This window comes from Flavobacterium sp. LM4, assembly GCF_002017935.1.
Lineage (GTDB): Bacteria > Bacteroidota > Bacteroidia > Flavobacteriales > Flavobacteriaceae > Flavobacterium > Flavobacterium chungangense.
Genome location: NZ_MUFW01000002.1, coordinates 1 through 461,373, shown reverse-complemented (window position 1 = coordinate 461,373; position 461,373 = coordinate 1). Strand labels below are relative to the sequence as shown.

The 461,373-nt window shown below is 34.3% G+C and carries 326 protein-coding genes, 4 tRNA genes, 2 rRNA genes and 4 pseudogenes (1 of these 336 only partly in view); 198 read left to right on the top strand and 138 right to left on the bottom strand.

What is annotated here, in order from left to right:
• Nucleotides 1-1,873, bottom strand: partial view of a TonB-dependent receptor gene (locus tag BXU10_RS15840; RefSeq protein ID WP_078228335.1) — the 5' portion only. Its footprint begins 467 nt before the window's first position; the window shows 1,873 of its 2,340 coding nt (coding positions 1-1,873); it begins with the start codon at nucleotides 1,871-1,873; its stop codon lies off the left edge, out of view.
• A gap of 331 nt (nucleotides 1,874-2,204) precedes the next feature.
• Here BXU10_RS15840 and BXU10_RS15835 point away from each other — a divergent pair, with 331 nt between their 5' ends.
• Nucleotides 2,205-3,314 carry an MFS transporter gene (locus tag BXU10_RS15835; RefSeq protein WP_223255475.1) on the top strand — a complete coding sequence of 370 codons (1,110 nt, stop codon included), beginning with the start codon at nucleotides 2,205-2,207 and terminating at the stop codon, nucleotides 3,312-3,314.
• Between the two features lie 83 nt (nucleotides 3,315-3,397).
• Here BXU10_RS15835 and BXU10_RS15830 read toward each other — a convergent pair whose 3' ends face one another.
• The 3 genes from BXU10_RS15830 to BXU10_RS15820 are packed head-to-tail and all read right to left on the bottom strand — an operon-like array spanning nucleotide 3,398 to nucleotide 4,867.
• Nucleotides 3,398-3,859: a hypothetical protein gene (locus BXU10_RS15830; RefSeq protein ID WP_078228329.1), complete on the bottom strand. Its 462-nt coding sequence runs from the start codon at nucleotides 3,857-3,859 to the stop codon at nucleotides 3,398-3,400.
• A 48-nt stretch (nucleotides 3,860-3,907) separates the two neighbouring features.
• Entirely contained in the window at nucleotides 3,908-4,375 is a 468-nt protein-coding gene (locus BXU10_RS15825; RefSeq protein ID WP_078228328.1) for a hypothetical protein, read from the bottom strand.
• A 15-nt stretch (nucleotides 4,376-4,390) separates the two neighbouring features.
• Nucleotides 4,391-4,867, bottom strand: a complete 477-nt coding sequence (locus tag BXU10_RS15820) for a DUF6265 family protein (RefSeq protein ID WP_078228325.1) — start codon at nucleotides 4,865-4,867, stop codon at nucleotides 4,391-4,393.
• Nucleotides 4,868-5,077: 210 nt separating this feature from the next.
• On the opposite strand from BXU10_RS15820, the gene BXU10_RS15815 reads away from it, so the two are divergent.
• On the top strand, nucleotides 5,078-5,983 hold the full coding sequence (locus tag BXU10_RS15815) for an IS1595 family transposase (RefSeq protein ID WP_078226492.1): 906 nt from the start codon (nucleotides 5,078-5,080) through the stop codon (nucleotides 5,981-5,983).
• Between the two features lie 104 nt (nucleotides 5,984-6,087).
• Here the strand turns inward: BXU10_RS15815 and BXU10_RS15810 are convergent, their stop codons facing one another.
• Nucleotides 6,088-8,397 carry a type IA DNA topoisomerase gene (locus BXU10_RS15810; RefSeq protein WP_078228322.1) on the bottom strand — a complete coding sequence of 770 codons (2,310 nt, stop codon included), beginning with the start codon at nucleotides 8,395-8,397 and terminating at the stop codon, nucleotides 6,088-6,090.
• A gap of 451 nt (nucleotides 8,398-8,848) precedes the next feature.
• Between BXU10_RS15810 and BXU10_RS15805 the strand changes: the two genes are divergently transcribed.
• Entirely contained in the window at nucleotides 8,849-9,640 is a 792-nt protein-coding gene (locus tag BXU10_RS15805) for a DUF5995 family protein (RefSeq protein ID WP_078228319.1), read from the top strand.
• A 105-nt stretch (nucleotides 9,641-9,745) separates the two neighbouring features.
• Here the strand turns inward: BXU10_RS15805 and BXU10_RS15800 are convergent, their stop codons facing one another.
• The 7 genes from BXU10_RS15800 to BXU10_RS15765 form a co-directional block, all read right to left on the bottom strand.
• Nucleotides 9,746-11,185 carry a hypothetical protein gene (locus BXU10_RS15800; protein WP_078228317.1) on the bottom strand — a complete coding sequence of 480 codons (1,440 nt, stop codon included), beginning with the start codon at nucleotides 11,183-11,185 and terminating at the stop codon, nucleotides 9,746-9,748.
• 246 nt (nucleotides 11,186-11,431) lie between these two features.
• Nucleotides 11,432-12,025 carry a class I SAM-dependent methyltransferase gene (locus tag BXU10_RS15795; protein WP_189328102.1) on the bottom strand — a complete coding sequence of 198 codons (594 nt, stop codon included), beginning with the start codon at nucleotides 12,023-12,025 and terminating at the stop codon, nucleotides 11,432-11,434.
• 54 nt (nucleotides 12,026-12,079) lie between these two features.
• On the bottom strand, nucleotides 12,080-12,514 hold the full coding sequence (locus BXU10_RS15790) for a hypothetical protein (RefSeq protein ID WP_078228313.1): 435 nt from the start codon (nucleotides 12,512-12,514) through the stop codon (nucleotides 12,080-12,082).
• 12 nt (nucleotides 12,515-12,526) lie between these two features.
• Nucleotides 12,527-12,946 carry a hypothetical protein gene (locus tag BXU10_RS15785; protein ID WP_078228310.1) on the bottom strand — a complete coding sequence of 140 codons (420 nt, stop codon included), beginning with the start codon at nucleotides 12,944-12,946 and terminating at the stop codon, nucleotides 12,527-12,529.
• Between the two features lie 102 nt (nucleotides 12,947-13,048).
• On the bottom strand, nucleotides 13,049-13,549 hold the full coding sequence (locus BXU10_RS15780) for a DUF3859 domain-containing protein (protein ID WP_078228307.1): 501 nt from the start codon (nucleotides 13,547-13,549) through the stop codon (nucleotides 13,049-13,051).
• A gap of 230 nt (nucleotides 13,550-13,779) precedes the next feature.
• Nucleotides 13,780-14,466, bottom strand: coding sequence for a hypothetical protein (locus BXU10_RS15770; RefSeq protein ID WP_123922029.1), 687 nt, complete (start codon nucleotides 14,464-14,466; stop codon nucleotides 13,780-13,782).
• 136 nt (nucleotides 14,467-14,602) lie between these two features.
• The gene (locus BXU10_RS15765) at nucleotides 14,603-14,962 is read right to left on the bottom strand and encodes a hypothetical protein (RefSeq protein ID WP_078228856.1); all 360 of its coding nucleotides are present in this window, start codon (nucleotides 14,960-14,962) and stop codon (nucleotides 14,603-14,605) included.
• 188 nt (nucleotides 14,963-15,150) lie between these two features.
• Here BXU10_RS15765 and BXU10_RS15760 point away from each other — a divergent pair, with 188 nt between their 5' ends.
• The gene (locus BXU10_RS15760) at nucleotides 15,151-15,474 is read left to right on the top strand and encodes a hypothetical protein (RefSeq protein WP_078228301.1); all 324 of its coding nucleotides are present in this window, start codon (nucleotides 15,151-15,153) and stop codon (nucleotides 15,472-15,474) included.
• Nucleotides 15,475-15,752: 278 nt separating this feature from the next.
• Here the strand turns inward: BXU10_RS15760 and BXU10_RS15755 are convergent, their stop codons facing one another.
• Both BXU10_RS15755 and BXU10_RS15750 read right to left on the bottom strand, forming a co-directional pair.
• Complete coding sequence (locus BXU10_RS15755) at nucleotides 15,753-16,301, bottom strand: hypothetical protein (RefSeq protein ID WP_123922028.1); 549 nt, start codon at nucleotides 16,299-16,301, stop codon at nucleotides 15,753-15,755.
• Between the two features lie 51 nt (nucleotides 16,302-16,352).
• Nucleotides 16,353-16,847: a DUF2314 domain-containing protein gene (locus BXU10_RS15750; protein WP_189328101.1), complete on the bottom strand. Its 495-nt coding sequence runs from the start codon at nucleotides 16,845-16,847 to the stop codon at nucleotides 16,353-16,355.
• A gap of 213 nt (nucleotides 16,848-17,060) precedes the next feature.
• Here BXU10_RS15750 and BXU10_RS15745 point away from each other — a divergent pair, with 213 nt between their 5' ends.
• The 3 genes from BXU10_RS15745 (at nucleotide 17,061) to prfA (ending at nucleotide 19,738) form a co-directional block, all read left to right on the top strand.
• On the top strand, nucleotides 17,061-17,852 hold the full coding sequence (locus BXU10_RS15745) for an IS4 family transposase (RefSeq protein WP_189328100.1): 792 nt from the start codon (nucleotides 17,061-17,063) through the stop codon (nucleotides 17,850-17,852).
• Complete coding sequence (locus BXU10_RS15740; RefSeq protein ID WP_369803415.1) at nucleotides 17,815-18,453, top strand: transposase; 639 nt, start codon at nucleotides 17,815-17,817, stop codon at nucleotides 18,451-18,453. Before BXU10_RS15745 ends, BXU10_RS15740 begins: the two co-directional genes overlap by 38 nt.
• A gap of 208 nt (nucleotides 18,454-18,661) precedes the next feature.
• The gene (prfA, locus tag BXU10_RS15735; protein WP_031453426.1) at nucleotides 18,662-19,738 is read left to right on the top strand and encodes a peptide chain release factor 1; all 1,077 of its coding nucleotides are present in this window, start codon (nucleotides 18,662-18,664) and stop codon (nucleotides 19,736-19,738) included.
• Between the two features lie 391 nt (nucleotides 19,739-20,129).
• On the opposite strand, the gene BXU10_RS15730 is transcribed toward prfA, so the two are convergent.
• The 10 genes from BXU10_RS15730 to BXU10_RS15690 all read right to left on the bottom strand — a co-directional run bounded on the left by BXU10_RS15730 (nucleotide 20,130) and on the right by BXU10_RS15690 (nucleotide 25,957).
• The gene (locus BXU10_RS15730) at nucleotides 20,130-20,504 is read right to left on the bottom strand and encodes a hypothetical protein (RefSeq protein WP_078228290.1); all 375 of its coding nucleotides are present in this window, start codon (nucleotides 20,502-20,504) and stop codon (nucleotides 20,130-20,132) included.
• A gap of 30 nt (nucleotides 20,505-20,534) precedes the next feature.
• A complete protein-coding gene (locus tag BXU10_RS15725; RefSeq protein ID WP_031453428.1) occupies nucleotides 20,535-20,894 on the bottom strand; it encodes a hypothetical protein in 360 nt (119 codons plus the stop codon).
• Nucleotides 20,895-20,930: 36 nt separating this feature from the next.
• The gene (locus BXU10_RS15720; protein ID WP_031453429.1) at nucleotides 20,931-21,215 is read right to left on the bottom strand and encodes a YtxH domain-containing protein; all 285 of its coding nucleotides are present in this window, start codon (nucleotides 21,213-21,215) and stop codon (nucleotides 20,931-20,933) included.
• 49 nt (nucleotides 21,216-21,264) lie between these two features.
• Entirely contained in the window at nucleotides 21,265-21,417 is a 153-nt protein-coding gene (locus BXU10_RS24830; protein ID WP_007811479.1) for a lmo0937 family membrane protein, read from the bottom strand.
• 30 nt (nucleotides 21,418-21,447) lie between these two features.
• The gene (locus BXU10_RS15715; RefSeq protein WP_078228288.1) at nucleotides 21,448-22,068 is read right to left on the bottom strand and encodes a porin family protein; all 621 of its coding nucleotides are present in this window, start codon (nucleotides 22,066-22,068) and stop codon (nucleotides 21,448-21,450) included.
• A 15-nt stretch (nucleotides 22,069-22,083) separates the two neighbouring features.
• Nucleotides 22,084-22,623, bottom strand: coding sequence for a DUF4142 domain-containing protein (locus BXU10_RS15710; protein WP_223255474.1), 540 nt, complete (start codon nucleotides 22,621-22,623; stop codon nucleotides 22,084-22,086).
• A gap of 180 nt (nucleotides 22,624-22,803) precedes the next feature.
• Complete coding sequence (locus tag BXU10_RS15705) at nucleotides 22,804-24,588, bottom strand: CHASE3 domain-containing protein (RefSeq protein WP_078228281.1); 1,785 nt, start codon at nucleotides 24,586-24,588, stop codon at nucleotides 22,804-22,806.
• An 11-nt stretch (nucleotides 24,589-24,599) separates the two neighbouring features.
• Nucleotides 24,600-25,049, bottom strand: a complete 450-nt coding sequence (locus BXU10_RS15700) for a response regulator (RefSeq protein ID WP_078228279.1) — start codon at nucleotides 25,047-25,049, stop codon at nucleotides 24,600-24,602.
• Nucleotides 25,050-25,069: 20 nt separating this feature from the next.
• Complete coding sequence (locus BXU10_RS15695) at nucleotides 25,070-25,621, bottom strand: AraC family transcriptional regulator (protein ID WP_031453434.1); 552 nt, start codon at nucleotides 25,619-25,621, stop codon at nucleotides 25,070-25,072.
• A 150-nt stretch (nucleotides 25,622-25,771) separates the two neighbouring features.
• The gene (locus BXU10_RS15690) at nucleotides 25,772-25,957 is read right to left on the bottom strand and encodes a CsbD family protein (RefSeq protein ID WP_078228277.1); all 186 of its coding nucleotides are present in this window, start codon (nucleotides 25,955-25,957) and stop codon (nucleotides 25,772-25,774) included.
• A 253-nt stretch (nucleotides 25,958-26,210) separates the two neighbouring features.
• Here BXU10_RS15690 and BXU10_RS15685 point away from each other — a divergent pair, with 253 nt between their 5' ends.
• The 3 genes from BXU10_RS15685 to BXU10_RS15675 all read left to right on the top strand — a co-directional run bounded on the left by BXU10_RS15685 (nucleotide 26,211) and on the right by BXU10_RS15675 (nucleotide 30,310).
• Nucleotides 26,211-28,394: a DUF5723 family protein gene (locus BXU10_RS15685; protein ID WP_078228274.1), complete on the top strand. Its 2,184-nt coding sequence runs from the start codon at nucleotides 26,211-26,213 to the stop codon at nucleotides 28,392-28,394.
• 112 nt (nucleotides 28,395-28,506) lie between these two features.
• Nucleotides 28,507-29,334 carry an orotidine-5'-phosphate decarboxylase gene (pyrF, locus tag BXU10_RS15680; protein WP_078228855.1) on the top strand — a complete coding sequence of 276 codons (828 nt, stop codon included), beginning with the start codon at nucleotides 28,507-28,509 and terminating at the stop codon, nucleotides 29,332-29,334.
• A 175-nt stretch (nucleotides 29,335-29,509) separates the two neighbouring features.
• Nucleotides 29,510-30,310 (top strand): ABC transporter substrate-binding protein, encoded by an 801-nt coding sequence (locus BXU10_RS15675; protein ID WP_078228270.1) that lies wholly within the window; start codon nucleotides 29,510-29,512, stop codon nucleotides 30,308-30,310.
• Nucleotides 30,311-30,641: 331 nt separating this feature from the next.
• Here the strand turns inward: BXU10_RS15675 and BXU10_RS15670 are convergent, their stop codons facing one another.
• On the bottom strand, nucleotides 30,642-32,186 hold the full coding sequence (locus BXU10_RS15670) for a hypothetical protein (protein ID WP_078228269.1): 1,545 nt from the start codon (nucleotides 32,184-32,186) through the stop codon (nucleotides 30,642-30,644).
• Nucleotides 32,187-32,340: 154 nt separating this feature from the next.
• Here BXU10_RS15670 and BXU10_RS15665 point away from each other — a divergent pair, with 154 nt between their 5' ends.
• From BXU10_RS15665 to acs, 7 genes are all read left to right on the top strand, one after another.
• Complete coding sequence (locus BXU10_RS15665) at nucleotides 32,341-33,516, top strand: 2-isopropylmalate synthase (RefSeq protein WP_078228854.1); 1,176 nt, start codon at nucleotides 32,341-32,343, stop codon at nucleotides 33,514-33,516.
• A 42-nt stretch (nucleotides 33,517-33,558) separates the two neighbouring features.
• Nucleotides 33,559-34,677, top strand: coding sequence for a 3-isopropylmalate dehydrogenase (leuB, locus tag BXU10_RS15660; protein ID WP_078228266.1), 1,119 nt, complete (start codon nucleotides 33,559-33,561; stop codon nucleotides 34,675-34,677).
• Between the two features lie 270 nt (nucleotides 34,678-34,947).
• On the top strand, nucleotides 34,948-36,621 hold the full coding sequence (gene ilvD, locus BXU10_RS15655; protein ID WP_078228264.1) for a dihydroxy-acid dehydratase: 1,674 nt from the start codon (nucleotides 34,948-34,950) through the stop codon (nucleotides 36,619-36,621).
• 61 nt (nucleotides 36,622-36,682) lie between these two features.
• A complete protein-coding gene (gene ilvB / locus BXU10_RS15650; RefSeq protein ID WP_078228262.1) occupies nucleotides 36,683-38,371 on the top strand; it encodes a biosynthetic-type acetolactate synthase large subunit in 1,689 nt (562 codons plus the stop codon).
• Nucleotides 38,372-38,376: 5 nt separating this feature from the next.
• Nucleotides 38,377-38,901, top strand: a complete 525-nt coding sequence (gene ilvN, locus BXU10_RS15645; protein WP_031453446.1) for an acetolactate synthase small subunit — start codon at nucleotides 38,377-38,379, stop codon at nucleotides 38,899-38,901.
• A gap of 47 nt (nucleotides 38,902-38,948) precedes the next feature.
• Nucleotides 38,949-40,418, top strand: coding sequence for a ketol-acid reductoisomerase (ilvC, locus tag BXU10_RS15640; RefSeq protein ID WP_031453447.1), 1,470 nt, complete (start codon nucleotides 38,949-38,951; stop codon nucleotides 40,416-40,418).
• Nucleotides 40,419-40,899: 481 nt separating this feature from the next.
• On the top strand, nucleotides 40,900-42,810 hold the full coding sequence (gene acs / locus BXU10_RS15635) for an acetate--CoA ligase (RefSeq protein WP_078228259.1): 1,911 nt from the start codon (nucleotides 40,900-40,902) through the stop codon (nucleotides 42,808-42,810).
• A 96-nt stretch (nucleotides 42,811-42,906) separates the two neighbouring features.
• Here acs and BXU10_RS15630 read toward each other — a convergent pair whose 3' ends face one another.
• From BXU10_RS15630 to prmA, 3 genes are all read right to left on the bottom strand, one after another.
• The gene (locus BXU10_RS15630) at nucleotides 42,907-43,359 is read right to left on the bottom strand and encodes a 2-dehydro-3-deoxyphosphooctonate aldolase (protein ID WP_078228257.1); all 453 of its coding nucleotides are present in this window, start codon (nucleotides 43,357-43,359) and stop codon (nucleotides 42,907-42,909) included.
• Nucleotides 43,360-43,589: 230 nt separating this feature from the next.
• The gene (locus BXU10_RS15625; protein ID WP_078228255.1) at nucleotides 43,590-43,865 is read right to left on the bottom strand and encodes an ATP-dependent Clp protease adaptor ClpS; all 276 of its coding nucleotides are present in this window, start codon (nucleotides 43,863-43,865) and stop codon (nucleotides 43,590-43,592) included.
• Between the two features lie 35 nt (nucleotides 43,866-43,900).
• On the bottom strand, nucleotides 43,901-44,734 hold the full coding sequence (prmA, locus tag BXU10_RS15620; RefSeq protein WP_078228253.1) for a 50S ribosomal protein L11 methyltransferase: 834 nt from the start codon (nucleotides 44,732-44,734) through the stop codon (nucleotides 43,901-43,903).
• Between the two features lie 113 nt (nucleotides 44,735-44,847).
• Here prmA and BXU10_RS15615 point away from each other — a divergent pair, with 113 nt between their 5' ends.
• The gene (locus BXU10_RS15615; RefSeq protein WP_078228251.1) at nucleotides 44,848-45,984 is read left to right on the top strand and encodes a hypothetical protein; all 1,137 of its coding nucleotides are present in this window, start codon (nucleotides 44,848-44,850) and stop codon (nucleotides 45,982-45,984) included.
• A complete protein-coding gene (locus BXU10_RS15610) occupies nucleotides 45,944-48,274 on the top strand; it encodes a hypothetical protein (protein WP_078228853.1) in 2,331 nt (776 codons plus the stop codon). Before BXU10_RS15615 ends, BXU10_RS15610 begins: the two co-directional genes overlap by 41 nt.
• 23 nt (nucleotides 48,275-48,297) lie before the next feature.
• On the opposite strand, the gene recG is transcribed toward BXU10_RS15610, so the two are convergent.
• Nucleotides 48,298-50,406, bottom strand: coding sequence for an ATP-dependent DNA helicase RecG (recG, locus tag BXU10_RS15605; RefSeq protein ID WP_078228250.1), 2,109 nt, complete (start codon nucleotides 50,404-50,406; stop codon nucleotides 48,298-48,300).
• 328 nt (nucleotides 50,407-50,734) lie between these two features.
• Here recG and BXU10_RS15600 point away from each other — a divergent pair, with 328 nt between their 5' ends.
• On the top strand, nucleotides 50,735-51,625 hold the full coding sequence (locus tag BXU10_RS15600) for a hypothetical protein (protein WP_123922027.1): 891 nt from the start codon (nucleotides 50,735-50,737) through the stop codon (nucleotides 51,623-51,625).
• 78 nt (nucleotides 51,626-51,703) lie between these two features.
• Nucleotides 51,704-52,246, top strand: coding sequence for a DUF1697 domain-containing protein (locus BXU10_RS15595; RefSeq protein ID WP_078228248.1), 543 nt, complete (start codon nucleotides 51,704-51,706; stop codon nucleotides 52,244-52,246).
• 64 nt (nucleotides 52,247-52,310) lie between these two features.
• Here BXU10_RS15595 and BXU10_RS15590 read toward each other — a convergent pair whose 3' ends face one another.
• Both BXU10_RS15590 and kdsA read right to left on the bottom strand, forming a co-directional pair.
• Nucleotides 52,311-53,165: a hypothetical protein gene (locus BXU10_RS15590; protein WP_031453457.1), complete on the bottom strand. Its 855-nt coding sequence runs from the start codon at nucleotides 53,163-53,165 to the stop codon at nucleotides 52,311-52,313.
• A 20-nt stretch (nucleotides 53,166-53,185) separates the two neighbouring features.
• Nucleotides 53,186-54,004, bottom strand: coding sequence for a 3-deoxy-8-phosphooctulonate synthase (kdsA, locus tag BXU10_RS15585; protein WP_078228247.1), 819 nt, complete (start codon nucleotides 54,002-54,004; stop codon nucleotides 53,186-53,188).
• A 343-nt stretch (nucleotides 54,005-54,347) separates the two neighbouring features.
• On the opposite strand from kdsA, the gene BXU10_RS15580 reads away from it, so the two are divergent.
• On the top strand, nucleotides 54,348-55,259 hold the full coding sequence (locus tag BXU10_RS15580) for a phytanoyl-CoA dioxygenase family protein (protein ID WP_078228246.1): 912 nt from the start codon (nucleotides 54,348-54,350) through the stop codon (nucleotides 55,257-55,259).
• Nucleotides 55,260-55,301: 42 nt separating this feature from the next.
• On the opposite strand, the gene BXU10_RS15575 is transcribed toward BXU10_RS15580, so the two are convergent.
• The 3 genes from BXU10_RS15575 to gcvT form a co-directional block, all read right to left on the bottom strand.
• Complete coding sequence (locus BXU10_RS15575) at nucleotides 55,302-56,015, bottom strand: YebC/PmpR family DNA-binding transcriptional regulator (RefSeq protein ID WP_078228245.1); 714 nt, start codon at nucleotides 56,013-56,015, stop codon at nucleotides 55,302-55,304.
• A 182-nt stretch (nucleotides 56,016-56,197) separates the two neighbouring features.
• Entirely contained in the window at nucleotides 56,198-58,228 is a 2,031-nt protein-coding gene (locus tag BXU10_RS15570; protein ID WP_078228852.1) for a S41 family peptidase, read from the bottom strand.
• A 200-nt stretch (nucleotides 58,229-58,428) separates the two neighbouring features.
• Nucleotides 58,429-59,511: a glycine cleavage system aminomethyltransferase GcvT gene (gene gcvT, locus BXU10_RS15565; RefSeq protein WP_078228244.1), complete on the bottom strand. Its 1,083-nt coding sequence runs from the start codon at nucleotides 59,509-59,511 to the stop codon at nucleotides 58,429-58,431.
• Nucleotides 59,512-59,766: 255 nt separating this feature from the next.
• Between gcvT and BXU10_RS15560 the strand changes: the two genes are divergently transcribed.
• Nucleotides 59,767-60,615, top strand: coding sequence for an NAD(P)H-hydrate dehydratase (locus tag BXU10_RS15560; protein WP_078228243.1), 849 nt, complete (start codon nucleotides 59,767-59,769; stop codon nucleotides 60,613-60,615).
• A 67-nt stretch (nucleotides 60,616-60,682) separates the two neighbouring features.
• On the opposite strand, the gene smpB is transcribed toward BXU10_RS15560, so the two are convergent.
• Nucleotides 60,683-61,138, bottom strand: a complete 456-nt coding sequence (gene smpB, locus BXU10_RS15555) for an SsrA-binding protein SmpB (RefSeq protein ID WP_031453465.1) — start codon at nucleotides 61,136-61,138, stop codon at nucleotides 60,683-60,685.
• A gap of 69 nt (nucleotides 61,139-61,207) precedes the next feature.
• Between smpB and BXU10_RS15550 the strand changes: the two genes are divergently transcribed.
• Nucleotides 61,208-61,441 (top strand): VF530 family DNA-binding protein, encoded by a 234-nt coding sequence (locus BXU10_RS15550; RefSeq protein WP_078228242.1) that lies wholly within the window; start codon nucleotides 61,208-61,210, stop codon nucleotides 61,439-61,441.
• On the opposite strand, the gene BXU10_RS15545 is transcribed toward BXU10_RS15550, so the two are convergent.
• The 11 genes and pseudogenes from BXU10_RS15545 to BXU10_RS15495 form a co-directional block, all read right to left on the bottom strand.
• Nucleotides 61,438-62,001, bottom strand: a complete 564-nt coding sequence (locus tag BXU10_RS15545; protein WP_078228241.1) for a DUF3575 domain-containing protein — start codon at nucleotides 61,999-62,001, stop codon at nucleotides 61,438-61,440. The genes BXU10_RS15550 and BXU10_RS15545 overlap by 4 nt on opposite strands.
• 105 nt (nucleotides 62,002-62,106) lie before the next feature.
• Nucleotides 62,107-62,655 carry a GNAT family N-acetyltransferase gene (locus tag BXU10_RS15540; protein WP_078228240.1) on the bottom strand — a complete coding sequence of 183 codons (549 nt, stop codon included), beginning with the start codon at nucleotides 62,653-62,655 and terminating at the stop codon, nucleotides 62,107-62,109.
• Nucleotides 62,656-62,685: 30 nt separating this feature from the next.
• Nucleotides 62,686-64,416: a sodium:solute symporter gene (locus BXU10_RS15535; protein ID WP_078228239.1), complete on the bottom strand. Its 1,731-nt coding sequence runs from the start codon at nucleotides 64,414-64,416 to the stop codon at nucleotides 62,686-62,688.
• 119 nt (nucleotides 64,417-64,535) lie between these two features.
• Nucleotides 64,536-67,064, bottom strand: coding sequence for a PIG-L family deacetylase (locus BXU10_RS15530; RefSeq protein ID WP_078228238.1), 2,529 nt, complete (start codon nucleotides 67,062-67,064; stop codon nucleotides 64,536-64,538).
• A 243-nt stretch (nucleotides 67,065-67,307) separates the two neighbouring features.
• Nucleotides 67,308-68,381, bottom strand: a complete 1,074-nt coding sequence (arsB, locus tag BXU10_RS15525) for an ACR3 family arsenite efflux transporter (RefSeq protein WP_078228237.1) — start codon at nucleotides 68,379-68,381, stop codon at nucleotides 67,308-67,310.
• Between the two features lies 1 nt (nucleotide 68,382).
• Nucleotides 68,383-69,012 (bottom strand): low molecular weight phosphatase family protein, encoded by a 630-nt coding sequence (locus BXU10_RS15520; RefSeq protein ID WP_189328099.1) that lies wholly within the window; start codon nucleotides 69,010-69,012, stop codon nucleotides 68,383-68,385.
• Nucleotides 69,013-69,029: 17 nt separating this feature from the next.
• Nucleotides 69,030-69,518: pseudogene (locus BXU10_RS15515) on the bottom strand (DUF6428 family protein).
• Between the two features lie 57 nt (nucleotides 69,519-69,575).
• Entirely contained in the window at nucleotides 69,576-70,145 is a 570-nt protein-coding gene (locus BXU10_RS15510) for a hypothetical protein (protein WP_078228236.1), read from the bottom strand.
• Between the two features lies 1 nt (nucleotide 70,146).
• Complete coding sequence (locus BXU10_RS15505; protein WP_031453475.1) at nucleotides 70,147-70,473, bottom strand: helix-turn-helix transcriptional regulator; 327 nt, start codon at nucleotides 70,471-70,473, stop codon at nucleotides 70,147-70,149.
• 304 nt (nucleotides 70,474-70,777) lie between these two features.
• Nucleotides 70,778-71,428 (bottom strand): endonuclease III, encoded by a 651-nt coding sequence (gene nth / locus BXU10_RS15500; protein WP_078228235.1) that lies wholly within the window; start codon nucleotides 71,426-71,428, stop codon nucleotides 70,778-70,780.
• Between the two features lie 16 nt (nucleotides 71,429-71,444).
• Nucleotides 71,445-72,314, bottom strand: coding sequence for an alpha/beta fold hydrolase (locus BXU10_RS15495; RefSeq protein WP_078228234.1), 870 nt, complete (start codon nucleotides 72,312-72,314; stop codon nucleotides 71,445-71,447).
• A gap of 132 nt (nucleotides 72,315-72,446) precedes the next feature.
• Here BXU10_RS15495 and BXU10_RS15490 point away from each other — a divergent pair, with 132 nt between their 5' ends.
• The 4 genes from BXU10_RS15490 to BXU10_RS15475 all read left to right on the top strand — a co-directional run bounded on the left by BXU10_RS15490 (nucleotide 72,447) and on the right by BXU10_RS15475 (nucleotide 79,794).
• Nucleotides 72,447-73,874: a glycogen synthase gene (locus BXU10_RS15490; RefSeq protein WP_078228233.1), complete on the top strand. Its 1,428-nt coding sequence runs from the start codon at nucleotides 72,447-72,449 to the stop codon at nucleotides 73,872-73,874.
• The gene (locus BXU10_RS15485; protein ID WP_078228850.1) at nucleotides 73,864-75,144 is read left to right on the top strand and encodes a glucose-1-phosphate adenylyltransferase; all 1,281 of its coding nucleotides are present in this window, start codon (nucleotides 73,864-73,866) and stop codon (nucleotides 75,142-75,144) included. The genes BXU10_RS15490 and BXU10_RS15485 overlap by 11 nt, the downstream gene beginning before the upstream one ends.
• A gap of 147 nt (nucleotides 75,145-75,291) precedes the next feature.
• Nucleotides 75,292-77,196 carry a 1,4-alpha-glucan branching protein GlgB gene (gene glgB, locus BXU10_RS15480; RefSeq protein ID WP_078228232.1) on the top strand — a complete coding sequence of 635 codons (1,905 nt, stop codon included), beginning with the start codon at nucleotides 75,292-75,294 and terminating at the stop codon, nucleotides 77,194-77,196.
• A 198-nt stretch (nucleotides 77,197-77,394) separates the two neighbouring features.
• On the top strand, nucleotides 77,395-79,794 hold the full coding sequence (locus tag BXU10_RS15475) for a glycoside hydrolase family 31 protein (RefSeq protein WP_078228231.1): 2,400 nt from the start codon (nucleotides 77,395-77,397) through the stop codon (nucleotides 79,792-79,794).
• Between the two features lie 214 nt (nucleotides 79,795-80,008).
• Here the strand turns inward: BXU10_RS15475 and BXU10_RS15470 are convergent, their stop codons facing one another.
• From BXU10_RS15470 to BXU10_RS15440, 7 genes are all read right to left on the bottom strand, one after another.
• Complete coding sequence (locus BXU10_RS15470) at nucleotides 80,009-80,797, bottom strand: hypothetical protein (RefSeq protein ID WP_078228230.1); 789 nt, start codon at nucleotides 80,795-80,797, stop codon at nucleotides 80,009-80,011.
• Complete coding sequence (locus BXU10_RS15465; protein WP_078228229.1) at nucleotides 80,794-83,220, bottom strand: HET-C-related protein; 2,427 nt, start codon at nucleotides 83,218-83,220, stop codon at nucleotides 80,794-80,796. Before BXU10_RS15465 ends, BXU10_RS15470 begins: the two co-directional genes overlap by 4 nt.
• Nucleotides 83,221-83,224: 4 nt before the next feature.
• Nucleotides 83,225-83,560 (bottom strand): hypothetical protein, encoded by a 336-nt coding sequence (locus tag BXU10_RS15460; RefSeq protein WP_078228228.1) that lies wholly within the window; start codon nucleotides 83,558-83,560, stop codon nucleotides 83,225-83,227.
• Between the two features lie 10 nt (nucleotides 83,561-83,570).
• Complete coding sequence (locus BXU10_RS15455) at nucleotides 83,571-85,379, bottom strand: type VI secretion system Vgr family protein (protein ID WP_078228227.1); 1,809 nt, start codon at nucleotides 85,377-85,379, stop codon at nucleotides 83,571-83,573.
• Nucleotides 85,380-85,588: 209 nt separating this feature from the next.
• A complete protein-coding gene (locus BXU10_RS15450) occupies nucleotides 85,589-87,373 on the bottom strand; it encodes an alpha/beta hydrolase fold domain-containing protein (protein WP_078228226.1) in 1,785 nt (594 codons plus the stop codon).
• On the bottom strand, nucleotides 87,373-88,497 hold the full coding sequence (locus BXU10_RS15445) for a glycoside hydrolase family 88 protein (RefSeq protein WP_078228225.1): 1,125 nt from the start codon (nucleotides 88,495-88,497) through the stop codon (nucleotides 87,373-87,375). Before BXU10_RS15445 ends, BXU10_RS15450 begins: the two co-directional genes overlap by 1 nt.
• Before the next feature lie 19 nt (nucleotides 88,498-88,516).
• Nucleotides 88,517-91,312: a glycosyl hydrolase gene (locus tag BXU10_RS15440; RefSeq protein ID WP_078228224.1), complete on the bottom strand. Its 2,796-nt coding sequence runs from the start codon at nucleotides 91,310-91,312 to the stop codon at nucleotides 88,517-88,519.
• Nucleotides 91,313-91,730: 418 nt separating this feature from the next.
• Here BXU10_RS15440 and BXU10_RS15435 point away from each other — a divergent pair, with 418 nt between their 5' ends.
• From BXU10_RS15435 to BXU10_RS15375, 13 genes are all read left to right on the top strand, one after another.
• Nucleotides 91,731-94,874, top strand: a complete 3,144-nt coding sequence (locus BXU10_RS15435) for a TonB-dependent receptor (protein WP_078228223.1) — start codon at nucleotides 91,731-91,733, stop codon at nucleotides 94,872-94,874.
• A 1-nt stretch (nucleotide 94,875) separates the two neighbouring features.
• On the top strand, nucleotides 94,876-96,420 hold the full coding sequence (locus BXU10_RS15430; RefSeq protein ID WP_078228222.1) for a RagB/SusD family nutrient uptake outer membrane protein: 1,545 nt from the start codon (nucleotides 94,876-94,878) through the stop codon (nucleotides 96,418-96,420).
• 667 nt (nucleotides 96,421-97,087) lie between these two features.
• Entirely contained in the window at nucleotides 97,088-100,222 is a 3,135-nt protein-coding gene (locus BXU10_RS15425; protein ID WP_078228221.1) for a TonB-dependent receptor, read from the top strand.
• A gap of 24 nt (nucleotides 100,223-100,246) precedes the next feature.
• Nucleotides 100,247-102,196, top strand: coding sequence for a RagB/SusD family nutrient uptake outer membrane protein (locus tag BXU10_RS15420; protein WP_078228220.1), 1,950 nt, complete (start codon nucleotides 100,247-100,249; stop codon nucleotides 102,194-102,196).
• A 305-nt stretch (nucleotides 102,197-102,501) separates the two neighbouring features.
• A complete protein-coding gene (locus BXU10_RS15415; protein WP_078228219.1) occupies nucleotides 102,502-104,010 on the top strand; it encodes a sialate O-acetylesterase in 1,509 nt (502 codons plus the stop codon).
• A 348-nt stretch (nucleotides 104,011-104,358) separates the two neighbouring features.
• A complete protein-coding gene (locus BXU10_RS15410; RefSeq protein WP_078228218.1) occupies nucleotides 104,359-107,985 on the top strand; it encodes a T9SS type A sorting domain-containing protein in 3,627 nt (1,208 codons plus the stop codon).
• Between the two features lie 134 nt (nucleotides 107,986-108,119).
• Nucleotides 108,120-109,127 (top strand): family 43 glycosylhydrolase, encoded by a 1,008-nt coding sequence (locus tag BXU10_RS15405; protein WP_078228217.1) that lies wholly within the window; start codon nucleotides 108,120-108,122, stop codon nucleotides 109,125-109,127.
• 39 nt (nucleotides 109,128-109,166) lie between these two features.
• Nucleotides 109,167-110,237 carry a glycoside hydrolase family protein gene (locus BXU10_RS15400; protein WP_078228216.1) on the top strand — a complete coding sequence of 357 codons (1,071 nt, stop codon included), beginning with the start codon at nucleotides 109,167-109,169 and terminating at the stop codon, nucleotides 110,235-110,237.
• A gap of 38 nt (nucleotides 110,238-110,275) precedes the next feature.
• Nucleotides 110,276-110,590 carry an L-rhamnose mutarotase gene (gene rhaM, locus BXU10_RS15395; RefSeq protein WP_078228215.1) on the top strand — a complete coding sequence of 105 codons (315 nt, stop codon included), beginning with the start codon at nucleotides 110,276-110,278 and terminating at the stop codon, nucleotides 110,588-110,590.
• Nucleotides 110,591-110,651: 61 nt separating this feature from the next.
• Nucleotides 110,652-111,734, top strand: a complete 1,083-nt coding sequence (locus BXU10_RS15390; RefSeq protein ID WP_078228214.1) for a PKD domain-containing protein — start codon at nucleotides 110,652-110,654, stop codon at nucleotides 111,732-111,734.
• A 23-nt stretch (nucleotides 111,735-111,757) separates the two neighbouring features.
• Complete coding sequence (locus tag BXU10_RS15385) at nucleotides 111,758-113,041, top strand: DUF4861 domain-containing protein (RefSeq protein WP_078228213.1); 1,284 nt, start codon at nucleotides 111,758-111,760, stop codon at nucleotides 113,039-113,041.
• A gap of 31 nt (nucleotides 113,042-113,072) precedes the next feature.
• Nucleotides 113,073-114,425: a glycoside hydrolase family 105 protein gene (locus tag BXU10_RS15380; protein WP_078228212.1), complete on the top strand. Its 1,353-nt coding sequence runs from the start codon at nucleotides 113,073-113,075 to the stop codon at nucleotides 114,423-114,425.
• Nucleotide 114,426: 1 nt separating this feature from the next.
• Nucleotides 114,427-115,767, top strand: coding sequence for a hypothetical protein (locus BXU10_RS15375; protein WP_078228849.1), 1,341 nt, complete (start codon nucleotides 114,427-114,429; stop codon nucleotides 115,765-115,767).
• 159 nt (nucleotides 115,768-115,926) lie between these two features.
• Here the strand turns inward: BXU10_RS15375 and BXU10_RS15370 are convergent, their stop codons facing one another.
• Nucleotides 115,927-118,827 (bottom strand): sugar-binding domain-containing protein, encoded by a 2,901-nt coding sequence (locus BXU10_RS15370; RefSeq protein WP_078228211.1) that lies wholly within the window; start codon nucleotides 118,825-118,827, stop codon nucleotides 115,927-115,929.
• A gap of 156 nt (nucleotides 118,828-118,983) precedes the next feature.
• On the opposite strand from BXU10_RS15370, the gene BXU10_RS15365 reads away from it, so the two are divergent.
• The 6 genes from BXU10_RS15365 (at nucleotide 118,984) to BXU10_RS15340 (ending at nucleotide 126,725) form a co-directional block, all read left to right on the top strand.
• Nucleotides 118,984-120,417, top strand: coding sequence for a family 43 glycosylhydrolase (locus BXU10_RS15365; protein WP_078228210.1), 1,434 nt, complete (start codon nucleotides 118,984-118,986; stop codon nucleotides 120,415-120,417).
• A gap of 17 nt (nucleotides 120,418-120,434) precedes the next feature.
• Nucleotides 120,435-121,763 carry a glycoside hydrolase family 28 protein gene (locus BXU10_RS15360; RefSeq protein WP_078228209.1) on the top strand — a complete coding sequence of 443 codons (1,329 nt, stop codon included), beginning with the start codon at nucleotides 120,435-120,437 and terminating at the stop codon, nucleotides 121,761-121,763.
• 94 nt (nucleotides 121,764-121,857) lie between these two features.
• Complete coding sequence (locus BXU10_RS15355; RefSeq protein ID WP_078228208.1) at nucleotides 121,858-124,305, top strand: glycosyl hydrolase 115 family protein; 2,448 nt, start codon at nucleotides 121,858-121,860, stop codon at nucleotides 124,303-124,305.
• 30 nt (nucleotides 124,306-124,335) lie between these two features.
• Nucleotides 124,336-125,703: a sulfatase-like hydrolase/transferase gene (locus BXU10_RS15350; protein ID WP_223255473.1), complete on the top strand. Its 1,368-nt coding sequence runs from the start codon at nucleotides 124,336-124,338 to the stop codon at nucleotides 125,701-125,703.
• 151 nt (nucleotides 125,704-125,854) lie between these two features.
• The gene (locus BXU10_RS15345) at nucleotides 125,855-126,253 is read left to right on the top strand and encodes a hypothetical protein (protein ID WP_078228206.1); all 399 of its coding nucleotides are present in this window, start codon (nucleotides 125,855-125,857) and stop codon (nucleotides 126,251-126,253) included.
• Between the two features lie 295 nt (nucleotides 126,254-126,548).
• Nucleotides 126,549-126,725: a histone H1 gene (locus BXU10_RS15340; protein WP_078228205.1), complete on the top strand. Its 177-nt coding sequence runs from the start codon at nucleotides 126,549-126,551 to the stop codon at nucleotides 126,723-126,725.
• 154 nt (nucleotides 126,726-126,879) lie between these two features.
• On the opposite strand, the gene BXU10_RS15335 is transcribed toward BXU10_RS15340, so the two are convergent.
• From BXU10_RS15335 to BXU10_RS15325, 3 genes are all read right to left on the bottom strand, one after another.
• A complete protein-coding gene (locus BXU10_RS15335; RefSeq protein ID WP_078228204.1) occupies nucleotides 126,880-128,385 on the bottom strand; it encodes a rhamnogalacturonan acetylesterase in 1,506 nt (501 codons plus the stop codon).
• Nucleotides 128,386-128,605: 220 nt separating this feature from the next.
• A complete protein-coding gene (locus tag BXU10_RS15330) occupies nucleotides 128,606-131,461 on the bottom strand; it encodes a glycoside hydrolase family 2 TIM barrel-domain containing protein (RefSeq protein WP_078228203.1) in 2,856 nt (951 codons plus the stop codon).
• Between the two features lie 22 nt (nucleotides 131,462-131,483).
• Nucleotides 131,484-132,824 (bottom strand): rhamnogalacturonan acetylesterase, encoded by a 1,341-nt coding sequence (locus BXU10_RS15325; protein ID WP_078228202.1) that lies wholly within the window; start codon nucleotides 132,822-132,824, stop codon nucleotides 131,484-131,486.
• A 224-nt stretch (nucleotides 132,825-133,048) separates the two neighbouring features.
• Here BXU10_RS15325 and BXU10_RS15320 point away from each other — a divergent pair, with 224 nt between their 5' ends.
• From BXU10_RS15320 to BXU10_RS15310, 3 genes are all read left to right on the top strand, one after another.
• Complete coding sequence (locus BXU10_RS15320; RefSeq protein WP_078228201.1) at nucleotides 133,049-136,672, top strand: DUF4450 domain-containing protein; 3,624 nt, start codon at nucleotides 133,049-133,051, stop codon at nucleotides 136,670-136,672.
• 75 nt (nucleotides 136,673-136,747) lie between these two features.
• Nucleotides 136,748-138,943 carry a hypothetical protein gene (locus tag BXU10_RS15315; RefSeq protein WP_078228200.1) on the top strand — a complete coding sequence of 732 codons (2,196 nt, stop codon included), beginning with the start codon at nucleotides 136,748-136,750 and terminating at the stop codon, nucleotides 138,941-138,943.
• A 199-nt stretch (nucleotides 138,944-139,142) separates the two neighbouring features.
• Nucleotides 139,143-140,993, top strand: a complete 1,851-nt coding sequence (locus BXU10_RS15310) for a rhamnogalacturonan lyase (protein ID WP_078228199.1) — start codon at nucleotides 139,143-139,145, stop codon at nucleotides 140,991-140,993.
• 112 nt (nucleotides 140,994-141,105) lie between these two features.
• Here the strand turns inward: BXU10_RS15310 and BXU10_RS15305 are convergent, their stop codons facing one another.
• The 8 genes from BXU10_RS15305 to BXU10_RS15265 form a co-directional block, all read right to left on the bottom strand.
• Entirely contained in the window at nucleotides 141,106-142,734 is a 1,629-nt protein-coding gene (locus BXU10_RS15305) for an ELWxxDGT repeat protein (protein ID WP_078228198.1), read from the bottom strand.
• 314 nt (nucleotides 142,735-143,048) lie between these two features.
• Complete coding sequence (locus BXU10_RS15295) at nucleotides 143,049-144,197, bottom strand: cytochrome-c peroxidase (protein ID WP_078228848.1); 1,149 nt, start codon at nucleotides 144,195-144,197, stop codon at nucleotides 143,049-143,051.
• A gap of 67 nt (nucleotides 144,198-144,264) precedes the next feature.
• Nucleotides 144,265-145,731: a hypothetical protein gene (locus BXU10_RS15290; RefSeq protein ID WP_078228196.1), complete on the bottom strand. Its 1,467-nt coding sequence runs from the start codon at nucleotides 145,729-145,731 to the stop codon at nucleotides 144,265-144,267.
• Complete coding sequence (locus tag BXU10_RS15285) at nucleotides 145,718-147,205, bottom strand: RagB/SusD family nutrient uptake outer membrane protein (RefSeq protein WP_078228195.1); 1,488 nt, start codon at nucleotides 147,203-147,205, stop codon at nucleotides 145,718-145,720. Before BXU10_RS15285 ends, BXU10_RS15290 begins: the two co-directional genes overlap by 14 nt.
• A gap of 4 nt (nucleotides 147,206-147,209) precedes the next feature.
• Nucleotides 147,210-150,557, bottom strand: coding sequence for a SusC/RagA family TonB-linked outer membrane protein (locus tag BXU10_RS15280; protein WP_078228194.1), 3,348 nt, complete (start codon nucleotides 150,555-150,557; stop codon nucleotides 147,210-147,212).
• Between the two features lie 11 nt (nucleotides 150,558-150,568).
• The gene (locus BXU10_RS15275; RefSeq protein ID WP_078228193.1) at nucleotides 150,569-151,672 is read right to left on the bottom strand and encodes a FecR family protein; all 1,104 of its coding nucleotides are present in this window, start codon (nucleotides 151,670-151,672) and stop codon (nucleotides 150,569-150,571) included.
• 67 nt (nucleotides 151,673-151,739) lie between these two features.
• Nucleotides 151,740-152,339 carry an RNA polymerase sigma-70 factor gene (locus tag BXU10_RS15270; protein WP_078228192.1) on the bottom strand — a complete coding sequence of 200 codons (600 nt, stop codon included), beginning with the start codon at nucleotides 152,337-152,339 and terminating at the stop codon, nucleotides 151,740-151,742.
• A 185-nt stretch (nucleotides 152,340-152,524) separates the two neighbouring features.
• Nucleotides 152,525-153,565: a GntR family transcriptional regulator gene (locus BXU10_RS15265; protein ID WP_078228191.1), complete on the bottom strand. Its 1,041-nt coding sequence runs from the start codon at nucleotides 153,563-153,565 to the stop codon at nucleotides 152,525-152,527.
• 286 nt (nucleotides 153,566-153,851) lie between these two features.
• Between BXU10_RS15265 and rhaT the strand changes: the two genes are divergently transcribed.
• From rhaT to galA, 12 genes are all read left to right on the top strand, one after another.
• Entirely contained in the window at nucleotides 153,852-154,922 is a 1,071-nt protein-coding gene (rhaT, locus tag BXU10_RS15260; RefSeq protein ID WP_078228190.1) for an L-rhamnose/proton symporter RhaT, read from the top strand.
• Nucleotides 154,923-154,942: 20 nt separating this feature from the next.
• Complete coding sequence (locus tag BXU10_RS15255) at nucleotides 154,943-157,084, top strand: bifunctional aldolase/short-chain dehydrogenase (RefSeq protein ID WP_078228189.1); 2,142 nt, start codon at nucleotides 154,943-154,945, stop codon at nucleotides 157,082-157,084.
• 219 nt (nucleotides 157,085-157,303) lie between these two features.
• Nucleotides 157,304-158,578: a TIM barrel protein gene (locus BXU10_RS15250; RefSeq protein ID WP_078228188.1), complete on the top strand. Its 1,275-nt coding sequence runs from the start codon at nucleotides 157,304-157,306 to the stop codon at nucleotides 158,576-158,578.
• 122 nt (nucleotides 158,579-158,700) lie between these two features.
• Nucleotides 158,701-160,062 (top strand): FGGY-family carbohydrate kinase, encoded by a 1,362-nt coding sequence (locus tag BXU10_RS15245; RefSeq protein WP_078228187.1) that lies wholly within the window; start codon nucleotides 158,701-158,703, stop codon nucleotides 160,060-160,062.
• Nucleotides 160,063-160,240: 178 nt separating this feature from the next.
• Nucleotides 160,241-160,981, top strand: coding sequence for a (Fe-S)-binding protein (locus tag BXU10_RS15240; RefSeq protein ID WP_078228186.1), 741 nt, complete (start codon nucleotides 160,241-160,243; stop codon nucleotides 160,979-160,981).
• A gap of 37 nt (nucleotides 160,982-161,018) precedes the next feature.
• Nucleotides 161,019-162,389 carry a glycoside hydrolase family 28 protein gene (locus tag BXU10_RS15235; protein WP_078228185.1) on the top strand — a complete coding sequence of 457 codons (1,371 nt, stop codon included), beginning with the start codon at nucleotides 161,019-161,021 and terminating at the stop codon, nucleotides 162,387-162,389.
• A gap of 42 nt (nucleotides 162,390-162,431) precedes the next feature.
• Nucleotides 162,432-163,832 (top strand): lactate utilization protein B, encoded by a 1,401-nt coding sequence (locus BXU10_RS15230; RefSeq protein ID WP_078228184.1) that lies wholly within the window; start codon nucleotides 162,432-162,434, stop codon nucleotides 163,830-163,832.
• Nucleotides 163,825-164,412, top strand: a complete 588-nt coding sequence (locus BXU10_RS15225) for an LUD domain-containing protein (RefSeq protein ID WP_078228183.1) — start codon at nucleotides 163,825-163,827, stop codon at nucleotides 164,410-164,412. Before BXU10_RS15230 ends, BXU10_RS15225 begins: the two co-directional genes overlap by 8 nt.
• A gap of 21 nt (nucleotides 164,413-164,433) precedes the next feature.
• Nucleotides 164,434-165,252 carry an SDR family oxidoreductase gene (locus tag BXU10_RS15220; RefSeq protein ID WP_078228182.1) on the top strand — a complete coding sequence of 273 codons (819 nt, stop codon included), beginning with the start codon at nucleotides 164,434-164,436 and terminating at the stop codon, nucleotides 165,250-165,252.
• A 27-nt stretch (nucleotides 165,253-165,279) separates the two neighbouring features.
• Entirely contained in the window at nucleotides 165,280-166,443 is a 1,164-nt protein-coding gene (gene uxuA / locus BXU10_RS15215; RefSeq protein WP_223255497.1) for a mannonate dehydratase, read from the top strand.
• A 137-nt stretch (nucleotides 166,444-166,580) separates the two neighbouring features.
• Nucleotides 166,581-168,173, top strand: coding sequence for a family 43 glycosylhydrolase (locus BXU10_RS15210; protein ID WP_078228180.1), 1,593 nt, complete (start codon nucleotides 166,581-166,583; stop codon nucleotides 168,171-168,173).
• A 372-nt stretch (nucleotides 168,174-168,545) separates the two neighbouring features.
• Nucleotides 168,546-171,368, top strand: coding sequence for a beta-galactosidase GalA (galA, locus tag BXU10_RS15205; RefSeq protein WP_078228179.1), 2,823 nt, complete (start codon nucleotides 168,546-168,548; stop codon nucleotides 171,366-171,368).
• Nucleotides 171,369-171,426: 58 nt separating this feature from the next.
• On the opposite strand, the gene BXU10_RS15200 is transcribed toward galA, so the two are convergent.
• Complete coding sequence (locus BXU10_RS15200; protein ID WP_078228178.1) at nucleotides 171,427-172,407, bottom strand: SMP-30/gluconolactonase/LRE family protein; 981 nt, start codon at nucleotides 172,405-172,407, stop codon at nucleotides 171,427-171,429.
• 100 nt (nucleotides 172,408-172,507) lie between these two features.
• Nucleotides 172,508-173,095: a Crp/Fnr family transcriptional regulator gene (locus BXU10_RS15195; RefSeq protein ID WP_078228177.1), complete on the bottom strand. Its 588-nt coding sequence runs from the start codon at nucleotides 173,093-173,095 to the stop codon at nucleotides 172,508-172,510.
• Between the two features lie 211 nt (nucleotides 173,096-173,306).
• On the opposite strand from BXU10_RS15195, the gene BXU10_RS15190 reads away from it, so the two are divergent.
• From BXU10_RS15190 to BXU10_RS15180, 3 genes are all read left to right on the top strand, one after another.
• Nucleotides 173,307-174,176: an AraC family transcriptional regulator gene (locus BXU10_RS15190; protein ID WP_078228176.1), complete on the top strand. Its 870-nt coding sequence runs from the start codon at nucleotides 173,307-173,309 to the stop codon at nucleotides 174,174-174,176.
• A 231-nt stretch (nucleotides 174,177-174,407) separates the two neighbouring features.
• Nucleotides 174,408-174,815 carry a cupin domain-containing protein gene (locus tag BXU10_RS15185; protein ID WP_078228175.1) on the top strand — a complete coding sequence of 136 codons (408 nt, stop codon included), beginning with the start codon at nucleotides 174,408-174,410 and terminating at the stop codon, nucleotides 174,813-174,815.
• 72 nt (nucleotides 174,816-174,887) lie between these two features.
• Complete coding sequence (locus BXU10_RS15180; RefSeq protein ID WP_078228847.1) at nucleotides 174,888-175,943, top strand: NAD(P)-dependent alcohol dehydrogenase; 1,056 nt, start codon at nucleotides 174,888-174,890, stop codon at nucleotides 175,941-175,943.
• A gap of 66 nt (nucleotides 175,944-176,009) precedes the next feature.
• Here BXU10_RS15180 and BXU10_RS15175 read toward each other — a convergent pair whose 3' ends face one another.
• Nucleotides 176,010-176,393, bottom strand: coding sequence for a hypothetical protein (locus tag BXU10_RS15175; RefSeq protein ID WP_031453540.1), 384 nt, complete (start codon nucleotides 176,391-176,393; stop codon nucleotides 176,010-176,012).
• 71 nt (nucleotides 176,394-176,464) lie between these two features.
• The gene (locus BXU10_RS15170; protein ID WP_078228174.1) at nucleotides 176,465-177,835 is read right to left on the bottom strand and encodes a GH1 family beta-glucosidase; all 1,371 of its coding nucleotides are present in this window, start codon (nucleotides 177,833-177,835) and stop codon (nucleotides 176,465-176,467) included.
• Nucleotides 177,836-178,217: 382 nt separating this feature from the next.
• Between BXU10_RS15170 and BXU10_RS15165 the strand changes: the two genes are divergently transcribed.
• On the top strand, nucleotides 178,218-178,703 hold the full coding sequence (locus BXU10_RS15165; RefSeq protein ID WP_078228173.1) for a TlpA family protein disulfide reductase: 486 nt from the start codon (nucleotides 178,218-178,220) through the stop codon (nucleotides 178,701-178,703).
• A 30-nt stretch (nucleotides 178,704-178,733) separates the two neighbouring features.
• Nucleotides 178,734-179,345 (top strand): thioredoxin family protein, encoded by a 612-nt coding sequence (locus BXU10_RS15160; RefSeq protein WP_078228172.1) that lies wholly within the window; start codon nucleotides 178,734-178,736, stop codon nucleotides 179,343-179,345.
• 58 nt (nucleotides 179,346-179,403) lie between these two features.
• Here the strand turns inward: BXU10_RS15160 and BXU10_RS15155 are convergent, their stop codons facing one another.
• Genes BXU10_RS15155 through BXU10_RS15145 form a run of 3 tightly spaced genes read right to left on the bottom strand, consistent with a single transcriptional unit; the run spans nucleotide 179,404 to nucleotide 181,490 of the window.
• Nucleotides 179,404-179,697, bottom strand: a complete 294-nt coding sequence (locus BXU10_RS15155; protein ID WP_078228171.1) for a DUF3861 domain-containing protein — start codon at nucleotides 179,695-179,697, stop codon at nucleotides 179,404-179,406.
• A 15-nt stretch (nucleotides 179,698-179,712) separates the two neighbouring features.
• On the bottom strand, nucleotides 179,713-180,447 hold the full coding sequence (locus BXU10_RS15150; protein WP_078228170.1) for a LytTR family DNA-binding domain-containing protein: 735 nt from the start codon (nucleotides 180,445-180,447) through the stop codon (nucleotides 179,713-179,715).
• Nucleotides 180,447-181,490, bottom strand: coding sequence for a sensor histidine kinase (locus tag BXU10_RS15145; RefSeq protein WP_078228169.1), 1,044 nt, complete (start codon nucleotides 181,488-181,490; stop codon nucleotides 180,447-180,449). Before BXU10_RS15145 ends, BXU10_RS15150 begins: the two co-directional genes overlap by 1 nt.
• A gap of 267 nt (nucleotides 181,491-181,757) precedes the next feature.
• Between BXU10_RS15145 and BXU10_RS15140 the strand changes: the two genes are divergently transcribed.
• The 4 genes from BXU10_RS15140 (at nucleotide 181,758) to BXU10_RS15125 (ending at nucleotide 188,396) form a co-directional block, all read left to right on the top strand.
• Nucleotides 181,758-182,912 (top strand): efflux RND transporter periplasmic adaptor subunit, encoded by a 1,155-nt coding sequence (locus tag BXU10_RS15140; protein WP_078228168.1) that lies wholly within the window; start codon nucleotides 181,758-181,760, stop codon nucleotides 182,910-182,912.
• A 6-nt stretch (nucleotides 182,913-182,918) separates the two neighbouring features.
• On the top strand, nucleotides 182,919-186,086 hold the full coding sequence (locus BXU10_RS15135; protein WP_078228167.1) for an efflux RND transporter permease subunit: 3,168 nt from the start codon (nucleotides 182,919-182,921) through the stop codon (nucleotides 186,084-186,086).
• Between the two features lie 18 nt (nucleotides 186,087-186,104).
• Entirely contained in the window at nucleotides 186,105-187,508 is a 1,404-nt protein-coding gene (locus BXU10_RS15130; RefSeq protein WP_078228166.1) for an efflux transporter outer membrane subunit, read from the top strand.
• Nucleotides 187,509-187,892: 384 nt separating this feature from the next.
• Complete coding sequence (locus BXU10_RS15125) at nucleotides 187,893-188,396, top strand: hypothetical protein (RefSeq protein WP_078228165.1); 504 nt, start codon at nucleotides 187,893-187,895, stop codon at nucleotides 188,394-188,396.
• A 73-nt stretch (nucleotides 188,397-188,469) separates the two neighbouring features.
• Here the strand turns inward: BXU10_RS15125 and BXU10_RS15120 are convergent, their stop codons facing one another.
• Nucleotides 188,470-190,818: a mechanosensitive ion channel family protein gene (locus BXU10_RS15120; RefSeq protein ID WP_078228164.1), complete on the bottom strand. Its 2,349-nt coding sequence runs from the start codon at nucleotides 190,816-190,818 to the stop codon at nucleotides 188,470-188,472.
• A 253-nt stretch (nucleotides 190,819-191,071) separates the two neighbouring features.
• Here BXU10_RS15120 and BXU10_RS15115 point away from each other — a divergent pair, with 253 nt between their 5' ends.
• From BXU10_RS15115 to lanM, 15 genes and pseudogenes are all read left to right on the top strand, one after another.
• Nucleotides 191,072-191,437 carry an STAS/SEC14 domain-containing protein gene (locus BXU10_RS15115; RefSeq protein ID WP_078228163.1) on the top strand — a complete coding sequence of 122 codons (366 nt, stop codon included), beginning with the start codon at nucleotides 191,072-191,074 and terminating at the stop codon, nucleotides 191,435-191,437.
• Between the two features lie 83 nt (nucleotides 191,438-191,520).
• Nucleotides 191,521-192,045: a DinB family protein gene (locus tag BXU10_RS15110; RefSeq protein ID WP_223255472.1), complete on the top strand. Its 525-nt coding sequence runs from the start codon at nucleotides 191,521-191,523 to the stop codon at nucleotides 192,043-192,045.
• 660 nt (nucleotides 192,046-192,705) lie between these two features.
• Nucleotides 192,706-193,214: pseudogene (locus BXU10_RS25295) on the top strand (alpha-glucuronidase family glycosyl hydrolase); the annotation flags it as partial.
• A gap of 42 nt (nucleotides 193,215-193,256) precedes the next feature.
• The gene (locus tag BXU10_RS15100; protein WP_223255496.1) at nucleotides 193,257-194,060 is read left to right on the top strand and encodes an endo-1,4-beta-xylanase; all 804 of its coding nucleotides are present in this window, start codon (nucleotides 193,257-193,259) and stop codon (nucleotides 194,058-194,060) included.
• A gap of 126 nt (nucleotides 194,061-194,186) precedes the next feature.
• Entirely contained in the window at nucleotides 194,187-195,815 is a 1,629-nt protein-coding gene (locus BXU10_RS15095) for a DUF5597 domain-containing protein (RefSeq protein ID WP_078228161.1), read from the top strand.
• A gap of 231 nt (nucleotides 195,816-196,046) precedes the next feature.
• Nucleotides 196,047-196,361: a hypothetical protein gene (locus tag BXU10_RS25290; RefSeq protein WP_223255471.1), complete on the top strand. Its 315-nt coding sequence runs from the start codon at nucleotides 196,047-196,049 to the stop codon at nucleotides 196,359-196,361.
• Nucleotides 196,362-196,501: 140 nt separating this feature from the next.
• On the top strand, nucleotides 196,502-197,794 hold the full coding sequence (locus BXU10_RS15090) for a sialate O-acetylesterase (RefSeq protein WP_369803414.1): 1,293 nt from the start codon (nucleotides 196,502-196,504) through the stop codon (nucleotides 197,792-197,794).
• A gap of 104 nt (nucleotides 197,795-197,898) precedes the next feature.
• The gene (locus BXU10_RS15085) at nucleotides 197,899-198,645 is read left to right on the top strand and encodes a ThiF family adenylyltransferase (RefSeq protein WP_078228160.1); all 747 of its coding nucleotides are present in this window, start codon (nucleotides 197,899-197,901) and stop codon (nucleotides 198,643-198,645) included.
• Nucleotides 198,646-198,877: 232 nt separating this feature from the next.
• Nucleotides 198,878-199,189, top strand: coding sequence for a hypothetical protein (locus BXU10_RS15080; protein ID WP_078228159.1), 312 nt, complete (start codon nucleotides 198,878-198,880; stop codon nucleotides 199,187-199,189).
• An 86-nt stretch (nucleotides 199,190-199,275) separates the two neighbouring features.
• Nucleotides 199,276-201,270, top strand: coding sequence for an adenylate/guanylate cyclase domain-containing protein (locus BXU10_RS15075; RefSeq protein ID WP_078228158.1), 1,995 nt, complete (start codon nucleotides 199,276-199,278; stop codon nucleotides 201,268-201,270).
• A 78-nt stretch (nucleotides 201,271-201,348) separates the two neighbouring features.
• Nucleotides 201,349-201,681 carry a TOMM propeptide domain-containing protein gene (locus BXU10_RS15070; protein ID WP_078228157.1) on the top strand — a complete coding sequence of 111 codons (333 nt, stop codon included), beginning with the start codon at nucleotides 201,349-201,351 and terminating at the stop codon, nucleotides 201,679-201,681.
• 39 nt (nucleotides 201,682-201,720) lie between these two features.
• Nucleotides 201,721-202,032 carry an NHLP leader peptide family RiPP precursor gene (locus BXU10_RS15065; protein ID WP_078228156.1) on the top strand — a complete coding sequence of 104 codons (312 nt, stop codon included), beginning with the start codon at nucleotides 201,721-201,723 and terminating at the stop codon, nucleotides 202,030-202,032.
• A 47-nt stretch (nucleotides 202,033-202,079) separates the two neighbouring features.
• A complete protein-coding gene (locus BXU10_RS15060; protein ID WP_078228155.1) occupies nucleotides 202,080-202,391 on the top strand; it encodes an NHLP leader peptide family RiPP precursor in 312 nt (103 codons plus the stop codon).
• Nucleotides 202,392-202,438: 47 nt separating this feature from the next.
• Complete coding sequence (locus tag BXU10_RS15055; RefSeq protein ID WP_078228154.1) at nucleotides 202,439-202,750, top strand: NHLP leader peptide family RiPP precursor; 312 nt, start codon at nucleotides 202,439-202,441, stop codon at nucleotides 202,748-202,750.
• 157 nt (nucleotides 202,751-202,907) lie between these two features.
• Entirely contained in the window at nucleotides 202,908-204,803 is a 1,896-nt protein-coding gene (lanM, locus tag BXU10_RS15050) for a type 2 lanthipeptide synthetase LanM (RefSeq protein WP_078228153.1), read from the top strand.
• Between the two features lie 94 nt (nucleotides 204,804-204,897).
• On the opposite strand, the gene BXU10_RS15045 is transcribed toward lanM, so the two are convergent.
• A complete protein-coding gene (locus BXU10_RS15045) occupies nucleotides 204,898-205,662 on the bottom strand; it encodes a response regulator transcription factor (RefSeq protein ID WP_078228152.1) in 765 nt (254 codons plus the stop codon).
• Between the two features lie 333 nt (nucleotides 205,663-205,995).
• On the opposite strand from BXU10_RS15045, the gene BXU10_RS15040 reads away from it, so the two are divergent.
• The 9 genes from BXU10_RS15040 (at nucleotide 205,996) to BXU10_RS15000 (ending at nucleotide 217,562) form a co-directional block, all read left to right on the top strand.
• Complete coding sequence (locus tag BXU10_RS15040; protein WP_078228151.1) at nucleotides 205,996-206,661, top strand: hypothetical protein; 666 nt, start codon at nucleotides 205,996-205,998, stop codon at nucleotides 206,659-206,661.
• A gap of 110 nt (nucleotides 206,662-206,771) precedes the next feature.
• The gene (locus tag BXU10_RS15035) at nucleotides 206,772-207,428 is read left to right on the top strand and encodes an AraC family transcriptional regulator (protein ID WP_078228150.1); all 657 of its coding nucleotides are present in this window, start codon (nucleotides 206,772-206,774) and stop codon (nucleotides 207,426-207,428) included.
• A gap of 48 nt (nucleotides 207,429-207,476) precedes the next feature.
• Nucleotides 207,477-207,815, top strand: coding sequence for an NHLP leader peptide family RiPP precursor (locus tag BXU10_RS15030; RefSeq protein ID WP_078228149.1), 339 nt, complete (start codon nucleotides 207,477-207,479; stop codon nucleotides 207,813-207,815).
• Between the two features lie 76 nt (nucleotides 207,816-207,891).
• Nucleotides 207,892-208,413 (top strand): cyclic nucleotide-binding domain-containing protein, encoded by a 522-nt coding sequence (locus BXU10_RS15025; protein WP_078228148.1) that lies wholly within the window; start codon nucleotides 207,892-207,894, stop codon nucleotides 208,411-208,413.
• 30 nt (nucleotides 208,414-208,443) lie between these two features.
• Nucleotides 208,444-210,012, top strand: coding sequence for a TolC family protein (locus BXU10_RS15020; RefSeq protein WP_078228147.1), 1,569 nt, complete (start codon nucleotides 208,444-208,446; stop codon nucleotides 210,010-210,012).
• Between the two features lie 14 nt (nucleotides 210,013-210,026).
• Nucleotides 210,027-211,289 (top strand): NHLP bacteriocin system secretion protein, encoded by a 1,263-nt coding sequence (locus BXU10_RS15015; RefSeq protein WP_078228146.1) that lies wholly within the window; start codon nucleotides 210,027-210,029, stop codon nucleotides 211,287-211,289.
• 9 nt (nucleotides 211,290-211,298) lie between these two features.
• Nucleotides 211,299-213,497 (top strand): NHLP family bacteriocin export ABC transporter peptidase/permease/ATPase subunit, encoded by a 2,199-nt coding sequence (locus BXU10_RS15010; protein ID WP_078228145.1) that lies wholly within the window; start codon nucleotides 211,299-211,301, stop codon nucleotides 213,495-213,497.
• An 11-nt stretch (nucleotides 213,498-213,508) separates the two neighbouring features.
• Complete coding sequence (locus BXU10_RS15005; protein WP_223255470.1) at nucleotides 213,509-216,418, top strand: NHLP bacteriocin export ABC transporter permease/ATPase subunit; 2,910 nt, start codon at nucleotides 213,509-213,511, stop codon at nucleotides 216,416-216,418.
• A 1-nt stretch (nucleotide 216,419) separates the two neighbouring features.
• Nucleotides 216,420-217,562, top strand: coding sequence for a hypothetical protein (locus tag BXU10_RS15000; RefSeq protein ID WP_078228144.1), 1,143 nt, complete (start codon nucleotides 216,420-216,422; stop codon nucleotides 217,560-217,562).
• Between the two features lie 9 nt (nucleotides 217,563-217,571).
• Here the strand turns inward: BXU10_RS15000 and BXU10_RS14995 are convergent, their stop codons facing one another.
• Both BXU10_RS14995 and BXU10_RS14990 read right to left on the bottom strand, forming a co-directional pair.
• Nucleotides 217,572-219,098: a glycosyltransferase family 39 protein gene (locus BXU10_RS14995; protein ID WP_078228143.1), complete on the bottom strand. Its 1,527-nt coding sequence runs from the start codon at nucleotides 219,096-219,098 to the stop codon at nucleotides 217,572-217,574.
• 83 nt (nucleotides 219,099-219,181) lie between these two features.
• Nucleotides 219,182-220,255 (bottom strand): hypothetical protein, encoded by a 1,074-nt coding sequence (locus BXU10_RS14990; RefSeq protein ID WP_123922026.1) that lies wholly within the window; start codon nucleotides 220,253-220,255, stop codon nucleotides 219,182-219,184.
• Between the two features lie 215 nt (nucleotides 220,256-220,470).
• Between BXU10_RS14990 and BXU10_RS14985 the strand changes: the two genes are divergently transcribed.
• From BXU10_RS14985 to BXU10_RS14895, 19 genes are all read left to right on the top strand, one after another.
• Nucleotides 220,471-220,713 carry a hypothetical protein gene (locus BXU10_RS14985; RefSeq protein ID WP_031453592.1) on the top strand — a complete coding sequence of 81 codons (243 nt, stop codon included), beginning with the start codon at nucleotides 220,471-220,473 and terminating at the stop codon, nucleotides 220,711-220,713.
• A gap of 472 nt (nucleotides 220,714-221,185) precedes the next feature.
• Nucleotides 221,186-223,324, top strand: a complete 2,139-nt coding sequence (locus BXU10_RS14980; protein ID WP_223255469.1) for an alpha-N-acetylglucosaminidase — start codon at nucleotides 221,186-221,188, stop codon at nucleotides 223,322-223,324.
• 40 nt (nucleotides 223,325-223,364) lie between these two features.
• Nucleotides 223,365-225,293, top strand: a complete 1,929-nt coding sequence (gene nagB / locus BXU10_RS14975; RefSeq protein WP_078228140.1) for a glucosamine-6-phosphate deaminase — start codon at nucleotides 223,365-223,367, stop codon at nucleotides 225,291-225,293.
• Nucleotides 225,294-225,455: 162 nt separating this feature from the next.
• On the top strand, nucleotides 225,456-228,467 hold the full coding sequence (locus tag BXU10_RS14970; protein ID WP_078228139.1) for a TonB-dependent receptor: 3,012 nt from the start codon (nucleotides 225,456-225,458) through the stop codon (nucleotides 228,465-228,467).
• An 18-nt stretch (nucleotides 228,468-228,485) separates the two neighbouring features.
• Entirely contained in the window at nucleotides 228,486-230,105 is a 1,620-nt protein-coding gene (locus BXU10_RS14965) for a RagB/SusD family nutrient uptake outer membrane protein (protein WP_078228138.1), read from the top strand.
• 346 nt (nucleotides 230,106-230,451) lie between these two features.
• On the top strand, nucleotides 230,452-232,761 hold the full coding sequence (locus BXU10_RS14960; RefSeq protein WP_078228137.1) for a GH92 family glycosyl hydrolase: 2,310 nt from the start codon (nucleotides 230,452-230,454) through the stop codon (nucleotides 232,759-232,761).
• Nucleotides 232,762-232,949: 188 nt separating this feature from the next.
• A complete protein-coding gene (locus BXU10_RS14955; RefSeq protein ID WP_078228136.1) occupies nucleotides 232,950-235,223 on the top strand; it encodes a GH92 family glycosyl hydrolase in 2,274 nt (757 codons plus the stop codon).
• 7 nt (nucleotides 235,224-235,230) lie between these two features.
• Nucleotides 235,231-235,797 (top strand): hypothetical protein, encoded by a 567-nt coding sequence (locus BXU10_RS14950; RefSeq protein ID WP_078228135.1) that lies wholly within the window; start codon nucleotides 235,231-235,233, stop codon nucleotides 235,795-235,797.
• A gap of 51 nt (nucleotides 235,798-235,848) precedes the next feature.
• The gene (locus BXU10_RS14945; protein WP_078228134.1) at nucleotides 235,849-237,645 is read left to right on the top strand and encodes a hypothetical protein; all 1,797 of its coding nucleotides are present in this window, start codon (nucleotides 235,849-235,851) and stop codon (nucleotides 237,643-237,645) included.
• Between the two features lie 232 nt (nucleotides 237,646-237,877).
• Nucleotides 237,878-238,729, top strand: a complete 852-nt coding sequence (locus BXU10_RS14940; protein WP_078228133.1) for a DUF4861 family protein — start codon at nucleotides 237,878-237,880, stop codon at nucleotides 238,727-238,729.
• 72 nt (nucleotides 238,730-238,801) lie between these two features.
• A complete protein-coding gene (locus tag BXU10_RS14935; protein ID WP_078228132.1) occupies nucleotides 238,802-240,379 on the top strand; it encodes a glycoside hydrolase family 28 protein in 1,578 nt (525 codons plus the stop codon).
• A gap of 148 nt (nucleotides 240,380-240,527) precedes the next feature.
• The gene (locus BXU10_RS14930) at nucleotides 240,528-242,354 is read left to right on the top strand and encodes a metallophosphoesterase (RefSeq protein ID WP_078228843.1); all 1,827 of its coding nucleotides are present in this window, start codon (nucleotides 240,528-240,530) and stop codon (nucleotides 242,352-242,354) included.
• 55 nt (nucleotides 242,355-242,409) lie between these two features.
• Nucleotides 242,410-246,447 (top strand): hybrid sensor histidine kinase/response regulator transcription factor, encoded by a 4,038-nt coding sequence (locus BXU10_RS14925; protein WP_078228131.1) that lies wholly within the window; start codon nucleotides 242,410-242,412, stop codon nucleotides 246,445-246,447.
• A 229-nt stretch (nucleotides 246,448-246,676) separates the two neighbouring features.
• On the top strand, nucleotides 246,677-247,549 hold the full coding sequence (locus BXU10_RS14920; RefSeq protein ID WP_031453606.1) for an inositol oxygenase family protein: 873 nt from the start codon (nucleotides 246,677-246,679) through the stop codon (nucleotides 247,547-247,549).
• A 65-nt stretch (nucleotides 247,550-247,614) separates the two neighbouring features.
• Nucleotides 247,615-250,755: a glycoside hydrolase family 2 TIM barrel-domain containing protein gene (locus BXU10_RS14915; protein WP_078228130.1), complete on the top strand. Its 3,141-nt coding sequence runs from the start codon at nucleotides 247,615-247,617 to the stop codon at nucleotides 250,753-250,755.
• A 245-nt stretch (nucleotides 250,756-251,000) separates the two neighbouring features.
• Complete coding sequence (locus tag BXU10_RS14910) at nucleotides 251,001-252,149, top strand: acyltransferase family protein (protein ID WP_078228129.1); 1,149 nt, start codon at nucleotides 251,001-251,003, stop codon at nucleotides 252,147-252,149.
• 72 nt (nucleotides 252,150-252,221) lie between these two features.
• On the top strand, nucleotides 252,222-253,859 hold the full coding sequence (locus BXU10_RS14905; protein ID WP_078228128.1) for a sodium/sugar symporter: 1,638 nt from the start codon (nucleotides 252,222-252,224) through the stop codon (nucleotides 253,857-253,859).
• Between the two features lie 96 nt (nucleotides 253,860-253,955).
• Nucleotides 253,956-255,395, top strand: a complete 1,440-nt coding sequence (locus BXU10_RS14900; protein ID WP_078228127.1) for a glycoside hydrolase family 28 protein — start codon at nucleotides 253,956-253,958, stop codon at nucleotides 255,393-255,395.
• A gap of 309 nt (nucleotides 255,396-255,704) precedes the next feature.
• Complete coding sequence (locus BXU10_RS14895) at nucleotides 255,705-257,690, top strand: alpha-L-arabinofuranosidase C-terminal domain-containing protein (RefSeq protein ID WP_078228126.1); 1,986 nt, start codon at nucleotides 255,705-255,707, stop codon at nucleotides 257,688-257,690.
• 48 nt (nucleotides 257,691-257,738) lie between these two features.
• Here the strand turns inward: BXU10_RS14895 and BXU10_RS14890 are convergent, their stop codons facing one another.
• The gene (locus BXU10_RS14890; protein WP_078228125.1) at nucleotides 257,739-259,259 is read right to left on the bottom strand and encodes an ATP-binding protein; all 1,521 of its coding nucleotides are present in this window, start codon (nucleotides 259,257-259,259) and stop codon (nucleotides 257,739-257,741) included.
• 374 nt (nucleotides 259,260-259,633) lie between these two features.
• Here BXU10_RS14890 and BXU10_RS14885 point away from each other — a divergent pair, with 374 nt between their 5' ends.
• The gene (locus tag BXU10_RS14885; protein WP_078228124.1) at nucleotides 259,634-260,236 is read left to right on the top strand and encodes a biliverdin-producing heme oxygenase; all 603 of its coding nucleotides are present in this window, start codon (nucleotides 259,634-259,636) and stop codon (nucleotides 260,234-260,236) included.
• Entirely contained in the window at nucleotides 260,236-262,506 is a 2,271-nt protein-coding gene (locus BXU10_RS14880; protein WP_078228123.1) for an ATP-binding protein, read from the top strand. Before BXU10_RS14885 ends, BXU10_RS14880 begins: the two co-directional genes overlap by 1 nt.
• 24 nt (nucleotides 262,507-262,530) lie before the next feature.
• Here the strand turns inward: BXU10_RS14880 and BXU10_RS14875 are convergent, their stop codons facing one another.
• Complete coding sequence (locus BXU10_RS14875) at nucleotides 262,531-263,409, bottom strand: AraC family transcriptional regulator (RefSeq protein WP_078228122.1); 879 nt, start codon at nucleotides 263,407-263,409, stop codon at nucleotides 262,531-262,533.
• A gap of 230 nt (nucleotides 263,410-263,639) precedes the next feature.
• On the opposite strand from BXU10_RS14875, the gene BXU10_RS14870 reads away from it, so the two are divergent.
• From BXU10_RS14870 to BXU10_RS14845, 6 genes are all read left to right on the top strand, one after another.
• Nucleotides 263,640-265,283, top strand: a complete 1,644-nt coding sequence (locus tag BXU10_RS14870; protein ID WP_078228121.1) for an alpha-L-fucosidase — start codon at nucleotides 263,640-263,642, stop codon at nucleotides 265,281-265,283.
• A 98-nt stretch (nucleotides 265,284-265,381) separates the two neighbouring features.
• Nucleotides 265,382-268,006, top strand: a complete 2,625-nt coding sequence (locus tag BXU10_RS14865; protein ID WP_078228120.1) for a glycoside hydrolase family 31 protein — start codon at nucleotides 265,382-265,384, stop codon at nucleotides 268,004-268,006.
• Entirely contained in the window at nucleotides 267,975-269,963 is a 1,989-nt protein-coding gene (locus tag BXU10_RS14860; RefSeq protein WP_223255468.1) for a glycoside hydrolase family 97 protein, read from the top strand. The genes BXU10_RS14865 and BXU10_RS14860 overlap by 32 nt, the downstream gene beginning before the upstream one ends.
• Nucleotides 269,964-269,983: 20 nt before the next feature.
• Nucleotides 269,984-270,325, top strand: coding sequence for an L-rhamnose mutarotase (locus tag BXU10_RS14855; RefSeq protein ID WP_078228119.1), 342 nt, complete (start codon nucleotides 269,984-269,986; stop codon nucleotides 270,323-270,325).
• A gap of 213 nt (nucleotides 270,326-270,538) precedes the next feature.
• Nucleotides 270,539-271,798 carry a putative DNA modification/repair radical SAM protein gene (locus BXU10_RS14850; RefSeq protein WP_078228118.1) on the top strand — a complete coding sequence of 420 codons (1,260 nt, stop codon included), beginning with the start codon at nucleotides 270,539-270,541 and terminating at the stop codon, nucleotides 271,796-271,798.
• Nucleotides 271,799-271,803: 5 nt separating this feature from the next.
• Nucleotides 271,804-272,580 carry a TIGR03915 family putative DNA repair protein gene (locus tag BXU10_RS14845; RefSeq protein ID WP_078228117.1) on the top strand — a complete coding sequence of 259 codons (777 nt, stop codon included), beginning with the start codon at nucleotides 271,804-271,806 and terminating at the stop codon, nucleotides 272,578-272,580.
• A 408-nt stretch (nucleotides 272,581-272,988) separates the two neighbouring features.
• Here BXU10_RS14845 and BXU10_RS14840 read toward each other — a convergent pair whose 3' ends face one another.
• Complete coding sequence (locus BXU10_RS14840) at nucleotides 272,989-274,455, bottom strand: glycoside hydrolase family 130 protein (RefSeq protein ID WP_078228116.1); 1,467 nt, start codon at nucleotides 274,453-274,455, stop codon at nucleotides 272,989-272,991.
• Nucleotides 274,456-274,925: 470 nt separating this feature from the next.
• On the opposite strand from BXU10_RS14840, the gene BXU10_RS14835 reads away from it, so the two are divergent.
• From BXU10_RS14835 to BXU10_RS14695, 28 genes are all read left to right on the top strand, one after another.
• Nucleotides 274,926-276,608, top strand: coding sequence for a beta-xylosidase (locus BXU10_RS14835; protein ID WP_078228115.1), 1,683 nt, complete (start codon nucleotides 274,926-274,928; stop codon nucleotides 276,606-276,608).
• A 288-nt stretch (nucleotides 276,609-276,896) separates the two neighbouring features.
• A complete protein-coding gene (locus tag BXU10_RS14830) occupies nucleotides 276,897-280,013 on the top strand; it encodes a glycoside hydrolase family 2 TIM barrel-domain containing protein (RefSeq protein WP_078228114.1) in 3,117 nt (1,038 codons plus the stop codon).
• Nucleotides 280,014-280,158: 145 nt separating this feature from the next.
• Nucleotides 280,159-284,253 carry a two-component regulator propeller domain-containing protein gene (locus BXU10_RS14825; protein ID WP_078228113.1) on the top strand — a complete coding sequence of 1,365 codons (4,095 nt, stop codon included), beginning with the start codon at nucleotides 280,159-280,161 and terminating at the stop codon, nucleotides 284,251-284,253.
• A 158-nt stretch (nucleotides 284,254-284,411) separates the two neighbouring features.
• The gene (locus BXU10_RS14820; RefSeq protein WP_078228112.1) at nucleotides 284,412-285,656 is read left to right on the top strand and encodes a DUF2264 domain-containing protein; all 1,245 of its coding nucleotides are present in this window, start codon (nucleotides 284,412-284,414) and stop codon (nucleotides 285,654-285,656) included.
• Between the two features lie 172 nt (nucleotides 285,657-285,828).
• Nucleotides 285,829-286,980 (top strand): glycoside hydrolase family 88 protein, encoded by a 1,152-nt coding sequence (locus tag BXU10_RS14815; RefSeq protein ID WP_078228111.1) that lies wholly within the window; start codon nucleotides 285,829-285,831, stop codon nucleotides 286,978-286,980.
• 378 nt (nucleotides 286,981-287,358) lie between these two features.
• Nucleotides 287,359-290,721 (top strand): SusC/RagA family TonB-linked outer membrane protein, encoded by a 3,363-nt coding sequence (locus BXU10_RS14810; protein WP_078228110.1) that lies wholly within the window; start codon nucleotides 287,359-287,361, stop codon nucleotides 290,719-290,721.
• 13 nt (nucleotides 290,722-290,734) lie between these two features.
• Nucleotides 290,735-292,717, top strand: coding sequence for a RagB/SusD family nutrient uptake outer membrane protein (locus tag BXU10_RS14805; protein ID WP_078228109.1), 1,983 nt, complete (start codon nucleotides 290,735-290,737; stop codon nucleotides 292,715-292,717).
• Between the two features lie 357 nt (nucleotides 292,718-293,074).
• Nucleotides 293,075-297,604 (top strand): glycosyl hydrolase, encoded by a 4,530-nt coding sequence (locus BXU10_RS14800; RefSeq protein WP_078228108.1) that lies wholly within the window; start codon nucleotides 293,075-293,077, stop codon nucleotides 297,602-297,604.
• A gap of 210 nt (nucleotides 297,605-297,814) precedes the next feature.
• Nucleotides 297,815-298,672, top strand: coding sequence for a family 16 glycosylhydrolase (locus BXU10_RS14795; RefSeq protein WP_078228107.1), 858 nt, complete (start codon nucleotides 297,815-297,817; stop codon nucleotides 298,670-298,672).
• A gap of 577 nt (nucleotides 298,673-299,249) precedes the next feature.
• Nucleotides 299,250-299,468 carry a class I lanthipeptide gene (locus BXU10_RS14790; protein WP_078228106.1) on the top strand — a complete coding sequence of 73 codons (219 nt, stop codon included), beginning with the start codon at nucleotides 299,250-299,252 and terminating at the stop codon, nucleotides 299,466-299,468.
• A gap of 77 nt (nucleotides 299,469-299,545) precedes the next feature.
• On the top strand, nucleotides 299,546-300,820 hold the full coding sequence (locus BXU10_RS14785) for a lanthionine synthetase LanC family protein (protein WP_078228105.1): 1,275 nt from the start codon (nucleotides 299,546-299,548) through the stop codon (nucleotides 300,818-300,820).
• 10 nt (nucleotides 300,821-300,830) lie between these two features.
• Complete coding sequence (locus tag BXU10_RS14780) at nucleotides 300,831-302,519, top strand: S41 family peptidase (protein WP_078228104.1); 1,689 nt, start codon at nucleotides 300,831-300,833, stop codon at nucleotides 302,517-302,519.
• Nucleotides 302,520-302,522: 3 nt separating this feature from the next.
• Complete coding sequence (locus BXU10_RS14775; protein WP_078228103.1) at nucleotides 302,523-304,721, top strand: lantibiotic dehydratase family protein; 2,199 nt, start codon at nucleotides 302,523-302,525, stop codon at nucleotides 304,719-304,721.
• A gap of 20 nt (nucleotides 304,722-304,741) precedes the next feature.
• A complete protein-coding gene (locus BXU10_RS14770; protein ID WP_078228102.1) occupies nucleotides 304,742-305,629 on the top strand; it encodes a thiopeptide-type bacteriocin biosynthesis protein in 888 nt (295 codons plus the stop codon).
• 120 nt (nucleotides 305,630-305,749) lie between these two features.
• A complete protein-coding gene (locus BXU10_RS14765) occupies nucleotides 305,750-307,960 on the top strand; it encodes a peptidase domain-containing ABC transporter (RefSeq protein ID WP_078228101.1) in 2,211 nt (736 codons plus the stop codon).
• Nucleotides 307,944-309,254 (top strand): HlyD family secretion protein, encoded by a 1,311-nt coding sequence (locus BXU10_RS14760; protein WP_219634124.1) that lies wholly within the window; start codon nucleotides 307,944-307,946, stop codon nucleotides 309,252-309,254. Before BXU10_RS14765 ends, BXU10_RS14760 begins: the two co-directional genes overlap by 17 nt.
• Before the next feature lie 29 nt (nucleotides 309,255-309,283).
• Complete coding sequence (locus BXU10_RS14755) at nucleotides 309,284-310,309, top strand: glycosyltransferase family 2 protein (RefSeq protein WP_078228099.1); 1,026 nt, start codon at nucleotides 309,284-309,286, stop codon at nucleotides 310,307-310,309.
• Between the two features lie 91 nt (nucleotides 310,310-310,400).
• Nucleotides 310,401-311,183 carry a hypothetical protein gene (locus tag BXU10_RS14750; RefSeq protein ID WP_123922025.1) on the top strand — a complete coding sequence of 261 codons (783 nt, stop codon included), beginning with the start codon at nucleotides 310,401-310,403 and terminating at the stop codon, nucleotides 311,181-311,183.
• A gap of 48 nt (nucleotides 311,184-311,231) precedes the next feature.
• Complete coding sequence (locus BXU10_RS14745) at nucleotides 311,232-312,068, top strand: hypothetical protein (protein WP_078228097.1); 837 nt, start codon at nucleotides 311,232-311,234, stop codon at nucleotides 312,066-312,068.
• 60 nt (nucleotides 312,069-312,128) lie between these two features.
• Complete coding sequence (locus tag BXU10_RS14740; RefSeq protein WP_078228096.1) at nucleotides 312,129-312,797, top strand: DUF707 domain-containing protein; 669 nt, start codon at nucleotides 312,129-312,131, stop codon at nucleotides 312,795-312,797.
• Between the two features lie 4 nt (nucleotides 312,798-312,801).
• Complete coding sequence (gene glf, locus BXU10_RS14735; RefSeq protein ID WP_078228095.1) at nucleotides 312,802-313,902, top strand: UDP-galactopyranose mutase; 1,101 nt, start codon at nucleotides 312,802-312,804, stop codon at nucleotides 313,900-313,902.
• 113 nt (nucleotides 313,903-314,015) lie between these two features.
• The gene (locus BXU10_RS14730) at nucleotides 314,016-314,333 is read left to right on the top strand and encodes a hypothetical protein (RefSeq protein WP_078228094.1); all 318 of its coding nucleotides are present in this window, start codon (nucleotides 314,016-314,018) and stop codon (nucleotides 314,331-314,333) included.
• A gap of 336 nt (nucleotides 314,334-314,669) precedes the next feature.
• Nucleotides 314,670-317,102: a sugar-binding domain-containing protein gene (locus tag BXU10_RS14720; protein ID WP_078228841.1), complete on the top strand. Its 2,433-nt coding sequence runs from the start codon at nucleotides 314,670-314,672 to the stop codon at nucleotides 317,100-317,102.
• A complete protein-coding gene (locus BXU10_RS14715) occupies nucleotides 317,099-320,650 on the top strand; it encodes a family 78 glycoside hydrolase catalytic domain (RefSeq protein ID WP_078228092.1) in 3,552 nt (1,183 codons plus the stop codon). The genes BXU10_RS14720 and BXU10_RS14715 overlap by 4 nt, the downstream gene beginning before the upstream one ends.
• A gap of 28 nt (nucleotides 320,651-320,678) precedes the next feature.
• Nucleotides 320,679-322,685, top strand: a complete 2,007-nt coding sequence (locus tag BXU10_RS14710) for a DUF2264 domain-containing protein (protein WP_078228091.1) — start codon at nucleotides 320,679-320,681, stop codon at nucleotides 322,683-322,685.
• 57 nt (nucleotides 322,686-322,742) lie between these two features.
• Nucleotides 322,743-323,747 (top strand): family 43 glycosylhydrolase, encoded by a 1,005-nt coding sequence (locus tag BXU10_RS14705; RefSeq protein WP_078228090.1) that lies wholly within the window; start codon nucleotides 322,743-322,745, stop codon nucleotides 323,745-323,747.
• Between the two features lie 48 nt (nucleotides 323,748-323,795).
• The gene (locus tag BXU10_RS14700) at nucleotides 323,796-324,926 is read left to right on the top strand and encodes a DUF4861 family protein (protein ID WP_078228089.1); all 1,131 of its coding nucleotides are present in this window, start codon (nucleotides 323,796-323,798) and stop codon (nucleotides 324,924-324,926) included.
• Nucleotides 324,927-325,108: 182 nt separating this feature from the next.
• Nucleotides 325,109-326,158, top strand: a complete 1,050-nt coding sequence (locus tag BXU10_RS14695) for a LacI family DNA-binding transcriptional regulator (RefSeq protein WP_078228088.1) — start codon at nucleotides 325,109-325,111, stop codon at nucleotides 326,156-326,158.
• 162 nt (nucleotides 326,159-326,320) lie between these two features.
• On the opposite strand, the gene BXU10_RS14690 is transcribed toward BXU10_RS14695, so the two are convergent.
• The 8 genes from BXU10_RS14690 to BXU10_RS14655 form a co-directional block, all read right to left on the bottom strand.
• Nucleotides 326,321-327,865, bottom strand: a complete 1,545-nt coding sequence (locus tag BXU10_RS14690; protein WP_078228087.1) for a hypothetical protein — start codon at nucleotides 327,863-327,865, stop codon at nucleotides 326,321-326,323.
• A gap of 436 nt (nucleotides 327,866-328,301) precedes the next feature.
• Nucleotides 328,302-329,039, bottom strand: coding sequence for a hypothetical protein (locus BXU10_RS14685; RefSeq protein ID WP_078228086.1), 738 nt, complete (start codon nucleotides 329,037-329,039; stop codon nucleotides 328,302-328,304).
• 207 nt (nucleotides 329,040-329,246) lie between these two features.
• Entirely contained in the window at nucleotides 329,247-332,612 is a 3,366-nt protein-coding gene (locus BXU10_RS14680) for a CheR family methyltransferase (RefSeq protein ID WP_078228085.1), read from the bottom strand.
• A gap of 70 nt (nucleotides 332,613-332,682) precedes the next feature.
• On the bottom strand, nucleotides 332,683-333,138 hold the full coding sequence (locus tag BXU10_RS14675; protein WP_189328098.1) for a response regulator: 456 nt from the start codon (nucleotides 333,136-333,138) through the stop codon (nucleotides 332,683-332,685).
• 923 nt (nucleotides 333,139-334,061) lie between these two features.
• Complete coding sequence (locus BXU10_RS14665) at nucleotides 334,062-334,289, bottom strand: hypothetical protein (RefSeq protein ID WP_078228083.1); 228 nt, start codon at nucleotides 334,287-334,289, stop codon at nucleotides 334,062-334,064.
• Nucleotides 334,290-334,424: 135 nt separating this feature from the next.
• The gene (locus tag BXU10_RS14660; protein ID WP_078228082.1) at nucleotides 334,425-335,795 is read right to left on the bottom strand and encodes an exonuclease domain-containing protein; all 1,371 of its coding nucleotides are present in this window, start codon (nucleotides 335,793-335,795) and stop codon (nucleotides 334,425-334,427) included.
• 193 nt (nucleotides 335,796-335,988) lie between these two features.
• Nucleotides 335,989-336,165: a hypothetical protein gene (locus BXU10_RS25030; RefSeq protein WP_167343411.1), complete on the bottom strand. Its 177-nt coding sequence runs from the start codon at nucleotides 336,163-336,165 to the stop codon at nucleotides 335,989-335,991.
• 43 nt (nucleotides 336,166-336,208) lie between these two features.
• Complete coding sequence (locus BXU10_RS14655) at nucleotides 336,209-336,433, bottom strand: hypothetical protein (protein ID WP_078228081.1); 225 nt, start codon at nucleotides 336,431-336,433, stop codon at nucleotides 336,209-336,211.
• A 184-nt stretch (nucleotides 336,434-336,617) separates the two neighbouring features.
• On the opposite strand from BXU10_RS14655, the gene BXU10_RS14650 reads away from it, so the two are divergent.
• A complete protein-coding gene (locus BXU10_RS14650; protein ID WP_078228080.1) occupies nucleotides 336,618-337,589 on the top strand; it encodes a hydrogen peroxide-inducible genes activator in 972 nt (323 codons plus the stop codon).
• Between the two features lie 202 nt (nucleotides 337,590-337,791).
• Here BXU10_RS14650 and BXU10_RS14645 read toward each other — a convergent pair whose 3' ends face one another.
• Nucleotides 337,792-338,592: an alpha/beta hydrolase gene (locus BXU10_RS14645; RefSeq protein ID WP_078228079.1), complete on the bottom strand. Its 801-nt coding sequence runs from the start codon at nucleotides 338,590-338,592 to the stop codon at nucleotides 337,792-337,794.
• A 236-nt stretch (nucleotides 338,593-338,828) separates the two neighbouring features.
• Complete coding sequence (locus tag BXU10_RS14640; RefSeq protein ID WP_031453659.1) at nucleotides 338,829-339,245, bottom strand: OsmC family protein; 417 nt, start codon at nucleotides 339,243-339,245, stop codon at nucleotides 338,829-338,831.
• Between the two features lie 289 nt (nucleotides 339,246-339,534).
• On the opposite strand from BXU10_RS14640, the gene BXU10_RS14635 reads away from it, so the two are divergent.
• The 3 genes from BXU10_RS14635 (at nucleotide 339,535) to BXU10_RS14625 (ending at nucleotide 341,397) form a co-directional block, all read left to right on the top strand.
• The gene (locus tag BXU10_RS14635; protein ID WP_078228840.1) at nucleotides 339,535-340,098 is read left to right on the top strand and encodes a Crp/Fnr family transcriptional regulator; all 564 of its coding nucleotides are present in this window, start codon (nucleotides 339,535-339,537) and stop codon (nucleotides 340,096-340,098) included.
• Between the two features lie 173 nt (nucleotides 340,099-340,271).
• The gene (locus BXU10_RS14630) at nucleotides 340,272-340,661 is read left to right on the top strand and encodes a RidA family protein (protein ID WP_078228839.1); all 390 of its coding nucleotides are present in this window, start codon (nucleotides 340,272-340,274) and stop codon (nucleotides 340,659-340,661) included.
• A gap of 277 nt (nucleotides 340,662-340,938) precedes the next feature.
• On the top strand, nucleotides 340,939-341,397 hold the full coding sequence (locus BXU10_RS14625) for an RNA methyltransferase (protein WP_078228078.1): 459 nt from the start codon (nucleotides 340,939-340,941) through the stop codon (nucleotides 341,395-341,397).
• Nucleotides 341,398-341,587: 190 nt separating this feature from the next.
• Here BXU10_RS14625 and BXU10_RS14620 read toward each other — a convergent pair whose 3' ends face one another.
• The 7 genes from BXU10_RS14620 to BXU10_RS14590 form a co-directional block, all read right to left on the bottom strand.
• Complete coding sequence (locus BXU10_RS14620) at nucleotides 341,588-342,883, bottom strand: hypothetical protein (RefSeq protein WP_078228077.1); 1,296 nt, start codon at nucleotides 342,881-342,883, stop codon at nucleotides 341,588-341,590.
• Nucleotide 342,884: 1 nt separating this feature from the next.
• The gene (locus BXU10_RS14615; protein WP_078228076.1) at nucleotides 342,885-343,484 is read right to left on the bottom strand and encodes a hypothetical protein; all 600 of its coding nucleotides are present in this window, start codon (nucleotides 343,482-343,484) and stop codon (nucleotides 342,885-342,887) included.
• Nucleotides 343,477-344,985 (bottom strand): AAA family ATPase, encoded by a 1,509-nt coding sequence (locus tag BXU10_RS14610; protein ID WP_078228075.1) that lies wholly within the window; start codon nucleotides 344,983-344,985, stop codon nucleotides 343,477-343,479. Before BXU10_RS14610 ends, BXU10_RS14615 begins: the two co-directional genes overlap by 8 nt.
• Nucleotides 344,986-345,342 (bottom strand): hypothetical protein, encoded by a 357-nt coding sequence (locus BXU10_RS14605; protein WP_078228074.1) that lies wholly within the window; start codon nucleotides 345,340-345,342, stop codon nucleotides 344,986-344,988. It abuts the gene before it with no gap.
• Nucleotides 345,343-345,354: 12 nt separating this feature from the next.
• The gene (locus tag BXU10_RS14600) at nucleotides 345,355-346,710 is read right to left on the bottom strand and encodes a restriction endonuclease subunit S (protein WP_078228073.1); all 1,356 of its coding nucleotides are present in this window, start codon (nucleotides 346,708-346,710) and stop codon (nucleotides 345,355-345,357) included.
• Entirely contained in the window at nucleotides 346,700-349,084 is a 2,385-nt protein-coding gene (locus tag BXU10_RS14595) for an N-6 DNA methylase (RefSeq protein ID WP_078228072.1), read from the bottom strand. Before BXU10_RS14595 ends, BXU10_RS14600 begins: the two co-directional genes overlap by 11 nt.
• A gap of 247 nt (nucleotides 349,085-349,331) precedes the next feature.
• Nucleotides 349,332-349,727: a helix-turn-helix domain-containing protein gene (locus BXU10_RS14590; RefSeq protein WP_078228071.1), complete on the bottom strand. Its 396-nt coding sequence runs from the start codon at nucleotides 349,725-349,727 to the stop codon at nucleotides 349,332-349,334.
• A gap of 211 nt (nucleotides 349,728-349,938) precedes the next feature.
• Between BXU10_RS14590 and BXU10_RS14585 the strand changes: the two genes are divergently transcribed.
• Complete coding sequence (locus tag BXU10_RS14585; RefSeq protein ID WP_078228070.1) at nucleotides 349,939-350,292, top strand: hypothetical protein; 354 nt, start codon at nucleotides 349,939-349,941, stop codon at nucleotides 350,290-350,292.
• Between the two features lie 197 nt (nucleotides 350,293-350,489).
• On the opposite strand, the gene BXU10_RS14580 is transcribed toward BXU10_RS14585, so the two are convergent.
• From BXU10_RS14580 to BXU10_RS25025, 8 genes are all read right to left on the bottom strand, one after another.
• Complete coding sequence (locus BXU10_RS14580; protein WP_078228069.1) at nucleotides 350,490-350,894, bottom strand: response regulator; 405 nt, start codon at nucleotides 350,892-350,894, stop codon at nucleotides 350,490-350,492.
• Nucleotides 350,894-352,150, bottom strand: coding sequence for an ATP-binding protein (locus tag BXU10_RS14575; RefSeq protein WP_078228068.1), 1,257 nt, complete (start codon nucleotides 352,148-352,150; stop codon nucleotides 350,894-350,896). Before BXU10_RS14575 ends, BXU10_RS14580 begins: the two co-directional genes overlap by 1 nt.
• Nucleotide 352,151: 1 nt before the next feature.
• Complete coding sequence (locus tag BXU10_RS14570) at nucleotides 352,152-352,451, bottom strand: circadian clock KaiB family protein (protein WP_031456493.1); 300 nt, start codon at nucleotides 352,449-352,451, stop codon at nucleotides 352,152-352,154.
• Between the two features lie 3 nt (nucleotides 352,452-352,454).
• On the bottom strand, nucleotides 352,455-352,751 hold the full coding sequence (locus tag BXU10_RS14565) for a circadian clock KaiB family protein (RefSeq protein ID WP_031456492.1): 297 nt from the start codon (nucleotides 352,749-352,751) through the stop codon (nucleotides 352,455-352,457).
• Between the two features lie 7 nt (nucleotides 352,752-352,758).
• Complete coding sequence (kaiC, locus tag BXU10_RS14560) at nucleotides 352,759-354,429, bottom strand: circadian clock protein KaiC (protein WP_078228067.1); 1,671 nt, start codon at nucleotides 354,427-354,429, stop codon at nucleotides 352,759-352,761.
• A gap of 411 nt (nucleotides 354,430-354,840) precedes the next feature.
• Entirely contained in the window at nucleotides 354,841-355,656 is an 816-nt protein-coding gene (locus BXU10_RS14555; protein ID WP_078228066.1) for an SDR family NAD(P)-dependent oxidoreductase, read from the bottom strand.
• Between the two features lie 106 nt (nucleotides 355,657-355,762).
• Nucleotides 355,763-356,350, bottom strand: coding sequence for a TetR/AcrR family transcriptional regulator (locus BXU10_RS14550; protein ID WP_078228065.1), 588 nt, complete (start codon nucleotides 356,348-356,350; stop codon nucleotides 355,763-355,765).
• Between the two features lie 97 nt (nucleotides 356,351-356,447).
• Nucleotides 356,448-356,588 (bottom strand): hypothetical protein, encoded by a 141-nt coding sequence (locus tag BXU10_RS25025; protein WP_189328097.1) that lies wholly within the window; start codon nucleotides 356,586-356,588, stop codon nucleotides 356,448-356,450.
• Nucleotides 356,589-356,850: 262 nt separating this feature from the next.
• Here BXU10_RS25025 and BXU10_RS14545 point away from each other — a divergent pair, with 262 nt between their 5' ends.
• Genes BXU10_RS14545 through BXU10_RS14525 form a run of 5 tightly spaced genes read left to right on the top strand, consistent with a single transcriptional unit; the run spans nucleotide 356,851 to nucleotide 361,817 of the window.
• Nucleotides 356,851-357,318, top strand: a complete 468-nt coding sequence (locus BXU10_RS14545) for a (2Fe-2S)-binding protein (protein ID WP_078228064.1) — start codon at nucleotides 356,851-356,853, stop codon at nucleotides 357,316-357,318.
• A gap of 13 nt (nucleotides 357,319-357,331) precedes the next feature.
• On the top strand, nucleotides 357,332-357,946 hold the full coding sequence (locus tag BXU10_RS14540) for a hypothetical protein (RefSeq protein WP_078228063.1): 615 nt from the start codon (nucleotides 357,332-357,334) through the stop codon (nucleotides 357,944-357,946).
• 26 nt (nucleotides 357,947-357,972) lie between these two features.
• The gene (locus BXU10_RS14535) at nucleotides 357,973-360,135 is read left to right on the top strand and encodes a xanthine dehydrogenase family protein molybdopterin-binding subunit (RefSeq protein ID WP_078228062.1); all 2,163 of its coding nucleotides are present in this window, start codon (nucleotides 357,973-357,975) and stop codon (nucleotides 360,133-360,135) included.
• A gap of 58 nt (nucleotides 360,136-360,193) precedes the next feature.
• Nucleotides 360,194-361,201 (top strand): XdhC family protein, encoded by a 1,008-nt coding sequence (locus tag BXU10_RS14530; RefSeq protein ID WP_078228061.1) that lies wholly within the window; start codon nucleotides 360,194-360,196, stop codon nucleotides 361,199-361,201.
• Nucleotides 361,202-361,211: 10 nt separating this feature from the next.
• A complete protein-coding gene (locus tag BXU10_RS14525) occupies nucleotides 361,212-361,817 on the top strand; it encodes an NTP transferase domain-containing protein (RefSeq protein WP_078228060.1) in 606 nt (201 codons plus the stop codon).
• A gap of 97 nt (nucleotides 361,818-361,914) precedes the next feature.
• Here BXU10_RS14525 and BXU10_RS14520 read toward each other — a convergent pair whose 3' ends face one another.
• Complete coding sequence (locus tag BXU10_RS14520) at nucleotides 361,915-362,109, bottom strand: hypothetical protein (protein ID WP_078228059.1); 195 nt, start codon at nucleotides 362,107-362,109, stop codon at nucleotides 361,915-361,917.
• A gap of 303 nt (nucleotides 362,110-362,412) precedes the next feature.
• Between BXU10_RS14520 and BXU10_RS14515 the strand changes: the two genes are divergently transcribed.
• Together BXU10_RS14515 and BXU10_RS14510 are read left to right on the top strand one after the other, a co-directional pair.
• Nucleotides 362,413-363,072, top strand: coding sequence for a hypothetical protein (locus BXU10_RS14515; RefSeq protein WP_078228838.1), 660 nt, complete (start codon nucleotides 362,413-362,415; stop codon nucleotides 363,070-363,072).
• Between the two features lie 169 nt (nucleotides 363,073-363,241).
• A complete protein-coding gene (locus BXU10_RS14510) occupies nucleotides 363,242-363,694 on the top strand; it encodes a hypothetical protein (protein ID WP_078228058.1) in 453 nt (150 codons plus the stop codon).
• Between the two features lie 171 nt (nucleotides 363,695-363,865).
• Here the strand turns inward: BXU10_RS14510 and BXU10_RS14505 are convergent, their stop codons facing one another.
• The 3 genes from BXU10_RS14505 to BXU10_RS14495 form a co-directional block, all read right to left on the bottom strand.
• On the bottom strand, nucleotides 363,866-364,306 hold the full coding sequence (locus BXU10_RS14505) for a response regulator (protein WP_078228057.1): 441 nt from the start codon (nucleotides 364,304-364,306) through the stop codon (nucleotides 363,866-363,868).
• A gap of 37 nt (nucleotides 364,307-364,343) precedes the next feature.
• Nucleotides 364,344-369,059 carry a PAS domain S-box protein gene (locus BXU10_RS14500; protein WP_078228056.1) on the bottom strand — a complete coding sequence of 1,572 codons (4,716 nt, stop codon included), beginning with the start codon at nucleotides 369,057-369,059 and terminating at the stop codon, nucleotides 364,344-364,346.
• A gap of 467 nt (nucleotides 369,060-369,526) precedes the next feature.
• Nucleotides 369,527-373,900: a two-component regulator propeller domain-containing protein gene (locus BXU10_RS14495; RefSeq protein ID WP_078228055.1), complete on the bottom strand. Its 4,374-nt coding sequence runs from the start codon at nucleotides 373,898-373,900 to the stop codon at nucleotides 369,527-369,529.
• 317 nt (nucleotides 373,901-374,217) lie between these two features.
• Here BXU10_RS14495 and BXU10_RS14490 point away from each other — a divergent pair, with 317 nt between their 5' ends.
• Entirely contained in the window at nucleotides 374,218-376,941 is a 2,724-nt protein-coding gene (locus BXU10_RS14490) for a pectinesterase family protein (protein WP_078228054.1), read from the top strand.
• 84 nt (nucleotides 376,942-377,025) lie between these two features.
• The gene (locus tag BXU10_RS14485) at nucleotides 377,026-378,972 is read left to right on the top strand and encodes a GDSL-type esterase/lipase family protein (protein WP_078228053.1); all 1,947 of its coding nucleotides are present in this window, start codon (nucleotides 377,026-377,028) and stop codon (nucleotides 378,970-378,972) included.
• Between the two features lie 217 nt (nucleotides 378,973-379,189).
• Here the strand turns inward: BXU10_RS14485 and BXU10_RS14480 are convergent, their stop codons facing one another.
• On the bottom strand, nucleotides 379,190-380,128 hold the full coding sequence (locus tag BXU10_RS14480) for a ring-cleaving dioxygenase (protein WP_078228052.1): 939 nt from the start codon (nucleotides 380,126-380,128) through the stop codon (nucleotides 379,190-379,192).
• Between the two features lie 301 nt (nucleotides 380,129-380,429).
• On the opposite strand from BXU10_RS14480, the gene BXU10_RS14475 reads away from it, so the two are divergent.
• A complete protein-coding gene (locus tag BXU10_RS14475) occupies nucleotides 380,430-382,019 on the top strand; it encodes a sigma-54-dependent Fis family transcriptional regulator (protein ID WP_189328096.1) in 1,590 nt (529 codons plus the stop codon).
• A 77-nt stretch (nucleotides 382,020-382,096) separates the two neighbouring features.
• On the opposite strand, the gene BXU10_RS14470 is transcribed toward BXU10_RS14475, so the two are convergent.
• The 16 genes from BXU10_RS14470 to BXU10_RS14395 all read right to left on the bottom strand — a co-directional run bounded on the left by BXU10_RS14470 (nucleotide 382,097) and on the right by BXU10_RS14395 (nucleotide 402,911).
• Nucleotides 382,097-382,447, bottom strand: coding sequence for a hypothetical protein (locus BXU10_RS14470; RefSeq protein WP_078228050.1), 351 nt, complete (start codon nucleotides 382,445-382,447; stop codon nucleotides 382,097-382,099).
• Nucleotides 382,447-383,067, bottom strand: a complete 621-nt coding sequence (locus BXU10_RS14465; RefSeq protein ID WP_078228049.1) for an alpha/beta hydrolase — start codon at nucleotides 383,065-383,067, stop codon at nucleotides 382,447-382,449. The genes BXU10_RS14470 and BXU10_RS14465 overlap by 1 nt, the downstream gene beginning before the upstream one ends.
• 15 nt (nucleotides 383,068-383,082) lie before the next feature.
• Nucleotides 383,083-383,373, bottom strand: a complete 291-nt coding sequence (locus BXU10_RS14460; RefSeq protein WP_031456471.1) for a GNAT family N-acetyltransferase — start codon at nucleotides 383,371-383,373, stop codon at nucleotides 383,083-383,085.
• Between the two features lie 252 nt (nucleotides 383,374-383,625).
• A complete protein-coding gene (locus tag BXU10_RS14455; RefSeq protein ID WP_078228048.1) occupies nucleotides 383,626-384,984 on the bottom strand; it encodes a sigma-54 dependent transcriptional regulator in 1,359 nt (452 codons plus the stop codon).
• 159 nt (nucleotides 384,985-385,143) lie between these two features.
• A complete protein-coding gene (locus BXU10_RS14450; RefSeq protein WP_078228047.1) occupies nucleotides 385,144-385,809 on the bottom strand; it encodes a YoaK family protein in 666 nt (221 codons plus the stop codon).
• A gap of 5 nt (nucleotides 385,810-385,814) precedes the next feature.
• The gene (locus BXU10_RS14445) at nucleotides 385,815-386,288 is read right to left on the bottom strand and encodes a Dps family protein (RefSeq protein ID WP_078228046.1); all 474 of its coding nucleotides are present in this window, start codon (nucleotides 386,286-386,288) and stop codon (nucleotides 385,815-385,817) included.
• A 2-nt stretch (nucleotides 386,289-386,290) separates the two neighbouring features.
• The gene (locus BXU10_RS14440; protein WP_078228045.1) at nucleotides 386,291-386,719 is read right to left on the bottom strand and encodes a DoxX family protein; all 429 of its coding nucleotides are present in this window, start codon (nucleotides 386,717-386,719) and stop codon (nucleotides 386,291-386,293) included.
• An 11-nt stretch (nucleotides 386,720-386,730) separates the two neighbouring features.
• Nucleotides 386,731-388,617, bottom strand: a complete 1,887-nt coding sequence (locus BXU10_RS14435; protein WP_078228044.1) for an amidohydrolase — start codon at nucleotides 388,615-388,617, stop codon at nucleotides 386,731-386,733.
• 4 nt (nucleotides 388,618-388,621) lie between these two features.
• Nucleotides 388,622-389,356 (bottom strand): M17 family peptidase N-terminal domain-containing protein, encoded by a 735-nt coding sequence (locus tag BXU10_RS14430; protein WP_078228043.1) that lies wholly within the window; start codon nucleotides 389,354-389,356, stop codon nucleotides 388,622-388,624.
• A gap of 193 nt (nucleotides 389,357-389,549) precedes the next feature.
• Nucleotides 389,550-390,878, bottom strand: coding sequence for an alginate export family protein (locus tag BXU10_RS14425; protein ID WP_223255467.1), 1,329 nt, complete (start codon nucleotides 390,876-390,878; stop codon nucleotides 389,550-389,552).
• Between the two features lie 113 nt (nucleotides 390,879-390,991).
• Nucleotides 390,992-391,624: a hydrolase gene (locus tag BXU10_RS14420; protein ID WP_078228041.1), complete on the bottom strand. Its 633-nt coding sequence runs from the start codon at nucleotides 391,622-391,624 to the stop codon at nucleotides 390,992-390,994.
• A gap of 36 nt (nucleotides 391,625-391,660) precedes the next feature.
• Nucleotides 391,661-391,978 carry a phosphoribosylpyrophosphate synthetase gene (locus tag BXU10_RS14415; protein WP_078228040.1) on the bottom strand — a complete coding sequence of 106 codons (318 nt, stop codon included), beginning with the start codon at nucleotides 391,976-391,978 and terminating at the stop codon, nucleotides 391,661-391,663.
• 73 nt (nucleotides 391,979-392,051) lie between these two features.
• Nucleotides 392,052-392,870, bottom strand: a complete 819-nt coding sequence (locus BXU10_RS14410) for an alpha/beta fold hydrolase (RefSeq protein ID WP_078228837.1) — start codon at nucleotides 392,868-392,870, stop codon at nucleotides 392,052-392,054.
• Nucleotides 392,871-393,342: 472 nt separating this feature from the next.
• Complete coding sequence (locus BXU10_RS14405; protein ID WP_078228039.1) at nucleotides 393,343-395,580, bottom strand: sensor histidine kinase; 2,238 nt, start codon at nucleotides 395,578-395,580, stop codon at nucleotides 393,343-393,345.
• Nucleotides 395,581-395,999: 419 nt separating this feature from the next.
• A complete protein-coding gene (locus BXU10_RS14400; RefSeq protein WP_078228038.1) occupies nucleotides 396,000-398,990 on the bottom strand; it encodes a sugar-binding domain-containing protein in 2,991 nt (996 codons plus the stop codon).
• A gap of 255 nt (nucleotides 398,991-399,245) precedes the next feature.
• Complete coding sequence (locus BXU10_RS14395) at nucleotides 399,246-402,911, bottom strand: hybrid sensor histidine kinase/response regulator transcription factor (RefSeq protein ID WP_189328095.1); 3,666 nt, start codon at nucleotides 402,909-402,911, stop codon at nucleotides 399,246-399,248.
• 786 nt (nucleotides 402,912-403,697) lie between these two features.
• Between BXU10_RS14395 and BXU10_RS14390 the strand changes: the two genes are divergently transcribed.
• The 3 genes from BXU10_RS14390 (at nucleotide 403,698) to BXU10_RS14380 (ending at nucleotide 405,277) form a co-directional block, all read left to right on the top strand.
• On the top strand, nucleotides 403,698-404,105 hold the full coding sequence (locus BXU10_RS14390; RefSeq protein ID WP_078228036.1) for a VOC family protein: 408 nt from the start codon (nucleotides 403,698-403,700) through the stop codon (nucleotides 404,103-404,105).
• A gap of 256 nt (nucleotides 404,106-404,361) precedes the next feature.
• Nucleotides 404,362-404,435 (top strand) — tRNA-Arg (locus BXU10_RS14385).
• A gap of 143 nt (nucleotides 404,436-404,578) precedes the next feature.
• On the top strand, nucleotides 404,579-405,277 hold the full coding sequence (locus BXU10_RS14380) for a DUF1826 domain-containing protein (RefSeq protein WP_078228035.1): 699 nt from the start codon (nucleotides 404,579-404,581) through the stop codon (nucleotides 405,275-405,277).
• Nucleotides 405,278-405,502: 225 nt separating this feature from the next.
• Here BXU10_RS14380 and BXU10_RS14375 read toward each other — a convergent pair whose 3' ends face one another.
• Nucleotides 405,503-405,694 carry a cold-shock protein gene (locus tag BXU10_RS14375; RefSeq protein ID WP_078228034.1) on the bottom strand — a complete coding sequence of 64 codons (192 nt, stop codon included), beginning with the start codon at nucleotides 405,692-405,694 and terminating at the stop codon, nucleotides 405,503-405,505.
• Between the two features lie 471 nt (nucleotides 405,695-406,165).
• Between BXU10_RS14375 and BXU10_RS14370 the strand changes: the two genes are divergently transcribed.
• Nucleotides 406,166-406,675, top strand: coding sequence for a response regulator (locus tag BXU10_RS14370; protein ID WP_078228033.1), 510 nt, complete (start codon nucleotides 406,166-406,168; stop codon nucleotides 406,673-406,675).
• 113 nt (nucleotides 406,676-406,788) lie between these two features.
• On the opposite strand, the gene BXU10_RS25020 is transcribed toward BXU10_RS14370, so the two are convergent.
• Nucleotides 406,789-406,956 (bottom strand): hypothetical protein, encoded by a 168-nt coding sequence (locus BXU10_RS25020; RefSeq protein ID WP_189328094.1) that lies wholly within the window; start codon nucleotides 406,954-406,956, stop codon nucleotides 406,789-406,791.
• A 646-nt stretch (nucleotides 406,957-407,602) separates the two neighbouring features.
• Between BXU10_RS25020 and BXU10_RS14365 the strand changes: the two genes are divergently transcribed.
• Both BXU10_RS14365 and BXU10_RS14360 read left to right on the top strand, forming a co-directional pair.
• A complete protein-coding gene (locus BXU10_RS14365) occupies nucleotides 407,603-408,655 on the top strand; it encodes a DUF1852 domain-containing protein (RefSeq protein ID WP_078228032.1) in 1,053 nt (350 codons plus the stop codon).
• 32 nt (nucleotides 408,656-408,687) lie between these two features.
• The gene (locus tag BXU10_RS14360; RefSeq protein ID WP_078228031.1) at nucleotides 408,688-409,719 is read left to right on the top strand and encodes a methionine synthase; all 1,032 of its coding nucleotides are present in this window, start codon (nucleotides 408,688-408,690) and stop codon (nucleotides 409,717-409,719) included.
• 344 nt (nucleotides 409,720-410,063) lie between these two features.
• Here the strand turns inward: BXU10_RS14360 and BXU10_RS14355 are convergent, their stop codons facing one another.
• On the bottom strand, nucleotides 410,064-411,056 hold the full coding sequence (locus BXU10_RS14355; protein ID WP_078228030.1) for a bile acid:sodium symporter family protein: 993 nt from the start codon (nucleotides 411,054-411,056) through the stop codon (nucleotides 410,064-410,066).
• Between the two features lie 168 nt (nucleotides 411,057-411,224).
• On the opposite strand from BXU10_RS14355, the gene BXU10_RS14350 reads away from it, so the two are divergent.
• Entirely contained in the window at nucleotides 411,225-411,677 is a 453-nt protein-coding gene (locus tag BXU10_RS14350) for an Lrp/AsnC family transcriptional regulator (RefSeq protein WP_078228029.1), read from the top strand.
• 850 nt (nucleotides 411,678-412,527) lie between these two features.
• Here the strand turns inward: BXU10_RS14350 and BXU10_RS14340 are convergent.
• From BXU10_RS14340 to BXU10_RS14330, 3 genes are all read right to left on the bottom strand, one after another.
• A complete protein-coding gene (locus tag BXU10_RS14340; protein ID WP_223255466.1) occupies nucleotides 412,528-412,728 on the bottom strand; it encodes a CopG family transcriptional regulator in 201 nt (66 codons plus the stop codon).
• 329 nt (nucleotides 412,729-413,057) lie between these two features.
• Complete coding sequence (locus BXU10_RS14335; protein ID WP_078228028.1) at nucleotides 413,058-413,804, bottom strand: zeta toxin family protein; 747 nt, start codon at nucleotides 413,802-413,804, stop codon at nucleotides 413,058-413,060.
• Entirely contained in the window at nucleotides 413,794-414,033 is a 240-nt protein-coding gene (locus BXU10_RS14330) for a hypothetical protein (RefSeq protein ID WP_078228027.1), read from the bottom strand. Before BXU10_RS14330 ends, BXU10_RS14335 begins: the two co-directional genes overlap by 11 nt.
• 459 nt (nucleotides 414,034-414,492) lie before the next feature.
• Between BXU10_RS14330 and BXU10_RS14320 the strand changes: the two are divergent.
• Nucleotides 414,493-415,667, top strand: a pseudogene (locus tag BXU10_RS14320) (IS3 family transposase).
• A 527-nt stretch (nucleotides 415,668-416,194) separates the two neighbouring features.
• On the opposite strand, the gene BXU10_RS14315 reads toward BXU10_RS14320, so the two are convergent.
• Entirely contained in the window at nucleotides 416,195-416,434 is a 240-nt protein-coding gene (locus BXU10_RS14315; RefSeq protein ID WP_078228024.1) for a hypothetical protein, read from the bottom strand.
• A gap of 649 nt (nucleotides 416,435-417,083) precedes the next feature.
• Here BXU10_RS14315 and BXU10_RS14310 point away from each other — a divergent pair.
• The 15 genes and pseudogenes from BXU10_RS14310 to BXU10_RS14240 all read left to right on the top strand — a co-directional run bounded on the left by BXU10_RS14310 (nucleotide 417,084) and on the right by BXU10_RS14240 (nucleotide 447,097).
• Nucleotides 417,084-417,497, top strand: coding sequence for a response regulator (locus BXU10_RS14310; protein ID WP_078228836.1), 414 nt, complete (start codon nucleotides 417,084-417,086; stop codon nucleotides 417,495-417,497).
• A gap of 447 nt (nucleotides 417,498-417,944) precedes the next feature.
• A pseudogene (locus BXU10_RS14300) lies at nucleotides 417,945-419,119 on the top strand (IS3 family transposase).
• Nucleotides 419,120-419,314: 195 nt separating this feature from the next.
• Nucleotides 419,315-419,467 carry a hypothetical protein gene (locus BXU10_RS25760; protein WP_369803405.1) on the top strand — a complete coding sequence of 51 codons (153 nt, stop codon included), beginning with the start codon at nucleotides 419,315-419,317 and terminating at the stop codon, nucleotides 419,465-419,467.
• 73 nt (nucleotides 419,468-419,540) lie between these two features.
• The gene (locus BXU10_RS14295) at nucleotides 419,541-420,575 is read left to right on the top strand and encodes a hypothetical protein (RefSeq protein WP_078228023.1); all 1,035 of its coding nucleotides are present in this window, start codon (nucleotides 419,541-419,543) and stop codon (nucleotides 420,573-420,575) included.
• Nucleotides 420,576-421,249: 674 nt separating this feature from the next.
• Nucleotides 421,250-428,065, top strand: coding sequence for a DUF11 domain-containing protein (locus BXU10_RS14290; protein ID WP_189328093.1), 6,816 nt, complete (start codon nucleotides 421,250-421,252; stop codon nucleotides 428,063-428,065).
• A gap of 191 nt (nucleotides 428,066-428,256) precedes the next feature.
• Nucleotides 428,257-431,682, top strand: coding sequence for a hypothetical protein (locus BXU10_RS14285; protein ID WP_078228021.1), 3,426 nt, complete (start codon nucleotides 428,257-428,259; stop codon nucleotides 431,680-431,682).
• Nucleotides 431,660-431,839 carry a hypothetical protein gene (locus BXU10_RS24815; RefSeq protein WP_123922023.1) on the top strand — a complete coding sequence of 60 codons (180 nt, stop codon included), beginning with the start codon at nucleotides 431,660-431,662 and terminating at the stop codon, nucleotides 431,837-431,839. The genes BXU10_RS14285 and BXU10_RS24815 overlap by 23 nt, the downstream gene beginning before the upstream one ends.
• A gap of 86 nt (nucleotides 431,840-431,925) precedes the next feature.
• Nucleotides 431,926-434,127: a hypothetical protein gene (locus BXU10_RS14280; protein ID WP_078228020.1), complete on the top strand. Its 2,202-nt coding sequence runs from the start codon at nucleotides 431,926-431,928 to the stop codon at nucleotides 434,125-434,127.
• Nucleotides 434,128-434,372: 245 nt separating this feature from the next.
• Nucleotides 434,373-435,710, top strand: coding sequence for a hypothetical protein (locus BXU10_RS14275; RefSeq protein ID WP_078228019.1), 1,338 nt, complete (start codon nucleotides 434,373-434,375; stop codon nucleotides 435,708-435,710).
• 191 nt (nucleotides 435,711-435,901) lie between these two features.
• A complete protein-coding gene (locus BXU10_RS14270) occupies nucleotides 435,902-436,726 on the top strand; it encodes a hypothetical protein (protein WP_078228018.1) in 825 nt (274 codons plus the stop codon).
• Between the two features lie 304 nt (nucleotides 436,727-437,030).
• Nucleotides 437,031-437,888, top strand: a complete 858-nt coding sequence (locus BXU10_RS14265) for a hypothetical protein (protein ID WP_078228017.1) — start codon at nucleotides 437,031-437,033, stop codon at nucleotides 437,886-437,888.
• Between the two features lie 155 nt (nucleotides 437,889-438,043).
• Nucleotides 438,044-442,762 (top strand): gliding motility-associated C-terminal domain-containing protein, encoded by a 4,719-nt coding sequence (locus BXU10_RS14260; RefSeq protein WP_078228016.1) that lies wholly within the window; start codon nucleotides 438,044-438,046, stop codon nucleotides 442,760-442,762.
• A 57-nt stretch (nucleotides 442,763-442,819) separates the two neighbouring features.
• Complete coding sequence (locus tag BXU10_RS14255) at nucleotides 442,820-443,728, top strand: type IX secretion system membrane protein PorP/SprF (protein WP_059119058.1); 909 nt, start codon at nucleotides 442,820-442,822, stop codon at nucleotides 443,726-443,728.
• A gap of 2 nt (nucleotides 443,729-443,730) precedes the next feature.
• Nucleotides 443,731-445,671, top strand: a complete 1,941-nt coding sequence (locus BXU10_RS14250) for an OmpA family protein (protein ID WP_078228015.1) — start codon at nucleotides 443,731-443,733, stop codon at nucleotides 445,669-445,671.
• Nucleotides 445,672-445,922: 251 nt separating this feature from the next.
• Nucleotides 445,923-447,097, top strand: a protein-coding gene (locus tag BXU10_RS14240) for an IS3 family transposase (RefSeq protein WP_223255465.1) whose coding sequence is annotated in 2 segments (ribosomal slippage) — nucleotides 445,923-446,178 and nucleotides 446,178-447,097 — 1,176 coding nt in all. Because the reading frame shifts where the segments join, the coding sequence is not laid out codon by codon here.
• A 182-nt stretch (nucleotides 447,098-447,279) separates the two neighbouring features.
• Here the strand turns inward: BXU10_RS14240 and BXU10_RS14235 are convergent.
• Nucleotides 447,280-447,360, bottom strand: a tRNA-Tyr gene (locus tag BXU10_RS14235).
• Nucleotides 447,361-447,823: 463 nt separating this feature from the next.
• Between BXU10_RS14235 and BXU10_RS14230 the strand changes: the two genes are divergently transcribed.
• From BXU10_RS14230 to BXU10_RS14200, 7 genes are all read left to right on the top strand, one after another.
• Nucleotides 447,824-448,723, top strand: coding sequence for a LamG domain-containing protein (locus tag BXU10_RS14230; RefSeq protein ID WP_078228013.1), 900 nt, complete (start codon nucleotides 447,824-447,826; stop codon nucleotides 448,721-448,723).
• A gap of 691 nt (nucleotides 448,724-449,414) precedes the next feature.
• The gene (locus BXU10_RS14225; RefSeq protein ID WP_012024845.1) at nucleotides 449,415-450,248 is read left to right on the top strand and encodes a 1,4-dihydroxy-2-naphthoyl-CoA synthase; all 834 of its coding nucleotides are present in this window, start codon (nucleotides 449,415-449,417) and stop codon (nucleotides 450,246-450,248) included.
• An 85-nt stretch (nucleotides 450,249-450,333) separates the two neighbouring features.
• Nucleotides 450,334-451,296, top strand: coding sequence for a 1,4-dihydroxy-2-naphthoate octaprenyltransferase (gene menA, locus BXU10_RS14220; RefSeq protein WP_078228012.1), 963 nt, complete (start codon nucleotides 450,334-450,336; stop codon nucleotides 451,294-451,296).
• A gap of 25 nt (nucleotides 451,297-451,321) precedes the next feature.
• The gene (locus tag BXU10_RS14215; RefSeq protein WP_078228011.1) at nucleotides 451,322-451,999 is read left to right on the top strand and encodes a metal-dependent hydrolase; all 678 of its coding nucleotides are present in this window, start codon (nucleotides 451,322-451,324) and stop codon (nucleotides 451,997-451,999) included.
• A 306-nt stretch (nucleotides 452,000-452,305) separates the two neighbouring features.
• Nucleotides 452,306-453,640, top strand: a complete 1,335-nt coding sequence (locus BXU10_RS14210; protein WP_078228010.1) for a DEAD/DEAH box helicase — start codon at nucleotides 452,306-452,308, stop codon at nucleotides 453,638-453,640.
• A gap of 39 nt (nucleotides 453,641-453,679) precedes the next feature.
• Nucleotides 453,680-454,204, top strand: coding sequence for a GNAT family N-acetyltransferase (locus tag BXU10_RS14205; protein ID WP_078228009.1), 525 nt, complete (start codon nucleotides 453,680-453,682; stop codon nucleotides 454,202-454,204).
• Between the two features lie 154 nt (nucleotides 454,205-454,358).
• Nucleotides 454,359-455,621, top strand: a complete 1,263-nt coding sequence (locus BXU10_RS14200; protein ID WP_078228008.1) for an NAD(P)/FAD-dependent oxidoreductase — start codon at nucleotides 454,359-454,361, stop codon at nucleotides 455,619-455,621.
• Between the two features lie 43 nt (nucleotides 455,622-455,664).
• Here the strand turns inward: BXU10_RS14200 and BXU10_RS14195 are convergent, their stop codons facing one another.
• On the bottom strand, nucleotides 455,665-456,894 hold the full coding sequence (locus tag BXU10_RS14195) for a multidrug effflux MFS transporter (RefSeq protein WP_078228835.1): 1,230 nt from the start codon (nucleotides 456,892-456,894) through the stop codon (nucleotides 455,665-455,667).
• A 151-nt stretch (nucleotides 456,895-457,045) separates the two neighbouring features.
• Between BXU10_RS14195 and BXU10_RS14190 the strand changes: the two genes are divergently transcribed.
• The 3 genes from BXU10_RS14190 to BXU10_RS14180 all read left to right on the top strand — a co-directional run bounded on the left by BXU10_RS14190 (nucleotide 457,046) and on the right by BXU10_RS14180 (nucleotide 460,178).
• A complete protein-coding gene (locus tag BXU10_RS14190; protein ID WP_078228007.1) occupies nucleotides 457,046-457,462 on the top strand; it encodes a hypothetical protein in 417 nt (138 codons plus the stop codon).
• A gap of 201 nt (nucleotides 457,463-457,663) precedes the next feature.
• A complete protein-coding gene (locus tag BXU10_RS14185) occupies nucleotides 457,664-459,580 on the top strand; it encodes a DUF294 nucleotidyltransferase-like domain-containing protein (RefSeq protein WP_078228006.1) in 1,917 nt (638 codons plus the stop codon).
• Nucleotide 459,581: 1 nt separating this feature from the next.
• Entirely contained in the window at nucleotides 459,582-460,178 is a 597-nt protein-coding gene (locus BXU10_RS14180; protein WP_078228005.1) for a 3'-5' exonuclease, read from the top strand.
• Between the two features lie 366 nt (nucleotides 460,179-460,544).
• Here BXU10_RS14180 and BXU10_RS14175 read toward each other — a convergent pair.
• From BXU10_RS14175 to BXU10_RS14160, 4 genes are all read right to left on the bottom strand, one after another.
• A tRNA-Leu gene (locus tag BXU10_RS14175) sits at nucleotides 460,545-460,630 on the bottom strand.
• A 5-nt stretch (nucleotides 460,631-460,635) separates the two neighbouring features.
• Nucleotides 460,636-460,708 (bottom strand) — tRNA-Phe (locus BXU10_RS14170).
• A gap of 49 nt (nucleotides 460,709-460,757) precedes the next feature.
• Nucleotides 460,758-460,867: ribosomal RNA gene (rrf, locus tag BXU10_RS14165) — 5S ribosomal RNA — on the bottom strand.
• A gap of 181 nt (nucleotides 460,868-461,048) precedes the next feature.
• Nucleotides 461,049-461,373: ribosomal RNA gene (locus tag BXU10_RS14160) — 23S ribosomal RNA — on the bottom strand; the annotation flags it as partial.

Sequence of the window (461,373 nt, the reverse complement as noted above, 5' to 3'; positions counted from 1 at the left end):
TAGTATTGTCAATTCGAATCTTATAATAACTCAATGTTGTACTTAACTTTTTATTGAATACTTCGGCTTTTACTCCCCCTTCATATTGAACAGCGTAGATTGGGTCTAAAATTAATTGAGTTGCATCTGGTTGAGTTATGGGAGCAGAATTTTGAAATCCATTCATATAATTTGCAAATAAAGAAACCTGATTTTCAATTATCTCATACACTAATCCTAATTTAGGAGATAATGCTGTTTGGTGATATCCTTTTTCATCTTCAACATCCGGACGATTAAAATTATCCAAACGCAAACTCAACATAGTTGATAATCTATCTGTAAAATTAATTACATCAGAAGCATACACGCTAAAAGTTTCTGTACCGCTAACCGGATATGTATTTTGTGTTAATGTTGCATCAACATCTTTTCTTCTCAATGGAGCAACATTAGTTGTTACATCAACAGTGTCAAAAGATTTTGCACCTGACGAAAAACCGTTTTTGTTATAACTGTAATTTGCTCCGGCTAAAAATTTGTGTTTGATACTTCCTGTAGAAAATTGACCATTAATATTTTCCTGAATATTAGTATAATTATCATAAATAGGGCCCCAGTTACCAACTCTTCTTGTTGCCACAGTGGGAGAACTCCATATCAAATAAGTTTGATAACTGCGTTCAACATTTTCGCCCATAAATGAAAATAGGGTTGTAGATTTCCAATTTTCAGCAATTTGATACTCTGCTTGTGCAAAAATTTTGTTTGCTGAAGTTTTAGCATCATTATCGTCATGAAATAATGTTTTTTTATAATCAATTTTTAAATCTTCAGGATTATTTATTCCGGAATCTTCATTGTATATGTTGTAAGTACGTCTGGTATTGTTTGAGGTTATCAGCTCCGCATCAATATTAAAAGTAAGTTTTTCATTTGCCTTAAAAGTAAGACTTGGAGCTACTGAAATAGTTTTGTTGAAACCATAATTTAAAAAACTTTTTTGATTATTAACCGCAAGGTTAATTCTAAATAATACTGTTTTATCCTTATTTAAAGGAGTATTTACATCTGCAGTAAGACGGTTTAATCCAAAGCTTCCGGCTGTATAAGACACTTCTGATGCAATAGTTTCAAAAGGTTTTTTAGTAACTAAATTTACCACACCTCCAAAAGATGAAATAGTTGAACCAAATAAAGTTCCGGACGGCCCTTTCATGACTTCAATTCTTTCCACATTTGCCAAATCAATAGAAGAGCGATTACTTGATGTTTCCATACCATTACGGGCATTTATTCCTGTAGTAAATCCTCTAAATGAAATACCAATTCCTCCAGATGGATAAGTAACAGGAACAGCTCCTGGCGTATTTCTTATGGCACTTTCAATGTTTACCGCTACTTGCTCCTGCAACAGTTCTTTATGAATTACACTATAAACCTGTGGGTTTTCTAGATTAGATATAGGCATTCTTGCAACATAATCTGTCTTTTTAGATAAGATGCTTTTTCGGTTGCTTATTACAACTTCCTTTAATTCTTTTTTTGATACTTTTAATTGTAAATTAAGGACCGCTGTTTCATTTTCTGTTACTGTTACTTCTTGTTCTAAAGTTTGATAGCCTGTCAAAGAAACCTGTAAAGTGTAGGTATTTGGTTTTACTCTGTTGAATTCAAAAACACCCTCTTCATTGGAAATGGTCACATACTTAGAGTTTTTAAGAATAATGTTTACACCTGCTGCGGCATCGCCGTCAGATGTGGTGATTGTACCTTTTATTTTTCCATGGTTTTGTTGTGAAAAAACTGTAAATGCTGATAATAGCAAACTGATTGAAAATAGAAAACTGATTGAAAATAGAAAACGACATGTTTTCAGATTAAAATACTTCATTAAAATAAAATTTGTTTTGGTTATTATTTTTATTTAGAATTAATAAAAACAGTGTAAAAGTAAAAATTAATACCTCTTCAACAAATATTATTTAGATTGATTTCAAATAATTTATTAATGTTTATTAAAAAGGAGCAAAAAATGTTAGAAGTATTTTTTTTATTATAAATTATTAAACATTTAATTGTTTTGTTATTTTAAAGCATTTTAGAAAAGTTTAAAAAGGGAATTTGGTTTTAAAAACCTTAATTTTGCAGAAAATTAAATTGAAAATAGCTCAATGATTATTCCCTTTTTAAAAAAAATACAGAATACTCCCAAAGGATTTAGATTGGCTAATACTGTATTTTTTTTTCTTTCCGGATTTGGATATTCCTCATGGGTATCCCGTATTCCGCATATTCAGGCCCAATTACATTTATCCGAAGCCCAATTTGGAGCAGTCTTATTTGCTTTTCCAATTGGTTTGATGCTGACAATGCCTTTTACCGGAAAATTATTAAATAAACACAGCAGCCGTTATATCATGCTTTTAGGGGCAATTATGTTTAATATTGTACTGTCCTTACCGGGTTTAGTAGCCTTTGTATGGCAATTGGTTATCGTACTTTTAATTTTTGGAGCTTCGCGCAATATTTTCAATCTATCGATTAATGCACAATCTCTTGAAGTACAGAAATTATATCCAAAATCGATTATCACGAGTTTTCATGCTGTTTGGAGTATCGCTGTTTTTTCGGGAGCAGGTTTTGGGTATGTAATGGTAACACAGCATATTGCGCCATCTCATCATTTATTAGGAGTAAGTGTTTTTATGCTGGCTCTTACGGCTTGTTTTTATCCGTTGAGCATTCATAATGAGCCGGTTCCTGTGAAGAAAAAATTCTTTGCAATGCCGGAAAAGAACCTTATAAAATTCGCTGTCATTTGTTTCGTTTCCATGGCCTGCGAAAATACCATGTATGACTGGAGCGGTATTTATTTTGAAAATATTCTGAAAGCTTCTCCAAAATTAACCAGTGCTGCATTTGTGTTTTTTGCAACAGCAGTAACTTTAGGACGAATATTTGGAGATTCTGGTGTAACGAAATTTGGGATAAAAAAAATTCTGCTTTACAGTGGAATTTTAATTACTGCAGGTTTTGCACTTTGTTTTATTTTGCCGTATGCTTACCCAACTATTTTTGGTTACGTTTTAATTGGTTTTGGAGTTTCCTGTGTGGTTCCGTTAGTATTTAGTATTGCCGGAAGATCTTCAAAATTAAGCAGTGGCTCAGCTATAACTTCTATATCTACAATTGGGTATCTTGGTTTTTTACTAGTTCCGCCAATGGTAGGTTTTATATCTGAATATTTAAGTATGAAATGGGCGTTTTTAATTATGGCAGTTTTAGGTATTCTGATGATTTTTATGGTGAATAAGATAGGGGAGGATGAGTAGTTTTTTTAAGTTGCTAAGCGACCGAGATGCTTAGATTCTAAGTTTTTTGTGAACGATAAAAGTTTAAAATTCCGTTTGAGTACTCATTTTTTGCTAATTTCTTTTATATAATCTTTCCATTTTTGTTTTTCAATAATATATGAATATTGATAACTTTTTTCGCAAAATCTTATCTTGTTTTTAAATTCCAGAGTATCAACATAAAAGTAATCAAGTTCTTCTTTTTGATTATAAAAATGAATAGAAAATGAGCTTTTTGGACAACAGCAGTAACCAGTTTTTGTAGCATTTTCAAAAATGGTTTCAATGTCCTGGACTTGTTGTTTTGTTGTAGTTTTAAATTCTTTAGTTGCAATATACGATTCAACATTTACTCTTTTATTTGTTAATCTTGAATCGTAAGCTTTTATAACGATTTGATTACTATCTGTTAATATTGAATTGAAGGAAAAATTATCCCAGATATCATCAATTGAATTTTGGTTTTTTTCGTTGCAGCTTATTATTAAAATTGAAAATAGAAATAATAAAAAGACTTTTTTCATTAGAAACAATTTTTAGGTTTATTTCAATAATACCAGAAATTATATTTATTAAAACTCGCAAACTTTAGATGTATTAGTCTCTATTTCTTTTTTGAATTCTGGAGGTAAATGTAATTTGGATGTACAAAAATCTTTCATTTCATATTTTTGTGTTTTTTTATTGAATAGTATTGCCTGATGTGAAATGTGGTCTGAATTATAATACCATACATTGGTATCTTTATCAATATATAAAAGCCAATAATGATTGGCGCTAAAAGTTTCGTTTAGACTTTGCTGAAATAATATTTTATTATTACGATCTCGAATGGCAAATATTTTTGAACCATCTTTTAATTCTTTAATTAAAATATTTCTGTTTTTGCCCGGGATATTGTAGATTCCTGCATCATATAAAAAACCTGATTTAATATTTTTGGATCTTAATTCAGAATTATTGCATGATATAAAAAGAACTAAAAATAAAATATGAAATGACATTGATTTTATAACAAATTGTAATGTTCTATTTTCCATGATTCTAAGAAAAGATTACTTCTTCTTCATAATAAACCTTTCCGTAGTCGGCTTCCCATTCAACTTTCCTGAAATTTCAGCTGTCAAAGTATTATTAGCTCCTTTTGTATAAATAATTTTTTGTGGATAATCGTGTTTAGGGTTTTCGAAAACCAATTGTTTGTCTGATTCTGAAGTAGAAGGGAAGGAAACCGGTTTGTCATCATTTTGACCTTTTACAGTCGCTTTGTAAGTAAGCGTTTCACCTAATTGAGCCAAAATAATGTTTTCAAAATGCAAAGTATCTTTACCTTTGATAAAATAAGAAACAGCGTTAAAAGTACTGTCGTTTACTTTTTTCCAGTTTTCGGTTAAAATACCATCCGGTGAAGTATTTTCCCAGTTTCCAATTAGCCAGTCTGCTTTTTTGATTTTGTCTTTTTCAACGGTTTCTTTTTTCTGACAGGAAACGAAAGCTATAATAAGTGCTGTAAGCGTAATTTTCTGAAACATATTTGGAAGTATTAGTTTTAATAGTACAGCTAAAATAGATAAAAATTATTTGCCATATCCCGAATGACTAAGATAAAGAAGCAATTATATTAATTTTTGTTATTAAATTTTGTTTACGCAGATTTAAAAAAGATTTATAAAATTTAAATTTTGATTATCCGTAATTACTCATAATTGAATAAAAAGCCTTATTTTTGATAAAAAAAAGCGATGAATATATTCAATTTTACTGCAAATTTTGGAAGCGAAGAATCTTGCCGACTTCATTTTAAAGAAGAAAGAGATAAGATCGGAGTTCAATGTAAATGCGGAAGCACAGAACATTTTTGGATAAAAAGCAGATGGAGCTATGAATGTAAAAAATGTAGAAGTCGAATTTCATTACGTAGTGGAACGATAATGCAAAGTTCGAATTTATCATTTTTGGTTTGGTACAAAACTATATTTTTATTAACGGCAACAAAAAAAGGATTTTCGAGTAAAGAAATTCAAAAACAATTGGGATTGAAACGTTACGAGCCAGTTTGGTCTATGGTTCATAAACTTCGAAAAGCAATGGGAAATAGAGATGCACGCTATACTTTGGAAGGAATGATTGAATTTGACGAGGGTTATTTTACAATTGAATCTACTGAAATAGAACAAGAAAAAGGAATTCGTGGACGTGGTGCTGTTGGGAAATCTAACGTTGCAATTATGGCAGAATCTACCGTTTTAGAAGATATAGAAACGGGTGAAAAATCAAATCAGTGCAGGTATTTTAAAGCAAAGGTTTTAACGGATCATACATCGGAGCAAATAAATCAAACTATACAGGAATCTATTTCTGAAAAAAGTATCCTTTTTACAGACAAGAGTACTTCATATATAGACATTGCAGAATATGTAGAAATTCATATAACTGAAAAATCCAATAAAGAAACAACCACAGAAACTTTAAGATGGGTTCATATTGCAATTAGTAATGCAAAAAGAAATTTCCTAGGAAATTTCCATAAAATTAAAGGAAAATATCTTCAATTATACCTAAATGAGTTCGTTTACAAGCTTAATAGGAGGTATTTTGAGGAAAAATTATTCGACAGGCTAGTAATAGCAAGCATCACAGGGTTATGACTAAAAACGGATAATCAAAATTTAAATTAAAAAAATCTGCTTAAATCTGCAGAATCTGAGTGAAGCAAAAAATATTTTCATCTTTTAATCTGGGGCAGAAAAACTCAAATACTAGCTGTTAAAATCGAATACACCAATTCCTTAGTTGGTTTTTGATTTTTTAATTTTGCTCTTACATCATCAAAAGTCACTTTAAAATCACAACCCGATTTATATTCACTGCAGCCGTAAGCGTTTTTGCCTTTTAGTATTGTCCCTTTTTTGCACTTTGGACAGATTAATGAATCTGAATTTTCTTTTGAGTCAGTTTTTTTATCACTTTTCTTTGGTTCTAACTTTAGTTTATAGTTTTCTTCAAACCGAATTAAACCTTCAACAGTGCCCTCATCAGTTTTAAAGCCTTTTATATTGACAGTTGAACCTTTTTGAATCAGGCGTAAATATTGGCTCTCAGTAATCTTTTTATCATGAAAAACAAAAGGAAGCACAAAATCACAACCCAACTTGTACGCACTGCATCCATAAGCTGATTTACCTTTTATGAGATTTCCTTTTTGGCATTTTGGACACGTTTCTGCCGAAATTCCTGAGGATTTCTTTTTTTCTTTTTCAGGTTTTACAACTGGTTTCTGAATCATTGCTGCATGAGAAATGTTTGCGTGTCTGGTTTCACTTCGTACTTCAGTAACCAAAGCTTCGACCATGCGTTTCATGTTCTTGATAAAGGCACCTGCAGTAAAAGTACCTTTTTCAATGTCTTTCAGTTGTTTTTCCCAGGAACCGGTAAGTTCTGCTGATTTTATCAATTCATTCTGAATCGTATCAATCAATTGAATGCCTGTTGGAGTAGGCAAGACCTGTTTTTTATTTCGTACAATATACTGACGTTTAAAAAGCGTTTCAATAATATTAGCGCGCGTAGACGGACGCCCTATACCATTTTCTTTCATCAATTCGCGTAAATCTTCGTCATCAACTTGTTTTCCTGCAGTTTCCATGGCACGCAATAAAGTCGCTTCAGTAAACTGATTCGGTGGTTTGGTTTCTTTTTGAAGGAATGATGGTTCGTGCGGTCCTTTTTCACCAACCACAAAATTTGGCAGTAAATCTGCTTCTTTTTCTTTTGCACCCGGATCTTCAAAAACAACACGAAACCCTTTTTTTAAGATCTCTTTTCCGGTAGCTTTAAACATAACTTCAGCAGCTTTTCCTATTACGGTTGTGTTGGCAACCAGACAATCATCATAAAAAACGGCAATAAAGCGTTTTGTTATAATATCATAAACCTGCTGCTGATTATATTGCAGATTGTTTTGAACTCCGGTCGGAATAATAGCGTGGTGGTCAGTTACTTTTTTATCATTGAAAACCTTAGGCGATTTTTTGATTTTTTTCGCTAAAATGGGCTGCGTCAGTTCTGTGTAACTGGTTAATTTTTGCAGAATCCCAGGTACTTTTGGATAAATATCATTGGGTAAAAATGTCGTATCTACTCTTGGATATGTAATTACTTTTTGCTCGTAAAGTGTTTGAGCAATTTTTAGTGTTTCCTCTGCCGAAAATCCGAATTTCTGGTTGCAATACACCTGTAAACCTGTTAAATCAAACAGTTTTGGTGCAAATTCATTTCCGTTTTTTTTATCAATCGAAACAATTTCAAAATCACTTTCTTTGACTTTATTCGCCAAAATTTCCCCATCTTCCTTATTCAAAAAACGACCTTCTTCATAACTAAAAAGTGTTTCCCTGTATAAAGTCTGTAATTCCCAATAGGGTTGGGGCTTGAAATTTTCTATTTCTTTAAATCGGTCAACCACCATTGCCAAAGTTGGTGTCTGAACCCGGCCAATAGACAGGACTTGTTTATACCCGCCGTGTTTTACGGTATATAAACGTGTAGCATTCATACCTAATAACCAGTCACCAATAGCTCTGGAAAAACCGGCGTAAAATAAATTATCGTAGTTGGCAGCTGGTTTTAAATTTTCAAAACCTTCTTTTATCGCTTCGGTGGTTAGCGAAGAAATCCATAAGCGCTGTACTTCGCCTTTGTAATGGGCTTCGTTCATCACCCAACGCTGAATAAGTTCTCCTTCCTGTCCGGCATCCCCGCAATTTATTACGACTGTGGCTTTGTCAAATAAACTTTTTATGATTCTAAACTGTTTTTCGATACCCGAATTTTGAACTACTTTGGTTTCAAATTTTTCAGGAAGCATAGGAAGGTTGTTCAAATCCCAACTTTTCCAATGCGGCTTGTAATCATTGGGTTCTTTTAAAGTACATAAATGCCCAAAAGTGTAGGTCACGGCATAACCATTGCCTTCATAGTAACCGTCATGTTTGGCATTGGCACCCAAAACGGATGCGATTTCTCGTGCTACACTTGGTTTTTCGGCAATACAGACCTTCATTTTCTCTTTTTATTTGAAAGCGAAATTAAGGATTTAGAAATTGGTATTGAAATTTTTTACGGTTTAGCAATCAGGTTTGGTATTAAGATGCAAAGTTTTTTGTTAGCGGCATAAAACCTTAGTGACTTAGCGTCATTATTAACCTGCAAAGAAATCCGGCATTGTTTTCAGAGTATCTTTTGAGTACATTTTTTTACCATTTTCAAGTGATTTGTTATAATCAATACTGTTAGTTTACATCAGCTTTAAAACTGATGTAAAAGCCAAGATCGCCCCATACATTACAGACCGTTGCGGTATAATAGTTTAACCCGGTAATCATAAGATTTCCAATAAAACAATATTCTAAGGCGAGTATTAAAAATAACAAGATATTTACTTCAAATAAACTTTTTTGAAAGATTAAAATAATTATATTCGCTTATGTTAATTTAATCTTAACCAGCTATAAATGAATATAAAACAAGCTACTACAATAAATGAAGTCATTCAGTTATTGGATGAAATAATTGAAACATCAAAACTGGAACAAAGTGCTATAGGTTTGTTTACTATGCTATATCGTGAAGTTACTGTAAGAATCAAAGAAGGGATTGCTGATGGTTCATTTCAGAATGGGGAGCGAATGGAGAAACTTGATGTTATTTTTGCCAATCGATACCTAAAGGCGTATTACCAGTATAAAGCGAAAGAAAAAGCATCAGACTGTTGGGAATTCTCCTTTAAGCAGGCAGAAAGTTTTTGGCCAATAGTTGTTCAGCATTTACTACTTGGAATAAATGCCCATGTAAACCTCGATTTAGGAATAGCCTCGGCTGAAGTTAGTACGATTAAAAACATAAAAGATTTAGAATCTGATTTTAATCAAATTAATATTATTCTTAGTAATCTGGTAGAACATGTCGAAAAATGCTTAATCAAAATTTGGCCAACACTCGCAATTATACTGAAATTATCAGGCAAAATTGATAACTTTTTTATAGATTTTAGTATGAAAACTGCTAGGGATGGAGCCTGGAAATTTGCAAATGAGTTTGTAGTAACTCCGGAAAATCAAAGAGAAACCTACATACAGAAAAGAGATAAAAGAATTGCCGAAATCGCCAGATTGGTTTCAAATCCAGGATATTTTGTAAGTGCTGTTTTCAAGTTCATTCGTTTATTCGAAAGGGGAGATGTTGCTCAAAAAATAATGAATTTGAAAATAATTGAAGAAAAAAAAACTGAGTGTGTGGTTATTTAGTTTTGAATAATCAATTTCAACATAAAAACCACAAACTTTCGCTTGTGGTTTTTTTATATTTAAATTTTATATTTGCTTTAATAACTAAAGTGATCATCCATTTAGTTATCTTAATTTTTGTCGCAAATTATAATCGTCCATGATTTCCTTAACACTTTCCTGTTTAATTTGCTTTCTGGTTAAGCCTTTCAGGCTTCCTACATACCCATTAAAAACATGGCTAATATAAAGGGGAGAAAGTTTCGATCTGTGAGAGGCATTATGACATGACAAGCAATTAACCAGACTATCGACTGTAACCTGATGTATTGATTTCGGGCCAAATCCTACCTGAACATAGGTTTCCATCGTAATATTGTAGGCTGCAACAGAACCTCTGGTCAATTTTCCGGGTGTAGATTCTGAAAGAGTACCACTTAGCGAGTCTAATAAAGCAGCTTGTTGCTGAGTCGTATTGTATCCTTCCGTATTGATCCATATTGAACCATTGTAAAAATAATTATTCCAAATACCTTTCAACTGTTTCTTAACACTTTGATTAATGGTACGAATATTATTAAAGTTCTCCGAGCCATTTTGACTTGTTTTCATGAAAAGCTGAACATCATGAGAACCTTTCATTGCCTTTTCAACCGGAACACCATGTTTATAAACCGAAAACACATCAGTATAAATCCCGTTTCCAGACGTTATATTTGTAATTGTTGAAGTACTGCTTTTATTAAAAAAGGGATAATCTACAGTACTGGTAACAGGTGCATCAGTCGTTGGTGTTGCTTTTGACCAGTCATAAGCAGGAGCAAGGTTTTCATGCTCAAAAGTAGCCCATACAAACTCCGGATGGTTCTCTACAACTCCTACGACATGCATTCCTAAAAGTGCAACTTTCGTTTTTACTCCATTAATTACTCCCTGCGTAATAAAATAAGAAGAAGGATCTTTAAGAACACTCGCATCAATCCAGGAGGTTTTAAGTTCTAATGAACCTACAGGAAACGTGATACCTTTTATTTTTGAAGGATCATTTTTTGCTATTGGACCATATTTTAACATTGTATCGTGCATCTTTTTATCCATGAATATCGAATAATAAACCGTAGTAGATTTTGGAACGCCAGATGTATAATTAGGTGTTTTTAAAATATCAGTAGAAGAACTTGCCTGAGCAGTATCCGTTAAAACAATTCCGTTAGCAGGATCTAATCGCTGACCTGTTGCACTCACCTGGATCAGCGATGTCATAAATGATGGTACTCCATTCACCTCATTAGTCAGCCAAAGAAATTTTTGCCAGGACCACTGGTGAAAGTCACAATTGGTTACCGTTGCATTGTTGGCAAATACGCTTGTTGGGCCTTCATTTGGCGCAGGAGTTTGTCGGGTGTTGTTTACCATCGTAAACCAATCGGAAGGAGCCAGGCACTCAGTAGCTGCGGTACTGTTTTGTGCAGTTGTATAATCATCTTTGTCTCCTTTTGAATCCTTTTTACAGGCGCAGAGTGAGATTAGCGTAATTAAAAGTAATACCTTTTTTGTCGTTTTCATAATGGTTTTCTTTAGTTAATTTTTGTAGTTATCTCTTTTGGAGACCTGAAATTAAACAATTAAGAAACTGACTGCTGAAAAAATGTATTAAGCCTTCAGGATTTAGGTACAAAGACAAGAAAAATGGGTATAAGTAAAATAGCATAAGGTACGATAGTTCTAATATCTTAGCAGAGGCAGTTTACGAATACGACTCAATAGAATATTGTAGCTGCTTATTTTTTGGCAAGAGCGGAGTATTTATTTTTACTTTTTTCTTGCCAGCACAACCCAGTCCCGCTGGTCTTTTTCTTCGACAAAATTTTCAATTGAATATACGATATCAAAACCAAGATCTTTCATTAAGCTGAGAACAAAATCTTTTGACAGGCAGCTGTAATAAAATTGCTCTCCAAACATTTTGTCAATATGTTCATCTTCTTTTTTTCCGTGGGTAAAAAGAAAATAACCTCCGGGAGCTAACAGGTGATATACTTTGTTGTAAATTTCTATCTGGCGTTCTTTTGGGAAATGGAAAAGCGAGTCCCAGGCAATAACTCCGTTAAACTTTTCATCTGATTCAAAATCAAAAAAATCGCAAGTACAAAAGACTACGTTATTAATACCGATAGATTTGGCTGCTTCTATCATTTTAGCCGATAGGTCAATTCCTGTTATGGAAAAATTACGGTCAGAAAGATATTTTGCTATTGGCATTCCTGTTCCGCAACCAATGTCTAAAATAGTTCCTTTTGAATTTATATAGTCAGCAAAGTCTATGATGGGTTTGTTTACAATAGTATTATTTCTGGCGTTGATCCAGCTGTCAATAATTTTATTGTATGAGTGTTTGTTTGTCAAAGGTTTATGGTATTTATAATTAAAAATCTGTGCTGTCGGGTTTATAAGGCAGATTTATAGTTTAAAAATATCAATTCTTCGCATCCACGAGATTTCTGATTCCAAAAACGTAAGTTTTGTTTGGACTATTTTATCACTTTTATCTCTCGGATTTTTAGTAACAAATCTCGCTGTAGAATTATTAAAATCCAACGTATATTTTGCATCAAAGTCTTCTTGTTTATTCGAAAAAAATGTAACCAGATTGTCTTTTGCGCTCCATTTTCCTTTTCCGTATTTATTTACTTCAGGTGGAATTCCTTGTTTGATATTTGAATAATAATGAAAAACGAATGTTCCGTCTTGATTTAAGGTCAGTTTATATTCAAATACATGTTTTCCATCAGTGTCAACCAGTGAACGCTCGTAATTACCAACGAATTGATTTGATTGTGCGAATGAGGTGAGGGTGAAAATTAAGAGTAGGGTAGTGATCTGTAGTAGTTTCATGGATTAGATTTTTTATTTATAGTATGGAAAAACCCAAAGGTCATAATCATCAGGAATATAGGTAGAACAATCTTCTATTTTGCAAATCTGAAAGGAGCGAATCACATTTTCATAAGTAGTTTTTCTACTAAATTTTAAATGAATCCCCTTATTTGCATCTTCAACTTTCATTATTTTTTGAATTTCAAGCTGAAACAGATTGAGGATACTATCATTATATTTTCCATTTCCGTTAAGTTGCAAATTAATTATTGATTTTGTTTTTACATATTCTTCTAATGTAAATCCCAATCTTTTCTCAATATCTTTATCACGATAATCAATATGAGTAGCTTTTTCTGCGAATGTATTATTTCTAAGCATCCATAAAAAACATGCAGCAACAAAAATCATAAAGAATGCTCCGTAGATATAAAAGGATTTTGTTTTCATTTAAATAGGTATTAAATAGCTGACAAAGCGTTGTACTTCAGCAGAAACACTTCGCAGATATGGTAATTACGACTTTTAAGAAGAAAGCTTCAAAGAGCAGTTTTAATACAAAACAAATGTCTTACTATAAACGAGTTTATTTTCTATAAAAATATTCATTTGCCAATTGCCTTTAATCAATTCATAAGGCTCATCTAAACTGTAAGATGAGGCTGAAGCGATATTAGTTGGCCTTTTTGTTGTGTATCTTATGCTTTTAAATTTTTCGCCTTTATCGTTTGTTATTTTTTCAGGATAAATCCATTCAATATCGATGTTAATGTCAACAGTATCTTTGGCAGTAACCATGTAAACAACTCCAAAATTTGCTTTTTTAACAGCCTTAATTGAATCTGTTTTTTTTATGATCTCAAAATCTTGTAACCAGCCACGGGTTCCTGTTGGAGAGTTCTTAAGTTCTTCGGTTTTTCTGCCTTTAACATTTGCTTGTCCATAATCGAGCTCCTTAAAATCTAAGTTTCCATAAGTTTTAGATTTAACAGTTGTCTGTGAAATGATTGTTTGTAAAATAAAGAAAGAAAACAATGTATAAACGATTTTCATATTATATTGGGTTTAAATTTAGTACGTAATTATGTTGGTTTTATCAAATCAATCCGGATAGGGACTAGTATTTATTTATGTTAGCTCTTTTTTGCAAATTAAAAACGGTACCTGAAGGACCCATAATCCAATGCATGTCTTTAGGGATTTTCTCAATATCATCACAGGTTTTTACATTGTTTTGTTTTAAATAATGTGTAGCTTCTTCAACATTGGGGTATTTAAAATAATCAGTCGTTAATAGTAAATAAACTGGTGTTTTTGTCAAAACTTCTGGGAAGATGTAACAAACAATTTGTATCAAAAATTTTTAAAATTTTGAAATTATTATAGCTGCTTAATTCTTTAAAATAAACTGTTTTTTTGGGTGAAGAAATTTTAAAGTAATCTAAATAGACCGGGCAAACTATTGGTCCGCCTAATCTTCCACCACCACATTGTGAAGTGTTTCCGATTACGATACTGTCAAACGGTTCTAAAACATCTTCTTCATTATGCAGACTTGTGATATTGTATACTTCTACTTTAGCACCTCTATTTTTCCAAAATAATGAATCTAACGGTTGCGGATTGTAATTTGGTGGTGAAAATTTATAATCGAGAGTGTAGATTACATCATCAATCATTTCTACATGATACAAATCAATACTTTTTGATTGTGAATTGGATTCATCTTTAATAGAAGTATTATTAGACTGATCGATTTTAAAATAATATTTCCTGCAATTTTTAAGGCTGGAATAATCTGAAATAACAATAGAGTCTGAAGATGCAGCGCTATTATCTTTACTCACATAACTAACTGTAATACAATTTTTTTTTGTGATAAAAATAGCCTGGATATCTTCATTTTTTCCGCTGAAAAATTTTAGATTCAACTTTTCAGGATTTGAAGCCACATCAGAAAATGTTAGCATTTTAGGATACTTATCTTTTTGGGGTTTTTGATAATCACACGAAATAAGGAGAAGTGAGAAAAGTAATAAAAGAAGTTTATGCATATAAGATTTATAAAGATTTTTAGTATTGTGTTTTGCTGTTGCGGGCACGGATTTATTCACACAATAAAGTATCAAATTCTAAATAAAGTTGAGTTGTAACTTCATTATCTATATTCACCCATTTATAGTTTCTTAATACATAAGCATTACCACCATCTAAAATTACCCATTCATCAATACCTCGTGCGCCATTTTTTAAATCATTTTTTGTTAACAATCCTATAGGAGCTGTATAACTTCTGTTTTTAGTTAAATATTTACAGTTGTTTTTCTCTATTTCTGATTGCAAAATGTATTTTGATTTTGTTAGGGAGGGAAGTGTATTATGTACTTGAATTGGAGACATTGAAGAGGAGCATGAAGTAAGAAATAAAATTACTCCTGTAAGATTTAGTTTGATCAGCTTATTCATTTCAAAAGGTTTAATTAGCATCAAATATAAGATATTTCTTGTGTAATCTTTAGGGTTTATTATTTTGATTTACATATCGGTTGTATACAACTGATTGTATACAATCCTCTAAAAGTAATCTATTACTTGTAATTTCGTCTCTATGAAAAATTAGAATAAAAAGACTATACAAACTAAAATAGAATATTATGGAAACACAACATAAAGTACAAATAGCAGAATTTCTTCAATCAATGTACACGTCAAAAAAGTTTAAAAAGCTAAAACCGCATCATAATAGTGATAATTCGTTTAATGTAACACTAAAAGTTTCCGGTTACAACCAATTAAACTTAATGGTTTCAGATTTGCTAAAAGCTAGTATTCTTTTGCTTCATCATGATGCACCAAGTTTACCAAGTCATACCGTAAATACGGATATTAATGTAATGACTTTACTTGAAATTGCCTTGCAGCTCTTGCCGGAAGATGAAAAGGAGTTATTGGATGAATTGCATAAGCTTCAGTTGTGATTTTTAGGTATAAAAAAAGCGCAAAGCCAGAGTTTGCGCAACACTTAGAATGAATAATTACCAGAGCAGGTATTGGTGCCAAAGAAAAGTCCTTTTTTGCTCTTTCGAAAGCTATTTCTTTTTCTTTCGCTGTTTCAGCTTTATGACATGATTTAATAAAACTAGAACTTTCTTTAATGTGCTTATCAGAACACATCTAGAAAAAAGGTGAGAAGAAAATCAGCATACTTAAGCTTGCTAAAAAACGAATTATATTTTTTCTGTTTTTCACAATAATGTTATTTAAAATGTTCTTTAACGCCTGTTGTGTGATTTTGTAATTTTACATTATAATATTTCTTATATATATCTTCTTTCCATTTTTCAAATTCTGTATGCAGTTGGAAAAATAAATTTTCAGATTCATTTTCAGGTTTTACTTTTTTAAGAAAGATACCTATTCCAACATTATGTGATTTTTCATTATGATTAATAACAAAATGCTCATCTTTTGAATCTTCCATAAATGTGTCAGCATATAAATACTTCAATTTTAACTCTTTTAGATTAATTAATGACACAATTAAGTTTTTAATTTCTATAGGGATTTGTGATTCAATTTGCTTTTCAATCTTTTGACTATATGAAGTATCATTCTTTTTTTTATTATTTCTTAAATAAAAACTTAAATCAATTTTGCAGTCAAAATATATATCTATAAAAAATGCAATTCTAAATAATCGTTCAGTCCATCCATCGGAATAAATATAGGAAAGTACATATTCTTCATTCAAAACATAATTACCAGTTGAATCAAATTTTTGAATATCGATCTGTTTAAAGTTCATTTTTACTTCTTTTTTTAACAATATCACACAACGGCTGTTACAAGCCGTTTCTTATTTAATTATCATTCCACTTACTTTATCAAACTCTTCTCTTTCCTTGTCGGTCATTCTAAGACGCAATAATTTGATTGTATATCCGCCTTCTAATTCTGAATTCTCAAGATACATCCAATCACTAATGCGATCAGATTCAATTTTTACGGTGTCGCCTTGCCTAACTTCAGAGGTAAATTCCGGAAGATTGTCAATGATTCCAAAATATTCATTCTTTTTTTTGAATATGCTGTTTACCCAAATGTGCTCATTTCCTTTATCATAAGGAAAAGTCATTTTTATACCAAACCCATTATAATTTGGATTTTTAGATTCTAGAGCTTTATAGAAATGTGGTAAAGTTTGTTTGGCTTTTTCAATTTCAGTATTTATTTCTGAATCGACTTCTTCAATCATATAAATTGTAGGTTCGTTTTCTCTCTGCAAGGAATTATCTTTTTTGCAATTGATTAATGATAAAGATAAAATCAAAGTAATGAGGATTCTTTTCATAGGATTTGTTGTGAAATGGCTTGTAACTTGTTTATATGGGTGATAAACATAGGTAATATTTAATTTACGAATGTATAAATAAATTAGCATAACTCATTATGGGGACTTTTAATTAGTGATGCTTCTAATGTTCTTACAAGACCTGGTGTTCCTAGCCCTGATAGCAGCCTACCGTCTGGACACAAAAATGTTTATATTTGAAAAAGCCAAATTTTGGAAGACAGACAATTTAAGGATTTAAAAGATCAGCGTTTATTAAGGAGGGGCAATTTAATTTTTGATAAATTATTCAGGACTAGTGTTCATTCGATTCGTCAAATTGCCCAGAGTGATTCGGAAGCCAAATCTATTTATCGTTTTTTGCAGAATGATAATGTTTCAGAAGCGGATATTATAAAAAACATGTCCTCAAATTGCATTTCCTGTTGTTCAGACAAGGTTGTTTTATGTATTCAGGACACAACTAAAGTTAATTTATACAATCACAAAAACAGGGTAAAGAAAGATCAATATATTGGCACAACCAATGCTGCAAAAGGAGGAATTGGTTTTCTAATTCATCCCAGTTTTGTGATCGACGCCCAAACATTTGTTCCTTATGGTTTTTCGGATGTTAAGATATGGAATAGACCATTAGATAAATTAACCAAAAAAGACCGTGATTACAATAAACTTCCTACAGAAGAAAAAGAATCTTACAAGTGGATAGAATCTTCCCTAAAATCGAAAAAAGCTTTAAGCCAGGCAAAACAAATCATTATTATCCAAGACCGCGAAGGGGATATTTATGAGCAATTTGGATGTGTTCCAGATCAGAGAACACATTTATTAGTTCGTGCAAGAGCCAATCGAACCCTTTCTGATAAGACCAAACTTTTTGACTATATCTCCAATCAGCCCTCAAAGGGACAATATTCAATAGAATTGGAAGGCGATAAAAGAAGAAATATAAAAAAAAAGAGAAGCAATCCTGGAGGTTCGATATTCTCAGGTAACCATAAATAAGAATGATTTAAGTTCAAAAACAGCTCCCAAAACTATTACGCTCTATATTATTGAAGCCAAGGAAACAGATACAACTATAGAGAATCCAATATGTTGGAGATTATTGACAACCATGAAGATTGATGATCTGCAAACGGCATTAAACTGTATTAACTGGTATACCTGCAGATGGATAATTGAAGAAGTCTTCAGGATATTAAAGAAAGAAGGTTTTAATATAGAAGCCAGCGAATTAACCTATGCCAAATCGATTCGAAAACTTTCCTTAATGATGATGGAAACCATCGTTAAGTTGTTTTTAATGCAAATTGCGTATGATTCTCCTGAGCAGGATATAGAAGCACAAAGTTGTTTTTCAGAATCAGAATTAAAATGTTTAAACTATCAGATAATAATATTAGAAGGCAAAACAGAAAAATTAAAAAATCCGTATAAAGATAAAGATTTAAAAAGGTATGTCTGGGCAATTGCCAGATTAGGAGGATGGAAAGGCTATAACTCTGAGCGAAAACCCGGAATTACTACTTTATGGATTGGAATACAGAAATTCAATTCAATGATGCAAGGGTGGAAGCTATTTGAAGATGTGTCCAGACGGTAGGATAGCAGCGGCATCCTTTTTAGGCAAACGATAATACTTAATTAAACCGAAAATATTCTGCCTAAAAAGATATAGCGGATAGCAGGAACCAGCTCCTGAAAATCATTAAACTTATTATTAAATTTCTCATCAAAAAAGACAAAAAGTTAAAGATAGAATTTTCCACAAAAATTTTGTAATTTTGCAGTCCAATAAAAGGAATTAGAAAATGTTAGATAGACTTCAATATGTAAAGCAGCGTTTTGATGAGATTTCGGATTTGATTATTCAGCCGGATGTTATTGCTGATCAAAAACGTTATGTACAGCTTAATCAGGAATATAAAAGCATTAAGGCTTTGGTTGAAAAGAGAGAAGAATATATTCTTGTTTTGGCCAATATTGACGAAGCAAACGAAATTATTGCTGACGGAAGCGATGCAGATATGGTTGAAATGGCCAAAATGCAATTGGATGAAGCAAAGGAGCGTTTGCCACAGCTTGAGGAAGAAATCAAATTTATGTTGATTCCTAAAGATCCTGAAGATGCTAAAAACGTTATGGTCGAGATCCGCGCCGGAACGGGTGGGGATGAAGCGAGTATTTTTGCAGGTGACTTATTCAGAATGTACACTAAATATTGCGAATCGCAGGGGTGGAGAACTTCGGTTGTAGATATGAACGAAGGAACCTCAGGAGGTTTTAAAGAGGTTATCTTTGAAGTTTCCGGAGAAGATGTGTACGGAACTCTGAAGTTTGAAGCAGGTGTTCACCGTGTACAGCGTGTTCCGCAAACTGAAACTCAGGGTCGTGTACATACATCGGCTGCAACGGTTATGGTTTTGCCGGAAGCAGAGGAATTTGATGTTCAGATTGATATGAATGATGTTCGTGTAGATTTTTTCTGTTCATCAGGACCTGGAGGACAATCGGTAAATACTACGAAATCGGCTGTTCGTTTAACGCACATTCCAACCGGCTTAGTGGCGCAATGTCAGGATCAGAAATCGCAGCATAAAAATAAAGATAAAGCCTTGAACGTTTTACGTTCCCGTTTATACGAACAGGAATTGGCGAAGAAAGAGGCTGAGGATGCTACAAAACGTACTTCTCAGGTAAGCTCAGGTGACCGTTCTGCTAAGATTCGTACCTACAATTACGCTCAGGGACGTGTAACAGATCACAGAGTTGGTTTGACACTTTACGATTTAGGAAATATCATGAATGGTGATATTCAGAAAATTGTGGCTGAACTTCAGTTGGTGAACAATATGGAAAAACTGAAGGAAGCTTCAGAGGTTTATTAATTTTGAGGATCTGAATGCTGAGAGACTAAGTTTATAAAGTTTTTTACGTAATATATAGTAGGCCGAACTTTTGTTCGGCCTTATTTTTTAGAAATTAATTGTACAAAAAAAAAGAGACTCTTTCAACTTTGTGAAATAGTCTCTTTTTCGGTTCAGATAAAACAATTATGGCTTAAAAATAAAGCCTGGGGTAATCTCAGAACCTTAAATATATAATAATGTATTAACTGTTTAACCGTTTTTTATAGCAGAAACGTATAAAGCGAGTTAGATACCTAAAAAAACTCTTGTGTATTCAAAACATTTATAAAAATTTGAGTAAATGTAAACACCATTTTTGATTATTATTTCGTTTATCTTTTCCATAATACATATATTTAAGTTTAAACAATTAATCTTCGGATGTTTCGTATTGTGAGGATTCTTTTGTACTTACATTTTGATGCTGTGGTTTTGATACCAAAGTCGTGACAGCCAGCTGTACTATAGATCCGAAAATATTTTTGAATGTCGAATCTGTTTTTCCTATTACCAGTTTTTTTGCCAGATAACCTATACCTATGCTTATGGCTGACTGAGCAATATCGCTTTTAAAACCAATAGTTTCATTAATTTCTTCAACTGTGTTTCGAATTAGGTTAAGAGGTTTTAAATTCTCTTTAATTTCATCTATTTCATCCTTAATTTCACACCATTCCTTTTCTTGCTGAGCTTCTAAAAATTTAATTTTTTGATTTAATGAATCAATGGTGTAAATAGTTTCCATAACAGTCTTTTTTATTTATTAATCATTTAATCAATTTTTAGATTCTTTTAAAATACTCGAAACAATCATGTTTCCAATAGGTGTTTTAATCAGTTTATGTTGTGTTTTATGTAGAATCACAGCAACTAGTAAGTAAAACACTGCAAGTGCAAAAAAACCATAATAATATTCACCAAGTTCTTTTCCAATCCATAAACTAAGTCCAATATTAAGAAACAAAGTAAAAAATGCAACAACAGCGCCAACCGCTATCCGTGATGTTAATGTTGATAAAACATCTGCAGTTGCTGATACCGTTTTGAGTTTAATTAATTCCAAACTCGTTTTGGTATAGTTTTCTGCTTTTTCATACATATTCAGGTTTTCGTTTGTTGTTGCATTAGTTTCCATGATATTGGGTATTTTTATGGTTTAAAAAAGTCACTTTTAGTAGTTGGTTTTCACGGTTTTTGCTTCATCTTTAATCGAATTGAAGTCGTCTTTTACCTGATTGAATTTTGCTTTTCCTTCTTCGATAATGTCTTTACCGTTTGTACTTAATGTGCTTAAAATACCATCTACTTTACCTTTAAGGTTATCTCCGTAATCTTTTGATTTGTCTTTGATTTTTTTTCTGGTTTCTGAACCTTTATCCGGTGCAAATAATACTCCTAAAAATGCTCCTGCCGCTGCGGCTCCTAAAATTCCTAAAATTGTGCTACTAGTTTTCATAATATTTGATTTAAAAGATTAATATAAAATGTTTAATATTGTTTGATTTTTAAATTTCCCGACCTTTAATAAGTCTGAATAATATTGCTATAATGGCAATAACCAATAATATGTGAATAATACTTCCTGCGCTGTATACAAAGAACCCTAAGGCCCAAAGTATGACAAGAATTACTGCGATTGTATATAATAGATTTGACATGGTTTACTTATTTAAGGATTAATTAAGCTTTTAATTTAATTTATATGATAAGTATAAACTTAAGTTGCTGTTTTTTAAATCTGATGAATCATCTCCATCTTTAACGATAGTTGTCAATCCGTAGTTGTAACGTACTCCGATACTTATTGGGTTAAAATCTAATCCAACACCAGCGGCAATACCGGCATCAAACTTGTTAAAATTATCAGTATCAAATTCTTCTTCAAAATTGAAGGATCCCTCGCCTGTAACTTTAGAACTAACAAGGTAAGAAGCATATCCACCTGCATGTATGTTAAAGTTTTTGGTAAGGTTTACTCTTACTAATAAAGGAACCTCAATATAATTTAATTTGAATTTTGCATTTCCTTCTATTAGAGCATTGTTATACTCTAATTTTGAACCTCTTGTAGTGAACAATAATTCAGGTTGAATTGCTACAAAATCGGATACTGGCAGTGTAGCATAAACACCGGCATTAAAACCAAATAAAACATTTTCGTCGTCTGCGTCATCTGTGTATAAATTAGACATGTTAAGACCTCCTTTTATACCAAATTCAGTAGTTACATTTTCCTGAGCCTGAAGCATACCAAATGATGCTGTCATAAAAAGTGTCAAGGCGTATAAATAAAATGATTGCTTTTTCATGTTAAAAAAAATTAGTTAATAATTGTGATTTGATTTTGAGTTGATTTCTTTTTTAATCTTCTCTGTTTCTCTTAAAAATTCGTATTGTTTTGGTAAATAATGAGTAATCAACTTCAATACTGCTACATCACTTGTTTCTCGCGCGATAGATTCAAATAATTTTATCATTCCTGATAAGGATTTTATGATAGAATTAATGTAAGCATAATCAAAATCCATTTCTTTTTTTGCAGTAAGCTGATACAAATCTTTATTTGCAACTCTTGTGTTTATTTCATTGATTATAATGAGTTTTTCAACAGCTGTTTTGCTAATATCCTGCAGTAACAGATTTTGACTGTTTTCTATTTTAATACTGACACTTTTTATTGCGTTATTTAAACTTTTATCTTGTGCCAGCTTAGTTTTAGAAATAATTGATTTTGTTATCCCTGCAGTTTCAGTAAAAAAATAAGTTTCAATTTCTTCCGGATTTTTTGTAAGAACGTATTTGTTGTCTACTTTTTTCAGATTTTCATTTTCATTACAGGATGAAATAGTTACTGTTACAATCACTATAAAAGCTGTTTTTAAAAATGATGGTTTTGATAAGCACATCTGTTAATTATTACTTCATTATTACATTACAAAGATGCTAACCAATAGTAAGTTTTGCTTTACAGCATAAAAAAGAAACGTTATATAATTCCCATTATGGAAAAATATAACGTTTTTAAGAGAGTTTTTTTCGGAAGATTATTCAGGAAGAAATACTGTGAATACGGAGCCTTTGCCCGGTTCACTGTCGGCGGTAATGTAACCTTTGTGGTTTTCAACAATTTTTTTGCAAATCGCTAATCCGATTCCGGTTCCGGGATAATCTGTTTTGGAATGAAGACGTTGAAACAGTACAAAAATATTGTCTTTAAATTGTGGGTCAAAGCCCAGTCCATTATCTGTAAAGGTAATTTTATAGAATTTTTTAAAGGGCAAATCGATCAATTCAGGATACTCATTTGATAAAATCTTATCGCAGTTAATATTGATTTGTGGTGCTGTTCCTGGCTGGCTGTATTTTAAGGAATTACCAATTAGGTTAATGAAGAGTTGTTCTATCTGATAAGGAATGACTTGGAGTTTAGGAAGTTTGTCAACTTTAATACTTCCCTTTTTTTCGTCAATTATTACAGCTAATTCTGATTTGGCATTTTCCAGTAATTCATTCAGATCAGATTTAATGAACTCTTTTTTTGTTGTATTTGTTTTTGAGAACAATAATAAATCATCAATTAAAACGCGCATTCTTTTAGCGGATGTTTCAATTTTCAGTATATATTCCTTGGCGCTGTCAGACATAATAGCTTTGTCTGCATCGGAAATTCTCGAAATAAAAGTTTGAATTTTACGTAATGGTTCCTGTAAATCGTGACTTGCAACATGATTAAATGATGCTAATTCTTTGTTGCTTTTTTCAAGTTCATTATTACGTTCCTGAAGTTCAATATTTAGTAAATGTTCATCAGTGATGTCAAAATTTATACCCAATAGAATCTTACTGCCATGCTGGTCTTCAAGTAATTTCCCCGTAGATTTAAAATATCTGATTTCATCATTTGGTTGAATAATTTTGTAATATATAAAAGGGAGTTCCTTGTTGTTAATTATCCCTTCCATTGAGGCTGCAATTGCTTCCTGATCTTCAGGATGTACAAAATTTAGAAAACTATCTTTGTTGGGTACGAAAGCGTTTGGACGAAATCCTAAAAGACGAAATTGATTATCAGAATAATCTATTTTGTCAGTGTCTAAATCCCACTGCCAGGTACTAAATTTACCAATAACTTCAGATTCAGCTATTAAACCGGATGAGATTAAAAGCTTTTTGTTGTATATTTTTAAGCGTTCTAAGTCTTTGCTAATTTGTCGGTAAGCTAATAAAATAAAACTTAAAGCGACTAAAAACAATGAAATTGAAAGAATAGGACCGAGAGAAATTTCTTCGTCGTATTTTTTTAAGCTTTTTTGTAAAAATGATTTTTCTATATCATTCATTTCATCCACCTTAAAACGAATGTTCTCCATTAAAATACGGCCTCCGAACATATGATTGTCTAATTTTCTTTTATCATAAGTTTCCGGAGCACTGTATTTTAAACAATTCTCAAATGAAACATAGCGCTGAATAATTAATTTGAATAATTTATTGAGGTTTTGTTTTTGTGTTGGATTGTCAGCAGTAAGTTTCTTTAAGGCAATAAAAGATGTGTTTACCTTGTCGCGGGAATAAAGATATGGAGTAAGAAATCTGTGATTGCTTGTAATCATAAAACCACGCTGACCGGTCTCTGCATCTTTTATAGCCGACATCAGCCGCTCAAGCTCTATGTTTATTTCATAGGTGTGCATGAGCAGCTTGCTGGATTCGTTTAAATCGCGGTTGTGTTTGTAAGCTATTGAAGAAAGAAAGAGTAAAATGAAAATAGCTATTATAAAAATAACTCTCAAATAGTTTGAGGAATTAAACTTAGGTATCCATTTCATTATTATTGCAATTATTTAAGACTTAATAAGAAATTATCACGATTTAATCCTGATGTATGATAATGCCAATTTAGCGTTATAACTTCGTTAATAATTTTTTTAAGTGCATTAAAGTCACTTGGTTTTTTTATGTAAATATTTGCTCCTTCAATAAATGTATCTTCAATATCCTCATCAGAAGATGATGTTGAGTAAATTGCAATTATAAGGTTTTTAAGGTGTTCTGTTTTTTTTATTTCGATCAAACATTCTTTACCTGTTTTTTTAGGCATGTTTAAATCCAGAAATAAAATATCAGGCAATTTAGTGTCCGGGTTCATTAGATGTTCCATTAACTGTAAGCCATCGAAAACAAATTCGACATTGGTTTGTACTTTTACCTCTTCAAAAGCATCTTTAAAGAAAAGTCTATCGTCTTCGTCGTCATCAGCGAGTAAAATGTGTAATGCGTTTTTTTGCATTGATTAAAGGTATTTGGGTTTTATTTTAAATTTTCTCTTCGTTTTTTAATAATTCTCAGAAATGCCGAAGGGGTTATTCCGGTTGTGTTTTTAAATTGAGTACTTAAATGTGCAACACTTGAATAATTCAGTAAAAAAGCAATTTCGGTTAAACTCATTTCATTTACAATCATTAACTGTTTAGCTCTTTCAATTTTTTGAATGATTATAAAATTTTCAATAGATGAATAGGTTACTTCAGAAAATACATTTGATAAATAACCATAACTATGATTTAATTTGTCAGCCAAATAAGCAGAACTTTTAAAGTTATTATTGTCATCAGTATAAACTAATTCAATAATTGCATCTTTTATTTTTTGAACCAGTACACTTTTTTGATTTTCTACTACTTCAAAACCAAAAGGACTTAAATCGTTTTTAAGGGCATCTAATGCTTCTGTACTAAGATTCTCTTCAAGTTCAATTTCTCCAAAACCTAAGGTAGAAAAATTTAAATTTTGCTCCTCCAGTTTTTCTTTGAGAAAAAGTGTGCAAATTGTATTAATATCAAATTTTATAAATAATTTCATTTTGTAAAAAAAATATGTTTAAAGATAACTAATTTATTTGGTTTTTTGAGTTAATTCGAGCTTTTAGGAAATGTAAAACTTTAAAGTTTGAAAATCAAAAAAATACCGCCTAATTTAAGTTAGGCGGTATATTGCATATTTTGAGATGATTTATAAATCTGATACAATTTTATCCCATTCGTCTTTTGTTTTACCTAATTTTTGCTGGATTCTACCGTATATTTCATCTTCTTTTCCTTCTTCATACAGCAAATCATCATCAGTCAAATCAGCATATTTTTGTTTTAATCTTCCTTTGAACTCGTTCCAGTTTCCTTTTATTTCTGTTGTATTCATGGCTTTTATAATTTGAAAATTTATATAGTATAAAATTCAAAATTTCGCTCTTGGTTTGTGTTATATAAATTATTAAAACTATTTCATAATTCACATTTTTTCTTTTGTACAGAGTGCGTTTTGGGTTTTTTAAAAGAACAGGATTATTCTACATAATAAGTATAAGATATTACATCAAATCAATGTTTTGGTAATACCAATTTAAATGTAATGTTGTAGTTTTGCCGTCAATTAAACTTAAAACCCCGATTTAATGAAAAAACAATTACTCATTCTATTAATTTTAATGACATCCTTTGCGAGTAAAGCGCAATCTTATTCAGGTTATTTTCATGATAATTATGCCGGTGTACAAAGTGTACTTTTTAATCCTGCGTCAATTGCTGATTCCCGTTTTAAGACCGATATCAATTTGTTTTCTGTCAGCACGGCTGTTAGTAATGATTTGTATGGTGTAAAACTTTTTGATGTTTTTAAAAACGGTTATGATTTTGACAGTCAATCAAAAATGACCTCGTCAAACGCGAACAATGCTCTTATCAATTTGGATATTATGGGGCCGTCATTTATGTTTAACATTGCTCCAAAACATACATTGGCACTTTTTACCAGAGCAAGATCTGTTACAAATCTTAGAGATGTTAATGGTAATCTTGTTGATCAGGTTAAAGATGGATTAGATCAGTCAAACAGTTTTAGTTTTAATGTTGGTAGTCCAAACGGAGCATCACATGCCTGGGGAGAATTAGGAATTTCCTATGCAGCGGTTCTTTTTCAAAAAAATCAGCATTTCTTAAAAGGAGGTTTAACTGCTAAATATTTGCAGGGTGTTGCAAATGGTTATATTCAGGGAAAAAATGCAAATGCAGTATTTATCGAAAACCCATTAGATCCTGAAAATAGTACTTTAATTACTAATGGAGAATTAAAAATTGGCGGAAGTCAGGATTGGGAAGCTAATGAGGATTATGAATTTGATATAAATTCAAGCGGAGTAGGCTTTGATTTTGGACTTGTATACGAATGGAGGCCGGATTATGAAAAATATGATCTCAGCAAGGCTAAACCTGCAGATAATAATTTTAGAGATTTAAATAAATATAAAATACGTTTCGGATTATCGGTTACGGATATTGGTTCTATAAATTATAAAAAATCAAAACAGGATATTTACGATATATCAGGTACTCTTACGCAGCAAATGATTGATGATACAGATAATTTATATGATCTGTTAAATGATCGTTATACAAAAACTTCAACTTCAAAAGGAGTAAAAACAAATTTGCCTACAGCACTTCACACAGATGTTGACTGGAATATACACAATAAATTCTATCTGAATCTTAATGGAGATATCAGTATGGTTTCAAACACAAAATTAAACGCAACCAGTATTGCTGACAGAGTAAGTTTAACTCCCCGTTATGAAAGCAGATGGTTTAGTTTTTATGTACCTGTTACCTGGATGGAATATAGCGGAACTCAGATAGGTACAGGATTGCGTGTAGGGACTTTCTTCGTTGGGTCTGGATCTGTTGTGTCTAATTTAGTTTCTAAAGAATCGAAAGCAGCTGATTTTTACGTTGGGCTTAAGCTTCCGGTTTATGAGAAGAAATTTAAAGATACGGATGGAGACGGAGTTATAGATAAAGAAGATGGGTGTAAAAAAATAGTGGGACCAATTGAAAATAATGGATGCCCATGGCCAGATACAGATGGTGATAAAGTTTTTGATAAAGATGATACTTGTCCTGAAATTGCAGGTCCTTTAGAAAATAAAGGATGTCCATGGAAAGATAGCGATGGAGATACATTATTAGATAATGTTGATGCATGTCCAACAGTTTCCGGTCCGGTTGAAAACAAAGGTTGTCCATGGCCGGATAAAGACGGTGATACGATTTTAGATAAGGATGATGCCTGTCCGGATGTTGCGGGGTTAATTGAAAATAAAGGATGCCCGGTTTTAGATACTGATAAAGATGGAGTTGCTGATAATGCAGATGGTTGTCCGTTAGTAGCGGGACCGGCAGAAAATAAAGGTTGTCCTGAAGTTAGCAAAGCTACTTTGGCACAATTGCAGGTTGAAGCAAAATCTATTTTCTTTACAACAGGTAAAGCTACATTAAGTGATGCTAAAAAAGTAGAAACTTCAGGAAGACTTGATGCTATCAAAGAAATTTTAAAAAATTATCCAAATGCTAAGTTTGCTATTTACGGACATACTGATAATGTAGGAAATGCTAAGGCAAATCAAAAGTTGTCTGAAGAAAGAGCAAAAATTATTATGGATGCCTTAATTGAAAAAGGAGTAAATCCGGCTAACTTAACCTCACAAGGATTTGGAGCTTCAAAACCGGTTAAACCTAATAATACAGCTGCCGGAAGAGCTGCAAACAGAAGAACTGAAATTGTTTATTTAGGTAATTTCTAATAACAGTTGAATATAAATACCAAAAGCCATTCTTAATTGAGTGGCTTTTTTTATTTTTGCATACTTTCAAAAAAGAATCATTCTTCATATTGGAAGAACTAAAAAATCACCAATGACCACACAACAACTACACGAACAAATACTTCAGAAGAAATCATTTTTATGCGTTGGATTAGATCCTGATCTGGATAAAATTCCGTCACATTTGTTAGAAACAGAAGACCCTATTTTTGAGTTCAATAAAGCGATAATTGATGCGACACATGATTTGACTGTAGGATATAAACCCAACACAGCTTTTTTTGAGGCCTATGGTATAAAAGGCTGGATATCGTTGCAAAAAACGATCAATTATATAAACGAAAACTTTCCGGAAATTTTTACTATTGCGGATGCAAAACGTGGCGATATTGGAAATACTTCCAGCATGTATGCAAAAGCTTTTTTTGAAGATTTGAATTTTGACAGCGTAACTGTTGCTCCATACATGGGAAAAGATTCTGTTGAGCCTTTTCTGGCTTTCGAAAATAAACATACTATAATGTTGGCTTTAACTTCAAATGAAGGTGCTTTTGATTTTCAAACTCTTACCGCGAATGGAAAAGAATTATATAAGCAAGTTTTGGAAACTTCTAAAACATGGAAAAATAGTCATAATTTAATGTATGTTGTGGGTGCAACCAAAGCTGAATACTTTGCAGAAATAAGAAAAATTGTTCCCGACAGTTTTTTATTAGTTCCGGGTATTGGAGCTCAGGGTGGAAGTTTGTCAGAAGTTTGCAAATACGGGATGAATGATAATGTAGGGTTATTGGTAAATTCTGCCAGAGCTATTATTTATGCTTCAAAAGGAAATGATTTTGCTGAAAAGGCGAGGGAAGAAGCATTGTCTGTTCAACAAGAAATGGAAGAGATTCTTAGTTCCAGGTTTCAAGTTTAAAGTTCAGGTTGGCAGCTACACTTTGAACATAATTTTGCCACAGAGATTCACAAAGTTATACTAAGATAATTTTAAAATTGTTTTATAAAAAGCTTTGTCAACTTTAAATACGATAATCTCTCTAAAGAAACTTTGCGAATCTTTGTGGTAAAAATACTAATCAGAAACAAATCAAATGAAACAACTCAGAGATCAAATTGGTACGTTGCATTCTTTTGAAACACCCCCAAAACGCATTATTTCGTTAGTACCATCTCAAACAGAATTGTTGTATGATTTAGGTTTGGAAGAAAAAATTACAGGAATAACTAAATTTTGCGTTCATCCCTATCATTTAAAAGCAACTAAGAAAATCGTTGGCGGAACTAAAAAAATCCATTTGGAGAAAATAAAATTATTAGAGCCAGATATTATCATTTGCAATAAAGAAGAAAACACAGAAGAAATTGTAAACCAATTAAGCAAAATATGTCCTGTTTGGGTTACAAATATTGTTTCTGTTGAAGATAATTTTCAAATGATTTCAGATTTTGGGCAGCTTTTTAATTGCAGGACCGAAGCCCAAAAGTGGAATGATAAATTGGCTTTTGCTTTAAGGGATTTCAAAAAATATGTCCAGGATATTTCTATTAAAAAAGCAGCATATTTTATTTGGAAAGATCCTTATATGGTAGCCGGTAATGATACTTATATAAATGAGTTATTAAAGTTAAATCATTTTAAGAATATCTACGAAGATAAAGGACGTTATCCCGAAATAGAACTTAAAAAAATGCGATTGGAAGGTGATCCGGATGTTGTATTTCTTTCCTCAGAACCATATCCTTTCAAAGAAGAAGATGCTTTTGAAATAGGGCGCTTCACTCATCATGCCAAAACTATTTTTGTTGATGGTGAGATGTTTTCCTGGCACGGAAGCCGGTTATTAAAGGCTTTTCCATATTTTAAATTGCTTCACGAAAGATTGAAAAATTAGTTTAAAGTTTTTCTTTGTTTCAAGTTTCAAGTTGTTGGAGTGTAAATTTAACAGCAAAGCGCGCAAAGTTTATATCACACAGCTTTGCATGCTTTGTGGTTAAATAGTGCAAAGTAAAGCAACCTCAAACTTGAAACCTGAAACAAAATAAACCATATAGATATAAAAAAAGAATGCCGGCATCTCGAAGACGCCGGCATCATTTAACTAACCAAAACCAAAATAATAAATAACCAGTTTATTACATTACAAATGTCCGACATATATCTTTCCTTTGCTGTTAAGGTTTTGTTATTACTTTGTTGGATATAAGTTAAGATTTTTAAAACTGTTAACGGCTGCTAAGTTTTGCCTTTTCTTTAATAATATCAGCAATTTTTCTGTTTTCAATTTTGCTTTCCAGCCATGATATTATATCCAAATACAGAAAAGCTCTTTTTTCATACGTGTTTTTTTCTAATTCAATAAAACGTTCCCGCATTTTGATAAATTCCCTTTTAATATCGGCTGGATAGAAATTATTAAGGTTTCTCATGAATTTAATAATTTCCTTCTGAACTTCATGCAGGTCATTCATTTTCAGTAAAAACTTATAGGTACTTTTGAGGTGATTCTCCAGATAGTAATCCTTGCCTAACTCGTAATGTGCTATTAAGGACAGGAGTCTTGCAAAACACATCAAATCTTCACGCATTGTCAGGTTTTTATTATTGATGATTTTATCTAAATAGTAAATCGAATCGTTGTATTTTTCATTTCCAAAATAGATAGATGCAATTTTGTAATAAAATAACATTTCGTGATGTTCATCAAGATGTTCGTTGTGAATTTTTATTTTCTCTAAAATTTCAGGAATCAAATATTCGCTTTCGGCAAATGTACCTTCAAGAATATGATAGTTTAATTTATTATTATATACATACAGAAATGATAGTGATGCGATGTTATCATTTGCAGGAAATTTATCATCATTAATTGTCTCTTCTAAAAGCGTTAGGTATTTCTTAAAATTCGATTTATATTTCAGCATATAAAGCGATTCTAAAAAGTAATGATTTCCCTTAAGAAAAAATACCGGATTTTGGTAAATCATATTTGGATTATCATAAAACAACCTGACCCATTTATATGCGTATTTATAGCTGGCAAGAAAATCCTGAACAAGAAAACTTCTCCATAAATTGGCATTGTAAAACCAATATTTTTCACGGAAACCAAACTTGCTTTCGTCAAGTTTAGAAATGTGCTTATTGAAATAATCATCAATATATTTATACTCCTCATCGCTTTTTACATAACCGGTCTTCAACATAATTCCATAAAGCTGTAATGATAAATTAGATAACTTACTGGAGATTGTATTTCGATAATTCAATTCCTTTGCCTGAATGACCAATTCATCGGCACGGCCCTGAATACTTCGTGTAATATATTGGGATTCGATTAATTTTTCGAATTCAACAATTTCATAAGCCATTAATTTTTCATCGTTTTCAAGTGCAGTGATTTTAGTTTTATCCAGGATTTTCAAGCTCTGTTTGTATAATCCTTTATTGTATAGAATAACAGCAAAATCAATTTGTTCCCGCAATTGATAACGAATATTCTGGCTCGGAATATTCAAGCGAATACTAACTAAAATCTGTTTATATAAGTATGATTTTAAATTAGATAACTGAACTTTTTTGATAATGCCGTTTTTAAGAATAAGCTTTTCATCGTAAGTTTCAGACTTATCCAAAATATTAAATAACTCAATGAATTTAGTATTCGAACTCGTTTCTAAACGGCTTGCAAAAATTTTAAACTGTCTTTTTTCGGATTTAGAAAGGGATTTAATCAGTACAAATAAGAAATCTTTTTGATGGTTAGCCATTGTAAAATATAATAATGTAACTTATTGATTTTTAATTGTTTAACTCGTTATAAATTGCGTTATGAACAGTATAATTTCATTAAAATGAATTTCATACTGAAGAAGTACAATATATATTTGTTTCAAGATGTGAAATTACATTAAATAAATGAATATGAATAGAGAGAAAGTTCAAATTTTTGACACCACTTTGCGTGATGGTGAACAGGTTCCAGGATGTAAGTTAGATACCAATCAAAAATTGGTTATTGCAGAAAGACTAGACAAAATGGGAGTTGATATCATTGAAGCAGGTTTTCCTGTGTCAAGTCCGGGCGATTTTTTATCGGTCTCTGAGATTTGTAAAATTGTAGAAAATGCAACCGTCTGCGGATTAACAAGAGCCGTAAAAAATGACATTGATGTTGCTGCAGCTGCCTTAAAGCATGCTAAGAAACCTAGAATCCATACCGGAATCGGAACTTCACAATCTCATATCCTCCATAAATTAAATACTACTCCGGAAGATATTATTGCCAGGGCAAAGTATGCTGTAGCTCACGCAAAATCATATGTTGAAGATGTTGAATTCTACGCAGAAGATGCTGGTAGAACTGATAATGCTTTTTTAGCTAAAGTGTGCGAAGAAGTAATAAAATCAGGTGCAACCGTTTTAAATATTCCGGATACAACAGGATATTGTTTGCCTGAAGAATACGGAGCAAAAATAAAATATTTAAAAGAAAACGTTAAAGGAATAGAAAATGTAATTCTTTCCTGTCACTGTCATAATGATTTAGGAATGGCTACTGCAAATTCAATTTCAGGAGCTATAAATGGAGCACGACAAATAGAATGTACTATTAATGGTATTGGCGAGAGAGCAGGAAATACAGCACTTGAAGAGGTAGTGATGATTTTTAAACAACATCCTTACTTAAATTTAGATACAAATATCAATACAAGAGAATTGAACGAAATGAGTCGTTTGGTTTCTGATAGTATGGGAATGATAGTACAGCCAAATAAGGCAATTGTGGGGGCAAATGCTTTTGCTCACAGTTCTGGAATTCATCAGGATGGTGTGATCAAAAACAGAGCTACTTACGAAATTATGGATCCTTTGGATGTAGGTGTTAATGAGTCTTCCATTATTTTGACTGCAAGAAGCGGAAGAGCTGCTTTAGCATACCGAGCTAAAAAAGTAGGTTATGAACTTACGAAAGTGCAATTGGATATCGTATATGTTGAATTCTTAAAATTTGCAGATATTAAAAAAGAAGTTTTAGACGAAGATATTCATCAGATTATTGAAGCTTCCAAGATTCAGGGAGATTTAATTAGAAGTTAATTTAGAAAAAACAGATTTTAAATACATAAAGAACGAGGCATTATGAATTTGAAAATAGCAGTTTTACCAGGAGACGGAATAGGACCGGAGGTAATTGCACAAGCCAAAAAAGCGTTGTATGCAATTGGCGAAGTGTATAATCATGAATTTGTTTTCGAAGAAGCTCTCATGGGAGCAATTGCTATTGATAAAACAGGAAAACCGCTTCCTGAACAAACACTGAATCTCTGTTTAAATACTGATGCTGTTTTGTTTGGAGCTATTGGTGATCCAAAATATGATAATAATCCAAATGCTAAAGTTCGTCCTGAGCAAGGGTTGTTAAAGCTACACAAAGAATTAGGGTTGTTTGCAAACATCCGACCAATTAAACCTTATAAGTCATTAATTGACGCATCTCCTTTAAAAAGAGAAATTATAGAAGGAGCTGATTTTACTATTTTCAGAGAATTAACAGGTGGTGCTTATTTTGGAGCAAAAACATTAAATGAAGAAGGAACACATGCTTCGGATTTATGTGAATATTCGGAAGAAGAAATTGCCAGAATTGTACATCTTGCTTTTAAAGCAGCGCAAAACCGTCGTAAAAAGTTAACAATGGTGGATAAAGCAAACGTTTTGGAAACCTCAAGGTTGTGGAGAAAAGTTGTTCAGAAAGTTGGTGAAGAATATAAAGATGTTACACTGGACTTTTTGTTTGTGGATAATGCGGTAATGCAACTGATTTTAAATCCAAAACAATTTGATGTGATTTTGACAGAAAATTTATTTGGAGATATTTTGTCTGATGAAGCAAGTGTGATTACAGGATCAATAGGTTTGTTAGCTTCGGCTTCTTTAGGTGAAAAAAATGCGCTTTTTGAGCCAATTCACGGTTCGTATCCTCAGGCAAAAGGGAAAAATATTGCCAATCCAATAGCTTCTATTTTGTCGGCAGCAATGTTGTTAGAGCATTTTGGACTGTTTAAAGAAGCAAATGTAATTTATAAAGCAGTTGAAAAGGCAATTGAATTTAAGGTAGTTACAATAGATTTAAAAGCAGATTCAAAATTTGGAACTAATGAAGTAGGGGAGTTTGTGTCAAACTTTATTTTCAGTAAAGATGATTTGCTCTATTTTAATAATGATAACGTTCATATCGGACAATCTACGATTGTTTAATATTTTTTGTTAAATGTTGCAATAATTAACAAGAAGTGTTTGAAATGTTGAGATTTTATTTTTTTTTGTCCTATTAGTTTTTGTACTTTTGTGGCATCAAAAAAATAAATGATGCAAATCTCAATTATTATTACTTCTGTCATTGTTGTCAATGTGTATAGCACATCTGCATCGGGAATGGTATAAATATAATTGAAAAATATATATTATAACCTCCCACTTAGTTGGGAGGTTTTTTTTAGGAATAAAATTAGAAATACAAATAATACAATGGAATTAAACAAGTACAGCAAAACAATCACGCAAGATGAAACTCAACCAGCTTCACAAGCAATGTTCTACGGAATTGGTTTGACAGAAGAGGATCTTAAAAAAGCGCAGGTAGGAATTGTGAGTATGGGCTACGACGGAAACCCGTGTAACATGCACTTAAATGACCTGGCTAAAGATATTAAGAAAGGGGTCTGGGATGCTGATTTGGTCGGTTTGATTTTTAATACTATTGGTGTTAGTGATGGTATTTCTAATGGTAATGACGGGATGCGTTTTTCTTTAGTTTCTCGCGATGTTATTGCTGATTCTATTGAAACTGTAATGGGTGCACAATGGTACGATGGTATGATTGCTGTTCCGGGTTGTGATAAAAATATGCCGGGAGCTTTAATGGCTATGGGTAGAGTAAATCGCCCTTCTATTATGGTTTACGGAGGATCAATCCATCCGGGAAAATGGAAAGGTGAGGATTTAAATATTGTTTCTGCTTTTGAAGCTTTAGGAAAAAAAATAAGTAACAAAATTACTCCCGAAGATTTCAAAGGTGTAATTCAAAATGCTTGTCCGGGCGCAGGTGCTTGTGGTGGAATGTACACAGCAAATACAATGTCATCTGCAATTGAAGCGTTAGGAATGAGTTTACCTTATAGTTCTTCTAATCCTGCTTTAAGTCCTGAAAAGAAACAAGAATGTGTTGATGCAGGTAAAGCCATCAGAATATTATTAGAAAAAGATATCAAACCAAGAGATATCATGACTCGTAAAGCATTTGAAAATGCAATTACAATGGTAGCTGTTTTAGGTGGTTCTACAAATGCAGTTATGCACTTAATTGCAATGGCTCATTCTGTAGGTATCGAATTGACTTTAAAAGATTTTCAGGATATAAGTGATAAAACACCGTTGTTGGCTGACTTGAAACCAAGTGGTAAATACTTAATGGAAGATTTACACAATGTTGGTGGTGTTCCGGGAGTAATGAAATATTTATTAAAGGAAGGTTTCTTACATGGTGATTGTTTAACTGTAACAGGGAAAACAATAGCAGAGAATTTAGCTTCTGTTCCTGACTTACATGATGGTCAACAAGTAGTTTTTGAAATAGCAAAAGCATTAAAATCAACAGGGAATATTCAGATTTTATACGGAAACATAGCAACAGAAGGTTGTGTAGCTAAAATTAGCGGCAAAGAAGGTGAGTTTTTTGAAGGTACAGCAGTTGTTTTTGAAGGTGAAAAAGATGTAATCAGAGGAATACAGGCTGGTGAAGTTAAACCTGGAAACGTGGTAATTATTCGTTATTGTGGTCCAAAAGGAGGTCCTGGTATGTCTGAAATGCTTAAACCAACCTCTGCTATTATGGGAGCTGGTTTAGGAAGCACTGTTGCTTTGATTACTGACGGACGTTTCTCCGGAGGTTCGCACGGTTTTGTAGTAGGTCACGTTACCCCGGAAGCTTATGAAGGTGGTGGAATTGCATTAATCGAAAATGGTGATGTTATTACAATTGATGCAATAAATAATACCATTAATATGAAAGTTTCTGATGAAGAATTGGCAAAACGAAAAGCTAATTGGAAGAGACCTGAAAATGGAATTAAACAAGGAGTTTTACTTAAATATATGCGTTCGGTCTCCAGTGCCTCTGAAGGATGTGTTACCGACAAATAATTTAATAAAAACTACGTCTAAATCTGAAATAAGGATTGAGAGGTGAAAAAAATAAAATAAAATGAAAATATCAGGGGCAGAAGCCGTTATTAGATGTTTATTAGCAGAAGGAGTAGACTTAGTTTATGGTTACCCAGGTGGTGCTATTATGCCGGTTTACGATGAATTATATAAATTTCAGGATCAATTGCACCATGTTTTGGTACGTCACGAACAAGGTGCAGCACATGCAGCACAAGGTTTTGCAAGAGCCACCGGTAAAGTAGGTGTAGCAATTGCAACCTCAGGACCTGGAGCTACAAATTTAGTTACAGGAATTGCAGATGCTCAAATCGATTCTACGCCATTAGTGTGTATTACAGGTCAGGTTGGAAAACATTTATTGGGTTCTGATGCTTTTCAGGAAACAGATATTATTGGAATCTCAACTCCGGTAACCAAATGGAATTACCAAATTACAGAAGCTCACGAAATTCCGGAAATTATTGCAAAAGCATTTTATATTGCAAGATCAGGGCGTCCCGGGCCAGTTTTGATTGATATTACTAAAAATGCTCAATTCGATGAGTTTGATTTTAGTTATGAAAAATGTACTGGAATCAGAAGTTATCATCCAAAACCAGTATTGAATATTAAAAAGGTTGAAGCAGCAGCGGATATAATTAATAATGCCAAAAAACCATACATTATTTTTGGTCAGGGTGTTATATTAAGTCAGGCAGAAGAGCAATTGAAAAGATTAGTTGAAAAATCAGGAATTCCTGCGGCCTGGACAATTCTAGGACTTTCAGCTTTGCCAACAGATCATCCTTTAAATGTAGGTATGGTAGGAATGCATGGTAATTATGGGCCTAATCTTTTAACCAATGAATGTGATGTTTTAATTGCATTGGGAATGCGTTTTGATGACCGTGTTACAGGAAATTTAGCGACTTATGCTAAACAAGCCAAAGTAATCCACTTCGAAATTGATCCTGCTGAAATCGATAAAAATGTAAAAACAGAAGTAGCTGTTTTGGCTGATTTAAAAGAAGCATTAACAGCTTTGATTCCATTAATTGACAAAAAATCGCATGATTCATGGCATAATGAATTCAAAGAAAAATATAAAATTGAATTAGAAGCAGTTATAGATGAAGAGTTGACACCAACGAATGGAAAAGGAATTTCGATGGGAGAAACGATTGAAATGATTAATAAACACTCTAAAGGTGACGCAATAATGGTATCGGATGTAGGACAGCATCAAATGTTTGCCTGTCGTTATGCTAAATTCAATTCCACAAAAAGTAATGTTACTTCAGGAGGTTTGGGAACTATGGGGTTTGCTTTACCTGCAGCTATTGGTGCCAAAATGGGAAGACCAGACAGGGAAGTTGTAGCTATAATTGGAGACGGAGGTTTTCAAATGAATATACAAGAATTAGGTACCATTCATCAAACGAAGGTTCCTGTGAAAATTGTAGTACTAAACAATGAATTTCTAGGAATGGTTCGCCAATGGCAGGAATTGTTTTTTGATTACAGATACGCTTCTACGGTTATGGTAAATCCAAATTTTTGTGCTATTGCAGAAGGGTATTATATCAAATCAAGAAAGGTAACGAAAAGAGAGGATTTAGATGCTGCAGTCGCTGAGATGTTGGCTTCAAAAGATTCTTATTTCTTAGAAGTTATGGTAGAAAAAGAAAATAACGTATTTCCAATGATTCCAACAGGAGCTTCGGTTTCTGATATGAGATTAAGTTAAAAATTATGGAAGAAAAAACATTTACCATATCGGTATACTCAGAAAATAACGTAGGCTTATTAAATAGAATATCAGGAATATTCTTAAAACGGCACATTAATATATTAAGTTTAAACGTTTCCGAATCAGAAATAGAAAATGTTTCAAGATTTATTATTGTAGTTGAAACAACAGAGAAATGGGTTAAGAATATTGTTGGACAAATCGAAAAACAAATTGAAGTTATAAAAGCATTTTATCATACAGATGAAGAGACAATTTATCTGGAAAATGCATTATTTAAAATAGCTTCAAGCTTGCTGTTTGATGAAAAACAAATTCAGAATATAATCAAAGACAGTCAGTCAACGATTGTAACTGTTTCACGTGATTTCTTTGTGATTTCAAAATCAGGAAGACGCTCAGAAATAGAAGAATTATATGCGAAGTTTAAACCTTACGGAATTATGCAATTCGTGCGTTCAGGAAGAATTTCTGTATCAAAAGAAAAGATGGAGATTTCATCATTATTATTAGAAGAATTAAAATAGTTTATCAATTTTCAAATTAAACATCATACTTATTAAATATTAAAAAAATGGCCAATTATTTCAACACATTACCACTTAGATTACAATTAGAACAATTAGGGGTTTGCGAATTTATGGATCAATCTGAATTTGCAAACGGGATAGATGCATTAGCAGGAAAAAAAGTCGTAATCGTAGGTTGCGGAGCGCAAGGTTTGAACCAGGGTTTAAATATGAGAGATTCAGGTCTGGATATTTCTTATGCTTTGCGTGCAGATGCAATTGCTGAAAAAAGAGCTTCTTTTAAAAATGCTACTGAAAATGGTTTTAAAGTAGGTACTTATGAAGAATTAATTCCAACTGCTGATTTGGTTTGTAACTTAACTCCGGATAAGCAACATACCGCTGTAGTTACTGCCATTATGCCATTAATGAAAAACGGTTCGACTTTGGCTTATTCTCATGGTTTTAATATCGTAGAAGAAGGAATGCAGATTCGTAAAGATATCACAGTAATTATGTGTGCTCCTAAGTGTCCGGGTTCTGAAGTGCGTGAAGAATATAAAAGAGGTTTTGGTGTGCCAACACTTATCGCTGTTCACCCTGAAAACGATCCAAACGGTTTAGGTTTAGATCAGGCTAAAGCTTATGCTGTTGCTACCGGAGGACACAGAGCAGGAGTTCTAAAATCATCATTCGTGGCTGAAGTAAAATCAGATTTAATGGGTGAGCAAACTATCCTTTGTGGATTATTGCAAACAGGTTCTATTTTATGTTTTGATAAGATGGTTGAAAAAGGAATCGACGCTGCATATGCTTCTAAACTAATTCAATACGGATGGGAAACTATCACTGAAGCATTGAAACACGGAGGTATCACAAATATGATGGATCGTCTTTCTAATCCTGCTAAAATTGAAGCTTATGAGCTTGCAGATGAATTAAAAGATATTATGCGTCCGTTGTTCCAAAAACATCAGGATGATATTATTTCTGGAGAGTTTTCAAGAACTATGATGATTGACTGGGCAAATGATGATGTTAACTTATTGAAATGGAGAGCTGCAACCGGTGAAACTAATTTCGAAAAAACAGCTCCACAAGAAGCTCCAATTTCAGAGCAGGAATATTTCGATAATGGAGTATTAATGATTGCAATGGTTAAAGCAGGTGTAGAATTAGCTTTCGAAACTATGACAGAAGCTGGTATTATCGAAGAATCTGCTTATTATGAGTCATTACACGAATTACCTTTGATTGCTAATACTATCGCAAGAAAGAAACTATTCGAAATGAACCGTGTAATTTCTGATACTGCAGAATATGGTTGCTATTTATTTGATCATGCATGTAAGCCTTTATTGACTGAATTCATGAAAAAAGTAGAAACTAATATTATTGGTAAACCATTTTCAACTTCAAATGGAGTAGACAATGCTGTTCTGATCGCAGTAAACAAAGAAATTCGTCAACATCCTATCGAAGAAGTGGGAGCTTGGTTGAGAGAATCTATGACTGCAATGAAAAAAATAGGATAATATATTACGCACCACGTTGTGTGTTGGGATTTTGCACTGTATCTTGGTTTTATATAATATTTTGAATTAGTAAGCACTTATTAAGATAATAAAAGATATGGCGCAGTTTACATTCACTTAACTTTGAATTATTCAGGTTAAGTGAAGTAATCCCTAATTATTTCGGTATATTTTGTAATACATATACTGTAGAAGTTTCTGTTATGATTAATGTTGCTTTTATTTTCAAAGTAAAAAGAAAATAGTAAGATCTGGTAAAATTAATTGTTATTGAAATTGTTAGAATTATAAAGGCATGGTATTTAGAAATATCATGCCTTTTTGTATTGTTAATATTTGATTAAAAGTTTAAAATTTAGGGAAAACACAATAAAATTAATGTTTTTTTTAGTGATCAGTATTTTTTTGATAAAATTTATAAATTAAATAATTTTAAGAATACATTGTTATTTAATACATTTATAAAAAAATTACAACAACTATGAGTTATTATAAAATAGAAAATTTAGAACAATATTTTAAACATTACAATAAGTCAATAAGAGAGCCAAGAAAATTTTGGGGTAAAATTGCAGAGGAAAATTTTACTTGGTACCAGCAATGGGAAAAAGTTGTTGATTTTAACATGGCTGATGCAGAGGTAAAATGGTTTACTGAGGCCAAAGTTAATATTACAAAAAATTGTATTGACAGACATTTAAGTAAAAGAGGAGAAAAAACGGCAATTATTTTTGAACCAAATAATCCTTCTGAGAATGCAATACATATTACATATAATGAACTATATGAAAGGGTTTCCAAAATGGCAAATGTATTGCGTGAGCAAGGAGTAGCAAAAGGAGACAGAGTTTGTATTTATTTACCAATGATTCCTGAACTTGCCGTAGCTGTGTTGGCTTGTGCAAGAATAGGTGCTATACATTCGGTTATTTTTGCCGGATTTTCTGCTTCAGCAGTTTCTGCAAGAATCAATGATTGTGAATGTAAAATGGTAATCACTTCTGACGGAGGTTACAGAGGAAATAAAACAATCGATCTTAAAGGCATTGTTGATGAAGCATTAGAAAGCTGTCCGTCAGTTTCTAAAGTTTTGGTTGTGAAAAGAACAGAAACTGAAATAAAAATGCAGGAAGGCAGAGATATTTGGTTACAACCATTATTAGATGCTGCTCTTGATTATAATGTAGCAGAAATAATGGATGCAGAAGATCCATTATTTATTTTATATACATCAGGTTCTACAGGAAAACCAAAAGGAATGGTTCATACCACAGCTGGATATATGGTTTATACAGCTTATACTTTTAAGAATGTTTTTAGTTATGAAGAAAATGATATTTTCTGGTGTACTGCAGATATAGGCTGGATTACCGGACATTCTTATATATTATATGGACCATTATTGAATGGAGGTACAACCGTAATATTTGAAGGAGTTCCATCTTATCCTGACTTTAGTCGTTTTTGGGATATTATCGAAAAACATAAAATCACGCAGTTTTATACAGCACCAACTGCAATTCGTTCATTAGCTAAGGAAAGTTTAGATTATATCCAGAAATATCCTTTAAAATCACTTAAAGTTATCGGTTCTGTTGGAGAACCAATTAATGAAGAAGCTTGGCACTGGTTTAATGACCACGTTGGAGATAAAAGATGTCCTGTTGTTGATACATGGTGGCAAACAGAAACAGGTGGAATTATGATTTCGCCAATTGCTTTTGTAACACCAACCAAACCAACTTATGCAACTTTGCCATTGCCAGGTATTCAACCGGTTTTAATGGATGATAAGCGTAATGAAATTGAAGGTAATCAGGTAGTAGGTAGTTTATGTATTAAGTTTCCATGGCCTGGTATAGCCAGAACAATCTGGAATGATCACGACCGTTATAAAAAAACATATTTCTCAGCTTTTCCTGGTAAATATTTTACAGGTGACGGTGCTTTAAGAGACGAAGTTGGATACTATAGAATTACAGGTAGAGTAGACGATGTTGTAATTGTGTCAGGGCATAATTTAGGAACGGCACCTATTGAAGATGCCATAAATGAACATCCGGCAGTTGCTGAATCTGCAATTGTAGGCTTTCCTCATGAAATAAAAGGGAATGCCTTATATGGTTATGTAATTTTAAAAGAAACAGGTGAAGTTAGAAACAAAGAAAATTTAGCTAAGGAGATTAATCAATATATTGCTGATCATATTGGTCCAATTGCTAAATTAGATAAAATACAGTTTGTATCAGGTTTGCCAAAAACGCGTTCAGGTAAAATTATGCGTAGAATTTTACGTAAAATAGCTGAAGGAGATTTTTCTAATTTTGGCGATACTTCTACATTATTGAATCCGGAAGTTGTTGAAGATATTATGAATGAAAGAATTTCGTAATACATTATAAAAACTAAAAAAGCCAAATCTTAATTTTTAAAGATTTGGCTTTTTTCTTTCAATCAAATAATTTTACATCTTTAAAATTAAGTTGTATTACTCTTTTTTCAGGCTCAATCCCATTGGAACCATCAAAATACCTTTTTCATAAATATTCAGATATAGTGTAATTGATTTTTTCTGTCCTTCCCACTTTAACTCGTAGACATTTAAAAATCCAGCTCCCATATCACTACGTTTGGTTGGAAACGGGCAACAGGTCTCTAACCTTGTATATGTTATTTTTTCGCCGTTTGGACCTGCTAAAGCGTTTAAAAAACGAATCTCATTCAGCGTCTCATCTTTAGTGTTTCTGTAGAAAATATTAATAGGATAGTCCGGGTTATAGCCATACTTTTTGTCTTTGCTGAATTCTTTAATGACAAACGTATTATTTTTGGTTAAAACTAAATCGGGAGCGTTATCATCTACATTTTTTAATGTCGATTTAGTACTTACGCATGAAGTAACGGCAATTAATAAAACAATAAGAATGGTTATTTTTTTCATGGAATTAATATTATTTTAATACAAATGTAAAAGATTTTTTCACCAGAGATTTATGAATTAAAACTAAATTTTAGATTTTATTGAAATTAATCTATTCTTAATTTTGATTTTTAAAATCAATTTGTGACATCAGTTATGATCAGATATTATGCCATAAAATTATGAATAAAAAAAAACACTCTACCCTGAATTCTGTGAATGTGGTAGAATGTTTTTTATATTATTTCATTTTAAACAATTTCGGCACTAAGTCCAGCTTCCAAAAGCTGTGTACATTGTAGTTTTAATTTATCGATAGGTCCTGTTTTTACGGTACATTTTCCATTATAATGTACAATCAGTGAACATTGTTCAGCTTGTTCGGCTGTATGGCTGCAAACACGCATTAAAGTCTCAATCACATGATCAAAAGTGTTTACATCATCATTATAAACAATAATTTCGTTATTGAAACCTATGGCTTCTTTTTCGCGATTTTTTTCTCTTACTTTTTCTTTAGTACTCATATTTTTACGTTTTGTACTTTAGTAATTTCGATTAATTAATTTACGTATTTTAATGAAACCCAGTTGTTTTTTTGAAACTTTTTTACATATGTTAAACCCTTTTCGGTACAAGAAGAATCAATAAAAGGAATATCTTCTTCATAAAAACCGCTCAAAAGTATAATGCCTTTGGGGTTAAGGCAGTCAACATAAAACTGCATATCGTTTAACAAAATGTTTCGATTGATGTTTGCTATTATTAAATCATATTTTTTGCCTTTTAATAAAGCTGCATCACCTTCGTAAACGGTGATGTGAGTGCAATTATTGCGTTCTGCATTCTCTATCGAATTCAAATAACACCAGTTATCAATATCAATGGCATCAATTGGCTGAGCACCTTTCATTTCAGCCAAAATAGCTAAGATCGCTGTTCCGCAACCCATGTCTAATGTTTTTAAACCTTCAACATCAATTTCAAGTAAATGCTGAATCATCATATGTGTTGTTTCATGATGACCTGTTCCAAAACTCATTTTTGGTTCAATTACAATATCAAATTCTGCATCGGTTTTCTGATGAAAAGGAGCACGAACATGACATTTTCCATCAACATCGATTGCTTCAAAATTCTTTTCCCATTCTTCATTCCAGTTAATCTGATCAATTTCTTCAACAGTATATTCGATTTTAAACTCTTCAGATTTTAAAATATAAATGTCATCTAAAATATTCTCATCCCATAAATCTTTTTTTACAAAAGCTGATATTCCATTCTCTGTTTCTGTAAAACTTTCGAATGCTTTTTCGCCTAATTCAGCTATTAAAATTTCTGATCCTAATTCCTTAGGCTCTATTGTAAAATGATATCCTAAATATATATTTGACATAAATAATTTTTTTTGCAAAGGTAATAATCGAAATTAGAAGTTGTTTATAAATAATCGATATCCTTACAAATATTAGTGTTAATTTTGATCAGCGTTTTTAGCCGATTAATCATATGAAGAATATTATTTTTGTTTTACTTTTTGTGGTGTTATGTTCAGGAAGTTGTAAGAAAGAACACGAAGTTATCAGATCATTTTGTTATTGGAAAACCGATTTGTCTTTCGACAAAGAAGATGATTCTTTGATAAAAGATTTGAATGTAAAACACATGTATGTTCGTTTTTTTGATGTTGAGTGGAATCCATATTCAAAAGAACCTTTACCTGTTGCGACGATTAATGATATTAGACTGAATGAGAGTAATCTGGATATTACACCAAGTGTTTTTATAACAAATGAAGTCGTTATCCAATCTGACAGGAAACAACTGGATAGTCTTGCAATCCAGATATTCAGGCGAGTTCTGCAAGTTGGTAATAAAATGAATCAAACCAAGGCTGAATCAATCGCATATAAAATTGTTTATCCGGAAAATTATCATAAAAAGAAAGATTTTAAAACACTGAATTATGATTCTGTAAAATCTGCTGAGCTATCAAAACTGAAAGTTAATTTTAAAGAAATTTTGATAGATTGTGACTGGTCAGAAAAATCAAAAGAAAATTATTTCTATTTACTTCAAAAAATAAAAAAAGGATTTCCAACTTCTAAAATTGCTGCTACAATTCGGCTTTGGCAGTATAAGTATGCTGAAAAATCAGGCATACCACCGGTTGATAAAGGTTTATTAATGTGTTATAATTTGGCAAAACCGGATGATTTTAAAACAGAAAATTCTATTGGTACAAGTGTTGAGCTCGAGCAATATATGACTCACAACCAATACAAACTCAGGTTGGATATAGCTTTGCCGCTTTACAGTTGGGCTGTGCTTTTCAGAGGTAATGCTTTTAAAGGCATTTTATCCGATTATGATCAATTATTGAATGACACAATTAAATTAAAAAAATCTTCATCGAATAAATTTATACTTCAGGACGATGTGTTGGTTGGGCAAACTTATTTACGAAATGGAGATGAAATCAGAATTGAAAAGATTTCAAATGATGAATTGGACAAAATGATTTCTGTCATTAAAGATAAGATTCAGATTGATGGACAAACCCGGATAACTTTTTTTTCTTTCGATAAAAAATACATAAATGATTATGGAACTCAAGAAATATCTAATTACTATACGCGTTTTTAGAATTTTAATTTTAGTATTAAGTTTTCAGGTTTCTTTTGCTTGTGGATGGAGTGTTTCACCTGAGACAAGCAGATTGGCATTGTTTAAAGCGCAACGTGAAGGTTTTTTTAAATTGACTCCTTTTTATTATTCTGCTGATTCTTATTATTCTACCAACACAATTTCTAATGCAGATCAGGAATTGAATTGTTTAGAGTGGAAGAAAAAATTAGGTAATCAGATAAATAAAAATGATATCTATTTTGTTTTGTATCAGACAGATGCAGAAGTTTTTCAAAATGCATATGAGAACAAGGCTTTAAAAGATGTATTTGCAAGGAATACTTTTATTGAAACTTTATTGATGCCCCAAAATAAAGCTTTTTTAGATTATATTTTATTCGCAAAAAAAATGGAATATGATAGTAGTCCAGTTGAAAAATGGGAATCCTGGGATAATATTGATTATGACAGTAATGGAAAAAAATCTTCTGATTTAGAGAATTTCGAACAAAAAATTGCTTCCTCCAAAGATGCTTTTTTAAAACAGCGTTATGCTTTTTTAATTTTACGATATAGTTTTTACGCTCAGGAACCAAAAGAGGTAATCCGTTTGTACGATACCTTTTTTGCTGAAAATAAAAAAACAATATTAGCACCCTGGGCATTATATTATAAAGCTTTATGTATTGATGATTTGACTTTGCAAAACTATTTACTGAGTAAGGTTTTTGCAGCTTGTGAAGAAAAATCATTTGCTGTTTTACAACATTATAATTGGAAACTGACCACAGAAACTTTAGTCTTAGCTAAAAGTGATGAAGAAAGAAGTGTGATTCTGGCTATTGAAAGTTTGCGAAACCCGGCCCCGGATTTAAAAGCTATAAAAGAAGTTCATGCATTAAGCCCCAATAGTTTGTATTTGAGTTTTTTAATTGGGAGGGAAATCAATAAACTAGAAGATTGGATTTTTACACCACAATTTACCAATGGCAGCCCTTCTGTAGTGTTAAATGGTGAAATATGGTATGAAGATTTTGCCAAAGCAAAACAAGAAAATTACAGTAAGGATATTTTATATTTAAGAGAATTGAAAGATTTTTTGATTAGTATTCTGGATAATACATCCGGAGAGCAAAAGGATTATATCACAACTGCAATAGCACAACTGTGTTTTATTGATGACGAAGTTGATTTAGGGAAGAAATATACCAATATGATTTCTGATAGAGCTAATGCTACAATACAAATGCAAAAGAATATTCAGCTGGCTTTAATTGCACTAAAACAGAATGACCTTAATAATGAAAAAGTTCAGAACCAGCTTTTTGAGAATTTTAATGCTGTAGAAAATCTGATAGAAAGTGATAAAGGCTTATTTAAAAATCTGTATAGTTTATATAGAATTGCCAGTAATGAATTTTTCAGGCAAGGAAACAGAGTAATTGCGGGTTTATTATTTATGAAATCTGATATTAAAAATGAAGGTGAATATTCGAGATATAACATTCCTTATTTCTATACCTATATTGGTTATTTTGATCGCCATGCGACAGTTGAAGATATCGATAAGCTGATCACTTTACAACAAAAGGAAAATAAAACGCCTTTTGAGAAATACATTTGTTCAGGGACGATATCACCTAATATTAACTATTATAAAGATTTAAAAGGAACCCTTGCTTTTAGAAATAATAATTTGGAATTAGCTTACGAAACTTTTTCCGGAATGCCGAAAGATTTTTGGGAAAAGAATTATTCATTTACGAATTACCTGAATGAAAATCCATTTGTGCCTAAAATACTTCAAAAAACGGAAGAACGTAAATTTAATTATCGTTTCAATAAAGCAGAATTTATAGCAAAACTTATTCGCTTAAAGAAACAAAACACAGCTGCCAGTAATCTGCAATTAGCACATGCCTATTTTAATGTTTCTTATCTGGGAAATTCCTGGATGATGACTGCTTATGATTGGACTTCCGGAGAATCCTACATTGATTATATTTATGGAGATAATACTGATGTTGAAAAAAAATACCAAAATGGTAATTATTATAATTTGACAATGGCAAAACTATATTATGAAAAGGCCTTGAAAATGTCTAAAAATAATAATGAAAAGGCAATGGTAAGCTTAATGATTTTCGAATGTAATTATTATAGTTATCATGCTGATCATGTTTATTCAGATCAGGAAGTTGTTCCTTTTGAAGCAGGGCAGGAGCTGGAGGATTTTTATTCAATTTATTCAAAGACGGCAAATTTTAAAAAATACAACTGTCCGCTTTTGGATTCTTATATAAATTAATCAACTTTAATAATACTGGATTATCAACTAATATAGTTCCAGATGCTTTTTTTCTTTGTAAGTTCAATGAAAACTGCTTTTAAAGTAGCGTGTTCAGTTTTTTGTAACGGAGCATCTTCTTTTAAAATTTTCATTGCATAATTTCTGGCCAATGACAAAATATCGCGATCGCGAACAATATCGGCAATTTGAAGATTTAATACACCGCTTTGCTGAGTTCCCATTAAATCGCCCGGTCCACGAAGTTTAAGATCAACTTCGGCAATTTCGAATCCATCATTGGTTTGTACCATAGTTTCCATTCGGGTTTTGCTATCGGAACTTAATTTATGGCTTGTCATCAAAATACAATAACTTTGTTCGGCTCCTCGCCCTACACGGCCTCGTAATTGGTGTAGTTGTGATAATCCAAAGCGTTCGGCACTTTCGATAATCATAACACTTGCATTTGGAACATTTACACCAACTTCTATTACCGTTGTTGCTACCATGATATTGGTTTTTCCTTCAGAAAAGCGTTTCATTTCGGCATCTTTATCGGTTGGTTTCATTTTACCATGCAAAATAGAAATTGAATACTGAGGAAGCGGAAAATCGCGTGAAATACTTTCGTAACCATCCATAAGATCTTTGAAATCCATTTTTTCTGATTCCTGAATCAGTGGATACACGATATAAATTTGTCTTCCTTTTGCAATTTCGTCACGAAGAAATTTCCATACTTTTAATCTGTTACTGTCAAATCGATGAACCGTCTGGATTGGTTTTCTTCCCGGAGGCAATTCATCAATTACAGAGATGTCTAAGTCGCCATACAGACTCATCGCTAAAGTTCGGGGAATAGGAGTGGCAGTCATAACCAAAACGTGTGGCGGAATTTCATTTTTCTTCCATAATTTTGATCGTTGCTCAACACCAAAACGATGCTGCTCATCAATAACCGCTAATCCTAAATTGTGAAATTTTACCTTATCTTCCAGCAAAGCATGAGTGCCAATCAAAATGTGTAAACTGCTATTTTCAAGCTCTTCATGAATAATTTTTCTGGCTGAAGTTTTAGTTGATCCGGTTAGTATTTTAATATTAATGTTTAATGTTTTAGCTAATTCAGATAAACCAATGAAATGCTGATTGGCAAGAATTTCAGTAGGAGCCATCAAACAGGCCTGAAAGCCATTATCAATTGCCAAAAGCATACTCATAAACGCAACAATAGTTTTTCCTGAACCAACATCTCCTTGTAAAAGTCTATTCATTTGAGCATTACTGCCCATATCGGAACGAATTTCTTTTACAACTCTTTTTTGTGCATTTGTGAGTTCAAAAGGTAAATGATTTTGATAAAATTCATTAAAATAAGTACCAACTTTTGTAAAGGGATGTCCTTTTATCTTGTGCTTCCGAATTAGATTTTTGGTTATTAATTGTAACTGGATGAAAAATAATTCCTCAAATTTTAAGCGAAACTGTGCTTTCGCCAAAGCATCTGTACTTTTAGGGAAATGGATATTGAATAAGGCTGCTTTTTTAGAAATTAATTTTAATTCTTCAATTAAGTAAGAGGGAAAAGTTTCAGTAAATAAAACTTGCGTTTCGATGAAAAGCTGTTCCATCAGTTTGTTAATAGTCCTGTTTGAAATACCTCGGTTTGACAAGGTTTCCGTTGAAGGATAAACCGGTTGCATAGCTGAACGAAGGCTTTTTTCGTGCTCAGCAAATAATTCAATTTCCGGATGTGCCATGCTAAACTGGCTTCCATACAAAGAACATTTTCCAAAAATAACATACACTTCATTTAGTTTTAAACTCTCTCTAATCCACTTGTGTCCCTGAAACCAATTAAGTTCAATTTGTCCAGTGTCATCAACAAAAGTCGCTACCAGGCGTTTTTTGTTTTTTGCAAATTCTACCGTTTTTATATTGATGATTTTTCCAATAATCTGAACTTCAGTGCCAGTATTTTGAAGCTCATTTATTTTGTAATAACGTGTCCTGTCAATGTATCTGTTTGGAAAAAAATTAACTAAATCTCCATATTTATGAATTCCTAATTCCTTACGAAGTAACTGACCACGGCTTGGGCCAACGCCTTTTAAGTATTCGATTGGGGTATCAAGGAGATTATTGGACATTGTTTTTTATACGTTTAGATTTTAGAATTTTCAATTGATAGAATGAAGAAAACAGTTGATATATTTGGTCTGTTTTCTTTGTGTTATATATTTTTCTTTCCTTAAGCGAAGATAGATTTTAATTAGGAATTTTAAAACAGGAAGATTTGAACTCAATAATTATTTTTATAAAAATAAATAAGAATTTTCTTTTTATAAAAAAAATATATAGTAATCTTGTACTGTAAATATTAAGCTATCAAATAACCAAATTTTAGTAACCGCAGAGAAAATGAAATCAAAACCAGTTTTTTTTATATTCCTTATAGTAATGGGGATAAATTATAAAATGATAGCGCAAACTCCAATTGTGTCTATTACATCTAAAACAAACGATGACAGAAGTATTGACTTATCATATACAAAAGACAAACCTGGGACATATACAATAAGTTTAGAATTTGCCAATGTAGAGAACTGCGATATAAGCAATTATAAAACAGAAGTTAGGGGTTATTCCGGTAACTTGTATAGATTAAGACCACTCGATAAAGGTAGAGGAATTAGATATTCTATGAGATATTATACTGTCATGGGAGAACTTAATCCGAAGATTGATACTTTGTTTCGTTATACACTTCCTTTTAAAAACGGAAAAAAAGTAAAAATTTATGAAGCCGGAAATATAGGAGAAAAATATTTGGGACAGGAGAAAGCTTTAAATTGGAAGTCTTATGTAGTTCATTCAGAAAAACCAGATACGATCTGTAGTATGAGAAAAGGAATTGTAGTACGGGTAAAAAATGAATATGATGATAATTCATCAACCAATGCTCATTATACCAGCATGAGAAATTCAGTAGTTGTAGAACATGCAGATGGGACTTTTGCAGAATATAAGGGCTTTAAAAAGAATGGAATTTTTGTAAAGTTAGGAGAAACAATTTATCCACAAACAGAATTAGGAATAACCGAAAAGTATGATTTAAAATCCTACCGACTTGATTTTTCAATTTACTATTTATCTGATATCGCTTTGAAAGAAAACCGAAATCAGACATTAAAAGGATATAAAAGCAATTATAAATATTTGATGCCTAATTTTGTTACACAAGATGGTGAAAATACAATTGAATCTAAAAAAGAATATATAACCTCTGCAAATGAAGCCATTATAACACAAGAATTTTCACGTTCAGAAAAGAAAAAATATGCTAAAGAGCATGTATCTGCTAAATGATGCAAAAATTTAAAATTTCTAAATCTGATTTAAGTTTTAGAAAACAATATCTTTGAAGTATTAAAAAAGATAAAATTAATGACAACTCACTTAGCACTTTTACGAGGAATCAACGTTTCAGGTCATAATATGATAAAAATGGAAGCATTAAAGACAATGCTCGAAAATATAGGTTTTACCAAAGTTAGAACTTATCTGCAATCCGGAAATGTGTTTGTTGATACAGAAGAAGAAAGTGCTTCGAAAGTAGGATTCATGATCAAACAGGAAATTTTTAAGGTGTTTGGACATGAAGTACCCGTGGTGGTTATTACCAAAGAAGATTTGGAGCTGTGTTTTAAAAATAGTCCATATTTGAAAGAAAAAGATGTTGATACAAAAAAGCTATACGTTGCATTTGTCTCTATTGCTTTAAAAAGTGAAAATATAAATGATTTAAAAATAAGTCAGTTTAAACCAGACGAAGCCAGAATTGATGATAATAGAATATTTATCAAATATGCAGTTGGGGCCGGAAAAACAAGATTTGACCAAAAATACATTGAGAAAAAGCTAAACGTAACGGCAACAATCAGAAACTGGAATACAGTAACTAATTTGCTAAAAATGTATTCTGAATAACAAATAAAAAAAAGCAGAATCCAAATTAATTGAATTCTGCTTTTTTATTATTGTTTATGCCTTTTTAAATTCTGAATATACCTCCAAAAGCAATGATTCGCTGAAAGAAGAAAAAGTCCTGAAAAGCACTATCGTCATTACTTGCCGTAGTTTTGATATCCTGCATATTAATATAACCGCCTTTAAGTTCTCCCTGTACATAAAAATGTTTGAAAAAGGTAATATTAATACCCGCTTTTGCAGAAACTCCATAACCGGAAACATGAAAATCATCGTGACGTTCTTTTCCTAAAAGCATTGTATTTGTTTTAGGGTATAAAATTCCACCACCCAGGCCTTCAGTTAGATTGATTTGAACTTTGTCTGTATTTGGCAGATGAAATAATTTTGAAATATCATCAAATCTAGAAACTTCTGTGTTTACATAATTCAAACCATCCGTATGTTCATAAGTTAAGAACGTTTCATCAGTAAAGTCTACAGGTGTGTTGTTATAAGTAGTGTTGTCATACTGAGAACCAGTATTATTAATATAACCGGTGACATTTGCTATTTGATTTTGGTTCATTACATATTTCATGTGATCTACTCCAATGGTTACACTGTAATGATCACTAAAAAAATAACCCAATCTCAAATTAGTTTGAGGGATAGTCATTCGGGATGGATTAACATAATCAACATGCCATCCTTTTGGTTTATCATGTGCAGACATATCATGAACCGTGAATTCATAATCTTTTCCTCTGAAGGTTACATCAGATTTAGAGTAACTTTCTCTGTTACCGCCCCATGAAAAAAAGAACTTTCCTTTGTTATGTGCTGTGTATTTATCTTGTATTGCGATTTCATCCTGAGCAAATGTATTTACAGCAAAACACATTAAAAAGAAAGGCAAGAATAAAAAATTATTTTTCAACGAACTAAATTGTATAAAATTTAAAATGAATTTACTGTTTTTCTAATGGCAACTAATTTGGTCATTAATCCTTCAAAATAGTCTAAATGAAGCATATTGGCACCATCACTTTTAGCATTTGCAGGATCAAAATGAGTTTCGATAAAGATACCGTCAACACCCACAGCAATACCTGCTTTGGCAACAGTTTCAATCATATCAGGTCTGCCTCCCGTAACACCAGCAGTTTGATTTGGCTGTTGCAATGAATGTGTTACATCCAAAACTGTGGTTGCATATTGCTGCATAGTAGGTATTCCTCTATAATCAACAATCATATCCTGATAACCAAACATAGTACCACGGTCTGTAACCATAACATTTTCATTATTACAATCCAGTACCTTTTGTACAGCATGCTTCATGCTTTCAGGACTCATAAATTGTCCTTTTTTAAGGTTAACTACTTTTCCTGTATTTGCTGCAGCCACTACCAGGTCGGTTTGACGAACCAAAAAGGCAGGGATCTGCAAAACATCTACATATTGTGCAGCCATATCAGCGTCTTCATTCGTATGAATATCTGTTACGGTTGGAATATGAAAAGTTTCAGAAACTTTTCGTAAAATTTTTAATGCTTTTTCGTCACCAATTCCGGAGAAACTGTCAATTCTGGAACGATTGGCTTTTTTAAACGATCCTTTAAAGACATAAGGAATTTGAAGTTTGTCGGTAATACCAACTAATTTTTCGGCAATTCTGAGAGCCATTTCTTCTCCTTCTATAGCGCAGGGACCTGCCAACAAAAAGAAGTTTCCACTTTCAGTGTGTTTAATTTGTGGAATATGTTGTATGTTCATAATATGAATTTTTTGACAGTGCAAAGGTAGTTATGATTTACGATTTAAGGTCTAAGAATTATGTTTTTTTTAAGAAGCTATTCCTGCTATCCATTACAATATTTTTCTCTAAACCTTTTTTTTTCTAAATTCTGGTAGGATCTTCCTCTGGTCGCTCTGCAAAAACAAGAAAAATAAGTTTTCTCAAAAAATGATTTCCATTTCTATCAGTGCTGGGGGTTTTAGTGGTATTGCAATTTAGTTATAGATAATTTTTCAAATTTCAAAAAGTTAATAGATATTTTTAGTAAGAATAGTTATTGAATTTTATTATTTTAGCTTTCTAACAATTTTATCGAAAATTATGGAATGGACTCTTTTTGAAACACTTTGGAAACGTACATTAGATACAGAATCTGCCACTGACAATTCTACATGGAACGAAGAAATAGAAATGTTATATAGGTTAGGTATCAGTATGGAAGATACGCTTCAATATTTGTATTTCAGGAAACCTGATTTTGAGTCTTTTAAAAATTGGGTACTAGAAAATAAAAAAGAAATAAAAAATATAAAATTAGTTGATTCTGAGGATGTTATTTCAAAAGAAGATCTTGATTTTTGGGATGAAAATGGATATGTAATAGTAAAGAAAGCAATTCCAATATCTGATTGTATGGAAACTCAAAAAGCCATTTGGAACTTTCTGCAGATGAATCCTGAGGACAGAGAAACATGGTATAGAAGGCATCCGGAGCAAAAAGGACTTATGCTTAATTTTTTTAATCATCCCACTTTAAATAAAAACAGATCATCTTTACGGATACAAAAGGCTTATGAACAGCTTTATAAAACAACAAATATTTATAAAACAATAGATAAAGTAAGTTTTAACCCTCCTGAATCTAAACACTTTAAATTTTTAGGAAGTGCGCTTCATTGGGATGTTAGTTTAAAGCTGCCGATACCATTTGGATTACAAGGTCTTTTATATCTTACAGATTGTGATGAAAATGAAGGCGCATTTCATTGTGTACCTGGATTTCATAGAAAAATAGAGCAGTGGCTTGGGGATTTAAGGCCAACGGACAATCCAAGACGTGTAGCTGAAGAAACACTAAAACCAGTTGCTATAACAGGAAATGCAGGGGATTTTATTATTTGGCATAAAGCCCTCCCTCATTGTGCTACTCCCAATCGTGGTTCATTGCCAAGAATGGTACAGTATCTTACCTATCTTCCTGATGGTTACAAAGAAGACTCAGAATGGATTTAATAAAGAGTAAAAAGCTCTGGATTTCCAGAGCTTTTTAAAATATTACTCTTCTTTCATAGTATGATAAACGTTCATTACGTCATCATCTTCTTCGATTTTTTCAATTAGTTTTTCAACGTCAGCAATTTGGGCTTCAGTTAATTCTTTTGTGATTTGTGGGATACGCTCAAAACCTGAAGATAATATTTCCAAACCTCTATTTTCCAATTCTTTTTGTAAAGCGCCAAAGCTGCCAAAAGGAGCGTATATTAAGATTCCGTCTTCATCTTCAAAAACTTCTTCGGCTCCAAAATCGATTAATTCTAATTCTAATTCTTCGGCATCAATTTTACCTTTTGCAATACGGAAATTACAAGTGTGATCAAACATGAATTCAACCGATCCCTGAGTTCCCATTGTACCGTTGCATTTGTTAAAATAGCTACGAATGTTGGCAACTGTTCTATTGTTATTGTCAGATGCAGTTTCAATTAAAATTGCAATTCCGTGAGGCGCATATCCCTCAAACAAAATTTCTTTATAGTTGGCAGTATCTTTATTACTTGCATTTTTTATAGCGCGCTCCACATTGTCCTTAGGCATGTTAGCTGCTTTTGCATTTTGTATTACAGCTCTTAATCTGGAGTTGGCATCCGGATTTGGACCACCTTCTTTAACAGCCATAACAATATCTTTACCAATTCGGGTAAATGTTTTGGCCATTGCTGACCAACGTTTCATTTTTCTTCCTTTTCTAAATTCGAACGCTCTTCCCATTACTGATTTTTTATTTTGAGATGCAAAAATACAGTTATTCCTTATTTTTCCAAAATCAAAACTCTATTCTTTTTTAAATTATGTTATATCGTAAAGAAAAGGCCAAAAGTTTGGGTTGAGTTATTTTTCTTATTTAAATGGTAAAACAGATTAAAATTGTGTTTTGTAGCGGAAGGCTGAATTTATTTTGAAGTATTAAATTCATTAATAATATTTACAGCTTCGTTTAAGTAAGGATTTGTCTTGAGATTGTCAATTTGGTATTGATTGATTGTTTTTTCGGCAGGATAAACACCTAATAAAAACTGATTGACTGTTGAATTATAAACATCCAACGGATTGTTATCATCCTTAAAAGTATTAATTTCTGTCCATAATTTATTTCTAATGATTTTTTGTTCAAAAACAGAATCGAGTGTCATTGGGACTTCTGATTTTGGAACATTTATCATTTTGTCAATTTTTGAATTGATTTCTTTGATTTGTTTAAAATAAAAATTATCGGCCAGTCTTGCTGAGCTGTTTTTCGCAATTTTATCAATTAAAGCTCTTTTTACATACGGTCTGTATTTTAATGACGGGATAATACTGTCGTTTTTAATTGCAGTTGGAAAATTACTTTCTTTTTGGTAAACATTTTCATAAAATTCCGGAAGTACGACATCTGGTGTAACTCCTATATTTTGATGGCTTTTTCCCGTAATCCTGTAAAATTTATTAATGCTAATTTTTAAAAAATCTGTAGTCGTATTTTCATCAAGTGGAATAATGGTTTGCATTGTGGCTTTTCCTAGTGTATTGCTTCCTAACAATAAAGCGCGGTTGTAGTCCTGCAATATTGAAGCAAAGAATTCGCTGGCAGAGGCTGTGTTGCTGTTTACTAAAACTACGATAGGACCTTTGTATATAAGACCTTTGTAAGGATCATCAATTACGGATCTGTTCTGTTTATTATCTATAACTATTGAAATTGGCCCGTAATCAATAAACATTCCGGACAATCTTATGGCTTCTTCCATAGAGCCTCCGCCATTATTAATTAAATCGATTACAAGACCTTTTATATTATCTCTTTCAAGTTTTATAATTTCGCGGGCAACGTCATCAGCACATCCTTTTCTTTCATTTTGATTCAGATCTGCGTAAAAACTCGGAATTTTAAGATAACCAATTTTACTGTTTTTGCCTATAACGAAACTATAAACAGAATTATCCTCGTCTTTCATGATTTGTTTCTCGATATAAACCTCAAAACTTTTGCCTGAATTTCGCTTTAAAGTAAGTGTAATATTTTTATTTGACTCAGATGAAATCATAGTAGAAACTGATTCTAATGAGGAACATGAAATTTGTAAAGTGTCTTTTTGATTGGAAATTGAAACTATCTGATCTCCCTTTTTAATCTGTCCTGTTTGAAAAGCCGGTCCATTTGGGTCCAATTCTTCAATAATGATTTCATTTTTTTCATTCAGTTTTAAGCTCATTCCCAAAGAAAAATGTTCTTTTGAAAGTGAGGCTACAAAACTGGATTTTGAATCATCACTAAAGTAGGCAGTGTGAGGATCAAAATAAGTACAGAAAAAGTTATAAAGGTTTTCCTGTTGTGTGTCTTTTCTTTCTAAGAGAGTGTTGATTCTGCAAATTTCGTTTGATAAAACAGTGGTTCTTGATTGTAATTCAATCGATTTAAAATTTAATTTGATAGAATCGAGATCATTACTTGTTTCAGTGATGTTATCCAAAATTTGATAGCGGAGTTTTTTTTGCCAGACTTTTTCCAGATCCTCTTTTTTTAGATAAAACGTAAATGCTTTTTTGTAAAACCGGATAGTATCTTTTTTATTGTAATCAATTGGTACGGCTTGAATTTTCTCTAAAACAGTTTTCGTTCGTAAAAGTCCATTTGTGTATTTAGCATTGATATCATATAAAAAATTACAATCTCCTTTTAAGACTAAATCATCTAAATTTAATCTGTATTTTTTGGAGAGCTCGTCATATTCTGATTTCAAAAAAATATTTCTGGAAGGGTCTAATTCATCCATTAGATTGTCAAAAATATATACTGATAAACTATCATCCACAGGCTTTGGTCTAATGTGTTCACTTTGAATTAGTGCATTTATTTTGGTAAGTATTTCGCACGTTTGATCGCTATTTTGACTAAATAGAATGTTCGTTGTAAGCAGAAATATCGATAATGCTTTTTTCATATTTGTGAATCTTAGATTAAATTTACGTTTAATTTTTTTATAAACTGTTACATTTTTTCTAAATATTCCTAATATCAAAACTATGTATTTTAGTAAAAAAGGATTTACAAAAATAGGCTAAAATCATTTTATCGATAAATTTAAAACAAAAAAATGCACTACAATTAAGTAATGCATTTTAAGTTATGGATATGACTTAATTATTTCTTATAAAAAGGTAATTTTACAACTTTAGCAGCAACATCATTTTTTCTGATTCGGATAAAAATCTCGCTGTCAATTGCACTATGATTTACAGTCACATATCCCAAACCAATTCCTTTATTCATTGATGGTGACATAGTTCCGGAGGTAACACTACCAATTACAGCACCGGTAGCATCTACAATTTCGTAATCATGTCTTGGAACAGCGCGTTCCTGCATTTCAAATGCTACCAGTTTTTTAGAAACGCCTTCTTCTTTTTGCTTTTTCAGGCTTTCTGAGTTTGTAAAATCTTTATTGAATTTTGTAATCCATCCTAAGCCTGCTTCAAGAGGAGATGTTGTATCATTAATATCGTTTCCGTACAAACAAAATCCCATTTCAAGACGTAAAGTATCACGGGCAGCAAGTCCAATTGGTTTGATACCAAAAGAAGCTCCGGCTTCAAAAACTTTATTCCAAACCTGTTCAGCTTCAATATTTTTACAGTAAATTTCAAATCCTCCGGAACCTGTGTAGCCGGTAGCAGATATGATTACATGTTCAATTCCTGCAAAATCAGCCACTTCAAAATGATAATATTCAATTGCTGACAAATCTATTGAAGACAAAGATTGCATAGCTTCTACCGCTTTTGGTCCCTGAATTGCCAATAATGAATAATCATCTGAAAGATTTTTCATGTCAACCCCTAAATCATTATGAGATGAAATCCAGTTCCAGTCTTTCTCAATATTTGAAGCATTAACTACTAATAAGTATTGTTCTTCTTTCATTTTATAAACAATCAAATCGTCTACAATTCCGCCTTCATTATTAGGTAAACAGGAGTATTGTGCTCTCCCAATTGTAAGTGTAGCAGCATCATTTGAAGTCACTTTCTGAATTAGAGCCAAAGCGTTCGGGCCTGTTAATAAAAACTCTCCCATGTGCGAAACGTCAAAAACGCCCACACTGTTACGAACCGTTTCGTGTTCAGCATTAACACCTTCGTACGTAATTGGCATATTGTAACCTGCAAAAGGCAGCATTTTTGCTCCTAAACCTTCATGTATGTGCGTAAGCGCAGTATTTTTCATTTTATTGTTTTATAAAAATTGAGATGCAAATTTATTTAAAAAATATCTAAAATAAGGCGTCTAAATTATAAATTTCGCAATGATTAGGAGCTGTTTACTTCTTTAGTTCGCTTTTAGCTCGTGCCCTGTTATTCGCTATATCTTTTTGTTTTGAAGAAAAAACAAAAAGGATGTCACTACTACCAGGGCTACGGCTCTATGCTTATAATAACTTGTATTCAGTTTTTATGTAACTTTAAATATTAAATTGCCTAAATGAAAAAATCCTATTTAATCACAAAAGAAGAAATTCTTAAATTTTACAAAACTGTAAATTCATTAACACACAAAGGACTTCAGGGACATGGAGTTATCATTGCCGGAAGTTATGGTAAAATAGGGGCAGCAGTTCTGGCTTCGAAATCGTGTATCAAATCCGGCTGTGGACTTGTGACGACTTTTATACCAAAGTGTGGTTATCAAATTCTGCAGATTTCAAATCCTGAAGTTATGGTTCTCACTGATGAAAATACAAATTTCATCACTCAGATAAATTTGCCTTTTATTCCGCAAGCAATTGGAATCGGGCCCGGAATAGGGAAGGATCTGGCTACACAAAAGGGTTTGTTTGAATTTTTGAGAGTGAATAAATTACCCTTGGTTCTTGACGCTGATGCTTTGAACATTTTGTCAGAAAACCAGTCCTGGCTTGAACTGATTCCTGAGAAAACAATTTTAACGCCACATCAAAAGGAGTTAGAGCGTTTAATAGGTAAATGGGACTCCGAATCTCATAAATTTGAAAAAACAATCGCTTTTTCAGAACAATATAACGTTATTATAGTGATGAAAGGAGCACCAACTTTTATTATAAATGAAACTACTGTCTGTCAAAATACCACCGGAAATGCTGCTTTGGCAACGGCGGGAAGCGGAGATGTACTAACCGGAATTATTACTAGTTTGATTGCTCAAAGTTATCAGCCCCTTGAGGCAGCACAATTGGGTGTTTTTCTTCACGGATTGACGGCTGATATTGCTTTACCCCAAACAGGCTATCAATCTTTTATTGCCTCGGATATTATTAAAAATCTTGGAAAAGCTTTTTTGAGTCTTGAATATTAAAATTAACCTCCAGTAATTTATAAAAAAAAAGCAATACTCATCATATTGCTTTATTATAGAAAAAAGACTAATTGAAAGCTTTTTTAATTCGGTCCAAATCACGTTTCGTGTCCTGTTCTTTCAGGGATTCACGTTTATCGTAATTTTTCTTTCCTTTACAAAGACCAATTTGTAGTTTGGCAAGTCCTTTTTCATTTGTAAATAATTTTAGCGGTACTATAGTCAATCCTTTTGCCTGAACACTTTTTTGAAGATTTTTTAACTCTTTCCTGTTCAATAGCAATTTTCTCTCACTTCTTGATTTATGATTGAATTGATTTCCAAAGGCATATTCTTCGATATAGGTATTAATGGCAAAAAGCTCATTATTACTAAATTCACAAAAGCTTTCGGTAATATTTGCCTTTCCTAATCGAATGGATTTAATTTCAGTTCCGGCCAAAACAATTCCGGCAGTGTAGGTGTCGATTATTTCATAATCAAACCTGGCTCTTTTATTCAGTATATTGACAGTTTTTAACATAGATGACAAATTTAAGAACAAATATATGAAAGAGCAATTGTTTTTGTAGAAATGATATAAATTTGCAGAATGGAAAATCAAAAATCAAAAGATCCTTTACACGGAATTACACTTCAAACGATAGTAGAAAAATTAGTTGATTATTATGGGTTTGATACTTTGAGTGAATTAATTTCGATAAAATGCTTTACTGAAAACCCCAGTATAAAATCAAGTTTGACTTTTTTAAGAAAGACAGATTGGGCTAGAAAAAAGGTAGAAGAATTGTATGTGAAATCACTATCTAAGTTTCCTGAAAATTAATTTATTTTGTAGGAAATCATAATTCCCCCTCCGTATGGAAGCCATTCACCACTTTTATTCCAATTTTTTATGTTTTCATAACTTCCGGGCGTTCCATCATTATAATGACCTTTATAAAAGCCGTGATGCCAGCCTCCTCTAATAAAAATATCTAATAAAAATTTATTATTTAGTTTTTTATTGTAACCAATTGTGGCTCCAATTCTGTAGCCCATTCCTTTCTCATAGCGATTTGGGAAATCATTCCAATAATCACATTTTTGAAGTTCATAACTATCAAATCCCATATGGCCTCCAGCATATAAACCATCATATTTTTCTTTAAAATGGTATCGTATTTCAGGTGTATAAGTAATAAACTTCATTGGTTTTTTGCCATCAACTGATTCCCAAAAGGAAGCCATTATATCAAAGCTAAAAGTAGTTTTTTCTCCAATACTGGTTTCTACTCCTACATTTGGAACAAGAGCAAGTGCTGTAAAAACATTAAATTTTACATATGTTTGACTTTGTACGCTACCAGAAAATATAAAAACAATTATAAAAAGTATTTTTTTCATGCTTAAAAGTTGAAAACAGTAAAATTATCTTGTTTTGCCTGTAAATATAATGGAATTTAATAATGATAATTATATTTTTTTTAAGCATTCATTATTAATGAAATTTTAATTATTCAATAGTGAATAAATTACCTTATCCAGAAATTTTCCTTCATAAAAGTCAGATTCTTTAAAATGAGCTTCTTTGACGAAATTGCATTTTTGTAAAACCTTTTCAGACGCAAAATTCTCAGGATCAATTACGGCTTCAATTGAGTGTAGTTTTAAATCGTTAAACCCAAAAGTAATTAATCGTTGTACTGCCTCTGTAATAATTCCTTTTCCGTGAAAATCAGGAAGTAATATATAACCTATTTCGGCTCGGTAATTTTCAGGCTGCATTCTGTAATAACCAATAATACCAAGGAGTTTAGAGTTGGTTTTTAAAGTAATTCCCCAATTAATGCCGGTATTTGTTACTATTTTTTCTTCAATCATTGCAATATGTTCGAGCGCGTCTTCACTAGATTTTACTAAAGGTCTGGGAATGTATTTCATTGTTTCCGGATTAGAACGTAATTCAAAAACTTCATTTACATCGTCGTTTGTAATTTGTCTTAAAATCAAACGATCTGTTTCTATAACCGGAAACGGAGTAAAATTAAAATTCAGCATATTCAGTGATATTATAAAAAGCAAATAGAACTATAACTCGCTCAACTCATTATTTTTTCTTTTAAAAAAAGAAATTTGCATAAATAATGATAATAAGATCGTTAGGATTGCACCAATAAAATTCAACCATAAGTAACCTAATTTTTCCTCACCACTAGGGTAAATGTATATCATAAAGTAATAAATGACGAAAATAGTAAACTGGCTAATAATTGCACTATAGAACATTGGTTTTGCCTGAACGCTTCGCAGATAAAATCCAACCAAAAAGATTCCCAGAACCGTACCATAAAAAATAGAACCAATTATGTTAACCAACTGAATTAAATTCTCAAATAAAGTACCTACACAAGCAAAAAGTATAGCAACAATTCCCCAAAAAAGTGTGAAGAATTTGGTTGCATTAAGATAATGTTTTTCAGACTTCTCTTCTTTTAGATTTCTCTTATAGATATCAATTGCAGTAGTTGAGGCCAAAGCATTTAAACCTGAAGCTGTTGAAGACATCGCTGCCGAAATAATAACAGCAAGCAGTAATCCAATAAGTCCTTTTGGCAAATAATGTAAAATGAAATGAAAAAACACATAATCTTTATCATTGGTTTCGCTATTGCTATCAGCTTTAGAAATCAATTCTTTTGCCCGGTCTCGCAGATCTTTTTCCTTGTTGGATAATGTGACTAATTCTTTTCGAAGAATAGGATTGTCATAATCCTGATTTAATTGTTCAATATACAAAAGATTGATTACTTTTTTATCTTCAGATAGTTTATTTAGTTTGATTTCCAACGCATGATATTGGTCTTTGAAAGCAGATTTTTCAATAACAATTTTATTATTCGGATTAAAGTTTAAAGGAACGGGATTGAATTGAAAAAACACAAAAACCATGACTCCCGTTAGTAGAATAAAAAATTGCATAGGAACTTTTAAAAGACCGTTCATAATTAATCCCATTTGGCTCTCCTTAACAGATTTTCCAGATAAGTAACGGCCAACTTGTGATTGATCAGTGCCAAAGTAGGCAAGCATAAGGAAAAAACCACCTGTGATTCCGCTCCAAAAAGTATATCTTTCTTCAGGATCAAAAGAAAAATTTACAATATTCATCTTGTCATTTGCACCGGCTATATGCATGGCACTTGAAAAAGTCATATCCTGTGGCAAATAATGTAGAATTAGAAAAAAAGTAATAAACATTCCGGACATAATAACAAACATTTGCTGTTTTTGAGTCACGTTTACAGCTTTTGTTCCTCCTGAGAAAGTGTAAATGATAACCAGTACACCAATAATAATGTTCATGAAAGTTAAATTCCAGCCTAACAGAGTTGATAATATAATTGCAGGAGCATAAATGGTTAGGCCAGTTCCTAATCCTCTTTGGACTAAAAAAAGAATAGCAGCTAACGAACGGGTTTTTACATCAAATCGTTTTTCCAGAAATTCATAGGCGGTAAAAACTTTGTTTTTATGGTATAATGGAATAAATGTCAAACAAATGACAATCATAGCAATAGGCAATCCAAAATAAAACTGTACAAAACCCATTCCGTCATGATAAGCCTGTCCCGGTGTAGACAAAAAAGTAATGGCACTTGCCTGTGTCGCCATTACTGAAAGCCCTACAGTATACCACGGTGTTTCGTTATTTCCTAAAATAAAGTCTTCGACATTTTTGCTGCCTTTGGTTTTCCAGGATCCATATCCTACAATGAACAGAAGGGTAACAATGAGTACAATCCAGTCAAATAGCTGCATAAGTTATGAGTATAATTGCATGATTAAGAAAAAAATAATAATGTAAACAGCATTAGCAACTAATACATAAGTATAGCTTTTTTTCCATTTTTTTTCTTTTTTAGTTTCCATTTTGAGTTTTAGTTTTTTAATTCCTGTTTTGGAACCTCTATGGGTTGTTTTAACGATATAATATTCGAAAGTAATCGATAAGCACCGGGAACACCTTCAGGCAATTCTCTAAAAAAGCTCAGGCCTGTGTAAATGTAGTATCCTTTTCCATATGGAGCCACTAACAAAGCACCATTTTTTCCAGACTCACCTTTATCATGGGAGGATATAATAGGAGTAAAAGCAGAATCGAACTGGTTAGGATAATATAATCCTTGTTCCTGTGTCCAGCCTTCAAAATCTTTTGTACTGATTTTATTTGGAATATTTAAAACCGGATGATTTGGGGCTAAAAAAGTAATTTTCGCATTTTCTTCTGTAACACGATCATTAGAAGGTTTAAGCGGGTAAGGAGCTATCTGGTCAGTAATTAATTTACCATTAGTGTTGTATTGTACAATCATAGTTTTGCCACTTTTTACAAAATCAAATAGAATAGATTGTTTATTAGCCAGAGCAGTTACAGTGTTATAGGCACGAATTCCGGTAATGACAACAGCAAATGAATCAAGTTTTTCAGGAGTAATTTCTTCTGGTTTTAAAATAGTTACTTTATAACCCATCTGTGCTAAGCTTTCAGGAACTTCATCACCTGCACCCATAATATAGCCAATAGCACCACCACTTGTTTTTAAATCAATTTTTAAAAATTTTGATTCAGCAGATTTTAAAACCATTTGTTTGGTAATATGCGCAAAATCAATGACAGTTTCATCTTTGTCAAAACGTTGATTGTTAATAATTGCAACGCTTTTAGCAATAGCTTCTTCAAAATTTGATGGAGGTGTAACTTCAAAATAAAATGTTTGTTCCATGCCTTTTTTATCCAAAGAAAACGGAATTAGTTTTGGAGAAACTATCCAGCTTTTAGGCAGCTCAAGTTGCAAATCTCCCTTAATACCATCTTTTCCGGCACGTACTTTTACCGGTACCAATTTACTTTTATTATCTTTAAAAATCAGTACTTTTTCAAGAATTGAAGTAGTTACTTCTGGTACAATATCCAGAAAATTGTACATTTCGCCTTTTACACCGTCGTTATATTTATATACTACAGTTCTTTCAAACGGAATTTCAATACCATTAATTTTTACATTAAAAACAACTTTTACATCTCTGATAATATCGGGAATTCCTATGATTTCCTGCTTAGAAACGGTATACATTCCAACACTAGCTTTTTCTTTCAGCCAATAAGGTTGTGTATATTCCATAGTCTCGGGAAGCTCAATTTCGAGTTTTAATCGTTGGTCGTTATTGTTTTTTAAGAAAAGTTTATATTTAACCGTGGTTTTGTTATCCGGTAAAGAAGTTAAGCCTGTCAATTGCATTTCAACTGAAGATCTGTTGATTGCTTCAACATTTAATTTAATAGTGCTTCCTGGTGTTGCTTCCTGTTCTTCGGCAACTGCTTCTAAATATAGGCCTGCACTGGATGCGATGATGTTTTTTATAGCATCCGATTTTAAATCTTTCCAATGAGTATCTTCCAAAGACTGAATCATATCATAGGCACTTACCAGATCAGGAATACTGGCTGATGGATTGTTGAAATTATAATTGGCAATAATTTTTGAAATCAGTTCCCCAATTGGTTTTCCGTTTTTGACACGGTTCCATGTAGTGTCAATTCCATCAAATAAATTGTTGCGGTCTTTTGGTTTCTCTCCATTTATCAGTTCCAGATATTCAGTTTCGTTACCACGGCTTCCTGTACTTCCAAAACCTTGCGATTGATGACGGCTGCGGCTTAAAGCTGCAATTTCCTGATTAGATTTTCCTGTTCCGGCATAGTAAACACCAGTTTCCAGTGTAGTAAATTTAGTTTTATCAGCAGCATCAAACTTTTCCTGACTGCCATAAAACCACCACGACGGATTAAAAAACTGTCGTTTCACCTGCCATGGATTTACATATTCTAATTGTTCAGGATATATTTTAGGATTATTTGTTAAATCAAAACTCTCAACACTCAGCATTGCGGATGAAGTATGATGTCCATGAGTAGTTCCTGGGGAACGATGATCAAAACGGTTAATGATTACATCTGGCTGGAATTTTCTAATGGTCCAGACAACATCGGCAAGTACTTTGTCTTTGTCCCATATTTTTAAAGTTTCATCAGGGTTTTTAGAAAAACCAAAATCATTCGCACGAGAAAAAAATTGTTCCCCGCCATCAATTTTTCTGGCTTCAATTAATTCCTGAGTTCTAATTACACCCAATAATTCACGTAATTGAGAGCCAATTAAATTTTGTCCACCATCGCCACGTGTTAGAGATAAATAACCGGTTCTGGCATTTACTTCATTGGATAGATATGAAATTAATCGCGTATTTTCATCATCAGGATGTGCTGCAATATACAGTACAGATCCTAAAAAGTTTAATTTTTGAATTTGATTATAAATTTCAACAGCATTAGGTTTTTGTGGCTGTTGAGCAAAAGAAATTTGTATACTGATAAAAAAAATTAAAAAGAGCTGAGTTTTTCGCATAGCGTGATTCGAATTTTTGAAATAGCTCCAAAAATACTAATAATATCTGTGTACAATATTTAAATGATATGTTAATGTTCAATTTATTTCAGATTTAAAAGATACTTTATTGTCTTTAGGAGCTATTTCCAGCTGTACACTATATCTTTTGTGGCAAACGCTGCCACAAAAGGATGCCGTTTCCATCTGGGCTAAGGCTTTAGGCTTAATTAGAAATTGATTAAAAACTAATATTTTAAAACTTCAATAATTGGATCTAAAAAAATACTTTTTTCTAAACCAAAAAGCAACATTCACAAGTGCAATCAATGCAGGAACTTCTACTAATGGACCAATAACACCTGCAAAAGCCTGTCCGCTGTTAATTCCGAAAACACCAATGGCTACCGCAATTGCTAATTCAAAATTATTTCCTGTAGCTGTAAAAGCAATCGCAGCACTTTTCGAATAATCGGCACCAAAATACTTTCCGATAAAAAAGCTAATGACAAACATGACAACAAAATAAATCACCAAAGGAATCGCAATTAGAAGTACATCCATCGGAATTTCAACAATCAATTCTCCTTTTAAACTAAACATAATCACAATCGTAAACAGTAAAGCAATCAAGGTAACAGGAGATATAAAGGGAACATATTTATTCTGAAACCATTCTTCTCCTTTAAGTTTTACCAAGCTATAACGACTTATACTACCAAGTACAAAAGGAATTCCTAAATAAATGCCTACGCTTTCTGCAATTTGCCCAATGCTTATATCCACGTTAAATCCTGTATACCCAAAATAAGGAGGTAAAATCGTGATAAAAATATAGGCGTAAACACTATAAAGCAAAACCTGAAAAATACTGTTTAAAGCGATTAATCCTGCGGCATATTCACGGTTTCCATCAGCCAGATCATTCCAAACCACAACCATTGCAATGCAGCGAGCCAAACCAATAAGTATCAAACCAATCATGTATTCCGGATAGCTTTTTAAAAATAGAAGCGACAGTGCAAACATCAATATTGGTCCAACTATCCAATTTAGGAATAATGAAGCGCCAAGGATTTTTGTATTTTTAAAAACTTCTCCCATGTTTTCATATTTCACTTTTGCCAAAGGCGGATACATCATCAAAATGAGTCCAATTGCTAACGGAATATTGGTAGTTCCGCTGGAAAAGGAGTTTATAAAATTTCCGCTTGACGGAATAAAACAGCCAATAGCAACACCTATTATCATGGCAAGAAAAATCCAGACTGTAAGAAATCGATCCAGAAAACCCAGTTTTTTTCTTTCGGCAACCGGAGTACAATGATTTATAGCCATATTATTTTTTTATTTGAGAGAAAACATAAAACATTTCAGTTGCAATTTGAAGACTGCGTTCCTGATATTTCTCAGTTTGCTGTGCTGTATTATCAAAAGCTTTTGGATCTTCAAACATAATCGGAATTCTGTTTTCTGCCCCTGCAATAAACGGACAGCCTTCGTCAGCCTGTGAGCAGGTCATAATTGCAGCAAAACCACTTTCAGGATTGAATATATCATCATAAGTTTTAGAAAAACCAATAATTGGAGATGCATTCTCAGCAAATTTTATGGCATAAACGGGATTGTTTTCCTGAGAAAGTTTTTGAATTTTAAAACCTGTGTTTTCTAAAACTTCAGCAACTTTTGGAAACATTGCTGTAGCTTCCGTTCCTCCCGAATAGCAAAAAATATTTTTGATTCTGTAATAATGGGCTGCCGTTTGCGCCCAAATTTGCGATAAATGACTTCTTCTGGAATTGTGTGTACAAATTAAATTCAGGCGAATATCTTCTTTACTGTCAACTTTAAACTGAATAAAATCTATAAGCGGCTGCAAAATATTTTTGCGTTCAAAGTCAATTCCATCAAAATCAAAAGATAACACGGTTTGTTCAATTTCAGGAAATAAGATTTCTTTATTTAGCATTTTCTTAGATGTAAAAATTAGCAGCAGCTTCCGCCAGGAGTGCAGGAATTAGTGTTGTCTGTATGAAGTTGGGTAAGATTCAATTTAGATTTTTCTTTAGGAGTTCCACAATTTTCCTGAGCCAAACAAGCCGTTTGCTTATTAAGAAGTTGAAAATCTTTACCATTAAAGTCTAAATCATATTTGCCAATAGTATGGTCTTGGTATTCTACTTCAATTTCAAAATCTTCAATTTCAAAATCTTCAATACCCAAAACCTTTTCCGAAAGCTCGATAATATGAATGAGTTTTTGTGGTTTTAAGCGATGTTCAAAATCATTGGCATCTCAAAGCTGAAAATTAACAACAGTTTCTTTGCGAACCGTTCCGCCACAATCAATAAAGTTTTTGGTAATTAAACCAACTTCGGTTACATGAAAATATTCCGGAACATAGCTTCCGTTTGGTAATTGAAAATTTACTGTTTCAACAGTATTCAGTATTTGTTTGATTTCTGAAAGTTTCATAATCTTTTATTTAATTGTTTATTGCAATATTGCGATTTTTGTTGCGAAAAAAAGTTTTTAACAACACTTAAGTTGGATTTTTCTAAAGTAAAAATTGAATCCAGGTATATAAACCAAAACATGTAGTAAGCCTATTAAAATTGAACCAGGTAAGATATTTAGAACAATTATTTTAAAAAGATTATAACTTTCAAATTCCTGAAAATTATTTTGCAAGCTCATCATGCCTTCTTTTGTAAGATTGATTTTAAGAACTAGAAATACAGCAAGACCGGCAAAATGAAAACCATTTACCAAAAGATGTATCATATACTCCCAGCGAGGTAGACCACCCATAAATTCCCGACTGTCTTTTTCTACAAATGCATCGATAGTCATTATAAAAATGTCCAGAAGAATAAATAGTAAACCTATAATAAATAGTTTGTTATTTTCGATGCTAATAAACAATGTATAAAGAATACCTGAAAATAAAAAGGCTCTTATAGTATGCATGAGATGCTCAAATTTACTCTCTTTATTTTCATGCAAACGATATTTATAAAGATGTAAATACAATCCATCAAACAATGCTAATGCTGAATATAAGATTAATAATATTATACAGATAACAAAAGCAATTTCCATATTAACAGCATTTTTGATTTGTAACAGTCAGGATAATTTTAGAAAAGTATTCCTTTAAGGTATCAAATGTTTTTTCGTCGATACAATAGCAAATCGAATTTCCTTCAATGTTTCCTTTGATGAGACCTGCGTTTTTCAATTCTTTCAAGTGTTGAGAAACTGTAGGTTGTGCAAGAGGAAGTTCATTTACAATATCACCGCATATACAAGTATCTACTTTTAATAAGTATTCAATGATGGCAATTCTGGCAGGATGCCCCAATGCTTTTGCAATTATAGCAATCTGATTTTGCTTATCGGTAAAATGATCTGTTTTAGTTGCGCCCATTATCTTATTTTTATATTGCAATATTACGATATTTTTTTTTTGAAAAAAAACTGATGATGACATTTTTTTATATCTAAAGAGATAGGTTAACCCGTTGGGTGAATTGATTAAAAAAATTGATTTGATTATAAAAAGTATAAAATCGGGAGTAAAATATCATTTATAACTTAAGGAATTAATGTCATCCTGAGCGGAGTCGAAGGCTTTTGAATACGAAAGGGCTTCGACTAAGTTTATCCTGAGCGAAGACGAATGGACTCAGCCTGACACTTATTTTTAATTTCACCCAGCGGGTATAGTTCAATCAAATTCCATTTTTAAGATGTAGAAAATAATAACAAATATCATTCAAAACGCATTCTTCACATTTAGGTTGTGGCCGACAGATTTCCCTGCCTAAAAAAGAAATTGCCATACCAATTTCTGACCAGATTTTCTTTGGTAAAGCTTCCATCAATTGTTTTTCTACTTTGTTGCCTTCCTTGCTTTCCTGTGCAATTCCAAGTCTGGGAGCAACACGAATTACATGCAAGTCAGTGATAATGCCTTCTGCAGGCTGATCGGTTTCCCTTAAAATCACATTGGCAGATTTTCTTCCTAAACCTTTCAAAACGGTAAGTCCATTCATGGTGAGTGGAATACTTTTGTCATCTTTTATGGTTCGGGCAATTTCTAAAAGCCAGTTTGTTTTGGTAGCATGATTACGAACTTTGCTGACGTATGGTGTAAAAGTTTCTGAATCTGCTTTTGATAAACTTTTTAATGTTGGGAATTTAGTAAACAGATCTGGAGCTATATTGTTGATATTCGCATCAGAATCCTGCGCTGATAAAACAACCATTACCAATAACTGATATGTGTTTTCATAATTCAAAGGATGTTTTTTGCCCTTATATTTTTTTAAAATGGGTTTTAAATCTTGTTCCCAATTTCTTTTTTCTCCAAATAAATCCATGTCAATTTCAATTTAATTATTGTTGTTCTCCAATGAATTCTGAAATTTTTTTGATTACATCATGACTTCCTAGAATTTTGCGGTGTCCTAAACCTTCAGTTAAGTATAAACTACCGTTTTGAAGATTATTATGAATGTGAATTCCAGCTTTTACAGGAACTTCCGGATCATTTTTGTCATGAATTACCAAGACTGGAATTTCTATTTCTTTTGCGGCTTTATACGCCGAAAAATCATCCATCTTTACCTGATATTTTTTTTCAAAGTAATTACGCAAACGAACACTAATTTCGGGTTTTAACTTTAATTTAGAAATAAAATCATCCAAAATATTCTGTACAATATCACCACTTCCAATGATTACAGCTTTTTTAACTCGTAAGCCGTTTTTGAGTGCATTCAAAACCGACATTCCACCTAATGAATGACCAATAGCAATTTCAAAAGGACCATATTGGTTTTCAATTTCTAAAATCGAGGCTATAAATTCAGACATTATAGTAGTACTGCCTTTAGATTTTCCGTGGGCAGGAGCATCAAAACTCACAATTGAATATCCATTTTCTAATAATGAATCAGCGATTTTGAACAATTGCGTTCCCCTTCCTGACCAACCGTGTACCAGCAATATTTTTTTATTTTTTTTTCCATATTCATAAACCGTAATATCTTTATGTATAGCAGGAATATGAAGTGTGTTTTGGATACTTTCTGAATCCATTTTTAATTCTCTTTTCGGAATTTTATGTTTTATTGGTGTTGTAAAAAGTTTAGCCGCATATAGCGTAACGAGTTTATGGGAAATAATCGCACATAATTTGACAGAAACAATAATAAAGAATGGGATTTTTAGAGATTTTGTAGGATTTGGTGTTTTTTTTGGCATAATGATAAATTTTACTCCAAGGCTAAATTTTATTTATTTTTTCCTAAATTTAAAAAACATAAAAGTACCACAAATTATCAGAGTTTTAATATTAATAGACTCCAGTATCAATTTTATAAATAGAAGTCTTACATGAAAATATTTCATATTAGTGCTGAGTGTTATCCAATGGCAAAAGTGGGCGGTTTGGCCGATGTTGTTGGCGCATTACCTAAATACCAAAAAAAAGCGGATCATGAAGTCAGGGTAGTAGTTCCATGTTATGATACTAAATTTAAAAATGAAAATGTTTTTGAAACGGTATATTCCGGTAATGTTGTATTAGGGAATTTTGATTTTCCATTTAATGTCTTAAAAGAAGCAACAGATAAATTAGGATATGAATTGTATCTGATTGAAATAAAAGAATTATTTGACAGGCCAAATGTTTATGGTTATGAAGATGACATTGAACGCTTTGTATCCTTTCAAATTGCTACTTTAAACTGGATTTTAGAGGAGAATATAATTCCGGATGTCATCAACTGTCATGATCATCATACAGGATTAATTCCGTTTATGCTTCTGTATTGTTATAAATATGAAATTCTAAGTAATGTTAAAACCGTTATTACTATTCATAACGGATTGTATCAGGGATGGTTTAATCATGATAAAATGAATTATATCCCGGAGTTTGATGTACGTCATGCCGGTTTTCTGGAATGGGATAATTGTTTGAATTCGTTGGCAGTAGCGATTAAATGTGCTGGTGCAGTGACTACTGTTTCTCCAAGTTATCTGGATGAAATTAATGTTTCTGCAAACGGACTGGAATCATTATTTAATAAAGTTCGGATCAAATCAAGAGGAATTTTGAACGGAATAGATATCGAAGTATGGAATCCGCTAACTGATAAAATGCTGGAAGAACATTATTCTATTGAAAACTTTGACTTTGGAAAACAAAAGAATAAAGAAAAATTGTGTGAGCGATTCGAATTAGATTCTGCTAAGCCTTTGTTTAGCTTTATCGGCAGATTGTTTGATGAAAAAGGAGGTGATCTTTTGCCTCAAGCTTCGGCGTTGTCTTTGTCTGAGAATTTCGAAAATTTGAATATCCTGATTTTAGGATCGGGAAATCCTGATATTGAAAGTCAATTAGTTCAGTTAAAAGAAGAATATCAAGGAAATTATAATGTTTTTATTGGTTATAATGAAGAATTAGCGCATTTGATTTATGCAGGTTCAGACTTTATTTTAATGCCTTCAAGAGTAGAGCCTTGCGGGTTAAACCAGATGTATGCTTTGAGATACGGAACCATTCCAATAGTAAGAAGAACTGGTGGTTTGCGGGATACAGTAATTGATTTTGGTGATAATGGAAACGGAATCTGTCATGATCAGGCTTCGGTTGAGGATGTTTGCTATTCGATTAATCGAGCTGTAAAATTATATACTGATAAGAATCATTTCAATCAAATAATAAAAAGAGGGATGGCTACAGATCATTCCTGGGAAAGAGTTTGCCAAGAATATATCGAAATATATAACCAAATAATTGAAAAAAATGAAAGTTAACAAAAAGGGAGTCGTTGCTATTATTTTAGGAGGTGGTCAGGGATCACGTTTATATCCATTAACAGAAACCAGATCGAAACCAGCTGTTCCGATTGGTGGAAAATACAGATTGGTCGATATTCCGATATCCAATTGTATCAATTCGGATATTTTTAAAATATTTGTTTTGACCCAGTTTAACTCGGCTTCATTAAATGCGCATATTAAAAACACTTTCAATTTTAGTATTTTCAGTCAGTCATTTGTTGATATTTTAGCTGCCGAGCAAACTCCTGATAACCCAACCTGGTTTCAGGGTACTGCAGATGCTGTTCGTCAGTGTATGTCACATTTTTTAAAACATGATTTTGAATATGCTTTAATACTTTCCGGAGATCAGTTGTATCAAATGGATTTTAATGAAATGCTGGACGCTCATATTGCTGCCGATGCTGCGATTTCTATTGCGACGTTGCCAGTAAATGCAAAGGATGCTCCTGAATTTGGAATCTTAAAAACCAATAATGAAAGCTGCATTGAAGCTTTTATCGAAAAACCAAATGCTTCACTTTTACCAGAATGGGAATCGGAAGTAAGCGAGCAAATGCAGGCTCAGGGAAAAAAATACCTGGCTTCTATGGGAATTTATATTTTCAACCGCCAATTATTGGAAGATTTGATGTCAGATCCTGATACCAAAGATTTTGGTAAAGAAATTATTCCGCAAGCTGTTGGTAAACATAAAATCCTGAGTTATCAGTATGAAGGATATTGGACAGATATTGGAAATATAGAATCCTTTTTCGAAGCAAACATTGGTTTAACTGCAGATATACCAGAATTTAATTTATTTGATAACGATAACAAGATTTTCACACGCCCAAGATTATTACCGCCATCAAAATTCAGAAATTCAAATATTAATCAATCGCTAATTTCTGAAGGCTGTATCATCAATGCACAGGAAATAAAAAGTTCTGTAATTGGCATACGTTCCAGAATTGGTGACGGAACTGTTATTCAGCATTCGTATGTAATGGGGAATGATTTTTATCAGGATCTCGATGAAATGAATCAGGACACTATAAATAATAAGATACATATTGGAATTGGAGAAAATTGCTTTATAAAAAATGTTTTAGTTGATAAAAATGTACGCATCGGAAATAATGTCTATATTAACGGAGGTAAGCATTTAGAAAATTTCACTAATGAATTATACAGTATTAAAGATGGTATTGTTGTCATTAAAAAAGGAGTGGTGCTTCCGGATAATTTCAGGATAGATTAATTTTTAGTCCTTTAGTAAGTAGTGATTAGCGAGAGGTAATTACTAGGAAAAATCATTAAAATAAATGAACTGTTACTAAGAACCATTATTACTCATCAATAAACAACAACTAATTACTAAGTACTATTCACTAATTACTAATAATATATGTCCAACGTTATAACGCATTCCCTATTTACCGATTTTGATATCGATTTATTCAAGGCAGGAAAACACTTTAGATTATACGAAAAATTAGGTGCACACTTAGTTGAAGTCAATGGGGTTAAAGGTGTTTATTTTGCTGTTTGGGCTCCAACAGCACAATCTGTTTCGGTTGTAGGCGATTTTAATTACTGGACTCAGGGTGAGCATTTACTTCAGGTACGTTGGGATTCTTCAGGTATTTGGGAAGGCTTTATTCCAAATTTAGATAAAGGCGCACTTTATAAATACAAGATTCAGTCTAACATTGACGGAATCGTAACTGAAAAATCAGATCCTTTTTCTTTATACTGCGAAAAACCACCCCATACTGCTTCTGTAGTCTGGGATTTAGATTATAGCTGGAAAGATGAAAACTGGATGCAGTCGCGTAATGAAAAGAATGCTTTAGATAAACCTTATTCGGTTTACGAAGTACATTTGGGCTCCTGGAAACGTGGTAATGATAATAAGTTTTTAACCTATTTGGAATTGGCTGACGATTTGGTTACTTATGTTAAAGAAACAGGTTTTACACATGTAGAATTTATGCCTGTTATGGAATATCCTTATGATCCATCATGGGGTTATCAGTTAGTTGGTTATTTTGCACCAACCTCCCGTTTTGGAAAACCACAGGATTTTATGGTGTTGGTAGATAAATTACATCAGGCCGGAATTGGGGTAATTTTAGATTGGGTCCCATCCCATTTTCCTGATGATGCACATGGGCTTGGATTTTTTGACGGTTCACATTTGTATGAACATCCGGATCGCAGAAAAGGATATCATCCCGACTGGAAAAGCCTTGTTTTTAATTACGGTCGTAATGAAGTTCGCGCTTTTTTAATCAGTAATGCTGTTTTTTGGCTTCAAAATTATCATGTTGACGGTTTACGTGTTGATGCTGTAGCGTCGATGTTGTATTTGGATTATTCCAGAAACGATGGCGAATGGGAACCTAATATTTATGGAGGAAATGAAAATTTAGAAACTATCAGTTTTCTTAAGGAATTTAATGAAGTAATCTACGCTAATTTTCAAGGTGTTCAGACAATTGCAGAAGAAAGTACTTCTTTTCCAATGGTTTCCAGACCAACATTTACAGGAGGCTTAGGCTTTGGAATGAAGTGGATGATGGGGTGGATGCATGACACTTTAAAGTACTTTCAGAAAGAAACCGTTTACCGAAAATATCATCAGAATGATTTGACTTTTTCAATGACATATGCATTTACCGAAAATTTCATGCTGCCTTTTTCACATGATGAAGTGGTTTATGGGAAACAGTCTATTGTCTATAAAATGCCGGGCGATGAATGGCAGAAATTTGCCAATTTAAGGTTGCTTTACGGTTATATGTTTACCCATCCGGGAACCAAATTATTATTTATGGGTTCTGAATTTGGGCAGACTGCCGAGTGGAATTTTGAAAACAGCCTCGACTGGCATTTGTTGCAGTATGATTATCATTCAGGCATAAAAAAGATTGTGACCGATTTGAATTTATTGTACAAATCACAGCCTGCTTTATATGAAAAACAGTTTAGTGGTGAAGGTTTTGAGTGGATTAATTATTCGGATCATCAAAATGCGGTTATATCGTATATCCGAAAGGGAAATAATTCTAAAGAAAATTTGATTGTTGTTTGCAATCTTACTCAGGTAGTTCGGGAAAATTATAGAATTGGAATTCCTCACAAAGGAAAGCTAAAAGAAATTTTTAATACTGATTCTCCTCTTTACAGCGGAAGTGGAGTAGGTAATCCAGGAACTTTACAGATTGAATCTTCTTCCTATGATGGAAGGGATTTTTCTGTTGAATTAATTTTACCGCCATTAAGTGTTACAGTTTATTCTTTGGTGTAATTAAACAACTTTTTTTAGACTGTTATTTTGTTATTTTTTAAAGTTATAAATTACTGAATTGATGTTTTTTTGATACATATTTTATCACTCATTCAGAAAAAACGTTTTCGTTAATAAACCTAATAATCATAGGGGCTTACTTAGTTTTTTTGTATGTTTGGAACGAACATATGTTGGTTTAATTAATTCATTAGCAATATGATTGTAAATACACAGTTAGAGTATAAGGGAGATTTGTATCCGTCAAAAATTGTGTCGTATGAACACGAGGGTGATTCTGTTTTTTTTAATACTGATAATAAGGTAATCCTGAAAGTTACTATTTTAAGGGATAGTTTAATCCGTTTTAGATTTACTACAAAAGGCTATTTCAGTAACGATTTTTCGTATGCTATCGATAAAAGCCAGTTGCATGGATATAACTTTCTCGAACTGACAGAAGAAGAAACTTATTTTCAGATTAGAACCAGTAAAGTAAAGTGCAAAATTCAAAAAACAGATCTCCGTTTGTCAATTTATGATTTAAATGACTTTTTAATTCTGGAAGACGAACTTGGTTTTCATTGGGAAGAAAGTTATGAATATGGCGGGAATATTGTAAAAATGAGTAAATCATCAAAAGATGGTGAATGTTTTTATGGTCTTGGTGATAAAGCCACCCAAATGAATTTAAAAGGCAAAAGAGTTGAGAATTTTGCTACAGATCAATACGCTTATCAAAAAGATCAGGAACCCTTGTATAAGGTTGTTCCATTTTATATTGGCTTGCATAACAAGCAATCATACGGTATTTTCTTTGATAATACATTCCGAACTTTTTTTGATTTTTGTCAAGAAAGAAGAAACGTTACAAGCTTCTGGGCAGAAGGCGGCGAAATGAATTATTATTTCGTTTATGGCCCACAAATGCAGGATGTAGTGACAACATATACTGACTTAACAGGAAAACCTGAATTACCTCCGCTTTGGGTTTTGGGATACCATCAATGTAAATGGAGTTATTATCCTGAAAGCAAAGTAAAAGAAATCACGTCAAAGTTCAGAGAACTTAAGATTCCATGCGATGCCATTTATCTTGATATTGACTATATGGAAGGTTTTCGATGTTTTACGTGGAATAAAAATTATTTTCCGGATCCAAAGAAAATGGTCACTGAATTAGCCGAAGATGGCTTTAAAACAGTTGTAATCATTGATCCGGGAATAAAAATTGACAAGGATTACTGGGTGTATAAAGAAGGATTAGAGAAAGATTATTTCTGCAAAAGAGCCGATGGGCCTTATATGAAAGGAAAAGTGTGGCCGGGGGAATGTAATTTTCCTGATTATACCAATCCTGTGGTTCGCGAATGGTGGGCAGGATTATTTAAAGAATTAATCTCGGATATTGGTGTAAAAGGAGTCTGGAATGATATGAATGAACCTGCAGTTATGGAAGTTCCTAATAAAACTTTTCCTATGGATGTTCGTCATGATTATGATGGAAATCCTTGCAGTCACAGAAAAGCACATAATATTTACGGAACACAAATGGCAAGAGCAACATACCATGGTGTAAAACGATTTGCTTATCCAAAACGTCCATTTGTTATTACAAGATCAGCTTATTCTGGTGCCCAGCGTTATACTTCGTCATGGACCGGTGATAATGTAGCAACATGGGAACATTTATGGATTGCCAATATTCAGGTACAGCGCATGTGTATTTCCGGAATGGGCTTTACAGGTTCTGATATTGGCGGCTTTGCAGAACAGCCAACCGGCGAATTATATGCCCGATGGATTCAGTTAGGTGTTTTTCATCCTTTCTGTAGAACACATTCTTCCGGTGATCACGGAAATCAGGAACCTTGGGCTTTTGATGAGGAAGTAATTAATATTACACGAAAATTTGTGAGTCTTCGCTATCAGTTATTACCTTATTTATATACAATGTTCTGGCAGTATATCGAAGAAGGGATTCCAATGCTGAAACCTTTGGTATACTACGATCAGGATGATACACAGACACATTATCGCAATGACGAATTTATCTTCGGTAATCACATACTAGTTTGCCCGATTCTGGAGCCTAATGCCATAGGAAGACGTATGTATATTCCAAGAGGCGAGTGGTACAACTATTGGACAAATGAATTTGCAACTGGAGGTCGTGAAGTTTGGGTTGATTCTAAATTTGATGAAATTCCGGTTTTCGTAAAAGCAGGGTCTGTTATTCCAAAATATCCGGTTCAGCAATATGTTGGGGAATTAGAGTTTGATGAACTTGTACTGGATTATTACTTCAAAATGGGAAAGGAAAAATCAGAAGTTTATGAAGATGCACAGGATGGTTATGATTACAAAAAAGGACGTTTTAGCTTTTTATCTTTTAGAACCGTCGGAAAAGAAAAAGAAGTAATTATCCAGTTGTACAAAGAGGGAAAATATGAAACTCCATACACTAAGTACAAAATTAACTTTATAGGATTACCTTTTAAAGTGACCGAAATTGAAATTGACAATGAAAAGATTGAATTTAATGCACTTGATTTTGAAACAAACCATTTCTTAATCGTTGAAAAAGAATTCAATGAGCTTCATATTATTGGAGAATAATATTGCCTAGGTAATAATAGTTTAAACTAAAGGGTTTAGCTTTTTTGATTAAAGCTAAACCCTTTTTTAAAGGTATGGCAACTTCTTATTTTTGTGAGTAATACTATGTTAGCTGATATAAAAATCGGTTTCTTGTACTGTTTCTTTTTTTGAAGTTTGGCAATGCGATAAGAAACTACACAACAGTATTATTAAAAATATTTCATTTGTAAATTTAGAATTTAAAATATTCCTGCCCTTTATCATGCACAATACGGATGTATTCTATTTCGCCTTCGGTCTGGCGGTACATGATGTTATAAAAATCTGCTTTTGCTTGTTCATCGGGAGTCAGGAAGCCATTAAAAGTAGTGAAATAACCATTTGACAAAGTAGTGACAGAACCGTCTTCATGTTTCGAATTCAGATCCGCATCATAATATTTGATAACTGGCAAATCTGCCGCTTCTCTTTTTTTATTAATGTCACATACTTTCATTCCCGCTTTTACTGCTGCGCCTTCTATATTTAAAGATTTAGAATAAATTTTAAATGGATAAATGAAATTTTTTGGTGCTTCGGATCCTATAGTATTCCTTTTTTCGATTCTTTCGTATTTTTCTTTTTTATAGTCTTCATCATACAGGTCTACATTTTTATCTTTATCTTTTATAAATGCTACAGATACTCTTCCTTTAGCTTCCTGTAGTTTACCCATTTGTCCCAAAGGACTATCGAGATTCATAAAGAAAATATGGAGTTCATCAATACTATTATCTTTATCGGATTCGGAAACATAAATTCCTAAATCGTCCCAAATATATACACTTGTGTGATGTATTCTACTATATTTACCAAAATTTTTCACCCATTCAGCTACGGGTTTACCAAAAGGTAGCTCCTTGTTTTTATAAGTAATACTATGTTCGCTGATATAAAAATCGGTTTCTGGCATGAATTCTTTTTTTGGGGTTTGACATTGCATAAATATGGTACTCAATAGTAAGATTGCTAATTGTTTCATTTAAAATAGTTTAAAATTTCCTGTACTTTTTTGTTACTGATCGCTCTTTCGGTTACCTTTTCAGCATGCTCATAAGGAGTAGCACTTTGAAGTCTTGGAATAATAGTATCATTCTCTTCAATCCAAATATTAACCGCTTTATTAGCCCAATCAGCAGCCTGGTAAACAGGGTGTATCGTATATTTGTTTATCACATATTTAGCGAGTTGTTCTCCTGTGGGATCGCTATTTGTTTTCCAGATCTCCAGAATTTTTTCGGCAACATCCTGAACTGCTATTTTGGCAAGTTCAGAAGCCAAAGGGTTAAGAGGATGATTAAGGGCATCTTTGGCAATTTGGGTATGAGTTGGGTCGGTACCATAGTTTTTGTTACTGTGTTCGGTCTGTTCTATTTTAAGATCATCATCTGCAGAACCCAGAAATAAATTATATGCAATATTATTAAATGTTGTTAAACAATCTCCCATATAGCTTAATCCTCTGTCTATTACTCTTGCCGGCCAGCCAATAAATTCTACTGCAGCTGCTTTCGCATCAATTAATTTCAAATAATTTTGATACATAGTTAATAATTCAGAAGCCTTCATTCCCATATACACCGGATCTTTTTCCAGACCATCAGACTGCTGTCCTTTAGATAAATCTTCTAAAAGGGTAAGTATAAAAGCATCTTGAAAAGTCCTGTCTCCTGGTTTTCTCTGTACGTAATCCTGTATTCCAATAGGAAACATTTTTTCGCCCACTTTAGGCAATACGCTTGCCATAGTATCGTCTAACAAAAATTTACCTGTTACTATAGGAATCGTACTGTAATCCTGACCTTGTTTACCTTCTACCCATGGATATACCAATAAAAGATTTTTTGCTAAGCCACTATTTTTGTTTTGATCCAGTAATAAACTTCCTGCTTTTATTAACGAAATTTCTACAAAGTTAGTATGCGAAAAAAAATCTTCCAGTACATGAAAAGCTGCACCCAAATGCCTAAACCCGTCTTTGTTTTTACCATATTGAACTGCCAGTTTTATTTGTTGAAACATATATGCATCTGCTGTTGGTCTTAAAGGATCAGGAGCATCTTTTGTCGCAATATAATTTTTTACATTAAGGCTATTTATCACCAATGATTTAGGGTCTTCTCCTGCATAGAGCTTTTTCATAATGTACTGCCCTTTTGCATATTCATATTGAAAAGAAATACTCAGACTGCTAAAATCATTTAAATCCTTCGGGTTGTCTATGTGTTCTTCAGGACGATAGATTCCTAAAATATCTTTGGTAAGCCCACCATAATCTTTTTGAAAAACCTTTACATGATCTTGATAATTAGGAGTGAATTTATCAGAGCCAAACACAAATTCTTTGGCAGCTAATATTTCAAGAAGCTTCACCAGTGCCTCATGGGAAATTTTGTACGGATTCATTTTTAGCAGACTGTTAAGATGCTTAATCCCGCTTTGCTTTATTTTGTCAATATCCGGCTTTTCGAGTCTAATACTACTTTCTAAAATAATTTGAGAATAATCACGAAGCCAGTTGCCATAATAGATTTGTTTTACCTGCAATTCGGTTAGTTTTTTATCTCTAATCATCTCTTTTAATGCTTCTCTTTCAATACCCCCGTGCATACCTGCCTCAAAGCCGGCGCCAAAACCTTCATTGTCTTCATTTGGGTTGGCATCATATTGTTTTTCTTCGTTTACATATTCTTTTAGTTCTGTATGTAACTCACTAAAATCGACTATAAATTCTCCTGCAAAATTTGGGGTTTCTGCTGTAGCAAAACAAAGCTGTTTTTCTTTAAAAATATCAAAATTAAATAAGGCGTAGGCAAACTTAGCACCTTCATCTATATAATCGGTATCTTTTATTCCATTGGTTGCGAGCTCTGTCCTTAATAAATTATCTATATGATGCCCATATTCTTCTACCAAAGCCGCCATCAATTCTGCCCTCACATCATTGTCCTTTATTGCGAGATCTATAAAATGCTCCCATACGAGTATCTTTTTTTGATAGTTACTGTAATTGGCTTTTCTTCCATTCTTAGGATTTTTTGTAACGACAATCTCAGGAACTTTAATAGCTCCATCACTAAGACCTCTGTATAGCTTGCTTAAGGCGCTTACTTCAATTTCAGTACCAAAAACTTTAACCATAAAAAACATAAAAGGCAATTCATCCAATAGCTTAGCTAAGGAAACTAATTGTTCATGTGCGTATGTACTATTGAGTTTATAGTTGCTTTCTATAATTTTAATAGGAGGTGGAACATATTTTTCTGGTTCTCCATACTTTGTTTCAGGTGCTGAGATTTCTATTCTTTTCTCCGAAAAAAATTTAATTCCGTTCTTAGCATATATAGTGTTATTACCACCTGTTATCTCGGTGATATTCCCTTTTACGTATCTTGTTCTTGACATACTTTTATTGCGGAATTATTGTATTGGTTAGAAAATCTATAATTTTTGATTGCTCATCATTAAAAAATGTTTTGTTGGCCAGATACTGAATATCTTCTTTAGGTAAAAGTATTATGGTTTTTCCATCTTGTAAGCGAACCTCTTCTCGATAAGAATTTAATTCAAAAGATTTACCATTAATTCTTATTTGTCTGAAGGTATTTGACATAGAGTTACCAAAAGGGTCCTTATAAGTTACATTATTGTCTTTTATAATATAGACTGCATTATTTTTAAGATTGCAAAACATATATGGTTTATCTTCTATCTCCATTATTGTTATTCCGTGAATTGCTTTCATAGTGCTTCAATTAATTCTGATTGGTATTTTCAGTACTGTTTTTCTCAATTCCTTTTTCCGAATGTATTTTATATTTTTCTGTGCTATGAGAAGTAATTTCACCTTCACTTACAGTTTTTCGTTCTTTTTTAGTTTCCGAATGTAAGTCCCCTTCGATAAATTCAGAATGACTTCCAGTAATATTTAGCAGACTATCTCCTCCCACTGTAGTAGTATGTAACATTCCCACAGAAGTAAATTTATCAGTTCCGGCACTTTCAGTAATACTCATTCCTGCAGTGGTAGTAATATTTTCGGAGGCATTCATAATAATATTGGAAGCATTCATTGTTATCACTTTGGGTGCAGTAATATTGATATTTCCGCCAATAGTATCCAGTTGAATTTCATTGCCAATTTTATCTGTGATAATGATGCTTTCGTCTTCAGTAAATTTTAGGATATGCCCACTACGCGTATGAATTACTTTTACATTATTTTTACCGTCTGCATAACCGCTGGATTGGCTTCCATTGTATTGTGTTCCTAAAACATACGGATTCTGTGCATTGCTGCCTTCAAAGCCTACTAAAACCTCTTCGTCAATTTCGGGAATAAAATAAAATCCTTTTCCTGAGCCTGAATGTGGCTGTATCATTCGTAGCCATTCACTCGAATTGTTTCCACCTGCCCAGTTGAACTGCACTTTTACACGTCCCAATCCTTCCGGATCATTGTTGTCTTTTACTTTGGCTGGCTGTGTTTCGGCTTTGGCAAATACATTGACGTCTGTAAAATGTGGTGCTGCAACGTCTGCCGGAATGGCTTTGAAATTACAGGCATAGTTTCCATGAACTTGCGAAAGGTGTGTCACTTCTGTCACAATCAGTTCGTGCTCTACAGTCTGGTTTACGATGCTGAAAACCTGTCCAAGTCCTAACGGAAAATAAGAGGTTCCGCTGTAATATACACTATTGGCGTCGCTGCCTGCTGTTTGCAGTTTAACCATTTCTTCGATTTCTTCGCTGTTTTGGGCATTCGTGGTATAAGCTCCAGTATTCAGGTCGTTTTGGGTAACGGTTCCCTGATTATGTCCTACTACAGCCGAGAAGCTGTCTTTACTCCCTGAGGATGTTCTTGCTGCCGAGTTACGAATATTTGTGGCTCCATTGTAATCATACCCTCCCAAAGAAATTTTATGAGAAGCCATATTGGTCTGGATTTTAAAACCATGCAGCGAAGATCCGTTGATGAGTTTTATTTTACTGGTTTTGGTTTGTCCGAACTGCATTCGCATTCCGTCAAAATAAAACCATTGCCCGTAACGACTGGCCAATCTTTTTAAGAAATCAAAATTGGTTTCATTGTACTGTGCCATATATTTGAATTCCTGAAGATAGGTAGATTTTATAGCATCTCTTTCATAGAATTCTCCAGGACCTTCGGCTAAAATATCCAACACGATATCATTCATACTTCTTTGCTGGTAGGTTCTTGATTTTTTCATATCATCCAGAACGATAGTATGGCTGATACCTTTTACATGTAATCCTTCGGCGCTTCCGTGAAGATCTATGGAGGATAGTTCTGTAATGATTCCTTTGCTCATTAACCGGATTCCGGTAAGGCTTTTAAAGGTAAAGATAACTTCATCTCCAAGATACGTTCGCAATGCCTTTGCCTGATCTGCCGGATTGATGATCGCCTTGCCTGTATACTGCCATACAAAAGAAAAATGATGATGATCTGCCATCTTTTGTGACAGTTCTAAATTATGATAAACAACATTTTGGGTAAAGCTCCCTATGCTGATATGTACCTGTTCTGAAAAATGTCCCATAACTATTTTTACATTAATTATTAAGTAAGATTTTTTTGTAAAAATAGAATTTAAAATTACTTTAACAAATATAATGAGTTATAATTTGTATTTATTTTACTACTTAATAAAGTAATAATATGTTATGTGGTGAATAAAGTATAAAAATGTTTTTTAACAAATTATAATAGTAGATTTTACAACCCAATTATGTCATTGGTATATTTAATTTATAGTTTTTTCAATTTAGTAATTACCTCAGATGGAACTTTCAAAACAGTTCCGTGGCGTGTCCCCTTAGGAAAACTAACCTCGTCAGAAATGTCTTCCCAGCCTTTAGAAGTTTGTTTTACGGCGCCATATTTCTTTTGGGTGTATTTATCAAAATAAACAATCCACGAATTATCTATTTTAATCGCCGTTGGACCCTCAGCCCAATAATTTCCAGTAATTGGGTCGCTTGCTTTTGTGTATGGTCCTTCCAGTTTTTTGCTGGTCGCTACTTTTAAATTCTTCTGAACCGGGACTTTTGTTTCGTCTTTTAAATACATCGTAAATCCATCTTCAGTCTTTACAATTGAAGCGTCTATGACATTAAAGCCAGGTTCATAAAGCAATTTCGTTTTAGAAAACTTTTTAAAATCTTTGGTTGTGGTATAATAAATTCTGTGATTGTATCCTTTCTCTTCTTCCGATTTGGTTTCTAAAAACTTTCCGTCGATTGTAGAAGCCCAGTAAATCATATAGGTTTTGGATTTTTCATCATATGTAATTTCCGGAGCCCAGGTATTTCTTGTTTTTTCTTCATGTGCCATAACCGGAATAAATTCCTGTTTTGACCAGTGGATTAAATCTTTTGAAGAAGCATAACCAATGCCTTTATCTGTCCAGCTTACTGTCCAAACCATGTGATATAATCCGTCACCACCTTTAATTACACAAGGATCTCTCATAAGTTTGTCTTTTCCAACTTCAGGAGTTAAAAAAGATGTGTCATTTTTTAAAGTATTCCATTTATAACCGTCTTCGCTGTAAGCCAAATGTAGCCCGTCTTCGCCATTGCCTTTAAAATATGTAAATACATAACCATCAGATTTTAAAGTATAATCGTTAACAGCCAGCCATTTTTTGCAGGTTTCAGGCCAGAAGGCGTTGGTGCCTTTTACACCAAGACCAAAACCATGACCTCCGTTTTCGTATAAATGCATTTCTGCCGGAACTTTTTCTTTTTTTAAGGCTAAATAGTAATTAATACTATTTTCTACAGGAACAGCTTTATCATCAGTAGCATGCACTAAAAATGTTTTTGGTGTTGAAGCTTTTATCTGTTTTTCATTCGAATATTTATCAACTATTTCGCCCTGAGCATTTTTGCCTAACAAATTATCTTTTGAACCTTGGTGTGTAATACCTTCCTGCATGGATATTACAGGATAAATCAGAATTGAAAAATTAGGTTTTGCACTTGTTGTGTCACTAGGTGTATAGACTTTATCGTCATAATGAGTCGCTAAAGTTGATGCAAGATGTCCTCCGGCAGAAAATCCCATAAAACCAATTTTGTTAGGATCTAATTTCCATTTTGCAGCATTTCTTCTAACCAGACGGACCGCTTCCTGAGCATCCTGCAAAGGTGCAACAGTTTTGTTTTTCATGATTAAATCGCTGGGCAATCGGTACTTTAAAACAAAAGCATTTATTCCTAAACTGTTAAACCATTCGGCAACTTTATAACCTTCTTTGTCAATAGCCAGCATTCCATAAGCACCTCCGGGACATATTATAACAGAAGTTCCTTTTGATTTTTCCTGATCTGCAAAATAAGCTGTAAGAGTAGGTGCTGTAACTTTGCGGACATCCACAGCAATACCATCCTTAGTAGTAACTATTTTCTCGATATATTCTTTAGAAATAATTTCATCAGGGACTTTATCCCATAATGGAATTTCCTTTTTTTGAGAAAAAGCAGTAAGGCTTATTCCTAAAGAAACAAAAAATAATAGTGCTTTTTTCATTATTTCATTTTATAAATTTCTGATCCGGCCAATAAAAAGCAGCCTAATCCGTAATCTTCAAAATCCGGAATTTTATCATAAGATAAGGGCTGACCATCTTTAGGTTCTTTTCCTGTAGATTGTAAAAAACCTAAAAATCCATTTTCATGTAAACTTTCTTTTATTATTCCATTCCAGGCTTTTTCAACCACTGGAAGATACGTTTCTTTTTTCAAAATTCCACTGTTTATACCGTATGCCATTCCGTAAACGAATAAAGCGGTTCCTGATGTTTCTTTTTCGCCAAAATTTGTTGGGTCATGTAAACTTACATTCCAGAACCCGTCAGGTCTTTGTATAGGTACTAAAGCCGCTGCCATTGCTTTTAAATCCTTTACGTACTGATCTCTGTGAGGTGTATTTTGAGGAATTATTGTCAGGACTTTTGCTAATGCGCCAATTACCCATCCATTTCCGCGGCTCCAGTAGCAGTCTTCTCCATTTGGTTCTTTGTAAGGAGGATCAAAATCGGCATCACGCCACCATAAACCATCTTTTGGGTTAAAAAGACCGTTATCACCATGTTTATTTCTTGAATACATATACATTTGATACATCTTTTCGAAATAGCGATTGTCTTTTTCTAAAACTCCCAATTTTGCAAAAACCGGCATACCCATCTGAATAGCATCAATCCAAGACCAGTCGTCTAATTGAGGTGTATTTAGCAGCATATTGATATTTGCTTTGGTGTTTTTTAGCTTTTTAGCATCAGGTTCTAAATTATACAAATCAATATAGGTTTGGGCTGCACAATAATTGTCTGCATTTCGGGTTACATTTCCGCTATTAAAACCCCATTTGTGAAATTCTGACCAGTCATAAGCGTAGTTGTAATAGGCTTCTTTTGGAAAGATTTCATGCAAAGCCATTAACCCTTCATAATATACTCCACGCGTCCATATATTACTTGGACGTTCTTTATTAGTTATTATTGTTTTACCTGTTTCCGGCCATTTTTGCATGAAATAATCATTGGCTAAAATCATTTGTTTCAGTACCAGTTTTTTATCAAATGGCTGTTGTGCGTTTGTGGTATTCGTATATAAAAAGCATATAGCGAAAACTAAAAGTAACTTTTTCATTTTTTTTATTATTGAGAAATTAATTTTGTTGTTTTAAAGGTGTAATCGTAACGGGGCCTAATAATCCGGATGGCATTGGACTCCATTTAGTTGCATCAAATTTTTTATAGTCTTTGTCAACCATATTGATTTCATAGAAAATCTTCCATTCTTCACCTTTTAGTTCTTTATCACGAATTCGGTTTGCAGAAAGGTTTGTTACCTGAATTTTTAAAGTGTTTTTTCCAGGTTTTAATTTTCCAATGTTCAGTTTATAAGGAACAGACCATGCAGTACCAATAAATTGATCATTTAGCCAGACTTTTGCGCTTTCGCGAACATCTCCCAGATTTAAATTCCATGATTCTGTTTTAGCATTCGGATTCTCAAATTCAAGTCTGTAAGTTGCCGATCCGGAAAAAGCTTCAGCTTCAGGACCTAATTTTGTCCATGATTCCAGATTTGAAACTGTCGCAGCTGGAGGTAATTTCGGTCCGCCTTTGTCAAAATTGATTTTCCAGTTTCCTTTTAGTGCAATTGCATCAGCAGTTGGTTCATAGTAATTCCATTTTTTTTGAGAAGCAGTATTTTCTGTCTTCAAAAAATAAGATTGGCCAGGTTCAATTTTGATTTTAACCAAAGTTGTGTTGCCGGATTTTTTTACGACTGCATTACCGAATTCTCTGTTTAAAGGATCGAAAATGATAATTTCTTTATTGCCTATTTGCAACGGAATGAAATCATCAATTGTTTTTGGAGTATGATTTACAAGATAATATATTTTTTCACCATCTACATCTCTTCTAATAAATTTCAAACCTGTATTGACAAGTTTCTCAGGATATATTTGAGCATTTTCCAATGTTTCAACAATATTAGAAACCGGTTTTGCTGCTTCTTTATTTTCGGCTATAACAGCCAGAAGTTTTACTTCCTGTTTTTTGTAATCATTAAAACCCGGAACAGATTCAGGTAATCCTTCAAAAATAATTTTACCACCGGCTTTTTGTAATTCAATTAGTTTTTGCAAAGTAACAAGAGGCATTTTTTTACATGCAGGAATAATTAACGATTTAAAAGTACCGCCCGGAAGACTGATTTTTCCATCTACTACTTTTGCTTCGGCAATGAAATTATCAGAGATAAAATCGACTCCGTAGCCTTTTTTCATTAGCTCTTTTGTTGTGTTGTAAAAAGATGTTTCATGCAGCCATTCAGACAAAGAGTGTATTTTGAATTGAAAAAACAAAGTTCCATTATGATATTTGTTCCAGGTATCAAAAATAGGCCAGTAAAGTAAAATTTCATTATCTGATTTTCCCTGTTGTAACATTGACTGACAGTTTGCTATATAAGAGAAGAGGGACGGAGCATCTTCCCAGATATTATTATTTGCATTGAAATTCACAGAAGCATAAAATTTCCATCCCGGCCAGACCGCTCTGTCCGGTGAATAAGTGGATCCATGAAGAAAAATATGATTGACACCATTTATCATTAAATCTTCAGCCTCCGGTTTGCATTGTGACAAAGCCGTTTTAAAATGTTCTCTCAGCCATGTAAAAGTTTCTGATGAAACGAGATTTTTTCCTGAAATATGTGCTGCCGATGAAGAGAATTTAAGCATTACAGGATCAGCATCACCCTCACGAATGTCTTCTTTTTCACGTCTAAAGCCCGGAATATCAAAAGGCATAGAGCCAAAAGTTTCACATTCAGGAATATCAGCAGAAGCATATAAGTCAATTAAATTTCCGGGAGATCCGTGTGCCTGAAGTTTGGTTTTGAAATTTTTTGAATTGGCCCATTGTGTCCATGGCTTATCAAATTTATTCAATAATAAGTCGGCTATGGTCTGTCTGTAATCACTTCTTATTCGGTTAGAAATTTCCTCATCTTTTTCATTCAGTAACACTGATAATTGCTTTTTAAGGTCGTAACCTCTTCGATTTTCGAATTCCTCAAAAAAGTTTGGAGTAAAGTCAGTTCCGTATACTTCATAGCTATCATTAAAAATAGTCCTGATTTTTCCTTCACGTCCTTTTAAAGCCTTGTTGAATGGAACTACATACGCATTCAACGCTTCTTCTGAATAATGATCTAAAGTATATCCATTTCCTCCCGGAGCTGCTCTTTTTACCTTTTGTCCGGTCTTACCGCTAAAAACAGCATAAATGGTATAATCTGTTTTTTTTGCTTTCCATTTTAGTTTATTTGGTTCTAATGTGTTGACTAAGCTTACAGAAGATCCTTCGATACCTTTATCATTTAGTTTTGAATTTTTATTTTTTAATTGATCGGTTAGATTTACATAACTTCCATCACTGCCGTAGGCTAAAACATATAACAGTTCTGCGGGAGTCTTTTCCTTAGTGTCTTCCAGTTTTATAGAACGATCTATTGTTTCATTCTTTTTTAGCTGATATTTTTCTACAATCAATTTAGTGGCTGCGTGTGGAAGGGTAACATGAGCGCCTCCGTAAGGCCATCCGGTACCTAAAACCATATCAACCTGCATTTTTAGACTGTCTGCTACATGAATAGTATAATCCAGCATTTCCATCCATTTTGGAGATAAATAATCAATAAAATTATTTTCCTCACCTCTTACACCATATATAGGAGTAATTTCTACACCGCCAATTCCGGCTTTATAAAAATCAACGAGACTCTTTTTTAAGTTAGGCTTATCAACGGCGCTTCCCATCCACCACCAACGAGCCCAGGGCTGATTTATATTACTGGAGTTTGGCCATATAGACTTGTCTTGTGAATAAGTATGAAAGCTAATGAATATCGTAAAAAATAAAAAAAGTTGTGTTTTGATAAGTTTCATTATTAGGGTTGTATTCAATTGTTGATAGTTATTTATTTAAAGCTGGCAATGAAAGTAAAAAAATCATGAAAAGTAAATGTATATGTGATTTGCGAAATTCCTATCCTGTTCCGTCCTGTTGTTTATTATTGATAATAAATTAGTAAATAAGAGATAAACTATATTTTTCTTGATTTGATATGTTTTTGTGTAAAAAAGTATGAATATTTAAAAAATAATTTAGTTAAATTTTAGATTTTTTATTACAAAATAGCTGCTGTGTTTGGTCTTGCTAATCAGTAAGTTGTCCTTTTCTTGTTAATTAAAAATTAAAGATAAAGTATAATATACTGAATTCTAACAGGATACTACAGGATGCTGTGGGTGTCCCTTCTAAATAAATTTGAATAAACTAATTATTAACGAAATTTAACTTTTTATGAAAAACAAAATTAATCATCTGTTGATTGTGACCATGTTTGCATTATTGCATGCATCTGGTTATTCGCAGAGCAAAGAGGTTACGGGAGCAGTTACTGATCCGGCTAAACTCTCTATACCGGGAGTGAACGTATTAGTAAAAGGGACAAATAGAGGAACGAGTACAGATTTTGATGGAACATATAAAATATCTGTTTCTCCAGGAGAAACTTTAGTTTTTTCTTTCGTTGGGTTTGTTTCGAAAGAATTAAAAGTGGGTGCCTCTAATAATTATAATATTTCTTTAGAAAATGAAAGCTCGAACTTAAATGAAGTTGTAGTTATTGGTTATGGAACTCAAAAGAAAAAATTAACTTCGGGTGCCATGTCTGGTATTAAAACAGAAAATTTTACAGAACGACCTATTTCAAGAGTTGATCAGGGGTTGGTTGGTCAAATTGCAGGTGTTCGTGTAAAACAAACTACCGGTTTGCCTGGGCAGCCATTTAGTATAGAAATTCGTGGAGCAGGTTCTATTACTGCGGGAAACGAACCTTTGTATGTGGTTGATGGTTTTCCTATTTCTACAGAAGGAACAAATGTTAATGGCGGTTTTTCAAGCGGAAGCCCTTTAGATAATATGAATCCAAATGATATCGCTTCTATTGAGGTATTGAAAGATGCGGCTGCAGCTTCTATTTATGGTTCACGAGCAGCAAATGGTGTTGTTTTAATTACAACCAAAAAAGGTACAAAAGGAAAAACGAAATATACTTTTAATACGTATGGAGGTATAAATAAAGAAGCGAACAGAGTGGATATGTTATCTGCTGAGGGTTGGATTAAAAGAGCAAAAACCATGATTGATTCGCAATGGGTAGGTTCGGGTATTGCCGGTGCTTCAGCGAGTCAAACCAATGCTGAGCGTATTGCAGCCTATAATGCAGTAAATCCATCAGCACCGCTTGTTACAACTAATAATAGATATTTTACATATTTATATGATGAAAGATGGGATATGCCAGGACATCCGGGATTGGATTATATTGATTGGCAGGACAAAGTTTTCCGCACAGGAGAGTTCAGTAACTATCAATTATCTGCTTCTGGGGCAACTGATGTAGTTAACTATTATGTTTCTGCTAATTATCAAAAAAACACAGGTTATATTGTTGGTACTGATTATACCTTGTTTTCTGCAAGAGCTAATATTGACTTTAAATTATCAGATAGTTTTAAAATAGGAATTAATTTTTCTCCGTCTTATTCAGAAAGAAATGATCCGGGTGTTGAAGGAAAAGATAATACATTATTCAAAGCATTAGTAGCAACTCCTGTTTTTGAAAGTGCCCCAAATGCAGCAGGAGAAAAATATACAACCCGATATGCGTGGGGAAGCAGTACAACGAATATGCTTAATGCATTGGCCAGAACAGGAAAAAACTCTATGTATAGAAATATTGTTTCTACTTATGCTGATTATAAATTTGCAAAGGCTTTTACATTTAAAAGTACAATTAACTTTGATAATTCAGATAATACATTTGAGAGTTATACACCAAATGATGTTCAGGCGAGTATAAGGGGGGCTTATAATACCTATAGAAGATTAAATTTTGTAAATGAAAATACTTTAACTTATAATAAATCAGTAGGCAACCATAGTTTTAATGTTCTTTTGGGTCAGTCATTTAGTTCTTATAAAATTACGCGATCAAATCTTTCTTCCGGAGGACTTTATAATAGTTCAACGATAGAAACACTTCCAACAGGTTCTTTGGGGTCTACTAATGCAGAAAAAAACACTTTATTATCTTATTTCAGTAGATTTCAATATGATTATAAAGAAAAATATATGCTTTCTGCAAGTGTAAGAAAAGACGGTTCGTCTAAGTTTGGAAGTGAGAAAAGATGGGGGACATTTTATTCTCTATCATTAGGATGGAGAGTTAAGCAGGAATCATTTTTAGAAAATGTTGATTGGTTGAGCGAATTAAAAATAAGAGCAAGCACAGGAACTAATGGTAGTAACAATATAGGTAGTTATTCACCTTTTTCAATATTAGGGTCTTATAATTATTCAATTAATGGTGCTGTAGGAATAGGGCAAGGAGTAAGTTCTATAGGAAATCCATCATTGCATTGGGAGCAATCAAAAAGTATTGATTTAGGATTGGATTTTTCAATCCTAAAAAACAGAATTTCAGCAACATTCGATATGTACAGAAAAAAGAATACAGAATTATTGCTTAGGCTTCCGGTTCCTGCGGCATCAGGTTTTACAAGTTATCTTACCAATGTAGGGGCGGTGCAAAATCAAGGATGGGAATTTGAATTGAATACGGTGAACGTTAAAACTAATAATTTTGAATGGAAAACATCTGCAAATTTAAGTCATAACGAAAATAAGGTATTGGCATTAGGACCGGATCAGACTAAAATTGAAATTAGCAGTGAGTTTGGAGCAGGGGTTCCATTTGTAAAATTAGAAATAGGAAAACCAATGTACACCATTTTTGGTTTGCAGCAAAATGGTGTAGTAACTCAGGCTGATATTGATGGTGGTGGTACTACTATAGGCGGAAACAAATTAGTTTTAGGAGATCCAAGATATATTGATCAGAATGGTGATAAAAAAATTAATACAGAAGATCGTGTTGATTTAGGAAATCCAACTCCAAAATATACCTGGGGTGTAACAAATACTTTTAAATACAAAAAATTAGATTTAAGTGTATTGGTACAAGGTCAAAACGGTGGAACAGTTTACGGGTTAACAGGAAGAGCAATTAATCGTACCGGAATGGGGTCAGTAGAAAATGCATTAAATGTTGATCCGGCTGTAAGAGGTAACTGGAAAACTTCTTTTGGTTTTCAGCCGAATTCTGATTGGATGTATAAGTCAGATTATGTTAGTATAAGAAGTATTTCACTTGGATATAATTTAAAAGATGCTGTTAAAAGCTTAAAAAGAATAGATAATATGAGGCTTTATATAACAGGTGAAAACTGGTTCTATTGGAATAAATACAAGGGAGGCTTTAATCCTGAAGCGGTAAATACCTCTGGAAGTTCAAATAATGATTTTGCAGTTCCTGTAGATTATGGAGGTGCACCTTTGGCAAAATCAATCGTTTTAGGTCTTAACGTTAATTTTAATTAAAATGAAAAAATATATTTATTTATTAGCAGCAAATTTGCTTTTATTGGGAACAGTTTCCTGTACGGATGAACTGACGCAAATTCCTTTATCACAAGGAACTGAGGAGAACTTTTATGCTACACCCGGAGATTTTATTCAGGCAAGAAATGCAGTTTATTCGGTTGCATTTCATGGAACAGGTACTTATGGTTATGCAAATAGAGTATTGAATTTAAGTGAAACCAGATCAGATAATTTGCTGGCATTGACGACGGCTTCGAGAGATTGGGAAGGAATTAATAGTTTTTATACCTCTATTAGTGCTAATACTTATGTAAAAGAAGCTTATGTAAGTAATTTTAATGCCATCTACAAAGCGAATCAGTTGTTAGAAAAAATTGCTGAAAAAGGAGATCAGATTTTTACAAATTCGGCAGATAAAGCAACAATGGTTGCCGAAGCTCGTTTTTTAAGAGCATTTTGTTATTTTGATTTATTAAGATGGTTTGGAAGAGTTCCTCTGATTGAAAAAACAATGACAGCTGAGGAGTCTACAAAAATTGGAAGAAGCCCGGTTGTAGATATTTATAATCTGGTTATTTCAGATTTACAATCAGCAATTGCAGATCTTCCGGCTTCAACTACAGATGCAACTTATGTTGGTCGTGTTACTAAATATGGAGCAAAAGCTTTACTAGGTTTGGTTTACATGACGCGTTCAAGTCCGACTTACGGTATTGATGGTGCTATGCTTGGTCTAAACGAATGGGATAAAGCATATCAGCAATTAAATGATGTTAAAACAAGTGGTTTGTACACTTTTGGTGCTGATTATGCCGCTATATTTAAAGTAGAAGGAATTACTAATAAAGAAAATGTTCTTACGATTCCTTATACACAAAGTTTAGCAAGTTCTATTGGAGGAAATTTTATGATTGAAGTTGGTTACGAGCCTTATTTTGCATCAATAGGTATAACCTCAAATCAGGGATCGCTGGAGCCAAGACCAATTTCAACAGGATTTTTAAATATGTTTGCTGCTAATGATAATAGAAAAACAGTTGGAATTGCAACAAGTTATACAGTGGCATCCGGAACATACAAAGGAAGTTATACACTTCCGGTTTTTAAAAAATACATAGATGCATCCAGATACGGAACCGGCGGACGTGAAGACTGGGGTGTAGATTTTATGGTTATTCGATATACAGATGTATTGATGCTGATGGCAGAATGTACACTTCATGGAGGAGGTGGAACTCAGGCTGATGTTGATGCAATTGTAAATCAGGTGCGAACAAGAGCAGGTGTGCCAGCAAATGCGTTAAATATTACTTTGGATCAATTATTTGACGAGAGAAGAAAAGAATTCTTTTCTGAAGGAACAAGATGGTTTGATTTAATAAGATCTGGAAAGGCTATAACTATTATGAATGCATGGAAAGCCGCAGAAGATACTGGTAATAAAATTAGAACAATTAATGAAAATTCATTGTTATATCCAATTCCGTTGTCAGAAATGTTAGCAGTTCCAGGTTTGTATGATCAAAATCCAGACTACGATTAATAAAATAAATTTGCCCCAATTTTTTAGTTTTTTTGAAGAAGACCGCCTCGCTTAGGAGGGCACTGAAAAAGTCCTTTAAAATTAAAAAGGTAATTTTACAAGTAAAATGGAGGCTCTGAGAATCGTCTGTACGAAAGTGTTCTCAATCACCTATCCGAATACATTAAAGAAAAAGAGGTTGTTTTCATATTTGAAAACAACCTCTTTTGATAAATAGCCACTTTTTCAGTGCCCTCTCGCTTAGAGGCGGTTTTTTTTGTTTTTATTTGTAAGATATATGAAAAACAGTCTAAATTCATTGTGTTATCGATTACATTTTTCATGATAATTTTTTTGTTTTTTGCAATTTATCTAAGTAATACTGTAATAAGTACATATGTTTATAAGTGGTTTAGTTTTAATTTCACATAATATTAACGTATTTTTTTTATTATCAAAAAAAATAATACATTTGTGTAATCGATTGCATAATTGCATCTTTTTTCTTAGTAATTTTATTTAATAGTTTATTTATGATTAATAAATATTTGTAGGAACACCGTTTGTGTTCATGCTAAGAATGTAAAAATCACCTATAAAAATGAATTATAATAATAAAATAGATAAGAGTAGTGTAATGATGTAAAAAATTAAATAACTAACTAAATAATTAACCAAATTGAAATTTATGAAAAACAAATTAAGTTTTCTGCTGACTATAGCGATGATGGCATTGCTCGGTGCCTCAGCTTATGCGCAGAGTAAAGTAATTAAAGGGGTAGTTAAGGATGCCTCGGGACTACCAGTACCAGGTGTTAACGTACTAATTAAAGGAGGGCAGAAAGGGGTAAGTACTGATCTTGACGGAAGTTACTCAATTAATGCAGCTCCTGGAAATGTTTTGGTTTACAGTTTTATAGGGTTTAAAAAACAGGAAATTACTGTTGGAAATGCAAATGTTTATGATGTTTTGCTTAAGGAAGAAGATAATTCGCTTGAGGAAGTTGTTGTTGTTGGTTATGGGGTAAGAAAGAAAAAGGACTTGACAGGGTCTGTTGTAAGTGTTGGCGCTGAAGAAATTGGTTCCAGACCAGTTGTAAACGCAGTGCAGGCTATGCAGGGTAAAGCAGCAGGGGTAGATGTGGCTTCAAATGAACGGCCGGGGACAGTTGGTGCTATTACTATCCGTGGTGCCCGTTCTATTTCGGCTTCCAATGCACCGCTTTATGTGGTAGATGGTATTCCTTTAAATACAAAACTTGTAACTGATGCTACTACAGGAAAAATTAGTGTAGATCAAAATACTGGGGGGATTGATTTTTTGAATCCAACTGACATCGAAACAATTGATGTATTAAAAGATGCTTCAGCAACAGCTATTTATGGATCTCGAGGTGCTAATGGAGTAGTTATCATAACAACAAAAAAAGGTAAAAACGGTAAGTTTACCTTAAATTATGATACTTCCATAATGACAGAAACTATTCATGAAAATGCCCCAATGATGAGTGCAGGAGAATATATCGAATTCCGTCGCTGGGGAAGATATTATTCTAATCCAACAGCTTTTCCAAAGGGTGATGCTCCCACTATTGCTAATGATGAATTAATTTTCTTAAAATCAGCAGATCCATCTGCCTGGGCAAATATTGCAAAGGGATGGAGTAAAGATAGTGGAGGTAATGATGTATGGGATGGTTCTAAGGTTGCCACTACTGATTGGGCAAAATTTGTAACCCGTACCGGAATCACCCAGCAGCACACCTTAAGTGTTAGTGGTGGTAGTGAAAAAATGAAAGCTTATGGCTCTTTTGGATACCTGAATAATACAGGAACATTATTTGGGCAGAGTTATGTTCGATATAATGGTACTGCGAATGTTGATATTACACCAACAAAATGGTTTTCGATGGGAGTAGGTATTAATACAAGCTATGGTATAAACGAATATGGACAATCAAATACAGGACGAACAGCGGTTACAAGTTCGACCGGAATTTATGCTACAGCTCGCACAAATCTTCCATACGCAGTTCCTTATGACAGTAATGGAAACAGAATTGATAATCCAGGAGGAGATTCTACTATCAGAACTCCTGTCAATGAATACAAATTATCTCAGGATCAACGTGTAACATTGCGTGCTTTTGGAAGTTTATATGCACAAATCGATTTAGGAGCAATTTCTTCAAAACTTGATGGTTTAAAATACCGTCTTAATTTTGGTCCGGATTTGACATCCTTTCGTGATGGAATATTTCTAGATGGAAAATCAGCTATTCGTTCAGGAACAAGTTTTGCTTCTTTAACTAATGAATCTTCTATTTCATACACGCTTGACAACTTATTTTTATACAACAAAACTTTAGGAAATCATAGTTTTGGAGGAACTTTTTTACTAAGTCAGACAAGATATCATAATGAAACAAGTTCAATGTCTGCCAATGATATAAAAAATCCAAAAAACAAATGGAATTCTTTAACTCCTGCTAATGTAACACTTGCGGGGTATTCTTCAGGTTTAATAGAGTCTGGTTTGTTTTCTTATATGGGTAGAGTAAATTATAGTTATGCTGATAAATACTTGATCACTGTATCAGGTCGTAGTGATTCAGCTTCTCAGTTGGCAGCAGGACATAAAGAGGCATTCTTTCCGAGTGCTTCAGGTGCATGGGTTCTGAGTAAAGAAAAATTTCTTGAAAATGTATCCTGGATTGATCAGTTAAAACTAAGAGTTGGCTATGGTGTTACTGGAAATGCAGCAGTCCCTGCTTATGCGACTACACCGCCATTGACAGGAATCGTTTATCCAAATGGTTCAGGCGTAGTGAATAATACGTCGTTAGGTAATTTATCTTTGGGATGGGAAGAAACTGCTCAGTTTAACTATGGTATTGATTTCTCGATGTTTAACAGCAGAATATCAGGTGCTCTGGATTATTATACAAGTAAAACAACCAGTTTACTACTAAAAAGATCTCTTCCAACACCAAATGGAATTAAAGATTCTTATCAAAATGTAGGTGAAACTGAAGGAAACGGAGTTGAGCTTACTTTAAATTCGGTAAACATAGCAACTAAAGATTTTGAATGGACTACCAGTTTTAGTGGTTCATACCAACAAAATCGTATTGTGTCGCTGCAAAATGGAAGATTTAACGATATAAATAACAACTTGTTTATTGGAAACTCTCAAAACGTAATTTACGGTTTTGAATCAAACGGAATCTGGAAACCTGAAGATGCTGCAGAAATGGCAAAATTTAATGCTGCGGCAGGTTCTAATGTATTTTCATTTGGTAATGCAAGGCCGGTAGATCAAAACGGAGATTACAAAATTGACGCTAACAATGATCGTGTTATTATTGGTTCTAAAGATCCAAAATATATAGTTGGACTAACGAATACTTTTACATACAAAAATGTTGAATTATCCTTTTTTGTTTATGGACGAATGGGATATCTTTATGATACAGGAGGAGAAAATGAAGGAGCAAAAGGAAGTCAGAGACAAATTGATTATTATACAGATAATAATACAAATGCAGAATATCAAAAACCAATTTATTCTGCGGGTACCGGGGATTCTTATTTTCCAATATTGGGATATAGAGATGGCTCATTCTTAAAAATAAGAAACATTTCTGTAGGATATCATTTTGATAAAGAACTAGTACAAAAACTGGGACTTTCTAAATTGAGATTATATTGTCAGGCAAGCAATCCGGGTATGATCTTCTCTAAAGTTAAATGGACTGATTTGGATACACAGACAACAGCTTCAAACAGAGGTATGACGTTAGGGCTAAATGTAGGATTCTAAATTAAATTAAAAAAAAAGATTATTATGAAAAATTATAAAAAACTATATATCAACTTAATACTTGTTACCGCATTGACTTTAGTAAGTTCTTGTAGTAAAGATTTTCTTGATGAAGAGTTGACAACAGCTTACGATCAGGAATATTATAAAACGGAACCTGGAATACAGGCATTAGCTGTTGGTACTTATTATCAGGTTTTTGCTGCAGAATTTCAAGGCGAAGTTCCCCTTACGGCAACAGAGTCGGGTACAGATGAGTTTCATGCGGGTGGAGATCCTTCAAACTGGACATGGAATTCTTATTCTTCTGGTTTTAAGGCTTTTGTTACAGTTTCTAATGCTAATACAGTAGCGGCAAATACGAATTGGGATAATTTGTATATTGGAATAGGAAATGCTAATCAATTAATTGAAGCTGCTACAAATATTGTTTCAACAAATGATGCTATAAAGAAAACCGCGCTGGGTGAAGGATACTTTTTGAGAGCTTTCAATTATTTAAAATTGGTAAGTCAATATGGTGCTGTTCCTTTGGAATTAAAAGCTGTTACCAGTTCTACTGTTAAATTAGAGTTTACAAGGGCGACTCCACAAGAAGTTTTAGGACAGGTTATCTCAGATTTTACACAAGCCTACACTTTGTTAAGTAATGCTGGAGCTCCTGCAAAAATTACTAAAGATGCTGCTGCGCATTATTTAGCAAAAGCTTATTTAGCTCGTGCCAGTGAAATTAATGACAGTTGGAACTCTGCTACAAAAATGACAGATTTACAGCAAGTAGTTACTTTATCAGACGAAGTAATTTCTCATCACCCATTAGCAGAAAACTATGATAACCTATGGAATTATACTATTGCTGATGGTGCAAATGAAAAACTGGGAGAATTAATTTTATCTGCTCAATTTAACGCCAGTACATTAACAACAGGAGGTAATCAACAGCACTTGTATTTTCTTTCTACTTATGATCAGTTACCACAAATGAAACGTAATCTTGCAGGGGGAAGACCATTTAGTAGATTGGCACCGACTTATTTTGTATATGATGTTTTTGATCATGTAAATGATTCCCGTTTCTGGAAAAGTTTTCAAACAAAAAGTATTGTAAACAATGCATCAGGTGCTGTTTATAAAAATGGCGATTTAGGTATTATGTATATCGTTAATAGCCAATCTGATACCCGTTTTGCCAAAACTAAAAACACAGGTACTATTATTTATCCAAAAACAGGAAAAACAATTCCAAGTGCATATGTAGCATATGCAGCAGATCACATTGGTTTGATGGCTGATGTAAGATTTCCATCGCTAAGTAAACATATGGATGGAAACAGAATAGATTTGAGCAATATTAAAGGATCACGGGATATCATATTGGCACGTTCTGCAGAAACTTATTTAATGGCTGCCGAAGCAAAAGTACGTTTGGCTAAACAAGGGGGTGCAGCCTTCGCAGATGCATTACCATATATTAATATAGTTCGTACTCGTGCTGCTTATAAGTCGGGTGAGAATCGAGCTGCTTATGTAGATGGTTCCGCTGCATGGACAGTTACCGGTCAGGCTGGAATTCCGATTTCATATATTCCTGAAAACTCGTATTATGAGTCAAATAATATTGCAGTTTCTACAGGAGCAACAAGTTTAAATATTACTAGTATTAGTGTTTTGCCATCAGAGGATGAAGCTGTAATTGCAAAACTGGGATATGCAAGTGATTATGATCGTATGTTATGTTTAGTATTGAATGAACGTACCAGAGAATTATGCGGTGAATTTCATCGTTGGCAGGATTTAAGCAGAACTAAAACTTTAGTTGCCAGAGCGAAAGCTTATAACATTGAAGCATCTCCAAATATTCAGGATTATCATACCTTACGTCCAATTCCTCAGACATTTCTTGATGGAATATATTCAAATGGGCGACCATTAACAGCTGCAGAAAAAGATGCAATGCAGAATCCTGGTTATTAGTACCTCTGTTTATAATTTTTATTTTTCTAAACCGTCTCAATTTTCGAGACGGTTTTTTTATTCCTTAAGCAGGTTACAACAGGATTGTTTTTAGTAATTTGATGAATAAATTTGAATATTATATTTTCAAAATACTTTATAGTTTAAATTGTAATAAATAAAAATTTAGTGGTTTTAATTTTATAGGGCAGTAACGTAGTTATTGCCTTTTTTTGTTTAATCAGCAAGTTAAAACAGGGAAGCACAGGATAGCTATATTATTTAAGTCATTTATTTTTAAGTGCTAAATATTAAATTTTCATTCTATGATTTATATAAAAAAACTGTCTTTATTTTTAACCTTTTTAAGTGCTTCATTTTCTATAACTGCTCAGGTTAAACTACCAGCTTTGGTTAGTGAAAATATGGTCTTACAGCAAAATGCAAAAGTGAACTTATGGGGATGGGCATCTCCAAACGAAAAAATAAATATTCAGTTAGGATGGCAAAACAGTTCAATAGAAACTATTGCAAATTCAACAGGAAACTGGAAAGTAACAGTAGAGACTCCTCAGGGAAGCGAAAAAGAATATTCCATAATTATCAACGCTTCAAACAAAATTACGCTTAATAATATTCTTATTGGAGAGGTCTGGATTTGCTCAGGACAGTCAAATATGTATTTTCCTGTAGGAAAGGAAGAAGGTACCTGGAAAACCGGTGTAAAAAACTATGAAGAGGAAATCGTAAAATCGAATTATCCAAATATCAGATTGTTTACGGTTTTGACAAATGCATCTGCTAAGCCGCTTGATGATGTTACCGGAAGATGGGAATCATGCTCTCCTGAGACAATAAAAACGTTTTCAGCAGTTGCTTATTTTTACGGAAGAGAGTTGTATCAGAAATTAAAAATTCCGATTGGTCTTATTTCAACTTCATGGGGAGGTACAAAAGCAGAAGCCTGGACTTCTCAGAATGTTCTGGAAGAAAATCCGGATTTTTTAACCATTCTGGAAGAAGATGCTAAAAATGAAAAAGGATATCAGGAGAAACTGGAAATGTATTACCTGAATTTAAGAAACGAAAAGCAGGCTAACAATAATGCTTCAAAAACAGAACTTAAAAAGCCTAAAAAAGAAGCAAATAAAACTTCGTATGTATTGTATAATGCCATGTTGCATCCTTTAATTAATTACACAATGAAAGGTGTCATCTGGTATCAGGGAGAAAGCAATTCAGGCAAGGCAAAATTATACCAAACTTTATTTCCTGCTATGGTAAAAAGCTGGAGAGACGACTGGAAACAGGGAGATTTCCCTTTTTATTATGTACAGATTACGCCCCATAAAGGGCAGACTCCAGAGATTAGAGAAGCGCAATTATTGTCATTACAAAAAATATCCAATAGCGGAATGGCCGTTACGACTGATGTTGGTGACACAAACAACATTCACCCAATAGACAAACAAACTGTCGGTCACAGGTTGGCACTAATAGCTTTGGCAAAAACATACAACGAAGATAAATTGGTATATTCAGGACCCATTTATAATCACATGAAAATCAAAAAAGATAAAATCCAGTTATTTTTTGATTATGCTGATTCGGGATTCAAAAAAACAACTGGAGATTTAAAAGAATTTGAAATTGCCGGAGATGATAAAACCTATTATCCGGCTGTTGCTAAGATAGACGGTAAGACGATTATAGTTTCTTCAGAAAAAGTAAAAAATCCAAAAGCAGTTCGTTTTGCATGGAAAGCATTGCCTGATCCAAATTTATTTAATGCCGAAAATTTACCGGCATCCCCTTTTCGTACTGATAACTGGTAATCAAATTGTATAAAAAGAGTTTAGTTTAGTTAGTTTATAATGTTCCCTTTTCATTTCTGAGTTTAAGAAAGGCACAGGTATTTTTTATGAATTAAACCGAATTTTGTGGATTTGATGGAAAATTAAGAGTTTTAAAATTGAATTTTAATTTTTATAACAAAATACATATGTAATTATTTATCTAGTGGTTATTGTGTTCAATTCTTTGATTTCTAGTTTATTAATATTTTTTTAAACTTTTTTAAAGTGTAAAAATCTAATTTTCAAAAAAATAGCAGGGTAGGGCAGGACAGTATTAAATATTTATCCTAATAATTTTAATAGTACTAACCTTTTAACCAACTATTTATGAAAAAACAAGTACTTTTTGAATTTATACCAATTCACTTTCAAAAGCAATTCCTTAAAATTATTTTAATTACATTTTTTAGCTTTTTGAATGTAAATAATTCGTTTGCACAAAACTGGAATATTTTGGGAAATGAATCTCAGGTTTCCGCTGTAGCATCGTCCTATACATCTATTGCTGTTTTAAACGACGTTCCTTATGTAGTGTTCCGAGAAGGAAGCGGACCTGTTGTCAAAGTTAAAAAAAGAAACACTGCCACAGGAAATTGGGAACAAGTAGGTAACGATATTGGAGCGAATCTTAATTTTTCCAGAATAATACTGGACAAAACAAACCGCTTTTATGTTACTTACGTGGATGCCGCAAATGGTAATAAACTGGCGGTGAAAATTTACAATACAGCTACAGACGCATGGGAACCATTAAATAACGAAACTAACAACCTCTATGTTTCGACTGGTTCTGTTACTAATTCTGTTTCACAATATGGCTCAACACCTCGGTGCTCATTGACTTTCGATTCTGATAACAATCCATATATCGCCTTTGGTGATAATGGGACATTGACTCCTTATGTTAAAAAGTTTGATGGTACTTCCTGGGTTACAGTTGGTAGTGGTTCGGTAAATACTGCTTCAATAGCAATTGGAGTAAGTTTAGTAGTGGATGAGGCTGATGTACCTTGGCTGGTATACTGTAATTTAACTACCATAAGTGCCACTACAGGTAGCATGACATTGTATAAGTTTACAAATGGAACCTGGACTGCTTCTGCAGCTTCATCAGTTACTGCGGGAGTACGTCATACCAGTATGGCACTTAACTCTGCCAATAATCTGGCAATTGCTTATTTTAATACGGCCAGTACCAATAAAGCAACGGTAATTGAATATAATAAAGCTGCAAATACTTGGGGTCCAAATACTATTATTGGTTCCAGAGATTCCCCAAATATAAGTTTGATTAAGGATGTTTCTGGTAATCTTTACTGTTCTTTCATAGACAACGTGAGCAGTACACCTACCTATTCTGCTCGTGTGTTTAAACAAACTGCGGGCGCAACTGTCTGGACAGAAATGAAAGATCCGACAGTAATTAGAGGAATTGATGAACCGGCTGGGAATTTAACAATTGTTGCCGGAAGTTTGTATCCTTTTGTTGTTTATACAAAAGCAAATACAGGAGGTATTGTAACTCCTATTGTTAGAACCTATGTTCCGGCTCCTCCACCGGCAACACTTACCACAAATACGGTTACAAATTTGACAGCAACTACAGCAGAAACAGGAGGGGATATTACCTCAGATGGAGGAACTGCAGTTACAGAAAGAGGAATCGTTTACAGTACAAGCAGTAATCCAACCGTAGCTAATACTAAAATTATAGCAGCTACCGGTGGCACAGGCAATTTTTCAGTAACTATTCCCGGCCTTACACCGGCAGCTTTGTATTATGTTAGAGCCTATGCAATAAATGGAGGTACTACCTATGGAGAAAATATTAGGTTCAATACGCTGGCTCTACCTGATGCAGTAGTGAATACGCCAAAACAGGTAGAATTTTTGAACCGTGGTGTAGTTGCCTTGCGTAAATCGACCAATGAAGTTTTTATTAGCTGGAGATTGCTGGGTAATGATCCTGCAAATATTACTTTTAATGTTTACAGGGATAATGTAAAAATCAATTCTGCTCCTATTACAACTTCGACAAACTATATCGATAATATTGCGGCAAATGGTTCTTATACCATAAAAGCAGTTATTGGTGGAACTGAAGGTGCTGCATCGGCTCCTGTTTCGGTATGGGGGAATAACCAGTTGTCGATTCCATTGCAAATTCCGCCGGGAGGTACAATTCCGGATGGAACAGCATATACCTATACTGCAAATGATGCAAGCGTCGGTGATGTTGATGGAGACGGTGAATATGAAATTTTCTTAAAATGGGATCCTACATTATTGAATCATAACGGAGGAGGTTTTTCGGGAGAACAAATTTTCGATTGCTATAAAATGAACGGTACTTTGCTTTGGCGTATCAACTTAGGTAAAAATGTAAATGCAGGTCCGCACTTCAATCAATTTATGGTGTATGATTTTGATGGAGACGGAAAAGCTGAAATAATTTTAAAAACAGCTGACGGAACTATTGATGGAACAGGAACAGTGATTGGTAATGCTACGGTCGATCATCGAAATTCAGGAGGATGGGTACAGGCAGGACCTGAATTCCTGACTGTTTTCAATGGTTTGACAGGAGCTGCCATGTCTACAGTTGCTTATCAGCCGGCGAGGGCAAATACTGCAGACTGGGGTGACACTTACGGAAATCGTCAGGATCGTTTTGTTTCTGCGGTAGCTTACTTAGATGGCGCCCGTCCGAGTTTGATTGTAGGCCGTGGCTATTATGATAAATTAATGCGTGCTGCTTATGACTGGCGCGATGGACAATTGACGCTTCGTTGGATTTTCGATAGTAAAGACGCGAGTGATCCTGCCAATAATGCATTTTCAACTCAGGGAAATCACCAAATGACTATTGGTGATGTGGATGGTGACGGAAAAGACGAAATCATAAACGGTTCAAGTGCTATTAATGATGATGGAAAACGTCTTTGGACTTATGGGCAGGGACATGGAGATGCACTTCACATGTCGGATATGGATCCGGATCGTCCCGGCCAGGAAATCTGGCAGTGTCTGGAATCCGAAAGTCAATATAGCCCATACGGAATCAGGCTTAATGATGCTAAAACCGGTGAAATGATTTTTGGAGCTGTTACCACAGGAGATGTTGGCCGTGCTTTGGCGGGAGATATTGATTCAAACCACAGAGGTTATGAAATGTGGAGTTCTTCCGGTTATTTGTATAATGTTCAGGATGGACAAATTGGAACCAGTAAACCAACAAACGGAAGCCAGGCTGTGAATGGTGCTGTTTGGTGGGATGGTGATTTAGGACGTGAATTGCTTGATGGTACAATTATGGACAAATGGAATCCGGCAACACAATCGCTAAATCGCTTGTTTACGATTTATCAGGCAGCTCCCGTTTCTTCCAATAATGATTCTAAAAAAAATCCAGCTCTTACAGGCGATATTTTAGGTGACTGGAGAGAGGAAATTATACTACGTCGTACTGACAATACTGCTCTCATTCTTTTTACAACCAATATCATTTCTGATTACCGAATTCCTACTTTAATGCACGATCCTCAATACCGTACAGCAATTGCATGGCAAAATTCAGCTTACAATCAGCCTCCTCATCCAAGTTATTTTTTAGGATATGATATGGCTCCGGTTCCTGCATCGAATATTGTTATAAAAGACATTTCGAATTTAGGGGTTAAAAAAACAGATGCTTCCGTAACAGCAGAAGTAATGGTATATCCAAATCCTTCTTCGGGACAATTTAATATCCGATTTAGTGGTTATAAATCATCTAAAGCAACCGTTGTAATTTCAGATATTACTGGACAGGTTTTAGTGAAAAAAGATATTGAACTTACCGGAAAGGATCAAAATGGAGTATTTAGCATTCCTAACCATAATCATGGAGTTTATCTTCTAAAAGTAATTAGTGAAGAAGGAACTAAAACACTTAAAATTCTGATTGAAAAATAATAACATAATTGTTTATAAGAGAAAGGTTTATAGTTTTGTAAACCTTCCTCTTATACTTTAAAAAGTACAGTATAGCACAGGACAGTATTCGAATAATAAATAAATATATTTGAAATTAAACCTATTATGTTTTCATGAAATTAACCTTCATAACCTTCAAAAAAATATTTTTTTTATACTTTTTATTTTGTCTTTCCGCTTTTGCTCAGCAAGCAAAAAATGAAACCGCAGATAAGCCTTTATATCGAGACCCTGTTTTTGACGGAGCAGCAGATCCGACTATTATCTGGAGTAAAAAAGATAAAAAATGGCTGATGTTTTACACCAATCGAAGAGCAAATATTGGTGGAAATGGGGTGAGCTGGGTACATGGAACTCCCATTGGCATTGCCGAATCAAATGATGGGGCACATTGGAAATATAAAACCAATTGTAATATTGGTTATACGATTAAAGATGTCACCTACTGGGCTCCGGAAGTCATCAAGCATAAAAATAAATATCATATGTACCTGACAATTGTTCCGGGTATTTTTGAAGATTGGAAACATCCTCGATATATTGTGCATCTGACCAGTAAAAATTTAATCGACTGGAAATTTGAATCACAATTAAAACTGGCTTCAGAGCGTTGCATTGATGCTTCTGTTTTTCAATTGCCTGATGGAAACTGGCGTATGTATTACAACAATGAAAATGATGGCAAATCCATTTATTATGCCGACAGCAAAGATTTGTACCATTGGACAGACAGCGGAAAAAAAGTAGTAAAAGACAGGGGAGAAGGCCCGAAAATTTTTAGCTGGAAAGGGAAAAACTGGATGATTACAGATCCATGGAAAGGTTTGGCTGTTTTCTCTTCGGATGATTTTATAAACTGGAAAAGACAGGAAAAAAACATTCTTCAAATTCCGGGAACAGGAGAAGATGACAAAGTAATTGGCGGACATGCTGATGTTATTGTAAGCGATGACAAAGCCTATGTTTTTTATTTCACACATCCCGGAAGAACTCCTGAAAATAAAGGAATAGACAATTTTGAAACCAGAAGAAGCACAATACAGGTTGCAGAATTAGAATACATAAATGGTGAAATTATCTGTAATCGTGACAAGGTGGTTCAAATTAATTTAAAACATTAATTAAGACATTTTGCTTTTGATTTTTTATAGGAAATTAAAATGAATAGAAGAAAATTTATAATCGGAAATTCTCTTGCTCTCATAGGGCTGTGTCTGCCATTTCCACTCAGAAGCAATAGTTTTCATATTGGTCCGAAACTTTCTGATTTCGAAAAAAGACTTAAACCGGTAGGCCGTGCACTTGAATTTGAAGACTACTATGTGTGGTGTAACAGCCCTATTGAAGGGCCTGATGGTAAAATTCATGTCTTTTTTTCGCGTTGGAAAAAATCTAAATCAATGAGCGGCTGGATTAACGGCTCTGAAATTGCTCATGCCACAGCAGATTCTCCAGAAGGTCCTTACACGTATGTGAGTACTGTCTTTGCTCCCCGTGGTGAAGGCTTTTGGGATGCAACGACCTGTCATAATCCGAGTATTCATTTTGTGGATGGAAAATATGCGTTGTTTTTTATGGGGAATTCTAATGGCAAAATGAATACCAAACGAATTGGACTAGCTACTTCAGATTCTCTTTACGGACCATGGAAAAGACCTGATGAACCTTTTTTGCTTCCGGGAAGTGAAGGTTCCTGGGATGATCTTTTGACTACAAATCCTTCTTTTTTAAAACATCCAAATGGTGAATACTGGCTGTATTATAAATCATTGGATACAGAAAATTATGTGCATCCAAAATTTCCAATTAAAGGAAATAGAAAATACGGATTAGCAGTTGCTAAATCTCTTGAAGGACCTTATAGAAAATATGAAGGCAATCCTGTTGTTGATTTTTCAAAATTAGGAGATAACAAACAATGTGAAGATGCTTTTGTATGGTATGAAGATAAAAAGTTTAAAATGCTGGCAAGGGATTTGGGTGTTTTTGGACAGGACAAAGGACTTTACATGGATTCGGATGATGGAATTCACTGGTCTGATCCTTCAATATCCTATCAGCCACTCAATAAATATATCAATCAGCCTCAGGCTCCAAAACATCTCAACCGATATGGCCGTGCAGAACGCCCTCAGTTATTATTCCAAAACGGAAAAGCGACTTATTTGTTTACTGCCTCACAAGGCGGGAAATTTGAAACGGCTTCATCGTTTATCTTCAAAATAATGTAAATATCTTTAGAAAATTACTCTTAAAAAATTAAAAACTTATGGTAAGAAATGCTTTTAAAATGAAATTAAAACCGGGATTTGAAGCTGAATACAAAAAGCGACATGATGAGATCTGGCCTGAATTAGCAAGTCTCCTTTCAGAAACCGGTATACAGGATTACAGTATTTTTCTGGATGAAGAAACATTAATACTTTTTGCTGTTCAAAAAATAAGTGCTGATTTCGATTTTGATTTATTGCCAAACCATCCGATTGTAAAAAAATGGTGGGTTTATATGGGTGATATTATGGAGACCAATCCTGATAATTCTCCAGTTGCTATTGGTCTGAAGGAGGTTTTTCATTTAGATTAATATTCTTCCGATTATTCAAAAAAACAGCTTTGAATCCGAGTAAAAATTAAATAACATACTTATGAAACTTCATACAAAGAATACATTTTTTTTAGCGATAATGTTTTGCACGTTGTTTCAATGCTGGTCACAAGATACCAGAACTTTTAAAGTTTTTCAGTTTCCGGCGAACAAAATCCCAACGATTGACGGAAAAGCAGATGACTGGAAAATGGTTCCTGAAAGTTATACTGTTGGAATGGATCAGTTATGGGAAGACAGCGGAAAACATGCCAAAGCAAATCCTAAAAATTTAGACGTAAGTGTTAAGCTTGCCTGGGTAAAAGGATTGAATCGTCTGTATTTTTTGTATGAAGCGTATGATGATTACTGGGATTTTTCGTTGTCGGGTCTTCACAATGATACTTTTGAAGTCATTGTTGATGCAGATCAGTCCGGCGGACCGTTTATAGACAGGTTTCATCCTAATCCGGCATTGACAAATACAATGGAAGCCTATTTTTCTTTTCATGGTGTGCATGCTCAGAATTATCATATTTTCACTCCTGCCGAAGGAAAAGACTGGACATTGGTTTGGGGTAGCCAACCGTGGATTAAGGAACTTCCGTATGCTAATGCTGCTTCTAATTATAATTTTAAAGCAGGAGAATCAGGAAAACTGATATTAGAATTCTGGATTACTCCTTTTGATTATGCAGGAAACGATCCGTCCAGAGCAGTAGAATCCATATTGGAAGAAAATAAAAGCATCGGTCTCTGCTGGGCAATTATCGATTATGATGATGTGAATAAGGAAAGAAATAATGGTTTTTGGAATCTTTCAAAAGAACATAAAATGTATGGAAATACTTCTTACAGCCTTCCTTTTAAATTAATGCCCTTGGAAAAACAATTTATAAAAGAAATCAGTGCCAAATGGACTTTCAATGTCATTGATAAAAACAAAAGAACGGTAGCATTTGTCGATCAGTCTGTAGGCGAAATTGAATCATACAAATGGGATTTTGGAGACGGAAGTTTTTCGACAGAAAAAAATCCGATACATGAATATAAGGATGCCGGAAAATATGTTGTAGTTTTAGACATTTCAGGACCAAAAGGAAAATCGAGATTGTCAAAAATCTGGGATGTTGCCGTTAAATAAATAGTAAATAAAAAATAAGAATAATGAAATCGAAACTCTGTCTGTCAATAGCTTTATCGGCTATGGTTTTTATAAGCTGCAAAGCGCAAAAATCACAATCGACTAAAATTGTTTTAACCAATAATTCTGATTTGGCGCTGCCACAAAAGGCAATTTCAATAAAAAGAAGTACGCTTAAAGCAAAGGGAATCGAAAAATCTTTTCCAATAATACTGCAAAATTTAGATACGATTCCGGCCCAGGTAAACGATCTGGATGGTGACGGAAAATGGGATGAATTATTCTTTGTGGCTGATTTTTCTGCTAAAGAAAAGAAAACAGTTGAACTTAAATGGTCCAATACGGATCCTAAGTATGCAGTAAAAACCAGTGCACGTTTCGGAAAAAGAGAAGGAGAAAATTTACCTGTACAGCCTGCAACTGAAGAAGTTTTGTTAGCGAATCAGGTGTACAAGAAACTTGGATTTCAAAAATACCAAACTGATGGCCCAACCTGGGAAAATGATAAAGTAGGTTTCAGACATTATCTGGACGGAAGAAATTGTAAAGATGTTTTTGGTAAAAGAACTCCCGGTATCACACCTGAAAATGTAGGTATCAGCAGCAAAGGCGCCGTAGAAGACAATTATCATCAGATGCACGAATGGGGAAGGGATATTTTTCCTGTGGGAACTTCTGCCGGATTAGGCGGATATGGATTAATCGTTGGAGATGAAATCAACAGACTTGGTATTCTAATCAATGATACGATAAATAACGTTGAAAAAACGACTTTCAAAATTGTAAGCGAAGGTCCTGTAAATTCGGTTTTGAGTTATAAATATCAAAATTGGAAGGCTTCAGGAAATAACTATCAGGTGCAGGAAACGGCTTCAATCTGGCCTGGAATGTACGGATACAAAAATAGCGTTTCTTTAAATGGACTGAAAGGTAATGAAACATTGGCTATTGCGTTTTCAAATATCAATAATCAGAATCCGTTACAGGTAATTGATTCCGGAGATTACGTTTGTTTTATTCTGCACGATAAACTGACTTATGAACGTCAATGGATTTTGGGAACTGCTGTAATTATTCCAAAAGATGCTTACAAAGGCTATATCGAAGCTCCAAAAACAGGTAAACTGACCAATTCCTATTTGATAAAAGTAAGTACAAAAAATAATCAGCCAATTAGTTATTATCCTGTTGCAGGCTGGGAACTAAGTGCTGATCCAAACTTCAAAGATTCCGCTTATTTCAGTAATTATGTAACGGCTCTTGCTAAACAGCTTTCGGCTAAAATAAAGATTGAAGTAAGCAAATAATAAAATTTCACTAACTAAAAAATATCTAACCATGAACTATAAATCAACCAAAATTATCGCCTTATTTGTTTTGGGTGTCAGTAATTTTGCAAACGCCCAAACCAATGATGCCACAACACCTTTGCATCTAATGCAGCCTGATTATCCAACACCGTATGTAATTCCGCAAAAAGAAAATATAAAATCTGTATTGGACAGAGTCTATAATTTTTTAGATAAAAATTCGGCTTCAAAAATTGTAAATTCAGCAACAAAGACTGAAATTACCGACTATAAAAAAAACAAAGAAGATGTTATTTTCGAACCAGGAGCTTTTAGATTAACGAGTTACGAATGGGGCGTTACTTATGCCGGAATGTTATTGGCTTCTAAAGCGACAGGTGAAAAATATTTTGCAGATTATTCGAATAAAAGAATACAACTAATCGCTGATGTTGCAGAAAATATTCAGGAAAAAAATATCAAGGATAAAGATATGCTGAAAACGCTTCATCCCGAAGCACTGGATTTTGCCGGAGCGCTTTGTGCAGCCTTTATTAAAGCCAAAAAAGATGGCTTAAAAGCCAATATCGATCCTTTGGTTAATAATTACATCCATTTTATCACTAAGGAGCAGTTTCGATTAAATGACGGAACTTTAGCACGAAACAGGCCTCAGGACAATACGCTTTGGCTGGATGATATGTTTATGAGTGTGCCTGCTTTAGCTCAAATGGGGGCTTACACAGGTGACACAAAATATTTTGATGATGCTGTAAAACAAGTTAACCAATTTTCTAAAAGAATGTTCAATGAGCAAAAAGGAATCTACATGCACGGCTGGGTTGAGTCGATGGAAGTACATCCTCAATTTCATTGGGCAAGGGCAAATGGCTGGGCTATAATGACTATGGTTGAATTACTGGAGGTTTTACCTAAAAATCATCCGGGATATCTTCAGGTTCTGGCGCAACTGCAAAAGCACATCGCAGGATTAGTACAATACCAGCACGGAACCGGTTTTTGGCATCAACTGCTGGATAGAAATGATTCGTATTTGGAAACTTCGGCAACAGCCATTTACACCTATTCAATTGCCCGAGCGATTAATCGTGGGTATGTGGATAAAATGACGTATGGTCCTGCAGTTTTATTGGGTTGGAATGCAGTTGCTTCAAAAGTAAATGAAAAAGGTCAAGTGGAAGGAACCTGCGTAGGTACGGGGATGGGCTTTGATCCTGCGTTTTATTACTATCGTCCGATAAATGTTTTTGCCGCTCATGGTTATGGCCCTGTTTTATTGGCTGGAGCCGAAGTAATTTTGTTGTTACAAGACAATCAGTTTCAGATAAATGACAGTGCAATACAATTAAAAGTTGAAGGTAAAAACAATTTACACAAATAATATGAAGAGCCATTTAAGTGTCATTTTTTTATTGGCAACTATGACTTCTTTCAGTCAGATTGGTACCCGTTTTCCATCAGAAAAAAAGATAATAAAAGATCCGGTCACAGGTCAGGAATTGATTTTTTTGACAACCAAACAGGCAGGAGATTCTAAAACCTATCCAACGCATCCGCAATGGACATCAGATGGAGAATGGCTGATTTTCAGAACCAAAAGAGCCAGTGGAGAAGCAGTAGCGGTTAACGAAAAATCAGGCATAATGGTTCAGGTTACCGAAGGAGGGTATACCGGAACTTTATGCATGGCTCAAAAAAGCATGAAACTGTATTTTATGCGAAAAGGAGAAGGAGATAAAATGCAGATTGTAGAGGTAAATCTGGAAGCTGTTTTTAAAGACAGTCAGGCAGGAAAAATGAAACCGGTTTCAGCTTACGAACGTATTTGCGGTATAACAAATCCCGAAATGGGCGCTTCAGGCGATATGGCTTTAGATGCAGATGAAGAAAGAGTTTATTTTAGAATCGGAAAAGAAGAAGCGGCGAGACACTTAGATCCGAATGTAAAAATAGAGAAAAGTATCGGTCCGAGGAATATGGGTGCAGGTCCGGGCGGAATAGGAAGCCTGAATTTAAAATCGGGTGAATTTAAACAGGTTGTTTCAGTACCATTTCAGGTTGGACATATTCAGTCGAATATCTGGAATCCGGGTGAATTGGTTTTTTGCTGGGAAACAGGAGGGAAGTCACCTCAAAGAACCTGGACCGTTATGGCAGACGGAACGGGTTTACGCCCTTTGTATCCCGAATCTGATTTTGAATGGGTAACGCACGAGGCAGTGATTTCTAAAGATGAAGTAGCAATAGCCATAATGGGACATCGAAAAATTGATATCCAAAAAGATGCTCCGGTAGAAGTAGCTGAAAACGGTGAGATTAAAACTCTGGTTAATCCCGGACAGGAAAGCAATTGGGGAAATACTGGAACCCGTGAAAAACCTACAGGTCTTGCCATTGTAAATTTAAGAACCCGCGAAATGATTATTGCCGGACAAACCAAAAACGGCAGCGGATTATGGCATGTACATGGTTCTGCTGACGGAAGATGGGCAGTAGGAGATGATTTCTCCAGAAGTGTATACTTAATTGACCGAAAAACAAACGAAATGATGCTCCTGACAACTGGACATAAGCAAACAGCAGCTGATCATGTTCACCCCACTTTTAATAGGGATGGAACGAAAATCCAGATTCAGTCGGCTATGCTTTCAGAGGATAATCGCACGATGAATATCTGTATTGTAAATGTTCCGAAAGAATGGCTTAAAAGAAAAGTTAAATAACCAAAAGCTTTTTTTCGATTAGAAAAACTCTATAATATCTCAATATCAAAAAAGCGTTTATAAAAATAGTTTTTATAAACGCTTTTATTTGTTTATAAACGATTTAAATATAAGTATTGAAAGTTTAAATTTAAATAATTTATTTGATTCATTACAAAACTATTTCACTTTATTCTGATTGGAATTAGGCTTTAATTCATCTGGGCTGTCTTTGGTAAACGTTTTAAATTGTTCTTTTGACGGACTCACGAAAATATCGTTTAAGACATCAAAGCTCAATTCTTCTTTTGGATTAAAAGCATCAGAATTCATGTATTGCTGTAAGGAAATGAACAATTGTTTTGCAGCAGGTTTATTTTCTAAATCCGGACCTAAATCGGCACTGCTCACGATAATTTTCCCTTTCCCCACTTTAGCCTCTAGTATTAATGCCAGTCTGCGGTTCATAAACCAGGTATCAATAGGCTGTACCAACGGACGGAAATCTGCCGGAAAATCTTCAAGATTCATCACCTGCGAGCGGTTTTGAATTTCCCACCATTGCAGATCGCTATGGAAACTCGTTGGAAAACTGGCAAAAGCAGCACTTTTATCCTGAATAAACATTCCTGTGACGTGTGGAGGACGCATTTTGAACCAGGAAGTATTCCAGAAAACCGGAAGAAAATGCATTTCTACTTCTTTCCCTTTTACAACCTTGCCGGATGCATTCAAAAAGACTTTTCCACCATTCTGCAAAACCTCTTTGGCTTTGTCATCCATAACAGTTGTGTAATAAACAGAGGAAGTAATTTCCGGATTTTTATCAGGATATACCCAAAAATCCCAATCGTTTATAAAAGCCGTATTATTTACTTTTACTTCTAAATTTAATTTGGATGCAATCTTAATTTCGTTCAATGGAAAAGTCAGGTTTCCAACTAAAATACCATTTCCGTTTTCAAAAGTTTTAGGGGTAAAATTTCCTTCAGAAAGAGCAATTCCTTTCTCATTTTTGATAGTCCAGCTGATTACCGAATTTTGTAAAGGAGTTTTTCCTGAGTGAAAAAGTGCTATTTCGGCCTTAAAAGTTTCAGTATTGGTATAGACAAATTTTGGAATTTTCAGCAACGGAACCGTTTCGTTACAAAATCGTTTATATTCCTGAGAAGTTACATATCCTTTTTCCTGAAAAAAAGCATCCAAAACACCCACTAAAGCGGTTCCCTGACCCGGAAAGTCCTGTAGCCCTAACGCCTGAAATCCTGCATATCCTGGTGTTCTCAGCATTTTTTCAATCTCGTTTTTATAACACAGTACCTGTAGTTTTCCGGAGGCATTCAAAAAGTCTTTTGCCTGATCGGCCATGTTGTGATCTGCAAGATCCTGACGGAACATTTCGAAATTTTTAGCCCTGTAAACCCCTTTGTATTTAGATATTTCTTCAAAATTTGGGAAAACACAATACTGACCGATTTCATGCGCAACAAATGGCACTTTAAAAGGAGCAATTCCAGTACTGAAATCCGATTCTGTTTCGGGCAATTTATTCCAGTTCAAACCTCGTACACCACCACGGGACTGGTATTCGGCATTTGGAACCACAGGCCAGCTTCCGCCAACAGACATTCCGGTATAAACTCTTCTGCTGTCTTTGGCTTTCCAAAAATCCACAAAGGCATTCAGATACTCTACCTGTTTTCCTGCAGGCTCATTTCCGGCTGATAACATTGTAAATGAAGCATAATTGCCATATGCTTTTGCCATTCGCATGGTCTCATCATACAAGAATTGATCAATCGGCTGACCTAATCCTATTTTTGGACCGTGATTCGGCCAGCTTGGTCCTTCTGGCTGCAAATAGATTCCGGCCTTGTCAGCTGCAATAAAAGCTGCTTCGGGAGGGCACCACGAATGAAAACGAACATGATTTAAACCATAGGATTTGATAGTCTTAAAAATTTTGTCCCATGCTTCTACACTAGTCGCAGGATAACCTGTTAATGGAAATTCGCAATTATGTACGGTTCCCCGGAGGAATACCGGAACATCATTAATCAAAAACTGATTTCCTTTTATTTTAAATTCCCGCATCCCAAACTGAATCTTTTTCTCAGATTGTATTCCTTTAGCATTAAGTTTTACGGTCAGATGATACAAAGCCGGGTCAAATTCGCCCCAGGTCAGCATGCTTTTTTTAAATGGAAGTTCTATTTCAATGATTTTGCTTTCAGTATACGAAATAGTTACCGGATTAGTAATTTCTTTAGTTTGGTCAGATTTTGGACTGTTAAAGCTTTTCGCTGATAAGGATAATTTTCCATTAAACACATTTGAAGTACTATTCTGAATCGTAATTTTTACAATAGCTTTTCTGTTTTTTACATCCGGATATATCTGAACATCATCAATATAAACAGGCGAAAATGATTCTAAAGCTATTTTACCAATGATACCATTCCAGTTTCCCTGTGTGTGGTCCGTAATACTGTGGGAATCGGGTCCCACGTTTATTTTAGTGATCCGATTATCAATGCGAATAGAAATGCGCTGTTTCCCTGGTGAAAGAAATGCACTTAAATCGTAAACATGTGGTGCTACTAATGAGTTTTTTAAGCCAACTTCTTTATCATTTATCCATACTCTGGTTTCGATATGGGCTCTTTCTAAATGAAGAAGGATCCGTTTGCCTTTCCAATTGGCAGGAACATTTACATCTTTCTGGTACCAGGCAGCACCAACATAATGTTTTGCAGGGGTGAGCCAAAACGGGATATGTACGTTGCCCGGCTGACGGTATTTTTCTAATCGTGGAATAAAATAGAATGAACTGTCATAGATCGAACCTGTCCATTTTGTTTTTAGGGTGATATCATCCCCTTTCAGAAATTCAGCCATTGACCCGGGAAGTTTTATAACATCTGCGAGATTTTTGTTATACCATTTTTGAGTTATTCCTTCATCGTTTCGGTCAATTTCAAAATACCAGTTGCCTTCGAGATTAATTTCATCATTTTTAAAACTGCTTAAAGTAAATAAAACATTCAGTAACAGACAGATGTAGCCGTATTTTTGTGTCATAATCTTAGTTTAGTATAAAGTAAAAATAACCGGTCAGGCAAGAATTCTCATCCTGTAGCATCCTGTCTTTTATTTAACAGTTATAACCGATAGTACAGGATACAAAAAAAATAAGAATAGAATAAATTTGATTAATTAAGAATTGGAATCGTAAAAATGAACGGAAATAATTATTTTATTTTTAAATATTTAAGAAAAGTTACATGGTGTATTATGCTTATGATGTGCGTTTCTGCTTCTCATGGGCAACAGTCAGGAAAAATGAATGCGATTTATTCCGGAACGCCATGGTTTGACCAAAACGGAAATGTTGTAAGTGCCCATGGTGCCAATATTATTAAAGAGAAAGATATTTTTTATCTCTTTGGCGAAGCTCACACGGATATCAGTAATGCATTTACAGGATTCAATTGTTACTCATCCAAAGATTTGTATAACTGGAAATTTGAAAGCATTGCACTTCCGCTGCAAAAATCGGGTAAATTGGGTCCTAATCGTGTTGGTGAAAGACCAAAAGTAATGAAGTGCCCTAAAACGGGAGAATTTGTTATGTTCATGCACGCCGACACCCTGACATATAAAGATCAGTTTGTGGGGTATGCTGTATCCAAAAATATTAAAGGGCCTTATCAGTTTAAAGGTCCGGTTTTGTATCAGGGGAAACCCATTAAAAAATGGGACATGGGAACTTTTCAGGATACTGATGGTTCCGGTTATATCCTGGTTCACGGAGGTGAAATTTATAAACTGAGTGATGATTTTAAATCGGTTACAGAAAAAATAAACGAAAATATTACATCCGGATTTGAATCTCCGACTATGCTTAAAAAAGACGGTCTTTATTATTTTATAGGTTCGCATTTAACAAGCTGGGAGAAAAACGACAACTATTATTACACTTCAAATTCGCTTAAAGGCTCCTGGCAATCTCAGGGTTTAATCGCTCCGGAAGGAACACTCACATGGAATTCACAATCGACTTTTGTATTGCCAATCCAGGGGACAAAAGATACAACCTTTATGTTTATGGGCGACCGATGGTCTTTTTCTAAACAAGCGTCATCAGCAACATATGTATGGCAGCCGCTTGTAATTTCGGGAACTTTGCTTTCGATTCCTGAGTATCAGGATGCATGGAAGATTAATACAATTACCGGACTTCAATCTGAGGCAGATAATAATGACGAGATCATAAAAAACACTAATCCGAAAATTCAATATAAAGGTAACTGGAAACAAAAAGAATCTGAAAGCAAATCAGATGAAAAAGATGCTTCTGTTCTAATCAAATTCACGGGAGAGCAAATTGCTTTGTATAGTGTAGTTAATCCTGAAAATGGTTATGCAAAAGTGGTTTTAACCAATGAAAAAGGCAAGGTAATTGTATCGGCACTTGTTGATATGTACAGCAAATTTTCGACATTGACACAAGTTTTTAGGTCTCCGGTGCTAAAAAAAGACAATTATCATTTAACTGTTTCTGTTACCGGAGAAAGACCAAACTGGTCAGATAAAAGAAAATCAAATTACGGAAGCACAGGGTATTATATTTCTATCAGTCAAATTAAAATAACACCTCATAAAATTTAAAAACCAAAAAAAACGCAATGAAAAGATTACTGACACTAGCAATCTGCATTTTGGGAATTGCCCAGCCTGCATTTTCTCAAAATTATAAAAACGATACTTTTCCGGATGGAAGCACTATTACACCATGGTTTAAGGATTATACTAAACTTCAATTGAAGGATTTAGGAAAACAATATGCCATTACAGATTTTGGAGTTACGAAAGACAGTACCAAAATTCAGACCGTTGCGATTCAAAAAGTTATTGATAAAGCGGCGAAAAGTGGTGGTGGAGTAATTGTGATTCCAAAGGGTGTTTTCCTGAGTGGTGCCTTATTTTTTAAGCCTAAAACAAGTTTATATGTTGCTGAAGGTGGAACTCTAAAAGGTTCTGATGATATTGCCAACTATCCGATTATGCCATCCAGAATGGAAGGTCAGAACCTGGATTATTTTCCGGCTTTGGTAAATGCATACGGTGTTGATAATTTTTCTATTTCAGGAAAAGGAACCATCAACGGAAACGGTTATAAATATTATGAAGCTTTTTGGGCAAGAAGAAAAATCAATCCAAAATGTACCAATCTTGAAGTGTCAAGACCAAGACTGGTTTTTGTTTGGAACTCTAATAATGTGCAATTTCAGGATGTTAAACTGATAAATTCAGGTTTCTGGACGAATCACTTTTATAAATGTAATAATGTAAAACTATTAGATTTATACATCTTCTCTCCGCATTTAGAAGTTAAGGCTCCAAGTACAGATGCAATCGATGTTGATATCTGTACGAATGTGTTAGTGAAAGGATGTTATTTGTCTGTAAATGATGATGCAATTGCATTAAAAGGCGGTAAAGGACCTTATGCAGATCAGGATAAAAATAATGGACCAAATGCTAATATCATCATCGAAGATTGCCGATTTGGTTTCTGTCATTCGGCATTAACAAACGGAAGTGAATCTATTCACAACAGAAATGTAATTATGCGTAATTGCCAAATCGATGGTGCCACGAGAATGCTTTGGTTAAAAATGAGACCGGATACACCTCAAAGATACGAGTACATTAGAGTAGAAGACATTAAAGGACAGGCAAAAAACTGCCTTGTTGTATTGGCATGGAAACAATTTTTTGATTTAAAAGGCCGTCCTGATGTTCCGTTATCGTATGGCGATCATGTGACTTTAAAAAATATCGAAATGAAGTCGGATACTTTTTTCAATGTAGAAAAAGACCCGAATGTTCGTTTATCTAATTTTACTTTCGAAAACCTGAATATTGAAGCAACAAAAACAGCTGTAGATAAAAGTATTGTAGACGGAATTACCTTAAAGAATGTGCTTTTAAACAAGCAGTTGGTGGAGTAATTTTTTCTAATAATTTAAAGATGCAGAAGTTCAAAGTTGTAACGTAATCAGTTGTAAACTTTGAACTTTTGTTTTTAGGTAAACAAACTTAAATATGAACAAAAATATACTTGCAAGGTTGCTGTTGTTGCTTATTTTTTTGAGTAACAACATTTACAGTCAGGATAAAAACGCAGTTAATTTTTCAATTGCAGATTCCAATCAGTTAACTACAATTTATATCGATAAAAATACAGACGAATTAGTTATTTGGGCTGTAAACGAATTGGCTGATGATGTAAAAGAGATAACCGGAAAAAGACCCGAAATTGTTCCAACCCAAACTATTTCTAAAGAAGGAATTTATATCGGAGATGCCTCATCAGATCTTTTTAAATCAAAATCCAAAGATTTGTCTGGTCAGTGGGAGAAATTTTCCATTAAAAAAGAGAAGGACAATCTTTTGGTAGTTGGAAGCGATATAAGAGGAACAGTTTATGCCATTTTTGAAATTACAGAGCGTCTGGGAATTTCTCCATGGAAATGGTGGGCAGATGTTCATCCGATAAAAAAAGAAAAACTAACATTGCAGCTTCCACAAAAAGGCATCATTTCATCGCCATCGGTACAATACAGAGGAATCTTCTTAAATGATGAAGACTGGGGATTAGAGCCCTGGGCAGAAAAAACATTCGAACCGGAAGTTGGAAACATCGGACCCAAAACTTACGAAAAGATATTTCAGTTATTACTGCGTTTAAAAGCCAACACCATCTGGCCGGCTATGCATCCTTCTACAAAAGGTTTTTTTACCCTTCCGGGGAATAAGGAAATAGCCCAAAAATATCATATGGTTATTGGTTCTTCACACGCTGAACCAATGCTTCGGAATAATGTTGACGAATGGAAACCTAAAATTCATGGAGATTATAATTATTTTACCAATAAATCCAACGTTGACAAATATTGGCAGGATCGTTTAGATGAATTAAAATCGGCTCAGAACGAAACCATTATGACATTGGGCATGCGTGGCGTTCATGACAGTAAAATGGAAGGGGCGAAAGATTTAAAAGAATCCATCGATATGGTGGAAAAAATCATTTTGAATCAGCGTGAGATGCTTTCAAATACTTTTAAAAAACCGTTAAAAGAAATTCCTCAGGCTTTTGTACCGTACAAAGAAGTGTTGGAATTATACGATAACGGACTTAAAGTTCCCGATGATATAACTTTGGTCTGGCCAGATGATAATTACGGGTATATTCGCCGTCTCAGTAATGAAGAAGAGCAAAAAAGAGCAGGAGGAAGCGGTGTTTATTACCATATTAGTTATTGGGGAAGGCCACATGACTATCTTTGGCTCAGTACAACACAACCGGGTTTGATTTGGTACGAAATGACTAAAGCTTATGAAAACGGTGCTAAAAAAATGTGGATCGTAAATGTTGGAGATATAAAACCTGCCGAATATGATACAGAACTTTTTCTGGATTTAGCGTGGGATATTAATAGTATAAAATCGGATGGAATCAATCAGTACCTGAAACACTGGATTACCAGAGAACTCTCTTCCCAAATTGCAGAATACTTAAATCCTGTATTTGAAGAATATTACCGATTGGCATTTCTCAGAAAGCCGGAATATATGGGATGGAGCCAGACTGAACCTACTACGCAAATAAAACTATCCGATTTTACTGAAGAAGAATGTCAGAAAAGAATAAAAGCTTACAATAATTTGGTTAAAGAAGTAGATGTTTGGAAATCAGCCGTTTCAGTAGATACTGGCCAACTTGTTCCTGATGAAAGACTAGATGCTTATTTTCAATTGGTAACTTATCCGATTAAATCAGCTGCTTATATGAACCATAAATTTTTATACTGGAATCTGGCTTGCAGGGCATCAGATGTAAATGAGAAAAAAAAATACGAAACACTATCTAATGAATCATACAACAAAATAAAAGAACTGACTGATTTTTATAATGAGAAACTGAGCAGTGGCAAATGGAATCACATGATGTCGATGCGCCCTAGAAATCTGCCGGTTTTCGATTCTATTAAAAAAGCCGAATTTTCAAAAGAAGCATCAGTTAAAGAAACTTCAAAAGCGATAAAATTCATAAGTGCAAATCAGTTTATTTCTAAAAAAGAATCTAAAGAATACCAATGGAAAACCATTAACTGTTTAGGGTATAGTAATAATGCTATTACTTTATTTCCATTAAAACAAAAGTATTTTAAAACTGAAAAACCGTCAGTTTCTTATGATTTTGAAATTGAAAATGTGGGTAATTATGAAATAGAAATTCACTTGTTGCCTACGCATGCCAATAACTTTGATCATCAAATCGAAGTACAGATAGACGGAAATAAAACGCAGTCCTTTTCGATCAATACAAAAGACAGGGATAAAACCTGGAAAGAAAATGTATTGCGAAATAGTGCCATTGTAAAACTGCCTGTTTCAAATGCAAATAAAGGAAAACATACGATTGCAATTAACGTGAATCAAACAGGAATTGTATTGGACTATATCACAGTAAATACTAAAATCTAAGATGAATCAAATTTTAAAATGATAAAAAATATGAATACAAAAAATCAATTGTTAGTACTGTTATCGTTTTGTTTTTCAATTTTATATAGTCAGGAAAATGAAATGAGTTCATCAGAAAAACCGAATATCATTTTGATAATAGCTGATGATGCCGGATGGAATGATGTCGGGTACCACGGTTCGATAATCAAAACGCCAAATATTGATTTTTTAGCTAGAAACGGGGTAGAAATGGATCGGTTTTATGTCAATCCAACCTGTTCTCCTTCAAGGGCGAGTTTGTTTACGGGAAAACCGGCGAGTCGTATGGGAATCGTAGCTCCGATTAGCGATAAAAGTCAGTTGAAACTCCCGGATTCAATTCCGACATTGCCAAAGCTATTGTATAAAAATAACTATCAGACAGCACTTATAGGTAAATGGCATCTGGGCTTGCAGCCAAGCAGCGGACCAAAAGCGTATGGATTTGATTATTCATATGGTTTCCTACACGGACAATTAGATCAGTATACGCATTTGTATAAAAATGGCGATAAAAGCTGGTATCGAAATGGTGAATTTATTGAAGAGGAAGGGCATGTTACAGACTTGCTTACCAATGAAGCTGTCAAATGGATTTCGGAAATAAGAGATCCAAAGAAAAGTTTCTTTTTAGAAGTAGCTTATAGTGCACCGCATTTTCCTTTACAGGAAGAACAGAAATGGAAAGATCCTTATATGAATTCCATAAAAGACAGTTCGCGCAGGGATTATGCGGCGGCTATGAGTCACCTCGACAATAGTGTTGGAATATTGCTTGAGAAGCTTAAACAGCAAAAACTGGATAAAAACACGCTGGTTATTTTTATGAGCGATAACGGTGCTATGCAGGATTGGGACTCTAAAAACGAATATAATGGAATTCATCCATCAAATACTGTTCTCGGAGATAATACACCGCTCAGGGACTGGAAAACATCAAATTATGAAGGGGCAATACGAGTTCCCTGTATATTTTATTGGAAAGATCATTTGAAGAAATATAAGAATGAAAATTATATTTCGGTAATAGATTTATTACCAACTATTTTGTCATTAGCAGGAGATCATAATCTTCCAAAAAGTATTGAAGGGAAAAATGCCTGGACAGCAGTTTTAGAAAATAAATCAATTCCTGATCAGGAAATTTATGTTAGAGGTCATTTACAGGAATCCTTAATTAAAAAGCCATGGAAAATAATCCGGACCAGGCACGTGAATACTTCTGCAGATTTCGAGCTTTATAATATTGAAAAAGATCCTCAGGAAAAGAATAACCTTATTTCAGAAAATAAATCGGTAGCCGAAGAAATGAAAATAGCACTTGAAAATCAGTTTAAAAAGGATGCTAAAAAAGTGAATTATGACAAATTAAAATAAATCCATTATCAGAGGATTCATAATTTATTTTTTAAGTTAGTAGTTGTTTTTCGAAAAATATTATTTAATGAAGAAATTAACTCAGACCTGCACAGTGTCTATGACAAAAGTTATGACGACAGAAACTTTCATATACTAACCAAAATTTTTTATGAAAAAACTTTTTATTATTCTCTTATTTCTTTTAGCTGTAAATTGTTTTTCTCAATCAGACAAAGACTTCAAATATATTGCTAACGACAATGATGGAGCAAAAATATACATTACATCGCAGGAAAAAGATGGTGAATGTTTAAGGTTTTGGATAAGTCATATAATTCCTGTACGACCAGTTAAAAACATTCAATTAAAGGAGATATTTTTTGGTGGGAATCGTGAATTGATGTTAGTTCAATTTAATTGTACAGCTAGAACCTATAATCTGATTAAAGTAATCTCATATGATCTTAATGGTAAAGTCGAAAAATCAGATGATGTAAAAATAAAACATGAAAAAATCTATCCAGGGTCTTTTATGGATATTATTGCAACAGAAGTTTGTAAATTATAAAATTGAATGTCTGATAGCTTTAAATCATCGCTAACCTAATGAATGGTATATGTGCTTCTGTAGACAAAAAGCCAAATTTAAATGACAAAGACATGAGATTTGGGGCTGCCAAACGTTATTGTAAATAAAATTTTGAAAATATTATTTTTATAAACTATTGATAATTAGTGGTAATGTGAATGGTTTTATTAAATATTAACAGTAACAGGAAAAATAGGGATAATTTTAACACTAAACTTACGTTAACTATAAAGCAAACTTTTATTTTTGCGACCTAATTTAATACATAATTATCATGAAAGATTTATTAGTAAAAATCAACGCCGAACTTGAAACATTCAAAACAGAATCTGAATCATTATCTGAAAAAGGTGTTAAAGCAGCAGGAGCAAGAGCACGTAAATCATCTTTAGAGATTGAAAAACTTTTAAAAGAGTTCAGAAAAGTTTCTATCGAAGAATCAAAAAAATAATACTAAAAACCTCGTTTAATTTAAACGAGGTTTTTTTTATGCATTAAAAGTGAAAAGTGAAAAGTGAAAAACTGCAAATTCCCCGTTCACGTAATTTATATTCTTAAATTTCATAAAACATTTTACATCTAACATTTTACAGATTCCATACAACTTACTTCGGAATTTCAATATACTCCCTCAGTCCGCAGTCTTTTATTTTTTTAAGACTTTCAGCTACTGTAAGTGCATTAAAAGCAGCCCCTTCAGCTCCTGTGTGCGTATGATCTTTCGGAAAAAACGGTTTTACTTTTTCTTTGCCTAGAGCTTCGTATTTTTGGGCTACAATTTCGTTCAGGTCAATATAAAATGCTTTTTCTCTTTCGGCAGCAATTTTCGACCAGTTTCCATAAGTATCGGTTCTGCGTTCTACTTTGTCGTTTGGCCATTCGTTTCTTGGCGTCTGACTTAAAACAATCGGAATAGCGCCTTTTTCTTTGCTTTCCCTTATGAACTTTTGCATGTACCAGCCAAAAGTATGAACGGTTTCTGTTATGCTGTCACGAACGACAATCTGAGTTTCATCTCCATTACCTTTTAATGAACCTCTAAATTTTTCTTTATCAACCGCTCCGGCATCATTATGACCAAACTGAATCATTACAAAATCACCTGGTTTCAATTGATTCTTAACTTCATCCCACAAACCTTCTTTGGTATAAGTACGTGTACTTCTTCCTCCTCTGGCTTTATTGACCACTTCAATTCTGGTGGTATCGCAATATTTTGAAAATACAACTCCCCAGCCGACAGCATTGGGATTATCGCCATTGTTTGCCATCGTTGAATCGCCAATTAGAAAGACTTTTTTCTTCGCCGGAAGTACAATTTTCGGATCTTTTAAAATATATTTTTTTAGGGAGTTTTTGCTTGCTTTCAGTTCATTGACAATTAATGAAGCCGCCAATACAGCTCCTTTTGCAGAGGGATGTGTATGGTCTTTTTTATAGAAATAAGTTCCGGTTACTTTTTGTTCGCCTAACTTTTCCATTTCAACAGCCATTTTTTCATTCAGATTGATAAAAGTTACTTTTTCCTTTTCTGAAATTTGTTTAGCCCATAATCCGTATGATTTGTCGTTGCGTGGTACTTTTCCTTCCTTCCAGTCATTTCGTGGAATAGGGGAACAAATAATCGGAATAGCGCCTTTTGATTTTGCTTCCTGAACTACTTTCTGAATGTACCAGCCGTAAGTATGAACTGTTTCATGCTTTTTAGTAATCATGTTGTCGATTTCCTGGGTTTCTGATCCAATTCCTTTGATGGTTCCCCTTGCCCGGAGTGTGTCATTTAGTGGACCGTCATCGTTATGTCCAAACTGAATCAGCACGTAATCACCTTTTTTAAGTTTATTCAAAACCGCTGTCCACAAACCTTTATCCTGAAAAGTCCTGCTGCTGGTACCGCCCAAAGCATGATTTTCAATATTGACTTTTGTATTATCCAAAAACTGTCCAATATAATCTCCCCAGCCCCAAAGCCCGCCGGATCCGTCACCTCTTCCGTTTTTTACGGTAGAGTCTCCCACGGTGTAAACTGTCGGTTTATTGTTTTGTTTTGGCGTAAAATTGAAAAATAATAAACCTAAAAACAGTATTGCAGTTATTTTAATCGATTTCATAATTAATTGTGAATTGTAAATTGTGAATTGTGTAATTCTGTCCAGTTTGTCATTCTGAGGAACGAAGAATCTTCGTAAGTAACTCTACAAAGATTGAAAATCGTTATGGCTAATTGTCGCGGGGATTCTTCGTTCCTCAGAATGACAAAACTATGAACATAAATTATAGCTAAGAGCAAAACCTGAAACCTGAAACAAAACAAAACCTGAAACAAATTTTTTAATTTCTAAAATCAAACCATAAATTCATTTTGATTCCGTCATCACCACTTTTAATTCTGATATTGGTCGCCTGACTTTCTGGTCCCTGATGTTCTAAAGGTTTAAAATCTCTCATAGCCGGAATTTCATACATAAATGAAATATCTCCTTCCGGGAATGTTGGCTGTGGATAACTTCCGGGAAAAGCATTTTTAGGCAAATCTGGTGTGAATAATCTCAAAAATAAATTATCAGATTCACTGAAAACTTTAAATGATGATGCACCCGCTTTTAAGTTTGCACCCAATAAATTAGCATGATAACCTTTAAACTCAGGATAAACCAGATTTTCAAAACTTTCGCCCGTTATAGTTGTGTTATAATCTTTCTCCCAGATACCGTAAGTAGTTCCTTTGATTCTGTTTTTCCAGACATGGTAAGGACCTCTTCCAAACCACTTCATTCCGGTAACTTCTTTTTCCGGAAAACTAAAAGTAATTCCGAATGCGCTGATTTTATCTTCAAAAAAAGCACCGTCAAAACCTTCACCGCCTGAAGCATTTTTCAGTGCAATCAATTCCATTTTGAATCTTCCATCAGGTTTCATAATCCATTTAACAGAAGACAAACCTCCGGTGTAATTTACGGTACAAACGGCTTTATCACCTTCCTGTGAAACCTGAATGTCTTTTAATTTGGCTTTCATTCCAATCGGTCGAGGGCCATTTGTTAATGGAATAGTTGAAGTTCCGTTTTTAACAGAAGAAATTTCTCCTGTCAAAGCATCAAAAGTTACCGTTACATCGCTTCCTTTTAAAGTGATTTCGTTACCTGTTTTTACACCAGAAGCTTTTCCTTTTGTATTTTGAACTGCTAAGAATTTTTCAGCATAATATTTTGCTTTATGAATTGGCCATGTCCATGTGTAAATTTCGTTATTGAACTGATCATGAGCCGTAATAGATAAAATGTCTCCTTCAGCAAAATTAGACGGAACAGCGAATTTAATTTTACGTGTTTCGCCCGGATCTATACTCGGAATCTCAATTTTACCGGAGCTGATTGCTGCCGAAGTTCCATTCGTGTAAAGAACGTTATTGTCAGATTTTAGGACTTTAAATTCCATTTTGCAGGAATTCAGATTACTGAAAAGATAGTCGTTTATAATTAAGAAAGCACCATCAAAATCTGCGGTAACCTGTTTTGGCTGAAACTGAATCGGAGCCCAGACTTCTTTTACGGTATAGTAACTCCCTTCTTTTTCACGGTGTGGTCCTAAAATTCCATCTGCAGCCAAAGAACCTTTTGAATCGAATTTTGCATCTCCGGTCCAGTCAGAACGAAATACGGCTTCATCCAGCATTGCCCACATGAAACCTCCTGCAAACAAAGGGCTTTGTTTATAACGTGTCCAGAAATCTTCAAGGGCAGCTCCGTGACCATTATCGTAAGTTCCGTGCATAAATTCGGTTGGGAAAAATACATTTTCGCCATTGTTAAAACGATGCATTCCGGTTAAATAAGTCGGATAATGGTGCGTGTCCCAGCCGTTAAAATCAGCCCAAGGGTGAATGACGATTCTTTTTTGCGGGTCATTATCTTCAAAAACTTTATCAACGTTGTAATTCCAGCCACCTTCGTTACCATTATCCCAGATAATTACTGATGGGTGATTCACATCGCGCACCACCATTTCTTTAACTAATTTGGTTCCGGTTTCAGTATCATAAGAGTTTTGCCAGCCTGCTAATTCGTTCAGCACAAAAAGTCCTAATGAATCACAAACTTCCAGAAAATGCTCATCTGGAGGATAATGCCCACGAACAGCATTCATGTTCATGTCTTTTAGTAATTTACCGTCCATTTCGCTTATGCGCTTGCTGGTGCTTCTCCCGCCTTCAGGCCAGAACGAATGGCGGTTGATTCCTTTCATGACGATTTTGGTGCCATTTACATAGATTCCGTCTTGTTTTTTAAATTCTAAAGTTCTGAAACCAATTCGCTTATCATATTGATGAATGGTGTTTCCATTTTGTTTTAAAACCAGTTCCAGATCATATAAATTTGGACTTTCCGGATTCCACGGTTTGATGTTTTTCCATTGAGTTGCAATTGATGCCGTAGTGCTTTTTGCTTTTACAGGAAAAGTAAAAGTTTCGAATTTTTCTCCGTTTAAACCTTTCAGAGTGGCTTCTAAAACAGCATTTTTAGAAACGTTTTTAAGGTTTAAATCTACAGTAATCGAGCCATCCATTTTTGGATTTACGGCAATATGCTGAATATAAGTTTTAGGAGAAACTTCCAGCCAGACTGGACGATAGATTCCGCCAAAAAGCCACCAGTCAGCTCTTCTTTCGGCTGCATTTACTGATTTATTGGCAGAATGTTTCCAGACATGAACTTCTAAAATATTTTTTGAACCGAATTTTAATAAAGATGAAATATCATATTTAAATTCATAAAAACCACCCTGATGAATGGCTCCGGCCAGTTTTCCGTTGACTTTTACCTCGGTATCTGTCATCGCTCCACCAAACACAATCTGAACCTCTTTGTCTTTATAATCAGCAGGGACATCAAATTCAAATTTATATAAACCTTCTTCCTTGCTTGGTTCTTTTTGGTTCAATTCTTTGTACCATCTTCCATACGTATATTCTCCAAAACCTTCTAATTCCCATTGAGAAGGAACATTTATCTTAGACCAGGTTTTGCTGTTGTTGCCTCCGGTACAATAAAAATCCCATTGTACAGGATGTTCAAAATCTTTTCCGGATAGGTAAACTTTATCGGTTTGCTGTGCTGTGCTATTTTGATAAGAAAATAAAGCTACGGCAGCAATTGTAAGGTTTTGGATTGCGTTTTTTAGTAACATAAATAGGTGTTTCTATAATGGTTTAGTTTCCATCTGGTTTAGTAATTTCAAATCGGTCACTCAAAGGAAGTGTCCAGTTCGAAATATAATTTGGTTTCTTTGGATTGTAATTTGGAACTTCTTTTTGAATTTGCTTTTTTAGTGGAATATCAAGTTCACGGATTCCCTTCAAAACACAAAGCGCAATTTCATTTGCTCCAAAACTATTAAAATGCGTATTGTCTTCCAAAACTTTTACCTGTCCCGGAAAAGTATTCGCAGGATATTGTACAAAAGCTTTTCGGGAAGGTTCATCGCCCCAGGTTTCATATAATTCTGTTGTCATTTTGGTAACATCAATAAGGGCAATATTGTTTTTTTGAGCAACAGCTCGCATCGCAGCAGGAAAATCTCCATGTGTTTCCTTTAAAGTTCCATTTTCATTAAAAGCACGTCTTTGTGTTGGTGTTACTAAAACCGGGATAGCTCCTTTGTCTTTGGCAGACTGAACAAACTCAGCTAGAAGAGTAGAATAAGAACCCCAGGCACCATTTCCTTCACCTTTTATTTTTTCGTCATTATGCCCGAATTCCACAAATAAATAATCTCCTTTTTTGATTAGTGAAAGAATCTTTTTTAAACGATTTCCTCCTTTAAAAGAACTCAGTGCCGAACCCGAAACTGCATAATTGGCAACCACAACTGTATTGTCAAAATAATTGGTTATAAACTGTCCCCACGAAGCCCATGGTTCTACATCCTGATCCGTAACGGTTGAATCTCCGGCAAGATAAACTACAGTTAAATTGTCTTTTGGCGTAATTTTTATACTTTGAATTGCAACTTCTCCTAAAAACTCTAATGTAAGTTTATCGTCCCAGTTAAAAATATCTTTTTCCCTGTCTTTTAGTGAAACATTCTGTGTGTCATCAATTTTTGGAGTTCTGACATTTACATTAAAAATTTGGGTTACCGGTTTACCTTTTTTAATAGAAAGCTGATCCAGCATTAATTTTCGTGATTCGGCTTTTATGGTAACATTGGTCTGTTTTTCAGAACTTCCCATAACGACTTCAATCTGGTAATTTCCTTCTGGAAGTTTTACCGAAAAGTAAGTTGGTTTAACCGCAGAAAATGTATTAGAATTGATTGTAGCATTCGAAGCAGAATTCATATCAAAACCATAGCCTGTTTCGGTATTGTATGCCAAGGTAGTGTTTATAATAATCCCATTGTTTTTCAGGGCATTTCCAAAATAAAACAATTTACCTTCAGAATTTTTCTGTGGTAGTATCTTATCTGAAGAGTTATTGTTCAGAGCAAACAGATTCAACTGTAAAACAAAACAAAAAATAGCACCCAAAGAAGTTTTAATGTTTATCAAAGTTTTTCTATTTAAATTATTGTATTTTCAAAACTAACGGTTCCATTATTATATAGTATCCTGTACTATGATGTTAAAAAAATGAAAGAATATAAATTATGATATTGAAAAAAATCAGGTAGGTACAGGATGCAATACCATAAAAAAACGAAGAAATTGCGTTTAAATTATCAAAATCATTAGGTATTTGATAATGATTATGTGCCTTTGAATTATTAAATTTTATGAAAATCAAAAACAATACCATTCACACACTCATTGGCTTACTACTGCTATGTCCTGCTCTAATTATTGGACAGGAAAAAACTCAGCGTAAAATGCATTATGTTCCCGAGGGAAATAGTTTTGTTTTGAAAAATGGTACCCGAAAATTCAACAGGGCACTTTATGGTTCTAATACAGGTTTTAGGGTTGAGACAGGAGATTTGCCTGAATTTGCCATGTACATGCCGGGAATGGGAGGAAACTTTAAACTGGGCTTGGTCAATGACAAAGAAAGCAAGTGGATTACAGAAGCTTCAAAAATTGATACAAAATATGTATTGGGTACGATGCAATACGAAATTCAGGACCCTATTTTAGATAACGGAAAACTGATTGTAAAAGTTGTTGCACTTAAAGAAAAAGAAGGTTTTATTGTAAAAGTATCAGGCGAAAATGTATCCAAAAAAGTAAATTTGGTCTGGGCTTATGGAGGAGCAACCGGTGAAAAGTTTAGTCGTGACGGTGATATTGGTGCCGATCCTGAATCGGTGTTTTATTTACAGCCTGAATATTGTACGAATAATAAATACATCCTAAAAAAACAGTCTTTTTTACTGGAATATGGTTCTGAAAGTAATAAAGAGAAAACGGGTAACAATAAAAAACTCACAGGTTATTTTCCGGGTTCTGATGTAAAATTAGCCAATCCAAAACGGCAAAAAACGCCTTTGGAATTATGCAGTTCAAGTCCTGAAAATCTAACGCTTGTTACAGGAAAAAGTGCCATTTCAAAAAACGAATTATACTGGCTGTTTGCAACTGAGGACTTAAAATCAGATGTTTCTCAAAAAGGATTATCGCAATTGTATGATAAATCGGTTCAGGAAACGCATCTTTTGGCGAATAGAGTAAAGGTTACAACGCCGGATCCTTACATTAATACATTAGGTTCAGCACTTTCCATCGCAGCAGACGGGATTTGGGAAAGCCCGGCTTACCTTCACGGTGCTATCGCATGGCGTATGTATCTGAACGCGTGGCGTGGTGCTTATACGGCTGATCCTTTGGGCTGGCATGACCGTGCGAAAACGCATTTTACAAGTTACAGCAATTCACAGGTTACCACTCCTGAAAACGGTCCCATTGTTTGGGATACGCTTCGCAATTTTGCACGCCAGAAAGAAGTCTTAGGAACCTCAATGTTCAGTAGTGGCTACATCAGCCGAAACCCAAATAAAAATACACTAGCACATCATTATGACATGAACCTGGTTTTTTTCGATCAGATGCTGAGGCATTTTAAATGGACGGGAGATACTTCGTTTATGAAAGAAATGTGGCCAACGATCCAAAGACATTTAAACTGGGAAAAAAGAAACTTTGATTCGGATAATGATGGACTTTATGATGCCTATGCGACAATTTGGGCGAGCGATGCTTTACAGTACAGCGGTGGCGGTGTAATACATTCTTCGGCTTATAATTTTTATGCAAATAAAACGGTGGCTGAAGTAGCCAAAAAGATTCAGCAGAATGAAAATCCTTTTGTTAAAGAAGCAGATAAAATACTAAAAGCTTCAAAAGACCAGCTTTGGATTCCGAAAAAAGGCATTTTTGCAGAATATAAAGATGTTCTTGGAAACAGATTATTGCATGATGTTCCCGGTGTCTGGAGCATTTATCACACTATCGATTCCGAATTATCGAATCCGTTTGAGAGTTATCAGATGCTGCTTTATGTGGACAAGCAGATTCCGCATATCCCGATTTCAGCGGAAGGACTTGATAAAACGGATCTTTACACGATAAGCACCACCAATTGGCAACCTTATACGTGGTCTATCAATAATGTGGCGCTGGCAGAACAATTACATACGTCGCTGGCTTTCTGGCAGGGAGGACATTCAGAAAAAGCATTTAAAATGTGGGAAAGTGTGCTGATCGAAAGTATGTATCTTGGCGCTTCTCCGGGTGGTTTTGAACAGCTTTTGTATCAGGATGCCATAAGAGGCGAATTGTACCGCGATTTTGCTGACCCGATTGGAATGGCGTCGAGAACTTTGGTAGAAGGACTTTTCGGTATTCAGCCTGATGCTTTGGCGGAGGTTTTAACGATTCAGCCTGGATTTCCTTCAAAATGGAATCACGCAGCTTTGGATATCCCGGATATTTCAATTGATTTTAAAAGAGAAAACAAAACAGACTCCTATTTCATAAAAAATCAGTTTACAGCAAAAATGAATCTGAAACTGGTTGTAAATGCACCTTTTGACGGAATTAAGGATATAACAGTTAATGGAAAATCAGTTAGCTGGAAAAATATTCCGGAAAGTATCGGAGCTCCAAAAATTGCTGTTGAAGTACCCTATGATGTTTCTTATGATATAAAAATTAACTGGAAAGGAGATGTTTTAGAAAATATACAATCGATAGCGTCTTTAACAGCCGGAGAAAGTTTTGGTATTAAAACGGCTAAGGCAGAAATTGTATCAGTGTATGATCCGCAGTCTATTTTGAATGAAATTTCAAAAACCAATAAATCATTTCAGGCAATTGCATACGGAAACAACTCTAAAACATTTTTCGTTCAGTTAAAACAAGGAGATGTAACATGGTGGCAGCCTGTTGAAGTTGATTTGAAATCTAAAATTGAATCAGAAATTATTCAGTTAAAAAATAATAATGTAGAGATTACCCTAAAGAATAATTCGGAGAACAAAATTGAAGGAAATATAGTTTTTGATGCTTCGGAAAAAGGAAATCAGCAAAAGATTGTTTTAGATGCCAATCAAAAAGAAACCGTTGTAATTCCGTTTCAGAAATTAGTTCCGGGAACTAATAATTTTTCGATTCATACAAATTCAAATTCCATAAAAGAAATCACTTTTACGAACTGGGATATTCCCGTTAATGCTGCAACAAAAACAGAAACAGTTTCGCTTTCTTCATTTTTTAATTCGAAAGTAACAGATGTTTTTAATCAGGAATATTTGTCTCCGAGACCACAAACCGTGACTTTACAACTTCCAACAAACGGAATAGGGAATTGGTGTTACCCGAATGTATCGGTAAATATTGACGATTCAGGATTGCGCGGAAAAGCTAAATCAAACGGAGAAATTTCAACTCCATATGGTTTTTCTTTTAAAACTCCTTCTGATGGAAATCAGAAAAACATCATTTTTACATCGCAGTGGGATAATTTTCCAAAAAGCGTTAGTATTCCTTTAAGCGGAAAAGCATCGCACATTTATTTTATGGTTGCCGGAACTACTAATCCAATGCAAAGCCGAATCGTTAATGGTGAAATCGAGGTTAATTATACAGATGGAACTTCGGAAATTTTACAATTGAAAAATCCGGAAAACTGGTGGCCAATCGAGCAGGATTATTTTGTGGATGGATTAGCGTTTACAACCGATGCACCAAAACCACCAAGGGTATATTTGAAATCGGGAGAAATTTCAAGAACATTTAAGGATTTTAAAAGTATAAAAGGATATTCAAATTTTGGAATTGATGGCGGAGCTGCAACCATTTTGGATTTGCCTTTGAATAAGAATAAAACATTAAAAAACATGACAGTCAAAACTATCGCAAATGATGTGGTAATTGGTTTGATGAGTGCTACTTTAATTAGATAATATTTTTAAATTAGAAAATATGTCAATTAGATAATTTTTAAAACTTAAACGATCAAAAAATAAATTAAATATCAGATGAAAAAATATCAATTAATTATTGCATTTGTGTTTTCTATTTCCCTGTCGGCCCAGCAAAAAATAGACAGGAAAGCATTGGTAACAAGGCATAATTTTCAAATTACCGCAATAGATACTTTAGCTTCCTTGACAGTTGGAAACGGTACTTTTGCTTTTACTGTTGATGCTACTGGTCTGCAAAGTTTTCCTGAAAAATACCAAAACGGAATTCCGTTGGGAACACAATCTGAATGGGGTTGGGACAGTTATAAAAATACGGAGAATTATAAGTTTTCTGAGACTCTAAAAGACGTAGATCAGTATGGTCGTAAGATTTCGTATTCAACACAAATTAAAGAACCTGCACGAAAAAAAGAAGCAGTCGAATGGTTTCGTCAAAACCCGCATTTATTGCAATTGGGAAATATAGGTTTTGAAATCACCAAAAAAGATGGCAGTTTGGTAAAGCCGGAAGATATTGAAGCGATTAATCAAAAGCTGAATTTATGGACAGGAATAATTGAGAGCTATTTTGAGGTCGAAGGCACTTCTGTGAAAGTGATAACGGCTTGCGATCAGACAAAAGATGCTTTAGGCTTTAAAGTAGAATCAGATTTAATTCAACAAGGGCGTTTGAAAATTCGTGTCCGAATCCCTTTTCCAACAGGACTATGGGGTGATATGGGTACGAAATGGGAAGAAAAACAGGATGTAAGTATTTCAGCCGTAGCTATTGCGGGGACTGATATGGGGAAAAAATGGAGCGGAAAACAAGATTATAAAAGCAATCTGAAAATCAAAAATAAATCAGAAGCTACAATTACACACGTAATGGACAGTATTTCGTATGATATTAATTTGAAATGGAAAGGCACTGCATCGATTAAAGAAAAAGCGAAACATTATTTTGTTGTAGAGCCTTCAAAAAGCAATACAATCGAATTGAGTTGTTCGTTCGTTCAAACAGATAAAAACAAATCTGTAATTCCTTCTTTTGAAGCGATTGAAAAAAGCAGTATTGCTGGTTGGGAATCCTTTTGGAAAAGCGGTGCAGCAGTAGATTTTTCAGGAAGTACAGACAAACGTGCACATGAATTGGAACGACGTGTAATTCTTTCGCAATACCTGACCAAATTACAATGTACCGGAAAAGTTCCGCCACAGGAAACGGGGTTAACTTATAACAGCTGGTACGGAAAGCCGCATTTAGAAATGCATTGGTGGCACGGAGTACATTTTGCACTTTGGGACAGACCTGAATTACTGGAAAACAGCCTTCCGTGGTATCAAAAAGTTTTCACAAAGGCTAAAGACATTGCCAAAAGACAAGGTTTTGAAGGGGCAAGATGGCAGAAAATGACAGATTATGATGGTAATGAAAGCCCGTCGTCTGTGGGGGCATTCCTGATTTGGCAACAGCCGCATTTTATTACCTACGCCGATTTGATCTATCAGGCGAAACCAACAGCAGCAACTTTGAATTTATATAGCGAACGTGTTTTTGCAACGGCAGATTTTATGGCTTCATTTGCCAATTACGACAGTAAAAACAATCGTTACGTTTTAGGGCCGGGCGTAATTCCTGCGCAGGAAAGATTCAAAGCCATCGAAACTTTTAATCCTACGTATGAATTAGCATACTGGAACTGGGCTTTGAAAACGGCTATCAGCTGGAAGAAAAAATTAAATCAAAGAGTGCCTGAAAAATGGGAAGATGTTTTGAAAAAACTATCGCCATTGCCAATTGCGAAAGATGTTTATCTGGCAACAGAAAGCGCTACTGATTCGTATACCAATCCTGAGTTTAAAACCGATCATCCGTCAGTATTAGGAACTTTCGGGATGCTTCCTGAAACGTCTCTTTTAGATAAAAAAATCATGAAAAATACTTTCGATTTGGTTTGGGATACCTGGTCATGGGACAAAACCTGGGGATGGGATTTCCCAATGACAGCAATGTCTGCAGCCCGTTTGCAAATGCCTGAAAAAGCAGTTGACGCTCTTTTTATGAATGTAGTAACCAATACGTATTTAATAAACGGACATAATTACCAATCGCCAAGACTAACGTTGTATCTTCCGGGTAACGGAGGATTACTAACGGCTGTTGCGATGATGTGCGCCGGCTGGGAGGGAAATACAATAGAAAACCCGGGGTTTCCAAAAGATGGAACATGGAAAGTCAAAAGTGAAGGATTTAAGAAGATGTTTTAGTTTTTTTGAAGACGCTAAGTTGCTAAGATTCTGAGAAGCTAAGTTTTTTTAATCTCGCAAAGTCGCTAAGACGCAAAGAAAATGTAAAATCAAAACTTTGCGATTCTGCGACTTTGCGAGATTATTTTTTTTACAAATAAACCTTATCTGCTAAAATCAGTCTAAGTATGCATAAAACTTTATCTACCAAAACCAATTTATGAAAAATAAAATTTTAGTAACATTATTCCTTTTGTCGGGTTCCATTTTATTGGCGCAAAGACAAATGGAAAGTTTAGATCGTGGCGTTATTGCCATTAAAAACAAAGGACAGTTTTTTATTAGCTGGCGTGTTTTAGGAACTGATGCAGATGATCTGGCTTTTAATTTATATCGAAAAAGCGGAGTTCAAAAAGCTATAAAACTAAATGAAGAGCCTATTACCGGAGCCACGAATTTTGTTGATTCCAAAGCAAACCCTAAGGAAGAAAATACCTGGTTTGTAAAAACGGTTTTAAAAGGAAAAGAAACAGAAGCCAAAGGAAGTTTTACGATTCCGGCTTCAAGTTCGGACAAGGATTATTTGTCAATTGCTATAAAACCGGTTGAGGGTTATATTCCGAATGATCTTTCTACAGGGGATTTAGACGGAGACGGAAGATATGATTTGGTAGTGCATATGACCGGCAGAGGACATGACAATTCGCATACAGGTATTACGGATCCTCCTATTTTTCAGGCGTATACTTTAGACGGAAAATTTTTATGGCAGATTACCTTAGGCAAAAATATTCGCGAAGGGGCACATTATACACAGTTTATGGTCTATGATCTCGACGGAGACGGAATTGCAGAACTGGTTTGCAAAACAGCAGATGGCACAACTGATAGTCAAGGGAATGTAGTAGGAGATACTTCAAAAGACTGGGTAGAGCGAGACCCAAAATCACCGATTTACGGGAAAATTTTAAAAGGTACTGAATATCTTTCCGTTTTTGATGGAAAAACCGGAAAGCTGGTTACAACAACAGATTATATTCCGGAGCGTGGTGATTTGGCAGGCTGGGGCGGACATGGAGGTAGCGGAGGAAATGACACCAAAGGAAACAGAATTGACCGTTTTACCGCTTGTATTGCTTACCTGGATGGCATTCATCCAAGCGTGGTAATGTGCCGTGGATACTACGGCAGAACAGTTTTAGCAGCTTTTGATTTTAAAAATAAAAAACTGGTGTCAAGATGGTTTTTCGACAGTAAAGATGCTGAAAATCCGTATTCCGGAATGGGGAATCACGGACTTACGGTTGCAGATGTAGATAACGACGGAAAAGATGAAATCATTTACGGATCGATGTGTGTAGATGATAATGGCAAAGGATTGTATACGACAGGTTTCAGGCACGGAGATGCGCTGCATGTTTCAGATTTAGATTTGGATGTTCCTGGCTTAGAAGTATTTGGAATACATGAGATTGAAAATAAAACTACCGGTCCGGGTGTAGCTGTGTTTTCAGCAGCAGATGGAAAAGTTTTGTTTACCGATTCTCTCAATGAAGATGTCGGTCGTGGCGTAGCGGATAATATCGATCCCACAAGAAAAGGTGCACAATGCTGGTGGTCCGGTTCTCCGTTTTTATATGATATGAAAGGGAATAAAATAGGGGATGCACCAAAGTCAATCAACTTTTTGATTTATTGGGATGGCGATACTTCAAGAGAAATTCTGAATTCGAATTATATCGACAAATATGGGAAGGGCAGATTGTTTACGGCAACAGGAGCAGTTTCAAATAATGGCACCAAATCAACTCCGGCTCTTTCTGCGGATATTTTGGGCGACTGGAGAGAAGAACTGATTTTAAGAAGCGAAGACAATAAAGAGTTGCGAATTTATTCGACTACCATTCCAACAGATGTAAAACAATATACTTTAATGCATGATCCGCAATATCGTTTGAGTATTGCCTGGCAAAACGTAGGTTACAACCAGCCACCTCATACCGGTTTTTATTTTGGAAGCGGGATGCAGCCCGCTCCAAAACCGAATATTGTTTTGGTTACTAAAAAGTGATAGTTTCTATCAAAAGAAGAATAAAAAAGTCCATTTCAAATTCATGAAACGGACTTTTTAGGTTTGTGATTTATTGGGGCAAAAACAAACCTGTTTATATTAAAAAATACAACTATTTGATAATAATTTTAGTTGTTGAAGTCTGGCTGTTTTTAGTCAGTTTTAAAATATACAAACCCGTTTTTAAATTTAAATGAAGTGAATTGTCATTTGTTTTGCCGGCAGCTTGTTTTTTACCTAGTATATCAAACACTTCGTATTGAATGGTTTCATTATCAGAATTATTAATGAATAAATTTCCATCTGAAGGGTTTGGATATACCGCCACAACTTCTAACTTATCCTGATCTTTTACAGAAAGGGTAGGAGGAGTGTAGGTAAAAAGTTCCTGTCCGTCATTTCCGGTAGCTGCAAAAAACAGTTTATTTCCTACTTTCGTTAAACTGCTAACTCCTGTTGGATTAATGCTTCCTGAAACCAGAGAACTAACTAAAATTGTACCTGCTGAAGTACCATCAGTTTGCCATAATTCTCTTAAAGTATCTCCATCACTATCGGCCGCAAAATATATTTTTCCGTTTAATTCTACGTAGTCAGTAGATACCGTAGCTAATACAGCATTAAAATCGTATAATTTTGTTAAAAGATTATTTTCGTATTTGTAGAAATGATAATTAGTTCCGTTAACCGATGCAAAGAAGTAAACAACACCGTTTATCGATTGGATTTGAGTGGGATTTGAGTTACCTGCTCCAGGATTTATTTCTGTAACTTGAGAAGTTCCCTCAGGAGTCCCATCCGTTTTCCATAATTCTACTCCACTTGTTGTTGTCGTAGATCTAAAATATGTAATGTTGTCACTCGAATTTCCAAAATTTGAAGGTGATAAAACATTATTTCCAAGATTGTCTTTTACAGCTTTAGTTCCTCCTTCAGTTCCGTCTGTTTTCCATAATGAAGCCCCTGTTGTACCGTCATTTCCCTGAAAATAAATAGTATTCCCATTTTTAATATAACTTGTTCCTGAAACACCACTAGCTGTTAACGGATTAATATTTTTAATTATTTTAGTATTGGCTTTAGTACCATCAGATGTGTATAATTCTCTGCCTTGATCAACGGTTTGTGCTAAAACAGCAGTGCCGTTTAGGTTTTCTATCCAAACTATAGTATTGAGTGTGCCGGTGTAATCAACGACATTACTAACATTCGTTCCATCTGTTGTCCATAGTTCGTTTCCACCATCGTTATCTTTATTGCTAGGATCAATACCACTTGCAGTAAAAAGCATTGTCGTTGGATTAATTATAGTGAAGTTTTGCGGATTTCCATTGGCTGTACCAGGATTTATATCTTTAACCATTACTGTGCCTAATTCTGTTCCATCAGTTTTCCAAAGTTCTGAACCATTTAGTGTTGTACCAGTTGTAGCCGTAAAATAAATTTGATTATTAAAAGCTATAAAATTGGATGGATTTGAATTTGAAGTAGTACTTACAACAGGATTGATATTTTTGACCATTAGTGTTCCATTTGAAGTACCATCAGATTTCCATAATTCTACACCATCTGTACCATTATTTGCTCTAAAATATAATATTCCATTGTAATCAAAGAAAGTGGAAGGACTTGATGAATTTGCGACAGAATTAGTACTTCCGGGATTTATGTCTTTAACCTGACTAATTTGCCCAAACGACAGGGCCGTTACTAATAATAAAAAGAGGTATTTGTTTTTCATATTTGAGTGGTATCAAATTAATGTACGTATAAAGAATTGAATTTTTTTAATGAAATTATAAAGAGGTTATGATTTTACTTTTTTGATGTTAAGCGCAATTATTGCGGGTATTGAGACAATAAGCGGAAAGACAATAACAAGAAAAATCAAAACATAAGGTTGTTTAAATTTATGTCGGTCTTTTATAATATAGAATATTGCAAGAGGAGTTAGGATCAGATATAATAAAATGCAAAGTTGATATAGAAATAAACCTGTTTCAAATGGGGCAATTAATTCATTCATAATAGTTTCGATATTAAATTTTACTAAAATTATTTAGGAAGATCCGGAGCCATAATTCTTCTCGTTGGCGTACTTAAAGTTTCGATAAAGGCCAATAAGTCACTCATTTCTTCTTTGCTTAAGCTTAACTTTTTAAGCATTGGATCTACCTTTGGGATTAAAGAATCACGTGGCGTTCCCAGGTATTTTTTCTGAACAGGAGAAGGGTTGCCTAAATTGTAAAGTTCTACAACATCCAATAAAGTTGGAAAATGCCCATGATGCATCCATGGTCTGGTATTAACTACTTCACGGAGTGTTGGTGTTCTGAATTTTCCAATATCTTTTACATCTTTGGTCACATTGTAACGGCCGAAATCTTCATTTTTGGTTCCGAATAAAACCTGTCCGTCATTATGAAACTGGTTGTCGCTGAAATAAGGTGTGTTATGGCAATTGATACATTGTGCCTTGGTTCTGAACAAATGCAGTCCTTTTACCTGCTGATCCGTATAAGCTTCTGATTTTCCGCTAACGAAATGATCAAACTTACTCTTCGGACTGTTGATGGATCTTTCGAATGTAGCAATAGCATACTGAATGCGTTCAAGAGTCACTTTTTTGTCTCCAAAAGCAGCTTCAAAAAGCGGATTATATCCTTTTATTTTTCCGATTTTGCTTACTGCAATCGTCAGTTTTTCGTTCATTTCTAAAGGATCTCCAACAGGAAATTGTGCCTGATCTTCTAAACTTTTCGCACGACCGTCCCAAAATAGGGAAGTAGCGTATGCCGAATTTAAAAGGGTCATCGAATTTCGTTTTCCGGTTTGGCGGTCATGGCCAAAAGAACGCGTTAGATTATCTGTCCATCCTAATTCCGGATTATGGCAGGAAGCACAGGCAATTTGTCCGCTGTTGGATAATCTCGGGTCAAAAAACAGTATTTTGCCCAGACTTTCCTTCTCCTTAGAATACGGATTGTAGGCAGGGTAAGGAACAGCAGGCAAAACACCAATATCCTGAAATTTTGATTTGTCTATGCTTTCATGCAATTCTGCAGCAGGCCATTTTGAAGAGTCACCACTGGAATATAGCTTTCGTAATTCCGTAATATCGATGTAATCAGGTTGTTCGATGCTTTTGTATGCTGTTAAGCTTAGTAAAATCAAAAGTGTTAAGCCTGCAGTTTTTAATTTCATAAAAGGAATTATTTTTTTGTTATAGGATAGAAGCATTATTTATATTGCTATACGCTAGCTTTTTTTATTATAAATTAACTGGTTTTAAGCAAGGTGTGCTTAAAGGAGTTAAAGTTGGGAACCCAGTTTTATTGTAAAGTTTATATTGTGAAGAAACGGTTCCTCCGAATAGTTCCTGATTTTTTAGCTTTAATTCGAATGAAATTTCTACAAAGCCATTCTCAATTTGTTTGTAAGTTCCTTCACCGGAAATAAAAATATTGTGCTTGTTTCCGTTTGTTCCAGCTATTGTAATAAATTTTGGAATTACAAGTACATTACCGCTTGTTCTGCTATTTCCATTATCTGGAAAAAATTCTAAAGCAGAGGTAATATTAAATCCAGGTGAATTGTTACCGTTAGTAGATTCATTAGTAAACCAATTTTTTAATCCAAAAGAATTAGTAGTTGAATTGACAACTGTTGTATTAAATCCAATTTTAAAAGCATCATGGTAAACATCATCTGATATTTCAGTAGTATTTTGTCCACTATATTGAATAGCATCGGTATTACTTTTTGTGGTAACGACAGGAAATGTAAATGCATTAAATGGAAACCATGCGCAAGTTCCATTTCGCTCAAACCAGTTTGCACCATAAGTACGATAAAGAGGATCACTTAGATTGTAGAAATTTGCAGCAGGATTAGCCTGAATATCTCTTGGTACTTTTGTAGGTTTTGTAATTTGTAAAATAGAGTTTCCTGTAGTAGTATATTTCTCTGTAGTATTTAATGTAATAAAAGATTCGTAACGAACATCATCATTTTGAATATCTTCCAGAAGTGTCAAATGATAACTTATAGAGCTTCTATTATCTCCGTAATCGTCGTGCGTTAATGAATAGTCAAATCCATTTACGAAACTAAATATTTCCAAATTTTCAATTTCTGAAGGAACAAAGCCATTGGGGAAATTAACTTTGAAATCGATTGTTTCACCAATTTCTCCTTTAATAAAAAACTCATTTACGGGGAAAGTGTATACCGTATTTATTTCTCCTAAGTTAATAGTAAAAATAGCATTGAGAGCTTCAGTATTTAAGTTTCCAATATGAACTAATGGATCCGATACATCTTCTAATTTGAAAGTAATAGTCTGTTTATTCTGCCATCTTTTATCGAAAGAAACAAAAATAGTATCGGTTAGTTTATTACCTTCAAAAACTAATTCGTTTGCAGGCTCAATTTTAAAGCTATCTGCTTCTCCCGAAATTAGGGTGCTAAAATCAACAGTTACCGGAGATTTTAAAGTTGTCGAAGTTAAAGTAACCGGAACTTTTAAGGTTTTAACTGATTTGTTTTCATAAGTATTTACCGGAACACGCCCTGTATTGACTTCTGGGTATTCTAAAGGAACACCAGCTGATGAAGTAATAAAGTTAAAACGCACAAAAGGATCAACACTTCTTGAATCTAAGTTGTAATCATCTTTTGAACAAGAATAAAGGGCTACAAAAACACTCAGGATAGCTATAGTTTTAATACGATTCATTTTGTTTTAGATTTGCGTTAAGGTTAATATTATTGCGTGGTATTGGTAAAACAAATTTGGGTGATGGGTAGGTAAGTCCGCAACTAAGGGCAATGCAGCCGTCATTTCTGGAAATATTTTTATGATTTCTGGCTATGTCAAAAAATAAATGTCCTTCAAAGCAAAGTTCTTTTCTTCGTTCTAAAAAGATGGCTTCTTCTAAATCTTCCGAATCTGCAAGTAAATCTGCGTTTGCTCTTTCCCTAAGAACATTAATATCAGTTTTCGTCTGATCTGGGTTATTTAACTTTAATGCAGCTTCGGCACGAATTAAGTATTGCTCACTTAGTCTGAAGGCAACATAAGCTGCATTGTCTTGAAATTTTTTAGTGAAATAATAATTCACACTTACCAGTTGATTGTTTATTAATGTTTGAATTGGCCTTTCTAAAAACAGTTGTTTTCGAATATCCGAAGCTGAGTACAAATTCAATAAATCCTGTGAAGCAACATAATTATTAAAAACAGTTGGAGAAGTATAGCCAAAATAAGCAAACATAGAGCCTCCGACAGTTCCGGTAGTAGCATCTCTGGAGATTGAAAACTCCAGTAAAATTTCTGAAACAGGAGTGTCAGTTTTTTCCCATTGCGCAATATAATCAGCTGAACTCATTAACGATACACCTGAATTTGTTATGACATCATTTGCAGTTGCATATGCATTTTGCCAGTCATTTTTTGCTAGATACACTCTCGATAATAAAGCTTTTGCACTATTTATATTGAAATAAGAATAAGCAGGTCCTGATGAAAGTTGAATGTTTGAATATAAATTTAAGGCTAATGTAATATCCTCAACAATTAAGGTATAGGTTCTGGCAGCAGTTTCTCTGGCTGGGTATTTTAACCCTTTTGTTATGGACTCCGTATTGTAGATGATTCCTAAATGCGAGGCGTCATTGGTATAACTATAGTTTTGGCTATATACTTCACTCAACAAAAAGTGTGAATATGCTCTTATGGTTAAAGCTTCAGCTTTGATTTGATTTTTTTCACTTTCAGTAGCGTCTTTTAAAGCATCCGTAAATTCTAGAATCAAATTACACTGGTTGATGATATCGTAACTATCACTGTAAAAACTAACGAAATTAGACTGATTAGCGTTGTCATTAAAAGAATATACATTTTGAATATTAGTTGGGGTAACGATTTCACCCTTGCCAGAAGATCTTGTAGTAGGGTAAGGGGTAAATTTTAAATTTCCGCCCTGAACATCAGCATAAACTGCAAAACGCTCACCTCTGACATTAGCTTCCAGCTCTCTGTAAGTTCCGTTAAGAGCTTGTAAAATACCAGCTTTTGTGCTGAGTTGTTCGTTAATAGAAATTTGTGTACCTGGTTCTTGTTCTAAAAAATCGCTGCAGCTTTGCAATAAAAAAAGTACTGCTAAAAGCATCGTAAATTTAAATCGGTATATGTTTTTTAAATCATTCATCTTCTTAAAATCTAGTGTTAATTCCTATAGAAATTGTTCTGGTTTGTGGATAATTGTAGCTTAATTCGCGGATACCATTCATACCAAAAGGACTTTTTTCTTTGTACCAATACAATGCATTTGTAATATCTCCAAAAATGGTCAGACTATCCAAAAAGGTTTTTTTAACAGGAACATTATAGCTAAGTGTTATGTTATTGATTTTAATGAAAGTCGCATCATAAACATACTTACTCATGTTAGCTATTAAAGTATTATTACTCGGAGCAGGCTGAGTAACAATATCTCCCGGATTCCTCCAATAGTCATAAGCATTAACAGACATATTTCGGTTAGAAGTCGTGTTGGTTTTTGAAATAATCTGATCGGCTATTAATTTATCTCCGCCCCATTGAAAAGAGCCATTAAATGAAAAAGTAATTTGATTAAATGTGATAGAATTACTAAAACCACCAAAAGCATCTGCTCTTGTATCGCCAATAGGTTGCCAGTCAGCTTCTGTAAACAAACTGTCGTAAGTTGCAGCATCATAAACTTTACCATCTTTTCTAATCAAATCACGTCCAGTCGCCGGATCAACACCAATCCAGTTTACGCCCCAAATAGTGGTTGTACTGTAACCTACTTTTTGAGCAAGAGCCAGATTAGATACAGAATAAGCACTTCCTAAACCTATTAAATTGGTTACTTCGTTTTGAACAGTAGAGATATTAAAGGAACTTACCCATTTAAAGTTGTCTTTTTTAAACCAGTTTATTCTGGTCGTAAATTCAAAACCCTTATTGTACATACTTGAAGCATTGAGCTGCATCGTACCATATCCTAATTCTGTCGGAATGTTACGGCCGGTAATCATATCCTCCTTGTTATCGTAATAGTATTCGAAAGTAAGTTCAATTCGTTTAAAAATATTAAAATCAATTCCGGCATTGAATTTCAGGTTTTTTTCCCAGCTTAATTTTCCGTTTGGAGAGGCACCAGGAGTAACATCTGCTGAACCATTATATCCGTTTTGTGTAATGTTATAAAGTCCTTTAGATCGGTAAGAACCAATTCTGGAATTACCTGTCGAACCATAACTTGCTTTTAGCTTTAATAAATCGATCCATGAATTTGATTTCAGGAAGTTTTCGTTACTGATAACCCATGCCAATCCACCACTACTATTTAAAGCTACATCCGAATCATCACCAAAAACAGAACTCTGATCACGTCGGATATTGAATAACGCATAATATTTCTTTTTGTAATTATAGTTAAGCTGAGCAAATGCAGAAACTCTGGAGGCATTGCTTATTTCACTTCCAACAGTTTGTCTTCCATTTGTTTCATCTATTAAAGTATCCGGATCATCATCCTGAATAGCATCATGAATATTCTGAATTTTAGAATAATTCACAAATCCAGAAGCTGAAGAATAGTTGAAATCTCCATTTTCATCAGCAAGTTCAAAGCCTAAAACTCCGTCAATTTTATGGTTTTCATTGATTTCCTTTTCAAATAGCATTTGCCCTTGCCAATTCCATTTTTGGGTATGTCTCTGGTTTAAAAGTCTTCTCCCCCAGTTATTATATGATACTCCGCCTAAAGTAAATGTTCCGTTGTTTCTTCCGCTTTCATTATCTCCTGAATACCATCTGTCCTGGGTTTTATCAGTATAATCTATTCCGAATAAAGTATTGAATCTGATATTTTTACTCAATTTATATCCAATGTTTAAGCTACCAAGAAGTCCAAAACTTTCGGTTTCATTTTTGTTTTGTTCAATTGCAGCTAATGGATTCCCTCCGGTATTTCCCCCTGAAACCCCAAGCATCGAATAAGTTCCGTCTTCATTATAAGGAGACAGCGTAGGGATATAAGCAAAATCATAAAAAGTATTAGGTTCGTCTTTTTTAATTAAACTTGGGTTTAAAGACAAATTGACATTCCATTTTGAAGATTGAAACCCTAAATTGATTCCACCATTCAATTGTTTGGTCGTATTGCCTAATTGTGGCTCGTCAATATTTAGATAAGTAAGATTGTTTCGGTAGGAGAATTTAGAAGTTGCTCCGGAAACGCTAAAATTGTATTTGTTGTAAATTCCGGTTTGGTTTAATAAATCAAACCAATCTGTATTGATACCATTATAAGGTACAGCAACGTAGCCGGGTGTTGTATTTTTTAAGTATGTATTTCGAAGTTCTGTGTATTGTTCTCCGTTCAAATATTTAATTTGATTGATTGCCGATGAAACTCCTAATTGATTTGAAAAAGTAAATTTAGTGTTTCCTTGTTGCCCTTTTTTGGTGGTAATTAAAATTACACCATTCGCACCATCAGCTCCATAAATACCTACAGCAGCAGCATCTTTTAATACAGTCCAGCTTTCGATATTATCCGAAGAAATTTTCGCTAACGGATTTGACAATCCTTCCGAAAACCTTCCGCCATCAAAGTATTCATTGTCAATGCCAGACTGCTCACTCATAATGACACCGTCTACAATAATTAAGGGTTGTGTTGAAGTGTTTAAAATTGAACTATTTAAGGATTTTATGGTCCCTTCTCCACGAATATTAATTTTTACAGGTCCGCCAACGCCAGAAGTATTTTCAACTAAAACACCAGCCATTTGCCCTTCAAGCATTTTATCAATACTTTCTGAGGCTTGATGCACAGGGATATCTTTTGCCGTTATAGTTGAAATACTCCCTACAATTTCCTCTTTTAGCTTTTTTGTCCCATAAGAAGATGTAATAATAACTGGATTTAGTTCATCTATAGCTTCTTCCATGTAAAAAGTAAAATTATTTTTATGTCCAACTTCCTGATTTTGAGTTATCATTCCCAGAAGCACAACCTGAAGTACAACATTATTAATGTCTTTTTCTCTTAACTGGTAGATAAATCGTCCGTCAAAATCGGTTATGGCGCCTCTCCCGGTTCCTTTTACCATTACAGTAGCTCCTGATAGCGGCGAGCTATCTTTAGCACTTAGTACAATTCCTTTGATTGTTCTTTCTGTTTCGTCTGAACTATCTGCAGAGGCAGGAGCAGAGCTAGTTAATAAAACCTGTTTTTTCTGGATGTAAAATGAAATATTTCTGCCTTTGAATAGTTTTGTTAAAACAGTTTCCAAGGAGGCATTATTCACATTGATACTGGCTTTTTGATCAGTATCAATTTTTTTTGCATTGTAAATAATCCTGAAGTCTGTTTGGTCTTCAATAGACTTGATAATTAGGCTTATAGGTTCGTTGTTGAAATGTAACGTAATCGGCTTTTTTTGCGAAAAACCTTTAAAACAGGATAAGAGAAGAGCTAAGAAAAATATAATTTTTCTTGAATGTTTTTTCGTAAATGTCATGTTTTTATGGTTTATGGAAGGTTGGTTATGGTAATGGTGTTTTGCTGAATCGAGTATTCAAACGGGGTGTCACGTTTTAGGAGTTCTAAAATGTTTTCGACACTCGATTCACTGATTTTAATTGTACCGGTAAAATTCTGTTTGGCCAAATCCGAATTTTTATTAATAATCTCAACATCATAAGTCCGCTGAATTATTTTAGTGATGGTCGAAAATGGAGTATCATTAAATGTAAGTTCACCCTTTGTCCAGGCTGAGTAAAAAGAAGGATCAACAGATTTTGTGGTAATTTTTCTCGTACTGTTTTGCCATGTAGCCATTTGGTTTGGTTTCAGCAATACAGAATTCGATGGATTTTGAGTTTCATACATCTGAATACTTCCTTCAACCAAAACACTATTAACAGAAGGATTTTCAGGATAAGCACTCACATTAAATTTAGTACCCAAAACCTCAATATCTACCTGATTTGAGTTTACTATAAAAGGATGTTCTTTGTCTTTAGTTACTTCAAAAAAAGCTTCTCCAGTTAGATAAACAGTTCTTTTTCCGTTAATTCCAAACTGTTCAGGATAACGTAAAGTGGTTCCGGAGTTCAGGTTTACAATAGTTCCGTCTGAAAGTGTAAGTTTAAATGTTTTGCCATAAGGAACTTTAAGTAAGTTGTATATAACTTCGTCATCTTTTGTTTTTCCAAAGTAAACAATTTGACCGGGAAGTTTTTTTGCAATCAGTTCGCCTTTATCATTAACTAAGTTGCTGTGATTGTTTTTTGTGATATATTCTGTCTGACCATTGCCAAGTTCAAGTACAATTTCTTTTGAATTTTTTGCTCTTTGGTTGAAATTGAAGGCTATTTTCACTAAACCAAGTAATACAATAAAGACGGCAGCATATTGAAAATATTTACGAGTCTTATTTTTTGGTTTAATTTTAATTACCGGAGCAGTATCGGCAGAAATATCTTTTGTTAAAGCTGTAAGTACCCAGGTCTTCTTTATAATGATGAACTGCTTCTTATTTTCTTCAGAAGCTTCAATCCATTCAAAAAGAGTTTGAACTTCCTGCTCTGAGGCTTCGTTTGATAAGTACTTATAAATGATTTCTGATGTCATACTTTGAGTTTTAAACTTCTCGTTATTATTAGTACACTTCAGAAATCAAAAACCCTATGTTTAATTTTTAATTATTACAAATAAGAATAAAAAACAGGAATAAATAATCAGATAATTTTGCTTTTAAAATCTTCAAAGCCTTTGTCATATGGGCTTCAACAGCTTTTAAAGTTACCTGCATTTCTTCTGCGATTTCTGCGTTTTTTTTATTTTCAAAACGTTTTTTGATAAAAACTTCACGCGTTTTGGGAGGTAAATCGTTTATCGATTCGTTAATAATGCGTTCTAATTCGGTCAATTCTAAAGTATCAAACTGAATCGAATTTAAGACTTCGATGTCGAGTTCTCTTTCTTTGTGATTTAATAAGTCGTTTTTGAATTTATCTTTGACCTTATTATGCCTGATGAAGTTCAGGCATTTTGATTTGGCGTAAGTATATAAAAAGGATTGTATTCCGTTTATGGAATCAATGTTTTCCCTGTTTTCCCATAAATTAATGAAAGCTTCTTGTGCCAGATTTTCTGCTTCATCAGCATCATAAACAAATTGAACGCAGAAAGAAGCAATCCTGCTAAAATAGTTATGATAAAAATAGGTAAACGCAGCTTCTTCTCCTTTTTTAAAAGATTCAAAAGTTTCGGATTCAAAGCGGGTATTAATATTCATCTATTTTATATAACTCTGGTTAAGGATTGGTTATCCCTTGGTGGTATTAGGCCAGAAGCTGGTGACAAAGATAGAATATTATTTATATTAATTCTAAATAAAAGAAATAAGTTTGAAAAATTAACATTTAAAGATTGTTTTGTAATGAATACAAATCTGAAAAAACGGTATAGTCTTACAATTAATTATATAGAGTTTCTATCTATAAAATTAAATGGGACTTTTATTTCTCCTTTTTCTTTGTTTAATATCATTCTTGCAGCAATTTCACCCATTTCATTAAAATCAGTAGACATAACTGTTATGCCCAATAAATCTTTTAACGGGGTGTCGTTGTAGGATATAATACCGATGTCACTTCCTAATACGTATTCTTCGTCCCTGATTTGTTTGACTAAATTAACCAGGTCTGATTCTTCTATAGTGATAAATAAGTCTCCTTTTTTAAGGATCATATCATCATAAACTTCACTTAAGATTTCAAAATTAATCTCGTGTTCTACACAAAATTTCCTGAAACCATGCAAAATTCTCCTTGGATAGGGATAAACGGCTTTTTCCGGATATATTAAAATCAGCCTTTTGTATTTGTTTATTTTAGTAAGTCCTTCTTTTAAGGCATTGTAAATATCATTTTCAAAATCCTGATATATTTTGATGACCTCGCTTCCTAATCCAATTTTTATGTTATCCATAATTACCAGCTTTTCCTGAGGTATTCTCTGGATCGCTTTTGCCACTTCATCTGTAAAACTCAAATGTTTTAATTCGTCTGTTTTAAAGTGTGTCGTAATAACATAATAATCGTATGCACCTTCAAATTTATCCAGCAGATTTAAAAATAAGGTTTCATCGCAATGGTATATATGTAAGTCAACATGTGCATTTGCTCCTAATGTATTAATAAAAGAGCTGTAGGTTTTCATTTTATACGCACTCAGTTTATTAAACAGGAACAAAATATTGACTTTAGATTCTAATTTCGTTCGGGTAATATAGTATCCTTTTCCTCTTATAGAAGAGATAATTTTACGCTCTTTTAAAATATTATAAGCTTTCTCAACAGTATCCCTTGACATGTAAAACTCTTCACTGAAGTTGTTTATGGAAGGAATCTTTTGATTTATTTTCAGGTTACCATTAGCAATATTTTGCAGAATTGAATCTACAATTTGCTTGTATTTTGGAACCCTTGAATCTTCATCTATCTTAATTAATTTAATCATGGTTGGTATAGTAAAGTCTCTCTCAAATGTATTGAGATGGTATTGTAAATTGCATTATGTGTAATAATTTTCTTTAAAAAGCATTAAAAGATATTAATTACGCAGGCGTTTGCTAAAATATGAATTTTAAATTTAAAAAATCACAATAATTCGATTCTTATTGCAATAATTTATGATTTAAAATAAATATAAATTAAGGAAAGGACAGTACAGGATAGTTTTCTTTTTTACATTCTCTTATTTTACCAAACCAATAACTATCAACTTAAACCACAAAAAAAAATAAATGGAATCATTACTCGGAATTATTTTTCACTCCATTGGAGGATTTTCGTCAGGCAGTTTTTATATGCCTTTTAAAAAAGTTAAAGATTGGGCTTGGGAAAGCTACTGGCTAATAGGAGGTTTTTTCTCCTGGTTAATTGTTCCGCCAATCGCTGCTTACTTAACAATTCCGAATTTTACCGATATCATTGCTAATGCGGCTCCAAACATAAAAGTATTAGCTTACACTATGGGATTGATCTGGGGGATAGGAGGATTGACTTACGGATTAGGTGTTCGCTATTTAGGAATGTCATTAGGTAACTCAATCACCTTAGGATTTTGTTCTGCTTTCGGTGCTTTGATTCCGCCAATTTACTACAATTTCAGCCCAACAGAAGGTAAGGAATCAATTAGTGACATGTTTGCAAACACAGGAGGGCAAACGGTTTTGGGTGGAGTGCTTATATGTATTATAGGTATTGCTATTTTAGGAAAGGCTGGGATGCTGAAAGAAAAAGATTTTGCAACCGGACATGAAGATAAAGACAAGGATTTTAGTTTAGTAAAAGGTTTAATTATTGCCATAGTTTCAGGTATCTTAAGTTCATTCTTTAATTTCGGTATTGAAGCAGGAAAACCAATGGCAGATGTGGCTAATGAGGCGTGGAAAACATTGAATCCAAATCAGGGCGAATTTTTATTTCAAAATAATGTTACCTATATAGTTATCCTTTGGGGTGGATTAACAACTAACTTTTTATGGTGTATCTATCTTAATTTTAAAAATAAAACTTTTAGTAATTATACAGATACTAAAACACCGATTTCAAAAAATGTACTTTTTTCAGCTATTGCAGGTACTATGTGGTTCCTTCAGTTTTTCTTCTACGGAATGGGAGAAAGTAAGTTAGGAAACGGAGCAAGTTCATGGATTTTACATATGTCAACTATTATACTTACTGCCAACTTCTGGGGATTCTACCTTAAAGAATGGACAGGTGTAACTAAAAAAACGTTCAACACATTTTTGTTGGGCATCGGACTCATCATGTTATCAATTGTTGTAGTCGGAATTGGGAACTCTTTATAATAATCAATTAATATATTAAAATGTCAAATATAAACACAAACAATATGACTTTTCAGCATGTAAGCTATCTTTGGGACGATGCTAAAGCTGCAGCATTAGCAGGAGATGAAGTAGCTCTTTTTATCTATCGCTCTAATTTATTAGGAGCAGATTTAAGACTTACTAATTATGGAGGAGGAAATACTTCAGTTAAAATTACAGATAAAGACCCATTGACAGGCGCAAGCTCTGAGGTAATGTGGATTAAAGGTTCTGGTGGAGACATTGGAACATTGACAAAATCAGGTTGTGCTGCTCTTTATTTAGACAGATTGCGCAATCTTGAAAATGTGTACAGAGGAATTGAGTTTGAAGATGAAATGGTTGAATTGTTTAACCACTGTATTTTTGATTTAGCTTCAAAAGCTCCTTCTATTGATACACCTTTACACGGTTTCTTACCATTTAAACATATTGATCACCTCCACCCTGATGCTGCTATTGCAATTGCTGCAGCAAAAGACGGAGCAAAAATCACAGAAGAATTATTCGACGGAGAAATCGGTTGGGTAGGATGGCAGCGTCCAGGTTTCGACTTAGGGCTTCAATTGAGAAGCTGTCTGGAAGAAGCGGAGAAAAAAGGAAAAAAATTACGCGGAATCATGTTAGGATCTCATGGATTGTTTACATGGGGAGATACTGCTTATGAAAGTTATATCAACACACTTGAAGTAATCGAAAAGTGTGCTGACTATTTAGAAAGTAATTATGGAAAAAAACGTCCTGTTTTTGGAGGTAAAAAAATAGACAGCCTTCCGGAAGCGGATCGTAAATTAAAAGCAGCAAAAGTAGCTCCAATTTTAAGAGGTTTCTGTTCTTCAGAACGTCAGATGATTGGTCATTATACTGATGATGCAAGAGTTTTAGAATTCATTAATTCTAATGATTTATCAAAATTAGCTCCGTTAGGAACTTCTTGTCCGGATCACTTTTTACGTACGAAAATCAGTCCTTTGGTTTTAGAATTAGATCCAAACGAAGATTTATCTGATGTAGCTGCAGTAAAAGCTAAATTAACTCCAGCTTTTGAAGCTTACAGAGCGATGTACAAAGAGTATTACAATGCTTGTAAAAAATCTAATTCGCCTGCAATGCGTGACCCGAACCCAGTTGTAATTTTATATCCTGGAGTAGGTATGTTTACGTTTGCCAAAGATAAAACAATGGCTCGTTTGGCATCTGAATATTATGTAAATGCAGTAAATGTAATGAAAGGAGCAGAAGCTGTTTCTGAATATACTTCATTGCCACATCAGGAAGCTTTTGATATCGAATACTGGTTATTGGAAGAAGCTAAATTACAGCGTATGCCAAAACCAAAAGCACTTTCAGGAAGAGTAGCTTTAGTTACTGGTTCTGCCGGTGGAATTGGTAAAGCTATCGCAAAAAGATTTGCTGAAGAAGGAGCTTGCGTAGTGATCAATGATATTAATGAAGAGCGTTTAGAAGGTGCAAAAGCAGAATTTATCAAATCATTTGGTAAAGATGCTGTTTCAAGTACCCTATTAAACGTTACAGATGAAGTAAGTACTGAAAAAGCATTAGATGCTGCTTGTTTAGCATTTGGCGGTGCTGATATTATAATAAACAATGCTGGTATCAGTATTTCAAAATCGATTGCAGAGCACACCCTTGAAGAGTGGGACAGATTATATGATATTTTGGTGAAAGGACAATTTATTGTTTCTAAAGCCGGAATTGAAGTAATGCGCAAACAAGGTTTTGGTGGAGACATCGTAAACATCGTTTCTAAAAATGCGGTTGTAGCGGGTCCTAATAATCCTGGATACGGTTCTGCAAAAGCGGCTCAGGCACATTTAACACGTTTGATGGCTGCTGAATTAGGTGCTGATAAAATCCGTGTAAACACAGTTAATCCTGATGCTGTAATCTCAGATTCTAATATCTGGTCTGGCGGATGGGCTGAAGGTCGTGCAAAAGCATATGGAATTACCGTTGAGGAATTGCCTGCTTATTATGCGAAGCGTACCTTATTAAATGAAATTATATTGCCTGATGATATTGCAAACGCATGTTTTGCATTCGTAGGAGGCTTGTTGAACAAATCAACAGGTAATGCCCTGAATGTAGACGGTGGAGTAACAATGGGCTTTTACAGATAAGTTGTTTAGTTTTTTTTAAGTTTATTTAACAAAGTGGTTTTTGTTTTCTAACGTTCGATTTCGGTCGGACGTTAGATTTTTTATGACAACTGTATTTTATAAATAAATTTCCTAAACACATTAAAAACAAACAAAAAAATACAAAAAAGTAACGTATAACAAGGGTTTGGTTTATAGAAATAGCCTTATATTGTAAACCCTATTTAAAAATAAATAAGTATGTTAATTCAATCAAACACTATCGCATCTCATAATGATGGTTTATTAAAAAAACATCAGAACAAATTGGTTTTTACAGCTTCAGAAATTGCAGAAAGTGAAGCTATCATTCAAAAATTAATCGATTTTCAAATCGCAATCCCATCCTGGGCTTTAGGAACAGGAGGAACAAGATTTGGACGTTTTGCAGGTGGAGGAGAGCCTCGTTCATTAGAAGAAAAAATTGAAGATGTAGGTTTGCTTCATAAATTAAACAATGCTTCAGGAGCTATTTCTTTACATATTCCATGGGATATTCCAACAGATTATAATGCGATCAAAACGCTTGCCGGACAACACGGATTGAAGTTTGATGCCATGAACTCAAACACTTTTCAGGATCAGGCAAATGCGGAACATACTTATAAATACGGTTCTTTACAAAATGTAAATAAAGCAGTTCGTAAACAGGCGATTGCTCATAATATTGAAGTGATTAAGCACGGAATCGAATTAGGATCTGACTCTCTTACGGTTTGGTTGGCAGATGGTTCTAACTTCCCGGGACAATTAAACTTCCGTAAAGCATACCAAAATACATTAGAAAGTTTGGAAGAAATCTACGATGCATTGCCTTCAAACTGGAAATTGTTTTTAGAATACAAATGTGCTGAACCAAACTTTTACTCTACAACGGTTGCTGATTGGGGACAGTCTTATTCATACGTTCAGAAATTAGGAGATAAAGCAAAAACGCTTGTTGATTTAGGTCACCATTTACCAAACGCAAATATTGAGCAGATTGTTTCGATCTTGCTTATGGATAATAAATTAGGAGGTTTCCACTTTAATGATTCAAAATACGGTGATGACGATTTAACTGCAGGAGCTTTAAAGCCTTACCAGTTATTCTTGATCTTCAACGAATTGGTTGAAGGTATGGATGCTCGCGGAATGAATCATGCTAAAGATTTAGGATGGATGATTGATGCTTCACACAACGTAAAGGATCCTTTGGAAGACTTGTTGCAGTCTGTTGAAGCGATTATGATTGCTTATGCTCAGGCGCTTTCAGTTGACAGAAAAGCACTAGAAATCGCTCAGGAAGAAAATGATGTGGTAAAAGCACAGGAAATTCTTCAAAATGCTTTCCGTACAGATGTTCGCGCATTGGTTGCAGAGGCACGTTTGCGTTCAGGAGCGGCGTTAAATCCGGTTGAATTGTACAGAAGTCTTGACGTTAGAGGAAATCTAATTGGCGAAAGAGGATTGAAAACCGTAGCTACAGGATTGTAATAATTATAAGTTATGAATTATGAGTTATAAGCTAAAAAGACTCAGCTAAACTCATAATTCTGTAATTCAAAATTTATAATTTATAATTTATAATTTATAATTCACAATTTACAATTAAAGAAATGAATGTAGTTGCAATTTTTGATATTGGTAAAACCAACAAAAAGGTATTTTTATTTGATGAAAATTATAAAATCGTTTGGGAAAAATCAGTAAATCTGGACGAAACCGTTGATGAAGACGGTTTCCCCTGCGAAAATATTGATGTACTAAAAAAGTGGATTCTCGAGCGATTATCAGAAATAAAAGACCTGAACAACTATGTTCTGAAAGCTATTAATTTTAGCACTTACGGAGCTAGTTTTGTTTATATTGATGAAGAAGGCAATTCATTGACTCCTTTATACAATTATTTGAAAGAGTATCCTGAAGAACTGAAAAATGACTTTTATAAAAAATACAAAGGAGAAGAAGTTTTTGCAGTAAAAACAGCTTCTCCTGTTTTAGGAAGCCTGAATTCCGGAATGCAGATTTACAGATTAAAAGAAGAAAGTCCTGAATTATTTGAAAAAGTTAAATATTGCCTGCATTTACCGCAATACCTAAGTTTTCTTTTAACGGATGAAGCTTATACCGATATTACAAGTATTGGGTGCCATACGAATCTTTGGAATTTTAAAAAGATGAAGTACCACAAATGGCTTAAAAATGAAGGTATAAAAGAAAAACTGGCACCGATTCATCCCGGAAGAGATGTTATTAAAAAAGAAAATGATTTGGCTGTAGGTATTGGGTTGCACGATAGTTCATCGGCAATTATTCCTTATACGATAAACTTTACAGAGCCTTTTGTTTTATTGTCAACCGGAACCTGGAGTATTTCTCTGAATCCTTTTAACAATAAGCCTTTAACGTTTGAAGAACTTAAAAACGACTGCTTGTGTTATATGCAGTATACCGAAAAACCAGTAAAGGCGGCTCGTTTGTTTTCGGGTAACGAACATGAAGTACAGGCAAAAAGACTGGCGGAACATTTTAAAGTACCGTTTGATACTTTTAAAGAAGTATATTTTGATAAAAAAATAGTATCGAATTTAAGAGCCGTAAATTTTCAAATTGTATACCCAAAAAAGTACGATTTTGATATTCTTAAGGAATGTCCTTTTCAAAAAAGAGATCTCTCTACTTTTAAAACTTACGAAATTGGGTATCATCAATTAATGCTGGATCTCGTTGAACAACAGGTTTTTTCAACTAATTTAGTGATTCATAATAGTCCTGTAAAGAAAATCTTTGTGGATGGAGGTTTTAGTAAGAATTCAATTTTCATGAATTTACTGGCAGAAGCTTTTCCGGATGTAGAAGTTTATGCAGCTTCAATGGCGCAGGCAAGTGCCTTAGGAGCAGCACTGGCAATCCATCAAAATTGGAATCCTAAGCCTATCCAGAACGATTTGATTGATTTGAAGTTTTACAAACATTAAATAATAAGTCAAAGATTAAAGATTTATTTCACGCAGATCTTGCAGATTTAAGCAGATTTAATTTTAGATAATTAATTATATAAAAATAATCTGCTTAAATCTTTTTAAAATCTGCGTGAAAAAACATTTAACACATAGAAAATAGATTGTATGTGTTTTAAAAATAATTATCCAGAATATGAAAATTGGACTTTTTATACCGTGTTACGTCGACCAATTTTATCCTAAAGTAGGAATTGCAACCTACGAATTATTAATGAAATTGGGATGCGATGTTCGTTTTCCGATGAAACAGACTTGTTGCGGACAGCCTATGGCAAACAGTGGTTATGCACATTTAACCAAAGGCTGTGATGCTAACTTTATAGCTAATTTTTCAGAATTTGATTATATCGTTTGTCCTTCAGGAAGTTGTGTTTTGCATGTGAAAGATCATTTGCATGATGAAAAGCAGGAAGAACTGGCGGCAGAAATGCGCAAAAAAGTTTTTGAATTAACAGAATTTATTACGGATGTACTTAAAGTAGATCATATCGAAGGTAATTTTCCTCACAAAGTAGGAATGCATCAAAGCTGTCACGGACAACGCGGACTTAAGCTTTCGCAGATGACCGAATTGAATGCACCGTTTTTCTCTAAACCGGGGCAATTATTAAGCAAAATAAAGGGACTGGAATTAGTGTCTTTAAGCAGAAAAGACGAATGCTGTGGTTTTGGAGGTACATTTTGTGTAACGGAAGAAGCAGTTTCAGTAAAAATGGGTCAGGACCGAATCAAAGATCATGAAAAGCATGATGTAGATTATATTACGGGTGGTGATATGTCTTGCCTGATGCATTTAGAAGGAATTCTGAAAAGACAAAAAAGCCATATAAAAACCATTCATATTGCTGAAATATTAAATACGTCAACTATTTAATTACTGAATTTTAAGTTGTAAAAAAGACCACTTTAAAATGAAAAAATTAACGCTCTGTTTTGCATTAGTACTTTCGCTTATTTTTTTATCGTTTAAAAAAGATACGTCTTTAGTAACTTTAAAAGTAGTAGTGGTAAAAGCGCCTTTTGAAATGCCGGCTATAAAAATTCCGGATTTTAGTAAATGCAAAGAATTTTCAATTGTTGATTTTGGAGCTATTCAGGGAAATAAAGACAAAACTTCTGAAGCAATAAATAAGGCTATTGCTAAAGCAAACAAAGTTGGTGGAGGAATTATCGTTATACCGGAAGGTGAATGGCTGACAAAGAAATTTCATTTTAAAAGCAATGTGAATCTTCATTTAAAGAAAGGTGCAGTTTTACTTTTTTCAGAAGATACAAACGATTATTTACCAGCTGTCCGTTCTACATGGGAAGGATATGAATGTTATAATTATTCTCCGTTGATTTATGCTTATCAGTGTAAAAACATTGCGATTACAGGCGAAGGCGAACTGAAAGCTAAAATGGATGTTTGGAAACAATGGTTTACCCGACCAAAGTCACACATGGAAAGCCTGAAAAAATTATACAATCTGGCTTCTTACAACAAACCGATGAAAGAGCGCCAAATGGCCAATGATACTGCTCGTTTTCGTCCTCAGTTTATACAGTTTAACCGATGTGAAAACATTTTGATGGATGGAGTTACGATTACTAATAGTCCATTTTGGACAATTCATCCTTTTTTGTCTAAACATGTTGTGTTTAGAAATCTTAAAGTATATGCTCACGGACATAACAATGACGGAGTCGATCCTGAAATGAGTCAGAATGTATTAATCGAAGATTGCGTTTTTGATCAGGGAGATGATGCCATTGCAATAAAATCAGGTTGTGGGAAAAACGCATGGGTATTAAATACACCTTCAAAAAACATTGTTATTCGGAATTGCACCGTAAAAAACGGTCATCAGTTAGTAGCCATCGGAAGCGAATTATCCGGTGGAATTGAAAATATTTTTATTGATAATTGTACAGTAGTGGATGGCGCAAAATTGAATCACCTTCTTTTTATCAAAACAAATGAACGCAGAGGAGGATTTGTAAACAATATTTACATGAGTAATGTTGTTTCTGGCAAAATTGATGCAGGAATTCTGGGTATAGATACAGATGTTTTGTACCAATGGAGAACTTTGGTTCCCACAATTGAACGCAGACTTACGCCAATAAAAAATGTATATCTGGAGAATGTAAAAGCTACAAATGTGAAATTTATTTCGAAAATTTCGGGACAGAAAGAACTTCCGGTAGAGAATATATTTCTGAAAAATGTTGTTGCTGATGTTGTTCAGGAAAACCAAAACATCCATGAAAATGTTTTGAATTTTGTAAATAAAAATTGATTCTAAATTGATCTCTATGGATTTATTTTAAACTAATAAAAAATGTCTTCAGAAAAAACAATACCACATAGCGAAGCCTCTAAACGTTTTAACAAAGATGTAGAACGAGTTAATTGGCATGATGAAACACTTTGGTTTGTTCGTGAAAAACGAGATAGATCTGCGCATCAAATTCCGGATTGGGAATTGCTCAGGGAAACAGCGTCACAGATTAAAAATAATGTACTCTCGAATATTCATGATTATTTAGTTGAATTTGAGACAAACGCTCAAAAAAACGGAATAATCGTTCATTGGGCAGCCGACGCAAAAGAGCATAATGAAATTGTACATTCTATAATGGCAAAAAATAATGTTAAGCAAATGGTGAAATCCAAATCCATGCTTACTGAAGAATGCCATTTGAATGATTATTTAGCCGAAAAAGGAATTGAAGTTATCGATTCTGATTTGGGAGAATTTATTGTTCAGCTTCGTAAGGAACCACCAAGTCATATCGTTTTACCTGCTATTCACCTTAAAAAAGAAGATGTAAGTGAAACTTTTCATGAACATTTGGGTACGGAAAAAGGAAATTTTAATCCTCAATATTTAACTGAATCAGCACGTCAGACTTTAAGAGATACTTTCTTAACACGTAAAGTTGCTTTAACCGGAGTCAATTTTGCTGTTGCAGAAACCGGTGAATTTGTGGTGTGTACGAATGAAGGAAATGCAGACATGGGCGCACATTTAGCTGATGTTCACATTGCCTGTATGGGATTCGAAAAACTGATTCCGCAGCGTAAACATTTAGGTGTTTTTCTTAGATTATTGGCCAGAAGCGCTACGGGACAGCCGATTACTACATTTTCAAGTCATTTTAAAAAACCTAGAAAAGGTCAGGAGATGCATATTGTGATTGTTGACAATGGCAGAAGCACACAATTAGGAAGAGAAGATTTTAGAAATTCATTAAAATGTATCCGTTGTGGCGCTTGTATGAATACTTGTCCGGTTTACAGAAGAAGTGGTGGACATAGTTATCACAATGCAGTTGCAGGACCAATTGGTTCTATTTTGGCACCAAATTTAGATATGAGCAAAAATGCGGATCTGCCTTTTGCAAGCACACTTTGTGGTTCTTGTACCAATGTTTGTCCTGTAAAGATAGACATTCACGATCAGTTGTATAAATGGCGTCAGGTTTTGGTTAAGGAAGGGTATACCCCTACTGCAAAAACGATTGCAATGAAAACGATGGCAACCGTTTTGGCAAATCCTACTGTATTCAATATTGCTGGAAAATCCGGAAGGTTTGTAATGAAAAATATTCCCGGAATGGTGAACAATAAAATGAACAAATGGTATGACCAGCGTGAAATGCCGGACGTCCCTGAAGAATCATTTAGAGAATGGTACAAGAAAAATTCACGTGAATCTAAAGCTAAGGATAATGAGTAGTAAGGCTGAAATTTTAAATAAAATAAAACAAAACCAACCGGGAATCATTACAGATTTACCGAACTTGGATGTTATAAGTTCCGAAAACCCTAATGTTTTGGAAACGTATAAAACGGTTTTAAAAAACATTGGTGGAGAAAGTGTTGAAGTAGCTAATTACAATGAAATTTTGTATTTTATCAGAAACAATTATGCGCTTGACAGAAGAATTATTACGACTATCCCTGAACTTTCTGAAGTTGCATCATTGGACTGGAAAAATGATGATCCGCATACGCTACAGGATGTTGAATTAGCTATTGTAAAAGGTCATTTTGGTGTTGCCGAAAATAGCGCAATATGGGTTACGGATGATATTTTAGGCCAGCGAGTTGCTCCTTTTATTGCTCAATATTTGGCAATCATTGTAAAAAAAAGTGACATATTAGCAACGATGCGCCAGGCTTACGAAAAAATTGGAAATCTAGAGTATGGTTTTGCCACTTTTATTGCAGGACCTTCAAAAACAGCCGATATCGAACAATCTTTAGTCTTGGGCGCACACGGCGCAAGAGGATTAATTGTATTTTTGCTGGATTAAAAAAACTAAAAGACAAAAAAATTGAAAACAGATTTTGAATTAAACGGAAAAGTAATAATTGTTACCGGTGCAACTGGAATATTAGGTGAAGCTTTTATCAACGGAATTGCTGCTGCAGGCGGAATCGTAGGTGTTTTAGGAAGAAACGAAAAAGTAGCTAATGAAAGAGCTGATTTAATTATAAAAAACGGTGGAGAAGCAATCGCTTTAATTGCAGATGTAACTATTGAAAGTGATCTGATAAAAGCACGTGATTTGGTTCTTTCAAAATACGGAAAAATTGACGGTTTGGTAAATGCTGCCGGAGGAAATATGCCGGATGCTGTAATTCAGTCAGATCAGGATATTTTTAAATTAAACATGGATGCTTTGCAAAAAGTGATGAACCTGAATTTATTCGGAACACTTTTGCCTACTCAGGTTTTTGGAGAAGTAATCAAAAACAATGAAAGTATTGGAAGCATCGTAAATATTTCATCTGTCGCTACGGAGCAGGCTATAACAAAAGTGTTAGGATACAGTCTGGCAAAATCTGCAATAGATTCTTATACTAAATGGTTTTCTGTTGAACTGGCAAAAAGATATGGCGATAAAATCAGAATGAACTCTATTGTTCCGGGATTTTTCCTAACAGAGCAAAACCGTACATTATTGACTAATCCTGATGGAAGTCTAACTGAAAGAGGAAATTTAATCATTGCAAATACACCTTATAAACGTTTTGGAAATCCGGATGAATTAATAGGAGCTTTGGTTTGGTTACTAAGTGATGCATCAAAATTTGCAACAGGTTCAAAAGTGACAATAGATGGTGGTTTTACCATCTTTAGTGGTGTATAATTTTAAGAAAAGAAAAGTATGAACAGAATGATACAAACCTGGAGATGGTTCGGACCAAATGACCCGGTAAGTTTACAGCATATAAAACAAACCGGTGCTACCGGAATTGTAACAGCCCTGCACCAAATTCCTCACGGAGATGTTTGGACAGTTGATGAAATCAATAAAAGAAAGTCTGAAGTTGAAGCATACGGCCTGACATGGGATGTTGTAGAAAGTATTACCGTTCACGAAAGTATTAAAACAAGAAGTGGAAATTTTCAGGAATATATAGACAAATACAAACAAAGCATCCGTAACGTGGCAGCTTGTGGCATTAAAATTATTACCTATAATTTCATGCCGGTTAATGACTGGACAAGAACACAGCTGGATTACGTAATGCCTGATGGTTCTGAAGCTTTGTATTTTAACTGGGTAGATCTGGCTATTTTTGATATTTATATATTAAAGAGAGAAAATGCAGAAAATAGTTTTCCTGAAAATATTGTAACCAAAGCTAAGGAACGTTTTGCAACGATTACAGAGCAACGATTACAAGAAATAGCAGATACGGTAATGTTCGGGATTCCTGGCGAAAAAAAGATTACGGTTGAATGGATGCGTAATGCTCTGAAAGCTTATGACAATATTGACAGAGATGCATTAAGAAGCAATTTGAGTTATTTTCTAAACGAAATTTGTCCTGTTGCTGATGAGTGCGGAGTACAATTGGCCATTCATCCTGATGATCCTCCATTTGATATTTTAGGTTTGCCTCGTATTGTTAACTCAATGGAAGACTATGATTTTATTCTTTCAAATGCTCCTTATAAATCAAACGGAATTTGTTTTTGTACTGGTTCTTTAGGAGCTAAGGAAACGAATGACTTACCGGAAATGGTGAAAAAGCTAGATGATAAAATTCATTTTATTCACCTGAGAAATGTTCGTAGTGATGAAGAAGGAAATTTCTTTGAAGCCGATCATTTAGACGGAAATACAGATATGTATGCTGTAATGAAAGAATTATTGCTGATTCAGAAAAAACATAATATTTCAATTCCGTTCCGTCCTGATCACGGACACCAGATGCTGGATGATTTAGGAAAAGTAAATAATCCGGGTTATTCTGCGATCGGAAGGTTAAGAGGTTTAGCCGAATTGAGAGGGCTTGAAGAAGGGATTATTCGATCATTGGAATTGGTTTAATAAAAGCTTATTATTAGAGTAAAAAAATCTTCATTTGATGTAGATTTAAAATAAATAAGTCATATAAGTTCATTTTAGAATAGATGAACTTATATGACTTATTTCATATAAGAAGTTTGTAATTAAAATATAAATATATGAAAATTAAAAAAATGCACCCTGTTTTAATGATGACTATTCTGGCTTTAAGTATCATTACTACTGTTAATGCACAGAGTGGTAATATCAAAAATGATATTTTCTGGAACACAAAAGACGGACAGCCATTAAATAGTCAGGGAGGTGGTATTTTTAAATTTGCAGATCCTAAAACAGGTATTCAAAAATATTACTGGTACGGTGTTCAGTATGAAGAAGCGAATATTTATAGAAATGCTCCACATATTACTTTACCCAATGCTACTTTTAAATCGGTTACCTGTTATAGTTCGGTTGATTTAGTGAATTGGACTTTTGAAGGAGATGTTGTTACTAAAGAAGAAGCAAATAAGGCAAGCAAAACCTGGGTTGGCCGTTTAGGAGTCGCTTATATGAAAGAGCTGAATAAATATGCCATGTTTGTTCAGCATGGAAGCGAGGTATTGATTACACTTTCTGATTCCCCAACAGGACAATTTACATGGCATCAAAAAATAAATATGGAGAAAATGATCGGAACCAGTAATACTGGCGATCAAACCGTATTTACTGATGAAGATACCGGAAAGTCCTATTTAATTTATTCTTACGGTAAAGGACGAAACAAAATATATGTTTCTGAAATTGGAGTAAAAGAAGGAAAAGTAAATCTTTTGGACTGTACGCAGATTTTTAAAGGGGAAAGTCGTGAAGGAAATTGCATGTTCAAATACCAAAACAAATACTATATGTATGCTTCCAATATTTATGGATGGGATGCTTCATTTGCATATTATTTAGTTGCCAATGATATAAGAGGACCCTATCTGCCGGTCAATGATATGTTGGTAACAAATGGTTCGTCAGAAGATTTTGCCCATATTTCACAAACTGGTTTTTTCTTTTCTTTAAAAGGAAGCAAACAGGAAACAATTGTGTATTGTGGAGACCGATGGGCAGATTTTGCAGGCAATGGCTTAGGATATAATCAATGGTGTCCGATGTCTTTTGATGGAAAAACACCTTATTTTAATTCACTTAACTCCTGGGATATTAATACTAAAACAGGTGAGTGGAAGGTTGCTAAAGATAATGATTACGTTAAAAATGGCAGTTTTGAAGCTGATCGCAGGCATATTCCAAGTCCTGTTAAACCCGTGCAAATAGAATTAACAGGATGGACTAATGAGGTTATTGAGGGAAATAAAATTGGACTGGATACAATAACTTCTCCGGTAATCAATTATTTTAATACTGAAAATGACAGAAAAATTGTCATAGGCGAAAAAAGCTTAAACATTAGCGATAAGATTAATTTTAAAAGAAAAACGTTTCAAACCATTACTTCTTCAACGTATGTGAAATTAGAAGACGGATCGTACACACTTACTGCCAAAGTGAAGAATACAAAAGGTTTTACAAACTTAGAAATGTATGCTTTAAGTAATGGTAAAAGACTAACATACAATCTAAAGGAAGAAAATGCTTCATGGAAAACTATAATCATAAAAAACATACCTGTTAAAGCCGGAAAAGTGGAGATTGGTTTTCTGGCTGATGGTACTGCAAATGCTTCTTGTCAGGTTGATGATGTTTCATTGGTTAGGAAATAATCTTCGTTTCCAACGGATTTTAATCCGTTGAAAGATGCGCAATATTGTCTTTCGACGTAAGGAGAAATCACATTAGTAATTCGATAACAGTGCGTTGCTCTCCTTCAGTGATTTCTCCTCCGTCGAAATGAGAAACTGTATCAATAACATTCTTATGAAAACGATTGCCCTAGCCCCGATAGCAGTGAAAACCCTTTTGTGGCGTGGTTCGCCACAAAAGATTGTAACGGATAGCGGGATTGGCTTCTTAAAAATTATCAAAGTTTAATCATTAAAATTCATTAAACTTTGATAAAATACTATTGATTCCGGTAGTCCAAAAAGGGTATATTTATAAACTTTATACAATTATCAAATTAACCGGAATTATTTATGAAATCTATTGGTATTAATCGATTTTTTCTCTTTTTAGTATTTTCCATATCTTTTTGTATTTCAGCACAAAAACAAACTGAAAGAGATTTGATTTTAATTGATAAAGACTGGCGTTTTTCGTTTGGTCATTTATATGATACCCAGAAAGATTTTAATCATGCAACAGGCTATTTTTCCTATTTAACTAAAACCGGATTTGGTGACGGACCTGCAGCGCAAAATTTTGATGACCGTGCGTGGCGAAAATTAGATCTTCCACATGATTGGGCGGTGGAGCAGGCTTTTAGTGAAAAAGGCAGTTTCAGCCACGGATTTAAAACAGCCGGAAAAGGTTTTCCTGAAAAAAGTATTGGCTGGTACCGAAAAAAAATCAATATTCCGGAAACAGATAAAGGAAAAATTATTTCGCTGAAATTCGACGGTGTTTTTAGAAATTCAAAAGTGTTTTTTAACGGATATTATCTCGGAACTGAAGAAAGCGGCTATAATGGATTTGAATACGATATTACTGCTTATGTAAATTACGGCGGAGAAAATACGATTGTTGTGCGTGTTGATGCTTCTATGGAAGAAGGCTGGTTTTATGAAGGTGCCGGAATTTACAGGCATGTATATCTGAAGAAAACAAATCCAATTCATGTAATTGCAAATGGGACTTATGTAACCTCCGAAATAAAAGAAAACAATGCTGAAGTTACCGCTGAAGTCTCTGTTGAAAATAAAGGGAATTATAAAGGTCAAATTGAAATTCTCCAAAGTATTTTAGATGCTGAAGGAAAACAAATTGCAAACATTTCCCAAAATGTTATTGCTCCGGATTTTTATAAAACGTCCAATTACAGTTCGAAATTACAAGTCAATAATCCATTATTATGGGATATCGAAAATCCGAATTTATATCGCTTGATAACTGAAATTAAGCAGGAGGGGAAATTAATTGACCGCTATGAAACTTCTTTCGGAATCCGCACAATTCGGTTTGATGCTGAGAAAGGATTCTTCCTTAACGGAAAACCGGTAAAATTAAAAGGAACGAACAATCATCAGGATCATGCCGGAATTGGAACAGCTTTGCCGGATGAGTTGCAGTATTTCCGAATCAAAAAGCTGAAAGAAATGGGTTCTAATGCCTATCGTTGCTCGCATCATCCGCCTACACCAGAATTGGTTGATGCCTGTGACAAACTCGGAATGCTGGTTATTGATGAAACCCGTTTGATGGGAATTAACGATTATCACCTCAATGATTTAAAACGAATGATAGAGCGTGACCGAAATCATCCAAGTATTTTTTGCTGGTCGGTTGGAAATGAAGAGTGGAATATTGAAGGTGGTATCGCTGGCGAACGTATTACAAATGTCATGCAGGGATTTACAAAAAGTATTGACACTACAAGACCTGTTACGGTTGGTATCAGCAGTGGTTTCAAAAGCGGAATATCGTCAGTGGTTGAAATTATGGGCTATAATTATTTGGGTAACGGAGATATAGATGCGCATCGAAATCAATTCAAAGAACAGCCTGGAATGGGTACAGAGGAAGGCTCTACGTTTGCAACGCGCGGTATATATTTTGATGATGAAGCCAAACATTATAAAAGTGCTTACGACAAAAAACCACGTCCGACATTTTACAGTATTGAAGAAGGATGGAAGTTTTATGCTGAGAGACCTTATTTAGCCGGAATGTTTATCTGGACAGGTTTTGATTATCGTGGAGAACCTACACCTTATGGCTGGCCGTCGGTTACCTCTTATTTTGGAATGATGGATGTTTGCGGTTTCCCGAAAGACAATGTGTTTTATCTGAAATCATGGTGGGGGAAAGAACTGGTTTTACATATTATGCCACACTGGAACTGGAGTGGAATGGAAGGAAAGGAAATAGATGTCTGGGTACATTCAAACTGTGATGAAGTAGAACTTTTTATGAACAAAAAGAGTCTTGGTAAAAAGAAAATGGAGCAAAATAGCCATTTAGAATGGAAAGTGAAATATGCATCCGGAACTCTTGAAGCAATTGGATATAAAAACGGCAAAAAAGTACTTTCGGAAGTTCAAAAAACTACAGAAACACCTCAAAATATAAAGCTTTCTGCTGATAAAGAAAATCAGCCTAATGGAAATGTAGTAGTTGTGACGGTTGAAACTACAGACAAAAAGGGATTGCATGTACCAACAGCGAATCATGAAATTACATTTTTAGTAAAAGGAGGAAAGATTCTAGGTGTTGGAAACGGTAATCCGACTTCTTTAGAAAGAGATCAATTCATTGACGCAGTTGAACTTGTTCCGATTACGAATTTTGAAGAAAAAAAATTACCCTCAACAAATGCTTCAAAATCAATATCGTCTGATGATAACAGCTGGAAAGAAGCCTTTAAAGACCGTGATTATAAAAATCAGGCTCCGGCTTATGTGTATCGCGGTAAATTTGAATTAAGAAACGATCAAAAATCAAATACTGTGAATTTCTTTTATAAAAAAATAGGCACAGATGCAGTTGTTTTTGTAAACGGAAATAAAATTGCTGCCAGTGCAGAAGATGATCAAAAGTATGTTTTGAATAGCAATGTTTTAATGCAGGGAATAAATACCATTCAGATTATTGCACCGCCTTTACAAAAAATAAAAGACTGGGATGTTATGAATGCAGACCCTGGAATTATTCAGGTGATTACAACGGCTGAGGCATGGAAAAGAAAACTCTTTAACGGATATGCTCAAATTATCATCCAAAAAGACGAAAATGCTGCTGAAGTAGTTTTATCGGCTGCTGCCAATGGATTAAATACAGGAACTTTAGTTATGAAAAAATAATTTCAGGTTTCAAGTTTTGCGTTTATTAAACGTGAAACTTGAAACCTGAAAAAAAAACTTAATTTACCCTTTGAATTGTATAAGATGACTGGCTCTTATCTCCGGATAATAATTTACCTAATTTAGAGCTAATAACATAAACATTGCCGTCAGAAGCCAAAGCAGCGGTGGTTGGGAATTCATCTTTTCCAATGTTGGTTTCGCTTATTTTAGATGCACTAGACCAATTGTCTGTGCTGCTAAAAGTATACGTTTTGCCTAATCCTAAACCATTTTCTACAATAACTAAATTGTTGTTTTTGTCTAATTCTATTCCGTCAGGAGCGTTAAATGCTATTCCTGTTACTTCTGTAATGTTTTTAGGATCAGTAAGCGATATTTTTAGCAATTGAGAAGTATCTGTTTTAACTGCCAGTAAATAGCCGTCGGGGTGAAAAACAATTCCGTTTAAACCGAATTCATTTGGCTTTGGCTGAAATAAAGTGTTTTCTCTAAATACGGAAGCATTGTAATTAGTATCAAGTTTATAAATAATCGGGGAGAAAGAATCGGTAATATAAATGTTTCCGTTGCTATCAACCGCAATATCATTCGGGCAGGAACCTGCATTTGGGGTAAAAATCTTTAGATCAACTTCTTTTATCAATTCACCTGAGGTAATATTAAAAATACTGGCAGTCGCTATAGTTCCTGCGCTTCCTGTGATACTTTTTTGCGAAATTCCCAAATCTGCATTGGCTACTATCAGTCGGTTCCGAATTTCGTCAGTGTACACACCTGTTGGTAAAACAAGTTTACTGCTTGTAGCAAAAACAGATACTTCGCCTTTTGGATTCATTGCATAAACGGCTCCTTTTTGTAGGGAACTCAATAAAAATTTTTGGTTTTTGGAATCATAATCAATTCCTTCAGGATAAAGACCTGAATTTGTAAGGGTATATTTGCTTTTAAGGGAAACGGAAGTTTCTCCGGATTTTTTCTCGCTGTCGCAAGCCATAAAAAGAAGCGAAAATGCTGAAATCAAAATGGTAGTTTTCATTTTTATTAATTTAAATTATTTGTCGGTATTGACTATGCAAATCTGGGACAGAATAAGAAAAATAAAAATGAACTGGTTTAGGAAATAAAGTTGAACCAGTTTAACTTTTTGAAATTTTGCGATTGCGTATTTTACTTAAATACTCGGTACTGAAACCTAAATAAGAAGCTAATGCATATTGAGGAACGCGTTGAGCAATTGCGGAATATTTGCTCATAAATTCATCATAACGTTCTTCGGCAGTTTTGGTTAAATTCGATAAAAGTCTTTTTTGATGAAAAGCTAAAGAGCGCTGCGTAATAATGCGTTCAAATTTTTCAAGTTTCGGAATCTCTTTTAAAAATTTTTGCTCGTCTTCGTATTCAATCTGAATGAGAACTGAATCTTCGAGCGCTTCTACAAACAATGTGGCAGGTTCCTGATAAATCAAACTGCTGTAATCGGAAATCCACCAGTCTTCGATTGCAAATGAAAGTGTATGTTCTTTTCCATCATTATCGACCAGATAACCTCTGAATGCTCCTTTAACCACATAACTTTTATGTCTGCATACAAAACCGGGCTGTACAATAAATTGTCTTTTTTTGACTTTAGTTATCTTTAAAAAGGTAGCCAGATGCTTTTTTTCGTCATCAGTTAAATCAATGTATCTGGAAACATAATCTATTACAGGCTGTAAATCTTTCATATAGCAAAGATAAAATTTTTGTTTCAGGTTTCAGGTTTCAAGTTTAACCGCAAAGTTTACAAGAAAAAAAATTTGTGGCTTCGAGAGCATGCTTTTGCTCTGGTTAAAAAAACTTAGCATAGTTATTAACCCTTTGCGTACTTTGAAAGTAAGTCTATAAACTGAAACCTGAAACTAACTTTTTTTTGTTTGATTTTCATAACTTTGCAAAATGAATAATGAAACAGAAACTCAGAATTGCGATTTTACTTCAGATTTAAAGTTGAAGGGCTTTAAAGTGTATCAAATAAATGGAGATTTAAGTAAAATTCCGGTTTACAGTCGTAGAGATTTTTATAAAATTTGTATTAACACCAGTAAAAGTATTATACAATATGCTGACCGCGGAATAGAAACTGACGGTACAATTCTGTTTTTTGGTAATCCGATTATACCTTATTCCTGGGAAATAGTTTCTGGTGAACATGAAGGATATGCTTGTGTTTTTACGGAAGAATTTTTGAGAGCAAAAGATCGTTCAGATACACTTCATGAATCACCTTTGTTTAAAATAGGGGGGACTCCAATTTTTTCTTTATGTGTTGAACAAAAGAACTTTATAGATTCTTTATTTCAGAAAATGATAAAAGAATATGAAACAGATTATGTTTTTAAAGACGATTTGATGCGTAGTTATATTAATCTGATTATCCATGAATCAATGAAGATACAGCCTTCAGAAAATTTTTTCAGACATAAAAATGCTTCATCAAGAATTACCTCTTTATTTTTAGAACTTTTGGAAAGACAATTTCCGGTTGAAACAAAAGATCAGCCTCTTGCCTTGAAAACACCGCAGGATTACGCTCAAAGCCTTTCGGTACATGTGAACCATCTTAATCGCTCGGTAAAAGAGATTACCGGAAAATCGACCACAGCACATATTACAGAAAGAATTATAGGAGAAGCAAAAGCATTGCTTCAGCATACAGACTGGAGTATTGCCGATATTGGGTATTCTCTCGGATTTGAATACCCAAGCTATTTCAATAATTACTTTAAAAGACTTACAGGTACGATTCCGAAATCCCTGCGAGTATAAATTGTTTCAATTTCATAATTTTTTGTTTGAATATTGTTATTTTCAAAAAGTATTGTTGACCTAATTTTGCTTTGAAATTACAGTATTGATCATTGATCAGTTTTTTACAGACTAAATAATACTTCATAAAGCGATTTCTGGCTTTCTTAAATTTAGTTCTCTGATTCTGAAACTTATGATTGATGTATAGTAGTTTCAAGTAAAGTTAATCTCAAAAAAATAACTAAATTTATGTCAACAAATTATTCAGCTGTTATCGAAGAAGGAAAAGTTCCTGGTGCTTATATGACGGGCGAGGTTTCCTATAAGAAACAAAGCAGTGATATTCATCCTGAAAATACTGTTATTAAGGAAGTTACTTTTGAACCTTGCGCAAGAAGTAACTGGCATAGCAATGCAACTTTGCACATGCTTATTGCAAAAGACGGAACTGGATATTATCAGGAAAGAGGAAGTGCAGTTCGTATGCTTACTAAAAATGAAGTCGTTACAATTCTGCCGGAAGTTGAACATTGGTATGGAGCTACTCCGTTTGACAAGTTCTCTTATGTTGCCATTATTACAGAAATTGATAAAGGCCACGGAACATGGTTAGAAAAAGTAACCGATGGAGAATATTATCTTCTAAGCAGTCACTAATTTTTTTGAATCGCTAAGGTTCCAAGTTTCTTGAATCTGAAATCTAAAACAAACCAAAAAACAAAAAATATTATGGAAACAAAAAATATAAAAGCCTTTGGTACAGAAGCTGCTGAAGCACCATTGAAAACATTAGACATCAAACGTCGTATTGTACAGGCACACGATGTAGAAATTGAAATTTTGTATTGCGGTATTTGCCATTCTGATTTACATTCAGCCAGAAATGAATGGCACGGAACAATTTATCCAATAGTTCCGGGACATGAAATTGTGGGAAGAATTATCAAAGTTGGTGACCATGTTAATAATTTCAAAGTAGGTCAATTAGCCGGAGTAGGGTGTATGGTTGACTCCTGTAGAGAATGTGAACATTGTAAAAGTGATTTGGAGCAATTCTGTGATGAAGGAAGTATTTTGACTTTTAACTCTCCGGACGCTCATTTAGGAGGACAAACTTTTGGTGGTTATTCAGAAAGTATTGTTGTGGATGAAAATTATGTATTACACATTTCAGATAAGCTTGATCTTGCCGGAGTTGCTCCGTTGCTTTGTGCCGGAATAACAACGTATTCTCCTTTAAAACACTGGAAAGTGGGGCCTGGACAAAAAGTGGGCATTGTAGGTATTGGCGGTTTAGGTCATATGGGAATCAAATTAGCTAAAGCTATGGGGGCTCATGTGGTAGTTTTTACAACTTCATTATCTAAAACCCAAGATGCTAAACGTTTGGGTGCTGATGAAGTAGTTTTATCTACCGATACAGAACAGATGGCACAACATGCTCGAAGTCTAAATTTTATTTTAGACTGTGTATCGGCAGAACATAGTATTGATGCTTATCTGAATTTATTAAAAGTAGATGGAAATTTGGTTTTAGTCGGCGCACCAATGGAACCGCTCCCAGTAACATCATTCAGCCTTATATTAGGAAGAAGAAGTTTTGCCGGCTCAATGATTGGCGGAATTGCAGAAACTCAGGAGATGCTCGACTTTTGTGCAGAACATAATATTATTGCCGATATTGAATTAATTGGGGTAAACGATGTTAATGACGCCTATGAAAGATTATTAAAAGGAGATATTAAATATCGTTTTGTAATTGATATGGCTTCTTTGAAAAACTAATACAAAACATTTTTAATATCAAAAAACTGCTTTTTGTTTAAAGAGCAGTTTTTTTGTTTTATTGAATTATAATTCGTCACTATTTTCAATCTTTTTGATTTCTACTTTTTCTTTTTTAATTGTCTGTCTTAACAAAGCAAAAAGACTCATGTAGATATTGGCAACAAAAACCAGCGAAAATCCGGCAATTAGATAGCCTCTTGCATCGTCAATTAAAAGTTTAAAATTGCAAATACAGATAAAAAAAATAGTGATATAATGGCTGAAGCAATATTCGCATGTAAAAAGATAAAAAAATTTCCGAATTAAAATTTTCTTATTGTTTTTAGAACAGTTAACACACCATTCTCTGGGTTCGCGGAATATTTCTTCCTGAGTTACAGTCCAGCTTATGCAGGCAATGGGAATCGCAAGTATAAATAACCAGAAGATTTGAGTTTCTGTTTCCATTCATTCTTAAATTTACGGCATAAAAATAAGGATCAATTTTTATGATTGTTTTATATAATTTAGTTCCTAAATTATATAATTGTCTGATTTGTTTCTAAAAAATCTCTAAACCATATTCCTGATTGTTTAATGGTTCTCTTTTGAGTTTCAAAATCTATATACACTAAGCCAAACCTTGCATTGTAACCTTCAGCCCATTCAAAGTTGTCAGTAAGGCTCCAGACAAAATAACCATCGACTTTACAACCTTCTTTTTTAGCTTTAAGTAACTGCTCTAAATGATCTTGTATATAATGAGTTCGTTTAATATCATATACTTTTCCGTTTGTAACTGTATCAGGAAATGCAGCTCCGTTTTCGGTAATTATAATTTTTTTAATTCCTTTATACGAATTAAATTTTTGAAGAATATAATATAGGGCAGGAGGATAAATTTCCCATCCCATTTCAGTAGATATGACATTTCTTTTTTCTGCACTTACCAATTCGGCACCAATATATGGAGTAAGCAATGATGATTTAACTATTTCCCTGGTGTAACACTGCAGCCCTATGAAATCAAAGTCAAAAGCTAAATTTTGTAAATCATCACCCTGAATATAATTATTAAGTTTTTTAAGTACCGGAAGATCACTCTGTGGATATCCAAGCCCCAAAATTGGCTCTATAAAAGTTCTGTTTAATAGCGTGTCGACACGTTTAGCAGCCTGAACATCTGTAGGTTTATCTGAGAAGGGTTCGATATGAGTACAGGAAAAAGTAGTGCCAATATTGGCATCAGGAATATATTGCCTTAGTTTTTTGGCACCGGAAGCTGTTGCCAGCGTTACGTGATGAATTGCTTTTAAATAATTGGTAATGCCTTTTTTGCCTGGAGCATGAATGCCAAGAAAATATCCTGCGCCCGTAAAAACCGAAGGTTCGTTTATAACCATCCAGTTTTTTACGCGATTACCAAAATGCTGGGCACATACTTCTGTATAATCCGAAAACCATGAGGTACATTCTCTGTTTGTCCATCCTCCTTTTACTTCCAGGGCATGTGGTAAATCCCAATGATAAAGAGTGACCCAGGGTTCAATTTCGCATTCAAGTAAAAAATCAATTACTTTGTTGTAATAATCTATACCTGATTGGTTTACAGGATAAACGCCAGTAGGCATAATTCGTGACCAGCTAATAGAAAATCTAAAATTAGGAATGTTTAATTCACGGACTAAACTAATATCATCCTTATAGCAATTATAAAAATCACATGCATTTATAGCATGATGCCCGTTTTTTATTTTACCCTTTTGACTGGTAAAAACATCCCATATAGAAGGGCCTTTTCCATCACTTTCATGAGCTCCTTCTATTTGAAAAGCGGCGGTAGAAACACCCCAAAGAAAATCCTGACCAAATTGGTCTTTATTTAAAAATGACTTCTCTAATTTATTCATTCAGATGTACTTTCCTTTATTTTGAAAATTAATGAATGAATGATGAATGCATAGCTCTGAGAAAAAGCCATTCTTTGAATGAAACCAGAAATTTTAAGCTAAAGAATTTCATAACGATTTGTTTTATTCAAAATAAGTAAATAAATATAAATTTACAGTAACCTAAATGTTATCAAATAGTTAACTATTGTGGTTGTTGTTTAAATGATTATCTCTTGTCTAAATAAAAATTTATTTAAATCAATAATTCTTGAAAATAATTTTGCTTCCTAAGTTTTCAGTGATATTACCAATATTTAACTTTAATTAACAATAAATAATTTTTGACAAAACTTCATTAGTTTATATTTGTAAGGCAAAAAATATTAAATTTTGAAAATCTATGAAAATTCACACTTTTAAAATATATATTTTTCTCTTAATCTTTTCAGCTACTACCTATAGCCAAAATGTAAAGCTAATTAATATCAACCAGTTGAACGAACGTATAAAGACTGGAAAAGACAGTACGTATGTAGTGAATTTTTGGGCTACCTGGTGTGCTCCGTGCATCAAAGAGTTGCCTCATTTTGAAAAACTTGGAGCAGAATATAAATCTGACAAATTGGTTGTATTACTGATTAGTGTTGATTTTAAATCCAAACTGAGTTCTGCCGTTGAGCCTTTTGTCAAAAGGAAAAACCTTCAGAATGAAGTTTTTTTACTGAATGAAAGCAGTCCGCAGGAATATATAGACCGTATTGATCCATCCTGGTCTGGCAGTATTCCGGCAACTATTTTTATTAAAGGAAATAAACGAAAATTTGTCGAAAGCGAATTTAACTATGAACAATTATTAACTGAATATAAAAAAATACAATATCAATAATTAATTAACTATAAAACATCAAAATTTATTATGAAAAAAATAATCATTTTAATAGTACTTGCATTTTCTGCCTTTCTTTCTCAGGCACAAACTACAACCCTTAAAGCGGGGGATGCTGCACCTGATTTCAAATTGAAAAACATTGATAATAAAGAAGTTTCATTTGCAACTTTTCCAAAAGCAAAAGGATTCATTGTAGTTTTTACTTGTAATACATGTCCGTATGCAGTGGCGTATGAGCAAAGAATTATCGATTTAGACAATAAATTCAGACCTCAGGGATATCCGGTAATTGCAATTAACCCAAATGATCCGGAAGCACAGCCAGATGATGCTTTTAATAAAATGCAGGAATTAGCTAAAAATAAAAAGTATCCTTTCCCTTATTTATTTGATGCAGGACAAAAAGTAACGGATCAATATGGAGCAAAGCGTACACCACATATTTTTATTGTCTCAAAATCTGCTAAAGGAAATGTGGTAGAATATGTTGGCGCAATTGACAATGATCCGGAAGGAACTAAAACAGAAAAAATAAAATATGCTGAAGATGTTATTGAATCATTAAAAAACAATCAAAAACCAGCCATTACTCAGACAAAAGAAATTGGCTGTACAGTTAAAAGAAAAGTAAAAGCTTAATTTATTGGTTTTCATTTATACAAAAAAACGCTTCACATATCTGAAGCGTTTTTGCTTTTTACAAAGTTTTCAACTTTTTCATGAAGACGGGAAAGACTTCATTTATTTCATCAAAAAGAGGATTCTTCCGGTGTTTCAATTTTATTTCCCCAAATAATTTTAAACCCAATGCAAATTGAGTTGCTTCAGATTCATTATCAAATAAGTTTTTAGCTTTTATTTTTTCAATAATGCTAAAAATCTCATCGTGATTTTCAAATTCAATTCCAAGTTCTTTTGCAGGCATTGTTTCTCCATTTGCATATTCCTTAAGACTTAATGTCAAATGATATTTATTGCTTCTTTTTTCCATGTGGTATTTATTATATTATTTAAGCCATTTTTCAACAATAGTTTTAAATGCCTCTTTGTATTGCTCGCCAACCGTAATTTCAGTTTTTCCAATAAAAATGGAATTCTTGCTGATGGCATTTATTTTGTCAAGAGGGACAATATAAGAACGATGAATTCTCATAAATTTTGCGGATGGTAATTTTTCTTCTAAGGCTTTCAATGATATAAGTGAAAGCACGGTTTTTTGAGAATCGACAAGATGTACCTTTACATAATCTTTTAAACTTTCGATATATAAAACATCTTTTAGAGAAATCCGAACCCATTGATATTCTACTTTTAAGAAAAAAAACTCATCATCTGCTGCTGTAATTGGCTGGTAATGATTAGAAGATTCTTCAGTTATTTGCAGTACTTTATTTGCAGCACGTAAAAACTCTTCATAACTAAAAGGTTTTAAAAGATAATCGACTGCATTAACTTTATACCCTTCAATTGCATAGTGATTGTAAGCGGTTGTAAAAATAATTTTCGGAGTCAATCCAGGCTGTTCCTGCAGGAGTCTGGCCAATTCCATTCCGGTTAAATTAGGCATATTGATGTCCAGAAAAACAAGATCAGGCTGCTTGTCCTTAATTATAGTCATGGCTTCAACTGCATTATCACAGCTGGCGCTCAATTCTAAAAAGGGAGTCTGCTCAATAAAGGTTTGAACTAATTTTAATGCTAATGGTTCATCATCTACTGCGATACATTTTAATGCTATCATTATTCTAAAGTTATTTGCAGTTTTACTTTGTACTTTCCGTTTTTCGCAATGCCTGATGTTAAGGTATGTTTATGAGGGTAAATTAAATGAAGTCTGCGTTTCGTATTCGTTAGTCCAATACCGCCTTCATCTGTAGTAGAAGTTTTTTCGAAATAGGTATTTTCTACTTCAAATTCAAGATTGTTCCCATTCTGCTTAAACGAAATATGAATTTCACTTTTATCAGTAGCATGAATACCATGCTTAAAAGCATTTTCTACTAAAGGTAATAATAACATCGGAACAATTGGATAATCGTGTATTTTTTCAGGGATATCAGTTGTAATAGTCAGTTTGCTGTTGGTACGAAGTTTCATCAAAGCGATAAAGTCTCTCATAAATTCAGCTTCTTTCAGCAATGTTGTTGTTTCTTCTGTGCTGTAAAGCAAATATCGCATCATTCGGCTTAAGGTGTGAAGCGCATTTCTGGAATCTTCAACATCTGTATAAGTAAGTGAATAAATACTATTTAGCGAATTAAAGAAAAAGTGTGGATTGATCTGCGCCTTGAGCATTGCTAATTCTGCTACTGTTTTATCCTGTTCCAGTTTTTGTTTGTGCTGTGCTGCTTTCTGCCAATATTGAAGCATCGACCAGCTTGTACTGATTCCTAAAACCAATAGTGTCAGCATAAGTACATAATTGTCAAAATAAGGATTTCTATATTTTTTAAATCCTAAGACCTCACTGACTTTAGTGTGAAGATCTGTTTCCGAAGTATAAAAATAAGCGATTAGCTGCATCACAAAAACAGCAAGAAAAACCCAAACTAAAAACGGAGATGTATTATCTTTTATAATGGTTTTTGGAACTATAATTTTGGCATTGGAATAAAAAATAATAATTAATAAAACTAAGATAATCATCTGCCAAAGCCAAAATACAGATGGAAGTAACACGTTCCATGTTATAGGGATATAAAACAACATGATAAATCCCAATAACACCCAGCTTAGAATGTGTAATCCGGTAAATAAATAAGGTCTGAATAAGTTTGTGGACATTATAATTTATGTTTTAATTGACAATATTACACTTTATTTGAATAAAATTTTAAACCAATCGCCAAAGAGAGTTTTACACTCCATAAAAACAATGTTAGAGCCGATGAGTTTGTAAATTAAACACTTGTTTAGTTTTTTTTAAAAACCATCGGTTCTAAAGTTATCTCTATCGATCATCTTCGACTCTACGTCTATCAGATGTTTTTCGTGTATCGTATTTTATTTCTTTTGCACCTTTATAAATAGATAATTACAAATTTGTAAGTTATGAATAAGCAATCCTTTTTAAGCATTTTCGCAGCGTCTGTGATCATCGCTTCGTGTGGTAATAAAAGTGATAAGGCTCCTATGGGCGGACCCGGATCACAAGTTAAAGAGTATAAAACGCTGACTTTACAGCTCCAATCAGCAACCTTGTATAACGATTTTCCTGCGAGTATTCAGGGACAGCAAAATATAGAAATTCGCCCAAGGGTTGAAGGTTATATCGATAAAATTTTTGTAGACGAAGGAGCTGTAGTAAAAACGGGACAGCCTTTGTTTAAAATAAGTGCTCCGGAATATGAGCAGCAGGTTCGTACAGCGACGGCAAGCATTAAAAGCGCTCAGGCAGATTTAAGCGCGGCAAAACTGGCCATTAATAAAGTGAAACCCTTAGTTGAAAAAGGAATCATTAGTAAATACGATTTAGAGTCGGCACAATATAGTTATGAATCTGCTCTAGCAACGCTGGCACAAGCAAATGCAGCTTTGGTTAATGCCAAAACTAATTTGGGATATACAACCGTAACAAGCCCTGTTGACGGCGTTGTGGGGTCGATACCATTTCGTTTAGGAAGCTTGGTAAGCTCTAATAATGCAGATCCTTTAACGACGGTTTCAAGTATTGGAAATGTTTATGCCTATTTTGCAATGAACGAAAAAGTACTTTTAAACTTCACAAAAAGTTCAGGTTCACTGGCTCAAAAAATCAAGCAATTACCTCAGGTTTCCTTATTACTTTCAGATGGATCAACTTACACTGAAAAAGGGCGCATTGAAACCGTAAACGGATTAATTAATACAGAAACAGGCTCCGTAAACATTAGAGCTCGCTTTCCAAATCCGAAAGGGATGATCAGAAGCGGAAGCAGTACCACTGTTCGAATTCCAAATGAAGTAAAAGATGTTTTGATCGTACCGCAAAGTGCCACATTTGAACTACAGGACAAGATTTTTGTAGTTACCGTTGGAAAAGATGGAAAAACAAAAAATGTAAATATAACAGTGTCTGAAAATACAGCGGGTAATTACTATGTGGTGACAAGTGGCTTAAAGGCAGGCTATCAAATCGTATTAGAAGGAGTAGCTTCATTAAAAGACGGAAGCGAAATAAAAACTAAAAATCAGAATCCAGAAACGGTTTACGCTGACTTAAAATAAGAAAAGATGTTTAAAATTTTTATACAAAGACCTGTTCTTTCGACAGTAATATCTGTTATTATTGTCATCTTGGGGCTAATAGGACTGTCAGCATTGCCAATTGCGCAGTATCCTGATATTGCTCCGCCAACAGTAAACGTTTCGGCAAGTTATACCGGAGCAAATGCTGATGTGGTATTGAAAAGTATTGTAATTCCGCTTGAAGAGCAGATTAACGGTGTAGAGAACATGACCTACATGACTTCTACTGCAACAAATGATGGAAGTGCTTCTATCAAAATTTTTTTTAAAGTGGGTACAAATCCTGATTTAGCGGCGGTAAACGTGCAGAACAGGGTTTCCAGAGCAACGAGTTTATTGCCTTCAGAGGTAACTCAGGCGGGTGTAACGGTTACAAAGAGTCAGAGTAGTAATTTATTGATTTTCTCTTTATACAGCGAAAATAAAGCGTATGATCAGACTTTTCTTCAAAATTACGCCAAAATCAACCTTGTTCCGCAAATTCAGCGTGTTGTTGGAGTTGGAGATGTGTCCGTTTTTGGATCAAAGGATTATTCAATGAGAATCTGGCTAAAACCGGATATCATGCAGCAATATAAATTGATTCCGAGTGATATTTCGGCTGCTTTGGCAGAACAGAATATAGAAGCTGCTCCAGGTAAATTTGGTGAAAACGGAAATCAGGCTTTTCAATATGTAATTAAATATAAAGGACGTTTAACAAATGCTGAGGAATTTGGTGATATAGTAATAAAATCGGTTGGTAACGGACAAATACTGCGATTGAAAGATGTAGCGAAAGTAGAGCTGGGATCTCTGAGTTATGCTTCTACAATTAAGACAAACGGTGTAGAATCAGCAGCAATGTCAATTAGTCAGACTCCCGGATCCAATGCCCGTGATGTAATCAATAACTCTAAAAAACTGATTGAAGAAGCAGCAAAGAATTTTCCGAAAGGAATAAAATATACACTGCTTGTTGATGTTAACGAAAATTTGGATGCTTCGATTGAGAAAGTAATTCACACTTTGATAGAAGCTTTTATTTTGGTTTTCATTGTAGTATTTATTTTCCTTCAGGATTTTAGATCAACATTAATTCCGGCAATTGCGGTTCCGGTGGCGATTATAGGAACATTTTTCTTCCTGAATTTATTTGGATTTACAATTAACTTATTAACGCTTTTTGCGATGGTACTGGCTATTGGTATTGTCGTCGATGATGCCATTGTTGTCGTCGAGGCGGTACATGCCAAACTTGATCACGGTTATAAATCATCTAAAAAAGCCACTATTGATGCGATGGATGAAATTTCCGGAGCGATCATTTCTATTACGCTTGTAATGGCCGCCGTATTTATTCCGGTAACGTTTATTACAGGATCAACAGGAGTTTTTTACAAGCAATTTGGTATTACATTAGCTGTTGCGATTATTCTTTCGGCTGTAAACGCTTTGACTTTAAGTCCGGCTTTATGTGCTTTGCTTTTAAAACCGCATGCTGACGATCATAAACATAAAAGTTTTATGCAACGATTTTATACCTCGTTTAACGTTGCATTTGATAATGTAACCAATAGGTACAAACGTTCGGTAAGTTTTCTTTCTGTCAAAAAATGGATTGTTTTGGTTTCTATTCTTATAGCAGGAGCAGCCTTATTTTATATGATGAAAACTACGCCATCTGCTTTCGTTCCTGCAGAAGATCAGGGTACTGTTTTTGCGAATATTAGTTTACCGCCATCGGCTTCTATGGAACGTTCTGATATTATAGCCAAGCAAGTAGATAGTATTGCGAATACTATTCCGGGAGTTAAAAATACGCTTCGTATTGTGGGACAAAACTTTACTGCAGGAGCCGGAAGTGCGTACAGTATGGTTATTGTAAAATTAGAAACGTGGGACAAACGTGACTTAAGTGTTGATGAAGTTATTGGTCAGCTTTTTGCCAAAACAAGCGGAATTCGTGAAGCTAATATTTTCTTTATTTCTCCGCCAACCATCCAGGGGTTTGGACAAAGTGGAGGATTCGAATTTCAGCTTCAGGATAAAGGAGGACACTCGACAGCAGAATTCTTTAAAGTGAATACTGATTTTCTTGAAAAATTAGCAAAACGTCCTGAAATACAATATGCGACAACTCCATTTAATCCAGGTTTTCCTCAATATATGATGGATATTAATCTGGCTAAAGCCAAAGATGCAGGTGTAACAGTCAATTCGATTTTGTCAACGATGCAAGGGTATTATGGAGGTTTGTATGCTTCTAACTTTAATAAATTCGGAAAACAATACCGTGTCATGATTCAGGCCTCTCCTGAATTCAGAACCAATACCGAGGGGTTGAACAAAATCTTCGTGAGAAACAGTGCAGGAAATATGGCTCCGATTACGGAATTTGTAACGATGACTAGAGTTTTTGGACCGGAATCGATTTCAAGATTTAACTTGTTTACTTCAATTTCGATTACAGGAGCGCCAAATCCGGGATATAGTTCTGGAGATGCTATTAAGGCGATTCAGGAAGTGGCGGCAGAAAATCTTCCTGCGGGATACGGATACGAATTCTCTGGTTTAACGCGTGAAGAATTAGCATCAGGAAGTGAAACGATTTTCATTTTTATCTTGTGTTTGGTCTTTGTTTATTTCTTATTGAGTGCACAATATGAGAGTTATATTCTGCCTTTTGCAGTATTATTCTCCATTCCGTTCGGATTGGCCGGAGCGTATTTGTTTTCGATTATTTTCAAATTAAATAGTAATATTTACCTGCAGATTTCCTTAATCATGCTGATTGGATTACTGGCGAAGAACGGAATTTTGATTGTTGAATTTGCATTGGAGAGACGACGAAAAGGATTGCCTATTGTAGAGGCAGCAATTGCAGGAGCTGTAGCACGTTTAAGACCAATTCTAATGACCTCGTTCGCCTTTATTTTAGGACTTGTTCCGTTGATGTTTGCTTCAGGAGCCGGAGCAGTAGGAAACAAATCAATCGGAACTGGTGCAGTAGGAGGAATGTTAATCGGAACCGTTTTAGGAGTATTTGTTATTCCTGTTTTGTTTATTATCTTCCAGACTTTACAAGAAAAAGTAAGCGGTCCAGCAAAAGATGGTTATGATGATGGAGATGAAGAGGATGAAATTCAGTTAATAGAAGTTCACAAAGAGTAAAATTTAATTAAAACAGAGATGACTAACAGTTCAAATAAATATATTTTACTAGTGCTGACAGCCGTACTTTTGAGTGCATGTTCAGTTACCAAAAAGTACGAACGCCCCACAACTTTAAAAACAGATCAATTGTATCGTGATCAGGTTTCAGCCGATTCTACTACGATTGCCAATATGCCGTGGCAGAGTGTTTTTAAAGATGAAAAACTAAACGCATTGATTCAAAAAGGATTAGATAATAATCTTAATTTGAAAAATGCTATTGAGAATATTATTCAGGCACAAGCTTCGTTGCGTCAAAGTAAATTGGCGTACTATCCAACGTTAAGTCTGGATGCAAGTGCCACACATAGTAAACAATCTGAAGCTTCTTTAAATTTTGGGGGCGCTTCGATCAACACATTAACAACGACTTATAAACTAGGCTTAAGTACTTCTTGGGAAGCGGATATTTGGGGAAAATTGAGCAGTTCTAAAAGAGCAGCTTTGGCTTCGTATTTAGCTACAGATGCTGCAAAGCAGGCAGTGCAGACACAGTTGATTTCAGATATTGCAAATAACTATTTTCTGTTATTAGCGTATGACAAACAATTGAAAATCACACGGGAAACTTTAGAAAGCCGCGTTAAAAATGTGGAAACAATTAAAGCTTTAAAAGAAGGCGCAATTGTTACAGGAGCAGCAGTGGTACAGAGCGAAGCCAACCAACATGCAGCAGAAGTTTTGATTCCGGATTTGAAACAAAGCATTCGTGAAACTGAAAATGCCATTAATATTTTATTAGGTCAAGCACCTGGGCCAATAGAAAGAGGGGAGTTAGGAACACAGATTATTCCTGAAAATATTGCAATTGGGTTACCTTCTCAATTATTGCAGAATCGTCCGGATGTTCGTCAGGCAGAATTTAATTTTAGAGTTGCATTTGAATCTACAAACCTGGCAAGAACCAATTTCTATCCAAGTTTGACCCTTACAGCAAGCGGTGGATTTTCTAATTTAGAATTGAAAGACTTTTTTACCAATTCGATTTTTTATTCGATAGTTGGAGGTCTGACCCAGCCTATATTTAATCAAGGGCTTAATAAAATGAGATTAACAACAGCGCAATCAGAGCAATTGCAGGCTTATAATAATTTTCAGCAGAGTCTCTTGACAGCAGGTCAGGAAGTTTCTAATGCGTTATACGCTTATCAAATGGCGGTTGAAAAACAAGATTCAAGAGAAAAACAAATTGCAGCCTTAGAAAAAGCAGTCGATTTTACGCAGCAGCTTTTAGAGTACAGTTCGGCTACCAATTATACAGATGTATTGACATCAGAACAAAATTTATTGGCTGCTCAATTGAGCGGTATCAATGATAATTTACAAAAATTACAAGCAGTTGTTGATTTGTATCGTGCTTTAGGTGGTGGCTGGAAATAGAATTTTCATCATTATCGTTAAATTAAAATTTGTTAAACGAAGAGCGCCTCAGTAATTGAGGCGCTTTTTTTATTAGTAATATGCTTTTTTAGCAGAAGCCTCGCAAAGATTTAAATGAAGAAGCGACAAAATGTATCGATAAGTATTCTTATGAAAACGATTGCCCTAGCCCCGATAGAAGTGAAAATCATTTTGTGGCGGTGTTCGCCACAAAATATTGCAACGGATAGCGGGAATTAGCTTCTTAAAAACAGGTGAGCATATCAGTTGAAAAGTGGTATTCGTCGATTGGTTTCACGTTTTTGTATAATGAATGTGATAAACCCATATTTTGGCACTACTTTAGCAATAGTTAAATCAAATTAATATTTAACAACAAAAAAGATGAAAAAATCAGTACTTACCTTAGTGCTTTTTATGAGTGTATTTTTTGCTCATGCACAGGTTTCAATTAATGTAAATATTGGAACACCTCCCAGCTGGGGACCAGAAGGAAACGATGACAGCAGGTATTATTATTTACCGGATATTGATACTTATTATGATGTTTCCCAAAGTCAGTATATTTATGTTAATAACGGACAATGGATTCGCGAAAGAAGACTTCCTGTAAAATACAGACAATATGATTTGTATAGTGGTTATAAAGTAGTGTTGAATGATTATAAAGGAAATTCTCCTTATACCTATCATAAAAAACACAGAGCCAATTACCCAAAAGGATATCATGGTAAACCTCAAAAAAATAGAGGAAATAAACCTATCAAAAACGATAAACAGTATAATAGAGAGAATTCACACAAAGGGAATCCTAAAAACGATAATTCAAATAAATCTAAAGGAAATTCTAACATGGGTCAGGATCATAAGCATAATGGTCACCACTAATTGATTTAAAAATATAACAATGAAAAACGCCTCAAATTACTGAGGCGTTTTTTGATTTTAGAAAATTCATTTGTTAAGTTGAAAAAGTCAATCCTTTAGCTTTAAAATTGCTAAAGAGAACCTGACGCGCACTGCTTATCGTTTCTTCAGTACGATAAATACTGCACCAGAATTTTACCAATACTTTATATTTTCCATCAGAAATGGCGCTGTAATAAATTTGAGGCGTTTTTTCCAAGTTAATCAAAGCTAAACTTTTTAGAGCGTCCAATATTATTATATTAATTTCATCCGGAGTAGTATCACCACTAATTTCTATTGAAATTTCAACCAGTTTAAAATTGTCTGTATATGTCCAGTTAGTGATATTTTGAGATAATAAATTTCCATTCGGAATAATGATTTCAGCACCGTTTGGAGCATTGATTTTTGTAGTTCGCAATCCCATAGATTTTACCCGGCCAGACTCAGAACTTATTTCAATAACATCTCCCACCTGAATTGGTTTGTCAAATATTAAAATTATACCCGATACAAAATTATTCACCACACTTTGAAGACCAAGTCCAACACCGACGCCTAAGGCACCTAATAGAATACTCAATTTATCCAAAGGCATTCCGGACGCGGCTACGGCCAATAAATAACCGCCAATTAATACAAGCAGTCTGGTAATCAGTAATTTTGAATGCTGTCTTTTATTGACATTTTCTTCGTTTTCATCCTCAATTTCACCAAAAAAGTAAGCTACATATTTTTGAAGCAAATGAGCAATCCAGATAATAATAAAAAACAAAACTATGTTTCCTAAAGTAAAAGTAATGCTTCCGATAGTATTGGGATGGCTTAATAAGTTACCTAAAGAAGATCGAAGCGATTCCCAAATATTTAAATTGGAGGCAATAACCACAAGCCACATATAGCTGATTACAATAATAAATGGCCTTTTTAGCGTATCAGACAAACTTTCATGATCGAAAATCTTTTCGAAACCACGTTTAATTCGGGTCGTATAGATCTGTAAAATAATGATCTCTAAAATGATTTTCAAAAGTACGCTCAATGCCACAATCTGCGTAAGCGAAATAAAAGAGGTTAAGCTCAGCATATTGGAAAGCGATACTCGTCCAAAAAGATTATAAAGTATAGACAAACCATTTAATCCGATAAAAATAATACTGGCCCATTTAAAAAAACCTTTGATATATAATTGATCTTTAAGGGTTTTGATTTGCACCAAACCATAGCGAATTCCTAAAATATTAATGATAATAAAAGCACATCGCTGTAATAAACCAACCTCTATAAAAAGATCAAGGAAACAAAGTGTGAAGAATAATCCCAAAAGGAATAGCCAATTTTTCATGGAAATTTTTGACCATTTATTTTTAAAAAGTACAGTCAAAAATCCAAGTAATAAGAGATGAAGTAATTCTAAAAATAGCGCAGGAGCATACAAATTGCTGACAACGGCAATATTGAGCCCAATGACTCCAACAGGCACTATCACACCTCTGTTTAAATATTTAAAATTAAAAGAAGAAAGGTTTTCGTTATATCCGTTCGCATTGAGGTATTTTAAATTACGGGAAATATACCAGGCCAAAAGCCCCATAAAAAATAACAGCGTAATTAATCCTCCGGTTCGATAGCTCAAATAATAACCAGCAACGTTTTCTTCAATTACTATTTTGGCTCCTATATTTTGTTTTATCGCTTTTTTAGGAATAGATTCATTGATGCTCCACAAGAAAGGATATTCTTTATGCAGCATGCTGATTCCTGACTTTTCAAGATTGTTTTCGACTGTAATCAAAGCATTTGAAACTGCAATTTTTCGCTGTACTGTTAGTCTTTTCTTCGTGTTTAAAATCCCTTGATTTTTAGTCATCAGACTGTCTGTCGCGAGGTATCTTTTTTTAAGATTCGCAAATTCTTTTTTAAACTGTTTTCGTCGAATAGTATCTTTTAAAAGCCCGGTTAGTGTTTTGTCTTTTCGGAGTTCGATAAATCGGCTTTTAATTTTTTCAAGATTCTGGTTACGCAAATTAATAGCTGCATTCTGTTGATCCAATTGCAGCTGTAATTCTTGTAGAACCGTATGATACATTTGTTGGTTACGTACATTTGTATTAGCGCCCTTTAAGCTTGCCAGAATAAGGTCAAGTTTGCCTTGTGTTCTTTTAATTTCGCCAAACAAATGATGAGATGCACTGTCAAAATCGGCATCGTTATAAGCTGATTCCATTACCTCACCGGCTTTTTCAATAGCCATTAAATAATCGCTGTCTGTAGTAGTTTCTTCAAATAATTTTGAACGGTTTTCTTTTTTTGGAGATGACGTTTGCGAACTCACATTTACGTTATAAAATAAGATAATCAATGTCGCGAGAAGATGAAGAAAATTTCTTTTTTGGAACATAATTTTAAATATAGATTTGGATTTTCAAATGTAATTTTTTTAAAATAGTTTAGTTGTATTTACAGATAAATTATTATAAAAACTTAACTGAAATTAAGTTTCAATTTGCTCATAGGCATGTTTTAATTTAATGAGTCTCACCTGACTGATATTGATGAGATAGATATTTTATAAAATTTAAAAGACAACATATAAACCGATCTGTTTTGTGTAGTCTAAATTTGAAAGTGAAATAATTAAAAAACAGATAAATATGATACATATAATTGATACTGCAGACAATATAGTGGCTTTTAGAGCGCTTGCAGAAGTAACAAAGGAAGATTTTCAGGCAGCTGTTGTTCCTGCCATAGATAATTTGGTAAAAAGAATCAATGAAATTAATTTTTTATTGGTATTAGATACTGATATTGGAAACTTTACGGCAGGAGCATGGCTGCAGGATGCGTTAATTGGATTGAAACATTTAGGAAAATGGAACCGAGCTGCTATTGTTACGGATACTGAAGAAATTATTTCATTTACTAATGGATTTAGCTATGTCGTTCCGGGAGAATTTCGTGGTTTTAAAAAAGAAGAATTTAATAAAGCACTGAATTGGGTCGAAGGAAACATTTAAATTATTTTTTGGCATTATAGTTTTACATGTTTTTTGTACTATTGTTGTGATACGACTAAATCTTATCCGTTGATTTTTATTATATGATAACAGACAAAAATGAATTCAGCAATTTGATGACTAAAATTTACAGGCATGGTGCAACAGGGGCGCTCCTTGACGAATATGAAAAGGCAATTACTGAATTACAACAACTAATTTCTGATATTTCTGATATTGAATTAATTAAAATTATTGATGATAATACAAACGATTCGAATTGTAAATCCATACAAACAATCTTAGCACATGTTGTGTGTTCCGGATTTTGTTATGCAATGGATATTAGACAGTTTTTAGGAGAAAAAGTAGAGTATCCTGATGATTTGCTTCGTTTTACAATAAAGGAATATAACATTGATTTAAATCGTTTTTTAGCCTTCACAATCGAGACTTTTAGAACTATTCAGGATAATCAACTTGAGGAATTTGACAATAATAAAAAAATAGCTACTCCCTGGGGACAAGTTTATGATATTGAACAAATGACAGAGCATGCAATTGTACATGTTTTACGACATAGACGACAAATTGAAAAATTCAAAATTATATTGAAGAAATCATTATAATGAGCTTTTATGTAAAGGAAATCTATTTTTTTTTGGATTTTAAGTCCTTCGCCTGCGTTCAGGATGATAATTGAATGTGATTTATATTGATTAATAAAACAAAAAACATTCTCAATTTCTTGAGTGAATTTTCGAAAACCAGAGTACCAGAGTACCAGTAAAAGATAAGCAATTGCCATTATGCAGATTGTTCAATTTATCTGTTTCCAATTCCTTAAATTTATCAATTAGTAAATAATAACTAAAAAACTGCAGTAAATTTTTTTTTCTTTAAACACAAATAGTATATTTTTTATGCAACCGATTGTTTTTATTTTTTTGTTTATGATAATGTATTTTTTAAGGTAAAATTTAATCAAATATATTATTTAAGCATTAATTCAATTCAAAATGTTTTTAAAAAGAATAAATTAGTAAAAGATGATTTTCATTGCGATTAATTTTCCTTGTATTTATTATTTCCTCTTCTGCAATAGCTCAAAAGGATTATAAATTATGGCTGCAATATGATCAGATAACAAACGCTACACTTGCTTCAGAATAAAAATAAGTTACAGGGAATTGTTTCTTTGGAAAACTCTGAAACGGCTAAGATTTCAACAAAAGAATTAGAAACAGGAATTTTTAACATGCTGGAAAAAACCGGATGTTCTTTCAGAAATTAAAGGAGAAAACAAAATAATTATAGGCTCAAAAGCAGCATTAAATTCTGAAATACAAAGGTTAAAAAGCTCTGATTTTGATAAAATAAACGAAGAAGGATTTATCATCAAAACCATTTTATTGAAAAACAAGAAACACATTCTAATTGCCGGTAAAAAAGAGGTTTGGGTTTTGTATGGTGTTTATAATTTTTTGAGGTTGATTCAAACCAATAAATCAATTCAGGATTTAAATATTGCTGATTCTCCAAAAACGAATATTAGAATTTTAAATCATTGGGATAATTTAGACAGCGCGGTTATGCAGGTTTTTCTTTATGGAACTGGCAAAAATTACCTGATTTTATTGATCAGCGTTATATTTATTATGCCCGTGCAAATGCTTCTGTTGGTATTAACGGAACCGTTTTGACTAATGTAAATGCAAATGCCTTAATCTTAACGCCTCAATATTTAGAGAAAGTTCAAGCTTTGGCAAATGTATTCAGACCCTACGGAATAAAGGTATATTTAACAGCCCGTTTTTCAGCTCCAATTGAAATTGGAGGATTGAAAACAGCAGACTCTTCTACGGGTGCAACCGGGCCTGTTACTATTGAAAAAACAGATGCAGAAAAAACACAACTGATTGATGCAGCCATGACTGACTGGATTTCAAAAATGATGACGCATTTTAAAAATGATGTTCATGCCTGGGATGTAGTAAACGAACCAGTAAAAGAAGATGGAAGTTTACGTGATGGTGTTGTTACTGATATGGCACATGATGAATTTTACTGGGGAAAATATCTAGGGAAAGATTATGCGGTAAAAGCGTTTAAATTAGCACGTCAATATGGTAATTCTACAGATAAATTATTTATAAACGACTATAATTTAGAATCCAGACTGGACAAATGTGATGGATTAATTAACTACGTTAAATATATTGAAAATCAAGGAGCTACTGTTGATGTAATAGGAACACAAATGCATATTTCTTTAACAACTGATAAAGCCAAAATTGATCAGATGTTTCAAAAATTAGCGGCTTCAGGAAAATTAATAAAAATCTCTGAGCTGGATATTCGCTTAGGAACAAAGAGTCCTACAGCTGTACAATTAGCAGATCAGGCAGCCATGTACCAGTATGTTATTGATTCCTATAAAAAATACATTCCAGCTGCTCAACAATATGGAATAACCATTTGGGGAGTATCTGATAACGAAAAAGAACATGAATATTGGTTACCAAATGAATCTCCAAACGTATGGGATACCAGCTATAAACGTAAACATGCCTATAAAGTAGTAGCAGATGGTCTTGCCGGCAAAGATGTGAGTAAAGACTTTTCAGGAGAACTTCAGAAATAAAGTCTTTTTATTGTAATTTAATCCATAATATAAATCTGCAAAACGGATTTGTATCATGGATTACTTATTTGTTTTTGATACGTCAAACACTATTTAAATGATAAATTAATTTTTAAAAAATTTAGAATGATTGGATTTTCTAAAATAATAGTACCCACATTATTGTTAACTGTTTTCCAGTTCGGATTTTCTCAGGAAAAAATTCCCCATCTTCAAAAAAAAGGCAATAGGACTCAATTAATTGTCGATAATAAACCATTTATTATAAGAGGAGGTGAATTAGGGAATTCTTCTGCTACAAGCATGGAGAGCATGGAACCTATCTGGCCTAAACTTGCTGATATGAATCTGAATACCGTATTGACTCCGGTTTATTGGGAACTCATAGAACCTAAGGAAGGCAAATTTGATTTTTCTTTGGTGGACGACCTGATTCTTAAAGCAAGGAAAGAAAATCTGAAATTGGTATTTCTTTGGTTCGGATCATGGAAAAACAGTATGTCGAGCCATGCTCCGGCATGGGTCAAATTAAACCAGAAGAAATATCCAAGAGTTAAGGATGATAAAGGTAAAAGTCATGAGATTTTAACGCCGTTCAGCGAAAATAATTTAGAAGCCGATTTAAAAGCTTTTCAAAAATTAATGAGTCATATTAAAGATTTTGATCAAAAAGAACAAACGGTCATAATGGTTCAGGTTGAAAATGAAATCGGAATGCTGCCTACAGCAAGGGATTATTGTGTATGGGCAAACGAAGCTTTTAATAAGCCAGTTCCTGATGAATTGTTGAAATACATGCAGAAAAACAAAGAAAAACTGGTTCCTGAGTTCCTGGAAATCTGGAAAAAGAACGGTTTTAAAACTTCAGGAAACTGGGAGCAGATATTTGGAAAAGGTCTTCACACAGACGAAATTTTCATGGCCTGGTATTTTGCAAAATTCACTAATAAAATCGCTAAAGCCGGAAAATATGCGTATGCATTGCCTTTATTTGTAAATGCTGCTTTAAATGCTCCAGAGAAAAAACCTGGAGAATATCCAAGTGCAGGCCCATTACCACATTTGATGGATATCTGGAAAGCTGCAGGAACTTCAATTGATTTACTTTCACCGGATTTTTATAATCCTTTGTTTAAACACTGGAATGATTTGTTTACCCGTCAGGGAGATCCACTTTTTATTCCGGAGCATCGCTTTGACGAAAGCACTCCATTTAAAGGATTATATGCTATTGGCCATTATGAAGCAATTGGTTTTTCGCCTTTCTCAATCGAATCTGTTGCTGATGCTAAAAAAGAACCGCTTGGTAACATTTATAATCTGGTTAAACAATTGACTCCTGTCATTGAAGCGAATAAAGGACAAGGAAAAATTGATGGTGTTTTATTAGATAAAGAAAATCAATTACAGATAATTAAACTGGGTAATTTCGAGTTTACATTTAAACATGATTATACCTTAAACTGGTCTGATGGAGCAAAAGCAGAAGTCTGGCCTATGTCAAGTGCAATCATTATTGAAATCGCTACGGATGAATTTTACATTGCCGGATCAGGCGTAGTGGTAACTTTTAAAGCTTTAAAAAACACAGCTCTTAACGCCGGGATTTTAAAAACAGATCAGGGGAAATTTGAAAATGATTTATGGAGGACTGTAAGACACTTTAATGGTGATCAGACTCATCAGGGAAGACATCTTAGAATTTCGGTGGGCGATTATGAAATTCAAAAGATAAAATTATATATGTATGAATAAGTGTTCTAACAGTTTACAGAAAACAAATTTTAGGATATCATGATTCAATTTAATTTCAAACAGATTTAAGCAGATTAAATTTGATTTTTAGAAATAAATCTTTCAAAATCTGCTTGTTTTTTTTTAAATCTGTGTAAAAAAAATAGATATAATTTTCTAGGGAAAGTAGGTTTTAGAGTAACATCTTTCCTGATTATTTAATGTTTGACGAAAGTAAAAGCAAAAAGAAAAATGAAAAAAATAATACGACTCACAATACTATTTCTAAGTTTTGCAGCTAATTCGCAAATAAAATTGCCTCGATTAATTAGTGACGGCATGATTTTACAGCGGGATGCCAAAGTGAAAATTTGGGGCTGGGCTGCTGCAAATGAAAAAATAGAATTAAACTTTAATAGTAAAATTTACAAAACCATTACGGCTGAAGACGGAACATGGATGATTATTTTACCTCCGCAAAAAGCTGGTGGACCATACGAAATGACTTTTTCATCGAGTAATACCATAACATTAAAAAATATCCTTCTGGCGAATGGATTTCAGTGACTCCGGTTAATATCTTGTAATTTTCGGCTGTTGGATATTTTTTTGCCCGTGAAATTTATGAAAAGTATAAAATTCCAATCGGATTGATTAATGCTGCTTTGGGAGGTTCTCCGGCCGAATCCTGGATCAATTAAGAAGGAATTAAAAAATTTCCGGAGTATTATCAGGAATATCAAAGATTTAAAGACAAAAACCTGATATACCAAATTGAATCAAATGATAAAAAGAGTAATAACGAATGGTATCAATTACTGAATAAAACAGATGAAGGTTTAAAGAATAAATGGTCAAATCCTGAATTGAATGATTCAGACTGGAACACGATGCATGTTCCCGGTTATTGGGCAGACAATGGTTTAGCAAATATAAATGGTGCTGTGTGGTTTAGAAAAGAATTTAAAATCCAGAAAGTTAAAGAGAATTCGGCTAAACTTATTTTAGGAAGAATAGTCGATGCCGATTCTGTTTTTGTAAATGTTCATTTTGTGGGAACAACTTCGTATCTGTATCCACCCAGAAAATATTCTTTTAATTCAAATATTTTAAAAGAAGGGAAAAATGAAATTGCTATTCGTATCATAAATAATTCAGGCAAGGGAGGTTTTGTCATGGATAAACAATATCAATTAGTGAATGGGAATGATTCTCTAAACCTAAGCTGCATATGGAAGTACAAATTAGGAACAAAAATGCTTCCTTTACCGTCACAGACTTTTATCAGATGGAAACCGGTTGGGCTCTACAATGCGATGATTGCTCCTTTAAAAAATTATGCAATCAAAGGCGTTCTCTGGTATCAGGGAGAATCAAGCACAAAAAAGCCGGTAGAATATTCAGCATTAATGGAAACCTTGATTACAAATTGGAGGGCAGAATGGAAGCAGGGCAATTTTCCTTTTATATATGTTCAGCTTGCAAATTATATGGAGCCTAAATCTGAACCAGTTGAAAGCAATTGGGCAGAATTAAGACAGCAGCAAAAAAAAACGTTATATGTTCCCAATACAGCTATGGCGGTGACAATAGATTTAGGAGAGTGGAATGACATTCATCCCTTAAACAAATACGATGTAGGCAAAAGGCTTGCTTTACAGGCAAGAAAAATGGTTTATGGTGAAAAAAAATTAGTTTTATCAGGACCACTTTTTAAATCCATGAAGCGGGAACAAAACAAATTGGTACTAAGTTTTTCAGATATTGGAACTGGTTTGATAGAAAAAAAGAATGCAATTTTAAAGGGGTTTTCCATCGCCGGTGGCGATGGCAAATTTGTGTGGGCAAATGCCGAAATCATAAACGATAAGATTATGGTTTGGAGTGATTCAATTCCAATCCCTTTAAAAGTCAGATATGCCAGGGCTGACAACCCCTCAGAGGCTAATTTATACAATAAACAAAATTTACCTGCATCGCCTTTTGAAAGCAAGATTTAATTGTTAAGATGAAATTTATTCAGTATAACTGATTAATATTTAAATATTTAACTTTTTTTATTCTTTAAAAAGTATTGTTTTTACTTATTTTTGTAAGAAAATATATGAAAAATCGTTATAGCAGAAATAGGCTTTATATTACAGACGAGGAACAAAAAAGAATAAAAGAAATTCCAATATTATTAGGCGGAGCGGGTATTGGCAGTGTTATTGCAGAATGTTTGCTTAGATTCGGTTTTGAAAATCTCACACTAATTGATGGTGATATTGTAGCATTATCCAATTTAAACAGACAAAATTATACTGAGAAAGATATCTCTAAACCTAAAGTAGAAGCAATTAAGGAAAAATTACTCTCAATCAATAAGGAAGCTAAAATCACGATACATAATTGTTTTTTAACTCCCGATAATCTTGATAATTATATTCAGGGTCATAAAATTGCGATTAATGCTTTAGATTTCGTATCAGAAGTGCCCTTGCTGTTCGATTCTATATGCCAGAAGAAAAAAATTCCGGTTCTGCATCCTTATAATCTGGGCTGGGGAGCCTTGGTGTTGGTAATTAAAGAAAACCAAGGGCTTAATATTTTAGAAAAACCAAACCAACATTTTAATGAAGTAAATGTGGTAGATTATGTTTCTGATTATATGAGATATTCAGGTAATCCACAAGAATGGCTGGAGGAAATAATCGAAAAGTATAAAGCTGAAAACAGAGAACTTTCTCCTCCACAGTTATCTGTAGCTTCCTGGATGGTAGCAGCAGTTTGTACAAATATTGTATTTGATATTATTACCAACAGAGCTGTAAAAACGTTTCCTGAGTTTTACTTCAGTACCATCAGATAGAATTCTAAATATTAAACTTAAAAGCTGTATTGGATGTAAATTTCAATACAGCTTTTTCATTTTTGAATTAATCCGCCTATAGTATATAAAAAAAGAAATTATAAAAGACTACCAAAAAAGGTAATAAATAAGCTCTTTGATCTTTTGTCAGTCAATTTGGCAATTCTATATTCTTTAATGCTGATACTTTTACAATTGTTAAGAATGAGTTTAATCATAAAATATAGAAAACATGGAATTTATTAACGATCAAAAGACTCTGGAATCTATTGTCAAAAAAGCATGGGAAGACCCTGTTTTTAAGAGCAATTTACTAACCAGTCCAGTCTCAACATTAGAAAACTTTTTAGGACAGCCAATTCATTTACCGGATGGAAAAACAATTACTGTTAATGACCAGTCAAATACATCTACAATATTTATTAATATTCCTTCCAACCCTAATTTGGTTGAAGTGGTAGATGATATGGAACTATCAGAAGAACAATTAGACATTATTTCCGGAGGAGGTGACGGACAGACGCCTCCAATCATTGTAAAATGATTATTAGACGGAATGAATTTTAACCGTTGAGATAAAAAACGTATGTGTACATTGAACATATACGTTTTTAATTTAATAGTACTGATATGAAAAATTTGCACATCTACTTATTGTTTTTTCTTTTTCTCACTTTCGGTGCCGGAATAAAATTACACGGGCAAATAAATGTATCAAATAAACAACGTTTTGATAATAAGAAAATTGCAGACAGTTTATTAAATAATGGAATAAAGTATCAGGACTCCGGAAAATTTCCGGATGCAATGGTTTCATTCGAAAAAAGTTTAAAAATATACCAAAGTTCCAAAGATCAAAAAGGAATAGGAAATGTCCTGAACAAAATTGCAACAACATATTATTATCAGGGAGATTATGCAAAAGCCCTGGTTTATTATACTAACAGTAAAGAAATTTGTGAAAAGATTGATTTCAAAAAAGGAGTCTCGTCAGCATTGAATAATATGGGTGCTGTTCATTATTACTTAGGTAATTATCCAAAAGCACTCGAGTTTTATAATCAGGCAATAAAAATTCAAAAAAAAATTGGCGATAAAAAAATCATTGCTGCGATTACCCAAAATATTGGCGGAATATACATTGATATAAAGGATTATTCTAATGCTATGATTTATTCTCAAAAAGCCAATACCATTTACAAAGAGTTAAAAGATTCAGTAGGAATTTCCCATAATTTAAATGCGGCAGGTAAAATCTACATGATGCAAAAGCAGTATTCTAAGGCCTATAATCACTTTAGTCAGGCTTTAGCTATCGCAGTCAAAATAGGTGATGAGCAAAAAAAAATAGAAGTCCTGTACAATTTAGGTGAACTGTTTAATATCCAGGGCGATTATACGAAATCCTTATTATATTATAATTGGTGTTTAAAATCATCACAAAAAATTAATAGTTTACAATATACAGGTACTACAGAAGTAGCTATTGGCAGCATATTGAATCAATTAGGAAAGAATACTATAGCTATAAAGAAATGTAAAAAAGGACTCAGAATTGCAGAAAATTTAGGTGCCCTATCTTTAAAAAAAGAAGCTTGTAAGTGTCTTTATGGAGCTTATAAATCTTTGGGAAACACTACAGGGGCCCTTAATTTTTATGAGAAATCAAATGCATATAATGACAGCTTAAAGTCTGAAGAAACCTCCAATAAGATTTTGAACATGGAATTTCAAAAGTCACTCTTAATGGATAGTATTGCATATGTCAATAAAGAACATAAAATAGAACTTAAACATAAAGAAGAAGTTCAGAAAAAAGAAACCCAAAGAAACATCATTATAATTTCTTTGGGTTTCATACTGTTGATTTCTATTGCTTTATGGAATAGGTTAAACTACGTTAGAAGATCCAGAGAAGCTTTAAAAATAGAAAAAGACCGTTCAGAAAAGCTGTTGTTAAATATTCTGCCTGAAGAAATCGCAGAAGAATTAAAAGAAAAAGGCTTTGTCAATGCCCGCGATTTTAATTTGGTTTCAATCCTTTTTACTGATTTTAAATCTTTTACGCAAACTGCTGAAAAAATGTCACCTAAAGATCTTGTTGAAGAAATCAATGTTTGTTTCAAAGCATTTGATTTAATCTCTGATAAGTATAATATCGAAAAAATTAAAACTATTGGTGATTCTTATATGGCAGCAGGCGGAATACCAAATCAAAATGAAGATTCCCTAAAAGACATTGTATTGGCAGGATTAGAGATGCAGGAGTTTATGATTGAAAGAAAAATTCAAAATTCAATCACAAATAAGCCTGCTTTTGAAATGCGTCTCGGTATACACGCTGGTCCCATTGTCGCCGGAATCGTTGGATTTAAAAAATTCCAATATGATGTATGGGGCGATACCGTAAATACTGCCAGCAGGGTAGAAAGTAATGGAGTAGCAGGTAAAGTCAATATAAGTGAATCTCTTTATAATCTGATAAAACATGAAGAATGCTTTTTATTTCAGTACCGTGGTAATATTTATGCTAAAGGAAAAGGAGAAATCAATATGTATTTTGTCGAAAAGAATGATTTTTTAATCGGTAAAAATACTTTTTTTATCGATGAAATACTTTTATGAGTATTTTTTGTCAGTTTATTTGGCATTTTTATAATGTAATGGAGTTCTAATTTTACATTGTACAAAAGGAAATAAATCATGGAACAAAAAAAAGAAGAAGAGGTTTTAAGATTAATAATATCCAAAGCATGGGAAGATATTAATTTTAGAAAATGCCTTGTTTCAGATCCTATAAAAGCAATAGAAAATCTGACAGGAGCTAAGATTGTTTTACCTGAAGGAAAAACACTGGTAATTAATGATCAGACTGATAAATCTAAGGTTTACGTAAATATCCCTAGTGAACCCAATATTGAAGACATAGAACTTACAGAAGACCAATTAGAAATAATTGCCGGAGGCGGAAAGACCATTTGGAGAGATTTGGTAAATAGTCTTTTTCCAACATTAAAAAATTACATCAAAATATAAATGAACATTTAAATAATTAACCCTTAAATAATTAAAATCATGGACTTTAAACAAGCACAAGCAAATTCAGAAAAAAACTTAAAAACTATTATCGAAAAATGTTGGTCTGATGACTCTTTCAAACAAGAATTAATCGCTAATCCTGTTAAAGCGATCGAGAAATTATCTGGACAGCCACTAGATTTAAAAGGCAGAAGACTTATTGTAACAGATCAAACAGATACTTCTGCAGCTTATATCAATATCCCTGCAAATCCAGCAAATATGGAACTTACAGAGCTAGAATTAGAAGCTGTAGCAGGAGGTAAGGGAATTGAAATTTCCTGGTCATTTATCTGTGTTACCTGGTAATAAATAAAATAAAAAATTAATCAAATTAACCTTTAAATTATACAATTATGGACTTTAATCAAGCGCAAGCAAATTCAGAAAAAAACTTAAAAACTATTATCGAAAAAAGCTGGGCAGATGAATCTTTTAAACAAGAATTAATTGCTGATCCTGTTAAGGCTATCGAAAAATTATCTGGGCAGCCATTAGATCTAAAAGGTAGAAAAGTTATCGTAACAGATCAAACAGATACTTCTGCAGTTTATATCAATATCCCTGCAAATCCAGCTAACATGGAGCTGACAGAGTTAGAATTAGAAGCCGTAGCTGGAGGAAAAGGAGTTGAAATCTCATGGTCATTTATCTGTGTTACCTGGTAATAAATAAAATAAAAAATTAATCAAATTAACCTTTAAATTATACAATTATGGACTTTAATCAAGCACAAGCAAATTCAGAAAAAAACTTAAAAACTATCATCGAAAAAAGCTGGGCAGATGAATCTTTTAAACAAGAATTAATTGCTGATCCTGTTAAGGCTATCGAAAAATTATCTGGGCAGCCATTAGATCTAAAAGGTAGAAAAGTTATTGTAACAGATCAGACAGATACATCTGCAATTTATATCAATATTCCTGCAAATCCAGCTAATATGGAGCTAACTGAGTTAGAACTGGAAGCTATAGCTGGAGGAAAAGGAGTTGAAATTTCTTGGTCATTTATCTGTGTTACTTGGTAAAATGGCATTTATTTTCTAGAATTCTATTTTAAAATAAGCATCTGGAAATATGAAATATACATCTTTTGGTATTGTTAATTTAGTATAGCTTATCTATGTAAATTAACAATACCTTTTTTCTATCGGGTCAGTATTAATTTCAACATTTTATAAGATTATGGAAAACACACTATTTTTCAAGAAACTATATCTTTCTACGCTAACACCTTTCGAGCTACTGGCTTTTAGTAAACAAAATGAAATTCTTTTCAAAAAAAGGGAAAGTGATTTTTCATATTTAAATTATTGGAAAGAAAGCATTTGCAAGAAAGCATCAGATGAGGCATTTTATAAATACTGTTCGTTTAATAATTTAGATTTTGATGATATTTCTGTAATGACTTCTTTGGCCGATGATACCAGAGAAAAAATTGATTTTCCGTTATGGATACATACACTTGAAGAAGTTTTGAATAATATGCCCACAACATTTGAAAAAAGTAAAGGTGAGATCGAAGAAAAAGCTTTCTATCATTTTTTTGTTCCTTTTATTAATTTATTTTCTGCTAAAGTTGAGCAAAATTTAAAAAGTATTCATGAAATATTTGATCCAAATTTAATAGATCAATTGAATTTAGTATTGTATAGAGAATTATTTGAATTATCTCATTTAGTGCTTCTTAAAGAATTTTCAAAATATAAAAACGCACAAGAAAATCAAGATGCCGTTAATATTACTATTGAGGACTATTATTATGAAAAATTTATTTCGGCTCTTTTATCAGACAAATTTCATAATTTATTTCTTAGTTATCCAATTCTGGCTAGAAAATTAGCCGTAAAAACAGAGAGATTTCTTAAATTCATAACCAATTTATTTGGAAAATTTAAAGCAGATAAAGCAGAAATTGAATATTATTTTGAGACAAAACTAAGTAAAATCAGTGAACTTCATTTAAACTCAGGTGATCAGCATAATGGGGAATCTACGGTAATAATTGAATTTGACAACGCCTATAAAATTGTATACAAACCTACTAATGTAGCTGTTACATTTGCTTACAATCAATTTCTAAATTGGGTTAATAAAAGTTTAGAAAAAGAATTAAAGAGTTTTAATATTATTGATAAAAACACCTATGGCTGGTTAGAGTTTGTAGAACATGCAGAATGCAAGACCAGTGATGATGTCAAATTATACTATGAGAGTGCTGGTATTTTGGTAGGTGTTGCCTATTTTTTAAACGCAAGAGATTATCATTTTGAAAACGTAATTGCATCCGGAAATTGTCCGGTATTAATTGATCACGAAACTACTATTTTACCCACAATAAAATTATTTCACACACAAACTTATACTGAAGAAGACGAAAACATTGTTGGTACCATTTTAGAAAGCCTGTTACTTCCTATTAAAAACCAAAATGTCCCGGTTTATGCCTGCGGATTTGGGTCTTCTGTTCAATTAGAATATAATTGTACTGTTCAGCGTATTGAAAATTCAAATAAAGATACAATGCAGAAAGTGCAGGAAATGGTATTTAAAAACCTTTACAAATCCAATAAACCGAAATTAAACAATAAAATAGAAAACCTTATAGATTATCAGTCAGAATTTAAAATAGGATTTGATAAAATATATAAATTGGTACTGGAAAATAAAAATTTCTTACTGTCTAAAAATTCTCCTTTTGAACACTTTAGAGATTTAAAGATTCGATTTATTAATAGACAAACCGGTGTATATTTTAAAATCTTGAGACTCCTAAATAGTCCGGAATATCTTGAAGACGCTATAAAATATGGATTAAAACTAGAACTTTTAGCAAGAGCATATGCCGCCATTGGAAACTGGTCTCCAATATTGAGTTCAGAGAGAGAACAAATGTTATTAGGTGATATTCCTGTATTTTATTTAAATACACAATCGGAAAATCTTGATTTAGGAAACGGACAAATAGTTGATTTACTCGAGTCAAACGCCTTAGAAAGCGTAAACAACAAAATTAAAAAAGCCAATTTAGACGACTATCAACACCAGGTTAGTTTAATTAAGGAAGCGATTATACTTTAATAAATTAGGAAAACATAATATATTTTTCGCAGGTTAATTTATAATCTGCGAAGAATATTAATAAAAAAATATAATCATCTGTGAATACTTATTTCTAAATAAGCTTATTACTGGTAGAAAAAGAAATGGCTTCTGAAATATTGGTTACATCTAATTTCTCAAAAAGTTTACGCCGGTGAAATTTTACGGTATCTGGTGAAACAAATATTTCTTCTGAAATTTCATTAATAGTAAAACCTCGGGTCGAAAGCAGTAAAATTTCTTTTTCTCTTTTAGACAAAACTATTTTTTTTGAGTCTTCCCACTGTTCAAGCGCTAGATTATAATTATATACGATGTTTTCGCCATTTTTATGAATTTTAATATTGCCCGCCTTACGTTCAGATGATAATGAAATAATACATATTGCTTTCCATATTTTTCCGGTACTGGTTAAGTAAACAGGAGTGAGCTTTTGATTGATTAAAATCAATTTTCCTTCCTGGTTTTTTAAGTGAAAATCATAAGAAATTGTGTGTAAAATTCGTTCGGCTATTGGTGTTTTATCATAAAAATCAAATCCAACAGAATTAATTTTCAGTAATAAGTCTAAATCAGATTGGGGAACATGTTTAAAATAAAAAGCATAACCCATTTCCAGAACTTGCTGTGGTGTATTACCACATAGAAATAAAGGATTATCTGAAACATATTCAAAACCCTGTTCCAAATAATTTATTACATATAAACTTGTATATGTAGCTCTTGCAAATGCCTTTATTGGCTCTATGTAATCAAATTTTTGTACTCTTTCTTCATCTGTCAAGCTGTAAATTATATTCCTTGAATCAAAAAATGAATTTAAATTCGGGTCTTTCATTTGCCTAATTTTTATCAAAGTTACTTTTTTTTTATTATGTATGAAAAAAATTACATTACCCTTGTAATTAAGAGTAATAATACTTTGTTACTATTGAAATTCTTGTAAAACATTTTATGCTTAAAACTGATATAGGATTTCCATTTAAATCCTATAAAACAGCTTTGCGTTATAAATATAGCTTTTTTCTTAATATACAATTTTATGCAGTCTAAAATTAGTAACTACACTTTAGTGTAGTTTATTGATTTACAATTAAATACTACTATTTGGTGTAGTGGTATAACGCTATATGAAAATTAGATTTGTTACTAACCAAAAGAAATAAGCATCATGACTATAACTCAAAATTACCTAGAAAGATTAGAATTAAATCAGCTTACAGAATTAGCCAAATTCGTAGTGGAAGAAAACTTTAATCATCATTGTGAAAATGTTAGTGCAAATGAAATTCTTTCAGACACTCAGGAAGTATATGATGAAGAATTAAATTATTTCAAGGATTCTGAAATTTTTGTTGCCAAAGATTTTTCAGGAGACATTCAGGGATCAATACGGGTGATTAAGTGGGATTATAAAGCCACTCTTCCCATTCAGAAAATTTTCAATATAGACCCCTTAACTGTTTTGAGCTATTCCGGAAAATTATCCTCAGTATGGCACATTGGAAGATTCGCCACAAGAAAGAACATAAAGGATAAAACATTGTTTAGAAGATTAATGGTTTGTGCAATTGCACCTATATGCGAACAAAAAAATGGTGTTGCCTTTGCTGAATGTGATAGTAAGTTATTAAGAATTATGAATATGCTTGGGATAAAAACAGAGGTTATAGGAACTTCTGTTCATTATTTAGGTTCTGAAACTATACCTATATCAATGAGTTACGACGGATTAAAAGAATTTTATTGCAACAATAAATATTTGGTAACCCCGCAATATATTGACAAAATATCCAGTAAAACATTCGAAATTAATGAATATAACTATCAGGCTTAATATTCAAATACATTCTTTTTTAGAATGATATTACTCCATTAAAAATAGCAAAAAGACTTGTCAGAAGCGGGTTGCTGAAATTGTTGACTAACAAATTAATTTTTATTAAAATGATAAATCAAATTACAAAAAGCTCTACAATAGATTGGTCGTCTCCTGATATTTTAAATCAGATTGTTCAAAACATTAAGAATCCATTAGATAATATTATAACTGCCAGCAAACCTGACATTCTAGATAATAAATCACAAAATGAAATTATATTTTCCAGCAGTAAACAGATAAATGATCTTATTGAAGAGATTTTAAAAGAAATCAAATCAAAATCTGTAAGCCTGACTATTCAGGGACGTCCAGATATTTTTGATATTTATGAAACTAATAAAAATGTTCAGAGTTTATGTCTGAACAAAATAAATCCGAAAAAAGTTACAAAATTAGATCAGGACTGGTTGATAAATTTAGAAAAAGAGATTTATAGTTCAATTAATCAGAATGATATGAACTTATATGAGCTATCATACAAAATGGCTGTTAGTGAAAGACAATTGAACAGAAAAATAGCAAATTTAGTTTATTTAACACCCAATAAATATATAAGAATACTCAGATTGCATAAAGCGAAACATCTGATTGATAATTATATTCAAAATTCCATTTCGCAAGTTGCTTATTCTGTTGGGTATAATGATGTGCATTATTTCTCAAAGTTGTTTTCGAGTCAATATGATATTTCACCTAAAGAACTCATCAATTCTTTAAGGTGAAAATATAAAACAATAACAATCAGTAAAAATAAATTTAAAAATAGAAAAATGATATTAACAGAAGAACAAAAAAAAGGTCAGGACGTATTTTTCAGGATTATAACAGAAGCCTGGGAGAATGATGAATTTAAAAAATCATTACTTACAAATCCTGAAGAAACATTGGAAAAATTTTTTGGAAGAAGCCTGCCGGCAGGAAAAAAAATTAAGGTAGCAGACCAGTCTAATTCGGAGTATATCTACATAAATATTCCTGTCAAACCACAAACTAAAGATGTAGAACTGGATGAAAAAAAATTAGATACTATAAGTGGTGGAAGTTTGAACGGAACAGGTATGACTGATTATGAAAGCTTGTATGATTCTTTACGAAACATTTATAAGTAAGATATTAATATCAGATTTTTGGTTTAGTCAAACAGCATGAATTCAAATAAATTAGTATAACCTTAAATAATACATTATGAAAAGAGCACTTTTTTTCTTAGGCCAGTTAGATAGTAGAGATGTAGAATGGCTGATTCAGAATGGTCAAAAAATAGAATTAGGAATTGGAGAAAAATTAATCCAGAAAGGCAATTTTATTGACAGTTTATACATCATACTATCTGGTCAATTATCGGTATGTGCAGAAAATGGTACTAAAGAAGATATTGCAACATTAGGATCCGGAGAAGTTGTAGGCGAAATGTCATTTTTAGAAACAAGGCCTCCATCGGTTTCTGTAATTGCTACAAAAATAGCAACAGTATACAAGATTTCTAAACAGGTTATAGAAGTAAGACTTTCTACAAATCCTGATTTTAAAGCCAATTTTTATTATGCGCTGGCATTATTTCTTTCCAACAGGTTAAGAAAAACGACAGATCAGTTAGGATATGGTACTCCGGAAGAAGAAGATTTAATAGATACTAAAATACTGGATCATGTGGCACAGGCCGGATCTCGTTTTGGGCAAATTTTAAATAGGTTTTCACAGGCATAATGATATATAAATCATAAAGATCAAATTTATATGAGGGCTTACTATTTCTTTTTTATATTATTGATTGTTGCTGCTAATAACCTCTATAGTCAGTCTAAAATTAAATGCGATTTGATTGAAATTTCCAGTATCGCATTCAATAAAAATCCAAATATTAAAAGCACTTATTATGCTATACAAACTGCAGAAGCAGGCGTTCAGGTACAAGCAGGTACATTTGATTATAATTTAAATTCGGCACTTACATACCAAACCGGCAGATATAATCTGTATGATGCTGATCCCAGAAACGAATTTATTGATCGTTCATTAAAATCCAATTCTGTAGATTTTTTTGCCAGTATTCAAAAAAGATTCCGAACATCACAAATTGCAGAAGTGGGGATAAAATATCTTTACAGCGACAGCAATTTTCCGTATAATTCGTTTAATGAATTTGTAGGACCTTTTTATGGCAGGCACACAGGAGTGATTAATTTTTCATTAACCCAGCCACTTTTGAAGGGGCGGGGAAAAAGAATCGCTACAATGGGAGAAAGGATTTCCAGCCTTTATATCGATAAAAATAAGCATGATTACGAGTTTACAAATTCATATGAAATTTTACAAATAGGTATTGCTTATTGGAGTTACTATACGGCATATAAAAGCTTAGATGTTTACCTGCAAAATGAAACACGAGTACGAAATGTGTTGGAAATGACAAATGAACTGGTTAAAGCCGATAAAAAACCTCAGGGAGATCTTGCCCAAATTAATGCAGATTTAACCAATCAGGAAAGATTAACGGTTGTTGCCAGACAAAATTTATACAATACAAGACTAAATCTGGGTAGAGCTATTGGTTTATCTGACGAAGAAAGTCAGCAATTAGATGTTCCTGTGAATGATTTTCCGGCAGTTGGAGAGAGTGGTTATACAGAAAACATCAATAAAGAACCTTTTCTGAAAGCCGCCATAAATAACAGAGGAGATTTAAAAGCGGTTAAAAAAGTGACGGAGGCTGTAGAACTTCAGTATCAATTGGCTCAAAACAATTTGAAACCACAGCTGGATTTGACCGTTTTCGTTTATTATGGAAGTACCAGTAACGGAAACGGAATGGATAAAACCCTGACTTCTTTTGTAAATAATCAGGGACAGGATGTTGGAGGAGGGGCAAAATTAACTTTTTTATTTCCACTAAATAACAATGCAGCAAAAGGAAACTATTCGATCAGTAAAATTGCAGTAAAAGATCAGGAAATAATAAGTAATAACACACAAAGAAACATAGAATTAAATATCAATATTGCATTTAATAATTTAAGAAACAGCGCTTTGATTGTTGACAAAGCAAAAGAATCAATGGCGTATTATCAGCAAGCTTTTAATAATGAGCAGGAGAAATTTCAAATTGGTCTTACAACTCTTTTCAATTTGATGCAGTTTCAGGAAAGATTTACCTATTCAGAATTGGAATATCTGAATGCAGAGCAACAGTTTTCAAATGCAATTATAAGTCTCAGACACGAAACAGGGACACTTGTTTCTAAAGAAAAACTGGATTTTGGTATCCTTAAAAATACATTTTATACGGTTCCTACTATAGAAAATTAATAAAAAGAGAAATCATGTCAGCAAGTTTTTTCAGAAAATCGGCGTTAGAAAAGCTTTCTACTCCCGAAAAATTAGATCAGTTAATAAAAGTCACCGGGCCAAAAGCATGGATAGCCCTTACAACAGTTGCACTTGCATTATTTACCGGAGTAGTCTGGTCATTTGCTGGTACGGTAAAAACAAAATTAGATGCCGTTGGAGTGGTGTTAGGAGGTGAAGTTCATGAGGTTGTAGCCACTTCACAAGGGCAATTGGTAGAATTGAAAGTAGCCATTGGTAATAAGGTGAAAAAAGGAGATATCATCGCAACCATAAAACAGCCTGACCTGTCCCAACAAATAGAAGATGCAAAAGCAGTTATTTCAGACAGAAAATTCGAGATGGGGAAATTATCATCGTACGGAAACCAGGGAACTCAACTGCAAAGCGAAATGATCAAACAGACTCGTGTCAGTATACAGGGGGAGATTGAATCAGAGAAAAAGAAACTATCGTTTTTAAACAATCAGCTGGAATCTGAGAATGTTCTTCTTAATAAAGGTTTGATAACAAAATCTGAAGTTGCCAATACAAAACAGCAAATTGAAGCTTCAAAAAATACGATTGAAAGACTGAAGGGCCAAAAAGTAGAAACATCAAACCAGCAGCATAATTTAGGTTTTGATATGCAGCAGAAAATTACGCTGCAAAATCAAAGAATAGCCGAAGCCGAAAGAAATTTACAGTTCCTGACAGAACGCTATGATATTCAGCGAAATATAAAAAGTCCTTATGATGGAGAAGTTGTAGAGGTTTTAACCGATGCGGGAGTTGTCGTAGGTGCAGGGACTCCATTATTTAAGCTTAAAAACCTCCATAAAACTGCAGAATCCAAATTAAAAGGAGTGCTTTATATCCCTTCTCAGGATGGAAAAAAAATTAAAAAAGGAATGGAAGCTTTAGTTGTTCCTTCTACCGTCCAGCCACAGGAATATGGCTTTATAAAAGGAAAAGTGACTTATGTTTCTGATTTTCCGGTAACACAACAGGGTATGCTAACCTCTGTTAAAAATGACCAGCTTGCAAAAGGTCTTTTAGCCGCCGGACCGCTATTTGAAGTTCATGTAGATTTTGAGAATGACCCCGATTCATATAGTGGTTTTAAATGGACTTCGGCAAAAGGGCCGGATGTTTTTATAAAAGAAGGCACCTCCTGCATGGGTAAAGTTACAATAAAAGAAGAACCTCCTGTAACTATTGTTGTTCCGGCATTCAAGAAATTTTTTGATCTATATTAATACATACAAATGGCAACCAGTACAACTTTTGTTATAGAAAAACAAGCCAGGCCCGTTAAGGTTCCAACTGTTTTACAGATGGAAAGTGTAGAATGTGGTGCTGCGGCTCTGAGTATCATTTTAGGCCATTTTGGAAAGTTTGTTCCTCTTGAAAAATTAAGAATAGCATGTGGAGTTTCCAGAGATGGTCTAAAAGCTACAAATATCATAAAAGCCGCCAAAGAGTTTGGACTTGAAGCAAAAGGATATGCAAAGTCTATAGAAAAGCTGATGCAGATTAAAACACCTGCGATTATTTTCTGGAATTTCAATCACTTTTTGGTTCTTGAAGGATTTACAAAAAACAGAGTTTATTTGAGTGATCCTGCACAAGGAAGATATTATGTAAGCCATCAGGAATTTGATGATTGTTATACAGGAGTTGTCTTAACTTTTGAAACCAATACAGCTTTTGAAAAAGGAAATGAGAAACGCGGTTTAATTTCGTCATTATTGTCCAGAGTGGCCAACTCTAAATTAAGTATTTCTTATATCATTTTAGCCAGTCTGTTTTTGGTGATTCCGGGGTTGATAATTCCTTCTTTTCTTAAAGTATTTATAGATAAATATTTGATAAACAGTTTTTCAGGATTTGTAATGCCATTGCTTTTGATCATGTCAGCAATCTTAATTATTAATTCGGTTTTGGTTTATCTCCAGCAATATTTTCTACTCAAATTAGAAACAAAACTGGCATTAGTTACATCCAGTAAATTTCTTTGGCATGTTTTTCACTTACCAATAGCATTTTTTACACAGCGCTACAGCGGAGAAGTAGGCAACAGGGTTTCTCTGAATGACAAAGTAGCCAAATTACTAAGCGGAGATCTGGCAAATGCAGCCTTAAATGTTATCGCAGTATTATTTTATGCGACCCTAATGTTTTCTTATAATGTTACCCTGACGTTAATTGGGATTTTTATGGCCGGATTAAATATTTTAATTCTTAGATATGTTTCCACAGCCAGAAAAGACGGAAGCCGCAGGCTTAGCAATGAAACGGGAAAGTTATTAGGCACAACAACTTCCGGAATTAGTATGATAGAAACCTTAAAAGCATCCGGACGAGAAAATGATTTTTTCACAAACTGGATAGGATATCTGGCAAAAGTAATGAATGCACAACAGGAATTAGGATGGCTAACGATTAGACTGAATGTTATGCCCAGTTTAATCACTTCATTAACAAACTCTCTGATTCTAGGAATAGGTGCATTGCAAATTATGAATGGCGAAATGACTTTGGGAGCTTTAGTTGCTTTTACTTATTTAATGTCAAATTTTATTAATCCTGTTAATCAGTTGGTTAGTGTAGGGACGTTGCTTCATGAGACTGAGAGCGATATGAACAAAATTGATGATGTTCTGAACTACGAGATTGATAATCAGTTTAGGGAAAAAGAGCAAAATGAAAATATCAAACAAGCTAATAATGAACAAAAAAGCAAATTAATTGGATATTTTGAAATGAAAAATGTCACATTTGGATACAACACCACTATGCCGGCATTGATTGAAAATTTCAATTTAAAGCTAAGACCAGGAAGCAGAGTCGCATTAGTAGGAGGTTCTGGAAGCGGCAAATCTACAGTAGCAAAGATTGCTTCCGGGCTTTATGATCCATGGGAAGGAGAAATATTACTGGATGCAAAAAATCGTGTAGATATTCCAAGACACATCATTACAAGTTCATTAGCAGTAGTAGATCAGGATGTAATTGTTTTTAACGGTACCATCAGAGAGAATATTTCTTTTTGGGACACCATGATTCCTGAAAAACACATTATAAATTCTGCCCGTGATGCAGTCATTCATGATGTTATTGCAGCCAGAAATGACGGATATGAAAGTAATGTAATGGAAGGTGGAACCAATTTTAGCGGAGGACAGCGTCAGCGTATTGAAATTGCAAGAGCTCTTGCCGTTAATCCGACTATTTTGGTAATGGATGAAGCTACAAGCGCTTTAGATCCTACAACAGAGAAAACAGTAATGGATAATATTAAAAAAAGAGGGTGTACCTGTCTGATTGTTGCCCACAGATTGAGTACCATAATGGATTGTGATGAAATAATTGTTATGGAATTCGGAAAAATCGTGGAGCGGGGCTCTCATCAGGAATTATTAAAATTGAATGGTGTTTATTCTCATTTGATCGAAACAAAATAAATTTAGTGATTATGTCAGTGAAAGAGAAAATACATATCAAGGTCGATAAGCCATTGATTCTTAATAATACAGACTGTTTCTGGATGATTATTTCGGGAGAAGTAAACGTGTTTCATACTAAAATTGATGAACAGGGAGAATACTTATGTGCCTTAAAATACCTTTATTCAGCAAAACAAGGGGAATTATTATTTAGTTTATTGCCTCATGAATACAACAATAATATAAGACTGATTGTTTTTTCAAATGAAGCAAAATTATTAGCTATTCCAAAAAATGAACTTTTGAATGTGGATCGTTTCTTTTTAAAAAACATGATTAACAAATGGATTTTAAAAACTTCATCTGAATTAAGCTTCAACACCACACCAAGGGTTTACACAGCGCTTAATGATTTTGAAAATTTAAATTTAAAAGAAAATAATATTGCATATCCTTCTAATGGAATAAATTGGATAAGATTACTTAAAGGAAATATTTCAGTTTTTTCAGATGAAATTAATATATCCTCATCTAATAACGAACTTGTTTATCCCATACCAGTATCTAATAAATTATGGATAAAATCGGTATCTGATAACACAGAAATAAAAATATTAAGTACCAGTGAAGTTATTGAAGAAGAAATTAATTTTTTAATTTCTTTAGAAAAAATGCAATCCTATTTTTATAATCAGCTTAATAAAGATATAGAAAAGAACAGTAAATTAGAAAATACACACTTTATTGAGAAACTTACGAATGAGGAAGAAGAATTAGAGACTACGCTGGAAAAAATAAAATCTATAGTTACAGGCAATAAAAAAAATACTTCAATAGCATTCAATAAGATAAACAAACAGAGTGTATTTTTTTCGACATGTCAATTAATTGGGGTTTATAGCGGATTTAAACTTGAGGAACCAAAACATATTGAAACATTTCAAAATACGGCAAATAATCTGTTATATGCAATTGCAAAAAGCTCTAAAATAAGAGTACGCAAAATTATCTTAAGAGATGTATGGTGGAAAGAAGAAAACGGACATTTATTGGCTTTTTTAAAACCAAATAATACACCTGTTGCCCTAATACAAAAAAAATCAGATTCTTATTTGATCAAAAATTTAGAAACGGGTACAGAGTCTGTTGTAAATCAAAAAATCGCTGAGTCCTTAGAGCCAATTGCATATATGTTTTTTTCTGGATTCAATGTTAAAATGGATTCAATAAAAAAAGTATTACGCTTTGCGATGAACGGAGTCTTAAGAGATGCCAAATTATTAATTTTAGCCTCATTTGCCGGCAGTTTAATTGGTTTGTTGATTCCAATTCTATCGGGTATAATTTTTGACGATGTTATTCCAACAGCCGACAGATCAATCCATTTTGAAGTATTTAGCATTATGATCATTATTGGCTTAGTTTCGGCTGGTCTTCAGCTTGTTCAGGGCGTATTGCAAATGCGGGTTGAATCTAAATCCAGCATTAATTTGCAGGCCGGTGTTATGGACTACATTTTAAGATTGCCAGTAACTTTTTATAAAAAATATACAGCTGGAGATCTCACTAACAGAGTACTTAGTATTAATTCTATCAGGCAAATATTATCGAGTACATTGATGACAGCGGTTTTGAGTGGTGCATTTTCGTTCGTTAATCTTATACTTTTGTTTTATTACGATTCGGGTTTAGCCTGGGTAGGAGTATTTTTGGCTTTAGTCGCCGTTGTATTTATGATAGCAATGGGCTGTTTAAAGCTAAAATACGACAGAGAAGTTTCAAAATACCAGGGAGAAATTCAGGGTTTTCTTTTTGAGTTTTTATCCGGAATTAGCAAAATTAGAATTACAGGTGGTGAAAGAAGGGTTTTCGCACTTTGGGCGAACAAGTTTTCTAAACTAAAAACATTAGGATTCAGTTCCGGAAGTTATCAAAATTTTGTCGAAGTTTTTAATAGTTCTTATCCGCTTTTTACAAGTATTTTCTTTTTTTCGTTTATATATCATACCGTTCTTAATTCTGATAAAACAACAAGTATGCTAACCGTAGGGGCATTTATGGCTTTTATTACTGCATTCAATAAATTTTTAAGTGATAGTCTGAGGTTAAGTATGGCTTTTATAACTTCACTCAATGTTATTCCGCTTTATGAAAGGGTAAAACCAATTTTAGAAGAAGAAACCGAATCTGTTGAACAAAGTATTGATCCGGGAGAATTAGCCGGTGAAATTGAAATGAATTCGGTTTCATTTAGATATAACGAGAATCAGCCTTTGATTTTAAAAAATATTACTTTCAAAATTAAGCCAGGAGAAATGGTTGCCTTTGTAGGTGCTTCCGGCTCAGGAAAATCAACTATTATGAGGCTTCTTCTCGGATTTGAACATCCGGAAATGGGCTCTTTATTTTATGATGGAAATACTTTTGACACTATGAATAAAGAATTGGTAAGAAGACAAATAGGAGTAGTATTACAAAACGGGGCACTGATGTCGGGCAGTATTTATCAAAATATAGTAGGAAATTCAGAATTAACACTGAATGATGCCTGGGATGCCGCACGTATGGCCGGAATGGAAGAAGATATCAAAAATATGCCAATGGAAATGCACACTTTTATAAGTGAAGGAGCGGGAACATTTTCCGGCGGTCAAAGACAAAGGCTCATGATTGCAAGAGCTATTGTACACAAACCAAGATTGCTTTATATGGATGAAGCAACCAGTGCATTAGATAACAGAACGCAAAACATTGTAGCAGAAAGTCTGGATAAACTTCAGGCAACCCGTATTGTTATTGCACACAGACTAAGTACTATCCAAAATGCAGACCGCATTTTTGTTTTGGATAAAGGAGAAATTACAGAATCGGGAACTTATGAAGAATTAATGCAATTGAACGGCTTGTTCACACAACTTGCTAAACGACAAATAGCCTAATATGAATTCACCAGCCTCAAAACTGCCTGATAATTTTCCTTTTAAGTTATCTCCCGGTCTTAAAGAATATCTTTTTAATAAGTTTAAGACATTCAAAAAACCATTTTTTACAGAAGAAGTAGCTTGTGAATTTTGGCATGAACATTCAAAAAATAATGATGCTAATACTATATTTGATATACTAAAAAAATGCTATCCTCAACTCAATTTTCCGATTGAAACAGGAATCGAAAAATCTGAATTGTACAAAGACTTCGTTTTAAGAGGTAAAAAAGATTTCACAAATTTAAAAGCCTGCATGGAATTAAATGATCCCAAAAGTATAAAATTTGAAGTCAGTAAAAATTTAGCGGGCAAAATACCTCTCTTAACAATCTCAAATGAAGAAGATTTTGTAAGACTCATACAATCTTTATTGTACAAAAATAATCCTGTTGAAATTCCTCATTCAATGGGAGCAGTCTTAATAAACGGTATTAATAATTGGGAGAGAATTAATATTTTAAAAAATAGTTGGCTGGAAAAGAATCCGTTAGGTAACTGGAATCAGGAATTTTCGAATATGATACTTAATAAATCTTTATACAAGGATAAGTTGATTATTTTGAGCACAAAACCTTATAGCGATGTGTCTGCAAATCAACTGGGGTTAAATGATGATATATGGATTTCACATTCCATTTCGATTAGAAAGGAACATGAATTTACACATTTGTATACTTTAAAAAGATATGGATTAGCTTCAAACAATCTGCATGATGAGTTAATTGCAGATTATATAGGAATTATTAAAACTATAGGATATTTTGACAAAGGCTGGATGCTAAATTTCATGGGATTAGAAGAATATCCAAAGTATAGAAGAGGAGCGAGATTTGAAAATTATATAAAAGAAAACAGATTATCCCAGGAAGATTTTAAACAATTGATAACGATTATTAAAAATGCTATTGAAACCATCGCTATATTTGATAAAAAAATGGGCAAATTAATATCAGTCAAAGATCAAAGGTGTAGGATAGAGGCACTTTGTGAAACAGGTCTAACAATATTAGCTTCTCAAAATGGTTCTTCTGTACTACTGGATAATTACTATGAGAGCTTTAATATTCACGAAAGTGTTGACTTAGAATTCCCAAATTAATTATATTATTTACTGACTAAAATCTTTTTCATCTTTAATTTCCTGTTCTATTTTTTTATTAATGTTGATTTTCGCATTTGTAAAAACAAAAAGGGTTGTTTTGAATTCTCTTGCGTATTTATTGGTAATTTCTCCTGCTTTAAAAGCGGATTGAAAATACGGACTAGTTTCTTTAAGTTCAGTACTGTTTTTCTCAAACTCTTTAATTCTTATCAGGTTTTTATATTGAACTTTGAGATTAAACCAATTTACATAATCAGCATTAAAAGAAACTGCTTTGATGCCTTTTTTTGTATAATAATTAATAGCTCCCGCTTGTCCGTAATTATCACAAAGCACTAATGTGTTTTGTTGATTGCCTAAAACACTATAAACAGAATCGGTTTTTCTGGCGAGTTCTTTCCACCCAAGCATATCTGCAAAATCCTGTGGCAAAACATGATCTTTCCCGTCTTCCCAGCGAAGCATTCCCAGTTTTTGATATTTCTCTGGATTGGTACTTATTTCCTGAGGACTTTTATTTGGAAAAGCAACATCATAAATTGGAATAAACAGCAATAAAGGAATCGCTATAAATATAGGCTGCAGAAAACGTTTCCAGCCAAATTTTAGAAATTCTCCCAAAAAAGCGGCTCCAAAAGCAATATAAACGGGATATAGCCCAATAGCGTAATAAGCTTTGGCTTTAAAACATATAAAGACAAGAAGTGTAAAAATGACAGAGGTAAAAAAGAATTTATACTTTTTGAAAGGTTTAAAAAACAACAAAGCATAAAAACCTGAAAGAATAACTAACAGCCCGCCAATAAAAAATAGCAATTGTTCTTTTAAAAATTCAACACGGTCAACATTCACCAGTTGTGTTTCTGCCAATTCTTTCATATGATGTACAATAGGAAACTGGTTATTATACTGCCATAAAATATTGGGTAGAATCAATATCAGTCCAAAGAATAAAGCTAAATAGAGTTTTTTTTCTGCTAAAATTTGTCTTTGGTCAGAAAGCAAGATAGCCGGGATCAAACCAATAAGTAAGAAAATAATATTGTATTTATTTAAGAAACCGATTGCAAATACCATTGCTGCCACATAAAACCACTTTGTTTTTTGAGTTGCAACATATTGAATAATCACATAATAAAAAGCTGTCCAGCACAATACATCAAACGAATTAGGTTGAAACAGCATATTAATTCGCAGCAACGAGGAAAATAAAATACAGACTGAACCCAAAATCTGTGCGTATAAATTTCCTTTTAAAGTTTCAATTGTTTTCCAAACCACAATAAGCGTTACAACTCCAAACAAAGCAGGAAAAAACTTCACCCAGAAAACAGAATTTCCAAGCATAAGAATTATATAAGAAATCCATGAAGTGAGAGGAGGAACTGATAAATATCCCCAGGCTAAATGATTTGCCTGATCAAGATGCAAATATTCGTCTCGTTGCAGGTCATATTCAGGACTTAGCAAAGCATATTGCAAAACAAATTTAAGAACAATAAATCCAATTAAAATGATTCTTTTTTTAGTCATAATGCTTAGTCGCTTAATTATAATTAGCTCAATAGGTATTGAAATCTTGTTGAAAAATTAATAACATTTCAGCAAAAATGTGACTACTTAGAGTACGATTTGTAAACATCACTTTTGAGCATTTCTTTTTCTTTTTCACGATCAATAGCTTTAAATTCTTTCTCAAAATTGCCTTTAAAATTCTTTTTCAAATCTGTTACACCTAATTTTTCTAAGCAGTACAGATATTTGTAAATAGATTTATCAATTTTTGAATAACTAGATGTATACCAGAATAATTGTGCAGCAAAATCATAAACTTCCATATCCATTGCGATATCTGCGTATTTATAAATGTCCTCGATTTTATTGTCTTTATTTCTAAATAATGTATCAATCAGACTTCTTCTGTAATGCTGATATGCTTCTCTGGCATCTTTTGCACTCATGTTTACATTATATAAAGGATTATGGCTAAAAATATTACCTTTTATTTTTTCCCAATTTTCAAAACTATTCAGATGTTTGTTTCCAAGTTTATTATTCAGTTCAGACTGAGAATAAAATAATTCAAAATTTGCCCACGCTGAATTCGGATAATTTTTAAGTATTTCAGTGTAGATTTCAATAGCTTTTTCAAATTCTCCTTTATCATGTTCTACAATTCCTTTCTGAATTTCAGAAGCTAACTGATTATTGAATAAAATTAGTCTTTCCTTTAGATGAATTAAAAAATTATCGGCATACGTTTCACGCTTAGAAAAAAATTGTACAATTTCGAGATATTTCAAAGCATAATCAAATTCACCCTGAGAAATAAGTATAAAAATTTTCGTAACCGGAATCAGTTCATTGCTTTGCTCCATTTCCATTGTGGCACGCCAATAGTCAGAATTATTAGCTGTTAATTTATTAATATCCTGATTGTTATTAAAATTAGTATTGGCGACCAGGGTTCCAAAATTTTTCACTCCGGCAAATTTTTCATCCACAATTGTCTGATAGGAACTTAAAACTGGTAAAGCTTCCTTTATTGCGAAGCTTTTATTCATCTCAAATTTTCCTTTCAAATCTGCCTTTTTGTAATCTTCAAGGGATACATCTTTTATTACAGGAGCACCATTTTGTGAAAATAACATAGAACTAAATAAAAGAATACAAAAAGTAATGTTTTTCATTTTTTAAGATTTAAAGAGATTTTAAAGGATTTGATATAATGATTTCTTTGACGAATGTAGGAAAATTTATAGTGTACTTTCCAATCAGGTCAGCTTAATTATTTAAATATTTTATTGAATAACCAAGGAATAGGTTCGTAATGGTTTAAGATAGATTATATACATTTAACATCTGTAATAATTATAATCTAAGATGTTAATATAAAATCATAAAAATGAAAATTAAAAGAGAACTTATTTATTTCGTTTCAGTACTTATATTCGCTTTTTTATGTTTAAAATTTCCTCAAAACAGGCATGATAAAAATAGCAACATAAAAACCAACCAATTGCCTAAAGAAGAAATGCTGTCGGAGGAGACATTAAAATCAATCGATTCTTTAAATAAAAGTATAGATTCACTTACGATTAAAAATAACACTAAAATAGGGCCGGTTATAGAGGTAAAAATTAATTGATGAGTTTGAAATATTTTTAAGTAAATATTGTAATACAAATGATTACAGGTCAATCTTAGTAGCCATAAAGCTTTCAGCTCTAACAATAATATTTCTAAAATAATAAAAACTGCAACCCTAAAAAAGTTGCAGTTTTTATATTTAACAGAACTCCTAAAGGAAAGGAACAAACTATGGATAATATGTCTATAGTTTTGAATAATGCGTCCATCTCTCAAAGGTTTTATATCAATAATTTTATGATTAGTTAAACATCTGATTTTATTTGATGGTTATCAGATGGTATAAAGTGTTTCATGTCCATTATTGCAATCAATACTGGATTAAAATGAGTTAGTTTTTGTGTTAGTTAAAGGGAGATTTATTAATGATCTCCCTATTTTTTGTACTTATATTTTAAGTAATAATTTGATTTTAATCTAATATAATATATATGAGAAGTGAGTGTTTGAATATTAAAAATTATAATGCTTTGAAGAATAACGTTATTCTGTTTTTTGTGATGCTGTTTTTTTTAGCCCCTAATGTGTATTGTCAAAATAAAGAAGATACAAAAAGTGCCAGAGCGGTAATAGAAAGACTAATTGGCAATCGGGCAAAGGATTTTGATTTAAATATTGTGCAAAGCAAAAACCAAAGTCAGGATTCGTTTGAAGTAGAATCAGCAGGTAATAAGATAATAATTAGCGGAACTTCAAATGCATCAATTTGTTATGCTGCTTATACTTTTCTAAAAGATATTGGGGCTGTTTCAATTAGCTGGGAAGGAAACCGGATTGATTTGCCTAAAACATGGCCTAAATATTCCAAAAAACAGGATACTCCTTTTAAATACAGAAAATATTTAAACGCCTGTACATTTGGTTACACTACACCCTGGTGGGATTGGAAACGATGGGAGCAGGAAATTGACTGGATGGCACTGCACGGGATTAATCTGCCTACCGCTTTGGAAGGTCAGGAATCAATCTGGCAGCAATTATGGAAAGAGTATGGATTAACAGACAAGCAATTGCAGGAACATTTTACAGGACCCGCATTTTTACCCTGGCAGCGAATGGGGAATATAAATACCCTCGACGGACCGCTGCCACAGGAATGGATGGATAAAAAGAAAAACATTCAAAAGAAATTATTGCAGCGAATGAGAGACCTGGGAATGCATCCCGTTGTACCAGCCTTTAGTGGATATGTACCAAAAGCTTTCGCAGAATCACATCCCAACTCAAAAATCAGTGAATTAAAATCATGGTCAGGTGGAGGTTTTGAAAGCACTTATTTATTAGATCCCAATGATCCCTTGTTTAAAGAAATAGGAAAACGATTTATAGAAATCTACACTCAGGTATATGGGCCATCTGACTTTTATCTGGCCGATTCTTTTAATGAAATAACGCCACCGGTTTCAGAACAAAATAAATACGAAGAACTCGCAGATTATGGAAATACCATTTTTGAAACTATAAATGAGGCTTCCCCAAAAGCAACCTGGGTAATGCAGGGATGGCTTTTTGGTGATAATAAGGAGTTCTGGACAAAAGAAGCCACGAAAGCTTTTCTGAGTAAAGTACCCAATGACCGAATGATTGTTCAGGATTATGCAAACGACAGATATAAGGTATGGGAAAATCAGGAGGCTTTTTACGGAAAACAATGGAGTTATGGGTATGTACATAATTATGGAGGATCGAATCCTGTTTATGGAGATTTAAATTTTTATAAAAATGAGCTTACAGGCTTATTGGACAATCCTCATAAAGGAAATCTTGTAGGTTATGGTGTAATGCCCGAAGGCCTGAATAATAATTCTATAGTTTACGAATATATTTATGACCTTCCATGGTCACAAGGAAAAGAACCTGTAAATGACTGGTTAAAGAAACATTTAAATGCGAGATATGGAAAAACTTCAGATGCTGTTTTTCAGGGTTGGCAATTGTTAATCGAATCTGTTTACAGTACTAAATATTGGGAAACCCGCTGGTGGAATGACTGGGCAGGTGCTTATTTGTTTTTTAAAAGACCTACGTTGAAAATAACCGAATTCAAAGGTAATCCGGGAGATATGGATAAACTAAAACAAGCTCTGGATATTTTAAATAAAGAAAGTAAAAACTACAATAAAAATAAGCTGTATAAATATGATCTTATAGACGCTTCCAGACATTATTACTCACTGTATATTGATAAAATGCTGATAGAATGTGTAAAAGCTTATGAATCAAAAGACATTCAAAAAGGAGATGAGTTATTTAAAAAAATAGAAAAAACAGCATTGAATATTGACAGTATGATGTCTGCTCAACCTTTGAATAGCCTAAAAAACTGGGTAAAATCGGCATCAGATTACGGAACAACCCCTGAAGAATCCAGATTATATGTAAAAAACGCCAAAACATTAATAACGCTTTGGGGCGGAGAAGGACACCTGAATGATTACGCTTCAAGAGCCTGGAAAGGAATGTATAAGGATTTTTATTGGCCAAGATGGAGAATGTTTTTGGAGTCACAAAGAGAATCAGCTCTTAATAAAACAGCATTCGATGAAGAAAAAGTAAGAGCATCGATAAAAGAATGGGAAACAAAATGGAGCGAAAGCAGCGAAATGTAGTAGGGATTATAATCAAATATTAACAATAAAAAATAAAGCAATGTTAAAAAGCAGTATAGACAAAGCAACAAGTTTTGAAAAGCGATTTGAGAATATTGGTACTGTGGTTTATGAAAATTCAGTGATAGCATCTAAATCAGTAGCCAATGAAATAGCAGGTCTGATTAGAGAAAAGCAGTCTCAAAATCAGTTATGTATATTAGGTCTCGCCACAGGATCAAGCCCAAAGAGTTTGTATGCAGAGCTGGTTCGGCTTCATAAAGAAGACGGTTTGAGTTTCAAAAATGTAGTTTCATTCAATTTAGATGAATATTACCCTATGGAACCCGATTCTATCAATAGTTATGTGCGTTTTATGAAGGAGCTCCTATTCAATCATATTGATATTTTACCGGAGAACGTTCATATTCCGGATGGCACTTTATCAAAAGAAGCAATAGGGGATTACTGTGCTAATTACGAAACGAAGATCGAAGCACTTGGAGGTATTGATCTGCAGGTTTTGGGAATTGGAGGAAATGGTCACATCGGATTTAATGAGTCAGGTTCACTTCAAAATTCAAAAACACGTTTGGTAGCTTTGGATCATATTACGCGTGTTGCAGCCAGTAACGATTTTTCAGGCCTGAATAACACACCAAGAACTGCCATTACACTGGGAGTTAAAAAAATTATGGAAGCCAAAAGAGTGATACTTCTGGCATGGGGCGAAGGAAAATCAAATATTATTAAAGCATCTGTAGAAGGTACAGTAACTAATCTCGTACCGGCAACTTTTTTACAAGAACACAGTAATACCACATTTGTACTGGATAAAGCCGCAGCTTCAAAGCTAACACGTATTAACACACCATGGCTTGTTGAAAAAGTAAACTGGACAGACAATCTTATACGAAAAGCAGTTTTAGGTTTGGCTTTACATCTAAAGAAACCAATCTTAATGCTTACAGATGCTGATTACATTGAAAACGGAATGAGTGATCTACTGGCAGATTTAGGTCCGGCCTACGATATCAACATTAAAATTTTCAACAAACTGCAAAACACTATTACCGGATGGCCAGGCGGAAAACCAAATGCCGATGACAGCAAAAGACCCGAAAGAGCAGAACCTGCTAAAAAACGTGTCCTTATTTTTAGTCCCCATCCAGATGATGATATTATAAGTATGGGAGGAACTTTCAAGCGCCTGCATGAACAGGGACATGAAGTACATGTTGGGTATCAGACTTCAGGGAATATTGCAGTTGCTGATGATGAAGCCTTGCGATTTGCCGGTTTTGTTTGTGACTATAATGATAAATTCGGTATTAAAAGTGTTGAGACCGATGATATTTATAAAGAGTCCTTGAGATTTCTACAAAATAAAAAGAACAGCGAAATTGATATTACCGAAGTTAGAAACATTAAAGGATTAATCCGAAAAGGAGAAGCACAGTCTACTTGTCACTTTGTTGGAATTCCGGATAGTCAGATTCATTTTATGGAACTTCCGTTTTATGAAACCGGAACAATTGAGAAAAAACCGCTGGGAGAAGAAGATATTCAAATTACAATGGATCTGATTGAAAAAATTAAGCCTCATCAGATATATGCTGCTGGAGATTTAGCAGATCCACACGGAACACATAAGGTTTGTCTGGATGCTGTTTTTGAAGCAGTAACACGTTTGAAAACAAAAGATTTTATGAAAGACTGCTGGGTTTGGCTTTACAGAGGTGCATGGCAGGAATGGGGAATTGATGAAATTGAGATGGCTGTACCAATGGGACCGGATCAGGTCATGGAAAAAAGAAAAGGAATTTTTAAACATCAGTCTCAAAAAGACGGAGTCGTTTTTCAGGGTTCAGACAGCAGGGAATTTTGGCAAAGAGCCGAAGACAGAAACAAAGAGACCGCAGATTTGTATCATGAACTTGGATTAGCTCATTATGCAGCAATGGAAGCTTTCGTAAGATGGATGTATTAATAAGATTTTAGTTATATAATTTTATAAAAAAAAGCTTCGTAAGTCCTTATTTTATTGGGTTTAACAAAAAAATCCATGTTTCTGAATAACCTGTCCATTTCTTAACAATTCTTTAATACTAATTTCGACAAAACTATTTAACCAATTAACTAAATACTGAATATGGAAAAACTTAAACTTTTATTGTTAGCCTTTTTTCTAGGTCTTTCAATCAATTCATGGGCACAAAAAACAGAAGTGTCCGGGGTCATTTTAGATGACAAGAATTTGCCGCTTCCCGCAGCTAATATTCTTGAAAAAGGTACTACTCGTAGTGTAGTAACAGATTTTGATGGTAAATTCAAAATATCTGTTTCAAATCCTAATGCAGTATTACTTGTATCCTTTCTTGGATTTGCAGATCAAACTGTTAAATTAGACGGAACAAAAACAAATTTGACAATTAAACTGGCTTCTGCTACTAACGCTTTAGAGCAAGTTGTAGTAGTAGGTTACGGAAAAGGATCCCGTAAAAATTTGACAACATCTGTAACCTCTATTAAAGCTGATGAATTAAACAGAGGAGCAATAAGTGATGTTGGACAATTACTGCAAGGTAAGGTATCAGGTCTTAACATTTCATCAAGTGGAGATCCTACAAGAACAGCTTCTGTTGTTTTGCGTGGTGTTTCAACATTAAACAGTTCTCAAGGACCGTTTTATGTAATCGATGGTGTTCCGGGTGTTGATATTTCTATGATTTCACCAGATGATATCGCAACTATTGATGTATTAAAAGATGCAGCTGCAACTGCAATTTATGGTAACCGTGCTGCCAATGGGGTTATTATGGTTACTACAAAAAAAGGCAGTAAAGACAGAACTCAAATTGCTTATAACGGATATGTTGGCTGGGAAGAAGTTTCGAATCAGCTGGATATGATGGATGCAGCTCAATTGAGAGCATTTACCACAAAAAACAATTTGAACTTTACTCCTGAAAATGACAAAGGTGCTAATACAAACTGGCAGAAAGAAATTTTAAGATCAGGAAAAGCAAAATCAAGCAGTCATAACTTATCGATGAGCGGTGGAGGTAAGAATGGCAGTTATACTGCTAGTATTACTTCACTTAATAAGGAAGGGGTTCTTTTAAAAAGTGATTTTTCACGTGTAATAGCCCGTTTATCTGTTGAGCAATTTGCTTTTGATGATAAAGTTAAATTTGGTTTAAATGTAACCAATTCTAATAGTAAATATACAAATGTACCGCAGCGTAATACTGTACTTTTACAGGCAGCAAGTTATCTTCCGGTCTCACCTGTAAGAAATGCTGACGGAAGTTTTTTTGAAAATTTCACAAGTACTGGCTATTTTAATCCTGTTGCTTTAATACAACACGGAACAGACGAAACAAAAACAAATAATCTTGTTGGTAACCTGACTGCAGAGGTAAAACTTCCTTTTGGATTTACCTATAACTTAAACATTGCACACCAAAAGCTGACTTCTTCACATGGAGAGTTTTACGATAGTTATTATTCGAGATATAATAGTGCTAATTTCTACAATAACCCAGATCCACCACAAACTAAATCGTTAATTAATTTTGGTATAAATGGTTCTGCCTTGAGAAATAATTATGAAAACACAAATAACATTATTGAAAGTTTCTTAACATGGGACAAAACTCTTGGAGTTCATAAGATAAAAGCTGTTTTAGGATATTCCTGGCAGGAAAATACATTAGGAGACGGATTTCAGGCAACAGCAACCAATTTCCCTGTAGATAACGTAGGATATAACAACCTTGCACTTAGTAATTATACATCAGTGAATGGATATGTTGTGAATTTTGGAGATAGCAGAGCCTACCAAAAAACACGTTTAATAGGTGAATTTGCCCGTTTAAATTATAATTATCAGGATAAATACCTATTACAGGGAACAATTAGAAGAGACGGAGGTTCTGTATTTGGAGCAAATAACCGTTGGGGATATTTCCCTTCTGTAGGAGCAGCATGGAGAATTGACAAAGAAAATTTTATGAAAAATCAGCAAATTTTCAGTGACTTAAAATTACGTGGAAGTTATGGAGTTACAGGAAACTCATCAGGATTTAATGCTTACACAGCTCAGTTTATTTCAGGAAGCTTAGGAACTTTTTACTACAATGGACAGCAAATTGGAGCCTATGGACCAAACCAGGCTGCAAATCCGGATTTGAAATGGGAAAAAACTGCAACTAAAAACATTGGAGTTGATTTTGGATTGTTTAATGGAAAAGTTACCGGTTCTGTTGATTTGTACGACAAGAGAACAACAGACATGATTTTTAATTATTCCGTTAGTCCGGTACTTGTACCAGTAGGAACAATTGTGGCAAATGGTGGAACGATGTCTAACAAAGGTATCGAGGTGAGTCTATCGGCAACTCCTGTTAAAACTGCAAACTTTACATGGTCAACGAATTTGAATGTGGCAAGCAATAAAAATGAAATTGTTAAATTAACAAATCCATTCTTTATTGGTGGTGACTCTATCCGCAGAGTACAGCCTGACGGAGGAGGACAAACTGGTAGTACACTACAAATTTTTAAAGAAGGAAAACCTCTAGGGCAATTCTTTACTCTTAAATACGCAGGTAAAAATGCTGCAGGTGTTTCTCAATATGTTGCCAAAGACGGTAGCTTAACCACAACTCCTGCAATTGGTGTAGATTATCACTATGCAGGAAGTGCACAGCCAAAAGTTTTATTAGGCTGGGGGAATAATTTCCAGTATAAGAAATTTGATTTGAGTGTTTTCTTCAGAGGAGTTTTTGGAAATAAAATTTTCAATGCTACCAAAGCTGATTTATTCAGACCTAGTACTGCAATGACCACTAACATCTTAACAGATGCGGCAAATGAGTCGCCAAATGATCTTAATTCTTATAAATATTCATCACGTTTTATAGAAGACGGTAGTTATATCAGATTAGACAATATGACTTTAGGATATAATTTTGGTAAAGTGAGTAAATTTATTCAAAGCGTACGTGTATATCAAACGGTCAATAACTTGTTTGTTATTACCAAGTATTCAGGAATTGATCCGGAAGTAGAACAGGGAGGAACAGCTCCTGGTGTAGATTCGAATAACTTCTATCCAAAAACCAGAACATTTATGTTTGGCTTAAATGTGATATTCTAAAATTTAATTCTAAAAATTATGAAAAATATATTAAAATATTTGGGACTTCCGGTACTTATGGTTGGATTATTCTGGTCTTGTGAAGATCTTGATGTGCCCATTACAACACAACTTACCCCGGAGGTTTTTCCTCAGAACTCGACACAATACATACAAACTACAGGGCCGGTTTATTCTGCTTTCCGAGGTGACTTTGCATTCTCCTGGTGGTGGTCACAATCATTGTCTACAGATGAAGCTATTTTGCCTGCAAGAGGAGGAAACTGGTTTGATAACAGAAACTACATTGCCATGCATTTTCATGATTGGACAGCTGACAACGGCATCATAGGAAGTCTTTGGGACTGGTCATCTAAAGTAATAGGGATCAGTAATCAGACCATTTCAATTCTAAATCAGGCAATGCCGGCAGGTGCAGAAAAAAACACTTTGATTTCTGAAGTAAAAACAATGCGTGCTATCTCTTATTATATGTTAATGGACAGCTACGGAGATGTACCGTTGGATACGCTTTATGGAGATTTTAGCTCTCGTCCTAGATCGAGCAGAACTGAGGTGTTTAATTTTATCGAAAAAGAATTAAAAAAAGCAATTCCTAATTTGAATGCGGCTTCAGGAATTACAACTTACGGAAGACCTAACAAACAGACTGCAAATGCATTGCTTGCCAAATTGTATCTGAATGCTCAGGTATATACAGGAACACAACGTTATAATGATTGTATTGCAGCTTGTGATCAGGTAATTGGTTCAGGATTGTATAATATTGAACCAAGAGCCACTTACCTTCAGATGTTTTATCCAAATAATGGTCCACAAATGAAAGAGTTTATTTTTGCGGTACCTTATGATCCTATTGCTACCACAGTTGGATTTAATGGTCAGATGTATCATGCGCGTTATGATGTACCAAGATCTGAAAGAGCGAAATTTGGTCTTCCTTTCACGCCTAGTGCTCCAAGAAGTACCTTACCTGAATTTTATGCTTATTTTAATGATGCTAATGATATTCGTAACAGACAATGGTTAACAGGTTTACAATACCTGAACGATGGCGTTACTCCGGTAAGAGTTACTACAACAAAAAAAGGGTATGACCAATTCTATACCGGTTCAGATGGTGGTGCAGCTTATACCTATCAGGTAGACCTGACACCTAATATTGAACCTCGCCAAAACGCTACTTTGTTTGATTTAGGAAATGACGAAATTGCATGGAATATGGGATACAGAAATATTAAATTTTATCCTGACAATACTTCCACAAGCCGTAATCAAAATAATGACGTACCATTTTTACGCTATTCAGATGTATTATTAATGAAAGCTGAAGCAATTTTACGCGGAGGTAGCGAAACCTTAGGACAAAATGCTTTAGCACTCGTAAATATGGTTCGTTCAAATCGTACCACTTCTGCAGCATTGAGCAGTATAACACTAGAAGAACTTTACAAAGAGAGATGCCGTGAGTTTACATGGGAAGCATGGCATAGAAATGATATGATCCGTTTTGGAAAGTATGAAGGACAATGGGGATACAAAACAAACACTGATACATATCGTCGTGTTTTCCCAATTCCGACAGGGGCAAGGGTTTTAAATCCTGCTTTAACTCAAAATGAAGGATATCCTCAATAGGACCCAAGGAAAAATAATTGCAGTTAGTTTTAATTATAAAAGGGAGAGGAGAATTTTCTTCTCCCTTTTTATTAAGAAGTTTTTAAAATTTTTGTAAAACTTCATTTTACCCTTATGAATTCACGGACTTTTTTTGCCCCCAAGCTGATTACCAAAATCAGAATTCTAATGCAGAACAATTTAGAATATAAGTTGTTATGCAAACCTAATGTTGATTGAATTTTCCTGAGAAATAGGCAAAGTACTTTTCTCAGGTAATTCTTCAATACTGTATTTTAAAATCAATCGGTCATTAAAATTATTCAGCATAAAACAAATAGGTTGTTCTGACAATACAAAGACGATAATGAAACTAAATAAAATTTATAAAATTGGACGCATAGGAATAAGTTTAATTCTTATTTTTTTAGTGTCATGCAAAGCTGAAAAAAATACTTCCGCCAATAAAAATAAGGCGCTAGATATGGTTTATCCTTTGTTGGACACTGAAAATTCAAGATGGTTTTTCTTTTCTTCCGCCAGTCGTCCGTTTGGAATGGTAAATTTGAGTCCCGATACGCAAATTAATGGCGATTGGGGAGGTGGATATAAGTACACAACAGATACAATAAAAGGTTTTAGTCATATCCACGAATGGCAATTATCCGGAGTTTCAGTTATGCCGGTTACTATTTCGCCAAAAAATAAAGAAAACATTTTTACCGATTTTTATTCTAAATTCAGTCATCAAACAGAAAAAATAATTCCTGGATACCATTTGCTGAAATTAGACAGATATCAGATCACTACAGAATTAACCAGTACAAAAAGAGTTGGTTTTCATAGATATACATTTCCGGATTCAGCTGAAAAAGCAATTTTGTTTAATTTGAATACTATTTTAGGTCCTTGCGAAAATACGAATGGAAAATTGGAAAAAAACAATGATCAGGAACTATCAGGCTCATTAGTTTTAAGCACTAATTTCAGACGTCCAAAACCTTTGACTGTATTTTTTAAAGTTAAATTTAATGAGCCAGTAACCTCAATAGAACAAAATATAACTACAGGGAATTATTTGGTGAATTTTGGAAAATCAGACAAACAAATAATAATGAAAGTCGGCATTTCATATACTTCAATTGAAAATGCGGCTATCAATATGGAAAAAGAATTACCACATTGGGATTTTGATAAAGTGGTAAGCGATTCAAAAACAGAATGGAATAATTTGTTGGGCAGGATAAAAGTTGAAGGCGGAACACCAACAGATCAAAGAAGATTTTACACCGACCTCTGGCATGCCCTTCAGGGAAGAAAAATGATCAGCGATGCAAACGGTGCTTATCCGGATAACTCAGGAGAAAAATTCAGAATAGGACAATTGCCTTTGGATTCAAACGGAAAACCAAAATTCAATCATTACAATTCAGATGCTTTTTGGGGAGCACAATGGACTATTAATACACTCTGGGGACTTGCATATCCTGAAATAATGGAAGAGTTTGTACACTCATTAATGCAATATTATAAAGACAGCGGCATGATTCCGCGTGGTCCTTCGGGAGGTGATGACACGTTTGTAATGACAGGTGCATCAGCTACCCCCTTTATTGTAAGTGCTATCCAGAAAGGATTGGTAAAAGAGAATCTGCAAGAAATTTATACCGCACTCAAAAAAAACCATATGCTAAATGGTATTATGGGAAAAGCCGGATATGAACACAATACAGACATTGGAGGCGGTTTAAAATATTATTTAGAAAAAGGCTATGTTCCGTATCCGCTTCCGGATGGAAATTTCGGAAGTCATCAGGACGGAGCCAGTCAGACTCTTGAATATGCTTATCAGGATTGGACTTTGGCACAATTGGCCAAAAAGTTAAACCTTCAGGAAGATTACAATTACTTTATCGGCAGGTCTAAAAACTATCAAAACGTTTTTGATAAAACAACAGGATGGATGCGGCCTAAAAATGTCGAAGGAAAATGGCTTGATAATTACGATCCTTATAAATACGAAAACGGTTTTATAGAATCAAACGGTGCTCAGGCGACCTGGTTTGTACCACATGATATAAATGGTTTGGCCGAACTAATGGGCGGAAAAGCTAATGCAGCTTCAAAATTAAACAGCCAGTTTGATACTGCCAAAAATTTAAAATATACTTCTGGAAATTCTCACGATGCAGAATTACATCCTGAATTTAGTCGAATTCCAATTAATTTCGGAAACCAGCCATCGATGCAGACTTCTAATATTTTTAGTTTATTAGGAAGACCGGATCTGACACAATACTGGACAAGAAATGTTGTAAAAGAAACTTTTAGCGGATTAGCTCCGTCAACAGGTTACAATGGAGATGAAGATCAGGGACTGATGGGAAGTTTAAATGTACTGCTAAAAATTGGTATATTTCAAATGAATGGCGGAACCGAGGAAAATCCAGTTTACCAGATCGGAAGCCCAATTTTCAATAAAATAGAAATTGAGCTGAATCCAAAATATTATACAGGTAAAAAGTTTATAATCAATGCTCATAACAACAGCTCGGAAAACATTTATATAAAGGAAATAAAATACAATAATGCTCCTGTAAACGATTATAGTATTTCTCAAGAGAAAATTACCGGTGGGGGAGAGCTAATTTTAGAAATGTCGAGTACATCCAAGTAGTAATATTAAATTTAATCTGATGGTCATTCTGAGTTAGTCGAAGATTTTTTACCACGAAAAAACTTCGACTCTCATGCTGACATACTACTATCATTCTCAGTTTATCATCAAATGATTTTGAGTCCGGTTTACAGGAAAGTAAACCTCCAAAAAATGCAAAAAACAGTGCTAAAGAAATAAAATAAACAATGAAAATATATCGCAAAATTATACTTTTAGGGATATCATTATTCTTTACAATTACCATAAATGCCCAACAAAAAGTTCACACTTATGTAGATCCAATGATCGGCTCTGAAGGAGATGGGCGGGTTTTTATTGGTCCCTCATGTCCTTACGGAATGGTTAAACCAAGTCCGGATTGTACGGTAAGCCCTAATAGTGGCTGGCTGCCATTGCCTAAAGAGGTTACAGGTTTTAGTCAGGTTCATGTGAGCGGAACCGGTGGAGGCCCTAAATACGGAAACATACAAATTATGCCTTTTTCCGGATCTTTAGACAAATTAGACCAAACTTCACACAGAGCAGAAGAAAACGTAAAGTTGGGGTATTATGAAACCGTTTTCAAAGAAAATCAAATAAAAACAGAAATAACAACAGCCGAAAAAGTTTCTTTCTATCGCATAACCTATCCAAAAAATGCATCAAAAGAATTAAAAATTGATCCGGGATTTTTTTTAGGAGAAAATCCGGAACCCAATGCAAGAGAGTCACAGCAATTTGTAGGTTCCCAGATAGAAATTGTTTCAGATACTGAAGTCCGCGGATACAGCAGAATCAGAGGTGGCTGGAATAACGGACGTGCTTATACCGTTTACTTTTGGGCAACATTTGACCAGCCTATTGCAAAATATGTTACATGGAAAGACGGAAAATTTTACAGCAGCCAATCTGCTCAGTTTGATTCAGGTAAAAAGACTGGGGCTTTGGTTTCTTTTGGTGCAGCAGGAAAACAGGAAGTCAATATTAAAATTGGAATCTCGTTTTTAAGTGAATTAAAAGCAAAAAATAATATCGAAGTCGAAATTCCGCATTGGAATTTTAATACCGTTTTAGCTGATCTGGAAGGTAAATGGGAGCAATTACTCAGTCGTGTTAATCTTTCTGACGATACTTCTGAGAAATATAAAAAAATGTTTTACACAGGTTTGTATCACACCATGATAATGCCTGTTAACAGAACAGGAGAAAATCCGTTATGGACAAATGATGAACCTTATTATGATGATTTTTACTGTATTTGGGACACTTTCAGAAGTTCGAGTCCTTTAATTACGTTAATTGACCCGAAACGTCAGGTAGAAATTGTTAATGGGATGCTTAATATTTACAAACGCGAAGGCTATTTACCCGAAGGAAGAAGCGGTAATGATAATGGCCGTACCCAAGGCGGTTCGAATGCTGAAACTGTACTTGCTGATGCTTTCGTAAAAAGTTTAAAAGGAATAGATTATGAATTAGCATTAAAAGCGATGCTTAAGGATGCAACAATACCGCCCGGTGGAAATGAAGAACGAGAAGGAAGGGGCGGTTTATTAGATTATTTACGTTTGGGTTATGTACCGTTTGGTACAGATCGTGCCGGAAACCGTACGATGGATTATGCCTACAATGATTATAATATTGCCACTGTTGCCAAAGGTTTAAATCATACCGAAATTTATAATCAGTATATCAAGCAAGCTGATAACTGGCAAAATTTATGGCGTCCGGATTATGAAAATAATGGAGCCAAAGGTTTCATTATGCCAAAAGACGCTTCCGGAAACTGGCTGGATGACGTTGTTTTTGGAGAATCAAAAATTCAGAAACCAACCTATAAATATACGCCAACCATTACAGAATCTCCTTGGTATGTTTGCCATTGGTGCGTGTTTTTTTATGAAGGAACATCATGGGAATATTCGTTAAGTGTCCCGCATGATATTCCGGCAATTGTTGCTAAATCAGGCGGTGAAGTAGCTTTCAAAAACAGACTAGATACTTTTTTTGATACCAAATTGTATGATGTATCGAATGAACCTTCCTTTTTGGCACCTACAATGTACCACTGGATCGGGAAACCGTATTTAAGCAGTGACCGCATCAGAACGATTATAAAAGATAATTTTAATACATCACATGAAGGTTTGCCCGGTAATGACGATTCTGGAGCGATGTCTTCCTGGCTTGCTTTTCATATGATGGGATTGTATCCAAATGCCGGTCAGCCGTATTATTTATTAAATACACCATTAATTAAAGGAATCACTTTGCAGTTGGAGGAAGGAAAAACTTTTAAGATTACAACCAAAAAGCTGAGCGAAAAAAATAAATATATCAAAACTGCTTTATTGAACGGAAAAACCTATAATAAAGCCTGGATTTTGCACGATGATATTGTTAAGGGAGGAGAATTGGTCCTTGAAATGGATTCGAAGCCTTCTGCCTGGGGAACTACAATTTTACCACCAACAAAATAAACTACCAATGAAAAATGCAATCTTTACTGTTCTTTTGTGTGGAATATTTCAAATGGTAACCGCACAAAATTATATTCCAACAATTAAAAACAATACAGAATTACATTATATCTGTAAGCTGCACGGTCAAACCAGAACTCTAAAACTGACGTCTAAAACAGATAATAATAAACTGGTTTTAGATCTGGACACAAGAGGTGTAAAAAGCAGTATTATTACCTTGCCGGAAGCATTAAAAAACGGTACTGAATTAAGCTATAACCAGGGAGAATCTGAACCCGTTTTGAACTTAAAACCAACAGAGACTTTCTTTATGATTTCGCAGTCGGCTTATCAGGAATTATTAAAAAATAATAAATTCATTTACAACAATACCACTTATGTTTTAGATCAGAATTCAGAAAACAGCAATGTGTTGATTGAAGGAAAAACGGTTGATACCTTACATGTAATTGCACAAATTGATGAAACCGAAATGTGGATCGTAAAAAATCCGGAGTTTCCTTTAATCTGTAAAATAACCAAAAATCCATTGGGTATCAATTGGGCATTAGTAAAAGTCGTAGACAAGTAGTTTGATTATAATTTCAGAAGTAACTAAGTTGAATAATAAAAAAACAACAGCATGAAAAATCAAATGAGTCGTGGAGAATTTATTAGATTATCAAGCCTCACATTAGCAGGAGCTCTGGTTAGTGATATCGTTTTTGCAAATGATATGCTATCTGATAACAGCAAAGTTAAAGAAGATACAGAGTTAATGAAAAAGCTCATTTTGAACAATGACGCAAAAGTTAAATCTATATTGAATAAACCACCGTTTGATTCTGCTATCAAACTCAGTAGTTTTCGTGGTGTTGCAAGTTCAATAACCATTATGACTGCTTCAATGTCTAATTCAGATTCAGAATATTATAAATCAAAAATACTGGCTGAAAAACTGAATGAGGCAATAGACTTTTTGTTAAAAGAACAATACAGGGACGGTACCTTAGACGCAGGAGGAAACAGGCAATCTCCACCGGATACTGCCTTTATTCTGGAATATATTTGTCCGGCAGCAGCAATATTAAAAAATAATAAACAAGCTGATCTAGTTCAATTAAAGGATAAATTGAAAAAATTTATTCTGAATGCAGGCGAGGCTATGGTTACCGGAGGAGTTCATACCCCTAATCACAGATGGGTGATTTGTGCTGCTTTGGCCAATATTAATTCGTTGTTTCCTGATATCAGATATGTGCAAAGAATTGATGAATGGCTGGCCGAAGGAATTTATATGAATCAAGACGGACATTATGCTGAACGAAGCGGAATTTACTCTGCCGTGATAGATAAGGCATTAATTACGATGTCCAGATTGTTAAACAGGCCGGAGTTATTAGAGATAGTAAATAAAAACCTGACTACTTATTTTTATTATACAGAACCAAACGGTGATTTGGTTACGGTTGATTCAAAAAGACAAGATCAGTTTATGGATTTAAAGGTGACGAACTTTTATCTCCAGTATCGTTATATGGCAATCCTGACAAAAAATCCAATGTTTGCGCACATGGCAAATCTGATTGAAAATCTTCCGGCTTTTGCCACAGATATTTTATCAGGTTCGCTTGCTTTTTTTATGGAAAATGAAGAACTCAGAAAAAAAATTACTGTTGACACCACGGTTGTAAATGATTTCGAAAAGTTTTTTGCCATTTCAAATCTGGCTAGAATCAGACGTGGCAAAACATCTGTAACCTTATTTGGCGGAAATGACAAACCGGTAATGATTGTTTCAGGGAGATCTTCAAATCCGAATTTTTTAATGTATCGAAAAGGGGATGCTATACTTAAATATATGCGTCTTTCTACCTCATTTTTCAGAATGGGCTATTTCAGTAGTGATGGAATTGTAAGAGAAGGAAATAAATACATTTTGAAGGAAACCAAAGAAGCCGATTATTATCAGCCTCTTGCTGAAGAATTTCGAAAAGCAGATGGCGATTACAAATTATCAGAGTCACCTGACGGACGTTTTTGGAATAAAATGGATTTTGATTCCCGTATAAAAAGCAACGTAAAAACGCAGACAACTGTCATTGAAATCGCAGAAGATAACGGGACATTAAGTCTTGATTTTAAAGTAGACGGTCCTCCAAATGTAGAAGTAACCATAGAAATGTGTTTTAAAGAAGGAAGCAATATAACCGGAGCAACATTGGATGAAAAAAAGAATTATTTTTTGAAATCCGGACAGGGAGTACTCTTTGTAGGATCAGACAGCATACAATTTGGTCCCGGAAAATGTGAACATTTAAACATAGAAAATCTGGATAGTGAGGAGTATACGTATCATCAGGGAAGTTTACGAACAAACGGTGAACATGTTTACATTACAGGATTTACGCCATTTCATCATAAAATGGTAATTTCTTAAATATTTAACTTGTTTGATTTAATTGAAAGCATATGTCATCCTGAGCGGTGTCGAAGGCTTATGAAATTTAGTGGCTTCGACTGATTTTATCCTAAGCAAAGCCAATGGACTCAGGCTGACATTCATTTTTAATTCCACTAAACGAGTTAATATTATAAAAAATGTTGCTGTATTATTAAAAGGTTGTTTTATTTTTACGGAAATTAAATTAATCTTATAAATAATTGAAATTATGAAATTATCATTTTTAGCTGCTTTGCTGTTTTGCTGTATTGGTTTTGCACAAAATAATACAGACACCAGTTTGTATATGAAGTCTGATAAAATAACGTATTTAACAGATATAGGTTCAGAATCAGGAGATTTGTACAAAACAATCGGGCATCACGGACCGGCAATTGAAAACGAATGGATGGCATTGAGAATCTATTTTAGCGATAAAGTGGCTATTGATGTGTACAATAAAGCAAAAGCAGGTTTAGAACTGAAAAAAGCTAATTGGTATCCAACTCCTGAACAGCAAAAAGAAGGATGGGGAGCTGATTATTATAAAGTAGCAGCAACCAGTGGTTTAGGCGGTGTAAAGCTTTGGGACGGTGAAAAAGTGGTGCCATTGAATCCTGTTACAAACCGTTTGGCTCGTGTTGGAAAAACAGATACGACTTCATGGATGGAAATGATTTCAAGAGGAGTGCCATACAAAGGAAAAAAAGTAGATATTTTAGTTCGTGTTACTGTATTTTCAGGAAAAAGAGAGGCAAAAGTGGAAGCTTTTAGCTTAAATGGAGAAAAAGTACAATTTGTTACCGGAGTAAATTATTTTAAAGATTTTCAAACTAAAAAAGGAACTAATTACATCGCCGTATGGGGAAAACATCCTGAAGATGTAGCAGCAGAAATCGTTGAAGTTGGTGCTGCTATCATGTACAATCCTAAAGATTATGTAAAAACGAATGACGATGGAACACAATATTTGTTAATTTCTAAACCAGCAAAATACTTAGAAACAAAAATTATATCCTCTTGCGCAAGAGAGACAGAACTTAACACTTTAGATAAATTAGAAGCTTACATTAAAAAGTAAGATTTCTTTATTTTTTTACAAGCAGTTTTAGTTTAATTTTTTTGTTTGACGGTATTTTCTAAAAGAATAAAAATGTCAAAAATTAAACTAAAACTGTTTTTTATTTCCTTAATAATCCATCTTTTCGCTTTTGGTTTTGAGTCGAACGCACAAAAAGCTCAAAAGGATTTTTCAATTACGAGCTATGGCTCCAAAGCAGACGGAAAAACGATTAGTACCATTGCAATCCAAAAAGCAATTGATGCCGCTTTTAAAAATAAAGGAGGCCGTGTAGTTTTTCCAAAAGGAAACTTTTTATCCGGAAGTATTATTCTAAAAAGCAATGTAACCTTGTATTTTGAAGAAGGATCGGTATTGCTTGGAAGTACAAATCCGAAAGACTATCCTAATATGACTTTTGAAGGAAGACCTGATTCTCCCAAAAAAGATGACAATTCCCAAATGGCTTTGATTATTGCTCATAAAGCCAAAAACATTTCACTAAAAGGTAAAGGAACAATTGATGGTCAGGGTTTACAACTGGCTTTGAATATTGACAGCCTTCATCATGCCGGTATCGCAGTAGATCCTAAATACAGCCTTCGCAGAAACAGGCCAAACGAAACCATGCGGCCAAAACTATTTCGTTTTTCCCAATGTGAAAATATTACAATTGAAGGATTGAATGCAGGAGAAGCCTCTTGTTGGGGATTATCTTTTGAATTATGCAAAAACCTCGTTTTGGATAATCTCAAAATAATAAACCGTTCCTATTGGAACAATGACGGAATAGATATTACAGATTGTAAAAACGTAATGGTAACCAACTGCGATATAAACGCTGCCGATGACGGAATATGTTTAAAATCTTACTACCCGGGGTTTTATAATGATTCGGTTTATATTGCCAATTGTACCATCAGATCCAGCGCCAGTGCTATAAAATTTGGTACCGCTTCTTTTGGCGGATTCAAAAACGTTACCATTAGAGACATTAAGGTTTATGATACGTTTCGTTCTGCCATTGCAATAGAATCTGTTGACGGTGCTTTTATAGAAAACATTGAGGTTTCAAACATAAATGCCATTAATACAGGCAATGCTATTTTTATACGTTTAGGAAATCGAACCGGAGATAAACCCGGAACTATAAAGAATGTTAGCATAAAAAACATAAAAGTACAAATACCTTTTGATCGTCCGGACATTAATTATGACCTGAGAGGCCCTGAAGTTGATTTCTTTCATAACCCTTTTCCATCATCGATTGTGGGTTTGAAAGGGCATAATATTGAAAATCTAGTTTTGGAAAACATCGAAATCAAGTATCCCGGAAGATCCTCAAAAGGAATGGCGTATATTCCGCTAAACCGTTTGAATCAGATTCCTGAAGCTGTTCAGGATTACCCTGAATTTTCTATGTTTGGTGAACTGCCTGCTTATGGATTGTATGTAAGGCACGCGAACGGAATAAGTATGAAAAATATCAAACTTACATTAGATGATTCTGATTTCAGACCGGCGTTTGTGTTTGATGATGTTCAAAATGTAAAAATGCAGGAAATAAATCTTCCTGAACAAAAGCACAAACAAATCGTTTTTAAAAATGTAGTTTCAGCAACGCTGGAAAATCAGTTATTGGGACAAAAACTTGAAATAGAGGGTAAGTAAGAAACGTTTTGAAAAAATAATATATATACGATTTAAAGGTGGCATCATGACATTTTTAATATTGGCAAGTATGTGTTTTAAAATTAGTGAAACGCCTTTTTTAAGTTTAATAAATCTATGTTTCTATGTGTTAAATAAAAAAAGTTATATGTTAAGAATATTCGTTTTTGTACTGTTTCTCCTTTCACTTTCTGCCTGTAAATCACAGCAGACAAAAACAAAAAATGTGCAGATCGCTTTCATATCCGATGCTCATTTACAGGATATTTTTGCAAAATTTGAAGACAATAATTATCAGGGAATCCAAAATCCGGTGACCGGGGAATATGCCAATATCAGGACAATGAATGCCCAATTGCATTCCACCCGAATATTCAATGAAAATTATTTTGCCTTTCTGGAAGCCTTAAATGATATTGCAAAAAGAGGAATCAAACAAGTTGTTCTTCCGGGTGATTTTAGTGATGATGGGCAGCCGGTTCATGTACGCGGATTGAGGAAAATATTAGATGAGTATTCGAAAAAATACGGTATGTCATTTTTTGTAACCACCGGAAATCACGATGCTGTAAAACCTTTTGCTCAGGAAGCCGTTAAAACCGATTTTTTGGGGAAGGAAGGAAAAGAACAAATTATCAGCAGTTCTAAAAACAACCTGACTAAACATGAAAATCAGTTAGAACCCATCATTACGGCAGATATTAAAAACTGGGGATACAAGGAAACCTTGAATGAAATGCAGGCCTTTGGATTCTTTCCACAAAAAAACTATTTGTATTGGGAAACTCCATTTTCAGATTATAATTATGAAAGTTATAACTTCGAAAAAGCGCTGGCAGAATCTGATTTAGCAAAAAGAACTTATCCTGTCAAAAATACCAATTTATTTCTTCCGGATGCTAGTTATCTCGTTGAGCCCATAAAAGGAGTCTGGCTATTGGCTATAGACGCCAACGCTTATGTCCCGAATGAAAAATTATCCGGTCTGCCGAATGATCCGCATGATTTTTCAGGAGCCAGTGTTGGTTATAATAATGTGCTTATTTATAAACAACATTTGATCAACTGGGTTAAAAAGGTTGCTGGGGAAGCAAAACAAAAAGGAAAAACCTTAATTGCCTTTAGCCATTATCCGATGATTGATTTTAACGATGATGCATCGCCAGAATTAAAATTACTTTTTGGTTCGAACAAATTGCAATTATCAAGAGTTCCAAATGAAGAAGTAGCCCAAATATTTGCCGATGCCAGAATTCAGGTTCATTTTGGCGGACACATGCACATCAACGATACCGGAGTGCGAACTACTTCAAACAAGAATACATTATTTAATATCCAGACACCTTCACTGGCGGCTTATATGCCAGCTTATAAAATACTTACTATTCATAAGGATGCTATTCTTGAAGTACAGACTGTGGTGATTGGCAAAGTTGCAAAGTTTAATAGTTTGTTCCCTTTTTATAATGAGGAATATGCTCATTTACAAAATATAAAAAGCAACACTATTTGGAACAAAGAAATTCTTAATACAAAAGATTATGAAGACTTTACAAAATGGCATTTAAAAGAATTGGTGAGGCTTCGTTTTTTGCCTGAAGATTTTCCTGTTGAATTTTCTACATCACTTTTAAAACTTTCAGGAGCAGATTTATTGTATATAAATAAAAATAATGCAGAAGTTGACACACAAATTAAAACAAATTCACTGGTTCTAAAAGATTTCGAATCCTGGACAGGTTTTGATATGATTTTCGATTTCTACCGATTGAAAAATGCTGATGAATTAGCCATTCCTGAAATTGGCTCCAGTAGATTAAAACAGTACAAAATGGTTTGCGGACAATTAGAAAAATCCGGTAATGAAAAATTGGTTTTATGGGCAAAAATATTTCTGAAAACAATGAATGGTAAACCTTCAAATCATTTTAAGATTAACTTAAAAACAAATCAGATTGAGCGCATAAATCCTTAAAATTTGTTAACTTTATTTTAACCAAAACCACATCTGCATTTTATAATTCATTTTTATGAAAAAAAATACTTTTTTACGATTAGTTACCTTACTTATTTTTTACTATTCGCATTCGCAGAATATAAAATTTACGCATTATAATGACAACAACGGATTGTCACATAATTCGGTTAGGCATATTGTGCAGGATAAAAAAGGTTTTTTGTGGTTTGGAACTTTTTTTGGATTGAATCGTTTTGACGGTTATCAATTCAAAACCTACATGAGTTCATCACCGGGTAATAATAAATTGTACAATGATGATATTACAGCATTAGAATTAGATGAAGCATCAAACCATTTATGGATAGGAACGCGAAAAGGGTTGACGCTTTTTAAAATGGACACGCATGTTTTTGTGACTTTTTTGCCTAAAAAAAATGACCCAAACAGTTTGCCCGAAGGCGAAATACGATCGGTATATGTAGATAAATTTAAAAGAGTTTGGGTAGGCACTAAAAATCAGGGGCTTTATATGTTTTTTTTGAATGAAAACAGGTTCGAAAAGATTCCAATAAAAGGTTTTGATTATGTAAAAGAAATTTTCGAAGATAAAAAAGGAAATATCTGGGTAGGAAGTTATGATAAAGGATCTGTTGCCAAAATAACTTTCGACAGCAAAGGAACAATCGTAAAAATGAATAATTATACGCTTTCTGTACCTTATTCGACTGAAAAAAACCCTTACATCAATTTTATTTATGAAGATGCTAAAGCCGATATTTTTGTGGGAACCCGAAAAGGACTCTACAAATTAGATAAAAAAAAGAATCAATTTGTAAATTTATATATTGAAAACAAAGAAATCAGAGGTAATTTAGGCCCTTATTTTTTATCAGTTGCTAAGGCTCCGGATGGTAAATACTGGGTAGGAACTTTAGGAGGTTTGTTGGTTTGCAACCAATTAGAAGATATCCAAAAGGGTATTTACAAGTGGTATTATTCAGTCCTGTCAGATGATACATCTATCGTTGATAATTTAATTTCTGCTTTATATTTTGATCGTGCAGGAGTTTTATGGATTGGGACAGAAGACGGTCTCGACAAGTTTGATCCATACGAAAACCAATTCGCACTTAATAAAGATATTTCCCGCTACATTGGCAATCAGGCACCTCGTATAAGAGGGTTTTCTAAAACATACGACGGAAAAGTAATTGTGGTTACCAGTCATAACGGACTTTTTATTTCAAACGCAAAAGGGTTTACGCCTTTGTACAATAAATCAATCGATATATCCAGTATTTATTCTGAAGACGGCAAAATTTTTTATTGTGGTCTTTGGGATGGCAGAATGATGGTGTACAACTACAGCACCAATTCATCAAAAGAAATCAATCTTGGTTTTGATACATCGCCAATTTTTGCTTTCAATAAAATAGGAAATCAATCCTTAATGGTAGGTTCGTTTGGAGAAGGAGCTGTTATATTAAATACACAAACTTTAGAAGTACAGGCTTCAAAAGGCAAATTACTTCCGGGTTTTCAAATAAATGCCATAGAAAAAGATGCTCAAAATAATGTTTGGTTTGCAACAGAAACAGGCGTTGTAAAATACAATCCATTGTCAGGTAAAATAGAAACTTACAAATCCCTTTCTAAAAAAGAAAACGGATTACCCAATGAGGACAATGTGAGTGATATTATGATTGACAAAAAAGGTAAAATATGGGCATCAACACGTTTTGGATTATGTTTGTACAATTCTAAAAAAAACACTTTTGCAACAATAAAAAACTTTAAGGAAATCTCCGGTACATGGATTACAGATATGTTATCAGATGCAAACGGAAATTTATGGCTAAATATCAATAATAATAGCATTGCCTGGGTAAAATCTGATTTAAAAGAGATTAATATTTACCATGTAAACAGTGGAAACAGGCTGGATGTTTTTAGCTCAAGCGGTTTTTTTAATTTTAATAATTCTACAATTTTTCTGGGAGGTAAAAACGGTGTTATTTCTTTTTCTCCACAAACAATGAAGAGAAACAACTGGTCGCCAGAACCTGTTATTACCGAATTTAAAATTCAGAATGAAGAAATCTTTCCGGAAATGGAAATTAACGGAGATATTCCGCTTTCAAAAGAACTGAATTATGGTAAAAAGGTTGAACTCAATTATAAAAACCGTAATTTTTCATTACAATTTTCGACTCCGTCATTTGCAAACGAAAAACTGAATAAATTTCAGTATATGCTTGAAGGCTTTGACAAACATTGGATTACCGCAAACAGCAATTCAAGAACAGTTCAGTATACTAACCTTTTTCCAGGCAAATATGTATTTAAAATAAAATCCAGTAATAGTGATGGTCACTGGAGTAAAGTTGTTTCGTATAAAATAAAAATTCTTCCGCCTTTTTGGTTAACGCCTATATCCTTTTTATTGCTCTTTTTGTTACTGGTTTCTATTTTTTATTTTATCAGAAGAGAAATTAAAAATCGTATCCGGTTAAAACAGGAATTACTTACCGAAAAAGTAAACAGAGAGCATGATGTAAAACTGAATAATGAAAAGCTTCGATTTTTTACTAACATTTCGCATGAGTTAAGAACGCCGTTAACGCTTATTTTAGGTCCTGCCAAGCAATTATTGGATGAAAGCAGTAATGCGACAGATTATGAAAAAAGCAGGTACAATCTTATTTATCAAAATGCCAGCAGATTGTTGAATCTCGTGAATCAGGTACTTGATTTTAGAAAAGCGCAGTCAGGTGAATTAAAACTTAAAGTTTCAAAAACAGATATTCTGACCTATTCTAAAAATATCTTTGATTCTTTTAAAGAAATGGCATACAATAAGAAAATTAAATTAAATTTCATTGCTGAAAACGAAGATATTACAGGTTGGGTAGATAATGATAAGTATGATAAAATTCTATACAATCTCTTATCTAATGCATTGAAGTTTACCAATAAATATGGCAATGTAGATTTATTTATCAGACTAAAAAGCAGTACCGAGGAAATTTTAATTCTTGAAGTTATTGATGACGGAATTGGTATTCCTTTAAAAAGTCAGGAAAAAATCTTTAAACGATTTTATCAGGCTACCAATAGTAAAGCTCATAATACCGGATCGGGTATTGGTTTGTCGTTGGTTAAATCATTAGTAGCCATTCATAAAGGAACTATAACAGTTGAAAGTGCACTCGGAAAAGGAAGTACATTCAGGGTTGAAATTCCTATAGACCGTATTTCTTATGAAAGCAAGGAAGTATTTGAATATGCATTAAAAAATGACAATTTAAGCATGCTGATTCCTGAGAAATCGGTTAAGAAAACAATTCAGAATACAGAATTGAAGCAAAAGATATTGGTAATTGATGATAATATTGAACTTAGAAAATATCTGGTCGATTATTTATCTGATTATTATAAAGTTTATGATGCCGAAAATGGGGAAGAAGGGCTTAAAATCTGTCGACAAATTAAACCAATTTTGTGTGTGGCTGATGTAATGATGCCTGTTATGGACGGTTTAGAATTTTGCAGAGAACTGAAAAGTGATGAATTTATCAGCCATATACCAGTAGTGTTGTTAACGGCACTTGCAGAAAATGTAGATAAGGTAAAAGGATATGATATGGGGGCCGATGGTTATTTGGTGAAGCCATTTGAACCACTATTATTAAAAACGGTTATTGAAAATATTATCAAGTCAAGATTAGAACTTAAGGTGAAATTTTCCGGTGAAGTTGAAAGTAAAGTCAGCCTGCTGACACATTCGCCAATTGATGAGGAATTTATGGAAAAGATCACTAATTTAATTAATAATAATCTAAGTGAACTGGACTTGTCAACAGAATTTTTATGCGATAAATTAGGAGTAAGTTCTTCTAAACTATACAGAAAAATTAAAGAATTAACCGATTTGGCTCCTAATGAATTTATTAGAACCATCCGTTTGAAAAAATCGGCTGAATTGCTGAAAACAAAAAAGTATAATGTTTCTGAAGTAACCAATATGGTTGGATTTAATGATCCGTTATATTTTAGCAGATGTTTCAAAAAGCAGTTTGGTTTTCCTCCAAGTAAGCTTATAAACTAAAAATAAATACCAATTTTTTAAATTTTTCAATTAAAAAAAGTAAATCCCAAATTCCAATCTCAGTGAGCTATTGGAATTTGGGATTTTCAGTATTAGAATTTATTTTTCACAATTTATTAATGTAAAATTCATACAAAATTAAATTCTATCCATGTTTTTGATGTATTAATCCATTTTGATCTGTATATGTAATTCTATTTTTGTCTTATAACTTTTAATTTAAATCTTTATGAAAAAGCATATAGACACTGATAATCCATTGCATAATTTAGATGAGTGGGAAGATGATTTGTTAATCCGATATCCGGATCCGTCTGAGCCCGTTAAAGAAAAAGAAGAATTTAGAAATTATGTAGATTCAGAAAGAGTCGAAACCGTTAGAGAGTTTTACAGAATAAACCACACCTATCAGACATATGATTTTGTGTGTAGCAAAGAACAGGAATTTTTACAGTTCAATAAAAAACAAATGTCAATTTGGGAAGCAGTAGATTTTTTGAACACCCTTGTTGATGACAGCGACCCGGATATTGACTTAGACCAGACACAGCACCTTTTACAGACTTCAGAAGCGATCAGGGCAGACGGTCATCCGGACTGGTTTGTACTTACAGGTTTTATACATGATCTGGGCAAGATTTTATGTTTGTTTGGAGAACCGCAGTGGGCAGTTGTGGGAGATACTTTTCCGGTTGGCTGTGCGTATTCAGATAAGATTGTTTATCCTGAATTTTTCAAAGAAAATCCGGATTATACTGATGAAAGATTCAATACCAAATTTGGAGTTTACACAGAAAATTGCGGTCTTGATAATGTAAAAATGAGCTGGGGACACGATGAATATTTGTACCAGATCATGAAAGATTATTTACCGGATCCGGCTTTATATATGATTCGCTACCATTCATTTTATTCGCAGCATAAAGAGAATGCCTATGCACATTTGATGAATGAGAAAGATATAGAAATGTTCGACTGGGTAAGGAAATTCAACCCGTACGATTTATATACAAAAGCGCCTGTTAAACCAGATGTTAAAGCATTATTGCCATACTATAAAGAATTAGTAGCTAAATATTTGCCGGAAAAATTAAATTTCTAAACGGAATTTACTATTTCTTAAAATTTTGTAATTCTTCTTCTTTGGGAAGATTTAAAATAGAATAAATGCAAAAAATCAAAACGAAAATATTTTTATTTGGTCTGTTAGTAATTTTTGTTTCAGGTGCTGTAGGACAGGAAAAAGACAGAAATGACTGGGAGAATCCGCAAGTATTTCAGATTAACAGAGAACCCGCACGAGCGTCTTTTCTCCCTTATGCAGACGAAGCATCTGCTGTAAGCGATCAATATGAAAACTCACCATGGTATTTTTCCCTAAATGGTAAATGGAAATTTTCCTGGTCCCCAACACCAGACCAAAGGCCAAAAGATTTTTATAAAACAGATTTTAGCACGCTGCACTGGAACGAGATTCAGGTGCCTTCTAACTGGGAATTAAATGGTTACGGTGTACCAATCTATACCAATATTACCTATCCTTTTGAAAAAAATCCGCCTTTTATCAATCATTGGGATAATCCGGTAGGTTCCTATAAAAGAGGTTTTGTACTACCTGATAACTGGAAGGGAAGGCATGTTTATCTTCATTTTGAAGCAGGAACATCAGCCATGTACATTTGGGTAAACGGAGAAAAAGTAGGTTACACGGAAAATACCAAAAGCCCAGCCGAATTTGATATTTCGAAATACCTCAAACCAGGTAAAAATGATCTTGCTGTAGAAGTATACAGATGGAGTGATGGTTCATATCTGGAAGATCAGGATATGTGGAGACTTTCTGGCATAGACAGGAACGTGTATTTGTACAGTACCCATGATATTCGAATTGCTGATTTTTTTGCAAAACCTAATTTAGATACCAATTACAAAAATGGAAGTTTAAATGTTGAAGTAAGTCTAAAAAACCTTACTTCTTCTGCTGTAAACAATCAAAAGCTAACCGCTAAACTGGTTGATGCTTTAGGCGCAACTGTTTTTGTTAAAGAATTGCCTGTAAATTTTGAAGCCAATAAAACGCAGACTATTAATTTTTCTCAAAATGTTTCCGGTCCAAAATTATGGAGTAGTGAGGCTCCTAATTTGTATACTTTAGTCCTGACGCTAAAAAATGAAAAAGACAATATTATCGAAACGACTTCTACCCAAATCGGCTTTAGAAAAGTAGAATTAAAGGGAGGCCAATTATTGGTAAACGGTGTACGATTAATGGTTCATGGAGTTAATATTCACGAACATAATCCGGAAACAGGTCATTATCAGGACCAAGCTACCATGATGAAAGATATCAAGATGATGAAACAGATGAACATCAATTCGGTTCGCTGCAGTCATTATCCGAATAATGTTTTATGGGTAAAACTTTGCAATAAGTATGGTTTGTTTCTGGTGGATGAAGCCAATATTGAAAGCCACGGAATGGGAGTAGAGGGACAGCCTCTAATTTGGATGAATCCAAAAACTAATCCGGGCTATCTTCCGGAATGGAGAGAAGCACATCTTGATAGAATTTATAGTCTTGTGGAAAGAGATAAAAATGCGCCATCGGTAATTCTTTGGTCATTAGGTAATGAAAGTGCCAACGGACCTGTTTTTCATGAAGCCTACAAATGGATAAAAAAGAGAGATAATACGCGTTTGGTTCAGTTTGAACAGGCGAAAGAAAACGAAAATACCGATATCGTCTGCCCGATGTATCCAACTATTGAATACATGAAGGAATATGCAGCACGTAAAGAAGTTACACGTCCGTATATCATGTGTGAATATTCGCATGCTATGGGCAATAGTAGCGGGAATTTTCAGGAATACTGGGATATCATTCGCGGAAGCAGAAATATGCAGGGTGGTTTTATATGGGACTGGGTGGATCAGGGATTTAAAATGAAAGATGAAATAGGGCGCGAATATTGGGCATACGGGGGTGATATGGGTGGTCAAAATTACACGAATGATGAAAATTTTTGTCATAACGGATTGGTTTTTGCAGACAGAACACCACATCCTGGAGCATTTGAAGTTAAAAAAGTATATCAGGATATTTTATTTCAAGGTATTGATGTCAAAAATGGAGTTATTGAAATCATAAACGATTTTGGATTCACTAATTTGAATAAATACGACTTTAAATATCAAATTTTAGAAAACGGAAAAAGTATTAAAGAAGGTACTCTTGATGTTACCCTTAACCCAAAATCAAAAAAACAATTCAAAATTGATTTGCCAAAATTACAGTCAAAAGAAGGAGTTGAATATTTATTGAATGTTTTTGCATATACTAAAACGGGTTCTGAATTACTACCTGAGCATTTTGAAGTGGCAAGAGAACAATTTGTGATTGAAAGCGATACCTATTTTGCGAAAGCAGAATCGACGAATTCTTCAAAAATTAATGAAGAAAAAGACGTATTTGTTTTGAGTTCAGCAGATGTTATTGTTAAAATCAGTAAGACAACAGGATTGATTTCGAATTATAGTTTGAAGGGTGAGGAATACTTTAAACAATATCCGGAGCCTAATTTTTGGAGAGCACCGACAGATAATGATATTGGTAATAAAATGCAGATTAGATGTAATGTCTGGAGAACAGCCGGAAAAAATACCACTTTAGAAAATATTCAGGTTATAGAGGAAAACGGGAAAAAATATGTGACCGCAAAATTAAAGCTTAACGATGTTTTTTCAGATTATATAATCAAATATTCGCTAAATAATGATGGCGCTTTAGAAGTTCAGTCTTCATTCAAAAAAGGCAGCAACACTTTACCTGAAATGCCTCGTTTTGGAATGCTTTTCGTCTTAAAAAACAATTTTGAAAATTTGGATTACTACGGAAGAGGCCCTTTAGAAAATTATCCTGACAGAAACACAGCGGCTTTCAAAGGAATTTATCAAAGTAAAGTGGCAGATCAATATGTGCCTTACACACGCCCGCAGGAAAATGGATATAAAACAGATGTTCGCTGGTTTTCACTTTTAAATAATAAAGGAAAAGGACTGGAAATAAAAGGTCTGCAGCCATTAGGAATCAGCACACTGAATAATTATCCGAGTGATTTTGACGGAGGAATTTCTAAAAAGAATATTCACTCCAGTGATATTACTCCAAGAAATGAAGTGGTAGTTTGTGTTGACTTAACCCAACGAGGATTAGGAGGAGACAACAGCTGGGGATTACCTCCGCATCAACAATATCAGCTTACACAAAATGAATATAGTTACGGATTTGTTATAAAACCAATAGAGTAAAATCAGAATTAAAAAGGTTGCCAAAATCTGCCCCCAATTCAATTTTTAAATATTTCAGTTTTTACACCCGATCACGTTCATTCTGTTGAACGTGACGGTTGTAAAATTTCAAATCATCAAAAATAGTGACTTCCAAAATTTTGGAAAATAGCGTTGAAAATCAATAAATACGAATAAAACAAAACAGTAAGTTGATACTCTGTGGAGGAATCAACAGGTAAAATATGCTTTAAAATATATCCCCTATGAGCAAAATTATTACAAACGACAGATTAGTTTCTTTAGACGTTCTAAGGGGATTTGTTATGTTTTGGATTATGAGCGGTGAACATATCATTCACGCTCTGGCCAAAGCGGCACCAATCCCGGTTTTTGTCTGGATGTCTTCACAATTACATCATACAGACTGGGATGGTATTACGTTTTATGATATGATCTTTCCTGTATTTTTATTCGTTGCCGGGGTTTCGATGCCGTATTCTTTCGATAAAAAAATAAAACAGGCAGGAGTAATCGCACCAAGTGAACTTCCGTCAAATGAAAAGAAAAAAATATACTGGTCCATGTTAAAAAGGACTTGCATTCTGGTATTTCTTGGATTCATAGTCAACGGATTATTGCGTTTTGACGGGTATGACCAAACCCGCTTTGCAAGCGTATTAGGTCGTATCGGAATTGCCTGGTTTTTTGCCGGACTGATTTACTTGAATTTTGATTTAAAAAAGCAGCTTATCTGGTTTGCAGGAATTTTGATTGGTTATTATTTAGCCATGAAACTAATACCTGTTCCCGGATTTGGAGCAGGTGATTTAACTGCAGAAGGATCACTTGAAGGATACATTGACCGTCTTTTACTTCCTGGAAGACTGCACAGCAAAGTATATGATCCGGAAGGTATATTTTCAACCATACCAGCCGTTTCCACAGCTTTGTTAGGAATGTTTCTGGGGACTTTTTTAAAGAAACAAGCAAACATTATTTCAGTAAGTAAAACAATAGGGATACTAGTCGTTGCGGCTATTGTTTTAATAGGCGTGGGACTTCTTTGGAATTATGATTTTCCAATCAACAAACATTTATGGACCAGTTCTTTTGTTTGTTTTGTTGGCGGATTCAGTATTCTGTTTTTTACTTTTTTTTACGTGATTATCGATGTGCTTGGCTTTCATAAATGGGCATTTCCTTTATTATTGATTGGCTCAAATTCGATTTTGATTTACATGGCAGCCGAAGGTGTGGTAAATTTTAAACATACTGCAGATTTTGTATTTGGAGGACTTATCAAATTCGCACCAATTGTTTGGCAACCTGTATTTATAAGCATATCGGTAACGTTTATACAGCTACTTTTGCTTTACTTTTTATATAAGAAAAAATGGTTTTTAAAAATTTAGACGAAGTTTATACTACTAATAACTAAAAACCAACCACCAACTAACAACTATCAACCAAAAACAAGCCTCATTATGAATACTTTACAAAGTGCAGATTACATTGTTTTTCTTATTTATTTTGTGATTGTCGCCTCCTATGGGATGTACATTTACCGAAGCAAGAAAAACGCAACAACCAGTTCAAATGATTATTTTCTGGCTGAAGGCTCACTTACATGGTGGGCGATTGGAGCATCCTTAATTGCTTCAAATATCTCGGCAGAACATTTTATAGGAATGAGTGGTTCCGGTTTTGCCATCGGACTGGCGATTGCTTCTTACGAATGGATGTCGGCTGCAACACTTATTGTAGTGGCCATGTTTATTTTACCTGTTTATCTTAAAAACAAAATATTTACCATGCCACAGTTTTTGGCAAAAAGATACAACGGAACCGTAAGTACCATAATGGCTATCATATGGTTGCTGATCTACGTTTTTGTAAATCTGACTTCGATTATTTACTTAGGTGCTTTGGCTATTTCTTCAATCGCACCCATCAGCTTTCAATTTTGCGTGATTGGATTGAGTTTATTCTCGGTAATAGTAACTTTAGGCGGAATGAAAGTAATTGGTTACACTGATATGTTTCAGGTTATAGTGCTAATTTTGGGAGGTTTGGTTACTACTTATTTATCTTTAACATTATTATCAGAACAGTTTGGTTTTGGAAAAGACATTTTAAAAGGACTTTCTGTTATAGCTGATGAAGCACCGGGCCATTTGCATATGATATTAGAAAAATCAAATCCGCATTATGCTGAATTACCAGGAATTTCAGTATTGGTAGGAGGAATGCTTATCAATAATCTGGCGTATTGGGGTTGTAATCAGTACATTGTTCAAAGAGCTTTGGGAGCCGATTTAAAAACTGCACGAAAAGGAATTTTGTTTGCTGCTTTCCTAAAATTATTAGTTCCAATTATTGCAGTTTTACCGGGTATAGCCATGTATGTGATGCATCAAAGCGGAATGTTTCAACAAGAAATGGTTGATGCTGCAGGTGTTTTAAAACCGGATCACGCTTACCCGACATTGATGAATCTATTACCTGCAGGTTTAAAAGGAGTAGCTCTGGCAGCCTTAACAGCAGCAATTGTTGCTTCATTAGCAGGTAAAGCAAATAGTATTTCGACGATTTTTTCTTTAGACATTTATAAAAAATATTTTAACAGAAATGCTACAGAAAGAAAACTGGTACTTACCGGAAGATGGTGCGTTGTAGTGGCTATGTTTATTGCAGCTCTTGTTGCTCCGGCCTTAAAATCTTTAGATCAGGCATATCAGTTTATACAAGAATATGTTGGTTTCTTTTCTCCGGGAGTTTTAGCTATCTTTTTATTAGGAATGTTTTGGAAAAAAACAACTCCTACAGCAGGACTTGCAGGTGCATTGCTTACAGTTCCAATTGCCGCAGTATTAAAATTCCTTCCAATGTGGACAAACGGTGCTTTTCCTGATTATCCATTTTTAGACCGAATGACAATCTCTTTTTTTATAATAGTCTTTTTAATGGTTGCTATCAGTCTTTTAAACCCTCAATCTGAAAACCAGCTTGAGGCTCATAAAATTGAAGTAGATAAATCAATGTTCAAAGTTTCTTCAGAATTCATTATTGGTTCCTTTATTATTAGTGGAGTATTAGTTGCATTATATACCGTTTTCTGGTAATATAAAAACTGATTGAAGTTTATATAAAATAATTATAAATCTGATTTTCATATTTTTAAAGACTATGATTTGAAGTTTTAATAAAATAAAAAGCAAATGATAAAAAAAGCTATAATTGCAATACTCATTTTTTGTATTTCACTGACTGCTGAATCGCAAAAGGTATATGATATCAAAAAATTTGGAGCAAAAGGAGATGGGAAAACTAATGATGCAGCTGCAATTCAGAAAGCCATTGATGCCTGCAGTAAAACAGGTGGGCAGGTATTGATTCCGGCTCCGTTTACATTTTTGGCAGGACCTTTTAATGTAAAATCAAATGTAGATCTGCATATTGAAGGAGGAGCAAAAATTTTAGCAAGTCCTGATGAAAAATTATATACTGAAAGTGCTTTTCGTGAAAACAAAGGCGAAGGTACAATCTGGATTGGCGGAAAGAACGTAGAGAACTTTAGCATTAGCGGAAGCGGTAAAATTGATGGAAACGGAATCTCATTTATGGGAGCCGAAGAGGAAGATGCCTACATTTTGAAACCTTTCAATATTTTAGACCCTCGTCCTCATGTATTGACAATTATAGGAGGAAAGAATATAAGAATAAAAGACGTTCATATTGGAAATTCAGCTTATTGGACCATTCATCTCGTGGGCTGTAACGACGTAGTCATTAGCGGTATCACATTACTAAACAGCTTAAAAGTTCGTAATAGTGACGGAATTGATTTGGATCATTCAAAAAATGTCCGCATCAGTGATTGTTATATCGAAAGCGGTGATGATTGTATTTGCTTAAAAAACAGAAGAGAATTTGAAGAATTTGGTGCCTGTGAAAACATAACGGTTACCAATTGCACAATGACCAGCAGTAGTTGTGCTATTAAGATTGGTTCAGAAAATATGGATGCCATCAGACAGGTAGTTTTCAATAATTGCATCATTAAAAAAAGCAATCGTGGCGTAGGAATTCAAAATCGTGATGAAGGAACTGTGAGCGATGTTATTTTTTCGAATATGATTATCGAAGGTCAGCTAACGACTGATACCTGGTGGGGCAAAGCAGAACCTATTTATGTAACCGCTTATAGTCGTGCTAGTGGAAACCACAAAGATGCCAACTGGCGTTTCCCGAAAGGGGCTACAGAAGGAAAAGTAGGGGCAATCAGTAATATTTATTTTACCAACATTCAGTGTTTTGGAGAGAACGGAGTTTATGTTAGCGGTGAAACTAAAGACAAAATAAAAAATATCGTTTTTGAAGGCGTTAATATTTTTATTGATAAAACATCTAATTTTCCTGGAGGAGTTTACGACCGTCGCCCTTCAAAATTGGACGGTTTTGTAAAAGGGAGTACATCAGGATTTTATTTTGATACAGCAGAAAGTATAAAAGTTCAGAATTGTTCAGTAACCTGGGGTAAAAACAAACCGGATTATTTTAAATATGCTGTTGAAAGCAAAAATGTAGCTATTTTGAAAGTGAATAATTTAGATGGAGAAGCGGCTTTTCCGGAGAAATATGAGGCTGTGAAAAAATAATCCCGAAGTAACAGATTTTAAAACAAATGTTTACATAGTTTGGATTATTAAAATTATATAAGTTTTACGCTTAGTTTGTCATTCCGAGGAACGAGGAATCTCCATTAGAAGCTCGACAAAGATTAATAACCGTTGCGGAGCTACTTGCGAAGATTCCTCGTTCCTCGGAATTATAAAACTCTGAGGATAATCCTTGATTTAAATTAAATCTTTATTTTCCTGAACAATTGTTTATTAAAAATAGTTAAGTCGAAAATATTGTAAAACTTTAAATACATTAGCCAGACTAAATTATCGACCCTTTTACAAATGAAAAATACTATAATTACTAAAATAATCATTGGCAGTTTGCTATTCAGTGGTATTGGCGTACATGCACAAAAAACAAATTTAGAAGTTGACGTTGCTAAAACCATTACCAAAATCCAGCCTACTATGTTTGGTTTGTTTTTTGAAGATATCAATTTCGCTGCAGACGGCGGTTTGTATGCAGAAATGATTAAAAACCGATCTTTTGAATTTGAAAAACCTTTGATGGGATGGGAGCAGCCTAATACAAAAAGGTCTTCTTTGAATATGAATTCGGGTGTTGCAACTCCTATAAAGGTAGCAGAAAACGAAACCAATCCAAATTTCTGCCGTGTTCTTATAAATTATGACAAAGGATATGCTATCATAAATGAAGGTTTTAGAGGAATGGGCGTAAAAAAAGATGCGAAATACAATCTTTCTTTAAAGGCGGCCAATCATAACAGTGCTATCAAAAAAATAATTATTCAGCTTATTGATAAGGATAAAAAGGTAATTGGTGAAACGAGTATTGTTCCTGCTTCAAATGAATGGGAGTGTTATTCGGCACAATTTACAGCGACTCAGACTGAAGCAAAAGCCAAATTAAAGATAACTTTTGAAGGAACAGGAACGATTGATCTGGATATGATTTCGCTTTTTCCTGAGGATACATGGAAGAATAGAAAGAACGGCTTACGCAAAGATCTTGTACAGCTTTTGTATGATATGAAACCGGGATTTTTGCGTTTTCCGGGCGGCTGTATTGTAGAAGGAAGAACTTTGGCAGATCGCTATCAGTGGAAAAAATCGGTGGGCGATATTGAGAATAGAAGAACGATGATGAACCGCTGGAATGTAGAATTTAACCATAAACAGACCCCGGATTATTTTCAAAGTTTTGGATTAGGATTTTATGAATATTTTCAGCTTTCAGAAGATATTGGTGCAACACCATTACCTATTTTAAGCTGTGGAATGGCTTGTCAGTACAACACAGGTGAATTGGCTCCAATAGAAGAATTAGATCCTTACATTCAGGACGCTTTGGATTTAATTCAGTTTGCCAATGGGGCAGAAGATACCGCTTGGGGGAAATTACGCTCTGATATGGGACACCCAAAACCGTTTAACCTTAAATACATTGGTGTTGGAAACGAACAATGGGGACCGGATTATATTGAAAGATATAAAGTTTTTGAAAAAGCAATAAAAACCAAATATCCAAACATTATTATCGTTTCAGGAAGCGGCCCTTCGCCTGATGGTGAACATTTTGACTTTGCAATGGCAGAACTTAAAAAACTGAACGCAGAATTGATAGACGAACATTATTACAAAAGTCCACAATGGTTTAGGGAAAATGCTTCCCGTTATGATAATTACGACAGAAAAGGACCAAAAATATTTGCCGGTGAATATGCTGCGCAAAGTGTTTCGGGAGCAAATCCAAATAACAGAAACAATTGGGAATGTGCTTTTTCTGAAGCAGCTTTCATGACCGGATTAGAAAGAAATGCAGAAGTTGTCAATATGACCTCGTATGCTCCGTTAATGGCTCATGAAGATGCATGGCAGTGGACACCGGACATGATTTGGTTCAATAATCTGGAAGCTTATGGTTCAGCTAATTATTATGTTCAAAAATTATTTTCAACCAATAAAGGAACTGATTTATTAAACATTACCAAAGAAGGAAAACCGTTAACCGGACAAAATGATCTGTATGTATCTGCCGTGAAAGATATAAATACTAAAGAGATCATTATAAAACTGGTTAATACAGCGGTAAAATCACAAGATATTACAATTGATTTAAAAGGAAGCAAGTTAGTAGCAAAAGGATCAGTAATTACGCTTACAAGTCCAAATTTACAAGATGAAAATACTTTTGCCGAACCTAAAAAAATAAGCCCGAAAGAAAATGTGTATAATTTGAAAGGAGAAAAAGCAGAAATAAAACTGCCAGCTTATTCGGTCGTAGTTTTGAAGTTAAAAATTAAATAAATACTTATATAGAATTGAAATACAGATGTTTAACTGTTTAAAAATCAGTTAAATATCTGTATTTTGCATAATATCTTTTTTTTGTCTCAGAGGGAGCGTTACGGTAAACTCGCTTCCATTATTTATTTCACCTGTGGCTGTAATTGTGCCATGGTGTCTTTTAACTATTTTTCTGCAAAGGGACAATCCAAGGCCGTTCCCTTCGTACTGATCCTTAGAGTGCAGTCTTTCAAAAGCATTAAATATTTTCTCAGCGTAAGCCGTGTCAAGTCCTATTCCGTTGTCTTTTATGGTAATTTGAACTGAGTCAGTTTCATCAATTTTTATTGCCTCTCCTGATATTATTATTTTAGGAGGTTCTTCTGATTTTGAGAATTTTAATGCATTGTGAATAAGATTGTAAAAAAGCTGATTGATTAAGATTGGTGCCCCTTCTATTACAGGTAATTTACCAATGATTAAGATGGCGTCTTTTTCATTTATAATCAGTTCCAGATCTGTTTTTATACTTTCTATGACCTCATTAAGGTTAATTTTTTCAAACGGCTGTTTGTTTTTATCCATAGTTGAATAGGTGAGAATCCCTTCAATTATATTTTGCATTCTCTCTGCAGACTGATCTATTCTGTTTTGATATTTAATAATACTTTCACTAAAATTTGCTCCTTTGTCATTTTTAATCAGCCCATTGAAAATCTTAATTTTGCGCACAGGCTCTCTGAGATCGTGGCTTACCACGTTAGCAAAGTGAAGTAAGTCATCATTAGACCGACGTAATTCCAGAGTATTTTGTTCAACCTGTTTCTTTAACTCTTCCTGAAACTGTTTATGTTCATGAATATCAAGGATACTTCCTATAATCTTTATTGGCAAATCATTTTCATCGCAAATTATTTTCCCGCTAACCTTAATCCATATTGAGCAAGTTTTATTTATTATTCGGGTTTCATACATTATAAGACCTGTATTCTTGGCCTCTTTAATCGCTTTTTCACGGGCAAACAAATCATCCGGATGAAGTTTTGACAGTAATTCATCTATGTTGGGTGTGTTTTCACTGCACATGATAGTATTGAAATTATCACATGTTTTAATCTCCTTAGTTAGTAAATCAATCTCATAAGTTCCTATTCCGGATGATTCAACAGCAATTCGCAGTCTTTCTTCAATACTTTGGATTTGTTGTTTGGCAAGGTATAAATCAGTAACATCAACTCCGGTATTCATCACACCATACACTTTTCCATCCGTATCAAACAATGGGATGAAGCTGTAATTGAAATAATGGGATCGCATAGTACCGTTAATGAGCAAATCTACTTTTTTGTTTTCACCATGAAAGGCAATTCCGGTAGAAAGTACAGTAGTTGCCTGATCAAAGAAATCTTCTTTTTTGATCTCAGGAAGAACATCGAGATAATGGTTTCCTATTACATTATCACCCTTACCCCAGGTTTTTATCATAGCAGTATTAGCTAATTCAATTTTTAATTTGCTACCTGTATAAACCGCTATTGGCAAAGGTGTATTATCAATTATATCCTTTAAGATTCTGATGTTTGAATACATGACGATATGTTAATTTTATACGAAGCTAATTTTTAAAAATCCAATTTTGTTATATTAAGTAAGTAAAGTGTTTCATAATTATTACACTCCGAAAGTTTAAATTTTACTAAAAATACTTAAACGATTCTTAAACATCAAAATTATTATAGCATTATTAAAATATAAATTAAGATTTTTTTTGATTAAATTGTTACTATTTTTGTCTAACAAAGTAGTTTATTAATTAAACAAAATTGCTTGCTAAAGCGTATTGTTAATTAACATAATTTGAAGTGTTTACAAAGGTTCTATTCTGTCGGAAGTAAAACATTTTTTTTACATTTGTAAGGAGAAGTAATAATTTAACTCTCCAAATAAAATAATATAGTTAATTAATGAGTGGAAATTTGACTTCTTTAGTACCTTCAGCCTTTATTAGTGATTTAAAAAATAAAACTTCAGATTCCCACAGAAAATTAGAAAGCCTTCCAATATCAGCCTCGATCCTGTCTCCTTACATGAAAATATCAGATTACATTCATTATTTGAGTCTGATGCATGATGTTCATAAAAACACTGAAAATGTTATTTTTCCATTATTATCAGAGATTATAACTGATTTGCATGAAAGAAAAAAAAGTCATCTCATCGAGGATGATTTAAACTTTCTAAAATTTAATAAAAGGGATTCAAATTCTGTTTTTGATACTCAGGAAATCACGGTACCTTTTGCTCTTGGAATTTTATATGTTATAGAGGGTTCCAGTCTGGGCGGAAGATTTATATTAAAAAATATTTCAAAAATTCGGGGTCTTGACAATGGTCAGGGAACTGTCTATTTTCAGGGTTATGGAGATACAACAAGTAATTTTTGGAAAAACTTCCTCAGCTATTTGTCAGAATATGAAGAGAATCATCATTGTGGAAATGCAATCATAGAAGGAGCAACCTATGCTTTTGATAGTATTTACAATCATTTTAGGAGTATAGAAAAATAATGAAAATTAAAGACATTGTTAATCGTGATCTTGTTACATTAACGAACTGTGAACATGAACCTATTCATATACCGGGTAAAATCCAGCCACATGGTTTTCTGATTGGTTTAACTTCCGAAGGGAAAATAGATTTTTGTACCGCAAATATTTCGTGGTATGTCAGCGTTACACATACGGAAGCACTTGGAAAAAAAATTGGTGATATTTTTGGAACAAAAGCAGAAAAGCAAATTTTTGAATATATCAATAATGACAAAAATAAGGATGTTTTTCCCCTTGAAATTGATTTACTTGGAAAGTTTTTTCAAATCAGCATACACAAAAGTTTTGATATTTATGTTTTAGAAGCCGAATTCCAATTTGCAGGTAAAGAAAAGCTCGCCGATGTCTACACACAGACCATTCAGTTTGTAACCCAGATGAATGATACTACTTCACTCAAAGATTTGTGTGCCCTTGTTGCTGAAGGAACACGCAAAATAACAGGGTATGACCGTGTAATGATTTATCGCTTTGATGAACAGTATAATGGTGAAGTTTATGCCGAAAACTGCAGAGAAGATTTAGAACCATTTTTAGGACTGCATTACCCACACACTGATATCCCGGCTCAGGCAAGGGAATTGTATATAAAAAATCAGCTAAGACTTATTGTTGATGTTGATTATGTACCAGTTCCGATTTTTACAGTTGATGATAAAGAAGGTAAAAATCTGGATTTAAGTCTTTCGATATTAAGAAGTACATCTCCAATTCATGTTGAATATTTACAAAATATTGGTGTCGGCGCGACGCTTACCATTTCGCTTATCCATAATGACAGATTATGGGGGTTAATCGCATGCCATCATTATTCAAGTAAAAATATTTCTCCTGAAATCAGACTGGCTGCTAAGCTTCAGGGGCAATTTATTACTTCACAGATTGATATACGCCAGTCAAATGATGAAAATGTGAACGCCCAACAAACAGCTTTAGCTCTGGAGCAATTATCAGGGATGCAATTTCCACTTTTGCAGGAATCAGTTCAAACTATAGTAGAGGTGCCTGAGTTATTAAATATTTGTAATGCAGCCGGCGTATCGATTATTAGCAAAGGCAAAATATACAAAAACGGCCTGGTTCCTGCCGAAGAACAAATTGAAAATTTAATAGCTAAAATTAAAAATAAGACCTCTGACAAACTGTTTGTTACTAATAAGTTAATTGATCATTATGATGACATAGGTAAATATTCCAGTTTTGCAGGGATTATTTATCATTCCGTTGGAAACTCTGATTACATAATCTGGTATAGACCTGAAACAATATCCGAAATCAACTGGGGTGGAGACCCTGAAAAAGCTATTATCAAAGACAGCACTGGTCTTCATCCGAGGAATTCTTTTGAAATCTGGAAACAGATCATAAAAAACCAGAGTACTCCATGGAAACAATATGAAGTAAACGGAGCAGTACAATATGCGCATACGTTACACAATCAGCTTATGATGATTTCGTTGAGTGAAGAAGAAGAAAAGTATCGAAACCTTAGCGAAATATTAAAAGAAACTAATTCAGAACTTGAAAACCTTAACTGGATTAGTACTCACGATCTTCAGGAGCCCTTGCGTAAAATTCAGTTATTTACTTCCAAAATGCTGTCTGAACCGAATATTAACCAAAGTGAATCTATTTTTACATCTTTACAGAAAGTATCTAAATCTGCAGGCAGAATGAGAATTTTGCTTGATGATATTCTTAAGTTTTCACGAATAAAATATACAAGGGAGAATTTAGAAAAAATAGATTTAAATAATATTCTAAAGATGACGCTGGTAGAAATGGAAGAAACCATTTCTGAAAACAATGCAGTAATCGAATATGAGAATCTGCCGGAAGTTCATGCGATATACTTTTTAATACAGCAATTGTTTTCTAATATTATCCAAAATTCTTTGAAGTTTGCGTCTTCTGAAAGAACTCCTCATATTAAAATAACAGCCTCACAGGAACCTGAATTAGTACGCCATTCTAATAAGATTTACTGTCATTGGATTTGTTTTTCGGATAACGGAATTGGCTTTGAGCAAAAGTATGCAGAAACTATTTTTAAAGTTTTTGGAAGATTGCACAATCAGGAAGAATATAAAGGCTCAGGTGTTGGTCTGGCATTATGTAAAAAAATTATGCAAACCGTTGGAGGTACAATTCATGCTACAGGTAAACCAGGAAATGGGACTGAGGTAAAAGTTTATTTCCCGTGTGATCCTTTGGATACTCTTTTGTAATCATTTCGTAATTGAAAACAAAACTCATTTTAAATCGGTATTTTGATTGCGGTACTCACCTGGTGTCAGGCCTAAAATTTGTTTGAATATTTTTGAAAAATGAGGTAAATTAGAAAAACCTGTGTCAATAGCGATTTCTAAAAATGTATTATTTGTAGTTGTAATGAGGTATTGGGCTCTTTCTATCTTCTTTTCATGAATATAGTTTAACGGTCTTTGGCCTGTATGAATTAAAAATTGTTTTGAAAAATAATCCTGATTTTGATTTATTCTTTTCGCTAATGCTGCAACGGTAAGATTTTCACTTATATGAAGCTGTACATAACTCATAGTATCCAGAATTTTGGAAGGTATCAATTGTGAATTGTTTATTTTGAAATCTTTTGAACTCAAAAATCTGGAAACCAATTGAAGAAGAATACCCTGGTTTTCAAATTGATGGTGCGTTTTCATTTTATTATTAAGTGACTGATATTCCTTGTAGTAAGCTTCTTTCTCATAAACCTTCGGATTATCTGACCGGTTAATTCCTCTTCCCGGATTAGTTTTAAGTAATCTTTTAATCAGTAAAATATCAATTTCACTGGCAGGCAATTTCATTACGCTTCTATTATTGTTAAACAATGATATTCCATCAGGAGATTCTTCAAAAAATTGAATAAAATACTGACTCAGATAAGCATCACAATTTAGGTTACAAATGCTAAAACTTGGTATAAGATATAAATTACCAGGCTCTAAAGTCAGACACTGAGTACTGTCTGAAATAAATCCAATTCCATCATCAATATAGTAAAGTCTGTAATAAGGACTAATAACATTATCATAATTCCAGTGATGATTCAGTTTTACATAATCTACATGTAATAAGGAGAACGAATATTTGAAAATACTTTTAGACATAATAGTAGTAAAAAGACGTTTTTGAATAATAAAAAATCGTTTTTGAATAAAAAATGTTTACTCCTCTTCGGTTATATTTGTTTTTATTTATCCTAAATTTTAAGAATAAAAAAATAATACCAAAAATAATAACAGATAAATTTATATAATACTTAATTATATACTCTTTTATAAAAATTTAAAACAATATAGTAAAGTAAATAAATATAATCGGAAATATATAAAAAAATATGAATAGACGTAATGCTTTAAAATTAGCAGCTTCAGGATTAGTAGGCTTATATCTGTCACCCTTATTAGCTCAGAAAAATGTATTTAGTTCTTCAGTATCTAATGGACCCTTTGAACCTAATTGGGATTCTCTTGCTAAATATGTGGTTCCGGACTGGTTTCGTGATGCCAAATTTGGAATGTGGGCTCATTGGGGACCGCAATGCGAACCGGAAGCGGGTGATTGGTACGGAAGAGGAATGTATGAGGAAGGCTCACGACAATATAAAATTCATGTGGAGAAATACGGGCACCCTTCAAAATTTGGCTTTAAAGATGTAATCAATGTCTGGAAAGCTGACAACTGGAACCCGGAGGAATTGGTGAATTTATATAAAGATGCAGGAGCCAAATATTTTATGGCAATGGCAAATCATCATGATAACCTGGATTTGTACGATAGTAAATACCAGCCAGAATGGAATTCGACTAAAATAGGACCTAAAAAAGATATTATTGGAGGCTGGGAAAAAGCAGCCCGTAAAGCTGGTCTGCCTTTTGCAGCAAGTGTACACGCAGCTCATGCATGGAATTGGTTTGACACTTCTAAAGGTGCTGATAAAAATGGTCCTTTGGCAGGCGTTCCTTACGATGGCAATTTAACTAAAGCTGACGGAGCAGGAACCTGGTGGGAAGGATTGGATCCTCAGGATTTGTATGCACAAAATCATCCATTAAGCGGAACACCTTCAGATAATTCATCCATACACAGTCAGTGGAACTGGGGTGATGGGGCTTCAGTACCATCATCAGCCTATTCTGAAAAATTTCATGACAGAACGATCGATTTGATCGAAAAATACAATCCTGATATGATTTATTTTGACGATACGGCATTTCCGTTGTGGCCTGTTAGTGATGCCGGTTTACGTATAGCAGCGCATATGTATAATAAAAGTCTTCAGAAAAATAAAACCGTTCAGGCAGTAATTACAGGTAAAATTTTAACTGAACAACAGCGCAAAACCATGGTTTGGGATATCGAAAAAGGACAAAGTAACAATATCGAATCTTTGCCATGGCAAACAGACACCTGCATTGGTAACTGGCATTATGACCGAAAAGTTTATAATGATAAGCGTTACAAATCGGCAAAAACAGTTATTCATACTTTAATAGATGTAGTGAGTAAAAACGGAAACTTAATGCTTAATATTCCGGTACGTGGTGATGGAAGTATCGACGAATTAGAACGTACCATCGTGATGGAAATTGGTGTCTGGATGAAATTAAACAGCAAAAGTATCTATGGTACCCGTCCATGGAAAATCTTTGGCGAAGGCCCCCAGCAGGCAAGTGCAGGAGCTTTAACTGCACAGGGTTTCAACGAGGGAAAAGGTAAACCTTATACATCAGAAGACATTCGTTTTGCTCAAAAAGACAAAAAACTGTATGCTACAGTAATGGCCTGGCCAGAAAACGGTACTGCTGTTATCAAAAATTTAGGGACATCAAATCCGTATCATACAGAAAAAATAAGACAGATAAAATTAGTAAGTACAGGAGAAAAACTAAAGTTTAAACAATCTGAGCAAGGTCTTGAAGTATACTTTCCAAGTAAGAAACCGGAAGCTTCTTATGCAAATCCTTTAGAAATAATTTAGATCTAAAAAACTGCCTGCAAAAATGATGATAATAGAGACTGCATAATTTTAAAAAATATCTCGGCACTTTAGAATTCTTATAAAAATAAATTGAAACAATGAAGCAAATAACAATTTTATTTGTCTTGCTTATTCCAGTGTTTGGTATTGGACAAGTGGTTAAGAGTTATAAAAAACATACTGATAAAGTACTTATAACTCTCGATAAAGGAGAATTACATTTAAGTCCTTTAACTGAAAATGCCATCAGAGTTCAGTATGGACTGGAAAAGAAAAGTCAAATTCCTGAATTAGTTTTTACTTCAAAAGTTAAGGTGCCAGATTTTAAGATTTCGGAGTCAGGCACATTAATTGAAATTGCTACATCAAAAATGACCGTTGTAGTAGATAAAAAGAGTGGTGCATTGTCTTATCGCAATTACGAAGGAAAAGTTTTTCTTAGCGAAAAATCAGGCGGACGTATTCTTAAACCAGGCTTAGTACAAGGAGAACCATGCCACATTGCTGAGCAAAGGTTTAGTACTTTACCTGACGAATATATCTTTGGTACAGGTCAGTTTCAGGACGGATATTTGGATATTAAGGGATTGCCCAGAAGGTTAACTCAGGTAAATACACAAATTGCCATACCATTTATTATGTCTAGCAAAGGCTATGGTTTGCTATGGCATAATTACGGACTTACTGATTTTAATCCTGCCGATACTATTGTGAATTTAAAGCCTTCAGGTACAAGAGGAGAAGCCATCACAGTTGATGTTACCACTGCCAGTGGAAATCAAAAAGAGACTCGCCAGGACGGTGTCTTTACCGGAAATTTTGAGGTTAAAGAAAATGCTGAATATGCGATTCTATTAGATGTAGGGCAAAAAATGGCCAGAAAATGGCAGTTATCCATTGATGGTAAAGAAGTTATTAATTTTAAAAACCATTGGCTGCCTCCCACAACGAGTATATTGGTTAAACTAACGGCAGGTAAACACTATATTGTGGTTACAGCAGAAAAAAATGATCTTCCTGTATTGTATTATCACAAAGTTGTTAATGAAACCGTTTTTAGATCTCCTGTCGCTGATAAGCTGGATTATGTTGTTTTTGCCGGAAATTCAGATGAAGTTATTTCCAACTATCGTGACCTGACAGGACAGGCCCCGCTTATGCCCATATGGTCTTTAGGTTATATCCATTGTCGTGAACGTTTTACCACTCAGGATGATTTGCTTGAAAATGCCCGAGTATTCAGAGAGAAAAAAATACCAATGGATTTAATTGTGCAGGATTGGCAATATTGGGGAAAATACGGATGGAATTCGATGAAATTTGATGAACAAATGTATCCCGATCCTTCTGCAATGGTAAAAGAACTGCATCAAATGAATATGAGGCTGATGCTTTCTGTTTGGTCCAAAATTGATAAAGAAAGTGTACTTGGTAAAGAATTTGACAAGAAAAATTATTATATCCCAAATACCCAATGGGTAGATTTCTTTAATCCCGATGCAGCAAATTATTATTGGAAGAGTTTTAGTGAAAAGCTTTTAAAACCATATGAAATTGATGCCTGGTGGCAGGATGCTACTGAACCGGAAAATGATGATTTGGTAAATAGAAAAATAAATAACGGAACAACTCCAGGAGAGCAGATGCGAAATGTGTATCCGATGTACGTAACAAAAACAGTATATGAAGGTTTACGAAAAGATGCTCCGGATAAAAGAGTTTTTATTCTTACAAGAAGTGGGTTTTCCGGACAACAGCGTTATGCATCAGCCGTTTGGACCGGAGACATAGGTAACGACTGGGAAACCCTGCGCAGACAACTAACAGCCGGATTAAATTATTCGATAACAGGATTGCCCTGGTGGACTTTCGATTCAGGAGGATTCTTCCGTCCCGGTAAAAGTCAATACACAGATACTAAATTTCACGAACGCTTTTTAAGATGGTTTCAGTTTGCTACATTCTGTCCATTACAAAGAGTACACGGATATGAAACGAATACTGAATTTTGGCGATATGGTGAGAAAGTAGAAGCTGAATCTTTAAAATACTTAAACCTTCGTTATCGCCTAATGGCCTATATTTATTCGCAGGCAGCTGACATCACTTTTAAAAACGGAACCTTGATGCGGCCATTGATAATGGATTTTGCAAATGATACAAAAGCACTTCAGCAAAATTACCAGTATATGTTTGGTTCAGCTTTTCTTGTTGCCCCTGTTGTTTCAGAAGGTGTGGAGAACTGGGATGTTTACTTGCCGGAAAACCAATCAGGATGGTTTAATTTTTGGACAGGAAAACACTATAAAGGCGGACAGACAGTACAAACAGCTGCATCTCTCTCGACCATTCCCTTATATGTAAAATCGGGTTCTGTAATTCCAATGGGAGAAAAAATGCAGTATACAAATGAAAAAAAAGCCGATACATTACAAATTAGAGTGTATACAGGAGCTGATGGCAAGTTTGAACTTTATGAAGATGAAGGGGTAAATTATAACTATGAGAAAGGAGCTTTTTCGACGATACTTTTTGAATGGAACGAACAAAAACAAACGTTGACCATTGGAAAACGAAAAGGTGCAATTTTTAAAGGATTAATTGAAAACCGGGTTTTTAATATTGTTTGGCTTGATGAATCAAACGGTATTGGTATAGAAAACGTAAAAACAAATGTTTCGGTAAAATACAATGGAAATAGTATTGTTATTCGAAAAAAATAAAAACATCAAAGTAAGATCAATGAAATACATGTATTTAATATTCTGTCTCCTTATTTCAACTTTGTTTACAATAAATGCTCAGGAAATTGTATCCCCAAATAAAAAAATTAAGGTTATTGTCTCTCAAAAAGAATTTAATGAAAAGCCGTATGGACAAGTATACTTCAAAATTTTGTATAAAAACAAATTGGAATATATTGAAGTAATGCCAAATTCACCGATGGGTATCTACAGAGAAGATCAGCCGTTTACTAATAACCTGAAATTTGTGGGTGAATCAAAAATGCAAGAGATTAACCAAAAATATGAAATGATTTCCGGTAAGCGAAAATTGTGTGCTAATTTAGGAACTGAAAAAGTCTTCAAATATGTAAATTCGAATAACAAACCCTTAAAAATTGCTTTTAGAGTTTATAATGACGGAGTAGCATTTCGTTATGAATTTACAGAGAAAACAGATTCATTAATTAATATTACAGACGAAAGCACCACTTATGTTTTTCCACCAGCTACTAATCGTTGGTTGCAGAAATATACTGAATCGTATGAAGATTTTTTTCCTTTTTCAGACACAGGTAAGAGCGATAAAGATAAACAAGAATGGGGATTTCCAGCCTTATTCAAAATAAATAATAATCCTGTTTGGGTATTAATTTCTGAGGCAAATATATCTAAGAATAATTGCGCTGCAAAATTAAATAACGCTACAAATCCAAACGAGTACAAAGTAACCTATGCTTCAGCCAGAGATAATTTTAAACAAACGGGAGTTAAAACTAACTTACCATGGAGTTCGCAATGGCATACATTAATCATTGGTCAATTATCAGATATAGTAGAATCAACTTTGATTACTGATGTCAGTGAACCTAATACATTAACAGAAACGAACTGGATAAAACCGGGTGCGGTTTCCTGGATTTATTGGGCTTACAATCATGGATCTAAAGATTATCAAAAAGTGGTAGCATATACAGATTTGGCTGTTGAAATGAACTGGCCCTATCTTCTTATTGACTGGGAATGGGATGCAATGAGTAACGGCGGAAATATAACTGATGCGGCAAATTATGCTAAAAGCAAAGGTATTAAACCTATGATTTGGTATAATTCGGGAACTTCATGGCTTGAACCAACTCCTGTTGACCGTTTGTTAACAGCTGAAAAAAGAGCTGAAGAATTTGCCTGGCTTAATAAAATTGGAATATATGGTATTAAAGTTGATTTTTTTGCCGGTGACCAACAGGATATGATGAAATATGGTATTGCTATTTTGAAAGATGCAGCAAAATATAAGTTAATGGTAAATTTTCATGGCACAACAGTGCCTCGCGGCTGGGCTCGTACATATCCGAATTTAATGACTACAGAAGCCGTTTATGGTGCCGAATGGTACAATAACAAACCCGTTCTTACTTCTAAAGCAGCAGTACACAATACAACACTTCCTTTTACCAGAAATGTAATTGGTTCGATGGATTATACACCGGTAACTTTTTCAAATTCGCAACACCCTCACATTACATCATATGCACACGAACTGGCACTATCAGTAGTTTTTGAATCTGGTTTTCAACATTTTGCCGATAAACCAGAAGCTTATATCAATTTGTCTCCAGAGCCCAAAGAATTTCTAAAAAATGTTCCTGTAACCTGGGACAACACCAAACTTTTGGATGGTTTTCCTGGGGATAAAATTATTATAGCCCGAAAAAAAGCAAAACAATGGTATTTGGGAGGACTTAATGGTAAAGACGAATTGCAAACATTAAAAATAAATTTCGATTTTCTTGATGTCGGAAAATTTAAATTAAAACTTATTAAAGACGGCTTAGATGATAAATCATTCGCTGTTGAAGTAATAAAAGTAAAAAAAGGAGATATTTTGAATATTCAATGTCTGCCAAGGGGAGGATTTGTAGCAGTTTTGGAGAAGTTAAGTACAATGAAAAATTAATAAACAGAATTTAAAAAATTATGACTTCAAAAAAACTATGTTATGCCTGTGATTTGGTTAATAATCCGGAATTAATAGAACAGTATAAAAAATATCATTCTAAAAGTAGTACCTGGCCCGAAATCACTAAAAGCATTAGAGATTCGGGGATTTTAGATATGGAAATTTATATACTTTCCAACAGGTTGTTTATGATTATGGAAGTTGATGAAACCTTTAGTCCCGAGCGCAAACAAAAGATGGATAACGAAAACCCCAAAGTTCAGGAATGGGAAAATTTAATGTGGAAATTTCAACAAGCCCCTCCAACTGCAAAGGAAGGAGAGAAGTGGTTACCTATGGAACAAATTTTTAAATTGTAATTTTTTACATTACAGTTTCATCTAAATTATAAAGCCTCCAAAGTCAATATCTTTGGAGGCTTATTTTTGCTCAAATGAACCAAAAGTCTTTAATTATTTTTTAGATTTTTTGATACAATTTAGAACAGAACATAAAAAAAATTTGTTATGATAAATAACTAATTTTGATTGTGATAAATTTTCAGTTTAAAAAAAACAATAAATAGAATCAAAATGGTGAATGAGAGAGTGATGGAGAAGTTAGGCATATTGGCTGATGCGGCCAAGTATGATGTTTCATGTTCGTCTGCACTAAGCAAACGTGAGAATAAAAATAAAGGACTGGGTAATGCTAAAGGTTACGGAATTTGTCATGCTTTTACTGAAGATGGACGGTGTGTATCACTGCTAAAGATCCTGCTTACCAATCATTGTATTTTTGACTGTGCTTATTGTGTAAGCAGAAAAAGCAATGATGTGAAACGAGCCGCTTTTACGGTAGAAGAAGTAGTGGATCTTACCATAGGTTTTTACCGAAGAAATTATATTGAAGGGCTGTTTTTGAGTTCGGGTATTTTTGATAACGCTGATTATACGATGGAACGTTTGGTAAGAATTGCCAAAAAATTGAGATTGGAATATAATTTTAATGGTTACATACATTTGAAAGCAATTCCCGGAGCCAGTGATGAATTACTAAAAGAGGCTGGTCTGTATGCTGATCGTTTAAGTGTAAATGTTGAAATGCCAACTGAACAAAGTCTTAAATTACTGGCACCCGATAAAAATCATGTTGATGTGATCAATCCAATGAAATATCTTAAAAACGAGATTATTGGATACAAAGAAGAAAGAAAATCAAATTATAAAGCACCACTTTTTGCTCCTGCAGGACAAAGCACACAAATGGTAATAGGAGCAACACAGGAAAGCGATCTTGAAATCCTGGGTATGGCAGATTATTTTTATCAGCAAATGAATATGAAACGCGTCTATTATTCGGGTTATGTTCCTATTAGTTATGATAATCGTCTTCCCGCAATTGGTACACCGGTTCCAATGATACGTGAGAATCGTTTATATCAGGCTGATTGGCTGGTTCGTTATTATGGTTTTAATGTAAATGAGATAGTCGGTTTTAATCAGCCAAATTTAGATCTGGATATAGATCCTAAGCTGGGGTGGGCTTTACGCAATCTGAATCAATTCCCGGTTGATATTAATACAGCCGATTTAGAACTAATAAAGCGTATTCCCGGAATTGGATATTTGAGTGCTACGAAAATTGTCGCAGCAAGAAAATTTAAAAAAATAATGCCTCATGATTTGCAAAAAATGGGAATAGCTTATTCCCGGGCTAAATATTTTCTCGCCTTTGCGACACCATTTCAATTACAAAGGGATTTAACCTCCATCCAAATCAAGGATCATATTTTAAATTCTCAAAAAAGTAAATATAAAAATGACTTCTCAAATCAGCTTGCATTATTTTAAACAAAATGACTGAAGTAATTTACGATGGGACTTATGAAGGCTGGCTTACAGCTGTCTTTGAAATTTATGAATATAAATTCTCAGATATAGTTTTTGCAAAAAAAGAAACTTCCGGTACTTTGCTTTTTGCAGATTCTCATTGGGTTATAACAGATATTTCTAAGGCAAAACGTGTTTTAGACGGATTGAAAAAACGTCTTTCGACAGGAGGTCTTGCGAGTATGTACAAAGCATTTCTATCCGAAGTTCCACAGATTGAAGAAACCATGCTTCAATTTACGAAACACGTATTGGCTAATACAAAAAACGTCGAAGAAGATTTTACCAACAATGCTGTATGGAGCCTTAAAAAGGCTGCCCGTCTCACTGGAAAAGAATCGCATCGTATGGAAGCATTTGTTCGTTTTAAATTAACAAAAGATCAATTGTATTACGCCATCATTGAACCAGACTGTGATGTGCTGCCTCTGATAGAAAATCATTTTAAAAAACGTTATGCAGATCAACGTTGGCTAATTTATGATGCAAAACGTAAATATGGTATTTATTATGATCTTGAAAATGTTTCTGTAGTAGAGCTGCAGTTTAATTCTCAAACTTTTTCTTCTAAACATTTAACCGAAATATGTGATGAAAAAGAAGAGTTTTTTCAGAACTTATGGCGTCGATATTTCAGCAGTGTCAATATAGAATCCCGAAAAAACATGAAACTTCATGTACAGCATATGCCTAAACGCTATTGGAAAAATTTAATAGAGAAAATTCCAACTTTAAATAAGTAATTAGGTATAATTTAAAAATCTTCTAAAAACTTAAAACTATAGTCATTTTTTAGTTTTGGAGATTTTTAAATTTTAATGTGCCTAAAATGTAATAATCTGAAATTATTATTATTTACTATTGGTTTTAAATAAATAATAAATTTTTATTATTAAAAATAACCTCAACAGAACTAAATAGAGAGGCTTTTTTAAAAACGCGATATAAACTTTCATAAAAACAAAAAAGAAGGCTTAAATCAGTTTATTTGGGTTTTTTAAGTTTTAAGAGTGTAAAATGAAATTCATTATACCTATTTTATGGCTGATTGAAAATAAGTAATTTAATTATTCCTGGGCACTTACCTTAAAAATATAAATCCCATTTCAATGAAACAGGATTTATATTTTGTAAAAAATCATTTTAAATTTCTATTTACTCTTCTTCAAAGCATCTATTAATTCGGCCATATCTACCACAGCATAAGTAGAAGAATAATCTGAAACTGCATAAGGTAATATAAGGCTATTGTTATGAATGATTGCTCCGCAGGAATACACAACATTAGGTACATATCCTTCTCGTTCATCTTCTAATGGCGAAAGTAAAGGCTCTGTAAGTCTTCCTATTTCCTTAGAAGGATCATCAAGATCAAGCAATGAAGCACCAATGCAATAACGTCTCATTGTACCTACACCATGTGTAATGACAAGCCAGCCTTCTTCAGTCCATAATGGTGATCCGCAGTTTCCTATTTGAGTAAACTCCCAGGTATATCGTGGTTCCTGAAGTAGAATAGGGGTGTTCCATTGTGTAACTCTGTCAGAATACATGATGTAATTATTTACACCATCGATTCTGGCAAGCATGGCATATTTACCTTTTATTTTTCTGGGAAACAGAGCCAGGTTTTTATTTTGAGCACCGGCACCATGCAAAGGCATGACTCTAAATGTATAAAAATCTTCGGTAGAAATAAGTTTAGGTAATATAGTATGCCCATTATAAGCTGTATAAGTAGCCATCACACGAGAGGATCCATCGTCGTCTGTAAATCGAACGAAACGGGCGTCCTCAATACCACGGCTTTCTGAATCAGATATTGGAAATATAACACGTTCTGTTATATCAGAATCATGTTTAAATTCGAGGTCATAAAATGATTTTGCCAGCCAGATTATTTCGTTCAGTGCCATTCTTCTTTCTTCACGAATCGACGGATCGTTTAAGGCGGTGTTTACAATGTTTTTTAAAACAGTATACTCAAATTCATCCGGCAGATCCTGCATAATTTGTGTGATGTATTTATCCTGTGTATGCATTTCGGATAACTTCAATAAAAATCGCTCTTTATTAAAAAAAGATTTATGTATAATTTCGGCCTTATCAATGTGATGACCAATTTTCATCACTTGGAGGTTATTATCCCTGTCTAAAATCCCTCTTCTGAATACAATTGATGAAATATGGCCTTCGCCTGTTGCACGAAAAGAAATAATCACACGTTTTTCACCGGCTTCCAGGCCTGTTTGATCAAAGTCTTCTATAATTGAAGGATTAAAAATAGCTGCAGATTCTATAGCATATTCCATAGTGCAATACGAACCTATTAGCATTTTTCGATCAAGAGAAAGTGTATCATAATCGATTTGCATGTTTTCAATTACCTCTCTGATTTTTTCGCAATGCCTTAAAAATATAGCCGAAATATTCCGATGACGTCTTGCAAACTCACGAAGCGTTTGTTCTAAAGTTTCCAGAACTTGTCTGTCATCCAGCGCCATTATGCGAATCACCATTTGTTTGGTCCGTTCATCACCATTTATAAAATATCGTGCAACAACTCTTTTAGAATCTGGGGTAAATTTTATATTTTTTCGGATAACAGATACTCGCATAGTTTAATTTTTTATATATAATTGAAGAAAAACATTATTTTACTTTTATTGAAGTTAACGAATATGTTAATAAAAAACCTTTATTTTTTGTTAAAATTCTTAAATAATTCTATGGTTTCCTAAGATATTTCAGAAATTATATAGTAAATATAGCTTTATGAAATTAAGTTAATTTTTAATTTAAAAAACTGATAAATAGTATTTTAAACTATTTTATTTAAATTTTTAATTTATAAAATTATTTTTTATAAATAATTAGAGATCATTTTTAGATGATACAATCATATAAATCAACAATAACTTGTTCGTAATTTTTATTTGTCTTAATTTTATTATAAGTGTTTTATTTACAATTATAACATTTGATAATAAAATTAGAAGAGATAACAATGAAGTAGCGGTATTAGAATTTAAATTAACTCAAATACAAACTAATTTTCAAAATATTCCACCTCATAAAAAACCAACCTATGCGAAAATTATTAAAATATTCCCTGAGTGCCATAATACTCTATTTTTTTGCACCATCCATCTATGCACAAAGTGCTAAAATTCAAGTAGACCTTACTAAAGAAATTGCACCCATGAAACCGGTATGGGCATGGTTTGGATACGATGAGCCAAATTATACTTACATGAAAGACGGTAAAAAACTTCTGAGCGAAATTGCTGCTTTGAGTCCGGTTCCAGTGTATGTTCGTACACACAGTCTTCTTGTAAGCGGTGATGGTGTCGCTGCCTTAAAATGGGGTTCGACAAATGCTTATACAGAAGACAGCAACGGAAATCCTATATATAATTGGAAAATTATTGACAGTATTTTTGATAACTATGTTTCACGAGGTATGAAGCCTTTGGCACAAATAGGTTTTATGCCTGAAGCATTGTCAACAAATCCAACGCCATACAGGCATTATTGGAAACCCGGAGATCCTTACACAGATATTATTACCGGATGGGCTTATCCGCCGAAGGATTATGATAAATGGAGAAATCTTGTGTATGAGTGGGTAAAACACTCCGTTGAACGTTATGGGCAAAAACAAGTCGAAAGCTGGTATTGGGAAGTTTGGAATGAACCAAACGGTCATTACTGGAAAGGTACTCGTGAAGAGTTTTTTAAAATGTATGATTATGCTGCTGACGGACTTAAAAAAGCACTTCCAACTGCAAAAATTGGGGGTATTAATATTGCGGGTACAAGAGGTAAGGGTGCTCAGGAGTGGACAAATGATTTTATTAAACATTGCATTAACGGTGTAAATTATGCTACAGGCAAAAAAGGAGCCCCAATGGAAGCGATTCTTTTTCATGCAAAAGGATGGCCTAAGCTTGTAGACGGGGCAGTTCGAATGGATATGGCGCCACAATTAAATGATATTGAAACCGGTTTTAAACTCACAATGTCTTATCCGGAAACAAGAGAACTTCCGATCATTATCGGGGAGTCGGATCCGGAAGGATGTGCGGCTTGTGGTATGGCTACCAATCCTGAGAATGCATACCGTAACGGAACCATGTATTCGAGTTATACAGCGGCATCTTTTGCACGAAAATACATTTTGGCAGATCAGACAAAAGCTAATTTTCTTGGAGCAGTGTCCTGGTCATTTGAATTTGAGAATCAGCCATGGTTTTATGGCTTTCGTGATCTTGCAACCAATGGAGTGGATAAACCGGTATTAAATGTATTCCGAATGTTTGGAATGATGTCGGGTAAACGAGTAAACGTAATAAGTAATCGTATGTATGCGATAGAGGAGATTTTAAAATCCAGTGTACGAGGTTCTCAGTCTGATATTGGAGCACTGGCTTCTAAGGATTTAAAATCTGCAGCAGTAATGGTGTGGAATTATCATGATGTTGACAAAACCGGGCCAACAGAAATTGTAAATGTCTTTATTGAAAATATTCCGGCCAGGAAGGTTAATTTAAGTATTTATTTAATTGACAAAGACAACAGTAATTCTTACGAAGTTTGGAAAAATATGGGATCGCCTCAAAATCCAACAAAACAACAAATCGATGTACTTGAAAAATCCGGAAAACTTAAATGTATTTCCACCAGGAAAATAAAAGTAACTGCAGCCAAAATAGAAGTACCTTTAAAAATGGAACGTCAGGCAGTAGCCTTAATAAAACTGGATTGGTAAAATTGATTAACTAAAATAATCCTTAAAATTATTTTTTAGTCAATGATCTGGTCATCTCTGTATAAAATGATTCTTCTTTTTAAAATTTGGGGAACGTATCAGGTATTGAATTTTGACCTTGTTATCAGTGTATTGTGCTGTTATTACTGATTTGTCCCTTCTATTTTATTGTAAAGCCCCTCTTGCCTTATCTTCTGTTATCTAAATTTGTGAACCTGCTTTTGTTTCTGAAAGAACTTCTTTAAAACAAAATCTGAAAGTAATAAATTTTAAAACCTGATTTTATAAATGAAAAAAATTGTAATAACGTTTGCTTTGTTTTTAAGCCTGCAAAATAATTTTGCCCAAAACAAAGAATGGGAAAATCCTCAAATCACAGATCGTGGAAAAGAAGCTGGGAGAAGTTCGTTTCTTTTATTTGGCAGTGAAGCTGAGTTAAAAAATAATGATCCTAAAAAATCAGAATTATATCAGAGTCTGAATGGCAATTGGAAATTCAATATTGTAAAAGATCCGTCTCAGAGACTTATAGATTTTTATGCAGTAGATTTGAACGATTCCGGATGGAAAAATATACAGGTGCCTTCTAACTGGGAAATACAAGGGTTTGATATTCCTATTTATACCAATATTACCTATCCGCATCCTAAAAATCCGCCTTTTATAGATGGAAATTACAATCCTGTTGGAACCTACAGACGTACTTTTACAATTGCTGATTCTTGGAAAGACAAAGAAATCATATTGCATTTTGGTTCGATTTCAGGTTATGCAAGAGTATTCCTGAACGGAAAAGAAGTCGGGATGACAAAAGCATCCAAAACTCCGGCCGAATTTAATATCACTCCTTTTTTACAGAAAGGAAATAACCTCATTGCCGTACAGGTATTTAGATGGCATGATGGCAGTTATTTAGAAGATCAGGATTTTTGGAGGTTAAGCGGTATTGAGCGTGATGTCTATTTACAGGCACTGCCAAAAACTGCAATTTGGGATTATTTTGTAAAAAGCGAACTGGACAATCAATACAAAAATGGAATTTTTAATCTTGATATTACCCTGAAATATTTTGAGAATAATAAAATAAAAAATCCGGTTGTAAAAGTAGAACTATTTGATAATGAAGGAAAAACTGTTTTTTCTGAAAGCAAAAAAGTGAGCAGTAAAGACCAAAAAATCAACTTTGCCAAAACCATTGAAAATATAAAACAATGGAATGCTGAAACCCCAAATTTATACCGCTACACCATTTCATTACTTGATAATAAAGGTAATGTGCTTGAAATTATTTCCAAAAAAACAGGTTTCAGAAAAGTAGAAATCAAAGATGCACGATTACTCGTAAACGGTAAAGTTGTAATGGTAAAAGGAGTCAATATTCATGAGCATGATGATGAATTAGGACATGTTCCAAGTGAGAAAACGACTTTGAAAGACTTACAATTAATGAAAGAACATAATATAAATGCGATTAGGATGAGTCATTACCCACATGACCCCCATATTTATGATTTATGTGATGAATACGGTTTTTATATAGTAGATGAAGCTAATATCGAAACACACGGAATGGGGGCAGAATGGCAAAACTGGTTTGACAAAACGAAACATCCTGCTTATTTGCCGGAATGGGTACCTGCGCATCTTGATCGTATAAAAAGAATGTTTGAAACCGATAAAAACCATCCGTCAATTATTGTCTGGTCATTAGGAAATGAATGCGGAAACGGCCCTGTTTTTTACGATGCATACGATTGGTTAAAAAAAGTTGATACCACTCGTCCGGTTCAGTTTGAACAGGCAGGGGAAAATAAAAACACGGATATTGTGGCACCTATGTACCCAAGTATCAAGAGTATGAAAAATTATGCAAATTCAGATAAAACACGCCCTTACATTATGTGCGAGTATGCACATGCAATGGGAAACAGCAGTGGTAACTTTCAGGAATACTGGGATATTATCAACAGCAGTAAACGCATGCAGGGCGGTTTTATCTGGGACTGGATCGATCAGGGGATAAAATCCAAAACAGAAAAAGGAGAAGTTTATTGGGCTTATGGAGGCGATTTAGGAGGTGCTAATCTCCAAAATGATGAAAATGGTTGCGCTGATGGACTGGTTTTTTCTAACAGAACTCCAAAACCGGCTTTATCAGAAGTTAAAAAAGTGTATCAAAATATTCAATTTCAGCTTGATAACGAGAAGGATTTAATTGTAACCAATCATTATAATTTCACCAATCTGTCTCAATATGCTTTTAAATGGGAGTTGATTAAGGATGGAACAGTAATAAAATCCGGGACTTTTGATTTGGAAGCAAATCCTGAAGAAAGCAAAAAAGTATCTTTGGATATGGGCAGTGTTGATGACAATTCAGAATATTTTTTAAATGTTTTTGCACTTTCAAAATTCGATGAACCCTTAGTATCAAAAGGATATGAATTTGCAAGAGCACAATTTTCTGTAGGAAAAGGAAATTACTTTGCCAGTAATGCTGTTGCAAAAAAAAGTGCAAAGCTAAAGCATTCGGTTAAAAACAATGTGCTTTATTTTGAAACAGAAAATAGCATTGGAGAATTCGATTTACAAAAGGGAGAAATCCTGAAATATACTCTGAAAAATGGAGTAAATGCAATTTTTAACGCCTTCCCAATACCTTATTTCTGGCGTGCTCCAACCGATAATGACTTTGGAAACGGAATGCAGAATAAATCGGTTATCTGGAAAGAGGCTTCAAAAAAACCGACTCTTGTAAGTGTTAATCTTGATAAAAACACAAGAGATGGTTTACTTATAAAAGTTACATATAAACTACAACAGGCTGATGTTCCTTACACGGTAAATTACCTGATTCAGGAAAATGGCTCGATAAAAGTGACTGCAGCAGTTGATATGAGCGGAAAAGAATTACCCGAACTTCCACGTTTTGGAATGCGTTTAAAATTAAATGGAGACTACGACAATTTAAGCTATTATGGAAGAGGTCCGTGGGAAAATTATTCAGATCGAAATTCAGCTTCATTTATTGGTGAATACTCCGATAAAGTTATAAATCAGTATACCAAAAATTACATCCGTCCTCAGGAGGGGGGCTACAAAACTGATGTTCGTTGGCTGGCTTTAAAAAATAATAAAGGACAGGGAGTAAAAATTGAGGGACAGCAACCTCTTGGTTTTAGTGCATTGAACATTTCGACAGAAGATTTAGATCCTGGAAAAGATAAGGCACAGCGTCATCCTTTCGATTTGAATTTAAATTCCAAAGAAGCGGTTTATCTGCATATAGATTACAAACAAAGAGGAGTGGGCGGTGATGACAGTTGGGGAAGTCTGCCTCATGAACAGTATAGATTGCAGGACAAACAATACAGTTATACTTATACAATTTCGTTAGTGAATTAATTTAACGTTTTTCTTTATGTTTGTTTAGAAGAACCTATGATGTCTGGTCATAGGTTTTTCTGATTTTTTGAAATTAAAGACTTTTGAAGCTATTGTTTGATTCAAACTGGCTTAAATTTATACTTTAACCCTACATACTATTATTTTGAAAAACAACATTCTGATATTGATATTTTTCGTAGTCACTTACACAGCTCAACCACAGGTTTTAGGCTCATCTGTACCTAAATACAGACAGGAAAAATATGATATTGGTTATCTGGGCATCAAAAACGGACTGGCCAATAACGCTGTTACATCTGTTTACAAAGACAAACGCGGTCTAATGTGGTTTGGTACTTATGACGGAATAAGCCGTTATGACGGATATAATTTTCTAAATTATAGAAATGAACCTAATGACACCAATTCTTTGGCTAATAACAGAGTTGTAAGCATCTGCGGAACTCAGGATGAAATTTGGATTGCCACAAAAGCCGGTATTAGTGTTTATAGCTATGCAACGAACCGTTTTAGCACAAGATCGTGCATAAATCCTAAAACTGGTAAAAGTGAACCGATTGATTTTGTTGTCAACCAGATTAAGGATGATAAAACCAGGCTATATATTGCTACAGCCGGAAAAGGACTGCTTTATTGCTCCAAAAAAGGAGGAAAGATTCGGTTTCTGCCTCTCTCGATAAACGGAAAATTACAATGGGATTACCATGTTCAGGCAATAGATTTTGATAAATCAGGAAGATTATGGGGCTTTGTTCAGGGTGTCGGAATCGTAGTTCTAGATGCTAAAATTAACCAACTATCTGTCGTTTTTTCTGAAATTCTGGAAGGAACCAGTATTTTTTACGATGCCTTTTCAAATATCTGGGTTGGTATTGATGAAGGTTTACTAAAATACAATACAATCAATAAAACTTCTAAGATTTATCATAATCAGGAAGTACGGTATCCTATTTCCGATTTTATGTTTAAACCTGACTCAAAGGAAATATGGATTGCTACAAACGGGAATGGGGTAGTAAAATACAGTTTTATTACAGATTCATTTTCTTGTCTAAATACAAATTTCGATGATGAAAAACTAAACAGCAATGCCATCACATCCTTGTATCACGATAGTGGCAACCGGGTCTGGATTGGGACATTAAGAGGCGGGGTAAACAGAGTAGAGAGTAAAAAAAGCCCTTTTTTAACGATCTCAAAAAATGAAAAAACGGCCAATACTTTGCCCAGTGATTTTATTCTTTCACTATCGGAGCAGGACAGCGATCATCTCTGGATAGGAACTGATGGGGCAGGAGCTAGCTTATGGAACAGAAAAACCAACACCTTCATCAATTATGCATACAATTCAAACAATTCCAATTCACTATCCAATAATTTTGTGACCTCAATCGAAAAAGACAATGCAGGAACCTGGTTTGGAACTTATGGCGGAGGGCTCTGTTTTTTTAATCACCAGACTAAAAATTTTAAAAAATACAGGCTTTTTAATCCAAAATACAATATTGTTCAAAAGAATGTCTGGGTACTGTATCGCGGTAAAAATAATATTTTGTGGGCAGCCTCACCAGATGAAGAAGGTTTGTATCATTATAATAAAACGACTGATCAGTTTGATTTTGTTGATGCCGGAATTAGGGGAATTATTTCCATTACAGAAGATGCACAGGGCCATCTCTGGTTAGGTAATTTTACGACACTTACCAAATTCAATCCTCAGACAATGAAAAGTCAGGTCATTGATATTGATTATCCCGTAAGGTCAATTATCGCTGTTTCAAATACAAAAATGCTTGTGGGTACGGAAGGAAGGGGATTACTGATTTTTAATCCAAAAACCTTAACAAAGAGATTCATTACTCAGAAAAACGGGATTTCAAACAATTCGGTTTTAAACATCGTTCAGGATAAACAAGGAACTTATTGGTGCAGTACTTATAACGGAATATTCGTTTACAATGAATCAACCGGAAAAATAAATACGTATCATGATACGGACGGACTTCAAAGCAATCAGTTCAATTATAATGCAGCCCTGAAACTTTCTACCGGAGAAATTGTTTTTGGCGGGATTAAAGGTTTTAATATCATAAATCCAAAACGAAACAGTCAGCTTCACGATTTTCCTAAATTGATTATCAATTCCATAAAAGTCAATAATAAAGTTTATGAAAAGTCGGGTTTAACTACTTTTGGAATTGATAAATTAGAACTGACTTATGAAGAATCCATGCTTAATATTGACTTCGCGGCGTTAGAATACAGTTTGCCTGAGAAAATTTCATATGCCTATTTTTTAGACGGATGGGATACGCAATGGCATTATGTCGAAAACATCAGAAGCGCAAATTATTCGAGACTGACAGAAGGTGATTATGTACTGAAAATTAAATCTACAAATGCAGAAGGAATCTGGAATTCTAAAGCTATTTCATTACCCATTACGATATTACCACCGTGGTACAGAAGCAGTATTGCCTATTTTTTATATGTACTATCAATCGTATTTGTAATTTATTTAGTCGATAAATACCAGCGTCAGCAGGCACATCTTAAATACGAGGTAAAACTTTCCCAGGATTTGGCGAAGCAGGAAAAAGAACTGAACGAGAAAAAAATGACTTTTTTTACCAATATTTCTCACGAGTTCAGGTCGCCGTTGACAATGATCATAAACCCTTTGAAAGAAATAATCTATGGTACTGAACAGCAAATCGATCCGGGAGCCATAGAAATGGTGTACAGTAATTCCCGAAGACTGCTTAGTTTGGTCGATCAGTTGCTTCTTTTTAGAAAAACTGAAACAGAAACAGGAAAACTCAAAATTGGACAGATCGATATTGTAGAACTAAGCAAAGAGGTTTTTAGCTGTTTTGTACATCATGCTAAGACTAAAAAAATAGATTACACTTTTAGTATTTCCGAAGAAAAGTTATTGGTTTATGTAGATAGGGAAAAAATAGAAATGGCCCTTTTTAATCTGATTTCAAATGCCTTAAAATTTACGGAGAAAGAAAACGGAAAGGTTACTGTTAATTTACGTTGTGTAGGTAATGAAGTGATTATAAGCGTGATTGATAATGGAGAAGGAGTTCCGGATGTAGACAAGGATAAGATCTTTAATTTATTCTACCAGTCAAATAACAACATCAAAAATAACCGAAAAGGATTCGGAATTGGTCTTTATCTGGTGAAACAATTTGTTGAGCAGCATTTCGGACAGGTGAACTGTTTTGACAATGAGAACGGGGGAGCTATTTTTGAAATTAAATTATGGCTCGGAAAAGAGCATTTTGGAGATATAGAAATCCGCGAAGATTTAAATGACAGAACCCTGTTTTTAGAAGAAATCCTTGATGATACGATAATTCATGAAAATGTATTGCAGACGATAGAAAAACCTGAAAGGATTGATGATGTAGTAAATGATGCCAAAAGTATTTTAATTGTTGATGATAATGTGCAGATACGGAATTATTTAAAACGAATTTTATCTCCCAAATACCATATTACAGCTGCTGAAAATGCAGAAGCTGCTTTAACAATAATCAAAAAAGTACAGCCAGATTTGGTTATTTCTGATGTTGTTATGGGAGAAATGAATGGTGTGGCTTTTTGTAAGCATATCAAATCTGATGAGGAGTTGAAGCATATTCCTGTAATATTGCTTACAGGAGGAACTTCAGAAGATGTAAAGTTGAAAGGAGCCGAAGTAGGTGCAGACGATTATATTACAAAACCTTTTGATAATGATTATTTACTGGCCAGAATTAACGGTATCCTTACCCGTCGCGACAGCGAACAAAACTATCTGCTCAATTCGGTTACAAAAAAAACTACAAATCTTAAGTTATCAGATGAAGACAAAAAGCTGATTGATAAAATTGTAGACATAATTGATGCCAATCTGGATGTAGAAAACTTTAATGTAAATGATCTGGCTATTGAACTGGGAATGAGCTATTCATTAGTTTATAAAAAAATTAAAAAGATAACAGGCAAATCCGTTTCTGAGTTTACCCGAAATGTAAGATTGCGAAAAGTAGCAACATTATTAATCACTACCGATTTGCAGATCAGTGAAGCCGCTTCAATGGCAGGGTTTGGTGATATTAAATATTTCAGAAAACATTTTCAGCAATTTTATAATTTAAATCCTTCGGAGTTTAAGAAAAAATATCAAAACGTAAAGGACAATAAATATATTTTGAATGAAAGTTTCTGGAAATCAACATGAATTGAAAAACTACTGTCAGGCTGAGCGGAGTCGAAGCCCTTCAAAACTCTTGCGTTTAAAAGGCCTTTGATCAAGTTTATCCTGAACGAAGGCGAATGATCACAGGATGACAAATGTTATTAAGAAGTGTAAAAGATATATGAATAAATAAAAGATATATGAATAATTATTTAAAAAAGGCTATTTTAGTAGGGTTTGCTTATTTTACAGCTATTACAGGTTTACAATCCCAATCAAAAAAGCTTCAAAAAGATTCCCCTAAAAAAGTGCGGGAATTTTTTGTGGCTTCATTAATCAAAATAGGCGATCCTGTATTGGATGCATTGAGCAAAAATCAGTTAAAAAAATTGATGCCCGTAGAAAAATCTCCCGGCGCGTGGGACGAAAGGACTAATGTAACCTATTTGGAGGCTTTTGGGCGAACACTTTCAGGAATGTCTCCATGGCTGGAATTAGGTTCTGACGAAACTCCGGAAGGAAAACTGAGAGCGAAATATATTGACTTAGCACGAAAATCAATTCATAATGCAACTGATCCGAACAGTTTAGATTTTATGAATTTTGTAAATGACAGACAACCTTTGGTAGATGCAGCATTTTTTGCGCAAGCCTTGCTTCGTGCGCCAAAACAGCTTTGGGAGCCGTTGGATCCCGTTACAAAAGAAAATGTAATTACAGCTTTAAAATCAACCAGAACAATTGAACCCTATCATAGCAATTGGCTTCTTTTTGCAGGAATGATAGAAACTGCTATAATTAAATTTGATAAAGATCCTGATACTAACCGATTGAATTATGCTTTATCTGAACATAAAAAATGGTATCTGGGAGACGGAACCTATGGTGATGGCCCTGATTTTCATTGGGATTATTACAACAGTTTTGTAATTCATCCGATGCAATTGGATATTTTAACAGTATTGAAAGAAATAAATAACGATTACAAAGCCGATTATGATATCGAGTTAAAGAGAGCCAGACGTTATGCTGCTATTCAGGAAAGATTAATTTCGCCTGATGGAACTTATCCGCCTATTGGAAGATCATTGGCGTATCGTTTTGGAGCTTTTCAGTTATTATCTCAAATTGCACTTTGGAAAGAACTGCCAAAAGAGGTTGCACCAGCTCAGGTTAGGTCGGCTTTATATGCTATGATTCACAATCAAATACAGGTAAAAGGTACTTTTGATAAAAATGGCTGGCTTCAGGTAGGCTTATACGGCCATCAGAACAATATTGGAGAAGGTTATATTTCTACAGGAAGTTTATATTTGTGTTCAGAAGCCTTTTTAGTTTTGGGTTTACCGGAAACAGATTCGTTTTGGAGTGAGGCTTATGAACCGTGGACACAAAAGAAAATATGGTCTGGTCAGCAAATTCCAATTGACCATGCGGAAAAATAATAGAAATAACAAAATAGGGTTAATTAAAAATGGATGCCGGGCTGAGCGGAGTCGAAGCCCTTTCGATCTAAAAGCCTTCGACTCCGCTCAGGATAACACTAGTTTCTAAAATATTTAGTTTTAAATTAGTTAAACCAAATAAGTCAAAATACTAATCTAATCTCATAACCAAATGAATTTTAAAAAATCATTTTTTCTACTAATAAGTGCTGCTTCTTTAACAGCTTTTAGTTGCAAAAGTACAGCCCAAAAGAAATCTACAATAAAACAATCAAAGGCAGAAGTTATTTCGATTATTGATAAAGTAAACAATCACTGGCAGGAAACACATCCTGAACCAGGGAATTCTTTTTGGCATGTATCAGCCTATCATACCGGAAACATGGAAGCTTACAAAGTGACTAAAAACAAAAAATATCTGAATTATTCTTTGGCCTGGGCCGAGAAAAATCAATGGATGGGGGCTAAATCAAATGACAAGTCGGAGTGGAAATACAATTATGGAGAAACTGACAAACATGTTTTGTTTGGAGACTGGCAGATTTGTTTTCAGACCTATATTGATTTATACAATTTTACAGGAAAAAACGATCCCAGTAAAATTGCCCGTGCCCGCGAAGTTATGGAGTACGAAATGAGTACTTCAGCAAATGATTATTGGTGGTGGGTTGACGGATTGTATATGGTAATGCCTGTAATGACAAAGCTGTACAACGTTACCGGAAACGAAATGTATCTGGAAAAACTGCATTCATATTTACAATATTCGGATAGTATTATGTATGATAATGAAGCAAAATTATATTACCGGGATGCAAAATATATTTATCCAAAACACAAAAGTACGAACGGTAAAAAAGACTTTTGGGCAAGGGGAGACGGCTGGATTTTTGCCGGTTATGCCAAAATTATACAGGATTTGCCAAAAAAAGCGAAACATAGAAATGAATACATTAAACGTTTTAAAGATATGGCTCAGGCTTTATCGACAGCTCAGCAAAAAGAGGGCTACTGGACAAGAAGTATTCTGGATCCTGAACATGCACCGGGACCTGAAACAAGCGGTACAGCCTTTTTTACCTACGGCTTTCTTTGGGGAATCAATAATGGAATTTTAGACAAGAAAACCTATCTGCCTGTTGTAGAAAAATCCTGGAATTATTTAACAACATTTGCACTTCAGGAAGATGGTACCGTTGGATACCTACAGCCAATTGGCGAAAAAGCAATTCCAGGACAGGTAGTTGATAAAAATTCTACCGCTGATTTTGGGGTTGGCGCTTTTTTACTGGCAGCTTCTGAGATGGCACGTTTTGTAAAATAATTATTTAATCTTTATAATGAAAGGCTGTCTTTGCGGACAGCCTTTTGCATTTTTATACGTTTATTTTGAAGTGTTTTTCATGTTAGGACTTTTGGAATCCTAAATTAAAAATTTTGTTTTAGATTACTTTATAATTATGCATTACATATTTTAAAAGCTATTTTTTTATTAGAGCCCTAAAAAAATTCAATTTAAATGATAATATGCTGATTTGCCCCTTTTATAATGTTGTAATTACCCCCTTTTGATGGAAAGTGTTAGGTTAGATTTGCAGAGTAAGTTATTGCTGAAGATTAAAATACTATTAAAATACAGTATTGAATACCGCTATAATTACAAACTTACTTAACGAATCAATTAACCAAACTACAACCAAAGATGACAAATTTTATTAGGAAGATTAAGGCTCCTGATTACGTATCCGGATTTGATTTTAAAAAGAAACTCACACTGTTTTGTGTGTTAGTTTCTTTGACTCAGGTGCACGCATCCACCACCAATTCAGCAAGTATTGCTAAATTAGAAAAACTACAGCAGCAAAGTACCATAAATGGACAGGTTAAAGACCAAAACGGTTTACCGTTGCCGGGAACCACTATTTTGATAAAGGGAACAAAAATAAGTACTATAACAGATTTTGATGGAAAATTTAGTTTAGCAGGAGATCAAAATTCAGTATTGATAGTTTCCTTTGTTGGTTATGTAACTCAGGAAATTACAGTAAAAGATAAATCTAATGTTATTATACAATTAAAGGAGAATACTGCTTCTTTAGAGGAAGTAGTGGTGGTGGGATATGGTAAAATGAAGAAAAAGGATTTAACAGGAGCGATTGTTCAGGTGAAACCCGAAGCTTTAGCAAATCAAAATCCACAAACTGTCCAGGATTTATTACGAGGTGTACCAGGCTTAAAAGTTGGGTATTCAGCTGATGCAAAAGGAGGCGGATCTTTACAGGTTCGCGGGCAGACTTCTGTTTACAATCCTGATGGTGCCGGACATAACTCGCCGCTTATTATTTTAGACGGAATGCAGTTTTATGGTGAGCTTTCAGAAATTAATCCTGATGATGTTGGTCAGATAGATATCTTAAAAGATGCATCCGCAACAGCTATTTTTGGCTCTAAAGCGGCAGCAGGGGTTATTGTTATTACAACCAAAAAAGGAAAAACAGGCAAGCCTGTCATAAATGTTACTACCAACACGACCATTGTCAATGAAAGTGCCTATCGTGATGTGTACTCTCCGCAAGGGTATATAAAATACCGTCAGGATTGGGAGACTGCTAAAACGTATGGTCAAAATACAGCTACAGGAAATTACGAAGCATGGATGACAGGAACAGCTGCTGGTAAACCGGGGTATTACACAAGCCCTGACCAATTAGATCAATATGGTATAACTCAGGCCCAATGGTTAGGGTATCAACCGGCGGGACAAACTCAGGGAAAAAGCCTGAATGAAGTATGGGGACTTCGTTTGGGGATCACTGACCCTATGCTTTTGAAAAATTTTACAGAGGGAAAAACACACAATTGGTATGACAGTACATTTAGAACAGGAATCAATCATGACCATAATTTAAGTGTTTCCGGAGCAAATGATAAAGTAAATTATTATATGTCTTTGGGCTATTTAACATCAGAAGGAGCTATTCAGGGTAACGATTATGAGGCAGTTCGTGCCAATATGAAAGTGGATGCTAAAATTACAAGCTGGCTGGAATTTGGGGCAAATATTAATTTTCAGGACCGTACAGATGGCGACATAGCCGTAGGTACAGGGACTAATTACTGGGATGCAAATATGTTGAGAAACAGTCCTTTTTCTGTATTTAAGGAAGCAAACGGCGAATATGCCAGACAGCCAATGGGGCAGACTATCGGAGGATATAATTATTACTACGACCGCCAATTTATAGAACTTGAGAAAGGATATACGGTATTGAATACCATTTTCAATACCAAGGTAAATTTGCCTTTTGGAATTACATATTCTTTTAATGTTGCTCCACGATATCAATTTTTTTACAATCGTTATTTCCAGTCATCAGGTCACAAAGGCTGGAATGCTGCTACCATAGGAGTAGACAGAGAAAACGGTAAAAATTTTACATGGAACCTGAATAATACAATAACATGGGATTATACATTTGCCGAAAAACACCATATTATAGCCACTTTTGTTCAGGAAGCTGAGGAACTTAAAACATGGTCAGATCGTATTGATGCAAATAATATTCTGCCATCAGATGCATTAGGGTTTCATAATATTGCTAATGCAACACTTGCTAATAGTTCGTTTTCATCAAACGACACGCATCAAACAGCCGATGCATTAATGGCGAGACTTTTCTATTCGTTTAATGATCGTTATATGGTAACAGGAACGATACGCCGTGATGGATATTCCGCATTTGGATCTACAGATCCGTATGGAGTTTTTCCTTCTGTAGCAGCAGGATGGAGCTTTAATAAAGAAAACTGGTTCAATTGGGATAAGATGAGTACAGGTAAATTGCGCTTGTCATGGGGTAAAAACGGAAACAGAACACTATCTGACCCCTATCTGGCTTTGGCAAACTTAGCCTCAGGTACTGGCGCAACAATGGGCTATATCGATGCATCAGGGAATATTGTTGATGTGAAATACTTAGGAATTGATCGTATGGCAAATCCAAATTTACAGTGGGAAAAAACAGAAGCAACCAATATTGGTCTTGACCTTGGTTTCTTAAATGACCGAATTACAAGTACCATAGATGTTTACAGAATGATTACCCATGATATGATCATGAATCAACGTTTGTCTCCTTTTACCGGATTTGGATCAATTGCCACTAATCTTGGAGAGGTTGAAAACAAAGGTATTGAGATAAGCCTTAATACAATAAATATAAAAAATCCAAACTTTGAATGGACTACCAGCATTGCTTTTTCATATAACAAGAATACCATCAATGCATTATATGGCAATATGGAAGATGTTAAGGATTCAAATGGCAATGTTATTGGCACTAAAGAATCAGATGATAAGACCAATAAGTGGTTTATCGGGAGACCTATTTCTCAAATCTGGGATTATAAAGTAATCGGGATCTGGCAAAAAGAAGAGTTTGAAGAAGCTGCTAAGTATGGACAGCGCCCCGGTGATCCAAAAGTCGAAAACAGTTACACTGCCGATGATGTGAATGGAAAACCAATTTATAATGAAAAAGATAAACAGTTTTTAGGCCAGGAAGCACCACCAATCAACTGGTCGTTACGTAATGAATTCAGGATTTATAAAAACTGGAATCTGGCCATTAACATGTATTCGTACATGGGGCACAAAGCGCTTGATGGACGTTATATGAATACGTATAACGACGGTAGTTTGTATACTAACAATTATAATCCGTTTGTAAATCCGTATTGGACAATTGATAATCCAACCAATGATTGGGCACGCCTTGATGCCAGAGGACCTGCAGGAGCCGGAACACAAAAATTATATGACCGTAGTTTCATTCGTTTAGATAATATTTCGCTGGCTTATACGCTTCCTAAAGATCTTTTAGATCGTCTGCATGTGAACAATTTCAAAATTTTTGCTTCGTGTCAGAACGTGGCTACATGGGCTGCTTCAGGCGAATGGAAATATTATGGAGACCCGGAAACAGGAGGAAAGAATTCAGATGGAGCATATAATAGTGGACTTGCTACACGAATGTTTAATTTAGGTTTTAACGTTTCACTTTAAAAATTACTCAACAATGAAAAAATATATAAAAAATAAAATCTCAGCACTTGTATCTATAGTAGCAGTGACTGCTCTTTTGGTTTCTTGTTCAAAGGATTTTTTGGAGCCGGACCCACTTTCCTTTTACGAGCCTGAAACTACATTTACTACAGAATCCGGTTTGCAGGCAGTTTTGGCAAGTGCTGATAAACAACTCCGTAATAATTATATCCATTTTAGAAGTGCCGGTAATAGTGTGCCTATTGGTACAGAATATGTTTTCTCTGATATGGCAAAATATGGAAAGACGGATAATAGCAGTACAATTTCTGATTTTGCCAATACTATAGTCCCTACCGGAAGTTTTAAAACAGATCCAAATGATGATTTTTACCTTGGATTTTACTGGGGTGAAGCTTATAGTGGTATTAAGCATGCCAATACTATATTGACCTATATTGATAAGGTAACGAGTTTAACTCAGGAAGTTAAGAATAAGTATATCGGTCAGGCCTATTTTCATAGAGCATACCGTTATTTAAATCTGGTATATCAATTTGGAGATGTACCCCTAATTACAAAAATTTTGGAAATTCCTAAGCAAACTTATTATTCGACAAAGAAAGAAGCTATCATTGAAATGATTACAGCTGATATGGAAAAAGCTGTTGAATGGGTTCCGGAACAGTCAAAACTGCCATATTTAGGTGTGGTAAATAAAGGGGCGTGTCGTCAGTTATTGATTAAATGTTATCTGGCATCAGGCAAATTTGCTGAAGCTGAAGCACAGGCCAATATTCTGATCAATCAATCCGGGTATTCTTTAATGCAAAGCAATTTTGGAACTTTTGATCCGGGAGGAAATCCACAAACATGGACGATTACCAGAAATGTTATCTGGGATTTGCACAGACCTGAAAATAAAATCATTGCAGCAAATAAAGAAGCTATCATGATAATGCCCAATGGTGGTGTACAATCATTTTTACCATTTGCTTCCATGAGAATTTTTGGACCTAACTGGAATTCGGGCACACTAACCACACCTGATGGAAAACAGGCAGCAGCTCGTTTTGCCTCAAATAATGCAAATTATCAGGTCAAATACGATTATGCAAGAGCATTGGGGCGTGGTATTGCAACGATTAGTGCTTCCTATTATTCACAGCATCCTATGTGGGTCGTAAACGGTATTGAGGACAAGCAGGATCTTAGACATAATAATACTGTTGGTAACTGGGTCAATATGGAAGATCTTAAATACAGTGATAAAACCTCTGCATACTACCAGCAAAATTTTAGAATGAAACATAATGGTGTTCTGTTATCCAGAGATACCCTTCGTGAATGGTTCGATTTTCCGTTATATAAAATCTACCTGCATGATGTTGTGAATGAAACCAATGCAAATGCGACTGATTTTCAAGGGGCAAGTACCGGAAGTAAGGCGCATTGGTACCTGTATCGTTTAGCCGAAACTTATTTGTTAAGAGCAGAAGCACGTTTTTATCAGGGAAATGTTGGAGGTGCAGCACAGGATGTAAATGCTGTCAGAGCCAGAGCGGGAGCTTCGCAAATGTACACACAGGTAACTATTGGTGATATTTGTGCAGAAAGAGGAAGAGAACTTTATCTGGAAGAATGGAGAAATGTAGAATTAAAACGTATTTCGCATTGTTTAGCCATAAGCGGAAAACCCGATGAATGGGGGCAAACGTACAGTTTAAGCAATTGGGACAAGCAGTCAGGAACAGACAATGCCGGAGGCAGTTACTGGTATCAGCGTATCGTACACTACACACTATATAACAAATATCCAAGCGGAATTGTTGTGCCAAATGGTACTAAATTCTATACTATGGACAAACGTAATAATTACTGGCCTATACCAAACGGTGATATAACAGCTAATATTAAAGGTAAATTAAGTCAGAACTACGGTTATGATGGTTATGACCCTAACATTAAGGTTTGGGATAAATGGCAGGATGCTGTTGCGGATGAAAGTGTATTATAATTCTAAAATGTCAATTTAAATGTACTAATACCACAAAGTTAATTGCTTAAAATTACCACAAAGTTTAAGCTTATCAACAAATCGTACATTGATTAAAAAGATTTAATTTTTTGCCCACCAATTAATAGTTTTTAAGAAGTATTGACCACAAAGGCATTATTTGTAAAAGAATAATGCCGGTGGTCTTTATGAAACTGGATTTGCTTTTTTTGTATAATCCAGCAGTAATTCAGATGGATCCATACATTTTTACCGGTTATTAACTGCAGGAGTTTCTTGGTTTCTGCATCAAATTAATTTGTCACTAACTAAAAAGTAAAACAAAAATTTTAAAACAATTTTTAAATAAGACTTCATATGAAAAAATTATACACCTTTTTATTTTTCGGTCTGTCGGTCTTTTTGTTCCGAATACAGGCACAGGCTCCTAATCTTCCGGTTAAAGTAAATTTGGCTACGACATTAAACGGTTCAAAAACATTTAGTAATAGTGCTGCTCCGGATATACTATCTTTCCCGTTATCCAGTCAGACAGAATTTACGCTGGAAGTAAAGACCAAAATAAATTCAGCTCTGGGCAGGGGATTGGATGTAGAAGTTAAAAATACTTCCGGACTTGGATTCCGGACTTCTTTGGATAAAACTACTTTTAATCATTCCACAGTTTTATCAGCAGTAGAAAGTTTAAGTACTTCTGTTGATAATGCTCAGGAACAGACTTACAGGTACGTGGTAAAAAATAGTCTTGTAAATATTTATCAGGATGGTCATTATTTAACCTCAAAACCATTAGATTTTGTAACTGATATTTCATCAGGACCAATTGTTTACGGATCAGATAACCTGCTTGGCAGATGGGCAGGTGTTGCAGGGAACAATTCGGGTAAACCAAATGATTACGGTTGGGCCAATACTTCGGCAAGTTTACCATGGAACACCGCTAATTCTACCAGTGGTGTAAGATATCTGGATGTAACTTCCGGGCATACATTCGAATCAGATAATACAGCTTACAACGGAAGAATAATGTACATTCGCTGGGATAATAGCGCTTATTCTGCTTCAACCTACAGTTATCCGGTAAAATTAGAGAAAGATCTTAAATATGAGTTTTCATGGATTTATGAATATATATCAAATTCTGCTCCCGGAACTCCTATAAATGTAGCCATATCAGCAGCTGCAAACGGAACCGGAGTTATTGCTTCTAAAACATTTACAACCGGAAATGCCAATAAATTAAGAAGAGGAGACTTGTCTTTTATTTCAAATGCTGATGGTGTTTATTACGTAACTATTACAGCAGGATCCGGACTTATGGCAATTGGGGATTTAAAACTGAAATCTTCAAATTTAATCAATACCTGGGATGGTTTTGTTAATGATAATTCAGGTTCGCCAGCGGCTTATAACTGGACCAACTCATTATCCTCCGCGATTTTCAATACAGCAAATGCGGCCAGCGGAACACGATATATGGATGTAACATCAGGACATGCTTTAGAATCGGATGATTCAAATTATGCAGGAAGATTGCTTTATATTAGATGGGACGGTACGGCTGAAAACTCGGTTTATTCATTTCCGGTACAATTGGAAGCTTCCAGGGATTATCAATTTTCATGGCTGTATGAGTACATTTCAAATTTAGCTCCCGGTTCTCAAATGAGTGTATCTGTTTCTACATCCGCGAATGGTGGCGGGACGGTTATTTCATCAAAAAGTTTTACAACAGGTGCTGTCAATAAATTGAGAAAAGGAGATTTGTCTTTTAAGTCTCAGAGTGCAGGAACCTATTATATCAATATTACAGGCGATAAAGCCCTTTTTGGAATTGGCGATTTAAAAATTCAGACCCAACAACTGGCAAGTATCATTATTGGTAAAAATTATGCAGTTGGTGCAGTTAATATGGAAGTGAGTTCCGTAACTTTTGAAAATGCAGCCTATGCACCCGAAAAAGTTATCAGTCCTTCATTGCAAACTGCTGATATCTCGAGTAGTGTGAATGTTGGAGCTTATGCAAAATCAAAAGTGGTTTTGAATTCTTCGGCTTCTTTGTATTTAAAAAATGCCTACAATCCGTTAATCAATTCAACGATAAACTTAAATTCTGCAAATGCACAGGTGCATTTTGAAAATGTTAAACCATCAGTTGTGATCAGTTCTTATCTGCAATATATATCCGTAAATGGAACTTTGGCCGGTAACGGAACTAATGTTATAGTGTCTAACTATGCAGGAGGTGCTGTTGTAGCTTCTTATACTTCAGATTTAAAACCGTTAGAAGTTTTTACAGCAGAAAATTTCGCAGGCACTTCTCAGCAATATGAAACCGTTACGCCACACGATAATTTAAGTTCATTTGATAACGCGATTAAGTCATTCAAATTGAAAAAAGGCTATATGGCAACTTTTGCTTCAAATGCAGACGGGAGCGGTTACAGCAGGGTTTTTATAGCAGAAAATCAGGATTTGGAAATTCCGGTTCTGCCTGTTAATTTAAACGGAACCATTTCGTTTATCAGAACAATGAAATGGCATGAAGTCAATAAAAAAGGGCTCGCTGGCGGAAGTACAGAGGCGATGGATGCCACCAATATTACTTGGTACTACAACTGGAATACCGGAATGAATTCTACACCCAATATTGAGTATGTACCCATAAGACAGACTAATTTCTGGCCTTCCTTTACTCCAGCTTATACAAAAGAAGGTTATACGCATCTTTTAGGATTTAATGAACCCGATCGTCCTGATCAGTCAAATATGACAGTTGAAGCCGCTATAGCTTCCTGGCCGGCATTAATGAAATCCGGATTGCGATTAGGTTCTCCAGCTACATCTGATCCTTTTAATCCTTGGATGGGGACTTTTATGACGCAGGCTGAGGCTAATAATTACAGAATCGATTACATTGCGATTCACTGTTATTGGTATAAAACTGCAGCACAATGGAAAAGTGATCTTCAAAATGTCTATGACAGATACAAAAGACCGCTTTGGATTACAGAATGGAATATAGGGGCAAACTGGACAGGTAATAATTTTCCTGACGGCCCAACTTTATTAACAGATGCAAATGCAATCAAGCATAAAAATGATCTAGCCGCAATATTAACCGTATTAGAGACCACTGATTATGTTGAGCGCTATTCGATCTATAACTGGGTACAGGATGCAAGAGCAATGTATGTTACAATAGACGATGCTTTTAAAACAAGAAATCCAAACTGGCAAAATTATGTATGGCTTCAAACTGCACCTGTTATTTCAAGTACAGCTACAAGTTATGTGGTATTAACCCCTGCTGGAGAATATTATGCGAATAATACTTCTGCCAAAGCGTACAGCTCAAACAGAGAATATATTTCAACATGGAAAACAAAAGTTGAAACACTGAGTTACCAACTGTCATCCGACTACCAGAATATTACCATAAACTGGACAGGGACTAATAACGATTTAGTAAATAAATATATTCTGGAAAGAAAATTAACCGGCGAAAATGATTTTTCGGTTTTCTATGAATCAACAGATTACAAAGTTACCCAGAAAACTGATTTAGTGCATTCACGAGCAGAATACCGAATCAAAGTAGTGGGTAAAGACAATACAGAATCAGCATATTCGGCTATTATGGTATTTGAGCAGGCTCCAATTGCAGCAACGCCTTCAAATATTGAAGGAAAGGCATTGTCTAAATCCATAATCAATCTAAAATGGACGGCTGTTGCAGGAGCAGAATCGTATACAATTAAAAGATCCGAAACGCTGAATGGTACGTATGAAAATGTCGCGGTTTATCTAAAAGAAACCACTCTGGACGATATTAATTTACAAGAAAACAAAGATTATTTCTATAAACTGGCATCTGTAAATACAGGTGGTGAAAGTCAGTATTCTACACCTTTGAATGTAAAAACAATGGTATTTGCAATTCCGCCAGCCGTTACAAATGCAAGTTTAGCATACGGTAATGCAAAAGTAAATCTGACATGGGATTTCATGTATGATGTTAGTTTTTATGTAAAAAGATCCACTTCATCATCAGGCCCTTTTACAACTATAGCAACTGTTGCAACAAATGCATATAGCGACGTATCAGTTTCAAACGGAACACCGTACTATTATAAAATTGCAGCCTTTAATACTTTAGGCGAAGGCCCTGAATCAAATCTTCTAACCGCAACACCTGCACAGGGACAAAAGATTACGGGCAGCATAATTGGACATACCGGATCGTATCAAAGTAATGGTGCTACAATTGAAAAGGCTTTTGATGAAAACCTGACGACTTATGTTGATGGTCCTACTGCAACAGGTTATGTAGGATATGATTTTGGAACGAATGGAAAAGCAAGTCTGACGGACATCAGATATGTTCCTCGAAATGGTTTTGGCAATCGTATAACCGGAAGTGAAATTCGCGGTTCGAACAGCGAAGATTATCTCAATTCTTATGAAGTTTTGCATATAATAACAAGCACACCGGCAAATGATGTTTTTACACAGGATTCTGGTTTGGCAACTCCAAAATACAGATATATCTATTGGTACACACCAACCGGTTACGGAAATATAGCTGAACTTGAATTTTACGGAAGTGTTGATACGACATTATCGACCAATAAACCGGCTGGGATTTCAGGTAATTTAACCGCTTTTCCAAATCCTACCTCAGGACAGTTCGATATTAGTTTCCCCATAGCTGATGGTGTGCAAAAAATTACAATTTATACTGTAGGCGGAAAATTAATTTCTGAATCGGATTATGAAGTTCAAAACGGTAAAGTTCAACTAAATCTGGAAAATAATAGCTCAGGACTATACTTTGTAAAGCTTCATTCTTATCCGGATAAAGCAATCAGGGTTATCAAAAAATAATGATTAATTAAATCAAAAAATAAAGTTAGTTTGGTTTTATAATGTGTTTTTGTAATGATGGGGGATTTTGAGCGATCCCCCATTTTTATTATTTAAGAGATGATATAGTAAGCTTAACTTAAATAGAATAAAAGACTTTAATAAAGTCATTGCTTTTTAAGACAATATAACTCATCAATCTTTAACGAATTGATTTTAAAATATATAGAAATGAAATTTAGGAGTTGTTTTTTACTAATAATAGGAAGCCTATTGTCATTAAATTTTGCTTTTGTTCAAAATAAAGACAAAGAATTAAATAATGAAAGATATCAATTAGTTTGGAGTGATGAATTTACTGCTGATGGGATTCCGGATGAAAAGAACTGGAATTACGAAACCGGCTTTGTAAGAAATCAGGAAGCCCAGTGGTATCAAAAAGAAAATGCTTTCTGCAAAAACGGTTTCCTGATTATTGAAGCCCTAAAAGAAAACAGATCAAACCCGGATTTTGTTTCTAAAAACCATTCTGACTGGACAAAAAACAGAGATTCTGTAAAAGTTACATCTTCTTGTTTAATAACCCGTGGAAAGCATTCCTGGCAATATGGGCGATTCGAAATGCGGGCTAAAATTCCGGTTACAAAAGGGATTTGGCCGGCCTTTTGGACTTTGGGTGTAGATGGAAACTGGCCTGAGAACGGGGAGATTGATATTATGGAATATTACACCGGAAAAATATTAGCAAATGCATGCTGGAAATCAGATGAATCGAAAACAGTCTGGGACAGTTCGACAAAAATGCTAAGTGATTTTAATGAAAATTGGGTGGACAAATTTCACATCTGGAGAATGGATTGGGATGCCAAATGGATCAGATTATATGTTGATGACCAGTTATTGAATGAAATAAATATTTCAGAATCAATGAAGTATAAAAATCAAAAGATAAAACCTTTTCAGCAGCCACATTATCTACTGGTAAATCTGGCAGTAGGAGGAATGAACGGCGGGGAATTTACAAGCGATAATTTACCATCACAATACATAATAGATTATATCAGGGTTTATCAAAAACAATTAAAATGAAATTAAAATATTCGATACTTATAAGTTTTATATCTTCATTTTTCAGCCAAAGCAATCGATTTACGAAAACAATGAAAAGATAATGACTGAGTATATATTAATGCTTATGGAACGACAAAAAATCAGGTATTCCAATAGCATTTCATTTAACACCAGGAAAAACAGCTTATGCAAAAGCATTAGGAAGAATGATTGATAAATTACCGGCTATTTTTTTACTGATTTACCCCTCAAAATATGTCGCTATGACCCCCTTTTTTTTGACACCAAATCCTACATTTGAAATCTTGCTTGTTTAAATTAATAAGATTTTATCCTTTTAATTTAAATGAAATAGATTTTTTTAATCTTAAATAAAGTCTTTTATCTAGTAATATAGAATTCAAATTACGAGTGTCTTTTCAAGACAATGTATTTTATTAAAAATCAAAAAAATGAGCAAAGTAAAAAAATTATTGTAGTAAAAATAGAAGTCTAAAAACAGATATTTTTAGCATAAAAATACCCTTTTGCGCAATTGGCAGACACAAACCTTGAGTGTCTTTTTATCTTTTCAAGGCAATAAAATTTAATAAAAATGAAAAAATTAAATCTTAAAAAAAAAGTAATTTCTGAGTTAACAGATGAACAAAAATTATCAATTAAGGGAGGTGGAACTACATCTTACTCGGAATGCACTGGTTTTCTTTGTTGTAATTATCATGGCTGTGCTACAGCTTCCGAGGGCCCCCAGAGAAGTTGTAATACAGATCCTGACAAAGAAAGTTGCGAACCGTTTATGGGATATACCCAATAAATTGCTTTGAATATTATACACAATAAAAATGGTAGATTTTTTCTACCATTTTATTGTGTTAAAAAAATTGAAAAAAATTGAAAAAAATTGATACATATACAGAAAAGTTAATTACAAAAGAAATTTCTATTATTTTAAAATTTCTTCTAGATTGGAATAGTATAAAAGAGTATAGAAACTCGAATCATATTGGTCTTCTTTCTGGCTTACCTGGGATAATTCTGGCTTTATTTGAATATTCTAAAATTAGTCCAATTGTTAATGACAAAGAAGTATTAAATGAATACATCCAGAAAACGATTAAAATTCTTGAAAACACAGAAAAATTAACTCCAACTTATTGCGATGGTTTAGCTGGTTATGGTATTTTTCTTTTAAAATTAAAGTCTAATAAATTTATTGACACGTTCAATGAAGAATTAAACAATCAGATTGATGAGATTTTAGAGGAAATTGATGAAGTACTAGAAGAACACATAGATATATACAATGAAAAAGACAATCTAGATATTTTGCATGGTTTACTTGGTATTGGTCTCTATTTCATCGAAAGAGAAAATAAGATTAGAGTTAATGATATTGTCAAAATTTTAAGCACAACATCAACAACAACAAAAGAAGGTTATGTTTATTGGAAAAAATATGACTCTTATGATGTTTTTGATATTGTCCTTGATATGGGAAATGCACATGGTATAGGGTCAAATATTTTCTTTTTATCAAAGGTTTTATCAAAAAAAAATATTTTAACAGAGGACTTAACAATAATAGTTAATGATTTGATAGATAATTCAATAAAGTTTTATCTTAATAATACACAAATAATTACAAAAGAAATTTACAGTTATTACCCATTTAAAATACTAGCCGTCGATTTTGAACAGCATACCTTAACCGCAGAAAATTCAAGATTAGGTTGGTGTTATGGCGATTTAGGAGTTTTATACACCTTATTGATGGCTTCTATACTACTAGAAAAAAAAATATTTGAAAAAGTAATTTTAGAAAAATTAGTTTTTGTAGCCAGTCGTACCCTTAAAAGAGAAAAACATAGTATTGATGCTGGCTTTTGTCATGGCACTTGCGGTATAGCCATTTTATTTTTAAATATATATAATATTTCAAATAATGAAGTATTTTGGGATGCAGCAAATTATTGGTTAAAAGAAACACTCAATAAAAAAATTGAAATACAATCAAATGAGTATGTTTATTATGGCTTCGCAATTCCAAATTCTACAGAAAAAAATATTTCTATACTTGAAGGACTTACCGGAGTCCTTATCTGTTATCATAAATTTTTATATTCAGAAGCACAGATTTCTGAAGAGTTGTTAATGATCAAATATTAAAAAGAACTTCATGAACAAAAAAAATATTTTCGCAATTACGCTTTGCTTTTGTTTTATTATGCAAATGTTTTCTCAAGAAAAGCAAGTTATTACCAGTATTGAAAAATACAAACAATTTGGTTTGGTATGGGGGCTTCTAAAGTACCATCATTCTGAAGTAAGCAAAGGAAATTACAATTGGGACGAAATTTTCGTTGAAAATATTGACAAACTAGACGCAGCAGTAAAGACACAAACAAATCTTGATTCTTTTTTATTAAATTTTGTTGTATCAGTCAAAGAAAGTAAAATAAAGACCGAGACAAATACGAATAATCTATTCACAAAAAATTTTGATTATAACTGGATAGAACAGTATTCGGACAATAAAGAACTTTATACCAAGTTAAAAAAATTAGAAAACAATACAAGTATAGGTTACTACTACACTTCAAAAAGTGGAATCCCGACTTTCGAAAATGAGAAAGGATTTATAGCATTTGATTCTAAAATTAAAAGCCATAGGCTATTAGAGTTATTCAGTTTTTGGAACGTCATCCAATATTATTATGTAAATAAATATTTGATGGATAAAAACTGGTTTGGTCAGTTAGATTATTTTATTGGTAACTTCGTAAACTGTAATTCTAAATTAGAATATGAGTTAGCAAAGAACAACTTAATTGTATCACTTAATGATTCACATTCTATTTCTTTATCAAAAACAGTATCCGATTCTCTATTTAAATATAGAGCTCCAATCGGAATAAAGAATATTAATGACACTTTAGTTGTTACAAGGATTTTTAATAAAAATTTAGCAAAAAAAGATGATTTGAAATTGGGGGATTTGATTGTTGAAATTAATGACCTAGACATTAAAACACTTCAAAAGCAAAAGATACAATCAAAATTTTCTTCTTCGAATGATACTTATTCAAAAGGGTTTTCTGGGTGGTTGCTGCGTAATAAAGAAGATAGTGTTAAAGTTAGAATTAAAAGAAACGATTCTGTTATTACAAAATATATTTATCTCTATAAAACCTTTGAAAATAAAGATTACTCTTCGCTTCCATTATTTTCTTATAAAAAAGAATGGCAACTTATTGATTATAATATTGGCTATATAAATTTAAAAACAATTTCTAAAGAGGATATCAAAAATGCTTTTGAAGCATTTTCTAACACGGATGGGATTATAATAGATTTAAGAAATTATCCAAAAAATATTAGAGGGTCAGATATTACAAAATACACCTATCCAGACAGGAAAGAATTTATTAAAGTTCTATCGCCATTAAAAGATAGACCATCATTAGCAGGCTTTGGTAAGCCTTCGATTAGCCTTATAATAGATCCTTTTAAAAACGGAGGTAAAAATTCAAAATACTATAATAAAAAGATTATTTTATTAGTAGATCAAACCACTCAAAGTATGGCAGAGTTTGTAGGAATGGCTATTCAAGCATCTCCTAATTGTATAACAGTAGGTGAAAACACAGCTGGTTCTGTAATGAATATTGCCATTTTTAAACTACCTGATGGTACAGAATTTCGATTCACTACTATGGGTGCGTTTTATCCCGATGGAACTGGAGTACAAAGAAAAGGATTGAAAATAGATCACTATGTTAACCAAACCACGTCAAATTTTACTGAGGATCAATATATTCTTAAAGGAATTGAATTGATAAAATCTACAAAAAACAAAGAAAACTAATTTATGTACAAAATTTTTGACACATACGTATTACGTACCCCCCTTTTAACAATAGATTTTTTTTTTAAACTCACAAAAGAAAATAAGGTTACTGATGAGCAATTAAAACATATTTTTTTAGATTCAACAATCAAAGAAGCCATTTTCCTGGCGTCACCAGTTTTTTATAAAGAGGTTGAAAAATGGTCAACAGGTCAAAATTTAGATGAAAAAGGAGAAATTCGAAACTCATTTTTAAAATATTTGTCTAGAATATGTTCCAGACCCACTCCATTTGGTTTGTTTTCAGGATGTTCTACTGGTCATTTTTTGAACGAAAGTAGAATTGAGAGGGAGAATTCATTAAATAAGAGACATACTAGACTTGATATGGATCTAACGGGACTACTAATAAAGTATTTGAAAGAAATTCCTTCAATCAAGGAACAATTAAATTTCTTTCCCAATAATAGTCTTTTTGAATTGGGCAATTTTTTACGTTTTATCGAATCTAAATATAATGATAACGTTACTTTAGTCCAAAAAATGATTGAAGTTGAATCGTCAGATTATCTTAAAAAAATTATTCAATTTTGTGGTGAAGGTAAAAGTATATCTCAAATTTCCAATCTACTTGTCAGTAATGATATTGAATTTGATGATGCTAGAGAATTTATAATAGAGTTAATTGATAGTCAAATCTTAGTAAGTGAATTAGAACAGACCGTTTCCGGTATGGAAAATTTTGATCATATAGTATCTGTTTTGAAGAGGATCGATAATAAAAGTTCATTAATTGAGAATCTAACATTAATAAAATTAAAATTAGCTGAATTGGATAATGATGATCCAAACAGCGTAGATGCGTATTTAGAAATAATAGAGCTACTTAAAGAATTTAATATTGCATTTAATGAAAAATATGTTTTTCAAACGGATCTAATTATTGGACATAATCATAATACATTAAATGGAGATCTTGTAAATAACATCTATGAAGGTCTAACTTTAATCAATAAGATTTCATCTACAAAAAACAACAATACAAATTTATCAGACTTTAAAAAAGCTTTTTATGAAAGGTATGAAACCAAAGAGATTTCTTTAGCCTTAGCACTTGATAACGAAATTGGTTTGGGTTATCCAATTAATTCAGGAAAAGGAGATCCAAATCCATTCATTGATGATATAATGTTCAATAATTCTGACAGCAAAGAAACAAGTGCTAAATTGTCACAAATTGATGTCCTTTTATTTAATAAAATAATTGAAGCAGAAAAAAGTGATAGTAAAGTTATTGAAATTCGAGAAGATGAAATAAAAATATTAGAATCTAATTGGCTAAACTTACCTGATACTTTTTCTACAATTGCACAAATTGCAGTTATAGAAAATCAAACCATGATTCATTTGAGTGCGTTTTCAGGCAGTAGTGCTGGAAATTTATTTGGCAGATTTTGCCATGGAGATTTAAATCTAAATAAATTTGTTGAGGAAATAGTAGCTATTGAGAATAATTTGAATCCTAATACAATTTTGGCTGAAATTGTTCATTTACCTGAAGATCGGATAGGAAATGTTTTAATGCGTCCTTCTTTACGAAATTATGAAATACCTTTTTTATCTAGATCTACTAAATCTTACGAAGAGCAAATTCCAATTAGTGACCTACTGATTTCTATCAAAAATAATCGTATTTTTTTAAGATCTAAAAAATTAAATAAAGAAATATGTCCAAGACTTACTACAGCGCATAACTATAAGCTAAGTAATCTTTCTATTTACCGTTTTTTATGTGATATGCAGTCAGTCGATAAAAGAAAATCATTAACATTTGAATGGAATGCAATGATTTCAAGTTCTTTAACTTTTTTTCCTAGAGTCATTTACAAAAATATTATCCTATCCACTTCAAAATGGAAAATTACATCTGATAAAATAAAAAGAATATTAGATATTAAAGATGACCTGAAGCTTTTTGAAAAATTTGTCGAGTTTTCTAATAAATATAATATTCCAAAATTAGTTTATCTAGTCGAGGGAGATAATAAACTATTAATTAATATTGATAATCTCTCTAGCATCAAGATGTTGTTGAGCCTAATTAAAAATAAAAGTTTTTTCTTTTTGGAAGAATTTCTTTTTTCAGATGATACAATTTGTACAGATCCTAAAGGAAAAGGTTTTGTTAATGAGTTTGTTTTTTCATTTTACAAAAATTAATACAATTAAAATATCGAATAATGGATGGAAATAGTAAAAGGGATTTTATTTTAGGAGATGAATGGTTCTATTTTAAAATTTATACTGGTGTTAAAACTGCAGATAGTTTATTGGTTGATTATTTTGTACCAATGATTAATATTTGGAAGGAGAATAATTATATAAACAAATGGTTTTTTATTAGATATTATGATCCTGAATTTCATTTACGTATCAGAGTTTATTTGACAGATCAAAAAAACATCCTCCCTATTATCCAGGATTTAAGTTCATTATCAAAAACATTAATGGAACAAAACCTGATTTGGAAATTACAAACAGATACGTATAGCAGGGAATTAGAAAGATATGGTACAGATTATATAGAGGATATTGAAAATATTTTTTATCATGATAGTGAAATGATTGTAAAAATATTAGATTATACTGAAAACACAAAAGTTAAAAATGTTCAATGGTTAGCAGGTCTTTACAGTTTAGATAGTTTGCTTAATGTATTTAAGATTCCTATAGAAAGAAAGAAATATCTAATGGAAAAATTTGTGTCAGCATTTAGAAAAGAAATGAATTATGACACTAATTTAAAACGCCAGTTAAGTCTGAAATATCGAAAAAACAAAAATGAAATAAATTCTTTTCTATCAAAAAAGACAGACCATAATGAATTGATCTCTTTCGTAACTATGAGAGACCAAAAAATAGAACAATCAATAGCTAAAATAATCAAGGAAGGATCAAATATTGAAAATATAGACGAACTTATATTTAGTATTTCACATATGAGTTTTAATAGATTATACAGAACTAAAGGTAGAGAAAACGAATTTGTTAGTTATCACTTACTTTTATATTACTATGAATCTAAAATAGCTCAAATGAAATATAAAGAAGTAGTAATGGAATTATGATTAATTTTTATCAAATAAAAATGCAAACTACTTTTTATAATTAGTCTCACTTTTTTGTTTGAAACCAATGAATTTGACAAAACTTATAATATTTTTTAAATCCTAAATGTAATTCATATATTGAAAAAAGATTTTCCCTTTTATATACAACCCGACTCTAAAGATTGCGGTCCAACTTGTTTACGCATTATAGCAAAACATTATGGTAAATTAATCTCTTTGCAAGATATTCGGGATTTATCAGAAACCACCAGAGAGGGTAGTAATTTATTCAAGTTAAGTGATGCCGCTGAAGCCATTGGTTTTAAATCCTTAGGTGTTAAATTAGATTTTGATACACTTACAGAGGCTTCTTTTCCTTTAATTGCTCATTGGAATAAAGCCCATTTTGTAGTAGTCTATAAAATTAAAAAAGATATAGTATATGTTTCTGACCCTTCATATGGTCTTATTTCATATACTAAACAGGAGTTTATTACTTGTTGGATAGGTAATAATGCTACAAAGGATACAAAGGAAGGAATTGCTCTATTATTAGAAATTACTCCAAGGTTTAAACAAATAAACTGGAATGAAACCGATAAAAAATCGTTTCGTTTCCTTTTTCAATATTTATTTAAATACAAAAGTTTAATTCTACAGCTTGTTATTGGTTTGATAGTTGGTAGTATACTGCAACTTATTTTTCCTTTTATAACTCAAAGTATTGTGGATATTGGTATACAAAATCAGGACATTCATTTTATTTATATAGTACTGATTGCTCAGGTAATGTTGTTCCTTGGGCAAACAAGTGTTGGTTTTTTTAGAAGTTGGATTTTATTGCATTTAAGTACCCGCATTAATATTTCATTAGTCTCTGATTTTTTTATAAAATTAATGAATTTGCCTATATCTTATTTTGATACCAGAATGACGGGTGATATTATGCAGCGGATTAATGACCACAGCCGTATAGAAACCTTACTTACAGGTTCTACATTAAATACCCTGTTTTCTATGGTCAATTTATTTGTTTTTGGAGCAGTACTAATTTATTACAGTTTATCTATCTTTTTCATATTTGCTGTTGGCAGTATCATTTATGTGCTTTGGATTTTATTTTTTTTAAAACGCCGTAAAGAATTAGATTACAGACGTTTTTCTCAATTGAGTCAGGAACAAAGTACCGTTATTGAACTTATTAATGGGATGCAGGAAATAAAATTGCACAATGCCGAAAAGCAAAAACGATGGAAATGGGAATACGTACAGGCACGATTATTTAAAGTATCCATGCAAAGTTTATCCTTACAGCAAACACAAGCAGTTGGCGCGTCATTTATTAATCAAATAAAAAATATTTTAATCACATTTACCTCTGCGCTTTTAGTGATTGATGGATCTATTACTTTAGGGATGATGCTTTCCGTTCAGTATATTATTGGTCAGTTAAATAGTCCTATTGAGCAATTAGTTGGTTTTATTCAGGCGGCTCAAGACGCTAAGATAAGTTTAGAACGGTTAGGAGAAATTCACAATAAAGAAGACGAAGAAGGAAAAGAAAAACATTTAATATCTAATATAAAAACCGGTCAGGATATAGAGATTCAGGATGTAAAATTTAGGTATTTAGGGAGTAATAAAAATACAATAAAAGGGATAAACATAAAAATCCCTGCTAATAAAATAACAGCTATTGTAGGTGCTAGCGGTAGTGGTAAAACTACTCTAATGAAAATACTTTTAAAGTTCTACGATATTGAAAAAGGAACTATTTTATTTGGCGAACATTATTTAAGCTCGATATCTCATAAAAGCTGGCGGGCCAATTGTGGTGTAGTAATGCAGGAAGGTTATGTGTTTAATGATACTATAGCTTACAATATTGCAGTGGGAGATGAAAGCATAGATCAGGAACGCTTAATACTAGCAACAAAAGTAGCGAATATTTATGATTTCATTCAATCCTTACCCCTTGGTTTTAACACTAAAATAGGTAATGAAGGAGTTGGGGTAAGCACGGGGCAAAAACAACGTCTATTTATAGCCAGAGCAGTTTATAAAAATCCGGATATATTATTTTTTGACGAAGCAACATCTGCTTTAGATGCTAAAAATGAGCGAATTATTATGGAAAATTTAAATCATTTTTTTAAAGACAGAACTGTTGTAATCATTGCACATCGTTTAAGTACAGTCAAAAATGCAGATCAAATAGTGGTTATAGACGATGGTAAAGTAAAAGAATCCGGTAAGCATAATGAATTATTAGATAAACAAGGAGTTTACTATAGTTTAGTGAAAAATCAATTGGAGTTAGAAAAATTAAGTAATGATAGCTATGCCTAAAAATCAAAAAGAAGATAACTTAAATTTAAGATCCGAGGAAGTTCAGGAAATTTTGTCAAATCCACCAATCTGGATTATCAGGTGGGGTATTACACTTGTTTTTATGTTTGTTTGCATCATAGTTTGCCTGTCTTTTATTATCAAATATCCGGATTTTGTAACAGCTAAAATATTAGTAACAACTAACCAACCTACTGAAAAAGTGACATCAAGGTATTCAGGACAATTAGATAAAATTTTCATTAAAAACAGGGATACTGTTAAAAAAGGCCAAAAATTAGCCATTATAAAAAATACAGGGAATTTCAGGGATGTTTATTTATTGAAAAATATTATTGATACACTTCCATTTGAGATAAACAGCTTTCGCTTTCCATTTAACAAAACTTCTCATCTTACATTAGGAGATATTAATAATGCCTATGTGAATTTTGAAAAAAGTTACACCGATTATTTTTTATTAAAAAATTTAGATCCCTATACAAATCAATTAGGTGATAATAAAATATCCCTTCAGGAATTAAAAAATCAGTTAGGAAATCAAATTGCTCAAAAACGGTTGCAAGAACGCGAATTTAAGTTAAAACAAATAGATTTTGAAAGAGATAAACATTTATTTGAAAAAGGTATTATTTCGCAAAGAGATTATGAATTAAAGGAATTAGAGTTTATACAAATTCAAAAAAACATTAGTTCGATGGCAATTTCTATTTCACAGATTACAGAAAATATTTCTTCTGCTAACCATACACTAATAAGTACTAAAATTAATGAACAGGAAGACAGTACCAGATTATTAAAAAATTTGAAACAATCGTATGATTTACTTAAAGAAGCAATTAGAAATTGGGAATACAACTATGCGTTGATATCTTCGATAAATGGTGTTATTAGCTTTCAAGATTTTTGGGGTGCAAATCAATTTGTAAATGTTGGGAATGTAGTTTTTACAATTCTACCAATAAGTACCTCCAATTTAGTTGGGAAGCTCGTGATACCTGCTCAAAACGCTGGAAAAGTAAGTGTTGGACAAAAAGTATTTGTCAAATTAGATAATTATCCATATCAGCAATATGGAATGCTTATTGGTAAAGTCACAAATTTTTCTATATCTCCTGATACGGAAGGGAATTATACAGTTTTTATTACCCTTCCAAAAGGGACAAAAACATCCTACAATAAAAGTTTAAAATTTACCCAGGAATTACTAGGAAACGCTGAAATTGTTACTGAAAATCTAAGTGTAGCGGAACGCATATTCTACAAATTCAGAGAGGTACTTACCTACAATTAATTTTTATTTAAAAGCTTTAATTATAAATCATGATTGCAAAAAAAAAACATAAAATATCTTTTTGTACGGTGTGTATGAATCGTTTAAGTTTTCTAAAAGAAACTTTACCAAAAAACATTAAAGATAATTTAGATTATGGAAATGTAGAATTTATTGTGCTTAATTATAATTCAACAGACGAGTTAGATAAATGGATAAATACAGAAATGTCTCAATATATAAAGCAAGGTGTCTTAAAATACATAAAAACGAGTGAACCCGAATATTTTTTAATGAGTCATTCAAAGAATGTTGTTTCAAAACAAGCCACTGGAGACATAGTGTGTAATGTAGATGCTGACAATTTTATAGGGGAAGGATTTGCTAATTTTATTAATGAGTCTTTTTTAAAAGGTGAAAATATATATTTATCAGTAGATAAAGGTACACAAAGAGATTGTTGTGGCAGGATATGTTTAAAGAAAGATGATTTTGAAACATTACGAGGATATGATGAAAATATGAAAGGTTATGGTTTTGAAGATTTTGACTTAAGAAATCGTCTTGAATTGTTAGGAAGAAAAGTAGTGCTGTTTCCTGAAAAATTTCTAAACGCTTTACCTCATAGTGATGTTGAACGCCTTAAAAACGAGTATAATAACATAGAAATAAAACATATATATATGAAACATAAAACACCATCAATTACTGAGTTAGTTTACTGCTTTAGTAATAACGAGGTGTATGCTGGTTCTATTGTTGAAAAATCAACTTTAAATTCAGAATCTACTGAAAATATATTTATTACAAAAAAAAGTTTTGAATATAATATTATTTTGCTTGATGATAGTTGGAAATTTGGACAATTCATTTCCAATGATAAAATTATTTTCAAAGAAGGAGATATTTCAATTGCTAATAATTCAGAGTATTTTGAAGTATTGAATGAGGCATTTTGCTCATCATTAATAATGCTTTTTTCTCAAATGAGTAACCGCATAAAAATGAATAAAAATTTGACCCATAAAAGAATAACTGTTAATGAAGAATCTTATGGAGACGCTCACTTCGAATAAAAAGATAAAATTCAAATCGAATAATAACTCAAATGTTATTCAGAATGAAGATACAATAAATGTATGTATTTCTATTTTTTACGATAAATTAATGTGGGATATTTTAGTAGTAGACGCTATATTTCCTTTTATTTCGCAAAATAAAAATTTGCCGTTTTATTTTTATTTAAACGAGCTAAGAGGATATAATATAAGATTAGTGTTTGTAGTACAAAAAGAAAATGCTCTCGAAATTGCAAAGTCAATAGATAGCTATTTTAAAGAGTTTCTTGCTAAAAATCCTTCAGAATTAAAAATCGTAAAAGAAGAAAACTTTCGAAGTTTTATGAATTTCAAAAATAACTCTATTCATTATGGATTATTTGAAAATGATTCTGATTCTTGGCAAGGTTTCAATATTGGATTAACGGATTTATTATTTTCTGCTTTTACTGAATATAAGGATGAATTTCATTTATCAATAAATGAAATAATGTTTCAGATTATTACAATTTTTTTTAATGCAATAAAGATTTCTGACAATGACATATTAAAAATAATTAAAAGGCTGTTAGAAATCGAACATTCCCAATATGATTTAAATATGCCACGAGAAATCACAGATTTAAACGAACAATATTTCTTAGAGAACAAAGATGTTTTACTACCCTATTTAAAGGAATATAGAAATATTAAAGTAGATTATTATGAAGAAAAATGGGAAATGGAATGGCACAATTTTGTCTATACTTTTTTTAATGAAAATTTTACTTTAGAAAATAACGCTATTGAAATTAATACTGCTCTAAATAAAATAATAGAAGTATTTAGTGTAAAAAACAAAATTAGCCTCTATCATTTATTGATAAACGCAATAGAAAAATATAATGTTTAAAAAATAGTTGGTCACAGAAACTTTTAACGAAATAAAACTAAGAATCTGATGGAATTTTTTAAAGACAATTCTAAAGTGAATGAATGTAATAATTTGAAATCAGCTTTATTACTATTAACAAACAAAACTAATAAAGTGATATATCAAAAATATGAATCCCTTAGTAAAGTTAGTAATCACCATAAAGCTTATCTTTTATTTCATAGTAATCATAATGATGAAAATGTAGAATTTAAAAAAAATATAAGAATATTTCCTTTCACAAATGATATTCTTGCAGATATTGGTTATAAGGCTATTGGGGAAGATTTATTGCCGGGTAATAATCATTTTCCATTACTGCAGTTCTTTCTGGAAAATCCCGGATATAATTTTTACTGGTTAATTGAAGATGATGTGCATTATAACGGAAATTGGCAAGATTTTTTTGCTTTTTTTTTAAAATTTAATTCTGCAGATTTTATAAGTTCTCACATGAATGATTTCAATGAAAATCCCAATTGGTATTGGTGGAATACATTATTTCATCAAAAAAAAATAATTCTTTCAGAAAATAAAGTGCGGTCCTTTAATCCAATATACCGTCTCTCAAATAAAGCATTAGAGTATTTACACAATCAATTAAAAAATGGATGGCAGGGGCATCATGAAGTGCTTATTCCAACTTTGCTAAAACACGGAGGTTTTAATATACAGGATTTTGGAGGTTTAGGCCCGTACGTGCCTGAAAATTGCAAAAACCGATTTTATAAAAGAATTGATATTAATCAGTCTAATGAATTATTTGGCAATTCTATGAGGTTTAAACCCAATATATTTGATCAGGAAATAACAGAAAGTCTCTTATATCATCCGGCAAAATTTTCAGAAGAAAAAAACATTTGAATTTGATCTTAGAATCCTGAAAATTTAAAATTTTTATTCAAAAATTAAAACGAATCAATCATGAATTTAACAAAAAAGAAGCACAAGAATAAAAAACATTGTATAATAGCAACTGTTGGGGCTTCAAGTTTACATAAACAGTGGATCAAAGGTGAGAATGCATTTGACCTCCACTTAATAGTTTATGATGACTCGTATGAATTGTTTAAATTAGATACTCCTTTTATTACTGTTGGTACGGGAAATAAATTTAAATTAATTTACAATTATTTAAAAAATAATGAAAGATTAATTGATCAATACGATTTTTTTTATATGCCAGATGATGATATAGCAATAGATCAGAATAATATACAAAAGTTGTTTGATTTTATGGAAAATTATGAGTTAGATTTAGCCCAGCCAGCTATAGCTAATTCATATTTTTCTCACCCACATACTTTCCGAAAAGCAAACTCAATTATCCGTTTTACAAATTTTGTTGAAATCATGCAGCCCTGTTTTTCAAGAGATGCGCTAAGAAAAGTGTTGCACACATTTAATGAATCAAAAAGTGGTTGGGGGTTAGATTTTCACTGGGGTATAATTGTTAATTATACTGAATTTAATATGGCTATAATTGATGACATCTATTCTTTACATACCAGACCAGTACAATCTAGCAATCATCAAGAGATGCTGGATTACATGAAGAAATATAATTTAAGTTTTAAAATATATAGTACTTAAAAAGATGAAAAAATATGATTTTTTAATTGTAGGGTCAGGGCTATATGGTGCAGTATTTGCACGTGAAATGACAAACCTCGGAAAAAAATGTCTTGTTATTGATAAAAGATTACATGCAGGAGGGAATATCTATTGTGAAAATATAAAAGGAATTAATGTTCATAAATATGGTCCTCATATATTTCATACCAATGATAAAAATATATGGGACTATGTCAATTCATTTGTAAAGTTTAAAGATTTTACATATTCACCATTGGCCAATTATAAAGATACATTATATAATTTACCATTTAACATGAATACTTTTTATCAACTCTGGAATATTAAAAATCCTGTAGAAGTAGAAGAGAAGATTAAAAATCAAGTTAAGGAAGCCGGGTTTATTCGACCAAAAAATTTAGAAGAACAAGCCATCAGTATGGTTGGGAAAGATATATACGAAATATTAATAAAAGGATATACAGAGAAACAATGGGGACGTAAAGCTATAGATCTTCCAACATTTATTATTAAACGACTGCCCGTAAGGTTTACTTATGATAATAATTATTTTAATGATAAATATCAAGGAATTCCTATTGGTGGATATAACAAACTAATTGAAGGACTTTTAAAAGATATTGAAGTTAAAATTGGAGTAGACTTTTTTGAAAATCGTAATGAGCTTACTAAATTAGCTACACGTATAGTTTATACGGGTAAAATAGATGAATTTTATGATTATAAATATGGACATTTAGAATATAGAAGCCTGCGCTTTGAACATGAGTTCATGAGTATTCCAAACTATCAGGGTGTTTCGGTTGTAAATTACACGGAAAAAAATATTCCTTATACTCGAATTATAGAACATAAACATTTTGAATTCAGTAAATTATCAGGAACTATTGTTACTAAAGAATTCCCACAAGAGTGGAAACCTGGAACTGAAGCATACTATCCTATTAATGATGATTATAATAATAAAATACTTAAGAAGTATAATGAGTTAATAAAAAAAGAAAATAATGTAATTTTTGGAGGACGGTTAGCCGAATATAAATATTATGATATGCATCAAGTTATTGCGTCAGCTTTGGTAAAAATAAATATGTTTAAGTAATATTAGTGGAAGAGTAAAAGGGCAGATGTCGCGGGACTTGACGGTGTATATGGGATGAGAAAGCCTATCTTATCCATTCTTCTGAGGAAAATCTGACGCTTCATATTTCTGAATTGACAGACGATTATTTAGATTTTACAGAAAAATGGACCCGAATGGCGTCAACTGGTCATAACGAAACACCGGTAATTTTAAAAAAAGACGTAATTTATTATATGATAACTTCAGGCTGTACAGGCTGGGAACCAAATGAAGCACGTTCTTTTAAATCGAATTCGATTTGGGGACTGTGGGAAACTTTAGGAAACCCATGTATTGGTAAAGATACAAAGCTTACTTTTCATTCACAAAGCACATATATTTTTCCTGTTCAAGGTAAAAAAGATCAGTTTATTTTCATGGCAGACCGTTGGAAACCGGAATCCTATTGATGGGACATATGTGTGGCTTCCTGTAATAATTAGGGATGAAAAGCCTGTTTTAAAATGGTTTGGTGAATGAAATCTAAACGTATTTTCAGAAAATTAATGACAAAAATTATTGATTTGATAGTCTGGTTATTACTCATTTGTTTTTGTATTGGCCGAAATTTGAACAAGAAAATGACTAAAATAGAATTTATGAAACGACAAAATATTTTTGCAACTGCAAAGGGTAATGATTTTAAAGTGTTGTTTTTACACTTTTTATTTAATAACTTGCTTTCCCAACCATAAATACAAGTGTTTATGGTTGGAGCTAGCGTATCTAATCAAAACCAAATCATAATGAATAAAACTAAAAGAGTAAGAAAGGCAATAATTTTAGTTTATTTACTTCTAATAAGCTGTATGACAGAAATTACAGCGCAAAATAATACGATACAGCGCAAACAATTATTTAATTCAGATTGGAAATTTGCGCTGGGAGATGCTTCTGAAAGCAGTCAGACAAATTTTAATGACAGCAGCTGGAGAAAATTAAGCCTCCCGCACGATTGGAGTATTGAAGGAAAATCAGAAAAAAACAATCCAAGCGAAGGTGACGGCGGTTTTTATCTAATGGGAAAAGCATGGTACAGAAAAACATTTCCAGTTCCTGCTGAATGGAAAGAAAAAAAGATTGCTATTTATTTTGAAGGAGTTTATATGAATGCAGAGGTAATTATAAATGGAAAATCAGTTGGTTTTCAACCCTACGGTTACACTTCTTTTGAATATGACCTTTCGCCTTATTTAAAGTTTGGACAAAAAAACACAATTGCGGTAAAGGTTGATAATTCCCAACAAAAAAACTGCAGATGGTACAGTGGTTCTGGGATTTATCGCAATGTGTGGCTGATGATACGAAACCCGGTTCATGTGAAAAACTGGGGTGTTGCGATTTCTACCTTAGAAGTCAAAAATAACAAGGCTACAGCTCAAGTTAAAACGATTTTAAAGAATGAAACTGCCAGTTCACTTAGCGTGCTGCTTTCGAATAGTGTGGCAGATGGAAAAGGAAAAGCTATTGCAAATACTGAAAACAAAATAGAACTACAGCCAAACGAGGAAAAAGAAGTGACTCAGATCGTAAAAGTAGAAAATCCAAAATTATGGTCAGTTGACGTACCAAATCTATATCAGATTAAAACAGTAATCAAAAAAGAATCAAAAACTCTTGATGTTGTTACCACCAATTTCGGAATGAGAACTATTGCTTTTAGTGCTGAAAACGGATTTTCATTAAACGGGAAAAAAATAAAGCTAAACGGAGGCTGCGTACATCATGACAATGGCGCACTCGGAGCAGCTGCCTATGACCGTGCGGAAGAAAGAAAAGTAGAATTACTCAAAGCCGCCGGATTTAATGCCGTCAGAACTTCGCACAATCCGCCTTCGGAGGCTTTCTTAAACGCTTGCGACCGAATAGGAATGCTTGTAATCGACGAAATTTTTGACGGATGGAAAGAGAAGAAAAATACCTATGATTATGCCGGTCTTTTTGATAAATGGTGGAAACATGATGTGGAATCAATGGTATTGAGAGACCGCAATCATCCTTCAATAATCATGTGGAGTACAGGCAATGAAATTATTGAAAGAACCAAACCGGAAGCTGTTGAAACTGCAAAAATGCTGGCAAATGCTGTCAAAAATCTAGATTACACACGTCCGGTAACATCAGCCATGACTACCTGGAATCAGGGTTGGGATATTTTTGATCCTTTGATGGCCGCTCACGATGTGGCAGGATACAATTATCAGTTGCATCATGCCGAAGAAGATCATAAAAGAGTGCCTTCGCGTATTATTGTACAAACCGAATCGTATCCTAAAGATGCTTTTGTAAACTGGGATTTGGTTCAGAAACACAATTATATCCTGGGTGATTTTGTATGGACAGCAATGGATTATATTGGAGAATCGGGTATTGGCCGATATGTGTATCCGGGAGAACCGGAAGGTGAGCACTGGACCGGAAATTTACATCCGTGGCATGGTGCTTATTGCGGAGATATTGATTTAATAGGCTGGCGAAAACCAATCTCGCATTACAGAAGCATGCTGTACAATGATAATGAAAAAATATACATGGCTGTTCGAGAGCCAAATCCGGAAAATGGAGCTATAAAATTGACTTCATGGGCAGTCTGGCCAACATGGGAAAGCTGGACCTGGCCTAATCACGAAGGAAAGAATATTGAGATTGAAGTCTATTCAAAATACCCGAAAGTAAGATTGTACCTGAATGGAAAAAGTCTTGGCGAAAAGGAAACAGGCAAAGCACAGGAATTCAAAGCAACTTTTACGATTCCGTATCAAAAAGGAGAACTAAAGGCTGTGGGTTTAGAAAACGGTAAAGAAGCTGAGTCTGTTACATTGAAAACAGCCACTCAGCCAACTACAATTACACTGATAGCTGACCGAAAAAACATAAAAGCTGATGGTCAGGATTTAGTGTATGTAAGTGTCGAAATCACAGATGAAAAAGGTATTTTAAATCCAAACGCAGAAAACCGGCTTACATTTACTGTTACAGGTGCCGGAGCTATTGCGGGAGTTGATAATGCCAATTTAAAAGATACTGATTTGTATTTCGGTAACATGCGTAAAGCATGGAATGGCCGTGCTTTGGTAATTATCAAAAACAATGGTGAATCAGGTATAATTAATCTTGAAGTTACTGCTCCGGGATTAAAGAAAAGTGTAATTAAAATACAAGCAGCAGGTAAAAGATGAATCAAATAAAAACACTATTTCTTTTTGTAACTATTTTTAGTTTGCCTTTATGCTCTCAGCAAAAAGAAAATAAATTACTTCAAATTAGCAATCTTAAGGTAGAAAATGCGGTAACTCCCATTGGTCTTGATGTATCTCAGCCAGTCTTTAGCTGGCAAATGAAACCCGTTGATAAAAACAGAAGCTATTATCAAACTGCCTGTCAAATTATTGTAAAAAATAATAAGGGTATTGAGGTTTGGAATACCGGTAAAATTAAAAGTGGAACATCCATTAATATAAAATACAAGGGGGTAGAATTGAAGCCTACAACTTTATATAACTGGACAGTAACTGTTTGGGATCAAAAAGGAAAAAAGTACTCCGTAAATTCGTGGTTTGAAACCGGTTTGATGAACCACAAAATGGTTACAAATACGGATTCAGATAAGGAGACAACTGCCTGGTCAGGAGCAAAATGGATTGGCGGCAGTTCTGATGATATGGTTTTGTATTCCCAATATCTTCCTGTTTTTTGTATCAATAGTACAATTCAGCTGGATGAAAAATCAAAATCAACAAAAGCATCGTTAGTTTATGGTGCGAATGATCAGCGTTTAATGGATAAAAATAAAAATCTATTTAAACTGGAAAATAAGAAAGGCGAAAGCTACATTCAGATCGAGTTAAATACAAAACCTTTGGATTCCGATGCACAGGCTCAGCTGCATATTTATCGGGTTGGCTATCATAGAAATGATAAAAAAGAAATCCCTTTTAAAAGTTTTTCTATTCCGAATACGCTAATGAATAAAAAAAACAAATACAATCCCCATACTATAATTGTAAAAAGCTGTTTAGGAGTTACTAAAATTTATATCGATGGAAATTCAAAAGAAAATCAGATAGCCGATGTTAATCTCAATCCATTAGGAGCAGGAGGCGATTTTATAGCTTTTCCTGTAGTAGGCGATATTGGTTTTTTAGTACCTAAGGGAGAAAAAGCTCAGTTCTCAAAACTTGAAATAAAAAATTACCGAAGCCCTTCGAATGTTAGTGCTGCTTCTGGTATCTTTTCGTCATTTAAAGAAGTAACGGTTGAAAATAATAGCTATGCTGTAACAGGAGGAAATAAAGAAACTCTAGTTTTAGCTGATCCAAGTCAGAATTCCATGCCTATGTTGCGTACCCTGTTTAAAATAGATTCTCCTAAAATAAGCAAAGCACGATTGTATGTTACAGCAAGAGGTATTTATGATGTGTATTTAAATGGGGGAAAAATTGGAGACGATTATTTTAATCCCGGACTCACACAGTACAATAAAACTCATTTGTACCAAACGTATGACGTTACGTCCAATATTCAGGAAGGAAATAATGTATTGGGAGCCATTCTTGGAGAAGGCTGGTGGAGTGGAGGCAGTACCTATGTTGGCGAAAACTGGAATTTTTTTGGTGATCGTCAATCGATGTTGGCAAAATTGGTAGTTACATATGCCGATGGAAGCGAAAAAATTTTCACAAGTAATCCTGAAACATGGACATATTTTAATGACGGACCAGTAAAATACAGCAGCTTTTTTCAGGGCGAAGTTTATGATGCACAAAAAGAAAAAGCAATTGAAGGCTGGAGTACAGCAAAATATGACGCTTCTCTTTGGCATCAGGCGTCAGCCATAGGAACTGATGGCTTTGTAAGTCTGGAAGGAACGGCCAATTTACCTAACTTTAATAATTTTGCTGATGCTCAATTGGTGGGGCAATTTGGAACTACGGTTAAACCAATAAATGAATTAACAGCTCAATCGGTTAAGGAAGTTCGTCCGGGTGTATTTGTTTACGATATGGGACAAAATATGGTAGGTGTTCCCAAAGTTCTCCTGAACAATACAGAAAAAGGAAAGAAAATCACTTTACGTTATGCCGAAGTTTTATATCCGGATTTACCAGAATATCAAGGTAACGAAGATTTACTGATGCTTGAAAATGTAAGGGCGGCTATGTCACAGGATATTTATACAGCCAAAGGAGGTAACGAAGTTATAACGCCTCGATTTACATTTCACGGATATCGTTACATAGAAATAACAGGAATAGAAAAACCGTTACCGTTAACCGATGTCAAAGGAACAGTATTGAGTTCGATACATGAATTGTCTTCGCATTATCAAACCTCAAATCCTTTGGTAAATAAGTTGTGGGAAAATATTACCTGGTCAATGAGAGGGAATTTTCTATCAATACCTACTGATTGTCCTCAGCGTAACGAACGTTTGGGGTGGAGTGGTGATATTTCCGTTTTTTCCAGAACCGCAGTTCACTTAGCAGATGTGAAACAATTTCTAAAAAGACATATGTTAGCCATGAGAGATATTCAGAGCGAAAATGGACGCTTTCCGGATGTAGCTCCAATAGGTGTAGGATTTGGTGAAACCTTATGGGGAAGTGCCGGAATTACTGTTGTCTGGGAAAACTACCTGCAATACGGTGACCTCAGTTTATTAGAAGAGCATTATGAGGCTATGAAAAACTACGCCAATTATCTGATTGATGATATTGATCCTAAAACAGGTGTTTTAAAAGAAAACGAAAGAGATACCTGGGGTTCATTAGGAGACTGGTTAAGTTTAGAAGATTCTAAAAATGAAAAAACACTATTTTGGGAAGCTTATTTTATTTATGATTTGGAAATCATGTCTAAAGTGGCGGCTCAATTAGATAAAAATAAAGATCAGGAACATTTTTCAGAATATTACAAGCAGAGAAAAGATTTTTTCAATAAAACTTATATTGATAAAGCTACGGGAAAAACTTCATTTAGGGGTAAAGTTATAGATACTCAAACTTCGTATGTGCTGCCTTTTGCCTTTAATGTTTTGGATAAAGAGAATTCAGATTTGGCTATCAAGCAGTTTACAGCTTCTATACAAAGAGAAAACAAAACAGATCAGGGTGTTGTTTGTCCGCCTTATTCCTTAATGACCGGATTTATTGGCACTGCATGGGTCAATAAAGCACTTTCAGATAATGGATATTCGAATATGGCCTATCAATTATTACAAAACAAATCTTATCCTTCGTGGTTGTATCCTGTCACCCAAGGAGCAACTACGATTTGGGAACGATTAAATTCGTATACGCATAAAGACGGATTTGGAGGGAATAACCGAATGAATTCTTTTAATCATTACGCCTTAGGAGCCGTAGGAGCGTGGATGTATAATTATTCGTTAGGAATTGTACGAGACGATAATGCACCGGGATTTAAACATTTTATTTTACAGCCGGAACCCGATACTACCAGACAAATGACTTTTGCAAATGGCTATTACGATTCGATGTACGGACGTATTGAAAGCAGCTGGGAAACGAAAAACGGTAAATATGAGTTCCGCTTTGTTGTGCCTGCAAATACAACTGCGACACTTTATTTACCCGCATTAAAAGAAAGCGACGTAACAATAAATGGTAAAAAGAGCGGAATCAAATTTTTGAATGTAAAAAATAATAAAGCTGTCTTTGAGATAGAATCAGGAGAATATAGTTTCGAAACAGTGACTAGGAATTAAACGAGCAAGATTGCAAAATCCTTAAAAGATGAATAAATTTAAAATATTGTTTTTAGCGATTATTTTTAGTATTTCTTTATTTGCACAGCAAAAAGAAAATACGGGTGCTGTATTTCAGATTAAAAACCCCGATTTTAATGTTAGTCCGCAAACCGGAATGACAAAACAACACTGGAAAGATGCAGCTTTTTATTTGCTGGAAGCAGCTTTCAGCTATATTCATAAACTGAACGATCCAATGCAATTTCCGAAGCAGGAAGGAAAAAGCTATCCGTCAAACCCCAATCAGGTTCCGACAGAAAAACTCGAAGGCCTTTGCAGAACCTTGTTTATTGCTTCACCTTTATTGAAAGAAAATCCCAATTTAGTAATCAATAATATAAAAGTTGCCGATTATTATCGCTATCAGATAGCCAAATTAGCTGATCCAAACAGTCCGACTTACATTGAACCGCGTGCTAAAAATGGCGGACCAAGTCAAAAGCTGGTTGAATTTGGCGCTTTGGCACTTTCTCTTCTGACCAACCCTGAAGTGTTATGGAAACCGCTTCCGCAAAATCAAAAAGACGATCTGGCCAAAATTATGATGAGTTACGGCGACGGTCCAACAGTAGATTCTAACTGGAAATTCTTCAACATTTTTGTACTGAGTTTTTTTAAGGAACAAGGCTATACTGTTAATGAAAAATTATTGGTTGAATATTTAGAAAAATCACTAAAACATTATCGGGGTAATGGGTGGTACAATGACAGTCCGGCATTTGATTATTACAGCATGTGGGCTTTTCAGATGTATGGAAATATCTGGTCGGAGTTTTTTGGAAAAAAATACTATCCTGAAATTGCTGCTAAGTTTATGTCAAATTTTAGTGATTTAAAACACAACTATCCTTATTTGTTTAGCAAAGACGGCGAAATGATTATGTGGGGAAGGAGCATCAGTTACAGAACCGGAGCTGTAGTACCTTTTCCACTGATGGGATTTCAAAATGATTCGAATACCAATTACGGATGGATGCGCAGAATTTCATCCGGTGTAATCAAACAATTTTTGACACATCCTGATTTTATGAAAGACAATGTGCCTACGCTTGGTTTTTATGGTGCATTCGAACCAGCCGTTCAAAATTACAGCTGCCGCGGTAGTGTGTACTGGATGGGAAAAATTTTTCTGGGTTTGCTGGTTCCCGATAATAATCCTTTTTGGACAGCCAAAGAAAACAATGGCGATTGGGATACTACATTCAAAAAAGATGAAGTTTACAATAAATATCAGGGAGATTCGCAAATCCTGATAACAGATTATCCTAATATTGGCGCGTCAGAAGTAAGAGCCTGGTGTCATGAAAAGGTAAAAGACGACTGGCAGAAATTCAGATCTACAGAAAACTACAACAGACTTTCTTACAACAGTGCTTTTCCGTGGCAGGCAGATGGTCAAAATGGTGAAGTGGCAATGAATTATGTCATTAAAAATAAAGATGATAAATGGGAAGCCTTTAGATTATTTACTTTCAAAAAATTTGAAAATGATATTTATTACCGAAATGTAGTTTTAGAAACCGATGAAAATATAAAATTCAGTTTGGCCGAGATTCCTTTACCTAACGGAATTTTAAGAGTAGATAGAAATGACAGTAACAAACCTGTATCAATGCGTTTGGGACATTATGCTTTGCCGAAATTAGATAAAGAAATAATTTCGACTAAAAAAAATATAGCAGGACATGAAGTTACGATTATCGACAACGGAAAATACCAGTTGGCTATGATTCCGCTTTTGGGTTGGGATAAAACTGAAGTCATAAAAGCAAAAGGATTGCATCCGGAAAGCAATGAAAGTTCGGTAATAAATGTTTCCAGCGATTCCAAAGCAAACAAAAAAGGCATTTCTGCAACGCTGATGCTTTGGAAGAAATCAGGCGAAAAGTGGAAGAAAGATGAGCTCGTTCCAGTAAAAATTTTACAACAAACAGATGGATCTGTAACTGTAGAATTTAATAAAGAGATTAAGAAAGTAATCAACTTTAACTAAAACAATATCAGACTTTAAACGAACACATTATATAACTCAAAAACAAATCAAATAAGCATGAAATTAATTAGAATTTTCGCTTTGGTAATAATGGCTGTAATCAATCCATTTCAGGGCAATTCACAATCCATTACATTTAATAATCCAATTGCAGAACAGCGCGCAGATCCGTGGGTGTATAAAACGGATGCCAGTGAATATTATTTAATTGCAACCGTGCCGGAATACGATCGAATTGTAATCCGAAAAGCAAATAGTATAAACGGTTTAAAAGAAGCAAAAGACAAAGAAGTCTGGCACAAACATGAAAAAGGCGTTATGGGCAGCCATATCTGGGCTCCTGAATTACACCGAATTGATGGAAAATGGTACATCTACTTTGCCGCAGGCGAATCTGAAAATATTTGGAACATAAGAATCTGGGTATTGTCTAATCCTTCTGCAAATCCAATGGAAGGCAAATGGACAGAAGAAGGACAGCTAAAAACGCAAAAAGAGTCATTTTCGCTTGATGCGACAACTTTTGTGCATAAAGGAAAAAGATATCTGATCTGGGCTCAAAATGTAAGAGGAGGAAATCACGGAACAGCTTTGGTTATGTCTGAAATGAAGAATCCAACAACGCTTACCGGCCCGGAAATTATTTTAACGGAACCTGAATTTAGCTGGGAAAGAGAAAAATACAACGTAAATGAAGGCCCCGCTGTAATTAAAAAGAACGGAAAAATATTTGTAACGTATTCAGCCAGTGCCACAAATCATAATTATTGCATGGGCTTGCTATGGATTGATGAAAATGTAAATTTACTGGATGCTTCTAATTGGCAAAAATCTCCCGGCCCGGTTTTTTATACGAATGAAGAACTAAAAAGATACGGTCCCGGCCACAATTCATTTACTGTCAGCGAAGACGGAAAATCTACCATCATGATTTATCATGCCAGAGATTACAAAGAAATTCAGGGACACGAATTATCCGATAAAAATCGTGCAACACGTGCAAGAGCTGTAGAATGGACAAAAAGCGGTTTTCCTGATTTTATGCAGAATAAAAATGATTAATTGCTGAAATTTATAATATTGGAAATCAAATAATTTAAAAGAATATTCATGAAATTTTTCAAACTTTTCCTTTGCCTGGTTTTTATCATGCCTGAAATTTTCTCGGCTCAGACAAAAGCAGCCATAATGATCGAAAACAATTCGGATTTAGATCGAATAGAAACTGTTGTTTCAATAGACTGGAAAGCCATTTTAGATCGTTATCCTAAAATTGACACTTCAAATTTTGTTGTAATGAATACCAAAACCAAGAAACAGGCTGCTTTTCAGTTAGAACATCGAAATTCTTCTGTTATTCAAAATTTACTGATTCAGGTTGATGTAAAAGCAAAATCAAAACTGGCTCTTTCAATTCAGGAGGGAAAACCTGAAAAATTTACCGTAAAAACATACGCGAGATATGTTCCCGAACGTAAGGATGATTTTGCATGGGAAAACGATCAGATTGCTTTTCGTACTTATGGAAAAGCCATCGAGGGATCAAAAGAAGATGCGTATGGTTTTGACGTCTGGGTAAAACGCACCAATAGAATGATTATTAATGAACGCTATAAATTATCGGATTATCATACCGATCATGGAGACGGAATGGATTATTATCATGTTGGATATTCATTAGGTGCAGGAAATATGGCACCTTATGTGAAAGATACGATTCGTTATTCGGCTAATTATCATCGTTGGAAAGTTTTAGACAACGGGCCATTGCGTTCTACTTTCCAATTAATTTATGATGAATGGAATGCTGGAGGGATAAAAGTCACTGCTGTAAAAACAATCTCACTGGATGCAGGTTCTCAGCTCAGCAAAATCGAAAACGTTTATACTTTTGACGGAAACAAACCTTTACCGGTTCTGGTAGGAATCATTAAAAGACCAGAAGCCGGAAATATTTCACTGAATGAACAACAAGGAATTATGGGCTATTGGGAACCCACTTCTGCAAAAGATGGTACGACGGGTGTTGGATCAATACTAACTACGCCTGTTACAAATATGTGGATAGATAAAATACAGTTACTGGCGAAAACAACCGTTAAAAATAATGAGCCCATTGTTTATTATACTGGTGCTGCCTGGGACAAGGCAGGAAAAATTACAGATGCAAAAAAATGGTTTGAATATCTCTCCACTTTTCATCAGGAAATAAAAAATCCTTTGATTGTAAGTCTAAAATGATTGAATATTAAAATTTCATTTAACAGTTAAAAAATGGAATCATTCTAGACTTATCAAAATATAAATAATAAAAAACATACAAAAAAAGTACGTTTTAATTAGAATAGAAAAAGAATTTTATGAAATTGATTATCATATTACTATAATTTCGCTATTAGGTACATTTAAGATATATTTGCAGCATGAGCACAAAGAGAATGACCATTTACGACCTGGCAAAAGAACTTGGACTTTCTGTATCCTATGTTTCCAAAGCCCTGAATAATAAACCGGGAGTAAGGGAAGAGGTACGGAAAGAAGTTTTAAAAAAAGCGACCGAACTTAATTTCAGACACAATACACAGGCTGCAAATCTAAGACGTGGCTCATCCAGAACACTTGGTGTAATCGTTCCTCAAATTAATCAAAGTTTTTTTTCAGATGCCATTTCAGGTATTGAAAAAGCATGTACAGAAAACAAACACAATTTGATTATTTGTCAGTCACATGAAAAATCTGATCTTGAAAAAACAGCAATCGAAACACTGATTCATCAGAATGTTGATTGTATTTTAATTTCCCTGTCAAAAGAAACACAGTCTGCCAAAGTTTTAGAACAGGTTTTAGAGCATAAAATCAACCTGATTCAATTTGACCGCTGCGATGAAAATTTTCTGGGTCACAAAGTTATAAATGATAATAAGCATGCAACTTATAAAGCTGCAAAAAGCATGATTGATGAAGGATATCAGCGCCTTGCTTTTATTGGAGGCCCTTTGCACATGGATTTGTTCGTTGATCGAAAAGAAGGTTTTATCCAAGCAATTAACGAAGCCGGAATGCATGTTCCGGATCATTTTATTGTAGACGATAATATAAGTAAAGAGAATGCATTTCAAACTGCTTTAAAACTCCTTGCTTTGCCTGAACCACCGGACGGATTTTTGGCAATATCAGATTTACAGGCTTTGGGAATTATGCTGGCTATAACGCAATCCGGACTTAGCATCCCACAGGATATTGGAGTTTTTGGGTACGCTAATGAACCTTTCACAGAAATCATAACACCTTCCATATCTACCGTAGATCAAAATAGTGAAAAGGTTGGATATCAGGCCGCAATGGTTTACTTTGACCATATTTTAAAAAATAAGGAAAGTGATGAAATCATAACTAAAATAATCGAATCTGATTTGATCATCAGGAGCAGTTCAAAAAGAAATAGTCATAATAATCAGCTGGGAATTCTATAATAAGGTATGATTCAAAAGTTCTCAGGTTGAGCGAAGTCAAAGTCTCTTCCATGTAAATTTCGACTTCGCTTAAGATACCATTGATTTCTCAAAGCATACAGATATTCAATCAATTTTATAGTTTTTTTACGTCAATTACATAAAAGGATTAAACAGGAAATTTTAATTGTCAGAGAAAGAACCTATTTGTTGCAAATGTCTTTCTGTTTGATACTTATTAAAGTTATCCCATTTTGGAGGAGAACTTGTTTTTTGCCCGTACATAGAATCCAGACAAATATTGTTGTCTTTGTATTTCTCATGTAAAACAGCCAGAATTTTAAAGAAAAATGCATCCAGCATGACAATGGCTTCAAATTCAGATTTTAGTGACATATAATTCGGATCTGATGGATTCAATAATTGCAATAAATCTAAAACCTCGTTCTTTTCAGCTCTATTAATTTCAGCTAAGTAGCCCATTTTTAAAGTTTTATAAACTAAATTGTTCCAGGCAGCACTGTCATGTCCCCATTGAACGTCGGGCAGATTTAAAGAATGCTCGCAAATTAGAATAATAGAAAAAAGAACATCATTTAGGTATTCTGCCGGAAACTCATCAAAACTTCTGAATTCAAAACCGCTTTGGTACATTTTTTCCTGATTAAAATCAAGACCCACCTCCGAAAGCATTTCATACTCCATATCGGCTTCAATTTGATCTCGCCACCAAATGTTTTCTTCTTTTTCAAATTTCAGCAGTTCTCTAAACTTATCTACATTATAAGTTAGAATTTTACCTTTTGGCATTGCCTTGTTATAAGTTCCAACGCCTATGTAACGTGACATGGCATTTCTCATAGATCCTAAAGTAAAGTTTTTATCCAGACTATATTTATCACTTATCACACCCATAATATCAGGACTCCCAAGGGTTGCTATAAAAAAAGGCTCAAACCATTGCAATAAATAAATGGCATTGGCGTGTGTTTTGTCAAATTCATTGTAGTCAACAATTCTGCTGTCTTCTGTTAATGAGGGTAAAGTAATATGAAAATGGTACGTTCCGTTATTAAACAAAACCAGATTTTCCTGATTGGTCATGAACATATTAAGACCATTGTTATAATCCGGAAAATTTAATTTCCCATTCAATACAGACGATTCATTTATTTTATCAAGGAATAACTTCTTAGTTGCTTTTAATTCTTTACAGGAATCATCAATAGTTCTGTTTTCAAAGTATTTGGTTACAAATTCGATAGAATCTCCATCGAAATGTACAGAACCCATTGTTTTATTTCTTTGGGTAATCATACTTTGAATATTGTACGGTTGATTTTCGAGAAAAAGTTCCATAATGGATTTCCCAAGATATTCCGGATTTTCAAGTGACTGTGTGTTTGATTCAGCCGTTTCTCCCGTGTTAACTGAAGGTTTTACAGCAGATAATGTTTTGTGCTGGTAGTTGACATCCAGTTTTTCCAGCGAATGACTATTTAGCATTCGGCTCACCTTATAATTTTCATTCAATCCAAAGGCTTTTTTCAAAATAGGAGCGAGGCTCTCCGGTTTGTAGCATTTTCTGTAATCGATACTGTATTTCTCAAAACCAATTTTTTCTTGTATAAATTCACCAGAAACTATTAGGGACTCCTCAAATTGCATGTAGGTTTCGTTTTCTAATCCTATTCCCCAATAATATTTTTTTGTCTGATTGTCTTTCATTTATACTTTTTATTGTTTTAAGGTTAATTATAATTTTATAAAGTCATTATTTTTATTTGGACATACAAACCTGACTCTGTTCAAAATTAGAGGCGAAAAATCTTTTAACGGACAAAGCATCATTTTGCATCCATTAAAAAATTTATTTTACTTTTAAATTTTAGGAATGTATTTTAATCTCAGAAATTTTGCACTTGTATCGATCGAAAGATTGATAAAAATAAAGCTCTATAATGGGGTTATAAAATTCTATTTGGCAATTAATTGCTTTTATATCAATGATTTATGATGATGAATAGCCTGATTATTACATTTTGCTATTCCTGTATTTTCCAGACTGCAAAAGTAGATTATTATTATGTTATTTCCAAAGAGTTAAAACATTGAATATCAATTATTTTTTTTAAACATTTAAACAATAAGATGAATACTTTATTTACTCATGGTAATATAGCACATAAGAAGAATATAATTCGTCATTCCACCAGTCTTTTCTAACTTCCGAAAAGTAATTATAATTCAATTTTCCTGCTTGTGATTGCAGCGGATAAATTACTATGCCATTCGTGCGATATGCTTTATGCAAATCTGTTTCAGGAACAATAGGAACAATATGTCCGGAGAGTCCTTTTTCTTTTCTTTTGGCACAAATTATTCCAATACCTCCATTACTATTTACTTTATTCTGAATTTCATCAACCGTATGCATTCTTTCCCAGCCAAAACTAGCTCCCCATTCTAAAAACCAATCGTGTATGGCGCTGGAATAAATTCGATCGACAGTATCTTCAAAAACAGCTTCAACATCTTCTCCCTGCAAAACCTTTTCCAGAGATTCAGCTTTCCACCAAACTGTTGGAAGATACACTTTAGAGAAATAGCAATAATCGTAGGAGTACACATTACAATAAGTATCTTCAACTGTTTTTTGGTACCTAATACTGGTTTCAACATTGAGTTTAGCAATGAGTTCATGAATACTTTCTTTTTTGCTGCTAGTATTGGTCAAATCTCTAAATGGAATATTAGAATCATCCATAGGTTTTTCTTTCATTTCCATGGAATCTAATCTGGATTCTAAACCCGGTAATAAATCCGCTTTTCTTATTTGAGTATTTGGTATTGGATTGTCAACCAAGTTTAATGATGCTAATGATACGGTATAATTTTCCATCTTGACTACTTAAATTTATTGACTTGATGCAACAGGAATTGCATATTCGTACAACGACTTTGTTAACCAGATGGTAAATATAACAATTTAAAATTCTTAAGGAGTTTCAGAAAAATCAAATTAAAGAAAGCAGTACGAATTAACATCAAGATTTTTATTTCTTAATCCAGCATTAAAAGTTTTATATTCTAATATCATGGTGGTAAATCATACAGGAAGTATAATATGAAAGGCTGCTCCAACATTTTCTTCTGCTTTTGAAAAAATAAGTCCTTTATGATTTTCAACAATTTTTTTACCAATCGAGAGACCTATGCCAGTACCCGTGTATACTTCATTATTATGCAGTCTTTGAAAGATGGTGAAAATTTTATTTTCATATAGTTTGTTGAAACCAATACCATTATCCTTGATTATTATTTCGCAATATTCTAAACTTTGATTGAGCTCAGGATATTCTTTGATTTTTGTTTTAGAAATTTTACGTGAACTGATTTCTATTTTAGAAACAGAACCATCATTTTTGCAAAACTTAAGAGCATTACTGATTAGGTTGTAAAAAAGCTGGTTCATTTGCAGCGAAATAGCATTAATAACCGGTAATTTCCCCTGCTTTATCTGCACTTTACGTTCTTCTATCATTAATTCAAAATCAACAAGGATATTTTTAACAATCACATTTAGGTCAGTAGCTGCAAATTGACCGTCGGGATTATTGAGATACGAATAGGCGAGTAAATCCTTAATAAGGGTATTCATCCTCGTTGACGATTTGCTGATTTTTTCTAATAGAATAAGTGCTTCTTTAGAAAAATTTTCGTCCATTTCCAGCAATCTGCTTATAAACATCAGGATTTTACGCAGCGGCTCCTGCAAATCATGACTTGCAACGTAAGCATATTCCTGTAATTGAATATTAGCATGATAAAGATTTTTGACTGTGTTTTCAAGTTCTGTGTTAGATGCTAATAACTCAGAGGTACGTTCCTGAACTTTGGTTTCAAAACCATCTGAAAGTACTTTTAATCGCTTTTCAATAACTCTTCTTTCGGTAATGTCTTCAATAGCCAGTAAAATTAATTGTTCTTTACTGGTTTCATTGGTAACTTGCCTGGCATTAAGCAGCATAATACTTTCTCCATACGGCAAAAGATTAACCGATATCTGGTAATCATCTAACTGTGTCTTTTCGGGAAGTATTTTTTCCAGCATGGATCTCATTGGAATATTATCAAAAAGATGATTCTGTATTTCGTAAATTAGCTTGCCAGCGGCTTCTTCTTTGGTAATATTATATTTTTTTGAGAATGCCCTGTTTATATTTTTTATTCTTAAATAGGTATCAAGTACTACGATAGGTTCCCGAAGAGTAGCTACAATAGCCTCGGTGTAATTTTTTGAAATATTAATTTGTTGTTGTTTGTTTAAAAGCTCCTGATTAATTTGTAAAAGTTCTTCGTTGCTGGATTGTAATTCTTCTTTTGAGGTTTCAAGTTCCTCGTTCAGGCTTTGCAGTTCTTCGCTTCCACTTAGCAATTCTTCATTGGCACTCTGCAGTTCTTCATTAGAGGCTTCCTGCTCTTCACTTATGGTATTTACATCGTCGTGTATTTTGGCCAGTTCTTTTTCAAGTTGTACGATCCTTCGTAAATTAATATTGTCCCGTATTTCTTCGGGAGTGAATGTAGTCGAAGAAACATTCTCTTTTTCCATCAAGGTTTTATAAAACAAAACTAAAAAATAAGGTTCTGACGTATCTTCCAGTGGCAGAATTTCGATTGTAATTTCGCTAATTGTGCCTTTATTCGTTACCTGAATATGTTCTTTTTTTACTCGAACATTAGCTTCTTTAGCTTTATGATAAGTATTTCTCAGCTCAAAGGCTAGTCCTTCACGCGCCATTTTCAATAAATTAAAAGTAGGCTTTCCTGTCGAAAGCTCAATAAATTCAGCTATAGAACCATTAATATGAACAATATCCAACTGATCATTTACAATAACGCTGGCCGGTGTATATTTTGAAAGTAATACAGCTTCCGCACTTTTTATAAAATCTTCCTTGATGGTTTCCTTTCTCACTATGGCAGTTTTTATTTTTTTTAATTTATCATTGCTTCCTATACCAGAATGTACAAATCTGCCTGAAACCTGTTTTCTGGTGTAAATTTTTCCGACTTTGTCAAATGGCTGAAAAAGCTCTGCAGCAGGAACAGCCGTTTCTGATTTTCCTAAAAGTAAAAATCCGTTTTCTTTTAAGGCGTAATGAAAAGTGGTAAGTGATTTTTTTTGCAAAAAAGAATCCATATAGATAAATACATTTCTACAGGTAATCAAATCCATTTTTGCAAAAGGAGGATCGGTCAGGAAATTATGAACAGCAAAAATGCACAAATCCCTAATTTGTCTTTTAATTTTATAACCGTTTGTATTGGATGTAAAATATTTGGTCAGAATAGTTTCAGATATATTTCGCATTTGAGTTTTTCTGTAAAATCCAATTCTGGCTTTGGCAATAGCCACTTCTGAAATATCCGATGCAAAAATCTGAATTTCTTTTCCCTCGAGGTTTTCCCCTAAATATTCGTGAAGCGCAATGGCCAGTGTATAAACTTCTTCACCGGTAGAACAGCCTGCAATCCAGATGCGTATAGAATTTTCTTCAGTTACTCTGGTAGTCAATAAGGGAAATACTTTTTCTCTCATAATCTGAAATATTTTAGTATCCCTAAAAAATTCAGTCACAGGTATCAGTAAATCATTGAACAAATCCTCAGGAGCCAGTTTATTGCCCTGAAGCACCTTTAGATAATCCTTTAAATTTAAAATTTTATCCAAAGCCATTCTCCTGGCAATGCGTCTGCGTATAGTACTTTGTTTATAATAGGTAAAATCTACTCCACTATGATGGCGTAAAATCTTGATAATTTCCTGGAATACATCCTCATCGTTTAGGTCATTTTCCTTGCTTACTAAATTTCTGACTCTTGAAAGTTCAATTAATTTCTCAACGATTTGGCGAGGTGATAATACATAATCGACTACTCCGGCATTGATGGCATTTTGTGGCATTTCGTTATTTGCGGCGTCAATATCCTGTGCAAAAGTAATACCACCGTGTTTTTTGATAGCTTTAAGTCCAAGCGTTCCATCTGATCCGTTTCCGGAAAGCAATACGCCATAAGCCAAATCAAGGTGCACTTCTGCCAATGAATTAAAAAAAATATCTATTGCCTGGTTTTTTGTGTCTTTCTGACGTGGGCTTAACTTTAAAACACCGTCAAAAGAGGTAAGCATTTTGTTTTCGGGAATGACGTAAATGTTATTGGGAGCCAAATGAATATCATCTGTAATTTCATTTATGGGAATTTTGGCTACCCGCGAAAGAAGTTCTGTCAGCATGCTTTCATGCTGTGGATGCAAATGCTGTACAATAACATACGCCATTTCAGAATTATCAGGAATTGCCTCTATAAACTGCTTAAAGGCTTCCAGTCCGCCTGCAGAAGCACCAATACCAATGATCGGAAAATCCTGTCTGGAAGGTTTTGGTAAATAGTTATTCTCCGTATGCATTGTTTTATTTTTTTAGATATTAAGTAACATAAATTGATGCATCCCATTAAATAACAGCAGTCTTTCAAGACTAAATTGTAATCACAAAAGATTCAATGCTAGTCTCTGTCGATTTTTCTTTCCAGTCTGTTTCAATCACTTTTGTAATTATTTTTTTTAAATCCGTAAAAGAAATAGGTTTCACAATATACACGTTGGCACCTAGTCCAAAAGCACCCTTAATACTGTCAATTGCTGTAGAAGTAGAATAAATAGCAATTACAGGAATATTTTTAAACCTGTCATCTTCCCTGATTTTTTGTAGCGTTTCGACACCTGAAAGCAGGGGCATGTTAAGATCTAAAAAAATGATATCCGGAGTATCAATACTTTTATCATAAAGACGATCCAGAAGTTCTACACCATTTTTACAAAATTCGACCGGATGATTAAGATGAAGATCTTCTATTGCCTGACCAAAAAATTCTCTGTCATCTTCATCATCATCTGTAAGCAACACCCTTATATTCTCTTTAGTTTTCATCATTTGAAGCATTTATACCAAATGTACTCTTTATTAATGCCAGGAGATGAATCAAATAAGTTTAATTCTAATTTTGTATAGGAATATTCTTTGATTAAGAAGTTTTTAATAGAATGATTAGCTAAAATCATTGACTAAATCATTTATAAGTATGCTTTTATGTTTATTATTCTGCATTTTACAAATTAATTATTTTAGTAATCTTTATATTACTTTTATTTATTTTGATAAACGGTTATCATTAAAAAGAAGATTAAATAAAATTTACTACGTTTGTTAAAAAAATTATAATAGTCACGGAGAGTTCTTTATTATATTAGAGAAAAAATGGAATAATTACTTCATTTTATCAATTTGGATTCACACTGGTGCAGGATCACTGTTTTTTTTCAAACCCCGGACTTGGCGGACTACATAACCTGAAACCAGTTTCCTCAAAACTTCGGGACCTAACATAAAGTGATCAATTCAAAGAACTGGATTTCTCTGATATGCATTTCTAAAATAATCCCCGAAAGTATAATTTTTTTCATTTGGATATGAAACGATATCCTTAAATACCTTTCTAACTTCGGATCTGAAAAATTTCTTCAATTTCAGTATGGCGGGCCAGAATAGCCATTCCGTTCCATTGCTTTTGTCCAATTCCATATGGCATCATAACCCGCATCCTGTAGTGCTTTTTTGTAAAAATTTATCTTGTGGCGTCTTGACATATAATATCCGTGACCGCTTTTTCAAGCCACCAAAGCAGAACAGTCAGGCGGCCGTTCAATGTCATTAAGTTAAGAGATTTTAGATTGCTTCGCCAGTTCGCCTTTTAGGCTCGTGTGAGGAGTAACGATTTTGATTTCAGATTTGATGTTGCTAAATGTTTTACTGTCGATTTTGCGGGGTTTTTTATACCAGGAATCAAAAATCGTTAATCAAAAATCAGCAATTGGAGTTTCGTTTCCTGAAATTGAATTTTTATTTACGGTACTCTCAACACAATTTAGGTTTAAAGGTAAAGTATCCGGCAAATCATCCCAATGTCCCCAATCTCCTTTATATGCTTTTCGATAAATAAAATCAATATTATCGACTAAACATATCTGGCTGTGCAATGAATCCTGCTGAAAGTCTACGCTGTTATTTTTGTTTAAATTTTCCATGATTGTGTTTAATTAAATGAGTTCAAAAATACAGTGGTGAATTTCTTTAAACTTATATAAAAATCAGGAATTGTTATCTAATTTACATGTTTAGAATAAATTACAACCTTTAAGTTTTAATTAATCCTTAGGACATTAAACTTTTTTATTTAAAACCTTACCCGGATATTTAAATGCGTAGGCATTGATAAGATGCATAATATACTGATTACTCGTGTAGGGCGTAACATACTCTTTAATCTCCGAAGGTTCACTAAATACAATATCTGACGAAAGATACCCCATACCGTAAAAATGTCCGTTTTCGACCCAGATGCAGCTGCGCTCGTCTGGCGACCGGCCTTTATCAATAATAGCAAAACTGGATCTGTTGCTTACCAAAAAAGCTATTGCGTTTTCTATTTTCCCATTATGGCTGAGAACATCGGGTAAAGCTGTAAAATTGGTATTAGGGAAATGTTCTCCTGCCGTAGCAATACCGTATCTGCAAAATCGGTTATCAATTTCAAACTGCTGTTTAAGGTTCAGGAGCATGTTTATTCCTTCGTGAATAGTATTAAAATGTTCAATACAGGTTTGAAACTTGCTTAGCTTTCCCGTAACAAGATATTTATAACCATTTCGGGCTTCATACTGATAAAGCCCGTATTTAGGTTCAAAGCGTTTTAATGCCCTGTTATAAGCAGGCCAAAGCTTTTTAATCTCTGCACACTCCAGTAGCAATGCCATGAGTTCAGTGGCGCAAACCTCAAAAGAAATACGGTATATATCACGAAGAAAATGTTGTCTTTGGGGCGTAATTTTATGACCACTGAAATGAGAAGCCACACGTTTTTTTAAGTTAATGGCTTTTCCAACATAGATAACCTTATTTACCTGATTATAAAAATAATAGACTCCTGGTTTTTCCGGCAGCTGATCAAAATCTTCAGGTGGCAGGTTGGGAGGTAAGCGCTGGTCTTGTGCCGTGTTTTTGATCATTTTTGCAATTTCTCCATTTTCATCCCATTCCAGCAATTTCGAAAACAAGATTGCTGTAGCATCTGCATCGCCTCCTGCACGATGCTGGTTCACTAAAGGAATCTCTAATGCGTGACACAGTTTCCCCAGGCTGTAGGACGCAAGTCCAGGCTTAATTTTTCTGGTTGCCCGAACAGTGCACAGTTTTCTTGCTGTCCACTTAAAGCCCGATTTTTCAAGTTCATGGCGAACGAAAGAATAATCAAAATTGACATTATGGGCAACAAAGACCCGATCTTTAAGCATTTCCAATACCTTTTCAGATATATCATCAAAGATAGGCGCATCACGAACCATTTCGTTATTAATGCCCGTTAAGGCAAAAATAGAAACAGGAATTTCCTTTTGCGGGTTAACCAGTGTTTCAAAACGGTCAATAACACTACTGCCATCATGTATAACAATCGCTATTTCAGTAATACGGCTGCCACTGGCATTACCACCTGTGGTTTCGATATCGACTATGGCATATTCGGTCTTTTTCATCTGCTATTCTACAACCAGAAGCCTGTTTTATCACTTCTGTCCGGATAATGCAAAATTAATACAGATGATAACAATTTCAATGCCGATACGGTTCTAAATTGTAACAAAGTTACGCTGGTAAATTATTTCCTTTAACGCTGTAGATACTTACTTATACACTTAAATGAGCCTCAAAGAATTTATTATCGTACAATTAGTCAGCAGGCTGAAGAACAGATTCCATAAACTTTCCTGTAATTATAGTTCCTTCTTCATCTTCCCATTGGGTAATCACGTTTTCGATTAATTCAGGCTCAAAACCGATTACTTTCATGACTGGACCACCGAATTCCTGTTTAACATCCTGTCCTTCTTTAAATAGAGTACTCATAGTAGATTTTTTTTAAATTAAATAGTGAGTTTCTTTAGATTAATTAGCTGTTGGTAGCAGCACTCCCGGAACTTCCCGCACCTCCTGAGTTATTATTGCCGCCTTCCTCTTCATAACGGTTCGGATCTGTCCCATCCTCATCGCGCTGGTCCTCCCAGTCGCCGGTGTTGGCCTCTTCACGATCATTATTGTTTTGTTCCTGAGCAAGCTGTGCGTGATAAGGATATTTTGTTAATTCTTCGCTGCTGTAGGTATTTGAATTTTCCATGATCTATGATTTTAAGTTATTAATAATCTTAAAATTAGGTCAATAGAACGATTCTGTTTTATAAAAAATGCTGCATTTCTTACTAAATTATCATGTATTTTCAATTTTTACTTTACAAACTAGTTCATAAGCTTCATAATCTAAATTGATATTTAGCTATCTTTATAAAATAAAAGTATAAGCAATGACCATTCAGCAGTTAAAATATATTGTAGCTTTAGACGAAGAACGCCATTTTGCAAGGGCAGCAGAAGTGTGTATGGTAACACAGCCCGGGCTTACGATTCAGTTAAAAAATCTCGAAGAAGAAATTGGAATCAAAATTTTTGATCGTAATAAAGTGCCTTTGACCCCAACCGTTTTAGGAACCGAAATCATCAATAAAGCCAAAAAAATTCTGCGTCAGGCCGATGAAATCAGAGATTTTGTGGTGAACGAAAAAAACCTGCTGGAAGGGGAGTTGAAGCTGGGTATTATTTCGACCTTATCCCCTTATTTAATTCCGTTATTTATCAAGGCGATGAAAGAAGCGACACCAAATGTCCGTTTCATTATTCGCGAATCGAATACGGGACAGCTGATGAAAGATCTGGAAACTGGAACAATTGATGTCGCTATTATGGCAACACCTACGGGAAATGCCAATTTAATCGAACATCCGGTTTTTAAGGAACCCTTTGTCGCCTACCTGAATGAAGGACATCCGATGGCGAAAGACGATTTTTATGAATTACAGCCGACTGACAAAACAGAATTGCTCTTGCTGCACCACGAGTTTTGCTACAATGCACAGCTATTGGATATATGCGGATTAAAAACTTCAGACAAAATAAAAGAACAGTTTACCTACGATATCAGTTCCATAGAAACCTTAAAAAACCTGGTACGTGCCCAGTTGGGATTTGCTATAATTCCGCAGCTTTCTGTTGTAAACGAAACTGAATCAGGACTTTTTAAACCCTTTAAAGAACCCATTCCGGTGCGGGAAATCAGCCTCGTAGTTTCCGATTCGTTTTCGAAAAAACTCTTGCTCGAAAAAATGAACGAAGCAATCTGGAATTGCCTTCCGGAGTCTCTCAAAAAGAACTTCAGTTACCGAAAAATCCGCTGGAACGATTCGCCGTATTTTGTCAAAGAAGTGAGTAAGTTTATGTAAATTTTACTGTCATCATTTTATATCCATTAAGGTTTATACACAATTTTTGTCATTCTGAGGAACGAAGAATCCCCGCAAGTAGCTCCGTACAGAAAGCCACCAATCTTTGTAGAGTTACTTGCGGAGATTTACTTCGTCCGTTCGCTATCGCTCGGGTCTCCTCCGTCGGAATGACAAGATTAAATAAGTTGAAATTTAAAACTTATTTTTTAGAATTGGAAGCAGCAATAATAACTTTGGCAACAGCCTCAGGCTGTGATATAAAAACCACGTGGCTTCCTTTTATTTCCGTAATTTTTGTATTAGAACGTTTGTACATGTTACGCTGAATATCCGGTGTAATACTTTTATCTTCAGTGGCTACAATTCCGTACGAAGGTTTGTCTCTCCACGCAGCTTTTGTAACAGGCGTTAAAAATCCTTTGGCGTGAAAAGCGCCTTGCGAAGCAAACATAAAATCAGCTTGTTCTTTACTCAAATCTCCTGCAAAACCAGCATGAAATTTAGCTTTATCATAATAAGCAATTCCTTTATCGTCCGGATTTAACACACCATTTTCAGGAGCAGGAGGAGCGGTTTGCAGCCATTGAACAGAATTTTCGCCATTATCAGGCTGTAAAGCAGCTACATAAACCAAAGCCGCAACTTTTGGGTGATTTCCGGCTTCTGTAATGACAGTGCCGCCCCAGGAATGTCCTACCAGAATCGTTGATCCGTCTTGTCTGTCAAGTGCTAAGTTGGTTGCGGCAACATCATCTTCCAAAGAGCTCAACGGATTTTGAACAATAGTCACATGATACCCCTTTTTACTCAAAACTTCATAAAGTCCTTTCCATCCCGAACCGTCAGCAAAAGCACCGTGAACCAATACCACATTTTTAATTAGTGGGGCAGCAGATGTAGCCTGTGCACTGGCATTTACACTTGTAAATACTAAACTTAAGATCAAAGCGGCGAACAAGAAATAAGATTTCAATTGTTCTTTTATAGATAGTGTTTTCATAATAGTAAAATTTTGAATTCTAGATTTTTGTGTAGATGTTTTTAATAATAAATTCTAATTTTTCACAATCTTTGTCATTTCGAGGAACGAGAAATCTTCGTTAGAAACTCTACAAAGATTTGCGACATTCTGTACGGAGCTACTTGTGAGGATTTCTCGTTCCTCGAAATGACAAAATTGTGTTGACTCTCATATTTTAAGTTATTGGAATTTGGAATTTTTAAATTGGAATTTATTTAAAGTAAAGTGATTGATAAAGTAATTTCAGTATTAAGCAACTTAGAAATAGGACAAATTTCCTTAGCTTTCTGTGCAGCCTGCTGAAAATCTTCTGCAGAAATCCCCGGTACTTTTCCGGTCAGTTCCAATTGAATTAAAGTGATGGTTCCGTCTTCGAAAGTAACTTTGGCTACCGTATCCAAATCTTCCGGAACAAAACCGGCTTCAGAAAGCAAAAAGCTCAGTTGCATCGTAAAACAGCCGGAATGTGCCGCTGCGATTAATTCTTCAGGATTCGTTCCTACACCCTGGTCAAAACGGGTTTTGAAAGATAATTGTGCTTCGTTTAAGGTGGTGCTTTGTGTACTGATAGTTCCTTTTCCGTCCATTCCTGTACCTTTCCAGTTTGCGTTTGCTCTTCTTGTAAATTTCATGATTGCTATTTTTAAAGTTGTTATTTAATTTTCAAATCAGTTGTTTGATTTTGATGAAGCAAAGGTATAGGGATGGTGTTTATAAATCAAATTAATAATTTTTTAGTGTTATTAAATTATTTTATAACACTTGATTTACAAGGGCTTAATTAGGAATGTTACACGATACAAATATTTAATTCTTTTCTGATAACTCAAAAATAGAGGCAGTCGACTTATGGATAAATGCTTTATTTTTGCAATAAACAGATTTAATAATCACCGCTTATTCGCAGTAACACCTCTTTATATGCACGAAAAATTAAGGCAACATATCGAAAAAATAGTACCTCTTACAGATGATGAGTTTGCGTTTATAAGTACCCATTTTACCACTAAAAAATTTAAGAAACACCAATTTATGATACAGGAAGGCGATACGGTCAGGTATAGTTATTTTGTAATTTCCGGGCTTTTAAAACTCGTTCATACAGATAAGGGAGGAAAACCGCACATTGTTTCTTTTGCAATGGAAGATTGGTGGGAAAGTGATTATTACGCCTTTTTCACGCAGACCGAAGCCACATTGTCTTTAGAATGTTTAGAAGACACGGAAGTTTTGTGCTGTACGCTCGAAGATTATAATAAACTTTGCAACGGTCTCCAAAAAATGCAGCGCTTCTTTCTCGAAAAAGCCAATTTTGGTTTTCTGGGTTCACAACGCCGTATTATTTCATGGTTGACTTCCAACTCCAAAGAACGTTACGAACAGCTGATCAAACAATATCCATCCCTAATGCAGCGCGTTCCCAAAAGTTTGATTGCCTCTTATTTGGGTGTTTCGCGCGAAACCTTAAGCCGTTTATCCGTTTAGTGTGATATAGCGCACTTTATATTCGTGATGTAGGTCAAGTCCGGATTTAGGGATAATCCGGAACTTTGCTTTGCAAATTTTAAATAGAAGTTATGAAAAAAATCACGACGATTTTAGCTGTCATAATATTCACAATAGTGTCTGGAACGGCACAAAATAAAAACGCAAAGCAAATGGAAAAACACATCACAAATCCGTGGAAATGGCAGGACGAACGCAGTTATGTTCAGGCTGTCGAAGTAAAACAGCCGGCAGGAACCTTATATGTTTCCGGTCAGGCGGCAGTCAACGCTGACGGAACATCAAGCACCGAAGACATGAAATCTCAAATAATTCTAGCGCTGCAAAATCTGGAAACGGTAGTAACACAGGCAGGTTACGAACCCAATGGAATTGTCAGACTCACCATTTATACGACTTCGGCAGCGGAGTTTTGGCCTCACTTTTCGCTTTTTCAGGATTGGATCGCCAAACACGGCATTAAACAAGCCACAACTTTAATGGAAGTTAAAAGTCTTTTTGAAACCCTGAAAATCGAATTTGAAGCTACAGTCGTAAAGTGATTTAATTTAGTAGCAATAGTATTAGGGATATCTTAAAACGGAAGTTTTGGATATTCCTTTTTTTGTTGTCGCGAAAAAAGCGGTTCGTTTTATCGTATTTTAATTAAAACTTAGTTTAAAATGGAGTCGTTTACCAGCGGTAAGAAAGGAAACTTGATGGAGCAGGGGAGTAGCAACGATAAACTTTCGTGAAAATTTTTACAACCAATACCACTAAGAATTTCTTTTCACCTAAACAAAATTGATTTATCTGCTTACAGTTTGTACTTTTGCCGCTATGAATGACAACTTTGTAAATGAATACTTTGGTATCGGCATCCACAATGGTAAAACGCCTGAAAATTTGGGTGTTTTGTGGCGATCGGCTCAAAACTTAGGCGCGACTTTTATATTTACCATAGGCAATCGATATGCGAAACAAGCCTGTGATACCCATAATGCGGTGAAAGCAATTCCGTATTTTCACTATGATACTTTTGAAGCTTTTTTCGAAAACTTACCCAAAGGAGCGCGTTTGGTGGGTGTTGAATTAAATGAAAAAGCTTCCGATTTGGAAACCTTTGAACATCCAAGACGTTGTGTGTATCTATTAGGGGCAGAAGATCATGGCTTACCTCTAAAAACAATGGAAAAATGCCATCATTTAGTAAAATTCAAATCTATAAAAAGCTTAAACGTGGCCGTGGCAGGAACTATCGTGATGTATGACAGGAATTTGGCTAAGCCGAGATCTTAAAACAAACTTATAGGATTGTTATTTTATTTTTTATCGAAAATTCGTGAAACCTGGCTTTTTTTGAATTTAAGGTTTGATTTATATGCCAATTGGAGTGGGCACGGAATCCAATTCCGCGCGATCGGGTTTTTCGGCATATCCATTGTATTGCTTTGCTAAATCGACTATGTATTGAAATTGTGTTTGCATATCAACTTTTATTTGTACCGTTATTTCTTAATAAATTCAAGTTTAGAATTCTGGTATTTTTCCCTATTACTCCTTCGTTTTTTTCTTTGAGTTCTGCCTCAATTTCTTGAACTAGTAAAGTATCAATAACATTTAATAAAAGTATTGGTTTTAGGACTATTTCTTTAAATTCTGGTAGTTTTTGAAGACGTTCTACATCTTTTATCAACTTACCGAAATGTTCTCTGATTTTACTTTTTAGCTTGTCAGTTTCCGTATTGAGTTTATACATTTTTGCTTCTACAATGTATGTAAAAGTTCCATCGCGGAAAATACAGTCAATTTCAATATTATCTAAAAAGTGTTGGTTTGTTTTGTACTGATATTTATTGCTTTCCAATACATTACAGTAGGCGTCTAGTAGCAAACCGTCTTGACTTTTAACAATCTCATAAATTTCAGTATTTAATTCGTAAGGTACAAAATACGTAAGTTCACTATTGCACACTGGACATTTTAGTTTGTTGAGCTTGTTTGGATCAATATTTAATTGAAAAACGCCTTTGTATGTTCCAGGTTTGCAATTTGTACATTCAATTAAAGCATCTTCTTTACTAGCTAAAATTATATTATTCTCAAACAACAAATGAAATAACTTAATTCTTGAAGTGAAATCATCTTCACTGTTAAGAGAATTTATAAGTATTTGATTTGTTGAATATAATTTTTTATAAGAATGATTAACATAGATATCTTTAACTAATTTAATACCTTCAAAGAATGTGTTAATGTTTTTTTCGTTTAAAACTTCACCTCCCGACTTTGGTATTAAAACTTGTTTAAAGTTATCCTCTAATTGGACAAAACTGTTAATATGAGGACCAATAAATTTAAATTCTTGGAGTAATTTAATTATGTTTTTTTTTCTTTTTTCTTCGTCTGCAATCAAAAGTAAAATTCTAATCACCCCAAAGAAACCTTTATCTTCAATATGTTTTATAACATTTTCGATGGGGTTTTTTAATTTTTTCTCGAACAAATTTTCAAAAATTGGTATAAAATGATTTAACCTTTCATTAATTGATACATCCAATGAAATATTTTGTGTTTCTGTTCGGTTGATTACCGTGTCTAAAATATCATCCTCATTATTTTGTGCATTAGAAATGATTATTCTAGGCAGTGAATGGCTACCCTTTACTCCTTCAAAATCATAGGAATAGGTTTCTAAAAGTTCTTCTTTGGATAATAGAAATAAATTTTGACACGATTTATTTTTCCAAAATAGATTATAAAATATTTTTTTTGTTTCTGACATTTTACAATCCTTTTAGTATATAAAACCGATATGAAAAATCTTCAATATTTGGTTCGGTAGTTTTTAAATATGCTTTCAATTCATTCATACGAGCTTTAGGCCTTCCTCCTTTATTAAGACCATATAATTCTATTGTTACATCTGCTCTAAAAAAATTAGGATGAGGATCATTATGCTTTGGCAAAATAAAGCCTGTCGGCCAATCAATAATAAAATAATCATCAAAAGTGTAATCAAAAGTGTCGGGTTTCAATAATAATTTATTATATTCATCACCTTTCCTTTGACAACTTGTACAACATAAAAATAGGTTCCCCCAATAATATGATATTAAAGGATATAATGTCTTTGGTCTAAAATGTTCGATGGTAGGTTCATTAACATATTCAATAATTTCTTTCTTATCACAGAAAGAGCAATGAAAGTTTGTTAAAGATTGTAGTTCAGGTACCAGTAAATGATTTACCCTTGTCCCATTAAACATATACCAATTAAATTGTGCTGCTGGATTAATAAAACGTAAGTTATAATATTGCAATCCCCACATTTTATAATTGGCGTTAAGAAATAGAGGAACAGCTGTTCTAAAAATTCTATCCATCTGTAAATATGTTGCCTTTTAACTTAATCAGTTGATTTACTTCTCTATTAATAATAGAAGTTATTTCATCACCCTTTTGTTGCAATTTTAATACTATATCTTTTAAATCAGTTTTGCTATATTCAATATCATTTAAAACTTTATCTCTAATTTTCCTAAATGTTTCAATATCGTTCTCAACTTCTATACTAAATTCAGATTTTATACCAAAAATACCTTCGGCTATTACAGGATAACTCATTAAATCGTCTTCTACTTTTGTAGTAGCGTTTTTATTTGGTTCAAAAATTTGAATTTTATTTAAGTCAACTGATTGAGCTACGAATGGACTATGAGTGGTCACTAAAATTTGACAAAAATCATTAAATCTATTTAATATCTCAGGAATTAGCTCCCTTTGTCGTGATGGATGTAAATAAGAGTCTGGTTCGTCCATTAAAGCAAGACTATTTGCTTTAATTAAAATTTCATTTAAACCAGTAATTGTAATTAGTTGCTGCTCTCCCTCGCTCAACGATTTATAATCAAAAGTATTTCCTGTATCTTTATGCACTAATGTGATCTCAATATCCTGAATTAAAGTATCAAAATGAGCAATGTCGAACAATCTAAACATTTCAGTTTCTGTAATAAAAAATTCCCGTACATTTCTTAATCCATCTAAAGACATCTCAACTTCTAAGATAGTATCCTTATTATTAGAAGTTACTTTATTTGAATTAGTTTTTAATAAATCTAAAAATTGTTTCACTCTGCCTATAGCACCCCAAAAAATTGAAGAGTTACCTTTACCCCAAGATGGTTTTGCTAAAATTATCTTTATGTTTTGAACACTAGATATTTTTATTGTTTCATTAAAGAATATTGGGAGAGGTCCAAATTCAAAACATAATAGAGCTAGAAGTAAATATTTAAAATGATTTGGTGTAAAATAAAATAAAGCTCGAAGATTGGGTGTTTCAAAATCCCGGAGTTTTTCACTAAATAAATTTTCGTGTTTTTCACACAATTTATGCATACTCTCTGAAACTCCAGAGTAATATATAATTAAATTTTCAGGTAAAAATTTTGAGTATTTTTTATCATTTTTATTAAATATTATTGATTTTTCAATTGTTATATAATCTTTTCCTTCAAACACAAAAATCTTTATTGATCTTGAATTTCCTTTATCACCAGTAATTTTTATCATTGGTAAATCTGTGTAAAACTCTGCACTAGTTGAAGTTTCAAATAATTTGTCTTCTAATCTTAAATAATATTCTATTTCAAAACTAAAATCTGGAGTAATTTCATCTTTTTGGTTTTTTAAGCTAGCGCTTTTTATACCTTCAATATAAATTAAATTCGTCCAACTAAATATTCTTGCAACTGCTTCTAATACACTTGATTTTCCTGAACCGTTAACACCAACAAATAATGAGACTTTATCTGAAAAAGAAATTGTAAAGTCTGATAGATCGTTATATCTATCGATAATATGTAATTTTATTAATTGCATCTAAACTTCTTTTATGATAACTTCATAATCACCTTTCATTTTGGGGCTATTACCTTTAATAAGTAATTCATTAGTTATTGAATTGAAAGACATATTAGAGTATTTCATTCTAAATCCCAGATGAAAATCATCAACATTAAAAACATCACTTTTAAGCATAGTATCTAATGAAACTTCAATGTGGTAGTCATCTCCTTTTATTGGCAAGTCAACATCAATAATATCTTGAAAATCTCCAAAACTCGTTTTGTATAAGACATTAGCTAAAAAAATAACTTTAAACTTATGTATTGTTTTTTTATTTAAACTATTGATTAAACTTCTAACAGCTTGATGATTTATATTTTCTTGTGTCATAAAACCAAATTATTAATTAAACACCTCTTTCTCAAAATCTAATATTGCTTCTGTTTTATTATTTATAGAAGAACTATTTAGTTCAGTTAATTGATTTTTTAAGAAATTAATTTTCTGTGAAATCTCTTTTTGCTTTTTAAGTGGCGGAATTGGAATTTGAATTTCAAAAAAGTCTTCTGTATTAATACTTTCCACAGTGACACTTTTTTTTGAGGCTTTTAAAAGGATATATTTTTTAAAAACATGAACAAAATGTAAATAGTAATATTTATCAATTAATTCTTCCTTAAACGAATATGCTTTTAAGTCTTGATTTATTGAAGTTTCAATATTTGTTATTGCTGTTGGAAAAGAGTGTTGTAGTATGCCACTTCTAAAAACAGATAAAAACACACCTTTTGGATGAACTTTCATACCCGCTTCTTTAACTGCATTTAAAGTTATTTTATCTTCTGCTATATCAATATATTGACCATCAAAATCTTTTGGAGAAGTCCAATATATTTCTCCATTCCAAAAATCACTTCTTGCCTTTGATGGTGTTTTTCCTCCTTCAAAAAAAGCCAATAAATTTTTTATTTTTTCTGTTGTGTATTTTGCATTTTTAAAATCAAAAACATCGTCTTTACTTAGATGGCTAATTGCCCATTTATCAAGTTTTGAATAGTTAATAGTTTTAAATAGTTTTTTTGATTTTAAATCCTTTTTTTCTTGAACTCCCAACTCTTCTAACAAATACTTTTCAATATCAATTTCTAATTGTTTCGATTGTAAAACTTGCACTTGAGCCGATTGTAATTTAGCATTATAAGCTGCTACTATTCTTGTTTGTTCTTCTATTGATGGTAATGGTATTTCTAAACTTCTTAATGTTTCAAATGTTAGATTTTGTCTTACAGAACCTGTTGTACTTTCTTTTATAACATTATTGAATGTATTGGTTTTGAAAAGGAAAAATAAAAACTCTGGTAATAAATTTTCTTTACAACTAAAAACCACATAAGCAGGACTTATATATTCATTCTGATGTTCTACTAATTTTATGCCTATAGAGCCAACATTTATTCTATATGGATTGTATGCTAACCAACCTCTTTCCATTTTTTTATATGGCTGGTTTATTTCGGCTCCTTTTTGAGTGTAAGCATCAAAAATTCCCTCTTTGTTGTTTACTCCCAAAATTCCAAAATCAACTTCTTTCTGTTCAAATATTTTATATTTTTTGCTTTGCTCAACAATACAAGTTCCTAGTTTTACTATAGAATAATTGGAACTAATTAATTTTGAAGTATAGCGTTTTGTATCCCACAAAGAAAATTGAGAGAATGGAACTATTTTTAAATAATTGATTGTTTGACTATTTACCATAAAACATTTCAGGTTCGCTTACCATACCATCTACAATTCGTACTCTACCAATAACATCATCGTTTATTTGGTATTTTATTTCTTTGGTTTCATTAACCCATAATTTATTAGCAATTCTATATCCTGAAAACTCCTCTTCTAATGGGACTAATTCATTTTCTATTACAGAACCAGTTGTACTAATTCCAGCTTTTTCTACTTCAGCAATTGGTATTTCGTAATCAAATAATTTTTTAATCAATGCTTTTGTTTCCATTTCTATTAAAATATTGATTTCCTTTAAAGCATCTGTAAATTTTTTCTTAGCTTCTTTTAATTGCTCTTTTAATTGAGCTTCTTTAATTACCAATGCCTTGTATTCGGTTTCATCAAGTATTATATTACCTTTCTTTTGCCCTTTTAAAACATTAATGTCTTTGATGGTTTTTGCTGTTTTATTGTAATCTATTTCTACTTTTTTAAATTCTACCAATAGTTCGTCTTCTTTTGGTTTGTACTTTACCAGAGTTTGATTTGTAGCTTTTATGGTTGCTTCTTTATATTGTTTGGTTTCTTCGTCAGTAAATTTTTTAAAGAATAACAAACTTGGTTTTACCGTTGCACCACTTGCAATAAACACATCCTGTGGTATTGAAGTAATCAATAAAATTTTAGCTTTGCTTTCTACAAAATCTCTAATCTTTTGCAAATTGGTGTTATTTAAAACTCCTTCTGGCAAAACAATACCCATTCTGCCACCTGGCTTCAATAAATTTAAGCACCGCTCAATAAACAATACTTCAGTAAGTGAACTTAATTTTCCAGTTTTGTATAAACTTAAAAGAGGTTTGTCTATATTGTCATTGACCTGTTTTAATGCATCATCGTATGCCTTACCATATCTTAATCGATATTTTGAAATTCTTACTTGGTCAGTATATTTGTCGGCATCAGTAATTTTCAGTGTTTTTTCAACCCTTGAACCAAATGGTGGATTAGTTAGAATGACATCAAAACGGTTTTCAAATATTCCGTTTACGTTTAATAGTCCATCATTATGATGTACGCCCCCGTGACCATCGCCATGCATAATCATGTTCATTTTGGCAGTCCTACTCATTCTGGGGTTGGCATCTGTACCAAAAATACAATCGTAGCTTAAAACTCTTAAACGGCTATCTGGATTGTTTATGTCTAATTCAGCATTAAGTTTTGCAAATAAATCATTTACAGTTTCATCAACTTTTTCTTTGTCTGCTTCTTTCATCTTCTCGAAAGCAGCATCGAAATACAATGCTTTAATCCGTTCCTTTTCTTCGTGAATTTCTTGTTCAATTTTGGCTCTGACATACTCAAATGCTTTGATTAAGAAACCACCACTACCACAGCAAGGATCACACAATATTTCTCCTTCTTCGGGGTCAAGAATATTGACCATAAAATCTACTACGGTTCTAGGTGTAAAAAATTGACCAAGTTCCCCTCTAAAAGTTCTTCCTAGAAATTGCTCAAATGCAATTCCTTTAACATCATCGGAAGTAGTTGATAGGTTATAAATTTGTAATTCTTCCACAATAGCTTCAAAGCTATTTTCTCTAATTCGAATTATCTCTGAAGATTCAAACAAGTCATCATCTTTAAAATCCTCTTTGGTTTGCTCAAACAAAAACTGATAAAAATCTTTACCATCTTTAGGCTTATATCTTTCATAACTGGATTTGGCTTTTTGAAATTCTTCTTTTGAGAAAATTTGAGCACCAGAGTTAGACCTTTCGTAGCGTATCTTGATAAACAGAATTTTGCTAATTTCATCGAAAGCAGCTTCTGGTGAAAGCTTGTCGTTATTACGAATAATATTATGGCATTTGAAAAGAAGTTTAGAAAACTCATCTCTGGTAAATGCCTTGGTTTGCTTTAATAAATCAGTAATTTTCTTTTCATTATTAACAATATCAGCCTTTGGAATGTCAATAATTTCTTCTAACTTCTTTGGAATATTGCCTTTTACAACTTTAAAAATTCTGGTTTCTTTAATATTAGAAGTAACAAAAAAATCGGCGCCTGCCCATGAAGCGTAATTGTATCCTTGAAAATAATCTTCTTCTCTAACTGTAATATGTTCAGCCTTACATTCAACAACAATTATTGGACTTTTATGTTCATATTTGTCTTTTGAATTTCTCCATATAACAATGTCCGCCATTGCTCTGCCTTGACCACGTTGAGAATTATTAACTTTTACTTCCTGATCCATTTGATCAAGTGAAAAACCATAATCGTTTATTAATCGACAAATGTATTGCTGTCTAACATTTTCTTCTGGCTTAAGCACCAGCCATTTATTCAATAATGGGGCGAATATTTTGTTGTCCTTAATTTGAACTTCTAATTTCATACGAAATGTGTGTTTTATTCTTCTGTTGTAATTTTCAAAAATACTGTTTTAATAATTATTGATTCATGTTGAAGTACTATTTATATAAAAAAATATCATTAACCCAAAACCCTATAGGCCCTGAACACGGCATCCTTTTGTGCAGGTGTTCGGCACAAAAGATAGCGTACAGTAGAAACAGCTCCATAAAAAAAGAGAAACTATAGTAGTCTCTCTTTTTTGAATTAATATATCTTTTATAAAAATCTTATTTCCCTTTCAATATTTTTTCTAAATACTCAACTTTATCCTTCTCTGCTTGTACCAAACGTTCGTATAATTCGACAACTTTGTCAAGCGGGTTAAAATTTGGTTGTATGTTAATTGCATTAATCGTAGAACTATCATTACTTGTAAAAGTATTATTGATAACATTCAATACAGTCTCATCACTATAATTTTTAATCGCTTCCGCAGAAACTCCTAATACTTCCGCAATAGCCTTCAGTTTTTCTTCATCGACAATTTCACTTCCTTCTATATTAGAAACAGACTGCTGGCTCACACCAATTGCAACGGCAAGTGCTTCCTGTTTCATCCCTCTAAGCTCTCTGATGCGGCTTATATTTCTTCCAATATGTTTTGGTTTGGTGGCTGTACTCATAGCTCAAAGATATTTAAAATTCCTGAAATTTTGCTGTTTCGGTAAAATACAAGTCCGCTTTGGTAAGATACAATTTCCATTAGTTCGGTACGGTACTAACTATCGCTTACTTGCTGTGTATAAAACAAAAATACAATTATTCGGACAAGTAGCAACTAAAAAGTAAAAATTATGAATCCAACGATTAAACTCACCTACTAATCAGAAGAGTATGAAAACAGATGAAATTGAAAACATTGAAGCGATCAGGAGATTAACAAACAGCTGCTTGAGAACCTTAAAACCTGCCGGGGATAAAAACGGTTTGTATACGGCAGAAATTAGAGTATCCAATTATTTTGAACTTGCCGCGATTATTAGAAACCTTATGAAGTTATGCATGGTGGCTTTGGATCAGGATTCGGCTGAAATTCCACGTACTATTGAGAGCCAGACAATAGATGTTGGGCAAATATTGGGAGTTGCCCTGCAGTTATTTCCAATTGATGAATTTGAACTGCTAAGTGAAATGGATGCATTGTTTCCTGCAGATCATGACCTAATGCGAAATAAGGAAACCAATTAAATCTAAAAATCATGTATCACACTATTTTAACGCAAAATAATCAAATACATCTTATGAAAAAGATTGCCCTAGCCCTGATGGAAGCGGCATCCTTTTGCGCCGGGGTTCGGCGTAAAAGATACAGCGCACAGCAGGAATCAGCTCCTAAAAAAAACGAGATTCTCTCTAAAAGAAAAAATCTCGTTTTCATATTATTTTTAATCAGCGATAATGCCCAGAATCGTCTTTGGAATTTCGGCAAAAGCTTCGAAAGAGTAGGGTTTGATCAGGTAGGCTTTTACACCCATCAGGTCGCATTTTTCTTTGTAGGATGGATTGATACTTGTCGAATAGACAAAGCACGGAATATCAATTAATTCATTGGTAGTCAGTATTTCCTGTAGAGCTTCGATGCCATCCAGAATAGGCATATTAATGTCGGTCAGGATAACATCAGGAGTTTCAGTAGAAGTGTCTTTCAGGAAATTTAAAAGTTCTTCGCCATTGGCAACCAGACTTACTTTTCTAAAATTAGGATTTTGGGTAAAAGTATCAAAAATAACATCTGCGTCATCATTGTCATCTTCGGCAATAATAATATGTAGGTTATACTTTTCTGTCATTATAAAATTGGAAAATAAAGATTAAATGTGGTGCCTTCATTGGGCGTACTTTCGACCGTGATAGTACCTGAATGGTTTTCCATAATTTTTTTACAAATTGCAAGACCGATACCGTTTCCTGAGTATTCGTTTTTGGCATGCAGACGCTGAAAAATAGTGAAAATTTTAAGCAGGTGACCGGACTCCATTCCGATACCGTTGTCTTTGATCTTAATCTTAACAAATTTAGTGTTTTGATTCGGAATATCAGTGTTAATATTATCATCCTGATAAATCTGAATGAGTGGGGGAGTATCTGCTTTGCTGTACTTGATAGCGTTGGTAATCAAATTAGCAAATAGCTGCCGCATTTGTACCCTGGAGGCTTGTATGACGGGTAGTTTGTTGATTTTAATTTGGGCGTTTTTATCGGTAATGCTAATTTCGAGATCATCGACAACTTCTGAAATAACTGAATTTAAATCTACCTCTGTACGTTCCAGCTGTGCGGTGTGCGACGAATATTGTACCAAATCGTCTATAAGCGAATTTAATCGCAGGGCAGACAATTTCATAACGCTCAGGGATTTAGCATCTGTTTCTATAAGATTATTTCCCTGAATCCGTTCACTGTGCATCACAATTTTACGAAGCGGTTCTTTGAGATCATGGGATATTACGTGTATGAATTCCTTAAGATTACTGTTAATCCTGTTTAATTCGGTAATTTTTTCCTCTAATTCTGATTGATGCTGAATCAGTGCTCCTTCATGCTTTTTCTTTTCGGTTAAATCGGTAATTACGATTCCGATAGCCTCAACTGCCGGTTCAAGATCTGTTAAAGCGATGTAAGCCGGAAATGTTTTTTTACCGGATTCTGATTTAAGAAGTATTTCATGGGTCGTAATACCGTATTCCATCGCTTCGATAAGCTGAACAAATTGTGCAGGATTATCAAAATATTCATGGAGATACGTTCCTATAATCATTTCTGATGATATCCCGGTAAGTTTCGAAAAATAGTCATTGCAATACAATATAAGTCCATCTTTTGAAATACTTAATGCACCCTGCCTGAACTTTTCGATAAGAAGCCTGTAAGTATAGTCGGCCGTTTCCAGCGAATAAAGCTGAGGAACTCCGTTGTTGTGTACAACCAATGCATCGACATCTCCTTGTTTTATAGCATTTACAATACTATTTGACTCAAAAAGTTCTTCCTTTAATGTAGCAATTTCTGCCAGCAATCTGTCGATATTTTTATCTTTGTCTTTCAAATTATCCCCTTATATTAAGTATTGTTAATACCTTTTCTGTGTCTGACAAATCTCCTAAAATGATTCTTCTCGGTTCCGGACCTGTTTTAATCAGCGTAGGTATCGCTACAATTTGATGGATCACAGCCTGCTCTTTGTCTCGGCTGATATCAATAATTTCTACTTCGTAATTATCTACGAGATAAGTATCACAAATCTTTCGTAGATTTTCAATAGCATAACCTGATTTTACAGACATGCCTGAAACGAAAAGAGTAAATGTATGTTTGGTTGTGACAGGGCCATCAGATGAATCTTCCATGTTTTATGCAATTATAGGTTTAATATTAAGTCCTACAAGCACTCTTTCTTCATTAGAGAGGTCACCTATTATTTTACGAATAGGCTCAGGAAATTTGCGTACCAGCGTTGGTACTGCCAAAATCTGATCCCCTTCTGCCAATTGCGGGCTTTTAAGCAAATCAATGATTTCAATGCTGTATATCCCTTTCAAATGTATTTCGGCATATTTTTTTATATTCTCAAGCGCTTTAATTGATTTTGGCGTTTGTCCGGCTATATAGAGTAATAATTGCCATTCGGCTACAACTTCTTTTTTCATAATACTGTTATTTTTTAGAAGACAATTTCGCCTGTAATTCTTCTGTTGCCCTTAGAATACTAAGTTCTTCTTCAGCAGATTCGAATTCATTCTTAAGTGCTTCTATATTGGCTTCCAAAACTTTACGCTTACGGGCAATTTCCCTGTCTTTTCTGCTGATTTCGTTTTGAAGCTTAATATCGGATACCGTTTTTTTGAATCTGTAAGTTTGTCGTGCAGCGCCTGTCAGGATTCCATTTGGTCCTAATTCAACATCCAGCAGTTCTATACCATTATTGTTGATTACAAATTCCCTAACCTGATTCGAATGTCCCATTCCTCTTGCCTTGATAATAAAAATACCACGGTTTCTTTCTCCAATGCCTTCCATATCCCGAACGGTAATCCAGGTATCTACCAAAGAAGAAACCGATTCTTCTGCCAGGTCAGGTCTGAAATTATCTGTTTGTTTGTTTAAAGACGTAAATAAAGCTGTTATATTGTGTACTTTTAGCATATCAATCAGCCTAACGAGCATCGAACGAACTTCGTGTTCACTTCCTACAGAGATCAAATTGCTTATTGGATCAATGATTATAGTCGTTGGTTTGAATTCCCTGATTAATTTTCTTAGTGTAAGCAAATGCAGTTCAAGACCATTTAAAGATGGTCGTGCCGAATGAATTTGCAGTAATCCTTTTTTGATGTGTACATCCAGGTCAATACCAATCGATCTCATATTTCGGACCAGCTGATGTGGCGATTCCTCAAATGCAAAATAGATTGTTTTCTCCTTATTTTTACATTGCTCGTTCGCGAAATAACATCCAATCGTAGTTTTGGCTGTTCCCGCTGTACCGGATACTAATATATTGCTGCCACGATAAAATCCACCGCCCTGAAACATTTCGTTTAATCCGGGAACACCGGTAGAAATGACTTCTGAAGAAACTTCGTTATCCAGTTTTAGTGAGGTAATGGGCAATACTGAAATTCCGTCTTCGTCAATTAAAAATGGATATTCGTTTGTGCCATGTGTTGATCCTCTGTATTTTACAATTCGTAATCTTCTGGTAGAAACCTGCTCGATAACACGATGATCCAGTACAATCACACAATCCGAAACATATTCTTCTAATCCCTGGCGGGTTAGGGTTGCTTCGCCGCGTTCTCCGGTAATGATAGCCGTTACGCCTTTTGTTTTAAGCCAGTGAAACAACCGTCGCAATTCAGCTCTAAGAATAGCCTGATTGTCAAGACCCGCAAAAAGGGATTCTATGGTATCCAATACAACGCGTTTCGCTTTTATGGAGTCGATAGCGTGTCCTAATCGGATAAATAAACCATCAAGATCATATTCGCCGGCTTCTTCAATTTCTGATCTTTCAACTCTCACATGATCTACAACGAGTTTTTTTTCAGCTTTCAGCTTTTCGAGGTCAAATCCAAGAGATTTTACGTTTAGAGTCAGATCATCCGAAGGTTCTTCGAAAGACATGAAAACTCCGGGTTCTTTATACTCTGTAATTCCTTTAATAAGGAACTGCATTGATAACAATGTTTTTCCACAACCGGCTCCGCCACAGATTAATGTTGGGCGTCCTTTTGGGAAACCACCATCTGTAATCTCGTCCAATCCATCTACTCCTGTAGGTATTTTGGGAAATGTAAAACTATGTATTTTTGATTTTTCTTGCATGCTTCTAAATATTCTGTGTATCTCAAATATACGGTTTCTTCTATAATTAATAATTAATATTTATTAAAGATTTAACAGCTGTTTACATAAAATACAAATGATTTTAGGGAATACATGGTATTTATTGCTTATAAATTAAATATATGGTGAAATCTTAAACTTTGTTAAGAAAATGATTTTCGGATATGGGCTATGCAATAAAAGTTCTAGTTAGATAATGAAGTTTGGGTTTTGATAAATATTTTTTGAAAACTGGTGCCTGTGCCGACAGAAGGGTATCTTTTTTTAGAAAAGGTTTTTCACCAGCTCAAAAAAAATATAACCAAAAGCGGAAATGAGTTCCCATAAAAAACGAGACTGTCTCTTCCAAAGAAACAGTCTCGTTTTTATTAATCTAAAAAAGAAAAGAAATTATCCGTGTGCTGCAACAGAAACATCAGCCCATTCTTCCCAGGTGGCAAGTTTTTGTTCATAGACTTGTTTTGCTAATGGAAAAGCAACTTTTCCTAAAAATAAGCGTAGAGGAGGAGTTTCAGCTTCAAGCAATTTAATGATCGCCGGAACTGTAGCACTTGTTTTTCCGAAAGTATCAGGATCATGTCCTTCTGCAATGGCTTTTTTAAGTCCGTCATAAGCATCGATGCTTTTGCTGTTGAATCCGTGACCCCAGATATCAGTAGCATAACCGTTTGGTTCAACAAGGGTTACGTTGATACCAAATTGCTTTACTTCAGAAGCCAACGTTTCAGTAAGGCCTTCAACGGCAAATTTTGATGCATTGTAAAGTCCTAAAACAGGTAAAGCGGCGATTCCCAAAATAGAAGAAACCTGAATGATATGGCCGCTTTGCTGCTTTCTCATAATTGGCAAAACGGCTTGCGTTAACCATAAAGTTCCGAAGAAATTGGTTTCAAACTGCGCTCTTGCTTCTTCTTCGCTTGCTTCTTCTACGGCACCATTTAAAGCATAACCTGCATTGTTGATTAGTATATCAATTTTTCCAAAATGCTGATGTACTTTTTCAACCACAGCAAACGAGTCGGCGCGATTATTTACATCCAGTTTTAAAGGTAAAACAGCATCTCCGTACTGTGCTTTTAAATCAGCTAATGAATCGATATTTCTGGCTATAGCAGCTACCCGATATCCTTTTTCTAAAAATGCTTCTGTCCAGGCTCTTCCAAATCCTTTTGATGCTCCTGAAATTAAAATTGTTTTTGATGACATAATATTTATTGTTTATTAAATTATTTTTATTGATTTATTATTGATTTTTGTCATTGATATTTTTATTTAAGAAGTGACCGAAAGGTCATTTTTTAAGTAAAAAAAATTAGAGGCTGTTTTCCTCTACTATTGATTTTAGGGTATTTGCGACTACATTCATCTTATCATTGTTTCCTGACATTCTCGACATAAGGTAGCCACCTTCCATCATGGCAACCATTACGGTAGCAAAATCTACTCCATTCCAGTCGGTTTTGAATTCACTGTTTGCGATTCCTTTCTTAATAATGTTTTCCAATAACTGCTGATTGCTATTAATTCCCTTATTTATTTTTTCTTTTATAACAGGATTGGTATCATCTGCTTCTGTCCCAAAATTTAACAAAGGACACCCACCAGTAAGCGGTGGATTTACAGCATTACTAAAAAAATCTATATAAGTAAACAATTCTTCTTTCGCTGTTTTGCATTTACTGATTTTGGCCATCAGTTTATCGCCTAAAACTTTCATATTATAATCTACAGCTGCACAGGCAAGAACTTCCTTATTTTCAAAATGAACGTACATACTTCCTTTAGACAACTTTGTGGCTTCCATAATATCACTCATAGCTGTTGCGGCAATCCCTTTGGTATTAAAAATGGGAGCTGCTTTTTCTATGATGAATTGTCTGGTTTCTTCGCCTTTTGCCATTATGGTTGTTCTTTCTTTGTTCTATTTCAGAAGAATTACAATGCAAATATATGACCGATTGGTCATATATGCGAATTTAGTATCATTTATTTCTAAATTATTTTATAATCCGTACAGACTTTCGCGTTTCAATGCTTGATTTTTCATTGGCTCTTGATGAAGTCGACTTGCTGTTCGTTTTTTTTGCAGATGTTCTGGCACTTTCCTCTACGTTGGATTTATGATGTGAAATGTTCATAGCCCGATTTTTAAGTTCTTTTACAAATCTAAAACTGATGACAACCAAAAACTTATACTTTTACAATATTTAATTATATTATTATCAGATAATTACAATAAAATCGCTAATAGTTTATATAAAGTAATTTTTTTAAAACTTTTTTAGAACAATGCCAAATAGTAATCCATATTCTGTCTTTTTTATTTTTTTTGTAAATTAGGAAACGAAAATTGCCTGCTTAAAATCGGGTAATTGTTAATCTTAAAAATAAGACTATAATATGATACAACTAACTGTAAACGGCAAAACAGAGAATTTGGATGTCAGTCCGGATATGCCGCTCCTTTGGGCAATTCGTGATACTTTGGGGCTAACCGGTACAAAATTTGGCTGTGGGGTCGCGCAATGCGGAGCCTGTGTAGTGCATCTGGATGGTGAAGCTGTTCGCTCCTGTGTGACCAAAATGAGTCGTGCAAAAGGTAAAAATGTAGTAACTATTGAAGGATTATCTAAAGATAACGATCATCCGGCGCAAAAAGCCTGGCAGGAAATCGACGTGCCTCAATGCGGATATTGCCATTCAGGACAAATCATGTCGGCAGCGGTACTTCTTCGGGAAAATCCAAATCCGACAGATCAGGATATAGACGATGCCATGGCCGGAAACATCTGCAGATGCGGTACTTATCCACGAATACGTAAAGCGATACATTTGGCTTCACAAATGCAGGAGAAAAATAAAATCTGATAGATAAAAAACTATGTCAACAAAAATAAAATTTATATTGATAGCCATAATGTTAGCTTCCGGTATTGGACTTGCATTTACTGTTTCGAATAATCGGATTGTAGAAAAAGAATATGTTTCCATCGTACCGATAAAAAAAGACAGCGTCGCATCCGTAGCAGCATTTAAACAAGTATATAAAGTTTTGATGAGTCCGCGTTGCGTCAATTGCCATCCAAAAGGAGACATTCCGCTTCAGGGAGATAATAGCGTTATTCACAGGATGCAGCCCAAACGCGGCAAAGACGGAAAAGGGGTGTATGCAATGAAATGTGCTAACTGCCATCAATCCTCAAACAGCCCCGGACTGCATACACCACCGGGAAATCCAGACTGGCATTTACCCCCAGCTGATATGAAAATGGTATTTGAAGGAAAAACGGCTCACGAACTCGCTAAACAATTGGTAAATCCACAACTTAACGGACATAAGGATCTGCAAAAACTTATAGCGCATGCAGATGATGGTTTGGTAAAAGCGGGATGGAACATGGGAAAAGGAAGAACGGTTCCGCCTTTAACGCATGCACAGTTTAAAAAAGCCTGGATTACGTGGCTGCAAACAGGTGCGTATGCTCCTGCAAAATAGTATTGCCTTAATTTAATGATTATCCGATGACTCAAAATAACAACATAGATACTACAAGACGAAATTTCCTGAAACTTACCGGATTAGGTGGTGCTGCACTTTGCCTTGGTTTTTACTTTCCTGCAAATGGCGCGCCGGTGGTGGTACGTCCTTCTGAACTAAATGATTCAGAAATCGAATTATGCCCCTGGATTATTATCAATCCGTCAGGAAAAGTGACTATTGTAAACCACAGGGCAGAAATGGGGCAGGGTTCCTATCAGTCGGTACCGCAAATTGTAGCCGAAGAACTCGAAGTTGACATGAAAGATATCAACGTCATCTTTGCCATTGGTAACGAAAAAAAATATGGAGGACAAATTACCGGAGGAAGTTCAACGATTCGTTCTGCTTATAAAAAACTGCTTAAATTAAGTGCTGCAGCACGTGAAATGCTTATTACGGCCGCAGCAACAAAATGGAATGTTCCCGTAACCGATTGTTATGCCGAATCCGGACACGTAATTCACAAACCATCAGGGAAAAAATTACATTATGGAGAACTTGCTGAAGCAGCCTCAAAACTGGAAACTCCAAAAGAACCAAAGCTGAAGAAAATATCTGAATATAAATTAATTAGAAAGCCACTTAAAAGAATTGACACACCACTTAAAACCAATGGTGAGTTAATTTTTGGACTTGACACGAGAATTCCGGGAATGCTCTTTGCTTCGGTAGAACGCGATCCACGTTATTTTGGAAAAGTTAAAAGTTTTGATGCAACTGCAGCATTAAAAATTCCGGGTGTGAAACGCGTTTTTAAGGTTAAAATGGGATATTATGAGCACATGCGTGAAGGTGTTGCCGTTGTTGCTGCTTCAACCTGGGCAGCTCTTGAGGGCAGAAAACAATTAAAAGTAGAGTGGGACAGCAGCGGTTTTAAACACTGGAGTACGCCTGAGATATTCGAAACGCAAAACAATCTTCTAAAAACTGAAGAAGGAATGTCGCTAAAAACGCAGGGAAATCCAACAGAAATATTGTCAAAAACAGATAAGAAATTAGACGTAATCTATCAAACCCCTTATCAGTCACACGCCGCAATGGAGCCCATAAATTGTATTGCCCATCACAAGGGCGATTCGGTTGAAATTTGGGGACCAATACAAGCACCCGGCTGGGTTCAGGATTACATAAGCAAAAAGTTTGGAATAGATAAAGAGAAAGTGATTGTAAATATGACTTTTCTGGGCGGGGGGTTCGGACGTAAAGCCATGAACGATTATCCATATGAGGCTGTCGCAGTTTCAAAGGAAATTGGCGGTCCGGTTCAGATTGTCTGGACGCGTGAAGATGATGCTACATTAGGGCCATTTCGTCCGGGAATTTCTTACCGCTGCGAAGGAACTATTTCGAATGGAAAAATTGATGCCTTGAAATTCAGGATGGCAGGCCAAAATAATGGTCACTGGAGCGGAGCACCAAAGAACAAACCAAATGGAAGTACCAGCGAAGGATTCTTAAAACCTTATTATGAAAGTATTAAAAACATAAGCATTTCAGATGTTCTTTTTGAGACGAGTATTCCAACAAGCTTCTGGAGATCTGTATATGCCTCCACAAACGGATTTGCCTATGAAAGTTTCATCGATGAAATGGCGCATGAAGCAGGAAAAGATCCGTTAACTTTTCGCCGCGAACATTTACAGGAAGAGCGCTGTCAAAAATTAATTGATAGAATGGAGGAAGTTTCTGGCTGGAAAAACCGTAAAAAAAATGAAGGATATGGTGTCGCTATTACAGAATGTTTTAACTCAACAGTAGGGCAGGTTGTAAAAGTTTCCAAAAACGCTGATGGCGGTGTAAAAATAGATAAAGTCTGGGCTGTCATGGATTGTGGCTGGTATGTAAATCCGGATATCATTCATGCACAGGTTGAAGGCTCTATTGTCATGGGGCTGGGTGCGGCAACTACTCATCAGATTACCTTTAAAGAAAATATTGTTGAGCAGCATAATTTTTATGATTATCCAATGCCCCGTATTAATGAAATTCCTTTAATCGAAGTACACATCATAGATAATGAGGAAGATGCGGGGGGAGTGGGAGAACCGGCACTGCCTCCTTTTGCCCCGGCATTAACCAATGCCATATTTGATTTGACAGGAAAACGAATCAGAACTTTGCCTTTTAGCCTAAAAACAGTTTAAATCAATTAGCAACAATTTAGATGTTCAAGGCAAAATTATTTCAAAAAAGGATTAAAGTATGATGCACGAATTATTAAAGTTAAAAGAATCGTACATTTTAGCCCAGGCAATAGGACTCAAAAGCGTTATGGCTACAGTTGTCGCAATTGAAGGCTCCTCGTACAGAAGACCGGGTGTTCGTATGCTTATTTTTGAAAATGATACAATGGTTGGAACTGTAAGCGGAGGATGTGTTGAAAATGAAATTCTCAAACAATCTCAATCTGTATTTTTGGATAACAAAGCTAAGATTATGATTTATGATGGGAGATATAGATTGGGATGCGAAGGTATTCTGTATATTCTTTTGGAACCTTTTTCTCCTGATGCAGCTGTGTTGGATGCTTTAGAGACCGTTGTAAAAAAAAGGCAAACTCTGCAAATTGAATCTTTTTACACTAAAACAGAGGGAATTCAACCCGGTTTGGGTTCCGAATTTCATTTTGAAGGAAGAAACTTTGCTTTTTCCAATATCCAATTAGATAAAACATTGCCGGCTTACACACAAATTCTTCAACCACGCTTTCATTTAATTATCATTGGATCAGAACATGATGCAATTCAATTATGTCAATTTGCCTCTTTAACGGGCTGGCAAATTACAATTATAGCATCAATAAAAGATTCTAAAACGATTGCTAATTTTCCGGGTGCAAATCAGGTTTTACATCTGCTACCTGAAGAAATTGGTTCTATTTCTATTGACAGTGAAACGGCTGTTATGTTAATGACTCACAGTTACTCAACCGATTTAAAGTTTCTTACAGCATTAAAAAATACACAGCCTGCATATCTTGGTCTTCTTGGTCCGGTTAAAAGACGAAATCAAATATTAAACGATTTTTTTGAATTTACTGATTCTTATAATGAAAGCCTTCTGGATGTTACTTATGGTCCATCGGGTATTAGTATTGGGGCAGAAACTCCTCAGGAAATTGCCATTAGTATTATTGCTGAGATACTTTCTGTTGTACGGAAAGAAGAGCCAATATCTTTAAAATATAAAAATAGTGCTATTCATTCCTAAATCATAATTGATGAGTCAGACAGCCATAGTGGTATTAGCAGCAGGAAATGCCAAAAGAATGGGAAAATCAAAACAACTATTGCCATGGGGAAATTCAACTTTATTGGGCAGTATCATTAGAAATGTTTTGTTAACCGATGCCGATCTTTTTTTTGCTGTTCTGGGGGCGTATCAAAATGAAATTATAGAAAAAATAAACTTTTCTAAAACCAATGTACTTATTAATGAAAACTGGCAAAAGGGCTTGGGCAGTTCTATAACACTTGCAGTTGAAGAAATAAATCAAAAATATACTGATGTAAACGCTGTGCTATTTGTACTCGCCGATCAGCCTTTTATTGGCCATATTCATTTAAACACAATGCTGCAACTTCATCAAAAAGGGGAAGATGTGATTATTATTACCGCAAAAGAGGATTATAAAGGTGTTCCTGTTCTATTTCCGGGTAAATATTTTCCGGAACTTATGTTATTATCTGGTGATGAAGGAGCGAAAGAAATTATCAAGAAAAATAAAAGTCAGGTCAGAGAGGTTGAAACTAAAGATGACATAATAGATATTGATACGTTTGAATCTTATCATGCACTTCATAAAATCCTGAATAAAACAGAATAATTTTATTTTGTGATTTGTTAAAGGCAAGCCTTACATAGGTTAGGAGGTATGTAAATAAAAAACGTTTCGGATTATGGATCTGAAACGTCTTTATTTTTTATTTTTTCTCCTGATTATTCAATTTATCATCGAAATCAGGTTCTTCTTTTTTAAATTTATGAGTATCAACATCATAATTTTCATCGTTTGTTAAAACTTCATCATGATCTTTATATTGATGTTTTCTCATATCACTTCGGGTATCAGAACCACTTTTTTTAGTGCTTTTCGGATTTTGATTATTCGTATTCATAAATATATCGTTTTAAATTTAATTAAAATTACCTGAACTATTAAATAAAAACTTACAAAATAATTTATGAAAATTATATAATATTACTATACTAATTTGATTTAGTAGGAAAATTTAAATAAATATTATTATGAGAACTTTCCTTTAATGCTCTATAATCTATTCTTACGATTTATTTTTGATCAATCTATGCATTTTTATTATAAAAGTTAAAAGTAAAAAAACAACTATGATTTGATTTTTATAGATTTGTAAAGTCTGTTTTCCAAAAATTACCTGGATAAGAATTATAAATTAATGTCAATGAAAGCTGTTACCTCAATATTTTTATTTTTAATGTTTGTCTATTCAAATTCTTACTCTCAATTGAGTTCAGATAAAATATTCGAAAGCTTTAAACAAGGTGAACGCACAAATTGCTCATCGATTGCTTTTATAAAAGCTTCTTTAAATATTTATGGATTAGACAACTTGTATGTAACAGAAATAATAAATGATAGTTTAAAAAAAATAACCCTAAAAAATAATGCGTCATTTCATCTAAAAAATGATGAAATAAGCAAAGCCAAAGAATCGGCTGGTTTTGTATTTATCAAAAACAATTGCGAAAGTGAAAAAATTATAGACTATGCAATATTGACATATGCTGTAATGGCAAAATACAAACAAATTATTGATAAAGAAACAACTTTTGATAAAGCATTAGAAGATTTAGAAGACGGTGAAGTGTACACTCCAACAATTTATAAATATTTAGGTTTCGAAATAGGGAAACAGATACAAAAATTGAAGCGCCAGTCCGGAAGTGAATTTTGTGGTGTTGTAGCATGGTCAACAGCGCATGCCGTTTTTGTTTGCGAAGAATTTATGGATTATTATGGCAACAAAAAAAGTATATGGGAAAAGTATCCTGGCCGTTTTAGAATAATCAATCCGGATGAAGAAATAAAAAATAACCTTTAATAACAGATATTTAGATTTCTTTTGTTAAATACAATTCATTATTACACAATACTTTAGAAACAAATACTGTACTAATTTCAAAAAAAAGAAAAAAAAGAAAACAATAAAGTTGCAATTAAAGTTAATTTATATACTTTTGTTTTCATTAACAACCAATTAGATTCATAAAATGAAGAGCAAAATTATTTTACTAAGTATCCTATTTTTCTTGACGACTGGTGCTATCTCAGCACAGGCAAAAAATGCTCCAAGAAGTATTATCAGTACAACAGCTCTAATCCGTAAATACCATGATCAAAAAGAATTGAGCGGTATGCAAAAAGGAGAACTTTTGGAGTTATACATTGAGCGTATTAAAGTTTTAGTAAAAACGCTTCCTTACATCGCATTAGTTACAAAACCAGGTGTTACCATGTCTGATTTAGGTATTCCAGACGATAGTGAACACAAGAAAACCTTAGATAACCAAGCAGTTGGTACAACAACATTCTTAGATACAACAGTAGAATTTCAGAGAAAAATGATGCCTTATTCAGACAAGGCAAATCTAATCGCTGCAATTTTGTTTTATGAAGGTACATTGAAATCATTACATGAGTTCAATGACTTGAACGAAATGTAAGATTGATTTAACCTCTCTGTATTTCAGATAGGTTAATACTTTAAAAATCTAAAATACTAATCAAACCAATTCATTAGAATTGATTTGAATAATTTATAAATTGCCCATTTCATTTTTTATGAAATTGGGCTTTTTTTATATGTTAAATTTAAAACTTCCCCAACGACTTTTTTATTCTTCTGATTGATTTGGAAAGTGCTTTTTTATAACTTCATGGAGCATTGCGACGTTTAAAGTTTTTTGTCTGTAATCTGCTATCTCTTCTATAGTATCTGCTTTGGCTTTGTCCGCCGGATTAAATGAACTGGTAAGCATTATGATTCTAATTTCTTTTTTTCTTCCATCAGATACTAAAATTTTATAGCTTTTAATAAATTCCCAACCATCCATTACCGGCATATTAATATCCAAAAAAACTAATTGAGGTTGTGGATTTATTGTTTCCTGAGATTCAAATTTTCCTTTATTGCATAGGTAGTCAATAGCTTCTTTTCCGTTTAATGCTACTTGAATATGCTCTGTTATATTTGCCTTCTGGACGATCTTTTTATTAATAAAATTTGTGGCAAAGTCATCATCTATCAATAGAACGCAGTTCAATTTATTTTTCATTTTTTAATCACTAGATTGTTCTCTCCCTTTTATATTCTTAATTTAACGGCAATGTCCATTTAAAAGTACTTCCTTCATTATATTTTGATTCTACCCAAATCCTGCCATTATGCTGTTCAATTATTTTTTTACAATGTGACAAACCTATACCTGTTCCCTGATATTCATTACGATTATGTAATCTTTTGAAAATTACAAAAACTTTATCGGTATCTTCTTTTTTGATTCCGATACCATTGTCAGCGACAGAAAACACCCATTTTTTATCTTCCATTACTGCTGTTATTTTTACTTTTGGGCTGAATTCTCTTTTTCTGAATTTAATAGCATTACTGATCATATTTTGAAATAACTGCCTCATTTCGGTAGCATTAGCTTCAATTTTAGGCAAGTTTTCATATTCTATCACTGCATTACTTTCGTCTATGCTGCTTTTCATATCCAAAACTACTTCCGACACAATTGTGTTGCAATCTATTATACTTGTTTTTCTTTCTTTTCCGATTCTGGAATAGTCTAAAAGTCCTTTTACCAATAGCTGCATACGGGAAGTGGAACTACGAATAAAAGTTAAATAATGTTGTTGGTCTTCATCCAGTTTTCCTGCTAATTCTTCTTCTAATAATTCTGAACAGTGACTCACAGTGATTAACGGCTCTTGTAAATCATGGGATGCGATATAGGCGAATTGCTCCAGCTCGGTATTTTGAAATTCTAATTTTCTATTTTTGGTAAGCATTTCATCCTGCATGTGTCTTCGTTCATTAATATTTCTCAATGTCCCTTCAATGTTTACCGGAAACCCTTGTTCATCATATAAAAGATGTGCATTTATGGAGAAATATACAGGATTACCTGAAGAGTCATATAACTGTACATCAAAATCAGAAATATGACCCTGTGTTCTTAATTTTTTTAATAATAATTCTTTATTTTTTTTGTTTGGATAATAATCAAAAACCGAAGTGCCCATAAATTCCGAGCGAGGAATCTGAAAATTCTTTTCAAACGATGGGCTCACATCAAGCAGAATTCCGTCAATAGTCGTTTTCATATAAATATCCTGGAAATTTTCATAAATGGATCGAAATTTTTCCTCACTGACTTTTAGATTTTCTTTGGCTTCAATTTTATCAGTTATATCACGGATAGAACCAACAATGTACTCAGGCACGTTATTTTCATCATAAATAATTCTTGCATTGATTGAAACAGTATACAATTTAGAATGCACTACTATTTCTACATGATAATTCTTTATTTCTCCAACACTATTAAGTTCTTCCAGTATATATAGCCTATCATCAAGATTATGATAAAAATCTCCAAAATTACTGCCTATAACTTCTTCTTCTTTGATATTAAAATAGGAGCAAGAAGGGCTAATGTCAATTATTTTCTGATCTTTTACAGATGCTCTAAAAAAGACATCATTAACACTCTCAAAAATAGTTCTGTATTTTTTTTCGCTTTCCTTAATTTTTTCATTTGCTAATGCTATTACCAATTCTGTTTTTTTTCTTTCATTAACATTACGCATAGTTCCTTCTACAAAGGCAAGTTCGCCCTCGTCGCTGCTGTATCGTAACTTGGCATTTATTGAAAAGTACAAAATTTCTCCCTTAGAAGTTACAAAGCGTTGTTCAAAATCATTAACTTCTTTTTCTTTAATAAGGGTTTGATAAAATTTGTCAGATTCAGTACGATCATAACAAAAGTCGTTATAGTTTTTACTGATTACTGATTCCCGACTCAAATCGAAATATTTTTCTACTGATGGACTGATTTCTAAAACAATACCTTGTAAATCCCTTTTAAAATAAATATCTTCAAAACTTTCATAGATAGATCTGAATTTTTCTTCACTCAATTTTAGATTTTCTTCTGCCAGTCTGCGTTCTGTAATATCTCTTATAGATCCTACTGCAAATTCAGGTTCATCATTCTCGTCATAAATGATTTTAGCATTAATTGAGACATAAAACAATTTTCCTTTTATTATTATTTCATTGTTAAAATCAATAATTTTTCGTTCGGTAGCCACCTCATTAAACATCAATCGCATTTGAGGCTTGTTATTATATATGATTGACATTTTTTGTCCAATCAGTTCTTCTCTGGTAATACCATTGAAATACCTGCATGATGGACTTACATCCAATATCGTTTTGGTTTTAAAATCTGTTTTGAAAAATACATCCTGAACACTCTCAAAAATTATACGATAGTTTTCTTCGCTTATTTTTAGATTTTCTTCAGCCACTCTTCGTTCAGTAATGTTTCTCAAAGCTCCTACTAAATATTCAGGTTTGCCCTGTGCATCACAAATTAATTTAGCATTAATAGATACATAATAATGTTGGTTTTTTATAATTATTTCATTGTTATAATCACTAATCTCATGTCCAGAAACTATTATTTCTGCCATTTGTTTTAATTGTTCAACATCCGGATATATATTATAGATCGATTGCCCAATAAGCTCTTCTCTTGTAATGCCGTTGAAATAGCTGCATGACGGGCTTACATCTAATATTATGTCCGTTTTTAAATCAGTTTTAAAAAAAACATCCTGAACATTTTCAAACAGGATACGGAAGTCCTGTTCACTTTTTTTTATTTTTCGATGTTGTTCTCTAATTAATAATTGATTTTCTTTCCATTCATCCAGACAACGAACAGAACCTTCAAAATGGGATATCTTTTCTTTTCCTTTTGAAATTATTTTTGCAGTCATCGCAAAAGAACTAACCTGTCCATTTTTTTTCATCAACTCAATCTCGTAATCTTTCACTTCGCCATTTGCGAGTAATTCCTGTTTCATTTTTTTTCTGTCATCCGGATTAACATATAAATCTCCCATATTTATGGAGAGCATTTCTGTTCTTGTATAGCCCAGATAATCGTAAATAGAGGGACTAACTTCATAAAGATCACCTTCAAGAGTAGACATAAAATATACATCCATAATGTTCTCAAAAAATGATCGGAATTTTTCTTCGCTTATTTTTAGATTTTCTTCGGCAAAATGATTTTCAAATGATTTCGATAAAATATTAGCAATGGCTCCTAATAAATCCATTTCTTCCGATAAATAACTGTCAACACACTCTTTTTCTTTGCAACAGCCTATCTCCAGAATACCATATTCCTCTTTATTGAGTATTATATTTTTCCGGGCATTCCAATATGTTTTTTTGTCTTTGGCAATGTATTCATGTCCCGGGATAATGATTCTGCAATTGGTATTTTCCGGAAATTGAAATGCTTCCGGAATTATTTTTACACAGCTGGCAATGATATCAGTCATTGAAAGTGCATTATTGCTGTTAATTTCGAAAATATTCTGTAAACATGTTATCTCTTTTATCCGCCCGTTTAAAATACGGTTATTTTTTTCTAATTCTATTTCGTTTAATTTCTGTTTCGTTGCATTGATAGAAATTGTACTTATCCCAATAATGGTGCTGTTTTTATCCATTATAGGTGATATGAAGTTATTCCAATAATCTCCAAGATGATTTTCTTCTTTATCCTCTTCTATATGTATATTTCCGTTTAGAACAGATTGGTAAATTTTCATGGCATCCTTTTGTACTTTAGGATCCTTAATATATTCAAACAAATTACCTCCTGTTTCAATCTCAAAACCGTATAATTTTCTCACATTATCTTTGTGAGTTGAGTTAAAATTGATATAATTAAAGTTAGTATCCAAGGTAAATATACTGATGCCATTTGGACTTTGGATAGTAGCTTCCAAAATGTTTTTTTCAATATTAAGTTTATATTCGCTTTCACCTAATTTGTTGGCTTTGTTACGTTTTTCTTCCAAGGTGCCGTATAGAAACATTATGGAAACTAAATTAACAAAAAGAAATAGCTGCAACATAAAATAGCTATGAATCCAATAGTCATTGACAGGTTCATCCGAATACACGGATGTACAATATAACGAAATGATAGTTACTATTAAAGCTACGAAGGTTATGGCTTTCAGGTCAAATCGATAAGCAGCCCATATAAGGAAAAAAAAGATAATAGACTCATTTTGTACATTGCCCGTAAAAACAAATATTGAAGTAGCAATTGTAAGTAAAGTCAATACAATAGCTTCTATTTTTTTACTTAGAGTCCACTTCGTTGTTTGTTCCTTTTTGTATAGCCAGGAAAGCACAAAAGGAGTAAACAGAATGGCTCCCAAAATATTAGATCTAAACAGATTACTCCAAATTGCCATGAAATTGTTCATATTGACATACGGAGTGACTGCAAGTGAAACTATACCAAGAGATACACTAATGAAACCTCCAATCAGACAAGCAAAAGTGAAGTACAAAACATTTATTCCTTTGTCAAAAGGGTACTTAGTTTTGCACCACAACTGGGTTAAACGGGATACAACAATAGCATTTAATCCAATAATGAGCGGTCTTAAAACACAAAAAGACAAGGGTTTAACTAATTCCTCAAAAGTTGCAGCACCTCGAAGATAGGGTTGAAATGCCAACAACGAAAATATGAAACTTCCCAATAGTACGCCAAATATCGCCTTTCTTCCTAAAATAATCAATGCGGCTATGCTAAAACCGACGGCAGGGAAAAAGGGAGCTATATTTATTTCAGGAACAAATGAAAATCCGGACGCTTTCGCAATGATGATATATAAAATTGCGGTCGTAATGGTAATTTTTATTTTAGAATTCAAAAAGGGTAGTTTATGATATTCTCCTTCATTTTCTTTTACATTCATCTTTGCTTTTTTTTTGGGGAATTCGCTATATTCTCAGTTAGTATTTAAAATACAAAATGATATTATTTCTTAATTGTTATTTTATTGAAATTTTAAAATCACAGTAAAATTACGGGAATATAATTAATGCATTTTATCGAATAAATCTGCATTTTGGCGGTGCAAATTTAATACCAAATCTTTATATTCCAATTTTTTTTAGTCATTATTATTTTTACAAAACACTCATTAACAACTAAATAGACTTAAAAAACATAATTACAAGAAAAGTTGCGCTTAATTTTTCAACACGGTACAAAAATGCTTTCACATTTCATTGTTTGACAAATTTAAATGGCATTTTTTAATACTCAGATTATTCCTAACGTTAAGGTAAGAAGATTTTTAGACTTTGAGGCTTCTTTATTTATTAAAAACAACTTTTTTAATTGACTGATTGTTTCTTATTTGATTATGAGATGAGTATGTTATTTATCCAAATGTCTTTTTGTAATGCTATTGTTTTCTCTCACATATTCAGAAGGAGATATCTTGTAAAACTCCTTAAAGCAGGTGCTGAAATACCCTGCGCCATTAAATCCAACTTTATATGCAATGTTTGCAATGTCAGTTTCACCGGCATCCAGATATTGTCTGGCTCTTTTTAGACGCATTTCGCTGACAAATTCTACTGGTGTCATTTGCGTGAGACTCTTAAATTTTCGGTTAAAAGTTACTCTTGACATATTAATAGTTTTTGCTATGATATCAATATTGAATTTTGAATCTGTTAAACCATTTTCTACTATAGCAATACTATCTTTTAAAAACTGTTCATCTTTTGTTGTAATAACTATTTCTCCGGGTTCAAGTATAATTGTTTTTAGATCAGTTTGTAAACTTTCAAATATTTTCTTTCTGTATTTAATTAAATTTTCGATCGAAGCCAATAGAAAATCTGTATCAAAAGGTTTTGTTATATAATAATCAGCTCCATAATTTAAACCTTCAATCTTACTTTCTACAGATGACTTAGCAGTCAATAAAATAACCGGAATATGACTGGTTTCTATGGTATTTTTTAGAGCATCAAGTAATTCAATACCATCCATTTCTGGCATCATGATATCGCTGATAATTAAATCCGGAAGTTTATTTGTGGCTATTGCAAAGCCTTCGTTTCCGTTTTCGGCTTCTAAAATGCTATAATATGGTTGTAACTGACTTTTTAGAAAAGACCTCAATTCAGGGTTGTCTTCTACTATAAGAACCACAGGAAGCTTAGCATTATAGTTATTTTCAACTAGTTGTCTTTCATTGTTTTGTTTGTTAGAAGCGGAGATTTTTTTTTGTTTTTCTTCTGACAACTCTAATTTGTAATTGCTATTTTGAAAAACGGGCTTGTTTAAATCTATTTCTATGCATACTGTAAGACCTTTGTTTTGGTTATTGACGGCATAAATAGTTCCCTGATGCAAATGAACATATTCTTTACAAAGTGCTAAGCCAATCCCGGTTCCTGCAATTTTATTATTGCCGGTGTCAGTTTCATAATAAAGCTTAAAGATATCTTTAAGCTTAGTTTCATCGACTCCGGCTCCCTGATCTGTGACATTAATTTTTAAGATGTGATTATTTTCTACCTTAAGTTCAACCGTGATATTACTATCGTTTGGGGAAAATTTAACAGCATTAGATAATAAATTATAAAGGATAATATCCATTTTTTCTTTGTCCAGATTTACAGGAAGCGTTTCAGAATTGGATAGTGTTTTAATTTTTATATTTTTTTCACGGATTGCCTGAGAAAACAAACTATTGATTTCATTTACAAATGAAACCAGTTCTACGGGTTCAATATGGAGTTCTTCATTTCCACTCTGAACTTTTCTAAAATCAAGCAACTGATTTACAAAACGTACTAACCGATTAGAATTTTTTCGCGCTGTTTCGATATATTCACTTCCTAAATCGCTTAGTTGTTCATTTTTTGCAATCTCATTTATAGGGTTCACAATCAAGGTTAGGGGAGTCCTTAATTCATGTGATATATTAGTAAAAAAACTCAGTTTTAATTCGGTCATTTTTTGTTCAACCACAACTTTGTTTTGCAATTGAATCATTGAATAAACTATTCTTCTTGAAATTTCCAGCAGAATAATAAAGAGAACTGTATATAAAAAATAAGCTAAATTGGTTTTCCAAAATGGAGGAGTAATCGTAAACGATAAATTCTTTTGAGGAATATTTGTATATAAATCTGTACTTAAACATTTTACTTCGAACTCGTAATCTCCTGGCGGTAAATTGGTAAAGGTTGCTTTTTTCTGATTTTTTACTTCATGCCATGTATTATCCAAACCTTTTAAACGGTAAGCATACAATTGTTTGTTTCCAGATCTGTAATCTAAAACCGTGTAATAAATACTAATTGTGTTTTTAGTATAATCTAACTCTATGTTATTATTGTAATTTATGTCTGCTTTTAAAGAGAATTCCTGAGACTTTACATTTGCATTTTTATTGTTGATCTCAAAATTGGTAAAAACCATTTTTACGGTATTTTTTTGATTTTTTATTTTCTTTGGATTGAAAGTTAAATATCCATTCCTACATCCAAAAATCAAATTGCCATTTGACAGCTTTAAACCTGCCGACTCAGAAAATCCGGTTTTTTGCAATCCGTCATTGGAATCATAATTACTAAAGGTCTGATTTAATAAATTGAATTTTGAAATACCATTTTCAGTCGCTAGCCATAAATTTTTCTCATCATCTTCTGCCATACTCAGAATAAAATCACTGGGTAAGCCATCTTTTTTTGCAAAATTTATAAATTTTAAATCATTTCCTTTTTCAATCGCCTGATTAAGTCCGCCTCCCGCTGTCGAAATCCACATTTTAGCTTCTGAATCCTTGTAAATAAATAATACATCATTGCTGCCCAGACTAAATTTATCACTGGAAATCTTTCTATATCTCGAAAATTTTATTTTATCCGGATTGTAATTGTCGGGATCAAAAGTCAGTAATCCATTTGTTGTGGCCACCCAGATTTGGCCTTTATAACCTTCTGCCAGGTATCTTACTTTGCTGAATTCTGTAACCGGATAATTTTTAAATTGATGTATAAAATTAAATTGTCCCTGATTTTCTTCCAGTAAATTGATTCCATTATCATAGGTAGCTACCCAAATACGGCCTTTTTTATCTTCTAAAATAGAATAGATTTGGTTGCTGCTTATACTTTTTGGATTGTTTTGATCTGCTTTAAATTGCTTTAATACATATTGAGAATGTTGTGTGTTGACAGGAGTTGCTTTAAACAGACCATTTCCTTTTGTTCCTAACCAGATATTTCCTTTCCTATCTCCGATGATGGAGTATATATGACCAATTTCATCTGTCTTATAATTGATAAACGGATTTTTCAATTCCTCATTTCCCCGATACACTTTTACTTTCCCTGCTTTTGACGCAAGCCATAATCTATTCTCTTCATCTGCAAAAACAGCTCTGATTTCATTTTCAGATTTAATTTTACTGCCCGGAACTAAAAGATGATGTTCAAAAGTGTTTTTTTGAAAAATAATTTTATTAATACTTCTGTCGTCCGTACTAAGCCAAAGAATTCCTGAAGGATCAAAATACATACTGGAAACAATATTTGAAAATTTCTGATTTTCATCTCCAGGTTTATTCAAAAAGTAATCTAATGTATTGGTTTTCTCGTTGTAATACCCAAATCCACCCCCTTTTAATTTTATCCAGACCCTGTTGAAATTGTCCTCAAAAAAACCGAAACTATGTTTTAGGTCAAGAAAAGTAGCATCTGTTTGCTGAGAAAAAAAACGATTCCTTTTTTCTTTTGGATAAACCATAAAAACGCCATGTTTTTTGGGTTCAATCCACAGTATACCTCGACTGTCCTGATAAATTTTATAGATTGGTGCATCAGAAATTTTATCAATTGATTCTATTTTTAAGGTTTTAGTATTAAATGTAATTAACTCACCCGATAAAGTAGTTAGGAATAATAAATTTTCTGTTTTTGATTTTATAATTGCATCTATACTTTTTTTAGCGATAGCAGTTTTCCAATAGCTTTTACGAATTTTATCATAACGAATCAGTACCCCTTCATCAGTTCCAAACCAAACATTATTATCCGGTATAATAAGACATTTTACATTACTGTTTTTTATTATATTTTTTGTTTGGTATTCCTGACTTTTAGATGCTGTTATATGATCTAATCCCTTATCAGAACCCACCCAAACAGAATTATCCGCGTCTTTAAATAAAAAATTTAAATTATTTGAGGCCAATAAAAAACTTGATTTTTTATTTTGCCAGAAATGTCTGGTTTTTATTTGACTACTTGATTTTTTTTGTATCAGAAAAATACCTTTATTCATAGTTGTCAGCCAAACATTACCATTGCTGGTTGGAAAAACATTATCAAAATCAATTTTAGTGGTTCCTAAAATGTTTGCAATAGAAAGAAACGATTCGGTGCTTTTGTCGAATCTGTAGATCTGACGATCATAGGCCTTAAGCCATATATATCCGGAAGCATCTTCCTTGATTAACGCAATACGGTTATTATTCAGGCTGCTATTATCGCCGGCAGTTGCTTTGTAAGTAATGAAATTTTTACCATCAAATCTATTTATTCCATCCCAGGTGGCGAACCACATAAAGCCTTCCTTGTCCTTCATCGTATAGGCAATGGCATCATGGGAAAGTCCGTCCTCTGTAGAGTAATTTTCTATTTTGCATTTTATCTGCGACACTATTTCATTTGTTGAAATGATGAATAAAAATGTAATTGAAAATTTAATCAATAGAAGTTTTTTCATTACCGATTATAGTTTTTAGTTTTTGGTAGTAAAGTGTTATTTGAGTTTAAAAATAATCTTAAAAACAGAATGAGTCAATCGCAATCCGTGTAAACATACATAATGACCAAAAATTAGAAGTAAATGACCAAAATTTAAAAGCCGTTATTGTTTTATTAAAATATTTTTGACGCAAGATAGAATTATTATTAAAAAATTGGCATTTAAAATATTGTATTCATAATTTAATTTAACAAAAACAGATATTGACGCTGTTCATTTGTAAGATTTAATAATGTCTATCCAATTAAACAACTTTACTAACCAACCACTTTTTTATGAAAAAACTCGACTTTTTTGTCCTCTTAATTGTAGGGCTATTGTTTTTTAATTCATCTACAGCTCAAAATTTTAGTCCTGATATAGTAGTCGATATAAATGGAACAGGAGATTTTACTTCTATACAGGCCGCATTTGATGCAGTTCCTGCAGGCACACCTACAATTATTTATGTAAAACGTGGCTTGTACGACAAAGAGAAGCTCATAGTTCCTGCCAATAAAACAAATATCACTTTGATTGGAGAGAGCAGAGAAGAAACTATTATCTCTTATGATATTTACAATTGTAACGATGGCGGCGATGGTTTGTGCCCGGATGCAAAGGTAGCACTATGGTCAGGCAATAGCAATTTAGTAAAAACTGCTGCAACACTTACTATTATGGCAAATGATTTTAAGGCAGAAAATATAACAATTAGAAATACTGCCGGAGTTGTTGGTCAGGCACAAGCCATAACGCTGCAGGCAGACCGGAATGTTTTTATCAATTGTGACATACTTGCGTATCAAGATACAATCTACTTTTGGACAGCAGAAACCTCACGCGCTTATTTTAAATCTTGTATGATTTTAGGCCGTACAGATTATATCTATGGTCGCGGAATTGGAGTATTTAATGAATGCGAAATTAGAAGTTACGGTGGGGCATGGATAACAGCTCCTTCCACAGAAGCAACACAAACATATGGCTTTGTATTTTATAAGTGTAATTTAACATACCAACCTAATAGTCCAAGATTAGGAGATGATGGAATGAAAATTAAATTTGGCCGGCCATGGCATGAATACCCAAAGGTAGCCTGGCTTTATTGTACAATGCCTGTCGAAATTGATCCTTTGGGATGGGGTGACAAATGGAATATGGCTTATTCTGATACTGACACCAGACTCCATTTATACGAATGGATGAATACAGGTCCAGGTGCAGATATGAGTGGCCGAGCCAATTGGGCAGGACTTAGAGCTATGGCTCACCAGAACGAAGCCAATTTATACGAACCTAAAATTGTTTTGGCAGGTTCTGATAATTGGGATCCAACAGCTATAGTGCCAACTGTATCCGTATATAATTGGGATGGTGGCGCTGCTAATAACGGATGGACAGAAGCAAACAACTGGAATCCTGATGGATTGCCGGCCGCTTCAGAAGCTGCAAATGTGGATGGAAATTGGACAATAAATGCTAATGGAGGAAATTTCGCCGCAGATTTAAATTTGGTTAATGGTGCAATCATTGCTATTTCTGCCAATAGTTCTGCAACTTTGCTTACGCTCAATCAGGCAACAGTATCTTCTTCCACCAGTGCATCGTTATCTGGAAATATTAAAACTAAAGGAGCGGTAAATATAAACGTTTCAGGCAATCTAAACATCACTGCAGCCCTTAATGGAGTTCATCAAATTACTAAATCAGGCACAGGAATATGCCAGTTTAACAGCAGTAATTCCGGATATACAGGCAATTTAATTATAGAACAAGGTGATTTACAGGCTAAAGTTTCAAATTCATTAGGGAAAGCACCAAAAATAACAATAAAAACGAATGGAAAACTGACCGTAGATGTTGGTAATGCAGTTGATGTTAAAACAGCATTATATACCGAAGAATCAGCATCTATTGTTCTTAATCAGGACATAACAATTAACGAATGGTATATAAACGGTTCTTTACAGCCTGCCGGAATTTATAGTACCACTACTAATGCAGCAACTATCAGTGGAACGGGTAAAATAATTATAGGAAGACCAAGTGAGTTTACATTCCTGGGCGGACTTTGGGATGATGTAACTAAATATTCTCCGGCTTTATTGCCAAAGGCGGGAGAAAAAGTAAATGTAAATAGTGGGATAACAATTGAAACCACATTTTTGACATTTGAAGGTGATATGTATGTGAAAACGGGTGGAACTATTCGTTTAAGACAAACAAAAGATTCAAAATGTTTAGGTCCTGTCAGAATGGCTCAGGGAACCATTATTACCTATGCAACAAGTGGTACAGGCTTCTATTTTAACGCTCCAATTATTTTAGAAGGCGATATTTCTCTTACGATGAGCAGCAACAATGTCGCAGGCAGTGTTATGGATTTACCGGGAACATTTTCTGGTGCAAACAAAATAATAGTGCGTAACATCAGAGATTTTGCCAATACTGCAACTGCCAGGCTAGGAGGAGACAATAGCAACTTTACAGGAACCTGGGATTTAACTTTAGCCGCCGCTAATGCAGGAGGTTCATCAGTAATTAACGGATTCGTTGAAAATGCCTTTGGAAAAGGAACAATAAATTTGGCAGCTTCCAATAAAGCGATTTTTAATCATGCAAAATGTGCAGGGAATGTTTTAAATATGAATATAACCGGATCAGCTTCGGCAGTATTAAACACAGCTGTTACAGTTAAGCAATTTACTTTAAACGGAACTCAGCTTGCAGATGGAATATATAATTCGACTACACACCCGGGCTTACTTACAGGTACCGGATCAATTACCGTAAACTCAAGTAGTTTAGGTATAGACGAAAAAGTCTTTTTAGAATATGGTATGTTAAGAGTAAATGGCGTACTTGAAAATCTGGACGTTTACTCACTTAACGGACAACGTGTGTATCATACCAAATCTGTTACAGAAATAAATTTAAATAGCCTGAAATCAGGAATCTATATTGTCCGTTATAAAATTAATGGTAAACAAGGAGCTGCTAAGGTTTATAAAAAGTAACTCCATAATTTTCTCTTTTAAATAAATACCACGAAGTATATGTTTTTCATATACCATATTACAATGAATTAAAAACCAAAAAAAATGAAATCATTATTATCAAAATTATGTATTGCTGCTTTATTGTTTTGCAGCATCATTCCTGCAAAGGCACAAATTACACTTCATACCATTGGAGATTCTACAATGGCTACTTACGACGAAAGTACTTCAGATATACGAGGCTGGGGTATGATGTTTCAACAGTTTTTTTCGGCAGGAGTTACTGTTAATAATCGTGCAAAAAATGGTGCAAGCAGTAAAAGTTTTTATATGGAAGCTCCTTATTGGACTACTGTAAAACAACAAATAAAAGCTGGGGATTATGTCATCATTCAATTTGCCCACAACGATGAGAAAAATGGGGGTCTGGATGGAGGAACGGATGCTCTAAATCCAATTAACGGAACAGACTACAGAGGAACAAACCCGCAAACGACTTATAAGGATTACCTCAGAAAGTATATTGACGAAACCCGGGCTTTGAACGCTACACCAATTTTAGCAACCTCTTTGTGTCGAAAATATTTTAGCGGCGGGGCTATTACACGCAAAGGACTTCATGATTTGGAACCTGATTTTAGTCTTCCGGCAACAGACCATACTTATGATTATACCTATGCAATGAAAGAAGTTGCAGCAGAAAAAGGAGTACAGCTTATCGACTTGACTACCTTAACAAAAACGCTGGTTGAATCGTATGGAGATACAGCAAGTACAGCTCAGCTTTATGTTTCTGCAGATTCTACCCACCCAACAGCACTATTAGGAACATTAACTGCCAGATTATGTGCTCAGGAAATGGTAAAACAAAATATTTTAGCTTCTTATATCAACACATCAACAGATGTACTGATTAATCCAACAGCATGTGATTTTGGAAACGCCTATACAGGTCAGACACTTACAAAAGAAGTTAGCATTACCGGTTTTGATCTTACACCTACTGCGGGAAGTTTTACACTTTCTGTAGATAACGGGTTTTTAATAGCTGCAAACAAAACAGATGCTTTTAGTTCTTCTATCAATATGAATTACACAGGCGGAAATCTGGCATTTACAAAATTTTACATCTCAGCTACTCAATCTGTAGGAGGAAATAAAACAGGCACACTTACTGTAACAAACGGAAGTGTGACCAAAACAGTTCCGTTAACCGCCAATTTTATTACATTGACAGGAGGAACTGAAGTTAATCTAATTTGGGGACTAACTGCAAATAACAGCTATATTTTACAAGGACCAGCCACTGCTGTTGATCAAACCCATTCTGGTATGTCTGTGCAATCCTATGCTGCACCTAATACTACTACTGTATGGCCTGCAGATAGTAATGCTTATACCACAAGAAAAACACAAAGAAACCTAATTGATGGTGGTGCATGGCCTGCAGGAGAAATAGATGAAGTATCTACACGTTATATCCAGTTTGGAATTTCAGCAGCTCAGGGTACAGAATTAAATATTGATTTAATAAGTATGTATGTTGGCGCTGCAGGCGGAAATGGGATGAGATGTCGTATTTCTTATTCTACAGATGATTTTTCTACTACTTCAGTCGCAGGTGAGTTTACAAGTATGACATCTAATACCATGTATGCCGTTTCAAAAATACCTGTTCTTAAAATTCCTTATGGAAAAACTTTAAAACTGCGTGTATATCCTTGGTATAGCTCAGCATCGACTGGAAAGACACTTTGCCTCGCAGATGTTAAAATTCATGGAGTAGCTCTTCCTGCCACAAACTTATCTACCGATGATTTTTCGAAAAACAAATTAAAATGGATCCTAAAAGATGGTTTTATCAGGATAGAAAATGCTCCATCAAATAGTAAATTTACAATTTATGGCATAAGTGGAAAACAAGTACTTAAATCCTCCGTTATTAATGACAATTCATCTCTTGTTGAATTGCCTAAAACCAAAGGTATTTATATTGGTAAAGTTGAATCTGAAAGTGGTACAAAAACAATAAAATTTTTAGTACAGTAAAAAAAAATTATGCCCGACATCTAAATAAAAACCAGATTCAGATCTTCAGAAGAGGATGATCATACATAGTAATAGTAAAAACCTATACAATATACTTTCATATATTGTATAGGTTTTATTTTAGAGTAATTTTGTATCATCCTAAGAATTCTGAAAGCCTTCAAATAAGAAAGTACAAATCGTTGATTCTCAAAAACCTTATGCTTAACGCTATCAATTAGTTAATCTTAACCAAATGTGCCTCAATGCTGGCTCTGTCCGATTCGTATTGAGCAGGAAGTTTTAGGTTTTGTCCCAATTCTTCTAAGCTTTCATCAACCATAAATCCGGGGTTGTCTGTAGCAATTTCAAATAAGACACCGCCCGGTTCCCTAAAATAAAGAGAATGGAAGTAGTTTCTGTCAATCTGTGGTGTAATAGACAATCCGTAAGCTTCTATTTTTTCACGGAAGTACATTAAAATCTCATCATTCTGAACCCTGAATGCCACGTGATGTACAGATCCGTTAGCCACATGGCCTCGTTTTTCTTCTTCCAGTTCTACCAAATCAACAATCGCTGCATTTTCTACCGCTGCTGTTGCATAGCGAAAACGGTTAACGTCCTGATCAATTAATTTATAGCCAAATATTTCGGTTAAAATTGCTGCCGTTGGTTTGATATTGTTCAATGTCAGTGTAATATTGTGAAAACCTCTTGTTGCCACATCTGCTTTTACTTCGTCGGTTTCCCACGGTTTTCTGTTATCGTCAGTTTTAGATTCAATCAATTCTAATTTTAATCCGTCCGAATCTAAGAAAGTAAGGTATTTTTCTCCGAATTTTTCAGACGGTTTATTGTAAATCACATTGTATTGCTCAAAACGTTTCTGCCAGAAATCCAAACTTCCTTTTGGAACAGAATACCCAATTTCTGTTGCCATACCGCTGCCTTTTCTTCCTTGCTGAATTCCTTCGCCCCAAGGGAAAAAAGTTAAGATTGTTCCTGCGCTTCCTACTTCGTCACCAAAATAAAAATGGTACGTTCCCGGATCGTCAAAATTGACAGTTTTTTTGATAAAACGTAATCCTAATATTTTAGAGTAAAAGTCGAAATTGCGTTTAGCATCACCTGCAATTGCAGTAATATGGTGTAAGCCTAAAATTTTATTTTCCATGATTTATATATTTAAATTGTTATTGATTTTCTTTTACAAATTTACCGCTGTTATCCTCCTGCATCGATTAACCTAGATTAAGAAATAAAAAAGGGTCTTTTTTCCAGACAAACTTTAACCAAATAACATTCCGTTTACAGCAATCCCTTGTTTCATAAAAGGTTGGATTTGTGTAGCATATCATAGTGATACGATATATCGTAATTTTATGTTCAGAAAATATTTTATTTTAAAAAACTATAGTCATTCTATAATAGCCATTTCTTACATTTACGTTTTACCGCATAAAATAATACGCTTTATGGAAAATCCGAAAGATCAGGCCGCAGTTATGAGGAACAGGCTGCAGGAAAGAGAAAGAGAACAATTGCAGATTTTGTCTATCTGCAAAGCACTTTCAGAAACTTCAACCCGAAAAGATTTACATAATGTCATAACCGGTTTAAAACAGCATTTTTTATTTGAAGATTTTATTCTGGCTTCCGCCGAAGAAGGCCAAAAAGACTACCACATATTTTATCAGTTTACCAGTCCGCAGGAATTTTCTAAGGTCTATCCGATTAATGACGGTTTTTTTGACGTTTGTATAGGAACGCCCGAAACCGTTGTTTTTGAATTAAAAACGGTACCGGAGAAAAAAAACAGACTTCCGGTTTATCTGGATTCAGTTCACAATAAAGGTTTCAAGAATGGAATAGGAGTCAGTCTGCCACAGATAAAAGGCAGCCTAAATGTGCTTTTTTTAGTCTTTAAAAACGCTGCCGTTTTCAGAAGGGAATCTAATAGAACTATTCGTGGCATGGCATCGCAACTTTCGATAACAATCCGGAATATAAAACTGGCAACAGCATTTGAAAGGAATTGGGAAGAATTACAGCTTTTGAAAAATAACTTAAGCGAAAAAAAATCACAAAATATAGCTGTAGAAAATCAGGGTTTTCATGGAATTATCGGAAACAGTGATGCCATGAAAAAGGTGTACGAGTTGATTTCTCAGGCAGCCCCTTCAGAATCGACCGTTTTGATTTTTGGCGAAACCGGAACCGGAAAAGAGTTAATTGCAAATGCCATCCATAAATTGTCATTGGTTGCTAACGAAAAAATGATAAAAGTGAACTGCGCTTCGATTCCCGAAAACCTGATTGAAAGTGAATTATTCGGGCATGAAAAAGGGGCTTTTACCGGAGCTTCAGATTTGAGGATCGGAAAATTTGAACAAGCACATAACGGCACTATTTTTCTGGATGAAATAGGAGAGATGCCATTAGAACTTCAGGGAAAACTGCTTCGTGTACTGCAGGAAAAAGAAATTGAGAGAATTGGCGGTAAAAATACCATCAAAATTAATGTTCGCATAATCGCAGCCACCAACCGATTTTTGGAAAAAGAAGTTGCCGAAGGCCGTTTTAGAAGCGATTTGTATTATAGATTAAACGTTTTTCCGATTGCATTGCCTGCTTTACGCGAACGTGCGGAAGACATTGAAGTGCTGGCTGGTTTTTTCCTCGAAAGACATTCAATCAAAATCGGAAAAAAAATGAAAGGTTTTTCAAAAAAAGCGCTAAAAAGCATGACCCAGAATGTCTGGCCTGGAAATGTACGGGAATTAGAAAACAGGATCGAAAGAGCTATTTTATTTGCGAACGAAGAGATAATTAAAGAAATGGATTTTCCTGAAATTTTCAGAATCGAAACTCAAAATCCTGAATCAGATTTATATACCAAAACCTTGCAAGAAGTAGAGAAGGAGCATATTCTGAAAGTCGTAAAAAAATGCGATGGCAGAATCTCTGGTCCACAGGGTGCTGCAGTTTTATTAGGTCTTCCCGCAACGACACTGATTTCCCGAATGCAGAAGCTAGGTATTAAAAAAGAACATTTCTTAAGCTGAAATTATTCGTGCAGTGGGTTTAATTTCCCCTGAAGTAACAGCACATCACTAAAGCAGTATATTATCGTGGTTTGTTTTTATATTTTTATAAATATTGACTTTCTTCGTTTGGGTTCAATATTTTTTGTTTTATGTCCTTTTCCGGTAGTATCTTCCATCAATAAGACTGAACCGGTTCCAAAAATTCTTTTTTCTCCAAGCGAAGTTTCGATTTCTACGCCGCCTTCCAATAAAACGATATATTGGCGGTCAGGCGCATTATGAAAATCGTAATCGTAGGACGGACTCACTTCTCGAAAAACAATAGATTTTACAGGTTCATCATCAGATAAAAAACCGATGTCGCCATTGTTTCTCAACAGAACTTCAAAATCCTCAAAATGACTTTCGCCATTCTTGTCGCTGTATACTCTTGTAATTTGGATCATTATTTTTTAGAAAAAATAAGTGCGTTAGCCGTATCAATTTCGTCCTGACTGATGGTATGGCCCATATTTTCGTAGATTTTTTTGGTCACATCGGCACCCATTTTTTCAAGAAGCGCTTCAGATTGATTCACTCTTTCCACAGGAACATGAAAGTCAGGATCGCTCGTTCCGATGAAAATTGGAGTATCCCCGAAATTCCCGTGATAATGTTCTTCGTAAACCTGATCACCAATTAATCCTCCTGTAAACGCCACGACACCACCATATTTGGCAGCATTTCTGGCAGTAAATTCAAGTGCCAGGCAAGCTCCCTGCGAAAATCCGAGGAAATAAATGTTTTCTTTTTCGATTCCGTTTTGCTGTACGGCAATTAAAACCTGAGCAATAGCATGAAGTGAATTTGAAAATGAAGGTTCATTTTCGGCAATTGGCACTAAAAACGAATAAGGGTACCAGGTTCTGTTTTCTGCCTGTGGCGCGACCAAAGCAAAATCACCAACGTTAAGATATTTAGCAACCGAAAGGATATCATGTGCTCCTGCGCCGCGTCCGTGAAGCAAGATCAAAGCTTTTTTTGCCTCGTTTAAAGGAACGCCTGCTGTAATAGTATCTAAATTCATAAGCTTGTTTTTAAATTATTTTTTCCAGATATCTTCGTATTCGTCCGGATGTTTTTTGAATTGTGCGTGCACATACGGACAAAGCGGTAAAACTTTCATATTGTGCTCACGAACATACAAAACCATTTCGTCCAGAAGTTTTTTGGCATATCCTTTTCCTTCTGCCTCTGGCTCAACACCGGTGTGGTAAACAGTCAGTAAATCTTCTTTAAGGCTTACGGTCATTTCACCCAGTTTTTTACCTTCTGCATAAAGATTAAAGGCACCGTGTTTTTTTTCGTCTAATTCTAATTTTATTGTTTCCATAATTTTTAATTTATGTCATTGTGTTTTGTTTTAAACACAGAGGATTATAAGATTGCAATATTGATAAAAAAGGCATTTTATTTACTTAAAGGTACATAGAGATTCCGAATCGGCTCTGTTTGAGAAACTAGTTCTTTTTAATTTTTTCGTATGTGCTTAGTTTTTTCTCGCAGATTAGGCAGATTTAAGAGATTTACTTTTAATGCTTTAATTTTTAAATTCTAAAATCTGACACTTTTTCTTTTAACAAAATCAGTTGTACCCCTGTTTTATGCCTAATTTTTTCATTTTTGAATACAAAGTCTGTGGCTGTAGTTTCAGCAGTTCAGCAGCGCCTCCCGGACCCGAAACTTTACCGCCGCAATTTTGCAGCGCAGTCATTATATGTTCTTTTTCCATTTCTTCCATCGTTTTTAATTTACTGCTGTTTTTCTGTAATGGACTCACGGTATGCAACGGAAGATCAAACTTTTCGATTTCGTTTGTTTTAGCCAACAGCACATTTCTTTCTATCAAATGTTCTAGTTCTCTTATGTTTCCAGGCCAGTCGTACTGCATCAATTGTGCTAAAGCTGGCGAACTGATTGCTGAAACATTTTTTCTGGCACTTGCAGCATATTTTCTAAGGAAATGATTGGCGAGAACCTCAATATCTTCTTTACGGTCTTTTAACGTTGGCAGTTGAATCGGGAAGACGTTTAACCGGTAATATAAATCCAAACGAAAACGGCCTTCGGCAACTTCTTTTTCTAAACATCTGTTTGTTGCCGCTACCACCCGAACATTAATTTTTAGGGTTGAATTTCCTCCTAGACGCTGAATTTCTTTTTCCTGCAGGACACGCAATAGCTTTACCTGAGAATCCAATGGCAATTCACCAATTTCATCGAGAAAAATAGTGCCGTTATGTGCCTGTTCAAATTTACCGATCCGTAATGAATTTGCCCCTGTAAAAGCTCCTTTTTCATGGCCAAAAAGTTCTGATTCTACCAATGACTGTGGTAAAGCAGCACAATTGACCACCACAATCGGATTGGGCTTATGGGCAGATAAATTATGTATCGAATGTGCAACCCTTTCTTTTCCGGTACCGCTTTCGCCAAGGATCAAAACCGAAGTTTCTGCCGGAGCTACAATTTTTATTTTTTCAATTACTGCTTTTAGAAGTTCACTGCTACCAATAATGCCTTCAATTTCTTCATCTGCAACTTGGAGCGGTGTATCGGTAAAAGTACCTTTTTCTTCATTGTAACGGTATTTTGCAATATCGAGCATCACTGCCAAATCTCTCTCACGAAAAGGCTTCACCATAAAACCATACGGATGTGTTTCTTTTACGGCCTCAAGAGTTGACTGATTTGTATTGGCGGAAATATAGAGAAATGGAAGCTGCATTTCGCGCAGTTCCCAGGCAAGATCAATTCCGGTAAGGTCACCTTTCAGCATGATATCAAGCAGCACCCAGTCTGGTCTTTTGGCTTCAATTAATTTTCGTGCCTGAACCACAGAAGAAGCAATACCAATTATTTCGTAACCTGTCTTAATCAGCATGATTTTTAAATCGTTTGCTACTATAAATTCGTCTTCAACTATTAGAATTTTTTCTTTCATTTACCTAAAAGTTATATTGGTTCGCGCAATTACCAGCAATAAAAAAACTGTCTTTTTACAAAAAATAAATGTGATGGCTGACAGTATTTAGGGGATTTATAAATCATTTTTTAAAGGTACTCTATATATTAGAAATCTGCAAAGACACAGCAAGCATGCTTACTTATTCCTGTGATACCAGTAACAAATGATCATAGCAACTCCCGGCAACAGCAAAGTGGTTAAACCAAAATATTTTCCGGCAACAGCTCCTAAAAAACAGCCCGTAAGAAAACCAAAAATAGTAACCAACTGTTTCTTAAAACTTAATAAAGAATCGGCATCATTTGTACCGTTTTTAAGCAGGTTTCCCAAATCAAGCGAAGCCTGTGTTACATTTCCCGTCATCATGGTTGTTGGACCATGAGTTTCTTTGGCAAACAATTTTCCGAAAGCATTTTGTAATCCCATCGCAAAGACAGTTGTCATTGCTACAGTGTACATTGCCCATTCTGAGAATATTTCAAAATATCCAAAAACATAAGAAGCAATTCCGCAAAGGACCAATATAATTCCTTCCCAAAACAAAATCGTGTAGCGGTTGATACTTTTTAAGGCGATTCTTCCGCCAACAATAACGGCAAATATAAAGATGGGAAAAGTCAATAATTTGATCCAGGCATGTACATCAGAACCTTTGATAATCTGATAGGCAAAGACGATAAAGTTTCCTGTAACGTGTGCAGAAAATATCGAATCTGCTGCAACGAAAGTTACGGTATCGCAATACCCTGCTATCATAGTGAGGAGCAGGGTTACGTACCAAATATTTTTTTGAATTTCCATCCTTTTTATTTTAAATGGGCACGAAGCATCCAGGCCATTTTTTCGTGAGTTTCTACTAGACCTGTTATAAAATCACTCGTTCCGGCATCCTGAAATTCATTTGCAATATTATTTATATTTTCTCGCAGATAAATAATAATGCTTTCATGATCCAAAAGCAATTCTTTGATAAAACCATTACTGTCATTTTTCTCTTGTAATTCTTCTGTAAGGTGTGTCAGGGCAAGAAAATCTTTAAGAGTTGCAGGCGTGTAATGACCCAATGATCTGATTCTTTCTGCGACTGTATCAACAATTTCGTCAATAGCATCATATTGTTGTTCGAAAAAAAGATGTTTGTTATAAAAATCAGGCCCTTCAACGTTCCAATGTGCTCTTTTTGTTTTAGTATATAATACGAATTCGTCTGCTAAGACTTTTGTTAGAACTTCTGCAACTTTAGAGATGTTTTCTTGTTTAATTCCGATGTTTGCTTTCATTTTTAAAGTAGGTTTAATAAATAATAATCAAGTGAATATTTTCCTGCTCCCAGCGCAAGAATGAGTAATAGGGATAACGTGTACATATATGGAACGTCGCGTACTTCTGGCGAATCTTTTCTGTGAACCACAAAATATCCCACGGCTGTAACACCGATGGTTGGAAGTACGGCAAGTCGGGTTCCGAGGCCGAGAATAATAAAAATCGGGACTACGGTATCTGAAAATACAGCCACTAATCCGTTTAGTTTTTCAGGAAGATGAAGCGGATTCGGAACCTGTTCTTTTTGTCCATTTTCAGTTCGAAACTTCTTCATTCCGTGGACTCTGAATAACTCAACTGCAAGTAAAACTCTAAATGCTAAAAGTGCCGCATTGCTGAGTGCTGATCCTAAATCTGAATATAGGATTTGTTTTAAAATTTCAGTCATTGTTTTAAAATTTAGAAGGCAAAACAGGAACAGCCCAATGCGCCCCAGAATGCGTTATAGTTACTTACAGGAACATTGCTCATTCTCGCAATATCGTGGCTGTGTGCATGAACATCACAGCTGCCGCTGCAACTGTGTATCTGTGAAGTCAGACCAGGCTTTGCATCTGCTTTTGCGTTTTTCTCTATAGTATTCCTGAAACTGCTTTTTGACGGATATCCGTTGTAAATATTCGTTGGAGACCAGTCAGGCAAAATCGGAATATGAGGCGGGGAAAACGAAGAAAAATCTCCATTGGCATACACAATTTTTCCGTCGACAATAGTCAAATCCGCTTCTATCTTTTTGATTTCTTCATCTTCAATGTTAAAATAATCGCGGTCTAAAACCACCAGATCTGCAAACATTCCGATTTTGATATCACCTTTTTTGGCTTGTTCCTGAGAAAACCAGGCACTACCTCTGGTATACAATTCTAAAGCGGTCTGTCTGTTTAATCTGGTTTCGTTGTACAATTGCAGACCTCCGATTGTTTTTCCAACCGTCATCCAATACATAGAAACCCATGGATTATAGCTGCTCACGCGTGTAGCATCTGAACCTGCACCAACGGGAACTTCCATTTCAATCATTTTTTTGATTGGCGGTGTGTTTTCTGCTGCTTTTGCTCCGTAACGGTCTGTAAAATATTCACCCTGATACGCCATTCTGCTTTGAATGGCGATACCACCGCCAAGTGCTTTTACGCGTTCGATATTTCTTTCGTCAATAGTTTCGGCGTGGTCAAAAATCCAGGGCAGTCCGTTGAACGGAATTTCCTGATTTATTTTTTCGAAAACATTCAGAAATCTGGTAATGCTTTCGTTATAAGTGGCATGAAGCCTGAACGGCCAGCGGTTTTCAACCAAAAGACGGACTACTTTTTCCAGTTCGGCTTCCATGTTTTCAGGCAAATCGGGTCTTGGCTGCAGGAAATCTTCAAAATCGGCTGCAGAAAAAACCAGCATTTCGCCTGCACCGTTATGACGGTACATATCGTCGCCCTGATACAGTTTTACAGTATCAATCCAATCTGAGAAATCTTCAAACTCGTGTTTTGGTTTTTGGGTAAACAGATTGTAGGCAATCCTAACTGTTAATTGTTTCTTTTCGTTCAGTTCATTAACAACTTTATAATCATCCGGAAAATTCTGAAATCCGCCTCCTGCATCAATCACACTTGTAATTCCGAAACGGTTTAGTTCTTTCATAAAATGTCTCGTCGAATTGATCTGATGTTCATACGAAAGTGTCGGACCTTTAGCCAGTGTCGAATATAAAATCATAGCATTTGGGGTAGCAATAATCAATCCGGTTGGTTCACCGTTTGAATCACGTTCAATATGCCCTCCGGGAGGAGCAGGCGTATTTTTGTTGTAACCAACCGCTCTTAAAGCTGCCCTGTTCATAATGGCTCTGTCATACAGATGCAGAATAAAAACTGGAGTGTCTGGCGCAATTGTATTAATTTCTTCCAGAGTCGGCATTCTGCGTTCGGCAAATTGAAATTCAGACCAGCCGCCAACGACACGAACCCATTGCGGATTTGGCGTACGGTCAACCTGTTCTTTTAGCATTCTTAGCGCATCGGCAAGAGAAGGAACACCATCCCAACGCAATTCTAAATTATAATTTAAGCCCCCACGAATCAGGTGAATGTGCGAATCGTTGATTCCGGGAACAACTCTCTTGTTTTGTAGGTCTATTATTTTAGTTTCTTCAGAAGCAAATCCCATTACATGACTGTCATGTCCAACTGTTATAAATTTTCCGTTTTTGATGGCAACAGCCGTAATGTTTGGAGTCTCAGTATTGAAGCTATGAATTTTTCCGTTGAATAAAATTAAATCTGCTTTCATAATGTTATGATTTAGCGTTAAGTTTTGCAATTGCTTCTTTAATACCGTCACCGGCAACGGTATAAAAAGCCGGTCCGGCAAGCAGAATGATTTTGCTTAAAGGTTTGTGATCTGATAATTTTTTATCTTTTAAATATGTTTGCGTTCTGTAAGCTTCAAAAGAACCCAAAACTACATTGGCTGCGACTAACGCTGTTGGCGAATCGATTCCTGCATCTTTTATATCAGACGCAAAAGAATAATTGCTCACACCCAGACGCAAAGCCTCACGCATGGCAACGCTTCCTACACTGATCATTAAATCCGGTGTGAATTTAGTGCGTTCGCCAAGACCAATGAGCAATAACTTTTTGGCTGCCAAAGTACCTTTTGGAGGTATAATCAATAAAGTTTCAAGCGAGTGTCCTGCAAATTTACCGCTTTTGCGTAATTCGGTAATAATGCCTTTCAGGGCATCATCTAAATGTACCATTCCGTTTAAGTTTGCAGGCAGGGCAGGAGGATTAAAAATATCGCCTTCTGTGTATTCAAAAACACAGGCAACCTGCAGTTCTGCTTCGGCTGTAGATGGTCCCTGAACCAATCCGTTTACTGCAACTCCATCTACTTTACCCCAGGTTGTAGATGACCCGAGTGCGGCATTTTGTGCAAAAGCAGTGTTAGTTAAGCCTGCACATATTAGAAGAATTAGAATCGTTGTTCTAATTGTGTATTTGTTAAAAAGGACTGATTTTTTCATATTTAGAAATTTAGTTGATAATATAACTGATGTAGATTTTGACGCGGATGACGCAGATTTGCTATCGCAAAAGCACGGATAAAAACGGATTTCCAAATAGATTCTTTAAATGAATCTGCGTAAATCCGCGTTTTTGCGATAGCAAATCCGTTTTATCAGTGTTCTAATTCACTAAGAATATATTTTTAGGTTATTAAAATTTAAATCCAAGTCGGGCATTAAAGAAAACACCATCTTGAGAATTTGGAATAATGTCGTTGATAAAAGCACCGGTTTTAAAATACTGTATCCCGCTTACGACTGATATATATTTGTTTATGCTATAGGTAAAATTGGCTAAATATGCTGTCCCGATATACCGTTCGTCTGATGCGCTTCCGGGTAGATTTAGTGATCCGCTTGGTCTGTAAATCCCGTCTTGAGTTGAAAATCTCCAGTTAAAAACTACATCAACCTGCATCTTCAGCGTTGGCAGTAAATCCATTGTGGCATAAGGATGAATATCGATAAGATTTACCGGCCCCACCTGTGGGCTAAATCCGAAATAACCTCCTTTTGGAAAGAGCGGATTAAAAGTCTGCAGGCTTTCGTTGCCTCGGTTTTTATCCCCTGAGATGTAATCGTTCCTGAGGTTTATAGTGGGTTTGAATCTGATATCTTCAAAAGAATATCCAATATCTATAGATCCTGTCCAGGCATTTATATCGCCGGAACCAAAACTTCCAAACTGATAAGCTGCTTCCACATTATAAATAAAACCACCACCGTATTTCCAAAACCTTGTGCCAACAGTATGTCTTTGTTCTGAAGCAATTCCTTCTTCAAAAACAGCTGTATCTCTTCTGATTCCGAGGTAATACAAATCCAGGTTTCCTGCTTTTGGGAATATTATTTTGGAATAAGCTCCCCAGAGATTCCGTTTTTTTGATATTTTATTATCAAAAACACCTGTATTGATTTCGTCTTCCATCATAGCAAAACCATCAACTGAAAATCGGGCAGAGGAGTACATTATTTTTGCTCCTGTAAAATACAATCTCGAATTCGGGCCTTCTCTTACTGAAATCAGTCTTCCGGAACCGTAATCGAGTTCCTGCCTTCCGGCACGAACGGTTATTTTTTTGTCTTCTTTCTGATATAAATTTACATCCAAAAAAAGATTCTGTACATTTAACTGATCTTCATCAATACCTCTTGACCCGTTGATTCTTCCGTCCTGCAAAGCACTCCTTAGCTGTACAAATACCCTGAAAGTTTTACCTAAATGCAGATCAGCATGAAGATCATAACGCTGGAGCAAAAAATTGTTCCGGCCAATGTTGAGCCGGCCCCAGTCTTCATTATTGAAATCAACATATTCATATCTGGCTTCGCCACCAAATGACAGGTAAAAATTGTTCTCGCTGTTTAAGGGAACGAATTTTAAATTCTCATAAAAATTTCGGGTTGAATCTCTTAACGGCCCGTAATTTTCGTCGTAACGCAAAAGCTTAAAACTTTGTGCTGAAACTAAACTTCCCATTAAGAGAAAAAGAAAAAGCAGCCTGACGTTTTTTGATATGAATGGTGTTGATTTCAACATTGTGAAGGGTAAGAGGTTTTATGTATTGTTTCAGGTTGAAATAAAGAAATCAATTAGTGTTTCAGCATGTTGTGCGCGTAGTGAATACCTAAACCGTAAGAACCACCGTGTTTTTTCATTAAATTAGTTACCGGAACATATGTTTCTTCGTGTGCCCAGTCTCTCTGAAGCTCTAATAAGTACTGGATAGAAGTTATAGGTTTTGCCCCAACTTGTATCATTCTTTGCACTGCACGTTCATGAGCTTCTTCGCTTACGTCACCACAAGCATCTGTAATTACATAAACTTCATAGCCTTCTTCGATTGCAGATAAAGCCGGCCCAACGATGCAAACGCCTGTCCATAATCCTGCTAGGACAATTTTTTTCTTGTTTTTGCCTGTAATTGCCTTATAAGCTGCTTCGTCTTCCCAGGTATTCATTGTTGTACGGTCAATATATCCTGAAGTGGCAATTGGGTAATATTCTTCGACTTCAGGAAAAACCGGACCAGAAAAACTTTCTTCGGCAACAGTAGTTACCACAGTAGGCACATTAAAGATTTTTGACGCTCCGCAGATGATTGCCACATTGTTGCGCAATTCGCTTAATGCAATATTACTGGTAGCAAATGCCATTTGCCCTTCAAAATCAATTAATACTAAAGCGTGATTATCCGGTGACAATAAGTTTGTAGATGGTTTCATGATTATTTATTTTAAAATGTTATGTTTTATAAATGCTTAATGTGTTGAGAGTTTCCGGATCATTTCGGCGGAAACACTATCGGCATAGATTCCGAAAGCGCTGGTTAAAACCCCTTTCAGGGCATAAACTTCTGAGATAATGCCATACACTATATCTTCGTCTCCCGGATTTGTATCGCCCTCAAAACGAAAAATATATTCGATTTTGAATTCTTCCGGCGACATGGATTGTTTGTTGTTATTACAGCGAATACAATTTGTATCGAGATTAAAGTTTTCTGTAAAACCATGATTGTTGAGCCATTGTAAAGCTTCTGTAACGGTATCAAATGATGGCTGTTGAAATGAAATCATAATTAATATGGTTTTAAACTAGCCTGCAAAAGCAAACTTTACAGGCAGTCTGATTCATTAAAGTATTGTTTGCTTATGCTTTTATAAAAGCCAGAATATCATTATTGATCGTTTCTGCTTCGGTAGTAGGCATACCGTGAGAGAATCCCGGGTAGGTAATTAATTTACCGTTTTTTAATAGTTTGGCTGCTCTCGGAGCCTGCTCATAAGGAACAATCTGATCATCTTCTCCGTGTAAAACCAGAACAGGAATATCTAAGCTTTTTAGATCTTCTGTAAAATCTGATTCAGAGAAAGCTTTGATACCTTCGTAATGTGATAAAACAGAACCCATCATTCCCTGGCGCCACCAATTTTGTTTGATGCCTTCCTGAACTGTTGTTCCTTCACGGTTCCATCCGTAAAATGCAATTGGGAAATCATAAAAATACTGTGCTCTGTTAAATCCAGTACCTTTTCTGATTTCATCAAAAACAGATAACGGCACACCTTCCGGATTCGATTCGTTTTTAATCATAATTGGTGTAATAGCACTAATGATTACGGCTTTTGCAATACGTCCTTTACCATATTTTGCTGCGTAGCGTATTACTTCGCCTCCTCCGGTTGAATGCCCCACGTGAATGGCATCTTTTAGATCAAGTGCAGCTGTTAGTTCAGCGATGTCTGATGCATAAGTTTGCATATTGTTGTTCTCACCGCTTTGTCCTGAACGCCCGTGTCCACGGCGATCGTGCGCAATAACCCTGTATCCTTGCTGAAGAAAAAACATCATTTGCGAATCCCAGTCGTCACTTGATAAAGGCCATCCGTGGTGAAAAACGATGGGTTGTCCCGTTCCCCAATCTTTGTAATAAATCTGCGTTCCGTCTTTTACTGTAATTGTACTCATTTTGTATGGTTTTAGATTAATAATTCCCGAGATAAACATCCGGTTCGATTCTGTATCCGGACTTGTTTTGTTAAATTGGTTATGTAAACTTAGGGCAGCGGCCAAAAGCTGTCGCTTAATCCAGATTAATAAATAAAAAATCAGTACTGTTTTGCTGTATTCTGAATTTATTTGGCGTCGCAGAACACTAGCCAAATAACATACCTATATGATGATGGCTTTGGCTATAAGGAGTTTGGATATTTTAAGTGTATTTTTTTATTACGATATATCGTAAAATTATGAAGAGGGTAATAATAATTTAGGAAATTACCTATCTGTTTGGATTAAAAGTTGCTTTTTAAATCCATAAATTAAAAATAAATTCCGCTTTAAGTTTTGCAGAAATTGTAAGGATTCATGATCCTAAATTAAGAAATAGTGAAGCGTTAACTTTTTTATGGAGAATTATTTAAAAGAACCGGGTTATTTCTTAAGAAATATTTTTCCGTATAAATTCAACATCGATTACAGCACCATGATCATTAAAAAAAGAGGCTTCGCCGTCAAGCTGCTGAGCTAAACCACTGATTAAGTTGATTCCTAAAGTTGATGAAGTATTAAAATTTTCAGGAAAACCAATTCCGTTATCCTTTATTTGAAGTTTTACTTTCAAATTTTCAAGAGGCTTCATCACAATAAGAATAACGCCTTTTTGATTATCTGGAAAGGCATATTTAATCGAATTTGTAATTGCTTCGTTCAAAATAAGTCCAACAGAAACAGCTTGTGCTTCGTCCAGATGTAATGGATGAAGATCTGTTTCAAAATTAATATGCTGCATATCAAATGTGTCGTTAAAATTATACAACAGATCATTGATATAATTTTCCATTTCTATTTCCCTAATAATATCTGTTCTGTATAATTTTTGATGTAAAAGGGAAATCGCATACAATCTGTGCTGGCTTTTTTGAATGGCATCAAAAGCTTCTTTGCTTTTTAAGATTGAAGACTGCGAATTCAGGAGGCTCATAACAATCTGCAGATTATTCTTTACACGATGATGAATCTCCTGCATAAGAGATTCTTTTTCGTTTACCAATTTCAGGAGTGTCTCGTTTTTTTGATCTATTTCTCTTTTTTGACTGATTAAAAGATCGTTGTTTTTTTTCTTGGATTGATAACTTATCCCAAACAAAAGGATACTCACTAAAAGAAAAACAACAATGCAGATTCCAAATTTTATGGTACTTTGAGCCTGGATCCTTTTTCCTTTTTCAGTATCCATGTCCAATTTTAAATTAGATAATTCTTTTTCTTTCTTTTCAAGTCCATATAAAATTTGCAGTTCTCCAATTTGCCTGTTCGTTTTTTCATTAAAAATAGAATCATTCAGTTTTTTATATCTCTGAAAATATTTTATTGCGGCAATATAATTTCCTTTGGCAGAATCAATTTTAAACAAATATAAATTTGCGTCTTTGATTTGGGAAAGCTCCACAATTCCTTTTGAAAAATTCAGCGATTTTTGAAAATTGATCCTGGCATTATCATAGTTTTTATGCTCTTCGTAGAATTTTCCAAACTCAAAATAAGCTTTGGATAAATCAATGATATACATTGCATTACTTTTTTCATACAACTCAATCATTTTTTTAAAATTGGCTTCGGCAAGCTTAACCTGATTATTTTTGTTATAACAATAGGCCAGTGAACCAAAAATTATTGCTTTGCCACTATCATTTTGAGGAGGATATTCTTTTATAATTTTTTGTACTTGTTTTAGTGCTGCTTTTTCTCTTTTTACTTCAATGAGTTCCTTGGCCAGTAAATCTGTAAATTCATATAAGTTATAATAATCAATTTCTTTCTTGAATTTCAGTGTTTTAATTGCCTTTCTGAGCCATTCTATACTTAAATTATGTTTGCCGATATCTTTGTACGCAATTGCTAGCTGTTGATAAAAATCTGCATCATAATCAAAATCTCCTGTTTTTTCCATACTTTTTACACAGGCAAGAGAATAATAAAGGCTTTTACCCAAATTTCCTTTAAGCCTGTTCACATCTGCTAAAAGATCGTAAGTAAAATGCAGCTTTTTAAAACCAATTTTTTTATAAACAGCGAGAATCTGTAATAATTCTTTTTCTGCCAGATCTAATCTTCCCTGATTTAAATGAGCATCTGCTTTGTATTTTATGAAATAGGCAAATTTTTCTAAAAGGCCCAGATTTTTGTAAATCAGGGATGCTTTATCAAAACAAATTACAGCTTCTTCAAGAGTTTTAAAGCTACGTGGTGACTGCCAGAATAATCTTTTTCCCTGTATAGCCCATAAGTCGGCTTCTTGTTTATACTGTTTCGTTTTTTTATAATAAGCAATTACTTTTTGAATCATTTCAATAGCTTTTGGGTATTTGTTTTCTTCAAACAAAAGTTCTCCATAGTAAACCAGGCATTTATGTTTGAGGTTTTCATCGTTAATGCTTTTGCTTAAAACATAAGCACGATCAAAATTAGACTTTGCACTGTCCATATCCATTTTATGGCTTTCCGGTTTGTACAGGAAAGCGGCTCCACGATCAAGAAAATTAGTAATTTTTGCTTTAGTGGCAGAATGCTTTTGGCTGACAACAGAATTTGAATATGTAGGAATCTCTACAGAATAGCAATTGTAACTGAGCATTAAGAATGTAAACACAAGCTTTGCTATACGAATTCTTATCATATTATATGTAAGTAACTATTAGAAAAGGAATAGATATTGGATGCCGTTCACATACCAAATAATTAAGTTTTTAAAAGTAAATAAATTACCGTTTGCAAACAAATAGAAACCAACATCTAAAAATTATTAAAGAATTTGCCTGTATAAATGGTCAAAGATATTTAGCTCAACAACTATAATCCTTACAAAATATTTTATATCCTGATTTTTCTACTGCCAGCGCTAACAAGTTAAATATTTGTCAAATACCATTTTAATTATATGCTAAAAAAACATCCTTAATGCTACAAAATCAAGTGTTATGAATAGAGTATAGACAGTACAAAAAAAGCTGTCTTTAGCGGGCAGCCTTCTTCATTTTTTGTAATAGATTATTTGTCTATAAATACAATCTTTTTAGGAGTTTTAAACCTGACTTTTTATTTGTCAAGAGGCTCATAAAATTCTGCTTCCACGATTGGCAATTCGCCGTTCTTTTTATCTCCTGATTTTAATCCCGCCTGATCTACTTTTCCTGTAATTTCAACCAGGTTGATTTCGTTGCTGTCTTTAGTGGCGCCAGCTAATTCAATTCTGACTTTTTTACCTTTTGTTGGCTTGCATTCCAGAGTTACATATCCTAAACTGGTTGGTGTTGTACCATTGAATACTTCCTTATTGTCTACATAAATTCGGATTGGGTATTTTTTGCTTCTCCATCCTGCAAATTTTATTACCGCCTGACTGATTAGGGCTTCACGTTCTAATTCAAATTCAATTACCGGACTTCCGTCTTTACTGTTTGACCATTCTGTTAATTCATTATCATCATAACTTTTAGCAGCATCTGCCTGATTCGAAGCAGTTTTAGCGTCAATTATGGCAATTGGGGTTCTTATCTTTTTAAAAGAAGGTGTGACTGGTGACGGGCCTTTTTTAGTATAAGACGGTAATTGATGATCCGGCATAACTGTCGTGAGTTTTGCATTATCTACAGCAATGGTTTTAATCACCAGGGTTCCCGTTTTAAGATTCTCAGAAGAAGCATTTATTTTAATCTCTCCTTGTTTCTCTCCGGCTCTTACCATAATTCGGTTTACCCCGCATTCAACAGGAAGATTTTTCGAACCGATGTAATTATCCGGTCCCTGAGCGATTCCTCCAATAAATGTGCCTTGACCCTGAACATCAAAATTAATCATATTCAAAGCTGTCGGACAGCGATTTCCTTTGTCATCTGCCACTTCAACTTCTACAATTACGACATCACTACCATCAGCTAATGTTCCTCCCGGTCTTTGAATAGCGGTTAGTTTAATAGCAGCAGGCTTACCTGTGCTTTTAATTTCAGTTTCACATTTTTTTTTGCCAGTGCTGTCATATCCAAAAGCGCGAATGGTTCCGGGCTCAAACTTTACGTTTTCAAAGCTGAATAAAAACTGATCAGACTGAATGCCTTTTCCTAAGCTTTTGTTGTTGACAAACAATTCTACGGCATCAGCAGATGATACTACAGAAACTTTTTTTGTGACAGGGCTGTCGTAATTCCAGTGACCCATAATATGAGCACTAGGATTTTCGATATCTACCCATCCATCCCACATTACTTTATGTGCATAAAAACCATCTTTTGGAAGTCTCATTGGATCCACTTCACCACTTCTTCTGTAATTTTCAGCCCCTCTGAAATGAGTATTACTGTCTGAAAAAATAATATTAACACCGCCTGAACTTACTCTTGTCCCGGTTCCGGGACGTTCACGATAATAATCATACCAGCGTGTTACGTTTTCTATGGCATGCGCATCCTGATTGTGATTATAGGCACTCGCATCAGCTACTTTTGTTCCGTTAACATTCGAATGGGTTGTTCCACCAGTTCCCTCTTTGTGAAAAGGCGGGGTATATTCATCCCAATATTTACGAAGACCTTCATCACGACTGTATTCTGTAGCCCAAAAAGGGAGTCTTGCACTTTTGTTGATGTACAGCATTTCTCCGCCATATTCAGCAGTTTTGCTGTCGAGCATTTCCCTACTTCCTATAGCACGTCCTCCATTAGGGTCGTACTTATCTCTAATTGCCTTCATTTCTGCCATGTGCTCTTCAGAGATGTTTTCATTTCCACATTCGTAGAACAAAATACTAGGATTGTTTCGGTTATAAATAATCGCATCACGCATTAACTCGGTACGCTGTTCCCATCTTCTGCCGGTAACATCTTTTTCTGAATCTCCTGCCGGCATTGCCTGAATCAGACCAACCCTGTCACAGGATTCTACATCCTGTTTCCATGGCGTAATATGCATCCAGCGTACCAGATTAGCATTGCTTTCTATCATCTGGCTGTTGCTGTAATCGCTCATCCAGGCAGGAACTGACATTCCTAATGACGGCCATTCGTTACTCGTTCGCTGTGCATAACCGTGCATCATGATTACACGATCGTTGAGCCAGATCATGCCTTTTTCAAATTTGGTTTTTCGAAATCCGGTACGAATTAGGGTCTGATCAACAGCTTTATTGTCTACAACCAGTTCACTTTTGATATTGTATAAATAGCCGTAACCCCAGCTCCAGAAATTCAGGTCATTCACGATTTTGGAAGCTTTCAGGTCTTTTATTTCATTAGGAGCTATTGGAACATTTTCTCCCGAAAAAACAGCAACGACTTTTCCGTCCATGTCTGTAACACTAATTTTTAGTTGTGCATTCACAGCCAATTTTTCTTCATTCTTAACTTGTGACGAAACATTAATCAACGCTTTCTTATTTGCAATATCAATATCAGATACATATACGTAAGTTCCTGTTGTACCTAAACCAGAAAACAGAGGCAGGGTTTGATATACTTTTGATTTTATATGCAGAAAAACATTTTTGGGAATTCCACCATAATTAGCATTGAAGTTTTTGTCGTTCCACTGAAACCCTGATTGTGTAGCTTTCTCCTTGTATTTCCAGTCGTTATCCGTTTTTACCGCAATTACATTTTCCTGAGGAAAAGGCCTCATGAAAGACGTAATATCGAAACCAAAAGCCATGGCACCATTTTCATGTCTGCCGACAAATTCTCCGTTCACATAAATTTCTCCCATCTGTCTTACACCTTCAAATTCGATAAAGACTTTTTGATTTTTAGATTTTGCCGGAAGCTGGAATGTTTTGCGGTACCATGCAATGCCTGTAGACAATCTTGTAATATCTACTTTAAATGCTTCTGCCTGATTCCAGGCGTAAGGAAGATTTACTTTTGACCAGTTTTTATCATTATAACTTGTATTTTTTGCCTGATCATCATCGCCTGTAAAAAGCTTCCAGTCATAGTTGAAATTGTATTTAATTCCGTCGGGGTTTTGTTTTTGGGCAAATGTAAAGTTTGCAAGCAGCAACAATAATGTAAAAAAAGGATAAATAATCTTTCTATTCATTTTGGTCTCTTAATTAAGTTAGTAATCTTTCAAAGCTTCTGCTAAAACCTGTGAGAAGCATTAGCAAATTTAGTTTTGAACTGTATTTCTCTGCTATCAAAGATTGCCAATTCCTATCATATTCTGCCATGTCAAAGTATGATAAGAGAGTGTTTTTATGTATATGTATATGTATATGTATATGTATATGATATATAATGTGTTGTTGATTGGGTGTAAAATTTGAAATGAAATAGAGCAAATTACCTTCACTAATTATTTTCCGTATTGTGAAGGGCTGCAGCCAAAATGTTTCGAAAACGTTCTTGAAAAATTAGAGGCTTCTGAAAAACCAACTTTATAAGCAATCTGCGAAATACTGAGATCCGAATTTCGGAGAAGCTTTTCGGAATGATCCATTCTGACTTTGGTAATAAACTCATGAACTGTACAGCCGCTGACAGCCTTTATTTTTCTGTATAATTGCCTTTGGCTGATTTTTAGTTCATTTGCCAGTATTTCAGGACCAAAATCTGTTTCTTCGATATGGGAGCTAATCAGATCAACCGTTTTAGACAGAAAAGCTTTGTCGAGATTTGGTGACTCAACCTGTAGCTGACTGATACTGTTGATATGTGCTAATCTATTTTGCAGAATAAGCCTGTTGTCCAGAACACTTTTAATCTGAGCTTTTAAAACTTCAACGCTGAAAGGTTTCATGACGTAGGCTTCGGCACCTAATTCATAACCCTCAATTTGATTTTCATCAGATCCTTTTGCTGTTAATAAAATGATTGGAATGTGACAGGTGTTTTCGTTCATTTTAAGTTCGCTACATAATTGAGTTCCTTCCATTTCAGGCATCATAACATCTGAAATGATAATATCAGGTATTGTCTGTAGGGCTGTTTCAAACCCTTTTTTTCCGTTGTATTCCTGAATGAGATTATATTCATTTGATAATTCATTGTTTAAATAAGCCTGAACGTCGGGATTGTCCTCAACAACAAGTACTGTGGGTTTAGTAATTTCATCCGCAACAACAGGTAAAGTATCAACTGATTTCTGTTCTAATGTTTCAATTAATATTTCTTTATTTTGAATAACAGGTGTATCCGATGAGGTAATAAAAGGCAATGAAATAATAACAGTTGTCCCTTTTTTCACAATGCTTTCAATAGTAATTGTTCCATTCAAAAATTCTACAAGGCTTCTGGTTAACGATAAGCCTATTCCGGAAGAATATCCGTGAAAAGGAGTAGGGCCTGAATTATTGAAGGGTTCGAATATTTTTTCTAATTCTTTTGCTTCAATACCGATTCCATTGTCCTGCACAGTAATATTTAATACATTTCCGGTATTATTTAAATGAGCTGAAAGTAAAACGACACCTCCGTCAGGGGTATATTTTAGTGCATTAGAAATTATATTAATCAGAATCTGATCTGTTTTTTCAAAATCTAAATGACAATTCAGTGATGTTTTTCCGACTTCAAGTTTAAAATCGATATTGCGTTTATCTGCTATATATTTGAAGGTATTGTAACATTCTTCGATAAACACATTAAAATCCTGAGTGCTTGTATTTAATTTTAATTTTCCAATTTCTGATTTCCTGAAATCTAAAATTTGCTGTATAAGTCTGGTCAGGTAATTTAGATTTCTGTTTATTATCGAAAAATACAGCGTTTTTTCATTAGTCGATAATTTTTTGTTTTCTAACTGTTTTATAGGATCCGCAATCAGTGTGAGCGGTGTTTTTAAATCGTGGGATATATTGGTGAAGAACTTTAATTTTTCACGGTTTAATTCTTCCTGTCTCTCAGTATTTAATCGTACTAACCTGATTTCGTTTTTCAGACGTTCTCTGTATAAAATTTCTTTAAAAACCCAGTAAGCAGAACCAATTATTAGTAGTAAAAACAGCACTTTGGCCAATAGTGTATCATACCATGGCCCACTAATATTTACTTCCATTGTCTGTAATGGAGATCTGGCATCATTCAGAGAAATTATTCTGGCTTTAAAAATATAGCTGCCTGGAGGTATCATGTTGTAAATTGTCTTGCTTGAACTGGTTTTAATCCATTTTTCATCATAACCTTCGAGCATATATTCGAAGACTTCTTTATTTGTTATACTGTAATTTAAAGAAGCCAATTCAATAGTGAAACTCCGGTTATCGGAATCGAGCTGGATTTCTTTAGTTTGGGAAAGATCTTTTGAAAGTACTTTTTTCCCATTAAAGAATTTCATCGGACTCATTTTTTCATTGGCTAAGTACAAGGATTTAAAAACAAGTTTACTATCAGATACTATCGTTTTGATTTCATCCGGATTAAAAGAGAGATATCCATTTTTGTCGCCAAAATATATTTTTTGTTCTGAAATATCTTTATATACAGCCCGCTCTGAAAATGTCCATAAACCAAATCGGTCTTCTTTCTGGTAATTTGAAACTTTATTGGAAACAATATCGATCATAGAGATTCCTTGTTTATGGGCGACCCAAAGATTACCCTGACTGTCATCGGTTATAGAAGATATGTATGAATTTGGGTTTTCCGAAAGAAGCTGTATTTTTTCAATTCGCATTGGGTTGGCAGAGGGAGTTATTTTATTTAAACCTTCGCTGGAACCGGACCAGATATTTCCACGTTTATCCTTGTGCAATGCAAATATGATATTATCGGAAGTATTGTACATGGAATTTTTCTGAAATGAATTTAACCGAACTGCATTATGTACCATGCCTTTACTGTCTAATTTTACACGAACAATACCATTACCCTCAGTTGCCAGCCAGAGTTCACGATTACTGAAAGATAAAATATCCATAACACTGTGTTCGTTAATTTCTTTCGACAAATCAAAAAATTGGATGCTGTCATCGATTAGATTCACACGTGCTATTCCTTTATAAAGCCCCACCCACAAGTAATCTGAGCCGGCAGATTCTAAAGTAAATATCGACCAGGTTTCTAACTTTGGTGCCAACACTTTATTTATTACAGATCTACACTGGTTGGTTTTCGGATCATAGCATTCGAGTCCGGTGATTCCTCCAATCCAGATTCGCCCTTTATTGTCCCTCAATAAACTGCGTACATTCTTAATACTGCTGTTGGATTTATAAAAAGGGTCGCTAGAATCCAGTTTGTTGTTTTTGTAAATCAGAATACTTTCGTCTGTGCCTAACCAGATTTTATCTTTAGATTTTGTTACCGCTCTTACTGTTGCCAGCTTTTTATTGTCGCTTCCCTTTCTAAAACTGTAATGCAGTTCAAAAGGATTGCGGTTGGGGTTTGCTTTATAAATATCCCCGCTTCTGGTTCCAAGCCAAATAATATTCTGATCATCAATAAAAAAATCGGTTATATAGTCATCCAGCAACTGTCCGGGATTGTTGATGTTGGCTGTATACTGATATTCTTTACCCGAATTCAGTTCATACGAAGTAAAGAGGTGAGAGGATAAAAAATATCTTTTTCCGTCTATAATCTTATTTTTGTTTAGTGTATTGGAATTGCTTCCAAGGTCTTTGACTACAGATTTGGGAACATCAGCAGAATTGACAAGTTTAAAAGAATTTAGTTTGTAGTTAAATTTTGCATATCTATTGTCAAAGGTTAAAAACCAAAGCCCTGTTTTTTTATCAGAAATAATATTTCGTATCCGATTATTAGGGAGTGATGTTTTATCGTTTGGATTGTGATAATAAAAGTCAAATGTTTTACCGTCGTACCTGTAAGATCCATTCCAGCTTCCTATCCAGATATAGCCCACAGAGTCTTTTGCGATTCCGTGTATTTGTGTTACGGGATTTAATTCCTTTGAGGTTATTTTTTCAAAAAAAAGATTTTGCGCATCTAAGTTCGTTATGCACAAGAAAGAAATGAAAATAAAACACAAATAGGTATTTTTATTTTTAACTATATCCATAATCATTTGTTAGACATGATTTAAGTCATGTATCTAGAATTACTTTAAAAGGCGAATATAATGTTATAATTTAAATTCTATAGATTATCAGATTGCATTTAGTAAATCTGATTTCAAATACGATCCCTATAGCTGATTCTGGATTTATATGTTATATTATTTTTACTAATATCATCTAAAGTCTGATTTAGGATTTCTAGTCCTAAAAATTGTATTAATAAATCATAAGTATCTAAAAATGAGTATTTATACGTGCTGTAAAATATATTTATAGGTTTATAGCGGACTTAAAGAAAAAAGTAAGGAATCAGTAATCTCCAGGCTGAGAGTGGTTGATGGAATTGTCTATGGTCTTGTAAATGTGCGTACTGACAGAAGTAAAATATTGTGTGCAACATTAAACGAGGGAAAGAGCAAATGGGAAATAAAAACCTTTAATTCAAGATTTTAATCTATTTATTTTTCAAAGATTCTTATATAAAGATCTGCGAATGTTTATTTATTTGAAGGTGTTGTAATGTTTAAACCTGATTCAGGCTACTAAAAAACATCTGGGTTTTACTTATTCTTAATTCGAAAGAATTCGAAAGACATTTTTAGAATAACGGTATATAACTGCTAATACAATTGAGAGGCAATTGGCTTATGCAAAATTGGTTTGGCTTTAAAGAATTTGTCAAATCCAAAAATAGCACTTAATTTAGTAATCAACTCGATGAAATTGAAGAAAATTAGATGTCATTTTATACGGCAACTGAGAAAAAAACAACCTACAAAATATAAATCATGGCGCTTATCAATCCACACATTAACTTCAACGGAAATGCCGAAGAAGCATTTAGTTTTTACAAATCGGTATTTGGCGGAGAGTTCGCAAAGGTTATACGATTCAAAGATATATCAAGCCCTGAATATCCAATTCCAGAGAATGAAGCAAATAAGATAATGCACATTGCTTTGCCTATTGGCAAAAACCTTTTAATAGGCAATGACATTCCGGAAAGTATGGGACAAGTAAATGAAAATGAAAACAGGTCAAAAATAGCCATTAGTGCAGAAAGTCTAGAAGAAGCTGACAAATTATTTAACGGACTCTCAGAAGGGGGAAAAATTGAAGTGCCTTGGAATTCAAATTTTGGAATGTTTAGAGACAAATTCGGTATTGAATGGATAGTTGATTTTGACCCGAAATAGAAAGTATCATCATAAAATTTTATGTGAATGTTTGTCACTTCTTACTATTTTATTTAATATGTGATAAATTTATAAAGATGCTTATAAATACAGCTTTTGCAAAAAGTTCTGAATATCAAGCATATAATTTCTAATCTTCATTTTTTTTTGTTTTTATGTTGTTTTTTGTTTGTACATCTCACATTTATTCCTATATTTGCACCCGCAAACAGCGTTCAACTAAAGCTAATATAGTTAAGCAAAACACTGTAAAAATGGCCTCGTGGCGCAACTGAATAGCGCATCTGATTACGGCTCAGAAGGTTACTGGTTTGAATCCAGTCGAGGTCACTAAAAAATCCCATTTCATTAGAAATGGGATTTTTTTTGTTATAAATTATTATTAGCCGTTAAACTTTTAAATTACTTAAAACTTATATTTGATTCTGACAGATACTGCAGAATCAAATAACTAATTTTTTATTAAAAATTTCATGAGCAATCCATTTTCTTCAAACAACCAAATTGGTATGGTATCTACTTTTTCTGAGCTTGTGCATACCGATTTCAAGGGCGAAATAAATGCGTTATGCTGGTATAGAAATTTAGACGGCGATTTTAACGAAATCGTAACACAACTATCTGTAAAAGAAAATGTAACAGAAGTTTATGCTCATGATTTAATTGCACTCCAACTATCAGAAAAGGGAAATATAGCAAGGGAAATAATCTTAAATGATTTACAAGTATTAACTGATTTTGGAGCTTCGCCTTCTCTTAATTTAATAAAGTGTTATGAGCGAGATGATGAATTTGATTTCATATCTACTGATGTGTATTCGTTTCATGTTGATCGCTCGCCTATTGCAACAGATACTTTTTTATGTACCTATCATGGAGCAGCGAGTGATATAGTATCTAATTCACAGGCTGAGCAAAAAATTCTAATTCCAGAAATCCGGGCAAAGCTAAAAGAGCTGCATAATGGTCCATCAGAAGAATTCGAAAACTTTCTGAAGGAGAATTACTTTGATTTACATTATCAGATACATGCTGATGTAAAACCTATTAATTTAGGGTTAATGCATTTATGGCGTCTGGCAGTGGATCATCCTAAACAAAAAGTACTACCTTGTATTCATAGAGCGCCATTAGAAAATGAAGGGGAATATCGATTGCTGTTGATTTGTTAACACAAGCCAATAGCATAAAAAACCTGTAAATCGAAAAACTTTAGTGGTTTAGCAAAACTTTAAGGACTTTGAAAAGATTGAAAAACTTTTGTTTTATTTCTTTAATTTTTTTTCTAAACTATTATTTATAAGTAAAATAGATTTGTAATTTTTATAAGTTTGAAATAAAAAAAGCACCTGTCTAACAGGTGCTTTTTTTATTTCAAACTTATCCTATGATATATATTATGCTACGATTACGTTTACTGCATTTGGACCTTTTTGGCCTTCTTGTATGTCATATCGTACTGAATCGTTTTGACGAACGTTTTCTGATAGACCTGAAACATGAACAAAGATTTCGTTACCACCATCATTAGGTGTTATAAATCCAAAACCTTTTTCTTCATTGAAAAATTTTACTGTACCTTCTTGCATCTTAAAATATTTAATTTGTTCAAATGTATCCTTTTAATTATTGGAAATAGAGTAATAAAATTTTAATTATGATTTTATTAACTTTTCAAAATCTCAATTTGCTAAGATGAACACAATATCAGCAAAACTTTTTTTTTCCGGAAGAAAAGGTCTCCACTTAAAATTTGTTTTTTACTCAATTTTTACCATTCCTTTAAACTGAAGTGAATAACAAATGTAAAATATTTTAAATAGAAAGTGTCTGCACAAATAAAAGCAGTTTTCCAAATTAGATAATTGAACATTGAACATTTTAGACAACAATTGGAATATAGTACACTCTCTATTGTGCTTTTATCTGTACGATGAATATTGTATTTGATCAGTAAAAGAAATTATATAGCAGACAGTAAATAAAAATGTTTAAAAATGAATATTGAACATTTAGTAAGCATTTTTATAGTAATTTTGAAATTGTAAATCCCAATCAACATGATAAATTCTGAAGACCCAGTCGGAACTTCAAGCGACTTAAAAGATATCGAACCCATAATAGTTTTATTGGCTGATGATGATAAAGATGACCAAGAGTTATTTAAGGAAGCACTTGATGCCACAAAAGTCCCTTCTGAAGTTATTACAGTAGACAACGGTCAGGAACTGGTTAACAAATTAAAAGATGGGTCAGAACCAAAACCTGATATTGTTTTCATAGATATAAATATGCCTGTTAAAGGAGGTAAGGAAGCACTGGCAGAAATAAAGAGTGATCAGGAACTAAATGAAATTCCTGCTGTTATGCTCTCCACTTCCAATCACCCTAAAGATATTGAAGATACTTTTAATGATGGAGCAAACCTTTACATACAGAAACCAAATTCTTTCACCGGTTTTATTCTCATTCTCAAAAAAGTATTCACTCTCCACTGGACAAAAGCTTTAATGAATCCGTTTAAAGATATTTTTTTTATTTCGGAGAAGAATATTTCTAAGAAGGAGTAAAATAAGCTTGAATCAAACCCCTCTTTCCCAATACGTAATCTATAACTTTTTGAGCAGTTAATAGCTTTCTGTTGTACATATTCCGTCTTGTATTCATCAATTCTTAGAATCAGTTAATCCAGAAAAAAGTTTAAAGATCTGGCATCTTCTTTATTTCCAATAGTTCTTTCTGTTTTTGAATCCCATCGTACAATGTCACATAAACGTTTGGTGGATGTTTCCTTTCGAATACCATCTACGATAATTCTAAGATAAACGTTTCTAATTTTTACTTTCAGCACGGGGCATTTTCAAAAAGAAAAATAACCCAAATCTGCTATAACATAATTCAATTTTTTAGATTAATAAATATAGAATTTTAGCGTAAAGAAACAAGTTATTAATCTCGTTAACCTTTTATTTTACAGGTGTTTTTTTGCGTTTTCTGGTGCACAATTGGAAAAATGCAGGAGTATGCCCGATTTCGCACCTTTAACTTTGAGAAGTTTTGAAAAAATTGAAAAGTGTTTTAAAACAAAAAAACTGCGAATCCTAGGATTTTACAAGTTTTACCACGTTTTTTTTTTCGGGTTTTTGAAGAGATTGAAAAAATGACTTTTTACTTTTTTTACCCTTTTTGTGGGGAGAGCAGGATTCTAACCTTAAGCTTGAAAACCTAATATTTCCTGCATTTTTATTTTTTTAAACCTACACTTTAAGTCGCAAAAAAGGTATCAAATCCACTACTTTATGCAACTCCAAATAAATCATATTTAAGTTCTTTAAAGAAAAATTATCTGTTTTTTTTTATTATTACATTATTAAAAAGACAAATAATCTTTAAAAATACACTAAAAAGGAATAATCATCTGATTTAAATTCTAAATTAAAATTATCCATCTTTTATTTTGAAATTTGCAAGGTAAAAAAACTAAATATCCTCATCAAATGAAAGCGAACATACAAGAAGATACAATATTAAACGAAAAGCAAGATATTGAAAACACACAGAATGCAATCAAAAATTATTTTACATTCACGCTAAAGAGCACTTGTTTAGATGAAAACTATCACCCAGCAAGTCAAACTCGTCTGACAACCAATTTTGCAAACTTGGCTAGAGGAGCTAATCGCCAACAAAACTTACGTAACGCCATAAACATGATTAACAATCGATTCAATGCCTTGGCTTATTTGGATAACCCAAAAGCAGATCGTTACCTTGTAGAACTTGAAATCATCACAGTAACGATGCATATTGATGATAAGAATATAATTGACAAGGTGCCGATGATTGAAGTTTTAAAAACAAATATATTTGACCGTAAGACTAACCAGCGTATCGAAGGTATTGCCGGAAATAATTTTTCTTCTTATGTTCGTGATTATGATTTCAGTATTTTATTGATCGAGCACAATAAAAATAAATCTAATTTTTGTATTCCTGAAAATTTTGGTGATTTGCACGGAAAACTTTATAAGTGCTTTGTGAATTCAGCCACTTATAAAGAGCACTTTAAGATGTCACCGATCATTTGTTTAAGTGTATCGAGCAACAAAAGGTATACTCGCACTGCGTATCAGCATCCAGTTCTGGGTTTTGAGTATCTACAGGATCAGTATTCTATCACTGATGAATATTTCTCAAAAATGGGCTTAAAAGTTCGTTTTTTTATGCCTCCGAACAGTGTGGCTCCGATGGCTTTTTATCATTCCGGAGATCTACTTGCTGATTATACGGATCTTGGACTAATCAGCTCCATCAGCACGATGGAGACTTTCCAGAAAATTTATCGCCCTGAAATTTACAATGCAAATTCAGTGGCTGGAAAAATCTATCAACCTAGTCTTAAACACGAAGATTATTCACTGACTCGCGTGGTTTATGACCGCGAAGAGCGCAGCCAATTGGCAGTTGAACAGGGTAAATATGCTGAAGAGCATTTCATTACCCCTTACAAAAGTCTTCTGGAACAATGGTCTGCCAATTTCGCTCTTTAATTAATATAACAACACATTAAAATTATTTTACTATGAATAAATTAGTATTACCCACCTCAATTGTTGGAAGTTTACCCAAACCTGCCTGGCTTGCACCACCTGAAAAACTTTGGTCACCTTGGAAATTAGATGGCGATCAGCTGCTTGAAGGGAAACAAGATGCTTTGCGCATTTCTTTGCAAGAACAACAATTGGCAGGGGTTGATATAATTAGTGATGGTGAGCAAACACGTCAGCATTTTGTGACGACTTTTATCGAGCATTTAAGCGGTGTAGATTTTGAAAATCGTAAGATTGTAAAAATTCGGGATCGTTATGATGCAAGTGTTCCTGTTGTTGTAGGTGAAGTGGCTCGTCAGCAATCAGTTTTTGTTGAGGATGCAAAATTTTTACGTAAACAGACTAACAAACCTATAAAATGGGCATTGCCTGGCCCAATGACAATGGTAGATACCTTATACGATGACCATTACAAAAGCCGAGAAAAATTAGCGTGGGAATTTGCAAAAGCACTCAATGAAGAAGCAAGAGAACTTCAAGATGCAGGGGTAGATATTATCCAATTTGATGAACCAGCATTTAATGTATTCTTTAATGAAGTAAACGATTGGGGAATGGCAGTATTAGAAAGAGCCATTGAAGGTTTAAAGTGCGAAACTGCTATACATATTTGTTACGGTTACGGAATACAAGCCAATACTGATTGGAAAAAGACCTTGGGTTCAGAGTGGCGTCAATACGAAGAAATTTTTCCGAAAATTCAAAAATCTAAAATTGATATTGTGTCATTAGAATGTCATAACTCAAATGTACCTTATAATTTAATGGAACTTGTTCGTGGTAAAAAAGTAATGGTCGGTGCCATTGATGTGGCAACCAACACTATTGAAACACCCGAAGAAGTAGCTGATACACTACGCAAAGCGCTGGAGTTTGTAAATATTGAAAATCTTTACCCTTCTACAAACTGCGGTATGGCTCCGTTAGCTCGAAACGTAGCTAGAGGTAAGTTAAATGCTTTAAGCGCAGGAGCAGCAATTATACGCAAAGAATTTGGGATGTAGTTTCAATACTATATTCCAAAATTTACAGCATTTGATTTGGGCGTGTCCCTCGGCAGAAAAAGCCTCGGGTCGGGCTATACGTTCCCGCTTTTTTTTGCTGGGCAAGAAAAATGCCCAGCAAAAAAAGAGCTCCACTGCTATCCCTCACGCACAATGTCATTAAGTTAAGTAATTGCTCTTTTTGTTTTCACGCAGATTTCGCAGATTTATGCAGAAAAACGAGTGAAAATCTGATGAATCTGCGTGCTATTTTTTCTTTTTCCCCTTAACTTAATGACATTGCCCTCACGCAGTATAACTCACAAAAGGCTGTCCTTTTTAGAATTAAGCTATAAAAAACTAAATTATACTTCTTTTCGTCGAGCCATACCTTGAGCAATGATACTAGCGGCAATCAATTGCAAGGCGTGATAAATCATAAGCGGCAACAATACGATGCCGGTAATGGTACTGTGCTGAAAGAGTACTTTTGACATAACGGTGCCGTGTACCAAAGACTTTTTAGATCCGCAAAATAAGACAGTAATACGATCTTCATCTGAAAAACCAAGCAAACGACTGACTAGTCCCACACAAAGGAATACTGCAAAAAACAAAACCATCATCCCTGTGGCGAGTCCAACAAGTTCAAGGGCAGTGAAACCTTCGAAAAGATGTTCGGAAAATGACTTACAAAACGACGTATAAATGATGGTAAGAATGACTGCCTGATCAAAATATTTGAGCTGTTTCTTATATTTTTCAGCAATGGCTCCAAAACGGGAGTTGAGGCAGATGCCAACAATGACAGGCAACAAGACTTGAAGAATCAACTTTATGACAATATCACTAATATCAAAATGGCCTGTTGCAGAAGCTATGAACAGTCCAACCCAAAGCGGAGTAACGACTACTCCAATCAAACTGGAAATGCTCGCATTAAAAATGGCTGCGGGAATGTTGCCTTTGGCGATAGAAACCATAACCACAGAAGAGGAAACTGTGGATGGTAAAGCTGCCAGAAAAAACACCCCTAACCAAAGCAACTCGAAGTCAGTGTCGATAAACAACGGACGAAATGCCAAAACAATGAGCGGAAAAAACAAAAAGGTTGTCAACTGAACGACAATGTGCATTTTCCAGTTAGCCAGCCCGGCTTTAAGTTTCTCAACACTCAGTCGCAAACCATAAAACAAGAAAATAAACGATACGCCTACATTGGCAATATCCTCCAGCGAAACAGGTTCTTTAACCAAGCCTGGCTTTGGCAAAAAATAGGCCAGCAGTATCATGGTTCCTATCATTAACAGGAAACCGTCGAAACCTGCTTTACGTAATACTTCTAATAATTTCTTCAATGTGTTCTTAATTTTTATTTTTAGATTTTTATACGGCAAAAATAAGTTTTACAGGCCGTTAAATCTTCTATTTAATTAAAATAAGGCTTTTGTATTGTTTTTTGTTATATTTGAAGATTATTATTCTTTTTTATAAATTAATTCAACATTTTTTAAGTAAAATATTCTATGGAGCAGATAGACGATATTGATCTTCAGTTACTAAATATACTTCACGATAATTCTAAATACACAGTAAAAGAACTGGCAAAGATGGTAAATCTTTCGGCATCGCCAGTTTTTGAGCGTATTAAAAGATTGGAAAACAGCGGTTATATTAAGAAATATATAGCACTCCTTGATGCAGAAAAATTAAACAGGGGATTCATTGTTTTCTGTAATATCAAACTTAAACACCACGATCGTAATATTGGGAATCAGTTTGTTAGCGATATTATGAAAATAGAAGAAGTTGTGGAATGTTACAATATTTCAGGTGATTACGATTTTTTAATGAAAGTTTCTGCCAAAGACATGAAGCATTATCAGGATTTTGTGTTTAATAAATTGGGATCAGTTGAAAGCATAGGGAGTACCCAAAGTACATTTGTTATGTCGGAGATAAAAAACATGTATGGATAGTTCTATGATGGTATATTTATTTGAAATTAGCAAAGTTTTTTATCTGTTGCATAAATTTTTCCTAAACTAATAGCTTGATTTCGTAAAGGTCCTACTTTTCCAAATTAAGTAGTTTACTAAGTTTCTGCCGCAAAACTTATGTTGGCGATTATTTTTAAAATTCGCCTTAGCTTTTGTGGCAGAAAATGTATTAAGGCATCGATTTTTTGCCACGATTTTGCCATATAGATTTTGAGCAGTTTTAAAAAATTTGAAAAACTGTATAAAACAAAAAAAACCTGTAAATCTTAGGATTTACAGGTTTTACCCTTTTTGTGGGGAGAGCAAGATTCGAACTTTACCGCTCAAACCCGCATCTATGCTACGTTTTTATGATGTCTTAAACCTAAGTGCACCGATTCTGCACCCGAACTTTAATTGTCGCTTTTTTGATATTTAACTAATTGATATTCAGTGATATTATTCTGGATAATTTGATTGTAAAGATATCAATATTTTTTATTATTGATATCTTTAAATTTAGATGCTTTTCAGATGGAAAGTCTTTTGAAAATTCCTTGGCTTTTTGTTGTAAAAAGATAACAACACCAGATCTAAAAGTCTTGCCTCCCAATAATGGTAATAATCTCTATTCGCTCATCTCCATTTATTCGGTAGTAAATAGTATCGCCAACGCAAAACACAATAACGATATCCTTTTTTGATGTGGTCGGCAGATGGAAATAAAAATGGATTTTGCTCTATTTTGTCAAAACAATCGTAAAACATATTGAAATAGTGATCGGCCTGATCCATTCCAAACTTACCGGCACCATACTAATAAATTCTTTTTAAATCTTCTTTGGCCTCGCTACTTAAATATTAGCTTTACATCTCCCAAATCCGTTTTAAATTCCGCTAACATTTCTTCTCTGGTTTGTTTTTTTACAAAGCCGCTTTTTTCTCCCTTATCTATTTTAGCCCTTACAAAGTCATAAAACTCTTCTTGTAAACGTGCTTTTTTTATTAAAAAGTTAATGGCATCACTTTTTATTGCTAAACTCTTCTGCATTAACCTGATCTTTAACCATTCTTCATTCGGAGCAGTTAATGATATACTTTGTCGTGTCATAATTATAAAAATCGGCTTGGTGTAAATTTACACCAAAACTTTGAAAATAGAAAAAGATTCGGCAAAGAACTTGAATGCAAAAACCGCCTTAGCTTTTACGTGCAAAAAAGTTATCAACTTTACTTGGAGTTGATACCTTTTTTGCGACTAAAAGTCATTCAATCAATATTATTAAGCAGTTCGCTGCTTTAGTTGGAATTGTGTTGCTTTTAAATTTATTTAAGAGCGTCAAATTTTTGAAAGATAAATAATTTTTATAAAAAGAAAAATTATTCCGCTGTGTAGTATGGCAAAACATATTCTAGAAACCAGTTAGGAAATGTCTCGGATTTAATCTCCATTTCATTATTGTATAATTCGGCAATCAGCTCCTGCTTGGAACCTGAATTATCGAATAGATATGCACGGTAACAGAGAGGTAATATGGAATGCAGATATTCCAATGTCCTATAATAGCGCTGAATAACTTTTGTATAATCAACGTCGTGTCCATTTTTGTTAACACGATCTTCGACTCTGGCAACATTTACCTCAGGACTATCGATGCAGACGAAATACAAATAAATTCGATAGCCTTTATTTATTGATTCCTGAAGTTCTTGAATTTTTGAAGGATGACTAAATACAGATTCGAAAACAAAGGACTTATTCTGCCTTATCATCAAATGTCTGATATAAGAAGCAATAAAAGAACCCTCGTAGGTATGTTTAGACGTGGAATGATCTACAATGCAGTTTTCACTTATTGTAATATTGATTTTATGATTATCTGCAGAAGCTTTTTGTATCAATGAAATTGAGTCAGGAAGATTACTGAATTCAGCTAAACTTTCCTCTGATCCAATAATTCCAAAATCATTTAAATCAATAAGTTTGAAGTCCTTTAATTTCCTTTCAATTTCATCAGCGTTGATAAAGATTTCAGAAAAATATGTTTTAGATAACTCTTTTTGTAGTGTACTTTTTCCTGAGCCGTTTGGACCGGCGAATACGCGTATTTTTTTATTATTTGGCACGAAGTATCATTCCTTTAATTATATTTTTTGGCTGTTCTTTTCGTATGATAGAACCCTGCTGTTTTACACCAAATTTATCCTCGACGTAAATTGCATCATCTTTTATATACGTAATAGGAAGATCCAAAGCTTTAGACTGACGTATAGCATTTTTAGCACTGTTTATTCCAGCACTTATAAGTGATTTGGTTTGTCTGCTGTCAGTTCTGAATAGTTTAGCGGGCTTCATGTTAAAGATAATTTTATAATACAAATATAATGAAATAGTAAATAACTAGATGCTAAATCATATCTGAATGATTCAAGCCATTGTAAATTTGAGAAGTGGATCTTGGAATTATGCAAGCGGCGCTTGCACAATTCAATCAATATTATTGTTTTAAATTTATTTTTATGCCGATAAGAATCACCAGCTATTGGCATGTATATGAAATAATTGTTAATCTAGATTAATAAGCCGCAATTATAAAACGCTTATTTTTCTCAACGGTGTTGAGAGTTTTGAAGATTTTTACGATGTAAAAATAATTTTTTCCTCTAAAAGATGTCAGCAAATTAAATCCTTTGAAGTTTCTAACCAAACCTCGGCACATCTTTATTTTGCTGTATCTTTACTTTTTCAAAATCAATGTGGATGTGCTAACTTAGCATGGAGTTCAAGTTAAGAACTAAATCTTAACTTTAGAGCATGAAAGAGAATCGTAAAACTTATGACCGCAATTTTAAAGAGAAAGCTGTCCAATTAAGTTATGAAAGAGATAATATCTCACAATTGGCCAAAGAACTTGGAATAACAGCACCTTTGCTGTACAAATGGCGTCAGGATTACCAAGAATTTGGCACAGGAAGTTTTCCTGGAAAAGGAAAATTAAAGCTTAGTCCTGAACAGGAAAAAATCCATGAGCTTGAAAAAAAATTAAAAGAAACAGAATTAGAACGTGATATTCTAAAAAAGGCTATAAGCATCTTTTCCAAGGGAGGTCGATGATTTATCTTTTCATAAAAGACCATGAAAAAACATATTCGATTGAAAAGATGTGCAGAGTTTTAAAAGTAAGCCCAAGCAGCTACTATAATTGGAAGCGGCAGATTCTATCAGAAAGACAGAGGAGAACTGCCCTGATAAAAGAAGAAATTACTTCAATATACTTTAATGCTAAACAGCGGTATGGAAGCCCAAGAATTACCCTTGAACTGCAAAGCCAAGGATATCAGATATCCAGAATAACTGTGGCTAAATACATGAAGCAGTTAGGACTGTACAGCAAATTGAGTAAAAAATTCAAAGTAACAACCAATTCAAAACACAATCATTTTGTTGTTCCAAATATTCTAAAAAGGGAATTTACAGCAACAAAACCAGCAAAGGCTTGGTTTTCAGACATCACCTATATACAGACAAAGGATGGATTTTTATATCTGACCATCATTTTAGATTTATTTGACAGAAAGATAGTCGGCTGGAGTTTAAGCAATGGACTAAGTACTAAACAAACTACAATGAAGGCTTGGAAAATGGCAGTTAAGAATAGAACAATTGCAGATGAATTAATATTCCATTCTGACCGGGGAATTCAATATGCCAATAAAAAATTTGCTGTTGTATTGGACTCTTATAAAAATATCACAAGAAGTATGAGCCGTAAAGGAGACTGCTGGGATAATGCAGTTGCTGAAAGTTTTTTCAAATCTTTAAAAACGGAATTGGTTTATGGCAGTAAATTAATTTCTAGAGAACAGATGGAACTTGAAATTTTTGAATACATCGAAATTTGGTACAATAAAAAAAGAAGGCATTCGGCTTTGAACTATAAAACAATTGAAGAATTTAATAAACTAACTAATTATAAAAATGTAGCTTAACTTTTTCTCCAGTTTTTGTTTGCATATCCACTATTTATTTGAAGAATAGAGAAGATAATAAAAAAGGTGCTTGCTTTTGTTTTGTTTTACCAAAAGAGTATAACTGTTAATTTTTGACGGAAGATTTTATCAGCCTACAACAAGCATTTTACTTTTTCTTTTAATAAAAGTAGTATCGAAAATTTGTTTGTGAAGCAAGAAAATAGCACTTCACTAGAATTACATCGCCTTTTAATGATTTTAATTTGGATAAAAGCTCAGAGCTTTTTGGGCAAAAAAGGCGGTCATGTTTTTTGGTACTTAGCAAGTCTTTTTTGAAGGTGTAGGCAATTTCAAAATTGATTTTTAAAAGCGCAAAGTACAACAATAAATGGCAATGTAATTCTGGAAGTAGCTGCAATAGTGGAACAATATTGGCGCAAACAGGGTAATGGCAGTGACAAAAATGAAACAAAAATTAGTTTTAGTTTGTCATTTTTCAAATAACTTATAAAAAAATCTTTGCTTGATACTATAACTTGTGGTAACTAATACCGTTTTTGAAATGTATCGAATAAAATTTTCTTTTTTAAACGGTTATTAACAATTTGAAGTGTTATTCCGATTAATGAAATGGCTAAAAAAATCATAATCAAAGTGTTTGCTTCGATAGTGATCTTTGGCTCTAGGTTTTTTCCAATAGTTATAATAATCATGGAGAATACTAAATAGTGCTCAGATTTGATTCCAATAGGAATTGTGTTTGCTAAAGTAATTGCTGTTTTCATTTTTCAGTGGTATTTGAATGAAACTTCATTTCTTGTTAATAAATAGTTTTAATTTTGAGTGTTTACTAAATCGAATAGATTATCTATCGAAGTTGCAATCACTGCTGACATTGTTAAATTGTTTTTGGAAATAATTATTTTATTAATTTTTATTTTGATTTTTTTTGTTCCTTAATTCTGACACAAATCTAAGACGATTATAAGAATTGTTTTTTGTTTTTCGATGAATAGCAGTTTGCTGTCGATGAATAATCAATCTTTATACCTGAATTACAGTTGATTATGATTTTGTGTCGATAAATTAATATTAAAAATGGAAATCGTCCTTTTTTTTTGTTTTTTTTAATATTCAGTTTACTTATTATATAGTTACAGACGTTCTACTTATATATAAGAAATTTTAAAAATCAGATGCAATGGTTATTCGATAAAAATTAGATTGAAGTATTAGGATCCCTTTTTAGATTTCGTTTTTACTGGCTTCAGGATATTTTTTATGAATGAATTACATATAAAATACCATTAGTCGACACTTTTTTTGCAGTTGTCTACACTTTATTATGAATTAACTAAAAAAGACTCTTGCTATAAAAGGAATAAAATACCTTTGAAGTTGAATAAGTATGCATCAAACTTTAAAATTAATAAAATGGCAAAATCGTTGAATATACTATTAATAGAAGATGATGCAATTGAAGTAATGAAATTCAATAGAGTACTAAAAAGTTTAGAACTCAATCATCGCATCATTGAAGCAAATAATGGAGAAGAAGCAGTTGATGTATTAAAAAGGAAAGAAATAATACCAGATGTTATTATTTTAGACCTTAATATGCCTAAACTAAACGGTATCGAGTTTTTATCTATCTTAAAAGCAGATGATGTATTAAAATATATACCAGCAATTATCTTAACTACTTCTAACAATCATAGAGACGTGATGGAGTGTTATAAAATAGGTATTGCGGGCTACATTTTAAAGCCTTTGAAATATGAGGATTATGTAGATAGGATAAAAAAAATACTAGATTATTGGAGCACGAATGAATTAATTTCTCAGTAAAAATAACTAGTGTTATTTTTTGAATCTAGTACTAGAGATAAGAATTAAAGCTTTAAAATATTTTTTGTTTTTTATATCATAAACAAATTGAAAACCACTTGAGATTTAAAACATTTGTAGTGTAAGAAAAAAGTAGTACTTTACGTTACAATTCTAAAAGAGGTGAATAGCTGGAATTTGAGTTGGGTTTAGCAGTAGTCTTATCTACTTTTCGTAATCAAAAACATTCGAAATAATAGAATGTATTCAGATGCCATATTCATGAAATTTTTAAAACTAAGGAGGTAACAACATGGAAAATTCTCAATTTCATTTTGATAGTGAAACATTCAATAGGATTTTCCCTTTTTATGTTTTACTAGACCACAACTTAATCATTCAAGACCGAGGTGGATGTGCTAACTTAGCGTGGAGTTCTAGTTAAGGACAAAATCTTAACTTTAGACTATGAAAGAAAATCGTAAAAATTACGACCGCATTTTCAAAGAGAAAGCAGTCCAATTAAGTTATGAAAGAGATAATATCTCTCTACTTGCCAAGGAACTTGGTATTACAGCTGCTTTGCTTTATAAATGGCGCCAAGATTATCAAGAATTTGGAACGGGAAGTTTTCCTGGAAAAGGCAATTTAAAACTAAGTCCCGAACAAGAAAAAATTCATGAACTTGAAAAAAAATTAAAAGAAGCAGAATTAGAACGTGATATCTTAAAAAAGGCAATAAGCATCTTTTCTAAGGGAGGTCGATGATTTATCTTTTCATAAAAGACCATGAAAAAATATATTCGATTGAAAAGATGTGCAAAGTTTTAGCAGTAAGCAACAGCAGTTACTATAAATGGAAAAAACAGATTGTTTCAGAAAGGCAAAAACGAGTGATTTTAATAAAAGAAGCAATAACTTCAATATATTTTAATACCAAACAGCGATATGGAAGTCCAAGAATTACTTTAGAACTTCAAAATATAGGATATCAAATATCTAGAATAACAGTCGCTAAATACATGAAGCAATTAGGTTTGTACAGTAAATTGAGTAAAAAATTTAAAGTAACAACCAATTCAAAACATAATCATTTTGTTGTTCCAAATATCTTAAAAAGAGAATTTACGGTGAAGGAACCATCTAAAGCTTGGGTTTCAGATATAACATATATTCAAACAAAGGACGGATTTTTGTATCTCACAATTATTTTGGATTTGTTCGACAGAAAAATAATTGGCTGGAGTCTAAGCAATGGTTTGAGTACTAAACAAACTACATTAACAGCTTGGAAAATGGCACTTAAAAATCGAAAAATTACAAATGAATTAATATTCCACTCCGACAGAGGAATTCAATATGCTAATAAAAGCTTTACTAATATGCTTGACTCTTTTAAAACTGTCACTAGAAGTATGAGCCGTAAAGGAGATTGCTGGGATAATGCTGTTGCAGAAAGTTTTTTCAAATCACTAAAAACAGAATTAATTTATGGGAATAAACTAATTACTAAAGAACAAATGGAACTTGAAATTTTTGAATACATCGAAATTTGGTACAATAAAAAAAGAAGGCACTCTGCTTTGAACTATAAAACTATTGAAGAATTTAATAAATTAACTAATTACAAAAATGTAGCTTAACTTTTTCTCTACTTTTTGTTTGCATATCCAAAATTAAGCTTCAAATATAATCCTTACATTTTTTTATAGTAATTTGTAAAACAGGTATTTATACTTAGTGCAAACTTATTTTATTATTGCAACTTTAATCTTGTTAATTTAAAGCAGTTACAGCAGTATAAAGTTGTCTTTTTTTGCCTTCTGAGTTGTATACGATTGTATGAGTTGCATGATTTGATTAATGATCCATTACAAATTACCAATCTTGCTTATGATCCAGCTTACAGCGAAGTAAGAAAGGATTTAGAGGAGCAATTGCACCAACTTGAGATAGAAAAACTCTGGATCAATATGCCAAAAGATGTTTAAGGCACTACAACATTCGACTAAAAACTTATTTAAAATCTAAAATTCACCCATTCAAATAGTAATAAAAAAAAGTATGTCACAAAATCTAAAAATAGAAGTAAATAAAGTAAGTTATGCAGATTTTAATAATCCTGCTGGACAAACCACCATACAAGGAACTAGAGGCGTTTCGGAGTCTGAAAATGGATATGTCGTAGTCAGTTTAGTAGGTCAGGACAATATTGTTCAGGGATTAATTTATGAAGGACCACTTAAAGGAAGCGGCAACGCAGGAATGTGGCACAATGTTAATTTTCCGCGTACACCAGAAGCTACGGTTATTAATACTTCTTGCTACGGACCCAACAACGGACCTCATGGCATGATACAGTTAGTTGAATCTTATAAAATACAAGCCTCTACTGGCAAAGCGCCAAGTGGAAATCTTGGATTCTTTTACGAAGGCCCTGTTGATGGCTCAGGAGCGTGGGTTCAGGTGTCACCTAATGGCGGGAATACCAATAATGTATTTGTTCATAGTATTATGGGCGGTCTTGCTGTGGGAAATTATGACGTTGATAATGATAAAAACGGATACGCATTTCTCTATGATATAGTCAATAAAAAATGCACAGACTTTAAAGTACCCGATTCATTAACCACTACTTTGTATGGTATTTGGCATAATGGCGGAGATAGTTATACCATGGCAGGAGGATATACAAGCCCAAAAATCGGCAAAATAAGCCAAGCCTTTTTGGTTGATTATAATTCTAAAACGAAACAAACTAGTAATTTGAAATCATTTAATTACAAAAACGAAACAGTTTTGTCTGTAATAACTCATTTTGAAGGCATTACTATTTCTAAAAAGGGTGGTTATAATATGCCATCGGATTGGCTTACGGTAAATGGAGAAAAAAATGGAGCATCATTTGTTGCTGTTAGTAGAAATTCTGACGGATCATTTGGAGAAGCAAATTGGGTAGATATTGATTTTCCAAACTCAAGCGTTACAAGTGCTAATACAGTATATCGAAATAATATTTTAGGTATTTACGCAGTCGTAGATAGTACTGATACAAAAACAGTATCTTCTTTTGTTGCAAAAGTAAATATCGAACAATAGATGGGATTTGCATTTTTTTAAAATAAAAGATCTTGTGTTTTTGTATCCATTTTTAAGCATTAACTCCACAACGTTTTTTTTTACTAATTTATGATCAATATTTTTCCCTAAAGTAAAGTCTCAATATTATCATAATAAGTTAACTTTTTTCTTCATTTTACGTTTAAATAGCAACTAGTTTTAAAACCATTCGTCGATATTTTTTATTCATTCGTCGAAGATTTTAAACAGTTTAACGAAATTAGTTATGGTCTGAAAAAAATTAGGATAATTTTATTTTAACATGTAATGTTTTTTAATCACATTTCTTTAGAGATCTTTCACTAAGGTTTTTATTAAAGGGTATGTAATAACAACACAATTGTGAAACTTTTTTTATATTATAAAATCTGTGCGTTGATAAAGATGAAAACTAACCATAATCTTTAAAATTACGCTACTATAATTTTTTTGAATTTTTATGTTTTGTTCATTTTGAAGGTCATTTATTTATGATCTTCTTAGAACAATATTTTTTTACTAAAATAGATGTTTACATCCAAAAAGTAAAAAAAAAATTGATTTGTTACTGTCTATCTAAAATATTTATTATGAAGGAAAATTTTACCTTACAGATTTTTTTTAGTTGCCTTAAGTTTTTAAAAGAACATTTATTTGCAAATTTTGTTTATAAAATGGCGTTTATACTTGCAACAGTTAAATTGCTTTCTCAAAGACCGTCGATAAAGCTTCAAATGCTATTTTGCTTGGTTCTTTTTAGCATTTTTAGTGTTGATCTTCAAGCTCAAACAGGTTGTAGGAATGTAATTCGAAATGGTACTTTTTCAGGAAGTTTTATCCAAAATGCAAATCCTAATGAAGCATGGCTTCCTGCTACAGGTGCATGGGTACTTAATACAACAACAGGAATTGCTGTTAATAATCTCAATGGAGTGACAAATTCTGCAATGACTCAAAATGTAGGAGGTATTTCTTTTACACCTGTTGCTGGTACAGTAAGCTTGTATTTTGATCTTTGGGCAGGAAATTCTGGAGATACAAATGGAGCAAGTACTGCTACTTTAACCGTTTCTCTTGGAGGTACAATATACGCTACATTTACAAATCCAACTGGAGCAGGAGCAGTAACGGCTACCCCAAGTAACGGAGCGACTATATCTGGTTTTACTGCAGGCGTGGTGCCAACAACATTTAGATTAGTGAGCTCACAGATAAGAATTGATATTCCTTGGACGCAAACGCCTGCAAACAATGTCGCTGCCTTATCTTTCTCAGCTACTACTCCTGCAGCAGGGGACGATTGGGGTGTTGATAATATATACATAGGAGCTAATTGTATAGATTCAGATCAAGATGGGGTAGTTGATGTGGTTGATATAGATGATGATAACGATGGTATTCGAGATGTAGATGAAGGTCTCACAAGTTGTTCTCCTACTATCACACCAAATCAAACCACTGCAATTACAGAAGGTGCAGCAGTAAATAATACTAATACAAGTTTATCTTCTAATTACAGAATAGTTGGTTCAACGGCAACACAAGCGAACCAAACTGTAGCTAGAGTTTCCTTGTCAGCTAGAACAGGAGCCACTAATAATGATTTTGGTATTGATTTAACCACCAATGGTTCTGTTCAGTTTACAAATAGTGCTGGGTCTGCAGCAGGACAATTTGCAGAAGTTACTTATGAATTTAACAAACCCATTGATGCTGTTTTAACATGGCAGACGGGAAATACTTTTGACGATGTAGAAGATTATAGTGTTGAATATGATGCTGGAGTAACTTCTGCCACTTATACAGCAGGAGGTACTGCAAATTTAACTGTTACACAAATACCAGGCAAAATATCGCTTAATTCAACCGTTGATATTGCTAGTGCTTCAAATCTTTGGAATATTGATTTAAAAAATGTGACACGTTTAGTGATCAGAAGATCGGATACAGGTACTGGCGGAGCAATTGGTGGAATTACCATTACGCCAGCAACATTTTGTGACAGGGATACAGATGCTGATTTAGTTCCAGATCATCTTGATGTTGATGCTGACCAAGATGGATGCTATGATGCGCAAGAAGGGGGTAGTAGTCAAACTGTATCTAGTTTTGGTACTATTGGGGGGACCTATGGAGCTAATGGTTTGTCTAGTCTAGTAGAAACGAATGACACAGCAGCTGCAGGAATTAATTACGCTATTGCACAAACCGCAGGGATAAACAATTTTATGCAAGCTTCAGTAGTTACAGCTTGTCTGACAATGGGAGTTGATAGTGATGGGGATCTTGTTTCAGATAGATATGATCTTGATGATGATAACGATGGTATTCTTGATTCAGATGAGAATACATGTGCCGTTCTAGCAAACAGAATTACAGGAAATTTTGCTGGTACGGGACCATTTACTGGGTCAACGATTGACGGTGTGAATGTGACGGCCACTGTTACTAACGCTGCAAATACTAGTGTAACAAATTCCGCAGGTACATTTGCTAATCAGCCTAGCTTTTGGAGTGAAGCGGTAAACAACTTGCCTTCTTTCCAAACTCTTTTTAATTGGGATACAGCTCCAGAAGGTTATATTGCTAACATAGATCAAGCCAATGATGATAAAGGATCTGCAATTATCACATTTACATTTAGTCAGCCGGTTTACAATCCTATTATTCATTTAGATAGGTTAGGAGGCCTTTCGGGGGTACTCCCAAATTCAGCTGTTTTTACGGTTACTACACCAGGAGCAACATTGAAAAAGCTGGCAGGAACAAGTAATTTATACGTTACTCCAACTACTTTTAGAAGGGTCACCGAAATGAATGTAAATCCTTTAATAGCACCAGTTACAGCCTCTGAGGCCTCTGCTTTACCTGAAAATGGAACAGCTGCAGGATCTTTGTTGGTAGAGGGAGTTTATACATCTTTAACATTTAACTGGACAGGAATGGGAGCCGAGGCCAGTGGAGGTGATGGTATAGAATTTATTTTCTCTTTGTGTAGAGCGGTTGATACCGATGGCGATACAATTGCGAATTTACTTGACCTAGATGCAGATAATGATGGTTGTTCAGATTCTAATGAGTACTACAACAATTCTACAAGTGCAGCTTCAGGGCAACAATTTGGTCAAACAGGAGGAGCAGTAGCGCCTGTAAATGCTAATGGGATAGTTAATTTACCATCAGCTACTTACACAGGTTCTTATACTAATGTGACTGATAATGCTGTATTTACTGTATGTACTGCTAACATAGGTATTACAAAAACAGTAAATAATGCCACACCAAATATAGGTAGTAGTGTTACCTTTTTACTTACTGCAAGCAATGCAGGTCCAAGTGCAGCTACTGGTGTAATTGTAAATGATTTACTTCCATCAGGATATACCTTTGTAAGTGCAACCCCTTCAACTGGAACTTATACGGCTGGGACAGGTGTTTGGTCAATAGGCAATTTAGCTAACGGTGCTAGTGCTACTTTATCAATTATTGCTAATGTAAATGCAACAGGAAATTATCAAAACACAGCAACTATTGCAGCAAACGAAGCCGATCCAACGCCAGGAAATAATACCTCGTCAATAACGCCAAATCCAATAAATCCATGTATTATTACTACTGAAAATCAAGACACAGATGGAGATGGTCTTTCAAATTTATGTGATTTGGATGATGATAATGATGGTGTTTTAGATACGGACGAATTAAGATGTGATTACAACCCGTCTGTTTACAATTTTGTTTCAGGAAATGGAGCTACTAGAAATCAATTGTTAATTTTTGATTGGACAGGTGCGTCTTTAACAAACGTAAATGATACTTTCACAACGTCAAAAATTATAAATGGAATTACTTACACTGCAAGAGCCACAGTTGTAACATTAGTAGGAGGGTATAATACACCAGCTCAAAGTCCAACACCTTCCATTTTGAACACATTTCCAGGAGGAGGAAATCAAATGTTTTGGAGATATGCAAATTATGGAACTAGTGCTGCCGATGATTTAAAAGGGGCTCTTGTATTTCAATTAGCAAGAGTTGTTGGAAATAAACTAAGTATCAAGTTTGATATTACTGCAACAAAAGGAGGCTTGGCGCAAGAATTTGATGCCGTTGCTTTTGATGCTGAATCAACAACAGGAGCAGAAAAAGGTTTATACACAACAAACTCATCAGATTGGGTTCTAATTGATAATATTGGTGGAATTCCTACTGCTACTCAAGCTAGTATTGTAGGTAATGAATTAAGATATGATGATACACAATCAGCTCAAAGATCTTTGTTTGCTTATACAAGAGGAGTTAACGTATCTATTGTAGGAGAGTATTCTAACGAGACAAATCTTGCTCGAACGCAAGCAATGGGTGTTGGTGTTTATTTGTATTGTGATTCAGATAACGATGGAGCATTTAATTATTTAGACCTAGATTCGGATAATGATGGATGTTCAGATTCAAATGAGTATTATGGAAACAATAGCTTTGCCAGTTCAGGTCAACAATATGGGCAAACAGGTGGGGCAGTTGCACAAGTAAATTCAGATGGTACTGTAACTGCAGCCTCATATACAGGGAGCTACACAAATGTAACAAATAATGCTGTTTCAACAGCATGTACTTCGAACATAGCTATCACCAAAACCGCAAGTAGCGCCACACCTAATATAGGCAACAACATCACATTTACCCTAACAGCAAGTAACGCAGGACCAAGTGCTGCAACAGGCGCCAATGTAACAGATGTACTGCCAGCAGGCTATACCTTTGTAAGTGCCACACCATCAGTAGGGACTTATACAAGCGGAACAGGTATTTGGTCAATAGGCAATTTAGCTAATGGTGCTACTGCAACATTATCCATCGTTGCGACAGTAAACGCTACAGGCAGTTATGCCAATACAGCAACTATTGCAGCCAATGAAGCCGATCCAACACTAGGAAACAATACGTCAACAAGTACCCCAGTACCAGTAACTGTAATTGTTGCGGTAACAGACACGACCCCTTCGGTTAATGGATTACCAGGTGGCACCACCACGGCATTAACGGGCAACGATACCTTAAATGGAAGCCCAGTAGTAGTAGGTACTGCAGCAGGGAATGTACAAATCACATCAAGTACGGTTCCAGTAGGGTCAGGACTAGTAGTAAATGCAGATGGAACAGTAACAGTTCCGGCCAACACCCCATCTGGAAACTATGCAGTAAGCTATACGATTTGTGAAGTAAACAACCCGTTGAATTGTAGTACTATTAGCTCTACGGTAGTAGTAAGTGCCCCGGCGATTGTTGCGGTAACAGAAACGACCCCTTCGGTTAATGGATTACCAGGTGGCACCACCACGGCATTAACGGGCAACGATACCTTAAATGGAAGCCCAGTAGTAGTAGGTACTGCAGCAGGGAATGTACAAATCACATCAAGTACGGTTCCAGTAGGGTCAGGACTAGTAGTAAATGCAGATGGAACAGTAACAGTTCCGGCCAACACCCCATCTGGAAACTATGCAGTAAGCTATACGATTTGTGAAGTAAACAACCCGTTGAATTGTAGTACTATTAGCTCTACGGTAGTAGTAAGTGCCCCGGCGATTGTTGCGGTAACAGACACGACCCCTTCGGTTAATGGATTACCAGGTGGCACCACCACGGCATTAACGGGCAACGATACCTTAAATGGAAGCCCAGTAGTAGTAGGTACTGCAGCAGGGAATGTACAAATCACATCAAGTACGGTTCCAGTAGGATCAGGACTAGTAGTAAATGCAGATGGAACAGTAACAGTTCCGGCCAACACCCCATCTGGAAACTATGCAGTAAGCTATACGATTTGTGAAGTAAACAACCCATTGAATTGTAGTACTATTAGCTCTACGGTAGTAGTAAGTGCCCCGGCGATTGTTGCGGTAACAGAAACGACCCCTTCGGTTAATGGATTACCAGGTGGCACCACCACGGCATTAACGGGCAACGACACCTTAAATGGAAGCCCAGTAGTAGTAGGTACTGCAGCAGGGAATGTACAAATCACATCAAGTACGGTTCCAGTAGGGTCAGGACTAGTAGTAAATGCAGATGGAACAGTAACAGTTCCGGCCAACACCCCATCTGGAAACTATGCAGTAAGCTATACGATTTGTGAAGTAAACAACCCGTTGAATTGTAGTACAATTAGCTCTACGGTAGTAGTAAGTGCCCCGGCGATTGTTGCGGTAACAGAAACGACCCCTTCGGTTAATGGATTACCAGGTGGCACCACCACGGCATTAACGGGCAACGATACCTTAAATGGAAGCCCAGTAGTAGTAGGTACTGCAGCAGGGAATGTACAAATCACATCAAGTACGGTTCCAGTAGGGTCAGGACTAGTAGTAAATGCAGATGGAACAGTAACAGTTCCGGCCAACACCCCATCTGGAAACTATGCAGTAAGCTATACGATTTGTGAAGTAAACAACCCATTGAATTGTAGTACTATTAGCTCTACGGTAGTAGTAAGTGCCCCGGCGATTGTTGCGGTAACAGACACGACCCCTTCGGTTAATGGATTACCAGGTGGCACCACCACGGCATTAACGGGCAACGATACCTTAAATGGAAGCCCAGTAGTAGTAGGTACTGCAGCAGGGAATGTACAAATCACATCAAGTACGGTTCCAGTAGGGTCAGGACTAGTAGTAAATGCAGATGGAACAGTAACAGTTCTGGCCAACACCCCATCTGGAAACTATGCAGTAAGCTATACGATTTGTGAAGTAAACAACCCATTGAATTGTAGTACTATTAGCTCTACGGTAGTAGTAAGTGCCCCGGCGATTGTTGCGGTAACAGACACGACCCCTTCGGTTAATGGATTACCAGGTGGCACCACCACGGCATTAACGGGCAACGATACCTTAAATGGAAGCCCAGTAGTAGTAGGTACTGCAGCAGGGAATGTACAAATCACATCAAGTACGGTTCCAGTAGGGTCAGGACTAGTAGTAAATGCAGATGGAACAGTAACAGTTCCGGCCAACACCCCATCTGGAAACTATGCAGTAAGCTATACGATTTGTGAAGTAAACAACCCGTTGAATTGTAGTACTATTAGCTCTACGGTAGTAGTAAGTGCCCCGGCGATTGTTGCGGTAACAGACACGACCCCTTCGGTTAATGGATTACCAGGTGGCACCACCACGGCATTAACGAGCAACGATACCTTAAATGGAAGCCCAGTAGTAGTAGGTACTGCAGCAGGGAATGTACAAATCACATCAAGTACGGTTCCAGTAGGATCAGGACTAGTGGTAAATTCAGACGGAACAGTAACAGTTCCGGCCAACACCCCATCTGGAAACTATGCAGTAAGCTATACGATTTGTGAAGTAAACAACCCGTTGAATTGTAGTACTATTAGCTCTACGGTAGTAGTAAGTGCCCCGGCGATTGTTGCGGTAACAGACACGACCCTTCGGTTAATGGATTACCAGGTGGCACCACCACGGCATTAACGGGCAACGATACCTTAAATGGAAGCCCAGTAGTAGTAGGTACTGCAGCAGGGAATGTACAAATCACATCAAGTACGGTTCCAGTAGGGTCAGGACTAGTAGTAAATGCAGATGGAACAGTAACAGTTCCGGCCAACACCCCATCTGGAAACTATGCAGTAAGCTATACGATTTGTGAAGTAAACAACCCGTTGAATTGTAGTACTATTAGCTCTACGGTAGTAGTAAGTGCCCCGGCGATTGTTGCGGTAACAGACACGACCCCTTCGGTTAATGGATTACCAGGTGGCACCACCACGGCATTAACGGGCAACGATACCTTAAATGGAAGCCCAGTAGTAGTAGGTACTGCAGCAGGGAATGTACAAATCACATCAAGTACGGTTCCAGTAGGGTCAGGACTAGTAGTAAATGCAGATGGAACAGTAACAGTTCCGGCCAACACCCCATCTGGAAACTATTCAGTAAGCTATACGATTTGTGAAGTAAACAACCCGTTGAATTGTAGTACTATTAGCTCTACGGTAGTAGTAAGTGCCCCGGCGATTGTTGCGGTAACAGAAACGACCCCTTCGGTTAATGGATTACCAGGTGGCACCACCACGGCATTAACGGGCAACGATACCTTAAATGGAAGCCCAGTAGTAGTAGGTACTGCAGCAGGGAATGTACAAATCACATCAAGTACGGTTCCAGTAGGGTCAGGACTAGTAGTAAATGCAGATGGAACAGTAACAGTTCCGGCCAACACCCCATCTGGAAACTATGCAGTAAGCTATACGATTTGTGAAGTAAACAACCCGTTGAATTGTAGTACTATTAGCTCTACGGTAGTAGTAAGTGCCCCGGCGATTGTTGCGGTAACAGACACGACCCCTTCGGTTAATGGATTACCAGGTGGCACCACCACGGCATTAACGGGCAACGATACCTTAAATGGAAGCCCAGTAGTAGTAGGTACTGCAGCAGGGAATGTACAAATCACATCAAGTACGGTTCCAGTAGGGTCAGGACTAGTAGTAAATGCAGATGGAACAGTAACAGTTCCGGCCAACACCCCATCTGGAAACTATGCAGTAAGCTATACGATTTGTGAAGTAAACAACCCGTTGAATTGTAGTACTATTAGCTCTACGGTAGTAGTAAGTGCCCCGGCGATTGTTGCGGTAACAGACACGACCCCTTCGGTTAATGGATTACCAGGTGGCACCACCACGGCATTAACGGGCAACGATACCTTAAATGGAAGCCCAGTAGTAGTAGGTACTGCAGCAGGGAATGTACAAATCACATCAAGTACGGTTCCAGTAGGGTCAGGACTAGTAGTAAATGCAGATGGAACAGTAACAGTTCCGGCCAACACCCCATCTGGAAACTATGCAGTAAGCTATACGATTTGTGAAGTAAACAACCCGTTGAATTGTAGTACTATTAGCTCTACGGTAGTAGTAAGTGCCCCGGCGATTGTTGCGGTAACAGACACGACCCCTTCGGTTAATGGATTACCAGGTGGCACCACCACGGCATTAACGGGCAACGATACCTTAAATGGAAGCCCAGTAGTAGTAGGTACTGCAGCAGGGAATGTACAAATCACATCAAGTACGGTTCCAGTAGGGTCAGGACTAGTAGTAAATGCAGATGGAACAGTAACAGTTCCGGCCAACACCCCATCTGGAAACTATGCAGTAAGCTATACGATTTGTGAAGTAAACAACCCGTTGAATTGTAGTACTATTAGCTCTACGGTAGTAGTAAGTGCCCCGGCGATTGTTGCGGTAACAGACACGACCCCTTCGGTTAATGGATTACCAGGTGGCACCACCACGGCATTAACGGGCAACGATACCTTAAATGGAAGCCCAGTAGTAGTAGGTACTGCAGCAGGGAATGTACAAATCACATCAAGTACGGTTCCAGTAGGGTCAGGACTAGTAGTAAATGCAGATGGAACAGTAACAGTTCCGGCCAACACCCCATCTGGAAACTATGCAGTAAGCTATACGATTTGTGAAGTAAACAACCCGTTGAATTGTAGTACTATTAGCTCTACGGTAGTAGTAAGTGCCCCGGCGATTGTTGCGGTAACAGAAACGACCCCTTCGGTTAATGGATTACCAGGTGGCACCACCACGGCATTAACGGGCAACGATACCTTAAATGGAAGCCCAGTAGTAGTAGGTACTGCAGCAGGGAATGTACAAATCACATCAAGTACGGTTCCAGTAGGGTCAGGACTAGTAGTAAATGCAGATGGAACAGTAACAGTTCCGGCCAACACCCCATCTGGAAACTATGCAGTAAGCTATACGATTTGTGAAGTAAACAACCCGTTGAATTGTAGTACTATTAGCTCTACGGTAGTAGTAAGTGCCCCGGCGATTGTTGCGGTAACAGACACGACCCCTTCGGTTAATGGATTACCAGGTGGCACCACCACGGCATTAACGGGCAACGATACCTTAAATGGAAGCCCAGTAGTAGTAGGTACTGCAGCAGGGAATGTACAAATCACATCAAGTACGGTTCCAGTAGGGTCAGGACTAGTAGTAAATGCAGATGGAACAGTAACAGTTCCGGCCAACACCCCATCTGGAAACTATGCAGTAAGCTATACGATTTGTGAAGTAAACAACCCGTTGAATTGTAGTACTATTAGCTCTACGGTAGTAGTAAGTGCCCCGGCGATTGTTGCGGTAACAGACACGACCCCTTCGGTTAATGGATTACCAGGTGGCACCACCACGGCATTAACGGGCAACGATACCTTAAATGGAAGCCCAGTAGTAGTAGGTACTGCAGCAGGGAATGTACAAATCACATCAAGTACGGTTCCAGTAGGGTCAGGACTAGTAGTAAATGCAGATGGAACAGTAACAGTTCCGGCCAACACCCCATCTGGAAACTATGCAGTAAGCTATACGATTTGTGAAGTAAACAACCCGTTGAATTGTAGTACTATTAGCTCTACGGTAGTAGTAAGTGCCCCGGCGATTGTTGCGGTAACAGAAACGACCCCTTCGGTTAATGGATTACCAGGTGGCACCACCACGGCATTAACGGGCAACGATACCTTAAATGGAAGCCCAGTAGTAGTAGGTACTGCAGCAGGGAATGTACAAATCACATCAAGTACGGTTCCAGTAGGGTCAGGACTAGTAGTAAATGCAGATGGAACAGTAACAGTTCCGGCCAACACCCCATCTGGAAACTATGCAGTAAGCTATACGATTTGTGAAGTAAACAACCCGTTGAATTGTAGTACTATTAGCTCTACGGTAGTAGTAAGTGCCCCGGCGATTGTTGCGGTAACAGACACGACCCCTTCGGTTAATGGATTACCAGGTGGCACCACCACGGCATTAACGGGCAACGATACCTTAAATGGAAGCCCAGTAGTAGTAGGTACTGCAGCAGGGAATGTACAAATCACATCAAGTACGGTTCCAGTAGGGTCAGGACTAGTAGTAAATGCAGATGGAACAGTAACAGTTCCGGCCAACACCCCATCTGGAAACTATGCAGTAAGCTATACGATTTGTGAAGTAAACAACCCGTTGAATTGTAGTACTATTAGCTCTACGGTAGTAGTAAGTGCCCCGCGATTGTTGCGGTAACAGACACGACCCTTCGGTTAATGGATTACCAGGTGGCACCACCACGGCATTAACGGGCAACGATACCTTAAATGGAAGCCCAGTAGTAGTAGGTACTGCAGCAGGGAATGTACAAATCACATCAAGTACGGTTCCAGTAGGATCAGGACTAGTGTAAATGCAGACGGAACAGTAACAGTTCCGGCCAACACCCCATCTGGAAACTATGCAGTAAGCTATACGATTTGTGAAGTAAACAACCCGTTGAATTGTAGTACTATTAGCTCTACGGTAGTAGTAAGTGCCCCGGCGATTGTTGCGGTAACAGACACGACCCCTTCGGTTAATGGATTACCAGGTGGCACCACCACGGCATTAACGGGCAACGATACCTTAAATGGAAGCCCAGTAGTAGTAGGTACTGCAGCAGGGAATGTACAAATCACATCAAGTACGGTTCCAGTAGGGTCAGGACTAGTAGTAAATGCAGATGGAACAGTAACAGTTCCGGCCAACACCCCATCTGGAAACTATGCAGTAAGCTATACGATTTGTGAAGTAAACAACCCGTTGAATTGTAGTACTATTAGCTCTACGGTAGTAGTAAGTGCCCCGGCGATTGTTGCGGTAACAGACACGACCCCTTCGGTTAATGGATTACCAGGTGGCACCACCACGGCATTAACGGGCAACGATACCTTAAATGGAAGCCCAGTAGTAGTAGGTACTGCAGCAGGGAATGTACAAATCACATCAAGTACGGTTCCAGTAGGGTCAGGACTAGTAGTAAATGCAGATGGAACAGTAACAGTTCCGGCCAACACCCCATCTGGAAACTATGCAGTAAGCTATACGATTTGTGAAGTAAACAACCCGTTGAATTGTAGTACTATTAGCTCTACGGTAGTAGTAAGTGCCCCGGCGATTGTTGCGGTAACAGAAACGACCCCTTCGGTTAATGGATTACCAGGTGGCACCACCACGGCATTAACGGGCAACGATACCTTAAATGGAAGCCCAGTAGTAGTAGGTACTGCAGCAGGGAATGTACAAATCACATCAAGTACGGTTCCAGTAGGGTCAGGACTAGTAGTAAATGCAGATGGAACAGTAACAGTTCCGGCCAACACCCCATCTGGAAACTATGCAGTAAGCTATACGATTTGTGAAGTAAACAACCCGTTGAATTGTAGTACTATTAGCTCTACGGTAGTAGTAAGTGCCCCGGCGATTGTTGCGGTAACAGACACGACCCCTTCGGTTAATGGATTACCAGGTGGCACCACCACGGCATTAACGGGCAACGATACCTTAAATGGAAGCCCAGTAGTAGTAGGTACTGCAGCAGGGAATGTACAAATCACATCAAGTACGGTTCCAGTAGGGTCAGGACTAGTAGTAAATGCAGATGGAACAGTAACAGTTCCGGCCAACACCCCATCTGGAAACTATGCAGTAAGCTATACGATTTGTGAAGTAAACAACCCGTTGAATTGTAGTACTATTAGCTCTACGGTAGTAGTAAGTGCCCCGGCGATTGTTGCGGTAACAGACACGACCCCTTCGGTTAATGGATTACCAGGTGGCACCACCACGGCATTAACGGGCAACGATACCTTAAATGGAAGCCCAGTAGTAGTAGGTACTGCAGCAGGGAATGTACAAATCACATCAAGTACGGTTCCAGTAGGGTCAGGACTAGTAGTAAATGCAGATGGAACAGTAACAGTTCCGGCCAACACCCCATCTGGAAACTATGCAGTAAGCTATACGATTTGTGAAGTAAACAACCCGTTGAATTGTAGTACTATTAGCTCTACGGTAGTAGTAAGTGCCCCGGCGATTGTTGCGGTAACAGAAACGACCCCTTCGGTTAATGGATTACCAGGTGGCACCACCACGGCATTAACGGGCAACGATACCTTAAATGGAAGCCCAGTAGTAGTAGGTACTGCAGCAGGGAATGTACAAATCACATCAAGTACGGTTCCAGTAGGGTCAGGACTAGTAGTAAATGCAGATGGAACAGTAACAGTTCCGGCCAACACCCCATCTGGAAACTATGCAGTAAGCTATACGATTTGTGAAGTAAACAACCCGTTGAATTGTAGTACTATTAGCTCTACGGTAGTAGTAAGTGCCCCGGCGATTGTTGCGGTAACAGACACGACCCCTTCGGTTAATGGATTACCAGGTGGCACCACCACGGCATTAACGGGCAACGATACCTTAAATGGAAGCCCAGTAGTAGTAGGTACTGCAGCAGGGAATGTACAAATCACATCAAGTACGGTTCCAGTAGGGTCAGGACTAGTAGTAAATGCAGATGGAACAGTAACAGTTCCGGCCAACACCCCATCTGGAAACTATGCAGTAAGCTATACGATTTGTGAAGTAAACAACCCGTTGAATTGTAGTACTATTAGCTCTACGGTAGTAGTAAGTGCCCGGCGATTGTTGCGGTAACAGACACGACCCCTTCGGTTAATGGATTACCAGGTGGCACCACCACGGCATTAACGGGCAACGATACCTTAAATGGAAGCCCAGTAGTAGTAGGTACTGCAGCAGGGAATGTACAAATCACATCAAGTACGGTTCCAGTAGGGTCAGGACTAGTAGTAAATGCAGATGGAACAGTAACAGTTCCGGCCAACACCCCATCTGGAAACTATGCAGTAAGCTATACGATTTGTGAAGTAAACAACCCGTTGAATTGTAGTACTATTAGCTCTACGGTAGTAGTAAGTGCCCCGGCGATTGTTGCGGTAACAGACACGACCCCTTCGGTTAATGGATTACCAGGTGGCACCACCACGGCATTAACGGGCAACGATACCTTAAATGGAAGCCCAGTAGTAGTAGGTACTGCAGCAGGGAATGTACAAATCACATCAAGTACGGTTCCAGTAGGGTCAGGACTAGTAGTAAATGCAGATGGAACAGTAACAGTTCCGGCCAACACCCCATCTGGAAACTATGCAGTAAGCTATACGATTTGTGAAGTAAACAACCCGTTGAATTGTAGTACTATTAGCTCTACGGTAGTAGTAAGTGCCCCGGCGATTGTTGCGGTAACAGACACGACCCCTTCGGTTAATGGATTACCAGGTGGCACCACCACGGCATTAACGGGCAACGATACCTTAAATGGAAGCCCAGTAGTAGTAGGTACTGCAGCAGGGAATGTACAAATCACATCAAGTACGGTTCCAGTAGGGTCAGGACTAGTAGTAAATGCAGATGGAACAGTAACAGTTCCGGCCAACACCCCATCTGGAAACTATGCAGTAAGCTATACGATTTGTGAAGTAAACAACCCGTTGAATTGTAGTACTATTAGCTCTACGGTAGTAGTAAGTGCCCCGGCGATTGTTGCGGTAACAGACACGACCCCTTCGGTTAATGGATTACCAGGTGGCACCACCACGGCATTAACGGGCAACGATACCTTAAATGGAAGCCCAGTAGTAGTAGGTACTGCAGCAGGGAATGTACAAATCACATCAAGTACGGTTCCAGTAGGGTCAGGACTAGTAGTAAATGCAGATGGAACAGTAACAGTTCCGGCCAACACCCCATCTGGAAACTATGCAGTAAGCTATACGATTTGTGAAGTAAACAACCCGTTGAATTGTAGTACTATTAGCTCTACGGTAGTAGTAAGTGCCCCGGCGATTGTTGCGGTAACAGACACGACCCCTTCGGTTAATGGATTACCAGGTGGCACCACCACGGCATTAACGGGCAACGATACCTTAAATGGAAGCCCAGTAGTAGTAGGTACTGCAGCAGGGAATGTACAAATCACATCAAGTACGGTTCCAGTAGGGTCAGGACTAGTAGTAAATGCAGATGGAACAGTAACAGTTCCGGCCAACACCCCATCTGGAAACTATGCAGTAAGCTATACGATTTGTGAAGTAAACAACCCGTTGAATTGTAGTACTATTAGCTCTACGGTAGTAGTAAGTGCCCCGGCGATTGTTGCGGTAACAGACACGACCCTTCGGTTAATGGATTACCAGGTGGCACCACCACGGCATTAACGGGCAACGATACCTTAAATGGAAGCCCAGTAGTAGTAGGTACTGCAGCAGGGAATGTACAAATCACATCAAGTACGGTTCCAGTAGGGTCAGGACTAGTAGTAAATGCAGATGGAACAGTAACAGTTCCGGCCAACACCCCATCTGGAAACTATGCAGTAAGCTATACGATTTGTGAAGTAAACAACCCGTTGAATTGTAGTACTATTAGCTCTACGGTAGTAGTAAGTGCCCCGGCGATTGTTGCGGTAACAGACACGACCCCTTCGGTTAATGGATTACCAGGTGGCACCACCACGGCATTAACGGGCAACGATACCTTAAATGGAAGCCCAGTAGTAGTAGGTACTGCAGCAGGGAATGTACAAATCACATCAAGTACGGTTCCAGTAGGGTCAGGACTAGTAGTAAATGCAGATGGAACAGTAACAGTTCCGGCCAACACCCCATCTGGAAACTATGCAGTAAGCTATACGATTTGTGAAGTAAACAACCCGTTGAATTGTAGTACTATTAGCTCTACGGTAGTAGTAAGTGCCCCGGCGATTGTTGCGGTAACAGACACGACCCCTTCGGTTAATGGATTACCAGGTGGCACCACCACGGCATTAACGGGCAACGATACCTTAAATGGAAGCCCAGTAGTAGTAGGTACTGCAGCAGGGAATGTACAAATCACATCAAGTACGGTTCCAGTAGGGTCAGGACTAGTAGTAAATGCAGATGGAACAGTAACAGTTCCGGCCAACACCCCATCTGGAAACTATGCAGTAAGCTATACGATTTGTGAAGTAAACAACCCGTTGAATTGTAGTACTATTAGCTCTACGGTAGTAGTAAGTGCCCCGGCGATTGTTGCGGTAACAGACACGACCCCTTCGGTTAATGGATTACCAGGTGGCACCACCACGGCATTAACGGGCAACGATACCTTAAATGGAAGCCCAGTAGTAGTAGGTACTGCAGCAGGGAATGTACAAATCACATCAAGTACGGTTCCAGTAGGTCAGGACTAGTAGTAAATGCAGATGGAACAGTAACAGTTCCGGCCAACACCCCATCTGGAAACTATGCAGTAAGCTATACGATTTGTGAAGTAAACAACCCGTTGAATTGTAGTACTATTAGCTCTACGGTAGTAGTAAGTGCCCCGGCGATTGTTGCGGTAACAGACACGACCCTTCGGTTAATGGATTACCAGGTGGCACCACCACGGCATTAACGGGCAACGATACCTTAAATGGAAGCCCAGTAGTAGTAGGTACTGCAGCAGGGAATGTACAAATCACATCAAGTACGGTTCCAGTAGGATCAGGACTAGTGGTAAATTCAGACGGAACAGTAACAGTTCCGGCCAACACCCCATCTGGAAACTATTCAGTAAGCTATACGATTTGTGAAGTAAACAACCCGTTGAATTGTAGTACTATTAGCTCTACGGTAGTAGTAAGTGCCCCGGCGATTGTTGCGGTAACAGAAACGACGCCTTCGGTTAATGGATTACCAGGTGGCACCACCACGGCATTAACGGGCAACGATACCTTAAATGGAAGCCCAGTAGTAGTAGGTACTGCAGCAGGGAATGTACAAATCACATCAAGTACGGTTCCAGTAGGATCAGGACTAGTGGTAAATTCAGACGGAACAGTAACAGTTCCTGCCAACACCCCATCTGGAAACTATGCAGTAAGCTATACGATTTGTGAAGTAAACAACCCGTTGAATTGTAGTACTATTAGCTCTACGGTAGTAGTAAGTGCCCCGGCGATTGTTGCGGTAACAGACACGACCCCTTCGGTTAATGGATTACCAGGTGGCACCACCACGGCATTAACGGGCAACGATACCTTAAATGGAAGCCCAGTAGTAGTAGGTACTGCAGCAGGGAATGTACAAATCACATCAAGTACGGTTCCAGTAGGGTCAGGACTAGTAGTAAATGCAGATGGAACAGTAACAGTTCCGGCCAACACCCCATCTGGAAACTATGCAGTAAGCTATACGATTTGTGAAGTAAACAACCCGTTGAATTGTAGTACTATTAGCTCTACGGTAGTAGTAAGTGCCCCGGCGATTGTTGCGGTAACAGACACGACCCCTTCGGTTAATGGATTACCAGGTGGCACCACCACGGCATTAACGGGCAACGATACCTTAAATGGAAGCCCAGTAGAGTAGTAGGTACTGCAGCAGGGAATGTACAAATCACATCAAGTACGGTTCCAGTAGGGTCAGGACTAGTAGTAAATGCAGATGGAACAGTAACAGTTCCGGCCAACACCCCATCTGGAAACTATGCAGTAAGCTATACGATTTGTGAAGTAAACAACCCGTTGAATTGTAGTACTATTAGCTCTACGGTAGTAGTAAGTGCCCCGGCGATTGTTGCGGTAACAGAAACGACCCCTTCGGTTAATGGATTACCAGGTGGCACCACCACGGCATTAACGGGCAACGATACCTTAAATGGAAGCCCAGTAGTAGTAGGTACTGCAGCAGGGAATGTACAAATCACATCAAGTACGGTTCCAGTAGGGTCAGGACTAGTAGTAAATGCAGATGGAACAGTAACAGTTCCGGCCAACACCCCATCTGGAAACTATGCAGTAAGCTATACGATTTGTGAAGTAAACAACCCGTTGAATTGTAGTACTATTAGCTCTACGGTAGTAGTAAGTGCCCCGGCGATTGTTGCGGTAACAGAAACGACCCCTTCGGTTAATGGATTACCAGGTGGCACCACCACGGCATTAACGGGCAACGATACCTTAAATGGAAGCCCAGTAGTAGTAGGTACTGCAGCAGGGAATGTACAAATCACATCAAGTACGGTTCCAGTAGGGTCAGGACTAGTAGTAAATGCAGATGGAACAGTAACAGTTCCGGCCAACACCCCATCTGGAAACTATGCAGTAAGCTATACGATTTGTGAAGTAAACAACCCGTTGAATTGTAGTACTATTAGCTCTACGGTAGTAGTAAGTGCCCCGGCGATTGTTGCGGTAACAGACACGACCCCTTCGGTTAATGGATTACCAGGTGGCACCACCACGGCATTAACGGGCAACGATACCTTAAATGGAAGCCCAGTAGTAGTAGGTACTGCAGCAGGGAATGTACAAATCACATCAAGTACGGTTCCAGTAGGGTCAGGACTAGTAGTAAATGCAGATGGAACAGTAACAGTTCCGGCCAACACCCCATCTGGAAACTATGCAGTAAGCTATACGATTTGTGAAGTAAACAACCCGTTGAATTGTAGTACTATTAGCTCTACGGTAGTAGTAAGTGCCCCAGCGATTGTTGCGGTAACAGAAACGACCCCTTCGGTTAATGGATTACCAGGTGGCACCACCACGGCATTAACGGGCAACGATACCTTAAATGGAAGCCCAGTAGTAGTAGGTACTGCAGCAGGGAATGTACAAATCACATCAAGTACGGTTCCGGCAGGATCAGGACTAGTGGTAAATGCAGACGGAACAGTAACAGTTCCGGCCAACACCCCATCTGGAAACTATGCAGTAAGCTATACGATTTGTGAAGTAAACAACCCGTTGAATTGTAGTACTATTAGCTCTACGGTAGTAGTAAGTGCCCCGGCGATTGTTGCGGTAACAGACACGACCCCTTCGGTTAATGGATTACCAGGTGGCACCACCACGGCATTAACGGGCAACGACACCTTAAATGGAAGCCCAGTAGTAGTAGGTACTGCAGCAGGGAATGTACAAATCACATCAAGTACGGTTCCAGTAGGGTCAGGACTAGTAGTAAATGCAGATGGAACAGTAACAGTTCCGGCCAACACCCCATCTGGAAACTATGCAGTAAGCTATACGATTTGTGAAGTAAACAACCCGTTGAATTGTAGTACTATTAGCTCTACGGTAGTAGTAAGTGCCCCGGCGATTGTTGCGGTAACAGACACGACCCCTTCGGTTAATGGATTACCAGGTGGCACCACCACGGCATTAACGGGCAACGACACCTTAAATGGAAGCCCAGTAGTAGTAGGTACTGCAGCAGGGAATGTACAAATCACATCAAGTACGGTTCCAGTAGGGTCAGGACTAGTAGTAAATGCAGATGGAACAGTAACAGTTCCGGCCAACACCCCATCTGGAAACTATGCAGTAAGCTATACGATTTGTGAAGTAAACAACCCGTTGAATTGTAGTACTATTAGCTCTACGGTAGTAGTAAGTGCCCCAGCGATTGTTGCGGTAACAGAAACGACCCCTTCGGTTAATGGATTACCAGGTGGCACCACCACGGCATTAACGGGCAACGATACCTTAAATGGAAGCCCAGTAGTAGTAGGTACTGCAGCAGGGAATGTACAAATCACATCAAGTACGGTTCCAGTAGGGTCAGGACTAGTAGTAAATGCAGATGGAACAGTAACAGTTCCGGCCAACACCCCATCTGGAAACTATGCAGTAAGCTATACGATTTGTGAAGTAAACAACCCGTTGAATTGTAGTACTATTAGCTCTACGGTAGTAGTAAGTGCCCCGGCGATTGTTGCGGTAACAGACACGACCCCTTCGGTTAATGGATTACCAGGTGGCACCACCACGGCATTAACGGGCAACGACACCTTAAATGGAAGCCCAGTAGTAGTAGGTACTGCAGCAGGGAATGTACAAATCACATCAAGTACGGTTCCAGTAGGGTCAGGACTAGTAGTAAATGCAGATGGAACAGTAACAGTTCCGGCCAACACCCCATCTGGAAACTATGCAGTAAGCTATACGATTTGTGAAGTAAACAACCCGTTGAATTGTAGTACTATTAGCTCTACGGTAGTAGTAAGTGCCCCGGCGATTGTTGCGGTAACAGACACGACCCCTTCGGTTAATGGATTACCAGGTGGCACCACCACGGCATTAACGGGCAACGACACCTTAAATGGAAGCCCAGTAGTAGTAGGTACTGCAGCAGGGAATGTACAAATCACATCAAGTACGGTTCCAGTAGGATCAGGACTAGTGGTAAATTCAGACGGAACAGTAACAGTTCCTGCCAACACCCCATCTGGAAACTATGCAGTAAGCTATACGATTTGTGAAGTAAACAACCCGTTGAATTGTAGTACTATTAGCTCTACGGTAGTAGTAAGTGCCCCGGCGATTGTTGCGGTAACAGACACGACCCCTTCGGTTAATGGATTACCAGGTGGCACCACCACGGCATTAACGGGCAACGATACCTTAAATGGAAGCCCAGTAGTAGTAGGTACTGCAGCAGGGAATGTACAAATCACATCAAGTACGGTTCCAGTAGGGTCAGGACTAGTAGTAAATGCAGATGGAACAGTAACAGTTCCGGCCAACACCCCATCTGGAAACTATGCAGTAAGCTATACGATTTGTGAAGTAAACAACCCGTTGAATTGTAGTACTATTAGCTCTACGGTAGTAGTAAGTGCCCCGGCGATTGTTGCGGTAACAGACACGACCCCTTCGGTTAATGGATTACCAGGTGGCACCACCACGGCATTAACGGGCAACGATACCTTAAATGGAAGCCCAGTAGTAGTAGTAGGTACTGCAGCAGGGAATGTACAAATCACATCAAGTACGGTTCCAGTAGGATCAGGACTAGTGGTAAATTCAGACGGAACAGTAACAGTTCCGGCCAACACCCCATCTGGAAACTATGCAGTAAGCTATACGATTTGTGAAGTAAACAACCCGTTGAATTGTAGTACTATTAGCTCTACGGTAGTAGTAAGTGCCCCGGCGATTGTTGCGGTAACAGAAACGACCCCTTCGGTTAATGGATTACCAGGTGGCACCACCACGGCATTAACGGGCAACGATACCTTAAATGGAAGCCCAGTAGTAGTAGGTACTGCAGCAGGGAATGTACAAATCACATCAAGTACGGTTCCAGTAGGGTCAGGACTAGTAGTAAATGCAGATGGAACAGTAACAGTTCCGGCCAACACCCCATCTGGAAACTATGCAGTAAGCTATACGATTTGTGAAGTAAACAACCCGTTGAATTGTAGTACTATTAGCTCTACGGTAGTAGTAAGTGCCCCGGCGATTGTTGCGGTAACAGAAACGACCCCTTCGGTTAATGGATTACCAGGTGGCACCACCACGGCATTAACGGGCAACGATACCTTAAATGGAAGCCCAGTAGTAGTAGGTACTGCAGCAGGGAATGTACAAATCACATCAAGTACGGTTCCAGTAGGGTCAGGACTAGTAGTAAATGCAGATGGAACAGTAACAGTTCCGGCCAACACCCCATCTGGAAACTATTCAGTAAGCTATACGATTTGTGAAGTAAACAACCCGTTGAATTGTAGTACTATTAGCTCTACGGTAGTAGTAAGTGCCCCAGCGATTGTTGAAGTTCCATCAATTGCCATAATTAAGACAGCGGTATTTAATGATGAAAATAGTAATGGGAATGCAGATGCTGGCGAAACAATAACTTATAACTTCAAGGTTACTAATACTGGAAATGTTCCTTTGTACAATATTACTGTTTCAGATCCATTAGCTGGTATTATTATGTCAGGAGGTCCAATAGATTTGAATGTAAATGATACGGATGAAGTTTCTTTTAGTGCTCAATATAGCATCACGCAAAATGATATTAATAATGGAAGTATTAGTAATCAGGCTAGTGTAATGGGTAGTGCTCTAAGTGGAATTAAAGTTGAGGATAAGTCCGATAACATAAATAATCTAGGTGACAATCCAACAGTTTTATTATTAAGTGGATGTGTAATCAAAATTTTTAATGCCGTTTCAATAAATGGTGATAGTATGAACGAAAGATTCTATATACAAGGAATAGAATGTTATCCTGACAACACAGTTCAAATTTATAATCGTTGGGGTGTATTGGTTTTTGAAAGAGATCATTACAATAATACCGATGTTGCCTTTAGAGGAATTTCAGAAGGACGTGTTACCATTAAAGAATCAAAAGGATTACCAGAGGGAACATATTATTATATCATAAAATATAAAGACCATCAATCTACTCCTCATCAGGAAGCGGGTTATCTGTACTTGACCAAATAATATTCTATGCTAATTAATTGGCTTGTTGAAGTTGATCTGTTATTAAAAATGAAAAAAATGAAAAAGTTAATTTTAGTTTTACTGTTTTGTTCAACTGCAAGCTTTGCACAGCAGGATGCACAATTTACACAATACATGTATAATACCATTAGTGTGAATCCTGCTTATGCGGGATCACGTGGAGTACTGAGTATTTTTGGTTTATATCGTACCCAATGGGTTGGGTTAGATGGCGCGCCGGAAACAAGTAGTTTTTCTGTAAATACACCAGTTGGTAATAACGTTGGGTTAGGAGTTTCATTAATCAATGATAAAATAGGTCCAACGAATGAGAATAACTTATCGGCAGATTTTTCGTATTCTATACCAACATCGGCTACAGCCAAATTATCTTTTGGTATAAAAGGATCAGCAAATTTATTCAAATTAGATCCAACTAAATTAACACCGGAAGATCAGGGAGATCCGCAATTTCAGGATTTCAAAAATAAATTCACGCCTAATATTGGAGCCGGAGTTTACTGGCATACAGATAAAGCTTATGTAGGTTTATCGGTTCCTAATTTCATTCAGACCAATCGTTATGATGATAATGATGTTGCGATTTACAAAGACAAAATCAACTATTATTTTATCGCAGGTTATGTATTTGATTTAGATCGTTATGAAACCGTAAAATTTAAACCGGCTATAATGACAAAAATGGTAGCTGGTTCGCCACTACAAGTAGATATTTCAGCCAATTTTATGTTTAATGAAAAATTTGTATTAGGAGCCGCTTACAGATGGAGTGCTTCGGTAAGTTTATTGGCTGGTTTTCAAATCACAGATGGTTTGTATTTGGGTTATGCTTACGATCGTGAAACAACCAAATTAGTGAATTATAATTCAGGATCGCACGAGATATTCCTTCGTTTTGAATTCTTAAACAAATATGGACGTATAACTTCACCAAGATTTTTCTAATTATGAAAGTTAAAAATATAATTTATGCTGCTGTTTTGTCGTCAGTTTGTTTTAACGGAACGGCTCAAAAAACAGTTTTGAATAAAGCAGAGAAGGAGTACAATCAATATGCTTTTGTAGACGCTATTGCTATTTATGAAAAAGTAGCAGAAAGCGGATATAAGGATGAAAAAATGTTTCAGAGATTAGGAAACTCCTATTATTTTAATGCCGAATTACCGAAAGCTGCAAAGTGGTATGACGCACTTTTTGCTTTTAACGAGCAGCAAGAACCTGAATATTATTATAGATATGCTCAGGCACTGAAATCTGTGGGTGATTATGCTAAATCAGATAAAATGCTGGAAATTTTTAATTTGAAAATTAAAACCGATACAAGAGGAGTTTTATTCCAAAACAATAAAAATTATCTGGAGCAGATTAAAGCGAATTCAGGAAGATTTGATATCGCAAATGCCGGAATTAATTCGCAACAATCAGATTACGGAAGTACAATTTATAATAATAAATTAGTATTTGCTTCTGCTCGTGATACCGGAAGTGTTGTTAAAAAAACATTTAAATGGACTAATAAATCGTTTACGAATTTATTTGCTGCGCAGTTAAAAGCGGATGGAACTTTAGAAAATCCAATTCGGTTTGAGAAAAAGATCAATTCTAAATTCAATGAATCTTCTCCGGTCTTCACCAAAGATGGCAAAACAATGTACTTTACCCGAAACAACTTTTTAGGCGGTAAAAAAGGAAAAGACAATAAAAGAGTTACATTATTGAAATTGTACAAAGCCGATTTTATTAATGATAAATGGACCAATATTATAGAGTTGCCTTTTAATAGTGATCAATATAGTATTGCGCATCCTGCTTTAAGTCTGGACGAAAAAAAGCTGTATTTCGCATCAGATATGCCGGGAAGTTTAGGACAATCAGATTTGTTTAGTGTTATTATTAATGAAAATAAAACCTTCGGGAAACCTGAAAATTTAGGAACTGTAATTAATACCGAAGGAAGAGAAACATTCCCGTTTATATCCGGAGATAATGAACTTTATTTTTCAAGCGACGGACGTCCTGGATTAGGCGGACTTGATGTATTTGTGGCAAAAATCAAGGAAGATGCTACTTTTGATCTGGTACAAAATATTGGAGAACCGGTAAATACTAAGTCGGATGATTTTGCTTTTATAATTGACAGCAATACGCGTAAAGGTTACTTCTCATCCAACAAAGAAGGCGGAATTGGAAATGATGATATCTATAAATTCACAGAAACAAAAAGACTTGATTGTGAAAAAAAATTATTTGGAATTGTTTCAGATTCTCAAACGAACGAAGCTTTAGCCGATGCAAAAGTAATTTTGCTTGACGATAAGTTTAAGGAAATTGCAACAATAATTTCGGATAAAAACGGAAGTTACAATTTTGATGTAAAATGCAATCAAACCTATTATGTAAGAGTTTCAAAACAAGATTATGAAATTAATGAAAGTCCGGTTACAATTCAGCCAACAAATGATAAACCTGAATTAGATATTAAATTAAATAAACAAATCAAGCAAATAGAAGTAGGGACAGATTTGGCTAAAACCTTAGAGATTCCTATTATTTATTTTGATCTGGATAAATCATTTATTCGTCAGGAAGCTGCTTTTGAATTAGAGAAAGTACTTGCTGTAATGAAACAATATCCTGAAATGAAAATCGATGTTCGTTCTCATACAGACAGTAGACAGACTCAGGAATATAATATGAGATTGTCTAATAAAAGAGCAAAAGCAACAATCGAATGGTTTGTAAAACGAGGAATTGCCCCAACCAGAATATCAGGGAAAGGATATGGCGAAAGTCAGTTAATCAATAAATGTTCAGATAATGTAGCTTGTACAGAAGATGAACATCAGTTAAACAGAAGAAGTGAATTTGTAATCGTTTCAATGCAATAAGAACTTACAAATCATTATCGATAAAAACACAGTCCTAAAAAGTGTGTAAGTTTTAAAAATAACGGGGTTTAACTTTTTAAATAAAGTTGAACCCCTTTTTCAAATATAGTTAAGAACTGATTGAGTAGTAATTCCTAATTATGGATTAGAATAGCCCGTTTTTTGGTCAGTTCTATTCAAATAGACCTATATTTTGGATGTGCTAACTTAGCATGGAGTTCTAGTTAAGAACTAAATCTTAACTTTAGAGCATGAAAGAGAATCGTAAAACTTATGACCGCAATTTTAAAGAGAAAGCTGTCCAATTAAGTTATGAAAGAGATAATATCTCACAATTAGCGAAGGAACTTGGAATAACAGCACCTTTGCTTTACAAATGGCGTCAGGATTACCAAGAATTTGGAACAGGAAGTTTTCCTGGAAAAGGCAATTTAAAACTAAGTCCCGAACAAGAAAAAATTCATGAACTTGAAAAAAAATTAAAAGAAGCAGAATTAGAACGTGATATCTTAAAAAAGGCAATAAGCATCTTTTCCAAGGGAGGTCGATGATTTATCTTTTCATAAAAGACCATGAAAAAATATATTCGATTGAAAAGATGTGCAAAGTTTTAGCAGTAAGCAACAGCAGTTACTATAAATGGAAAAAACAGATTGTTTCAGAAAGGCAAAAACGAGTGATTTTAATAAAAGAAGCAATAACTTCAATATATTTTAATACCAAACAGCGATATGGAAGTCCAAGAATTACTTTAGAACTTCAAAATATAGGATATCAAATATCTAGAATAACAGTCGCTAAATACATGAAGCAATTAGGTTTGTACAGTAAATTGAGTAAAAAATTTAAAGTAACAACCAATTCAAAACATAATCATTTTGTTGTTCCAAATATCTTAAAAAGAGAATTTACGGTGAAGGAACCATCTAAAGCTTGGGTTTCAGATATAACATATATTCAAACAAAGGACGGATTTTTGTATCTCACAATTATTTTGGATTTGTTCGACAGAAAAATAATTGGCTGGAGTCTAAGCAATGGTTTGAGTACTAAACAAACTACATTAACAGCTTGGAAAATGGCACTTAAAAATCGAAAAATTACAAATGAATTAATATTCCACTCCGACAGAGGAATTCAATATGCTAATAAAAGCTTTACTAATATGCTTGACTCTTTTAAAACTGTCACTAGAAGTATGAGCCGTAAAGGAGATTGCTGGGATAATGCTGTTGCAGAAAGTTTTTTCAAATCACTAAAAACAGAATTAATTTATGGGAATAAACTAATTACTAAAGAACAAATGGAACTTGAAATTTTTGAATACATCGAAATTTGGTACAATAAAAAAAGAAGGCACTCTGCTTTGAACTATAAAACTATTGAAGAATTTAATAAATTAACTAATTACAAAAATGTAGCTTAACTTTTTCTCTACTTTTTGTTTGCATATCCACACCTTTAATTTTGTGAGAATTTATAAATATTGAAAATAGGCCATAAAGCAAAAAAGCCAGTAAATCATCGGATTTACTGGCTTTAAGACATTTTTTAAGGCTTTTTGAAAAGATTGAAAACTTACAGTTTTTCGACTTTTCGGCCTTTCCGTGGGGAGAGCAGGATTCGAACCTGCGAAGTTTTCACAGCAGATTTACAGTCTGCCCTCGTTGGCCGCTTGAGTATCTCCCCGAATCTCAGCGTTGTGCTTTGTTGTTCTAAGCGGATGCAAATATAGCAACGTTTTTCATGTTTGCAAACAAAAAATGAACTTAATTTTAAGTTATTATTTAATTCACTGGTAGTGAATTAAATAATAATAAAGATTTTTATCAATTATAAGGCTTTTTTAAAATTAAAGCTTGAGTTTTATAAATCGTAGTATTTTTTTTAGTTAAATATTTATAAACTTTAGTACTATCAGAGTTATCAAATCCTGATTATTGAGTTCCTTAACGATTATTTAATTACCGGTAAATAATCTACAGATTAATAAAAATTCAAAAATTGCAATGGTTTTCATTAGATTTGAAAAAATATACTGATTAAATAATTTGCAATAATTGATTTCAACGATTATTCATGTCATTTATCGGGTAAATTTCACTCGAAACAGGTTTAAATATATTTTAGTAGTAGAAACCCCAATCCTATTATGAAAAAAATCCTACTCCTATTTATAATTATTATTTCTTCAGAAGTGAGCGCTCAAATACCCATTCATAAATTTAATTTCAACGGAACATTACAAAATACTGAAAATTCCATTTCTTTTATGGGGACAGAAAATTATGTAGCCGATAGGACGGGGAAAGATAAAAGCGCACAAAGATTAACAAACAAAGCATTAGAAGCTGTAATTGACAATCTCCCTCAGAAAGATAAACCAAGAACCATAACGATCTGGATCAAAATGAATGATATTTCTTCAGCAAATTATATCTGGGGGTACGGTGAAGCTTCTACCGCCAAGTATTTTGGACTCTTGCAACAAGGAACAACAACTTCTAATTCTGACTTAAATCTGGCAGCCTGGGGAGCTTTAAACGATATAATAGTTAATATCCCTTTGACTAAGGATACCTGGTATCAATATAGCGCTACGTTTGATGGCAACATTTCAAAAATATATCGCAATGGAGAATTGTTAAAATATGAAAAGGCTGCCACAATTAATACTGAAGGAAATATTTTCAGATTAGGAGAAATTAATACTAAAATTGGAATTAATGCTGATTTGGATGATTTAAAAATTTACAATACTGCTTTATCAGACAAGGAAATTCTTGCATTATACAACATTGAAAAATATACACAACCAGTCAAGGATGTAAAGACTGAAACAGTTTTAAAAAAAGAAATAGTACAAAGCAATACCAATACAACCACTATTATAAAAACAAATTCTTTGAACGCAAAGAAGATAGAGGTATTTTCTCAGGGGCAGAGAATATCAAGTAATACTACAAAAGAAATTGATTTAAATGAACTTCCAGAAGGCATATACTTATTAAAGATTACTGACCCACCGGCTAAAAAAACGACATCTAAATAACAAGAAAGGCTATCCATTACGAATAGCCTTTCCCTTTTTATTCTAGTTTTAAAAAATTGTAATTAAAAAAAACAGAAATAAAATAATTCTAAATGTATTTTAAAAGTAAATCCTTTACGTATTTTATGATTCACTTTTTTTAACGATGTCTTTAAATAATCAATTCATTTATTTCAAAAACAACAAATCAATTTCACGGCTTACCCTTTGGTTTTTATCAATAATTTATAGAAAGCTTCAATTTTTAATTCTCAATTATCGTATTCTTTTTTTGAAAAATTGAAATGCAATTCCAGTAATTAACCGTCGGTGTTACTGTCTTTTTCTTGAAGTTGAAACATATGAATAAATCATTTGCCCATTTTTTTTTGTTTTATAATTAAAAACCGTTAAAAAATGAGCGACAAATTTTTTAATTTTTCTCAAAAAAAGTCATTTTTTAGGTTAATAAATCAGTGAAAGAAAATCAATCTTTAAATCAATAAATAAAAACGTATCTTATTGATTTATAGATCGTAAAATTACTTATTATTTTTAAATACAAGTGTTAAAAAATGTTATTTTTTATTTTTAGGTTGTTATTTTTTTCAGAATATGATTTAGAAAAAAGACTTCACTTGAATTGAGTAGGTAAAAATGTAAAAATGGCTTATTTTTACACTATAATTATTTAAAACAAATAAAATAGAAAATGGATTGGATAACTGCCAGAGAATTCGAAGATATAACGTATAAAAAATGTAATGGAGTTGCAAGAATAGCTTTTAACAGACCAAATGTTAGAAACGCTTTTCGGCCAAAAACAACCTCAGAATTATACCAGGCATTTTATGATGCACAGGAAGATACTTCAATAGGAGTAGTTTTACTTTCTGCTGAAGGTCCTTCAACAAAAGACGGTGTATATTCTTTCTGCAGCGGAGGGGATCAAAATGCACGCGGACATCAGGGATATGTTGGGGATGACGGACAACATCGTTTAAATATTCTGGAAGTTCAGCGATTAATTCGTTTTATGCCAAAAGTAGTAATTGCCGTTGTCCCGGGCTGGGCTGTTGGCGGAGGGCATAGTTTACATGTAGTTTGTGACATGACGCTTGCCAGTAAAGAACATGCTATTTTTAAACAAACGGACGCTGATGTAACCAGTTTTGATGGAGGATACGGATCAGCTTACCTCGCTAAAATGGTTGGCCAGAAAAAAGCCCGTGAGATTTTCTTTTTAGGAAGAAACTATTCAGCTCAGGAAGCTTTCGAAATGGGAATGGTAAATGCTGTTATTCCACACGATGAGTTAGAAGCTACTGCTTATGAATGGGCACAGGAAATTCTTCAAAAATCACCAACTTCTATAAAAATGCTGAAATTTGCGATGAACTTAACAGATGACGGAATGGTTGGTCAACAAGTTTTTGCAGGCGAAGCTACACGTCTGGCATACATGACCGAAGAAGCAAAAGAAGGAAGAAATGCCTTTTTAGAAAAAAGAAAGCCTAATTTTGGCGAAAATAAATGGCTTCCATAAAAAGAAAAAATAGTTTCAGGCTTTAAGTTGCAAACGTAAAACCTGAAACTGAAACTGAAACAAAAAAACAACTAAACAAAACATAATGAAACATTGGATTGAAGCCGCCAGATTGCGCACATTACCTTTATCAGTTTCGGGAATTATAGTAGGAAGTATTTACGCCTTATCTAATCCAACAGAAACCATCAACACACCAACGGAAGTATTCAGCTGGAAGATTTTTGGTTTTGCACTTTTAACAACGCTTGGCTTACAGGTTCTTTCCAATTTTGCAAATGATTATGGAGATGGTGTTAAAGGAACAGATAATGCTGATAGGGTAGGGCCTCAAAGAGCTATTCAGAGTGGTGTGATTACACCGCAGGCTATGAAAAAAGCCATTATAATCACGTCATTATTGACGCTTTTGTCTGCGATTACCCTGATATTTTTTGCTTTTGGAGAAAGTAATTTTGTCTATTCTATCTTCTTCTTATTACTTGGAATTGCTGCAATTGCTTCAGCTATTCGTTATACAGTTGGTAATTCTGCTTATGGATACAGAGGTTTTGGAGATGTATTTGTTTTCGTATTCTTCGGACTGGTAAGTACCTTGGGCGTTAATTTTTTATATTCTAAAGAAGTTGATCCTCTTTTAATTTTGCCCGCAATTTCAATAGGTTTATTAAGTGTAGGGGTTTTAAACCTGAACAATATGCGTGATGAAGAATCCGACAGAAAATCAGGAAAGAACACAATTGTAGTTCAGATTGGCGGGAAAAAAGCTAAAATTTATCATTTTTCAATAATTATTACAGCAATGCTTTTGGTTATTATTTTTGCCATTTTAAGCGATTATAATTTTGATCAGTATTTGTTTTTATTAGCCTTCATACCTTTAACAAAACATTTAATTACCGTTTATAAAAACCAAAATCCCAAGTTGTTAGATCCTGAATTAAAAAAGCTGGCAATCAGCACTTTTTTGCTTTCTATATTACTGACAATTTGTATGATATCCTTAATTTCGGATATCATTGTTAATCTTTTTCTAGGAGGAAGATAATTGTTTCACTTTAAATTTTTATCAAATGAAAATTACATTTTACGGTCACGCATCTTTAGGAATTGAAGTTGGAGGAAAACATATTATTGTCGATCCTTTCATTACTGGAAATCCGTTAGCTTCAGCAATTGATATAAACACATTAAAAGCCGATTACATTTTGCTTACCCATGCACATGGCGACCATGTTCTGGATGTTGAGGCAATTGCCAATCGTACAGAAGCTACTATTGTTTCAAATGCCGAAATTGCCAGTTATTATGCAAAATTAGGTTTAAAGGCACATCCAATGAACCATGGCGGAAGCTGGAATTTTGACTTCGGAAAAGTTAAATACGTAAACGCAGTTCATTCCAGTTCATTCCCTGACGGAAGTTACGGCGGAAATCCGGGAGGTTTTGTTATCGAAGGTGAGCATAAAAACATATACATTGCCGGCGACACAGCCTTAACAACGGATATGAAACTGATTCCATTGCGTACCAAATTGGATTTAGCCATTTTACCAATCGGAAGTAATTTTACAATGGATGTCGAAGATGCCATTATCGCTTCTGATTTTATAGAATGCGATAAAATACTCGGCTACCATTTTGATACTTTCGGATACATCGAAATCAATCATGAAGAATCAATTCGTAATTTTTTCGATAAAGGAAAAGATTTAATGCTTCTCGAAATAGGAGAATCAATCGAATTATAATATTTTCATCCTGAGCCCATTCGGCTTCACTCAGGATAAACTTATTCGAAATAAGGAGCTGTTTCCCGCTGTACACTATATCTTTCATGCCGAACCCCGGCATAAAAGGATGCCGTTTCCATCAGGGCTAGGGCTTCAGTTTTCATAATAAATTCTAATTTTCTTGTTCTCGATATATTTTTGAGCCAACAGAAATTCAACAATAATCGTAATCATTTATTGATGCATTTTTCAGATTATTCATTTATTTGTGAAAATTTGTGCAATTTGTGGTAAAATATATTCTAAAATAAAAAAACAAATACAATGTCTAAACAATTCGCATCATTAGGAATTTCAGCACCAATTTTAAAAGCATTAAGCGAATTGAATATTGTTGAGCCAACAGAAATTCAACAAAAAACAATTCCGTTACTTTTATCTGAAACCCACGATCTGGTTGGTTTAGCCAAAACAGGAACCGGAAAAACCGCTGCCTTCGGATTGCCATTATTGCAATTAATTGATACCAACTCATCAATTATTCAGGCAGTAATTTTAGTGCCAACGCGAGAACTTGGTCAGCAGATTTTTAGAAATCTGGAAGATTTTTCAAAATATATTCCAAACATTTCTATCGCAGCAACCTGCGGTGGAATTCCAATAAAACCTCAAATCGAAAGGCTTACAAATCCAACACATATTGTAGTAGCGACGCCTGGACGTTTAATCGATTTGATCCAAAGAAAAGCAATCGATTTAAAACAAACCCAATATTTAGTTTTAGACGAAGCAGACGAAATGGTTGCTATCCTTAAAGGAAGTTTAGACGAAATCATTGCAGAACTTCCCAAAAAACACCGTACAATATTATTTTCTGCAACTTTACAGGGAACCATCAAACAGTTAATTCAGAATTACTTAAATAAAAATGTAGTTCAGATTAGTGCCAACATGGACACAGTTGGCAACAAGGGAATAGATCACGAATATATTGTAGTTGATCCAATTGAAAAATTAGATGTTTTAATGCATTTTTTAAACTCAAAAGAGGGTGAACGCGGCATAATTTTCTGCAAAACAAAAGCTGCAGTTAATAAATTAGCCAAAAATCTGGCTATCAATCGTTTTTCATCAGGAGCACTTCACGGTAGTTTGTCACAGGGAATCCGTGACAGAATTATGGAACAATTTCGTGAAGGACATATCAATATTTTGATAGCAACTGATTTGGCCGCCAGAGGAATAGATGTAAAAGAAATCTCCTATGTTGTAAATTACCATTTGCCTGACACTTACGAGAATTACGTTCACAGAAGCGGAAGAACAGCAAGGGCTGGAGCAAAAGGACTTTCTTTGACAGTTTTACAACAGGAAGAAGTTGCTGAAATTTCAGATTTTGAAAGAGAGCTGGGTTTAAAATTTACTGAATTCAAAAAGCCTTCAACCATAAGCCTTGAAGAAAACAATACACTTTTATGGGCAAAACAAATCTTTAAAACAAAACCAAATCACGATATTTCAACCGATTTAAAAACAAAAGTAAAAACTGTTTTTCATCATCTGACAAAAGAGGAACTAATTGAAAAATTGTTAGCTAACTATGTTCTACAAAATAAGGTTGAGATAACTGAAAAACCGGTTAAAAAGTTTAAAAAGTAGTTTTAAAATTAGCTTTATAGTGCTTAAAAAACATCCAGAATGAATACTATTGAAATAAAGAGAATTTCGGTTAAGGAAATTACTCAATTACAGGAAATTGGCAGACAAACTTTCCAGGAAACTTTTTCAGAATCAAACTCTGAAGAAAATAAGAAAAGCTATCTCGAAGAAGGATTTTCTAACGAAAAATTAACTGCTGAACTTAAAGATGAAAATTCTGAATTCTATTTTGCAATGTTGGATAATAAAGTGATTGGTTATTTAAAAATAAACTTTGGAGCATCACAAACCGAATTAAAAGACAATAAAGCGCTTGAAATAGAACGCATCTATGTGACAAAAGAGTTTCATGGAAAAAGCGTAGGGCAATTACTTTATGATAAAGCGATAGAAATAGCAAATCAAAAAACATCAGAATATGTATGGTTAGGAGTTTGGGAAGAAAATCAAAGAGCAATAAATTTTTATAAGAAAAATGGTTTCATCGAATTTGACAAGCATATTTTTAAATTAGGAAATGACGAACAGACAGATATTATTATGAAGCTCAAATTATCCAATTAATACTGAATTCATAAAAGAAATCAATAAGATTAGTTTGTGTAATTTTAAAAAATAAATTTTAAAGATGAGTTTGTACTTGAAATTATTAGTGTTAAATTTATAAAGTAATGCAAACAGAATAGTTTTTGTACAATAGTCTTAAAAACAATATATTATGAATATAGTCATCATTGGAGGTGGTTTTGCAGGATTAAATCTGGCAAAAGAACTTCTAAATCATCCTCAAATACAAGTAACGCTTGTAGATAAAAACAATTACAATTTTTTTCCACCCCTTATATATCAGGTTGCTACCGCTTTTTTAGAACCTTCAAGTATCAGTTATCCCTTTAGAAAGTTTTTTGCAGGTAAAAAAAATCTTCAGTTTCGTTTAGGCGAATTATTATCAGTTGTGCCTGCAGAAAATAAGGTGATTTTAAGCAACGGTGAGTTGTCATACGATCATTTGGTCTTTGCTACAGGTGCTGAAACCAGTTATTTTGGAATGGAAAACGTGATGAAAAATGCCATTCCGATGAAAACCTTGAATGATGCCATCGTAATGCGAAACACATTGCTTAAGAATTTAGAAAAAGCAGCGATTTGCAAAGAAATCCGTAAGCGTCGTAAATTATTAACAATTGTTGTTGCCGGTGGAGGTCCAACAGGAGTAGAGGTTTCAGGTATGTTTGCTGAAATGCGAAAAAATATTTTACTAAAAGAGTATCCCGAATTAGACACTACTGCAAGTAACGTTTACTTAGTTGACGGTGGAGATGCACTGCTCGCACCAATGAGCGAGGCTTCTCAAAAAGATACTTTAGAGGCACTTACAAAATTAGGCGTTGTTGTTAAATTGAACAGCAAAGTAACTGATTATATTGATGATACCGTATATTTTGAAAACGGAGAAACAATTAAAACCAAAAATTTGATATGGGCAGCTGGTGTTACTGCTAAAATTTTTGAAGGAATGCCAGCGGAAAGTTATGGTCGCGGAAGAAGAATGGCTACTGATGCATTTAATAAAGTGAATGCTACAGAAAACATATATGCTATTGGTGATACCGCTATTTTAACTGCTGATAAAAACTTTCCTAATGGCCATCCCCAGGTAGCACAGGTTGCCATACAACAAGGAATAAATCTTGCTAAAAACTTTAAAGCTTCACTTCAAAAAAAATCACTTAAACCTTTTGTTTACAATGACAAAGGATCGATGGCAATTATTGGAAAAAATAAAGCTGTGGTTGATTTACCCAATCCTAAATGGCACTTTAAAGGATTTTTTGCCTGGTTCATTTGGTTATTTGTTCATTTAATTTCGCTAATCACTTACAGAAACAGATTGAAAACTTTCTATAATTGGATGATAGCCTATTTCGCCAGAGACCAATCTCTTAGAATGATAATCAGGCCTGATAAAAAACAGGTATAAAAAAATCCGGAATTCAAAATTCCGGATTTTTTTATAATAAATTTCAATGCCCAATCGTAATTTCATCTTCAGAGGATATTTCTACTTTTTGTATGATAAAGCGTTTTCCAATATTTAGAATAATAAATGCCAAAATAGTAGTAGCCGTCATGATGACTACCATTGGTACAACCGAGTCTTTAACAAAAGCTCCAATAGCAAAAGAAGCTAAAGCTCCTAAACCAAGCTGAATTGCTCCCATTAATGCTGAAGCACTTCCTGCATTTTTAGCAAAAGGAGCCATTGTAAGTCCTGCAGTATTAGGATTTGAAATTCCTAAACAGCCTAAAAATAGAAACAACATTCCAATCGTTCCATATAAACCTAAAAGATCATTCAAAGAAAGAACCAAAAAAACAATACTTATCACGGATTGAGTGATTAAAGCACTGAATATCATTTGTTCGCTGGAAAATTTCTTCAATAGAACCGAATTTAATTGACTTGAACCAATGAAACTCACTGACATAAAGGCAAATATCCATCCATATGTCTTGGCATCAACATGGTAAATATCCATAAAAATGATGGGAGAGGCCGCTACGTATGAAAATAATCCGGAAAAAGCTATTGAACCTGTAAATCCATAAGTGAAAAATTGAGGTTCTTTAAGCACTTTAAAAAAGTTAGAAATGATTGGTTTTGGTTTTAATGAAATCGAGGTATCAGGTTTATAAGTATTTGGTAAACCTATTTGTGATGCAGCCAGAATAGCTATTCCCATGCACATTAATATTAAAAACACTACATGCCAGCCATAATCTTCGGTTACATAACCACCAATTGTTGGTGCCAGCATTGGTGAAAGTCCAAGAACAAGCATTAACAAAGAAAAAACTTTAGGAATATCTTTTACTGGAAATAAGTCCCTGACCATCGCGACAGAAGCTACCGTTGCGGCACAACTGCCAATTGCCTGAATAAATCTCAAAAATATAAAAGTATTAATATCAGCAACATACACACATCCTAAAGAAGCTAAAATATAAACCATTAAACCTATAAACAACGGTTTTTTTCGTCCAAGCCGATCTAATAAAGGACCATAAAGCAATTGTCCCGCTGAAATCCCGATAAAATAACTTGATAAACTCATGGAAACTTTTGCGACAGTAGTATTTAAATCTGTTGCAATTCCTGAAAAACCCGGTAAATACATATCAATTGAGAAAGGACCAAGTGCAGTTAAAGAACCTAAAATAAGGATTAGCTTAATATATTTTTTTGTTGTCATTTTTCTTAAATGATTGCTTTTATTTTTTTGCAAAGGTAAAGATTTCATACCTTGTTAGATAATTAAACTTATTTAAAATAATGGTTTGATTTTATTACGCAGAAATTTGTTATAAAAACATTTCAAAATATTAATCTTAAATTTAAGAATTATGAAAAAGTACATTTTAATTTTAGCTTTAATTTTCTCAACAATTTCGTTTGCCCAAACCATTACATCCAAACAAGAAGATGCAAATGAGGCACAGTATGAACTCCTTAAAAAAGTAAATGAATTTTACCCAGACATTACTTTAAACAAAACGATTACAAATTTTTACGCTGATGGAAAAATCATTGATTCACGACAAGAGTTTAATTTAAAAGGAACAAAGTTTTCCAGTTATAAATTAAGTATAGAACCAGATAATAAAAAATTATTATTTGAATATGAATCTGTTGAATCAGGAAAAGTCTATGGAGATGTTACAATTTTCAAAGGAAACGCTTTACGAACAACTTTTAATGAACAAAAAAGCGATTTTGAAGTTTCCTTAAATGGTAAAGCGGTGTATTCTAAAAAGCTTTAAAAGTCAAATTTATTTAAAAAGCATCAAATTTGATGCTTTTTAAATAAATATTATTCGAACTATAATTTATATTATGTAAAATAAAAAAGAATTAATCATTAGAATTAATCATTAGAATTAATCATTAGAATTAATCATTAGAATTAATCTAATAGTGATTCTTTATTTTATTATTTTTACATTTGATATATTAAATAAACTATGAATACAATTGCTGAACATATTGCGGATTTTTTAAAAGAATATCCGCCATTTGATAATTTGACATTTCAGGAACTCTTTAATATTGCAACTAATATCCGAGTAATAAATTTAGAAAAACATGCTGTATTGTTTCAAAACAACGATATACTTCATGATAGTTTCTACGTGGTATCATCCGGAATTATCAACTTGACTACAATTGCTGATGCTGAGGAAACTATCATAAACAAATGTCATGAAGGTGATATTTTTGGTTTGCGTCCTTTTTTTTCAAAAAACAATTACATGATGACTGCCAAAGCACGTGAAGAAAGTATTGTTTATGCTATCCCTATTGCTGTTTTTAGACCATTTGTGGCAAATAATTCTGATGTTTTAAACTTTTTATTAGAAAGTTTTGCTATTAATTCGCGTCACACAAAAGACAATGTAAATTCTGGAGACAAACTAATTTCTGATAACGGATTTTATTCGGATACACAATCAGAAATTCAATATATTCAATCTCTTAATTATAATAATTCACCACTAACCACTACAGCTGATAAAATTGTAAAAGACATTGCTATTTTGATGACTGACTCAATGGTTGACAACATCGTTGTTTGCGAAAACAATAATCCTATAGGTATATTGACAGATGCTGATTTATCATCAAAAATAGCCACAGGCCGTTATCCTATTACTGAGACAATAGACAAGATCATGTCATCTCCTGTTGTTACTGTAATTGAAAATGTTTCTTTGGCAGAAGCTCAGTTATTAATGTTAAAGCATAATGTAACGCATTTATGTGTTACTAAAGATGGTACAAATAAATCGGTTGTTAAAGGCATTATATCTGAACATGATTTAATTGTAGCTCAAGCAAGTAATCCTGGTGTATTAATTAAAGAAATTAAGCGTTCACAATTGCCAAAGGACTTAAAACAAATTCGGGATCGATTGTCTGATTTAATTCAGAATTCAATTCAAAAGGATATTACCATTTCCCATATATGCAATATTGCCAACGAAATAAACCTGGCACTCATAAAACGTGCAGTTGAATTAACAATTTTGGATTTAGGCTCCCCGCCTGCTCGTTTTGCATGGCTAAGTATTGGTAGCCAAGGAAGAAAAGAACAACTTTTACTTACTGATCAGGACAGTATATTAATTTTTGAAGATGTGACACCTGAAAAATACAGAGAAGTAAAAGATTATTTTTTAAGACTTGCTAAAAGAACCACATCTCTGTTAGAAAAAGTAGGTTATGAATTTTGCCCAAACGGTCATATGGGAAGTAACATGTTATGGTGTAAATCACTGACTGACTGGATAAAGCAATACAATAGCTGGATGAATACTCCAGGTGAGAACAGTAATGACTTAAGCAGTATATTCTTTGATTATGAAATTGTTTTCGGTGAACCAAAAATTGAAGAGGCTGTAGAAAATATTATTTTTAAAAATGCGATCAACAACCCATTGTTTTTTGACTTTCTAGGAAATGATGCCTTAAAAAAGAATGCGCCTTTAAGTTTTTTTAAGAAATTTATTTTAGAAGAAGAAGGTCCTCACAAAATGAAATTCGATATCAAAACTAAAGCATTGATGCCTCTTATTGATGGTGCAAGGTTACTAATATTAAGCTCAAATATTAAAGGAATTAAAAATACCTATTTGAGATTTAAACAACTTGCTATTTCAGATTCTAAAAATGCTGAAATATATCTAAGTTGTGCAGAAGCATTTTTAACCTTATTAAAATTCCGAACAATTGAAGGATTAAAAAATGATGATTCAGGGCAATATATAAATATAAAAGAATTATCTAAAACAGACAAAGAGAAATTAAAAAATGCATTAGCTCCTATGCGAGATCTTGAGGAGTTAATTAAAAGTAAATTTCAACTTACACAATTTTCATAATATGTTGGACTGGCTGAAAAATATTAATAAAGAATATCCTGATTTTTGGAAAAATTACCTTAGTAAATTTGAAACTAAGCCAAATAGATTTGTAGCTATATCTGCCGAAACTTCAGGACTAAACCCTATAAAAGATGTAATTTTATCTATGGGATCTTTTGCAATTGTTGATGATGGTATCATAATTCAGGATAATTTCGAAGCAGTTCTATTACAATATAAATACCTACATGATAATGGTTTATCAAACGAGTTTATAATTGAAAGCAAAATGAAAAAGCTTCAGGAAAATGATGCTCTTCAGACTTTTATAGATTATTTAGGAAATGCAGTCTTGGTAGGTCATCATGTTAACTTCGATATTGAAATGATAAATGCTGCACTAGAGAGATTAGATTGTGGCAGATTAAAAAATGAAGCTTTAGACATAGATGTAATGTATAGAAAATTACACGATATAAATGAAAAGCAATTTTCACTGGATGACCTATGTGAAATATATAAAATTCCTAAAAGTGACAGAAATTCATCAGCCGAAGATGCTTATAAAATTGCTTTATTATTTTTAAAACTAAAATCCAGATTAGGAATTAAATAAATTAAGCTGTTAAACATCTAAACGAGCCAATAGTATATAAAATTTTGAGTATTTATTATTTTGTCTTTTTTTAAAAGCATTTAGATCTCCGTTTAGAAGAAATAAATTTAGAATTTTTTCTTTTTAGGATCTCCGTTTAGGAACTAAAACATTAGAAGTTATTATTACGAAAACGGATCTACAAATGATCCGCTTTTTTTGCATAATAGCATCCAAATATATATTTTATATTTTTTTTGTTTCTGTGGTCGCTTGCATCGCTCACGCAGGATCGGGTCAATCAGAAGTTCTTTCTATTTGAAGAAAACACTCCATTCCATTAAGCAAAAAAAACTCCAATCAGCCATAGCCAATTGGAGTTTTCAGTACTCAGAGCGGGACTTGAACCCGCACGAACATTTCTGTTCACTGGATTTTAAGTCCAGCGTGTCTACCAATTTCACCATCCGAGCATTTGTGGTACCTCCAGGGATCGAACCAGGGACACATGGATTTTCAGTCCATTGCTCTACCATCTGAGCTAAGGTACCTCATTTTAAAACAAAAAACCCTGTTTCATCAGAAACAGGGTTTTCAAAAGAAAGGCGACGACATACTCTCCCACATAACTGCAGTACCATCTGCGCAGGCGGGCTTAACTACTCTGTTCGGGATGGGAAGAGGTGAGCCCCGCCGCAATAACCACCTTAAGGTTGTTAGTCTAAAGTCTAAGGTCATAAAGTCAAAAGTTTTCACTTTACGACTCTGGACTTTCGTCTTTAAGACTGCCCGCGACGGGCAAATATCTTAACATACTGAGATAAAGAAAAATATTTTTATTTACTATTTTTAGAAAGTTTCTTCCTCCGGGTTGACCCGGAGGAAAAGGGTGTACATAAGCTTACGGATTATTAGTACTACTCGACTATGACATTACTGCCTTTACATCTATAGCCTATCAACGTGGTCATCTTCCACGATCCTTAAAAGAAATCTCATCTTGTGGTGGGTTTCGCGCTTATATGCTTTCAGCGCTTATCCCTTCCCAACGTAGCTACTCTGCGGTGCCCCTGGCGGGACAACAGATACACTAGAGGTTAGTCCAATTCGGTCCTCTCGTACTAGAATCAGATCCACTCAAATTTCTAACGCCCACAGTAGATAGAGACCGAACTGTCTCACGACGTTCTGAACCCAGCTCGCGTGCCACTTTAAT

Coding starts and splice junctions, on each gene's coding strand:
- BXU10_RS15405 (WP_078228217.1), top strand. CDS start 108,120: ATGAAATTAACCTTCATAACCTTCAAAAAAATATTTTTTTTATACTTT.
- BXU10_RS15715 (WP_078228288.1), bottom strand. CDS start 22,068: ATGAAAAAGCAATCATTTTATTTATACGCCTTGACACTTTTTATGACA.
- BXU10_RS14370 (WP_078228033.1), top strand. CDS start 406,166: ATGATAAATTCTGAAGACCCAGTCGGAACTTCAAGCGACTTAAAAGAT.
- BXU10_RS14615 (WP_078228076.1), bottom strand. CDS start 343,484: ATGGATAGAATTTTTAGAACAGCTGTTCCTCTATTTCTTAACGCCAAT.
- BXU10_RS15170 (WP_078228174.1), bottom strand. CDS start 177,835: ATGAATAAATTAGAGAAGTCATTTTTAAATAAAGACCAATTTGGTCAG.
- BXU10_RS14430 (WP_078228043.1), bottom strand. CDS start 389,356: ATGAAAAAATCAGTCCTTTTTAACAAATACACAATTAGAACAACGATT.
- BXU10_RS14675 (WP_189328098.1), bottom strand. CDS start 333,138: ATGATGAAAACTAAAGAGAATATAAGGGTGTTGCTTACAGATGATGAT.
- BXU10_RS15465 (WP_078228229.1), bottom strand. CDS start 83,220: ATGTCAAGAACAAGATACGTAAAAGGGAATATCACCGAGATAACAGGT.
- BXU10_RS14905 (WP_078228128.1), top strand. CDS start 252,222: ATGAATACTTTACAAAGTGCAGATTACATTGTTTTTCTTATTTATTTT.
- BXU10_RS14970 (WP_078228139.1), top strand. CDS start 225,456: ATGGAAAAACTTAAACTTTTATTGTTAGCCTTTTTTCTAGGTCTTTCA.
- BXU10_RS14580 (WP_078228069.1), bottom strand. CDS start 350,894: ATGACAGAAAAGTATAACCTACATATTATTATTGCCGAAGATGACAAT.
- BXU10_RS14455 (WP_078228048.1), bottom strand. CDS start 384,984: ATGAAAGAAAAAATTCTAATAGTTGAAGACGAATTTATAGTAGCAAAC.
- BXU10_RS14775 (WP_078228103.1), top strand. CDS start 302,523: ATGTACAAAATTTTTGACACATACGTATTACGTACCCCCCTTTTAACA.
- BXU10_RS14545 (WP_078228064.1), top strand. CDS start 356,851: ATGATACAACTAACTGTAAACGGCAAAACAGAGAATTTGGATGTCAGT.
- BXU10_RS14855 (WP_078228119.1), top strand. CDS start 269,984: ATGACTTCAAAAAAACTATGTTATGCCTGTGATTTGGTTAATAATCCG.
- ilvD (WP_078228264.1), top strand. CDS start 34,948: ATGGAATTAAACAAGTACAGCAAAACAATCACGCAAGATGAAACTCAA.
- BXU10_RS14450 (WP_078228047.1), bottom strand. CDS start 385,809: ATGGAAATTCAAAAAAATATTTGGTACGTAACCCTGCTCCTCACTATG.
- gcvT (WP_078228244.1), bottom strand. CDS start 59,511: ATGAAAAATACTGCGCTTACGCACATACATGAAGGTTTAGGAGCAAAA.
- BXU10_RS14755 (WP_078228099.1), top strand. CDS start 309,284: ATGATTGCAAAAAAAAAACATAAAATATCTTTTTGTACGGTGTGTATG.
- BXU10_RS15350 (WP_223255473.1), top strand. CDS start 124,336: ATGAATACAAAAAATCAATTGTTAGTACTGTTATCGTTTTGTTTTTCA.
- kdsA (WP_078228247.1), bottom strand. CDS start 54,004: ATGAACATACAACATATTCCACAAATTAAACACACTGAAAGTGGAAAC.
- BXU10_RS14770 (WP_078228102.1), top strand. CDS start 304,742: ATGGATGGAAATAGTAAAAGGGATTTTATTTTAGGAGATGAATGGTTC.
- BXU10_RS15420 (WP_078228220.1), top strand. CDS start 100,247: ATGAAAAATTATAAAAAACTATATATCAACTTAATACTTGTTACCGCA.
- BXU10_RS14530 (WP_078228061.1), top strand. CDS start 360,194: ATGATGCACGAATTATTAAAGTTAAAAGAATCGTACATTTTAGCCCAG.
- BXU10_RS15725 (WP_031453428.1), bottom strand. CDS start 20,894: ATGGAAACTAATGCAACAACAAACGAAAACCTGAATATGTATGAAAAA.
- BXU10_RS14540 (WP_078228063.1), top strand. CDS start 357,332: ATGTCAACAAAAATAAAATTTATATTGATAGCCATAATGTTAGCTTCC.
- BXU10_RS15820 (WP_078228325.1), bottom strand. CDS start 4,867: ATGTTTCAGAAAATTACGCTTACAGCACTTATTATAGCTTTCGTTTCC.
- BXU10_RS14995 (WP_078228143.1), bottom strand. CDS start 219,098: ATGACTAAAAAAAGAATCATTTTAATTGGATTTATTGTTCTTAAATTT.
- BXU10_RS14930 (WP_078228843.1), top strand. CDS start 240,528: ATGTTAAGAATATTCGTTTTTGTACTGTTTCTCCTTTCACTTTCTGCC.
- BXU10_RS15305 (WP_078228198.1), bottom strand. CDS start 142,734: ATGAAAAACAAATACCTCTTTTTATTATTAGTAACGGCCCTGTCGTTT.
- kaiC (WP_078228067.1), bottom strand. CDS start 354,429: ATGCAAGAAAAATCAAAAATACATAGTTTTACATTTCCCAAAATACCT.
- BXU10_RS15485 (WP_078228850.1), top strand. CDS start 73,864: ATGAAAGTTAACAAAAAGGGAGTCGTTGCTATTATTTTAGGAGGTGGT.
- BXU10_RS15130 (WP_078228166.1), top strand. CDS start 186,105: ATGACTAACAGTTCAAATAAATATATTTTACTAGTGCTGACAGCCGTA.
- BXU10_RS15765 (WP_078228856.1), bottom strand. CDS start 14,962: ATGAATAAGCTGATCAAACTAAATCTTACAGGAGTAATTTTATTTCTT.
- BXU10_RS14925 (WP_078228131.1), top strand. CDS start 242,410: ATGAAAAAAAATACTTTTTTACGATTAGTTACCTTACTTATTTTTTAC.
- BXU10_RS15275 (WP_078228193.1), bottom strand. CDS start 151,672: ATGACATCAGAAATCATTTATAAGTACTTATCAAACGAAGCCTCAGAG.
- BXU10_RS14960 (WP_078228137.1), top strand. CDS start 230,452: ATGAAACTAAATAAAATTTATAAAATTGGACGCATAGGAATAAGTTTA.
- BXU10_RS14250 (WP_078228015.1), top strand. CDS start 443,731: ATGAAAGTTAAAAATATAATTTATGCTGCTGTTTTGTCGTCAGTTTGT.
- BXU10_RS15045 (WP_078228152.1), bottom strand. CDS start 205,662: ATGAAAGACCCGAATTTAAATTCATTTTTTGATTCAAGGAATATAATT.
- BXU10_RS14865 (WP_078228120.1), top strand. CDS start 265,382: ATGAAGCAAATAACAATTTTATTTGTCTTGCTTATTCCAGTGTTTGGT.
- BXU10_RS15005 (WP_223255470.1), top strand. CDS start 213,509: ATGTCAGTGAAAGAGAAAATACATATCAAGGTCGATAAGCCATTGATT.
- BXU10_RS15825 (WP_078228328.1), bottom strand. CDS start 4,375: ATGGAAAATAGAACATTACAATTTGTTATAAAATCAATGTCATTTCAT.
- BXU10_RS14875 (WP_078228122.1), bottom strand. CDS start 263,409: ATGTCTAAAAGTATTTTCAAATATTCGTTCTCCTTATTACATGTAGAT.
- BXU10_RS15690 (WP_078228277.1), bottom strand. CDS start 25,957: ATGAATACAACAGAAATAAAAGGAAACTGGAACGAGTTCAAAGGAAGA.
- BXU10_RS15150 (WP_078228170.1), bottom strand. CDS start 180,447: ATGATAGCATTAAAATGTATCGCAGTAGATGATGAACCATTAGCATTA.
- BXU10_RS15570 (WP_078228852.1), bottom strand. CDS start 58,228: ATGAAAAAAGCATTATCGATATTTCTGCTTACAACGAACATTCTATTT.
- BXU10_RS15575 (WP_078228245.1), bottom strand. CDS start 56,015: ATGGGAAGAGCGTTCGAATTTAGAAAAGGAAGAAAAATGAAACGTTGG.
- rhaT (WP_078228190.1), top strand. CDS start 153,852: ATGGAATCATTACTCGGAATTATTTTTCACTCCATTGGAGGATTTTCG.
- acs (WP_078228259.1), top strand. CDS start 40,900: ATGAGTTATTATAAAATAGAAAATTTAGAACAATATTTTAAACATTAC.
- BXU10_RS14485 (WP_078228053.1), top strand. CDS start 377,026: ATGAAATCATTATTATCAAAATTATGTATTGCTGCTTTATTGTTTTGC.
- BXU10_RS15550 (WP_078228242.1), top strand. CDS start 61,208: ATGGAAAATCAAAAATCAAAAGATCCTTTACACGGAATTACACTTCAA.
- BXU10_RS15505 (WP_031453475.1), bottom strand. CDS start 70,473: ATGGGCGCAACTAAAACAGATCATTTTACCGATAAGCAAAATCAGATT.
- BXU10_RS14595 (WP_078228072.1), bottom strand. CDS start 349,084: ATGAAATTAGAAGTTCAAATTAAGGACAACAAAATATTCGCCCCATTA.
- BXU10_RS15510 (WP_078228236.1), bottom strand. CDS start 70,145: ATGGAAATTGCTTTTGTTATCTGTATAATATTATTAATCTTATATTCA.
- BXU10_RS14860 (WP_223255468.1), top strand. CDS start 267,975: ATGGAAATAGTATTGTTATTCGAAAAAAATAAAAACATCAAAGTAAGA.
- BXU10_RS15595 (WP_078228248.1), top strand. CDS start 51,704: ATGACAACTCACTTAGCACTTTTACGAGGAATCAACGTTTCAGGTCAT.
- BXU10_RS14890 (WP_078228125.1), bottom strand. CDS start 259,259: ATGTATTCAAACATCAGAATCTTAAAGGATATAATTGATAATACACCT.
- BXU10_RS15625 (WP_078228255.1), bottom strand. CDS start 43,865: ATGAGTACTAAAGAAAAAGTAAGAGAAAAAAATCGCGAAAAAGAAGCC.
- nth (WP_078228235.1), bottom strand. CDS start 71,428: ATGGATTTATTTGGAGAAAAAAGAAATTGGGAACAAGATTTAAAACCC.
- prmA (WP_078228253.1), bottom strand. CDS start 44,734: ATGTCAAATATATATTTAGGATATCATTTTACAATAGAGCCTAAGGAA.
- BXU10_RS14490 (WP_078228054.1), top strand. CDS start 374,218: ATGAAAAAACTCGACTTTTTTGTCCTCTTAATTGTAGGGCTATTGTTT.
- BXU10_RS15615 (WP_078228251.1), top strand. CDS start 44,848: ATGAAGAATATTATTTTTGTTTTACTTTTTGTGGTGTTATGTTCAGGA.
- prfA (WP_031453426.1), top strand. CDS start 18,662: ATGTTAGATAGACTTCAATATGTAAAGCAGCGTTTTGATGAGATTTCG.
- BXU10_RS14585 (WP_078228070.1), top strand. CDS start 349,939: ATGAAAACAGATGAAATTGAAAACATTGAAGCGATCAGGAGATTAACA.
- BXU10_RS14795 (WP_078228107.1), top strand. CDS start 297,815: ATGAAATTTAGGAGTTGTTTTTTACTAATAATAGGAAGCCTATTGTCA.
- BXU10_RS14895 (WP_078228126.1), top strand. CDS start 255,705: ATGAAAAATACTATAATTACTAAAATAATCATTGGCAGTTTGCTATTC.
- BXU10_RS15805 (WP_078228319.1), top strand. CDS start 8,849: ATGAATATAAAACAAGCTACTACAATAAATGAAGTCATTCAGTTATTG.
- BXU10_RS15435 (WP_078228223.1), top strand. CDS start 91,731: ATGAAAAACAAAATTAATCATCTGTTGATTGTGACCATGTTTGCATTA.
- BXU10_RS14915 (WP_078228130.1), top strand. CDS start 247,615: ATGCAAAAAATCAAAACGAAAATATTTTTATTTGGTCTGTTAGTAATT.
- recG (WP_078228250.1), bottom strand. CDS start 50,406: ATGTCCAATAATCTCCTTGATACCCCAATCGAATACTTAAAAGGCGTT.
- BXU10_RS15755 (WP_123922028.1), bottom strand. CDS start 16,301: ATGAACTTTAAACAGATCGATATTCAAAAATTTGATTCAACTGGTAAT.
- BXU10_RS15830 (WP_078228329.1), bottom strand. CDS start 3,859: ATGAAAAAAGTCTTTTTATTATTTCTATTTTCAATTTTAATAATAAGC.
- BXU10_RS14610 (WP_078228075.1), bottom strand. CDS start 344,985: ATGCAATTAATAAAATTACATATTATCGATAGATATAACGATCTATCA.
- BXU10_RS15360 (WP_078228209.1), top strand. CDS start 120,435: ATGAAAAGATTACTGACACTAGCAATCTGCATTTTGGGAATTGCCCAG.
- BXU10_RS15235 (WP_078228185.1), top strand. CDS start 161,019: ATGAAAAAATTAACGCTCTGTTTTGCATTAGTACTTTCGCTTATTTTT.
- BXU10_RS14850 (WP_078228118.1), top strand. CDS start 270,539: ATGGTGAATGAGAGAGTGATGGAGAAGTTAGGCATATTGGCTGATGCG.
- BXU10_RS14230 (WP_078228013.1), top strand. CDS start 447,824: ATGAAAAAAATCCTACTCCTATTTATAATTATTATTTCTTCAGAAGTG.
- BXU10_RS14695 (WP_078228088.1), top strand. CDS start 325,109: ATGAGCACAAAGAGAATGACCATTTACGACCTGGCAAAAGAACTTGGA.
- BXU10_RS15495 (WP_078228234.1), bottom strand. CDS start 72,314: ATGCCAAAAAAAACACCAAATCCTACAAAATCTCTAAAAATCCCATTC.
- BXU10_RS14780 (WP_078228104.1), top strand. CDS start 300,831: ATGAACAAAAAAAATATTTTCGCAATTACGCTTTGCTTTTGTTTTATT.
- BXU10_RS15415 (WP_078228219.1), top strand. CDS start 102,502: ATGATTTATATAAAAAAACTGTCTTTATTTTTAACCTTTTTAAGTGCT.
- BXU10_RS14185 (WP_078228006.1), top strand. CDS start 457,664: ATGAATACAATTGCTGAACATATTGCGGATTTTTTAAAAGAATATCCG.
- BXU10_RS15560 (WP_078228243.1), top strand. CDS start 59,767: ATGAAAAAATCCTATTTAATCACAAAAGAAGAAATTCTTAAATTTTAC.
- BXU10_RS14690 (WP_078228087.1), bottom strand. CDS start 327,865: ATGAAAGACAATCAGACAAAAAAATATTATTGGGGAATAGGATTAGAA.
- BXU10_RS14495 (WP_078228055.1), bottom strand. CDS start 373,900: ATGAAAAAACTTCTATTGATTAAATTTTCAATTACATTTTTATTCATC.
- BXU10_RS15165 (WP_078228173.1), top strand. CDS start 178,218: ATGAAAATTCACACTTTTAAAATATATATTTTTCTCTTAATCTTTTCA.
- BXU10_RS15720 (WP_031453429.1), bottom strand. CDS start 21,215: ATGAAAACTAGTAGCACAATTTTAGGAATTTTAGGAGCCGCAGCGGCA.
- BXU10_RS15695 (WP_031453434.1), bottom strand. CDS start 25,621: ATGAAATTATTTATAAAATTTGATATTAATACAATTTGCACACTTTTT.
- BXU10_RS15025 (WP_078228148.1), top strand. CDS start 207,892: ATGAAAAGAGCACTTTTTTTCTTAGGCCAGTTAGATAGTAGAGATGTA.
- BXU10_RS14290 (WP_189328093.1), top strand. CDS start 421,250: ATGGCGTTTATACTTGCAACAGTTAAATTGCTTTCTCAAAGACCGTCG.
- BXU10_RS14395 (WP_189328095.1), bottom strand. CDS start 402,911: ATGGATATAGTTAAAAATAAAAATACCTATTTGTGTTTTATTTTCATT.
- BXU10_RS14720 (WP_078228841.1), top strand. CDS start 314,670: ATGAATAAAACTAAAAGAGTAAGAAAGGCAATAATTTTAGTTTATTTA.
- BXU10_RS15760 (WP_078228301.1), top strand. CDS start 15,151: ATGGAAACACAACATAAAGTACAAATAGCAGAATTTCTTCAATCAATG.
- BXU10_RS15020 (WP_078228147.1), top strand. CDS start 208,444: ATGAGGGCTTACTATTTCTTTTTTATATTATTGATTGTTGCTGCTAAT.
- BXU10_RS14210 (WP_078228010.1), top strand. CDS start 452,306: ATGTCTAAACAATTCGCATCATTAGGAATTTCAGCACCAATTTTAAAA.
- BXU10_RS15380 (WP_078228212.1), top strand. CDS start 113,073: ATGAACTATAAATCAACCAAAATTATCGCCTTATTTGTTTTGGGTGTC.
- ilvC (WP_031453447.1), top strand. CDS start 38,949: ATGGCCAATTATTTCAACACATTACCACTTAGATTACAATTAGAACAA.
- uxuA (WP_223255497.1), top strand. CDS start 165,280: ATGATACAAACCTGGAGATGGTTCGGACCAAATGACCCGGTAAGTTTA.
- BXU10_RS15470 (WP_078228230.1), bottom strand. CDS start 80,797: ATGAAACAATTAGCAATCTTACTATTGAGTACCATATTTATGCAATGT.
- BXU10_RS14710 (WP_078228091.1), top strand. CDS start 320,679: ATGAATAAATTTAAAATATTGTTTTTAGCGATTATTTTTAGTATTTCT.
- BXU10_RS15285 (WP_078228195.1), bottom strand. CDS start 147,205: ATGAATGATTTAAAAAACATATACCGATTTAAATTTACGATGCTTTTA.
- BXU10_RS14330 (WP_078228027.1), bottom strand. CDS start 414,033: ATGAAGCCCGCTAAACTATTCAGAACTGACAGCAGACAAACCAAATCA.
- BXU10_RS15160 (WP_078228172.1), top strand. CDS start 178,734: ATGAAAAAAATAATCATTTTAATAGTACTTGCATTTTCTGCCTTTCTT.
- galA (WP_078228179.1), top strand. CDS start 168,546: ATGAAATCTATTGGTATTAATCGATTTTTTCTCTTTTTAGTATTTTCC.
- BXU10_RS14835 (WP_078228115.1), top strand. CDS start 274,926: ATGCGAAAATTATTAAAATATTCCCTGAGTGCCATAATACTCTATTTT.
- BXU10_RS14885 (WP_078228124.1), top strand. CDS start 259,634: ATGAGTGGAAATTTGACTTCTTTAGTACCTTCAGCCTTTATTAGTGAT.
- BXU10_RS14570 (WP_031456493.1), bottom strand. CDS start 352,451: ATGGAAGATTCATCTGATGGCCCTGTCACAACCAAACATACATTTACT.
- BXU10_RS15385 (WP_078228213.1), top strand. CDS start 111,758: ATGAAATCGAAACTCTGTCTGTCAATAGCTTTATCGGCTATGGTTTTT.
- BXU10_RS14505 (WP_078228057.1), bottom strand. CDS start 364,306: ATGAAAAATAAATTGAACTGCGTTCTATTGATAGATGATGACTTTGCC.
- BXU10_RS15425 (WP_078228221.1), top strand. CDS start 97,088: ATGAAAAACAAATTAAGTTTTCTGCTGACTATAGCGATGATGGCATTG.
- BXU10_RS15195 (WP_078228177.1), bottom strand. CDS start 173,095: ATGAAAGATTTACAGCCTGTAATAGATTATGTTTCCAGATACATTGAT.
- BXU10_RS14990 (WP_123922026.1), bottom strand. CDS start 220,255: ATGAAAAACATTACTTTTTGTATTCTTTTATTTAGTTCTATGTTATTT.
- BXU10_RS15330 (WP_078228203.1), bottom strand. CDS start 131,461: ATGTTACTAAAAAACGCAATCCAAAACCTTACAATTGCTGCCGTAGCT.
- BXU10_RS15245 (WP_078228187.1), top strand. CDS start 158,701: ATGAATGTAGTTGCAATTTTTGATATTGGTAAAACCAACAAAAAGGTA.
- BXU10_RS14605 (WP_078228074.1), bottom strand. CDS start 345,342: ATGACACAAGAAAATATAAATCATCAAGCTGTTAGAAGTTTAATCAAT.
- BXU10_RS14360 (WP_078228031.1), top strand. CDS start 408,688: ATGAATAAATTAGTATTACCCACCTCAATTGTTGGAAGTTTACCCAAA.
- BXU10_RS15290 (WP_078228196.1), bottom strand. CDS start 145,731: ATGAATCGTATTAAAACTATAGCTATCCTGAGTGTTTTTGTAGCCCTT.
- BXU10_RS15580 (WP_078228246.1), top strand. CDS start 54,348: ATGGAATGGACTCTTTTTGAAACACTTTGGAAACGTACATTAGATACA.
- BXU10_RS15790 (WP_078228313.1), bottom strand. CDS start 12,514: ATGAAACTACTACAGATCACTACCCTACTCTTAATTTTCACCCTCACC.
- BXU10_RS15200 (WP_078228178.1), bottom strand. CDS start 172,407: ATGAAAACTACCATTTTGATTTCAGCATTTTCGCTTCTTTTTATGGCT.
- BXU10_RS14515 (WP_078228838.1), top strand. CDS start 362,413: ATGAAAGCTGTTACCTCAATATTTTTATTTTTAATGTTTGTCTATTCA.
- BXU10_RS14655 (WP_078228081.1), bottom strand. CDS start 336,433: ATGGAAAATTCAAATACCTACAGCAGCGAAGAATTAACAAAATATCCT.
- BXU10_RS14700 (WP_078228089.1), top strand. CDS start 323,796: ATGAAATTTTTCAAACTTTTCCTTTGCCTGGTTTTTATCATGCCTGAA.
- BXU10_RS15210 (WP_078228180.1), top strand. CDS start 166,581: ATGAAAATTAAAAAAATGCACCCTGTTTTAATGATGACTATTCTGGCT.
- BXU10_RS15355 (WP_078228208.1), top strand. CDS start 121,858: ATGAACAAAAATATACTTGCAAGGTTGCTGTTGTTGCTTATTTTTTTG.
- BXU10_RS14790 (WP_078228106.1), top strand. CDS start 299,250: ATGAAAAAATTAAATCTTAAAAAAAAAGTAATTTCTGAGTTAACAGAT.
- BXU10_RS15040 (WP_078228151.1), top strand. CDS start 205,996: ATGACTATAACTCAAAATTACCTAGAAAGATTAGAATTAAATCAGCTT.
- BXU10_RS15390 (WP_078228214.1), top strand. CDS start 110,652: ATGAAACTTCATACAAAGAATACATTTTTTTTAGCGATAATGTTTTGC.
- BXU10_RS14520 (WP_078228059.1), bottom strand. CDS start 362,109: ATGAATACGAATAATCAAAATCCGAAAAGCACTAAAAAAAGTGGTTCT.
- BXU10_RS15000 (WP_078228144.1), top strand. CDS start 216,420: ATGAATTCACCAGCCTCAAAACTGCCTGATAATTTTCCTTTTAAGTTA.
- nagB (WP_078228140.1), top strand. CDS start 223,365: ATGTTAAAAAGCAGTATAGACAAAGCAACAAGTTTTGAAAAGCGATTT.
- BXU10_RS14445 (WP_078228046.1), bottom strand. CDS start 386,288: ATGAAAGCAAACATCGGAATTAAACAAGAAAACATCTCTAAAGTTGCA.
- BXU10_RS14475 (WP_189328096.1), top strand. CDS start 380,430: ATGGAAAATCCGAAAGATCAGGCCGCAGTTATGAGGAACAGGCTGCAG.
- BXU10_RS14620 (WP_078228077.1), bottom strand. CDS start 342,883: ATGTCAGAAACAAAAAAAATATTTTATAATCTATTTTGGAAAAATAAA.
- BXU10_RS14310 (WP_078228836.1), top strand. CDS start 417,084: ATGGCAAAATCGTTGAATATACTATTAATAGAAGATGATGCAATTGAA.
- BXU10_RS15600 (WP_123922027.1), top strand. CDS start 50,735: ATGATAGCGCAAACTCCAATTGTGTCTATTACATCTAAAACAAACGAT.
- BXU10_RS14745 (WP_078228097.1), top strand. CDS start 311,232: ATGGAATTTTTTAAAGACAATTCTAAAGTGAATGAATGTAATAATTTG.
- BXU10_RS15280 (WP_078228194.1), bottom strand. CDS start 150,557: ATGACATTTACGAAAAAACATTCAAGAAAAATTATATTTTTCTTAGCT.
- BXU10_RS14340 (WP_223255466.1), bottom strand. CDS start 412,728: ATGCAGAAGAGTTTAGCAATAAAAAGTGATGCCATTAACTTTTTAATA.
- BXU10_RS14750 (WP_123922025.1), top strand. CDS start 310,401: ATGTGGGATATTTTAGTAGTAGACGCTATATTTCCTTTTATTTCGCAA.
- BXU10_RS25025 (WP_189328097.1), bottom strand. CDS start 356,588: ATGAACATTTCACATCATAAATCCAACGTAGAGGAAAGTGCCAGAACA.
- BXU10_RS15630 (WP_078228257.1), bottom strand. CDS start 43,359: ATGAAAAAAATAACCATTCTTATTGTTTTATTAATTGCCGTTACTTCA.
- BXU10_RS15610 (WP_078228853.1), top strand. CDS start 45,944: ATGGAACTCAAGAAATATCTAATTACTATACGCGTTTTTAGAATTTTA.
- BXU10_RS14420 (WP_078228041.1), bottom strand. CDS start 391,624: ATGAAACCATCTACAAACTTATTGTCACCGGATAATCACGCTTTAGTA.
- BXU10_RS15265 (WP_078228191.1), bottom strand. CDS start 153,565: ATGATTAAATTAATTAAGATAGATGAAGATTCAAGGGTTCCAAAATAC.
- BXU10_RS15230 (WP_078228184.1), top strand. CDS start 162,432: ATGTCTTCAGAAAAAACAATACCACATAGCGAAGCCTCTAAACGTTTT.
- BXU10_RS15065 (WP_078228156.1), top strand. CDS start 201,721: ATGGACTTTAAACAAGCACAAGCAAATTCAGAAAAAAACTTAAAAACT.
- BXU10_RS14685 (WP_078228086.1), bottom strand. CDS start 329,039: ATGGAAAATTATACCGTATCATTAGCATCATTAAACTTGGTTGACAAT.
- BXU10_RS24830 (WP_007811479.1), bottom strand. CDS start 21,417: ATGTCAAATCTATTATATACAATCGCAGTAATTCTTGTCATACTTTGG.
- BXU10_RS15250 (WP_078228188.1), top strand. CDS start 157,304: ATGTTAATTCAATCAAACACTATCGCATCTCATAATGATGGTTTATTA.
- BXU10_RS14375 (WP_078228034.1), bottom strand. CDS start 405,694: ATGCAAGAAGGTACAGTAAAATTTTTCAATGAAGAAAAAGGTTTTGGA.
- lanM (WP_078228153.1), top strand. CDS start 202,908: ATGGAAAACACACTATTTTTCAAGAAACTATATCTTTCTACGCTAACA.
- BXU10_RS15815 (WP_078226492.1), top strand. CDS start 5,078: ATGAATATATTCAATTTTACTGCAAATTTTGGAAGCGAAGAATCTTGC.
- BXU10_RS15080 (WP_078228159.1), top strand. CDS start 198,878: ATGGAATTTATTAACGATCAAAAGACTCTGGAATCTATTGTCAAAAAA.
- BXU10_RS14460 (WP_031456471.1), bottom strand. CDS start 383,373: ATGGAAACAATAAAATTAGAATTAGACGAAAAAAAACACGGTGCCTTT.
- BXU10_RS15085 (WP_078228160.1), top strand. CDS start 197,899: ATGAAAAATCGTTATAGCAGAAATAGGCTTTATATTACAGACGAGGAA.
- BXU10_RS14525 (WP_078228060.1), top strand. CDS start 361,212: ATGAGTCAGACAGCCATAGTGGTATTAGCAGCAGGAAATGCCAAAAGA.
- BXU10_RS15255 (WP_078228189.1), top strand. CDS start 154,943: ATGTCAAATATAAACACAAACAATATGACTTTTCAGCATGTAAGCTAT.
- BXU10_RS15455 (WP_078228227.1), bottom strand. CDS start 85,379: ATGGGACATTTTTCAGAACAGGTACATATCAGCATAGGGAGCTTTACC.
- BXU10_RS14435 (WP_078228044.1), bottom strand. CDS start 388,617: ATGAAAGCAGATTTAATTTTATTCAACGGAAAAATTCATAGCTTCAAT.
- BXU10_RS15125 (WP_078228165.1), top strand. CDS start 187,893: ATGAAAAAATCAGTACTTACCTTAGTGCTTTTTATGAGTGTATTTTTT.
- BXU10_RS15730 (WP_078228290.1), bottom strand. CDS start 20,504: ATGGAAACTATTTACACCATTGATTCATTAAATCAAAAAATTAAATTT.
- BXU10_RS15010 (WP_078228145.1), top strand. CDS start 211,299: ATGGCAACCAGTACAACTTTTGTTATAGAAAAACAAGCCAGGCCCGTT.
- BXU10_RS14640 (WP_031453659.1), bottom strand. CDS start 339,245: ATGAAATTTACAAGAAGAGCAAACGCAAACTGGAAAGGTACAGGAATG.
- menA (WP_078228012.1), top strand. CDS start 450,334: ATGAAACATTGGATTGAAGCCGCCAGATTGCGCACATTACCTTTATCA.
- BXU10_RS14400 (WP_078228038.1), bottom strand. CDS start 398,990: ATGAATAGAAAGATTATTTATCCTTTTTTTACATTATTGTTGCTGCTT.
- BXU10_RS14480 (WP_078228052.1), bottom strand. CDS start 380,128: ATGGAAAATAAAATTTTAGGCTTACACCATATTACTGCAATTGCAGGT.
- glf (WP_078228095.1), top strand. CDS start 312,802: ATGAAAAAATATGATTTTTTAATTGTAGGGTCAGGGCTATATGGTGCA.
- BXU10_RS15320 (WP_078228201.1), top strand. CDS start 133,049: ATGAAAATCAAAAACAATACCATTCACACACTCATTGGCTTACTACTG.
- BXU10_RS15535 (WP_078228239.1), bottom strand. CDS start 64,416: ATGCAGCTATTTGACTGGATTGTACTCATTGTTACCCTTCTGTTCATT.
- BXU10_RS15240 (WP_078228186.1), top strand. CDS start 160,241: ATGAAAATTGGACTTTTTATACCGTGTTACGTCGACCAATTTTATCCT.
- BXU10_RS14535 (WP_078228062.1), top strand. CDS start 357,973: ATGACTCAAAATAACAACATAGATACTACAAGACGAAATTTCCTGAAA.
- ilvB (WP_078228262.1), top strand. CDS start 36,683: ATGAAAATATCAGGGGCAGAAGCCGTTATTAGATGTTTATTAGCAGAA.
- BXU10_RS14440 (WP_078228045.1), bottom strand. CDS start 386,719: ATGACTGAAATTTTAAAACAAATCCTATATTCAGATTTAGGATCAGCA.
- BXU10_RS14935 (WP_078228132.1), top strand. CDS start 238,802: ATGTCAAAAATTAAACTAAAACTGTTTTTTATTTCCTTAATAATCCAT.
- BXU10_RS14950 (WP_078228135.1), top strand. CDS start 235,231: ATGAAAAATGCAATCTTTACTGTTCTTTTGTGTGGAATATTTCAAATG.
- leuB (WP_078228266.1), top strand. CDS start 33,559: ATGAATTTGAAAATAGCAGTTTTACCAGGAGACGGAATAGGACCGGAG.
- BXU10_RS14945 (WP_078228134.1), top strand. CDS start 235,849: ATGAAAAATCAAATGAGTCGTGGAGAATTTATTAGATTATCAAGCCTC.
- BXU10_RS15375 (WP_078228849.1), top strand. CDS start 114,427: ATGAAGAGCCATTTAAGTGTCATTTTTTTATTGGCAACTATGACTTCT.
- BXU10_RS15110 (WP_223255472.1), top strand. CDS start 191,521: ATGATAACAGACAAAAATGAATTCAGCAATTTGATGACTAAAATTTAC.
- BXU10_RS15670 (WP_078228269.1), bottom strand. CDS start 32,186: ATGGCTAACCATCAAAAAGATTTCTTATTTGTACTGATTAAATCCCTT.
- BXU10_RS14180 (WP_078228005.1), top strand. CDS start 459,582: ATGTTGGACTGGCTGAAAAATATTAATAAAGAATATCCTGATTTTTGG.
- BXU10_RS14225 (WP_012024845.1), top strand. CDS start 449,415: ATGGATTGGATAACTGCCAGAGAATTCGAAGATATAACGTATAAAAAA.
- BXU10_RS14715 (WP_078228092.1), top strand. CDS start 317,099: ATGAATCAAATAAAAACACTATTTCTTTTTGTAACTATTTTTAGTTTG.
- BXU10_RS15540 (WP_078228240.1), bottom strand. CDS start 62,655: ATGCTGAATTTTAATTTTACTCCGTTTCCGGTTATAGAAACAGATCGT.
- BXU10_RS14425 (WP_223255467.1), bottom strand. CDS start 390,878: ATGGGAAGTTTAGTTTCAGCACAAAGTTTTAAGCTTTTGCGTTACGAC.
- BXU10_RS15675 (WP_078228270.1), top strand. CDS start 29,510: ATGAAACAACTCAGAGATCAAATTGGTACGTTGCATTCTTTTGAAACA.
- BXU10_RS15520 (WP_189328099.1), bottom strand. CDS start 69,012: ATGCTAAATAAAGAAATCTTATTTCCTGAAATTGAACAAACCGTGTTA.
- BXU10_RS14410 (WP_078228837.1), bottom strand. CDS start 392,870: ATGAGTACAATTACAGTAAAAGACGGAACGCAGATTTATTACAAAGAT.
- BXU10_RS14470 (WP_078228050.1), bottom strand. CDS start 382,447: ATGATCCAAATTACAAGAGTATACAGCGACAAGAATGGCGAAAGTCAT.
- BXU10_RS15120 (WP_078228164.1), bottom strand. CDS start 190,818: ATGTTCCAAAAAAGAAATTTTCTTCATCTTCTCGCGACATTGATTATC.
- BXU10_RS14590 (WP_078228071.1), bottom strand. CDS start 349,727: ATGAGTACAGCCACCAAACCAAAACATATTGGAAGAAATATAAGCCGC.
- BXU10_RS14870 (WP_078228121.1), top strand. CDS start 263,640: ATGAATAGACGTAATGCTTTAAAATTAGCAGCTTCAGGATTAGTAGGC.
- BXU10_RS14365 (WP_078228032.1), top strand. CDS start 407,603: ATGAAAGCGAACATACAAGAAGATACAATATTAAACGAAAAGCAAGAT.
- BXU10_RS14840 (WP_078228116.1), bottom strand. CDS start 274,455: ATGCGAGTATCTGTTATCCGAAAAAATATAAAATTTACCCCAGATTCT.
- BXU10_RS15545 (WP_078228241.1), bottom strand. CDS start 62,001: ATGAAAAAAATACTTTTTATAATTGTTTTTATATTTTCTGGTAGCGTA.
- BXU10_RS14555 (WP_078228066.1), bottom strand. CDS start 355,656: ATGTCATCAAAAACAATTTTAATTTCAGGAGCATCAAAAGGATTTGGA.
- BXU10_RS14255 (WP_059119058.1), top strand. CDS start 442,820: ATGAAAAAGTTAATTTTAGTTTTACTGTTTTGTTCAACTGCAAGCTTT.
- BXU10_RS15190 (WP_078228176.1), top strand. CDS start 173,307: ATGAATAATGAAACAGAAACTCAGAATTGCGATTTTACTTCAGATTTA.
- BXU10_RS14955 (WP_078228136.1), top strand. CDS start 232,950: ATGAAAATATATCGCAAAATTATACTTTTAGGGATATCATTATTCTTT.
- BXU10_RS14390 (WP_078228036.1), top strand. CDS start 403,698: ATGGCGCTTATCAATCCACACATTAACTTCAACGGAAATGCCGAAGAA.
- BXU10_RS14705 (WP_078228090.1), top strand. CDS start 322,743: ATGAAATTAATTAGAATTTTCGCTTTGGTAATAATGGCTGTAATCAAT.
- BXU10_RS14800 (WP_078228108.1), top strand. CDS start 293,075: ATGAAAAAATTATACACCTTTTTATTTTTCGGTCTGTCGGTCTTTTTG.
- BXU10_RS15115 (WP_078228163.1), top strand. CDS start 191,072: ATGATACATATAATTGATACTGCAGACAATATAGTGGCTTTTAGAGCG.
- BXU10_RS14510 (WP_078228058.1), top strand. CDS start 363,242: ATGAAGAGCAAAATTATTTTACTAAGTATCCTATTTTTCTTGACGACT.
- BXU10_RS15185 (WP_078228175.1), top strand. CDS start 174,408: ATGTCAACAAATTATTCAGCTGTTATCGAAGAAGGAAAAGTTCCTGGT.
- BXU10_RS14350 (WP_078228029.1), top strand. CDS start 411,225: ATGGAGCAGATAGACGATATTGATCTTCAGTTACTAAATATACTTCAC.
- BXU10_RS14200 (WP_078228008.1), top strand. CDS start 454,359: ATGAATATAGTCATCATTGGAGGTGGTTTTGCAGGATTAAATCTGGCA.
- BXU10_RS15175 (WP_031453540.1), bottom strand. CDS start 176,393: ATGGAAACAGAAACTCAAATCTTCTGGTTATTTATACTTGCGATTCCC.
- BXU10_RS15440 (WP_078228224.1), bottom strand. CDS start 91,312: ATGAAACTTATCAAAACACAACTTTTTTTATTTTTTACGATATTCATT.
- BXU10_RS15035 (WP_078228150.1), top strand. CDS start 206,772: ATGATAAATCAAATTACAAAAAGCTCTACAATAGATTGGTCGTCTCCT.
- arsB (WP_078228237.1), bottom strand. CDS start 68,381: ATGGCTATAAATCATTGTACTCCGGTTGCCGAAAGAAAAAAACTGGGT.
- BXU10_RS14550 (WP_078228065.1), bottom strand. CDS start 356,350: ATGGCAAAAGGCGAAGAAACCAGACAATTCATCATAGAAAAAGCAGCT.
- BXU10_RS15785 (WP_078228310.1), bottom strand. CDS start 12,946: ATGAAAACAAAATCCTTTTATATCTACGGAGCATTCTTTATGATTTTT.
- BXU10_RS25030 (WP_167343411.1), bottom strand. CDS start 336,165: ATGAGTACTCTATTTAAAGAAGGACAGGATGTTAAACAGGAATTCGGT.
- BXU10_RS14465 (WP_078228049.1), bottom strand. CDS start 383,067: ATGAATTTAGATACTATTACAGCAGGCGTTCCTTTAAACGAGGCAAAA.
- BXU10_RS14900 (WP_078228127.1), top strand. CDS start 253,956: ATGATAAAAAAAGCTATAATTGCAATACTCATTTTTTGTATTTCACTG.
- ilvN (WP_031453446.1), top strand. CDS start 38,377: ATGGAAGAAAAAACATTTACCATATCGGTATACTCAGAAAATAACGTA.
- BXU10_RS15225 (WP_078228183.1), top strand. CDS start 163,825: ATGAGTAGTAAGGCTGAAATTTTAAATAAAATAAAACAAAACCAACCG.
- BXU10_RS14380 (WP_078228035.1), top strand. CDS start 404,579: ATGAGCAATCCATTTTCTTCAAACAACCAAATTGGTATGGTATCTACT.
- BXU10_RS15315 (WP_078228200.1), top strand. CDS start 136,748: ATGAAAAAATATCAATTAATTATTGCATTTGTGTTTTCTATTTCCCTG.
- BXU10_RS15490 (WP_078228233.1), top strand. CDS start 72,447: ATGAAAATATTTCATATTAGTGCTGAGTGTTATCCAATGGCAAAAGTG.
- BXU10_RS14660 (WP_078228082.1), bottom strand. CDS start 335,795: ATGAAAAAGACCGAATATGCCATAGTCGATATCGAAACCACAGGTGGT.
- BXU10_RS15365 (WP_078228210.1), top strand. CDS start 118,984: ATGAACGGAAATAATTATTTTATTTTTAAATATTTAAGAAAAGTTACA.
- pyrF (WP_078228855.1), top strand. CDS start 28,507: ATGACCACACAACAACTACACGAACAAATACTTCAGAAGAAATCATTT.
- BXU10_RS14940 (WP_078228133.1), top strand. CDS start 237,878: ATGAAATTATCATTTTTAGCTGCTTTGCTGTTTTGCTGTATTGGTTTT.
- BXU10_RS15810 (WP_078228322.1), bottom strand. CDS start 8,397: ATGAAGGTCTGTATTGCCGAAAAACCAAGTGTAGCACGAGAAATCGCA.
- BXU10_RS15800 (WP_078228317.1), bottom strand. CDS start 11,185: ATGAAAACGACAAAAAAGGTATTACTTTTAATTACGCTAATCTCACTC.
- BXU10_RS14630 (WP_078228839.1), top strand. CDS start 340,272: ATGGAAAAACACATCACAAATCCGTGGAAATGGCAGGACGAACGCAGT.
- BXU10_RS15055 (WP_078228154.1), top strand. CDS start 202,439: ATGGACTTTAATCAAGCACAAGCAAATTCAGAAAAAAACTTAAAAACT.
- BXU10_RS15370 (WP_078228211.1), bottom strand. CDS start 118,827: ATGACACAAAAATACGGCTACATCTGTCTGTTACTGAATGTTTTATTT.
- BXU10_RS15700 (WP_078228279.1), bottom strand. CDS start 25,049: ATGCAAAAAAACGCATTACACATTTTACTCGCTGATGACGACGAAGAC.
- BXU10_RS15780 (WP_078228307.1), bottom strand. CDS start 13,549: ATGAAAATCGTTTATACATTGTTTTCTTTCTTTATTTTACAAACAATC.
- BXU10_RS14760 (WP_219634124.1), top strand. CDS start 307,944: ATGATAGCTATGCCTAAAAATCAAAAAGAAGATAACTTAAATTTAAGA.
- smpB (WP_031453465.1), bottom strand. CDS start 61,138: ATGTTAAAAACTGTCAATATACTGAATAAAAGAGCCAGGTTTGATTAT.
- BXU10_RS15295 (WP_078228848.1), bottom strand. CDS start 144,197: ATGAAATTAAAAACTGCAGGCTTAACACTTTTGATTTTACTAAGCTTA.
- BXU10_RS15075 (WP_078228158.1), top strand. CDS start 199,276: ATGAAAAATTTGCACATCTACTTATTGTTTTTTCTTTTTCTCACTTTC.
- BXU10_RS14315 (WP_078228024.1), bottom strand. CDS start 416,434: ATGAAAACAGCAATTACTTTAGCAAACACAATTCCTATTGGAATCAAA.
- BXU10_RS15310 (WP_078228199.1), top strand. CDS start 139,143: ATGAAAAATAAAATTTTAGTAACATTATTCCTTTTGTCGGGTTCCATT.
- rhaM (WP_078228215.1), top strand. CDS start 110,276: ATGGTAAGAAATGCTTTTAAAATGAAATTAAAACCGGGATTTGAAGCT.
- BXU10_RS14740 (WP_078228096.1), top strand. CDS start 312,129: ATGAATTTAACAAAAAAGAAGCACAAGAATAAAAAACATTGTATAATA.
- BXU10_RS14830 (WP_078228114.1), top strand. CDS start 276,897: ATGAAAAAAATTGTAATAACGTTTGCTTTGTTTTTAAGCCTGCAAAAT.
- BXU10_RS14920 (WP_031453606.1), top strand. CDS start 246,677: ATGAAAAAGCATATAGACACTGATAATCCATTGCATAATTTAGATGAG.
- BXU10_RS15685 (WP_078228274.1), top strand. CDS start 26,211: ATGAAAAAACAATTACTCATTCTATTAATTTTAATGACATCCTTTGCG.
- BXU10_RS14985 (WP_031453592.1), top strand. CDS start 220,471: ATGAAAATTAAAAGAGAACTTATTTATTTCGTTTCAGTACTTATATTC.
- BXU10_RS14405 (WP_078228039.1), bottom strand. CDS start 395,580: ATGATAAGAATTCGTATAGCAAAGCTTGTGTTTACATTCTTAATGCTC.
- BXU10_RS15155 (WP_078228171.1), bottom strand. CDS start 179,697: ATGGAAAAAAGAAGCAATAAATATCATTTGACATTAAGTCTTAAGGAA.
- BXU10_RS15015 (WP_078228146.1), top strand. CDS start 210,027: ATGTCAGCAAGTTTTTTCAGAAAATCGGCGTTAGAAAAGCTTTCTACT.
- BXU10_RS14415 (WP_078228040.1), bottom strand. CDS start 391,978: ATGATTTCATTTCAACAGCCATCATTTGATACCGTTACAGAAGCTTTA.
- BXU10_RS14215 (WP_078228011.1), top strand. CDS start 451,322: ATGAAAATTACATTTTACGGTCACGCATCTTTAGGAATTGAAGTTGGA.
- BXU10_RS15475 (WP_078228231.1), top strand. CDS start 77,395: ATGATTGTAAATACACAGTTAGAGTATAAGGGAGATTTGTATCCGTCA.
- BXU10_RS14650 (WP_078228080.1), top strand. CDS start 336,618: ATGACCATTCAGCAGTTAAAATATATTGTAGCTTTAGACGAAGAACGC.
- BXU10_RS15345 (WP_078228206.1), top strand. CDS start 125,855: ATGAAAAAACTTTTTATTATTCTCTTATTTCTTTTAGCTGTAAATTGT.
- BXU10_RS14680 (WP_078228085.1), bottom strand. CDS start 332,612: ATGCATACGGAGAATAACTATTTACCAAAACCTTCCAGACAGGATTTT.
- BXU10_RS15335 (WP_078228204.1), bottom strand. CDS start 128,385: ATGAAATCGATTAAAATAACTGCAATACTGTTTTTAGGTTTATTATTT.
- BXU10_RS25290 (WP_223255471.1), top strand. CDS start 196,047: ATGAAAAAAATAATACGACTCACAATACTATTTCTAAGTTTTGCAGCT.
- BXU10_RS15430 (WP_078228222.1), top strand. CDS start 94,876: ATGAAAAAATATATTTATTTATTAGCAGCAAATTTGCTTTTATTGGGA.
- BXU10_RS15460 (WP_078228228.1), bottom strand. CDS start 83,560: ATGAAAGCAATTCACGGAATAACAATAATGGAGATAGAAGATAAACCA.
- BXU10_RS15095 (WP_078228161.1), top strand. CDS start 194,187: ATGATTGGATTTTCTAAAATAATAGTACCCACATTATTGTTAACTGTT.
- BXU10_RS15445 (WP_078228225.1), bottom strand. CDS start 88,497: ATGAAAAAGTTACTTTTAGTTTTCGCTATATGCTTTTTATATACGAAT.
- BXU10_RS14965 (WP_078228138.1), top strand. CDS start 228,486: ATGAAAAATATATTAAAATATTTGGGACTTCCGGTACTTATGGTTGGA.
- glgB (WP_078228232.1), top strand. CDS start 75,292: ATGTCCAACGTTATAACGCATTCCCTATTTACCGATTTTGATATCGAT.
- BXU10_RS14195 (WP_078228835.1), bottom strand. CDS start 456,894: ATGACAACAAAAAAATATATTAAGCTAATCCTTATTTTAGGTTCTTTA.
- BXU10_RS14910 (WP_078228129.1), top strand. CDS start 251,001: ATGAGCAAAATTATTACAAACGACAGATTAGTTTCTTTAGACGTTCTA.
- BXU10_RS14665 (WP_078228083.1), bottom strand. CDS start 334,289: ATGGAAAATTTAAACAAAAATAACAGCGTAGACTTTCAGCAGGATTCA.
- BXU10_RS14645 (WP_078228079.1), bottom strand. CDS start 338,592: ATGAAAACACTATCTATAAAAGAACAATTGAAATCTTATTTCTTGTTC.
- BXU10_RS15530 (WP_078228238.1), bottom strand. CDS start 67,064: ATGCGAAAAACTCAGCTCTTTTTAATTTTTTTTATCAGTATACAAATT.
- BXU10_RS14805 (WP_078228109.1), top strand. CDS start 290,735: ATGAAAAAATATATAAAAAATAAAATCTCAGCACTTGTATCTATAGTA.
- BXU10_RS14820 (WP_078228112.1), top strand. CDS start 284,412: ATGAATAATTATTTAAAAAAGGCTATTTTAGTAGGGTTTGCTTATTTT.
- BXU10_RS15030 (WP_078228149.1), top strand. CDS start 207,477: ATGATATTAACAGAAGAACAAAAAAAAGGTCAGGACGTATTTTTCAGG.
- BXU10_RS14625 (WP_078228078.1), top strand. CDS start 340,939: ATGAATGACAACTTTGTAAATGAATACTTTGGTATCGGCATCCACAAT.
- BXU10_RS14845 (WP_078228117.1), top strand. CDS start 271,804: ATGACTGAAGTAATTTACGATGGGACTTATGAAGGCTGGCTTACAGCT.
- BXU10_RS15400 (WP_078228216.1), top strand. CDS start 109,167: ATGAATAGAAGAAAATTTATAATCGGAAATTCTCTTGCTCTCATAGGG.
- BXU10_RS14205 (WP_078228009.1), top strand. CDS start 453,680: ATGAATACTATTGAAATAAAGAGAATTTCGGTTAAGGAAATTACTCAA.
- BXU10_RS15070 (WP_078228157.1), top strand. CDS start 201,349: ATGGAACAAAAAAAAGAAGAAGAGGTTTTAAGATTAATAATATCCAAA.
- BXU10_RS15410 (WP_078228218.1), top strand. CDS start 104,359: ATGAAAAAACAAGTACTTTTTGAATTTATACCAATTCACTTTCAAAAG.
- BXU10_RS14635 (WP_078228840.1), top strand. CDS start 339,535: ATGCACGAAAAATTAAGGCAACATATCGAAAAAATAGTACCTCTTACA.
- BXU10_RS15270 (WP_078228192.1), bottom strand. CDS start 152,339: ATGAATATTAATACCCGCTTTGAATCCGAAACTTTTGAATCTTTTAAA.
- BXU10_RS14295 (WP_078228023.1), top strand. CDS start 419,541: ATGTCACAAAATCTAAAAATAGAAGTAAATAAAGTAAGTTATGCAGAT.
- BXU10_RS14815 (WP_078228111.1), top strand. CDS start 285,829: ATGAATTTTAAAAAATCATTTTTTCTACTAATAAGTGCTGCTTCTTTA.
- BXU10_RS15060 (WP_078228155.1), top strand. CDS start 202,080: ATGGACTTTAATCAAGCGCAAGCAAATTCAGAAAAAAACTTAAAAACT.
- BXU10_RS14565 (WP_031456492.1), bottom strand. CDS start 352,751: ATGAAAAAAGAAGTTGTAGCCGAATGGCAATTATTACTCTATATAGCC.
- BXU10_RS14500 (WP_078228056.1), bottom strand. CDS start 369,059: ATGAATGTAAAAGAAAATGAAGGAGAATATCATAAACTACCCTTTTTG.
- BXU10_RS15770 (WP_123922029.1), bottom strand. CDS start 14,466: ATGCTAACATTTTCTGATGTGGCTTCAAATCCTGAAAAGTTGAATCTA.
- BXU10_RS15750 (WP_189328101.1), bottom strand. CDS start 16,847: ATGAAAAGAATCCTCATTACTTTGATTTTATCTTTATCATTAATCAAT.
- BXU10_RS15145 (WP_078228169.1), bottom strand. CDS start 181,490: ATGTCCACAAACTTATTCAGACCTTATTTATTTACCGGATTACACATT.
- BXU10_RS15340 (WP_078228205.1), top strand. CDS start 126,549: ATGAAAGATTTATTAGTAAAAATCAACGCCGAACTTGAAACATTCAAA.
- BXU10_RS15140 (WP_078228168.1), top strand. CDS start 181,758: ATGAATAAGCAATCCTTTTTAAGCATTTTCGCAGCGTCTGTGATCATC.
- BXU10_RS15705 (WP_078228281.1), bottom strand. CDS start 24,588: ATGAAATGGATACCTAAGTTTAATTCCTCAAACTATTTGAGAGTTATT.
- BXU10_RS14810 (WP_078228110.1), top strand. CDS start 287,359: ATGACAAATTTTATTAGGAAGATTAAGGCTCCTGATTACGTATCCGGA.
- BXU10_RS15135 (WP_078228167.1), top strand. CDS start 182,919: ATGTTTAAAATTTTTATACAAAGACCTGTTCTTTCGACAGTAATATCT.
- BXU10_RS15665 (WP_078228854.1), top strand. CDS start 32,341: ATGAATAGAGAGAAAGTTCAAATTTTTGACACCACTTTGCGTGATGGT.
- BXU10_RS15450 (WP_078228226.1), bottom strand. CDS start 87,373: ATGAAAAAAGCACTATTATTTTTTGTTTCTTTAGGAATAAGCCTTACT.
- BXU10_RS15180 (WP_078228847.1), top strand. CDS start 174,888: ATGGAAACAAAAAATATAAAAGCCTTTGGTACAGAAGCTGCTGAAGCA.
- BXU10_RS14600 (WP_078228073.1), bottom strand. CDS start 346,710: ATGGTAAATAGTCAAACAATCAATTATTTAAAAATAGTTCCATTCTCT.
- BXU10_RS14190 (WP_078228007.1), top strand. CDS start 457,046: ATGAAAAAGTACATTTTAATTTTAGCTTTAATTTTCTCAACAATTTCG.
- BXU10_RS14880 (WP_078228123.1), top strand. CDS start 260,236: ATGAAAATTAAAGACATTGTTAATCGTGATCTTGTTACATTAACGAAC.